The following is a 456,918-nucleotide window of genomic DNA, read 5'->3' on the forward strand; positions in this document are numbered from 1 at the left end:
AAAAGCCGCCGTGCGCCACGTTGGGCGAAGCGATGGCATTGGTGAATCAGGCCGGTGAGCAAGGCGTCAGCGGTCTGTTCGCCTGGCATTCACGCCACGCGCCCGGCATCGAAGCCGCCCGTGCCTGGCTCGCCACTCGCACCCTGCAACGCGTACAGATCGACTGGAAGGAAGATGTGCGCAAGTGGCATCCCGGCCAGGCATGGATCTGGCAACCCGGAGGCCTTGGCGTCTTCGATCCCGGCATCAATGCTTTGTCGATTGCAACCCGTCTGCTGCCGTTGCCGCTGTTTGTCGAGTCTGCCGAACTGCGAGTCCCCGGCAACTGCCAGTCGCCGATCGCCGCGTCCATTAAAATGTCTGACGCGCACCACCTTGATGTCCGCGCGGAGTTCGATTTCGACCACGGTCAGGACGAACTCTGGAGCATCGAGATTCGCTGCACCGAAGGCATCCTGCGACTGGACAACGGTGGCGCACTGTTGAGTATCGACGGCGTGCGCCAAACCGTATCGGAGGAGGGTGAATACGCGGCGGTGTATCGACATTTTCAACAGCTGATTGACGACAAGGCCAGTGACATGGATCTCCAGCCGCTGCGCCTGGTGGCCGACAGTTTTTTTGTCGGCAGTCGGGTGTTGGTTGCGCCGTTTTACGATTAGCGGTCGGTCAGGAAAGGGCAGAGGCGCGTCTTGTGAGTGAAGTGGGGTTGCATAAAGATAACGAAGAAAAAGGGCAGATCTGTTTTATTCGAAAATAAATCACAGACCGTAACTGCAGAAGAACGGGCGCCGATTAAGGTGCCCGTTTTCTTTTACTCCTTCGCCTGCGCCCGCAAGCGCCGACCAATCACATCCATCAAGTCACAGCCGTCGCGCAGGGGATGGCTAACAGCTGCGAAAAGTCCTTGAGCACTACCGTGTCGCAACCGAGCTCGGCCCGGAATGCGATGTTTTCCAATACCTGGGTGACCGTGCGAACTCGGTAGTCAGCGGCTGCTTGCAGGACGTCTAGCGGCGCCTCTGTGTCGATGAGCAGGGAAGCCGGAATCAGGTCGATTCCGGTGAGGGGCATGTATCTAGTCATTTGAAGATCTCTGTTTGATAGGCTCAAAGGCCGTCACTCAGTCGTCGCCAAACGATTGGGTGGCAGCTGTGCGCAGGTTGGCGAACCGGCACAGAGAACACCGGCAGACCCGAAGGTCTCCCGCGCACAGCCGCCATATCAGCGGCTTTGCGGGTGCGACGACCCCTGCAATAAAGCGTAGAGCCCTCGCATTCTCTGTAGTCAGGTCGCCAAACCCGAATCGCCATTTTGGGCGACGGGGCGGACTATAAGCTTCATCGGAACGGCGGGCAAGGTGAGGGATTCCGAGGTTTGTGTAGGAACTTTTATGGTGGTCCTAGGAGCCTAATGCCCAAGCTGGACCGGGCAGCGCCCTCCGGCTATCAGGCCGCCATCGCCAGCAAGCCGGCTCCTACAGGGGGCATTACCAAAACGCGCAATGATGCTGTTCACCTGCGCGCCAGCTCAGTTCGTGACCAGCAGTTCCGGACCGAGGTAGTCGTTGATGTGGTTGATATCATCGTCGCCCAGACTGCCCACCGACGAGGCCAGGCGCAGGCGTGACATCAAGTAGCGCAGCTTGGCCTCGAACAGATCATGGCGCGCAACGAAGAGCAGTTCCTCGGCATTGAGGACGTCCGAGTTGGTGCTGGTGCCGCCTTCCATGAAGCCCTTGCGTGTCGAAGTCAGTGAGCGTTCGTTGGACTCCACGGCTCGCTCCAGCGCGTGAATGCGTTTGGCGCCGCTCTGTACGCCGGCATACTCGCGGGTGGTTCCAGAGATGACTTCCTGTCGCGTGGCGTCGAGTTCGTCCAGGGCCTTGAAACTATTGGCGCTGGCCTGGCGTGTCAGCGCGCTGGTACCGCCACCGTTGTACAGCGGGAAATTGACTTCCAGTCCGATTGAGCCGTAGCGGTTGCGTTGATTGAGCTCGGAGATTGATTGGCTTTCGCCCGCGGTGTAGCCCGCAACGAAATCCAGTGTCGGCCAGTGGCCAGCCCTGGCGCGCTTCACTTCTTCTTCAGCGAGGTTGCTGCTATGTCGGCGCGCGTGGATCAGCGGGCTATCGGTCTGAGCCTTGATCAACCAGTCCTGCAGATTGCTCGGTAGCAGCGGTGGCGTATCGAAGGTCGGACGCAAGGTGGTCAGCGATTCGGGGGTTTCTCCGATGTATTCCTCAAGCTTGCGGCGCGCATTGATCAGGTTGTCCTGCGCTTCGATCAGCTCGGCTTCGGCGAGGTCGCGGCGAGCGACCGACTCGTCGATGTCGGTGATGGTGCCAGCCCCCAGCTCCATGCGCCGTTTCGCCGAGGCAAGTTGTTCATCGAAGGCGCTCAGTTTGGACTTGGCGAGGACGATGGTTTCGCTGGCCAAAAGCACGTCGAAATAGCTTTCGGCGAGGCGCACCGCGGCGTCCTGGCTCTTGGCATCGAACACCGCGACGCTGTAGTCGGCACGCTGTTTACCCTGGCGGTACTCGGCCATTTTCTGTTTGTTGAACAGCGGCTGGCGCAAGCGCACGTTAGCGCCTTTGGAGTCGTAGTCGAGATCCCTTTCAACGCCGCTCTGGCGCTGGTTGCCATTGACCTTGTTGTCGTAGGCCGAGGCACTGATCTGCGGTAGCAGGCCGGCCTGGCCGATGGCGCGGTTTTCCAGTCCGGCCTCTTTTTCATGCACGGCGGCTCGGTAGATAGGGCCCTGGTACTGCAACAGATCCCAGGCTTGTTTGAGGTCCATGGCGCTGGCCGGGAGGGACAACGCTAGCAGGCAGAAAAACAGGCAATGACGGTCCATTTCATTGTTCCTTGAAGGAGCTGTCGACACGTTCGAGCATTGGTTTGAGAAGATAGCTCATCAAGTTGCGCTCGCCAGTCTTGATGGTGACGCTGGCGGGCATACCGGGACGAATGTGATTGCTGCCAAGCAGGCTCATGCCATCGGGCGTCACTTCTACCTGAGCCAGATAGAACGGTTGCTTGCTTTCTTCGTCGAGCAGGCGATCGGCGGAGACGGTCTTCACGCGGCCGGGTATGTTGGGTGTCTGGGCATGGTTGAAGGCCGGGAAGGCGATGTCCACGGCCAGGCCGGGGATCATCTTGTCGATGGCCTGCACGGGAATCATCGCGTCGACCTGCAGCGGTTCGTTGTCGGGCACGATTTCCATGATCTTGAAGCCGGGCTGAATGATCCCGCCGACGGTAGCAATGGCCAGGGACTGGACGATGCCATCGATCGGCGAGCGAATCACCGTGTGGGTCACTTCATAGTCCAGCGCACGCAAGCGGTCGGCCAGGGTGGTGTTTTCCTTGGCGGTGTCGGTGAGCTGCGATTCGACTTCCTTCTGGTAATCGTGTTGGCGCTGCAGGATGCGCAGCTTGATTTCGGTGGTCTGGCTACGTATGCGAGCGATGTTATTGAGGTTCTCGGCCTGGCCGGCGGAGAGGTCGGCATTGCTGCGTTCCAGCTCAAGCAGGCGGTTGCGCGGCACATAGCCTTCGGCCGCCAGCACGCGGGTGCCTTTGAGTTCCTGGTTGAGGAAGTTGATCTGCGAGGCGCGGGCGCCATACACCTGCTGCAGGCCCTTGAGCTGCACCGCCGACGCCGCGAGGTTTTCCTGCAGGATGCTGATTTCGCCAGCGAGGCCGGCGCGCCGGGTGTCCAGCAGGCGTTGTTGCAGATTCATGGCGGCCACCAGGCGGTGGTCATTCCCGAAGCGCTTGAGCAATTCGGGATCGTAGTTCACCACATCGCGGCCATCACGTTCCGCTTCGAGGCGGTTTTCCACCGTCTTGCTGACGATGTACTGGGCGCTGACCGCACCCTGTTCGGCAACGGCGCGCAGCGAGTCGAGGCGGACCACCTCCTGACCTTTTTTCACGGCATCACCTTCGCGAACAAGAATGGCCTCCACGGTGCCGCCGCTCAGATGCTGCACGGCTTTGCGATTGCTGGTGACTTTCACCGTGCCTGTCGCCACCACGCCGGCATCCAGCGGCGCCAGCCAGGACCACAGGAGAAAGCCGCCGAAGCCGGCGAGCACCAGCCACATGCCCCAGCGCATGGGTTTACCGACGTCCAGATCCACCACGTGCCTGGGATCGATGTGGATCATCTCGGTGTGTTGGCTCATTTGCATGATCGGTTACTCCCGTGCTTTGACGGAGGCCAGCGGAGTTGACGCGCCTGCAGGCATCACACTGGCCTTGCGCAGCGCTGCGAATACTTCGTCGCGAGTACCGAGCATCTGCACGCCGCCGTCACGCAGCATCAACACCTTTTCGACGGCGCAGAGCACATTGGGACGGTGGGAGATCAGAATGACGGTGGCGCCACGGCTTTTGAGTTGGGAAAGCGCATCGACCAAAGCCTTTTCACCGACGTCGTCGAGGTTGGCGTTCGGCTCATCCAGCACAATCAGATTGGGCTCTCCATACAGCGCGCGGGCCAAGGCGATGCGTTGCTTCTGGCCACCGGAAAGCGGGCTGCCATCGGTGCCCAGACGGGTTTCGTAACCCTGCGCAAAACGCAGGATCATCTCGTGCACTCCAGTGGTTCTGGCGGCGCGGATGACCGCGTCGCTGTCCACTTCACCGAAGCGCGCAATGTTGTCGGCGATGGTGCCCTCGAACAGCTCCACGTCCTGTGGCAGGTAACCGAGCCAGGGGCCAAGTTCGCCCTTGTTCCAGGTGAATATATCCGCGCCGTCCAGGCGCACCTTGCCGGCCTGTGCCGGCCAGACGCCGACCAATAGGCGGGCGAGGGTTGATTTGCCCGAGGCGGATGGACCGATAATGCCAAGGCTTTCGCCGGGGGAAAGATTGAAGCTCACCCCGCGCAGAATCGTGTTGCCGGTGCCGGGGGCGCCGGCATACACATTCTCCACCGCCAGCATGCCCAGCGGCCGCTGCAGCGACATGCTCGGCGGCCGGCGCGGATAGTCGTTCAGCATTTCGTTCAAGCGGCCCCAGGCCGAACGGCAGCCAAGCAGTTGCTTCCATGACGCGATGACTTGTTCCACCGGGCCCAGCGCGCGGCCGGTGAGGATCGAGCAGGCAATCATCATCCCGGGGGTGATCTTGCCTTCAATCGCCAACAGCGCGCCGGCACCGAGGATCAGCGACTGCAAAGTGATACGCACGAAGCGCCCAATGCTGCTGATCACGGCGGCACGGTCGGAGGCCAGGGTCTGCATTTCCAGAATACGCAAATGGCTCTGGTACCAGCGCTTGCCAATCGACGGCAACATGCCCATGGCCTCGATGACTTCGGCGTTGCGCAGGTTGTTGTTGGCGTAGCTGGCGGAGGAGAGGGCGGCCTGATTGGCTTCGGCCAGCGGCTTTTGCGTGGCCTTCTCGGTGAGATAAGCCAGGCCCATCAGAATCAGCGAGCCGATTAGCGTGATCAGGCCCAGCAGCGGGTGGATCAGGTAGGCGACCAGCAGGTAGATCGGCGTCCATGGCGCATCAAAGAAAGCGAACAGGCCATTGCCGGTGAGGAACTGCCGCACCTGCGCCAGATCCTGCAGGGCCTGGGCGGGATTACCTCCGGCGCGGTTCAGGTTGCGCTCGAATGCTGCGGTGAAAATGCGTCGATTGAGGTCCATGTCGAGGCAGTTGCCGACCCGGATCAGTACGCGGGTGCGGAACATTTCCAGCGTGGACATCAGCAAGAACAGACCGATCACCAGAAAGGTCAGCATCGTCAACGTTGTGACGTTGCGACTGACCAACGCTCGGTCATAGACCTGCAACATATAAATAGCTGGCGTCAACATCATGACGTTGATGACCCCGCTGAACGCCGCCAGCGAGTAAAAACTGCGGCGAAGACGAAAGAGTGCGTCAGCCAGTTCGGATCGGGTGCTCGACTGTTTGTGCATTGTGGCTGTCCCCTCTTCGAAAAGCCGTTTGCCCTTGCGGCGCAACAGCTAACAGATGTAATTCCGCAGGCAGCCGTCGATAGGCAGGCTGTTCGCTCTAGGGCGAATCTCCTGCAAATTTCTGCGTTGCTCCCATGGCAGCAGCGTAGGTGGCGGCGAAACAACCTGAAATAACATTTCGCTCTAATGCTGCGTCGAACTATCTATAAGTCTATTAAAAACAGTCAGTTGAAATGTCAAACGCCGATCGTCCGGTTTGTGCGTCGTAAAATTGACAATTTTTTGCTATGCACCTTTAGTCTTATTCATTCACGGCACCGTCCGCCTGAAGCCTGTCAACTCTTTGGCAACGCAAGGCGCAGAGTTCTTCCGAGGGAACACACCATGTCGGTCATTTCGTTCTTCTGCAGAGGGAAGGGGTTGTCAAGGAAGTCCGCCCTGACAAGTTTCCATGGCCCACCCGGGGCTCGGGTTCGCTCTGCCTGATCGCTCCGCGAGCCATTTCTTCCGCGAACTCCAGGCGCGCACCCAGGGGGGCCGTGTAACGGCTTTGCCTTCCCGCGCCAGCTCTCGCAAAAAAAATGAACCAACACACTGCGCAAGTCAGCACCTGACTGGGCGTGGGCGGATTCTTATCGTCCCGTGTCCTTCCCCAAAGAGATCGAGGGCAAGCAAAATGGCCAATTTCAACAAGTCCGACCTGGAGTTCATCCTTAAGCAAATCTTCATCGCAGAGGCGCATGCCGACGGCACCAGCCTCAGTGATTTGCTACCCAACAGTCAGGTGCCATTCGGCCTGCGTACCGTCGATGGCAGCTACAACAACCTGGTCGCCGGGCAAAGTGAATTTGGCGCTGCGGACAATTCGTTCTTGCGCCTGCTTGATCCTTCGTATCAGGCGGCGTACGCCGGGACAGGGTCGGTGATCGACCCGCAGCCACGGATTATCAGTAACCTGATCAATGATCAGACCGCCAACAACCCGGCCGCGGTGGCGGCGAACGGCGGTGCCGACCCGGTGATCAGCCCAGGTCCCGATGGTGTGTTCGGCACGGATGACGACAAGCAAGTGTTCTTCATCCCCAACCAGTCGCCAGACGCCGGTCTGACCGCCGGCTTCAACTCGTGGATGACCTTCTTTGGCCAGTTCTTCGACCACGGCCTCGACCTGCTCAGCAAGAGCAGTACCGACATCGTGTTTATTCCGTTGCAGCCGGACGATCCGTTGTTCGTACCGGGCAGCCCGACCAATTTCATGGTGCTGCCACGGGCAGTGCGAACAGCCGGCGCGGACGGCATTGTCGGCACTACCGATGATGGCCAGCCCAACACCACCTCGCCGTTCGTAGACCAGAGCCAGACTTACAGCTCGCACCCTTCGCATCAGGTGTTTCTGCGCGAGTACGTCCTCAACGCTGCAGGTGACCCTGTTTCTACGGGGCGCTTGATTACCAACCGCGATCTGGGCGCCGATGGCAAGTTCGGCACTGACGATGATGGGGGCGCCGAAAATGGCGGCATGGCGACCTGGGCCGTGGTCAAGGCTCAGGCCCGTGACATTCTCGGCATCAACCTGACCGACGCTGATGTGCACAACGTGCCGCTGCTGGCGACCGATGCCTATGGCACGTTCATCCGGGGCCCGAGCGGCATGCCGCAGGTGGTGATGCGCATCAGTAACGGCGCTGACGGTATCGCCGGGACGGCTGATGACGTCACGCAACTGGTCGAAGGCAACCGGGATGCTCCGATCAGTCTGGGCAGCGCCGTGAGCACCGGGCATGGCTTCCTCGACGACATCGCCCACAATGCCGCGCCGGTCGTCGTCGGCGGAGTGCTGCAGGCGGATGCTGACCCCGATATCGGCAATGCGCAGCCGCCGGGTCCGGGTGGCAGCAACCTGACCTACGACAACGAACTGCTCGACGCTCACTACATTGCCGGCGATGGCCGGGCGAACGAAAACATCGGCCTGACCGCCGTGCACCATGTGTTCCACTCCGAGCACAACCGGCTGGTCCAGCAATCCAAGGAAACCATTCTGGCCTCCGGCGATCTGGCGTTCCTCAATGAGTGGCTGGCCGACGACGTCGCCGCGATACCGACGACACCCGCCGAAATCGCAGCCTTGGTGTGGGACGGCGAACGCCTGTTCCAGGCCGCCAAGTTCGGCACCGAGATGCAGTACCAGCATCTGGTGTTCGAGGAGTTCGCGCGGACCGTTCAGCCGCAGATCGACGAATTCCTGGCCCCCAACGGCTATGACACCTCAATCAACCCGGCCATCCTCGCCGAGTTCGCGCACGTGGTGTACCGCTTTGGTCACTCGATGCTCACCGAAACAGTCGATCGCTTCGACCCCGAATTCAACCCGCTGCTCACTGACCCGAACAACCCGGACTCGCAAATGGGGCTGATCGCGGCCTTCCTTAACCCGTTGGCGTTTGCCGGCAGCGGGGCGACTGCGGACGAAGCGGCAGGGGCGATCATTCGCGGTGTGACCCGCCAGCTCGGCAACGAGATCGACGAGTTCGTCACCGAAGCGTTGCGCAACAATCTGCTCGGTCTGCCTCTCGATTTGCCGGCCCTGAACCTGGCGCGTGGCCGCGACACTGGCATCCCCACGTTGAATGAAGCACGCCGTGAGTTTTACGAATCAACCGGCGACAGCCAACTCAAGCCGTACATCAGTTGGACTGACTGGGCGGACAACCTCAAACACCCCGAGTCGTTGGTCAACTTCATCGCGGCTTATGGCACGCATGACACGATTACGGCGGCGACCACGCTGGCAGGCAAGCGTGATGCAGCCCTGGCGCTGGTATTCGGCGGTCCCGGTGCGCCGGCTGACCGCCTGGACTTCCTCAATGGCAGCGGTGCCTGGGCCAACGTGTCGCGGGCCGGCGCGGATGGCGTACTGGGTACCCTGGACGACGTGACGGGTGTGACCATCACCGGCGTCGATGACATCGACTTCTGGGTCGGTGGCCTCGCCGAGCAGAAAATGCCGTTCGGCGGGATGCTCGGCTCGTCGTTCAACTTCGTATTTGAAACGCAGATGGAGGCGTTGCAGAACGGCGACCGCTTCTACTATCTGTCGCGCGTCGCGGGCCTGAACTTCGGCACCGAGCTGGAAAACAACTCGTTTGCCAAGCTGATCATGCTCAACACCGATGTCACCCACCTGTCGAACACCGTGTTCCTGACGCCGACGTTCACACTCGAAGTGAATCAGGCCAATCAGTTCACCGGCCTTGGCGTTGGCGGCCGCGCCGATCCAACGGGCGGCCTCATGATCAACGGCGTGGAAATCGTGCCGCTGGTGATTCGTGACAATCCCGACACCGTGGGTGGGGACAGTAATTATCTGCAATACACCGGTGAAGACCATGTCGTCCTCGGCGGCACCGCCGGCAACGACATCATTATCTCCAGTGAGGGCGATGACACCGTTTACGGCGACGGCGGCAACGATCGGCTCGAAGGCGGGGCCGGGAACGATGCGGTACTGGGCGGCGCGGGCGACGACATCATCACCGACTCGTTCGGCGACAACCGTCTGGAAGGCAATGCCGGTAACGATGTGATCGTGGCCGGTAGCATGCTGGTGGGCGGCAACCTGATCCTGGGCGGCGATGGCCAGGATTTCATCATCACCACCGAGGACGTCAGCCTGACCTTCGGCGGCCAGGGTGACGACTTCATTCTGGGTGCCAAGACCAACTTGCCAGCGACCGGCAACGAAGGCGATGACTGGATTGAAAAGGGCACCCAGGACGGCGCGCCTGGCGATAACGCCTCGCCGTTGCTCAATGACGATGTGATCGGCAACGACATCTTTATCGGTGGTGGTGGCTTCGACGAAATGATCGGCGAGGGTGGCGATGACATCTTTGTCGGCAGCGATGCCCAGGACAACATGGACGGCATGTCCGGGTTCGACTGGGTGACCCACAAGAATGACAGAGTCGGCGTGACCGTTGACCTGACCATGGCCGCGCTGGCGCAGCCGCACGGCAACGCGCCAAACCAGAACAACGGGCCGTTCAATCCGGTCGGCGCGTCGCCGGCCTCGATCCTCGATCGTTTTGCGGAGGTCGAAGGCTTGTCCGGTTCGCAATTCGGCGATGTGCTCAAGGGCGATAATGTTGATGCGGTCACTATCGTCGACCACGGTGGTGCCACGGGCAGTGCGTTGACCAACGTGGCTTTGATCCGCGGACTGGAGCAGTTTCTGGCCGATGCCGGTTTGCCCACCACCGGCTTTGCCACGGGCAACATCATCCTGGGTGGCAATGGCAGCGATCTGATCGAGGGTCGCGGTGGTGATGATCTGATCGATGGCGACAAATGGCTCAACGTCAGGATCGCGGTGTATGACGCCGGTGACGTCAATCATACCGGCCCCGAGATCGCCACCTTCGACAGCATGGTCGATATGATCCCGTTCATGCTCGACGGCACCTATAACCCGGGTCAGCTCAAGGCCGTGCGGGAAATCCTGCCCGGCACCTCGACGGGCGGAGCGGCCTTCGACACAGCCATTTTCTCCGGGCTTCGGTCCGAGTATGTGGTGACGCGTGACACCCGTGGCACGACCGATGTGGCGGATGATGTCTGGACGGTGACCGATACCGAAGTGGGGCGCGATGGCACCGATACCTTGCTGCATATCGAACGCTTGCAGTTCGCCGATACCCAGCAAGTGCTGGTGGCGGGGAATGCACAACCGCTCGGCAGACCCACCGTCACGGATGGAAACGGCGGCGCAATCACAGTGGGCGACACGCTGACGGTGAACGTGGCCGGGGTGCGCGATGCGAACAACATCGCAGTGGGTAACCTGCAGGGTTTTATCAACAATGCCTCGGTGTCCTACTATTGGCAGTTCGAAGCCGACCCCGGCACCGGCGTGTTCGAAGACATCATTCTGCTGCCTGCCGGTGACCTGGCGTTCCAGAGCGCCGACGGCACCACTTTCAAGGTCTCGCCTGATCTTGCCGGGCTGTCACTGAGGGTCAAGGCGATCTATCAGGATGGTCATGGCACGACTGAAGTGCTGTTCTCGCAGCCGACTGCCGTGGTGGAACCCGGTGTGCCGGTTGTGCCGACGGCGCAGACACCGGTAGTCAATGCCACCGAAGGCGGCGAGGGCCTTCACATGGTCCGCTCCGACCTCAACTTCATTCTTGATCAGATCAAGATTGCCGAGGCGGACGCGGCCGGTCAGGACATCCTCTCGCTGATCCCGAATATCCGCGCGCCATTGGGCCTGCGTGCGGTCGATGGCTCGAACAACAACCTGATGAACCTCAATGGCATCAACAACACCGAGTATGGTGCCGCCGACAACCTCTTTCCGCGCGTGAGCGATCCGGTTTTCAATCCCGCGGAAGGTGCGCCGGCCGGCTTCTTCGGCCCCGGCTCGCCGGCCATTCCGGGATCGTCGTATCAGCAGACCAGCGGCTCCGTGTTTGATTCGCAGCCGCGCACCATTAGCAATCTGATCGTCGACCAGACGTCGAACAACCCGGCGGCTTATGCCACGGCTTACGATCCGGGTGCGGACGGTGTGCTCAACTACGGCGCGACGGGTAACGACGACGTGCTCAAGGATGGCACGCGGATCGTCGCCAGCCCCGGCATGGATGGTCAGTTCGGTACGGCCGACGACCATGATGTGTACCTGTTCGAGAACACCGCGCCGGACGCAGGGTTGTCCGCGCCGTTCAACGCCTGGATGACGTTCTTCGGGCAGTTCTTCGATCATGGGCTGGACCTGCTGACCAAAGGCGGTTCGGGCACCATCTTCATCCCGCTGCAACCGGATGATCCGCTGTATGTGCCAGGGGGCAACACCAACTTCATGGTGCTGACTCGCGCGACCAATCAGCCAGGGGCGGACGGCGTTCTCGGCACCGCCGACGACATCCGTGAACACACCAACACCACGTCGCCGTTCGTGGACCAAAACCAGACGTATAGCTCGCACCCGTCGCACCAGGTATTCCTGCGCGGTTATGAGCTGACCGATAACGGCCCGATAGCGACAGGCCGGCTGATCACTAATCGTGACCTGGGGACGGATGGCAAGTTCGGGACTTCAGACGACAGCGAAATCGGTGGCATGGCGACCTGGAAGGTGGTTAAGGCGCAAGCCAATGACATCCTGGGTATCCGCCTGACCGATGCCGACGTTAGTAATTCGCCGCTGTTGGCGACCGACGCCTATGGCAATTTCATCAAAGGGCCGAACGGCTTCCCGATGGTCGTGATGAAGGGGGCTGACGGCCTTGGCGGCACGGCTGATGACGTGCTGGTCGAAGGCAATCCGCTTTCCCCGATCAGCCTCGTCAACGCGGTGCGCACCGGTCACCAGTTCCTCGCCGACATTGCCCACAATGCAGCGCCGGTGTTCAGCGGTGGCGTGCTCGTGCCTGACGCGGATTCCGATATTGGCAACGCAGTGCCGGTCAACCCGCAGACCGGGGCCAACCAGGCCTATGACAACGAGTTGCTGGATGCGCACTACATCGCTGGCGACGGCCGGGTCAACGAGAACATCGGCCTGACCGCTGTGCATGCGATCTTCCATGCCGAGCACAACCGGCTGGTCGCGCAGACCATGGACACCGTGCTCGATTCGGCTGACCTGGCCTTCCTCAACGAGTGGCTGCTGACGCCGGTGAACGGGTTGCCCGCCAACCAGGCCGAGATCGATGCGTTGGTGTGGAATGGCGAGCGCTTGTTCCAGGCTGCCAAGTTCGGCACCGAGATGCAGTATCAGCACCTGGTGTTCGAGGAGTTTGCCCGGACCATCCAGCCCAACGTCGACCTGTTCTTTGCACCGACCCAGGTTTATGACGTCGACCTCGATGCCTCGATCGTCGCCGAGTTCGCTCACACCGTGTACCGGTTTGGCCACTCGATGCTGACCGAGACCGTCGATCGCTACGACGGCAATTTCAACGTGGTTGGCGATCCGAACAGCGCTGATCCCGATCAGCAACTTGGTCTGATCGCGGCGTTCCTCAACCCGTTGGCGTACGCCGCCAGTGGCGTGACGCCAGAGGATGCGACCAGTGCGATCATCCGTGGGGTGACTCGGCAAGCCGGTAACGAAATCGACGAGTTCGTCACCGAAGCGCTGCGCAACAACCTGCTCGGCCTGCCGCTTGACCTGCCGGCGATCAACATCGCCCGTGGCCGCGATGTGGGGATTCCCTCACTCAACGCGATCCGCCGCGACATCTACAGCCAGACCGGTGATACCCAACTCAAGCCGTACACCAGCTGGGTCGACCTGGTGCAGCACCTCAAACATCCGGAGTCGTTGATCAACTTCATCGCGGCCTATGGCACGCACGGAACGATCCTCGCGGCAACCACGCTGGAGGACAAGCGCGCTGCAGCCCTGGCGCTGGTATTCGGTGGCACGGGTGCGCCGGCCGACCGTATGGACTTCCTCAACGGTACTGGCACTTGGGCCAACGTGACGCGGGCCGGCAAAGATGGTGTGCTGGGGACGGCCGACGATTTGAGAGGTGTGACCGTTACGGGCGTCGATGCCATCGATCTATGGATCGGCGGCCTGGCCGAAGAGAAAACTCCGTTCGGCGGCATGCTCGGCTCGACGTTCAACTTTGTCTTCGAGAACCAGCTGGAAAAACTGCAGGACGGTGACCGCTTCTACTACCTGGAGCGTACCGCTGGCCTGTCGATGAATGCCGAACTGGAAAGCAACTCGTTCGCCAAGCTGATCATGGCCAACACCTCGGCCACGCACTTGCCGGGGCTGGTGTTCTCGGACCCGGCGTTCTATTTGGAAAGGGACCAGAGCAAGCAGTACAACGATGGCCTGGGCAACGCCGATCCGCTTGGCGAAAACGGCGAGCAAGTGGTGTTCCGCAACAACCCGCTGACCGCGGGGCCGGACGCCAACTACATCAAATACATCGGTGAAGAGCACATCGTGCTGGGCGGTACCAACGGTACTGACATCCTCATCGCCGGTGGTGGCGATGACACCGTCTGGGGCGACGGCGGCAACGATCGCATCGAAGGTGGTGACGGCAACGACCAACTGCGCGGTGGTGCCGGCGACGACATCATCACCGACCGCGGCGGCGACGATAACATCCAGGGTGGCGACGGCAACGACGTGTTGCACGGTGGCAACGGCGTCAACCTGATCATTGGCGGGTTCGGCAATGACTTCATCGTGACCGGCGAGGACGCCTCCGAGGCCATTGGCGGCCACGGTAATGACTTCATTCTGGGCAGTAAAGCCAACGAACAGGACATGGGCAACGAAGGCGACGACTGGATCGAGAAGGGCACTTCGGACGGTGCACCTGGCGACAACTTCGACCCGCTCGGCAACGACCCGATAATCGGCCACGATGTGTACATCGGCGGTGGCGAGAACGATAAGTTCAACGGCGAAGGCGGCGACGACATCATGGTCGGCAGTCTCGGCTTCGGTGACCGCTATATCGGCGGCTCCGGCTATGACTGGGCGACCTTCAAGGGGCTCGCCCAAGGCGTGACCATTGACTTCACCGACCGCTTTTTCGATGTACCGCCGCTGCCGGGTTCGGGGGCTTCGGCACTGGTGCGGTTCGACATCATGGAAGGTCTGTCGGGTTCGTCCCACGGTGACTTCCTGCGTGGTGACAACGAAGACGCCGAATCGCTGCCCACTGCGGGCGCAACCGGCAGTGTGTTGACCAACATTGACCTGATCGACGGCCTGGCGGATCTGCTGCCCGCCGGAGCGACGTTCTTCAATGGCGGCAACATCATCCTCGGTGGTAGCGGCAGTGACCTGATCGAAGGTCGCGGGGGTGACGACATCATCGATGGTGACAAGTGGCTGAACGTACGCATCAGCGTACGGGCGAACGCTGATGGCACTGGCGCGGAAATCGCCACGTTCGACAGCATGGAGCCGCTGGTGCCGTTTATGCTGAACGGAACTTACAACCCTGGCCAGTTGGTCATCGTGCGGGAGATTCTGACCGGCAATGACCGCTTCGACACCGCGCTGTTTTCCGGTACTGCCGGGGAATACGGCATCGAGATCGATGGCGACACGGTCATCGTGACCGACTCGGTGGCGGGGCGTGATGGCGTCGATCGCCTGACGGGCGTCGAGCGTCTGCAGTTCGCTGACGTTGCACAGGCGTCCGGCGTGGGCACCGCGCAAAACAACGACCCATCGGGGCATCTGGCAATCCTCGATGCTGCCACCGGTGTGCGTGACAATACGCCGGTCGCCGGCCAGTTGTTGCGCGTCAGCGATCGGGCGGTACACGACGCGGACAACCAAAGCGTGACCAATCCGACCGGCGCCGTGACCGGTGGGGTGGCTTACTACTGGCAGGTCGAAACCATTGCCGGCTCGGGCGTCTATGACGACATCACCTTCCTTGCGGCTGGCGAGGCATCGCGGGCGATCGGCACCACCTACCGGGTGACGGACGATGTGGCGGGTCTGAACATCCGCGTCCGGGCGGTGTATCAGGATGCCAAGGGCACGCTGGAGATCGTCGACTCTGCCGGGAACAGCACGCCGACCGAAGGGCCGACCGTTACCGGGCTGGCCGTGCAGAACCAGCTGTTGACCGCTGACCCGGCGAGCATCATCGATGTCGATGGCCTGAGCAATCCGCAGTTCACCTACCAGTGGCAGGCGAACGACGGGCTGGGCTTCGTAAACATCAACGGTGCGACTGGCAGCACGTTCGCACTTGGTCAGGCACAGGTCGGCCAGGAAGTGCGCGTGGTGGTCGGTTACGTGGATGATTTCGGTGTGGCCGAAAGCGTTTCGTCCAACATCCTGGGGCCGGTGGACAACGTCAACGATGCACCGACAGGCGCGTTGCTGATCAGCGATACGACGCCGGATCAAGGGCAAGTGTTGACTGCCCAGACGGCTGGGATTGCCGATGTGGATGGGCTGGGCACCTTCAGCTTCCAATGGCAGCAAGGTGTCGGCGCGTCATTCACTGACATCAACGGCGCGACCGCTGCAACCTTCACGCCCGGTGCGGCGCAGGTCAATCTGCAACTGCGGGTCATCGTGCGCTACACCGATGGCTTCGGCTCGCTGGAGTCACTGATCTCCGCAGCGACGGCGGCGGTGGTGGCAACCAGTGGCGTGGTGTTGCAGGGTGACGCCTTGGCGAACACCCTCACCGGCACCGCGTTCAACGATGTGCTGCTTGGCCTGGGCGGGAACGATACGCTGAATGGCCTGGCCGGTATTGACCAGTTGTTTGGCGGCACTGGCAACGACATCCTCAACGGCGGAGACGACAACGACATCCTCAATGGCGAGGACGGCAACGACACCCTCAACGGTGGGCTCGGCGCGGATGCCATGAACGGTGGTGCCGGCAACGACACGTTTGTGGTCGACAACGTCGGTGACCTGGTCACCGAGGCACTGGGTGGCGGTACTGATCTGGTGCAAACCAGCCTCACGAGCTACCAACTCGGTGCCAACGTCGAGAACCTGACCTACACCGGCGCCGGTAACTTCACTGGTATCGGTAACACGCAGGCCAACACCATCACCGGTGGGGTGGGTAACGACCTCCTTAATGGCGGTGCGGGTGCTGACCGGATGGTAGGGGGCGCCGGCAACGATACCTACGTCGTCGATGCAGCCGCAGATGTGGTGGTCGAGGTGGCGGGTGGCGGCACGGACACCGTGCAGACTTCGCTGGCCGGCCACACGCTGGGCGCTAATGTCGAGAATCTGACCTACACCGGAGTCGGCAACTTCGCCGGCAATGGCAACGGGTTAAACAACGTCATCACCGCCGGGGTGGGGAATGACACCCTCAATGGTGGCGGCGGCAACGACACCCTCACCGGTGGTGATGGGGCGGATGTCTTGAATGGTGGAACAGGCAACGACACGCTGCTCGGTGGTGCCGCCAACGACACATTGTCGGGTGATGCAGGCAATGACTTTATCGATGGCGGTGCTGGCAACAATACGGTCACTGGCGGTGCCGGTAACGACGTGATGGATGCCAGCAGTGGCAACGATATCTTCATGTTCGCAGCGGGCTTCGGGACCGATCAGATCATCGGCTTCGATGCCAACGCGGTGGGAGGCCAGGACCGGCTCGATATTTCCGCGTTCGGCGTCACTGCTGCGACCTTTGCCGGCACTGTCATCATCACCGATGTCGGTGCGGATACCTTGATCAGCTCCGCAGGAGCTGACTCCATCCGTCTGGTCGGTGTGGCCGATGCAACAACCGTCACTGCCGCAGACTTCATTCTCGCCACTTGAGGTCCTGATCAGAACAGTCACAAGAAGCTGGAAAGCGAAGGGGAGGGCATGGATGCCCTCACTCTCTTAAAAAAACCAGGCCGTTTGTCAGGCTGAAAATGGCTGAACCCCTCGCAAGTCTACATGTCGGGCCGTGGGAAACGCTCGATCAACATTTGACCAGGGAATGGAGAAAAGGGAGCCCTGCCTTGAACATTTCAGCTACCTGCGCCATGAGCAGCCTGTTGGTTTCGCTTGCCGCTTCTGGTACCGGGATTATTCCGGTCTTCGACCTGGACTTCACCCGATCCGCTACAGAAACGCTGCAAAAACTGGGCATCAACGACGCTTGTATCATTACCGCTTCAAATCCCGCTGCATTTACCTACTGCCGAGAAGGATCGTCAACGCTCTGGAAGTATCAGGTGTTGGATCTGGAGCAGCAGGCGCAGATCCAGATGGGTCAAACGCGGTCTTCGTCGGATTATCACCAGATTACTGTCGAGCAACTCAATAGCGCTGCCTGCGAACCCGATCACCCTGCGCCAGTGATAGAACCGGCTACCAGTGGTGGACTTGTCCTCGGTCTGCTCACTCTGTTTCTGTTAATCGGTTTGCGACACGCCCGCCAGTTGTAACCCAAGCGTAATGAATGCTCCCCACTGGTTCTTAACTGCTGAACAAGCTGATGAGACTCCAGGCGGCCCCTATCGCAAGGATGAAAAGCACGAGTACCAATGTGAGGATTAGCGGCTCACTTCGCATGAAGGTGACTCCTCGGAAGGGCTGGCGATGCGCGATGCGCTAGTGAACGCACAGCATTCTCTATGCCAGAAAATTCAACAGCCTATCGTTCCCGGATAGCGCGGCAGCCTGATTCTTTGGCCAGTTTCCAGCAGAAAAGTTGACACAGGATGCGGGTAATAAAGCCCGTTTATGGGGGATTTCTCGCAACGTGGGGCGATATCGGCCTGCATAGATAATTTTCCAGCAGGATGACAACCTCCGGCACAAAGCCAGAATGCCCAAGCAGTTTTGGCTGATCAGCCGTCACGGTGTGGATGATCGCATGCGCAGCAATGCTCATCAGATAGATCGACAGATCGGGGTCAGGCACGTTCTTCATGAACGGTTCAAGTACCTGCGCGAACTGCCGGCGAAGTTGATCATTGTCCTCCGGCAGGTGCCTCACCGTGCGCGGCAATTCTTCGTGAATGGCTTTGTGTACCGCCGGCGCAACGCGATGTTCATTGACGATCATCTCGACGATTAGCGTCAGCGCTTCTCGAAGAGAGGGCTGCGACGGCAAGACCGCCAACGCCTCAAGCAGATCGGCGCGCGTTGCCACGGCGTGACGCCGCTGTAACTCGGCGATCACGGCTTCCTTGTTCGGAAAGAACTGGTACAGCGAACCAATATTGACCCCTGCACGCTCGGCAATGGCGTTGGTCGTCAGGCCCTCCCAGCCGACCTTGGTCAAAATGTAAGTCGCCGCTTGAATAATCGCATCGACTGTCGCACGGGAACGTGCCTGAGCCGGGATTTTCCGGGGGATGACGGTCGATCTGCGTTTGCTCAAAGAAGGCCCCGGAACGCGAGTTTTTAAAAGATAAGCTTTAACTTACGATTTGCGACGTGAAAGCACAACGCGCTTCCCGTCCTTGAGAATATTTGAACCATGAACACACAAGTTTTCGTACGCCCTTGGGACGCCTTTCAGGCAGCGAATCGCTTTCGCAGAGCCATTCGGAAATTCAACCGGGCACCCATTCCAGAGGAGGAGGTGCAGGCGCTGCTCGCTGAAGCAGCTTATGCACCCTCAAGCGGCAATCTGCAGCCTTACGAGCTGCACTGGGTTCGAGACCCGGCCTTGAAAGCCAGCATCGCTAATGCATGCAATGGACAAAAGGCAGCCGCAACGGCCGCAGACTTTATTGTCGTTGTCGCCAGTCCCGCGCTAGGCCTTCGCACAGCCCAGAAGCAGCTCGCGCACGTTGAGAGTTCCCCAGCGCTGGGACCGGACTCGAAAGCCTACTATCGCAAGCAAGTAGGGATGTTTCAAAAAATCCTGGGCGTTGGATCTTCCGCGCTGTGGTCACCGCTTGTTCTCCTTGCGGCACTGATTCGTCCCACGTTGTCCCTGATCCCCATCGGTCCTGTCGGCGGTCGCCAATGGGCCGCGCGCAACGCCATCTTTGCCGCTCAGACACTGATGCTCGCAGCGGCCGCGAAAGGCATCGACTCGTGCCCCATGGAGGGTTTTTCTGCCTCGCAGGTTGCCAGGCTGCTCAGACTCCCGCGGGGCTCTGTCATTCCTCTCGTGATTGCACTGGGTTACCGCGCCGATGACGCGAGGATTGAGGAGCGGTGGCGTAATCCGGTGAACGACATTGTCATTTCACACTGAGAGACAACTGCTATGGGAGAAGCCGGACCGGATCGATGGCGGCTTGAAGCAGGCAACGGCCGGCAAACATTTTGGCGATGCGAGCCTGCATGGACTCTTACGAAGATAAAGTTTCTGGCTGTAATATCAGTTTAATATCATTCGGCTATGGTTCTGCATTTAGTCGGTGCGATGATTTCAGTATGAGCGCAGAACACTTCACCTTCATGCGTCCCAAGCTACCCAGAGATCATAAATGTGCAGGGGATTTGTGCAATGAGGTACCTGCGATCGGCTTGAACAGCACCAACACGCTTGTGATGGAAATTTTCACCGCGCAGCGGGATATCGTGTGCCTGGCGGTGGTTGAAGATGCGCGCCCGGTCGGTTTAATAAACCGGAGCATTTTTCTCTCACAAATGAGCAAACCTTTTCACCGGGAGCTGTATGACAAAAAGAGCTGCATCGCTTTTATGGACAAGGAACCGTTAATCGTAGATGCCGAGATGAGCATCGAAGAGTTGGCGTTCAAAACGGTGGAATATGGTGAAAAGGCCCTCGCGGACGGCTTCATCGTGACAAAAAACGGCCACTTCATCGGCTTGGGAAATGGCTTGCAACTGATGGCTGTGGTGGCCGCAATGCAAGCTGAAAAAAACCGCCAAATGATGCAGAGCATTGAGTACGCGAGTGTGATTCAGCGCGCAATGCTTCGGGCTTCTCGCGACGCCTTGGCGTCCACGCTGGATGATGCGGCATTGTTGTGGGAGCCACGGGACGTTGTTGGCGGCGACTTTTACCATTTTTGCGCTTACCCCGATGGATGGTTCGGAGCCATTGCAGACTGTACCGGTCATGGCGTTCCGGGGGCCTTCATGACCCTGATCGCATCATCTTCTTTAACCCAAGCGCTTGACCAGATAGGACCCCGTGACCCTGCGAATCTTCTATCAGCCGTCAATCGAGGCGTTAAAGGGCTGCTAGGGCAAGTCAATGGGCTGGACGGCACGCCGGAGTCCGATGACGGCCTTGATGCTGCTTTTTTTTGGTTCGATACAGCCACCCAAATACTGGGATTTGCTGGAGCCAGAATGTCGTTGAATGTGTTGAAACCCGATGCCGACCAGCTTGAAACCATTACCGGTCAACGTATGGGAGTCGGTTATGTTGACAGCGATTTCGACTTTGCGTGGGAGGTGAGTACCGTTCACATGCCGCCAGGAAGTCTCATCTTCATCGTCACCGATGGCCTCACGGACCAGATTGGCGGGCCCAAAAAGATCGCATTTGGTAAGCGCAAGGCGTTCGAAACGATACTGGAACATCGCGATAAATCCTCAACCGTCATTTGCGAGGAGGTGCAACGTACACTTGCAAGTTGGCAGGGAGAACAAGCCCGTCGTGACGACTTGACCCTTTTTTGTGCCCGCATCAGGAACTGATAATGCTGAACTCCCCATCCGCGCACCACGACTGTACTTTCTTCGATTTGGCTCAAAAGCGGAACGTCATTTTTTATCATATGGGGTATTTTTCGCACCCCATCATTGCGGCCATGGCTGAGGTCGTGAAGCTGCAACTTGAAATTTCCGGAGTCAGTGGTCCGACACGGCGTAAGTTGTTCTCATCCTTTATCGAGCTGTCCCAGAACATCATCCACTACTCGTCTGATTCGCTGCATGTTGCGGTTTCCGATGAGTCGGTTCTGCGCCAGGGCGCGGTGTGCATCAGTAAGGAAGGTGAGCACCATCTGATGCTCTGTGCCAACCCTATCGCAACAAAGGACGTCGATCGCTTGCGTGAAAAGCTCGACCCCCTGCGCAAGATGTCGCTTGAAGAAATAAAGCACGCTTACAAAGTGACGTTGCGGGCGGAGACTCCAGTGGACAGTAAAGGAGCCGGTTTGGGGTTTCTGACAATGGCGCGCGATGCTTGCGCGCCACTGGAGTTCTACTTTCATCCAAGAGCTGATGATCCGGACACTACCTTGTTCTGCCTTAAAGCCATCATTTGAGTCGAGTGACACATTCGCCATGGATAATTTCTACATTGACGCAACTGCAACTTCGCCGGAAGTAGACTTCCGTTTCGATGAAAACCTTCTGTCGATAAAAGGCGAGTCTTATCCCGAAAACGCTGCTGCATTTTATGCCCCGATCATCCAGCACTTACGCAATTTCCTGCAGGGGCGAGAGGGGGCGAGAATTACAACGAACATCGCACTGGCCTATTTCAATAGCTCCAGTACAAAAATGCTGTTCAGCATTTTCGATGCGCTTGATCGGTCGGCTCAGGCCGGTAATCAGATTGAAGTCAACTGGTACCACGATGAGGAAGACGACACGATTTTTGAGTTTGGTGAGGAACTGAAGGCCGACTTCACCTCAATTATGTTCAACGATCATCCGATCACCACCTGAGGGGATGATAAAAAATGCCCGCTCCAGTCGCTTCCGTCAGCACTTTGGGTGATCCAGCCTACGACCTGTTCAAAAGCGAGAATGATGCGCTTGAACACGCTCGCGCTATTCTGGCGTTAAGCGGGGCTGACGCCGAAGTGTACCGGTGTTCCCTTGCTGGCATGGCTACACACTTCGAGCGTTTGATGCGCGAGACACGCCGCCTGATCGGCCGGAGCGACCGGGCCGAACGCGAAATGAACACCCTTAACGCACAACTGCAAACGCTGGCCCGCCAACTGGAGTATCGCGCGACCCACGATGCCCTGACGGGTGTGCTGAACCGTGGCGCAGTGATTGATTTAACCGTACAGGCCCTGCAAAAATCCGGTGCCGTGATGGTCGTCCTGGATATTGATCACTTCAAGCAAGTGAACGACGAGTTCGGTCATCCTGCGGGGGATATAGTCATTCAGGGAATAGTCGGCTGCCTGCGTCGGATCGTAGGCGATAGCGGAATAATCGGACGAGTTGGCGGTGAAGAATTTACCGTACTGATCCCCGCCGGAGAAATTGTGGAGGGTTTGAGGCTTGCGGAGGCCATGCGCGAAGCGATTGCATCTCATGTGTTTGGCAGTCCAGTGAACCGACGAATCACCGCGAGTTTTGGCGTTAGTGCCAGTCCAGTGGGAACAAGTTTCGATTCCGCCTACGGCCTGGCGGATGAAGCGCTTTACCACGCGAAGCGCTCTGGCAGAAATCGTGTACAGGCAGCAGGCGAAGCGTAGAACAACCGAAGCACGCGCCTCAAACGACTCGTCCACCCGACAGGGCGCCTGCAGTGTAAGCGTCCGGCAAAAGCAGCTGGTCATCACCTTGAAGCCAGATTCGGCTTGCCTTCTTACCCATGCCAGACGCTGCCCTCGCCAGCGCTATTCGTCCACGCTGATGCCCGATCCTCCTGATTCCTTGGCGACATCCTTCAGCTTGGGCAATCCATCCTTCATGCGCAGCACGGTCTCTTGATAGTGAACGTGAACGCTGGGCGAGTACGCGAGATCCGGGATGACCCCCGCATACACGTCGATGAGCCCCATCCCCGGGTGTTCAGTGAAGAGGTGCCCGCCGCACGTCTTGCACCACTTGCGGTAACTCTGCGGTGTCTTGTTGTAGGTGCCGATGTTGTCAGCGCCTCGAGTCACTTGCACCGCCTCGGGTTTCCATAGCGTGAAGGCATTGACCGGCCCTGCTGACCAATGTCGACACGACTCGCAGTGGCAATAGCCCATCGCGGCCGGCTCGCCGCTGACTGTGAACTCGACTGCACCGCAAAAACAGCTGCCTTTGTAAGACCGTTCAATGCTCATGGCATGACTCCTTGATCAATTGTCAGGCGATACCGCCGGACATGGCATGGATCGCCTGAACGTTGCCTGCCTTCACCTGTCGATGTAGCGCACCGCTGTCGTCGGCGTGCGCCGCACCTGCAGTTCGAAAATGTCAGGGCGCGCGTAGTGCCCGGTGACGTCGAACGTCCGACGCGCTGGCGCCACGAGTGTGACGTCGATGTCCGCAAACAAAATGCCTGCCTCTCGGTGCAACGGACCGGCCACGATCCGACCTTGAGGATTGACCACTACAGAGTCGCCGTCGTTTATCCATTCGTCCGGATCGGGAAACAGTTGCGTACGCGCCGGGAAGTCGTCGGGAATATCGCTGCCGCGAAGTACGGTGCCGCTGCCGAGCACCCAACAGCGGCCTTCGAGTGCAATGTGGCGCATCGTGCTGATCCAGCCCTCGCCACTGTCGTACGTGGGTGCGACGTAGATCTCCACCCCTTGGGCATACAGTGAATAGCGTGCCAGCGGCATGTAGTTTTCCCAGCAGATGAGCGTACCAAGGCGACCGACCGGTGTATCGACCGTACGCAACCCGGAGGCATCACCGAAGCCATGCACCATGCGCTCGGGATTCGTCGGCATCAGCTTGCGGTGTCGGTTGAGCACTGCGCCGCTCGCGCCGATAACGACTACGCTGTTATAGAGCGTGCCGCCACCATTGCACCGGTCGCATTCATTGATGCCGCACACGATCGTCACGGCGTGAACCCTGGCGGCCTCGCACAATTGGCTCAGGTCACCGTTGGTGATATCAACGGCGTTGGCCAGCAGCCGCGTGTGCAACTGGCCCATTACGGCCCCGTCTTTTCCCGCCGCCAACCGCCAGATCCACGACGGGTAGCCTGGAATGAACTGTTCGGGCAAAACGATCAGCGAGGCTCCTGCCGCCGCAGCCTCGGCGACCGATTGCTCGGCCCGGGTGATCGTCGCGCTGCGATCGAGCAGCACGGGCGGGCGCTGAATGATGGCTACCTTGGTCATGGCGTTCTCCTTTGACTTTTGGCTTTCTAAGGCTTGAGCGTGCGCGTGGCGAAGTCGCGGGGCTAGTTCAGAATCTGAAGCGTTGTAATTGCGGAGCCCAGGCAATGGACGAAAGCTACGGTCAGTTCTGCACGGTCGCACGCGGTGCTGAAGCACTGTGCGAGCGCTGGACACCTTTGGTCGTGCGCGAGTTGCTCTGCGGCAGCAAGCGCTTCAACGAACTGCACCGCGGCGTGCCCCGGATGTCCACCAACCTGCTGGCACAGCGGCTGCGCCATCTGGAAGAAATCGGCGTCGTGCACCGCACGGCCACAGGCAAAGTCTGGGAGTACAGCCTGACCGAGGCGGGCGAGGAATTGCGCCCCATCATCATGGCGCTTGGTCATTGGGGCGCGCGCTGGATCGGCAGCCGCCTTCGCGATGACCAACTCGACGCGGGCCTGCTCATGTGGGACGTGCGCCGGTTCGTGCGCATCGAAACGTTCCCGCCTCGACCGGTGGTCATCCACTTCAAATTCCGCGACGCCCGGCCCGGCGAGCAAGCGTGGTGGCTCGTGGTCGAGGAGGGTGTGGCAGACCTGTGTCGCGACGACCCCGGCCGCGAACTGACGCTCATCGTGGACTCGAGCGTGCGCGCATTGACCGAGGTGTGGGCGGGCGACCGCACCCCGCGGGAGGTTCTTCAGTCGCGAGAGCTGCGCGTGGATGGCGCCGTGAAGGACGCGGAAAACCTGTGGCGCTGGCTTGGCACGAGCGCGTTCGCGGGCACCCGGAGCGCGGCCGTGACTCGGTAACTGTTTGGAGCGACCCCGATGTTAAACGTGCTCTTCATCTGCAGCCAAAACCGCCTGCGTAGCCCCACGGCCGAACACCATTTTGCTGATTGGCCGGGCGTGGAAACTGCATCGGCGGGTATCAGCAATGATGCGTATGTTCCAGTCAGCCTGGAATTGCTGCAGTGGGCTGATCTGGTATTTGTCATGGAGCCGATTCATCGCAACAAACTGGTGGCTCGATTTGGTTCGGAACTGGGGGAAAAAAGTGTTGTGTGTCTAGACATACCTGACGAGTTTCAGTACATGGAGCCTGCGCTGATCAAGTTATTGGACGCGAAAGTGACGCGGTATTTGCCTTCTTGAAGTGAGGGCCAGCCGTCCGTTGGATGCCGGTGAACCACGTTGATCACGGACACAAAAAAACAGGCGCCTTGATGGCTAATGCCGATCAGTCAGGCGAATTGTTCGCTGTAGGAGCAGCCGGTCGACGCTCGATTGCTTGCGATGGTCGTGAACGATAACGCGTACTTACGGGCAAAACGCGGCGCTCTCGAGTCCATCGCGAGCAAGCTCGCTCCTGCAATTTCCTCAACGGACTGGCATTAGCCTTGATGGCGCCCTTTTTTTTACTTGTTCGTCGTTGCACCCGCAAAGCCGCGATTGCGAGCGCAAGCGAATTCCTCGCGACTGGAATTTTTTCATGGCGTGAAGTGTAAAGTGAAAAAGGTGTCCTAGACTCCAGGCTTTAAATGGTCTGATTTCATAAAATTTCCACCGTTGTGACTACTGGGGTTTTTATATGAATTCACAGTCTTCAGACGCAGGCTCTCGATTAAGCGTACTTGATGGATGGCGCGGGATGAGCATCTTGCTTGTCTTGGCGTGCCACCTGCTACCGCTTGGCCCAAAGCCTTGGCAGTTCAATTCCGCCGCAGGCGTTATGGGAATGGCTATATTTTTTACGCTTTCGGGTTTTCTGATAACAAGTTTTTTACTCAGCAACAGCAGCGTCGTTGATTTTTTAATCCGCAGGATCTTTCGGATTGTGCCTCTCGCTTGGTTGTACATGGCAATTGCTTTATTTGTCATGGGCAGCACTTCGGATTTCTACATCGCAAACTTCCTGTTCATTGCCAACTGGCCGCCCATGTGGCTTGGCCATGCAAACGGCCACCTATGGAGTTTGTGCATGGAGGTCCAATTTTATGTGGCCATAGCTTTGTTGGTAGTTCTGATGAGAAACAAGTGGGTAGTGCTAATCCCGCTTCTCTGCATCGCCGTCACGATGTACCGAGTCATGAATGATGTCCATGTCGCAATCAACACGTATTACCGCATCGATGAAATACTTGCTGGTTGCATACTTGCACTGATTTACAATAAAACACAGGGTAACCCCCTTTCAAAACTCTCGACACAAATGGGGGGCGCGCAAATAGTTTTATTCCTCCTGTTTGCCTTGTCCTGTCATCCCGATGCGGGCTTCATGAACTACTTTCGCCCCTATCTTGCCGCAGCAATGGTGGGGAGCACATTGCTCAATAGCCGGACACGAGCTGCCCAGATTCTGAATAATCGCGTTCTATTTTATATCGCCACCATCTCGTACGCTCTCTACGTTGTTCATCCGCTGCTAGAACAGAGCTGGTTGGGAAGCGGAGATACCGTCATAAAATATTTGAAGCGCCCTTTGTTGTTCGTTGCAATTTTTCTCACCGCGCATATCTCGACCTTCTATTATGAAAAATGGTGGATTGCTTTTGGTAAGACATTTGCAAAGAAAGTAGCGAGGCAGTCTGTTACAAGCTAAACGTCTGCAGAGGGTCGCGAGCAGTCCTCAGTGAGCGGCTGGACGTGTTAGCGTTTCTCCATCCATCCATCCATCCATCCATCCAGCCGACGTTGTTGCCGTTTTTCGTGCCGGAAGGGTCACCGGGTGTGCGGCACCGGCGAACGTGAGGTTAGGAACGTCAATAAGGCGGCCAGCATTAGCAGCACTGCGCTGGTGATGAAAGTGCTCTGGTAGCCGAGAGTGTCAAACAGTACGCCACCCACGGTGGAACCCACTGCGGTGGCCAACTGCACGATTGCCACCATCAGTCCACCGCCCGCCTCGGCATGATGTGGCAAGGCGTGCGCAATCCAACTCCACCAACCCACTGGCGCTGCCGTCGCAATAAATCCCCAGAGCCCCAGTAGCACCGCCACGGGGATAACCCAAGTGCCAGCAGGAATCAACCCCAAAGCAATCACGGCCATCAGCAGTGAGACAGTACTGAGGGTGCCGTATAGGCTGCGTTTCAGCACCACGCCGATCATCGTCGTGCCACAAAAGCCAGCCATGCCTATCACCAATAGCAGCAGAGAAAGGGTCGGCACGTTGACCAAGGTGACTGTTTCCAGAAACGGGCGCAGGTAAGTGAACAGCGCAAACTGGCCCATAAAGAACAGGCTGCCGGCGGCCATGCCCAGCGCCACCGTGCGATTTTTCAGCAGTTTGAAAACATTGCCAGCACCTGGCGAACGCTCCTGCGTTGCCATACTTGGCAGGCTGACCCATTGCCAGACGAGTGCAATTAGCGCCACCGGAACCAAGCAAAAAAATGCACCACGCCAACCTACTACTGAGCCCAGATAACTGCCCAGTGGCGCTGCCACCACGGTCGCCAAGGCGTTGCCGCTGTTGAAAACAGCCAGCGCCCTGGACACCTGTGCGGCCGGAACCAGGCGCATCGCGGTGGCTGCCGACATCGACCAGAAGCCGCCAATCACCACACCAATCAGGGCACGCCCAACCATGTAAATCAGGTAGTTCGGAGCAAGTGCCACGACGGCGCCCGAGACAGTTATCAAGCCGGTTAACGCCAGAAGCAGAGTCTTTCGATTTACGGTGCCGGCGATCCAGCTGGGCCTTTGTGACCGTGGCGCGCGTGGGCAGCTTCACCCGCGCTGCGGTGCAACTTGGGGTGACCCAATCGGCAGTGAGTCAGGTGGTTTCGGCCTTGGAAGCACGTCTAAAAATTCGCTTGCTTACTCGCACCACGCGCAGCGTTTCTCTGACTGCGGCGGGGGAGCGGCTGCTGGAAGCGGTGGGCCATCGCTTTGATGAAATCGAAGCCGAAGTGGAAGCCTTGACCGAGCTGCGCGACAAACCGGCCGGTACGGTGCAGATTACCTGCGGTGACAACATCATCAAAACGACGCTGCTACCCAAGCTGACGCCGCTGCTGCAGATGTACCCGGATATCAAGCTGGAGTTCGATATCAACTATGGCTTTCGCGATATCGTCGCCGACCGCTTCGATGCTGGCGTGCGCTTCAGTGACACGGTGGCCCAAGACATGATTGCCGTGCCCATTGGCCCGGCAATACGGATGGCCGTAGTGGCAGCGCCAAGCTACTTAGCCCAAAACCCTATCCCTGAACACCCTCGCGATCTGGCAGCACATCGCTGCATTGACATACGTTTCCCCACCTATGACGGTATGGACGCGTGGGAATTCGAGCGTCAGGGCCAGAAGCTGAAAGTGCGGGTAAACGGCCAATTGCTGTTTAACTCCACCACCCATATCGCCGATGCAGCGGTGAGCGGGCTGGGCATCGCTTACCTGCCCGAGGACGAGTTCGCCTCACAACTGGCTCAAGGGCGCCTGGTTCGGGTAATGGAAGACTGGTGTGAGCCATTCGGCGGTTTTCACTTGTACTACCCCAGCCGCCGGCAACCTTCCCAGGCATTTTCGCTGGTCGTTGATGCATTGCGGGTGGACCGCTTGCCACCCGATGACAGCCTGACCGCCACGGATGCGTGACCACGACGATTGGAACTCGGCGAGTGGGCCGTGCCAACAATGTCACCGTTTTTTGAAACGTAAACGCCAGACGTTGTCTTAACAGGGGGCAGGCAAAGGGGGAAATCATGACAACGCAAAAATTAACCATTAAAGACTTGCAGTTGAACGTTTCAATCCGCGGCGAAGGCTCACCGCTGCTCTTGCTCAACGGCTTGGGTGGTTTGATCCGTACCTTCGATCCCCTGCGCGATGAACTCGTGGACTACAGGACCATTACGTTGGACGTGCCTGGGGTCGGCAAATCGCAAATGCCCCGCTGGCCGATGCGTCTGCCGCGCCATGCGGACCTGATCGCCGAGATGCTCAAGCAATTGGGAATCGACCAGGTCGATGTGTTCGGCGTGAGTTGGGGCGGTGCGTTGGCGCAAGAGTTCGCCCTGCGTTACCCGAGCATGGTGCGCCGGCTGATCCTCGCGGCGACCTCGGCCGGCCCGGCGATGCTGGTGAAGCCCGCCGACATCCTGGATTTTTTTGGCAGGAGCAAAAGCGCCAAACTGCGCAAGCAAAAAGGCTCGCGCAATTCAATACAGACGCTGCTGCGCTTCGGTGTGATGAACGGCATGCTCACGGGCAACCCGCGAACTTATTACCACCAGCTCACCGCCCTGGTCGGCTGGACCAGCCTGCTGCGACTGTTCCGTCTGCGCCAGCGCACGCTGATCCTCACCGGCGAACGCGACACCCTGGTGCGGCTGTACAACGCGCACATCCTGCGCCGCACCATTCGCCGTGCCGAACTGCACATCCTGCAGGGGGAGGGGCATTTTTTCGTGGTGACCAGCGCCAGGCGAACCGCCGAAGCGATACGCGAATTCCTCTGCCGGCAGCACGGCGATGAAGAGCCCGCGCCGATGATCGCCAACGGCATGTCCAAGCCACGCCTGCTGCAATCCGAGCGCAATTGATCGCTGATGCCTGCTAATGGGCTTGCCCAAGATTGTGCAGATGAAGGCATCGTTATTGAAACGCCCGTCAGCCTTGGCTCCAGAGGTCATCGGCTTGGGCGCATAGGCGGTGATACCTGCTTCGTGACAAGCGAGGATTTGTTCGCTTTTAAAGTAACCTCGGTCAGCCACTACCGACAATGTATCTGACTCCATCGCCTCGCGGGCTTGCTTGGCCATCGAGCTGAGTTGATCGCGGTCGGAACCGACGTTGGTCACCTCATGTGCAACGATCAAATGGTTCTGGGTATCGAACGCTGTTTGCACGTTGTAGCCGACAATTCCGGTGCCGCGCGTCATCATGGAGCGGGTGTCTGGATCGGTCAGTGAGACCGGTTTATCCGGCGATTCGTTGAGCTGAGCTTCAATCGCTTGAAGCTCTTTCATTCGCGTCTTCAGCTTGGCGATCTTCTCTTCCAGCCGCGCGGCGTTGGGCTCGGAGGCAGTGGGTTCTTGTCGATCAGCAGCATCAAGCGCGGTCAGGTAGCGGCTGATGCTCGATTCAATTTCTTCCATTCGCCGCTTTAGTTTGGCGCTAGTGAAGTTGCGGTCACGATTGTTGACGTCCTTGAATGTACTGCATCAGGGCGTACACAATAATGCCGCCAAACACGCCCGGCGTGCAGTGGCCCAGTCAGACCCTAAAAGCCAGGTGGAGGCGGTAAGGCCCTCACGCCGGGAGGAGGCAAGAGCTTTACGCTGGGAGGATCGGGTAGGGATGGCAGAGGTTTTATGTCGGGAAAACCGGGCGGGGACGGCATAGGTTTTATGTCAGTAGGACCGGGTGGGGAAGTTGGCTGGGGCAAAGGCGGCGGCGGTAGCTTTGGTAACCCACCTGCGGGCGGCTTGAGCAGATGGGCAACGGATTTGACCTTCTGGGCAATGGCTTCGGTGACTGCCTTTTTGGCTGCCTCAGCGAGTGCCTCGCACACGGCGCGGATGATCGCGGGCGGGGTGGCACCGTTTGTGGTCACGCCGATATTGGCGAGATGCAGCGGAGGCAGCGGTACCGTAAGCGCGCCTCCGGACAGGGGAATGTCAAGTGAGATCGAGCCGCCCATGACGGTGAGATCGCGGATGATGACCTTGCGTACGGTGCTGTCCGCCCGTATAGCAGCCGGGGTGGCGGAATAGGCTTGGGCGTTGTTCTTGATAGTTTCCAGATTGCTAATGGCGGTGGGACTTTGCGCCTTGAAAGTGATCTGCGGCGCGATGATTGTGACGGAGTCGACAATGACAGGGCCGCCTCCAAGAACGGAGGCACTCTCCACCTGCAAGGCGACACGGTTCACCACCACCGCATAGGGCGAAGAAAAACCATTAGGGTTGCCCACGGTAAGCCCATCGAGCACCCCCGTTCCGGAGAAGGGCGAGAATTCAACGGTACCCACGAGCACCTGTGCTTGAGTGGCAAGGCCGCCTTCGGTCTCGATGGCGGATTTGACGGTTGGGGCGAACTGGGCGAATAGAGTCCACAATGAAATAGCGGCGACGGCGAGCAGGGCGGCAAGGGCAAAGCCTAGGGTTTTAGGCATGGTGTGGGGGGCTCCATAAAAAGGCGGGTGCCTGGGCTGTGACCTCGAACTTGACTATCGAAGTAACGCGGGATATCTGAGTCGCCGCGATCGCGTCAGGATGAATCATCATGAAGTCCAACCTCAGGAGTTCAGTGGATCAACGGCTGCTGACCTGCCTTGCCAGTGGCTGTAATCCTAACCATGGGCGCCAACTATCGAGATCGACCCTTGCCATTTCAAATAGGGCTCGCAGGTCAATAGACTCGAATGAACTGACACATTCATCGAGGGAGGCGTGCTTGAGTCGGCACGGGTGATCTACCGGCAACCTTGTTCCGGTGAGATAGGTCGTCAGAAAATAGGAGGCGACGTAATCGGAACGAAAATCGTGTGAGCCCCCGGTGTGCAACCAGGTATTCATCTTGTCAGTAAGGTGCGCTGCGAACTCGCGGGCATCATTACTGAGATCAACCGATTCGCAATCCGTCAGGTAGACCAGACTGGCGATGTCGGCGAGCGTCTTTCCATGCACGGTGCAATAAAGCCGCACATTTTCGCCTTTCAGGATAGGGCCGGTGTAACGCTTGGCGTCCTGGTGGAGAACCGCCTGAACATTGGAGAAAAGGTCATAACCGGGAAGCTCGACGATCACGTCATCGTTGAAGTCAACCCTGACGGCGACGATTTTTCCGCTGACAATTACCTTCTTGCCCTTGTAGGACTCAGTGGCCATCGCCTCGCCCTCTGCATACAGGGCTGCCAGACTGGAACTCGGCATCTGCTCAACCGGGCTGACCAAGGAAAGCTCCGCCAAAGCCGACTTGCCGCCGGAAAGTCCTACCAGATAGTCCTGCTCCATTACATGTTGGAAAAAGCTCATCGCCCCGCTATCTACCGTGAGCCCTGGCGCTTTCTCGGCATGGCGAAAGTCCATTTGACTCAAGTAGACCCATCCACCGGCTCCCGCAATCATCAAAAAAATGGCAAGCAGTCCGAACAGAACCGTCAGTCGCCCGCGTTTACTGCGTCTTGGAATAGTAGTGCTTGGGGTGAAATTTTCGATAGGTTGGGCCATTGATAGCTCCTCGAATTCCTTGAGTTGTTCATTCGTAGTTTTGGGCGCCCTCCCAGACCGCGACGAGGATTGCAGCTAGCAATCAAACCCGAAGAGGTGCCGGGGTGACAGGTGGCAAGGGACGATTATCGATAGAGAATTTGTAGATCCGTACCGTACGGTACAGTTTATATCGTTGACATTGGGCTTCCGTCAAGAAAAACTGTACAGAACAGTTCAGTTCATGCAGCGAAGGAGAACACATGAATAGAAGGAGTGCTAAGCGGGACGCGATTCTGGACACCGCTTACCGGTTATTCCGTACGCAGGGGTTCGACAAGACATCTGTCTCACAAATAACCACCGAGGTTGGCGGCTCCAAGGCGACGATCTACAGCCACTTCCCCTCGAAGGAAGATCTGTTCCTCGAATGTATGGTGGGTGCCGCCGAAGAGTACATCTCGGGAGCCATTGCGCAGTTGGATGCATCTCGAACCGACCCGGAATCAGTACTTCGAAATTTTGGAGTCAGTTTCCTGCGGTTGATCTGCTCCGCCGACATGGTGGCTGTGCGCCGCCTGATGATCGCCGAAGCGGAACGCTCTGATATCGGCAAACTGTTCTTCACCAAGATCATCTCTCTGCGGGCACATGTTGCAGCGTTTCTATCCAACTGCATGGCACTGGGAGTCTTGCGCACCGCCGATCCACAACTTGCCGCAGAGCATCTGCGCGCCCTATTGGAGGCTGACCTTGCCGAGCCATTACTGTTACGCGTGCTGGAAAGCGCCCCAGATGAAAAGGAACTTGCGCTCGCGGTGGATCGAGCCGTTTTTACCTTTCTGAAGGCTTACGCGCCGGACTAAACACTCTAACGAGAGCCAAATCCTTTTAGCAGGTCGCATTGTAACTCGAGCAATCAGCCGATTATTTTGTTAAATACGGGCCGAATTCTGCCGCTGCTGACCGCCAGCTTTGGGTCCAGGCTGTGTGAAAACGCCAAATGATTGTCTACCCTTCTGATCGTCCAGATCGTATCGGGGGCGATCATGAAGCGATTCATTGAAGGTGAGACTCGGACGCAGGTGACGCTGCTGCCGGAGTGCCTGGACGACTACGAACCGAAGAAAATCCAGTCCGAGTGGTCGATGTTTTCGTCGATGAACTCGACCTGGGTGCACTTGGGTTTGAAGGTGTTGATCCTGCTGCAACGGGTCGTCCGGCCCACCATCCAGCGGTGTTGCTGAAGATCTATATCTACGGCTACCTCAATCGGATTCAGTCCAGCCGCCGGCTAGAGCGTGAGGCCGAGCGCAACGTCGAGTTGATGTGGCTGACAGGGCGTATGGCCCGGGACTTCAAAACCATTGCCGACTTTCGCAAAGACAACGGCAAAGCCATTCGAAGCGTATGCCGCCAGTTCGTAGTTCTTTGCCGCACCCTCAATCTCTTCTCTCAGTCGATCATCGCCATCGACGGCAGCAAATTCAAAGCCGTCAACAAACGCGACCGTAACTTCACCCAGGGCAAAGTAAAGGCTCGCATGCAGCAGATCGAGCAGAGCATTGATCGATATCTGGCGGCGATGGATTCGGCGGATCGGGCAACGCCCGAAGTGGCCGAGGCCAAAGCAGAGCGGCTTAAAGAAAAGATAGAAACACTGAAAAAGCAGATGCAGAAACTCAAGGATATCGAGGTTCAGCTCCACGAAAGTCCAGACCAGCAGATCTCCCTCACAGATCCAGATGCACGCTCAATGGCCACGAGCGGCCGAGGCACCGAAACGGTTGGCTACAACGTACAAACCGCTGTCGACGACAAACACCATCTGATCATTGCCCATGAGGTGACCAACGTTGGCAATGATCGCGGGCAGCTGAGCAATATGGCGAACCACTACCTACGTACCGAAACCCCTCACATCTGGCAGCAAAGTCGAAGGCAGATTTGGCAAGCAGGATTTCATTTATCTTATTGTGTCGGACGAGTATCGATGCCCTGCGGGGCAGACCCTTATCATCGCTGGATCATGCCAGACCCGGGACCGTTGCTCGGCCCTGCTCATGGCGACTACTAGATCCCGGCACCTGCCTTGGCGTTTGTGGCTGACCCAAGCCCGCGTTACAGGCATGAAGCCAAGTGCGTTTAGAACGTATTGCCCACCGACGCTGTGATCGTAAGAATCAAACACTCTAAAAGAACTATTGATGACATCATCAAATATGATGACTATATCAATAACTCTTGCCCCGGCTTTCGCTCCTGGTCATGAGCATCACAAAACAACACCAAAAAAGGATGAAATCATGAACGCGATTTACCCAGCAGACCCAGTGCAACCCATCGATAGCGCAAGCGATCGCGGCCTTGCTTTGCAGGACTACGCTCGCTCGCTGATCCCTACGCTCAAGGCTCGTGCCCAGGAAACCGCTGCTCTCGGCCGCCTGCCCGCCGAAACCATCGCGGACCTCGAAGCCGGCGGCCTGTTAAGCATGACTACGCCGCGCCAGTTTGGTGGTGAGGCTGTCTCGGTGCGAACTTTCCTCAACGTGGTGGCCGAACTGGGTCGCGCCGACGCCTCGGTAGCCTGGGTAACGGCGTTGATCAATGTCACCACCTGGTCCGCCGCTACGTTCTTTGGCGAAGCTGCGGCGCAAGAGGTATTTCGTGGCAGCAAGCCGGCGCGCGTAGTGGGCGTGCTGTCGCCGCGCAAGGCGGTGGTCAAGAAGGTGGAAGGCGGTTACCTGATTGAAGAGGGGCTGTGGGGCTTCAACTCCGGGATTTATCACGCTACCTGGGACATGCTGGGAATTCCCTTGGTGGACGCCAGCGGCAATATGGTCGACCAAGGCGTTGCGCTGATTCCCGTCGAACAGATCGAAATTCTGCACGACTGGAATGTGATCGGGATCAGCGGCAGCGGCAGTTCCAGCGTTATGGTGAAAAACGTGTTCGTGCCTCAGGCGCGCATCGCGTCAGTCTCCCAGGCCATCGAGGGGAACTACCTGTCCACCCACTTGGCGGATGAACCGCTGTTCCGCACTGCGTGCATGCCGATGCTGTCGATAATCCTGGCCTTTCCGGCGCTAGGACTGGGCGTAGCAGCGCTGGAAACCTTTCTGGAAACCCTGCCACGTCGGGGCATTCAATACTCCTGGTACGCCAAGCAGTCCGAGGCGCCGATCACTCACCTGCAGGTCGGTGAAGCCTCCGCCAAAATCGATGCGGCGCGAACCATCCTCGAACGCCATGCAGACGCCATGGACATCAGCGCCGCCTCCGGCAGCTACATGGATTTTCTAGAACGCGCCAAGGTACGCCGCGATGTTGGATACGCCGAAAAGCTTATCTGGGAAGCCGTCGATTTGTTGGCCTCAGCCTCAGGCGGCTCGCTGGCGGCGGTCAATAACCCCATGGCCAAGATTTGGCAGGACGCCCGTATCGCGTCGCTGCATGGCATTGTCAGCCCCAACACCAACTTCGAAACCTACGGCCGGATCCTCTGCGGCATGACCCCGGGCACCCCTTTTATCTAAGCGGCGTGATCGTGCGTATCGACGAGGAGTCCGGTTATGCAAGTTTGTGACGTAGATGCGCGGTCGTTTCGCCGCGTGATGGGCAAGTTTGCCACGGGTGTTACCGTGGTCAGCTTCATCCATGAAGGTCAGCCCACCGGTATGACGGCCAATGCCTTCATGTCGTTGTCGGTGGACCCGCCCATGGTGCTGATCGCGGTGCGCACCCAGGCGCGTTTTGCCAGCAGCATTCAGGCGGGCGATGCCTTTGGCATCAGCTTTCTGCGGGAGGAGCATGAGGCGGTCAGCAGCCATTTCGGCGGTCGCCCCATCCCTGATCAGCAGCCGGTATTCCGCCAGTTGGACCAGGCGCCGGTATTAGACGGTGCATTGGTACAATTAGCGGTGCGCGCCAATGCCGTGCATGTCGGCGGCGATCATTTGATCTACACCGCCGATGTCGAGGCCCTGGAGGAGTCGGACGGCCGTCCGCTGTTGTTCTTCTCGGGTGCCTACAAACAGTTGCATGCCCTCGACCCGGCCACCTGTTGGTTTGATCTTGGCTAGCTGAAAACACCCGTTCTGACGTTGGCTACCCGGCGTGTTTTTTGCTGGGGCTAGAAACGTTTGTGACGTCATTGCGTGGATGCTTCGTTATTGCAGGGCCAACCTGGGATAACGAAGCACCGTTATTCGCGCTCCGGGCCGGCCGCTGTCATGCTCCAGTTGACTCGGGTATCCTTTCGCCGACTGCTCTAGCGCCGATGATGGTAAGTGACATGAAAGACAAGGTAACGCACGAGGCCCAGCCGCCTAAACGCCGGAAAGCAGCAGAACCCGCTGCTAAAAAGGGAAAGGCCTTACCCACTGCATCTCCCGCCGCTGTTGAAGCAAACCCGCCACGCCAACCCCGCATCCATGAAAAGGCCCGCTTGCGTACCCGCAACAGACTGCTGAGGGCCGCCCGCTCGGTGATGGGCCGCAAGGGCATCGAAGCCACCGCCATCAACGACATCACCGAGGAAGCCGAGTTGTCCTTCGGCTCTTTCTACAACTACTTCTCCAGCAAAGAAGAAGTCGCCCGCGCGGTCTTCATCGAAGACGCCATGCTGATGATCGAGGCGCTGGATGCGGCAACCTCGCCAGAGGCCGGCATCGCCGAAAGAGTTGGGGTCAACATTCGTAGAACCATCCACCGCGGTCTTACCGATCCGGTCTGGGGCTGGTTTCTGGTGCACTCGGTGTACAGCATCAACGACATGATATCGACCATGGGGAACCCCTTGGCCCGGGACATTCTCACAGGCAACAACTCCAAGGCCTTCGACGTCGTCGATATCACCTCAACCGTCGACTGCATCATTGGCGGCATGCTTTACCTGCTGCGCAAGATCCTCGAAGGGGAGCGCCCAGCGAGTGCGGTGGAGAGCATGGTGCAGTACATCCTTCGCGGCCTCGGCGTTCCTCATGATGAAGTAGAGCGGATTATCCAGATCGATCTCGCGCGGCCAACGTTGTCCGAGTTGCCATAGCGGGCCTATTCAGACTGGAAGCACTCGGCGTCCTTTCGCCAGTCAGCGCAGTTAACATATCCGCCGCGCAACGAAATGCTGCCATCACTCATCGCGTTTCACACCTGGTTGCTGGAACAAATATGATCGGTCAGCGACTGCCTGCTTTTGACCGTTTACTGCCTCCCGCGAAGGGCAGTTCCCGACCCACAGTCGCTGAATCGGGTGGACAAAAAACATTGCCCACCAATCCTCATCCAGGCCACCTCGCTAAGGGCATAGAGTTTCAAGCGCTCACTGATGTGCACTCGATCCAATCCGAGTATCCAGGGCCGTCAATACTTCATGGGCGGCTTTCACCTTCGCAGGGAGGGGATAGTTCTTGTTCGCCAGCGTCACGATGCCCATGCCCTTGGCTGGAACAAAGGCCACGTAAGCGCCGAAACCGTCCGTCATGCCTGGCTTGTTAATGAGCACGTTATCCTGCGGCGGCAGCGGAGGGTTGAGCCGGGTAATTTCATGGGCCTCAAGGATCATTGGGTACGAGTTGCCCGCGAGCAAGCGGTCGAGCTCTATTGGATATGGGTAAAACTCCCATCCCAAGCCTTGCGTCATATCTGCGACCTTATAGTAGCCTGTATGCGTTGCAGTGATCGCACGTTGCAGAGGCTCATCCAGATCCACCTCCTGCATGTTTGCCTCGACGAAATGAATCATGTCCGCCGAGCTGGATGTCACGCCATAACCCTCGGCATACAGAACACCTGGGACCATCCTGGACGGCACGCCCTCTTTGCTATAGCCGTACGCGTAAAGACTCATCTGCGCTTGAGGGACCCTGACGTAACTTTGCTTCAGGCCGAGCATCGGAAACAGTTTCTTTTCCAGTAGATCTTCGAAAGGCTCCCCCATGCTCTCGGCGGTCAGAAAGCCGAGCAGACCGATGCTCGGGTTCGAGTAGAGCCTCATTGTTCCGGCGGCATAGTTCGGTTGCCAGTTTTTAAAATAACCGATCATTGTTTCGTGACTGTCCACATCGCCCGGAAACCGCAGCGGCAGACCGCCGGCCGTGTAGGTTCCAAGATCGAGCAGGCTGATGTTGTCGAGGCTGCTGCCACGCAGCGAAGGCAGGTATTGGCTTGCGGGATCAGACAGGGAAAGCTTTCCGGTTTCCTGCGCGTAGGATGCGAGGGTCGCCGTGAAGATTTTACTAATCGAGCCGATCTCAAAAATTGTCTGCTCGGTGACCTTCGGCCTCCCTTCCTCCATGGAGATAACGCCGTAGTTAAAGTAATACTGCTTCCCATGGAGTGTTACGGCCACCGCCATGCCAGGAATGCCATACTCTTGCATAACCGGTCGGATAGCCGCGTCCACGACAGCCCTGAGCCTGTTTTCTACATCATCTCCAGCGACGCAGCTACCTGCGCCGAGGAAAAATGCGATAACGGCAAAGCCACCCAGCCTGGCCAGAGTCATTCCGTACATGATTGAAAGATCCTCTATGACTATTGAACAACAGTGGAACTCTTGATCTTCATGATCGACAAAAAACTCTACCAACTATTCTTTTTTGGTGAAGAGAAACGTACGGAGGCATTAATTACGTCCGCATCAGCGCTCGTATCCAATATATCCATCAGAATATTAGAATCCATTGTCAGCCTCGTCAGCCTACTAACAACGGCTTTACCTGGAACGATTAATAATTATTTGAAGTCGCACCACCATAATATCTACCGACAACTCAACCTCACGCACATATATTCAAAGCGTATTTGCTTGTCGGCTTGATATTAGCCCACCAATATCGACACATTAGAATCAATGGTACTATTTATTATAGTTAATGGCCGTAAGCCAATAAAATAGGCGCAAACTTCACGCTGCGCCGGGCCCAAGGCGGCCTATCGATGCCCTGAATTTGCCATAAACCTTCTTATCCTCAGCAGAGGTAACGGAGATCGCACTGGTAGCTTTCCGTAGCCGACGCCTCCCGCTCATAGGGCTATACAAATCGCACGACTAACTGATTTCGGCCGAGGCTGTGTGAAAATGTTTCCGAGCGCCGGCAGTATCTTAAATTGGGCATTATCCGATTGAGTGATGGTTGCATGGTTCTTCCCTGAGTATTGTCGAGAGACCGCTTCTGGCCGAAAGCTACCTGTCTCTACGGCAGCAAATCGAAAGTTCTGCACCAGTCTTAGTCACGAAGTGTGCTACTCAATTCCATGCAATCGTTTCATCAGATTCAATGCTGGTTTACGGCTTTACCCAAACCGTTCCGGCGAGCACGCAAGAAAATTCCTGTATTTCTGAAGTGGTGTGTTGGCCTGCGGTGATATTTGGCGGCAAGCGCCATCGACTACTGCCTGTATGTAGGGCGAAAAGATTCGATCATCCAACAACACACTTCGGCAATCCACGTACCTCTCTGCTAGGTAAAGTAATTATCGAAAGTTTTGCACCGAAATGATGCAAAAAATTTAAAAAAAACATTAGAGAAACGTTTAAGCAGTCATATATCCTCGCGATAATGGCTATGAGGCATCACGGCCTGAGGGCAGCTCCTCAGATACCCGAACACTAGAGCAGCGTGCCCCTGCAAGGAATGAAATGAGTAAATTTCTCGGTAATCTTAGCGTCAACCTCAAGCTGGGCCTGGGATTTGGCCTGGTTTTGGCCTTAACCACCGTCCTGGCTTTAGCCGGCTGGACCAGCGTGGACAAACTGGTGTGGCGCAGCGACCGAATGGGCGATATCACCCAGTTGAACACGTTGCTGAGCAAAACACGCGAGTCCCGTCTGCAATACCTACTGTCCAATGGCGATGAAGGCGCCGCCCAGAACGTGCAAACCAACCTGGATGCGTTCATCGCCCAGCAGCAAAAACTGATCAAAGCGTTTACTCGCCCGGAGAACCTCAAGCTGCTCAAGGAACAAGCGGTCATTATCAGCAACTTCCAGCAATCGCTGAATAAAATGCGCGACGCGTATCGCGCCGTAAACAACGCACGGCAGGCCATGATTAGTAACGCCGAAGCAGCCGGTAAGCAGATCACGACGATTCACAACAGCGTGCTGCAATTACCTCCGGGCGACGCGGATCGTTTCGAACGTTTTCAGACCATTAGCCGCGCCAAGGAACAGTTGCTGCTGACCCGTAACGAAGTTAGCGCTTACACCGCAAACAGCACTCCGGATACGGAGCAGAAGGCTGTCAAGCAACTGAATGAAGCGATTGACGGCCTGAAACAGCTTAGTGAGTATTTCAGTGCTACCCAGCAGGACGCGTTGCGCCAGTTCGAAAGTGCCCTAGGCAACTACCGCACGGCCTTGCAGGACTATAAAACCGCTGGCAACGTCGTTACCCTGGCGAGCAAAGAAATGGTCGACCAGGGGCTCGATTTATTGACCCGCAGTGACGGCCTGTACCAGTTACAACTGGACAGCCGCGCCAGCGAAATCGCCCAGACTCGCACGTTGCTGTTCGGCAGCACCTTATTGGCCTTGTTGTTTGGCATTCTGGCCGCCGTCATCATCACTCGCCAGATCACCCGTCCGATCCGCGAAACCCTCGGCGTCGTCGAACGCATTGCGGCTGGCGACCTCACCCAGAACCTGGTGGTCACCCGCCGCGATGAGCTGGGCGTGCTGCAACAAGGTATCCAGCACATGGGTGAGACCCTGCGCAACCTCATCGGCGGTGTTCGCAACGGCGTGACACAGATCGCTAGCGCTGCGGAGGAGCTGTCGGCCGTCACCGAACAAACCAGCGTCGGGGTCAATAACCAGAAAGTCGAGACCGATCAGGTCGCTACTGCCATGCACGAAATGACCGCCACCGTGCAGGACGTCACGCGCAATGCCGATCAGGCCTCGCAAGCCGCCACAACGGCCGATGGCGAGGCTCGCGAAGGCAACAAAGTCGTGGGGGAAGCGATTGTGCAGATCGAACGCCTGGCTGAGGAAGTGGTGCGCTCTACCGAGGCTATGACCCTCTTGCAGCAGGAAAGCAACAAAATCGGTAGTGTCATGGACGTGATCAAGGCCGTGGCCGAGCAGACCAACCTGTTGGCCCTCAACGCCGCCATCGAAGCCGCCCGTGCCGGTGAGGCCGGTCGCGGTTTTGCCGTGGTCGCCGACGAAGTTCGCGGTCTGGCCCAGCGCACCCAGAAGTCCACCGAGGAAATTGAAGGGCTGGTCGCCGGTTTGCAGAGTGGCACCCAGCAGGTGGCCAGCATCATGAGCAACAGCCGCAGCCTGACCGACAGCAGCGTGGCGTTGACTCGCAAGGCCGGTGTCTCACTGGGAAACATCACCCGTACCGTATCAAACATCCAATCGATGAATCAGCAAATCGCGGCCGCCGCCGAGCAACAAAGCACCGTGGCTGACGAAATCAGCCGCAGCATCATCAATGTGCGCGACGTCTCTGAGCAGACCGCTGCCGCCAGCGACGAAACCGCTGCCTCAAGCGTCGCGCTGGCACGGCTGGGCACCCAGCTGCAAGTGATGGTCAGCCATTTCAAGGTCTGATCAAGCAAGGTCGCTCCCACGCTTTGAATGGGAGCGATCATCTGATTCGACTGGCTGCTTTTGGCTGAGGCTGTGTAAAAACGTTTTAGCGCAGGGTTGAGGTACAGAACCAAAATCGCGTTTCTACGCAAATTTGAGGTCTGGCTGGGTCACCAAGGACTGGCAGATTTTACGTAGCAACGCAGACTTTAAAACGGTGCCTACGTTTTTTACACAGCCTGAGCCGAAAGCGGACAAGAGTTATGCCGCGGAATAAAGATGCCAGATCTTTTTAGAGTTGAACAAAATACGGGCGCCTTTAGCGCCCGTTTTCATTCAAGCCTTCGTCTGCGCTCGCAATCGCCGACCAATCACATCCATCAAGTCACACCCATCGCGCAACGGAATGTCCAGCAATTTTGAAAAGTCCGACAGCACCACAGTGTCGCAACCGATCTCAGCACGAAAGGCGATGTTTTCGAGCACCTGCGTAACCGTTCGAATGCGGTAATCAGCTGCCGCTTGCAGAACGTCGAGTGGGGCTTGGGTGTCGATGAGCAGGGAGGCCGGGATCAGGTCGATTCCGGTGAGGGGCATGTATCTTTCCATAGTTGTAACTCCGATCAAGGCAAAGGTTGACTGCCCCTCAATCGTCGCCAAACGAATGGGTGACAGCTGTACGCAGGTTGGCGAACCGGGATCGGGAAACCGGCAGACCCGAAGGTCTCCCGCGCACAGCTGCCATAAAACAGCTTTGCGGGCATGCAAAAGCGACTGCATTAAAGCACAGCGCTTTTACATCCGACCGATCAGGTCGCCAAACCCGAATCGCCATTTTGGGCGACGGGGCTGACTATAAGCTTCATCAGAACGGCGGGGAAGGTGACGGATTCCGAGGTTTGTGTAGGAATTTTTATGCCGTCCTAGGACCAATAATCAACGTTTCTGAATTGATCGAAACAGCGCCAAAAGTTTCACCCAACTCTGTTCATCCCCACTAACGCTATCCTCTAGAATCCCGACCCCGCAGCCGAGCTGGACGTCCACCCAATGCAAACCCCGACCACCCAACACCCCCTCTGGAAAACTTACCTCTTATTCCTGGCCCCAATGGTCCTCTCCAACTTCCTCCAATCCCTGTCGGGCACCGTCAACAGCATCTATATCGGCCAGATGCTCGGCACCCAAGCGCTGGCCGCCGTCTCTGGCATGTTCCCCATCGTATTCTTCTTCATCGCCCTGGTCATCGGCCTCGGCGCGGGTGCGGGTGTGCTCATCGGTCAAGCCTGGGGCGCCCGGGAGCCGCATTTGGTAAAGGCCATCGCCGCGACGACTTTGCTGTTGGGCGCCTTCATCGGTTTGGCGGCGGCGATATTGGGCAGCGTGTTCGCACGACCAGCGTTACAGGGTTTGGGCACGCCGGCGGACGTCCTGGACGACGCCGTCGCTTACGCCCGCGTGATGATGTGGATCATGCCGTCGCTGCTGGTGTACGTGCTATTCACCCAATTGCTGCGCGGGGTGAGCGATACGGTGTCGCCGCTGGTGGCGTTGGTGGTGTCGACGTGTATCGGGTTGGCGTTGACGCCGGTGTTGATTCGGGGTTGGTTCGGGTTGCCGATGTTGGGGATTCAGAGTGCGGCGTATGCGGGGTTGGTGGGGAACCTGGCGGCGATGGGGTGGTTGGCGTGGCGGTTGATTCGGCGGGGGCATCCGTTGGCGCCGGATCGGGAGATGTTTGCGGCGATGCGGCTGGATCGGGTGATTCTCGGCAAGGTGTTGCGCATCGGGGTGCCGACCGGGTTGCAGATGGTGGTGTTGTCGGTGTCGGAACTGGTAATTCTGGCGCTGGTGAATCAGCACGGTTCGCAGGCGACGGCGGCGTATGGGGCGGTGACGCAGATCGTCAATTACGTGCAGTTTCCGGCGTTGTCGATTGCGATCACCGCGTCGATTCTTGGGGCTCAGGCGATTGGGGCAGGGCGCATCGAGCGCATCGGGCCGATTCTGCGCACGGGGTTGTTGATCAATGTGTGCCTGACCGGTGGCCTGGTGGTGTTGGGTTACCTGTTGTCGCACTGGCTGCTGGGGTTGTTTCTCACGGACAATTCGACCCGGGCGAAGGCCGAGTATCTGTTGCACATCATGCTCTGGAGTCTGTTGGTGTTCGGCTTTCAGGCGATCATCGGCGGGATCATGCGCGCCAGCGGTACGGCGTTGGTGCCGATGGCGATTTCGATTGTGTGCGTGCTCGGGGTGCAGTTGCCGGTGGCGTATGCGCTGAACGGGCAGTTTGGGTTGCAGGGTGTGTGGATGGCGTTTCCGGTGGCGTACCTGGGAATGTTGGTATTGCAGACGCTGTATTACAAACGGGTTTGGAAGCACCAGAAGATCGAGCGGTTGGTGTAGATTGGATCCTGGTGTTTCAATCGTGAAACATAATAAGTATGACTGTTTTAATGCTAGATACGAGTGGATCTCTATTGCACTTTTCGTTAGTGACATAACAACTAGTGGATCCAATAGAGGGATTTCCAACTTCATGTAATTCACGAGGCCAGTTAGTGCGCGGCTTTCGGGCAAGTTGAATATTCGGCATCAAGGCGAGTTGCATCTTCGGAATTAACCGTTTGTCGGTACTCTGATCAAAAAATGAACATTTGAGCTTCGATGCCCTCTGATACTTCAGCACGTCACCATGACCTGCTCCTGCACCCGCAGAAAAAGAAGTGGAAATTGAACCTCATATGCATTGAATGCAAATGAGGATTTTTGTACCTGAAATTCAGGAGCCAACACCTAGCCGGTTGTGTATTTGCCACGCAAATCAATCGGTTCAGCCGTGCCAGGTCGCTGATTTGGCTTGTCTTGTATCAGTCGGATCGCACGGGGATATTAACTTGATTAATGCCCCGCCAAACTAATGGTCTGAACTGTAGAAACAGTTGGAGATATTACCGTGACAATAAATACAATTATGAGCCTGATTGAAAACAAAGAATGCATGGAATTTGTACGGTTGGGTGTTGTTTATGCTCACCTGGTCGCTTGTTGTGTTGCCATTGGTTTGGTGTTGACCAGTGATATTGCGATGGTCAAGAATTTATTGAAGGGTAAGGTGTTCTCGGAGCACGATAATGCTCATCTGGAAAGTCTCCAGACGTCTGTGGTGGTTGCATTAGTTGCATTGTGGGTAACCGGCATTGCAATCGTGGGCATTGATTATCTTGAAAAAGGAGTTCAATACTTTATGAATCCAAAACTTCAAGCCAAAGTGATCATTGTCATGCTGCTGACTTACAACGGCATCTTGTTGCATCGCCTCGTGTTGCCTGCAATGCAAAAGGCCGGCTCGCTGCTCCAGCTCGGTTTTAGCGCACGGATGCTGGCGCTGTTTTGCGGTTCACTGTCGGCAGTGTCCTGGATGTATGCCGCCTTGCTGGGCGTCGGACGCCCGCTGGCCTGGAAGTATTCGCTTTCCGAACTGTTGATGGCGTATCCGCTGTTGATTGCACTGGGTTTCCTGTCAATGCTGGTATTGACTCAGCGAGTGAAACAGCAGCACTACGCTGTGGTGCCTCAGCGGACCGTTGCGAGTGCTTGCTAGGCTTTAACCTTCGTTGAGCTTCCCAGAAAAAAGAGGGCCGCCCCTGACAGGGTGGCTCTTTTTTTATGCGCGTTGAAGTTGAGGGCGCTCGGGTAGCGCAGTTACCGTTCGTCGGCGAAGCGCCCTACGAGCTATTGACACGAATCCGGCTCTGCGTGAATATTAATAAATCGCATACGATACAATCGAATACGATGTTAAATCTAACTTATCGCACCGCAGAGGATTCACCCCCATGAGCAAGATCGAAAAAGTCCTGGCCACCGGAAAAACCCACACCACCGCCAGCGCTACCGGCACCACCTCGCGCGGCCACAACGGCAGCCTCGACATCACCCTGTCGACGCCGGGCAATGCCAAGCCAGCCCATGTGTTCGCCGCGACCCAGCCACACCCGGCTGCCGAGCAACTGTTCGCCGGTGCATGGTCGGCTTGCTACACCGCAGCGGTCGGTCTGGTGGCCAATGACTTGAACGTGGTGCTGCCCGCAGACTTTTCCGTCGATATAGAAGTCGATCTGGGCCAGACCGGTGATGCTTACTTCCTTCAGGCGCGGTTGACCCTGCGCGTGCCCGGTCTGGCGCATGACATCGCGACGACACTGGCGCACACCGCCGATCAGATCTGTCCGTACTCCAAAGCTACACGCGGCAATATTGATGTGGCCCTGAACGTCATCACCGCTTAATTAGTATCAATCAAGTCGCATGCGATAAAAGCGTATGCGTTAACAATCTGAACTATTGAGAGAATCATCATGAGCAAGATCGAAAAAGTACTGGCCACCGGCAAAACCCACACCAGCCTTAGCGCCGCCGGCACCACGTCGCGCGGCCATAACGGCAACCTCGATATCGTGCTGTCCTCGCCCGGCAATCCAAAACCGGTGCATGAGTTCACGAACGCCGTGCCACACCCGACCGCCGAGCAATTGTTTGCCGGCGCCTGGTCGGCCTGCTACTCCGCTGCCGTCGCGTTGGTGGCCAAGGGGCTGAACGTGACACTTCCGGCCGATACGTCGGTGGACATTGAAGTCGACTTGGGGCAGACCGGTCAGGCTTATTTCATTCAGGCTCGATTAACCCTGCGCGTTCCGGGTCTGCCGCAAGAAGTCGCCACCCAGCTGGCGCACGACGCCGACCAGATCTGCCCGTACTCGAAAGCCACACGGGGCAACATCGACGTCGCGCTGAACGCCATCGTTGAGTGATGCGCCGCATGGCCGGCCGACTGCGCGAAGCGGGTCGGACCGGCCGCCGGCCTTGATGATCGCAACCGTGTCACTTCCGACACTGTCGCGTACGACGTATAGTCTGGCGCTTGCGAACCATCAGTTTCTGGCCCAATGAGGATGCCCATGAAAACCACTGTCGAGGTAGACCCCGCCGACCTGAAACTCGCCGACTTCCTGTGTTTCGCGGTTTATTCCGCCAACCTGGCCTTTGGCAAGGCCTACAAACCGCTGCTCGAACAACTCGGCCTGACTTACACGCAATACATCACTCTGGTTGTGCTTTGGGAAGCAGACGATCAAACCGTCGGCAGCCTGGGCGAAAAGCTGTTTCTGGAATCCAACACGCTCACGCCGATTTTGAAGAAGCTGGAGGCGATGGGTTATCTGCAACGCCAGCGCGACCCCGAGGACGAGCGGCAAGTGCGGATCAAACTGACCAGGCAAGGCCGTGAGCTGCGCGAAAACCACCCGGAATCAGGACTCGCCGACGCCACGGGGCTGACGCCGGATGAATTCGTGGTACTGCAAAAGTCGGTGGTGAAGCTGCGCAACAACCTTCTCAAATCGGTGAAAGCCACCGACTGACAATAGAGTATCGCCGAGGCAGACCATGCACCCTCGATTTCCGCGTTCCGCCGCCTGCATTGTCGCACTTACCTTAGGCGCGTTGTCTTGCGCCGATGCCGTCGAATACACGCAGGTCAATACCACCGCCAGCACGCTTTCCTTCACATACAAGCAGTTCAGTTCGCGGGTTTACGGCACGTTCCGCACATTCGAAGGCACGCTCGATTTCGACACCGCGAACCCTTCAGCGGCCCACGCCACACTCACGATCCAGCTCGACAGCATCGATGCCGGCAGCCGTGACGCCAACGAGGAACTGCAAAAGCCAGCCTGGTTTGACACGGCGAAATCGCCGGTGGCGACGTTTGAATCGACCGGTGTGAAATCGCTGGGTAACAACCGCTACTCGATCACCGGCAAACTCACGCTCAGGGGTATGACACGCGTGGTGGAAGTGCCCGTGCTGCTGAAGGCCGAGAACGCCGTCGGTATCTTCGATGGCCAGCTGACACTCAAACGCAGCGATTTCAAAGTAGGCGAGGGCGAGTGGGCGGACACGGTGGTTTCCGACGATATCAACATCCGCTTCCGGATGGTTGCGCCGCAGCAATAGTGCTCGTCAGGAGCGCGTGGCGTTGGAGCGGGAGGAGGGGTTCAAAGCTACCGTTTAGAAGTGTTGCCGCTGGCCCTTTCGCGAGCATCCAGCATGGCTGCCAACTGGCACACCACCTTCGGCCCCGTCAGCACGTTATGATAGGCACGCCCGCGAATACACTCTTTACGTCCGCCCTAGAGTCAGAGCCTCAATGCCCCAGATCACCCACTTCAAAACCCCGTGCCCCGAGCACTTCTCCAGCCAGATCCTGCAGATGGTCGTCGACAACCTGACCGACATCAGCATGGTCGCCATCCCGCCGAGCAACCTGTTGTACAACGTGTATCAATACGCGATCGGCTATGAAGTTCACCTCTATCTGGAGGCGCTGAGCGGGGCGAAAGGGATTGCGGTGGAGTTGATTGTCGCGACGGACGTGGATGATCCGGAAACGGTCATCGGCTTCTTGTTGTACCTGCCGGTCAAGGACGATCCAGAGGCGTGTGGCGTCGCGTACATGGCCGTGCAGCCCAGCCATCGGCGCCAAGGCGTGGCGCGCAAGATGCTGAGGGAAATGGTCGGTCGCTACCCGCATGCCGAGCTGACCTGCGCGGTTGCCAAGGTGCCATGGTTTGAATGGATGGGCTTTCAGGTGATCGGTGCGCGCGGCACTCAAGTGCTGATGAACACCCGCGATCATCGCTCCGACGGCTTGATGGGGCTGCTGGATGTGGCATCAATCTACAGCTCGCTGGAGGTGCGGCAGATTCATACGTATCTGCTGCAAAAGCACGGCAAGCGCGCGATGCTCGACGCGGAGAAACAGCGTGACCGGCATCTGGACCAACTGACATACAAGGCCAATGAGTTTGTCCGTGAACGTAGGGGGCAACTCGGTTAACTGTGGGAGCGGGCTTGCTCCGGGCGGCGTTCCGACGAAGGCGGTGTGACAGGCAACATCAATACTGGATGGGACGGCCTCTTCACGAGCAAACCCGCTTCCACAGAGAGAAATGCATTGTCTTTCAGAAAACACAAAGCCCGGTCAGATGCCGGGCTTTTTCTCGTCTGTCATCGTGCACTTAAAAAAGAGCCTCAACGCTCTTTGATGGGGAGGTAGTAGAGCCCTTGAGGCTCAAGATGCACGTGAAACAAGCGGTGAGCTTGGTAGGGGTTCAGATCACTCACCACCTACGCAACCGCTTGAGTTGAGCAAACAAACAGCTGCGTACATTCATCGTAGGAAGATGGGGTTTGGCCCTCAAGTACCGCTAGTCGCCTCCCTGCCAGCCCTGCAACGCGCACTTCTTTGCACCATTGCGACGACGGTTTCGAACAACTCGTCCTGTGCCTGCGCGGCGCTGACTTCGCCTGTCGCGGCGGCGTGGGACAAGGCTTCCGCCGCACCGAGCATGGCCCGTAATCCGGCGGCGCTGATCTCACCCGTACCGGCGAAGGGCGTGAGGGCGGTTCGACATTTGTTCAGAAAGATCGCTTCGTACTCGCGCTTGATTTTCTCCAGTTCCGGCGAGCTGGCCAGCGCCGCGATCACGCCGGAAATTTCGTTGCCCTGCAGCAACACGCAGTCCACGTAAGACGAGGCGATCACCCTGGCGGTGCCGTCCAGTGTCGGTTCGCTGCTCTGCAGTGCCGCATCCATGACCGCTGTCTGCCGCGCATCGAAGTCTTGATAGAGCGCCGCCAACAATCCGGAACGCGTCGTGAAGTGGTCGTACACCACCGGTTTGGTGATCCCGGCCTGCTCGGCGAGCCGCCCCAGTGTCAGCGCGTCGGTGCCTTCTTCCCGAACGAGCTGCCAGGCGACGTCCAGCAACTGGCGTTGGCGGTCTTCCCGGGACAGGCGACGTCGTGGTTGCGGGATGGAATCTTGTGCAATTGTTTTGGTGGTTGACACGGCTATGTACCAAAAGTAACTTACTGATCGTAACTTACCAAGAGTATATAAGGTCCGCCTTGTGCTCTCAATCAGGAGTTTGCGCCATGCATGTGCTCATTGTTGTCGCTCATCACAATCCCCGTTCGCTCACCCACAGCCTGGCGGCTCGGGTCGCTGAAGGTGTGATTGCTAGCGATCCCGATAACACCGTAGAACTCGTCGATCTGTCGGCTGAAGGATTCGATCCGAGGTTCAGCGCCGCGGACCTGGCGGTGCATCACCAAGAAGCATCGCCGCCTGCCGATGTGTTCGCCGAACAAGCGCGAATCGACCGGGCTGATCATCTGGTGCTGGTCTATCCGGTCTACTGGTGGTCGATGCCGGCGCTGCTCAAAGGCTGGATTGATCGGGTATTTTCCAACGGCTGGGCCTTCGATTTCACTGCCGACAAGCTGGAAAAGAAGCTCGGCCATCTGCGGGTTCACCTGATCGGGGTGGGCGGTGCCGACGCGGGCACCTATGCCCGACACGGTTATTCCGAGGCGATGAAAACGCAGATCGACCACGGTATTTTCGATTACTGCGGGGCGCAGGTGCTGACGTCCGAATTGCTGCTCGAGTCGGAAATCCAGGATCCGACCGCGCATCTGGATGCCGCACGAGCCTTGGGTCGCCAGCTCCTGACGGCATCGAGCCCCCCCGATCCCGTTACGCCTGCTCGCCCGGCCAGCCAGCCCGACGCAATGCGTTAAGTAATGTTGGCATTGAGCGGGCCGGGTTCCAGTTGGCCGAACTGGAGGTTCAGATCGCGGGCACGTGGTTTCATTGTTCTCTCATCTCAATTCGTGGCAGAAAAATACTCAGGCTTGGACACTGACCCTGTGGGAGCGGGCTTGCTCGCGAAGGGAGCGACGCGGTCTTACTGCCGGAACACCAACGCCTTCAACCCGCACTCGATATCCGCATCCGGAAACTCCGGCGGATTCTCCAGCCGTTGCTCAAAACGGAGGCTTGGCGCTTCACGCATCACGCCCTCGATGAGGAAATCCGCACCGAACGCCGGGTCGTTCATGCAGGCCAGCACCGTGCCCTGAGCACTCAACAATTCCGGCAACCGACGCAGCACGCGCTGGTAATCCTTGGTCAGCAAAAAGCTGCCTTTCTGAAACGACGGCGGGTCGATGATCACCAGATCGTACGGGCCCTTGCCGATCACCTTGCCCCAGGACTTGAACAGGTCATGGCCGAGAAAACTCACCTTGCTCAGGTCGTGGCCGTTGAGCCGGTGATTGTCGCGGCCACGGTTCAGGGCCGGGCTGGACATGTCAAGGTTGACCACGTGTTCCGCGCCACCCTCGATGGCCGCCACGGAAAAACCGCAGGTGTAGGCGAACAGGTTCAACACCCGCTTGCCCTGTGCATTGGCGCGCACCCAATCGCGACCATAGCGCATGTCGAGGAACAGCCCGGTGTTCTGCTTGCGGCCCAGGTCCACGCGATAGCGCAGGCCACCCTCGGTGATGGTCATGTCCTCGATCACGTCCCCGACCAGCCATTCGGTAGTGCTTTGCAGCAGATAACGATGCTGCAGCGCCAAGGTGTGCGCGCCGGATTGCGTCCATTCGGGTGACCGGGTGATTTCCATCAATCGCTGATTCAACGCTTCCAGCTGCGCCGCTTCCGGCTCCTTGAACAACGATACCAAAACCACGCCTTGCAGCCAGTCGACGGTCAACTGCTCCAGCCCGGGCCAGCATCGGCCACGACCGTGGAACAGTCGACGGGTTTCTGCGGGAGCCGTTTCCAATGCGGTCAGCAGATGATCGTGGAGGGTAGCGAGCGCGTTTGAATTCATCGGGTGAGGTCGGCCATTTGAGGGGGCGGCATTTTAACCACAATTGCGCGACCCCTGTGGGAGCGAGCTTGCTCGCGATTGCGGTCTGTCAGCCAATACCAATGTTGAATGTCATGCCCCCATCGCGAGCAAGCCCGCTCCCACAGGGTTAACTGGTAGTTATCACGGTTAATTTAACTTTGCGTGAGGATTTGGCGATCTCTCGGCTCCCATACTCGGCTCCAACGATCAACCGCCGGGAGCCGATCATGTCGTCGTCACCTGCTTCATCCCATCCACGCTGGCTACGGCTCACCCATTGGCTGAACGCCTTGGCGGTGCTGGTCATGGTTACTAGCGGCTGGCGCATCTACAACGCATCCCCGCTTTACGACTTCAGTTTCCCAAAAGGCATCACGCTGGGTGGCTGGCTCGGAGGCGCGCTGCAATGGCATTTCGCAGCGATGTGGTTTCTCGCCATCAATGGGCTCGTCTACCTGATCATCAACCTCGTCAGTGGCCGTCTCTCACGACGGTTTTTCCCGGTCTCGCCGAAAGGTGTTTTGCATGACCTGGGCGCCGCATTGCGCGGGCGGCTAGGGCATGCCGACTTGAGTCATTACAACCAGGTGCAACGACTGGCTTACCTGTTCGTGATGGTCGACATCATGCTGCTGGTGGTCTCCGGGCTGGTGTTGTGGAAGCCCGTCCAGTTTCCGTTGTTGCGTGAATTACTGGGCGACTATGAAGCGGCGCGGCACGTGCATTTCATTGCGATGGCGCTGTTGACGGCCTTCGTTGCGGTGCATCTGGTGATGGTCGCGCTCGCTCCAAAAACGCTGCTGGCCATGATTTTCGGTCGCAAGGAGCCCCTATGAAAAAGCGCATCGAAGGTCTGGATGAGTCATCCATCCTGAAAGACGCCCGTAAAATCATTGCCCCGCAAATCGAAGACCGCTCACGCCGCTCGTTCCTGATGCGCAGTCTGACCCTCGGTGGCGTGGCCATGTTGTCCGGTTGCAACATCACCGATAACGAAAGTGTCGAGAGCGCGCTGTCGTCCATGTCGCGGTTCAACGATCGGGTGCAGGGCTGGCTGTTCAACCCCAATGCACTGGCGCCTACCTATCCGGCGTCGATGATCACCCGGCCGTTTCCCTTCAACGCGTTTTACGGCATTGACGAGGCACCTATCGTCGAGGAAGAAAGCTATCGGCTGGAAGTCACCGGACGGGTCGCCGACAAGCGCAGCTGGCGCCTTGAAGAGCTGCGCACCATGGCGCAGAACGAGCAGATCACCCGGCATATTTGTGTAGAAGGCTGGAGCGCAATCGGGCGCTGGGGCGGCGTACGGTTCAGTGACTTTCTGAAACGGATCGGCGCCGACACTGATGCCAAATATGTCGGCTTCAAATGCGCCGACGATTACTACACCAGCATCGACATGGCCACCGCGCTGCACTCGCAAACTTTGCTGGCGCTGACCTATGACGGCGCGGTGCTGCCGCGCGAATACGGCTTCCCGATGAAGCTGCGCATGCCCACCAAGCTCGGCTACAAAAATCCCAAACACATCCAGGCGATTTTCGTCAGCAACACCTACAGCGGCGGCTACTGGGAAGACCAGGGCTACAACTGGTTCGGTGGCAGCTGACATCGCCAGGCAACTGCAACGCGCAGCTCACGCTGCGACCATTCGCAACCTGTGCTTCAAGGAGTTTCATCATGAAAAAGCTGACCACCGTTGTTCTGTCCATGTGCCTCGCCGTGGGCGCTGCCAGCGTGTTTGCCGCCGAAGCTACCAACGGCATGAGCAATGACAGCATGAGCAAAGATTCGATGTCCAAAGACGCCATGAAAAAAGACACGATGAAAAAGGACGCCATGAGCAAGGACACGATGAAGAAAGACACCATGTCCAAGGACGGGATGAAGAAAGACGCGATGTCCAAGGACGACATGAAAAAAGACAACACGTCGCAATAAGCCAGGTTCTCTGTAGGAGCAGAACTTGGTCGCGAATGCGGTGTATCAGGACCGTTGATGTCGGCTGACACTCCGTCTTCGCGAGCAAGCTCTGGCTCCTACAGGGTGCACTCGACGGCAATACGCATGCGGCGGTGCTGAGGGTGGCCGAGAATGGCGCCGATCTGATGTTGCAGGACGCCTGATTTTGTCGACTCCCTGTATCAAAAATGAATTTCCGCGAAGCCCGCTGCTCATACCTGTAAGCAGCGGATTTGAGCCCGCGCATTCATTAGGCAATCAGGGAGTGACAAAGTCATGTGTCCAGTGTCGACGGCGGGCGAGCACCTTCCTGGCGGGTTGATTCTTGTGGTTGAAGATGACCCGCTGATCCTGGAGTTTCTCTGTGAAATTCTTCAGGAGGAGGGTTTTTTAGTTGAGCCGCACCCCAGCGCGGATGCTGCGGCAGGTTACCTGGAGCAGCACGCAGACAAAGTGAAACTGCTGCTGACGGACATCACCATGCCCGGCAAACTCAATGGCGCGGACCTGGCCAATCAATTCGGTGACCGCTGGCCCGACAAGCCGATCATGATCATGTCTGGCTTCGAAACGCCGGAAACTTCAGGGGTGAGGCATGAGGTTTCGTTCATCAAGAAACCCTGGGCGCTTGGGCAATTGCTGGATTGCCTGGAAGGTGCATTGAAGTCGAAGAGGGTGGGTTGAAAACAGGCGATGTCTGAGCCTGGCGACCTCGCAAATGCTACATTGCCCGGCGTAACCCGCCCGGCACTTGCAAAGGACGCTCATCCTTGTCAGCTCAACATCGCGTTTTCAACAAGCCTTATCGCGCCTTTCTGTTTGATATGGACGGCACGGTCCTCAATTCCATCGCCGCCGCTGAGCGCATCTGGACCACTTGGGCCTTGCGCCACGGGGTGGATGTCGAGTCTTTCCTGCCGACCATTCATGGTGTCCGAGCCATCGACACCGTCAACCGCCAGGCCCTGCCGGGTGTCGATGCCGAGGCCGAAGCGGCATGGATTACCCAGGCGGAAATCAATGACGTCGAGGGGATTGTCGAGGTGGCCAGGGCGGCGGATTTCCTGGCGTCGTTGCCGGCCAATCAGTGGGCCATCGTGACGTCTGCACCCCGAGCATTGGCACTTCGACGGATGGCGGCGGCGGGGATTCCCGAACCTGCTGTGATGGTGACGGCGGAAGATGTCAGCGTTGGCAAACCCGATCCTGCGGGTTATCGATTGGCAGCGCGACGGTTGGGCGTCGAAGTGGGCGATTGCCTGATCTTCGAAGATGCCACGGTGGGTATTCTCGCGGCGGAGGCGGCGGGGGCAGACCTTGTGATCATCACATCGACCCACGTACATCCGGTCGAAACTTCCCATGCAACGATGGTCAGTTATGACTCGGTCAAAACAACCCTGGATTCCCACGGCCATCTGCGCCTCCACACAATCTAAAAGTGGGAACGGGCTCGCCCGCGCCCACATTAAATTTGGTGATTGCTCATAACGTCGGCAACTCACTTCGGGCGTTGCGCCGAATCACCTGCGGCGGTTGCCCGAACGCCCGAAGAAACGCTTCCCGCATACGCCGCCGATCTCTGAAGCCGGATTCGGTGGCGATCTGATCAAGGGTCAGTCGTCCGCGTTCCAGCATTTGCCGGGCGGCTTCCAGGCGCAGGTTTTCGATGGCCCTGGCCGGCGACTGGCCGGTTTCAGCGCGAAACGCCCGGCTGAACTGGCGCGGGCTGAGGCGCGCGACGTCTGCCATTTGTTCTACCGACAACGCCTCAGCGAGGTGTTCCCTGGCATAACCGAGCACAGTCTGAATGCGGTCGGATTTCGGCTGCAGATCCAGCAGCGCCGAATGCTGGGACTGACCGCCCGCGCGCCGCTGGTACATCACCAATTTCTGCGCCACGGAGCGGGCGAGTTCGGCGCCATGATCCTTTTCGACCATCGCCAGCGCCAGGTCGATACCGGCCGTCATCCCGGCTGAAGTCCAGATTGATCCATCAACCACGTAAATGCGATCCTCTTCCACCTTGATTGACGGAAACCGTGCTTGCAGTTCCCGCGCATAGGCCCAGTGCGTGGTCGCCCGCCGTCCCTCGAGCAAACCGGCCTGGGCCAGGACGAACGCCCCGGAGCAAATCGACGCCGTGCGCCGCGCGGTTTTAACGTTGGCGCGCAAGTAGTCCAGCACGCCCTCGGGCGCCTGCTCGAGAATGGCATCGCCGCCGACCACGATCACCGTATCGAACACCCGTTCATCGAACGCCTCGGTGCCGACACTCAACCCGCCGGAAGCGCGCAAGGTTCGGCCATCCTCGGACAGCACGCTTACTTCGTAAAGCGCTTCACCAGCGCTGAAGTTGGCGTACTCGAATACCGGCATGGCTGCCAGCGCCATGGACTGGAAACCCTCAAACACCACAAACGCCACGGAAGTCATTGTCAGGCCCTCAAAAGGACGTGTCCTAAATGAGTACTTTAAACGTCATTTGAGACAAGCGTGAGTGCATTTATAACTGTTCACACCCGGCGAACCTCTCGCCTCACTGTGAAGGAAACTGAACATGGCTCTCTCATCCAAAGGCACCGCCCTGATCACAGGCGCTTCTTCCGGCATCGGCGCGGTCTACGCCGACCGTCTCGCGCGTCAGGGGTACGACCTGATTCTGGTCGCCCGCAGCCAGGCGAAACTGAACGCCTTGGCCAATCACCTGAGCAACGAAACCGGGCGCGCCGTAGAAGTCGTCGCTGCCGATCTGAAAGACAAGGCCGATCTGCATCGGGTCGAAGGGATTCTGCGCACGGACGCTAGCATCACCTTGCTGGTCAACAACGCCGGGGTCGGCGCTGTCATGCCGTTGCTGGGCAGCCCGGTGGATGACATGGAAGACATGATCACCCTTAACGTCACCGCACTGATGCGTCTTGCCTACGCGGTGGCGCCCGGGTTTGTTGCCCGTGGCAACGGCACCGTGATCAACATCTCCTCAATCGTTGCGATTGCACCTGAGATTCTCAATGGCGTGTACGGCGGGACTAAGGCGTTCGTTCTGGGGTTGAGCCAATCCATGCACCACGAACTGGCCGACAAAGGCATCCGCATTCAGGCTGTACTGCCTGGCGCCACCGCCACCGATTTCTGGAGCGAGGCCGGCAACCCGGTGGAAAATCTGCCGCAGGAGATCGTCATGACCGCCGAGGATATGGTCGATGCCGCGCTGAAAGGGCTTGCGAAGGGAGAAGTGGTGACTATTCCCGGCCTGCACGACGAAGAGCAGTGGGACCGATATGAAGCCCAGCGCAAAAACCTGTCGGGCCTGTTCGGAAACTCCGCGGCAGCGCCGCGTTACCGCTGAGGAGTGGGCTGAAGCGAAGCAGGGCCGGCAACGCTCTCCAGTGTTACGAGCCCTACCTCGCCGGGCTCAGCTTCATTGCCCCGCGGTAGCGCCGTCCTGGACCAGAATGGCTCTGGCCAGTTCTTCGTCGCTGGCGTCAAGGCCGGGATTGTCCTGGCGGATCTGCTTCATGACCGACTCCAGATACACGCCGCGAATCGCACCGCCACTGGCCACGAAGCTGGAGGCGTCATCCCGGGCGGGGATCATGAGTTTGTCGTCCTTGAACGTCGAGTACAGCGAAGCAGAAAGCCCCGCCGAGGTGGCCACATCGCCCGCATCCACTTTCGCGAAAGTCGAACCGAAGGGTAAGCACAACACAAGGGAGGAGATGATGGTCAGACGGCGCATGACGGTGTTCCTCTGAAAGCGTAAAGCGGAAAGGAAGTACCACATAATTTTGGATTCGCGTCGACCGTCAAGAGTTCCTTGGACCGAGCGTTTGCACAAATCCTGAACGCCGCCGCCAAGGCCAATGACGCCAGCGTCGAGCACATCAGCGAGCAGCGACGTTTTGAGCGACCGATAATCAGCGACTGCGCTGCCCCGCGTCACGAGGACTATGCTTGGCAGTGTGCCCATCGCAATGGGAGACCTCTGATGATCAACGTACGCACTGCCCGCATGCTGGCCGATTACAAACGCTGGGCCGATCAGCGGCTCTTCGACAGCCTGGCCGATTTGCCGCCGGGCGAGGTCAACAAAACGCGGGTTTCGGTGTTCAAGAACATGATCGGCACCCTGAACCATATCTACGTGGTGGACTGCATCTGGAAGGCCCATCTCGAAGGCCGGGGACACGGCTTCAAGACCTCGCACGATCTGCTGCATCCCGACCTGGCCGATCTGCGCATGGCGCAAAAGGACATCGATCACTGGTACTGCGACTGGAGCGAACGGCAGACCGAAGTATCACTGGATAAACCCGTCGAGTTCACGTTTGTTTCGGGAGAGCGCGGCACCATGAGCGCCGGCGCGATGCTGATGCACGTGGTCAATCACGCCAGTTATCACCGTGGCTGGGTGATCCAGATGTATTTCGACATTCCGGCCATGCCGCCGATGACCGATATGCCGATCTACCTGCGCGAAACCGATCCTGCCTTCAATGCCCTCAAAGCACCGAAAGCGGCGCCGACATGTGTTGCGCAATTCTCGAGCGCAACCAACGTTCTGCCGGATCGTTATCGTTGACCCCGTTCCAGACCATCGACAGTTCGGACAGGTTGATGTCAAACGGCGGGTCGTCGGCCCGGAGTTGGCTGCTGCCTTCGATCAGCGCACACGCGGCGTAATCCGGCACCGTGGCGAGCATGTCGGTACCGGCCAGCAAAGCGCGCAGCCCGGCGAACTGCGGCACCGCCAGCACCACGCGGCGTGAGCGGCCAATACGCGCCAGATCGTTGTCGATAGCGCCGGTCAGGTCCCCGGAAAACGACACCAGTGCATGAGGCCGGTCGCAGTAATCATCCAGCGTAAGGGTGCCGGGACGATTGTCTCCGCGCAGGATCTTCACGCTCAAGTCCCGCAGTTTCTTGCGCTTGGCGTTGGCCGGCAGTTCGGTTGTGTAGCTGATCCCGACGGAAATCTCGCCGCTGGCGAGCATCGACGACATCAGCAGGAAATTCACCCTCCGCACCACCACCACGACGTTCTGCGCCTCTTCGCGGATTTGCTTGAGCAGCGGTGGAAACAGGCCAAACTCGGCGTCGTCGGACAGACCGATGCGAAACACGTCGCGGCTGGTGGACGGGTCGAAATCCTTGGCCCGGCTGACCGCGCCGGAAATGGTGTCCATCGCCGGTTGCAGCTCTTTAAGAATCTGTAGTGCGCGCTGGGTTGGCTCCAGCGCACGACCGTTGCGCACCAGCAGCGGGTCGTCGAACAGATCGCGCAACTTGGCCAATGAAGCGCTGACGGCGGGCTGGCCGAGGAACAGCTTTTCCCCGGCCCGGGTCAGGTTCTTTTCGAACATCAGGGTTTCGAAAACCACCAACAGGTTCATGTCCACGCGGCGCAGGTCGTTGCGGTTCATGGCGGGGCTACTCGCAGGGGGTCGGGGTCTGTTCAGTAAAGCACCAAACCCTGACCCTGCGATGGCGGCCAGCAGGTCGGCCGATTTCATCAGTCACTGCAAAATACTGTGGGAGCGAGCCTGCTCGCGAAGGCGGGGTATCAGACAACAACAATGTCGACTGACACACCGCTTTCGCGAGCAGGCTCGCTTCCACATGTACTGCGTTTAGCTGAAGGGCATCGGGATCACCCGCTTTTTTGTGTGACCGAACCCGGCTCGGTCAGCACTTTCCTGAACGTCTCCACCAACGGCCGCAAATTGATCCGGTGCCACGCCGCCCACAGGGGTCTGGTGAAGGAAATCCACGGCACTTCCCGCAGCACCACGCCCGGCGGTGCGTTGCGGCTCAAGCCTTTCTGAATCATGGCTATGCCCAGTTCCGAGGCCACCAGAGCCATTGCAGTGAATGGACCGGTAGCTTCCATGCGGATGTCTGGGGTGAAGCCGGCGCGGATGCATGCGCTGACGAAGTCTTGACGGCTGTTGACATTCTGGTGGTGTTGCACGCCGATCCATTCCTGATTGGCGAGGTCGGCCGGGGTCAATGTTGTCTGGTTAGCCAGTGGATGATGCTCAGGCAATGCCAGCAGCATCGGGTCGTCCAGTACCTGGAAACCCAGCAGGTCCGGGTCGTCATCGGTCGGCGGTTCGCTGACAAGGGCAATATCCAGACTACGCTGACGCAGGCCTTCGAGTTGTTCGGCGGAACGGAGGTTGTACAGCGCGACGTGCACATTCGGCCGTTCGACCCGCAGCACGCGCAGGGCATTCGGCAACACGCCGGCGTGCATGGCGTTTTCGATGTAGCCAATGCACAAGCCGCCTTCTTCGCCGCGACCGAGGCGTTTGCCGAGGGATTCGAGGCGATTGGCGTGGGTCAGCAGGGCGCGGGTTTCGGCGAGGAAGGTCTGGCCGTCGCGGGTCAGGCGAATGCGCTGCTGGCTGCGTTCGAACAGGGTCAAGCCCAGGCGTTCCTCGAGCTGGGCGATTTGCCGGCTCAGCGGCGATTGGGAAATGTGCAGGCGTTCGGCGGCGCGACCGACGTGTTCTTCTTCGGCGACGGCAACGAAGTAGCGCAATTGGCGGATGTCGATCATGTAAGACCTATAGGGACTCAAGTGCTGCACATTATGTCTTGGACGGTCCGACCCCGGCAATCCATGATGGGCTCATCGGTCATTTGAACTGACCACTGACATGAAGAGGAAAATATCCATGAGCTTGAAAGACAAACTGCCCGGCACGCTGGGTTTCGGCACCGCCCCACTGGGAAACATGTTCCGCGCCATCCCGGAAGAAGAGGCGATGGCCACCGTGCACGCCGCCTGGGATGCCGGCGTGCGTTATTTCGATACCGCGCCGTTTTACGGTTCGGGCTTGTCGGAAATTCGACTTGGCGCCGCACTGGCCCAATACAACCGTGACGACTACGTGCTGAGCAGCAAGGTCGGTCGGGTGATTCTCGACGAAGTCGAAGAGGCCGCTGCCCGTAATCTGGGTGAGAAGAGTGGGGTGTTTGAACACGGTCGCCCGAACAAGATCGTCAACGACTACAGTGCCGACGCGACGATGCGTTCCATCGAAGACAGCCTCAAACGCCTGCAAACCGATCGCCTGGACATCGTTTGGGTGCACGACATCGCTCAGGATTTCTACGGCGATCAATGGCTGGAATACTTCAACCAGGCCCGCACCGGCGCCTTCAAGGTATTGACCCGTTTGCGTGAAGAAGGCGTGATCAAGGGCTGGGGCCTGGGTGTGAACAAGGTCGAGCCTTGCGAGTTGACCCTTGATCTGACCGAAGCCCAACCGGACGGTTTTCTGCTGGCGGGCCGCTACACGCTGCTGGATCACGACCGTGCCCTGCAACGTTTGATGGACGCTGCCTTGGCGCAGAACGTCGAGATCGTCGTCGGCGGTCCTTACAGCTCGGGCATTCTGGCCGGCGGCGCGCACTTCGAATACCAGAAGGCGAGCCCGGCGATCATCCATAAAGTCGAGCAGATCAAACGCATCGTCGCCGCTCACGGTGTCGACATCAAGGCCGCTGCGTTGCATTTCTCCCTGGCTAACCCGGCGGTCGCGGCGGTGATCCCCGGTTCCAGTCGTCCGGACCGGATTGCTGAAGATGTGGCTGCGTTGTCGGCGGTCATTCCCGCTGCTTTCTGGCAAGCGATGCGTGAAGCGAAGCTAGTGTCTGAACGCGCTCCACTGCCTGTCACAGGAGTTTGAACATGAAGATCGATCTGACGGGGAAACTCGCCATCGTCAGCGGCAGCACCGCCGGCATTGGCCTGGGCATCAGCAAGGCACTGGCCGAGTCCGGCGCCACGGTGGTGGTGATCGGCCGCGAGACGGCCAAGGTCGAGCAAGCGCTGGCGAGCATTCGCCAGAGCGTGCCGGGTGCACAGTTGCGTGGTTTGACTGCGGACCTGGGTACGGCCGAAGGCGCCGAGCAATTGTTCGCCGCCGAGCCGCGAGCGGACATCCTTGTGAACAACCTTGGCATTTTCAACGAGGAGGATTTTTTCGACACGCCGGACAGCGAATGGACGCGTTTCTACGAGGTCAACGTGATTTCTGGCGTGCGCCTGTCACGGCATTACGTGCCTGACATGGTCAAGCAGGGCTGGGGTCGGGTGATCTTCCTGTCCTCGGAATCCGGGATTGCGATTCCGGCCGACATGCTCAACTACGGTGTGACCAAAAGCGCTAATCTCGCCGTGTCCCATGGCTTGGCCAAACGGCTGGCGGGCACGGGCGTGACGGTCAATGCGATCTTGCCGGGCCCGACGTTGACCGATGGTCTGGAGCAGATGCTCAAGGACGCCACGATGGAATCGGGGCGCAGTGTTCGGGAGGAAGCCGACGCCTTCGTGCGCAAGGCGCGGCCGACGTCGATCATCCAGCGCGTGGCCAATGTCGAAGAGGTCGCGAACCTGGTGGCGTACATTGCTTCGCCGTTGTCGTCGGCAACGACTGGCGCGGCCCTTCGCGTCGACGGCGGTGTCGTCGACAGCATGGCGATCTGATTTTTTTTTGATTGAGAGAGAATGACATGGCAACTGCATCAGCGTTTATCGACATCCCGGCTTCGGCCGATGAGGTTTGGCAATTGATAGGCGGCTTCAATTCGTTGCCGGACTGGCTGCCGTTTATTACCAACAGTGAGGCCAGCGAAGGCGGGCGAGTGCGCAGCTTGCAAACGGTCGACGGCGCGGTCGTCGTAGAGCGGCTGGAGGCGTTTGATAACGCCGCGAAGACTTACAGCTACGCGATTTTGCAGGCGCCTTTTCCGGCGACTGATTATCTGGCGACTATTCGCGTTGAAGCACGAGGCGAGGGCGCGCGGGTGACCTGGTCGGGTCGGTTTACGCCGGTGGGTGTGAGCGAGGAAGAAGTGGTGACGCTGTTCACCGGGATTTATCAGGGTGGCCTTGAGGCCCTTCGAGCCAACTACCTGGCCTGATAACACCACAAATCCCCTGTGGGAGTGAGCTTGCTCGCGATAGCGGTTTAACAGGCAAAAAGATGTCGTCTGACACTCCGCCATCGCGAGCAAGCTCGCTCCCACAAGGATCTACTTTGTTCTTGAGTTAGCGTCAGGTCCGGGTAATCGAACTCTGCCGGCAATCCAGCACCAACCGCGCACCGCCAAGTTCGCTGGTCTCCACTTCAAGCGTAAACCCATGCAGGCTGGCAATCGCCGCAACGATTGACAGTCCCAACCCGAACCCGCTTTGCTGATGGCCGCCCTCGGCGCGATAGAAGCGCTGGAATACCGCCTCGCGTTCGGCCAGGGGAATGCCGGGGCCGGAGTCGAGCACTTCGATCCGTGTATGCCCACCTTCATCGATTCCCCGCAACACCACCTCGCCACCGGGCGGTGTGAATTTGATCGAGTTGCTCAGCAGGTTGGCCAGCGCCTCGAACAACAACGCACGATCGCCATTGAGCGGCGGCAAGGTGTCAGGTAATTGCAGCCGAAAAGTTAGCTGGTCTTCCTCCGCCAGGGGCAAATAAAAGTCGTGCAGTTCCTGCAACAATGGCACCGGGTCGAGCTGTACAAAACCGGAACGCCGTTGCCGATCCTCCAGCTCGGAAATCCGCAGCAATCCGCGAAAGCGCGCCATCAGCGTGTCCGCTTCACTCAATACAGAATCCAGTTGTGCCGCTTCCCGGGAGCCTTCGCCCGCCTGTTGCTGCATGCGGTACAACTGCGCCCGCAGGCGGGTCAGCGGTGTACGCAAGTCGTGGGCAATATTGTCGCACACACCCTTGACCTCGTTCATCAAACGCTCGATGCGTTCAAGCATCGCGTTGACGATGGCGGCGAGCATGTCCAGTTCGTCGCGGCGATTGGACAACGGCAAACGTCGGGTCAGGTCGCCGGCCACAATCGCCTCGGCACTGGCCTGAATCCCGCGGATGCGTCGCAGCGGTCGACGGCGCAACAGGTGCCATCCGACGATGCCCGGCAAGATAGTCAGGGTCACGCCCCAGAACAACGCGTGGAGGATTATTCGGGTCACGGCGAACAGCGAGCCGTTGTCGCGTACCAGTATCAACCAGCGACCATCACGCGTCTGGGTCGCCACCGCGTCGCAACTGTCGCTGGGCAGGGTCGGGTCGTCGGCGTCGGCGCAGTCGCCGAGCATGTGGATTTTGCCGTCCAGCGGCAGACCCTGGGGAATGTGGCGCAGGGCGCCGTTGAGATACCGATGCTCGGCATCGAACAGGCCGTAGGCATCGATGCCGCGAATGTCGAAGGTCATGCTGACGGCGAGGGCATCCACCAGTTGTTCGCCGGAAAAGCGCGAAAACAAATGCTGACGTTGCATCAGCGAGTGTTTGGCCAGATTGTCGAGGTAAGCGGACACCTCGTAGTACATGACCCCCATGAGAATCCCGCTCCAGAGCACGAACAGCGTGCTGTAGAGCGCCAGCAACCGGCTGCTGGAAGAACGCCAGCCTTTAGAGGGGTTCGGCAATGACATAACCCGAGCCTCGCACTGTCCTGATCAGTGGGACATTACCCGGCGGGTCGATCTTCTTGCGCAGTCGGCCGATGTGCACGTCGATCAGGTTGGTGCCGGGGTCGAAGTGATAGCCCCAGACCTCTTCGAAAATCATCATCCGCGACAGAATCTGCCCGGTGTTGCGCATCAGAAATTCCAGCAACTTGTACTCGGTGGGCAACAGTGTCAGCAACTGCCCGTCGCGGCTGGCTTCGTGGCTGATCAGGTTCAGTTCCAGGTCCGCGACCCGCAGCGTGGTGGCCTGGGCGGTCACGGTGTTCTGGCGACGCAGCAGCACTTCGACCCGGGCGGCCATTTCATCGGTGGCGAATGGTTTGGTCAGGTAATCGTCACCACCGGCGCGCAAACCGCGCACGCGCTCATCGACATCGGAGAGGGCGCTGATCATCAGGATCGGCGTCGCCACGCCCATGGTCCGCAGCGTCGTGACAATCGCCAGACCATCAAGCTCGGGCAGCATGCGGTCGAGGGTGATCAGGTCGTAATGGCCGCTGGCCGCGCGCTCCAGACCTTCGCGGCCATTGTCGACCCAATCCACGTCGAGTCCGTGGCTGCTCAATTCGGCGACGATTTCCCGGGCGGTCACGGCGTCGTCTTCGATGGTCAAGATGCGTGTCATGGATTGGCCTGATTAATAGTTCCCAGCGGTGTGCGGCATTTTGCCAACAAATGATCGCAGCCTTCTTAAATAAAACTTCATTTGGCGGTGCTGTCCGTGGCAATGCATAAAACCCGCTGAATTTGCCGGTTTCTTGCAATTTGCATGGAATACTTAGTTTCAGGTTTTCTATCTTATTGAAGTGCAACGATTTATTTGGCGTCGGCGACTGGCACGGTGTCTGCAATTCGTCCTGTGACGAGTTGTAACAACATCTTCCTGGAGCGACATAATAATGAATAGATCCTCTGATGGTTTCTATGCCGCAGAAGAGTCAAGTTCCCAGTCGGGCGTTTCCTGGGGTGCGATTTTCGCTGGGGCCGCTGCGGCGGCGGCGTTGTCGCTGATCCTGGTATTGCTCGGTTTCGGGCTGGGTTTTTCGGCAGTTTCCCCATGGGCCCATGAGGGCGTGAGCGCCAAGGGCCTGGGCATTTCAACAATCATCTGGCTGGCTGTGACCCAGATCGTCGCGTCCGGACTCGGTGGTTACATCGCCGGTCGCCTGCGGGTGAAGTGGGCGAACATGCATGGCGATGAAGTCTACTTCCGCGACACGGCCCATGGCTTCCTGGCCTGGTGCGTGGCGACACTGGTGACCGCGACGCTGGTCGTCGGTTCGGTCAGCGGTATTGTCAGCGGTGGTGTGCAGGCCGGAGCGAATGTTGTCGGCGGTGCCGCAAGTGCCGCGACTCAAGCAGCTGGAACCGCAGCCGGTAATACCTCTAGCGACCAGTACGGTTATTTCGTCGACAGCCTGTTCCGCAACGATAACCCGGCTGCCGTCAGTGATGACGCAGCTCGCGGCACCGTGACCCGAATCTTCGTGCGTTCTCTTGGCAATGACGGTCAGTTGGCAGCCGAAGACCGGACTTATCTGGCACAACTGGTGGCCCAACGGACCAACCTTCCTCAGGCAGACGCCGAGCGTCGTGTCGATGAAGTTTACGCACGCACCCAGAAAGCTGTCGCCGACGCCAAGCTGGCCGCACAACAAGCGGCTGACACGGCCGCCAAAGTTGCTGCATGGACGTCGCTGTGGATGTTCATTGCACTGCTGATCGGTGCGTTTTTTGCGAGCCTGGCCGCTACTTTCGGCGGTCGTCGTCGGGATGCCGTGGAGTATCTGGAAACCGACGCTTACGTCACCACCGTACCTGTTCGTTAACTCAGGAGAATTCTCATGCGCTCAATACTGTTGTTCTTTCTCGGCATACCTATCCCGATCATCATCCTGATCGCCCTGTTTACGTAATGATGTTCCGGGGCTTATGCCTCTGCCGCTTCTGCCTTTGGTAGAAGCGGCTTTTTGGGCTTTGATTTGAGGTTGACGCTTATAGCGGTAGCTCAGGCAGCGGATTTCATTTACTCGATAGGTGTTCTCACAAACTCTGCAAGTCCCTCGGCATACGCCGTAAATGCAGTGAGCTGCGGAAACTGCCGGGCATCCACCTGATCAGGCACAACCAGTTTGGTGAAGCTCCAGGCCACCGCCAGCGTAATCCCGTCTTGACCGATCGAACCGTCCGTCTTCAGCGGTTGCTGATCCAGCTCCCGTTCCAGCGCGGAATACGCCGCCGCCAGTTGCCCCTCGACCCGTTCGACCCAAGGCTGGTATTGAATCTCCGCTGGACGCAGGTTGCGTTCGTAATAAAGCTGCACTGACTTTTCGCACGCCGCGAGCCCCAGGCCGATCAACCGTAACGAACGCAGACGTTGATCGAGTTCGCCGGGCATCAGGCTTTTACCCGGTGCTGCCAGCGCCTCGAGGTAATCAATGATCAGCGTCGAGTCCATCAGCACCTCGCCGTCACCCAGCACCAGCGTCGGCGCCTTGACCACCGGGTTGATCTGCTGGAACTGTTCGAAGTGCCGAAACACCGAAACCGATTGGTGATCGAGGTCGATGCCCAAGCGTTTGGCAGAAATGGCTACGCGTCGCACATAGGGTGAATCCAGCATACCGATCAGTTTCATAGCACCGCTCCTTTAGATGACCGTGTCGGGACGAACAACCTTAGCTGAGGTTCCACGGGCTGCACACGGGGTGGCGCATCGGGCTCATCAACCTGCGAAAGCGGTCGATAACACGCGGGTCGAAGCCGTTTGTCTTCTATATACAGCCGCTCGATTGAATTTCTTGCTATAAACGCACTCCGATAACCACCGCAAAGGCTGCCATAGAGCAGTTTCAGGGCTTGTCGGGCAAATTCGCTGTCTTTTCAGTTGCTGAGGCCTCAAGTCGGCCTTAGACTGCCGGCCCTCGTAAATTGAGTGCCGGGTGGCGCTTGGAATAAACGGCGCCGTTCCGATGGCCAGACCCAGTCGGCCGGAACGCTCCCTAATTCGCCTTAATGCACGTTTTTTTATAGAGATATCAATGACAAAGGACAAGTTGCTGGCCATGCCGGCGGATGACTACATGAATGCCGAGCAACATGCTTTTTTCTCTGAGCTGTTGCAGAACATGAAAGTCGAAACCCATGAGCGCATCGAGCAGAACCGCATCGCCATCGAGAGCCTGGACACCCCGGCCGATCCGGCTGACGCAGCTTCTGTCGAAGAAGAGCGCACCTGGCTGGTAAATGCGATCGATCGCGACCAGCGCATGTTGCCTCAGTTGGAACAGGCACTGGAGCGCATCAAGGAAGACAGCTTCGGCTGGTGCGACGACAGCGGCGAGGCCATCGGCCTGAAACGCCTGCTGATCAGCCCGACCACCAAGTACTGCATCGAAGCTCAAGAGCGTCACGAACAGATCGACAAGCACCAGCGTCAGGCCTGATTTCGTAGCGCCCCGCATCGCGGGCCAGCCTCACTCCTGCAGGAGCAAGGCTGGCCCGCGATGCTTTTTTTCGTCTGCGAAAAACCTCGGCTACGCCTACTGATCTGCTGCAACGCCCACTACTAATGGACCATGGATAATGGCCCTGTAGTGGCGTTTAATGCGGGCACAACAATTAGAAGTGACGTGGGGTGACAAAGATGAGGAGAGACGGAATTCTGGTCGGGGCAGTGCCTGCGCCCGCGCTTTTACCGAAAAACCGCTGGCTGACGCCAACCCTGCAAAGCATCGTCCTGACGCTCTTGTTATGCGGCATGACGCTGGGCAACTGGTCGCTTTATGTCGGCCTGCCATTGGCCGTACTGATAATCTGGCTGCCTCGCCTGCGGTCCCGAGCCATCCTCGACCCAGCGCCTGGCGACAGCTCTGGCGCCATTGCCGATCTGACTCGCGATCTTTCCTACGCCACCAGTCACAATGCGCTGTCAGCCGCTGGCGTGGCCTATTCGGTCAAGCAGCTGGCGGACAAACTGCAATCACAACTCGGTGCCGCGGCGCAAATTGTCAGCAATGCCGAAGTGATGATCGCTACCGAACACGTCACCTCGACGCTCAGTCGAACCGCCCTCAGTGCTGCCAGCGAAGCTCACCAGAGCAGCGCGGCAGGGCGATCGGAGCTGATCGAGTCCATCAGCCGCATGCATCAACTCAGTCAGCGCGCGAGCAACAGCCGTGAGCTGATCGAAGCCCTTAGCCTGCGTAGCGACGATATCCAGCGAGTCACGCTGGTGATCCAGTCCATCGCCAGCCAGACCAACCTGCTGGCATTGAACGCGGCCATCGAAGCGGCCCGTGCCGGGGAACACGGACGCGGGTTCGCGGTGGTCGCGGATGAGGTGCGCGGTCTGGCCGCGCGCACGGCGACGGCGACCGGCGAAGTCGGCGAGATGGTTGCCGATATTCAGCAACGCACCGCGCAAGTGGTTGAGCAGATCCGCCAGTTGTCCAGCGACCTCGACATCGGCGTCGAACAGGTCGAGCGCACGGGTCAGCACCTGGAAAAAATTGCCCACCTGGCGGCCGGTGTCGAAAGTCAGGTCGGCGACATTGCCAAGGGCGCCGAGACCAACCGCGAGCAACTCGACAGTCTGTTTCACGCCATCGAGCAGATGCGCAGCGACCTGGCGATCAGCGATCAACAGACCCGGCGCCTGGCAGAGGCGGCCGTGCAAATGGAAGGTCAGGCCGAAACCATCAGCGAGCGCCTCGCCGAAGTTGGACTGGATGACTATCACCAGCGGATTTATGACCTGGCCCGCGAAGGCGCGAGTCAGATTGCGGCGCGTTTCGAAGCTGATATCGACCAAGGCCGTGTCAGCCTCGATGACTTGTTCGACCGCAATTACCAGGCCATTCCAAACACGAGTCCGGCCAAGTACCAGACGCGTTTTGACCGTTACACCGATCAGGTTTTGCCGTCGATTCAGGAATCGCTGCTGCCGCGTCATGAAGGCTTGGTGTTCGCCATCGCTTGTACGCAGCAAGGCTATGTGCCGACTCATAACAAAGTCTTCACCCAGCCACTGACCGGCGATGTGCAGGTCGATACCCTGCAAAACCGCACCAAACGCAAATTTGCCGATCGCACCGGGATTCGCTGTGGCAGTCATCAACAGGCTGTTTTGTTGCAGACCTACACGCGGGATACCGGGGAGCTGATGCACGACCTTTCGGTGCCGATCATGCTCAAGGGACGGCATTGGGGTGGGTTGCGTTTGGGGTACAAGCCGCAGGGGCCTCGCTGATGGTACTAGGGTGCTCCACTGATTTCGCGGATGCCTCCTATCCGCTTCTGTAGGAGCAAAGCTTGCTCGCGAAGGCGGCCTGACTGTCGACCTGGATGTTGTTGACCGCGTGTATATCCGGACGATGAAGCGCAAGAGTGCAGGGCTGCCTGGCTGGCACAATCAAGTGCCGAAGCACCCGACAGCCTGCGTTGACTAATGAACCTGATGCATACGCAGGTTCAGGTCGTCGACCACCCGCGCCCAATCGGCGTCTTCACGCAATTGTTCTTTCAGGAAGGCGGCTTGTTGTGGTGTCCAGAATTCGGCATCGATAAGCTTTTTATCGTCGGGCAGCGGGGAATGGCTGGCGATGAAATCGTCGATGGCTTTTTCGCTGGAGTCCAGGCCGAGCTGGTCGAACAAGCCTTTCAAATCGTGCGTGGGTGAATCCATCATCATCTCCTTGCTGGTCGCGCGGGTGCGAGATCTGAGGTGCGGCTGCATAGCATCTGAGAGAACCGCGCTTCAGGAGTTCGATAGCGATATTCGAAAGCAGGAATGAGCATAGTCCGCGAATCGGCTGATCAGGCTTTCAATGCCCCTTCATCGACGGCAACCTTCAGGGCCTTGGCAGCGTCCTTGGCGGCGATGGCGGCAATGTCCGAGGTCTTGAACCAGCGATCCTTTTCGACCTGGTGATAGGTCACGGTGGTCAGCGGTGGTTTGGCGCGCATGACAATGACTGCCTGGAATTCGCCTTCGACCTCTCTGGCTTCGCCCTGGATAAAAAATTCGCCGATATCAAATTCCGTCACGTTGCAGCCTTCCCTTGGAAATAGTCTGTTGTGTTGAACGCCGTCCGGCCTGGGAGCGGGTTCTATAGGTTCGCCAGTATGGCAGTAGTTGCCTGCCGACGGCTGAGTTAAGTCGTCGGCATGACGAAACGTCTATATCAATGGAATGAGGCGGAACGTTCAGCGACGTAATTCGAGTGCGCGGGCAAGTGCACAGGCTTCGTTATGGTTGCTGCGGAAACCTCTTACGTGGCCCGTGGAAATTTCCTTGATGTGGAAGAAGGCATTACCGGCCAGCACCACCTGGAAACGCGGCATGGCAGGCTCTGCAGGATGAAACACCGTGTGCGGGAACATCGCCGGGGACAGCGTCGATGGATGGCTTGTTTGAGGTGCGAAGTGTGTCAGGGTGCACATATGAAGTCCTTTTCATTGTTTTGGCGACGTGTGTACGTCGTTTTGGGTAGTCTCGATGAGCATCGCTGCTCTAGAATCACCGTCACGGGTGGACGACTGATGTTCATCTAAAGCAATTTTTTACGGGCGATATGTCGGAAAAAGGCTTTTTTTGCAGCGTTTTTTCCTTAAGGTTGGTAATCCTGTTTTTCTGGCGGTCAGAAGGGCGTTTTCCTTCAACTTCTGACGAACACCAGGCAAGACGACGTGAGTGACATTCCAGTAGTCTTCTCACGCCTCGCGATGAATGAGCACTCTGCTTGTTTCCGGATTCGACCCGGGCCCTTTGGCTACAACCTTCGGCATTGCCGCTTTTTTCTGCTGTGCGCTGTTTGTCTGCGTGCAGCATCATTTTCAGATGTGGGGATGTTTCCTTGGCAGTCAGTAATCTCGATATGCATGCTTTGTTCGTGCTGGGTGATTTGCGCGCAAAGCTGGTTAAACAGTTCCAGGCACGTTTTGTTTACATCACCGAACAGAACGCTGAAGGCATTTACATTGCCGAGCTCGACACCGAATCAGCGCTGGTGGTGGACGACAAGCCAGGCCTGAAACTCAAGGTTGGCGATCATTTCAGTGCATCAGTGTTGCCCAGCCGCGAAGGCGGCAAACTGGACATCAAATTCCGCGAAATCAAACTGACGGTGTACGGCCTTGGCGATTACGCGTTCGTCACCACGGCCGATGGCCACGGGATCGTGTTCAAGGAAGGTCACAGCGTCGTGATGGTGTTTGCCGCTCATCAACAGTTGCAGGAAGGCCTGACCAAAACCCTGAAAGCCGTGACGGCCAAGGCAGCCAAGTGGCGCAAGGGAGAGCTGGTGACATTTAAAGCCAGCGAGTAATGGCTTCGGGCTTGCAGGAAATTTCCGAAAAATAATCCTCGCCCCTCGAAAGCAGGAACCTCTACTACAGTCAGTTGACTGAGTATTTTGAGGCTTGCGGTCTTTGTCAGGCCATCCTGCTATTGCTGTGAACAGCACGAGGTGCAAAAGCATGAACGGATTTCGACAGTTGCTGGCCGCTGTTCTGGTCGCTTTCAGTTTGGGCTCGCCCGTTCCGGTATTCGCCGCTCAGGCGCCGATCCACTTCGCCGACCTGAACTGGGAAAGCGGCAGCCTGATTACCGATATCCTGCGGATCATCGTCGAGAAGGGCTACGGGCTGCCGACCGATACCTTGCCCGGGACGACCATTACCCTGGAGACCGCCCTGGCCAACAATGACATTCAGGTCATTGGCGAAGAGTGGGCCGGTCGCAGCCCGGTCTGGGTCAAGGCCGAAGCCGAAGGCAAGGTTGTCAGCCTCGGCGATACTGTGAAGGGCGCCACCGAAGGCTGGTGGGTGCCCGAATACGTGATCAAGGGCGACCCGGCGAAAGGCATCAAAGCGCTGGCGCCGGACCTGCGCAGCGTCAGCGACCTGCCGCAATACAAAGGGGTATTCCGCGACCCGGAAACCCCGGGCAAGGGGCGCTTCCTCAACAGCCCGATCGGCTGGACCTCGGAGGTGGTCAACAAGCAGAAGCTCAAGGCGTACGGCCTGGATGACAGCTACGTGAATTTCCGCAGCGGCTCCGGGGCGGCACTGGATGCGGAAATCAGTTCGTCGATTCGTCGTGGCAAGCCGGTTCTTTTCTATTACTGGTCGCCGACACCCTTGCTCGGGCGTTTCAAACTGGTTCAGCTGGAAGAACCGCCGTTCGATGCCGAAGCCTGGAAAACCCTGACCGACGCCGACCACCCCGATCCGAAACCGACTCGCTCATTGCCCTCGAAGCTGTCAATTGGCGTGTCCACGCCGTTCCAGAAACAGTATCCGCAGATCGCCGAATTCTTTACCAAGGTCGACTTTCCCATCGGCTTGTTGAACAAGGCGCTGGCTGATATGAGCGAGAAACACACGCCGCCACGGCAGGCGGCGGAGGCGTTCATGAAGGCGCACCCTGATGTGTGGCAGGCGTGGGTGCCGAAGGAGGTGGCGGATAAGGTTTCTGCCGAATTGAAATAATACGGTGCGTCTGATGCCGCCTTCCTCGGAACAGTGCTCGGAGGCGGCTCGTTCCACACTGACTGCGCACTTACGAAAATGCCGACTAGGATGATTCTGTTCAAATCCCTTTCAAGGATTCTCGACCATGACACTTTTGTTGGCTCAATGGCTGGTGACGATCTTCGCGGTGATCAGCTTGATACATGTCTACTGGGCGCTGGGTGGCCAGTGGGCTGCCGTAGCGGCCGTGCCGCAGGTGCCGGGGGAGGATGGCGCGAGATCGCGGCCCGCGTTCGAACCCTCGGGGAGACTGACGTTGCTGGTGGCTTTCGGATTGCTGCTGATCGCAGCGCTGGTCTGTTTGCGGGTCGGTTGGTGGCTGCCGGCGGTGTCCCATCTATCGCTGCAATGGGTGATCAGCGCCATCGCGATGCTGATGTTCGCCCGGTCGATCGGCGATTCGAACCTGGTAGGTTTTTTCAAGCAGGTCAAGGGTTCGGAATTTGCCCGGCTGGACTCGTGGGTGTATTCGCCGTTGTGTGTGGTGTTGGGGGCAGGATTGTTGGCCGTCGCGTGGGTCTGAGTGGTCTCGACTGACGCCTTCGCGAGCAAGCCGGCTCCCACAGGGTGTGAACACTAAAGCTCAATGTGGGAGCGGGCTTGCTCGCGGATAGGCCCGCTCGATCAACACAAATTTATCAAGCTAACTCCCGCTTTCCGTGCGCCGACTACTCACCTCAGCCGGGACATCATCCCCCGCCATGCGCTTGCGGAACAGCGCCGCCCGAGCCAGTAGCAAGGTCGTTACCGGCACCGTGATCGCCAGCAAAACCGGAATCAGCCAAGCATGCAGCACTGGCCCGGACTTGAGTGCCGAAAAGTAGATGATCGAACCCAGCGCCACGCACCATGCACCCAATGTCGAGGCCAATGCCGGTGGGTGCATGCGCTGGAAGTAATCCTTCATCCGCACCAGACCGATTGCGCCGATCAACGCGAAAACACTGCTGGACACCAGCAGAGTAGCCACCGGGATTTCCACCCACAGAGACAGTTCAGCGTTCATTCGATCACCTCGCCACGCAGCAGGAATTTCGCCAGGGCAAACGAGCCGACGAAGCCGAACAGCGCGATCAGCAACGCCGCCTCGAAGTACGTGTCACTGGCATAACGAATGCCCAGCGTCAGCATCATCAGCATGGCGACGATGTACAGGTAATCCAGCGCCAGCACCCGGTCCTGCGCCGACGGCCCTTTGAACAGGCGGATCAGGGTCAGCACCATCGCCAGCGAAAAAATGAACAGGCTCAGCACAATTGCATTCGACAGCAACGGGCTCATTCGAAGATCTCCATCAAGGGGCGCTCGTAGGTCGCCTTGAAGTGCTGGATAAACAACGCTTCGTCATCCAGATCGAAGACGTGCAGCAACAGAATGCTGCGATCCAGTGCCAGTTCCGACCAGACCGTGCCCGGGACCACGGTGCAGATCATCGCCAACGCCGCCAGACCGTTGGCGTCACGCAGGTCCAGCGGCACCTTGATAAAACGCGAGCGCGGTGGTCGCCGACCGGCGTTGAGCACGCCCCGGGCCACGGCGAGATTGGACACCAGCACGTCACGACCGACGATGAAGAACAAACGCAGGATCACGCCGGGACGACGAATGCGGATCGGCAACGGCCGCAGCTTGCGCATCATCAGCGGTGCGCAAAACCCGAGTGCGGCGCCCAGCAGCAGATGGCCGGGGCTCATCGACAGGTTCAGCACCAGCCACAACAACCACAGTGCCAGCGACAGCCACGGTGCAGGGAACAGACGCTTCATGGTTGCACCTGCGCGACGGCCGCTTTGGCTTCCGGACTCGGAACCGCGCGAGTCCCAAGCACGGCCATCACGTACTGCTGCGGAGTGTTCAAGGCCTGGGCGGTGGCCTGGGTATAGCGCAACAGCGGTTCAGCCTTGAAGGTCAGCAGAATGCTCAAACCCAACAGCGCGATGATCGGCACACATTCGAAGCGGCGCAGCAACGGCGAGGGCCGCTCTTGCGGGGTCCAGAAGCGCTGGATGCCCAGGCGCGAAAAGGCAATCAGCGACGCCAGCCCAGAGAGAATCAGCAAAGCCAGCAAGCCCCACGCGGCGTTCGACACCGGTTCATCCGCGCCATTGCCCAGGCCTAGCGGGTTAAGCAAGGCGCTGAGCAATCCGAGTTTGCCAATGAACCCGGACAGCGGCGGCATGCCGATGATCAGCAACGCGCAAGCGATAAAGCTCAAACCGAGGAAGGCCATGGTCCAGGGAATCACCTGGCCGACCACCGCTTTCTGTTCGTCATCGAGGTTGATGCCTTTGGGCGGTTGCAGGGATTCCAGCGGCCGCGCTATCAGGTCGCCGTCATCGAACAGTGGCATTTCATTGGCTGAGCGCGAACGCTCGATCAACTCGGCCAGCAGGAACAACGCGCTCAACGCCAGGGTCGAGCTGACCAGATAAAACAGTGCCGCGCCGATCAGGTTCGGCTGGGCGAAACCGATGGCCGACAGCAGAATCCCCGCCGACACCAGAATGCTCAAGCTGGCCAAGCGTTCCAGCCGTTGCGCGGCGATAATTGCCACGGCGGCGCAGACGATGGTCGCCATGCCGCCGTAGATCAGCCAGTCGCCGCCAAAATACGCCGAGGCGCCGGCTTGACCGGAGAACAGCAAGGTCCACAACCGCAGCAAGGTGTAGACGCCCACCTTGGTCATGATGGCGAACATTGCTGCTACCGGCGCGCTGGCCGAGGAATAGGCCGGTACCAGCCAGAAATTCAGCGGCCACATTCCGGCTTTGGCCAGGAATGCTACGGCGAGAATCGCCGCGCCGGCATGCAACAGTCCGCGATCGGCCTCTGTCACCAGCGGGATTTTCAATGCCAGGTCGGCCATGTTCAGAGTGCCGGTGACGCCATAGATCAGTGCCGCGCCAATCAGGAACAGCGACGAGGCCAGCAGATTGATCGAGATGTAATGCAACCCCGACGACACCCGTGCCCGCCCCGAGCCGTGGAGCATCAAGCCGTAAGATGCCGCCAGCAGCACCTCGAAAAACACGAACAGGTTGAACAGGTCCGCTGTCAGAAACGCGCCGTACAGGCCCATCATCTGAATCTGGAACAGCGCGTGGAAACTCGAACCGGCGCCATCCCAGCGAGCCATGGCGAACAGCAGGGCGCAGACGCCGATAATTCCGGTCAGCACCAGCATCATCGCCGACAGTCGATCGACCACCAGCACGATCCCGAATGGCACTTGCCAATTGCCCGGCAGGTACACACCAATGGAGCCCGGCACATCCGTGGTTTGCGTCCATTGCAGCAACAGCACGGAAATGCCCAGGCCCACCAGACTGGAGAACAGGTTGATCCTGGCCTTCAGCGGCCGGTGCTTTTCGCCGAGCATCAGCATCAGGGCGGCAGTCAGCAGTGGCAGCAGAATCGGTGCGGCGATCAGGTGCGTCATCGCATTCATTCTTTAGGCTCCCGGCCATCCACATGGTCGGTGCCGGTCAGGCCGCGAGAAGCGAGCAGCACCACGAGAAACAGTGCGGTCATGGCGAAGCTGATCACGATGGCGGTCAGCACCAGCGCTTGTGGCAGCGGGTCGGTGTAATGCAACAGGTCTTGTGGCACGCCGTCCTTGATGATCGGCTCCTTGCCGATGAACAGGCTGCCGATGCTGAAGATGAACAGGTTGACGCCATAGGACAGCAGGCACAGGCCCATGACCACCTGGAACGTCCTCGGCCGCAGCACCAGCCAGACGCCGGACGCGGCCAGCACGCCGATGGCGATTGCGATGACTTCTTCCATCAGACGACTCCTTTCGTGGCGACGGATCTGGGCAGGGCGGCGGTTTTGTGTCCGCGTACCGATTGGTGAGCGAGGGCGGTAAGAATCAACAAGGTCGAGCCGACGACCGCCGAGTACACGCCGATGTCGAAGAACAGCGCGCTGGCGATATGAATGTCGCCGAGCACTGGCAGTTCGAAATGCCAGGTGTGGGTGGTCAGGAACGGATACCCCACCGCCATCGCCCCAAGCCCCGTAACTGTGGCGAACAGCAAACCGGTGCCCATCCAGCGTAGCGGTCGCAGGCTCATTTGCGCCTCGATCCACTGCGTGCCGGCGACCATGTATTGCAGGATGAACGCCACCGACATCACCAGCCCCGCGACAAACCCGCCACCCGGTTGATTGTGCCCGCGCATGAACAGATAGACCGACACCACGAACGCAATCGGCAGCAGCAGGCGCACCAGCACCGCCGGCACCATCATGAAGCCGAGCGCGGTGTCGCTGGCCTGGCGCGGGTTGACCAGGTCGGTGACCACGTCGGGCGCGAGCAAACGCTGTTGGGCGGGTAACTGCAGGCTTTCTTTCGGCGGACGGAAGCGCCGCAACAGGGCGAAAACGGTTAGTGCCACGGCCACCAGCACGGTGATTTCGCCAAGGGTGTCGAAGCCACGGAAGTCCACCAGCATCACGTTGACCACGTTGCTGCCGCCGCCTTCGGGCAGCGCGCGGCTGAGGTAGAACGATGAAATATCGTTGGGCGTCTGGCGCGTCAGCATCGCGTACGACAACACCGCCATGCCGCCGCCGACCGAGATCGACAGCAGCAAGTCGCGCAGGCGGCGGATGCGGGCCTTACGCAACGTGCTCGGCAGCGGCAAGACCTCTTCGATTCGCCGCGGCAACCAGCGCAGTCCCAGGAGGATCAGCACCGTGGTCACCACTTCGACCACCAGTTGCGTCAGCGCCAGGTCCGGCGCCGAGAACCAGACGAATGTAATGCAGGTCATCAGCCCGCAGACGCTGACCATGGTCAGGGCAGCGAGTCGGTGATACTTGGCCTGCCACGCCGCGCCGAGTGCACAGGCAATCGCCAATAGCCAAAGGGTCACGAACACGATCGAGCCCGGAATTTTCGGGCGGTCACCCCAAGTCAGACTGCTGTGGAGCATCGGGATCAACCCGGCCAGCACGGCGGCGAGGACCATCAGGAACAGTTGGGTTTGCAGGCGTTTGGTGCTGATCCGCCGCTCCAGGCGACGGGCCAGGCGCATCATGATCACCAGGCTGCGCTCGAACAGGCGCTTGCCGTTGAACAGGCCAATGACCGGCGGATATTTGAAACGTCCGCGCTTGAACTGGTTGCGCAGCAGCAGGTAGAGCACGATGCCGCCGGACATGGCGATCAGGCTCATGATCATCGGTGCGTTCCAGCCGTGCCAGATCGCCAGGCTGTATTCAGGCAGGGTGCCGCCAACGACGGGCAGGGCAGCGGCGGCCAGTAATGAGCCGACCACTTGCGCCGGAAAGATTCCCACGATCAGGCACGTGAACACCAGCAACTCCACCGGCGCGCGCATCCAGCGTGGCGGCTCGTGCGGGGTGTGCGGCAGGTCAGTGGCGGTCGGACCGAAGAACACGTCGACGGTGAAGCGCAATGAGTAAGCGACGCTGAAGGCGCCGGCGATGGTCGCGACGATGGGCAGGGTCATCTCGATCCAGGCCGTCGCGTTGATGAACACGGTTTCGGCGAAGAACATCTCTTTCGATAGAAAGCCGTTGAGCAGCGGCACGCCAGCCATCGAGGCGCTGGCGACCATGGCCAGGGTCGCGGTGAACGGAATCAGCTTGATCAGGCCGCTGAGCTTGCGAATGTCGCGGGTACCGCTTTCGTGGTCGATGATCCCGGCAGCCATGAACAGCGACGCCTTGAAGGTGGCGTGGTTGAGAATGTGGAACACCGCGGCCACGGCAGCCAGGGGACTGTTCAGGCCCAGCAGCAGGGTGATCAGCCCGAGGTGGCTGATGGTCGAGTAGGCGAGCAGACCTTTGAGGTCGTTCTGGAACATCGCGCAATAGGCGCCGAGCAACAGGGTGCAGGCACCGGCACCGCTGACGATGTAGAACCATTCTTCACTGCCGGACAACGAAGGCCAGAGGCGCGCCAGCAGAAAAACCCCGGCCTTGACCATGGTCGCCGAATGCAGATAAGCCGAGACGGGTGTCGGCGCCGCCATCGCGTGGGGCAGCCAGAAGTGGAAAGGGAATTGCGCGCTTTTGCTCAGGGCGCCGATCAGGATCAGGGGCAGCAGAACAGGGTAGAGGGCATGTGCACGAATCAGATCGCCGGCGGCCAGGACCTTGTCCAGGTCATAGCTGCCGACCACATGACCCAGCACCATTACTCCCGCCAGCAAACACAAACCGCCTGTGCCGGTGACCATCAACGCCATATAAGCACCGCGTCGCGCATCGGCGCGGTGGTGCCAGTAGCCGATCAACAGGAATGAAAAGAGGCTGGTCAGCTCCCAGAAAAACACGATCTGGATCAGGTTGCCGGAAATCACCAACCCGAGCATGGCGCCCATGAACGCCAGGAAAAACGCGAAGAACCGCGGCACCGGATCGTCCGGTGACATGTAGTAACGGGCGTACAGAGAAACCAGCGTGCCGATGCCCAGCACCAGCATCGAGAACAGCCAGGCAAACCCGTCCATGCGCAGAACGAAGTTCAGACCCAGGCTGGGCAACCAGAAAAATTCTTCGCGAATGACGCCGCCATGGGCGATCTGCGGGTACAGGAGGGCGACCTGGAGGGTGCCTGCAAGGGCAACCAGACCCGCCAACAAAGATTCGGTGTTACGCGCGTTGTGCGGCAACAAGGCCGCGACACAGCTGCCGATGAAAGGCAGAAGCAGTAGAACTATCAGGGACATAGGCTTCTAATCTGCGGAAGTTTGTGAAGCATCATACGTGCCAGTCCCCGGATCACCAAACGGCAAGCTGTCGCAGAATCCTACACGGTAGACGGAAAAAGCCTGATTCACATTGTTTCAAAAGAGTGTGTCAGCGGGTCTGGCCCCCTCGCGAGCAAGCCCGCGCCCACAGGGGGCAACTGAGTTCACACCAATGCGGCACAAAACGGAATCAATGTGGGAGATTCTATGTTGCAGGACAACCCTGCTATCTCAGGACTAAATCCCGTCGGGATAATCACTCAATTTCCTCGCGCTCCGAAACGATAGTGGATCGTGTACTATTCGCGACTGTTGATATTCTAAGGAGGAAATCATGGCAGGAAAGCCAGTTGCGCGACTTGGAGTCCGGTAAGTCACGGCGTTATCAAGACCATTGGAGATTTCTGGCCGTCTTCCCGAGCGTCGGGAGAAGCACTCACTTGTTTGAGTCGACGGCCTCGCTCTTTACCTGTTCCTCAATTGCCACACGATCCTTACCCTTGGTCTTCAACTCACTCACAATCACCGCCGCGACAATTAACCCCGCGCCCACCAGCGCAATCGCCGGTAACCGCTCCCCGGCAATCCGCCCGACGATCCCGGCCCAGACCGGTTCGCCCGCATAAATCAACGTCGCCCGGGTCGGCGAAACGCTTTTCTGCGCCCAGTTCATCGCCACTTGAATCGCCGCACTGGCCGCGCCGAGGCCGAGTGCACTGCCCAGCAGGAACCATGAAAAGTCAGGAATGATTTCCTGCGTCGGCACTACCATCAGAAACGCCAGCACCGACGTGGTCGCCAGTTGCACCACCGTCACCCGGCGCACATCGACCTGGCCGGCATAGGTGCTGATCAGAATGATTTCTGCTGCAATTGCCACGGCGCTGATCAAGGTAGCGATTTCTCCCGGACTGAAATTGAACGAAGCGCCGGCTGGCCCCGACAGCAACATCAACCCGGTAAACGCCAGCATGATCCCGATGCTCGGCATCAAGCCCGGACGCCGTCCCAACACGAGCCATTGCAGCAGCGGCACGAAAGGCACGTAAAGTGCAGTAATAAACGCCGACTGACTGCTGGGAATGCTCTGCAACCCGACCGTCTGCAAACCGTAGCCGAGCATGATCGCCACGCCGATAAAGGCCCCGGCCTTCAGTTCGAACAGCGTCAGTTCCCGCAGATGACGCCAGGAGAACAGGGCGACGATGCACGCCGCCGCTGCAAAGCGCAGGCCGACGAAGAACATCGGGCCGCTGACGGTCATGGCGTGTTGCACCAGCAAAAAGGTGCCGCCCCAGACCATGGTGACCAGCACCAGCACGCACTCGGCCTTGCTGAACCGAGAGAAACGGGAAGAAGCCGGGGAGGAGTTCAACGACGTCATGACCTTGCGCGCTACCTGAGGGGGGACGCACAATGCGCCGAATGTTGCGCAGTATACTGCCCAACCCCACCGAGTGAGCAATATAGTGCACAAAGATTCAACGCAACGGGCTTCTGTCCTGCAGCACGTCAGCCTGAACGTTCGGCGTTTGCGCCACGCCGCCGACATGAGCCAGACCGCGCTGGCGGAAAAGTCCGGGGTCAGTCGCCGGATGCTGGTGGCGATCGAGGCCGGCGAGAAGAACGTCAGCCTGACCACCCTCGACCGCGTGGCCGAAGCGCTGGACGTCGCATTCAGCGACCTTATCCAGGCCCCGGATGCCCGTGACCCGAGCCGCATCAACGAGGTGGCCTGGGCCGGGACGATTCCCGGCAGTAAAGCCGTTCTCCTGTCCAAAGCCACCGCTACCCGCGAGGTGGAACAGTGGGAATGGTGCCTGCAACCGGGAGAAATTTACCCGTCGCAACCGGATGCCGAGGGCTGGAGCGAACAGATCTACGTGTTTGAAGGCTGCCTGACTCTGATGCTCGGGGACACGCCGCATGAGATCGCTGCCGGCGAGTTCTACATGTTCGCCAGTAACCAGCCGCATTCCTATCGCAATGATGGGACGTTGGCTGCGCGGTTCGTGAGAAACGTGGTGATCTGACTGTTTGAAATGTTATCTGTGTGAGCGATGGAGTTCTCCAGATTGCGTTAATCCTTCAGCCGAGCGGACTGCCGCACGCTTTTGCCCATGACATAAAAGGTAAACAAGGCCATGAGTGAAACCCGCAGCGAATACCCGCCGGGCGCGATCCGCCGCGCAGACGTCCTGATCATCGGCGGCGGCCTTAGCGGCACGATGCTGGCGGCGCAGTTGTTGCGTCTGCCCGGCAAGCGTCATTTGCTGGTGATCGAACCCCGAGCCGAGCTTGGCCGGGGCGAGGCCTACAGCGCGGTCGAGTTGGGCCACACGCTGAACGGCAACGCGGCGCGCATGAGTGTCGACCCGGACAACGCCGATGACCTGACCCAATGGCTGACCGAATACATCGCCGCTGGCGGCTGGCCTGAGTCCGACGAGCAGCATGTGCCCGTCAGCGAACTGTTTCCGCCACGGGGGATTTTCGGATTGTACGTGCAGCAGCGTCTGGCCGAGGCGCAAGCGGTGGGCGCCTTGAATGGCTCGACCGTCGAGCATGTGCGGGCCGAGGTGGTTGACCTGGAAACCCTGAACGATTCGGTACGGCTGAGTTTGAGTGACGGGCAGCGGTTGCAGGGCACCTATGCAGTGTTGGCGACGGGAATGTTCCCCGCTGCGCGGACCCCGCAGACCGAGTCCAGCGGTTTGAACGCCGCGGCGCTCGATCCGTGGGATGTGGCGGCGATGCGACAGTTGGATCCGCAATCGACGGTGCTGATCATTGGTTCAGGCCTGACTATGGTTGATGCCGTGGTGTCGCTTGAGCAGGCCGGGCATCGCGGGCCGATCGAAGTGTTTTCCCGGCACGGACTGTTGCCACATGTGCGCCGGCAACCGCCGGTCTGGCTGGACTTTCTCGCCGAGAATCACAGTGTTCGTACGCCGCGACAGTTGGTGCGTGAACTGCGCCGTCATTGCCGGGATGCCATCGAGCAGGGCATCGACTGGCAGGCGCCGCTGGACACTGTGCGGTCGCATATTGGCCGTTTGTGGAGTCAGGCGACGGATGTGCAGCGTCGGCAGTTTGTGCGGCATGTGCGGCCGTGGTGGGAAAGTCATCACCATCGCTCGCCGCCGTTGAGTGCGGCATTGGTGGAGCGGCTACAGGGGGAAGGGCGGTTGCGGATTCAGGCGGCTTCGTTCAAGGGGCTTGAGCCTTCGTCGGGTGGTGAAGTGAGTATCCGCATTCGCCGTCGTGGTGAGGCTGAAACGGATGTCGTGCGTGGTGCGGCGCTGATCAATTCCAGTGGCATCGAATATGACTGGCGACGGGTTGCTCGACCGTTGCCGCAGCAGTTGCTCGCTCGTGGATTGGTGCGACCAGGGCCGTTGGCGTTGGGGATTGCAGCGGCGGTTGATGGCGCGGTGCTGGATGTTGATGGAGTCGTGGCCCCTCGACTATTTGCCATGGGGCCGCCGTTGCGGGGGATGTGGTGGGAGAGTACGGCGGTGACGGACGTGGCGAGTCAGGCCAAGGTTTTGGCTGTTCGCTTGGTGGGGTTTTAGGTTCGGGGCATATCCATTTCTCCGTTCGGCCTCTCAGGGGCGACCACCCTGTAGGAGCGAGCTTGCTCGCGATGGTCGTTAACGATAAAGCGGGCTTTCTGGATGAAAGCGGCGTCTGGACGTTTTTCGCGAGCAAGCTCGCTCCTACAATGGATTCCGCGTGCGCATTTGCTTCTCACCACTCAATAACGCTGATACTTCGAACCAAACTCAGGACGGTTTTCAGCCACGTAAAGTGTGCTCGCCTGGCTAGCTTTATGTTCAACACCAACCGTGTTCACATTCAACGTAGCTGACTGACTGACCTTTGCCGTCGCGACCACTGACGAAGTGGCATGCGGCGCCGCGATTGCCGATGTAGCACCAAAAACAGACAGGACGAAACCAAGACCGATAATGCTTTTCATGATGTTGCTCCAGTAGCGGGAAGAAGATGGGGCTACTGTAGAGCTGAAGCTTCACGATGAAAAAACACCCTGACGCATAGTCGTTATCGAGAACGTTAATCCGGCCAGTGCACCTTTGGATAAGCAAAAAGCCCGGGAAATCCGGGCTTTTGGGTGTTTCTGTTTGCTGCGCGATCAATAACGCTGATATTTCGAACCGAACTCGGCGCGGTTGTCCGCAACGATCACACCCCTTGCACGGCGTTGCTCGGGCTGACCAGCGCGACACGTTCACGCAGTTCCTGCAGACGATCAGCACCGCCTTCAGCGACGCGATTTTCGATCAGTCGGTCCGAACCGCCTTCCACCAGCAGTTGCTGGACCTGGCTGTGGGGTGCGGCGCTCACGGTATTGGCCGAGGCCAGGTTCGACAGGCCAAGACCGCCTGCCAGTACCAGACCGAGTCCCAGGGAGGAGACTTTCGAGAACTTGAACATGGGTGATTCTCCGTGCGTTTGGTTTAAGTGAGTCGTTAGCGGCTGCTATCCGTTGAACACAGTTAAACGCTCGGGTGTATCAGTGATGTGTGCGCGATCAGGTCGAAATCAGGGGCCGCGTATCTGTCGCGGGTTCTTATACAGAAGGATACAAATCCCCGGGAAATATCCCCTCTGCTATGTCGGGTAACCCTTCATGACTGCGCACCGAGCAATTCCACAGGGTAGGAAAACACGTAGCCTTCGCTACGCACGGTTTTGATGTAGGTCGATTCCCGCGAGTCATCCATCAGCCGTTGACGCAGGCGGCTCACCAGCAAATCGATGGAACGGTCGAACAGGTCGGCGTCGCGGCCCTGGGTCAGGTTCAGTAACTGGTCACGGCTGAGCACCCGTTGCGGATGATCGAGGAACACGCGCAACAGTCGATACTCGGCGCCGCTGAGGGCGACCATGGTGCCGTCTTCGTCCAGCAGGTGCCGGGCAGTGGTGTCCAGGCGCCAGCGACCGAAACCCAGCAATCGACCGCTTTCGGTAATCAGCAGGTTGGGCGGCAGCATCCGGGTGCGGCGCAGCACGGCGTTGATCCGCGCCAGCAGTTCGCGGGCGGCGAAGGGTTTGGTCAGGTAATCATCGGCGCCCATTTCAAGGCCGAGGATGCGATCGGTTTCGTCGTTGCGTGCGGTGAGCATCAGAATCGGCGTGGCTTTGTGCTTGCCCGAGCGCAATTCGCGGCACAGCAGCAGGCCGTCATCGCCGGGCATCATTATGTCCAGCACGATCAGATCCACGGTGTTGGCTTCGAGAAAGCTGCGCATCTGCCGGCCATCGGCAACCACCGTGGTGCGCAGGCCGTTCTTCTTCAGGTAATTGCCGACCAGTTCGCGGATCTCGCGATCGTCGTCGACGATCAGGATGTGGTTCACATGGTCCATCGCTCAACCCTTTTGTTATTGCAGCCGATCGGATGATCGCTCCCACGCGGGAGCGTGGGAACGATCATCAGCCATGGTTACGCCACCACGCGGTAACACGGCACATACGCCGCGCCGCCCGGCAGTTTCATTCGATGCTGGGCCACGAACGCCTTGAGCAGTTGATCCAGCGGCTGCATCACCGCCGCGTCGCCACGGATCTGATACGGGCCATGTTCTTCGATCAGGCGGATGCCCTTGTCCTTGACGTTGCCGGCGACGATGCCAGAGAACGCGCGACGCAGGTTGGCGGCCAGTTCGTGGGCCGGCAGCTCGCGGCTGAGTTTCAGGTTAGCCATGTTTTCGTGGGTCGGATCGAACGGGCGCTGGAAGCCTTCGTCGATCTTCAGCAGCCAGTTGAAATGAAACGCGTCGTTGCGCTCGCGGCGGAACTGTTTCACCGCTTTCAGGCCCTGAGTCATCTGCCGTGCGACTTCTGCCGGGTCGTCGATGATGATCTCGTAATGTTGCTTCGCCGCTTCACCCAGGGTGGCGCCGACGAACGCGTCCAGTTGCTCCAGATACGGCGCGGCGTGTTTCGGCCCGGTGAGGACGACGGGGAAGGGCAGGCCCTTGTTGTCCGGGTGCATCAGGATGCCGAGCAGGTACAGGAATTCTTCGGCCGTGCCCGCGCCGCCCGGGAAAATGATGATGCCGTGGCCCACGCGCACGAACGCTTCCAGGCGTTTTTCGATGTCCGGCAGGATCACCAGCTCGTTGACGATCGGGTTCGGCGCTTCGGCGGCGATGATGCCGGGTTCGGTCAAACCGAGGTAACGACCGCCGTGGATGCGCTGCTTGGCGTGGGCGATGGTCGCGCCTTTCATCGGGCCTTTCATCACGCCGGGGCCGCAACCGGTGCAGATGTCGAGGCTGCGCAGGCCCAGTTCGTGGCCGACTTTCTTGGTGTATTTGTATTCTTCGGTGTTGATCGAGTGGCCACCCCAGCACACTACAATCTTCGGCTCCACGCCGGGGCGCAGGGTGCGGGCGTTGCGCAGCAGGTGGAACACGTAGTCGCTGATGCCTTGGGAATTGCTCAGGTCGATGCGCTGGCTGTCGAGTTCGTTTTCGGTGTAAACGATGTCGCGCAGGGCGCTGAACAGCATTTCCCGGGTGCTGGCGATCATCTCGCCGTCGACGAAGGCGTCGGCCGGGGCGTTCAACAGTTCCAGGCGCACGCCACGGTCCTGCTGGTGAATGCGGATCTCGAAGTCCTTATAGGCTTCGAGAATGGTTTTGGCGTTATCAACATGGGCGCCGGTATTGAGGATGGCCAGGGCGCACTGGCGGAAGAGGGTGTAGGTGCTGCCGGATCCGGCTTCGCTCAGTTGCTGTACTTCACGTTGAGAGAGGGTTTCCAGGCTGCCTTTCGGGCTCACCGAGGCGTTGATTACTTGTCGTTGGGACATTCAATGATCCTTAAAACGATGTCACCCGCCGAGGCCGCATGACATCCGAATAGTATGTATCCATAAAAGAAGATGGCACGAACTGCGCGGTATCGCCACGTTCCCCTTTGACGATGAAAAGATGAAAAGGAGCTCCAGCATAGCTAAATCCCGCGCAGAGGCGATAATGCCTCGCAGTCTTTTTGCCCACGCCCCTGAGGAAACCCGTCGCGATGTTCGAAATCCAGCCGCAGAATCCCGAAATCTATCGACGTCAGACGCGTCGCAGCACGATCATCATCGCCCTGGTTTTCCTGGCCTTGGCGATGGTGCTGTCGACTGCGGCGGTGGCGATGTTCGGCGAGCCGGGGGGTGACAACCTACGCTTCAATGTGGGTGGCGTGTTTGTCGCGGTGCTGCTGATGGCCGCGCTGATGCGCGGCACGTTCTGGAATCAGGAGTGGATGGCGCCCGCCGTGTACGGCTGGCAGCTCAAGCGCAGCCTGATGAGCATTACCAACGTCATGCATCAGGTGACGGCGGCGGTGGAGAGGGGGGATCCGAGTGCCATGAAGCTCCTGCGCTTCTATCATTTGGGGTTGAACCAGATGCACGAGCTGGACGGCAACTCCAGTGATCACAGCCAACTGATTCGCGAGATGGACCTGCACAAGGCCCGCATGGAAGCGCTGGGCATCGAGACTGAGCAGACGCAATTGAACCCGGCGTGGCTTGAGGTGGTGAAACAGACGCCGCCGTAACCGGTGCGATGCCAGGGCATCGTGATAATAAAAGGCGGATGGGATCAGTCGCCATTCATCGAAATTCAGGAAGTGTCATGGGACATCCGTCAGTCAAAGACCGAATCGAACAAACCCGCCACGGCGTGCCTCTGGTCACCGAGCAGGACGGGGCAAAGCTCAAGGTCCGCTCCGCGGTGGTCCTGCTCGTCGCCGTGTGCCTGTCCATGATCGCCATCGTGATCTGGGAAACCTGGAATTCGCGCCAGTACCATCTGCATGACAAAGAAGTGGCAATGTCCAACCTTGCGCGGACCCTGGCCTCGCAAGCGCAGGCGACGATCAAGCAAGCCGATACGCTGCTGTTTACGCTGGTGGAGCGCCTGGAAAACGACGGCTTCGCCCCGGCCCGGTTGTCTTACCTGGAACGCTTGCTCAGTGCCCAGCGCAGTGAGCTGAGCCAGTTGCACGGCATGTTCGTCTACGACGAGGAGGGACGCTGGATCGCCAATTCTAACGGCGCAGCGGTACCCGAGGCCAACAACGCCGACCGTGAATATTTCATCTTCCATCGCGATCATCCAGACCGTGGGCCACACATCGGCCCGTCGATCAAAAGCCGTTCTAGCGGCGAGTGGATCATGACGGTATCGCGCAGGATCAATCATGCCGATGGCCGCTTTGCCGGTGTCGCGCTGGCGACGATCTACCTCAGCCATTTTCTGTCCCTGTACGACGGCATCGACATGGGCCGCAACGGCGTGATCAACCTGATCGCCGACAACGCCACCATCGTCGTTCGCCGGCCATTCAAAGAAGCGGAAATCGGTACCAGCCTCGCCAACGGCCCGTTGTTCAAGCAATTGTTGCCCACGGGCAACTCAGGGACGGCAACTGTCAAGTCCGTTATCGATGGCGTCGAACGGGTCGTGGGGTTTCGCCGGGTCGAGGGGTATCCGCTGATCGTTTTCGCCGCGGTCGAAAAAGATGAAGTCTTGGCCGGCTGGCGTGAGGAATCCTTGCTCAGTGCGGGCATCGTCACGTTGCTGCTGGGCTTTCTCGGCGTGCTGGGTTATCGCCTCATCAGTCTGATGAAGCAGCAGAACCGAATTCAAAACCAGTTGTTGGGTACCCAGGAAAAACTGATCGAGGTCAATCGCCGGCTGGAACTGCTGGCCCTGGAGGACGCGCTGACCGGGCTGTCCAACCGGCGTCAGTTCGATTTGTTCATTCACTCGGAGATGGGGCGCGCCAGGCGCAGTCTGACGGGCCTCGCGTTGCTGATGATTGATGTCGATCACTTCAAGCTGTTCAACGACCACTACGGTCACTTGGCCGGTGATGAGTGTTTGCGCAATATCAGTGCGATCATCACCGAAAATATCCAGCGCCCCGGGGATCTGGCGGCTCGCTATGGCGGCGAAGAGTTTGCGGTGGTGCTGCCCGGGACCGACTATGTCGGGGCATTTCTGGTGGCGGAAAAAATCCGTCGCGCGGTGCTGCACGCCGGTATTCGCCACAGCGAAGGCGCGGAAGGCGTGGTGACGGTCAGTCTGGGCGTCGCCGCTTATGATCCGGCGTCACAAACCCAGGCTGAGGAGCTGATTGGCGCAGCGGACAAGGCCCTTTATGTCGCCAAGGCCAGCGGCAGGAACATGAGCGTCATCGCCAACTGAGCGGCGGGCGTTCAGTCGCCCCCGGTTCTGCAGGCCTGACCTGATTTCCAGCGCCTGATCAGTCGTAGATAGACCAGCACGTTGATCGCCAGCACCACGCTGCCGAGTCCCCACTGAATGGTCGGTGTCAGCCCGCTCGGGTAAATCACCGGCCACACGTAATGTTCAATGAATCCGCCGCCATAGCCGGTTTGCCCGGCCGCATGACGCATGAGGTTTTCCCAGTCCGTCAGCGGGCAGAACAAATGGAAAAACTCGACACACACGCCCCACGCGGCGGCTGGCAGGTGCAACCAGATCAGGTAGCGCCATTTGAGGACCAGCAGCCCGCCGAACAGCACGAACAGGATAAACAACAGGTGAAACAGCACCAGCCCGTCGGCGGCGATTCGGTAAAGCATGTCGGCTCCCTGACACTCGATGCGATCACTTCATGTTACTCGGGCGGGGCGTTAATAGTAGTTCGCAGCAGTGCGCAAAATTGTTCAAGCCATCGGCGGCAACTGCTGGCACAGTCTGACGTCTTTCCCTGTCTGTAGAGCGTTATGTCCAATTCACTCCTTCCGCGCAGCGCCTTTCTTCGCGGCGCCGTGGCGATCATGCCGTTATCCCTGGCGACCGCGCCATGGGGGTTGCTGGCTGGATCCATGGCCATCGAAGCCAATCTCACGCCGCTGCAAGGCCAGGGACTGTCGAGCATCGTATTTGCCGGTGCGGCACAACTGGTGGCCATCGGCATGCTCAAGGGCGGGGCGGGAATCTTTTCGATTCTGCTGACGACGTTGCTGCTGACCTCCCAGCATTTGCTTTACGGGATGAGCATGCGCTCGGTGATTTCGCCATTGCCGGGTCGCTGGCGTGCAGGGTTAGGTTTTTTGCTCACGGACGAGTTGTTCGCCCTGACCAGCCAACATGACAAACAGCAGTTTAACCGCTGGTACGCCCTGGGCGTCGGCTTGACGTTTTATATCGCCTGGAACCTCTTCACCCTCGCCGGCATTGTGCTCGGCAGCAGCATTCCGGGGCTGGAGCATCTGGGACTGGATTTCTCCATTGCAGCGACCTTCATTGCCCTGATCACGCCGGTGGTACGCAGCGTACCGACCGTGGTCTGCGTGGCGGTGTCGCTGTTTTGCTCGGTGTTGTTCAGCTATTGGCAATGGGGTTCGGCGCTGGTGCTGTCGGGGCTGGCGGGCATGACGGCGGGCTTTGTCTGCAATAAATTCTACGGTGGACGCACATGATGGTCTGGGCAGTGATTGTCGGAATGGGGGTTCTGGTGTTCCTCAACCGCTACGTGTTTCTCGAACCGCGCCTGCCTTTGCGCTTGAGCAGCAATGCCCGGCAATTTCTCGGCTTTGCGGTGCCGGGCATGTTGACGGCGATTTGCGGGCCGATTGTGTTCATGCCGGACAAACAGCTGAACCTGCAGTGGGACAACCCGTATCTGATCAGTTCGCTGGTGGCGGTGGGGTTGGTGCTTTACACCCGCAACACCTTGCTCAGCATGCTGTTGAGCATGGGGTTTTTCTTTTTGCTGCGCTGGTGGCTTTGAACCGGGTACTAGAATCTGTTCTACGCTTTACTGGATGACTGATCCCTTAGGAAGAGAGGTGAGCATGGCAACTGAACAACAGCGTCCGGATCCGGACGATGAAGACATGGATGAACCGACGGAAGAAGAGATTGAGCGTGAGAGGCGTTCGTCGCTGACCTGGAAGCATCCTGACGACGGGAAGGAACTGTCAGATCTTGATAAAAAGTTTTAGCTGGAGCCTTTTCCCTGTGGGAGCGGGCTTGCTCGCGAAAGCGTTGTGCCAGTCACCATTTAAGTTGTCTGACACACCGCTTTCGCGAGCAAGCCCGCTCCCACAGGGGGATGGCGTTTGCGCTGGCTGTGAGCGGCCCGATACCCCAGCGTCCTGTCGATCCAGGCATTCAGTTCGTTGACCATCATCGGCGGTCTGCCCGGATAGCGCCCAAGGGTTGAGCGCAGGATAAGTTCATGTCAGTTCATCAATAAGCTCGGCGCCCTGGTTTCTCACGTTACCGACGGCTTTGCCGACTTTGTACCACTCGAAAACTTCACTGCCTTCGCCTTGCAACAGGGCCATCTGTTCGGCGCGTTCTCGTGGTGTGGCTGGATCGAGCCATTCGCGCGCCAGTTCCGGTGATAACACCACCGGGCGTCGGTCATGAACGTCAAGCATGCCGCCGGCGCTGTCGGCGGTAATGATCACGAAGCCGTCGTCGTCTCGCGGTTCTTCGCTAGCGGTGGGAAACCGGCCGATCGCAGCACACAAAATTGGCGCCCGGTCCTGCCGACGGATGAGCCAGGGCTGTCTGGTCGAGTCCCCTGCGTCGACCCATTCAAACCAGTTATCAATGGGCACAATCGCGCGGTGCGGCCAGATGGAGCGGAAGAATGGACCGTGGGCAACCTTTTCGACGCGCGCATTGATTGGCGCCGCGCGATCCTTCGCCCAGTGCGGCCGCCAGCCCCAACGCACCTTGTCGACTACAAGCCCGACGGTTTCCAAGTGAAACAACGCCAGTTGATTCGTTGGCGCGGCGTTGTAGCGGGCCAACGGTTCATTACCGGCGTGGTTGATCAGCGCGTCGGGAATGCTCAGCACCGCCACGAAGTCGTGAATGCCCCGGTACTGCGACAGTCGTCCGCACATCGAGCGAATCCTCCGGCTAGAGGTTTCAGCATAGTCGTGCTTCAAATCACGTGCGCTCGCTGCAACTCGGTCAACGACAATGCCTTCAATTGCGCCAGCAGCGGATCGCGCCGGTCACGGGGATGCGCCAATTGCACAGCCAGTTCCTGGCGAACGCGACTGGGGCTATTGTCCATGACCAGCACCCGGTCGCTGAGGTACAGCGCCTCGTCGACGTCGTGGGTGACCAGCAGCAGAGCGATGTCATGGCGCTTGGCCAGTTGCAGCAGCAAGTCCTGCAGTTTCATCCGGGTGAGGGCGTCCACTGCGCTGAAGGGTTCGTCGAGCAGCAGCACATCGGGCCGCGAGTAGAGACCGCGGGCAATGGCCACGCGCTGCGCCATGCCGCCGGAAAGCGCCTTGGGCAAGGCGTGTGCGAAACCGGTCAGGCCGACTTCATCGATCAGTTGTGTCACCCAGGCTTTGTCGTAATGGCTGTCGGCACTAAAGCCGATGTTTTGCTCGACCGTCAGCCACGGCATCAATCGCGGTTCCTGGAACACGAACGCGACCTCACCGGCGCTGCTGTGGAGTTCACCCTCAAAGTTTTTTTCCAGTCCGGCGACAATCCGCAGCAATGTACTTTTTCCGCAACCACTGGGCCCCAGCAGGCTGACGGTTTCTCGGGGCTGCAATTGCAGGTGAATATTTTGCAACACGGTGGTGGTAGCGAAGGTTTTGCGCTCGACGCGAATGTCCAGCAGGTGGTCAGTCATGGCTCAATCCTCTGCACGTTGGCCATTGAAGGTGTCGCGCCAGGCCAGAAAGCGTCTCTCCAGGCTTGCGAGAATGCCATCGCTGAATTTTCCCAGCAGCGCCAGCACGATGATTGCCGCGAGCACGATGTCTGGGCGGGAAGTTTCGCGGCCGTCACTGAGTAAATAACCCAAGCCTTTGGTCGCGGCGATCAGTTCGGCGGCCACCAGAAACATCCAGGCCAGGCTCATGCCGCTGCGCAATCCGGTGAACAGGCCGGGCAGGGCGGCCGGCAGCAGAATCCGCCGGACCAGGCGCATCCGGCTGAAGCCATACATTTGCCCGACTTCCACCAGTTTGCGGTCGATGTCGCGAATGGCCGCGACGCCGTTGAGGTACACCGGAAAGAACGCGCCGATGGCGATCAGGACGATTTTCGAGGTTTCGTCGATGCCCAGCCATAGCAGCAACAGCGGCACCCAGGCCAGGCTCGGAATTGAACGCAGACCGGCGAACGTCGGTGCCAGCCAGGCTTCGGCTTCGCGGCTCAAGCCGACCCAGGCGGCAAAAACCAGCGCGAGGCTGGCGCCGATGGCGAAACCCAGTAACACCCGCAACAGGCTGGCACTGATGTGTTTCCACAGCGCGCCTTCGGCGAGGTCTCTGAGGGTCAGGGCGATTTCGCTGGGCGCGGGCATTTGGTAGGACGGTAGCCAGCCGATGCGTACGACAAACTCCAATACCAGGATGATCAGCACGGGCAAGGCCAGGCCCTTGAGGCGCAGGCGCCAGGCATTGTTCAAGGGGAGTGTGGCACGACGCGGCGTTGCCAATTCGAGGGGCAAGGGTTTGCTTTTGCTGGTCATGGGTTCTCCAATCACGACGTACAGCACAGGATCAAAAGATCGCAGCCTGCGGCAGATCCATGAAACATGCGTTTCCCTGAGCTGCCGCAGGCTGCGATCTTTTGCTTTTACTGACGAGCCACGGTGTCTTTGAAGCCGGTGTCGATCAGTTGATCGATGACCTGATCGACATTTACCCCGCGACGCACCAACTCTTCGGACACCAGAATCGGCGCGGCAGCCTTGGACGCGATCACATCCTTGGCGGTCAGTTGCGGACTGCTCAGGTCGGTGCGCGACAGTTGCAGCTTCGCCACTTCCAGCGGCAGGCCTGACTCGGTGGCGAGCAGTTTTGCCAGTTCCTCAGGATTTTTCACCGCCCAGTCGCGGGCCTTTTCGTACGCGTTCAGGACAGTTTCGACGGTCTGCGGGTGCTCTTTCGCATAGGTGTCGGTAACGCTAACCACGCCATAGCTGTTGAAGCTGGTGTTGCGATAAAGCAGGCGCGAACCGGCTTGCACCTGGCTCGCGGCCATATGCGGATCGAGACCGGCCCAGGCGTCGACGTCGCCTTTTTCCAGCGCGGTGCGACCGTCCGGGTGCTGCAAATGCACCAGTTCAACATCGTCCTTGCTCAGGCCGGCCTGTTGCAGGCTGCGCAGCGTGAACAGGTACGGGTCGGTGCCTTTGGTGGCGGCGATTTTCTTGCCTTTCAGGTCGGCGACGGTTTTGTAGGGCGAGTCCTTACGTACCACCAGCGCAGTCCATTCGGCGCGGCTGTAGACGTAAACCGATTTGATCGGGCTGCCATTGGCGCGGCTGAGCACCGCGGCGAGGCTGGCGGAGGACGCGAAATCGACGCCGCCGCTGTTGAGGTATTCGAGCGAACGGTTACTGCCCTGACTCAACACCCAACTGACTTTGGTCTGCGGCAGCGCTTTTTCCAGAAAACCGAAGTGCTTGAGCACCAGGCTGACCGGCGAGTAATAGGCATAATCCAGATGCACTTCGGCCGGTGGCGTATCCGCCGCCTGCGCCGCGGGTTGCAGGCTCAACGCAAGGGCGCAGGCACTGAGCCAATACCTGAGTGTGGGAAAACGGACGGTGGACTTCATGAGATCAGCTCCGGCAAAGCGTTGAGTATTTATTTCTAAAAAATCATTTTTATGGATGATTCCTGCTTAAAAGGAATATTGCAGGCTCTGTGCCATGTTGCGGATTTCGCGCTGTATCAAGGGTTGGTGCGGAAACTGAAACGAAGCGCATGTTGCAGGGTAAACAGTGTGTTGGGTCGTTGTTGCTGGGTAAACAGTGTTGGCTGACGGTCATGAGCTTATGCATAAATAGAATTTAAAAATGCCTCTGTGAGAGCGTTATCGTCTATGACGTTCACTTTCAAGGAGCCCCCCATGATCCTGTCCCGATTTGTGCGCGGTCTGTTGATCACCGCGCTGTTTGCCGCGCCAATGACCTACGCCGCCGAGCCCGTCGTCCTGCACGTCGGTGATCAGAACTACTACAACGTGCGCGCCTCGGTGGAGGCATCGGGTGTGTTGGAGGGGGCGCCGTATACCGTCGACTGGAAGCACTTCCAGGCCGCTGCACCACTGGCCGAAGCGCTGAACACCGGTGCGCTGGACCTGGGTTTTCTGGGTGATTCGGGTTTCCTGTTCCTCGCCGCCAAACAGGCGCCGGTGAAGCTGATCGGCGTCTCCCGGCAGAACCCGGACACCATCGCCTTGCTGGTGCCGAAGGATTCACCGGTCAAAACCATCGCCGACCTCAAGGGCAAGAAAATTGCTTACTGGCCCGGTGCCTGGAGCCAGCAATTGACCCTGCGCGCCTTGCAACAAGCCGATCTGCCGGAGGACTACGTCGACTTCATCAAACTGATGCCGATCGATGCCGCCGCCGCGCTGCCACAGGGCAGCATTGATGCCTTCCCGGTCTGGGAACCGTACATTTCCCAGCAGATCCTGTTCTCCGGCGCCCGGCCGATTCTTACCGCCAAGAACCTGATGCCGGGCCTCAGCGCTATCGCCGCGTCCACCCCCTCAATCGACAGCAAACGTGAAGCCATCGCCGATTTTCTGGTGCGGCTGAAAAAAGCTCGGGCGTGGGTCGACAACCACACGGACGAATACGCCGATCTCTGGGCGAAAAAGGCCAACCTCGACCAGAACGTGTCACGCCACTGGTTGCGTCAGGCGCACATGACCGTCGGCCCGGTAGACTCGCAGGCGGCCAAGGATTTGCAGAGCACGGCGGACTTCCTGTTCAAGGTCAAGGCGCTGCCAGCAGCACTGGCGACCGCGCCGATTATCGACAACTCGTTCCAACAGGCTTTTAACCAGTAACCGACGACGCCGGGCAACACCGGAACCAAACACTGTGTACCTTATCCAACCTGCGCCCGCAGCCATGTGCGGGCTCAACGGTCTGGCCAAGGCAAATCATGAAACAGGTGTTCAAGGTTCTCTCTGCATTCGCTGTTGCCATCGGGCTGGCGGGTTGCATCGCTGCTCCCATCGACCTGACGCCGCAGACCGAACAGCGTCTGCGCGCGCAACCGCCGATCCGTTTTCTGCTGACGTTCGACGACGGTCCCAGCGCTTCCAGTTTCTGGAATCCGACCATGACGATCCTCGACAGTCTGGCCACAAACCCGGTGCAACCGAACCTCAAAGCGGTGTTCTTCGTGCAGACCGGGGCGCCACGGGCGGGCGACAGCGACATCGGCCGTGAAGTCATGCGCCGCGAACAGGCAGACGGACAACTACTGGGTTTCCACTCGGCCACTCACTGGCACACCAATCACCGGTCCCTGAGTCCGGAGGAGCTGGAGCAGTCACTGACCAAAGGCAGTGCCGACATCGCCGCGATCACCGGCATACCGCCGACCCTGGTGCGTCCGCCATTCTGGAGCTACGACAAACGAGTCTTCGCGGCCTATCAAAAGCACGGCATGCACGTGTTGCTGACCGACCTGAGCGCCAACGACGGGAAGATCTGGGGCTTCAACGCCAGTCCCCGGCGGCGGTCCAACATGCTGCGGCAGCTGTCTGAAGTGCGCGAGCGCATCGCGTTGGGCGAGCTTCCCACGGTGGACGGTGTGATCCCGGTGGTGGTGACCTTCCACGATCTCAATCGCTATACCGCACGGCATGCTCGGGAGTACTTGCAAATACTGCTGGATAGCGCGCAGGCCACGGGTTTGAAGACAGCGCCGAAGCCGTTTTATGACGATCAGGCCGAGCTGCAGCGGGCGGCGATGGCGCGTACCGTTCGCTCTGGTTCAGAGCCGGTCAAATTGCCCGGAATCTGGAACTGGATCTGGGGCGGGGCGGCTGATTGACGTTGTTGAAAAATGAGTGCCGCGTAGCACTTTTCAGGCCTCAGGCGGTGCGGGAATGAGGAAGCGCAACTATTCTGAACGGGTTGACTCCGATCAGCCGCCAAGGAGGCGTCATTCATGGTTTCAGCTTCTGAACTTAAAAACCAAGGTTAATGGATTGATCCGTGTACCGGTTTACCCTTCGATCCGCCTTGAAGCACCCTACAGAACAAGATTTTGTTTAGATAAGCTCTAGTTCGATAACTGCGGCAAGCCCAAACATTACGAGTAAAAGCCCCCAGCCGGTCCACTGCAAAAGAATCAGCTTTCGTTTCAGATCCGCAGGAAAGTTCTTAAGGTCCTCTGCGTTGGCACCGCCATCTCGTAGATAGAGCTGAGGCGTCGTCATTACTCCCATTATGGCGCCCAGTAAAAACATATTCCCCCAAGGTCCACCGTTTCTTAAAGGTGCTCGAATCATAACCGCCGGGCAGTTCTGCAGGTGATTCAACATCACATCCATCTTCGTATAGGCGAGGTGAAGTGATATGCCAATTATTATGAATAAACCTCCAAAGTCGATTAAACCGACACAAATAACTATTTTGTCAGCGGTACTTATGCTCATTTAATGGCCTCGTAAATTCTTTCACCTATGATTTCTCCACCCTTTCCTAAAGCTTCCCCTGCTGCCAAAGAACTTGCGCCGACCACCAGCAAGCCGCATGCGAAGGTTCCCGCCCCACCAGTTGGCACCCCAAGCGCTGCACAAATAACGCCAGCAGTCGGACCGCTTAGCAGCGCACCAGCAGCAATGCCGCCCGTCAGCCCTCCTAAAAAACCTCCAGTTTCTGTAAATTTCACCTTCTCACAGGCTTCCAGATTCCCTTCTGCGCAAACACCCTGAACCTTGACTACAGACGCTCCACCACCCACTGCCGTACCAACCCAGCCACCATACTTGACGTACTTCGCCGCTTTGGAAACGCCTTCAATATGCGTGGCATAACCGGGTATCTGTCCAACAGCCCCGGCTTTTCTCCAGCGATGAACAAGGCTTTTAGTCGATAGTCCCAACACGTTTTTCAGGTTGGGATGATCCGGGAAGCCGATGCTCTTTTTTGTCAGTTTGGTGAGTTGGGTATCCAACTGACTCAGCATTTGTTTGCGTTCGGCGTAAAACTCAGCGGACTTCAGGTGACCGTTCGCTTGAAAGGTCCGCGTATGCAAGCTCTCAATGTTGCGCAAAATGTCGCCTACTTCGTCCAGATTTTTCGAAAACATCGCCAGCCCCGCGCCGGCCCCGAGTGACCCTTTCGAAATAAAGAATGCAATTTCTTCATAGTGACGCGCCATGAAGTCGGCCTCTTCCGGACTGAGAGGCTCCAGGGCTCTATTTACAGTAGCTGCCGCTTCCATCAACAACGCTTCTTCGAAAGTGCATAGAGGGTTGTTCGGATCGCTGAGAACAATCATCGTTCCGGCTTTTACTTGATCCAGATTCGGGTTCAGGGTCTTGAATTTGGCGATGACGGCGGGGGAGGCTGAAGTGAAAAGCTGAGCTTCCAGTTTGTCAGCAGTTGTACTTCTGGGAACGATGTAGAACCCGGGTTCTTCTAGTGGGACGGCCGCTGGCCATTGCTCTGAGGGGAAAAATTTCAAGTCGGGGACAGGGTGTGGCGAGGAGACTGTTTTGACTGAGTCGGACTTACCCGCAGTGTTTTGTACGTGGACGTAGCGCAGTAAACGCTCTGGGTCAGGTTTTGAAGCGGGTTGAGTGAGCGTCGACGTCGGTATTCTTTTAACCCGATCAGTGATCGCGGCATGAGCTATTCCCGTCAGAGCTTGTGATTGGATGAGCAAGTTGCGTTGTTCTTGCAGGAGTGCCTGTACACCTTGCTCGGGAGTTTTGAGGCCCTGAGCTACATCGTCGGCAATACGCTTCGCGTAATAGGCGACTTCGCGATTGAACTGTTCCCGCGCCATACCGTGCGCAAGATGCCGAGTGCCAAGCGTGCGCGCTTGACCCACCAGTTTGCCCGCAGCACTGTTGATGTCCCCATGCTCATGACGATTTGTATTCATCCCTCTTCGCTCCATGAACTGTAACCGGCGGTTTTAGCCAGGTGGTGGGTCCATGTGATATCGCGGTAACGAATAGCCACCTGTTCTTGTGGCTCGGCGTCGTTTTGAAAAATGGCATGAGGCATTTCGACCGTCAGGTCGGTAATGACACCGCCATTGATAGAAACGGTGTAGAACTTTTCCTGCATGCCAAAGGATGACACGCGGTAAAAACTAATCGTGCAGTTGATCTCCTCTCTGTTTGAAAGCGCCTGGGCGAGTAACGGTGATGATTTGTCGACGGCTTTCGTGATGATGATCGGGTTATGTGTCGACCTGTTGAGGTTCCCGATAGTGGTGATGTTGTGGCTGTAAGACAGCACCATGATTTCATCGGTGTGCGCCGCCTGGTACTTGTTGCCAATAGAGTCCTGGGTTGAACAGCCTGCTGAAATCAATCCTTGGGCTTTACCGTTTATGGTCATGTAACCGTGATTAGCCATAAAAACCACTCCTTGTAGTCAGGAGGGCAGTCTATGCAAAACATGTAAGCAGTTATGTAGTCCTATTCCGAAAATGACGCGGTGGATTGGGCTGATTAACTACAAACGACGTTGAAACGCCCTGACAATCCTGAGCGTGGCGTCGCTTGTCTTCAGGTTGTGTACCGCATCCAGCGGAAACCACATGCAGTCGAAAATTTCATTTTGCGGGCGCGCCTCATTCGAGTTCAGCACCGAGGCCTCGTAGACATGGTGCCGGGTGCCGCCTGAGTCCAGTTCCATCAAGTACAGCAAGTCGTCGACCCCCAACCCGGTTTCTTCCCACAGTTCACGCATGGCCGCCGCCGCGACGGTTTCGCCGCGCTCGACTTTGCCGCCGGGCAGCGTCCAGCGACACCTTGGCTTTCGCACGAGCAGAATGTACCGATCCTGCTCACAAATGACGGTGGCGCGCACTTTCATGTGTTACCTGATTGCTGGTTGTCATAATGTTGGCATAAAACTGCAATATTCAGGTCGCCCTGGGATTTCGGGCCTCTGGTTGGTTGGAGATGTCACAGGGCTTAAAGTGCAACCGACCGAAACCCTGTCGCGACGTCTGGTCGGCGTCTTTGCGAACGGTGGGTGTAAGGTAGCCACGTCGGTTATGAATATCGGTACCGAAATTGGAGGTAGCTTATGAGCGTTGTGATGCTGAATAAGATGCACATGAACGGTTATGACGTACTCAGTGTGAACAACGGCCCCTGGCGGGTATGCACCCAAGGGGATCGGTTGGGAGCCTTTGGTAGCCGGGAGGAGGCGCTGGCCTTTGCGGCGTCACTTCCTGGTTACAAGGCGCGGACGAAAAGGCCGTCCGATAGCCGCAAAACCCAAAAATAGCTGGCTCAAGCCCCGGTATGCCGGGGCTTTTCATATTTCGCAGGCGGGTCAATAACCGCCGCTGCCCAGCGCGAGTAGCGGCTCCTTCAGTGTGTCTTGTTTCGACTGATAGCCTTGGCTTTCACTTCCTCGGCATAGCCCGCCAGCCGTTGTTCATCGCCCTGGAACAAATCGCACAGCCGCAGGACTGCCTGTGCATCGACATCATTGCCAGCCTGGCGTAGCTGATCTGCCAAACGCAGAAGCTCTACCGCCGACCATCTCAGATCCGACGCAACGCTTTGCAGGTCGCGCCGAAGTTCGTTTTCAGATTCGTTAAGCCACATGACGACCTCCTGAACATCTCTGCTACGCAATTTTAGTCCCGATTCCCGGATCATGACGTTTTGTTCGTCTGAACACCGGTGCAACCTTTGGTCGGGAAGTTGGACTAGAAAGGGTAGATCTGGTGTCGTACTCAGGTGGTGAACTGTCGCTAGGGCGAGGCAAATTCAAATGACGACGACCGATGATTTTAGATTTCACGCACATGAGCTGATCGTCGATCTGGACGCGGCGACCACGGAAATGATGAAGCTGATCTCGGCGCATCAACTGAGCGGCCCGGAATGGGAGCGGGTGAGCCAGTGGCAACATGAGGCGTATGAACGGTGGATGACCTATTTGAACGCAAGGTCCTATCCGGACCCCAACACTGAGAACGCCCCACATTGAGTGCTGCTCAATCAATGGATGTCTGCTGAACGACGCGCTACATTTCCTTTTTCAGATTAAGGATGCGTCATGCGGACGTTGATGGCGGGAGTCGGGGTGGCGTTACTGGCAGGGTGCTCATTGCCCGCTTCTGTGGTGCCGGGTGAGCCGAATGTCAGCAAGTACAGCGAAAAAGCACCGAAGGAGTATGCCGCCTGCGTGCTGCCGGCGTGGCAGAAGGAAATTCCCGGCGCTGCTCAAACGGGGATTTCCAATGGCTACCGGATCACGGCCCCCAGCATCATCACGGCTGACGAAATTGTCGATGTCGTGAAATCCAGGGATGGCAGCCATGTATCGCTTTATCAGGGGCCGCCCTGGGCAAAATCCGGCGCGCTGCGCCAAGCCGTTCGCGACTGCCTGTAGGATTAGCCAGTGACCTCGGTCAGCGGGATCATCTCATCATCGCTAACCACGCTTGTGCTGTTTTTCTTTTCCCTACGATCCTTGATCCAGTCGTCTACCTGCCCGCTGAATTCAGCGGGGGCTTTGCGTCCCGCCCTCCTGGCGAGATCAAGAATGGTCTGCTGAGCGAGGGCGTCCTCCATGCGTTTTTGCGCTGTCATCATGACAGCATGCACGGAACACGGACCTGCAAGTGCCCACGCGGGTGTGGAGCCTTCGAAGACGGCGCACCGCCCGCGAATCTCGCGGCAATCGAAGATGAGTTTCTGACCGTCGATGGCATTGACGATATCGAGCACGCTGATTTCGTCGGAGGGCCGTGCCAGTTTGAAACCGCCACGCACGCCCTCAGTGGCTACCACCAGTTTTGCCTTGGCCAGTTTGGTGAAAATTTTCGCCAGATAGTCCTGCGGCACGCCTTGCAACTCCGCCAGATCGCGCACGCTCGCCTCACGGGTGTCGCCGCAATTGCCTACCAGAAAAAGCAGGCAATGAATGCCGTACTCAACGCCCGCGCTATAAAGAGACATTTGAATCTCCGACTAATGTTGTCGTAAATGTTAGCAGCAGAATCTTAGCCAGGCAACGAATCCCGCCACCGCTCATCTCCTCTGGCGTTTCCAAGTCGTGTCGAATCGGTGGCGCTATCCGGCGGATCAAAGTTTCCGATAGCAACCATCACAAAAAACAGATTGCGTTATCTAACTGGGATCAATACAGTCGTAGTTGTTCGGTCTGCGCTGGCAAGCACGACCTCTGACGAATTCATTGATCGGCCTTCTTTCGGAGTTAAAAATGAAACAGCACATCCTGGTAATCGGCGCAGGTTTCGGTGGCATGTGGACAGCGTTGAGCGCTACGCGTCTGTTGGACATTCATGGTCACAACGACGTTGAAGTGACTGTTTTGGCTCCGCAGGCTGAGCTGCGTGTGCGTCCGCGCTTCTATGAGCCCAATGCGCACCAGCTGGCTGCACCGATTGGCGAGCTGTTTGACGCTGTCGGCGTGAAGTTCATCAAGGGTGCTGCAGAAACCATCGACGTTGCGCAAAAAAGCGTGGGCTACATTGATTCGTCGGGCGCTCAGCAGGTGCGCAGCTACGACAAACTCGTTCTGGCTACTGGCAGCCGCCTGGCGATTCCGGCCACCGCTGGCGTGGTCGAGCATGCGTTCGACGTTGACCAGATTGAAGAAGCTGTACGCTTGGAGAACCACCTGAAGTCGCTGGCAAACCTGCCGGAAAGCAAAGCCCGTAACACTGTGGTGGTGGCGGGCGGAGGCTTTACCGGTATTGAAACGGCGACCGAAATGACCGCGCGTTTGCGTGCGATCCTGGGTGATAGTGCTGACGTCGAAGTGATCATCGTCGATCGCGGTGAGAAAATTGGCGGGTCGATGGGCGCCGAAATCGCCACGTCGATCGAAGAGGCCAGTGTTGAAACCGGCGTGAAATGGCATTTGAAGGCCTCGGTGCTTTCCGTCGATGCCAACGGTGTCACCTTGAGCGACGGACAGCGTATCGACGCGAAAACCGTGGTCTGGACCACTGGCGTGCGGGCCAGCTCGTTGACCGAACAGATCCCGGCGGAACGCGATCACCTTGGTCGCTTGCACGTGGACAGTCATCTGAAAGTCATCGGTCAGGAGGATATCTACGCCACTGGCGACGTCGCTTACGCCGCTTCCGACGACCTCGGCAACTACGCGTTGATGACCTGTCAGCACGCTATTTCCTTGGGGCGTCACGCTGGCAATAACGTTGCAGCGCACATTCTTGGCGTTGATCCGACACCGTACAGCCAGCCCAAATACGTGACCTGCCTGGACTTGGGCAGCTGGGGCGCGGTGTACACGGAGGGTTGGGATCGCCAGGTCAAACTTGTCAAACAGGAAGGCAAGAACCTGAAGACGCAGATCAACACGGTGTGGATCTACCCGCCGGCCGCGGATCGCGTTGCTGCGCTTGCTGCGGCTGATCCGAAGATTCCGGTCGCGTGAGTCATAGCTGTTAGCGAACCGAAAGGCCCCCCCTGTAGGAGCGAGCTTGCTCGCGAAGGAGTGTCAGCCACCGCAGGGCGTCTGACATACCTTCGCGAGCAAGCTCGCTCCTACAACATCTTGCGCCCGTGAAATAACATGTGTATTTTTTCATGAAATTATAAATAGAAAATTTCATGAGGCCCGCATGTTCCAGCAATCCACCCGGCACGTCGCCAGTTACTACGCTTACACTTGCGCCGATCGTCTGGTGGAGCGTGCGGCTTTGGAGGGTGAGCAGGACACCGAAGTGTTGATCATCGGCGCCGGTTTCAGTGGCTTGCACACGGCGCTGCGACTGGCACTGGCGGGTAAGCGCGTGACCTTGCTGGAAGCCAGCCGGGTGGCTTGGGCGGCGTCTGGGCGCAATGGCGGTCAGGCCATTCTCGGCTGGTCGTGCGACATGCCGCCACTGGAGGCTGCGCTGGGTCACGAACGCGCGCGGCGGTTGTGGGACGGTATGCGCTGGGCTGCACGGGAACTGCGTGCATTGCCTGAACGCCACGGTTTCGATTGCGACTACCGGGCTGGTCACCTCTGGACGTCGGTACTGCCGCGACGGGTGAGTCTGCTGACCGAGTGGCAACACGAGGCCAGCCACAAGTGGGGCCACGACGGTTTGCAATTCATCCCGCGTGAGCAGTTGCCGCAGTGGGTCGCCAGTGAGCGCTATCAGGCCGGGCTGTTTGATCCGGAAGGCGGACACCTGAATCCGCTGAAACTGGCGCTCGGTTTGGCCGCCGCCATCGAGCGCGTCGGCGGGAAAATTCATGAGCAAAGCAAGGCGCTGAACTATCGCGAAGAGGCTGGCCGGTACGTGGTTACCACTGAGCGCGGTCGTGTTCGGGCCGATGTGCTGGTGCTGGCGTGTAACGCTTATCTGGATCAGCTTGATCCGAAGCTGTCGAGCTGCGTGTTGCCGGTCGGTACCTATCAGGTGGCTACCGCGCCACTCCCGGAAAAACAGGCCGCTGCGCTGCTGCCAAGCAATGTCTGTGTCACCGACAATCAATTCGTTCTCGATTATTTCCGACGTACGCCCGATAACCGGTTGCTGTTTGGTGGTGGTTGCACGTACCTGGGTGGCATGCCGAAGGACATCGCCGCAGCGACCCGACCCTTTCTGCAGCGGGTGTTTCCTCAGCTCAAAGGCGTCGAACTGGAGTTCGCCTGGGGCGGGCATATCGATCTCACACTCAAACGTACGCCGGATATCGGTCGCCGCGGCGATCTCTATTGGCTTCAGGGTTACTCCGGCCACGGTGTGCTGCCGACCTTGTCCGGGGCCCGCGCTGTGTCCGACGCGATACTGGGCCAGCCGGATGAGCTGGCGTTGTATCAGGGCCTGGTCAACGGCAGTTTCCCCGGCGGAAAGTACATGGCTGCACCGCTGGAAGCCATCGGCAAGGCCTGGTATCGCTTGCGCGACAGCCTTTGATTCGCACATTTTCCGGAAGTTTTCAGATGGACAGGCAAGAAGAAATCTCGGCGTTGGCGATCCTGATTCAGGACCTGCGCAAACACAAAAAATACACGCTCAAGGAACTGGCGGACAAAATCGGTCGCTCCGTCGGTTTTCTTTCGCAAGTCGAGCGGGGATTGTCACGTCCTACGGTGGCGGACCTGACCGCCATCAGCGAAACCTTCGGCGTGCCGACCACCTATTTCTACAGTTTGCCCAAGCCCATGGCCTTGCCGTGGGTGACTCGGCCGGACGAGCGCCGCACGCTGTATTACGCCGACGGCATCACCGACATTCTGGTCTCGCCGAAAATGCGCGCGTCGTTTTCGATGCTGGAAAGCCAGCTCGAGCCCGGCGCGAGCAGCGGCGACCGGCACATGAATGACAGCTCGGAGCAGGGCGGTTACGTACTCGAAGGGCAACTGACACTTTGGCTGGATGATAATCAACCGGTCACCCTGGGTGCCGGGGACAGCTTTCAGCTCGCCAGCCATACCCATTGCCGCTACGGCAATCTCTCCGATCAGCTCACCCGGGTGCTCTGGGTTTACACCTGATAAAACAACAAGGAACAACATGATGGATGCTGTCTGCTCTGATCTGGTTGCTGAAGTGCACGCGTTTCGTCAGCGCTTCCCGGATGTGCGCTACGTGGACCTGATTTCCCTGGACATTCCCGGGCATTTCTACGGCAAGCGCTATCCGATCGAGATGCTCGAAAAGGTCGCCGCGGGCAGCGCGCTCAAGCTGCCGCAAAATTGTGTGTTGCTGGGCACGCAAGGCGGACTGTTCAAAATCGGCGACTACTGTTTCAACGACGGCGACCCGGATGCGCCGCGCCGTCTGGTGCCGGGCACGCTGAAAATCGTCGATTGGGAAAAGCAGCCATTGGGGCAGATGCTGATCACCTCCAGCGGCACTGAAAAACCGATCGTCTTCGAGCCGCGGGAAGTGTTGGCGCAAGTGCTCGAACGCCTGGGTCGCAAAGGGATTTTCCCGGTGGTGGCCTTCGAGCTGGAGTTCTATCTGTTCGACCGCCAATTGCGCGACGGCTTGCCGCAGTTCGCGCGCGACTCACTGACCGATGATGCGGATGATCAACCCAACATGCACATTGAGCGGCTCTCGCGGTTCTCGCCGGTGCTCGATGAAATGGTCGAGACCGCGCGGGCGCAGGGCATCGACACCACGGTGATCACCGCCGAACTGGGGCCGGGCCAGTTCGAGATCAACTTCGGTCACCTGGATGACGGCTTGCGGGCTGCCGATTGGGCCGCTCTGTTTTGCCGCAGTACACGCGGCATCGCCCTGAAGCACAACTACCGCGCCAGTTTCATGGCCAAACCTTACTTGCAGCATCCCGGCAGCGGCATGCATGTTCATGTGAGTTTGTACGACGAGGCGGGCAACAATCTGCTGGCGTCGAACGACCAACAATCGTTGCGTCATGCGGTGGCCGGTTGCCTAGAACTGCTGCCGCATTGCATGCCGATCTTTGCGCCGAACCACAACGCGATGCGTCGCTTGAGCGGCACCGTGAACGTCGCGACGCGCGCCAGTTGGGGCTTCGAAGATCGGGATGCCTGCCTGCGGGTACCTGAGTCAGACGCTAAAAATCTGCGAATTGAACACCGACTCGCCAGCGCCGACGCCAACCCTTATCTGGTGCTGGCGGCGATTCTGGTGGGGCTGGAACAAGGACTGGAAGCCGGTCGTGAACCGATCGCACCGCTCAATGAAGATCGTGGCAGTGGCATCGAATTCCCCCTGGAGATGTTGGAGGCTGTGCGCTCAATGCAAAGCCATGCGCAGTTAGGAGAGCGACTGGGCGAAGAGTTCGTGAATGTGTATTGCGAAAACAAGCGTCAGGACCATTTGGCATTTCTGCAGGACATCAGTGCCCGTGAATATCGCTGGTACTTGTAGACACCGCCTGTCGTTACTCGACCTTAAAAAAAGTGTGGATATTTAAGGGGTTAGATAATTTATTAACCGGTTGGTGAGTCAAAATATATTGTTACACGGTGAAATATTCCGTAATATCCGTCCCGCGTTCACCACCACGGTTTATGCATTTTTGAATCCCGGGCGTCCATCAGCTGCCCGGGATTTTTTTTGCCTGCTCCAGAGGGAGAAATGAGCGTCTTCCTGTAAACGTTCAAAGCGACCAACAGATTTTTTTTTGAAATCAAGGGGTTGTCAGCCTCTGGAAATCAGTACATAATTCACGCCATCGAAAGCACTGACCGCTGAAAAAGCTCAATGTTTTCAAGGAGTTAGATCTAGAATCTGCTCCAATTTTGTACGCGTTTGATGTTGTGCTACATGACATCAGATGTTTGAGGCCGAGTAGCAAAATGGTTATGCAGTGGATTGCAAATCCACCTACGCCGGTTCGATTCCGACCTCGGCCTCCACTTTAAAACAGCTCCGTAGATCGATGATTTACGGAGCTTTTTTATTTGCGTTGTCCTGCAAGATTTAGTCTTGATATGGGCTTCTGGGACCTTGCTTCACCGGGACGGGATGTATATATTTCGTCCTCTGTTGCACTAGCGTCGGAACTGACAGATCCACATGAGTCAGGCTTCAGATTGCTTACCGCGCTACCGCCCGAATGGCGAAACTGGTAGACGCATGGGACTTAAAATCCCCCGCTCGTAAGGGCGTGCCGGTTCGATTCCGGCTTCGGGCACCATTTATTTCAAGGGCTTGCGTGAGAATTCTCATGCAGGCCCTTTTTGTTGATCATCTACCGCTGACAGAACGCGAGTGCTGTAGTGGCAATTTGGCATTGTTCAAATTTGCGCGTATGGTTGCACCCAATCTTTTACAAGCAATGGACGGCGGTATGACGGCAGTGTCTTCAATCGTTACGAAACAAGAGACTCACTCAGGTTACGAAATCCTTGTTGCTACAGTCGGCCCTATCCAAACAAATCCAGATGAACCGGGCAGTTTGCTAACGCATCACAAGATAAAAATTTCGATCTGGTTTCACGGCAAAGAGATCAGAGAGGCAGGTGAAGCACCTTCGATGCTGTTCGTGTCTCGTGAAGATGCAGTTTCGTTTGGCTTCGAAATCGGCCGAATGATTGTCATGCAGCGTCGTCAGTCAAGTGCTTTCAAGTTGATCGCTCGCACGTGCGAACTCTTCAAACTGTCGCGACTGTTTTTCCGTAATGAAGATTTCAGGTCGCGACATGGTGGCGAAGTGAGTGGACCTCTATAGCGGGCTAGGCTGCGAGGTTGATCAGAAAGGTTGAAGCTGTTTTACGCCCGCTCGTAAGGTCGTGTCGGTCAATTCAAGCAAAGGGCGACCTAAAAACAAGGGTTTGCGGGCGAAAGCCGATGCAAGCCCTTGTTTGTTTCTGGTGCGCTATTTTCGATTGTCGATTTCCCGATTCCCGCGCCGCTCGGTGCCGGAAGGGCTTCCGGTATCAACGAGCCTTCTCTCCACCAAAATATTTTGCAGTGCCTCGCGGGCAGCCGGATCCAACTGATGCTCTCTCTCCTTGAGCTCCAGCAAGATTGGGCTGGACCAGGTGCGGTAAGTTTTTTCCGCCTTATGAATCGGTGTCATTTACTCCTCCTTGATCAGGTGCCCACCCTAAGGTCGGCGCGTTTCCGATGCGTTAGAAACCCTAGTTGAAGAAACGGGTTATCGCCAAGACCTGAACGGCACAGGACGCTATTTGCGGTCCAGCGTCGGACCTCGAGATCACGCCCAGACACCCGATGCGGCAGTGCGTCGAACATAGTCGCTGAAGTCCCGCGCCGGACGCCCCAGAGCACGCTGTACGCCATCGGCCACCGGTGTATTGCGGCCATCGAGTACGGTAGTAAAAAGATAAAGCACCAGATCGATCAATTCGGCGGGTAGCTGTGCCTGTTCCAGCGCCGGGCGATAGGCGTCTGGCGATACCGCAACGAAAGCAATGTCTCGTTTCGTCTCTCGGGCAATTTCTGCGACGGCCTCAGCGAAGGTCAATGCTCGCGGACCCGTCAATTCATACAGTTGGCCTGCGTGTCCCGGTTTGGTCAACGCCTCGACCGCAATCTCGGCGATGTCCTCCACGTCGACAAAGGGCTCGGCGATGTTGCCGACGGGGAGGGCGAGTTCTCGCTGCAGAATCGGTCCGAGAAAGTGCGCCTCGCTGAAGTTCTGGCAAAACCAACTGGCCCGCAGGATGGTCCAGTCGACCCCGCTATTCTGAACGACGCGTTCCGCTTGCTCCGCTTCTACTTCGCCGCGCCCCGACAGCAGCACCAGTTTGCGGACGCCGCTCTTGACCGCCTGGTCTGTGAATGCGTGCACTGTTTCAACGGCGCCAGGTACCGCGAGGTCAGGTTGGAACGAAATGTAGGCCGCGCGGACGCCATCGAGCGCGGCTGCCCACGTGCTGCGGTTCTCCCAGTCGAAGGCCGGTTTTACCCCTCGAGAGCCCAAGCGGACAGGCACGCCGGCTGCTCGCAGTCGCTGAGCGATTCGCCGCCCGGTTTTGCCCGTTGCACCGAGAATCAGGATGGTTTCCTGGGTGGTTTTCATCGCGTTCATCTCCATTGGTGAAATATGAGTGATACTCATGTTTAAAATATGATAGTCCCTCACATTTGTCCGTCAACCGACGGATTCGATGAACCCGACGTACGGGCGGTGCTAAGGTGAGCCTATGTCATGTTATTGATCAGGGAGCGCGTCTGTGCCCAAGAAAATCACCGAAGTAGTCGAACTGCCCGTCTCCGAGCCGGCCCGGCGCATTCCCACACAACAGCGCAGTCGCGAGCGTCAGGAGCGAATCCTTGCGGTGGCGACGCAATTGATTGCGAGTAAGGGCAGTGATCAACTCAAAATGAGTGAAATCGCCGAAAGCTGCGGAATTTCGATTGGGTCGCTTTATCAGTATTTTCCTGACAAGCGCTCGGTCATACAGACCTTGGCGGAACGCTACAACGCCGAAAGCCGCCGCTGCATTGAAGCGGCACTGGCGGCGGTTGTAGACGCGCAGGGGCTGAAGGCAGCTTTTTCAGCGCTGCTCGACGAGTATTACGAGGTCGTACTGGCAACCCCCGCGATGCGCGACATCTGGTCGGGCATGCAGGCAGACAAACAACTCATGGCGCTGGAGCTGCAGGAAAGCCGGATTGCTGGCGGGCTGTTGGCTGACGTGATACTGCGGGTGTACCCAGGCAGTGGCGTGGGGGAGGTTCAGGCATCGGCATTTTTGATCTGGCACTTGGGCGAGGCGACCATGCGCCTGGCCCTCTCATGTGCACCCGAAGAAGGGCGTGGGCTGGTCGAGGCATTCAAGCGGATGTCTTTGCGTGAATTCACCGGGTTGGCGGCTGGGACGAATGGCGTCTCAACCGCCAGACCTGTCAGCTAAACGAAGGGTTGGCCGGTAAAACCGCGAGGCAACCGTTGCAGCCCGTCCATCGCGGTGAGCCGCTCGACCCACGCTGCGCGCCAGTCATTGGCGGTGTGAGTGACTTTGGTTTTGCGTGCGGCGCGGCGTGTAGCGTTACGCTGGTCTTTGCGTGCATCCTTGAATGCATCAGTGTTTCGGCAGCTTCTGCATTTCACACGGGTCAGTTCCGTGGTCGAGGTGAGTTTGCTTCCTTTGTGACCGCAGGCCAGATGCCCGCCAACTTTGAAGTGAGTAACCATCAGACGCCTCCTTGGTGACGTGTAATCGTTGGACCTCCCGCCAGCAATGACGTTCGGCGACCGGGCGATGGGCAAAAAAATGGCCCGCATGCGGGCGGGCCAAGGGGTTCATCAAAAAGGAGTGGTTTCACTGTACGGCGTGAGTTGTGAACGCGGTGTGAAACGGCCAGGCAAAAAAAACCGGCATCAGGCCGGGAGGGTGTAAAGCAGTAGATGATCAGGCAAGGACGCACCCGGTGACGAAAACGTCGCCGTTCATGCGTCCTGAATCAGACCGTGCCTTGGTGTCCGGAGTCCAGATCGAATCATCTGAAGCGAGGCAGCGGCCGGTCGACCGGTTTCAGCGAGGACAGCGTGTTGCGGATCAGTGGTGTGTCCTTCTCGATGTCGTTCAGGCGATCACGAATTCTGAGGGCGGTCGGGTGCCCGCCTTGGTGATCGACCCAGTCGGCGATTTCCTTGCACGCCGCAGCCAAGCGAGCCTGGCGGGAGTCAAGCAGGGTGAGCAGGGTGGTGATGGACTCTTTTTCGGACATGGCAAACACCTCCGTTCAAGAAACCTGGCAAATGGCAACAAAAAGCCCGCGTGGAGCGAGCTTTCTGCCGATGGGGTCGCTGTTCCCTCAGCCAGTTTCAGTATAGACCCGGACTTCAGCCTTGTCGGGCCGTCACATGTGATCGGATATTGAGTTGACGGCACACCTGTCGGGCCTCTTCCTCATGCTCGAAGCCGTCTCCGATAAAGCCGTGGGTTCGGGTATCGGCGATGCGGTACCAGACTTCAGCTTCAGGTGGCTGATGATCGGCATCCCCGGCTCGGCGACCGTGAATGATGATCTTGTTGCAGCGCTTCACAACGAAAATGTCTTCCATGGCGTCACCGAAGCTGATTTCTGTCACATCAACTATAGAAGCCATTCGTGATCGTGCAAAAAATGTTCGGGTCAGTTCGTCGGTTGAGAGGCCTCGATCATCCGTTCAAGGTACATCGCCAGTCCAACTTCTTCGGCCCTGAGGCCTTTGCGGGTTCTCGGACGTGGTAGCTCAGCCAATGCCCCCAGCAGAAAACCGTCGAGTACTGCCGGGTGGATATAACACTTGCGACAGACCGCCGGGGTGTTGCCGAGTTGCCTGGCGACGTTCTTGACCATCTCCACCATATGGCGCTTGGCATCCGACTCCGGTTGCCACTGCAGTTTGCGCAGCACCGCCAACGCCAATGCGCTGCCGGCCCAGGTGCGGTAATCTTTGGCGGTGAAGTCGGCGCCAGTCAGGGTTTGCAGGTAGGTATTCACGTCGGAGGAGCTGACGGTGTGTCGCTCACCGTTTTCATCCAGATACTGAAACAGATTTTGTCCGGGAATTTCCTGGCAGCGTTTGATGATCCGCGCCAGCCGCCGGTCTTTCACAGTGATCTGGTGTTCGACACCGCTCTTGCCGCGGAACTGGAACCGGATCGCACTGCCGTTGACCTCGACGTGACGGTTGCGCAGGGTGGTCAACCCATAGGAGCGATTGTCCCGAGCGTACTGCGTATTGCCGACTCGAATCAGCGTCGCATCCAGCAAGGTAATGACCGTGGCCATGACTTTGTCGCGGCTGAACCCCGGCGCCTCCAATAGCGTTTCAAGCTGTTTGCGCAGCTTTGGCAGGGCGAGCCCGAAGTCCCGCAGTCGCGAGTATTTATCGGCATCGCGCACTTCACGCCAGCGCGAGTGATAACGGTATTGTTTGCGCCCACGGGCATCGCGGCCGGTGGCTTGCAGATGCCCGCGCGGGTCTGCGCAGATCCATACGTCGGTGTAGGCCGGGGGCACGGCGAGGACGTTGATGCGCTTGATTTCGTCCGGATCAGTGATGCGCTGACCCGTGGGTTCGAAGTAGCAAAACTTGCCGCGCAGTTTCTTGCGAGTGATGCCGGGCTGGGTGTCGTCGACGTAATGCAGGTCGGGGGGCAGTACGTTGGGCAATGTGGAATCGGGCATGGCGGTAATCCTTGGCGACGAATCAGGGGCCGTTACAGGCATTGACCGCGCGCCGTTGCAGTGGTGCCAGCGGGTTTACGCCAGCACCGCCACTGCCTTGATTTGCGCCCAGAGTTGCTGGCCGGGGTGCACGTTCAATTGATCCCGGGAGTAGCGGGTGATCCGTGCCAACAGCGGCGTGCCGGCCGCATCCAGCCGGATCAGCACGTGGGCGGCGTTGTCCGCGCCCATTTCACTGACCACCGTCACCGGTAGACGATTGAGGATGCTGCTGTGCTCGACGCTTTGCAGACTCAGGCTGACATCTCGCGCCTGAACCTTGCAGCGAAGTGCCTGGCCGGCGTCCATCGGTGTGTGCGTCACGCGTATGTTCAGTGCGCTCGCCGGTAGTTGCAAAGTCAGTAGCTGATAGTCGGCGTCGTACTTGCTGACGTGACCCTCAATCACCACGCCAGCGTCGTCGCCCAATGCCAACGGCAAATCGAGACGCGCCAAGGTTTCACCGATGGGGCCGCTGGCCAGCGCCTTGCCGTTGCTGAGCAGGACGATGTGGTCGGCCAGTCGCGCCACTTCATCCTGGGAATGAGTGACGTACAACACCGGTATGTCCAGCTCATCGTGTAACCGTTGCAGGTACGGCAGAATTTCGCTTTTGCGTTGCGCATCCAGCGCCGCCAGCGGTTCGTCCATCAGCAACAGTTTCGGGCTGGTGAGCAGGGCGCGGGCGATGCCGATGCGTTGCCGTTCGCCGCCGGAAAGGTTCTGTGGGGGGCGATCCAGCAGATGACCGATACCCAGCAGTTCAGTCGCGTGAGCCATATCGACCCGGCGCTGTTGTTCCGGAATTCGCTTGAGACCGAATTGCAGATTCGCCAACACCGACAGATGCGGAAACAGACTGGCTTCCTGAAAAACATAGCCAATTGCACGTTTGTGCGGCGCTACGAAAATCTTCCTGTCGCTGTCCTGCCAGACTTGATCATTGACCTGGATAAATCCTTGCTCGGCCCGTTCAAGACCGGCGATGCAACGCAGGCAGGTGGTTTTGCCCGAGCCGGAGTGACCATAAAGCGCGGTGACGCCGCGCCCCGGCAGTTGTAAATCCACATCCAGGGCGAACCCCGAGTAAGTCAGTTTCAGGCGCGTATGAATCATCGATCAGCTCCAGCCCGCTTTGGTTTTTCGGCTGGAGTAGAGCGCCAGCAACACGACAAACGAGAACACCAGCATCGCTCCGGCCAGCCAGTGGGCCTGGGCGTATTCCATGGCCTCGACGTGATCGTAGATTTGCACCGAGACCACGCGGGTCTTGTCGGGGATGTTGCCGCCGATCATCAGCACCACACCGAATTCGCCGACGGTATGGGCAAAACCGAGAATCGCCGCCGTGATGAAACCCGGTCGGGCCAGCGGCAGGATCACACTGAAAAAGGTGTCCCAGGGATTGGCGCGCAACGTCGCGGCCACTTCCAGCGGACGGGGGCCGATGGCAGAAAAAGCGTTCTGCAGTGGCTGGACCACGAACGGCATCGAGTAGAGCACTGAACCGATCACCAACCCTGCAAAACTGAATGTCAGGGTGCCGAACCCCAATGACTGGGTGACTTGGCCGACATAGCCGTTAGGGCCTAGCGCCAGCAGCAGATAAAAACCAATCACCGTGGGCGGCAACACCAAGGGCAGGGCGACGATCGCCCCGACCGGGCCACGCAGCCAGGACTGGGTGCGCGACAGCCATAACGCAATCGGCGTGCCGATGATCAGCAGGATGACGGTCGTCAGCGATGCGAGCTTCAGGGTCAGCCAGATCGCGGAAAAGTCGGCACTCGATAGGGGCATTTAGAGTTGGTAACCGTAGGACTTGATGACAGCAGCGGCTTTCGGCCCCTTGAGGTAGTCAACCAGTGCCTTGGCGGCCAGGTTGTCTTTGCCTTTGGTGAGGATCACCGCATCTTGTTTGATCGGGTCATGCATGTCTGCCGGCACGGTCCACGCCGAACCGCGGGTGACTTTGCCGTCTTTGTAGATCTGCGACAAGGCGACGAAGCCCAGTTCTGCGTTGCCGGTGGAAACGAACTGGTAAGCCTGGGTGATGTTCTGGCCTTCAACGAGCTTGTCTTTGACTTTTTCGGTCAGGCCCAGCCTCGCCAGTACCTGGGTGGCGGCGAGGCCATACGGCGCGGCCTTCGGGTTAGCGATCGAAAGATGCTGATACTGATTGTCGCTCAGCACTTCGCCTTTGGCATCGACATACCCTTCCTTGGCCGACCATAGCGCGAGGGTGCCGACGGCGTAGGTGAAGCGCGAGCCTTTGACTGTGTCGCCTTCGGTTTCGAGTTTTTGTGGGGTGGTGTCATCCGCCGAGAGGAACACTTCGAACGGCGCGCCATTCTTGATCTGGGTGTAGAACTGGCCCGTTGCACCAAAGGAGGTGACCAGTTTGTGCCCGGTGTCTTTCTCGAAATCGGCGGCGATGGCCTGAATCGGCGCGGTGAAGTTGGCCGCGACCGCGACCTGGACTTCATCGGCCTTGGCGGCGCCGATGGCCAAGACCGCGAGCAGGCTGGCCAGGCAGGTTGGGGCAAAACGTGAGGCACGAATGGTCATGAAACGGCTCCGTGACAGGCAAAGGAAAGCGTGGGGAATGACAACGCTGTATAGCTGAATATATAGCGAATCGCCTGCTAACGGAATGTGTTGAAACTGTATTGCATTCTGGCGAAGAAACCTCTGTGGCGAGGGAGCTGGTCTGTGGCGAGGGGATTTATCCCCGTTCGGCTGCGTAGCAGACGCCAAGCTGCTGAAGGCCGGGCGAAAATGCGGGGCCGCTACACGGCCCAACGGGGATAAATCCCCTCACCACAGGTGTTGTGTCTATCGGTGCAACAGTTTCGCCAGTCCCTCTTCGGCCAAACGCCGAGTCAGCTCAGCGGTCGTCATCTCAACCCCCAACGTAAACGCCTGCCCGGCCCAAAGATTGCTGAAATCCGCTTCCCCTTTCGCCCGCAACGGCATCAACGCGCCGCCGGCCAGAGGAAAGGCCGGTGCCTTGTCGCTCATCGGCCCCAGTTCACGCATCACCCGATTCAGAATGCCTCTCGCTGGGCGGCCGGTGAAAATATTGGTGACGGCAGTCTCGCTTTCCTTGGCCGTGCGCAATGCCTTGTGATGGGAGGCGCTGACTTTGGCTTCCAGCGTGAACAAATACGCGGTACCCACTTGCACCGCCGAAGCGCCCAACAGAAACGCCGCCGCCACACCTCGCGCATCGGCAATCCCGCCGGCAGCAATCACCGGTACTTTCACCGCGTCGACGATCTGCGGCAGCAGCGCGAAGAGACCCACCTGGCTGCTGAGATCGTCGCTGAGAAACATGCCCCGATGGCCTCCGGCTTCGTAACCCATGGCGATGATGGCGTCGCAACCGTGTAGCTCAAGCCAGATCGCTTCTTCGACGGTCGTTGCTGAAGACAGCACTTTCGCGCCGGTGGCCTTGACGCGATCCAGCAGGGATTTTTCCGGCAGGCCAAAGTGAAAGCTCACCACTTCGGGACGAATTTCTTCGATCACTTCGCACGTCGCGGTATCGAACGGCGCGCGATTGGACACTGGCGTCGGCGCCTCGAAGTCCACGCCCAATTCCCGGTAGTAGGGTTCCAGCAGGTTCTTCCAGTCCCGAGCTCGTTGCTCATCGGCCGCCGGCGGTTGATGGCAGAAGAAGTTGACGTTGAACGGGCGCTGACTGTGTTGGCGGATCGTCTTCAGTTCCTCGCGCAACTGCTCGGTGCTCAACAGGGCCGCGGGCATCGAACCCAGGCCACCGGCGTTGCTCGCCGCGATCACCATGGCCGTACCGGTGGCGCCGGCCATCGGGGCCTGGATGATGGGCAGTTCGATACCAAGCAGATCAAGAATTCGGGTGTCTGGCCATTGGCTCATTTGCAAGGTTCTCCGGCGTCAAAACAGGGCAGGGACGGTCGAGCGGGATTTGTACCAGCAATGATGGGCATAAGACCAATCGAGTTTTTGAATAGGGGTGCGCGATCCTCGGTGTCTTTCAGGACCGTCCGATGCAGGAGCTGCCGCAGGCTGCGATCTTTTAATCTATTGGCCTTCACGTTCCAGCAACTGCCGCTTGCGCTCCACCCCCCAACGATAGCCCGACAGGTTGCCATCACTGCGCACCACGCGGTGGCATGGGATCGCCACCGCCAGACTGTTCGCGCCGCAGGCTTGTGCCACGGCGCGAACGGCTTTCGGCGCGCCGATGCGCTGGGCGATATCAGCGTAACTGGCGGTGCTGCCCGCTGGAATCTCCCATAACGCCCGCCAGACACGCTCCTGAAACGCCGTGCCTCGAACGTCCAGTGGTAAATCCAGGCCGATGGCCGGAGCTTCAATAAAGCCGACGACCCTGGCGATCAGTTGCTCGAATTCATCATCGGCGCCAATCAGGTTGGCGCGTCGAAATTTGTCTTGCAGATCACACACCAGTTGGTGGGGATCATCGCCGAGCAGAATCGCGCAAACACCGCGTTCACTTTGCGCCACCAGAATCGCCCCCAATGAACACTGGCCGACGGCAAAACGTATGTCGTTGTTTTGACCTTCGGCGCGGTAATCACCGGGTTTCATACCCAGCAACTGGTCCGCTGCCTCATAGAAGCGACTGTTGGAGTTGAAGCCGGCGTTATACAGAGCGTCGGTCACCGAACCTCCATCGGTCAATCGCGCCCGAACCTTGCGTGAGCGATGGGCCGTGGCGTAGCCCTTAGGTGTCAGTCCAGTGACGGTTTTAAACACCCGATGGAAATGAAAGCTGCTGAGGCCTGCGGCATCGGCCAATTCGCTCAACGCGGGCAGATGCTCGGCCGTCTCGATTTGACGACAGGCAGCGGCGACGGTCGCGGCATGTTGCGTGGCGACGTCACTTTGATCCTTTGCTGCTCGTTTGCTCGGGCGGTAACCCGCGGCCTGGGCTTGCTCGGCCGTGTCAAAGAATTCGACGTTCTGCGGCTTCGGCAAACGCGCCAGACTGCTGGGGCGGCAGTAGATGCCGGTAGTTTTCACCGCATAAACAAACTGCCCGTCAGCGCGAGGATCGCGAGCGACGACGGCGGCCCAGCGTGGATCATTCTCGGTGGCGATTTTTATTGATTGGCTTGTCATGGCTTCATGTCCGTTGACCTGTTTGATTCAGAGTAACCAGCCGGCAGGGTCGCGGCACTCCGGGTCTTGCGGTCAAATTCGCGGGCTCATTGTGCAGCACGAAACGTGAAATTGATCCGTTGCTCGCCCATGCGTGGATGCTGACCCTCCTTGATCGGCAAGACCCCGTGATAACGCAGGCGATCGACGCCGCCCCAAACCACGATATCGCTATGGAACACTGGCACACGCTGGCTTTTGTCGCTGCGTTCAAAACCGCCAAACAGGAACATCGCGGGTAAGCCCAGCGACACAGAAACGATCGGCGCTGCGTAGGACGCTTCGTCCTTGTCCTGGTGCAATGACATCTTCGCGCCCGGGATATAGCGATTGATCAGGCAGGAATCGGGTGCGAAATCGGCAAAACCGGCTTCCAGCGCCGCCGCTTGTGCAAGCTCAAAAAATACCGGCGGCATTTCCGGCCAGGGGGCATGGGTCCGCGGATCAAGGCGGGAATAGCGATAACCGCTGCGGTCGGTGGTCCAGCCCCAGGTGCCGCAACTGCTCATGGCCGCTGACATGGTAAAACCCCCGGGCGTGACCATCTGCCGAAACGGCGCGGCTGCCAGAACCACTTCGAGCGCCGGCAACAACTGTTCCAGCCAAGGCAGGGCAAAGCCTCTCAAGACGTAGGACTGTTCACCAATTTGCTCGCGCCGAGGTGGCTGTTCAGGCTCCACGTCGGCAAACAGATCGAAAGTGGTCGGTTTCATAAAGTCATGACGCGTCGTGAAAGATGATTCCAAGGGTATGCCGTTTTCCGCTGTGCAGGCGACTCACGCCGTGGCGCAACGTGACTCGGTAATAGCCACGAACGCCTTTGACCGGTCGCTGGTTGACGGCAAAGATCACCGCGTCACCCTTTTTCAAACCAATGACCTGGGGGCGCGACTGCATCCGTGGGCGTTGCTCGGTCAGGACAAATTCCCCGCCGGTGAAATCTTCGTCCGGCGCTGACAGCAGAATCGCTATTTGCAGTGGGAAAACGTGTTCGCCGTACAGATCCTGATGAAGGCAGTTGTAGTCCTGCGGTCCGTATTGCAGCAACAGTGGCGTTGGACGCAGCTGACCGGCGGCATGACACCGCTCAAGGAACGCCCCATGCGTATCAGGGAAACGGATCGGCAGGTCCATTTGCTCGTACCAGCGATTGGCGATCGGTACCAGTCGAGGGTAGAGAGCCTCGCGCAATTTGGCGACGATCTCTGGCAGCGGATAGCAGAAGTATTTGTACTCGCCCCGGCCAAAGCCGTGACGAGCCATCATCACTTGTGAGCGAAACGGCTCATGTTTCGAATAGAGGGCGCTGACGCTCTCACACTGCTCGGCACTCAACAATGACCCGATGATGGCGCAGCCATCCTGATCAAGCTGGCATTGCACGGTGTCCCAGTCGAGTGCATCGAGCGTACGCTCGTTAAACATGTTCTGACTCCTGAACCAAAGGTTGAGGTGGCCAGTCTAGGGAGCGCTGCCTTCGTGAACACTCCGGCGCTTGCGGTCGAATTCAATGGACGGAGTGGACATCCACATTGTCGCTCCCAATCCCGTTACAGCGCTTTGCTGACGCTGATATCGCTGATGACGTCTTCGCCTTGGCCATGAATGGCGTCCAGCGCGGCTTTGGCTTCTGCTTCGGTGCCGTTTTCAAGCTGGGCGAATTCGAAGCGGCGCTCGCCGTTGAGTTTGTATTTGATGACGTATTTGGTCGTTTGGGCCACGGTCATATCTGCCTGTGTTCGCGTTGGGTGTCGCTCAGCTCAGTTTCGTGGTGGAGCGGCGGATGATCTTGATCGAGTGAGTCAGGGTCGGCTTGCGGGTCACGCTGATCGGCCGACGGTTGACGGTGTCGATGGTGATGTTCCAGAAACCGGTGCTCGGTGCAGTAATACGGGCCGGGAAGGTGTCGAACGCACCGCCATGGTAAGTGTGACGGCCGCCATTCTTGAAGCTGCGGAAATTGGCGTCGTTCATCAAGCGGATGTTGCACATTTGGGAGCACTGGATGACGACGATGTCGTCTTCATTGAGGTGCTCGCGCTGGTGGATAAATTTCATGAGGCGCCTCCAGAAGGGCTTTTTCTACAAAATCAAAACGATAGCATGGGCGATTGGCGCAGTTTATCAGCCCGAACAGGTTATTATCCGGTCGTCGGGGTCCGCTTTGACAATTAAAAACAGTTATTCGGAATTCTATGAGTGATAAACGCAGTGAGCCTCGGAGAAAACCGGCATTTGTGCTGTCGGAGGGTCTTTATCGGAGGTTTTGTATGAAGTGGGGTGCCTGGATCTTGCCGTTTGCGTTGGCGATAAGTGGTTGTGCGAGTGTCTCGGAAATAAACGAGTCGCTGCCCACCATGAGCGTGATTTCCGGCAAGAAACCCATCGAGTACGCGCAATGCCTGACCGAGAAACTAGCCAGCAGCCGCGGTGCCTTGCAAATCGAGCCACAGGAGAAGGAGGGTGTACGGGTCATCGTGCCACAGAAGCTCTCGTCGGGACCCGCGGCCGTATTCGATATTGAAGAGCGCTCCGGCGGCAGCAGCATCAAGCTGCATGAACGTATTTCCAATGTGCCATTGCGCCCGATGGATGTGCGCAATGCCGCCACTGCGTGCATTTCCGGCTGATAGAATAGCGACAGTCAGCATCGATGCCGTCAAAGCAACGCTTTGGCGGCATTGTCATTTCTGGAGTCGAGCATGAAGCGAGAGCAGGTACGGGAGCAGCATGCAGAGGGTCACATCTCTGCCACCCATGTGATTCAGAATCCGGCTGACCCGGAGGAATGGATTGTGTTTTTCAAGAAAAGCGCCGGGCGCAGTTATTTTCTTGTGGATGACAACGATGAAGTCGAATCCTTCGGCCGCCTCGACGATCTGATCGAGACCGTGCGCGGTCTCGGGATCAAATTCGCTGAAATTCACATGTAGGGCAGGAGTGCGTTACTTGCAGACCACCACGACGCTGCGGTTTTTGTAATTGCCCACGTCGACGCCCAGGGTCTTGTCACTTTCCTTGGTTGAAGGTGTGCCGTCGGTGCCAACGATTCGATAGCCGGTGCCGGCGCACGAAGCATCGGCTTTTTCATAGCAGGTCGCCCAGGAATTGGCTTCCCCGGAGCAGTCGATGGCCAGGCCTTGCTCCCCGTTGTTCAGGTAGGTGGTTTCCGAGGTTGCACAGCCGCTCAGGGCCAATACCGCAATTAGTGGCAGAAATTTAGTCATGTTGTGGTCGTCGTCAGGATAATAGGGCTAAGCCTGTGACAGCGCCGGAATAAAAAGGTTATAGCGAAAGGCCACTTCGTTGCAGGCAATCGCAAAAAAACCCTGCGCGAGGCAGGGCTTGGTCATGCAAATCGGGTTGGAATCAGGTCTTGTCTTTGCCGCGACGCTTGACGGTCGGGTGTTCGAGCTCCAACACGGATGCCACTTCAATCGCCAACGCTTCGGTCGGGAATGGCCCGGCGATATTCTCGCCGCTGACGCTGTCTACCCACCACTGGCCGTCTTTCGCCTGATTGATCAGGAACCCGTTGACACTTTTTGCTACCGACATCTATCTGCCTCGTTGGCTGGTTCAATTGCGCAATGATAGCGCCAATTGCACTTGGCGGGTGCTGATGGGCGTATGGTGGTGCGAATCTGCGAAGGCAGATTCGTCGGCACCAGTCCGAATCTCTGCTATCTATAAAGGCACCGGAACGATCTGCGGAACTATCCGCGAGAATATTTCTCTATGATGGCATCGGTTAGCCAGCGCGGGGCATTGTAAGGTGCACGCCGCCTGATTAGACTGCGCCGAAACTCGTACACACAGCCCTTTCAAGGACTTATATGATCAAGAAATGCTTGTTCCCAGCAGCCGGTTACGGTACTCGCTTCCTGCCAGCGACTAAAGCCATGCCCAAAGAAATGCTGCCGGTGGTAAACAAGCCACTGATCCAGTACGGCGTCGAAGAAGCACTGGACGCCGGTTTGACCGAAATTTCCATCGTCACCGGCCGCGGCAAGCGCGCTCTGGAAGATCACTTCGACATCAGCTACGAGCTGGAAAACCAGATCAAGGGCACCGACAAGGAAAAATACCTCGTAGGCATCCGCAAACTGCTCGACAACTGCTCATTCTCTTACACTCGCCAGACCGAAATGAAAGGCCTGGGCCACGCCATCCTGACGGGCCGTCCGCTGATCGGCGACGAACCGTTCGCTGTAGTGCTGGCGGATGACTTGTGCGTCAACCTCGAAGGCGACGGCGTACTGACCCAGATGGTCAAGCTGTACAAGCAGTTCCGCTGCTCGATCGTTGCGATCCAGGAAGTCGATCCGCAGGAAACCCACAAGTACGGCGTGATTGCCGGCGAGATGATTCGCGACGACATCTACCGCGTGCACAGCATGGTTGAGAAACCAAAACCTGAAGATGCGCCATCGAACCTGGCGATCATCGGTCGTTACATTTTGACGCCGGACATCTTCGACTTGATCGAACAGACCGAGCCAGGCAAGGGCGGTGAAATCCAGATCACCGACGCCCTGATGAAACAGGCACAAAACGGCTGCGTCATGGCCTACAAGTTTAAAGGCAAGCGTTTTGACTGCGGTGGCGCCGAAGGCTACATCGACGCGACCAACTTCTGCTTCGAGAACTTCTACAAGACGGGCAAGGCTTACTGATAGCGTTTGAGCTGCTTGTACTAAAAGGCCCCGACTTGTTCGGGGTTTTTTTTGGTTCATCACGAATTACCGGGAAAGACGCGCTTGATCTTCATGAAAAAGAACTCACTGTCCCGGTAACCGTACGCCATCCGCTTGATGACCTTTATTCGATTGTTTATTCCTTCCAACTGACCAGTGTGCATCGGCCAGCGAACCCGACTCACGATGCCGCTGATGGACCTGAGTCTGTTCCGCAGCGGCGCCTTTAGCGGTTCTATCGTGATCAATTTAATGAGTCTCGCGTTCCTCGTCGGCTTCGTATTCTTTACCACTCAGTTCTTGCAGATCGTCCTTCAGATGTCGCCCTTGAGTGCTAGCCTCGCGTTGGTCCCAGGTCAGATCATGGCGATTGTAGGGATGGCGGTCGTACCTGTTGCACAGAGATTACAGCTGCATGTGTTGATATCGATTGCGAAGTGCAGATGTCGCTGGCGAGTGAGATGCTATCCAACGCCCATCATGTGGCGGCGAACTTGCCGGGTGATCAAGCGGGAGAACTGATGACGCAAGCGGGAAGGGCATTCGAAGGTGGAATCGGTTTGGTTTCGTGGGTGACGTTCGGCCTGGCACTCATGGCGATTTTGATTGCTTGGCGCACTCTGCGGACACCAAAAAACGCAATCTGCAAAGGGGCATTGATCGAAAACGAAGGTCGGGCCGCGCATCGCATGGCCCGAGCATTTCAGCGCAATGCTTGCTCAACGGCCGCCCGCAGGTATGCTGGTGGCCTGCCGAGGAGATTGAAAATGGCCTTTGATTTTGACCTTTATGTGATTGGCGCCGGTTCCGGCGGTGTTCGGGCTGCGCGATTCGCCGCCGGATTTGGCGCAAAAGTGGCTGTGGCCGAGAGCCGCTACCTGGGCGGAACCTGTGTGAACGTTGGCTGCGTGCCGAAGAAATTGCTGGTCTACGGCGCGCACTTCGCCGAAGACTTCGAGCAGTCTTCCGGTTTTGGCTGGACGCCGGGTGAAGCGAAGTTTGATTGGGCGACGCTGATCGCCAACAAGGATCGCGAGATCAATCGCCTGAACGGCATTTATCGCAACCTGCTGCTCAACAGCGGTGTGACCCTGCATGAAGGCCACGCCAAAATCGTCGATCCCAATACCGTCGAGATCAATGACGAGCGTTTTACCGCCAAGAACATCCTGATCGCCACGGGCGGCTGGCCGCAGATCCCGGAGCTTCCGGGGCACGAGCATGCCATCAGTTCCAACCAGGCGTTCTTCCTTAAAGAGTTGCCAAAACGCGTGCTGGTCGTGGGCGGTGGTTATATCGCAGTCGAGTTCGCCGGGATCTTCCACGGCCTGGGCGCCGAGACCACGTTGCTGTATCGCGGTGACCTGTTCCTGCGCGGCTTTGACGGCGCAGTGCGCAAGCACTTGCAGGAAGAACTGACCAAGCGTGGCATGGACCTGCAATTCAATGCCGACATCGAGCGCATCGAAAAACTGGCCGACGGCAGTCTGAAAGTGACGCTCAAGGACGGTCGCCAGTTGGAAGCCGATTGCGTGTTCTACGCCACCGGCCGCCGCCCGATGCTGGATAACCTCGGGCTGGAAAACACCGGCGTCAAACTCGACAAGAAAGGTTTCGTTGAGGTCGATGAGCAGTACCAGACTGCCGAGCCGTCGATCCTGGCCCTGGGAGATGTGATCGGTCGGGTCCAGCTCACGCCGGTCGCATTGGCCGAGGGCATGGCTGTTGCGCGTCGCCTGTTCAAGCCTGAGCAGTATCGCCCGGTGGATTACAAGATGATCCCGACGGCCGTGTTCAGTTTGCCAAACATAGGCACCGTTGGCCTGACCGAAGAAGAGGCTCGCGAAGCCGGTTACGATGTGGTGATCTTCGAAAGCCGCTTCCGCCCGATGAAGCTGACCCTGACTGAATGCCAGGAGCGCACGCTGATGAAGCTCGTGGTAGACAGCAAGACCGACAAGGTGCTTGGCTGTCACATGGTCGGGCCGGATGCCGGCGAGATTGTGCAAGGTCTGGCGATCGCCTTGAAAGCGGGCGCCACCAAGCGTGACTTCGACGAAACCATCGGCGTGCACCCGACGGCCGCGGAAGAGTTCGTCACCATGCGTACACCGGTCTCGGGTTAAGCGTTTTTCGTTGCGTCTGGCGCTGCCGCAATGGCTGTCGCCAGGCGTTGATACCTGTAGGAGCGAGCTCGCTCGCGAGAAACCTACAGGCGCCGCAGAGCATCTGGTTTTACGCGTTATCGTTGACGACCTTCGCGAGCAAGCTCGCTCCTACAGAAGCTTGCTGCTCCAGCTCTGTACGGGCCTTGGCGAGTTCGATCTCCAGCGTTTTGTTTATCTGCGACTGCTCCTCGACACTCTGCTTCAGCGACTGACTTTCCAGCAGCGCTGCACGCAAGCGTTCCTGGAGGAGGGTGCGCTCGCTGTCGATGCGGTTGACCTGCTCCAGCAATTGATCCTGGCGGGTGTGGGTCTGCTTGAGTTGTTCCTGCAGCAGGCTCAACTCCCGCAGCGTGCCACGGTTTTCAGTCAGTAAACGTTCGTTGTCACGGTGTAGTTGGGTGATTTCATCTTGACGCACAAGAGCGCTTTGCTGAGCCTGGCGCAACTCCATCTGAATCTGCTGCACCTGGCCTTCGTGGCGTCGTTGCTCCTGTTCGCGCTGCTCTTTGACGGCGTTGCGATAGTGTTCCAGAGCATCGCGGGCGTGCAGGTGCTTTTCCTCGAGGGAGCGGATCTGCTCGTCCTTGTCCTGTAAACGTAACTCGAAGTCGGCCAGCGCCTGGTTCAATCCGGCATTGCGGGTTTGCTCGGTCTGCAGCATGGACAGGGTGTTTTGCAGGGTGTCCGATTCTTGCGTCAGCGCCAGGGTTTGAAGTTCGTACTGCTGCTGTAATTCGCTGTTGGCTTCTTGCGAGTCGGTCAGCTGGATTTCCAGCGCTTTTCGTTGTTGCTCGAACTGTGCGCGCGCCTGATCGATGGGCTCCTGCGCCTGTTCCTTGAGGCGTTGCGCAATGCGCGAGACCAGCCCTGCTAGTTCGTCATCGATGGGTTCGGAGGAGTGCGCTGCCGGTTCGATACCGTCATCCAGCTCCTTCAAATACCGGTGAATAGTGGTTTTCGAGCCGGTGTTACCCATCTCGATGCGTACCGCATCGATGCTTGGGTGTTCGCCACGAGCGAGGATAGCCAGGCGCGCCGTTTGAACCACTGCTTTGTTTATACCGCCACGAGCCATGTCATCTCCTACGATTTCGTACTGTGGTACGTACCACTATAATTGGCAGTGTACCATGCGTTCGGAAAACGATAAAAGTGTAAATTATTGATACGGGATATACTGGTATTACCCAATGTGATGCTCTGTGGATCGCTTTTACAATTCTGAAAGCCATACGATTTCGAGACGTGAGCCTATGACCGAGCTGGATCGCTACCTGCAAGCCGCCACTCGCGACAACACCCGCCGTAGCTATCGAGCGGCCATCGAGCATTTCGAAGTGAGTTGGGGCGGTTTCCTGCCGGCCACCGCTGACAGCGTCGCGCGCTATTTGGTGGCGTACGCCGGTGAGTTGTCGATCAACACGTTGAAGCTGCGCTTGTCGGCGCTTGCGCAGTGGCACAACAGTCAGGGCTTTGCTGATCCCACCAAGGCCCCCGTTGTGCGCAAGGTGTTCAAAGGCATTCGCGCGCTGCACCCGGCTCAGGAAAAACAGGCAGAACCCTTGCAGCTTCAGCATCTGGAGCAAGTGGTGACCTGGCTTGAGCAGGAGGCACAAACCGCCAAATCACAAAACGATCAACCGACTCTGTTAAGAGCCCGGCGCGATAGAGCGCTGATCCTGCTTGGCTTCTGGCGAGGTTTCCGTAGCGATGAATTGTGCCGGGTACAGATCGATCATGTGCAGGCCCGCGCCGGTTCCGGCATAACCCTGTATCTGCCGCGAAGCAAAACTGACCGCGCAAACCTCGGCAAGACCTACCAGACGCCAGCATTGCAGCGATTGTGTCCGGTGCAGGCCTATATCGCCTGGATTACTGAAGCGGCGCTAGTGCGCGGGCCAGTCTTCCGTGGCATCGACCGCTGGGGGAATGTGAGCGAGGAGGGGATCCACGCCAACAGCGTTATCCCTTTGCTGCGCCATGCGCTGGAGCGCGCAGGCGTCCCGGCCGAGCAGTACACCAGTCACTCCCTACGACGCGGTTTTGCCACGTGGGCACATCAAAGCGGTTGGGATTTGAAATCGCTGATGAGCTACGTCGGTTGGAAGGACATGAAGTCGGCCATGCGTTACGTGGAAGCTAATCCGTTTCCCGGAATGGCCCGGCTTGCTGAAAGGTCATTGGTACCCTAGATATCGTTTCCTTCTATTAATACCGTCTGCTAATAGCGAAAACCCATCAGCAGCATCAAGTTTGCCAATGAGCCATCCGTCCGTCGAGTGGGTAGAGTTCACGCCATCAACTTCTTAACCCCTGACGGAGAGTCAACGATGCCAATCATCAACAGCCAAGTTAAACCGTTCAAAGCTACCGCCTACAAAAATGGCGACTTCGTACAAGTGTCGGACGCTGACCTTAAAGGCAAGTGGTCTGTCGTGTTCTTCTACCCAGCCGATTTCACCTTCGTTTGCCCGACCGAACTGGAAGACCTGGCAGACAACTACGACGCGTTCCAGAAACTGGGCGTCGAAATCTACAGCGTGTCCACTGACACCCACTTTGCCCATGCTGCCTGGCACAACACTTCGCCAGCCATCGGCAAAATCCAGTACACCATGATCGGCGACCCGACCCACGCCATTTCCCGCAACTTCGACGTGCTGATCGAAGAAGCCGGTCTGGCTGACCGTGGCACCTTCGTGATCAACCCTGAAGGCCAGATCAAAATCGTTGAACTGAACGATGGCGGCGTTGGCCGTGACGCTTCCGAGCTGTTGCGCAAAATCAAGGCGGCTCAGTACGTCGCTGCTCACCCAGGTCAGGTTTGCCCAGCCAAGTGGAAAGAAGGCGAGGCCACTCTGGCGCCGTCCCTGGACCTGGTCGGCAAGATATAAGTCTGTGACGCGCTCCATCAGGGCGGAGTTCCGCACCTCCTAAGTCAGCTGCACCGCCCAAAGTAAAACGCCCGGGCGAGATTCGCTCGGGCGTTTTTTTATGTCTTCACAAAAAGGAAATCGCCCGTATGTTGGACGCCAATCTTAAAGCCCAGTTGAAATCGTACCTGGAACGGGTCACCCAACCGATCGAGATCGTTGCATCCCTCGACGACGGTGCGAAATCCCGGGAAATGCTTGAACTGCTGAAAGACGTTGCCAGTCTTTCCGCGCAAATTACCTTGATCGACAACGGTGACGACGCACGCAAGCCATCGTTCTCGATCAACCGCCCCGGTGCTGATATCAACCTGCGTTTCGCCGGCATTCCGATGGGCCACGAATTCACCTCGCTGGTACTGGCCTTGCTGCAAGTCGGCGGTCACCCCTCGAAAGCCAGTGCGGAAGTGATCGAACAGATTCGCTCGCTCAAGGGCGAGTTCAGCTTCGAGACGTACTTCTCGCTGTCCTGCCAGAACTGCCCGGACGTCGTTCAAGCGCTGAACCTGATGGCCGTACTGAACCCGAACGTCCGCCACGTCGCCATCGACGGTGCGTTGTTCCAGGCCGAAGTCGATGATCGCAAGATCATGGCCGTGCCAAGCATTTATCTGAACGGCGAGATTTTCGGCCAGGGCCGTATGGGGCTGGAGGAAATCCTCGCCAAGATCGACACCAGCGGTGCCGAACGCCAGGCCGAGAAAATCAGCGCTAAAGAAGCCTTTGATGTGTTGGTGGTCGGTGGTGGTCCTGCCGGTGCTGCGGCAGCCATCTACGCCGCTCGCAAAGGCATTCGCACCGGAGTCGCGGCTGAGCGTTTTGGTGGGCAGGTGCTGGACACCATGGCCATCGAGAACTTCATCTCCGTGCAGGAAACCGAAGGGCCGAAACTGGCCAGCGCTCTCGAAGAGCACGTCAAGCAGTACGACGTAGACATCATGAATCTGCAAAGGGCCACGGCGCTGATACCGGCGAAAAACCCTGGCGAGTTGCACGAGGTTCGCTTCGAAAGCGGTGCCACCTTGAAAACCAAAGCGCTGATCCTGGCCACGGGCGCACGCTGGCGTGAAATGGGTGTGCCGGGCGAGCAGGAATACAAAGCCAAAGGCGTGTGTTTCTGCCCGCACTGCGACGGCCCGCTGTTCAAAGGCAAGCGCGTAGCGGTAATCGGCGGCGGAAACTCCGGTGTCGAAGCGGCGATCGATCTGGCCGGTATTGTCAGCCATGTCACGCTGCTGGAGTTTGACAGCAAACTGCGCGCCGATGCCGTGCTGCAACGCAAGTTGTTCAGCCTCCCGAACGTCGATGTGATCACCAGCGCACTGACCAGTGAGGTGAAGGGGGACGGCCAGAAAGTGACCGGCCTGGTCTACAAGGATCGCGATTCGGGCGAGTTCAACACGGTCAACCTCGAAGGCATCTTCGTGCAGATCGGTTTGCTGCCGAACACCGACTGGCTCAAAGGCACCGTCGAGTTGTCGCCGCGTGGCGAGATCATCGTCGATGCGCGAGGCGAGACATCGTTGCCGGGTGTGTTTGCTGCCGGTGACGTGACTACCGTGCCATACAAGCAGATCGTGATTGCGGTGGGCGAGGGCGCCAAGGCTTCCCTGAGCGCATTCGATCACCTGATCCGGACATCCGCCCCGGCCTGATCGCCGACGCTTAAAACACAAAACCCTGTAGGAGCGAGCGTGCTCGCGATGGGCGCCAACGATAACGCTGGGAGGCTGGCACCCGTGGCGGTCTCAGGTTTTTCGCGAGCAAGCTCGCTCCTACAGGGGGACTTGGGTGTTTTAAATCGGCGCAGGCTGAATGATCTCGACCCAGTAGGCATCCGGATCCTTGATGAACGCCAGGCTTTTCATGCGGCCATCGTTCAGGCGCTTCTGGAAATCGCAACCCAGCGCCTCGAAGCGCTCGCACGCAGCGACTATGTCCGGCACCGAGATGCAAATGTGGCCGAAACCGCGCGGGTCAGTGTTGCCGTTGTGGTAGGCGAAATCCGCATCGTTTTCGGTGCCGTGGTTGTGGGTCAGTTCGAGAATGCCGGGGATCGATTTCATCCACTCGGTGCGTGCCGCGGCATCGGCCGGGATCTGGTCTTTATCGACCAGTGCCAGGAAGTACAGGCTGAACTCGGCTTCCGGAAAGTCGCGCTTTTCCACCAGCGAAAAACCCAGGATGCGCGTATAGAAATCCAGGGACTTGGTAATGTCCTTGACCCGCAGCATGGTGTGGTTGAAGACGAATTTCTGGGTGGCGGTATCGGGTTGGGCGGTAACACCCGGGAAAGTGTTCAATTCGTGCAGGCTCATGGGCCCTCCGGAAAAAGTGGGGCTAACGAATGGCGACAATGATACGCAAGGGCGCAGGCATCACCAAACCCAAACCGTCGGCTATTGCCTGACAGCCGGACGAGGCTCAGACTTTGCGGTTCAATCCGTGAGTGTTCATTGCAATGATCCGATTCTGTAAATCACTGTTCGTTCTGATTGGCCTGCTGTCCGGCATTACTTACGCTCATGCGCAGACGCCGATCATGACCTGGCCGGATGGCTGGGAAGTTGAAGCGATCCCTCTGGATGATGCCAAGCCTCAGGTGTCTCGCCAGCGTGCGGTGAAAAACGATCAGAGCGGTACACCGGTGGTGGTGATGGAGTTGACCATGACATCCGTTGAAAGCGGGCATCAGGTGAATGTGCAGGGCGTGTTGCTGGAGATGCGCAAGTCAGTGCAGAAAGACTTCTTCCAAGGCGGCTATCAAAGCGTATGCAACAAAATCCACCCGGCCACCCTGAGCCGGCTATCGGCACTGGAAACTACCTGCACGATTACCCAAAACGGCCGACATGTGTTGTCGCAAACATTGGTCGCGGCTGTGGATGCCGATCAGGCCTATGTTCTTTCGTACGCGGGGCAGGCCGATGCTTATAAGGCAAGCCTGGATGAAATAGAGACGGCTCGTAACAGCTTGAAACTTTAGTTAAAGGTTTGCGTGTTCGTGCATTTCGCAATCTTTAGATAACCAAAGGGATTAAGCAAAAAGTTAATCTGCAAGTAGTGAGTTGATCGCTCCCAATCGTTGCATTTAGAAGATATCCGTGAAAAAAAGCCCTGCGTCAGCAGGGCTTTTTTTGTCACCGCGAGCGCTTAGCCGCGCAGCCAGGAATCAACGGTGGCAGCACCGTATTGTTCCTTCCAGGCTTTCAGGCCACGGTGGTTGCCGCCCTTGGTTTCAATCAGTTCACCAGTGTGCGGGTTCTGATAAACCTTGACCACGCGAGCGCGGCGGGTTTTAGGTGCGGCGGCCTGTTGCAGACCGGATTTGGCCGGGTTCGGATCGAGGATGGCGATGATGTCGCGCAGGCTCTTGCCGTAGGTTTTCATCAGCCCCTGGAGCTTTTCTTCGAATTCGATTTCTTTCTTGAACCCGGCATCGTTCTTCAGGGATTCCAGCTGCTTGAGCTGCTCTTGAAGGGCCTTTTCAGCTGCACGAAATTCAGCGAGTCTGGACAATATCTTTACTCCAATAGTGTGTTTGGCTGATACCAACCGCAAACAAAGCTATAAGCCAAGAGCCTTGAAGCGACTCGGTGATAAGTGGCTCACCTGCCAATCTATCGCAGGTAAGAAAAATTGTAGTAGTTAATGAGCAAAGAGTAAATCCTGACTTTTTCTTCATGTAACAAGAGTAGTCTTTTGATTCAAGTCGGTGCACGGCCTCGTTGTCTTGTCGCATAAAAACGCTAGTTAATGGTGACTTAATGCATCAATGAAGTCTGCACCGGGCATCGGCCGGCCGAACAGATACCCTTGCAAGAAGTTAACGCCATGAACGGTGAGGTAATCACTTTGCTCCTCGGTTTCCACGCCCTCGGCAACGATACCCAGATCAAGCTTGGCCGACAGCTCGATAATGCTGTCCAGTATGTGCCGGGAAAGGGCGTCGGCGCCGATCATGGCGACAAAACTCTGGTCGATTTTCAGGAAATCGACGTTGAACTGGCGTAAATAACCAAGACTTGAGTGACCCGTGCCGAAGTCATCGATGGCGATCATCACGCCCAGCGCGCGCAGTTGCTCGAACAACTGAAGCGTGATGGCGGTTGGCTCAATAAGTTCGCGTTCGGTCAGCTCCAGCACCAGATTGATGGAGCCCGGCGAAAAGGCGCTGAGAAACTTGCGGCAGTCATCGACCAGTTTCAGGTCCTTGCAATGGCTGGCGGTGATGTTGATGCCGATGTGAAACGGTTCATCGAACAGGGATGAGACAGGCGCCAACAATTGCGCAGTTTGTTGCATCAACGAGCGGGTCATCGGCACGATCAAGCCAGAATGCTCGGCAAACGGGATGAACAGGTCAGGGCGTACCAGGCCTTCCTTCGGGTGATTCCAGCGCATCAATACTTCAGTGCCGGACCATTTCTTGTTCGCGCCATGCACCACCGGCTGAAAATACGGAATGAACTCCGCCGCCTCCAGCGCTCGCTGTAGTTCATGGCTGGGTGACGTCGAGCGTTTTTGCAAAACATGTCCAATCAGGCCGGACACTACGCCAAAAAAGACCAGCAAGCTGAACAGCGGCGGGTACTCGCTGGTCATGTAACGCCAGGTCTCACCCTTCGGAAAACCCGCTGCAACGGTAAAGCCGTAACGCGAGGAAATCATTTTACTTTCGGCAACGGGCAGGGCGGTCAGCGCCCCAACGTGAACCTTGCCTTCGGCTGACAACCAGCTTGGGCCGACCTGCAACATCAGTAGCGTCGAGCGGCTGATCAAGCGCAGCACGTTGCTCAAGTGATAACCGTCCAGCGTGCTCAGCGCGCCCTTTTTACCTTCGCTGATGCGGTACACCAGCACCGGGCTGTCGGGCGTGACCAGATTGCCTTTCAGCAGCATCAACTTGCCGTTGCTGTAGTCGCCTGCATCGAGTTTTTCACGAAAGTCACCGAACAACGAACTGCAGTAATTAATGTCGTCCCACACCAGATTGGTAGAGCGCACAAACGGACGACGGGTGACCTGTTCGCGCAAGGCAAGCTTGACGTCGTTGCAGGATTGACCGGCCATCGGCAACAACTCGCGCGCGGCCTGGGCGGTATTGTCGAGCATCAGTTCGAATTGGCGGATGGCTTCGTCGGCGGTCTGTCGGGTGCTGTGCTGAAGCGCACGCTCAGCCTGCCAGTAAAGAATAGCGAACCCCAACAGCATCGGGAGCAAACCGCTCAATACCGTCACAACACTGCGGGTGCCGCGTTTGCGGCGGGTTTTGACAGTCAGTGGCATTCGCGAAACCTGTAACGATGAAATAGGGCTCTCAAATGCTGGCAAGATAACGGCACGCTTCCCAAAAGAGTTTAGTCAGACGCCATGATAGTTGTCCTTTGAGGCTCGCGCCGTTCATTGTTAGTCAAAACGTGTGGCGACCAAGGGGATTTTCCTGTGCAACAAACCCCTTGCGCGAGCAGGGAAAAAGGGGATTTGATACAGAAGGCGGACAAACCTGATTACGCTGTGTAGAATCAGGTTACGCATATAAGAATAATCGTCTTCTGGCAGCAGAAGCCTCGCCCGCAATAGCCTTGGGTCGACAATGAAAAGTTTCGGGTTTCAATTGATCTACGGAGACTTCCTCGCCCGCAGCGTGCGGGGCATCTCCTGCGCGCCACCCGCCCGTCTCAGCATTGCCAGCAACTAACGATCCGTTAATTGACCAGAAAATGATGAGGCGCCAACCATGGCAGATTTATACGAAAACCCGATGGGCCTGATGGGCTTTGAATTCATTGAATTCGCATCGCCAACCCCGAACACCCTGGAGCCGATCTTCAAGATCATGGGCTTCACCAAGGTCGCGACCCATCGCTCCAAAGACGTGCATCTGTATCGCCAGGGCGCGATCAACCTGATCCTCAACAACGAACCCAACAGCGTCGCTTCGTACTTCGCGGCCGAGCACGGCCCGTCGGTGTGCGGCATGGCGTTTCGCGTCAAGGATTCGCAACAGGCGTACAAACGCGCACTAGAACTCGGCGCCCAGCCGATCCACATCGAAACCGGCCCAATGGAACTGCACCTGCCTGCGATCAAAGGTATCGGTGGCGCGCCGCTGTACCTGATTGACCGTTTCGGCGAAGGCAGCTCGATCTATGACATCGATTTCGTGTTCATCGAGGGCGTTGATCGCAACCCGGTCGGCGCGGGCTTGAAAATCATCGACCACCTGACTCACAACGTGTATCGCGGTCGCATGGCGTACTGGGCGAACTTCTACGAGAAGCTGTTCAACTTCCGTGAAATTCGCTACTTCGACATCAAGGGCGAATACACCGGCCTGACCTCCAAGGCGATGACCGCACCGGACGGCATGATCCGCATCCCGTTGAACGAAGAGTCGTCCAAGGGCGCCGGGCAGATCGAAGAGTTCCTGATGCAGTTCAACGGCGAGGGGATTCAGCACGTCGCGTTCCTCAGTGAAGACCTGATCAAGACCTGGGATCACCTGAAAAGCATCGGCATGCGTTTCATGACTGCGCCTCCGGAAACCTATTACGAAATGCTCGAAGGCCGTTTGCCGAACCACGGCGAGCCGGTTGATCAGCTGCAAGCACGCGGCATTCTGCTGGACGGTTCGTCCGAGTCGGGCGACAAGCGTCTGCTGTTGCAGATCTTCTCGGAAACCTTGATGGGCCCGGTGTTCTTCGAATTCATCCAGCGTAAAGGCGACGATGGGTTCGGCGAAGGCAACTTCAAGGCGCTGTTCGAATCGATCGAACGCGATCAGGTTCGTCGTGGTGTGCTTTCCACCGACTAAGCCGGTATCGCCGTAAAACGTGTGGGAGCGGGCTTGCTCGCGAAAGCGGTTTATCAGTCACTAATCAGGTGTCTGATACGCCGGTTTCGCGAGCAAGCCGCTCCCACATTTGGTTTTGCGCAGACCTTAAGGTTTGCGTTGCCGGACCATGTGCTTGAACCCTTCAAACACCAGCACCAGCACCGCCAACCAGATCGGAATATAGGTCAGCCATTCGCCGGCATCGATGCTTTCCCCGAGCAGCAACGCGACGCCAAGTAACAGCACCGGCTCGACATAACTCAACAGCCCGAACAGGCTGAACGGCAGCAACCGGCTGGCGATGATGTAGATCACCAGCGCGGAGGCACTGATCACGCCGAGAATCGGGATCAACAACGACAGCCATGGATGCTGATCAAACACACTGAATCCTTGTTCGCCCGTCTGCACGAACCAGAAAGCCACGGGCAGCGTGAGTGCCATGTCCAGCCACAAGCCGCCCAGATTGTCAGCTGCCAGACGCTTGCGCAGGATGAAATAGGTCGGATAACCCACGCACACCAGTAAGGTCGCCCAGGAAAAGCCACCGACCTGATACACCTCGTTGATCACACCGAGGCAGGCAAAAAACACCGCAATCTTTTGCAGATAGGAAAGGCGCTCACCGTAGGCCAGTCGCCCGGTCAGCACCATGGTCAATGGCAACAGAAAATAGCCCAGTGACACATCGAGGCTGTAGCCGTTGAGCGGTGCCCACATGAACAGCCAGAGCTGCACACCGAGCAGGGCAGAAGAGGCAATCAGGCCGGCAATCAGTTTCGGCCGGGCGGCGGCTCGCCGGACAATCTCGACCGCTCGCTTCCATTCCCCGGACACCACCATGAACACGGTCATGCACGGCACCGTCAGCAGCATACGCCAGCCGAAAATTTCCACGCCGCTCAACGGGGTGAGCAACGAGGTGTAGTAATACATGACGGCAAACAACACCGAGGCCGTGACCGATAGAGCGATACCTTTAGACAAACTGTCCTCGCGATGTTGAAGGTGAAAAGGGGGGGCGGAGGATACGTGGTTTTCGAGCCGAATATTGACCTACTGATCAACACCGACCAACTGTAGGAGCGAGCTTGCTCGCGATGGTGTGTCAGCTGACACCGATGTAGCTGATACTCCATCGCGAGCAAGCTCGCTCCTACAGTGGGATTGTGTTTCTTCAGGTGTTGCGGGATTTACGGCCGGACACGAAATGGCTCACATCATTGAAACCCGGCGTCGACGCATGCCCCGGTGTCACCAGCGAGTCGATAAACGCTTCATCCTCAGGCGTAATCTTCACCGCCTGCGCCTTAGTGTAGGCGTCCCATTGTTCTTCGGTACGCGGCCCGACAATGGCGGAGGTGACGGCGCTGTTGTTCAGCACCCAGGCAATCGCGAACTCGACAATGCCCACGCCACGACCTTGCGTGTATTGCTGGATCTGCTGGGCGATGCGCAGGGATTCCACCCGCCATTCCGTTTCCAGAATGCGTTTGTCTGCGCGACCGGCGCGACTGTTGGCGTCCGGTTTAACATCCGGCGCGTATTTGCCGCTGAGCACGCCACGCGCCAGCGGGCTGTAAGGCACCACGCCCAACCCGTAGTTCTGCGCGGCGGTGATCTGTTCGGTTTCGGCCTGACGGTTGACGATGTTGTACAACGGCTGACTGATGACGGGGCGGTCGACACCCAGGTTGTCGGCCACGCGGATGACCTCGGCGATGCGCCAGCCGCGGTAGTTCGACAGACCCCAGTAGCGGATTTTGCCCTGGCGAATCAGGTCGCCAATAGCCGACACCGTGACCTCCAGCGGTGTGTTGTGGTCTTCGCGGTGCAGATAATAAATGTCGAGGTAGTCGGTGCCGAGGCGCGTGAGGCTGGCGTCGATGCCATTGAAGAGGTGCTTGCGGCTCAGGCCGCTGCGGTTCGGCACGCCATCCACCGGGCCGAAACCGACCTTGGTGGCGAGCACCCATTCGTGACGGTTACCGGCAATTGCTTCGCCGACGATTTCCTCGGAGCGGCCACCGGTGTAGACGTCGGCGGTGTCGATGAAATTGATGCCCTGGTCCCAGGCCTTGTCGATGATCCGCAGGGAATCTTCGGTGTTGGTCTGTTCGCCGAACATCATGGTGCCAAGGGTCAGGGTGGACACCTGCAAACCCGAATGACCCAGCGTACGGTAGCTCATGACGAATTCCTTTTGCCAATGGGAAAGGCTCAATCAAATACCAGAACAACCGCGAGGATCAAAGTGAATTATCGAACACCCCGAATCAAAAATGTGGGAGCGGCGGTGCGGCGATCCGACTTGCTCGCGAAGGCGTCAGGTCAGCCGACCTATCCGGTGACTGAACCAACGCTTTCGCGAGCAAGCCCGCTCCCACAAGAGACCAGCGTTATTCACAATTTTGCATCGTATTGCGGGAACGAGTCTGTTGATCTCCGGTTTGTAGAAATGAACAATAATCCTCTGTGCCGCTTGTGTAGTGGACCGGCGTTATTGTTCGGACCTGCTGGCAGCATGAGGGTATTGGAACTGGAGAACTCACATGAAAATCGTCATCGCCCCCGATTCGTTCAAGGACAGCCTGAGTGCCCAAGGTGTGGCCGACGCCATCGCGCTCGGGTTGGCGCAAGTCTGGCCCGATGCGCAATTGGTCAAATGCCCGATGGCCGATGGGGGCGAAGGCACGGTCGATTCGATTCTGGCCGCCTGCGAAGGTCAGTTGCGTCGAAGCAATGTCCGGGGGCCGTTGGGCACAATGGTCGATGCGGCGTGGGGCTGGTTGCCACAGAGCCTGACGGCGATCATCGAAATGGCCGAGGCCAGCGGCCTGCAACTCGTGCCGCCGGGGCAGCGTGATGCGTGTGTCAGCAGCACGTTCGGCACTGGCGAGTTGATCCGCGCCTCCCTCGATGCCGGGGCGCAACGGGTGATCCTCGCGATTGGCGGCAGCGCCACCAACGACGGCGGCGCGGGGGCGATGCAAGCCTTGGGCGTCAAGCTGCTGGATGCCCAAGGCGAAACTCTGGCCCCAGGCGGACTGGCGCTGGCGCAACTGGCTCGCATTGATTTGAGTGACCTTGATCCGCGTCTGGCCCAGGTGCGCTTCGACATCGCCGCCGACGTCAACAATCCGCTGTGCGGCCACCACGGTGCCTCGGCGATTTTCGGTCCGCAGAAAGGCGCCTCGCCTGCGCAGGTCGAACAACTGGATCGCGCCCTCGGACACTTCGCCGAACTCTGCGCCAAAACCCTCAACAAAGACGTGCGTGACGAACCCGGCAGCGGTGCGGCGGGCGGTCTGGGATTTGCCGCCAAGGCGTTTCTTGGCGCGCAGTTCAAGGCTGGGGTTGAAGTGGTCGCAGAACTGGTGGGTCTGGCCGAGGCAGTGAAGGACGCCGATCTGGTGATCACCGGGGAAGGTCGTTTCGATGCGCAGACCTTGCGCGGCAAGACACCCTTTGGTGTCGCGCGGATCGCTCGGCAACACTGCGTGCCGGTGATCGTTATCGCCGGCACATTGGGTGAGGGCTATCAGGCTTTGTACGAGCATGGCATCGATGCCGCATTTGCCTTGGCGAGCGGGCCGATGACACTGGAGCAGGCGTGCACCGAGGCACCGCGGTTGTTGTGTGAACGGGCGAGTGACATCGCCCGGGTCTGGCGCATGGCCGCCCCGAAACCCTGAGTAAATCTATGTGGTGAGGGGAGCTTGCTCCCGCTGGACTGCGAAGCAGCCCCAAAAAACGGCGGCTGCTGCGCACCCGAGCGGGAGCAAGCTCCCTCGCCACAAATGCTCTGTCGGCATGTGTCTCAGCCGTGAAACACTCGTAACCCCTTGAAAAATATTTTGCAAATCCCCGCATAAATCCTCAACCCCAGCCGATACAGAGATCAGGCGCACACAAACCTATTACAACAGTGGCGCCAGACAGAACGGTGCGCCTCAATGCCCGCCCGCCAGTCATCACGGCAAGGATGCTCGACGCCTCAATCACCCGAGTATCGTCCTATGTCCCTGCGTAATCTGAACATCGCGCCTCGAGCTTTCCTGGGTTTCGCCTTCATTGCCTTGCTGGTCATCGTGTTGGGCGTGTTTGCCGTTAACCGCATGACGATCATTCGCCAGGCCTCGGTCGATATGGGCTCGAACCAGCTGCCCAGCGTCGGACTCATCGGCAATATGACCGAAAGCGTCTTGCGCATGCGCATCCTCTCGTTCCGCATTCTGGTCAACCGTGATCCGGCCGCGTTGCAGGAAGCCCAGACCCGCATCGGCGTGCTCGTCGACAAACTGCGCAGCGCCCAGGCCAGTTATGCCGCGTTGCCTGCCGAGCCGGAAGAGGCCGCGCTGTACAAGACGTTCACGGCCACCCTCGATAACTACATGCAAGCGCAGAACCAGATGATGGAGCTGTCGCGGCAGAACAAGCTTGATGAAATGCGCAGCCTGATCAATACGCGGATCAAGGAAGGCACCGACCAGATGGGCGAGCAGCTCAATAAACTGGTGGCACTCAATACCCGTTACGCGAAGTCTGCTTTGGCCGAGGCGGGCGAGGAATACAACAACGCGATCACCGGCATCATCGTGGTTGCGGTGGTCGCGGCGCTCATGACCGTGTTGCTGGCCTGGCTGCTGACCCGCAGCATCCTCACGCCGCTGAACCGTGCGGTGCAGGCAGCGGAAACCATCGCCGGTGGCAACCTGACCAAAGCCATCGAAATCGATGGCAAGGATGAGCCGGCGCGCTTGCTCGGCGCGTTGTCCACCATGCAGGCCAGCCTGCGCCAAACCATTGAGCAGATCGCCGGCTCCGCCACCCAACTCGGCGCTGCCGCCGAAGAGCTCAGCACTGTGACGCAAGAAGCGTCTCGCGGCCTGCAACAGCAAAACAATGAAATCGAACAAGCCGCCACCGCCGTCAACGAAATGACTGCCGCCGTGGAAGAAGTAGCACGCAACGCCGTATCGACATCCGAAGCCTCGAATCAGTCGACCCAGGCCGCCCGCGAAGGTCGCGACCGCGTGGTGGAAACCGTCGACGCCATCCAGACCATGACCCACGACGTGCAAAACACCTCGCTGATGATCGAAGGGCTGGCGACTCAAGGCCGCGATATCGGCAAAGTGTTGGACGTGATCCGCGCCATCGCTGAACAAACCAACCTGCTGGCCCTCAACGCCGCGATCGAAGCCGCACGCGCCGGTGAAGCCGGGCGTGGTTTTGCCGTGGTGGCGGACGAGGTCAGGGCGCTGGCCCATCGCACTGCGCAATCGACTCAGGAAATCGAGAAGATGGTCGCCGGCATTCAAAACGGCACAGGCGAGGCGGTGTCATCGATGCAGCAAAGCAATCAGCGCACCCAAAGCACTCTGGAAATGGCCCGTGCCGCCGGTGTAGCGCTGGAGCAGATCACCCAGTCGATCCATCTGATCAATGAACGCAACCTGGTGATCGCCAGTGCGTCCGAGGAGCAGGCGCAGGTGTCCCGTGAAGTCGACCGCAACCTGGTGAACATCCGCGACCTGGCCACCCAGTCCGCCGCCGGTGCCAATCAGACCAGCGCCGCCACTCACGAACTGTCGCGGCTGGCCGTTGATTTGAACGCGATGGTGGCGCGTTTCGTGATTTGAGATAGGGTTGTGGCTAGGAACACGCGCGACTGGAGAAATACATGCGCTATTCAGCCTTGACCCAACGAATCGCCGGCGACGGCGCCGCGGCCTGGCAAATTCATTACCGAGCATTGGAGTTACGAGAGCAGGGTGTCGATGTGTTGCTGCTGTCGGTGGGTGATCCGGACTTCGATACGCCGCGACCCATCGTTCAGGCGTGCATCGACAGCCTGTTGGCCGGCGACACCCACTACGCAGAAGTACGCGGCAGTCGTGGATTGCGCGACAGCATCGCCAGCCGTCATCGGCGGCGAAGTGGGCAGACGGTGGATGTCGATGAAGTGATCGTGATGCCCGGCGCGCAATGCGGGGTGTATTCGGTCGTGCAATGTCTGCTCGATCCGGGCGATGAAGTGATCGTCGCCGAACCGATGTACGTGACCTATGAAGGTGTGTTCGGCGCCTGCGGGGCCAAGGTGGTGCCGGTGGCGGTGCGTCCCGAGAACGGCTTTCGCGTCGATCCGGCGGATGTCGCGGCGCTGATTACGCCGAAAACCCGCGCCGTTTTGCTCAACAGTCCAAACAATCCTTCCGGCGCCAGTTTGCCGCTGATGATCTGGCAGGAGTTGGCGTCGCTCTGTGTTCGGCACAACCTGTGGCTGATCAGTGACGAGGTTTACAGCGACCTGTTGTACGAAGGCGAGCACATCAGCCCGGCCAGTCTGCCGGGCATGGCCAAGCGCACCGCGACGATCGACAGCCTGTCCAAATCCCACGCCATGAGCGGCTGGCGAGTGGGCTGGGTGATCGGGCCGAAAACCTTGATCGACCATCTGGAACATTTGTCGTTGTGCATGCTGTTCGGCATTCCGGATTTTGTGCAGAACGCGGCGCAAGTCGCGCTGGACGGAGATCTGCCGGAAGTGGCGATGATGCGCGAGGAATATCGCCAGCGTCGCGACCTGGTGTGCGCACGTCTGAATGCTTGCCCGGGGTTGCGGGCGGTTCGGCCGGATGGCGGAATGTTTGTGATGGTCGACGTGCGCCAGACTGGGCTGTGCGCCCAGCGTTTCGCCGAGCGGTTGCTGGAGGGCTATGGCGTTGCGGTGTTGGCCGGCGAAGCGTTCGGGCCCAGCGCGGCAGGGCATATCCGGATCGGCTTGGTGGTGGATCAGCAGAAACTGGCAGATGCGTGTCGGCGGATCGCTTTGTGTGCGGCGGATTTGCTGGAATCACGTCGGGCCTGAGTTGCGTGGACAGTTCCGGCCCCTTCGCGAGCAAGCCCGCTCCCACGGTTCTGTGGTGGGAGCGGGCTTGCTCGCGAAGACTGAGTGACCCGCAACGATATTCTCAGCTCCTCCACGCCCGTGACGAGCGCGAGGCCTGGAGCATTTGTGCACGGTTCAATTGAACAGGCCCGCGGCGATATTGATGGAAAACCCGAGAATCGCCGTGTTGAACAGAAAACCGATCAGCGACTGCGCCAGCACTATCTTGCGCAAATCCCGGGTTGCCACGCCGACGTCAGAGGTCTGTACCGCCGCGCTGATGGTGAACGAGAAATACAGGAAGTCCCAGTAATTGGGGGTGTTCAGGCCTTCGGCGAAACGCAGTGCCGGGTCTTTGCCGTTCCAGGTGTAGAACAGACGGGCGTAATGCACGCTGAAAATCACCCCGATCAGCAGCCATGAACCGACCACGGTCAACGCGGTGAAACCGTAATGCAACAGCTTGCGGGTGGTTTCCAGGTCCTTGCTGCCGGCCAGTTCGAAGGTGATGGTCGCGAGGCTGGCAATCGCGGCGATGCACACCACGAACAACACCAACCCGGCGTTCTCGTCTTCGACCTCGGCGATGCGCTTCACGTCCGGTGCTTTGGCGCGTGCGGTGAGCCAGAGCATCAATACCAGATAGGTCCAGACCCCGGCATTCCAGCCGAAGAGGATTTTGCTGATGATCGAGTCGGTGGGAGCCAGAATGCCCACCGCGACGCCGAGGGTAGCAGCGGCGGAGAGGCGAGGGTGGGTGCGGGCGAGGAAGGGCATGGAGGCTCGATGGGTCGGGGCGATGCAAACACCTTAGCCCAGCGCAGTCCGTTGTGACCACACTCGAGAGAACAACACGATCCATGTGGGAGCGGGCTTGCTCGCGAATGCGGTGTGTCAGTCAATGTTGATGTCGACTGATACACCCCATTCGCGAGCAAGCCCGCTCCCACAGTTGAATTGTGTTTGTTCAGTTACCTTTGTGGCGTTTGCGCACCAGCTTCATTACCACCACAAAAAACACCGGTACAAACACCACCGCCAGTGTCGCGGTGATCATTCCGCCGATCACGCCGGTGCCGATGGCCTGCTGGCTCGCTGAGCTGGCGCCGGTGGCGATCGCCAGCGGCACGACGCCGAGGATGAACGCCAGGGACGTCATGACGATCGGCCGCAGGCGCAGGCGCGCGGCTTGCAGCGTGGCGTCGATCAGGTCGTGGCCTTCGTCGACCAGGCTCTTGGCGAACTCGATGATCAGGATCGCGTTCTTCGCCGACAGGCCGATGATGGTGATCAGCCCGACCTTGAAGAACACGTCGTTGGGCATCCCGCGCAACGTCACCGCCAGCACCGCGCCGAGCACGCCGAGCGGCACCACCAGCAGCACCGAGGTCGGAATCGACCAGCTTTCATACAATGCCGCGAGGCACAGGAACACGATCAACAGCGACAACCCGAGCAAGATTGGCGCCTGGCTGCCGGACAAGCGTTCCTGCAACGACAGCCCGGTCCATTCCTGACCCAGTCCTGCCGGCCCCTGTGCGACCAGCCGTTCGATTTCCGCCATCGCTTCACCCGTGCTGTGGCCCGGTTTTGGCTCGCCGGAAATGCTGATCGCCGGATAACCGTTGTAACGGGTCAGTTGCGCCGGCCCCTGAGTCCATGTGGCCTGGACGAAGGCCGAGAGCGGCACCATTTTCCCGCTGTTGTTGCGCACATGAATCTTCAAAAGATCGGCGACTTGACTGCGCTGATCGCCTTCAGCCTGAACCACCACCCGTTGCATCCGCCCCTGATTGGGGAAGTCGTTGATGTAGGCCGAACCCACGGCGGTGGACAGCACGCTGCCGATGTCGGCGAATGAAACGCCCAGTGCATTCGCCTGTTTGCGGTCCACGATCAGTTGCACCTGCGGCGCTTCGGCCAGCGCACTTTCGCGCACGTTCATCAGGATCGGACTTTTCTCGGCAGCCGCCAGCAACTGGGTGCGCGCCTGCATCAGCGTGGCATGGCCAAGGCCGCCACGGTCCTGCAAACGGAACTCGAAACCGCTGGACGTGCCGAGGCCGTCCACCGGTGGTGGCAGGACCGAGAGCGCCATGGCGTCCTTGATCTGGCTCAACGCAATGTTGGCGCGGTCGGCAATCGAACTCGCTGAATCGTCGCTGCCGCGATCTGACCAGTCTTTCAACGTGGTAAACGCCAGCGCCGCATTCTGCCCGCTGCCGGAAAAGCTGAACCCGAGAATCACCGTGCTGTCGCCGACGCCGGGTTCCGTGGTGTTGTGGGCTTCGATCTGCTCGACCACCTGCACCGTTCGATTCTTGCTCGCGCCGGGTGGTAATTGAATGTCGGTGATCGTGTATCCCTGATCTTCCACCGGCAGGAACGAGGAGGGTAGCCGGCTGAAACACAGGGCCAGTGCGACCAGCAGCACACCGTAGATCAACAGGTAGCGACCGCTGCGTTTAAGCGCAAAGGCGACCCAACCCTGATAGCGCTCGGTCAGTTGCTCGAAGCGCTTGTTGAACCAGCCGAAAAAACCGCCCTTGGCGTGATGGTCACCCTTGGCAATCGGCTTGAGCAGCGTCGCGCAGAGCGCCGGGGTCAAAGTCAGGGCGAGGAAAGCCGAGAACAGGATCGACGTCGCCATCGACAACGAGAACTGCCGGTAAATCACCCCGACCGAACCCTGCATGAACGCCATCGGAATAAACACCGCGACCAGCACCAGGGTGATGCCGATGATCGCCCCGGTGATCTGCTGCATTGCCTTGCGCGTCGCCTCTTTCGGCGACAGGCCTTCGGTGACCATGATTCGCTCGACGTTCTCCACCACGACGATGGCATCGTCCACCAGAATGCCAATGGCCAGCACCATGCCGAACATGGTCAGCACGTTGATCGAGAACCCCAGCGCGAGCATGGTCGCAAAGGTGCCCATCAGCGCCACCGGCACCACGAGGGTCGGGATCAGCGTGTAGCGGATGTTTTGCAGAAACAGGTACATCACCGCGAACACCAGCACCATCGCCTCGACCAGGGTGTAAACCACTTTGGTGATCGAGACTTTGACGAACGGCGAAGTGTCGTACGGAATCTTGTATTCCACATTGGCCGGGAAGTAGTGCGCCAGTTCATCCATCTTCGCTCGCACCAGCGTCGCGGTGCTCAGGGCATTGGCGCCGGGCGACAACTGTACGCCGACGGCAGTGGACGGCTTGCCGTTCAGACGCGTACCGAACTGATACTCCTGACTGCCAATCTCGACCCGGGCCACATCGCCAATGCGCACGGTGGAACCGTCGGGATTGGCCTTGAGCACGATGTCGGCAAATTCTTCCGGGGTCGACAACTGACCTTTCACCAGAATGGTCGCGGTGATTTCCTGGGTGGTGCGGGTCGGCAATTCGCCGATGCTGCCGGCCGAGACCTGAGCGTTCTGCGCCACGATAGCGGCATTGACGTCGGCTGGCGTCAGGTTGAAACCGATCAGCTTCTGCGGGTCGATCCAGATCCGCATCGCCCGTTCAGCGCCGTACAGGCGGGCCTTGCCGACACCGTCCAGACGCTTGATCTCGTTCATCACGTTACGCGCGAGATAATCGCTGAGCGCCACATCGTCGAGCTTGCCGTCAGTGGACGTCAGGGTGATCAGCAGCAGGAAGCCGGCGGACACTTTCTCGACCTGCAAGCCTTGCTGATTGACCGCTTGCGGCAGGCGCGACTCCACGACTTTCAGACGGTTCTGCACATCCACCTGGGCCATTTCCGGGTTCGTGCCCGGCTGAAAAGTCGCCTTGATCGTGGCACTGCCGAGGCTGCTTTGCGATTCGAAATACAGCAGATGATCGGCACCGTTTAGCTCTTCCTCGATCAGGCTGACCACACTTTCGTCCACGGTCTGCGCCGAAGCGCCCGGGTACACGGCATAGATTTCGATCTGCGGCGGCGCGACGTCGGGGTACTGCGCCACCGGCAATTGCGGAATGGCCAGCGCACCGGCCAGCAGGATGAACAGGGCAACCACCCAGGCGAACACCGGGCGGTCGATAAAGAACTGCGGCATAGAAAAGCGTCCTGCTTACTGACCAGTGGCCTGGGCAAGTGGAAGAGGGGAGTCGTCGATCTGCACTTTCTCGCCGGGCTTGGCGTGTTGCAGGCCTTCGATGACGATGCGGTCGCCGGGCTTGAGGCCTGCGGTGACGATCCAGCGATCGTTTTGCACCGCGCCCAGCTCAACCGGTTGCTGGCCGACCCGTTGATCCGCGTCGAGCAACAGCACTTGAGCAATACCGGCGCTGTCACGCTGGATGGCCCGTTGCGGCACGCTGATGCCTTGCTGATTCACCGCTTGCTCCAGGCGCACCCGCACGAAGCTGCCCGGCAGCAAGTCGAGGTCCGGGTTGGGAAATTCGCTGCGCAGGATGATCTGGCCGGTGCCCGGGTCGACGGTGATGTCGGTGAACAGCAGCTTGCCCGGCAACGGATAGAGACTGCCGTCGTCCTGGATCAGCGTGGCTTTGGCCTGACCCTGGCCCACTTCCTTCAACTGACCGGAGCGGAAGGCGCGGCGCAGATCGTTGAGCTCACGGGTTGATTGGGTGAGGTCGGCATGAATCGGGTTCAGTTGCTGAATCAATGCCAGTGGCGTGGTTTCGTTCTGCCCGACCAACGCGCCTTCGGTGACCAGTGCACGGCCGATGCGCCCGGAAATCGGCGCGGTGACGGTGGCGTAGCCGAGGTTGAGTTTCGCCCGCTCCACGGCGGCCTTGTTGGCGGCGACCTGGGCGGCGGTTTGCCGTACGGCGGCCCGGGCGTTGTCGTAGTCCTGACCGCTGATGGCGTTGCCTTCGATCAACTGGGCATAACGCTGCTCTTGCAGGCGCGCCTGAAACGCATTGGCCTCGGCTTTTCGCAGTTCCGCTTCGGCGCTGTCCAGGTCAGCCTTGAACGGCGCGGGGTCTATGCGAAACAGCACATCGCCTTTTTTTACATCGCTGCCTTCGCGGAAGACCCGTTGCAAAACGACGCCGGCGACACGGGCGCGAACTTCGGCAATCCGCGGCGCGGCAATCCGCCCGCTCAGCTCGCTGGTGATCGACAGAGGCCGGGCATCGAGCGTCTCGATGCGCACGCTGGCCAGGGGTGCCTGTTCTTCGGCGTTCGAGGACTTGTCACAAGCGCTCAGCGTCAACGCCAGTGCCAGCAGGCTGAGCTTGGCAAGCAGGTTCTTTGACATGTAAATACCCCAATAATGAACTCCCGCATCCTACGGGCAGCGGACGAGGGTAGCGGTGAAGCTTTGTTGGTGCTGTGTGAAATTGTGTAAGGGTTTTACTCAGGTGCGGGTGAGGGCGTATATCCTTCACGGCTTGATTCTTACTGCGACCGTCAGGCCGCCATCGCGAGCAAGCTCGCTTCCACAGGGATTTGATGTGAGCACAGATTTTGCGAACATCCTCGATCAACTGTGGGAGCGAGCTTGCTCGCGATAGCGGTCTATCAGACGCCAAAGCACTTTCTGGAAACACCCATGCCCAACATCCTCCTGGTCGAAGACGACACCGCGCTCTCCGAACTGATTGCCAGCTACCTGGAACGCAACGGCTATTGCGTCAGCGTGATCAGCCGCGGCGACCACGTGCGCGAACGGGCGCGGGTCAATCCGCCGGACCTGGTGATTCTCGACCTGATGTTGCCGGGCCTCGACGGCTTGCAAGTCTGTCGCTTGCTGCGCGCGGATTCGGCCACGCTGCCGATCCTGATGCTCACCGCCCGCGATGACAGCCACGATCAGGTGCTGGGCCTGGAAATGGGCGCCGATGACTACGTCACCAAACCCTGCGAACCTCGTGTGTTGCTGGCCCGCGTCCGTACGCTGTTGCGCCGCAGCAGCCTCAGCGAACCGCAGACCGCCAACGACCGCATTCTCATGGGCAACCTGTGCATCGACCTGTCCGAGCGCACCGTGACCTGGCGCCAGCAACTGGTCGAATTATCCAGCGGCGAATACAACCTGCTGGTGGTGCTGGCCCGGCATGCCGGTGAAGTGCTGAGCCGCGACCAGATCCTGCAACGCCTGCGCGGTATCGAATTCAACGGCACCGACCGTTCGGTGGACGTGGCGATCTCTAAGTTGCGGCGAAAATTCGACGACCACGCCGGCGAGGCACGCAAGATCAAAACCGTGTGGGGCAAGGGTTACCTGTTCAGCCGCTCCGAGTGGGAATGCTGAGGCGATGTTCAGAATCCTGTTTCGCCTGTACCTGGTGACGATCGTTTCGTACAGCGCGGCGATCTATCTGGTGCCGGACGTGGTGATCAAGGTCTTCCAGGAGCGCTTCGTTACCTACAACCTCGATTACTCACGAGGGCTGCAATCCCTCATCGTCAAGCAGTTTCACGCCGTGCCCGAAGTGCAATGGCCGGCGCTGGCGGCCGAGATGGACACGCAATTCAATCCGCTGCACATCGTCCTGAGCCGCTATGACGATGAGGGCTTCACCCTGGCCGAGCAGAAACGTTTGCAGCGCGGCGAGAACGTTGTGCGCATCGGCGACTGGGGCTGGCGCACGCTGGCGGTGGCACCGCTGAATTCGCAAGTCGTGGTGCAAATGATCGTGCCGCCGGATCCGCTGGACGTCAATTTGTTGTACTGGAGCATCAACGTGCTGATCGGCGCGACGATGCTGGCGTGTCTGCTGTTATGGCTGCGCCCGCACTGGCGCGATCTGGAACGCCTCAAAGGCACCGCTGAGCGCTTCGGTAAAGGTCACTTGAGCGAGCGCACGAAGATCTCCGCCAGCTCCAATATTGGTAGCCTGGCCAACGTGTTCGACACCATGGCCGGCGACATTGAAAACCTGCTCAATCAGCAGCGGGATTTGCTCAACGCGGTCTCCCATGAGTTACGCACGCCACTGACACGTCTGGACTTCGGTCTGGCGTTGGCGCTGTCCGACGACTTGCCGGCCCCGAGCCGCGAGCGTTTGCAAGGCCTGGTTGCGCACATCCGTGAACTTGACGAACTGGTGCTTGAGTTGCTGTCCTACAGCCGCCTGCAAAACCCCGCGCGCTTGCCGGAAAGGGTCGAAGTGTCGCTAGACGAATTCATCGACAGCATTCTGGGCAGTGTCGATGAAGAGCAATCACCGGAAATCGTCATCGACGTACTGCTGCATGGCCAGCTCGAACGCTTCAACCTCGACCCGCGCTTGACCGCCCGCGCGATTCAGAATCTGTTGCGCAACGCGATGCGCTATTGCGAGAAGCGCATTCAGATTGGTGTGCAGGTCTGTGCGACGGGCTGTGAAATTTGGGTCGATGACGACGGAATCGGCATTCCGGATGATGAGCGTGAGCGGATTTTTGAGCCGTTCTATCGCTTGGACCGCAGTCGGGATCGAGCGACTGGCGGGTTTGGGCTGGGGCTGGCGATTAGTCGTCGGGCGCTGGAAGCGCAGGGCGGGACGCTCACGGTCGAACCTTCACCGCTGGGCGGTGCGCGGTTCCGGTTGTGGCTTCCGACCTCGGCCTGATCAAGCGCTCAACCGGCCGCGCAACACCTTCGCTATCTCCTCCAGTTCCAACGCCGGGTTATGCCCGATCAGCATCCAGGCGTGTTCCATGTCCGCCCAATACACGACGTTCATCTCGTGTCGACGCTCGTGCGCGATGTGTCGGCTGCCGCTGTTGGAACGTGTCACGCAAAGCGCCACCGGGCCGTGGGCCGGATCCAGATACGTAATCTGCGCAATGGGCATGCCGTCGTATTCAAGGATCTGCGCGCGTTTGAGTTCCAGGCGTGGCAGGGCCAGTTGCCCAGGCAAAAGGCTCAGCCCCAATCGTGCGTCGATGGTGCGTAGTTGCGCCCGCTGAGTGGCTTCGTCGTTGGGCAAGTGTTCCAGTGTCTGCGGCACGTAAAGCGCCATGTAGTCCGCCACCAGCCCGCGCCAATTGCTTTTGCGCTGACTAGATTGCCAGCCGAGGAACAATCGGTCCGCCACCACGCCGCTCACCACCAGTCCGGCGGCCGCGGCAAGAAACCAGCGTCGGCTCATCGCGGGCCGGGCAGGCGAGGGCAAGGTGTCGAGCATGGCTTGCAAGCGGTCCACCGGCGCCTGGTGTGTCACTTCATCGTAGGCTTCTCGAAACGGCAGGCTGCTGCGGGCCAGCCATTGCAGGCGCAGGTTGAGCGTCGAGTCTGCGGCGATGGCCGCGTCAATGCGACTGCGCTGGTCGGCATCAAGTTGGTCGTCGAGGTAAGCCACCAGTTGCTCATCCGAAGGTAACGCGTGGTCGTTCATCGACGTTCTCCGGTGGAAGGGTTCGGCACGGTGTGCAACGGCGGGTACTCGGCCAGTTTCGTCCGTGCGGCGGCCAGTCGGCTCATGACCGTGCCGATGGGCACGTCCAGCACTTCGGCGACTTCGCGATAGGACAAACCTTCGACGTAGGCCAGAAACACGGTTTCGCGTTGGGCTTCGGGCAGTGCATCGACGCGTCGGATCACCTGCGTCGCGAGCACGTGTGTTTGCGCGGCGTATTCGCCGTCGAACGACAGCGTGTTGTCGGCATCCACCAGCCCTTGGCCCTGACGCACCCGGCGCGCGCGTACTTCGTTCAGCCAGATCGAATGCAGAATGCTCAGCAGCCAGCGATCCATGCGGGTACCGGCGACGAATTGCCCGGCACGCTCAAGCGCCCGCACGCAGGTGGCCTGCACCAGATCTTCGGCGACATGCCGTTGACGGGACAGCAGCAGGCCGTAGCGCCATAAACGCGCCAGGTGCTGGCCCAGCTCTGCCCGTATTGCCTGATCGCTGGCGATGGCGACCTCCGACCTGTCAGGTTTTCGATGAATCGTGGATGGCTTCGGCCAGGTCCTGGTATTCCTCACAGGTGTTGCCGCAAATCGATTTGATCTGCTGCAATTGCTCTTGGGCGAGGTCCAGTCGACCCTTGATCACGTAAGCCTCACCGAGGTATTCGCGGACTTGCGCGTACTGTGGATCGAGTGTCACCGATTGCAGGTAATACCCGATGCCCTCGTCGGTGCGCCCCAGTTTGCGCGTGGCGTAGCCGCGATAGTTGAGCGCTTTGGCAGTGTTGGGGTTTTTCAGTGTATCGAGCAATGCCAGGGCTTCTTCATAACGCCCGTCCTTGGCCAGTCGGTAGGCATAGTCGGTACGGTCGGCGTCCGGTACGAGGCTGCTGGTCTGCATCACACACTTCTGCGACTTGCTGTCCCAGACCTGGCCTTTGGGGCAGTTGGGTTTGGCCGGTTCTTCTTCGTCGCCGTCGGCCATTGCCAGGGAGCTGGACAACGCGATGGCGAACAGCAGCGGGGCGGTAAAAACAGCAAATCGGCTTTTCATGGCAGAGCATTCCTCATGGGCATGCAACGTGAACACTGCAGGGGGAAGATTTATTCGTTCTGACGAACCTTTTCAGGAGCGGGCTCGCTCGCGATGGTGGTCAACGATAACGAGGGAAGCCTGATACCCCGCGGCGTCCGTGAGTCCTTCGCGAGCGAGCTCGCTCCTACAGTAAGCGGATCGGCGCGCCTGCTGCCCACGCCTGGATATCTTCTATCATCTGCGAAAAGAACTGGTGATAGTTCTGCAGGCTGACGTACCCGACGTGCGGCGTCGCCAGCACATTCTCCAGCGTCCTGAACGGATGACGAGCCGGCAGCGGCTCCTGCTCGAACACGTCCAGGGCTGCACCAGCCAGGCGCTGTTTCTGCAACGCTTTGATCAGCGCGGCCTCATCGACAATCGGCCCGCGTGCGGTGTTGACCAGTAGTGCGGTGGGTTTCATCCAGTCCAGCGCCTTCGCGTCGACCAATCCGCGGCTACGGTCACTGAGCACCAGATGCACTGACAGCACGTCGGCCTGTTCGAACAGTTCCTGTTTGCTCACGTAGGTCACGCCAACTTCGGCGGCGCGTTCTGCCGTCAGGTTCTCGCTCCAGGCAATCACTCGCATTCCGAACACCTGACCGAACTGGGCGACTCGCTTGCCAATGCTGCCCAGACCGAGAATCGCCAGGGTCTTGCCATGCAGGTCGCCACCCAAACCTTGTTGCCATTTACCGGCGCGCAGGGCGTTGGCTTCCGCGACGAGGTTGCGCGTCGCAGCCATGATCAGTGCCCAGGTCAGTTCCGGTGCGGCGTGTTTGTAACTGTCGGTGCCGCTGACCTGTATGCCAAGGGCCGCAGCGGCTTTCAGGTTCAGCGCAGCGTTGCGCATGCCGCCGGTGACCAGCAGTTTGAGTTTCGGTAGCCGGCGCAGCAGATCCTCATCGAAGCGGGTGCGCTCGCGCATCACGCAGATCACTTCGAACTCAGCCAGACGTTCTGCCAGTGTCTCGTTGTCAGTCGGGTAGTCATGAATAAAATGCACCTTGCCGATAGCGTCCAGCGCCGACCAGTCCACCACGTTCCGCGCGACATCCTGCCAGTCATCGATCACTGCAATCTGCACAGCCATCCGCCTTACCTCGTCATTGAACGGGATTGGTTTTATTCAGCCAGGCGAGCAGGGCCTGGTGGAATTTCTCCGGTTCTTCCATTTGCGGCGCGTGGCCCATGCCGGGGAATTCAATCAGCGTCGAGTGAGGAATGAGTTTCGCCACGTCCTTGCCAAGTACGTCGTAGCGACCGATTCTCGCCTTGACCTCGGGCGGCGCGATGTCCTTGTTGATGGCCGTCGTGTCCGAAGTGCCGATCAGCAGCAGCGTCGGTACTGTCAGGTCCTTGAATTCGTAGTACACCGGTTGGGTGAAGATCATGTCGTAAATCAGCGCCGAGTTCCACGCCACCAGGGTTTTGCCCGGTCCTTTGGCCATGCCCGCGTACATGTCCACCCAGCGGTCGAACTCGGGTTTCCAGCGACCGTCATAGTAGGTGCTGCGCTGGTAATCGTGAATGCCTTGCGCCGTCACCTTCAGCTCACGCGCGTACCATTGATCCACCGTGCGATAGGGCACGCCGACGGCTTTCCAGTCCTCCAGTCCGATGGGATTGACCAAGGCCAGTTGTTCGACCTGATCGGGGTATTGCAACGCATAGCGGGTGGCGAGCATGCCGCCGGTGGAATGCCCGAGCAGGCTGGCCTTCTGGATGCCTAGGGCTTTGAGCAATTGCTGGGTGTTGGTTGCCAGTTGCTGAAAGCTGTACTGATAGTTGTCCGGTTTGCTGGAGGTGCAAAAACCGATCTGGTCTGGCGCGATGACTCGGTAACCGGCGTCGCTCAAGGCCTTGATCGAAGTGTCCCACGTTGCGCCGCAGAAATTCTTGCCGTGCATGAGCACGATGCTGCGCCCGTTGGACTTGCCATGGGCTGCGACGTCCATGTAGCCCATCTGCAGGGATTTGCCCTGGGACTGAAAGGCGAAGTGTTTAACTGTGTAGGGATACTCGAAACCTTGCAGTTCCGGCCCGTATTCCGGACCTTCAATGGCGAACACGGGCAGTGCGGCGGTCAGCAGCAGGCTCGGTAGCCAGCGGGAGAGGGCGAGGGGCATGGGTAAACTCCACAGGAAATCGGCCGATGCTGGATCGGCATGATTAGGGCGACATTAAACACAGGCAATCGCGACGCGTGATCGTTCAACTCATCCAGCCCATTGTGGCCAGGGTTAGCGCGCCATAACGCGCGCCTTTGGCGAGTGTCACGATCAGCAGGAAACGGCCCAGCGGCTCGCGCATGACGCCAGCTACCAGTGTCAGCGGATCGCCAATGACGGGCACCCAACTCAGCAGCAGTGACCAATGGCCATAGCGCTGATAATGAACCCGGGCTTTTTCCAGATGCTGCGGGCTGACCGGAAACCAGCGCCGTTCGCGAAACCGCTCGATGCCGCGCCCCAGCCACCAGTTCAGCAGCGAGCCGAGGACATTGCCCAGGGTCGCGACCGCCAGCAGCGACCAGAGCCAATACTGCTCGCTGAGCAACAACCCCACCAGCAACGCCTCAGATTGCAACGGCAGCAGGGTCGCCGCACCGAAGGCGGCGAAGAACAGCCCGATGTACGCACCGAGCATCAATGAGCGGCGGGGTAGTCCGCCACCACTACATCAGTGCCGTCCTTTTTCAGGCCGATCACCTGATAGGCATCGCTCATGCCGTCCATCTCCATGCCCGGCGAACCCATCGGCATGCCAGGGGCGGCGACGCCCAGGAGATCATCGCGCTTGCTCAGCGCCAGCACCTGGTCGGCCGGCACGTGGCCCTCGACGAATTTGCCGTTGATCAAGCCGGTGTGACAGGACGCCAGACGTGGAGGCACGCCGTGTTGTTGCTTGAATGTGCTCATGTCGGTTTCGACGTGATCCTCGACCTTGAAGCCGTTGGCCTCGAGATGGCTGATCCATTTTTTGCAGCAGCCGCAGTTGGCGTCACGGTGGACTTCGATCGGGATCAGGTCGGCGGCCTGGGCCAGGGAAGAAATGAACAGGGCGCTCAGGGCGACCAGACGCAGGTGGGTTCGCATGGTGGAGTCTCGACTCGGATGGCGGTCAAAAAAGGCATTTTGACTAGTTTAGCCAATAAGGAGCAGTGAGATTGTTTCGAAGTAATGCTGAACCTGTGGGGCCGACGGAACATTTCGAATCCTCGGGTTATCGCCGCTATGAAGCCAAAACTCTTCATCGGCTGTAACATGAGCCCCCGTTTGCTGCGCCGCAACCCCGAAAAATCTGTAGGGGCCTGGCATGCATCCGGATACAAACCGAATACATTATTCAGGTCCAGGTTCAAGCTGATAGTTTAAGGAAAAGGGCAATGACCCAGTCGCAACGTTTGAAATACTCGATTCTGATCTCCCTGGTGGTATTGGGGATCATGTTTGGCCTTTCGTATTTGCAGAATGCCGGGGTCATCAGCGAAAAGCTGTTTCAGTACATCGCCATTGGTGTGGCGGTGATCGTGGTGGTGATCAATGGCGTGATGCGCCGCAAGGTCAAAACCTGATCCACGCCCGCAGACAGGATTACTCGCCGTGCAGAATGGCGGCAGCCTGTGGATGCAGGCTGTAGCTCTTGTCCGCGTTCAGCGTGATCACGCCTTCGCTGCACAAACGCTTCAACACTTCGCGCACACTGAGAAAGGACAGGGGAATATCCAGGTCCAGCAAGTGGCTGTGCACACCGCGCACCCCCAGGCTGCGGTCGCTCTCGGCGGCTGTCAGCAGGGCGTCGATGACTTTCAGTCGGATCAGACTGGTGCGCAGGCCAAAGCTCTTGAGCAGAACCCGGATCCGTTCGTTGCTGTGCCGTTCGGTACGCTGAGTGAACAGGCCCGAGCCTATGGAAGTGCCCATTGGTGCAGTGCTACCGTCCGTTGGCAGTTGCGAGTTGTACATGCAAAAACTCCTTTTCAGAGCCTGAACCGGATAGATGTGTTGGGTGCTCTTACTCAATAAGACGTACGAGCCACTCGAATCATGAAGGCGCGAATGTAGAAATTTTGTCGCCATCACGTCAGAAACCCGTAAACCCCCGTAAAAACGCGCTCCAGCACTCTAAATTTTAGTCTCGAATTTCGTTCTTACTGTAGGAGCGAGCTTGCTCGCGATGAACGTAAGAGCGACGCGTTTATCCAGTTGAAACGCATAATCGTTAACGACCATCGCGAGCAAGCTCGCTCCTACATGGCATCAGGCATATTGGATCAGGAGTGAGCGTGATTATTACCAGGCAGTTAACCCGATTGAGCCTAGCCGGTGTGTTGGTGGGTTTGAGTCTTGCGGCAAACGCGCGCAGCCAGCCGGACCAAGCGACAGCCGATATCCGCCGGACAAGCTTTGGCGTACCGCATATTCGCGCCGAAAACGAGCGGGGTCTCGGCTACGGCATCGGCTACGCCTACGCTCAGGACAATCTGTGCCTGTTGGCCAATGAAATCACCACGGTGAATGGCGAACGTTCACGATATTTCGGCCCGGAGCAGTTCACGGTCGAAGAGCGCGTAAACCAGGTCAGCGACGTCTTTTTCAATTGGCTGAATACGCCGCAGGCCGTCTCCGCATTCTGGCAGGCACAAACCCCGGAAGTCCGCGACCTCATAGAAGGGTATGTGGCGGGTTACAACCGTTCGCTGAAGGAACGTCGCGCGAAAGGTTTGCCGCAGCAATGCCAGGGAGAGTGGGTGCGAGACATTACCGCGCAGGACCTGGTCATGCTGACCCGACGTCTGCTGGTCGAAGGGGGTGTCGGGCAGTTTGCCGAAGCACTGGCCGGCGCCACGCCACCCAAAGCCGCCGCTCAAAGCGCAGACGCGTCCGCGTCGTTTCAGGTCGCCGATGTGCGCCAGCAGCGCTTCGCCCTCGATCGCGGCAGCAATGCTGTCGCGGTGGGCAGCGAGCGCTCGTTCAATGGCCGTGGCATGTTGCTGGCCAACCCGCATTTTCCGTGGGTCGGCGGGATGCGCTTTTACCAGATGCACCTGACCATTCCCGGCAAACTGGACGTGATGGGCGCCGCGTTGCCTGGCCTGCCGATGATCAACATTGGCTTCAATCAACACCTGGCCTGGACCCACACCGTGGATTCGTCCAAGCATTTCACCCTGTATCGCCTGCAACTTGATCCCAAGGATCCGACCCGCTATGTGCTCGACGGCAAGTCATTGCCGATGAAGCAGCAGACCGTGACCGTGAACGTGAAACAGCCTGACGGGCAGACCCGGACGGTTTCGCATGTGATCTACAGTTCGCAGTTCGGCCCGATTGTGCAATGGCCTGGAAAACTGGATTGGGACAACCAGTTCGCCTACAGCTTGCGCGACGCCAACCTCGAAAACGACCGGGTGCTGCAGCAGTGGTACGCGATGAACCGCGCGGCCAGCCTCAAGGAACTGCAGGCATCGGTCCACAAGATCCAGGGCATCCCGTGGGTCAACACCCTGGCGGCGGACGATCAGGGCCAAACGCTATACATGAACCTGTCGGTGGTGCCGAACGTCAATGCCGACAAGCTGGCCCGATGCAGCGATCCACGGGTCGGGTTGCAGATGATCGTGCTCGACGGTTCCACTAGCGCTTGTGCCTGGGACATCGACCCGACGGCGGCGCAAAAAGGCATCTATGCAGCGGACAAGTTGCCGCAGCTGCTGCGCAAGGACTTTGTGCAGCACTCCAACGATTCGGCCTGGATGGCCAACCCGGCACAGCCGCTCACCGGTTTCTCGCCGTTGATCAGCCAGGACGGTCAGGCACTGGGTCTGCGTTCACGCTTTGCCCTGGATCGCCTGGGCACGCTAAACAAGGCCGGGCCGATTGCGGCGGCGGATCTGCAACGGATGGTGATGGACGATCAGGTGTACCAGGCGGCTCTGGTGATGCCGGACCTGTTGCAATTCTGCGCTGAAGATCAGGGCGCCGATGCGCCGACACTCACGCCCCTGTGCGCCACCCTCAAGACCTGGGACCGCCATGCGAATCTCGACAGCGGTCTGGGCTTTGTCCATTTCCAGAACATCATGGAGTCGCTGCAGGAGACGCCTGATGTCTGGCGGGTCGCGTTTGATCCGACAGATCCGCAACACACCCCGCGCGGCCTGGCGGTTGATCACCCGGACGTAGCGAAGGCCCTGCGCGAGGCGATGCTGGCGTCGGTGGAACAGGTCAACCAATCGGGTCTCGAGTCAGACAGCCGCTGGGGCGATATCCAGGTGGTGAGCAGTGGCGATCAGCAGACGCCGATTCATGGCGGGCCAGGCACACTGGGCGTCTACAACGCCATCCAGAGCGTGCCGAGAACCGATGGCAAACGCGAAGTGGTCAGTGGCACCAGCTATTTGCAGGTAGTGACTTTTGATGACAAGGGGCCGCAGGCCAAAGGACTGCTGGCGTTCTCGCTGTCCAGCGATCCGGCGTCGAAATATGCCAATGACCAGACCCTGGCGTTTTCGAAGAAGCAGTTGAGTGTGTTGCCGTTCACCGAACAGCAGATCACTTCAGACCCGCAATATCAGGTGCAGACGATCCGCGAGCAGGATGAAAAAGCCGGGAAGGTAGCCAATCAATAGAACGAAGAGTGCTGTAGGAGCGAGCTTGCTCGCGAAAAACGTCGAGACGCCGCTGTCATCCAGACAGCCCGCATTATCGTTAACGACCATCGTGAGCAATCGAGCGTCGACCGGCTGCTCCTACTGGGGGAATGCGTAAAAGGCCGCACCCCGCAAGGGTGGCGGCCTTTCAGCTTTTCGGAGTGTGTTGCGGGATGGAGTTGAGGACCGGGTTGCCGTCCTTGTTGCGGGTCAGGTAAACCGGCAAGACTCTTGGCAGTTTCGCCACAAGGTTGTTGAGCTCCTTGATGTTGTAGATGCCGCCGAGGCGGATCGCGCCGGTGCTGTTGTCGGCGACCATCACAGGGTTTGTCAAATAGCGATTGATCAAGGGCAGGGCTTCGGTTAACGCCAGGTCGTCGAGCACCAGTTTGCCGTGGCGCCAGGCCAGTGAAGAATCATTGGCATAGGTCTGGCTGATTTGCGGCGTGAAGTCGCCCTGTTTGTAGCGCGCCTGCATCGAAGGCTCAAGGCGCAAGCCATCACCCGGCAGGTTATCGTTGCTGCTGACCAGCACCGAACCTTCGACCAGGTTCACGCGGACCTGATCCTCATACATCCAGACGTTGAATTGGGTCCCGGTGACGCGGATTCTGCCGTCCGCTGCTTTGACAACAAAGGGGTGGTTGGTGTCGTGACTGACACTGAAAAAAGCTTCGCCTTTATCCAGCGTGACCCGGCGTTGATCCTTGAAATTGCTGAAGGTCAGCTCGGTGCCAAGGTTCAGTTCGACCTGACTGCCATCGCTCAACGTGACCAGGCGGGTCGTATTGCTTGCCTCGAAATGCTGATAGGCATTGGGTAACCAGCCCAGGTTCCAGCCGGTCCAGGCCGCCAGAGGCAACGCCAGTGCGCAAACGGCGGCGGCAATGCCAAACGAGCGCCAGGGCGTGGCGGGTTTGAGGCGAGCGGCGGGGATGACGGTTTCCAGACGAGGCAAGTCTTCCGCCACTACCCAGATCTCCAGCATGGCCTCGTACTCGAACGCATGAAGCGGACAAGCGTCTCGCCACTGCTCGAAAGCTTGCCGTTCATCGGCGCTGCAATCGCTGGCGTGCAGACGCATGCACCAGTGCGCAGCGGCATCGGTGATAGCGTCGTATTCGGCTTGGGAGAGAGAGTGGTCAGTCATGGACTCATCCTGATTTGCGCCATTCTAACCTTGAGGGCAGCCTGCGAGAACATCGGTCATGGCAATTACCCATCAAAGTGTATTTATTTTTCGCTGACGTGCCGCAAAAGCGCGCCAGCGGGCAGCAGTATCCATGGATGAGGTGAAAAATTGATCAACGCGATAGGTATTGGCGCAATAGCACCGGTCGTGCTGCGCAGAACGCCGGTTCTGCGCAGGTGAAGGCGGATCAGGGAGTCGACGGAGGCGCCGGGTCGAGCTGTCGGCCCAACTGGCAGATCAAATGCGCAATCGAATCGGCATTGCGCAAAATAGTGGCGATGCGCGGCGCTGCATCCACCGGATTTCTGAAGGCGGTTCGTGCGTCGTCCATGGTCTGGCAACCGGTTATTTTGAGGATTTCCCTGCCCACGTGTTCGGCACCATCAATCGAATCCAGGCTGACCCAGGATTGCAACGTGCTGTTCCATCGGGCGAACAGTTCATCCCGCGGAGTAGCCAGGGACAATGCTTCTCGTTGAAACGTCTCCTGGGTCTGTTTCAGGGCTGCGCCCAGGCTGGTTACTGTTGCGATCAGGTCACTGAAGGGTCGCCTTGCTTCGAGATATACAAAATCTTTCGCGCCCGAATATTGGTGAGCGAACTCATGTATCAGGACGGCGGCCTGGGCGTGACCGTCGACATCGAAAGGTTCCGTCAGGAAGGCATCGTACAAATCGAGTTGTTGATCGAAGAATTTTTCGGTGAAGTGCACATGCTTGCGCTTATCGTAATCGACCACGAAGGCGCTCGTGTCAGCCAAGGCCGGCACGATGGAGCCTGTGATAAAACGTTCGGAGTTCCATAATTCGTCGTTTTCATCGACCAGTGCCTTGCAGATGGGAACGATGACTTGTCCTATTTTTTCAAGCAAGTTGGTATCGACCTGGGCTACGTCAAAGAAGGCTCTGAGGAAATTATCCAGCCGCGTTCCTTTTGCAAGGCTTCGAGCCTGCGCCAGATTGTGCAAACTATTGAATGCGTAGTAGCGCGCCATATCGATGGCCTCCACGATCGCGCGGGCCTTGTGCGGGTGGAGGGCGCGGATGTTTGTCATGCCTCGGGCTTCGATATTGAAAACCCGATTGACATCACGGTCTGCCGCATACGCGTTAATCATCTTCGACATGGCCTTGCCGAAATGCACCGTATGGCGGTCCGGATCCAGCGCCAGTTGTTGGCTTGGTGTTTTCACAAGCGAGGGCCCGCTGACCCCGGCCTTATTGATTTGCCAGACAGCACCTGGCTTGGCAACCTCATAGACTTTCCCGGCGACAGGGGCAAAACGCAGCTTGCTGACGGGGTCAACGTACGTGCCTTCGGCGGCCTTTTTGGTCAAGTCCTTCAAGCTCACGGTTGACGCCTCGAAGGGCTGCAATTGGGTACGTGTCGGCGCCGTCGGATTAATCTTTGCCCATTGTGGGTCAGCCACCGGTGTCTTGACGGGTGCGGTTGTGGCCGGCGGTGGTGCGCTGTCGGCCAGATCTTCCAGTGACAATTCCCCCAGCGTCACCATCTGCGCGGCACCGGCAATAAAACGCTCCAGGGCGCGTGTCCAATGATGATCCTGCAAGGCCTCTGCGGAGTCGTCAAAGTCTTCGAAGGCTTGCCACAAAAAACGAACGTAGGCAAGTTTGCCAGGCAAGTGACCGGAGATCAGTTTGATGCCGGAGCTGAACAACTGTTTGGCCGCCTCCCAATCCGACTGGCCGGCGATATGGGACTGACTGCCGAGCATTTGCGCCAACACGCTGGTGTTGTCGCTGAATAACTGCGCGAGCAGATTGCCGTCTATGGGTGTGGACGCGAGGGTAAGTTCACTCAACTCACCGATGCTGGACTGGAGCAGGTTTCTGAACGACGCCTGCTCGCTTTCCGGCAGGCGACGGACGATCAGGTCCTGCAATGCGCCCGGCGTATTGATCGCTGCGACGATGTCCGTCTCGCTTGCGAACTCCGTGAACACCGAGCCCTCGGAGTAGGACGCATACAGGATGTGCGACCCTTGCTTTCCGGTGCCGGGACCGATCAGGTAAAGACCCTTGGCCTGAACGGCGGTGGCGCCAGCTGTCTTGATTATCTCCAGTGGCCTGACGATGGCGTGAGCGCCTGCCACCGTGGACCGGGCAATGGCGTCCGGCATGTCCAGCACCTGGAAAATCAAGTCAAACGCGTTGGCGGACAGCTGTCTTTGCAATTTCAGGGCGTGTGCGTGTTGCAGCAATTGCCAAGGTACCTGTTGAACGAATCGCAACTGTCGGGCGGCAGCGGTGGTGCCTGATAAGGCCTCTGTGACTTGTTTTGCATAATCTCGCGGGATGTTCAGTGACAGTAAAAGCTGTTTCACGGCGGTTTGATTCAGGTCCTCAGGCAGTGTTTGACGGCCAGTGGAACTGACTCGGAATCCCGTTCCCTGAGCAATGTTGATGTGGTTCAAGGCGAATTGAGTCAGGGTTTGTGCAGGCCCTGCCAACGCCAGATTGGGTGTGATCTCAATCATGTCGGGATCAATGGATTCTTTCGGGAAGCGTGCCGTCAGCAAGGTCTTGAGTGTCTGGCGAACGTACTCCTCAACCGTCTGCATCCCGTGCAGGTAGTCCTTATCGTCGGTGACACTGTGGCGATACTGCTCAAGCAGTTCGATGTGCAACTTCTGTTCTTCGACGGGCGCCAAGCCCAGCCAGGCGGGCATGGATTGTCGCTGACTGATGGCCCGGGCGATCAGCGTGGCTCTGGGCAAATTGGTATCGATGACGGTTTTCGTCAACGTTTGAAGCGCCGTGCTTTGTTGAGCATCGGTCAATTTCAAGGCACGCACGTGTTCGCAACGCGCCAGAAAGAGGTCAACGCCGGACTGCACGAGGAACTGCAAGACATCGCCCTCGATCAGCCGCAGTGAATTTAGCGAGTAGCGCCGGTGGTGTTTGCGCTGGATAGGCGAGAGGTTTTCCAGCAGTACCAGGCGTTTGTCAGGATCGAGCAGGCGCAGGTTCAGCTGTTGCCGTGCGCTGGCGACCGTCTCGAAAACTTCCAGCCCCGCCCCGGGTGTCCACAGGATCGCGCGCCCTGAATGCTGAACGTCGAGCCCGCCACGCTCGGTCAACAGAATGCAGTTGGCCAAACGCACAACATCTTTTTCGCCGGCACAATCCAGGACCAGCGAGAAAGCATCCGGGTGAAAACCCCGCACTGCGGGGCGACGATGACGGTCCGGACGTTCCGGGTTGAAGACCGTGTCGACGATGACCCAATCCGCGTTTCGCAATGTGCCTCCCAACTCCCGAAGGGTGGCCTCGCCACGCACGCCTACGGAAAGCGCGTACGACAATCGCGGTTTCATGGACGTCAGGTGATAGCGTTGTAGCGCCGAACTGCCCAGCGGTTGGAGTTCAAACTCTTCGCGGATCAGCCCTTCGACAGATTGAAAAGTCTTTACGAAGCCCGCTGCGGTGTCCCCCAGAACCATGGAGGGTTGTTCTCCCGACAATAGGGGACGGGTACTCCAGCGGCCTTGGTCTTCCTGGGCCAGCAGTCGTTCGTCGATCATGGAGCGTATGTCCAGGGCCTTGTCGAAATAGGCCTGGATATTCACCGCGCCGTCGCTGTGCCGGAAAACCTGAAAGGCGTACTCGGTGTTCTGCAGCTGTTTGGTGATGATTGCTTCGAAGAGTGTGGTGAATATCGAGCCGCTGATCACGGCGCCAGACACGTGCGGCTCATCGAAGCCGATAAATAGACTTCGCTCCTCCAGACTCATGAGGTCATAGAGTTCGTCGTCGTGACCGGCCACGATGGATTTTTTTCGCAGGGTGTCTTTCAGGTCCTGGTAGTCCTTCAGAACCAGTAATCCTTTGGCGGGGGTGTAAAGAAAGGCGTTGGCACTGTCCTGACTGATCATCAGTGAGCCGGCCAATTCTACAGAGTTGGGCTGGTATTCCCACAGGCGCACGGTTTCGAGGACCAGCGTGGGGGACGTTCCCGTCGTCGACTCGATCATCGCGTGTAAGGTACTGCTTTGCTCCGGCGAGATGATCTCGGCTTCGCGCTTGAGTAGCAGGTCTGCACGTGCCTTTTCACGGATGGCCCTGGTAAAGAATGCCCGGCGTGTGGCGCCGTCGACGCTCGCCTCGTTCCAGAAGCGTTGCAGTTGCACGGACAGTTGGCCAATCAGGCTATCGGCAGCGTTCTTGATCGCCGTTTCCCAGTGTTGCTGGTCAGCGGACAGTGGCGTTCTTTGCGGATGAGAAAATTCCGGGCGCAGCCCGGTCGGCCAGCGCTGATGGCGGTAATACGAGAGCAGCGCTTCGCTCATGGACATGGAACTGACCCAGCGCCGAGACGTGGCGCTTTGCGAATCGGTTTCGGTGTAAAAACCGACTTGGGTCCGACGCTGATCCAACCCTGCAAACGTCGGTTTCAGCAGTTGCGCTAGCACCGTATCGAGCAGCGCAACAAGCGTTGGAAGATTCTGAAGTTCGTCGACCATGGCTTGATCATTGAGGCGCTGGTTATTTTCAATGATGGTGCGCTGATCGTCGAATACGTCCCCGTCAATGGTTTCAAAAGTCACTGTGATGTCGGTGGCCGCCGCCAGCGTTTTACGCGCGGACAATGACATGAAGGCCAGCAAACCGTCATCTTCGTCCGCGTCATCGAGCTGACGTTTGATGTCATCGGTCAAAGCGCTGCGTCCGGCAAATTTCTTGATACCTGCGTACGGTGTGTAGAGGATCTCGCCGTTTTCATCAGGCGTTGAGCTCAACACGAAGCAGCCTGCCAAGGGCAGGTACAGCGTGCCAGTGCTGACCAGAATTTTTTCAGCGAGCATCGGCGGGGTCTGTTGATTGCGTAGGGCATGGGTGGCCAGTTTCAGGTGGCTGAACCATTCGAAATCCTTGCGCGTCAACCCATAGGTTTTGCCAAGGTCAGTCCAGTGGCCGGGAGACTCCAGGGCCTGGGGAAAAAACAGTGGGGGAGTGGGTGTAGGCATTGTCGAGTCTCTTGCAGGGCGCAACTGTGAGCGCTGTTTGGTTGAGACTCGAGACTAAGAGCTGCTGGAGCATCGAAGGTGGTAGATAGTTAACGCACCCTCTGCCGGTGGCTGTGCGCGCGGGTTGAGTGGAAAGGTTGACAGGCTGCCGGTCCCGCGTGGTTAATCAGCAGGTCTTCATACGCTGTTGCCCCCTCCAATAATTAGTCTGGAGCTTCAGATGTCTGCGCCACACGATCGTGTATCTACTGTTGTCTCGCAAAACCTGTCCCTCGTTGAGTTGACGGCATTGCTTGAGAAGATTTTCCTGCGTCACGGCACCTCGGCCGACGTCGCTCGCGTGCTGGCAGAAAACTGTGCCGGCGCTGAGCGCGATGGGGCCCACAGCCATGGCGTGTTCCGTATTCCCGGTTACGTGTCGACGCTCAAGAGTGGCTGGGTCAATGGCCAGGCTGTACCGGTGGTGGAGGACGTGGCGTCGGGTTTTGTCCGGGTCGACGCCGGCAACGGTTTCGCCCAACCGGCCCTCGCGGCCGCACGCGCCTTGCTGGTGGAAAAAGCCCGCAGTGCCGGCATTGCGGTGCTGGCGATTCGTAACTCCCATCATTTCGCAGCCTTGTGGCCGGACGTCGAGCCGCTCGCCTATGAAGGGCTGGTGGCCTTGAGCGTGGTCAACAGCATGACCTGCGTGGTGCCGCATGGCGCCGACCGCCCGCTATTCGGCACCAACCCGATTGCTTTCGCGGCCCCGCGGGCCGACGGTGATCCGATTGTCTTCGACCTGGCCACCAGCGCCATCGCCCATGGCGATGTGCAAATCGCCGCGCGTAAGGGCGAACGCCTGCCAGCGGGCATGGGGGTGGACGGCCTCGGCCAGCCGACCCAGGACCCGAAGGCGATTCTTGAAGGCGGTGCATTGCTGCCGTTTGGCGGGCACAAAGGTTCGGCGCTGTCGATGATGGTGGAGCTGCTGGCGGCGGCGTTGACCGGTGGCAACTTCTCGTTCGAGTTCGACTGGAAAAACCACCCAGGGGCCAAGACGCCGTGGACCGGCCAACTGTTGATCGTGATCGACCCGAGCAAGGCGGCCGGGCAGAACTTTGCCGAGCGCAGCCAGGAACTGGTGCGGCAGATGCATGGCGTGGGGCTTAAACGGTTACCGGGGGATCGACGTCATTATCAGCGGGAGAAGTCGCAAGCCAATGGGATCGCGCTGGATGCCCAGACGTTGACGAATTTGCAGGAATTGGCCGGGCTAGGTTAAACGCAAACAATGTGGGAGCGGGCTTGCTCGCGAAGAGGGAGTGTCAGTCGACATCATTGTTGCCTGATATACCGCCTTCGCGAGCAAGCCCGCTCCCACAGTGATTGCATTTCACGACGAGATTATTTGTTGGCAGTGATTAACGACGGCCCAGCAACAAGCCGACGACCAAACCGAAACCGGCGGAAATTGCCACGGTCTGCCACGGATGACCGCCAATGTAGGTTTCAGTGGCTTCGACCGCAGGCAGGGTCCGGTCGCGAACACGGCTGACCGAATCCCGTGCCTGTTGGAGTTTCTGGGCGATTTGTCCGCGTAGCGTATCGGCTTCTTCACCGACCAGCGACGCACTGCTCTTGAGCAGCTTTTCCGACTCTTCGATCAACGCATGAAGTTCGCTGAACGCCTGATCCTTGATTTGATCTTCGGCGACTTGCGCGCGGGTTTTCCGGGCCATTGGTGACTCCTTGCAAATGAAATGGTCAGTGAACAATGGAGTCTGCCGCGACGGAAAAAGTTGCAGCGATTTCCCCTGCGGACGCCATCCTGTAGAAAAATCCAGCGCAGGACATTTCTTCCTACAGTGTAAGATGTCGCCAATTTTACGCAGCAGGAAATTCCCCATGAGCTTCAATCTGGCCGACAAATCCCTTGCCGAGCGCGCGGCGCTTGAAGACGAGAAATCCCGTCTGTTCGAACTCTGGCAAAACAACCTCGGCAAAGCCAAAGGCGAAGCCGCGCGGTTGTTCGGTGAGCGCGCCAAACGCAAAGGCAAATGGGCCGAGTGGGTCCGTTCCGAACTCGACGGCATGTCGCCCCCTGAATTCGCGAACATGGTGCGCAGTGAAGTCAATCGATTGATGACCGCCAAGTAAAGTCGGCTTCACGCAAAGCTCGCGACAATCGCCTCACGCACTTTCAACACCACCGGATCGAGCTGCGTACGGGTGCGCCAGCCCAGTTCGATCGGGTAACGCGGCAACGCCAACGGGCAAGGCAGCAGCGCCAGGCCGCTGAGCGCTGCAATGCTTCGGGCGGCATGCGCCGGAATGGTCGCCACCGCCTGACTGCCCGCCTTCCCCCAATACCTGACGACTCAGCAATCGTTCGGCAAACCCGCCGGCGTGATCCCCAGATCGATGCTGCGCTCCATCAGCGTGATCGTCGGCCCGATGGGCGACATTCCGGCCGGGCCGCTGCGTGGCGTTGCCGGTTTACTGACCGCTGAAATAGACACCGACGACCTGATTCGCGCGCGTTACGACTACGATGTCGTCGGCCACTACGCACGACCGGACGTGTTCGAACTGACCGTAGATGAACGCGCCAAACCTGGCGTTAAATTCAACACTTGATCAATGTGGGAGCGGGTTTGCTTGCGAATGCAATCTGACATTCAACATTCTCGTTGAATGCTGAGCCGCCTTCGCGAGCAAGCCCGCTCCCACAATTGATCTTCAGCGTTGCCGTAACCACTCTTGATAAGTGATTTCCCAGATTTCCCTGGGAAATCGCCCGCCGACAAAATCACCTTCATCAGTTCGGATCAAGCGCATGCCGGTCCGTTCCGAAAGTTTGCGCGAACCGATATTGGGCGCTGCTTTTGGTACACGCAGGACTGTTTGCCCAAGGGTTTCGAACCAGTATTCGGTCACGGCGGCACTGGCTTCACTCATCAAACCCTGACCTTGCCATGGCGGGCCTAGCCAAAATCCGCGGTTGTTGTCCTGTTCATCCATCAAGCTGACATTGCCGATCAACTGTTGCGGCGCTGACTTCAACCGCATCGACCAGTGCCACTCTTTGCCCGCAGCAATCGCCGGCAATGCGATATCACGCAAATAGGTCAGGGCACCGTCAGCGGGATAAGGCCAAGGCACGAGCGCGTTCAGATACTGCACCACTTCCCAGTGCGGGAACTGTTGCTGAATGTCATCGGCCAGTTTCAGCGGGCGCAATATCAGGCGTTCGGTGTAGAGGGTGGGTAGGGCGTCCATGGTTGTGTGGCTCCTTGACAGGGTTTACAAAGTGCCGGTCACCGCCCCCGGCAAACTGAGCTTGCCACTGTCGGTGAAGCGCATCGTACCGAACAAGCCGCCCGCCAGTTTGCCGCGCAATACATACGGCAGGTTGTTCAGCGTTTGGGTCTGGCTCAGGCCCAGTGTCTGACGCAACACCGAGAACGCCGAAACGCTGACCGGTACGGTCAGCACCGTCTCGGAAAAGCGCGCAATGGAGCCCGACTGATCACTGACGCCGGAGGCAAGCGGCTGACCGTTGACTGCCAGGTCCAGGGCCACGCCGTTGTAGTCGATGGCGGTTTCATTGGGATTCTGCACGCGGATTTTCACCGCGAAACGCACTTCCATGTCCTGACTCTGCAGCGGTTGGAAACCGACCACGTTGATGTTCAATGGGTCACGATTGGGCAACAGCGCGCAGGCGCTCAGGGACAACAAAAGGAGGGAAAGGACAAAGGCGTGAATACGGCGCATGGACATGCTCTCTTGAAGAAAAGGATGAACCACGGATGGCTCGGCCTTGAGCCTGTCTAACGGTTCAACTGTGCGACAACCGCAGGTGGGGCGGGTTCACCTTTGGCCAGGATATCCGGGTTTTACATTCTTCCGGCAGGGAAATATTCAGCACGATAGCGCACAACGCGCCGACGGTGATTGGCGATTCGAAATGCTGTGCAGCGCTTTAGCCATTGGCGATGGAAATGTCGATCGTTAGTGCACGGTCAAATGTGGGAGCGGCGGTGCGACGATTCGACTTGCTCGCACCGCCGCTCCCACATTTCGATCTGCGTCAGGCTACCGGGATCATCGGTAGGTCGAGGGTTTCACCCCCGCTAAACCGTGAAAATGAACCGGCAATCGATTCATGCGGTACACCCTTCGCCACTTCACTAACGCTATCCAGCCGCGACACTTGCTCTGCACTCAACTGCACATTCAAAGCCCCCAACGTCGCATCCAGCTGCTCACGCGTGCGTGAACCCAGAATCGGAATCAGCGCCGTCGTCGAGCGGTTGGCTTTTTCCCGCAGCCAGGCAATGGCCACGTGCGTCGGGCTGGCGCCCAGCTCCGTCGCGACGGCGAGCAAGGTGTCGAGCAGGGCAGTTTCGCGGGCACTTTTCTCGGCGTGCACCAGCATGCCCAGTTTAGCGGCGCGATTGTTCTCGTCGCTTGAGCGGTATTTGCCGGTCAGGAACCCGCCACCCAGCGGCGACCATAAGGTCGCGGCCAGCCCCAACGCTTCGGCCATCGGCAGTTGCTCACGTTCGGCTGTGCGCTCGGCGAGGCTGTACTCGACCTGAATGGCGGCAATCGGCGCAAAACCGCGAACTTCGGCCAGCAGGTCCGCCCGGGCGATGCGCCACGCCGGGAAGTTCGACAGGCCGGCGTAATGAATCTTGCCGGCACGCACCAGGTCATCGAAACCACGCAGGATCTCTTCCATGGGCGTGACACCGTCGCTCATGTGCGCCCAGAAGAGGTCGATGTGATCGGTCTTGAGCCGTGTCAGGCTTTCTTCCACGGCGCGAACCATGTTTTTGCGGTTGTTGCCGGTGTGGGAAATGCCCGCAGCGGGCGTAGTCCCCAAGGTGTATTTGGTGGCGATGACCAGGCGATCGCGCTCCGGGGTGATGAACTCGCTGAGCATGGCTTCCGACTGGCCACCCTGATAGCCGTTGGCGGTGTCGATGAAATTGCCGCCGGCCTCCAGATAGCCATCGAACATGCGTTTGGCTTCATCGCGCTCGGCGCCATGGCCCCAACCCGTACCAAAGTTGCCGGCGCCCAGCGCCAGTTCCGAGACCCGCAAGCCGGTTTTTCGGCCAAATACTTTGTAATGCATGGGATGACTCCTGAAGGAAAGGCGCGGCAACCGAATATAGATGTCGTGCGACATTCAAATAAGATGATACCGCTCATGTATTTCGTCAAGGTCCTGTTTCATGCGCGGTGAAAGTCGACCGATCCCGGCGAACTTGGAGATTCCGAGCCTACGCTCTACCGCGACATTGCGGAACTCACCGCACTCGGCGCCGATCTACGGCGAGGCGCGGAGTCCAGTGTTTCGTCTGAACGATCAGGGCAAGACCACCCGACTGGACATTTCACTGTAGAGGCCGCGTCGCGATGGCATACTGCCGCGCATGAATGTCGACTCTCCATTAAGTGCCTGGCAACACGCCATCGAACAGAAGGGCTTCGTCCAGGACGAAGCCCAGGAACATGCTGTCTGGGCGTTGCAAAAATGCCATGAAGCGCTGCATGAAGGTCGCGCGCCGGTGACCGGCGTTTACCTCTGGGGCCCCGTCGGGCGGGGCAAGACCTGGTTGATGGACCAGTTTTACCAAAGCCTGCAGGTCCCGGCCCGACGCCAGCACTTTCATCACTTCATGAGTTGGGTGCATCAGCGCTCGTTTCAGCTGACCGGCACCGCCGACCCGCTGAAAGCGCTGGCGCGGGAACTGAGCGAGGACGTGCGCGTGCTGTGTTTCGATGAGCTATTCGTCAACGATATCGGCGACGCAATCATTCTCGGACGCTTGTTTCAGGAGATGTTCGATGAGGGTGTAGTGGTGGTCTGCACTTCCAATCAGCCGCCGGACCTGCTGTACGCCGATGGTTTCAACCGTGACCGCTTCGTGCCGGCCATCGAGGCGATCAAGCGGCACATGCAGGTGATAGCGGTGGATGGCGGCGAAGATCATCGCCTGCATCCCGGCGCCGGGTTGCAACGCTATTGGGTTGCCGCGCCCCGCCAGCCCGGTGCGCTGGGCGATGTCTTCAAGGCGTTGACCGCCGGGCAGTCGGTTTCCCGTGAGCCGATCAAGGTGGGTTACCGTTCACTCAACGTGGTGCAGGCCAGCGAAACCGTCGTCTGGAGTCGCTACGCCGACCTCTGCGAGCAACCCTTTGCCGCCATGGATTTCATGGCCCTGTGTGACACCTACAAGGCTATTCTGTTGAGTGACGTGCCCAACCTCAGCGCACAAAAGCGCGAAGGACGCATCGCTCGGGGCACCGAAGACGGTGTCGAACGAGTGGTGGCGGGCGACCGCCAATTGCCGCAGTTGTCGGTGCATGACGACGGTGTGCGGCGTTTCATCGCGTTGGTGGACGAATGCTACGACCGCAAAGTGCCGTTGTACCTTGAAGCGCAGGTGCCGATGGAATCGCTCTACACCGAAGGTTATCTGGAATTCCCGTTCCGCCGCACCCTCAGCCGATTACAGGAAATGCAGCTGCAACGTTTCGCCGACGCTTGAATTCAAGGAGCCGCGAACATGAATCAGCCCTTGTCCCATCATTTGCTGACCATGGCCTATCAAAACGCTTGGGCCAACCATCGACTGGCCAAGGCCTGGGGGCCGTTGAGTCCCGAGGACCTTGCGGCGCCACGGGTCAGTTTCTTCCCCAGTCTGCGTGCGACCCTCAATCACATCCTGACTTGCGACTGGTTTTACGTGGATGCGCTGGAGCGGGAGTTGCGTGGGGATGCACCGCATCCCGAGTGCCAGGTATTTTTCACCGAAGACGAACCGTTCACCCACGCCATGGACCTCAAGCTCGAACAAGCCCACGTAGACCGTCGGCTGATTGCCTACTGCGAGCAACTGCGTGACGCGGACCTGGGCAAGATCGTGACGATCGCCCGGGACACGCCGCAACACGACAGTCGCTTGCGCTTGCTGTCGCACCTGTTCGAGCACCAGATTCATCACCGTGGGCAGATTCACGCAATGCTCAGCGGAACTTCGATCGCGCCGCCACAACTGGACGAGTTTTTCTGTGCCGGTGAGTCGGGCCTGCGAGCTGCGGATTTCGCCGAACTGGGATGGACCGAAGCGCTGATCTGGGGCACTTCAGTTTAAAGATTGCCAGATGAAGATGCTGCAAAAGGTCGAAGAAATCGCCCGTCAGCGTGGTTGCTGCAAAATCACCCTGGAAGTGCTGTAAGGCAATGCGGTGGCCCAGTCCTCCTACGCCAAATTCGGCTTCAGCGCCGGCATGTTCGATCCGGAGCATGGCCGGATGTTGTTCTGGACCAAGGCGCTGTAGGCGCCGCAGGAAAAACTGTAGGAGCGAGCTTGCTCGCGATGGTTGTTAACGGAGACGCGTGTTTGCGGGGTAAACGCGGCGTTCTGAAGTCCATCGCGAGCAAGCTCGCTCCTACAATAGATAGGCATCAGCCTATCAACGCTTGTAGTGCTCGGTCACCTGCGCCGTTTGATCGTCCGGAACCCGGACTTCGGCGGTTTGCCGGCTTTGATTCTCCTGTTGGCTGAGTCGCAGGCTTTCGTAGTAATAACGCATGCGTTCGGCGCCACCTTCGGCAAATGCGCTAGCCGAAACGAACGTCATCAGGCCAGCAACGATCAGGGGTGTACGTTTCATGGTTCGCCTCCCAAAACGGATATCGGGTGCCTTTCATCCATGAAGCAATGTCGCAAGGCAATTATCTGCCGATTCCGTTAAATGGGAATGACCCGCGGGCGAAGGGCGCAGAGAAAAGGGGCCGGAACCGGCCCCTGAGGGGAATTACTTCAGGACGACGCCCGCAGTGTCAGGCTTCACCTTGGGTTTGATCAGGCTGAAGTCGATCAAAGCCTTCTGCTCACGCTCATAAGGATTGCCGATCATCAGAGGGCGCGGTTTGAAACTGTCGCTGACCAGACTCTTGCTGCGATCGAGCTCATCGAAACTCAGCCCCGCCAGATCGGCCCAGGTATGGATCAGGTGCGAGCTGCTGTAAGGCCGCCCCAGATCCTGGGCGAAACTCCAGTCATGGCTTTCGCGCCACTTCGGCGAGGCCCAGGCCATGAACGGAATGGTGTACATCGGCGCCGTTGGTTTGGCCTCATTGCGGCCCAGGGTGTTATGGCCAGCCGAATCGAAAACGTCTTCACCGTGGTCGGAGAGGTACAGCAGGAAACCGTTGGGATCGGACTTGGCGTAGTCCTTGATCAAACTCGAGACCACGAAGTCGTTGTACAGCACCGCGTTGTCATAGCTGTTGTAGGTTGGCAGTTGATCGTCGCGCACACCGGCAGGAACACCGTTGCGGTCCTTGAATGTGTCGAATGTCGACGGATAGCGGTACTGGTAGCTCATGTGCGTACCGAGCAAGTGCACGACGATCAACTTGCGCGGCGCCGCGTCAGCCAGGGCCTTGTTGAACGGCTCGATCACATCGCCATCGTACTGGGCGGCATTCTGATTACGGTTGTTGTTCAGGTACACCTGCTCGTCGGCCTGCTCGGAGAACGTCGTGAGCATGGTGTTGCGCTTGGTCATGGTCTGCTGGTTGGTGATCCAGAAGGTCTTGTAGCCGGCCTGTTTCATCATGCTGACCAGCGACGGAGTCGACAGGTATAGGTCCGGGTTTTCTTCATCGGCGAAGGTCAGCACCTGCTGCAACGCCTCGATGGTGTAGGGGCGCGGGGTGATGACGTTATCGAAGACCGCCAGTTGATCCTTGAGTTTGTCCAGTTCCGGGGTGGTTTCACGCGGGTAGCCGTAGAGGCTCATGCGTTGACGGTTGGTGGATTCACCGATCACCAACACCAGGGTGGCCGGCTGGTTGGCCGAGGCATCCTTGAAGTTGTGCAGCGGAGGAATCTTGCTCGCGCTGTCGAGCATGTCCTGCATGCCGGCGAGGGTGTCGAGGTAACGGTGATAGGCCACTGCCATCTGCCACGGCACTGCCGGTTCGATGCGGGTTTCGAATTTTTCGAAGCCGCCGGCGAGGCTGCCGGTGCGGGCAGTCTGTTTGATCATCGGATACCCGACCACGGCCACCAGAATGGCCGTCGCCGCCACCAGTGCGCGACCGCGGGGCATGTACACCGGGCGTAACCGCGTCCACAGGAAATACGCGAACAGGGTGTGGGCAAGGAACGCCGCCACCATCCACCAGGCGAAATACTGGGTCATGTATTCGCCCGCTTCAGAGATGTTCGACTCGAACATGATGAAGATGACGCTTTGGGAAAATTCCTGCTGATAGATGAAGAAGTAACCCAGGCTGGCCATGGAGCAGGCCCACAGCACCAGGCCGATCAGCGCGGCCAATACACGGGTTTGTCGGGGAAACAGCAGCATCGGCGCCAGCCAGATGGCGCTCATTACGAAGGCCTGGCGGAACCCGGTAAAACCGGAGGTGCCGGTCAACTGGATCAGCAGTTGGGTGATGCCGGAAAAATACCAGAAGAACAGGAACAGCCAGAGAAGCCCGGCCCAATCGAAACCTTTCGCAGACGAATTGCTGCTGCGTTGAAACAAAGCCATTGCGCGCTCCAGCCAGTATCACTTTCTACCGCCGGGACTGGAAGATCGCCGACGAACAGGCGCCGCGCGGATACCGGGCGGCCATAACGGGCCGGAGTATCAACAGGAACGTGTGAAAGTTTTGTGAGCTGCGAGGGCGGGCGAATCGGGTGTCGTATCGGAAACAGCGCGGGGCTGCTTCCGATTCAGGCGAGGGGATCAGGCGTGGGGAGTACGAAGTCTGACTGGCATTGGCTGAGCCTGGATTCCTTGCGTCAGCAGGCGTAACTGCTCGACTTCCTGCTTGAGCTGGTCGCGCTCGTCTTTCAACTGGCGCAATTCATCACGACGGATCGTGACATAAAGGGTTTGTGCTGGCCGTGCTGCTTGTACTGTGCCCATTGCTCACCTCGCAAATGGCTGTCTCAACTGTAAATCTGCTCCGACGTCGGAGCTAATTTACTATCGGCACCAATTTTGATTTCTTTTGCCCTGGAAGGGAACTTTTTTATTTTTTATGGTCGTTGTGCCTTCGGCACGATTCGCGACGTTATCAGTCAGGATCGGGCACAATGCCCGGAAACTATGTGCCAACGCTCTGGACTAACCCTCATTAGTCGCGTTGGGCTATAACCTTTGACACACTTTTATTTGTAGTAGGGAGCATCAGCACATGCAACTCGGGATTATCGGACTGGGCCGCATGGGCGGCAATATTGCGCGGCGCCTGATGCTCAACGGGCATACCACCGTTGTTTACGACCGCAATACCGCCTTCGTCGATACCTTGGCCGCCGAAGGCGCCAAAGGTGTCATCGACCTCCCAGCCCTGGTCGCTGGCCTGGCCAAACCACGAGCGGTGTGGGTCATGCTGCCGGCAGGCGCACCGACCGAAGACACCATCGACACCCTGAGCACCTTGCTCGAACCTGGCGACACGATCATCGACGGTGGCAACACCTACTATAAGGATGACATCCGCCGGGCGAAAACCCTGTCGGAAAAAGGCCTGCACTACGTCGACGTCGGCACCTCCGGCGGCGTCTGGGGCCTGGAACGGGGTTACTGCATGATGATCGGCGGCGAAGCCGAGGTGGTTAAACGCCTTGATCCGCTGTTCGAAAGCCTGGCCCCGGGCCTGGGCGACATCCCTCGCACCAAGGACCGCAAGTCGGACGATGACCGCGCTGAACGCGGTTACATTCACAGCGGCCCCGCAGGTTCGGGCCATTTCGTGAAGATGATCCACAACGGCATTGAATACGGGATGATGCAGGCCTTCGCTGAAGGCTTCGACATCCTCAAGACCAAGGCCAGCGAAAACCTGCCGCAAGACCAGCGCTTCGAGCTGAACGTCGCTGATATCGCCGAAGTCTGGCGCCGTGGCAGCGTGGTGTCATCGTGGTTGCTCGACCTGACCGCAGACGCTCTGGCCAGCGATCCGAAACTCGAGGGGTACTCAGGCTCGGTGGCGGACAGCGGTGAAGGTCGCTGGACCATCGAAGCCGCCATGGAGCAATCAGTGCCCGTACCGGTGCTGTCGAACTCGCTGTTCTCCCGCTACCGTTCGCGCGGACAAGGCACTTTTGGCGACAAGATTCTCTCGGCCCAGCGCTTCGGCTTCGGTGGCCACGTGGAGACTTCGAAAAAATGACCCGATTGATCCGCAATAAATCCAAGGCAGAACCTGCACCACCGACCACGCTGTTCCTGTTCGGTGCCCATGGTGACCTGGTCAAGCGCTTGCTGATGCCGGCGCTGTACAACCTGAGTCGCGACGGTCTGCTTGGAGATGGACTGCGGATCATCGGCGTTGACCACAACGCCATCTCCGATGAGGCCTTTGCGCAGAAGCTCGAAGATTTCATTCGGGCCGAAGTGGCGAGCAAGGTCGGCAAGGGCGATCAAGCCCTTGATCCGCAGTTGTGGGCCAAACTGGCCAAAGGCATCAGCTACGTCCAGGGCGACTTCCTGGACAACAGCACGTATCAGGCGCTGGCGGCGAAAATCGCTGCCAGCGGCACTGGCAACGCGGTGTTTTATCTGGCCACGGCGCCACGTTTCTTCAGCGAAGTGGTGCGGCGTCTCGGCGCCGCCGGTTTGCTGCAAGAGACACCGGACGCCTTCAGAAGGGTGGTGATCGAAAAACCGTTCGGCTCCGACCTGCAAACGGCTGAAGCCTTGAACGCGTGCTTGCTCAAGGTGATGACGGAAAACCAGATCTATCGGATCGATCACTATCTGGGCAAGGAAACCGTGCAGAACATTCTGATCAGCCGGTTCTCCAACAGCTTGTTCGAAGCTTTCTGGAATAATCATTACATCGACCACGTACAGATCACCGCCGCCGAAACCGTCGGCGTGGAGACCCGTGGCAGTTTTTATGAGCACACCGGCGCCCTGCGGGACATGGTGCCTAATCACCTGTTTCAGCTGTTGGCAATGGTGGCGATGGAACCACCTGCGGCCTTTGGTGCCGATGCTGTTCGCGGCGAGAAAGCCAAAGTGGTCGGGGCGATTCGCCCTTGGTCCACCGAAGATGCACGGGCCAATTCGGTGCGCGGCCAATACGCCGCCGGCGAGGTCGACGGCAAGTTGTTGCCGGGTTATCGCCAGGAAAACAACGTATCACCCGACAGCACGACCGAAACCTATGTCGCGCTCAAAGTCATGATCGACAACTGGCGCTGGGTCGGCGTGCCGTTTTACTTGCGCACCGGCAAACGCATGAGCGTGCGCGACACTGAGATCGTCATCTGCTTCAAACCGGCGCCCTACGCGCAGTTTCGCGATACCGAGGTTGATGAGCTGCAACCGACCTATCTGCGGATCCAGATTCAACCCAACGAAGGCATGTGGTTCGACCTGTTGGCCAAGCGGCCAGGCCCGGCGTTGAAAATGGCCAATATCGAACTGGGTTTTGCCTACAAGGATTTCTTTGAAATGCAGCCGTCCACCGGCTACGAAACCCTGATTTACGATTGCCTGACGGGCGATCAAACGCTGTTCCAGCGCGCCGACAACATCGAGAACGGTTGGCGTGCCGTACAGCCGTTCCTCGATGCCTGGCAGCAGAACGCGGATGTGCAGACTTACGCGGCGGGTGAAGACGGACCACCGGCGGCAGAGGATCTGCTGACTCGCGACGGTCGCGTCTGGCACGGCCTCGGATGAGTGAGGTAACGCAACACTCCATCCGTTTTCTGCTCAGTGACATGGACGGCACGTTGTTGCTGCCGGACCACAGTCTCAGTCAGCGCACTATCGAAGCCGTTCGTTCGTTACGCGAGGCGGGCGTGTTGTTCAGCCTCGCCACTGGCCGGCCGCCGAAAGCTATGTTGCAGCAGATCGAAGCCTTGGGCGTCGATCTGCCCACGGCAGCATTCAATGGCGGCACGATCGTCAATCCCGATGGCAGTTTGCTGGTCGCGCATTACTTGCCGGCCACGGCAGCGCTGATCACGCTGACGCAGTTCGCCGATCTGCCGGACATTGAAGTGTGGGTGTTCAGCGGTGGCGACTGGCTGGTGAAAGACCCGATCGGACCGATGGTTCCTCGGGAGCAGCATGGCCTGGGGTATCCACCGGTGGTGGTGGAGAGTTTCGAACCGTATCTGGAACACATCGACAAGATCGTCGCAACGAGCAATAACGCGCAGTTGTTGATTGAGCTGGAGGCGCAGTTGCTGCCCAAGGTCGAGGGCCAGGCTCAGGTGTCGCGGTCGCAACCGATTTACCTGGACGTGACCGCGATGCAAGCCAACAAGGGCGTGGCGCTGGCAACTCTGGCCGAGCTTCTCGGTGTGCCGCTGGAGCAGACGGCTGCCATGGGCGATGGCGGCAATGACCCCGCCATGTTTCACCGCGCGGGCTTGTCGATCGCGATGGGGCAGGCGGAAGAGGCGGTGAAGCGTCAGGCTGATGTGGTGACCGGGGCCAACACGGAAGACGGCGCGGCGCAGGCGATCGAGCGATTCATCCTCCCTGGATGACAACGCCGCTCCCACATTTTTAATCGGTGTTTACAGCCAGAAACTCACGGCAGACCAGCGCTTGCCGTAAGCCGAAAGCAGATCAAGCGTAGGACATGTCGAAGTGCCTAACCCAGATACCGCGCGACGATTGCCCGGTAGTTGCCATCCAGTGAATAGCCTCCGACGGCAATTTTGCCATCGGCCTGCACCGCCAGCGAGGTCGCGGTGTCCGGGCTGCGACTCAGACGGGTGCGGACCCAGCCGACGCCATTGCCAAAGCTGCAATCGAGCTGCCCACTGGGCAGATGCCGGGCCAGGATGAAATCGGCTTCGATGCCACCGATCGTAGCGCCAGCGGTCAAGATGCTGCCGTCGGCAAGGGGCTGGACGGCGGTCCACTGGCAACCGCTGTGGCCGATTTCCAGCAATTGCGGCTGGCCGCCGTTGCAATGAATGTCCGGGCGGCCATTACTGTGAATCTTCAGAGCCATGCACTGCATAGGGTCGCGAGTGCTGCCAAAACACTGCAAATCGCCGTTGTCCTGTTGGACGATCTGGCTGACCTGAGCGTGACGTCCCCGTGCCATGAAACTCATGAAGCCATCCACGGCGAAACTGTCGTCGAGGCAACCGTCGCTGTGGTAACGCGCGAGCAGGCCTTCTCCAGGGAAGTTGATCGAGCCGCCCACCAGAATTCGGCCATCAGGTTGAATCAGCAGGCTGCTGAGCCAGGTGTTCATCAGCAGGTGCCTGACCAGCACGAAGCCGCGGCCGTTGAAGGTGTCGTCCAGTGAACCATCGGTGTTGAGCCGTACCAGCAGGCCGACGTGGTCGGCCAGTTCGAAATGATGATTGGCGAGCACCAGGATTTTGCCATCTTGCTGCACACAAACATCACAGGCTTCGGCACCCGGCACGCCGGGAGGCAACCATGTGTCGCGCACGCCTTGGGAAAGATTGCCCGGCAAGCGCACGACACACCGTCCGTTGTCGCCAAAGGATCGAACCGGTTTACCCCTTTGATCGAACAGCGCGAGGGCGGGTAGTGTTCGGTGCGCATTCTCGTAATGCAGGCCGGCCAGCAGAATGTTGCCATCGGCAGAAAGCAGGACTTTGCCGGCCATGGCCTCGTAACCAGGTTCGAACTGGCTGATGACGCTGCCTTGTTGGCCGAAGGCCAAATCCGCCGAGCCATCCTCCAGCAGACGAGCAAGGCCAAAACGGCTGCCGCCAGGGGTGCCGACCTTCGCCGCTATCAGCAACCTGCCTGCGGAATCAATCGCAACGCCATTGGCCAGGCTTGAGGTACTCCCGGCGAAGTACACTTGGGTTTTGCCGGTGCCGGCAAAGGAGTTGTCGAGTTTCCCGGCGCAGTTCTGCGTTGCAGGTAAGGCAAAAGCTGTCTGGATTGACATGCACGCGTCTCCTTGCGAGTCGTCGTGATCCAGGAATGGGGTGGCGACTGGGAAAATATTCAACGCCTGAATGACCGGATGCACAACTGACAAAACTAACAGGCGGAGGGGCGCTTTGTGCCAGAACAGTGTCTTTTCGAACCACTGGAAAGCCGGCCAATTAATTGGCCTCAGGAAGTTCGACAATCGGCTGTCGCAAGTGTGTTGACGGACAAGGCCAGCAAACTAACGATTAAGGGGAGGCTGCGGATTACCCATGTAATCCGCAGAACTCTTTAGTGCGGCATCGACCACGATTGCAGCGTGTAACCTTCCTGGCTCAGCTCTTTACGGGCTTCTTCCAGAACATGTTCAAGTTGCGCAGGGTCGGTATAGGCACTGCTTGGAATCTGCTTGCGGCCAATGCGGGTATTGGTGCGATCTATGACGGTCAGGCTGAGTTCGCCATTACCGTCCTGCGGGGCCCAGGCCACACATTGAAAAGGCTGGAATGCGCGGTCGGCAATCAAAAGAGCTTCGTTGATACGGAGCGGGGCGGTCATGGGATTTTCTCTCTGTATGCCCAATCAAGTGATGTGCCGTCGGTTGGGCTTACCGTTCGGCTGGTTACTTGTACTGATGCCCGCAACCGGTGGGTGGGTCACATACAATTGAAAGAAATTTCAACTTTTCTTCATAGGTTCAGGGTAACGGCAGGCTCTGAAAGCTGAATGAAAGATTCGACTCGTTAGGTAACTTATAAAGTGAGTTCTTATAACTACTTACGCGACAGCCCTATAGTCAATCGGTACAAGCCAGCGTCAAATTATTGCTAATGTTACAGTCGGGTCTGCCAAACGACTGTTTTTAATAAAAATTCCTATAGTTTGGCGCCAAGGAACAGTCATGATCGAAGCGCCTGCTTTACGACGTCTGTTAGTGGTGGACCCTTGTGACGACTGCCACCGTCTGCTGCCGGGGTTGCGCTCTGTAGGTTGGGACGTTGATAGCTGTACGCTGGAAAATGCCGCCGACCGAACCTGCGACGTTGGTCTGTTGCGTCTGCAGCCGTTTCATCTGGAACACCCCGACGCCGTCAAAGAGCTGATCAGCCGCAGCGGCACGGAGTGGATCGCCGTGCTCAACCAGGAAGTCCTGCGCCTGCAAAATGTCGGGGACTTTGTTTGCGAATGGTTTTTCGATTTCCACACCCTGCCGTTCGATGTGTCCCGGGTTCAGGTAACGCTCGGCCGGGCATTCGGCATGGCGCGCTTGCGTGGCCAGGGCACGGTTCACATCGATCAGCCCGAACACGAATTGCTCGGCGACAGCAAGTCGATTCACGAGCTGCGCAAACTGCTGAGCAAGCTGGCGCCCACCGAGTCTCCGGTGTTGATTCGCGGCGAAAGCGGGACCGGCAAAGAGCTGGTCGCCCGCACGCTCCATCGACAATCCCAGCGGCACAGCAAACCCTTTGTCGCGATCAATTGCGGCGCGATTCCCGAACAATTGATCCAGTCCGAACTGTTTGGCCATGAGAAGGGTGCCTTCACCGGCGCCCATCAACGCAAGATCGGGCGGATCGAGGCCGCCAACGGCGGAACACTGTTTCTCGACGAAATCGGTGATCTGCCCCTGCCGCTGCAGGCGAACCTGTTGCGTTTCCTCCAGGAAAAGCACATCGAAAGGGTGGGCGGCAGTCAGCCGATTCCCGTGGATGTGCGGGTGTTGGCCGCGACCCATGTCGATCTTGAGGCAGAGATCGAGAAGAAACGCTTTCGCGAAGACTTGTATTATCGGCTGAACGTGCTGCAGGTCGCGACCGCGCCCTTGCGTGAGCGAAATGGTGATCTGTCGGTGCTGGCCAACCATTTTTCCCATTTCTACAGCCATGAAACCGGCCGCCGCCCACGCAGCTTCAGTGAAGACGCGTTGATCGCCATGGGCAAGCATGACTGGCCTGGCAATGTTCGCGAGCTGGCCAACCGGGTACGTCGTGGCCTGGTCCTGGCCGAGGGACGGCAGATTGAGGCCCGCGATCTGGGGCTGATCAGCCAGCAGACGATCGCTGTACCGATGGGCACCCTCGAAGACTACAAGACACGCGCCGAACGCCAGGCGTTATGCGATGTGTTGAATCGCCACAGTGACAACCTGAGTGTCGCCGCCCGAGTGCTGGGCGTGTCGCGGCCTACCTTTTACCGACTGCTGCACAAGCACCAGATCCGTTAGGGCGGGGCGAAACGAAAAGGCCCGCTGCGATGAACGTCGCAGCGGGCCTTTTCCATTCAGGTGAGCGATTAGAAGTAGTACGGGAATTTCAGGCTGAACGAAAAGTCTGGAGCGTCGTCGGTCAGGCCGATGGCCAGGTTGGGAACGATCGTCAGGTTATCGGTTGCCGCCAGAGTCATGCCAATGTTGAAGTTGGCTGCGTTGTAATCGCTGTTGGAAATCGATTGCCAGTCGCCACCGTCCGGCTTGATCTTGCTCTTGCGGGCGAACTGATCGGTGAACGAAAACGACATACTCATCTTCTCGTTCAACGCGAATGCAATGCCGGCGCCGACCTGCCAGGAGTCGCCCAGTTTCACGTCCCCTTTCACCTTGGATCCGACCTGAGGGCTGATGTCGCTGAAAGAGTCCTGGATGTTGTAGGTGTAGGCCAGGCTTCCGAACAGCACGGCCGGGTCGAAGCTCTTGACCAGCGAGAGACCCGGGGTGATCGACCAGACACCATTGCCGGTAGGCAAGTCCTCGGGCACCGCGAGGTTATCGTTGTTAGGGTCTTCGACCAGCTTGATGCCGTAAGGGTCATCACCGGTCGGTGCCTTGACGCGCAGTGTAAAGACCGCGTCGGGCAGATCGGCCGATTCATCCAGAAATTTGTACGCAACGCCAACGTTGACATCGCCGATGGTCGGGTCGCGGGTCACGGTTGCGTCCGACGTCACCGGTCCTGCGCCACCGGCGCCACCGGAGGAATAAGTTGACTCGCGATAAACCACGGGAACGTTAATGTCGAACTGCCAGCGTTGTGCCAGGTTGTAGCGGGCGGTCAGATCCAGTGTCCAGTTGTCGGCCTTGATGCGGTCGAGGTTGATATTGCCGAGGAAAATCGAGTCCAGTGCGAGAAAGCCATTGAGCGTCAGCGCACGGGTATCGTAATGCGTGTAGGTCAGGCCGGTTTCGACACTGAACTTGCCACCGCCGAAGAACCCGCTGGCTTCGTCGTACAGGTTCGAAACGCTTTGTGCCGGTTCCGACTCATCCTTGAGCGACTGCCCGTAAGAACTGCCCGTGGTTCCGGGAGCGCCTGCGGCCAACGCCTGGCCACCCTTGGGGGTTTCGCCGGGGGATCTCGTCAGACGTTTGGGAGCGGGTGTCGCCGGTGTTTCTTCAACTTGGCGAACGCGTTGCTCAAGTACCATCAGCGCGTTCTGTTGTGCTTCGTAACGCTGTTTCAACTCCATGAGTTCTTGTTTTAGTGCTTCGACCTGGGGGTCTGGTGCAGCGTACAGCAATGGTGCCGGAGCCAGACTACTCAGACAAACGAAAGCTCTGAACGTTAACGAACGGTGCATGGGTAAGTCATCCCTTCTGACTGCATCCTGATGAGCCTGAGCATAGATCAGAATCCGAGAGTGCGAAGACCTTTGAGCTGATCCAGGTTGCCGGTCAGCGCCCCCCCTGACGGAGTGTCACGCAGTACGACATTGAGGGATGTGACGTTGCGGACCTGGTTGCTGCCGCCGAGCAACGTCGTGTTTTGCATCAGCCCGCCCTGAGCCAGACGCTGTACGGTACTGCCCTGGTTGTTGTTGGCCACGATGTTGAGTTGCACACCGGTACCGGTCGAGGAAATGCTCAGCGAGCCCGCGCCATTGGCGCTGGTCATTGTCGAGCCTGCGGCCAATGCCTGGCCCTGCTGTTGCGATGCTGGCGCTTGGTTACCCTTTGTGACGTTGATATCAACATTGTTGTAAGCCGTGTTGTTGTCGCCCGCAGCACGCACGACTTGAGTGACGCCTCCGGTGCTGTTGAGGCCGCTGCCGCCAGTGACGGTACCGGTGCCTTGCGAATAAACCGAGCCATTACCTTTTTCGTCAATTATCGACACATAGAACTGTGGCTGGATAGTCGATTGTTGAATTTGCATCGAGGAAGTTGCGCCGATCACTTCACCGTTGGCATTTTGCCAAGTGCTGGTCATGGCGATGCCGAAACTGATGATCCGTCCCGGCATGACATAGCGGCCTCGCAGGGTCGCCAATTCGTGATCGTTCAGTTCAATGGGTTGGAACAACTGTGCGTGTGTCGGCAGGCTGGCGGTCAGGCAAACCACGGCAAGCCAGAATGGAGTCTTCATGGGATGCTCCCGGAGCGTCGTGCTCCATTGTTATTAGAAGAAGTCGCTTCGGATGAAACCGAAATCCAGCAACTCTGCGTCTTGCACCGGGCTGAAGGTGTTAATGCGGTTCTTGGCGGTCAGTGGCATGGGTGGGTCGAGCAATGCGTTGGTTTTGTCGTAGCCCTGGCCAATGACGGCAAAGATGATGCCGTTCCAGCCTTTGACAAAGTCGTCGATTTTGTAACGTTTATGACCGAGTACCGGATCTCCGATATAGACCCAGCCCTTATGGACTCTTTGCATGACCACAAAATGTTTGTAGCCACGGATATCCATGAGTACGACAACCGGAATCCTGATGTCGCTCAACGTTTCCGGCGCTACCCGGTAACCACGGGCCCGCATGCCGATACTTTCCACGTAACGCTTCATGTCGAGCATGGAGAAGCCTTGAACGCGGACAAGATCCTGATCGGAGTGTGCCAGCATGCCTTCGATGATCTGTTCTTCATTCACGTCCAGCCAATAGGCCTGGCGCAATATGGTCGCCAGCGCAGCCGCGCCGCAACTGAAGTCGGTTTTCTGTTGCACCAGATCGGAGAATTTGCGCTCGCGTATGCTCTGGATCGGCTTGTACACCACCGCGCCGCCCGGCAAGACGGAAAGCGGCAGTTGTGCAGCCTCGATCACGCTGGCCATGCAAAGCAAAAATGCCAAGGCGATAATGCGCATGGTGGGACGCCCTCTGGTCGTGTTGAAAAAGGCCCCCGTAAGGGGGCCTCCAGAGACAGCAGTTAGAACGACTGGTTGGAAATGGCCAGCGAGTTGCTTTGCTGGTTGCCCACACCGGCAGCCACGTTGACGCCGAGGTTGCCACTGCTGCCATTCACCGAACCACTCAGGGTTGCAGTGTTGGTTACAGGGTTTGCCCAGCCAGTTGGGGTCAGCACTTGATAAGAGTAGGTGTTACTCAACTCATATGAGCTGCTTTCACTGTAGCTTTTCGCTTTGTCATACGCAGATTCGGACGACTTGCTGCCCGATTTATCGTACGAGGACGCGGTCGATTTCTCGTACGAACTATCGAACGATTTTTCGAACGACGAATCGCGCGATTTATCGTATGAGGAGTCGTGCGAGTTGTCGTACGAGGAATCACGCGTTTTGTCGAACGAGGATTCGCGCGATTTGTCGAACGATTTGTCTACCGCTACGTCAAGCGTTGCGTCAAGCGATGCGTTAAGCGATGCCTCGGAACTACTGCTGCGGGTGCGATCGCCAAAGCCATTATTGTAGGTATTGGTACTGGAAGCCGCTGTCTCAGCGTCCAAAGTAGCGCCCAAGGAAGCAGTCAAAGAAGAACTTGAAGAACCGCTTGCACTGCTGCTGTTGGAACCGCTCGCAGAACTGCTGTTGGAACCGCTCGCAGCGCTGCTGTTGGAACCGCTCGCATTACTGCTGCTGGAACCGCTTACATCAACGCTCAAAGAACCGCTGGCTTCAGAGCTCTTGGAACCGGCCGCGGCCCAGCTCGAAGAAGCGCTTTGACTGCCGCTGGCTTCGAATGACTTATCTTTAGAGAAAGTACCGCTTTTGGTTGTGGTTAACGTCACCGTATCGAGACGGGACGTCCGATCGGAGTAGTTATTCACGACCAGGCCAGGGCCGCTTTGATCGGCAGAGGCGGTGGCTGTTGCGCTCCCGAGCGGGGCGTTGGCGTTGGCAATTGCCATGGTGTTTTTCTGTTGGTTAAGGTCGCCGCCAGCAATATTGATCCCCATATTGCCGCTGCCGGCATTGCCCGAGCCGCTCATCACGGCAGAGGTTGTGGTGCCGTAGTTGTTGACCTTGTTGTCGTTGCTGTATTGCCGGACGCTGGCAGTGGCGTTAGCAGTGCCGAACACGAAGCTGTTATCGAGACTGGAGTCTGAAGCAGCGTTCGCGATGGCGGCCGCGTTGTCTTGCTGGTTGCCGGAACCCGCCGCCACGTTGACGCCGACGTTGCCGCTGGCGCCTGTACCAGAACTGCTCATTTCAGCGTTGTTCTGAGTCCCTTGGTTGAGGATACGGTTGCCGGTGCTGTTCTGTTTGTCCCAGGCGTTGGCAGTCGCATACACAGGGATCTTTGTTGGAGGAGGAGGGGTGTGGTGACCGCCGTTGTGATGGCCATTATGGTGGCCATTGTCACGCCGATCGTTTTGCCCAGCTTGTACAGCTACAGCCATGACCGCAGCAATTGCGAAAACCAGAGGCTTGATTGCCATCGAAGGTTTCATGGTGATTCTCCGTACTTATTTTTAGGTTAAGTGTGGTTCCTACCTGTTTGGGTCAATCCACGACCCGTACGCTCAGAGTGTTGGCAGTTCGGTTTCCCACCCCGGCGCTCTGATTCAGCTGAATTACTCCACGGCTGCCGGTGAAAGCCTGGTCGCTGGTAGTGACCTGGCGAAAGCCTGGTGCAGAGTCAGTTGGATCGGAGTTGTTGATCAGCGCCACGTTCTGTTGCATGAGGACGCTGTCGTCGATACTTTGCGGCTGTGAACTGATGCTTATCCGCAGGGCATTGGCTTGCTGGTTGCTGGCGCCCGCGCTCTGGTTGACGCCCAGTACGCCGTTGCCGTGACTGAAGGAGTCGCCCTGGATGCTGGACCGGGCATCGATCCTGGGGTCGACCTGCGTACGCAACCGTTGGCGAATCTGAGTGGTCGCGCTGGCGTCATGGCCAATGGCGATGGCCCGAGCGTTAGCCTGTTGCTGCTGATCGCCCGCAGCCTGGTTGACCGAAAAGTTGCCCTGGTACTGCATGCCCGAACCGTCGATTTCGGCGTTATTGATGACGGGAGGTTGGGCAAAGGTCGATGCACTGCAAAACATGGCGATAATCAGCAGCGAACGATTCATCTTAACGGTCTCCCGTTATGATTTTCAGAGCACCCAGGCCTTGCTGGACGTTTGAATTGACCATGTTGGCAATACCGTTGCCCGAATTGCCCGAACGTCCAGCGGGGAGGTTGGAAAGCTGGGTCTGGTGAGTGATAGTGCCGCCCAAGGTATTGTTGCCTTGATCGACCAGGCGTGTGATGCCTGCACCACTGGCGACGTTGGCAAAGTCACCGTCGCTCAACTCGTTCGTTTGACCGAGAATATATTTGGACGGGTTGGCATTGACGGTCGTGGGATTAGGGTCGGGGACTACTGGTGGATTCGTTGCGTAGCGCGGTTGGACATCACGTTTGATAATAATGATGCCGTTGTCAGCCTGTACAGGCAGGCTGACGCTCGAGCCCAGCGCGCATCCGATCAGCAGGAAGCTGTAGATGCTTTGATAAAGTTTCCCCACGGCGTCAATTCCTTCTGTAAGTGGAACGCTGGGCTGATCAGCGTTTCAAGGAAGAGAGCAGAAGGTGTGCCGGGTTTTGTTTTTCTTTAAAAAACAGTTGGTTGGCTTTAATTGTCGGAGTGGTCAAAAAATTCTGTAACGCCACTGACACAGAGCCACGCAAAAATGCCGTCCGTGGGGGCGGCATTGCTCGTCAGGTGCGCTAAACGCAGGTTGTATCAGTGTCTTAACGTTTTCTTCAGGGAGTGCCCGGGCCGCTTTAGCTCGGGGTTTTCGCAGGCGTGGGTGTTTCAGGAATGGACATATGCTCCGGGACGGAGTAACCCCGTCAGGCCCTAAGTAAGTGCGTCACAGCCTCGAATGCCGAGTCCTTACGCTGTTTCCAATCACCTTGAACTACCTGCAAAGGCTGGTGGTGCAGGTCAAGCCATTGGCGGCTGGCATTGAAAAACGCCTGGCGTTCTGCCAGTTGCGGTTGGCAACGTTGCCCGTCGTCATGCCAGGCCACGGTTTCAGGGCTCAACAGCAAATGCAGGTCATAGTGCCGCGCCAGCAATGCTTGCTCGATCCACGTCGGGCAAGCGCCAAACAACGTACGACTCCAAAGGATATTACTTAAGAGGTGCGTATCGAGAATCAACAGTGACGGTTGTCGGGTGCGTCCTTCATCTTCCCAAGTCAACTGGCCTTGGGCTATGAATGTAATGTCTTCGTAGCAGGGTAGTCGGGCTTCTCTTTCTATGAAATGCCGAACGTACTCCCCGACCAATATGCCGCCAAATTTGGCGTGAATCTCGCTCGAAAGCCAACTTTTGCCACTGGATTCCGGCCCAGCCAGCACTAACACCTTCATGGGCACAGCAGCGGATCGCTGCGCCAAGTGCGCCAGCCTTGAATGGCCAGCAGGGTGAACAGGCCATACAGGGCAACAGTCAGGTACATCCCCTCGTATAGGAACAGGCCGACGAAAATACAGTCCAGGACAATCCACAGCGGCCAGCACTGTATGCGCTTTTGCGCCATCCATAGTTGCGCCACCAGGCTGAAACTCGTCAGCGACGCATCCAGCCAAGGGTGCGCGGCGTCGGTCCAATGAGCCATGGCCGCGCCCAGCATCAAACCGCCCACTGCACCGACGGCCAGGCCGATCGCCACGGATTGCTTGTCAAGATAACTGACCTGCCGGCCTTTGCGCGCGGCCCCCGCGCGCGTCCATTGCCACCAGCCATAGAGCTGCAACGCGGCGTAGATCACCTGCAACAACATGTTCGAATACAGCTTCACTTCAAAAAAGATCCAACTGTAAAGCGTTACCATGACCAGGCCGATCGGCCAGCACCAGGGATTCTGTTTGACCGTCAACCAGACGGCAGTGACACCGAGGGCAGCGGCAAACAGTTCAAGCCCGGACATGGAGGTTCCTTGGGGAAGACGAAGTAGGGGCCGATTGTACCGAGATTGTACTCATGAGGCTTCTGTGGCGAGCGAGCTTGCTCGCGCTGGGGCGCGTAGCGGCCCCAAAATCTTGCGGCTGCTTCGCACCCCAGCGCGAGCAAGCTCGCTCGCCACAGGGCTTTAGCGTTTCTTGTTACACCCGAAACTGCTTGAGCAACCCGCTCAACTGTTCGCTCAATTCCTTGAGCCGGACGCTGGCCACGCTCGACTGTTGCGCCGCCAGCGCCGTGCTGTGGGACAAACCAGCGGCCTGGGTGACGTTCTGGTTGATGTCCTCGACCACGTGGGTCTGTTGCAGGGTGGCACTGGCGATAGAGGCGTTCAGGCCGTTGAGGTTGCGCAGCGCCTGGCCAATGGCATTCAGGCTCGCGCCAGCGAGGCCGGCCTGTTCGATGGTCAGTTGGGACGCGCGACTGCTGTCGCCAATGACCTTGACCGCCGCTTCGGAGTGGCTCTGCAGGCGCTCGATCATCGACTGGATCTCGGCGGTGGACTTCTGGGTGCGCTGGGCCAACAGGCGAACCTCATCCGCCACGACGGCAAATCCGCGACCTTGCTCGCCGGCACGGGCGGCCTCGATGGCGGCGTTGAGGGCGAGCAGGTTGGTTTGCTCGGCGATGGAGCGGATCACTTCCAGTACGCTGCCGATCTGTGTGCTCTCGGTGGCCAGGGTGCGGATGACTTCCACGGCCTGATCAATGGTGCCAGACAACTTGTCGATCTGTTGCAGGCTGCTGTCGATGTTGACCTGGCCCTGCTGCGCCTGGGATTCGGCATCGCGCATTTCGCTCGCCGCCTGCTCGGCGTTCTTCGCGACATCCTGCACGCCGTACGTCACTTCATTGATGGCCGTAGCCACCAGCTCCATCTGCTGGGATTGCTGCTGACTGCGCTGCTGGGCCTGGGCGGCGTCGTTGCCCAGCTCGCTGGACGACTGGCCCAGAGCGCTGGCGGACACCTGCAATTGACCGATCACCAATCGCAGTTTGGCGGTAAAGGCATTGAAGTGGCGGGCGAGTTGCGTCACTTCATCCTGACCCTGGGTATCGAGGCTGCGTGTCAGGTCGCTTTCGCCGCTGGCAATGTTGGCCATGGCGTTCACGGTTTCCTGGAGTGGGCGCACAATGCTGCGGGCAATCATGATCACCAGCAGCGCCATGATGGAAGCAATCACTAGCCCGACGAGTGAAGCTTTCCAGACCTGGGCGACGAACTCCGCCTGCATGTCATCGATGTACACGCCCGAGCCGATCACCCAGCCCCAGGGTTCGAACAGTTTGACGTAAGAGGTTTTTTCAACCGGATCGCTGGCGCCCGGTTTCGGCCAGCGATAGTCGATCGGGCCGGCGCCTTTGGCTTTGGCGAGCGCGACCATTTCATTGAACACCGCAAACCCGTCCGGGTCGCGGATCGCCGAGAGGTTCTGGCCATCGAGTTTCGGGTTGGCCGGGTGCATGATCATCACCGGCGTCAGGTCGTTGATCCAGAAGTAGTCGTTCTGGTCATAGCGCAGGCCGCGAACGGCAGTCAGCGCCTGTTTCTGCGCGGCCTCGCGCGTGAGCGTGCCGGCCGTTTCCAGGTTGTGGTAATAGTTCAGAATGCCGCTGGCGGTCTGCACCACATGCTGGGTTTTCTGTGCCTTGGCGTGATAAAGGTCTTCGTGAATCTGCTTGAGCATCAACACGCCCAGCGTCAAAAGCATCAGGACGGCCACGATCAAGATGAGCCATAAGCGGCGGCTGATCGACATATTGCGCAAGCTGTTCATAACGCTGTCACTCCGGTTTCTTGTTCTTGTAAAAAATCATCGCCAGCATCCAACCACACTTTGCCGATCGGGCATATCCGACCCAAGTCCTATTACGTGGCAGCGTTAATCGGGCTTGTCTGATAGGATTTCGGCCCCGCGCGGAAAAACCTGAATCCAAGTTGAACGTTCACGGAATTTTTACGGTTTCGTCCGGATTCTGTGCGCGCGGCATCTCAGCTGCGCTGATCGTAGTCAACGAATTTGCATAAATATTAACGGGCATGCGGTGGCGCATCGCTTCTTGGGGGATTGATGGATCTTTGGACTGCCTTGCAGGCATTGATACTTGGGGTTGTAGAAGGGTTGACTGAGTTCCTGCCCATTTCCAGTACCGGACACCAGATCATCGTGGCCGACTTGCTCAATTTCGGTGGTGAACGGGCAATGGCATTCAACATCATTATCCAGCTCGGTGCGATACTGGCGGTGGTGTGGGAGTTTCGCTGCAAGATTTTCGACGTGGTCGTCGGCTTGCCGACGCAGCCCGGCGCTCGACGCTTTACTGCCAACCTGCTGATTGCCTTTCTGCCAGCGGTCGTTTTGGGGGTTATATTCGCCGACCTGATTCACCACTATTTGTTTAATCCGATCACCGTCGCCACGGCGCTGGTGGTGGGTGGCGTGGTGATGTTGTGGGCTGAACGTCGCCAGCATGAGGTGCATGCGTCAAGTGTTGACGAGATGACCTGGAAAGACGCGCTGAAAGTCGGCTTGGCCCAATGCCTGGCGATGATTCCGGGCACTTCACGTTCCGGCTCGACGATCATCGGCGGCTTGCTGTTCGGGCTGTCGCGCAAGACGGCCACCGAGTTTTCGTTTTTTCTGGCGATGCCAACCATGGTCGGTGCGGCGGTGTACTCGGGCTACAAATATCGCGACCTGTTCGTGCCGGCTGATTTTCCGGTGTTCGCGATCGGATTCGTCACTGCGTTCATCTTTGCGATGATTGCCGTTAGAGGCTTGCTCATATTCATTGCCAGCCACAGCTACGCGGCGTTTGCCTGGTACCGCATCGCGTTTGGTCTGGTGATTCTGGCCACGTGGCAGTTTGGCTGGATCGACTGGACCGCGGCCAAGGCATGAATGAGACCCGCGCACGCAACCCATCCGGACGCCAGTCTGCAGGGCAGTTCCAGAACCCACGACTGAAATCGCTGGTGTTTGCGGCCGTGTGCGCGCTGCCGCTGATGGGTTCGTTGTCGTTCTGGTTGCGAGGGGTTTCGCTGATTCCCTTGGCGGCTTACGGCATCGTCAGCGTGTTGTCGTTCTTCCTTTATTGGAGCGACAAGCGCAAGGCCCGCACCGATAGCTGGCGTACGCCCCACAACGTGTTGCATGCGGTGGAACTTGCCGGTGGCTGGCCGGGCGCCTTGCTGGCCCAGCAAGTGTTCCGGCACAAGACGCGCAAGGTGTCGTTTCAGCTGCTGTTCTGGATGATCGTGTTGTTGCACCAGGTTTTCTGGATCGATCAACTGTTTCTGGGTGCAAACCTGCTGGCACTGTTTTAAAGCAGCAATCCGATCTGCGTGCGCTTGGGCAGTTTGCTAACCACCAGTTGATGGGACCGTTGCAACAGGGCTTGCAGTTCTTCAGCGCCCAGCGGGTAGGGCGTTTGCATGATGATCCACTGGGCCCGCGCCAGATACGGCGCTGGATGAATGCCCGGACGGTCGCAATGGCCCAGAAACAGGTCCTTGTCGACCTTGAAGGCAAGGGATTCGCCCCGCAGGTTCTGCAGGGCGAACATCTTGTTCCCGGCAATCGAAAACACCCGCACGCCACCCCACTTGTAGTCTTCCCGCGCACCCGGCAGCGAAATGCAGAACTGTGCGACGTCCTCTTCGCTCATGCGTCCAGCCTTCATATCAGTCGGTCCCCACAGGCATTGAATGATTCGATCAAGTGGTCGAGCCAGGCGCGTACGGCCGGCATCACCCCGCGCCGGTGAGGGTAGACCGCTTGCAGCCAGCCGCCAGGCAATGACCAATCCTGCAGCAATTGCACCAGCGCGCCGCTTTCCAGTTCCTCTTCGCAGTACATCATCGGCAGCATGGTAAAGCCCTGGCCGGCGAGGGCGCAGGCTCTGCGCACGATGAAGTCGTCGATGCCCAGCCGGGCTTCGAGCGTGAGCTCATGACTTTTACCCTGTTGATCGAGCATGCGGATATGCACCATGCGGTCGGCTTCAAGTGCGCCGAGCACCGGCAAGTCCCTAAGGTCCTCGGGATGATTGATCTGCCGGCCATGGAGAAAGTCCGGACTGGCCACCATCAGCATCTGCGCCTGACGCAGGCGGCGGGTGACCAGCAACGGATCTTCATCACCCAATTCCCGCACTCGCAGAGCGACATCGACGCCCTCGGTCACTAGATCGACCCGGCGGTTGAGCAGCATCACTTCCAGTTGAACCTGCGGGTATTTTTCGAGAAATCTGCTGATCACCGTCGGCAATATTTCATGGGCCAGCCCGACGGGGGTGGACACCCGCAAGCGCCCGCGAGGCTCGCTGGACATGCTGGCCACGGCTTCATCGGCCATCTCGGCCTCCAGCAGCATGGCCTGGCAGTGGCGCAGATAGCGCTCACCCACAGCCGTCAGCTTCAGTTGCCGGGTGGTGCGTTGCAGCAGGCGCGCGCCCAGGCGTTCTTCCAGCTCGGCGATCCGGCGCGACAAACGCGACTTGGGAATGCCCAGCAAACGTCCCGCCGCTGCGAAACCGCCGGCTTCGACCACCTTGGCGAAGTAGTAGAGGTCGTTAAGGTCCTGCATCGTCATCACTCGATTGTTCTATCAGTGAGACGAACTATCGCATTGTTGCAGTCTAATCAGCCATTGGTTTCGTCTGTAGGATTGATTCCATCAGATCGCCCCGTGGCGATCCTCACCTGGAGATCCCACATGAAATTGCTGCATATCGATTCGAGCATTCTTGGTGACAACTCGGCTTCCCGTCAGCTGAGCAGTGAAGTCGTCAACGCCTGGCAAACCGCCGAGCCGAGCGCCGTGGTGACTTACCGCGACCTGGCCAGCGATGCCATCAGCCATTTCTCCGCCACGACTCTGGTCGCCGCCGGCACCACCGCTGAACTGCGCAACGCCGCCCAGCAGCACGAAGCCGAGTTGAGCGCCTCGACGCTGGCCGAATTCCTCGCCGCCGATGCCGTCGTTATTGCAGCACCCATGTACAACTTCACCATCCCGACCCAACTCAAGGCCTGGATCGACCGCATCGCCGTGGCCGGTCAGACCTTTCGCTACACCGAAGCCGGCCCTGAAGGCCTGTGCGGTGGCAAGAAAGTCGTGATTGTGTCGACTTCCGGTGGTGTGCATACCGGTCAGGCCACTGGTGTCGCGCATGAAGAGTATTTGAAGTTGCTGTTCGGCTTCATCGGTATCACGGACATCGAATTCGTCCGCGCGCAAGGCCTGGCGTACGGTGACGAAGTCCGTACCAAAGCCATGAGCGATGCCCGCACGCAGATCAGCGAGCAACTGTTCGCCGCCGCGTAAGGCTCGCGTAAAGATATAAAGCCGCCCAGGCAACACCCAAAAAACTCTGTATTCTGATCACGCAAGTGCCAGATGCGGAGTTTTTTGTTTCTGGCTGTTTCTTTTTCTGGCCCGGGTTATGCAGTAGAGGGTTACCGTTTCCGCTCAAGTAACAAGGTGGGCATGCCATGGTGCGTCTTTGTGCAACGTTACTGATTTGCCTGCTCAGCAGCCTGAATTCAGTGCACGCCGCGCCTGCGCCACATTCTCACTGGAGCGTTGGCTTCCATGAGCTGAGTTTCCTTGATCCGCTGGACCTGCAGCCGATGCGTGCCATCGCGTTCTACCCCTCCAGCGACCGGGAACACACCAGCAAACTTGAGGGTTACACCGTCGAAGCGGGCGAAGACACCCACGTCGCCATCGGTCGATACCCGATGCTGATGCTGTCCCACGGCAACACCGGCACCCCGCTGGCCCTGCACGACCTTGCCACATCGCTGGCGCGAAAAGGTTTCGTGGTGGTGGCGGTGATTCATCCCGGTGACAACTCCAAAGATCACAGCCGCCTCGGCACCCTGAGCAACCTGTACGGTCGGCCGATCCAGATTTCCGAAGCCATTACCGCGACCTTGGGCGACCGCATGCTCGCGCCATTCGTCAATGCCGATCAGGTCGGTGTGATCGGTTATTCGGCGGGCGGGGAGACGGCGCTGATTCTGTCCGGCGCGACGCCGGATCTGGATCGTCTGCGCCGCTACTGCCAGGAGCGTCCGGACGATCGCGATGCCTGCAACACCCAAGGCGAGCTGATCGTCGACCGTGATGACCTGCGGCCGGTGGCGGATCCTCGGGTTCACGCGCTGCTGCTGATGGCGCCGCTGAGCCTGAAGTTCGGCCGTCATACCCTGGCCGACGTGCATGTACCGGTGCTGCTATACAGCGGCGACGGCGACAAATTGGTGGCCTTCGACAAAAACGCGGCGGCGCTGGCGCGCAAACTGCCGATCGCGCCCGACTTCAAGTTATTGGCCGGGGCAGGGCACTTCGTGTTCATGGCGCCGTGCAATGAAGAACAGATCGCGGCCATGCCGGCGTTGTGCACGGATGCCGATGGTGTCGACCGCGAAGACATTCACCGCAACATGATTTCCGAAGCCGGGCGGTTTTTCTCGCGCGCCTTGGGCAAGCCGACTCGCGCAGGCATGCAAACCGCGGATCAGTAAGAGCAACCCTCTAGGTGTCAGGCCATTGCGCGGCGTTTCAGTAAGAGGGTCAGGGCCAACCCTGTCACCGACAACAACGCCGCACTGAAGAAAATCCACGAATACCCCAGATTCAACGCCACCGCGCCCATCAACGGCCCGGCAATCGCCAGCGCCAGATCAAAAAAAACCGCATAAGCACTCAACCCCGCACCGCGACTGGAATTGGGCACCTGTTTGATCGCCTCCACGCCCAGGGCCGGGTACACCAGCGACAAACCGAAACCGGCCAAGCCCGCGCCAATCAAAGCGTAACCGGTCGAAGGCGCGAGCCACAGCAACACCAACCCGACCGTTTCAATGCTCATGCAGGCAATCGCCGAGGAGAAGCCGCCGAAACGGCTGATGCTCGAAATGAACAGCAGTCGCGCCAGGATGAAGCAGACACCGAACACCGTCAGACAGTACGCGGCACCGTCCCAGCCACGGTTTACGTAGTACAGGGTGATAAAGGTGGTGAGCGTGCCGTAGCCGATCGATGCCAGACTCAAGCTCGCGCCGAACGGCGCAATACGCCCGAATACCGCCCAGAATGGCAGGCGTTCACCCCGCACCACCGGCACCGAAGGTTTGTTGCGGATCAGCACCAACGCCAATGCGGCGAGCGCCGACAGCGCGATCCCGAGGCTGACAAAGCCATACTCAGCGACCATCACCACGCCCAGCGGCGCGCCAATGGCGATGGCGCCGTAGGACGCGATACCGTTCCAGGAGATCGAGCGCGCGGTGTGCTCGGCGCCCACCTGGCCCATGCACCAACTGATGGTGCCGACGCCGATCAGGCCCTGTGCGATCCCCAGCAACAGGCGCCCGGCAATCAGAATCAGCAGGCTTGTCAGCGGAAAGCTTTGCAGCAGCGTGGAAATCAACGTCAGCACGCCACTCAACACGATCCCCGACAACCCGTAGACAATGGCTCGCTTGGTGCCGATATTGTCCGACATGCGCCCGGCCATCGGGCGACTGAGCAGGGTGGCCAGGTATTGAGAGCCAATGGTCAGCCCCGCCACGACCGCGCTGAAACCGAGCTGCTCGTGGACATAACCCGGCAACACCGCAATCGGCAGGCCGATGCAGAGGAAGGCAATAAAGGTATAGAAAACGATGGAGACGATCTGCAGGGTGATGGCCATGGAGCTTTGCGGTGGCAATTGCTGCGCAGACATGAGGGCTCATTCGCGGGCGGCGGTGGGAGAGCTGCATCATGGCGCGGGTGTGAAATAAAGGAAAGCAGGCTAACTATATTCGTTGAACCTGAGGGCCTCTTCGCGGGCAAGCCTCGCTCCCGCAGGGGAACGCATTTCAAATGTGGGAGCGAGCTTGCTCGCGAAGGTCTCTGGACCAAAACCTTCGTTAGCTCTGTACACAAAAAGCCCCGTCACAAGGACAGGGCTTTTAACTTGAAGCATGCAGCTTAAGGCTCGTGGCTGCGTTTAGAACACAACACCCTGGCTACGCAGGTAATCATCATAAGTACCGCTGAAGTCGATCACGCCACTGGCGCTCAACTCGATGATGCGGGTGGCCAGGGACGATACGAATTCACGGTCGTGGCTGACGAAGATCAGCGTGCCCGGGTAGTTCTCAAGCGCCAGGTTCAACGCTTCGATGGATTCCATGTCCAGGTGGTTGGTCGGTTCGTCCATGATCAGCACGTTCGGCTTTTGCAGGATCAGCTTGCCGAACAGCATGCGACCTTGCTCACCACCGGAGATGACCTTGACCGACTTCAGAATCTCGTCGTTGGAGAACAGCATGCGGCCGAGGGTGCCACGAACCAGTTGCTCGCCGCCCTGGGTCCACTGGCCCATCCAGTCGAACAGGTTGCAGTCGTCTTCGAAATCGTGGGCGTGGTCTTGGGCGTAGTAGCCCAGTTCCGCGGCGTCGGTCCACTTCACGGTGCCGGCATCCGGAGTCAGTTCGTTGACCAGGGTGCGCAGCAGGGTGGTTTTACCGATACCGTTCGGGCCGATGATCGCCACGCGCTCGCCAGCTTCAACCTGGAAGCTGAAGTCTTTGAACAGTGTCTTGCCGTCGAAGCCTTTGGCCATGCGCTCGACGATGACCGCCTGACGGTGCAGCTTCTTGGTTTGTTCGAAACGGATGAACGGGCTCACACGGCTCGAAGGCTTGACTTCGGCCAGTTGAATCTTGTCGATCGCCTTCGCGCGGGAGGTCGCTTGCTTGGCTTTCGAGGCGTTGGCCGAGAAGCGGCTGACGAACGATTGCAGTTCGGAAATCTGAGCCTTCTTCTTGGCGTTGTCCGACAGCAGTTGCTCGCGGGACTGGGTCGCCACGGTCATGTACTCGTCGTAGTTGCCCGGGAACAGGCGCAGCTCGCCGTAATCCAGGTCAGCCATGTGGGTGCACACGCTGTTCAGGAAGTGGCGGTCGTGAGAGATGATGATCATCAGGCTGGAGCGCTGGGTGAGCACGTTTTCCAGCCAGCGGATGGTGTTGATGTCCAGGTGGTTGGTCGGTTCGTCGAGCAACAGCACTTCAGGATCGGAGAACAGCGCCTGAGCCAGCAACACGCGCAGTTTCCAGCCAGGGGAAACTTCGCTCATCGGGCCGAAGTGCTGCTCGATGCCGATACCCAGGCCCAGCAACAGCTCGCCGGCGCGGGATTCGGCGGTGTAGCCGTCCATTTCGGCGAACTCGGTTTCCAGCTCGGCCACGGCCATGCCGTCTTCTTCGGTCATTTCCGGCAGCGAGTAGATACGGTCGCGCTCGGCTTTGACCTTCCACAGCTCTTCGTGACCCATGATGACGGTGTCGATCACGGTGAATTCTTCGTAGGCGAACTGGTCCTGGCGCAATTTACCCAGACGCACATTCGGTTCGAGCATGACCTGGCCGCCGGACGGCTCGAGGTCGCCACCGAGGATTTTCATGAAGGTCGATTTGCCGCAGCCGTTGGCGCCGATCAGGCCGTAGCGGTTACCCGCGCCGAATTTGACCGAAACGTTTTCGAATAGTGGCTTGGCGCCGAACTGCATCGTGATGTTAGCTGTAGAGATCAAAGGTTTTTCCTGCGAAGCATTCAGAGTAGCTAGGGTTGCGGCAGTACCGATTCAGTACCCGTTTCCGTTTTTCGAACCACAGGAAATGCATCCCGGTCAGAAGCGGAAGGTCCATCTGGCAATAAGTGGACAGCAGCATATGGAGCGCTTGGCCCGAGTCGAAGTGCGCTGAGACGGGGTTCATTCCCGTCATCAACCAAGGGGGGCGCGTAATGTTTGGCGGCGATTGTACTGTTCTGGCTCTTTAAACGATAGGGTGTTGAGCCCACACGGGCGCTTTGGCGGCTCAGCGGACAGATTTTCACATTTGTAAGCTAACTATTTGTTACAAGTCGTGGCTAAACTGCCATCTTTCAGACTGATGCCGACAGGCACGGACGCATTTGTTCACTTTTGACGTGTGACGATTTCCGTGAAACTCATCATTGCCGCTATTTATGTTGTTTCGATTGCGTACGTGCATCTGCGTGGCCGCGTGCGCCACAAGCTGGGCCGCCAATTGAGTGATCACTCGTCCTTTCTGGCGCCGATCAATTGCTTCCTTTACCTGTTCTCGAAAATTCCCAACAAGCCTTACCTCGACCCGGCAGACTTCCCCGACCTGAGCCCGTTGCAGACCCATTGGCAAGAAATCCGCGAGGAAGGGCGCAACCTGCTCCAGGCGGGAGAGATCAAGCGCTCGAACCAGTACGATGATGTCGGTTTCAACTCGTTCTTCAAGACCGGCTGGAAACGCTTCTATCTGAAGTGGTATGGCGATAGTCATCCTTCAGCGACGAAACTCTGCCCGCGCACCACTGAACTGGTGCAGAGCATCGGTTCGATCAAAGCCGCGATGTTTGCCGAATTGCCGCCAGGTTCCAAACTGGTGCGTCATCGCGATCCTTACGCCGGCTCCTACCGTTATCACCTGGGCCTGGAAACGCCGAACGACGCCGGCTGCTACATCAACGTCGATGGCGAGAACTATCACTGGCGCGACGGTGAAGCGGTGATGTTCGATGAAACCTTCATTCATTACGCTGAAAACACGACTGATCAAAACCGCATCATTCTGTTCTGCGACATCGAGCGGCCGATGAAGTATCGCTGGGCCGCGGCTTTCAACGGCTGGTTCAGCCGTAACGTGATGTCGGCGGCGGGCGCGCCCAATGATGTGGGGGACAAGACCGGCGGCATCAATCGCCTGTTCGCCAGAATCTACAAGATTCGCCTGCACGGAAAAGCGTTGAAGCAGCGCAACCGCAAACTGTATTACCTGGAAAAGTGGGCGCTTTTCGGTGGGTTGCTGGCGATAGTTGTTTTGATCTGATTGTTGCGTTGCGGCTCATGATGCCTTCGCGAGTAAGCCCGCTCCCACATTGATCCGCGTCGATCGGAAAACCAATGTGGGAGCGAGCTTGCTCGCGATGGGGTCGCCACTTTCACTGCATACTTGATGGATATACCCCTATCCATCAACCACTCGAACGCTTGCTCGCTTTTTTCGCCGGTGCCGGTTTCTCCGCCGCCTTAGGTTTCGTCGCCGATTTCCCACCCGCCTTGCCCCCCAAACTGCGTTTAAGCAACTCAGTCAAATCAATAACATCCGCGGTCTTACGCTCTTCCTCGCCTGTCGCCGTTTCCACATCCTCAATCTTCCCTTCATTAGCCTTCTTCTCAACCAACGCCATGATCTTGTCTTCGAAACTGTCGCGGTAATCGTCCGGGCTCCAGTCGCCGCTCATGTCCTGCACCAGCCGCTTGGCCATTTCCAGTTCACCTTTGGCCAGTTCCGGTTTGGTGACCTCAGCGCCCAATTCGAGCGTGTCGAGGCTGCGCACTTCCGCTGGCCAGCGCAGCATCACCAACACCATCGCCGACTCTAGTGGCATCAGCGCCGCCAAGTGCTGACGGGTATGCAAGACAACGTGGGCGAGGGCCACCTTGTTGGTTTTGCTCAATGTTTCACGCAACAGCGCATACACCTTGCCGCCGCGTTTATCCGGTGCCAGGTAGTAGGGCGTGTCGATGTTCTGCAAAGGGATTTGATCGCTGTCGACAAAGGAAAAAATGTCGATGGTTTGCGTGGACAGCGGGTGCGCCGATTTGATTTCCTCCTCGCTGAGCACCACGTAGCGACCTTTTTCGTGCTGCACACCCTTAACGATGTGCTCCTTGGTCACTTCCTTGCCGGTGACCTTGTTGACGCGCTTGTAACCCACCGGATCCATGCTGCGGCTGTCGAGCCAGTCGAAGTCCACTCCCTGGGAAGACGTCGCCGAGACCAGCGCCACAGGGATATGCACCAGCCCGAAACTGATTGCGCCTTTCCAGATTGCCCGTGCCATCGTCGTCTACTCCCAAGTGATGATCAGGTGACCCGTGGCCCGGCGCAAAAGTTTCAGCGGTGTTTGGCCCAGCCCTGCCGGTGGATCAACTTCGTGTTACATCTTGCCGGGGAGGTTTTGGTTAACAAATCCGAATCCGGGGCGTAGCGTGCTATCGAAGGCTGTATTGACGTAGAGAGGCTGCCCCATGAACCGATTAGTGCCTGGCATCATTGCGATGGTTTTGACTGGCGTGATGAGCAACCTGGCCCACGCCGAACCCGCATCACCAACATCTCCGATGCTGCTGGCCCAAAGCCCGACGGGCAGCACCAGCAACCCTTACAACAGCCCGATTCGCCGGGCCAACCCGAACAGCATGCAGGGCACACAACCCAGCGCTCCGGTCATTCGGGGGCCGAACACTGTGCCCGTTCCGCGACCGCCGACGCTCGACAATGGCGGCATCGGCAACCGCTATCCCCAGGACCGAACAGCGCCCGCCAGCCCACCGAAATTCATCCCCAATCCGCCCCATCGTGACGCGGACACCAGCAACCGTTGAACGGCTGGATACCCATTCTGCCGGCCATTCAGACGACAAAAGGACGCGTGCATGTTGCGTAAAACCCTACTGGCCATCGTTTGTGCCAGTGCACTCATCACCGCACCCGTTTTTGCGGCGCCCGTACAAGAACTAAAAAGCGAGCAGGGCACCCTTGAGGTCACGACGATCGCCAAGGGTCTCGACCATCCGTGGGCTTTGGCGTTTCTGCCTGACAGGCAAGGCATGCTGGTGACTGAAAGGCCCGGCAACCTGCGGGTGGTCAGCGCCGATGGCAAACTGTCGGCGCCGGTGAGTGGCGTACCGCAGGTGTGGGCCAAGGGGCAGGGCGGTTTGCTGGACGTGGTGTTGTCGCCCGACTTCAAACTGGACCGTACGGTGTATCTTTCATATGCCGAAGGTGGAGGCGCGGGCAACAAGGCCGGCACGGCGGTTGGTCGCGGGCAGCTGTCAGACGACCTGACCGCCATCAATAATTTCAAAGTGATCTTTCGTCAGGAACCCAAGCTTTCAGCGGGCAATCACTTTGGCTCGCGCCTGGTATTCGACCGCGACGGCTATCTGTTCATCACCCTCGGTGAGAACAACGACCGGGAAACGGCTCAGGATCTGGACAAGCTGCAAGGCAAGGTCGTGCGGATCTACCCGGACGGCAAGGTGCCCGACGACAATCCCTTTGTCGGCCAGTCCGGCGTACGTCCGGAAATCTGGACCTACGGCCAGCGCAACCCGCAGGGTGCTGCGCTCAACCCCTGGACCGGCGTTCTCTGGGAAAACGAGCACGGCCCGCTGGGTGGTGATGAGATCAACATCATCGCGCGTGGCAAGAACTATGGCTGGCCACTGGCAACCCACGGCATCAACTATTCAGGCCTGGCGATACCGGAAGCCAAAGGCAAGAAAGCCGAAGGCACCGTCGCGCCGCACCATGTCTGGGAAAAATCCCCGGGCCTGAGCGGCATGGCGTTCTATGATGCGGACCGCTTCAAACCGTGGCAGCACAACGTGTTCATCGGTGCGCTGGTGACTCAGGAGTTGATTCGCTTGCAGTTCAATGGCGACAAGGTTGTCCACGAAGAGCGCTTGATGGGCGAGCTGAACAAACGCATTCGCGATGTGAGGCAGGGGCCGGACGGGTATTTGTATGTGCTCACCGATGAGGATGATGGGACCCTGTACAAGGTTGGCCTGAAATAATCGGTGCCTTTGTGGCGAGGGAGCTTGCTCCCGCTGGGCTGCGAAGCAGACGCCTGCAAGGGGGGGGCGCTTCGCACCCCGGCGGGAGCAAGCTCCCTCGCCACAGGTTACTCCCGCCCATACAAAATCACCGCCGCTCTTAACTTGCCCCGCCCGAAACTGCACATCTTCTCGAACTCCCCATGGCTGACCGGCAGATGCTGGCAATCCATGGGCTGACGATGCTGGCTGTGATCGACATCCGGGTCGTGCAGGTAGACAAACTCTTCATCGCAATCGGTGACGACCACCCAGTGCGGCGATTTGGAACGGGTCAGCCGATAACTGCTGATCAGCACCAGCGGCTGCCCGCAATCGGCCAGTAACCGTGGCAGGTCCAGCGGTCCGCCGAGTACCTGTTCGACGTCCGTAGCGTTCAACTGGGCCGCGAACTCCTCGTGCACCAAACGCATGACGTCTTTTTTATGCTCATCGCGCACGCCATCGAGAAACAACGGCCCGGCCATGCTGACTTGCAGTCGCACGCGAAACCCGCGCCGCGTTGCCGCCAGCGCCAGGCCTTGAGGGCTGCATCCGCCGTGGCCAGAGGTCATGAACACGGTGGTCGCCTCTCGCCAGATCTGCAGTTCTTCGCGGCGTTCCAGTACTCGATCGGCGTGCAAGGCGCCCATGGCCATCAACAGGCAAGCCGGGCCGCAGGTGAACTCGGTGGTCTGCGCATACCAGGGGACCTTGATGCTGCGGGCATCGCGATGCTGAAGGATGCGTTTCTCCAGGCGCAGCGCATCCGCGTGGTCCTGGTAATAATCGTGAATCAGTGCGAAGCGCCGATAACCGTTGCGCTCATACAGGGCAATCGCCGCGGGGTTGTCGATGCGCACTTCCAGCCGCAGGTACGCGCAGTCATGCTCAAGGGCGCAGGCCTCGATGCGTTCCAGCAATTGCTTGCCCAACCCGCTGCCGCGAGCCTGCTCGGCGATGGCAATCGAGTACAGCCGCGCCAGCGACGTGCCCCGGTGAAACAGCACCACGGCGTAACCCACCAATTGCCCGTCTCGTTCAGCCACTAGCAGCTGTCCGTGTGCCCGATTGATCATCCATTGAAAACTGCGACTGTTGAGCCGGTCCGTGGTGAAGCATTGTTGTTCGAGTGCAAGCAACGCGGGTAAGTCTTCAACTACCGCCAAGCGAAAGACAGGATTCATATGACCGCCGTAAAAGTTGCGTAACGAAACGGGACTTTCGAAAAAGTTCGTGCTTAATAGGAAAGGTCTTGTTCTCCAACGGATCAATCACTATGTCAGCGGTACAGGGTCATTGGCGCGAAGTATCCGAGCAAACTTTGCCGGCGGCAACTTATTTAAATGACACGGTTAAAACTTCCAGCCAGTTGATTATCATCGTCGAACGCAAGGAGGACTGGGCCTCCTACTTTCCCAGCGAAGACATCGTCACGGCTCAGGAATACCTTGAACAGACCCGCGACAACGAGCAGGGCAAACGCGTCCAGGTGATCAACCTGTGCCGCAGCTACAAGTATCTGGGGCACGGTTATTACTGCTCGCTGCTGGCCGAGGCGCGGGGGCACAAGGTCATACCGTCGGTGCGGACCATCAGCGAACTGACCAAGAAATCCCTGTACGGCCTGGCTCTGGACGATCTGGAAAAACCGCTGGAAAAAGCCCTGAGTAATCATCTTTACAGCGATACCGAAGGCTTCACGCTGACACTCTACTTTGGCAGAACCAATATCGAACCGTTGCAGGATCTGGCGCGGCAGTTATTTGAAGTTTTTCCATGTCCGATATTGTTGGTTGAATTTCGTCGAACTAATGGCTGGCACATTGAAGGCGTCAAATCGGGTGCGTTGCACAAGTTGCGCGAAGATCAGGAAGATCAGTTTGCCAACTCGCTGGACAGCTTCAGTCGCAAGATCTGGCGCGTGCCACGTTCGCGCCGTCTGGCCCGATATGACTTGGCCATTCTGCACGACCCACAGGAAGCATTGCCGCCTTCCAACCCCAAGGCTCTGGACAACTTCATACGCGTCGGCAAAACATTGGGCATCGATGTTGAGCTGATCGAACGCAAGGACTACTCGCGCATCGCCGAATACGACGGCCTGCTGATCCGTGAGACGACAAGCGTCGACAATCACACCTACCGCTTTGCCAAGAAAGCCGAGAGCGAAGGGCTGGTGGTGATGGATGACCCGGCGTCGATCCTGCGCTGCACCAACAAGGTCTACCTGACCGACCTGCTCAAAAGCCATCAATTGGGCATGCCCGCCACCGAAATTCTCTACAAGGAGCGACCGGAAGATTTCGAACGGGTCGGTGAGCGTCTGGGTTTCCCGCTGGTGCTAAAGATCCCCGACGGCTGTTTCTCCCGTGGCGTGATCAAGGTCGAAAGCCAGCAAGCCTTGCTTGAAGCCACCGCCGAACTGTTCGAACACTCGGTGCTGTTACTGGCTCAGGAATTCTTCTACACCGAGTACGACTGGCGCATCGGCGTGCTCAACCGCAAACCGATTTTTGCCTGCCAATACTTCATGTCCAAGGGCCACTGGCAGATCTACAACCACAAGGCCAAAGGTCAGGACATTAACGGCGAATGCCGCACTATGGCAGTCCATGAAGCGCCCCGCGCAGTCGTGGAGCTGGCGGTGAAAACCGCCAACCTCATCGGCGACGGCCTCTACGGCGTCGACCTCAAGCAGTCCGGTGACAAAGTGGTGGTGATCGAAGTCAACGACAACCCGAACATGGACGCCGGCATCGAAGACGCCTACTTGCAGGACGATTTGTACTCGCTGGTGCTGGAAGAGTTCGTCCGCCGACTGGAACTCAAGCGTCGCGGCCAGGCCTGGTGAGCGGCCGATGATCAAGAGCTTTCAACTGACCCACGGCGCCCTGCACAAGGTGGAACGACTGGACGCCGAGGTGATGCTATTCAGCAATCCCGATGCGGCCGAGCGAGACCTGCTGCACAGTCATTTCAAGCTAGATGAACATGCCCTGGCCTCGGCGCTGGACCCGGACGAGGTGTCGCGCATCGAGTTTCATCCCGACAACCTGTTCCTGATCTGGAAGCGTCCGGAGAACTATTCCGGCGGCGGCAGCCTGGCCTTTGAAGTGTCGTCCTGCGGTTTGCTGTTTTCTGCGCAGCGGTTGCTGGTGATCGCCACCGACGATTCGCCGCTGCATGGGCTCGGCACCCGGCAGAAGCTGAACACGCCACTGGATGTATTGCTCGATCTGCTGTTCAACAACATCCATCACTACCTGGGTCACCTCAAGGTGATCAAACTGGTCGCGAGGGAGTTGCAGCAGAAATTCAATGCCTCGATGCAAAACCAGCATTTGATCCAGATGTTCAACCTCAGCGAAAGCCTGATCTATTACATCAACGCCATTCACAGCAACGGCGCGGTCCTGACCCGGCTGCGCAACCACGCGGAAAAACAGCATTTCAGCGCCGAGGCCATTGGCCTGATCGACGACCTGATCATTGAAAACAACCAGTGCTACAAACAGGCGGAAATCTACTCCACGGTGTTCTCGGGGCTAATCGACGCCCGGGGCAACCTGATGAACAACAGCATGAACAACCTGCTGCGCAAACTGACGCTGATCAACGTGGTGTTCCTGCCGCTGAACCTGATTGCGAGCATCGGCGGCATGTCCGAATTCAGCATGATGACGGCGGGGACGCCATGGTGGATTTCGTATCCGTTGTTTCTGAGCGCGATGATGGCTGGGGCGGGCGTGATGGTGTTGGGGCTCAGGCGGTTGGCGAAATAACATCGGCGGCTGTAATACCCCGATCGCGAGCAAGCTCACTCCCACAGTGGTTGATGTCGTACACAAATTCCGAGTGCACTAGAGAACCCTGTGGGAGCGAGCTTGCTCGCGATGACGATCTCAAGTGCGCAACTTCCGATCCTGCAAGCCACGGATTACGAGGTACAACAACGGCCCAATCGACACAAAAACCGCAGTGAGCACAAGATAGGGAGTAACGGACCACCCCGATCGCCCGCGCTTGCACGCATCCCTGTACATCCAGATCCCGGCCAGCGTCGCCAGCAGATAAAGATCAATCACCACCTGCGCGGTATCCGGCCGCGACATCAGGCTGATGCCAAACTCAATCAACGATTGCTCCGCCTGGAGCATCACTGAAACGGTGTAGCCGGCAAACGCAATCAGGGCAATCAGGGGCAGGGCGACAGACTTCATGGTTCCTTCCTTGGGAAAATGAGCAGAATCGCCAGCCTACCGAGTCTGCAGAAATTTGACCATTGACTTGCCCTCCGATCGCGCACGGATTTGCACACCCATTCCCCTGTGGGAGCGGTGGGTTAGTCCTGAACGGCTTTTTCGACCTTGCTTGAGGCCGACCAGATCCGGTAACGCACTTCAACGTCCTCGGGCACGTACAGTACGATCGGCAGTTTGCTGTTGTAGCGCAACATGAAACCGTCGCCGACCACTGGAACGAAGTCCTGTTTGCTTATGCCCTCGGGACAGGCCATCAGCGTGCTCATCGGTCCGATCACTTTTTCCAGGCGGTAGAACGGAAAGCCCCAACCTTCGAGGTTCTTCTCTTCGAGCATGCCGCCCAGACGTTGGCGGTTGCAGTCTACATTCAGGGTCTTACCGGCCAGAATCTCGACCTGATAGCTGTCTTCCGGGCTCTGCGGAGCGAGGTGGATCACCTGGCGTGTGAACCCGCTTTCGGCTTTGGGAAAGGGCGCGACCTCTTCGAGTTTCGCGGCATGAACGACCGTCGACAGTCCGGCAACTATTAGCCCAACGGTAGTGAAACGGGTCAATGAACCCATGATGCCTCCTTGCGTGTGAGTAGGGTCAGCGGATACTGGATGGACCGCTGCAATTCTTGCCGGCAAGCGCGGCCAATGCAAAACCGGAATCACCAAGTTGCAATTTGCAGGGGTCAACACCGGCCTTCTTGCAAATTGCATGGACGTTACTTTTAGAAGAGTCGGCTAAATCATTGATTTACCGATGAGCTGCAGGGCGAAATTTCAGGCATGTTTTATGCTCTAGCTGTCTCTTAAGCTGGCCGGCTAATTTACAGAGTCAGTCTCTATCGCTGTTTGGCTATCTCACACTCAGGAGAGGGTTGCCATGTTTCTTTCTGCCTTGGAACTTCGCAACATTATTGAAAGCAGCTTCTTGCCAAAACGCTGTCAATGCACACTGACGCCCGACTTGTCGATGACCGTCAAAGTGTTTGCCGATGGTCAAACCGATCAAGTGGATCTATTGGTGACCGGCATAAATGCCAAGTCGCTCAATGGCTGTCGGGAAATCAATGACCTCATCGCCGGGCTGCGCTCAGACATGCAGCACAGGGCAGACATCCAGACGCTTCATCCTGACCGGCAAGCGTTTTAGACCGCTTGACACATTCCCTGTAGGAGCACGCCTGCTCCTACAGAAAAGTCTCAAAGCCGCATTGTCAATTCTGATAACTGCACGCATCGGACCATTTGCGATACGTGATCTCTGCGGGTTTGCCTGACGCATCGATGTACTTCATTTCAGCCGTGATGATTTTGCATTCCAGGGTCGAGGGTTCGGTCAGCGAAACCACCTTGGCCACGTGCAGCGGCATCCCGTATTCATAGGGCACCGCTTGGGTGGAAGCGGTGTCGTTGGCCTGGGCCAGCCCCGCAACTCCGGTGCAGGTGAGGGCGGCGGTAACCAGCAAAGTGCGCATGTTCATGAGCGATCTCCAGTGCAGACGGAAAGTCAGCTCGACATAACAGGCGTCGAGCCTGCCGCACTGGGCGTCAGAAGAACCTGAGGGCGTGCGGTCCAGTAAAGTCTTGGACCGCAGCGTTAAGCGATGGTTAACCTGTCTGAATGCCGCCTGTCGTGAAGGGCGATTCTGTCAGGCGTTTCGTTGGGGCGGAATTCTTCGGTAGCTTCGGCTTCGTCCTACAAGACGTGGATGCTTTGTCGGCTTTCGCCTGATGGGGCGTAGCGATTACTGTTTGGGCTCGCTGCAAAATCAGCGAACAGGTTTGGTCACCTGAGTTAAACAGTGCACATAACTGTGACATCATTCGCTTTGCGGACATCTCTGTTCGCATAGCGCAATGCTGTGGCGGCTGTGTGCAGGACGCCTTCGGGCGAGCTGAGTTACTGTTCTCAGTTGACCAAACCTGTACACGGTCCGCCTCCCATCGTTTGGTCACGGTGCTGGCGGTTACTTCAAAACAGATGAGTATCTCGTTATGTCGCTAAATCCTTTCCCTGAACGCTATCGTTCAATCAAAAGCAGCGTCACCGACACAAATCCGTTGGTGATCGATACAGAAGCCGACCCCCAAGACATCATCGAAGCCGCCCTCCAACGCATCCGCGCCTCCGCCGATCTACTCGAAACGCTGCACATCCATTGCTTCAAGGATGGCGACGTACAGGACATTCCGCACATCACCCATGCGCTGCACTTGCTGACCCAAGATGGTTGCGACTTGCTGAAAGTCGCTTAGCAACGAATGCTGAGCTGGAAGGCGCCTGCCTGACGCCGTAACCGCAAAAATGAGCCTGCCTCCCGTGGGCAGGCTTTGAAATCCCGCCAACCATCATTCGACGGGGACGGGCATTTTGCTTAAAAACAGTTCCAAGCCTTGTCGATACTGCTCCGTATCCATGGCATCGCTGTGTTTGGGGATGAGATACGCCTGCCCCTTTCGATCCAGTTCGACGCATGCCACAAAGTAGAAACCGGATTTCTCCCTCACTCGCACAATCTGCCCCCACGCTAACCCGCTCTTGATGCCCTGAGCCTGATCACGGTGAAACCCTGATCATCGAATTGCAGGCAATAATCGCCTTCAGTGGTCTTAAGGCTTGTGCGTAGCCTGGACTCGATAAGGCGCTGATTAACGCCTCGAAAAGTTGCTCTTGGCTTGCCACGTTTGGCGGCGATACGTGTACGCAAATAGCGCAGCAAACGACCAGAGCCAAACCACCAGAGCGGGACCAAAATCAACCCGAACAAAACCAGAGAAATAACCTTCCCGGCAGTGAGATGGTGATCGGGGAAATAGAGCGCCAGCGCACCGGCAACCAGGCACAGGGCAAACAGGAAAGGCGCGAGCAGGCGGTCCTGCAAACGATTGGCGTGGCCCTGCATGTTGCTTAGCTGCCGATCATGCTTGAGCATTACGTGCTCCAGCAGTTCAGCCAACCGGATCTGAGTATGGGCGGGAGTAATGGTGAAGTGAAGTTCCATGGTGCGGAATTCGACGTCCGTTTTCAAAGTGGGCACTGGCTTATGCGAGCGCGGTTTATTGATGACTATATGTCCGTGAGGCCGGCCGAATCGCAGAAGTGGACGCTATCGATGCTGAATGGCGCCTGGCATAACTTTGAGCTTATTCCAGGTTTTCGGGTGTTATTAAGTTTTCGCATGAATTTGGGAGCATCTTCATCACGGCTCGCCTTCGCTTCGACAATGGCAAATTTCTTGCCTTCGTTATTCCCCGGGTTCGCTCGCCATACTGCGTCGATACCTGTGCCATTGGCGCCATCCGTTAGCTTGTAAAGCACGTGCTTCGCCTTCGGACTACCTCCCGCTGACAATTTCCCCGTCTTACTCGCACTCGGCAAACCCTCAAGCCACTTCCCATCCGCATCCTTATCATGCCCATTCCAATCCTTACCCCAACCAAACTCCACAGCGCAGATGGAGTCGGCAATGTGCTCCCCACTAACCCCCAGCCCTTCATTCAAAATACTGGCAGGCGCCTGAAGGCCAACTTTGGAGGCTTCAGCCTGGTTGGAATGGGTGCCGCTCGAACCCTCGGTCCCATTCGCCGCAAACAGCAGAGTCATTGTTGGCCGGCTTTTCCGCTTTTTTCGGGTGGCTTGACCCGGAGGAGGCCGCCGAACTATTACGCTGCATCCCTTTCCATTTAACCAACCGCTTCTCAACAATCCCCACCATGGCCGGCATGTTGTCCCGGGAGGCGGCGAGGACGGTGACGACTGGCGTTTTCGCCCAGTTTGGAAGGCTCTGGAAAGTAGAAGAACCTTTCACACCAGTGATGATTTCGTCGAGTTCAGCGCGCAGTTTTCCTGCATCGAATACCTGTTTGAGCAGTTCTTCGGGGCTGGTTTTAACCCCGCACTCTTTGCAGTACGAAGCAAAGCAGGTCGAACAGCACCGTGGCGTAGCGTTGCGGGTCTTTGTTGACGATTCGCAAGCTTTTCTTCAGACCGTCACCCGGTCCAGGCACCCAGCCAATGACGGCCATCAGCAGGTCAAATTGCGCGTCTTCCTTTCCATCCGTCGACTCTGCGTTATAGAGGACGATAGAGGATTCGATGGTGTCGTAGGCGTCGATGGCCTGACCCAGAAACGGCACGGCGCCGAGCGCGATGCCTTTGGCCAGTTCAACCGCTGCCTCCTGGTAGGCGGCACTACGGTCTTCGCGACCTTCGTTTGCGCTCTCTACTACTGCCTCGCTCAGCCGGTGGCGACGCGCAGCCAGCAGCTGGTGTTGTCGTTGGCCTGGCCGTCGCGGTCCCAGTGGAATTGCACTTTGACGCGGCCGTACTCGTCGCAATGGATTTCTTCGCCCGGCGGGCCGGTGACGATCGCGGTCTGGCTGCCGAGGACTTGCGGTTTTGGGTGTTCGAGGGCGGGGCGGTAATGTGCGTCCCACGGCGTGGCGAGGAAGCGGTTGCGGTAACCCTGGTGGAAATCGTCCTTGTTCTGGGTGACGTCGCTGGTGACGTTGGCGCCTAGCACTTGCGGTTGCTTGCCTTCGTGGACCAACTCCAGCAGCAACCAGAGGTCATTCCATTCGGCGCGCGGGTGTTCGCTGAGGGCCGTAAATGGCGGCTGAGCTGACATTGTAGTTTTCGTGACTCCCCCCTCGACCAATACCACAGCGAATCGCTAACGCTCCAAAGAGTACCTATAGACTTACTTCCAAGAGTCGTACGGCACACCAAACTTCTCGACATAGGCTTTGGATACATCAGAGAGTGAGTCGTACTCACCGCCAGACTGCCTTCATACTATGTGCAGCCACTGAGCAGAAAGGCGGCAAGAGCGACACGTATAAAAATATTCATTCGGGTGCACCGTGAACACAGAGTTTTCGTCTGGTCGATTAATGAAGACGATGTTCAGGTCGCTATTGTTGCGATTTTTAGCGGCGTTCCAGTTATCGGAGATTTGAACGTAACGCCTTAAAGGGCCAGCTCTGACCTATTTCCAAGAGTCGTACGGCACACCAAACTTCTCGATATAGGCTTTGGAAACGGCTGAAAGAGGCCGGTGGTGCCCGCCAGACTTACCTTCATACGGGCCGCGCGGATCAATCACGGCTTTTACCGTAGTTACCTCAATCGGTGTCATACAAGGGCCGCCTACCCAGACTCTGGCGATACCTCCGGGGACCAGCCTTATGCCGATTGAATCACGATAACCTGTGATCCATTTCCCATCGGCCGCGCAGAACACTTTCTCCCCCTTGCGCATGAGCTCTCGAGTGGCTTCGGGGATTTTTATCACCATCAGGTAGGTTTGCGGTTCGACCAGCGATTGCCAGCGGACATAGATCTGTTGGGGCAAGTCCGCCCCTGTCACACGTTTTCCACCTCCGGCAGGCCCTCTTTTCGGCCAACCACGTGGATTGCCGGCGTTGTTGGGAGGCGCTTGCATTGACGCGATGCCACTCGCCGCACGTGGAAACACATGGTCCTGAATGTCGACGACATCGGCTGTTTCGATCCAGACCTCCATGTAATCAGGAGCCGAGAACCCCAGAGTCCATGCTTTGTAAGGCATTGAGCTGCTGCTAGCAAATGTGCAGCCACTGAGCAGAAAAACGACAAGAGCGATACGGATACAATTACTCATTAGGATGCACCGTGCGAACAGAGTTTTCGTCTGGTCGATTAATGAAGACGATGTTGAGGTCGCTGTTGTTGCGACTTTTAGCGGCGTTCCAGTTATCGGAGATATGAACGTAACGTTGGAACAGCAGTTCCTCCTCCTGCGGAGTCAGCCCTGTTGTTTTGCTTTTCCCCTGAGCGTAGGCCATCAGTTTTTCGGAGATGGGAATGAGGTCCGCAGGTAGCGCAAGTCGCGGCTCACCTTCGTCAATCTCGCCAAACGGCACTCCATTTTCCACGGCCAGTTCGCGCATGATCCGAAAGTAGATCAAGGACAGCTCACTACGGACTTCGCGTTGGCTGCTGACGGCGGCATACACGTATTTCATGTTTTTTTGATCGTCTTTGTCAGTGCTACGAAACGGCACCTCCCAAGTCCGGATTTCCAACGGAAGGTTATATTGGGCCAGTTGATCTTGAAACCGTCTCAAGTCCTGCTGGGCAACCTTGTAACTGTTGGCTTCAGCGAAAGTGGTCCTTTCTTCGACCGGGCTTTTACGCGGTTTGCTGAGCAGAATGCGCTCCATCGCCTTGGGTAAATAGCCACCACCCAGGTCCGAATGCACGCCAGGCAGGACAATATCGGCCGCGCCAAGACTGTTGAGGGCAAAGTTATAACGGCGTTCATTTCGAGCGACCAATTGGACGACTTTCTTAGCCGCGTCTGGCGCCAGATGGATATTGATCCCTGGGTTATAAACATTATTACCAGTCCAGTCCCCCACCAGTGGATTGGCAATAGCCGCGACGGTGTCGTAAACGCCAATGAAATTTATGGACACGCCAGAATGCGGTGTCCAAGCAAAGCTATCCGACAATATCGGAGCCCCCATCGGCAACACTTTGGCGAGGATACTTTGGTTCCCCTTTAATACCTCATTGGCAAAGTCCCTTGCCGCTGCGGAGCCACGGCTGAATCCGAAGATATCGAACTCGATTTTCGCCACCCGCTTATCGGGGTTGTTGTCTTGAAAGGTTTGGATAGCTCTGAGAATAAGCGGCGGAGTTTCTTCAACTCGCGCCCGGACGCCCTGGGCACCTATACCTGTACCTTGCGAAAAGGTGGAGTCAGCTTCGGTACTGCTAGTACCGATGCCATCCACGTAAACTCGCAGGCTGGCTGTCCTAGCATCAATCGACAGAGTTATGTCCCTTTGGTCTAAGTAAAGGTCATAGAGCCGGGCGACGTTGCTGACATCATTGCCATAACTGTTATCCGGGCTGCTTCCCTTGCCGTCATAACCATGAGCCGCACAGAACTGACGTATATCTTCAGCTGCTTCCTCCAGGTTCACGTCTGGCGCAAAGCAGCCAAACATCCGCTCACTGTTATTGCGGTTATTGCCCGTCCCATCGAAGAACACCCCAATTCGCAGGGTGATTTCCTCGAGCTCAACTTCTTCTTCCTCCTCCTCAAGCTCTTCTTCCACTGGAGGTGGGGTGGCATTCGGTTTTCCGGCGGGCGGCGCGCTTAATAATTGCCCAGCAATGGCCGCGGCAGCGGCACCCGGAATAAGCGGAGCCAGTACCTGAATCCCGCTCCCCACCCCCGGCGCACCGCCGGAGTTCTGCTTCACCTCAGCCCCACTAATCGTCACACCCCCCGCATCCACCTTGACGAAACTCCCGCCAGCCCTGGCCGTCAGCTCCATCCCGCCTTCAACCACAACCTTGTTGCCCGCGTGGTAGTGAATCTCCTGCCCAGCCTCGATAAACTGCGCTGTGCCGATTTTGACGTGCCGGGTCACGCCCACCGTCAGATGATCATCCGCCCGCGCCTCGGTCTTGCGATCCAGATGCGTAATCCGGTGCTCTTCCACCTTGAACTCGCTGAACACCTTCGCCTCAACCGTGTCATGCCGCTCGTTGCCGATACGAATCTTCTGGTCGTGCTCGATGTTTTCATCCCAGTCGCGCTGGGCATGCAGGTAGATCTGTTCCGCGCCTTTTTTGTCTTCGATGCGAAATTCGTTGTAGCCCTTGCCGCCCGGTGAGCTGAGGGTCTTGAAGGTGCTGCGGCTCTTGTTGGCCGGCAAGTCGTAGGGGACGACGTTTTCCTTGTGGTACAGGCAGCCGGTGATCAGCGGTTGGTCGGGGTCGCCTTCGAGGAAGGTGACGAGTACTTCCATGCCGACGCGCGGGATGGCGATGCCGCCGTAGGCGCTGCCGGCCCAACCGGCGGCGACGCGCAGCCAGCAGCTGGTGTTGTCGTTGGCCTGGCCGTCGCGGTCCCAGTGGAATTGCACTTTGACGCGGCCGTACTCGTCGCAATGGATTTCTTCGCCCGGCGGGCCGGTGACGATCGCGGTCTGGCTGCCGAGGACTTGCGGTTTTGGGTGTTCGAGGGCGGGGCGGTAATGTGCGTCCCACGGCGTGGCGAGGAAGCGGTTGCGGTAACCCTGGTGGAAATCGTCCTTGTTCTGGGTGACGTCGCTGGTGACGTTGGCGCCTAGCACTTGCGGTTGCTTGCCTTCGTGGACCAACTCCAGCAGCAACCAGAGGTCATTCCATTCGGCGCGCGGGTGTTCGCTCAGGGCCATGAAGTGGCCGCTGACCAGCGTTGGCTGGTCGCCTTTGCCTTCTGCCAGTTTGTAGTCGCTGCGATGACGTTCGAGGGCACGGGTGGCGAGTTGCTTGCCGCGAGCTCGATCGGTGAAGAGGCCGGGGTAGTCATAGTCTTCCAGGTCCGGAGCGAATGCGCTTTTGGACGAGCCTTCAGGGAGAATGCTGGGTTTCTCGAAATCGTAATCGCGGCGGCTGACGCGGGTGGTGCGGGTTTCCAGGCGCAGGTTGAAGCGCTTGATCACCGGTTTTTCGGCGGCCATGCCCGAGTCTTGCTCATAGGCCACGGCCGCGAGCTTGCGGAACACGGTTTGGTCGTCGCCAAATACGAGTTTGTGGCCGCTACTGCTGTGCTGGAAGTGGAAGTGAATGCCTTCTTCCTCGCACAGGCGCTGGATGAAATGCAGGTCGGATTCGTCGTACTGCACGCAGTAGACGCGCTCCGGGTAGATCGCGCCGAGCTGGAAGCTGTAGGCGTCGGCCAGGATGCCACGGGCCTCGAGGACCTGGGCGATGATCTTCGGCACGGTTAAATGCTGGAAGATTTGCTGGTCGTGGTTGTGGCGCAAATAGGCGAGCTGCGGCACCAGGCTGATGCTGTAGCGGGTCAGGCTTTTGCCGGAGTCGCCTTGCTCGATGCGGTAGACCAGACCGTGGATCAGTCCTTTGCCGGTGGCGCCGAAGGTCAGGCAGCCACGTTTGTGCAGGAGTTCTTCGAGCTTGAGGTCGGGACGGGGGCTGACCAGTTCGATGTCAAAGCAGAACGGCTGATTGAGGGCTTCGCGACCGACGAAACTGAGGACTTGAAGGTCAACGGAAACGCCTTCCAGCGTGAGGGAAATATGGGTTGCGTTCGCGTCCAGCATGCCTTGAATTCCGTCCTTTGGATAAGCAGATGCGGATGGTGCAGGATTAAACGGCCTCGTTCAAGGCGCAAATGGCGTAGGTGACGAGTTGTCCCGACATCGGGGGAACCCCTATTTGCAGGGTTTCGGCCAATGAATATGGGATGTTTTCGTTCGCGAGGTCCTAGAAGAAGACACACCGCGGGTTTGCGCAATGCGACGTACCGGACCAACTACAAGAAAAAAGTTTGCTCGGAATGTGGATGAGATCCGGTTGATTGTGAGTTACAACTTTTCGGTGTTGTGACCATGAGACTGGCGGTGAGAGTTACCACGCCATCGCGAGCAAGCTCGCTCCCACATTTGCAAATGCGTTCACCTGTAGGAGCGAGCTTGCTCGCGATAGGGCCGTCACATTCAGCGAAGATCCAACTGCCGCCGATACGGCAAATCGGGCCCGGTCTTGCTGCACGTCAGCGCGGCGGCCTGCACCGCGAACTTCAACATCCCGTCGATCTGCTCGCGCGCCAGCGATTGCACACCCTCGACCGAATCCAGCTGATGCTCGGTCAACCAGGTAATTAACGCGGCCTGGAACGTATCGCCTGCGCCCACCGTATCGGCAATCTTCACCGAGCAGGCCGGTACCGACCACGAGCCGTGATGGCGGCTGAACACCGTCGCGCCCTCGCCACCCCGGGTCAGAAACACCAATTGACAGCGATGCTGCAACCAGCCTTCGATCACCCGTTGCGGATCCTGCTCGGGGTACAACAGGCTCAAGTCCTCATCGCTGACTTTGATCAGATCGGCCAGCTCCACCCATGTGGCAATTCGCGAACGCCAGAGGTCGATGTTCGGCTCAGGATTGAGCCGCACGTTCGGATCGAGACTGATCAGCCGTTTGTCGCTTTCGCGCTGCACCAGCGTCAGCAGCGTGTCGGCAATCGGCTGCACCACCAGCGAGAACGAGCCGATGTGCAAACCGCGCACCTCTGGCCCCAATTCCGGCAGATGCTCGGGTTTCAACTGCCGATCCGCGCAGCCTTCGCCACGGAAGCTGTATTGCGGTGAACCATTGGCGCCAACCGCGACCATCGCCAGCGTGGTCGGTGCCGCGAAATCCACCAGGTAATCCGGGCGTACGCCTTCATCCTGCAACACTTGCTGCAAACGCCGGCCAAGGTAGTCGGTGGACAACCCGGCAAACAGCGCCGCGTCCACGCCCAAGCGGCGCAAACCCACCGCGACGTTGAACGGCGAGCCGCCGGCAATCGCCTTGAAATTCACTTTTGAAGCCAGGTCGCTGGCGTCGTCTTCACTGAAGAAATCGAACAGCGCTTCGCCACACACCAGGTACATAATTGCTCGCTCTTTAAAGGGTTGCGACATGCTGTTGATAGCGTTCGTAGGCCTGCTGACAGGCCGCCACGTTTTCTGCGATCGGCAGGGTTTTGCTGGCGAGGTCGAGCTTCACGCAACGCTCGCACACGTCCGCCAGACTGTCTTCGTGCCCATTCGCCCGGGACGTGCACCACGCCGCCTGAATCGCCGCGCCTAACGCGGCGGCTTCGCTTTGTTCGGTGCAGATCACCGGGGTATTCATGATGTCGGCGACGATCTGCCGCCACACCGGGCTTTTCGAGCCACCGCCGATCAGGCAGAGGGTGCGGCTTTGTAAGCCATTCTGTTGCAGCAGGTCCAGCCCATATCGCAAACCGAACGTCGTGCCTTCGACCACCGCGCGGCACAGGTTGGCTTGCGTCAGGTTGGTCATGGTCAATCCGAGCAGGCTGCCGCTGGCGTGAGGCAGGGCGGGGACGCGTTCGCCGTTGAGAAACGGCAGCATGCACACGCCTTCGGCGCCGATCGGCGCTTGCGCGACGAGGGCGTTGAACTGCTCGATATCCAGCTCGAAAAGATCGCGAATCACTCCGGTGGCGTTGGTCAGGTTCATGGTGCAGATCAGCGGCAGCCAGCCGCCGCTGGAGGAACAGAACGTCGCGACCGAGGCGTCCGGGCTGACATCGGGTTGATCGGCATAAGCGTATACCGTGCCCGACGAACCGAGGCTCATGGTGATCGCGCCGGGCTGGATGTTGCCGGTGCCGATGGCGCCCATCATGTTGTCGCCACCGCCGCTGGAGACTCGCGCCTGCGGGTTGATGCCCAAGTGCTCGGCGATGCCCGGCAGGATTGTGCCGACGGCTTGATGGGCGTCGATCAGTTCGGGTAATGCGGCTTGCAGTCGTCCGCTGGGGTCGATATCGCGCAACAGTTGCAAGTCCCATTGGCGGGTGCGCACGTTGAAATAACCGGTGCCTGAGGCGTCGCCATACTCGCTGCAACTGCGGCCGGTGAGCCAGAAGTTCAGATAGTCGTGGGGCAGCAGAATGCGCGCGACTCGCGAAAAAGCCTCTGGGTGTTGTTCCTTTGTCCAGAGCAACTTGGACACAGTGTAGCCCGGTGCGATGACCACGCCGAGGCGTTCCAGCGAACCCTTTTCACCGCCCAAGAGGGTAAGCAGGCGGTCGTTTTCCGGGGTGGATTCGGTGTCGCACCAGAGTTTGGCAGGGCGTAATACCTGACCTTGATCGTCGAGCAGGACCAGGCCGTGTTGTTGGCCAGAGACGCCGATGCCGAGGATCTGTTGGCCGTCGACGTTTGCCGCCATCAGAGCCTGGCGAGTCGCCAATGTGAACGCTTCAAGCCATTGCGATGTGTCCTGCTCGCGACGTCCGTTGGGGCCGCTGATCAACGTGTGGGCTGCCGCGCCTTGGCCGAGGACTTGGCCGCTAACCGCATCGAGGATGATGGCCTTGGTGCCTTGGGTGCCGCAGTCGATGCCGAGGAATAATTGTGGGTTTGCCATGCTGGGTCCTTGGTGTGTCAGGTCGATTGTGGCGAAGCTATTCGCGAGCAAGCCCGCTCCCACAGGAGATCTTCAGCGGATACACATTTTGCGTTCGACGCCGATCCATTGTGGGTGCGGGCTTGCTCGCGAAGACGGCAGCAGCTTAACCGCCGAACTTACGCGAGCACCCGCTCCAACGTCCGCGTCACGCCGACCTCGCGCAAACTGTTGCAACACCACTCGAACGCAGCCACAAATTCCGGCGACTGCGGGATTTCCTTGCCGAAAATCTCCTCAACCTCCAGCAATCGCTGAGTGATCAACACATCATCCGCCACCAATGCCTGGCAAAATGCGGCTCGCGGATCTGGAATCGAATAGGTATCGCCATTCTCGTCCACGCCCTTCAAATACAACGCCCACGCCGCCACGACCAACGCCGCACGCTTGGTCTCCTGACCGTCGGCAATCAAACGGTTGATCGTCGGCACGGTGAACTTGGGAAACTTCGACGACCCGTCCGAACACACGCGCTCCAGTTGATCGGCAATCGCCTGATTGGAGAATCGCGCCACCAGCGCGTTCTTGTAATCGGTCAGGTCGATCCCCGGCACCGGCGACAATTGCGGCGTCACGTCCAGGTCCATATAAGCGCGCATGTAACGCACAAACAACGGATCGTTCATGGTCTCGTGGACGAAGCGGTAACCCTTCAAAAAACCGAGATACGTCAGAGCCAGATGACTGCCGTTGAGCAGTTTGATTTTCATCTCTTCATAGGGCGTGACGTCGTCGGTGAACTGCACGCCAACCTTTTCCCAAGCCGGGCGACCGTTGAAGAATTTGTCTTCCAGCACCCATTGCACAAACGGTTCGCAGACCACCGGCCAGGCATCGTCCACCGAGTGTTTGTCCGCCAGTTGCAGGCGATGTTCGGTGCTGGTCATCGGCGTGATGCGGTCGACCATGGCGTTGGGAAAACTGATGTGCTCGGCGATCCAATCGTGCAGTTCTGCATCACGCAATGCGGCAAACGCCAGCAGCGCCTTGCGGGTGACGGCGCCGTTGTGCGGCAGGTTATCGCAGGACATCAAGGTAAACGCTGGCGTGCCGACGGCGCGGCGTTTTTCCAGCGCGGCGCAGAGAAAGCCGAACACGGTTTTCGGCGAATCAGGGTGCGCCAGGTCGTACTGAATTTGCGGCAGATGGGCCATGAATTCGCCGTTGCTGTCGTCAATGCAGTAACCGCCCTCGGTGATGGTCAGTGAGACGATGCGGATCTCGGGGCTGGCCAGTTTGTCGATCAGCGCCTGCGCGCCGTCCTCGGCCAGCAGCATGTCGCGGATCGCGCCGATGACCCGGACTTCGGTGCCATCGGTATCGCCGAGTTCGAACAGGGTGAACAGGTAGTCCTGATCCCTCAGATCGTCCCGGGCGCGGCGATCTTCGGCGCGCAGGCCGACGCCGCAGATCGCCCAGTCCAGGCCTTCGCCGGTATTCATCAACGCGTCGGTGTAATACGCCTGATGGGCGCGGTGGAAACCGCCGACGCCGATGTGCGCGATGCCTTGGCGGGTGTCGCTCAGGGCGTAGGCGGGCAGGACCACCTCGGGAGCGAGGTGGTGCAGGTTCTGTTTATTGAGTTTCATCACAGGCTCTCTGAAATCAGGCCGCAGCGCGCAACGGACGGGTAAGCGCCACGCCGTCGGCATCGAATAAATGGCAGTGCCCGGCGTCCAGGTGCAGGCTCAGGGTTTCGCCATAACGGCTGGCCAGGTCGCCACGAACACGCATGGTCAGCGCTTCGCCGGACGAGGTCAGCACGTGGCAGAAGGTGTCGCTGCCCAGGCGTTCGCTGACATCGGCGGTGACGTGCAAGGTGCAATCGCCGGGTTGCGCGAGGTTGAGGTGTTCCGGGCGAATACCCAGGGTGACCGCGCCACCGACACTCAGGTTGGCGCCGGTCAACGGCAAGGTGATCCGGGTGCCCGCATCGAGCGCCACTTCGCAGCTTTGGCGGTCGACGCGGGTCACTTTGCCCTTGAGGAAACCCATTTTCGGCGTGCCGAGAAAACCGGCGACGAACAGGTTGGCCGGTTGGTGATACAGGTCCAGCGGCGAACCGACTTGCTCGATCTTGCCGCCATTCAATACGACCACTTTGTCCGCCATGGTCATGGCTTCCACCTGGTCGTGGGTCACGTAAATCATTGTGGCTTGCAGTTCTTTGTGCAGGCGCAACAGTTCAAGGCGCATCTGTACCCGCAGGGCGGCGTCGAGGTTGGACAGCGGTTCGTCGAACAGGAAGATTTTCGGGTTGCGCACGATGGCGCGACCAATGGCTACGCGCTGACGCTGGCCGCCAGACAGTTGTTTCGGCTTTCGTTCGAGCATCGGCCCCAGTTCAAGGATGCGCGCCGCTTCGCCGACTTTCTTCTCGACCTCGGCTTTTGGTACGCCGGCCAGATCGAGGGCAAACGACATGTTTTTGCGCACGCTCATGTGCGGGTACAGGGCGTAGGTCTGGAACACCATGGCCAGGTCACGCTTGGCCGGGCTGACTTCGGTGATGTCGCGGCCATCGAGTTCAATGGTGCCGTCGCTGACTTCTTCCAGGCCGGCGATCAGCCGCAGCAGCGTGGATTTGCCGCAGCCGGAAGGGCCGACGAAGACCACGAATTCCCGGTCGTTCACTTCCAGGTCGATGCCCTTGATGATGGAAAAGCCTTCGAAGCCTTTTTGCAGATTCTTGATTTTCAGGTTGGCCATGGTGATGGGCCTCCGATTGTTGTTATTCGGTTGAACCTGTGGGAGCGAGCTTGCTCGCGATGGACGTGAACGGTGACGCGTACTGTCTGGAAAAATGCGTCGCCTGCAAATTCATCGCGAGCAAGCTCGCTCCCACAGGGATTTGCATGGGCTCAGGGATCCGGGAATGTTCATTTCACAGCACCAAACGACAAACCGCGGACCAGTTGTTTCTGGCTGATCCAGCCGAAGATCAGGATCGGCGCGCATGCCAGCGTCGACACCGCCGACAACTTGGCCCAGAACAGTCCTTCGGGACTTGAGTACGAAGCGATCAGCGCGGTCAGTGGCGCGGCTTTCGACGAGGTCAGGTTCAAGGACCAGAATGCCTCGTTCCAGCACAGGATCAGCGACAGCAAAACGGTTGAAGCCAGGCCGCCCTTGGCGATCGGCAGCAGCACCCGGACCATTTCCTGCCACAGCGTGGCGCCGTCCAGACGTGCGGCTTCGAGGATGTCTTTGGGGATGTCCTTGAAGTAGGTGTAAATCATCCAGACCACGATCGGCAGGTTGATCAAGGTGTAGATCACGATCAGCGCGATCCGCGTATCGAGCAGGCCAAAGCTTTTCGCCAGCAGGTAGATCGGCATCAGCACGCCCACCGGCGGCAGCATCTTGGTGGAGAGCATCCACAGCAGCGTGCCTTTGGTGCGTTGGGTTTCGTAGAACGCCATCGAGTAGGCGGCCGGCACCGCGATCAGCAGGCTTAGGGCGGTGGCACTGAACGAAATCACCACCGAGTTCCAGGCAAAGCTGAAGTAATCGCTACGCTCGTTGATGTGCAGGTAGTTTTCCAGCGTCGGCGTGAAGATGAATTGCGGCGGCGTGGCGAAGGCGTCGATTTCGGTCTTGAAACTGGTCAGTACCATCCAGAAGATCGGGAAGAAGATCAGGATCGCGATGGCCCAGGCGAGGGTGCCGAGCAGCAGGCTTTGCAGGCGACGGGATTGTTGAAGGGTCATGGCGCAGGCCTCAGGCTTTGTCTGTCAGGTTTTTGCCGATCATCCGCACCAGCACGATGGCCGCGATGTTGGCAATCACCACCGCGATCAATCCGCCGGCGGACGCCATGCCGACGTCGAACTGCACCAGCGCCTGGTTGTAGATCAGGTAGGCGAGGTTGGTCGAGGCGTAGCCGGGGCCGCCGTTGGTGGTGGTGAAGATTTCGGCGAACACCGAGAGCAGGAAGATGGTTTCGATCATCACCACCACCGCAATCGGCCGCGCCAGATGCGGCAGGGTCAGGTGCCAGAAAATCGCGACCGGCCCGGCGCCGTCGAGGCGCGCGGCTTCTTTCTGTTCCTGGTCGAGGGATTGCATGGCGGTCATCAGGATCAGGATCGCGAACGGCAGCCATTGCCACGAGACAATGATGATGATCGACAGCAGCGGGTAGTGCGCCAGCCAGTCCACCGGTTGCGCGCCGAACAGCTTCCAGACGTAGGCGAGAATCCCCGAAACCGGATGGAAAATCAGGTTCTTCCAAATCAGCGCGCCGACGGTGGGCATGATGAAGAACGGCGAGATCAACATCACCCGCACGATGCCGCGACCGAGAAACTCACTGGCTTCCAGCAGCGCACTGATCAGCACCCCGAGCACTACGCTGATCAGCAACACGCTACCCACCAGCAACAAGGTGTTGGTGGCGCCGGGCATGAACCCGGAGTCCGTCAGGAAGTAGGTGAAGTTCTCCAGTCCGACGAATTCGTTTTCGCCGGGATTGAGCAGGTTGTAGCGGATCATCGAAAAGTAAACGGTCATGCCCAGCGGCACGATCATCCACAGCAGCAACAACGCCACCGAGGGGCTGACCAGAAACCAGCCGGGGTTGGCCAACCGGCTTTTACGCACCGGTTGGGGAATGTCGATTTGAGCTTTTGCAGTTGAAATATTCATGGTGTTAAACCGATTGGGACAGACATACGAAGATCCAGTGTGGGAGCGAGCTTGCTCGCGATGGCGGTGTATCAGTCACCCAAAATTTTGAATGGGAGGCCGTCATCGCGAGCAAGCTCGCTCCCACAGGAGGATGCGGGGTTACTTGGGGTAACCCGCGCGCTTCATTTCGCGTTCGGTGGTTTGCTGGGCGGCAGCCAAGGCTTGGTCAACCGTGGTCTGGCCAATCAGCGCCGCCGAAAACGACTTGCCGACCTGAGTGCCAATGCCCTGGAACTCGGGAATGGTCACCAGCTGGATGCCGATGTACGGCACCGGTTTGAGCGTCGGTTTGCTCGGGTTCGCCGCTTTCAGCGACTCCAGCGTCACCTTGGCGAACGGTGCGGCGCTCATGTAGGCGTCGCTGTAGGTCGAGGCCCGAGTGCCGGGCGGCACGTTGGCGATGCCGTCTTTTTCCGCGACCAGCGCGCCGTATTCCTTGGAGGTGGCCCAGGTACTGAAGGTTTTCGCCGCGTCCTTGGACTTGGAACTGGTTGGAATCGCCAGCGCCCACGAATAGAGCCAGGCCGAACCCTTGTCGGTGGTCTGGTGCGGCGCGTAAGTGAAGCCAACGTGATCGCTGACCTTGCTCTGGGTTTTATCGGTGACGAACGAGCCGGCGACGCTGGCATCGACCCAGATCGCGCACTTTCCGCTGTTGAACAGCGCGAGGTTTTCGTTGAAACCGTTACTCGACGCGCCCGGTGGGCCGGATTTCTTCATGGTGTCGACGTAGAAGTTCAGCGCATTTTTCCACTCGGGACCAGTGAATTCCGGCTGCCACTTCCCATCGAACCAGCGTGCGCCATAGGCGTTGGCGACGGTGGTGATCAGCGCCATGTTCTCGCCCCAGCCGGCTTTGCCGCGCAGGCAGATGCCGTACTGTTCTTTGTCCTTGTTGGTGAGTTTGCCGGCGAATTCGCCGATCTGTTCCCAGGTCGGGCGCTCGGGCATGGTCAGCCCGGCGTCCTTGAACAGGTCGGTGCGGTAATAGGTGATGGAGCTTTCGGCGTAGAACGGCAGGGCATACAGCGAACCTTTAACCGACAGGCCTTCACGCACGGAAGGGAAAACGTCGTCGAGGTCATAAGTGGTGGGCAAATCCTTCATTGGCTCCCCAGAGTGCGGCTTCGTACATGCCGATGGTCAGCACATCGAACTGCCCGCCCTGAGTGGCGATGTCAGTAGTCAGGCGTTGGCGCAGAACGTTTTCTTCCAGCACCACCCAATTGAGCTTGATGTCCGGGTGCTCGGCCTCGAAGGTTTTCGAGAGCTTTTGCATGCGGATCATGTCGCTGTTGTTGACGGTGGCGATGGTCAGGGTCTGAGCGCCGACGCTGACGCTGCTGAGGGTCATGCAGGTGAGGGCTAGCAGAGCTTTTACAGAAGGTTGCATCGTGCACTCCTTTTCTGCGCCCGGTGGGGACAGAAGGACAGTTATTGTTTTTGTGTCTTCCGATGGCAGGAAGCTGTGCGCTGATTACAGCCCTCAATGGAGGATGAGACAAATCATTCATCGCACTGAAATCGATACTAATTTGCACTGGGCTTTGGAGGGGCAGACGTAGGGAAGGGCTTTTCTGGTACCGGGCGGTATCGAATATGTACAGGTTTCTGGCTTTAGCGCAGCACCTGTGGGAGCGAGCTTGCTCGCGATGAGGTTGTATCAGCCGCCATTGATGTAGCCTGACACGCCGCCATCGCGAGCAAGCTTGCTCCCACAGGGTTTTGGGTCAAACCAGGTTTTGCTCGGTCAACCGCTGCACCGCCAGCCGCCGATAATGCGACGGTGTCATGCCCTTGAGCTGCTGAAACCGCCGGTTGAAATTGGAAATATTGTTGAAGCCCGACTCGAAACACACATCGGTCACCGGTTTGTCGCCGTCGGCCAGCAGTTCGCAGGACTTGCTGATGCGCAGCCGGTTGACGAACTCGATGAAGCAGCGCCCGGTGGCCTGCTTGAACACGCGGCTGAAATAGGTGGGCTTCATGCCAAGGTGCTCGGCGACTTCCTCAAGCGGCAGTTCACGGGCGTAGTGGGCAAAGATGTAATCCACCGCCCGGTTTGTGCGGTCGATGTTGTGTTCGTCAGCCAGATGCGGCGTCGTCGCACCGGACAACAACTCGTAGTCATCGGAAGCGGCGAGCAACTCCAGCAAAATGAAAAAGTGCCCGAGCCGGGTCACGCCCTGAGTGTCGGCAATGCGCTGCATCAAGGTCATGGCCTGACCGACTGTGCGCTTGCAGCGAAACTCGATGCCGTATTGAGCGCGCTCCAGCAAGGGGGTCAGCGTCTTGAACTCGGCAAAAACCTGAAGGCCGCTCTCGAACAACTCGTCGGTGAAGTTGACCAGCATGTCGCGCTTGGGCACCACTTCATCTTCCGCGACCTGGCTGATCCAGTTATGGGGCAGGTTGGGGCCGGTGAGGAACAGTGATTCCGGATAGAAATTGCCGATGTAGTCGCCAATGAACACCTTGCCGGAGCTGGCGACGATCAGGTGCAGTTCGTATTCCTTGTGAAAATGCCACCGCACCAGAGGGCAGGGGAAGCCGTGCTGACGATAAATGATGGACAACCCATTGTGGTCATCCATCAGTTCGTAGGAAGGGTCGGTCACTCGGGCGGTTCGGGTCATGGCAGGGGCGCTTTTCTTGTTATCGCACCTCGATCATGCCTCTTTCCCTGCACCCAACGCCAGCGTACCCCACCGGTTGTTCAGGGGCGCGCGTGCAGCCTGTCGCCGTACACTGCTTTCAGGCGCGTAGCGCTTGAGCAATAACGGACGATGTCTGACTCGTCGAAAAAATCGGTGTTGATGATGCTGCAACGAGTGACCCAATCCCCCGTCGTGCTGAACCAGCTGTTAATCTGGTTTTTTATATGCAGAGGTCCGCCCAGCAGTGAATAGCAGGTGGCCGACAACGACCATAGAAAGGTGTAAGGCGCGTCTTTCAAAGTGGTTTCGACATAACTATAAAGGTCCTCTGTGTCAGTGAAGGTCTTGCCAGTCCATTTGTGTGGAATCCTTGGCCAGAAGTGTTCGCCAGTCAAACCTTGAATCGCCGGCGCGGTCATGACGATTCTTCGTAGCGGGCTGGATCGTTTGAGTTCGCCCACCGTTTTGACACTGTCAGCATTGGGAATGATGCGTGGCCCAAGTCGACGCAGCAGTATGTCTGCCAGCTTTCCATGGTCGAAAGGTTTGTCGTCATCGCCCAATTGGTGAAAGTCCAGCACGACGAATTCGTCTTTGTTGCGATCAAGAAACGCCAACACAGCTTCGATCAAGTCGTCCAGGACCCGATGGGACTGAAAGCCATTGTGATGAAAATAAAAAATCGATTGGTCCCGGCCCTCACGGTAACCGAGGCGTAGATCGAAGGCGCGCGCCCCGTTGGCAAGTTGCCAGGCAAACGAATCATTCTGGCAGGTCGTCCAGTTGCCGAAGACCACTTCATAGTTGGGCGCTTTTGTATCCATGCCGGCATTATGAGCGCCCGGCCAGACAATGTCGGTGAGCTTTAACTTGTCGATATCGACGACGTTGCTCATCCAGGTCTGTTTATCAAGCGTGTCGTTGAGTGTCATGTATATTCCTTGTTGCTGAGCGTGTCCCGTCCGTGGACGAAGTAACTGTTTATGGTTAAATAGAGATAGGTGGCTGGTTGATGGGCGCTATTTAAATGATGAATGCTGCGCTTTTATTATGCTGGCCGCACGGCAGTTTTCTACGAGATTGGACTCTTCAAAGAAATCTGCATTAATAATATTGCAGTTGAAGATCCAGTCGCTGGCAACGGGGTCAAACCAGCGATCAAGGTGCCTTTTGATGTCGACAGGCCCGCCGGTGAGGCTGTAGCTGGTAGCGGACAATGAATACGCGTAGGGGTAGGGAGCGAAGTTCATCACCTTAGTAATGTGAGCTTCCAGTTCGCGGACGTTGGTGTCTGCAATTCCACTCCATTTATGCCTGATTGGCGGAAGAAACCATTGTCGATCCAGTTGCGAGTGACGCTCGGCAGCGACCCATACCCTCTGGACGCGGCTCCGTTCCTTGAGTTGACCAAGGCTCAGATCCTGATTGATCGAAGGAATGATCTGGTCGCCCAGATGCGTCAGCATGAAACGGTTGAACTCCCTGTAATCAAACGCCCTGTTACCGGATCTCAATTCATGGAAATCCAGGAGAATGAATTCGTCAGGGTTCTCCTGAACAAAACGGCGCACCTGCATGATCAGATTTTCCAGGGAGCGTGAGGACCGGTGACCGTTATGTTGAAACCAGAACGTTCCCACGCCGCGGGCATCGACGGCATATTCAATCCTCGCATCCAGCACTCGGGCGCCATGGCGCAACTGCTCGTAAAAGGAGTGGTTCTGGCAGGCAGCCCAGTGAACAATGCCCGGTGCGCGGTACGCGGCTTTTTTGTCTACGCCGGCGTTATGGGCGCCTGGCAGTATCAATTGACTCAGGGACAGTAAATCGATGCCCGGCGTGGCGGTCATCCAGCTGTTGAGTGTATAACTTTCAGAAGTAGGGTTTTGCATGAAGGCTTCCTTGCCGGTCTAGAGAAAGTTGTTGTGCCAAGAATGAAAAGTTGGCGCGCGGGCACTATGTATAACCACGGGTGGATTGATATCCAAGGATCGGCTTGATACAAAAAGTATCTCGCCGACTTAAGGAAGGTCTGAAGTACCCACCGATTTTTGATGCCCTCTCTGCTTGAGGTTCAAAAAACGTTTATTCGGTCGAAATCCAGACCTTTTCTGCTCTTAACTCATGGTTTTCCCTCTATCGCGCCGTTTCAGGGCGATTAGCCCGCATTACAGGCGCACCTCTCCTGCACTCAGCAATCGCTTTCGCACCATCCACAGATTCGACAACGCGAACAATGTCGTCTGCTGACCGATGTTCTTCGCCAGACCACGAAAGCGCACTTTCGTATAACCAAACTGACGCTTGATCACTCGAAACGGATGTTCAACCTTGGCCCTGACTTGCGCCTTGGCGTATTCAATCTTGCGGCGCAGGCGACCGATCAAACTCTTTTTCGCGTGTTTTTTATAGCTACTGGGCCGGGCGGCAATCGACCAGATCATTTGGCGGTTCTGATGTTCAGGACGTTTGTCCACGCCGGTGTAACCGGCATCGCCAGAGACGTAGGTTTCCTCGCCGTGCAGCAACTGATCGACTTGAGTCACGTCCGCCACATTCGCCGCCGTGCCGACCACGCTATGCACTAAACCGGACTCGGCATCGACGCCAATGTGCGCTTTCATCCCGAAGAAATACATATTCCCTTTCTTGGTCTGGTGCATTTCCGGGTCGCGCTTGCCGTCCTTGTTCTTGGTCGAACTCGGCGCATGAATGATCGTCGCATCGACCACGGTGCCTTGGCGCAACAGCAGGCCACGGTCACCCAGATAGCCGTTGATGACCTGCAAAATCCCGCCCGCCAACTCATGTTTTTCCAGCAGGCGCCGGAAGTTGAGGATCGTGGTTTCATCGGGAATCCGATCTAGGTACAGCCCGGAAAACTGGCGCAGGATCGTGGTTTCGTAGAGCGCTTCTTCCATCGCCGGATCGCTGTAACCGAACCAGTTCTGCATCAGATGCACCCGCAACATGGCCGACAACGGATACGCCGGACGCCCACCGTCACCCTTCGGATAATACGGCTCGATCAAGGTAATCAAACCCTTCCACGGCACGACCTGATCCATCTCGATTAGGAAGCGCTCACGGCGGGTCTGCTTACGTTTGCCGGCATATTCGGCATCGGCGAAGGACATCTGTTTCATCGGGGCTCAACCGTTCGGTTCGTGTGAGGTGCGTATTTCACCAGAGATGGAAGTCTTTTTCAGAGTTTCCTTAAGGGGGTGGTTATTGCGCTGAGCATTATTTGACAACTGGAAGTTACGAAGTCGTTGATGGATTACGGTTCTTGGCTTCAATCCATTGCGCCATGTACTGGGTACTTTTATGTTGGTGATGACGTAACATGCTGCCGGTAAAGTTATCCCTCCGAAGTTGTGTCAGATGTTCCAGGCTGTGGATCAGTTTTTCGATCAGGGCAGGGCCGTGAACCGACTGCCGGTATCGCTCGGCCAAAAGTGCCTGCCCCTGCACCTGAGCGTTCTGCCAGTGCGCCTTGTCGTTATAAAGCTGCGCAGCGCAATCGGCGAACTCGCGCGCCGTACGGGTCACCGCGCCGGGCCAGGAGCCTTGGCCCTGCATGCCTTCGGCACCAATAGGTGTGGTGACATTTGGCGTACCGCACATCATCGCATCGACGATTTTGCCTTTGATGCCCGCGCCGAAACGCAACGGCGCCAGGCACACCCGCGCCGCCGCCATCACTTGCAACGCATCTTCCGCCCAGTTCATCACATGGAAACCCTGAGCCGCATTGTGCAGGGCCGTCGCCTTGGGTGGCGTATAGGCCCCGTAGATGTGCAATTGCGCAGTGGGCAACTGCTCGCGAATCAACGGCCAGATCGTGGTTTTCAGCCAGAGCACCGCATCCCAGTTGGGCGCATGGCGAAAGTTGCCGATATGGATGAAGTGCCCCCGGTCTTCAAACGGTGCGTGCAAGTTGTCGGGTACATCGACCATCAACGGGCACCAATGCAACAGGTGGCGTGGCACATTGAACTGCTCGACCAGCAACTCGATTTCCACGTCGGAAATCATCAGGTTCACGTCGCAGCGATACAGCGCCGCAATCTCCCGTTTGGCCAGGTCGGTGCCGGCCATCAGTTCGAATTCTTCACGCAAGGCTGGTGCGAACAAGCCGTTGAAGTCATTGGCATCGTCACTGGCCTTCAAGCGATCCTTGAGCCGTTGATGGCGAGCATGCCGGAGGCTTTGCAGATCTTGCGTGCCGAGAACGCGCAGGGCATCGGGACAGTGCTTTTCGACGCGCCAGCCGAATTGTTCTTCCATCATGAATTGCTCGAACAGCACGATATCCGGCGCCAGCTCGCTGACAAAAGCGTCGAAACTGCTGTTGTTCAACTCGATGGGCACTTCACGGATACCCAGTGGCGTCAGGTCTTCCTGGTGTTCCCCGGCGCCGGCCGGGCTGCTGAACGTCACGTCCCAGCCTTGTTGCAGGAAGGTTCCGAGCAGTTGCATTACATAGCCGCCAGCCGCCGAGGACCGAGGTTCGGGCCAAACGTAACCGATAACCAGGACTTTGGTGGCGCGGGGCAGACTCATGAAGGGGAATTCCTTGACGCGGGCAGGGATAAAAACGGGGCGCAATTAAACCACAGCAGGGCGATGACTGAGCCTGCTTCAGCGCAGATCAGCGGTTGTTCAGAATGCCTTTGACCTTGTCCCGCAGTTGATCGATGGAGAACGGCTTGCCGATCACATGCATGCCTTCAGGCACCTCAATGCTCTCGGCATAACCGCTGGCGAACAGGATCGGCAGTTCAGGGCGAACCATGCGCGCCTGTGTGGCCAATTCACGGCCATCCATCACCGGCAACCCGACGTCGGTCATCATCAGATCGATGGCGTGATCTTCATCGTTGAGATACAGCAGCGCCTGTTCGCTCCCGTCAGCCTCCAATACCCTGAATTCCAGCTCCTCGAGGACATCGACTATCAGCATGCGCACGATGTCGTCGTCTTCGACGACCAGGATGATGGATTGTTCGGCGGACATAATGGGGCTCTCAAAAATTGATTTTGGTGGCCGGTCGATCAAAAGAACCGGGCTCTAGCATGAGTAAGTGACGGAACCCGACAAGTTCCCGGCCACGCAATAAAAAGAATAGCCGCACAGGGTCGGCAAGGATAACCGCTCCCCTGCGCTGGAGCAGCGGAATGTAGGATTTTGCCTGAAGCGGCGTCAGAAAAATGGATCAAACCGGCAGAATTGGGGCAAACTCTGTGGTTTTAAACAGTTCGACAAGGCCTTCCCATGACCACTGCGTCTTCGGTTGATGAGCAACGATTCCGTAAACTCCTGAGCCGCAACGTCAGCCTTCCGTTGGGTGTAGGCGTGCTCAGTGCAGTGTTCTTTGTCTCACTGATCACTTATCTGCTGTCGGTGATCCAGTGGGTCGAGCACACCGACCGGGTGATCAATAACGCCAATGAAGCGTTGAAGCTGACCGTTGATCTGGAAACCGGCATGCGCGGCTTTCTCCTCAGTGGCGACGAGAAATTCCTCGAACCCTACGAAACCGCTCGTCCGAGAGTTGCGGTAGCGGTCAAGACCTTGCTCGAACTGACCGCTGACAACCCGGTGCAAACGGACCGGCTGCAACGGCTCCAGGCCTTGCAGAATGAGTGGGGCACGTACGCGCAGAGCCTGATCGACTTGCAGCGTGCGAGCGGCGATTACCGCAGCGTGGTCAGGGCCGGGCGTGGCAAGCGCCTGACCGATGAGATCCGCAAGCAATTCGAAGACGTGATCGAGATGGAGCAGCAGTTGCGTGTCTCGCGCAATGAAGACGTGCGCCGCACGACGGTCTGGAGTATCAGCCTTTACCTGTTGTTTATCCTCGGTATCAGTGCGTTGCTGGCTTACATCGGCCGTCGGGATTTGCTCAATCTCTCGCAAAGCTACAGCGCGACGCTCACGGCACAACGGGCCAGCGCCCGGCGCCTGGAGCAACAGGCCTGGCTGCGCAACGGTCAAACCGAACTGGCCGAGCAGGTGCTGGGGCAACTGTCCCTGAACTCCTTGGGTCGCAACATTTTGCAGTTTTGTGCGCAATACCTGGGTATCGCCGTCGCGGCTATCTACGTACGTGAGGAACACGGTGGCCTCAAACGGGTGGCGTCTTACGGTTTCTCCCGCGAGCAGGAAGAGCGCGACCAGCAGATTCACAGCGATGAAGGCATTGTTGGCCAAGTGGCGCAACAGGCGCGCCTGATCCGACTCGACCACGTACCGAGCGACTACTTCAAAGTCACCTCCGGTCTCGGCGAAGGCCTTCCGCACAGCGTGCTGGTCGTGCCGACCAGCGATGATGAACGGGTGAACGGTGTCATCGAATTGGGCTTTCTGCGTCCGTTGAACGAGCGCGACATCGAACTGCTCGAATTGATTGCCGGCAACATCGGCACGTCCATCGAAGCCGCGCGCTATCGCCAGCGCTTGCAGGAAGTGCTGGCCGAAACCCAGCAACTCAATGAAGAGTTGCAGGTCCAGCAGGAAGAACTCAAGTCCGCCAACGAAGAGCTTGAAGAACAATCAAGGATTCTCAAGGAATCCCAGGCGCATCTGGAAACCCAGCAGGTCGAGCTGGAGCAGACCAATGAACAGCTTGCCGATCAGGCGCAGATCCTGGCCGAGCAGCGCGATGCCATGGACTTGAAGAACACCGAGCTGAATCAGGCCCAGACCCAGCTCGAAGAGCGCGCCGAAGAATTGCAGCGTTCGAGCAAGTACAAGTCCGAATTCCTCGCCAACATGTCCCACGAGTTGCGCACGCCGCTGAACAGTTCGTTGATCCTGGCCAAGCTGCTGGCGGAAAACCCCCAGGAAAATCTCAGCGCCGAGCAGGTCAAGTTCGCCGAGTCGATCTATTCGGCCGGTAACGATCTGCTGAACCTGATCAATGACATCCTCGACATTTCCAAGGTCGAGGCCGGCAAGCTTGAGGTGCGTCCGGAGAACACCAGCGTCGTGCGTCTGGTCGACGGTTTGCGCGGGATGTTCCAGCCGATGGCCACGGAAAAGAAACTGGATTTCCAGGTCGATCTGCAGCCCGGTGCGCCGACGATGATCTACACCGACCGTCAGCGCCTGGAGCAGGTGATCAAGAACCTGCTGTCGAATGCGTTGAAGTTCACCGAGCGAGGTTCGGTCAGCCTGACCGTTGCGAGCCAGCCAGACGAAGGCATCGCGTTTATCGTTCGCGATTCCGGGATCGGCATTGCAGCGGATCAACAGGAAAGTATCTTCGAAGCGTTCCGCCAGGCCGATGGCACCACCAATCGGCGTTATGGCGGCACCGGCCTGGGCCTGTCGATTTCCCGTGACCTGGCAGCATTGCTCGGCGGTTCCATCGGTGTCACCAGCGAGCCGGGCCAAGGCAGTGTGTTTACCTTGGTCTTGCCGCAGCAGTACATCGAGCCGGGGGAAACACCGGTCGAGCCGATGAAGGCCGAAAGGGTGGCGCTAACGCCGAGAGTGGCAACCGCTGCCTTGGTGCCGTTGATAGCTGAAGTCGACATTCCGCGTTTCAACGACGACCGAAACAACGCCCCGTTCACCACCCGCTGCATTCTGGTGGTGGAAGATGAGCCAAACTTTGCGCATATCCTCTATGACCTGGCACATGAACTGGGTTATCAGTGCCTGGTCGCCCATGGCGCTGACGAAGGTTATGACCTGGCCAGGGATTACATTCCCGATGCGATCCTGCTGGACATGCGCCTGCCGGACCATTCCGGCCTGACCGTGTTGCAACGCCTGAAGGAACACGCGCAGACCCGGCACATCCCGGTCCATGTGATCTCGGTCGAAGACCGCGTCGAAGCCGCCATGCACATGGGGGCGATCGGTTACGCGGTCAAGCCGACCACCCGCGAAGAGCTCAAGGACGTGTTTGCTCGCCTTGAAGCCAAGCTGACCCAGAAAGTCAAGCGGGTGCTGTTGGTCGAAGACGATGATCTGCAGCGCGACAGCATTGCCCGGTTGATCGGCGACGAGGACATCGAAATTACCGCCGTAGGTCTGGCGCAGGATGCGCTGAACCTGCTGCGCACGACGGTTTTCGACTGCATGATCATCGACCTCAAGCTGCCGGACATGCTTGGCAATGACCTGCTCAAGCGCATGTCCACCGAGGATATCTGCTCGTTCCCACCGGTGATCGTCTACACCGGGCGCAACCTGACCCGGGACGAAGAGGCCGAGCTGCGCAAGTATTCGCGCTCGATCATCATCAAGGGCGCGCGGTCGCCGGAGCGTTTGCTGGATGAGGTCACACTCTTTCTGCACAAAGTCGAATCGCGGTTGTCCCATGAACGGCAGACGATGCTCAAGACTGCGCGCAGCCGCGACAAGGTTTTCGAGGGTCGCAAGGTGCTGCTGGTGGACGACGATGTGCGCAACATCTTCGCCCTCACCAGCGCGCTGGAGCAAAAGGGTGCAGTCGTGGTCATAGGCCGGAACGGTCGTGAAGCGATTGAAAGATTGAATGAAGTGGAGGACATCGATCTGGTGTTGATGGACGTGATGATGCCGGAGATGGACGGTTTCGAGGCGACGAGCCTGATCCGCCAGGATCCGCGCTGGCGCAAGCTGCCGATCATCGCGGTGACGGCCAAGGCCATGAAGGACGATCAGGAGCGCTGCCTGCAGGCCGGCTCCAACGATTACCTGGCGAAGCCTATCGACCTGGATCGATTGTTCTCGCTGATTCGCGTGTGGTTACCGAAGATGGAACGCATTTAGTGGAACGCATTTATTCAGTGCAGCGAAACAGCGAAATCGAATTGAGGTTGTTGATCGAGGCGATCTACCTCAAATACAGCTACGACTTCCGCGATTATTCCGGCGCGTCGATCAAGCGTCGCGTCCAACACGCGTTGAGTGAATTCGACTGCGCGACCATTTCGGCGCTGCAAGAGAAGGTATTGCACGACCCGACGGCGTTCATGCAGTTGCTGCAATTGCTGACGATCCCGGTCAGCGAGATGTTCCGCGATCCTTCACACTTTCTCGCCATTCGCCAGGAAGTGGTGCCGCTGCTCAAGACCTATCCCTCGATCAAGATCTGGATCGCCGGCTGCAGCACCGGTGAAGAGGTCTATTCGATGGCGATTCTGCTGCGCGAAGAAGGCTTGCTCGATCGCACCATCATCTACGCCACTGACATCAATCCGCGCTCGCTGGACAAGGCCAAGCAGGGGATTTTCTCAATAGAGAATGTCCGCGCCTACACTCATAACTACCAGCAGGCCGGTGGCCAGCGTTCATTTGCCGACTACTACACGGCGGCGTACGGCTATGCGATTTTCGATAAGAGTCTGTGCGAGAACGTGACCTTCGCCGACCACAGCCTTGCGACCGACAGTGTGTTTTCCGAGACTCAATTAATATCGTGTCGTAACGTATTGATTTATTTTAATAAAAAACTTCAGGATCGGGCCTTTGGGTTGTTCCATGAATCCCTTTGCCATCGTGGTTTTCTGGTGCTGGGCAGCAAGGAAACCCCGGATTTTTCGGCCTTCGGCAACCAGTTCGAGCCGTTGGTCAAACAAGAACGGATTTACCGAAAATCATGAACAATGCAGCGCAGTTGCCTTGTGTGGAGGCTATCGTGATCGGTGCTTCAGCCGGTGGTGTGGAGGCTTTGCTGAGTATCCTCAGCCCTCTGCGCGAAGGCTTCGTGCTGCCAATCATTGTGGTATTGCACCTGCCCGACGAGCGTCGCAGCCACCTGGCCGACGTGTTTGCCCGGAGAGTGTCGATGCGGGTTGTCGAGGCCGGCGACAAGACTCATGTCGAAGCCGGAACCCTGTATTTCGCAACGCCCGGCTATCACTTGTCGGTGGAGCATGACCGCACCCTTTCTCTGAGCCTGGAAGACCGCGTGCATTATTCGCGACCCGCCATCGATTACTTGTTCTCGTCCGCTGCGGATGCCTATGGCCCGAATTTGGCCGCGGTGCTGTTGACCGGCGCCAATCGCGATGGCGCGATCGGCATGGCCGAGGTCAAGCATCGTGGCGGCCTGACCATTGTGCAGGACCCGGACGATGCCCAAGTCGCGACGATGCCCCTGGCGGCGCTGGATACCCACCAACCGGATCATATTCTCCCCATACGCGGCATCGGCCGTCTGCTTGTCGAGCTGGAACGAATAGCATGCTAAGTAACATCCAAGCCAAACTGCTGATCGTCGACGATCTGCCGGAGAATCTGTTGGCGCTTGAGGCGCTGATCAAGCGTGAAGACCGCGTGGTCTACAAAGCCTTGTCCGCCGACGAGGCCTTGTCGCTGCTGTTACAACACGAATTCGCCATGGCCATTCTCGACGTGCAGATGCCCGGCATGAACGGTTTCGAACTGGCCGAACTGATGCGCGGCACGGAAAAAACCAAGAACATCCCGATTGTGTTTGTCAGTGCCGCTGGCCGTGAACTGAACTACGCGTTCAAAGGCTACGAAAGCGGCGCCGTGGATTTTTTGCACAAGCCGCTGGATATCCATGCGGTCAAGAGCAAGGTCAATGTGTTCGTCGACCTGTTCCGCCAGAGCAAGGCCATGAAGCAACAGGTCGAAGCGCTGGAGCAGAGCCGCCGGGAACAGGAAGCGCTGCTTCAACAGTTGCAGAGCACGCAACGGGAACTGGAGCAGGCGGTGCGCATGCGCGATGACTTCATGTCCATCGTCGCCCATGAGGTGCGTACGCCGCTCAACGGCTTGATCCTTGAGACCCAGCTGCGCAAGATGCACCTGGCCAGGGACAACGCCGCAGCGTTCACCCTGGACAAGATGCACGCGATGGTCGATCGCGACGAACGGCAGATCAAAAGCCTGATCCGCCTGATCGAAGACATGCTGGATGTGTCGCGGATTCGCACGGGCAAGTTGTCGATTCGACCGTCACGTTTCGACCTGTCGGCGCTGGTGCGCAACTTGCTGCAGAACTTCGCCCCGCAGATCGAAGCCGCCGAATCCTCGGTCACCCTCGACGCCGAGCAACCGTTATGGGGCAGCTGGGACGAATTCCGCATTGAACAGGTGATTTCCAACCTGCTGACCAACGCATTGCGTTACGGCGCCAAGAGCCCGATCGGCGTGAAGGTGTACAGTGAGAACAATCAGGCGTTGGTGGAAGTGCGCGATCAGGGGATCGGCATCGATCAGGAAAACCAGAAGCGTATCTTTCAGCAGTTCGAACGGGTTTCAGCGAGGCACGCTGTCGCCGGGCTGGGCCTGGGGTTATTTATTTCAGAACAGATCGTGACCGCCCATGGCGGTTCCATTACCGTCGAGAGCCGGATTGGCGAAGGCGCCTTGTTTCGCGTTTGTCTGCCGCTGTAGGAAAACAGTCGGATAAACGCAACCTCTGATCGACCCCGGGGTCGTATCAGCAGCTACTGACCGAACAAAGGCTTCCCATGAGTGAAGATGCACAAGACGTCGTATTGATCGTCGAAGATGACCCCTCGATTCTGATGGTGCTGTCGGCCTATCTGTCGGGTGAGGGTTACCGGGTGCTGCAGGCCGAAAACGGCGAGCAGGCCTTCGAGATTTTGGCGAGCAAGCCGCACCTGGACATGATGATCACCGACTTTCGCCTGCCGGGCGGAATTTCTGGCGTGCAGATCGCCGAACCCGCCGTGAAACTGCGACCGGAACTCAAGGTGATCTTCATCAGCGGTTACCCGCAGGAAATCCGCGAGACCGATAGCCCGATCACGCGCAAGGCGCCGATTCTGGGCAAGCCGTTTGATCTGGATGTATTGCAGGAATTGATGCAGGACATGCTGTCGTAGGAGCAAGCTTGCTCGCGATGGTCGTAAACGATAACGCGAGCTGTCTGGATGAACCCGTTGTCCAGACGTTTTTCGCGAGCAAGCTCGCTCCTACAGGAGCGTATTAAATTCTGATCATTTCGCGGACTTTCGCCGTCAACAGGTCGAAGGTAAACGGCTTGGTAATCATCTGCATGCCAGGATCCAGGAAGCCACCGCGCACCGCCGCGTGTTCGGCATAACCCGTAATGAACAACACCTTGAGATCGGGCCGGCACTGCCGGCCGATTTCCGCCAGTTGACGGCCATTCATGCCCGGTAACCCCACGTCGCTGATCATCAGGTCAATACGTTGCCCTGACTCCAGAATCGGCACCGCGCTGTCGGCATCGCTGGCTTCGACGAACGTGTAACCCAGGTCGCTCAGCACTGTACTGACCAGCACCCGGACCGCCGGATCATCTTCGACGATCAGCACCGTCTCGCCGTCCAGCGCGATCAACGGATGCTGGACGTCGGATGGACTCTCGTCCGGCACGTCATCACCGCGGAAACGTGGCAGAAACAGACTCACCGTTGTGCCTTCGCCTACTTCGCTGTCAATCGCAACGTGCCCGCGTGACTGTTTGCTGAAGCCGTAGATCATCGACAAGCCAAGACCGGTGCCCTGGCCGATAGGTTTGGTGGTGAAGAAAGGGTCGAAGGCGCGATTGATCGTGCTTCGCGGCATGCCGCACCCGGTGTCGGTAACGCTGAGCACTACATAGTCGCCGGGTTCAAGATTGCTGTGAGCGTCGGTGAAGGTGTGATCCAGGTGCCGGTTTTCGGTTTTGACCACCAGTTTGCCGCCGTCAGGCATGGCATCCCGCGCATTGATCACCAGATTGAGCAGGGCACTTTCCAGCTGATTGGGGTCAGCCTCGGCCACCCACAATTGCGAATTCAGTTGCATCTCCAGGTGGATGCTTTCGTTGATGCTGCGCTGCAACAACTCGCCCATGGAAACCACCAGATCGTTCATTTCGACAGGTTTGGAGTCCAGCGACTGGCGCCGGGAGAATGCCAGTAAACGGTGGGTCAGACTGGCCGCGCGGTTGGCCGACGTCACGCCCAGGTCGATCAGACCGTCCAGGTCCTCGGTGCGGCCGCGGGCCAGGCGCCGGCGCAGCAGTTCCAGGCTGCCGATGATCCCGGTCAGCATGTTGTTGAAGTCGTGGGCAATGCCGCCAGTGAGTTGGCCGACCGCTTCCATTTTCTGGGATTGGCGCAGGGCTTCCTCATTGTGTCGCAGTTGCGCCGTGCGTTCCTCAACCTGCTGTTCCAGGGTTTCAAGAGTGGTTTGCAAACGCAGTTCGCTTTGACTCAGGTCGATCAGCCGGTCCCTGGCTTCATACTGTCGTCGACGCCCGCGCAACGCGGTGGTCACCAGGCTGATCAACGTCACGGGATGAAAAGGGCGCTCAAGGAAGGTGACGTTGCCCAGTTGCGCGCCGAAGCGCGAGGCGGGGTTCTGTTCGGGGCCGCCATGGTAGGTCATCAGCACAATCGGCAAGTCGGACCACGCGGGTTGCTGCTCGATCAGACTGAACAGCGGTTCGACGTCGCTGCCCAGCAACGCCTCGGAGGAGATCAACAGTAACCCGGCGCCTTGCTCCAGCTCGGCACACAGGCCAATTAGGTCCCGGGTGATGACGCCGTCGTAACCCGCTTCGTTAAGCAACATCAAAGCAATCTGGCTGTCACGTCCCAGCGGCGCGAGAATGATCGCGCGCTCGGTCGTTGCTTGCTGCACCGTCACGGGTTTTTATCCTCGAGCAACGGTTGGCTTTCACCCATGTAGGTCGGAACGCCACGCAATACACCTTGAAAAGCGCTCAGTGGTTCGCCGATGGTCATGCCCTGGTGATTGATCCGGTATTCGCGGATGGTTGTTTCATGGCTGCCGGTGCGTTTCTTGATGACCGAAATCGCCCGCCGAACCTGACCCAGCGCTTCGAAGTAGCGCAGCAGGATCACCGTATCGGCCAGATAAGTAATGTCGACCGGCGCTTGCATGTCACCGACCAGCCCATGTTGGGCGACGGTCATGAAGGTCGCGGCGCCCTGGCGATTGAGGTATAGCAATAATTCATGCATGTGCAACACCAAGGCGTTTTCTTCCGGCATCGCTGCCTGGTAGCCGTTGATGCTGTCGATGATCACGGTCTTGATTTCGAGCTGGTCGACGCAGCGACGGACCCGGTGGGAAAACTCGCCGGGGGACAATTCCGCAGCATCCACTTGTTCGATCAGCAGATTGCCGGTGGCTTGCAGGGCCTGCAAATCGATGCCCATGTTGTTCATGCGCTCGAAGAGCAAGCCAAGTTCTTCATCGAAAATGAACAATGCGGCTTTTTCTCCGCGCGCCACGGCGGCTGCGGCGAAAACCATCGTGATGAGTGATTTGCCGGTACCGGACGGACCAAGAATCAAGGTGCTGGAGCCGGTCTCGATGCCACCGCCGAGCAGCGCATCCATTTCCCGGATACCGCTGGAGAGTTGCGTGCGTACGTACTTGCCGCGATGTTCGGCCGCGACCAACCGTGGGAAGACGTGCACGCCGTCGCCCATGATCGTGAAGTCGTGAAAGCCGCCGCGGTACTTTTGTCCGCGGTACTTCACCACGCGGATACGTCGACGCTCGGCGCCGTAGCTGGGTGTCAGCTCCTCAAGACGAATCACACCATGGGCCACGCTGTGCACGGTTTTGTCGAGGGCTTCGGTGGTCAGGTCGTCCAGCAACAGCACCGTGGCGTCATAGCGAACGAAGTAGTGCTTGATCGCGAGGATCTGACGGCGGTAGCGCAGGGAGCTTTGGGCCAGTAGGCGAATCTCGGAAAGGCTGTCGAGCACGACGCGGGTCGGCTTGATTCGTTCTACCACTTCGAAAATCTGCTTCGTGGCTTCACCCAGCTCCAGGTCAGAAGAGTACAGAAGACTTTGCTGATGATCGGCATTAAGCAGGCTTTCCGGAGGGGTGAGCTCGAAAATATGAATGCTTTCATCCATTTCCCAGCCATGGGACTTAGCCCCTTGACGCAGTTCCTCTTCCGTTTCGGACAGCGTGATGTACAACGAGCGCTCGCCGGCTAACGCACCGGCCAATAGAAACTGCAAAGCGACGGTGGTTTTGCCGGTGCCGGGTTCGCCCTCGAGCAAAAACAGGTGTCTGCGGGACAATCCCCCGGCCAGGATGTTATCCAGACCTTCGATGCCGGTGGCGGCTTTTGCACTGAACAACTCGTTAGATGTGGTCAAAAAATACCCTCTCATGACTAGGGGAAGCGAGGCAGCAGGCCTGATGTGGCGGAATGGACTGCCTTTTCACTTGACCGTTGGCGGAGACGAGCGTTCAACACTTTTTGGTGGGGGGATTATGCAAAAGCAAAAGATCGCAGGCTTCGATCTTTTCAAAGACCTTGCTGCAGTGCCGGGTCGTCGGGGTTGAGTTGTTCAAGTTGCGCCAACAGAATCTGCACGTTTTGCAGCTGTCCGCTTTCTTTCCAATAATTAATCAACAGCACCCGGGCCTTTCGATCGGAAGGGTGACGCTGGACGATTTCCTGCAATTGTTTCTGCGCCGCTTCCAGCTCCTGTTCGCCATGCAGCGTGGTTGCCAGGTCGTAGCGATAATCCTTGTTGTCCGGTTCCAGCTCCACGGCTTTGGACAAGCCAAGCAGGGCGAACTCACTTTGACCGTGGTGCAGCAACCACAACCCCAAGGCATGTTGCAGGTAGGCGGAATCGGGCTGGGCTTTCAGCTGTTTGGCCAGCAGCAGCCGGGCGGCTTCGCTTTGCCCTTGCCTGTCCAGGACTTCGATTTGCATCACCAACGCAGGCAGATTGTCGGGGGCCAGACGCAAGGTGTGCTCAAGCGCCTGTTGCGCCGCTTTGAATTCGCCATTGTGCAGGTGCAACCGCGCCAACTGATATTGGTTGTCAGCACTTTCAGGCGCGTGGGTGAGCACCTGTTCCCATGCATCGATGGACTGTTGCAACGGCGCGAAATACAAACCTAGGTCGTCCGGCGACAACCCCAGCAGAGCGTTCACCGCGGCAAACCGGACACTTTGTTCGCTGTCATCAAGCAGTGGGCCCAGCAACAGACTGCGCTGGCCGCTGGGAACCAGCCCGCTGATGCTTCTGATGGCGGCGATGCGCACGTCGGCCGAGGTGTGTTGCAGGTCAGCGACCGCCAGTTTCAAGGCCTGTGGGCTGGGATAGTTGGGCAGCTCGGCATGCAGCCAGACGCGGCGTTTGGGGGAAATGTCGGGACGCCCCAGTTGCTGATAAAGCACCCGCGCTGCGCCCGGTTGGCCGGCCCGCGCCTGCGTCAGTGCTTCGCTGTAACCACGCTTGATCGCTTCCGGCACCACAGGGGTCGTACTGCGCAGGAAAAGCCAGGCTAGGCCGATGGCGAACAGGACGCAGAGGCTGATGATCAGGTAGCGGCGGGACTGGGGCATGCAGGAATCCGGGAGCTGGCAAGCTTTTGCAAGGTTGCCAGCTTCGGTCAGACCGGGCTGTGAGTCAAACCTGCCTTCTTGAAAGGCATCCGGTCTGCGTCAATCAAGGAGTTCCGGTCGGTCGCGGAATTGCGCCAATGCCTCGGGATTGGCCAGGGCATCAGTGTTCTTCACCGGCTGGCCATGCACCACGTTCCGCACCGCCAGCTCGACCACCTTGCCGCTGATGGTCCGTGGAATGTCCGTCACTGCGACGATCTTCGCCGGCACATGCCGTGGCGTGGTGTTGGCGCGAATGACCTGGCGGATCTGCTGCTGCAGGGCTTCGTCGAGCTCGACGCCATCGCGCAAGCGCACGAACAGCACCACTCGCACGTCATCCTGCCAGTGCTGACCAATGGCCACGCTGTCGATCACTTGCGAGACTTTCTCCACCTGACGATAGATTTCCGCGGTGCCGATGCGCACGCCGCCAGGGTTGAGTACTGCGTCCGAGCGGCCGTGAATCATCATCGCGCCATGAACCAGCTGTTCGGCGTAATCGCCCTGAGCCCAGATGCCCGGAAACTGACTGAAGTAGGACGCACGCAGCTTTTCGCCGGTCGGGTCGTTCCACAGACCGATGGGCATCGCCGGGAAGTGCCGGGTACAAACCAGTTCGCCTTTTTCGCCAATGACCGGTGTGCCGGCGTCGTTCCAGACCTCGACGGCCATGCCCAGACTCTTGCCCTGGATTTCACCGCGACGCACTGGCAACAACGGATTGCCATTGACGAAGCATGAAACGATGTCGGTGCCGCCGGACATCGACGCCAGGCACAGGTCGGCCTTGAAGTCGCGGTAAACGTAGTCGTAACTGTGCGGCGACAGCGCAGAGCCGGTGCACAGCAGGGTTTTCAGGCTGCCAAGATCGTGGCTTTGCCGAGGCTTCACGCCGGTGCCTTCCAGCGTCGCGAGGTATTTGGGACTGGTGCCGAACACGCTGATGCGCTCGTCGTCGATCAAGTCGATCAAACGCTCAGGGCCGGGGTGAAACGGCGAGCCGTCGTACAACACCACGGCGCTACCCACGGCCAGGGCCGAGACCAGCCAGTTCCACATCATCCAACCGCATGTGGTGTAGTAGAACAGACGGTCGCCGGGGCCGAGATCACCATGCAGGCCGTGCTCCTTGATGTGTTGCAACAGCACACCGCCGGTGCTGTGAATGATGCATTTTGGCACGCCGGTGGTGCCGCTGGAGTAAAGGATGTACAGCGGGTGCGCGAAGGGCACGGCGACAAAATCCGGCTCGCCACCGGGTTCGTAGAACTCATCCCACAGCGCCACGTCTGCGTGGGTATGGAAGTCTTCGATACGTACCTGTGGACGTGCGTAAGGCACGACGATCAATTGTTGCAGTGACGGCAGGCGTTCGAGGATTTCGTTGACCTTGGCGCGCTGGTCGATGTCTTTGCCGGCGTAACGGTAACCGGCGCAAGTGATCAGCACTTTCGGTTCGATCTGGCCGAAGCGGTCGATCACGCCTTGAGTGCCGAAGTCCGGCGACGAGCAGGACCAGATTGCCCCGAGGCTGGTGGTTGCGAGCATGGCCACGAGGGTTTGCCAGGTATTGGGCATGCACGCGGCAACGCGATCGCCGAGGCCGACACCGGCGGCGATCAAACTGTTCTGAAAACCGGCGACATGCTCGGCCAGTTCGGCCCACGTCAGCTGCTCACGCTGGCCGTTTTCGCCGATTGCCACCACGGCGACGGCATCGTCGCGACGGCGCAGCAGGTGTTCGGCGAAGTTCAGGGTGGCGCCGGGGAACCATTGGGCGCTGGGCATGTGATCGCCTTCGATCAGCACAGCGTCGGGTTGATCGTGGAAGCGGATATCAAAGAAATCGACGATGGCTTGCCAGAAGTCGACCCGCTGATCGATGGACCATGGATGCAGATCGGCGTAGTCGGCGACGTCGAGGTGGTGTCGCTGATTGATGAAGCGCCGGAAGGCGTCCATACGGGTCTTGGCGATGCGCTTGGCGTCGGGTTGCCAGAGGATGTCGGACATTTTTCGCCTCTTCTTATTAATGCATTCAGTCGGCCTTTTGTGGCGAGGGGATTTATCCCCGTTGGGTGGCGAGCCGCCCCAAACCCGGCACCCCAGGTATGACTGACATACCGAGAATGCAGGATTTACGACTGTTTCGCAGCCGAACGGGGATGAATCCCCTCGCCACAGGGCTTAGAAGTGGCTTACTGCGCCAACCACCCACCATCAATATTCCACGCCGCGCCGCGCACCTGGCTTCCGGCCTCGCTGCACAAAAACAGCACCAATTCACCCAGTTGCGGCGGCGTGACGAACTCCAGCGACGGCTGCTTCTCGGCCAGCAAATCATGCTGCGCCTGCTGCGGATCAGTCCCTGTCGCAATGCGGTCATCAATTTGCTTCTGCACCAGGGGCGTCAACACCCAGCCAGGGCAAATCGCGTTGCAGGTAACATTCGTCGTGGCTGTTTCCAGGCCGACCACCTTGGTCAAACCGATCACTCCGTGTTTGGCCGCGACGTACGCCGCCTTGCCCACCGAGCCAACCTGGCCGTGCACCGAAGCGATGTTGATGACCCGTCCCCAACCTTTTTTACGCATGCCCGGCAAGCTCAGCCGGGTGCTGTGAAACACCGACGACAGGTTGATCGCAATGATCGAATCCCAGCGCTCCACGGGGAAATCTTCCACCGACGCCACGTGCTGAATGCCGGCATTGTTGACCAAAATATCAACGCCGCCGAACTCGCGGTCGGCGTAGGCGATCATGTCGGCGATCTGCGTCGGGTCGCTGACATCGGCGGGGTGATGGCCGACCTTGCCACCGAACTGGCCAACTTCGGCAATCACTTTGGAAGCATCGCCGAAACCGTTGAGAATCAGGTTGGCGCCGGCCTTGGCCAGGCTGAGGGCGATGCCCAGGCCGATGCCGCTGGTGGAGCCGGTGACCAGTGCGGTCTTGCCCGAAAGAGTCGTCATGAATACCTCACACAATGCCAGTGGCGTAGAAAACACCGATCACCACAAAAACCGCCAGGGTCTTGATCAGCGTAATACAGAAAATGTCTTTGTAGGCTTCGCGGTGGGTCAGGCCGGTCACCGCCAGCAGGGTAATGACCGCGCCGTTGTGCGGCAGGGTGTCCATGCCGCCACTGGCCATCGAGGCGACGCGGTGCAGCACTTCCAGGGGAATGTTGGCCGCATGGGCCGCGGCGATGAAGTCATTGGCCATGGCCGCCAGCGCAATGCTCATGCCGCCCGACGCCGAGCCGGTGATGCCGGCCAGCAGGGTCACGGTGATCGCTTCGTTGACCAGCGGGTTGGGAATGCTTTTGAGCCAGCCGGCGAGCACCAGAAAACCGGGCAAAGAGGCGATCACCGCGCCAAAACCGTATTCCGATGCGGTGTTCATCGCCGCCAGCAATGAACCGCTGACCGCACTTCTACTGCCTTCGGCCAACTTGCCGCGAATCGCCTGGAAGCCGAAAACCAGTACCATGATGATGCCGACCAGCAACGCGGCCTGAACCGCCCAGATCGCCGTGAGCTTAGCGATTTCAGTGGTCACCGGCGCGGCCATGCCTGGCAGTGCGAGGCTGTGGGTTTTGCCGTACCACTGGGGAATCCACTGGGTAAATAGCAGGTTCATGACGCCTACCGCCAGTAACGGCGACAGCGCGATCCACGGATTCGGCAGCTTGATATCGGCAGCGGTTTCCGGCTCGTTGCGCAATTCGGTGCCATAACCTTCACCGGTGCGCTGGGCTTTGTTGCGTTGACGCTGGAGGAACAGCATGCCGGCGCTGAATACGAAAATCGTGCCGATCACGCCCAGCCACGGCGCCGCCCAGGCGGTGGTGTTGAAGAACGTGCTGGGGATGATGTTTTGGATTTGCGGCGTGCCGGGCAGGGCGTCCATGGTGAACGAGAACGCGCCGAGGGCGATGGTCGCCGGAATCAGCCGCTTCGGGATGTTGCTCTGGCGGAACATTTCGGCAGCGAACGGATAGACCGCAAACACCACCACAAACAGCGACACGCCGCCGTAAGTCAGCACGGCGCAGACCAGCACGATCACCAGCATCGCCTGACGGGTGCCGAGCAGACGAATCGCCGCCGCCACGATGGAGCGCGAGAAACCCGACAACTCGATCAGCTTGCCGAACACCGCGCCGAGCAGGAACACCGGGAAATAGAGTTTGATGAAGCCGACCATTTTTTCCATGAACACCCCGGTAAAGGCTGGGGCGACGGCGGAAGGGTCAGTGAGCAGAACGGCGCCGAGGGCGGCGATCGGGGCGAAGAGGATAACGCTGTAGCCACGGTAGGCCGCGATCATTAGCAGCGTGAGAGCTGCCAAGGCAATGATCACACTCATGGTGTGTCTCCTGGGATTGTTATTTTTGTGGGGTGAAGCTTTGTGAAGGAGGGCTTTAGCGAGTTTCGTGCCAGACATGCAACATGTTGAAATATAAAGATATTTATTGTTTTTTTAAGTGAATTTTGAATTGTTTGTCTCTGTTTTGAGATTGCGCTGACAGATCTGGCCCTTTCGCGAGCAAACTCGCTCCCACAGTTGACCGTGTTTTCGGGAAAAACTCAGTCAACTGTGGGAGCGGGCTTGCTCGCGAAGGTTTGTCTAACAATGGAGATGCATGTCTCTTTATAGAGATTCTGCAATCCCCAACGCCACCATCTTTTTGTACAACGTCGACCGCCCAAGCCCCAGCCTTGCCGCCGCTTCAATCACCTTCCCCCCGCATTGCGCGAGGGCAGACTCAATCAATTGCCGGTCAAATCGTTCACGAGCCTCGCTAAACGTCTCATGCGCCACCGCCTCAATCGCCAATGGCGCAACACGCTCCACCGGCGTAAACGTACCAATTGCCGCGCGGATATCCTGCGCATTCAGCATCAGGTCATCACTGAGCAATGCCGCCCGTTCCAACACGTTACGCAATTCGCGAATGTTCCCCGGCCAAGCGTGTTGCCCCAACAACTCCAGCGCTTCGCGGTTCAGTTCATGCTGACTGCGCAGTTCTTCCAGGATCGCTTCACTGAGCGCCGGCAAGTCATCGAGACGGTCCCGCAGCGGTGGCACCTGGATTGGCAGCACGTTGAGGCGGTAATACAAATCGGCACGAAACTCGCCGCGTTTGATCGCCGCTTCAAGGTCGGTCGAAGTCGCGGCGATCACTCGCACATCGCTCTGAATCACTTCGTTGGACCCCACCGGTTCGAATTCTTTTTCCTGCAACACCCGCAGCAATTTGCTTTGCAGGGGTAAAGGCATGTCGCCGATCTCATCGAGGAACAGCGTGCCGCCCTGGGCAATCTGCAGCTTGCCGGCACGACCCTTGCGGTCCGCACCGGTGAATGCGCCGGGGGCGGTGCCAAAGAATTCGGCTTCCAGCAGTGACTCGGGAATCGCTGCGCTGTTGATGCTCACAAAGGCTTTATGGGCGCGAGGCGAAGCGCCATGAATAGCCTGCGCCAACAGCTCTTTGCCGGTGCCGGTTTCGCCCAGCAGCAACACCGGCGAATCTGCGCTGGCACTGCGCCGGGCGCGGCGTTTGACTTCGAGGCTGGCCGCGCTGGTGCCGATAAAATGCGCAAAGTTGTACTTGGTCTGTCGTGCCCGCAGCAACGAGCGGGTTGAGGCGAGTTCTTCCTGCATGCTCATGTAGCGCTTGAGCATCGGCAACAGGCTGCGCAACTCGTCGAACAGCGCAAAACCAATCGCACCGATTACCACACCGGCATCGTCGTGAATCGGCAGGCGCATGACCACCAGCGGTTCTTTGGGGGTGTCCTGCATGTCGAGCAAAATCGGGCGACCGGTGCGCACCACCTCACGCAGCAGACTGCCGGGGATCACGCTTTCGCAGGCCTTGCCGATGGCCACCTCAGCCGACTCCAGACCGAAGCGCCGAGCATAGCGTTCGTTCATCCAGACGATGTTGGCGTCGCGATCGACAATCACCGTGCCTTCACTCGACTGCTCGATGATTTCGAACAAGGAACGGATCGCCAACAGGCGAACGCGCTGGTAGTCCTTCAGGCTTTCGGTGGTGTTCATGTTGGCTGATCCTGATTAAGTATTGCCTGTGCAGGCCCCTTCGCGAGCAAGCCCGCTCCCACATTGGAACGCGGTCAACTGTGGGAGCGGGCTTGCTCGCGAAGGGCGCGACGCGATTTTGTGTCTACCTCGGATGCGCCGCCGCCAACAGCTCTTTGGTGTATGGATGCTGCGGCGACTCGAACACGTCGTGACTGGCGCCACTTTCCACCACCTTGCCGTCCTTGATCACGATCATGTCATGGGCGAGGGCGCGGACCACCGCCAGGTCGTGGCTGATGAACAGATAGGTCAGCCCGTGTTTTTCCTGAAGCTGACGGAGCAGGGCGACCACCTGTTTTTGCACGGTGCGGTCCAGCGCCGAGGTCGGTTCGTCGAGCAGGATCAGCGCCGGTTTCAGCACCAGCGCCCGGGCAATGGCGATGCGCTGGCGCTGGCCACCAGAAAATTCATGAGGGTAGCGATGACGACTTTGCGGGTCGAGGCCGACTTCCTGCAGTGCCTGAATCACCTGAGCCTCGCATTCGTCAGCGGTGGACTGGCTGTGAACCTCAAGTCCTTCACTGATGATCTGCGCCACGGACATGCGCGGGCTGAGGCTGCCAAACGGATCCTGGAACACCACCTGCATTTTCTTGCGCCACGGCCGCAGTTGCTTTTGCGTCAGGCCGTCCAGCGCGGCCCCCTGAAAACGAATGCTGCCTTCGGAGTCGAGCAGGCGCAGGATCGCCTGACCCAACGTCGACTTGCCCGACCCCGACTCGCCGACGATCCCCAGTGTCTTGCCACGCTGAACATTCAGGCTGATGCCGTCCACCGCATGCAAGTACGTTTTGCGCTGAAACAGTCCGCCACTGAGGGCGAAGCGCACGGAGAGATTCTCTACTTCCAGGACCTTCTCGCGCTCGTCCCGGGCCAGGGCTTCGCCTTCCGGTTCAGCGTTCAGCAATACGCAGCTGTACGGATGTTTCGGCTCGGTGAACAGCATCTCGCACGGCGCCTGTTCGACGATTTCCCCGGCCTTCATCACGCACACGCGCTGGGCGATGCTGCGTACGAGATTGAGGTCATGGCTGATCAGCAGCAGCGACATGCCGAGCCGCTGCTGCAAGGATTTGAGCAGCAGCAGGATCTTGCGCTGCACGGTCACGTCCAGCGCCGTCGTTGGTTCGTCGGCGATCAGCAGCTCCGGTTCGCAGGCCAGGGCCATGGCGATCATCACCCGTTGCCGCTGGCCGCCGGACAGTTGATGCGGATAGGCCTTGAGTCGCTCTTGCGGTTTCTGGATGCCCACCAGGTGCAGCAACTCGAGAATCCGTGCCTGCGCGGGTTTGCCGGTCAAGCCTTTGTGCAACAGCAGGGTTTCGCCGATCTGCTTTTCAATGTTGTGCAGCGGGTTGAGCGAGGTCATCGGCTCCTGAAAGATCATCGCGATGCGGTTGCCGCGCAACTCCCGCAGAACTCTGGACGAGGCGCCGAGCAGCTCTTTACCGCGATAGCGGATGCTGCCGGTGGTTTCGGTGCCAGTCTCCGGCAGCAGCTGCAGGATCGAGTGCGCGGTCACCGATTTGCCGGACCCCGACTCGCCGACCAATGCCAGGCATTCACCGGGGCGGATGTCCAGACACAGATTGCGCACCACGGTCTGGCTGTTGAAGGCCACGCTGAGGTTGCGGATTTCGATCAGGTTACTCATATGAACAGTCCCGCGTCATGACCGGGGATCAAAGGCATCTCGCAATGCCTCGCCGATAAACACCAGTAAAGAAAGAATCAGCGCCAAGGTGAAGAATGCGGTCAGCCCCAGCCACGGTGCCTGCAAATTCTGTTTACCCTGACCGATCAGTTCGCCCAGCGAAGCACTGCCGGCCGGCATCCCGAAACCGAGGAAATCCAGCGCGGTAAGCGTCGAAATCGCCCCGGTCAGAATGAACGGCAGGTAACTCAGGGTTGCGTTCATCGCGTTGGGCAGAATGTGTCGCACGATGACTTTGCGGTCGGTCAGGCCCAGCGCGCGGGCTGCTTTGACGTACTCCAGATTGCGTCCGCGCAGGAACTCGGCACGCACCACGTCCACCAGCGCCAGCCAGGAAAACAGCGCCATGATCCCCAACAGCCACCAGAAGTTCGGCTCGACGAACCCCGACAGAATGATCAGCAGATACAACACCGGCAGACCCGACCAGACTTCGAGCAGGCGCTGACCGATCAAATCGACCCAGCCGCCGTAATAGCCTTGCAGCGCACCGGCAGCGATGCCGATCAACGCGCTCACAAGCGTCAGCATCAACGCAAATAGAATCGACACCCTCGCGCCGAAAATCACCCGGGCCAACACGTCGCGAGCCTGGTCGTCCGTGCCCAGCCAATTGACGTTCGACGGTGGGCTCGGCGCCGGTTTGTTCAAGTCATAGTTGGGCGTGTCGTCGCTGAACGGGATCGGTGGAAACAACAGCCAGCCGCCGTCCTTTTTGATCAGCTTCTGCACATAGTCGCTGCGGTAGTCGGCCTGGAACGGCAGTTGGCCGCCGAATTCCTGCTCGGTGTAGCGCTTGAAAACCGGGAAGTACAACGAGCCCTGATAACTGACCACCAGCGGTTTGTCATTGGCGATCAGCTCTCCGCCCAAGCTCAGCAGAAACAGGCCGATGAAAAGCCACAGCGACCACCAGCCGCGACGGTTTTTCTTGAATCGTTCGAAACGGCGACGCGCCAACGGCGAAAGCTTGAACATCAGGCATTCCTCGCGGCGAAGTCGATACGCGGGTCGACCAAGGTGTAGCAGAGGTCGCCCACCAGTTTTATCAGGAGGCCGAACAGCGTGAAGATGAACAGCGAACCGAACACCACCGGATAGTCCCGGGACACTGCGGCTTCATAACTCATGCGGCCCAGGCCATCGAGGGAGAAGATCACCTCGATCAGCAGCGAGCCGGCGAAGAACACACTGATGAACGCCTGGGGGATGCCCGACACCACCAACAGCATGGCGTTGCGGAATACGTGGCCGTACAGCACGCGCCGTTCGCTCATGCCCTTTGCGCGGGCGGTGACTACGTACTGGCGGGTGATTTCATTGAGAAAAGAGTTTTTGGTCAGGATGGTCAGCGTGGCAAACCCGCCGATCACCAGCGCCGTCACCGGCAACACCAGGTGCCAGAAATAGTCGGCGATCTTGCCCACCGTGGACAGGGAGTCGAAGTTGTCCGAGACCAACCCGCGCACCGGGAACCAGTTCAGTGACGTGCCGCCGGCGAACACCACGATCAGAAACATCGCGAACAGGAACGCCGGCATCGCATAGCCAATGATGATCGCGGTGCTGCTCCAGATATCGAAATGGCTGCCGTGGTGCACCGCCTTGCGGATGCCCAAAGGAATCGACACCAGATAGGTGATCAGCGTGGCCCAGAGCCCGAGGGAAATGGTCACCGGCATTTTTTCCAGGATCAGGTCGGTGACGGTGGCGCCGCGAAAAAAGCTCTTGCCGAAGTCCAGTCGGGCATAACTCTTGAGCATCAGCCACAGTCGCTCCGGCGCCGGTTTGTCGAAGCCGTACTGTTTTTCGATCTCCTTGATCAGTTGCGGATCGAGGCCGCGACTGGCCCGTGAACTGCCACTCATGACTTCGCTGGAACCACCGCCGACACTGGCGCCGCCGATGCCTTGCAGGTGCGCGATCGCCTGTTCCACCGGACCGCCCGGCGCGGCTTGGACGATGACGAAGTTGACCAGCAGAATGATCACCAGCGTCGGAATGATCAGTAGCAGGCGCCGCAGAATATAAGCCCACATCAGTGCGGCCCTCCGGGTTTGCCGCGCTTGATCAGTTCGGCGGTCATCTGTTGGTTGTTCAGCGGCGTGGTGCTCACTTCCCACCAACTCTCGATGGCTTCGTCATTGGCGGCTTGCACGCTGGGAATGCCGAAGCGGTTCCACCACACGGTCGAACTGCCCGGCGGATAGTAATTGGGAATCCAGTAGTAGTTCCATTGCAGCACCCGGTCGAGTGCATGGGCGTAGCGCAACATGTCGGACTGGGTGGTGGCGCGAACCAGGCCGTTCACCAAGGTATCGACCGCCGGGTTCTTCAGCACCATGTAGTTGTTGGAGCCGGGATCGTTGGCGGACGCCGAGCCAAAATAATTGTTCAGCTCGTTGCCGGGTGAAGTAGTCACCGGGTAGCCCGTGACGATCATGTCGTAATCCCGGGACATCAGACGATTGACGTACTGGGACGAATCGATGCGGCGGATGTTCAGGTCGATGCCGATCTGTTTCAGCGTGCGCTTGTACGGCAGCAGCAATCGGTCCATGCCGTTCTGGCTGACCAGGAACGTGAAACTCAGCGGTTTGCCTTCGGCGTTCACCAGTTGATCGCCATCGGGTTTCCATCCTGCCTGCTCCAGCAAGTCCAGCGCTTGCAGTTGTTTGTCACGGATCACGCCGCTGCCATCGGTCTTCGGCGCTTCGAAGACTTTGGTGAACACCTCGTCGGGGATCTGCCCGCGCAAGGGTTCAAGAATCGCCAACTCGGCGGCATCCGGCAGGCTGCGGGCGGCAAGGGCGGTGTTGGAGAAGAAACTCTGCTGGCGGATATAGAGGTCGCGCATCATCTGCCGATTACTCCATTCGAAATCCCAGAGCATCACCAGGGCCTGACGCACGCGTCGATCCTGGAACAGCGGATTTTGCAGATTGAACACGAAGCCTTGCGCCGATTGCGGTGCGTTTTGTGCCAGATGCGCCTTTTGCAGGCGACCGTCACTGAGGGCAGGGCTGTCGTAGCCGATGGAGTAACCGGTGGCAGAGAACTCACGGTTGTAGTCGTAGGCGCCGCCGCGCAACACCTGACGCGCCACGTCGGTATCGCCGAAGTACTCGATGCTGAAACGGTCGAAATTATAGAGCCCGCGGCTGACCGGAAGATCCTTGCCCCACCAGTCGGGATTGCGCTCGAACGTGATGCTGCGTCCAGAGTCGACCTTGCTCACCTTGTACGGACCGCTGCCCAGCGGCGGTTCGTAACCGCCACCGCCGGCGAAGTCGCGGGTTTTCCACCAGTGCTCGGGAAACACCGGCAAGGTCGCGATGTCCAGGGGCAGGGTACGGTTTTCGTTGCTTTTGAAATCGAAACGCACTGTTAGCGGCGATTCCACTTCGACGCCTTTGACGTCGGCGAACTGAGTGCGATAACGCAGGCTGCCCTGGGTCATCAGCAGGTCGAAGGTATAGCGCACGTCTTCGGCGGTGATCGGCTTTCCATCGGCGAAGCGGGCCTTGGGGTTGAGGTAGAACCGCAGCGACAAACCGTCTTCCGAGCGCTCCATCTTCTGCGCCACCAGACCGTACACGGTGTAAGGCTCGTCCATTGAACGCTGGGCGAGGGGTGAATAGAGCAAGCCGTCAATCTGCGTCACGCCAATGCCTTTGTCTATATAAGGCAGGATGTGATCGAAGTGGCCGATTTCGATCGCCGAGCGACGCATTGTTCCGCCCTTGGGCGCCTGGGGGTTGGTGTAGGCAAAATGACTGAAGCCGGCAGGGTATTTCGCCGGTTCGCCGTAGACGGTCAATGCGTGTTGTGGGGCGGCATTCACACCGGCAGCAACTAACAGCAAGGCCAGGGCAGTGAACAACAAAGTAGGGAAAGCCAGTCGCATTGTCAGCCTTAGAGCCGGTGGTCGATAACCGCAATTTGTACGCTAGCGGCGCGTCCCTCGCCAGCCGTAGAACGCATCCGAAACACGACGGCCCACCAAAAGGCGGGCCGTTGTGGGGCATGCTTCGCGAATTGATCAGTCCTGACGACTGGTCACTTCCAGCAAGTGGTAACCAAACTGAGTCTTGACCGGGCCTTGCACCACGTTGATCGGTGCGCTGAAGACCACGGTGTCGAACTCCTTGACCATCTGGCCCGGACCGAACGAACCCAGATCACCGCCCTGACGGCTGGACGGGCAGGTGGAGTTGGCTTTGGCGACTTCGGCGAAATCAGCGCCGCCCTCGATTTGGGCCTTAAGTTCGTTGCACTTGTCTTCGCTGGCAACCAGGATGTGACGGGCAGTGGCTTTAGCCATGGAAAAATACTCCTTTCAACGTTCAGTAAAGTGCTGAGCCTACCGGATTCAGTGACCCATTTCTCCTCAAAGTTCCTTCCAATGCTTACAGGCCAGCCTTTTGCAGGCGTTCGGCGTGCTGCACATACAGATCAATTGGGTCAACGCCTTTGCGTACTCGACCGGCTGTCTGGTTGATGCTGTCCAGGTGATCCAGCGGATAGTCGGAACGGATCACTTTCCCCAAGTGGGAGCTGAAGCGACCAACCATGCCGTCATTCTGCTCGGCTTCTATGGTGAAGTATCGAGAAAAGGCCCGTGAGCACCCGTTCAGCGGGTCGAATGCATTGAGTCCTTCGTCGAGAACGCTTCCTTGCAAAGTGCCGCTCCAGGAATAGTAGCGAACCCCGTTGACCAGCTCGCGGCCCTTGCCACCCCAGGTTTTTGGCAATCCTTGGGGGTACTTCTCATTAAACGCGTAGACACCTTCGGTGGTCAGCGCATTCAACGCGGCGATAGCGTTCTGCGGCAGGTGCGGGTTGTCACTCAGCAACGACAAGAAGTCAGAAAATAGGGTGACGACCGTTTCGGCCGCCTGTTCCGGGAGCCGTCCGGGCGTCAGTGCCTTGCGCAGGAAGTCCGCCAGTTCCGAGCCGTGGTTCGGTCCGCTGACCGACGTCACCGATGCTACGACTTCCGGCGCTATCGCTGCCGCATAACGTGCGGCCAATGCCCCCTGGCTGTGACCGATCAGATTGACCTTTTCTGCGCCAGTACCCTCTAGCACGCGTTCGATCTGTGCCAAAAGCTGTTCACCGCGGGCTTCGTTGGTATGGGTAGCCGAGAGGTGCGGGATGAACACCCTGGCGCCGCAGCTTCTGAGCGCTTGTTTGATGTCACGGAAGAGTTCGACGGGGCCGATCCGGTCGAAACCGAATAGCCCGTGGACCAACAGGATGGGATGGAGAGTGCTTGCATTCCGTTGCATGTTCATACCTTCGCGGGAGTTCGTGGGTGTGTTCGAGGCCCACTCTAAAGCACTCGGACCGTTGCGCGATGTATGAAAAAGCCGCTGTGATTTGATGAAAACGGAATAGGTGGTGTACGTAACATCGAATCAGGACGAGGTCCTTTTCGGAATGTCCGGACGTCCTTTAACCGGAGGTAGCTCAGAGTCCTGCGATGGCCTACCTCCGGAACGTCATTTACCTTTCAGTCATGCGCCGCTCGGAGCTGTTCGACCGCCCCACGCAATAATGCTTCCGTCCCATCCCATCCCAAGCAACCATCCGTCACCGATACGCCGTACTGCAGTGACGGACTCAACGGCTGGCAACCCTCGAACAAATGACTCTCGATCATCATCCCGATCAACGTACGATCACCTTGCAAACGCTGTTCAAGCACATCGTTGAACACCGCTGGTTGACGTAGCGGATCTTTGCCGCTGTTGGCGTGGCTGCAATCGACCATGATCCGCGACGGGATTTTCAGCTTGGCCAGATCACTGTTCACCTGGGCGACGCTGTCGTGGTCGTAGTTCGGGCCGCGATGGCCGCCGCGCAGGACCAGGTGTGTGTCGGCATTGCCCGGGGTCTGGATGATCGCCGGATGCCCCTGGCTGTCGACACCGAAATGCCGATGCGGATGAGCGGCCGAGCGCATGGCGTCGCTGGCAACGCCGACGCCGCCATCGGTGCCGTTCTTGAAGCCGACGGGCATGTTCAGGCCGCTGGCCATTTCCCGGTGGATCTGCGACTCGGTGGTGCGGGCGCCAATGGCCACCCAGCTGAGCAGGTCGTCGAAGTAACCGGCGGCCATCGGTTGCAGCAGTTCGGTGGCGATCGGCAGGCCCAGTTGGAGCATTTCGCGCATCAGTTCGCGGGACAGGGTCAGGCCGCTGGCCATGTCATCGCTGCCATCCAGGTGCGGATCGTAGGCCAGGCCTTTCCAGCCGACCGTGGTGCGCGGTTTTTCAACGTAGGCGCGCATCACCAGCAGCATTTCATCGCTGACTTCGGCGGCAAGGCGGGCGAGGTTGCTCGCGTATTCGAGGGCGGACTGGGGATCGTGAATCGAGCAAGGTCCGACGATGACCAGCAAACGGGCGTCGTCACCGTTGAGGATTGCACGGACCGCGTCGCGATGGGTGGCGACCTGGCGGGTCAGGGCGTTGCTGAGAGGCAGTTGCTGCTTGAGTTGCAGTGAGCTTGGCAACCGCAGGGTCAATGCTTCATTGGCAGGGCTGAGGTCGGGCAGAGGCAGAGCAGAGACGGACGAGTTCATATTCAGGCTTCCTGGGCGGGCGGCGGGTTCGTTCCCGCGCGCTCGGCCCTACTGGGGTGTTCGACAATTGGCCGGATTGGCCGCGTGTGTGTGCTTGCCACCTGTGGGTGACCGATCGGAGGCGGCAGGCTGTCCCGAGCGGAGGCTGCTAAATCGCCAGGCGGTAAAACTGTCGTAACGGTAGTAAGTGGCGTAGTTCATGTCGTGAATCCTCAGGTTGTCTGGTGTGTTGCTGAAAATGGCGGGGCTGAAAAAACAAAACCCCCGGTCGGGAAGCCGACCGGGGGTTGAGAAATCTCTGGTGGCGACCCGTTTAAAGTGGGCGCCGTGTGGGTATCAGGCGCGCCAGTGGCTAAACCAATACCCAAAATAAAAGGTCACCGGAGCGCAAGCGGTGTTCGCCCGGGCAGCCGCAACAGAGCGCGGGGCGCTGGCGGTACGAAGCTGTGAGAGGGCGTAGAACATGGTCTGTCTCCGATGGATGCGCCGAGCTTACTAGAGGCCGGTACGCGGATTCAATCAGAAATTGCTATCGATCGCCGACGGCGATTTCTATTGCTTGAGTGCGTCGAAGGGTGTGACACACTTCGGACTCATCAAAAAAACCCAAAGACGAACAATGACGCCATCGCCCCTCGCTGCCGGTTTTGATTTGCGTCCTGCCACGGCGACAGATCTCGACTTCGCCCGGGATTTAACCTGCCAGAACATGCTCCGCTACTACATTCAGCACGATCTGTTGTGGCAGGACGAGGCCTTCGATGTGGCCTGGGCGAGCCGCGAGAACTGGCTGATTGTTCGCGACGACGTGCGGCTGGGTTACGTGAGCCTGAGCCGGGACGCGAGAGCGTTGTACATCCGTGAATTGCAGGTGATCGAAGTGTTTCAGGGGCAGGGCGTCGGTTCCTGGGTGATCGATCAGGTATTGGCGATGACGCGTAAGGAGCGACGCCCGGCATTGCGTTTGACGGTTTTTGAGAATAATCCCGCGAAAGTGCTATACGAGAGAAAGGGCCTGGAGGTGGTGGGGGCAGATGAGTGTTTCCTGAGAATGCAGCGCGATATAGATGTCGCGAATCGCTGAAACACGCATTGGACAAGCCTTTCAAGATGTATTGAAACTTTTTATATGACGCTTGCCGCTAGGTCTGCCAGTCGCTTTTTGCTAAGGTGTCGACAACCCAATAAGACCATATCGCGAGGTGTCTGCTTGATTAGGGTGCTAGTAGTCGATGACCATGATCTCGTTCGTACAGGCATTACACGAATGCTGGCTGACATCGATGGCCTGCAAGTGGTCGGCCAGGCTGAGTCAGGCGAAGAATCCCTGCTCAAGGCGCGTGAGTTGAAACCCGATGTGGTGCTGATGGACGTCAAGATGCCCGGTATCGGCGGTCTTGAGGCCACCCGCAAACTGTTGCGCAGTCATCCGGACATCAAAGTCGTCGCGGTCACCGTGTGCGAAGAAGACCCGTTTCCGACACGGTTGTTGCAAGCCGGTGCTGCCGGTTACCTGACGAAGGGCGCCGGGTTGCCGGAAATGGTCCAGGCTATCCGCCTCGTGTTTGCCGGGCAACGCTACATCAGCCCGCAGATTGCACAACAACTGGCGATCAAATCCTTTCAGCCGACCAACGATTCGCCGTTCGACGCACTGTCGGAACGGGAAATCCAGATCGCGCTGATGATTGTCGGCTGCCAGAAGGTCCAGATCATTTCCGACAAGTTGTGCCTGTCGCCCAAAACCGTGAACACCTACCGTTACCGAATTTTCGAAAAGCTTTCGATCAGCAGCGATGTCGAGTTGACGCTGTTGGCGGTTCGTCACGGCATGGTTGATGCCAGCCTCTGAAAATGACTGACACCTTCGATCCAAGCGCTTTCCTGTCGACGGTCAGTGGACGCCCCGGCGTCTATCGGATGTTCGACAGCGAGGCGCGTCTGCTTTACGTCGGCAAGGCCAAGAACCTCAAGAATCGTCTGTCGAGTTACTTCCGCAAGTCCGGGCTCGCTCCTAAAACGGCGGCGCTGGTGGCGCGTATTGCCCAGGTCGAAACGACGATCACGGCCAACGAAACCGAAGCCTTACTGCTTGAGCAGACGCTGATCAAGGAATGGCGTCCGCCTTACAACATCCTGCTTCGCGACGACAAATCCTACCCGTACGTGTTTCTTTCCGATGGCCAGTTCCCACGTCTGAGCATTCATCGCGGTGCGAAAAAGGCCAAAGGCAAATATTTCGGTCCCTATCCCAGTGCCGGCGCGATTCGCGAAAGCCTGAGCCTGCTGCAAAAGACTTTTTTCGTTCGCCAGTGCGAAGACAGCTATTACAAGAACCGTACGCGGCCATGTCTGCAATATCAGATCAAACGCTGCAAGGCGCCCTGTGTCGGTCTGGTGGAGCCCGAGGTGTACGCCGAAGATGTGCGGCACTCGGTGATGTTCCTCGAGGGGCGCAGCAACGCGCTGACCGACGAGTTATCCGCCGGTATGGAAGAGGCGGCGATCAACCTAGAATTCGAACGGGCCGCCGAATTGCGTGACCAGATCTCCTTGCTGCGCCGGGTTCAGGATCAGCAGAGCATGGAGGGCGGGAGCGGAGATGTCGACGTGATCGCCGCGTTCGTCAACCCGGGCGGTGCTTGCGTTCATCTGATCAGCGTGCGCGGTGGCCGGGTGCTGGGGAGCAAGAATTTTTTCCCGCAGGTGGGTATTGAAGAAGACGTTTCCGAAGTCATGGCCGCGTTTCTCGGTCAATACTTCATCAGCAGCCCCGAACGCGACTTGCCGAGCGAATTGATCGTCAACGTGGTGCACGAAGATTTTCCGACGTTGATCGCGGCCATTGACGAGTTGCGAGGTCGCGAACTGACCATCAGTCACAGGGTGCGTGGCACGCGAGCACGCTGGCAGCAATTGGCCGTGACCAATGCCGAGCAGGCACTGGGCGCGCGCCTGGCCAACCGACAACACGTTGCCGCGCGTTTCGATGCGCTGGCCGATGTGCTCAAACTGGATGAGCCGCCGCAGCGCCTGGAGTGTTACGACATCAGCCATTCCAGCGGCGAAGCGACTGTGGCGTCCTGTGTGGTGTTTGGCCCGGAAGGCCCGATCAAGTCCGATTACCGTCGCTACAACATCGAAGGTGTGACGCCGGGCGATGACTACGCTGCGATGCACCAGGCCCTGACCCGACGATTCAGTAAGTTGAAGGACGGGGAGGGCAAGCTGCCGGATATTTTGCTGGTGGACGGTGGTAAAGGTCAGTTGTCCATGGCGCGCGATGTACTCAATGAACTGGCGGTGCCCGACCTGATTCTGCTGGGCGTGGCCAAGGGCGCGACGCGCAAGGCCGGTTTCGAAACCTTGTACCTCAACGATGCCGCTCACGAATTCACCTTGCGCGGAGATTCCCCGGCGCTGCATTTGATCCAGCAGATCCGCGACGAAGCTCACCGTTTTGCAATCACCGGGCACCGCGCCCGTCGTGGCAAAACGCGCCGCACGTCTACACTGGAAGGCGTCGCAGGCGTTGGGCCGACACGCCGGCGTGATTTGTTGAAACATTTTGGTGGATTGCAGGAGCTGTCTCGTGCCAGCATCGACGAGATCGCCAAAGCACCCGGGATCAGTAAAAAGCTCGCAGAGTTGATTTATGCAAATCTGCACAGCGAGTAGAATGCCACCTCACCTCGTAGCCAGTTGTGCCGATGAATATCCCTAATCTGATTACCGTTCTACGCGTCCTGCTCATCCCGATCTTCATTTTATTGTTCTACCTGCCTTACCAATGGAGCTACCTGGCGTCCGCTTCGGTCTTCGCGTTTGCCGCCGCTACAGACTGGCTGGACGGTTACCTGGCTCGCCGTCTGGAGCAAAGCACGCCGTTCGGGGCGTTTCTCGACCCGGTGGCCGACAAGCTGATGGTCGCCGTGGCGCTGGTGTTGCTGGTGCAGGAACACGGCAACCTGTGGCTCACGCTGCCGGCCGCCGTGATCATCGGTCGCGAGATTGTCGTTTCCGCATTGCGCGAATGGATGGCCGAGCTCGGTGCTCGTGCTCATGTCGCCGTGTCGAACCTGGGCAAATGGAAAACCGCTGCGCAAATGCTGGCGCTGGTGATCCTGCTGGCCAATCCGTCGTCCTTCACGTTCTGGGTCCTGTTAGGTTACGCCTTGCTCCTGATCTCGGCGGGCCTGACGCTGTGGTCCATGGTTCAATACCTGCGGGCTGCCTGGCCGCATTTGAAGACCGACGTGGAAAAGAAATAAAGTTTTTGAATCAAAGGGTTGACGGAGCATTTGGATTCTATAGAATGCGCCTCACCAAGACGCGGGAATAGCTCAGTTGGTAGAGCACGACCTTGCCAAGGTCGGGGTCGCGAGTTCGAGTCTCGTTTCCCGCTCCAAATATAAAAAGCGCCACTCAATGAGTGGCGCTTTTTTTTGCGTGTTTTTTTGTGGTTGGCATTGAAAAAAGAGGCTTCGGCCTCTTTTTTCGCTCCAGCGATTTCTGCTGGAACCCAACCAGCCACGCATTTCGTGTACATCAATAAGTACATCGAAATCCGGCCTTCGGACGTAGCAGTTCGCTGGTGGATGATGCTGCCCTCAGGTAGCTGTCCGCCCTAAAATCTCGACAACCATGGAGTTGTGCAGATGGGGCGGATCGCAAAAGGTACACCCGAGATTACGCGTTAATCTGCCGCCCTAAGCGTGTGGACCTGAACAATGAGTACGGTGGTTTCGGCGGTTTCTACGAACAGGTCATAGGCCTCCAGGTAGAGGTACACGTTTGTTGCTTTCAGCCCATTGTCTGTGACGCAAGTAACATTGCGCGCCATCCCTCGCACGGCGACTTTGTGTGTGGCAGGAAAGGATTCACTCACCGAACACTCGTACTTTTGCACGAACGGTTTGCCGGTGCTGGTGGTAAAGGTTTTGCTGTAGGCGATAGCACTTCCGGGCTTGAGGTTCTGCCAATCGCCAACCAGGTCGATGTTCGTTAGGGTGCTTCGCAGGTCGGTTTCGCCAGTGAGCCTGGTATGGCTCGTCTCGGCAAGTTCGATAAGCCCACGCCAGCGGATGCTCACACGCTCGCCGTTCAAGGCTCCCGTCGCCTGTTCGCGCCATATGCCGCGGGCCGGGCCCGGTTGCAAATACAAGTCCAGTGGACTGTTGTTGATCACGGCGTGCGGCAACAAAGGGGAGGTGACCTTGTACGTGAGTTGCAAATGGCTGAGCGTGTGGGTCGGTTGTCCCTGAGGCAGTGCGCTCACCTGTGCCAGCAGTGTCGCCGGGACCTCTGGCGTAAGCATGTTCGGAGGTGTTTTTTTCCGGATGACTAGGGGGGCGAGTTGCGCCAGATTGGCTGGTTCGGCGCACACGGCGCCAATTAGCCGGGCGCGTTGCTCTGTGTCCAATGCACTGACAAGCGGCTGATCGGGGGGCGGCAGCAATGCTTGGCGGCTCAAACGATAAGCCAAGCGGGTGCTCGCCTAGCGGGTAGTGCAGTCGACCTCGACACGCTCGAACTGACGGTCGTAGGGTCTCCCTTCGTTTTCATCCAGGCGGGTGCGCCCAAAGTCGACGCCTGCCCATATCGAACGTCGGGAGTTCTCTATGCCCAGGGTGCCCGAGTCTAGTAACAAAATGTCCTCGCCGTCGCCGGGAAGCTGCTTCCAGCTGCTGTCTCGGACCGCTTGGCACATCTGCTGGATCATGTTTCGCGCTGTGTCTACTGGCAGGACATAAGGTCTGGTCCAGTCCTTGCCGCTTCGATAATCCATGGTTAATGTCGACGAATCGCAGCCAGCGAAAAGCCGGGCCTGGGTGGCCGGCTCGATGCCTTCAGCCGGCACGTTAACCATCACCACGGCAGTTTGGCCGAGTCTGAAAGTCGTATTCAACGGCAGCGGTCGGGTTTGTACACGGGCCGTCATGGCTTGATTTTGTACCTAGTGCTCGGCAGCGTTGCGCTTTTGGTATTCAGCCATCCCGTTACCTTGCAGGGCACAACCAGCCGGGGTTACAGCGAAGATGACACCCGCCAGGCGAAATAGAAAACTCACAGCAAACAGCTCCTTAATGCGCCCGGAATTCATTGTGATCACGGGCGCGTACTTTGTAGGGTTATCGAAGTTATGACGTTACTGCGGCGAGGCCGAGACAGTGCCCGTTGTTGTCGGGGGCTAAGAAACATCGAGGAACCTGCAATTCCAAATTTGCGGGGGGCGTCCATGGACGGTCCTTCGTAGCGATTTCTGGGTATCAAGCCCATTTGAATCGGCTCTACAACCAAAACCTTTAGGGAAGGGAGTGCCAGCCCGCGCGAGACTGCGAGCACTCGATGAGCGACTTTTTTTGTGCCTGAAATTTGTGTCCTGTACTACAGGCGTAGACTTCAGCACCTTCAGATCAAGAAGACCTGCCAGCCTGGCAGGTCTGAGAGAGATCAAAGTTTCGGCAACTGCCCAACACGCCCCAGCATCTCGGTCACAATCTGCAGGTCCAGCAGGAACTGGTCGACGGTCTTGAACTCGTTGTCGGTGTGGCCGGTGTATTTGACCTCTGGCCGGGCCAGTCCGAACTGCACGCCATTGGGCAATTCATGAACCGAGGTGGCGCCGGCGGAGGTGCCGTACTCGTGTGCCATGCCAAGGTTTTCGCTGGCCACGGCCAGCAGGGCCTTGACCCATTCACCCTCGGGGTTGCGGTACATCGGTTCGGCGATCGAGTAATCGAAGGTCGCCGCAATGTGAGACTTTTTGCTCCAGGCGCCAATCTTGTCGGCGATTTCGGCCTTGAGCACTTCCGGGGACTTGCCCTTCGGCACGCGCAGGTTGACCGCCAGTTTGAAGGCTTTTTCATCCATCCCGACATACGTCAGAGAAGCGGTCAGCGGTCCCATGAACGCATCGGAAAAGCCGACCGCCAATTTGCCACCCAGGTAATCCAGCCCCCAGTTGTCGGCGGCGTAGCGGGCGGCGTCGGTGATGTGGTTGTGCTTGAGCGCGACCTTGCCGTCGAGGCTGTTGATGAAGTCCAGCATCCTCGCCACCGGGTTGACGCCCGACTCGGGTTCGGAAGAGTGGGCGGAAACGCCGGTGACCGTCAGCTTGACGTCCTTGCCGACAACCTTGGTGGTCACGCTGAAATTACCGCCATTGCGCTTGGCATAATCAGCACCGGCCTTTTGCAATCGGGTAGCCAGTTCGGCGGGCATGTCACTTCGCAGGGTCACGACCGAAGCTGACGGAATTTGGTTGGTCGCCAGGCCGCCAGTCATCGAGACGATTTCAGCGCCCTTGCCGTCTGCCTTGCGCTTGGGAAAATTGGTCATCACCGTGCCGTAGCCTTTTTCGGCAATCACCACCGGGTAACCGCCATCCAACGCCAGGTTGTAGTTGGGTGTCGGGTTGCGTTCAAAGTAATAAGGGATGGCGTCGCCGGAGGTTTCTTCGGTGGTGTCCACCAACAGCTTGAAGTTCCTCGCCAGCGGCAGCTTCTCTTCCTTGATGACCTTCATGGCGTAGAGCGCCGCGACGATGCCGTTCTTGTCATCCTCGGTGCCCCGGCCATACATGCGATCGTCGATCAAGGTGACCTTGAACGGATCGAGGCGGGTGCCGTCTTGCAGGACCCAATTCTCCGGCGTCACGGGCACCACGTCGGCGTGGGCGTGAATGCCGACAACTTCACCGCCGCTGCCTTCGAGCGAGATTTCATAGACGCGGTTGTCGATGTTTCGATAGGTCAGGTTGAAGGCTTCGGCAAGGCTCTTGATTTTGTCGGCGATCTTGATGAATTCAGGGTTGTCGTGCTGGGCAACGCCGTCCACGCGGAAGGTCGGGATGGCCACCAGTTCACATAGTGTCTCGGTGGCGGCGCTGCCGTACTTGACGCGCGCATAGAGGCCGAGCAGACGATGAATCTCGTTCTGCTGGCCGGCGGAAAGGGACTTGTTGTCGAGGAAGGCATTGATCGCCGGGCCGAGGTCGCCGGTTTTGGCCAGATCGTTCTTGGCCAGGCTCGTCAGGAACTGCCTGAAGTCCGTTACTGATGCGTCACTGAACGTCTTGAGGATGGTCGCGCTTTGTTGCGGAGTAATGTTGGCGTGCGCTGCCGTGGTGAACGACGAAATACTGGCCAACATCAGCGATGTCGCGGCCAGGCGCTTGAGTGAGAAGTTCATTGCTTGGGCATTCCTTTGCAGAGAGTGGACTTGATGTGAAACAAAACATTTCAACACTAACACTGTGGGAGCGAGCTTGCTCGCGATGGTCGACAACGAAAACGCGTGTTTCTGGGTAAACACGGCGTTTCCAAGTTCATCGCGAGCAAACTCGCTCCCACAGGCGGGGGGTGGCGATGTTATAGGGTAACAATATAAGGTGCTCGGCAATCTGTTCCGCGGAACATGTTTGTCCACCTCCTGTATTGCGAAACCTCCATGACAACTGTACTTCATCGCCCCTCCGACACGACCGCTGGCCGGCTCCTTTCCATCGATGCCTTGAGAGGCCTGGTGATTCTGTTCATGCTGCTCGACCACGTTCGAGAGACCTTTTTCCTGCATCGTCAGGTGTCCGATCCCATGGACATTGCCACGACCGAACCGGCACTGTTTTTCAGCCGGACGCTGGCCCATTTGTGCGCACCCGTCTTTGTGCTGCTCACCGGCTTATCGGCCTGGCTGTACGGTGAAAAGTACGCCGGTAAGGCAGACGTCTGCAGCTTCCTGTTCAAGCGAGGACTTTTCCTGGTGGTGCTTGAATTCACCCTGGTGAGCTTCGCCTGGACGTTCCAGTTTCCGCCGACCGTTATTTATATGCAGGTGATATGGGCCATTGGCTTGAGCATGATTGCCCTGTCGGTGATGGTCTGGCTGCCGCGTCCGGTGTTACTGCTCTTGAGCCTTGCGATTATTGCCGGGCACAACCTGCTGGACACGCTTCACTTTCCCGTGGAATCGGCGATGCACGTACCTTGGGCGATTCTCCATGATCGCGGCTGGATCGAACTGTCCGAAGGGTTTCGGCTGCGCACGTCCTATCCGGTGCTGCCGTGGATCGGCGTGATCGGCCTGGGTTATGCGATCGGCCCGTGGTTCGGGCGAGCGGTGGACGCCACGGTACGCCAACGCACATTGCTGATCTGTGGTGGCGCCGGGCTGGCGGGATTCATTGCGCTGCGGCTGCTCAATGGTTATGGCGACAAACCCTGGAGCGTGGGCGAAACGTCCCTGCAAACGCTGATGAGTTTTTTCAACATCACCAAGTATCCGCCGTCGCTGCTGTTTGTCGCGTTGACCCTGAGTATCGGATGCTTGCTGCTTCTGTGGTTTGAGCGTTTACAGAAGAGTCAATGGTTGCGTCCATTGACGGTGTACGGATCGGCGCCGATGTTCTTTTATCTGTTGCACCTCTACGTGCTGAAGGTTTTGTACGTCATTGCCGTAGCACTGTTCGGATTGAACCAGGGCGCCTGGTTTGGTTTCGACTCGGTAGGAGCCGTCTGGCTGGTGGCAATCCTGCTGGCTATTGCACTTTATCGTCCGGTCAGTTGGTTCTCCGGATTGAAGGCCCGGCGTCGAGATATTGCCTGGCTCAAGTACCTTTAAGGTCGCCATTCGTGCCCTTTTATAAAGCCGCGCAGCATCGCGCTGCACTATGCGAAGGCAGTGCGCCTGCTGTTTGCCCGCGTCCATTCAACGCCTTTACGCCTGAGAACCGCCCTGCAGCACGTTCTGAGCAATCTGGCACAAACACTGCAACACACCGAACAGGCCCATCATTAGCGCAGTCGAGTGGGCAGCCCTCTCGGTCAACGTCGATCGAATCACGGGCAACATCGGTGGATCAGGCATAGACGTCTGGTGCTAACACCGCAAAAGAACAGGCAAAGACGCCTGGAACCGCAAGGTTTCAGGCGTTTTTTTTTGCTTTTTGAACCGTTTTAGCCGGGTGCTTCTTATGAATTCCAATGTTGCCGCGTTGAACACAGTGCAAACGCTGATCGTGATTGGCAATGGCATGGTCGGACATCATTGTGTCGAGCAATTGATCGAGCGGGGCGCTCTTGACCGGTATCAGTTGCACGTCTTCAGCGAGGAGCCGATGCGCGCCTACGATCGCGTGCATCTTTCCGAGTACTTCTCCGGCCGTGATGCCGAATCGTTGGCGCTGTCGGATGCGTCGCTTTACCAGACACCGGGCGTCACCCTGCATTTGGGTGTGCCGGTACTGGAAATCGACCGCGCCCGTCGTCAGGTGATGACCGCGCAGGGCTGCATCCCTTTTGACAAATTGGTGTTGGCCACCGGCTCTTATCCGTTTGTGCCGCCAATCGAAGGTGCAGAAGGCGATTCGCGCCTGGTGTATCGAACCCTTGAAGACCTCGACGCTATCCGCGCCGCGGCAGCCAACGCCCGACGTGGCGTAGTGGTCGGCGGTGGCCTGCTCGGCCTTGAAGCCGCCAACGCGCTGAAGAGCCTGGGCCTGGAAGCGCATGTGGTGGAATTCGCCCCGCGCCTGATGCCGGTGCAACTGGACGAAATGGGAGGCCTTGCGCTCAAGTCGCAGATCGAAAGGCTGGGCGTCGGTGTGCACCTGTCACGCGCCACTCAATCGATCAGCGCGGGCGAGGACTATCGCTACCGCATGAATTTCGCCAACGACGAGTCTCTTGAAACCGACCTGATCGTGTTCTCGGCCGGAATCCGCGCACAAGATGCGCTGGCTCGGCAATGTTCGCTGGAAATCGGCCCGCGCGGCGGCGTAGTGATCAGCGACGAATGCCTGACCAGCGACCCGGACATCTACGCCATCGGCGAGTGCGCCTCTTGGAATGGCGGCCTGTTCGGTCTGGTCGCGCCGGGTTACCAGATGGCGCGCGGTGTGGCGGCACGCTTGTGCAACGACGCTGCCGAGCCGTTCCTGGGCGCCGACATGTCGACCAAACTCAAGCTGCTGGGCGTCGACGTCGGCTCCATCGGCGATGCGCACGGCCACACGCCGGGCGCGCGCAGCTATCAGTTCATCGACGAAACCACGGCCAGTTATCGGCGGCTGGTGGTGGATGCCTCCAGCAAGCACGTCATCGGTGCAGTGCTGGTCGGCGACAACAGCTATTACGATACGCTGCTGCAGTACATGCAGAACGCGATTGCGCTGCCATCTGAGCCGGCCAGCCTGATTTTGCCGTCCTCCGAAGGCGCACCGACCCTCGGCCCGGGCGCGTTGCCCGAGTCGGCCACGGTCTGCTCGTGCCACAACGTCACCAAGGGTTCGATCTGCTCGGCCATCGATGGCGGCTGCACTGACCTCGGCCTGCTCAAGTCACAAACGAAGGCCTGCACCGGCTGCGGCGGTTGCGCCGGCTTGCTCAAGCAAGTCTTCGAACATGAGTTGATTGCTCGCGGCGTCAGCGTCGATAAAAGCCTTTGCGAACACTTCGCCTACACCCGTCAGGAACTGTATGCGCTGGTGCGGGTAGAAGGAGTGATCACTTTCGAAGAACTGTTGGCCAAACACGGCCGTGGCCACACCGGTTGTGATGTCTGCAAGCCGGCCGTGGGCTCGATCCTCGCGTCGTGCTGGAACCAGCCGATCATGGACGCCTCGCTGGTGCCGTTGCAGGACACCAACGACACCTTCATGGCCAACATGCAGAAAAACGGTACCTATTCGGTGGTGCCGCGCATCCCGGGTGGCGAAATCACCGCCGACAAACTGATTGCAATCGGCGTGGTGGCGAAGAAATACGACCTCTACACCAAAATCACCGGCGGCCAGCGTATCGACCTGTTTGGTGCGCAATTGCACGAGTTGCCGGACATCTGGGCCGAGTTGATCGAAGCCGGTTTCGAAACCGGGCATGCCTACGGTAAATCGACCCGGACGGTGAAGTCGTGTGTCGGCAGCACCTGGTGCCGCTATGGCGTGCAGGACAGCGTGCAAATGGCCCTCACCCTCGAAGACCGCTACAAGGGTTTGCGCTCGCCGCACAAGCTCAAGTTCGCGGTGTCCGGTTGCACCCGCGAATGCGCAGAAGCCCAGAGCAAAGACGTCGGCGTGATCGCCACCGAAAAAGGCTGGAACCTCTACATCGCCGGCAATGGCGGCATGCGTCCGCGTCACGCCGAGCTGTTCGCCACTGACCTGGACGATGCCACGCTGATCCGCTACATCGATCGCTTCCTGATGTTCTACATCCGCACCGCCGACAAATTGCAGCGCACCTCGGTGTGGCGCGAAAGCCTCGAAGGCGGTCTCGATTTCCTCAAAGACGTGATCATCCACGACAGCCTCGGGCTTGGCGCGGAACTTGAATCGCAAATGCAGTGGGTCGTCGACCGCTATGAATGCGAATGGGCCAACGCTCTCAAAGACCCGGAGAAACTCAAGCGCTTCCGCACGTTTGTCAACGACAAGCGCCCCGACCCGGACATCCACTTTGTTCAAGAGCGTGGTCAGCGGCGCCCGATCATGGCCGCCGAGCTAAACCTGATTCCCGTTACTGAGGAGATTGCCTGATGAGCCCGTCCACTACCCAACGCATCAATGCCTTGAGCGGCACCGAAGTCTGGAAATCGGTGTGCGCGCAACAGGATCTGGTGCGCGACTCCGGTGTCGTCGTCTGGCTTGACGGCGCACAAGTGGCGCTGTTTTACCTGCCGAGTGCTGAGGGCCAGACCCTCTACGCCATCGACAACCACGACCCGCAATCCGGGGCGAATGTGATCGGTCGCGGGTTGGTCGGCAGCATCAAGGGCGATCTGGTGGTGGCCTCGCCCATCTACAAGCAGCATTTTCGGCTGGAAGATGGCAGTTGCCTGGAATATCCGCAACAGCGCCTGCGTGTCTGGCCGGTGCGGTTCAATGGTGACGTGGTGGAAGTCGGCGTTTCTTGAAGGTGATCAAGCGCATCGCGCAACGGAATCGGAGGTATTGATGAAAACAGCCGCACAACTGCTGAAACTGAAGGTCGTGCAAAACCAGCATGTCCATAGCATTGCGCCCGATCAGATGGTGCTTGAAGCGCTGAAGCTGATGGCCGAAAAGAATGTCGGCGCGCTGCCGGTCATCGAGGCCGGGCACGTGGTCGGCGTGATCAGTGAACGCGACTATGCACGCAAGGTTGTGCTGCTGGGGCGCTCCTCGGTGGGCACGCCGGTGCGCGACATCATGAGCGCACCGGTGGTGACAGCCGACAGTCAGCAGAGCATCGAGCGCTGCATGGCCGTGATGACCGACAGTCATTTGCGCCACCTGCCGGTGGTGGAGGGGGGCGAACTGATTGGCCTGTTATCGATTGGTGATCTGGTGAAAGAAGCCATTGTCGAGCAGGCCGATCTGATTCGGCAGCTGGAGCATTACATTCGTGGGCATTAAACAGGGCGGATCTATCTGGAAATGATCCCGTGATCGATCGCGTACTTGACCAGCGCCGCCGGTTTGTCGATGTTGAGCTTGCGGCGAATGCTCAGGCGATGGGTTTCCACGGTGCGCACGCTGATGTCCAGTTCGCGGGCCATTTCCTTGTTGTTCATGCCTTGGGCCATTTTGTACAACACCTGACTTTCGCGCGGAGTCAGTTCATTGTCGGTGCTTTTATCGGCGATCAGACGTTGGGCTATTTCAGCGCTGTAGAACGTCCCGCCGCTGGCAATGGCTTCGATCGCGGCGATGATTTCCCGTGACGGTGCATTTTTCAGCACATAGCCGCTGGCACCGGAGCGCACGGATTCGCTCACGTATTCATAGTTATCGTACATGCTGAGCACCAGCACTTTGAGCGACGGGTACTGACTGCGCAGCAAGCGTGTCAGTTCCAGGCCATTCATGTCCTGGAGGCCGATGTCGACCAGCAACAGGTCCGGCTGGCAGCGTCCTACCATCTCGATGGCGTCCGCACCGTTGTCGGCTTCGCCCACCACTTCCAACGGGGCCATGACGGACAGCAACGCCTTGATCCCGTCGCGGACCAAAGAATGATCGTCGACCAGGGCGACGCGGATCGGGGAGGGCAGGTTCATCTCAGGCATTCACTCTTATTGTCGGGTCAGCGTTTTGCGCCGGGCATTTTCATTGGCAGCAGCACATCCAGTTCAGTTCTTCCCGGTGTCGATATCAGTTCGAATCGGCCGCCAAAATGCTCGACACGCTCACGGATATTGCGCAGGCCAATTCCGGCATGACGCCGTTCGACCTGAGCGACGTTGAAGCCGACACCGTCATCGACCACCGTCAGCCGTATGGATTCTTCAGACCCGTGCAGGGTAATGGAAACGTTTTTCGCCTGGGCATGCCGCTCGATGTTGGTCAGGCCTTCCTGCACGATGCGGAACAGCGAGACCGCTGCACCATCGACCAGATGGCAGTCGAATTCATTGTCGTTGTAGGTCACCGTTAGCCCGCTGCGCTGCTCGAACTCCTCCGCGAGTTGGCCGATGGCTGCCGACAGACCCAGGGTGTCGAGCAGGGATGAACGTAAATCATGAGAGAGGCTGCGGACTTCGCCAATCGCTTCCCCCAGGCGCTCCGTGGCCTCCCTTAAAATGCTCAAGCCTTTGTCCTGTCCGTTCTCCAGCACATGGCTGGCCAGTTCGAACTGGAACTTGATCGAGACCAACACCTGACTGATGCCGTCGTGCAGTTCACGGGAAACCCGCGAGCGTTCTTCCTCCTGCAAACTGACGATACGCTGGGTCAGGCGTTGCAGTTTTTTGTCGGCCAGACGGTGCTCGCTGACGTTCAGCGTCATGCCGCTGGCAAATACGAACAGCACCGCCACCAGCGCGACGGCGGCAATCGCCAGCATGGTTTTGCGGATGCCTTGGGCCACCTCGTCACGCGCCTGCTGAGTGGCGCGTTCAACGTCCTCAAGGTAAATGCCGGTGCCGAGCATCCAGCCCCAGTGATCCAGCATCACCACGTAGGCGAGCTTATCGGTTACCTGGCCGGAGGAGGGCTTGTTCCAGGCGTAGCGCTGAAAGCCTTCACCGGATTGCGCGCTCTTGAGCAATGCCTGGATCACGGGCAGTCCCTGAGGGTCCCGCATGTCCCACAAATATTTGCCTACCAGCTCTGATTGCCGCGCGTGCATCAAGCTGCGACCCTCGCGGTCGTACACGAAGAAATAGCCATTGATACCGAAGCTGAGTTTGCGAAGTTCCTCCAGCACTTGCTGCTGGGCGCGCGCGTCACCACGGCCGTCGTCGTACAGCGGCGCGATCAGGCTCTGTGCCATTTCCACGTAGTTTTTCAGTTCGGCGCGCTTGCTGGCCAGGATGCTGTCTTCGATCAACTGCGCCTGTTGGTCGCCCAGTTGCCGGTTCAGGGAAATCACCAGCGCACAGATGACAGCGATCGCCAGCACCAGCGGCAGAATCCCGAGCGCGACGATTTTGTGTTTGAGCTGCATCTGGGTTCCTGTGCGGACCGGGGGAAGGCCGGCATCATATGCCAAAGATACGCGCGTCCAGTAGCGTTGCTGGACGTAATGACCGGCGGCAGGGATGTCAGTTCGTTGAAATGCAAGACCCTGTGGGAGCGAGCTTGCTCGCGATAGCGGACTGACATTCACCCTCGAGGTTGACTGAGCCACCGCCATCGCGAGCAAGCTCGCTCCCACAGGGTCTTGCGTTTCGACTGATGGATCAGCGTCATCTACGTAGAACTACGTAGGCGTCACGTACGTAGTAACGCGGATTTATTTGTAGACGGCATGCGCGGATATTGGGCCAGCTCCGCACAGCGGACACAATTATAAAAATTACCGCCGCAGTCACTGGCTGTCGGCAGGAGACACGCTATGCCCCGTCTGGCTAAACACCTCGCCTGGTTTGCCGTGGCTGTTCTGGGAGCGTTTGCGCTGAGTGTCGTGGCCCTGCGCCGCGGCGAAGCGATCAACGCCCTCTGGATCGTAGTCGCAGCAGTCGCTATTTACCTCGTTGCCTACCGTTACTACAGCTTGTTCATCGCCAACAAGGTGATGCAACTCGATCCGAATCGAGCCACGCCCGCCGTGCTCAACAACGATGGTCTGGACTACGTACCGACCAACAAACACGTGCTCTTCGGTCACCACTTCGCAGCCATCGCTGGCGCCGGGCCTTTGGTCGGCCCGGTATTGGCGGCGCAGATGGGCTATCTGCCCGGCACGCTGTGGCTGATTGCCGGGGTGGTGCTGGCCGGTGCGGTTCAGGACTTCATGGTCCTGTTCATGTCCACCCGCCGTAACGGTCGCTCCTTGGGCGACATGGTCCGCGAAGAAATGGGCCGCATCCCCGGCACCATCGCGCTGTTCGGTTGCTTCCTGATCATGATCATCATCCTCGCGGTGCTCGCGCTGATCGTGGTCAAGGCCCTGGCCGAAAGCCCGTGGGGCATGTTCACGGTGATGGCGACCATTCCGATCGCGATGTTCATGGGCATCTATATGCGTTACATCCGTCCGGGCCGCATCGGCGAAATCTCGGTCATCGGCGTGTTGCTGCTGCTGGGTTCGATTTGGCTGGGCGGGCAGATTGCCGCCGATCCGGTCTGGGCCAAGGCATTCAGTTTCACCGGCGTACAAATCACCTGGATGCTGATCGGCTACGGCTTCGTTGCCGCGGTACTGCCGGTGTGGCTGATTCTGGCACCCCGTGACTACCTGTCGACGTTCCTGAAAATCGGCACCATCGTGGCGTTGGCGATCGGCATCCTGATCACCATGCCCGAACTGAAAATGCCGGCGCTGACCCAGTTCATCGATGGCACTGGCCCGGTGTGGAAGGGCGGTCTGTTTCCGTTCCTGTTCATCACTATTGCCTGTGGCGCGGTCTCGGGTTTCCACTCGCTGATCGCTTCGGGCACCACGCCGAAGCTGCTGGCCAGCGAAGGCCATGCCCGCTACATCGGGTACGGCGGCATGCTGATGGAATCGTTCGTGGCCATCATGGCGATGGTTGCCGCTTCGGTGATCGAGCCAGGCGTGTACTTCGCCATGAACAGCCCGGCGGCGATTGTCGGTGCTGACGTCGTTTCGGTCGCTCAGACCGTCAGCAGCTGGGGTTTCCTGATTACCCCGGAAGCCCTGCAAGCTGTCGCCAAAGACATCGGTGAAACCACCATCCTGGCTCGCGCCGGCGGTGCGCCGACCTTGGCGGTCGGCATTGCGCAGATCCTGCACAGTGTCCTGCCGGGTGAAAACACCATGGCGTTCTGGTACCACTTCGCGATTTTGTTCGAAGCGCTGTTCATCCTGACCGCTGTGGATGCCGGCACCCGTGCCGGACGCTTCATGCTCCAGGACTTGCTCGGTTCCTTCGTGCCGGCGCTGAAACGCACCGAATCCTGGACCGCCAACCTGATCGCCACCGCCGGATGTGTGGCGATGTGGGGTTACTTGCTCTATCAAGGCGTGATCGACCCGCTGGGCGGCATCAACACCCTGTGGCCACTGTTCGGCATCTCCAACCAGATGCTGGCCGGTATCGCACTGATGCTGGCGACCGTTGTGCTGATCAAAATGAAACGTCAGCGCTACGTCTGGGTCACGATGCTGCCAGCGGTTTGGCTGCTGATCTGCACCACTACCGCCGGTTTCATCAAGCTGTTCGACGCCAACCCGGCCATCGGTTTCCTCGCGCTGGCGAAGAAATACAGTGACGCACTGGCCAACGGTCAGGTACTCGCCCCGGCCAAGAGCATTGAGCAGATGCAGCACGTGATCTACAACGCCTACACCAACGCAACGCTGACCGCGCTGTTCCTGCTGGTGGTCTTCAGCATCCTGTTCTTTGCCCTCAAGGTCGGCATTGCCGCTTGGGGAACCAAGGAGCGCACGGATAAAGAAGCGCCATTTCAGGCCCTGCCGGACGCTTGACCGAGGAGTGCAGCATGTTCAATGACCTGAGTCGCCTCGGTAAATACCTCGGTCAGGCCGCACGCCTGATGGTCGGCATGCCCGACTACGACACTTACGTCGAGCATATGCGGACCAAACACCCGGACAAACCGGTGATGAGTTATGAGGTGTTCTTCCGGGAGCGCCAGGAAGCTCGTTATGGCAGCAAGGCCGGGCCCAAGTGCTGTTAATGGCTTAGGCGGGCTTGGTTGAAAAAAAACGCCGCTCACTGAGCGGCGTTTTTGCGAGCGGTTGAAACCTCCTGCTCAGGGTAATTCTTCCCAATTGACGTCGGTCAAGTCGTGCTGATCAGCATACTTGAGCAATCTGGCGTGATTGTCCTCAGCGTCATTTTCTCCATAAAAAAAGTCCACGCCTGCGTGCAGGCAGGCGTAGTACCACGCATCTTCCTCCGTCATATGAGAGTCCGGCTGGACAAACACTCGACGAGACTTGTTCAAGCGGTAGGTGATTTCAAAATGCCGAGCGCGCATCAGCCACTTTCTCCAGGTGATGCCGCTACGACATTAGTGGCTTAGTGCCAGTTCACTTTATTTTCAGGATTTTATCCCGCCTCCGCGCACATTCTCTGAACACCCATACAAGCCTTCTGCCTAACGATTATCAATGAGGAGGGTTTGGCCATGTCTGAAGCAGCTAGCTATTTCATGATTGCCGTGGCGGTGATCATCTTGCTCGTTGACCTATGGGCGATGGTCAGCGTGTTCCGCAGCGATAAGGAAGTCGGTGTCAAAGCGGCATGGGCGATCGGTTTGATCGTCTTCCCGGTCATCGGCCTGCTCGTGTGGGGCGTCGCCGGCCCGCGTGGAATCAAGGAAGGGCCGACATCGCCGGAGCATAGTAAAGGGTGAGGGTGGTGTCGTTATGCTGCGGCGCTGAAGGGTAAGAAAGCCTTCTGTTGCGGCGCGCGCCGAACATCGACATGTTTCCACTGCGGCTTTCAAGGTGGGCTATGAAAGCCCGTCCCAGTTCAGCCGCGAGTACAGTCGTCTTTTCGGCGTAGCGCCAGCAACGGCAATTCAGTGACTTCTCTCGTCAGCGGAACACAACCGATTCCGGCCGCTTTGCTTCGCTGAATACAGACACGCGTCAGCTATTTTTATCAAGGTGACTGGCGTTACGTCCTCGATGCTCGGTCGGCTGACAGTTATGCCTGCGCTGGCAGTCACTTTCCCCAGGGGATGCCCGCAGTGCTCGATATTCAGTGATCGAATGGCGTCCAGAATATCTTGGGCGACTTGTGTTGCACCCGCGCAATCGGTGTCAGGGAGAAGTACGGAAAATTCTTCGCCACCATACCTGGCGGCCAGATCCCCAGGCCTTTTTATGGTTTGCTGGATCGCGCGCCCGACTGCGTTCAGACAATCATCGCCGGCGGCGTGCCCGTACTGGTCGTTGTAGGGTTTGAAGTAATCGACATCCAGCATGATCAACGCGAGGGTAGTTCCGTTGCGCTGGGCCAAACGAATTTCGTTCAGCAGCGCAGTATCCAGACGTCGACGATTTCCCAGCCCGGTCAGGCTGTCAGTCAGCGCCATGTCTCGCATGGCCTGGTGTGCGAGGCGTAACTCTCTTTCCACCAGCATTCTTTGACGGAGCTGACTCAAGACGATGAGTCCGAAAACAGCGAGAACAGCTATCAGGAAAACCAGCACGAGTCCTGTTTTCAGTAGATCCCGACGCCAGGGTGCCGTGATGGATTCTCGGGAGAGCCCTGCTTCTACAACCAGGGGGTAGGTGGTCAACGCTCTATAACCATAAAGACGCTCAGTATCATCTACCACGGCTTTGGCTTCTGCGACGCCTTCGTGTGAGCTCGGCAGGCGACTCTTGAAAATCTTGCTGTTCGCCAGGCTCTTGCCAACGACGGATTCGATGAACGGACGCCGCACCAGGATCGTTCCGTTGCGCGTGGCCAGCACCAGGGCGCCTTCGTCATCGATTTTGAAGTCACCGTAGTAATTCACGAAGTAGCTGACCTTGATCGTTCCAAGCAGCACGCCTGCGAAAGAGCCATCAGGATTGTTCAGGCGGCGTGAAACAGGAATGATCAGATCGTTGGTGGATCTGCTTCTCACGACTTCGCCGATACGTACATTCTCATCATCATGAGTGCGGTGGTACTGAAAGTAATCGCGGTCGGCATTGTTGGCCGGCTCTGGCGTCTCGTCCTTGTCCTTGTCCTTGTCCGTCACGATCCATTGTCCGTCACGGCCGTAAATGAACAGCCCGTGCAGCTGCGGCATTATTTTGGATTGCTCAACCAGGAGGTTGTGGATGCGAGGGATGTTGAGATTTTGCAAGCCATCACCTTCGACCCGTTCACTTAGCGCAGCAGTGAGTACATCCACTTGCCGAATGGTATCTTCTGCATGCTGAGCAGTTGCACGTGCGAGATTCGCCACGGAGTCGCGGGCCGATGAAAAGGCAGAACTATAGTCACGCCAGGTACGCCAGCCCTCAACCGAGACGAACGCGACGATGACCACCAACATGAAACTCACTGTGAGTCGAAATGTAGCTCTCGCTCGCCCGGCTTGAGCAGAGGAGGGCTCGGATGGGCGATCTTCCTTCGCCTCCGGCCGTTTGCGTCCGAGCATCTACATGTCCTTCTACGACTGAACTCCACACGGCACATGCCGAACCCAACGATAATCATATCAGCGGATTTAGTGATGGGCTAAAGCCTGGTTCGGTATGACTGGCCCAGGTTCTTATCGCTACCAAATGAGGCTGCGGCGTGCGCGGTGCTCAAGTCTACACGAGGCCGACAAACGACAGGATAACCAGGACGATCACGACGGCGCCGACGATGTAGATGATATTGTTCATGAAGACCACCTCTCTAGCTAAACGGGGTTTTGACACCAGGGGTGCCTAATACAGGTGACCCCTCTGCTCGTAAATCATTCCATTGACTCAACCAGAATTCGAAATCGGCAGCAGGCATTGGACGCCCGTAAAGATACCCTTGGCCTTGATCGCATCCTATTTCCTTGAGGAACCTGTTTTGCTCTTCGGTCTCAACGCCCTCTGCAATAATCTTGAAGCCCAGGGCGTGCCCTAATTCAACAATGGTTTTAGTGATGGCCACATCGCTTGGGTCATGGGGTAAGTCTGAAATAAAAGTGCGGTCGATTTTCAAACTGTTGATGGGTAAAAGCTTGAGGTACGCCAAAGAAGAATACCCTGTTCCGAAGTCATCAATAGCGGTCGTTACACCGAGACTCTGTAGTGTGCTCAGGACCTCTTTTGAATGTTCTGGACTCGCCATCATCAAGCTTTCGGTAACCTCTATCTCTAGAACATTTGCCGATAAGTCATATGCTTCTAACGTGCTTGTGATGGTTTCAACAAAATCGCTTCTGTCAATTTGCAAGGCGGCTACGTTGACTGCGATTACCCCATGCGCGATGCGCAAATTCGTCCAGCGCCTGATATCGCTGCAAACAATGTCAATCACCTGTTCGCCGATCTGGATAATCAATCCTGTGTTTTCTGCCAAGGGGATAAAGTCAGCAGGTGAAATCAGTCCCTGTGTAGGGTCGCGCCAACGAATGAGCGCTTCTGCTCCCAGGACTTCATTATTTAGCAGACTGATTTTAGGTTGATACCATACTTCGAATTCATGATTCAGCACGGCTCGTCTCAAGCAGCGCTCACTGTTAAGTCTTTCTTGAGCGCGTAATGTCATTTCTGGCTGGTAAAAACGATAGCCGTTTCGCCCGCCTTCTTTAGCGCCATACATAGCCGTATCAGCTTGCCTTAGTAGCTGTTCAACGGTCTCGGAATCATGGGGCGCAACCGATATTCCGATGCTGGCGGTCAATAAAGTGGATGTGCCTTTTAAATCAAATGGCTCCTGAAGCGATATCAAGAGTTTCTTCGCAATGATAATAGCGTCGGTGGGGTGTGTAAGGTTATTCAGAATCAAGGCGAACTCATCACCCCCCAAACGGGAGACGGTATCCTCTGAGCGCACACATGATAGAAATCGTGAGGCAGCCTGCTGTAAAAGCAAGTCTCCCATCGAATGACCCAGGCTGTCATTTACCGTTTTAAAGCCATCCAGATCTATTACAACCACTGCAAGGGCCTGGTTGTAGCTTAGCGACAGGTCAAGCGAATGCTGTAATCTTTCATGGAATAGCAACCTGTTAGGCAGAGCTGTCACGGGGTCGTAGTGTGACATGCGTTCCAGATCAGACTGTGATTGATTGATGGCTGATATGTCCGAGAACACGGCAACGTAATTAATTACTTTACCGGTGTCGTTGAAAACTGTGTTGATCGTCAACCATTCAGGATACAACTCGCCATTTTTTCTTCGGTTCCAAAGTTCACCGCGCCAAAATCCAGTGATTTTCAGATTTTTAAGTATGTCGCGGTAAAAGACAGTGTCTTGTTTGTCAGACATGAGAACGCCGGGCTTGAGCCCCAGGGATTCTTCAGCGCTAAATCCCGAGATTTTCGCGTAGGCGGCGTTGACCGATAGTATACGTCCACGGGCATTGGTGATGATCACGCCGTCAGCGGTGTTGTCCAGAACGATACCGGCGAGGCGAAGCTCTTCAGTATTTTGTTTTATCTCTGTGATATCAGTAGAAATCCCCAAGACCCCTGTGGGTTGTCCACCCGCTCCTCGCAACAAACACTTGGTTGTTAAATACGTGTGCATTTTTCCATTGTCTTGAAGTTGATCTTCAAAACGAAGAATCCCTCCGGTCGAAAGCACTTCTATATCGTTTTCCCGGAGGATTCCAGCCTCGCTATCCGGCAGGTAAAATTCTCGTGTTTTGCCTTCCATCTCCTTGAATGTGAAACCCGCTGCTTGCTCGAACATACGGTTGCATAGACGAAGTTTTCCTTCTGTGTCATAGACGTAAATCAGCGAAGGAGCGTTATCTACGATGTCTTGAAGTAACACCTTTTGAGTGAGCAGAGCTTCTTCAGCTTGTTTCCTGTCGGAAATGTCTCGCACCACGGCATAGAGCATTGGCTCCCCTGAAAGACTGACGGTGCACAGCGTGATCTCAGCCGGAAAAACAGTTCCATCAGCTCGTTTATGCAGCCACTCGAAACGGTGTACGCCATTAGCCAGGGCGGTTTGCAGCATAACGTGTGCTTTAACCGTCGTTGATTCGCCGTCGCTCTGGTAGTGGGGTGATACATCGGTTGCCTTGATCCTGTGGAACGTCGATAAATCATGAAACCCGAAGACTTTCATCGCTGCTGCATTCGCATCTGTACAAATGCCACTTCGGCGCAGGATCCAGATGGGATCGGGCGAACGCTGGAAAAGAGCACGGAAACGAGCTTCGCTCTGCACCAACGATAATTCGGCGGTCTGGCGGTCTTCGACCTCTTGAGCAAGCTCAGTGTGGCGTTGGCGAATGAGCCGATGACTTTTGCTGAGCTGTGCAGCGAAATAGGTAAAAAAACCTGTGCAGGTGAGGGCAAAAAGAAAGAGAGGAGAGGTGAATATCGAACTGGCGGGCCATCCATTTTCAGGCGTTGCAGCGAGTTGCCAAGTGCCACCGGGTACGTCAACAACGGTGGTGACGGCGTCATTCTGAAAAACCTTCGGATCGCCGAAGATCATTTCCCCGTCGGCACCTGATCCATCCTTTCCGCGTAATGCTATTTGCAAGCTCGTAGTCAGGTTAATGCCGCCAGCATCAAGTAGCTGATTCACATCTGCCACGACGGAAGCATTGCCCCAATACGCCTCTTTGCCGTCTGAACCAATGACAAAAACCGGGCGACGATGAATGAATCCATTCCCGCCTTGCACCAGCACGACGGGCCCGGCTAAAAGCGGCGCTTTTTGCTCGCGGGACCGTACCAGCGCTCCGTATTGAACGGGCAGCTTGCGATAGTCCAAACCTAGAACCCCCTCGTTCCCTTCAAGAGGGAAGACGTTGCGCACCACGTCGTTGGGAGCTAGCGCGATGTGGCGGATATGGGGCTGTGTTGCGATTGCCAGTTTCGACATCCCGTCGAAATGCCCGGACGTAATGTCCCCATCCAGTCTCAGCAACTGTCCGATACCTTCAGTCACATCAAAGGTAGCGCGTACTTCACTTTCAAGGTGTGCCCGCACATTCGCTAATCTTGAAGTGACTTGAGCTTTAACCTCGTGTGATTTCTCTCGTACATCCAAAGTGCCCAGGGTCACGGAAAGCACGATTCCCGTCAGTAGAATGCTTCCCGGCAATACAAATGTACGCCACGAACTTTTGTGCGCTTCAGTTGGGGCAGGTCTGTCCTGGTTTGCCATTGCCGCTCGTGAATTTCCCAAATCGTCAGTCCTTCGAATCAGTCATTGAAATAGCACCTGAGGGTTGGGAGATAACAGTTTTCGCTAGTGAACAACGCTGGCTTGATAAGTGGGTGAGGGTGGAACAACCGGCCGGTGCTGCACTGGAGAGTTTCACCTGAACCGATGACCGTTCCACCATGGCCCTCTCTTTGAGCAGACAATTCATTGTCGACTACAGCCCGAGACCATGGGACTTGTCGACCTGGGGAATCAAGCCTAGCTGTATGGCGAGAATCGGCAATAGTTCCAGCACCCTACGCCGCTTGTCAGATGCCCGAGACGCTGACTGTCTGCATCAAACCGCCTTGCGTCGTCGCTGGTGAACATCGCGACACGACACGTTGAGGATACTGGAGAGCGGGGCGAAGGAGGGGGAGGCGTCTGCTTCGATGTATTCCCGAAAGCCAGATACGAAAAAGCCCTGATTAAATCAGGGCTTTTTCGTATGAATATGGCGGAGGCGATGGGATTCGAACTCATGGACCTGTTACAGTCGACGGTTTTCAAGACCGTTGCCTTAAACCACTCGGCCACACCTCCGTTTGCGTTGCGGGCGCCATAATACCTGAATGAAACACACTGTCAAACTCTGTGCATAGCTTGTTACAGAGCGTCTGTTATGATCTTTGCGACTGAACGTTTCAAACCAACAGGAGTGTCGCCATGCGCGAACAGGATTACGCAGTTAATAACAGCGTGCAGGTTGAGCAGCTAGAGGTTAGCCGCGTCCTGCGCAACACTTATGGCTTACTCGCACTCACCCTCGCATTCAGCGGCGTGATGGCGTTTGTTGCACAGCAGATGCGCGTCGGCTACCCGAATATCTTCGTGGTGCTGATCGGTTTCTACGGCCTTTTCTTCCTCACCAACAAACTTCGTGATTCGGCGTGGGGCCTGGTGTCGGCGTTTGCCCTGACCGGTTTCATGGGCTTCCTGCTCGGCCCGATCCTCAACCGTTATCTGGGCATGCAGGGCGGCGCGGAAGTCGTGAGTTCGGCCTTCGCGATGACAGCGCTGGTGTTCGGCGGTCTGTCGGCTTACGTGCTGATCACCCGCAAGGACATGAGTTTCCTCGGTGGCTTCATCACCGCTGGTTTCTTCGTTTTGCTCGGTGCGACGTTGGCCAGCTTCTTCTTCCAGATCAGCGGTCTGCAACTGGCGATCAGCGCAGGTTTCGTGCTGTTCTCCTCGGTCTGCATTCTGTTCCAGACCAGCGCCATCATCCACGGCGGCGAACGTAACTACATCATGGCGACCATCAGCCTGTATGTATCGATCTACAACCTGTTCGTCAGCTTGTTGCAGCTGTTCGGCATCATGAGCCGCGATGATTAATCCTCGGCCATGAGTGAAAAAACCCGCATTTGCGGGTTTTTTCTTGCCTGCGATTCGGGCAAAACTCACGCCATCGGCGGCAACCGCCGTTTGACCGGGGTTTTCTTGACGATGGCGGTGTTGGTTTCGGCATGAGTGTTCAGGCGATCGAGGAGGGTGTCCAGTTGTTCCATCGAGCGCACATGCAGGCGTGCTATGAAGCAATCGTCGCCAGTGACCTTGTCGCATTCGGTGAATTCGGGGATGGCCTGGATCTGCCGCTCCACCTCCTGCAACTGCCCCGGCAGCGGGCGAATACGCACAATGGCCTGAAGTTGATAGCCAAAAAATCTGGGATCAATCTCGACCGTGTAGCCTTTCAGCACGCCACGTTCTTCGAGGCGGCGCAGACGCTCGGCGACGCTGGGCGAGGACAAGCCGCTGAGGTGCGCCAGGGCCTTGAGCGAACGCCGTGAGTCCTCCATCAATGCCGTAATCAGCACTTGGTCGATATCGTCAGTCATGGCGAAACCTCAATTAGGCAATTGTCTGTAACTGCCTTGATAAAAAAGGCAGATGCCGAGTTTAGCCTGCTTTTTGCGCTGGAGAAGCCCCCGGCTGGATCGGCATACTTTGGGCTCAAACACAGGAGTCTGATGATGGACAAAACAATTCGTCGCGGGTCGTTCGAAATGACCTCTGCCATGCTGATTTCCGGGACTATCGGCTGGTTCGTGCTGGTGTCCGGGCAGCCAGTGCTTGACGTGGTGTTCTGGCGTTGCGTTTTCGGCGCGGGCACGTTGTTGCTGATCTGCGCGGCGTTCGGCCTCCTGCGCCCCGGCATCCTGACCCGCACCACCTTCCTGCTGGTCGTGCTCAGTGGCATTGCGATTGTCGGTAACTGGGTGCTGTTGTTCGCCTCTTACTCCCGCGCCTCGATTGCCATTGGCACGGCGGTTTATAACGTTCAGCCGTTCATGCTGGTCGGGTTGGCCGCGCTATTCCTCAACGAAAAAATCACCCTGCAGAAACTGTTCTGGCTGGGCGTTTCGTTTGTGGGGATGCTGGCGATTGTCAGTGCACACGGTGAACAGGGCGAGAACGGCAATGATTACCTGATGGGCATCGCGCTAGCGCTAGGGGCTGCTTTCCTTTACGCGATTGCGGCGTTGATCATCAAACGCTTGACCGGCACGCCACCGCACCTGATTGCGCTGATCCAGGTCAGCACAGGTGTGTTATTGCTCGCGCCATTCGCGCATTTCTCGGCGTTGCCGCAAGCACCGAGCGCCTGGGCCAGTCTGGTGACGCTCGGCATTGTCCACACCGGCGTGATGTACGTATTGCTGTACGGCGCGATCCAGAAACTGCCGACAGCATTGACCGGCGCGTTATCGTTCATCTACCCGATTGCGGCGATCTTCGTCGACTGGTTTGCCTTCGGCCATCGCCTGGAAACGCTGCAATGGATCGGGGTCGCCGCGATTCTGCTGGCCGCTGCCGGCATGCAACAAGGCTGGAGTCTGAAGTGGCGGCGGACAGTGACACAATAATCAGATGTTCCAGCGCGGTGCCGTCCTGGCAAGGCGCTGGCGCATCTGGCCAATGTTGCTGGCCAACTGCCGGATCAACAAGGGTCTTCAGAAGATGTAATCGGTGGTCAGGAAACTCGAACTGCGGCCGCTGATGATCTCGCTGATCAGGTCTTTGTTGGTCTCCTGGAATTTGGTTGCGACCAGTGTGCGAATCGAAAACACCCGTAGCGCATCATGCACCGACAACGTGCCTTCGGCGGAATTCTTGCGGCCGTTGAACGGGTAGGTATCCGGACCCCGCTGGCACTGGGCGTTGAGGTTGATCCGCCCGACCTGGTTGGCGAAAGTGTCCACCAGCCGGCCGACCGCTACCGGGTTGGTGCCGAAGATACTGAGTTGCTGGCCGAAGTCCGATTCCAGGACGTAATCGATCACCGTGTCCAGATGCCGGTAAGGCACGATCGGCACCACCGGGCCGAACTGTTCTTCCTGGTAGACGCGCATCTGCGGCGTCACCGGGTACAATACTGCCGGATAGAAAAAGGAAGCGCGGGCTTCGCCGCCATTAGGGTTCACCACGCGGGCGCCTTTGCCGACGGCATCCGCGACCAGCGAGTGCAGATAGTCGACCTTGCCCGACTCTGGTAGCGGCGTCAGGGCCACGCCGCTTTCCCACGGCATGCCGGGTTTGAGGCTGGCGAGTTTGGCGTTGAATTTGGCGATGAACGCCTCGACCACGTCCTCATGGACGAAGAGGATTTTCAGCGCGGTGCAGCGCTGGCCATTGAAGGACAACGAGCCGGTGACCGCTTCGTTCACTGCATTGTCCAGATCCACTTCCGGCAAAACGATGCCTGGATTTTTCGCATCCAGACCCAGCGCGGCGCGCAAGCGGTGCGGTTTCGGGTGGAGTTTTTTCAGGTCGCTGGCGGCTTTATTGGTGCCGATAAAGGCAAAGATATCGATCTTGCCGCTGGCCATCAGCGCGCTGACGGTCTCTCGGCCGCTGCCGTAGATGACGTTGATCACCCCGGCCGGGAAGCTGTCGCGGAAGGCTTGCAGGAGCGGGCGAATCAGCAGCACGCCGAGTTTGGCCGGTTTGAACACCACGGTGTTACCCATGATCAGCGCCGGGATCAGCGTGGTGAAGGTTTCGTTCAGCGGGTAGTTATAAGGTCCCATGCACAACGCCACGCCCAGCGGTACGCGGCGGATTTGGCCCAGTGTGTCCTGTTCCAGCTCGAAGCGGCTGGAGCGGCGGTCGAGTTCCTTGAGCGCGTTGATGGTGTCGACGATGTAGTCGCAGGTGCGGTCGAACTCTTTTTCCGAGTCCTTGAGGTTTTTACCGATCTCCCACATCAGCAACTTGACCACGGCTTCGCGCTGTTCGCGCATACGTCCGAGAAAGGTTTCGACGTGCTGGATGCGCTCGGCCACACGCATGGTCGGCCACAGGCCCTGACCCCGGTCATAGGCCCGAACGGCAGCGTCGAGGGCAGTCAGCGCGGTGTCGGCATCGAGCAGCGGCGTGCTGCCGAGGATGACTTGTTCGTCGCCGTTTTCACCGCTCAGGTACACCGGGCTGCGAACCTGGGCGAGGGGGCCTGACCAGGTTTTCAGTTCGCCATCGACCAGGTATTCACGTTGTTCGGCCTGGCCCTCGAGGCGGTATTTTTCCGGGATGTCGCTGGCGTGGGGAAACAGGTTGCCGAGAATAGGTGCTGTGGTCATGTCGCTACTCCATGTGATGTAAGCCATGCGCTGACGGCTTGCCGTTCAGATTCACTTCAAAGGTTATACGCCTTATTGGCTCGACTTTTTAAGTGCCGATTTCATGAGCCCGCGATCTTTTGACCTGAGAACACACAACGGTCGATGCTGCGGGTAAACTTCGCGCTCTTTATTAAGGAGTTCATATGAGTGACTACCAGCCGGGCATTCTCGCCACCCCAGTACCGCCTCAAGCCCGTCATATGTTCTTCGCGCTGGAATCCGTCGATGCACTCCCGGCCGCGCTCGACAAGTTAGTGCAACGGGTGGACGGGAAATCGGCAGTGGTCGGTTTCGGTGAATCCCTGGTCAAGGCACTGGGTGGCCAAATCGAACGCCTGCGACCTTTTCCGGCGCTGACGGGCGTCGGTGTCGACAACCCGTCGACGCAACACGCGTTGTGGTGCTGGTTGCAGGGTGTCGACCGTGGCGAGCTGCTCAATCGCGCCACCGCCATCGAAGCCGAGCTGGCGCCGGCCCTGCGTCTGGTGCAGATGAACGAAACCTTCCGCCACCTCGCCGGCCACGACCTGACCGGTTACGAAGACGGCACTGAAAACCCGCACGACGAAGCCGCCGCGGCTGCGGCGCTGGTCGGTGAGGGCGCTGACGGTCTGGTCGGTGGCAGCTTTGCCGCGATCCAGCAGTGGCAGCACGACCTGAAAGGCTTTCACGCAATGCCGTCCCACGAAAAAGACAACATCATGGGCCGGCGTTTGAGCGACAACGAAGAAATCGATGACGCGCCGATCTCCGCTCACGTCAAACGCACCGCCCAGGAAAGCTTCGCCCCGGAAGCGTTCGTGGTCCGCCGTTCGATGCCGTGGATCGAAGGGGAGCGAGCCGGTCTGATGTTCCTGGCGTTCGGTTCTTCCCTCGACGCCTTCGAAGCCCAACTGCGGCGCATGAGCGGACTGGAAGACGGCATCACCGACGGTCTGTACCGCATCAGCCGGCCGATCACCGGCGGTTACTACTGGTGCCCGCCGCTCAAGGACGGTCATTTGGATTTACGCGCGCTGCGCGTCGGCTGACTGTAGGCGGCAATTCCCGGAGCAGACAGCAGTTGCGTTTGAACCGGCCGGATGGGCGGGGGATTTACCCGTGGTCCTATCTGGCACAACTCACCCCAGAAACCACCCCATAACGAGTGTGGGAGCGAGCAAGCCCGCTCCCACAGGGGATTGGTGTGGGTCAGAAGGACTTGCTGATACTCGCCACTACGGTTGCACTGCAGACATCATCAAACCCCCAATTGCTGGCGCACTGGCTTTTCGACAGGTCGGTGTCAATGTAACTCAAGCCCAATATCACACCGGCCAGTTCGTGGGTCAGTTTGACTTCCCATTCGCGGTACGCGTCTTCGGCATGACCGTTGGATGAGTACAGGTGCGGGTCTTTGAAATCCATGTTGCCGTATCGCAGTTTCAAGCCTGAGTCGTAAGGTAACTCCGTTTCGTAACCCACATAGCTGTACAACGAATTCTGCTTGCTATCGATGCCCGGCGCATCGTCAGAGTAATAGGCGCCGACTTTCACCCCGTAGACACTCAGAATTCCGTAGACCTCACTCTGGTTGAACTGGCTTTCTTTCGGGTACGCGTATTTGAGATAGCCGATGTCCAGGCTGAAATCGTCGGTCGCTTGCCAGAGCCAGCCGGCGTAGTAGTCGACTTCCTGCCGGGTTTTCAGGCCACCACCGAAATCGACGTTGGAACTCCAGGCGCCAAGGTACAGGCCGCTGCTGTGGGCCAGAGTCACGCCAGCCTGAACGGCAGGGTCGTTCTGGGTTTGGGAAATGCCGCGGGTGCGGTAATCGCTGGCCAGGGTCAAGTCGACCAGCACGGCGAAGTCGTCATCCAAGGGCATCGCGTGGCTGCATAACGGCAGCACGCTCAAGGATCCGAAGGCGAACAGGGTGAAAGCTTTCATGAGGAAAGTCCCGATATTGTGATTGTTATGGGCAGTTTTTTGCGGCAAGGCTGCGCCGGGCCCCGGCGACGAACGCCGGGGCGGGCAGTGGATGCAGGTCATTTTTCTTAGAGGGAGGGCGCGTAAACTTCGCGGCCAGCGAACCAGGTTTGCAGCACTTGGGTGTCGTGCAGGGCTTTGTTGTCGACGCTGAACACGTCGCGGTCCAGTACGATGAAGTCGGCTTGCTTGCCGGGGCTCAACGAACCGATCTGCTTCTCCAGGCCGATCGTGCGCGCGGCGTTCAGGGTGTAGGCGTAGAACATGGTTTCGCGGTCCAGGCGTTCATCTGCGTTAAGCACGCCCAATGGGCCGTCGCGAGTGATGGCTTGGGCGATGGCGTTCCACGGGTTCGGCGAAGACACCGGCCAGTCGCTGGCGCCGGCGATGGTCGCGCCCTGTTTGAGCAACGAGTGGGCCGGGTATTGATAACGGAAGGCGAGCGAGCTGACGTAGGGCTTGATCATGTCCGTGGTGTAATCGTCGGCGCTGGCCCACAGCAGTTGCATCGAGGCGATGACGTTGAGCGGTTTGAATCGCGCAAACTCCTTTGGGTTGACCATCTGCAAGTGCGTGACTGAATGCGCCACGCCGCTCTGGCGATCCTTGCGTGCCTGTTCGATACCGTTCAGCGATTCGCGCACCGCACGGTCGCCGATGGCATGGATGTGCACCCGCCAGCCGCGTTGATCAATGGCGCTGACCAGTTCACCGAAATGCTTTGGATCGATCAGCAGTTCGCCCTGTTTGTGCGAGTTGCTGTACGGATCGATCATCGCTGCGCTCTGAGCCGGGTACTCGATCACGCCATCGGCAAAGATCTTGATGCCGGGCAGGGTCAGGTTGGGGATGCCTTGAAATTGCTGGCGGACCTTGTCCAGCGTCTCCAGATCGGCGGGCACGCTTTTCGAATTGGCCACCAGCAACGCGGCAACGTGGACACTCATGCCACCGGTTTCCGACAGTGCTTTGTAAGTGGGCAGCACGCCGACGGTTTTCTCCGTGGGTTTGAGCGCGAATACTGGCTCGCCGGGCGCGGCATTGGCAGCCGGGTCCATCCACGCGGTGATGCCGAGGCTGTTGTTGTAGCGCACGGCCGATTGCGCGGCTTTGAGCATGTTGGCGGCGCTCGGCACCGGCATTTTCGACGCGACGCGGTCCCAGCCTGCGTCCACGAGGAAACCGTTGGGGCGGCCATCGGCGAGTTTGCCAAGGGTGTCTTTCTCGGCGTCGGGCAAACTTTTCAGCAATGCTGCGTCAATGCCGGCGCGCTCGAGCATCGCGTTATTGGCCCACGCGGTGTGATGATCGCTGCCGGTGAACACCACGGGCACCGTGGCCCATTCACCCGTGTTGAATTTTTTTCCGAAGGCTTCGGCCTGAGCCCAGTAAGCCGAACTCATGCCGGCTACGCTCAGCACATCGCCATGTTTCGCTTTGCCGTCATCGCGCCAGCCGCGCAGGCGTTTTTCCAGTTCATCGAGGTCGACCACCTCGTCCTCCATGTTGGCCGAAACCATTTCCAGGCCGCCGAAAATCGCGTGGGAATGGCTGTCGATCAGTCCGGGCATCAGCGCCTTGCCGCCGAGATCGACCACTTTGGTTTCAGGTGTGATCAAGGCTTTGATCTGCGCGTCGCTGCCGACCTGCAGCACTTTGCCGTCCTGCACCGCCAGCGCCTGCACCTTCGGGTTGGCGCGGTCGGCGGTGAATATCTTGCCGTTGAACAGCACCAGATCAGCCGCTGCCATGGCTTCCATCGAGGCAAAACTCACTGCGCCCATCAACAGATTCGGGATGAATCTTTTCATTGAATGTTTCCTTGTTATTGCGTCTGATGGCCAGATTAGTGGCTGCCATGGCGCAGTAGAACGCCTCGGTCACGAAAAACGTTTTTGCCGGAATGGAAAAAGCATGGACAAGTTGGGCGCACTGAAAATGTTCGTGGTCACGGCGCAATTGGGTAGTTTCAGTCGTGCCGCCGAGCAATTGGGCAAGACACCGTCGGCCCTGACCAAAGCGGTCAATCACCTGGAGGCCGAGCTCGGCGCCCGGCTGTTCGAACGCAGCACCCGGCGGATTCTGCTGACGGAATCGGGGCGGCTGTACCTGGAAACCGCACGCCAGGTGTTGCAGCGGCTGGATGAGGCCGGCGAGGAAATCGAGCAGTTGCAGCATGGCTTGCGTGGCAACCTGAAAATCACCGCGCCGCTGGCCTATGGGCAGGCTTTTCTGGATCAGGTCTGCGGCGGTTTTCTGGAGCAATACCCACAAATTGATCTGCAGGTGGACCTGTGTGATGAGTTCGTCAACTTGCTGGAAAGTGGCTACGACCTCGCGTTGCGCGAAGGCCATGACGATTTGCCGGGGCTGATCGCCCGCGTCGTCGGCAGCAATCGCCTGGCGTTGTGTGGCAGCCCGGCGTATCTGGCGCGCAAGGCGCTGCCGGTCACGCCGCAAACCCTCGATGAGCACGAATGGTTGCTGTACCGCCATCCGTTGCTCAGCCGCGAATTCTGGTGGGCCGAGCGTGACGGGCAACGTCTGAGCCTGCCGCAACCGCCATCGCCGCGGTTGCGCAGCGACAATTACGACCTGCTGCTGGCCAGCGCGCTGGCCGGGCGCGGCTTGCTGCACACGCCGCTATGGAGTGCCGCGCCCTACATCGCCGACGGGCGACTGGTGCGGGTGATGGCCGACTACGACATCGATCCGGACAGCTTTGGCCCGCACATTCTGGCGGTGTACCCGAGCCATCGGCGGGCGACGGCCAAAGTGGTGGCGTTCATCGATTACATCGCAGGGTTTCTGGCGTCTCCCCTGTAGGAGCGAGCTTGCTCGCGATGGACGTTAACGGTAACGCGGGCAGTCTGGATGACCGCATTGTTCAAACGTTTTTCGCGAGCAAGCTCGCTCCTACAAGGTCCTTGCCAGGACCAAAGCAAAAGAGTACAAATGTACTCCATGACGACTTTAACTCCCCGCCGTACCGCCATCCTGACCTTTATCCGCGATCGAATCGCGGAGCATGGTCAGTCCCCGAGCCTCGCTGAAATCAGCGAGGCGTTCGGTTTTGCCTCCCGCAGCGTGGCGCGCAAGCACGTGCTGGCGCTGACCGAAGCCGGGTTTATCGAGGTCAATGCGCATCAGGCTCGAGGCATTCGTTTGCTCGGGCAACCGGCACGGCCCGAGTTGCTGGACATTCCGGTTCTCGGTCGGGTCGCGGCAGGTGCGCCGATCGGGGCCGATGCCGAGGTCCACAGCCGCTTGTTGCTCGACCCGTCGATCTTCTCCCGGGTGCCGGATTACATGCTGCGGGTCAAGGGCGATTCGATGATCGAGGACGGCATTCTCGACGGCGATCTGGTGGGCGTGCACCGCAACCCCGAAGCATTTAACGGCCAGATCGTTGTCGCGCGGCTTGATGGTGAAGTGACCATCAAGCGTTTCGAACGGGTCGGTGACGCGGTGCGCCTGTTGCCGCGCAACCCGGCCTACAAACCGATCATCGTTCAACCCGATCAGGACCTGGCCATCGAAGGTGTGTTCTGCGGTCTGGTGAGGCAAGGGTGATGGGCGCCGTCGTAGCACTGGACACGCTGTTCAATGGCGGTCAGGTCTGGAAAGGGCGGCCTGCGCCCCCGACCGTCAGCCCGCAACCCACCGGGCATGCCGCGCTGGATGCGGCGTTGCCCAGCGGCGGCTGGCCGGAAGCGGCGTTGACCGAAATCCTTCTGGCCGGGCAGGGCGTTGGCGAGTTGCAACTGGTGTGGCCGGCGCTGGCGCGGCTGTCGGCGGCGGGCGAGCGGATCGTGCTGGTGGCGCCGCCGTACGTGCCGTATCCGCAAGCCTGGCAAAATGCCGGGATTGACCTGCGCCAGTTGTCGATCATCCAGGCCAGTGAGCGCGATGCGCTGTGGGCGGCGGAGCAATGCCTGCGTTCGGGCAGTTGCGGCGCGGTGCTGTGCTGGCCGCACAAGGCCGATGACCGGGCGTTGCGGCGCTTGCAGGTGGCGGCGGAAACCGGCTCGACCCTGGCATTCGCCTACCGCTCGATCAATGAAGCGATCAACCCGTCACCGGCCGCGCTGCGCATCGCCATCGATGCCAGGCCTGCGCAATTGCGCGTGCTCAAGTGTCGGGGCGGGTTGGCCCGTTCGGCGCCGATTGCCTTCCCGATGGGGCATTGAGGTTGCCATGCGCTGGGTCTGTATTCTTTTCCCGCAATTGGCGCTGGACGCGGCACTGCGTCAGCGCACCGACCCCGATGAGCCACTGGCGCTGCTGACCGGCCCGGCGCAGCGTCGGGTGTTGCAGGCGGTCAACGCTTCGGCGCGGGCGCTGGGCTTGCGGCCCGGCCAGTCGATGACCGCCGCGCAGGCCTTGAGCAAAGGCTTTGCCACCGCCGAATACGACGCTGCCGAGATCGAACACTGGCAGCAGTTTCTCGCCGCGTGGGCCTACCGCTTCAGCTCCCAGGTCAGCGTGCATTACCCGCGGGCGGTGGTGTTTGAAATCGAGTCCAGCCTGGGATTGTTCGGCGACTGGCCGCAACTCGAAGCGCGATTGCGCGCCGAACTCGGCGAGCTGGGGTTTCGGCATCGGATCGTTGCGGCACCCAACCCGGTGGCGGCGCGGATTCTGGCCAACGCGTATGACGGTCTGGTGGTGCCCGACGATCAGGCCTTGCAGCATCATCTGGGGCAATTGCCCGTTGACCGGATCGGGCTGGAGGCCAGCGTCACCACGGCGTTGTCGCGCATGGGGCTGCGTACCTTGAGCCAGGTGCAGGCGTTGCCTCGGCAGAATCTGGCCCGGCGTTTCGAGTCCCAGGTGCTCAAGCACCTGGATGCTCTGCTCGGCGCGCGGCGACTGGCCCTGGCGTTCTATCTGCCGCCGGACCGGTTCGATGTGCGCATAGAGCTCAACTTCGACGTGCAATCCCATCAGGCGCTGCTGTTTCCGTTACGCCGGTTGACCGGTGACCTCTCGGCATTCCTGTGCGGTCGCGACAGCGGCGTGCAGCGTTTCGACCTGCACCTGGAACACGCCGGGTTACCGGACAGCGTGATCAAGGTCGGTCTGCTCAGCGCCGAGCGCGATCCGGCGATGCTCTTCGAACTGGCCCGAGGGCGCCTGGAACAGGTCCAGGTCGAGGCGCCGGTGCGCGGTTTTCGCCTGCGCGCCGAAGACTTGCCGGCCTTCGTTCCCCAGTATCAGGAACTGTTCGACGATCGCCCGCAGCAGTCCTTGCCCTGGGAGCAACTGCGCGAACGCTTGCGCGCGCGGTTGGGGGATGACGCGGTGCATGGCTTGCGGTTCCAGGCCGATCACCGGCCGGAGTGCGCGTGGCAGGCCAGTGGCGACAGCCAGCGTTGCGCAGCTTTGCCCGGCGTGCAGCGTCCGGGCTGGTTGCTGACTGAACCGCAAGCGGTCCACGAAGGCTCGACGCGCATCCTCATGGGCCCGGAGCGCATCGAGTCCGGTTGGTGGGACGGCGCCGATGTGCGCCGCGATTACTACCTGATCGAAACCCGAACCGGTCAACAAGGTTGGGCCTATCGTGCGGTCGGCGAGGGCGGCCCGTTGTGGTTGCAGGGCTGGTTCGCATGAGCATCGACTATGCCGAGTTGCACTGCCTGTCGAACTTCAGTTTCCAGCGCGGTGCGTCCAGCGCCCTTGAACTCTTTCAGCGTGCGAAAAAACAGGGCTACCAGGCGCTGGCGATCACCGATGAATGCACCCTGTCGGGCATCGTCCGCGCTTGGCAAGCGGGCAAGTCCGTGGAGCTGCCGCTGATTATCGGCAGCGAAATGCGCATCGAGAACGGTCCGAAACTGGTGCTTCTGGTGGAGAACCTTGAGGGCTACCAAAACCTGTGCCGGCTGATAACCCGAGCGCGGCGACGCACGCAGAAAGGCCAGTATCAGGTGCTGCGGGAGGATTTCAGCGAGCCGTTGCCGGGGCTGCTGGCATTGTGGGTGCCGGATGCGGTCGATGATTTTCAAAGCGCTCACTGGCTGAAGCAAACCTTCGCCGAGCGCCTGTGGCTGGCGGTCCAGTTACATCGCGGTCAGGACGATACCGGGCGATTGAGTGCGTTGATGACATTGGCAAGGGAGCTGCGAATCCCGGCAGTGGCCAGCGGCGATGTGCACATGCACGCGCGCGGTCGGCGTGCCTTGCAGGACACCATGACGGCCATCCGTCATCACCTGCCGGTGGCCGAAGCCGGGTTGCGCCTGCACCCCAATGGCGAGCGGCATCTGCGCAGTCTCGATGTTTTGCAATCGATCTACCCGCAAGCGTTGCTCGATGAAACGTTGACCATTGCCCGGCGCTGCACCTTTGATCTTGGCCAGTTGCGTTATCAGTATCCCCGCGAGTTGGTGCCGCAAGGCCACAGCGCAGCGTCCTGGCTGAGCGAGTTGACCGAACGTGGCCTTCGCGAGCGATGGCCCGAAGGTGCGAGCGAGAAGGTGCGCGGGCTGATCGACAAGGAATTGGGGCTGATCGCCGAGCTGGGTTATGAAAGCTATTTCCTGACCGTTCAGGACATCGTCGCCTTCGCCCGGCGCGAGAAAATTCTTTGTCAGGGTCGAGGCTCGGCCGCCAACTCGGCGGTGTGTTTCGCCTTGGGCATCACTGAGATTGACCCCCATCGGATGAACATGCTTTTCGAGCGTTTTCTCTCCAAGGAGCGCAACGAGCCGCCGGATATCGATGTGGACTTCGAACATGAGCGCCGCGAAGAAGTCTTGCAGTACGTGTTCCAGCGCTATGGCCGGACTCGGGCAGCGTTGACCGCCGTGGTCAGCACGTATCACGCGGCCGGCGCGGTGCGCGATGTGGCCAAGGCCTTGGGGCTGCCGCCGGACCAGATCAATGCCCTGGCCGATTGCTGCGGGCACTGGAGTGACAAGACGCCGCCCGTCGAGCGCTTGCTTGAAGGTGGCTTCGATCCCGAGAGCCCGGTGCTGCGCCGGGTGTTGAGTCTGACGCAACAGCTGATCGGTTTCCCCCGACACCTGTCCCAGCACCCCGGCGGCTTTGTCATTTCCGAGCAGCCGCTGGACAGCCTCGTGCCGGTGGAGAATGCAGCGATGGCCGAGCGCACCATCATTCAGTGGGACAAGGATGATCTCGATGCGGTCGGGCTGCTCAAAGTGGATATTCTGGCCTTGGGCATGCTCAGCGCGATTCGTCGGTGTTTCGACTTGCTTCGCCGTCATCGCGACCTGGACTTGAGTCTGGCCACGGTGCCCTCCGAAGACCCGCAAACCTACGACATGATCAGCCGCGCCGACACCATCGGCGTGTTCCAGATCGAATCCCGGGCACAAATGTCGATGCTACCCAGGCTCAAGCCCCGCACGTTTTATGACCTGGTGATCGAGGTGGCCATCGTGCGTCCCGGACCGATTCAGGGCGGGATGGTGCATCCGTACCTGCGGCGGCGAAACAAGGAAGAACTCGAAAGCTATCCCTCCGAAGAGTTGAGGGAGGTGTTGAAACGCACCCTCGGCGTACCGCTGTTTCAGGAACAGGTCATGCAGATTGCGATTGTCGCCGCCAGCTACAGTCCCGGCGAAGCGGATCAGTTGCGCCGCTCCATGGCGGCCTGGAAACGTCACGGTGGTCTCGAACCGCATAAGGATCGCCTCGCTGCGGGCATGAAGAAAAAAGGCTACACGCCAGAATTCGCCGCGCAGATTTTCGAGCAGATCAAAGGCTTTGGCAGCTACGGATTCCCCGAGTCCCACGCCGCCAGTTTTGCCTTGCTGACCTATGCCAGTTGCTGGTTGAAATGCCACGAACCGGCGGCCTTCGCCTGTGCGCTGATTAACAGCTGGCCCATGGGTTTTTACAGCCCGGACCAGATTCTGCAGGACGCTCGCCGGCATCATTTGCAGATTCGCCCGGTGGACGTGCGCGCCAGCGACTGGGATTGCAGCCTCGAACCGATTATCGGCGCGCAGCCGGCGATTCGCATGGGGCTGCGGATGATCAAGGGTTTTCGCGAAGACGATGCGAGGCGAATCGAAATCGCGAGGTCGAAGGGGGTGTTTATCGACATCGCCGACCTCGGCGAACGGGCGCGGCTCGATGCCCGTGCGCAGGAGCAACTGGCCGATGCCGGCGCGTTGCGTGGGCTGGCCGGTGACCGGCACCGGGCGCGCTGGGAGGTGGCGGGCGTGCAGAAACAATTGGGTTTGTTCGCCGGTTTGCCGAGCCAGGAAGAGGATGCCGTGACGTTGCCAAAACCCACGGTCGGCGAAGACCTGCTGGCCGATTACAACAGTCTCGGCACCACCCTCGGTCCGCATCCGCTGGCCCTGTTGCGGGGCGAATTGAAAGCCCGGCGCTGCCGCAGTTCGAAGGAACTGCTGGAGGTCGAGCATGGCCGACCGGTCAGCGTCGCCGGGCTGGTGACCGGTCGACAGCGTCCGGGCACCGCCAGCGGCGTAACCTTCGTCACCCTTGAGGACGAGTTCGGCAACGTCAATGTGGTGGTCTGGCGCGACCTGGCCGAGCGGCAACGACAGGTACTGGTCGGCTCACAGTTGCTCAAGGTCGATGGGCGCTGGGAGAAGCAGGGCGAAGTGCGGCATTTGATCGCCGGTCGTTTGAGCGACCTGAGCCCGTTGCTCGACGGGATCAGCATCCGTAGTCGGGATTTTCACTGATCCGTGCCCGGTGAATGCAAAACCTGAGGCTCCCACAGGGGATCGGATTTCCGTTCTTTGGATGAGCCGCAAGATTCAGCTATACCTCTATGAAACCATTGGCATCCGCACTGCTCGAAACAAACGGGCACCATTTACAGGGACGCACAGCCAGTCGATGCAGTTTCTAGACGATAGCCACGGGTGTGCTGGATGGAACGGCGAAATGGCCGGACGCATCCGCGCGTTCGACTGGGGCCGGACCGAACTGGGAAGCATCGACACCTGGCCCGCCAGCCTGTGCAGTGCGGTGCAGTTATTGCTCGCCTCGCCACTGCCGATGGTGATGCTGTGGGGCCGCCCCGGCTACATGATTTATAACGATGCGTACTCGTCGTTTGCCGGTGGACGGCATCCTTATCTGTTGGGCTCCCCGGTGGAGCTGGGTTGGCCGGAAGTCGCCGAGTTCAACCGGCATGTGGTCGATACCTGCCTGGCCGGCGGCACCTTGTCCTATAGCAACAAAGAGCTGGTGTTGTTGAGGGACGGCGTCCCCGAAGACGTCTGGCTGGACCTTTATTACAGCCCGGTGGCCAATGACAACGGCGAGCCGGCGGGGGTCATGGCGATGGTGGTCGAAACCACAGACCATGTAATTTCCGAGCGCCGTCGCCAGGAAGCCGAAGACGCCTACCGGGCGGAAAACGAGCGGGTACGCCTGGCGTTGAATGCCGGTGCCTTGCTTGGCTCATTCGTCTGGGACATCAAGGGCAATCTGCTCTCCGGCGATGAGCGCTTTGCGCGCACCTTTTCCTATCCGGCCGAGCATAACCTCGGCGACTTGCCGACGGACATCGCCGAAGCGCGGATTCATCCGGACGACCGTAACTGGGTCAACGAGCGCGTCAATCAATCCGTCACCACCGGCGTGCCCTTCAACGCCGAATACCGGATCCTGCGCCCCGACGGCAGTTACCTGTGGGTGCAGGCCAGCGGTTGCTGCGAGTTCGATGAACAAGGCGAACCGTTCCGCTTTCCCGGGGTGTTGATCGACATCCACGAACGCAAGACCGCCGAAGAGTCCCTGCTCAAGTTCACCCGAAATCTGGAGCAGCGTGTCGCCGATGAAGTCGAAGCGCGGCTGGTGGCGGAAGAACAACTGCGCCAGTCACAAAAGCTCGAAGCCCTCGGCGGTCTCACGGGGGGCGTGGCCCATGACTTCAATAACCTGCTGCAAGTGATCGCCGGCAACCTGCACTTGCTGGCGCGGCATGAGCCGGACAATGCCAACGTGCAGCGCCGGGTCACGGCGTCTATTGCGGCGGTGGAGCGTGGCGCGAAGCTGTCCTCGCAATTGCTCGCATTCGCCCGCCGTCAGCCGCTGTCGCCTGCGGTCTGCGACCCACGGCAAATCTTCGAAGGCCTGGGCGAACTGTTGCAACGGGCATTGGGAGAAACCATCCAGATTGATGTGCGGTTGCCTCAAGCGTCCTGGCACATTTACGTCGATCGCAATCAACTGGAAAACGCCATCCTCAATCTGGCGATCAATGCCCGTGACGCCCTGCGGGGAGACGGAATCATTGAACTGAGCGCCGAGAACGTCGCACTCGACCGCCACTTTTGCGCAGGCAAGGGAATTTCAGCTGGCGATTATGTCCGCGTTGCCGTGGCCGATACTGGCGCCGGCATGTCAGCGCAAGTGCTCGCACAAGCCTTCGAACCGTTTTTCACCACCAAGGCCGAGGGCCAGGGCACGGGGTTGGGGCTGAGCATGGTGTTCGGTTTCGTCAAACAGAGTGGCGGGCACATCGAGATGTCCAGCGTCGAGGGGCAGGGCACTTGGGTGCAGCTGTATTTTCCGCGCAGCCTTCGCCCGTTGCTCAGTGACACCGCGACCCATGACACGCAGCAACACGGCGGCCACGAAACCATTCTGGTGGTCGAGGACAATGAAGCGGTGCGCGCTTCGGCGGTGGAATTGTTGAGCGAGGAAGGCTATCAGGTCCTGACTGCCACCAACGGCGATGCCGCCATGCAGATGTTGCTGGACGGCGTGACGGTAGAGTTGATTTTCACCGACGTGGTCATGCCCGGGCTGATCAAGAGTTCAGACCTGGCTGCCTGGGCCAAAGTGCAGACGCCACCGGTGGCGGTGCTGTTCACGTCCGGCCATACCCGTGACATTATTTCGCGCAATCACCAACTCAGCCCCGACACATTTCTGCTGAGCAAACCCTATAGCCCCGAGGCGCTCACCCGAATGGTGCGCACAGTCCTCGACGGCTGAACCTGTCCAAATTGTGGGAGCGAGCTTGCTCGCGAAAGCGGTCTGCCAGTTACATTGATGTTGGATGTGCCACCGTCATCGCGAGCAAGCTCGCTCCCACATTGGATCGGTGTTCTTTCAGATAATTAACTCAAGGCCGATTCATGACTTCCAAGCGCACCTCCAATCCTCCTTCCGGCATGGTCAGGGTGCGCGGTGCCCGCGAACACAACCTCAAAAACGTCGACGTCGATATCCCGCGTGATGCCCTGGTGGTGTTCACCGGCGTGTCCGGTTCGGGGAAATCGTCTTTGGCTTTCTCGACCCTGTACGCCGAAGCGCAGCGCCGCTATTTCGAGTCCGTGGCGCCGTATGCACGGCGCCTGATCGATCAGGTCGGGGTGCCGGACGTCGATTCCATCGAAGGCTTGCCACCCGCCGTCGCCTTGCAACAACAGCGAGGCACGCCGAGCACGCGGTCTTCGGTGGGCAGCGTGACCACATTGTCGAGCCTGATCCGAATGCTGTACTCCCGAGCCGGCAGTTATCCGCCGGGGCAGCCAATGCTGTACGCCGAAGACTTTTCACCCAATACGCCCCAGGGCGCGTGCCCCGAATGTCATGGGCTGGGTCGGGTCTATGAAGTCACTGAAACCCTGATGGTCCCGGACCCGAGCCTGACCATTCGCCAGCGCGCGGTCGCCGCCTGGCCCACCGCGTGGCAAGGACAAAATCTGCGGGACATCCTCGTCACTCTGGGTTACGACGTTGACAAACCCTGGCGCGACCTGCCGAAAAAGCAGCGCGACTGGATTCTCTTCACCGAAGAATCACCGACGGTTCCGGTGTATGCCGGACTGACACCCGAAGAAACCAGAGTCGCCCTCAAACGTAAAATGGAGCCGAGTTACCAGGGCACCTTTACCGGTGCGCGGCGTTACATCCTGCACACGTTCACCCATTCCCAAAGCGCGCTGATGAAGAAGCGCGTTTCGCAATTCATGCTCGGCAGCCCGTGCCCGGGGTGCGACGGCAAACGCCTCAAACACGAGGCGTTGTCGGTGACGTTCGCCGGTTACGACATCGGCGAGTTGTCGCAAATGCCGTTGCTGCAAGTGGCCGAGGTGTTGAAACCAGTGGCCGCTCACAGTTACCTCGAACAGGCCGATGAGGCAGGCGAGGTCTTGACCCACGACCAGACCCGCGAGGCTCGTGAGCAGCGAGTGGCCCACGGCGCCAGTGGTCACGCCAACGCGCCGGATGTGCGCCACACGCCCAACCTGTCGGTGGAAAAACGCCTGGCCGCGCAACGGATCGCCCAGGACTTGCTGGAGCGGGTCAGCACGTTGACCGATCTGGGGCTCGGTTACCTGGCGTTGGAGCGCAGTACGCCGACGTTGTCGTCCGGTGAGTTGCAACGCCTGCGTCTGGCGACGCAATTGGGTTCGCAGTTGTTCGGCGTGATTTACGTGCTGGATGAACCGTCGGCCGGCTTGCACCCGGCGGATGGCGAAGCGCTGTTCGAAGCGCTGCAACGCTTGAAAGCGGCAGGCAATACTTTGTTCGTGGTTGAGCATGACCTGGAAACCATGCGCCGTGCCGACTGGCTGATCGATGTAGGGCCGGCGGCGGGTGAGCATGGAGGTCGCATCCTGTACAGCGGGCCGCCGCCGGGTCTGGCGCAAGTGACTCATTCGCAGACACGCGCCTACCTTTTCGCCGATCAGGTCACTGCGCCGCGATCCAGCCGCAAACCGAGCGACTGGCTGCGGCTGGAAGGCATCACCCGCAACAACCTGAGTCACCTCAGCGTCGAGTTTCCGCTGGGCTGTTTCACTTCGGTGACCGGCGTCTCGGGTTCCGGAAAATCGAGCCTGGTCAGCCAGGCGCTGCTGGAACTGGTGGGCGCGCATCTTGGGCGGGGGGCGGGTGACAGCGAACCGGAAGAACTGAGTCTGGAAGACGACGCGCGGCAGGTCAGTGGCGGTCAGGTCAGCGCAGGGCTGGAGTCGATCAGGCGTCTGGTGCAAGTCGATCAGAAACCCATCGGCCGCACGCCGCGCTCGAACCTGGCCACCTACACCGGGCTGTTCGACAACGTGCGCAAGCTCTACGCCGCGACAAACGAGGCGCAGGCTGAGGGCTACGACGCCGGACAGTTCTCCTTCAACGTCGCCAAGGGCCGCTGCCCGACCTGCGAGGGTGAAGGCTTTGTCAGTGTCGAGTTGCTGTTCATGCCCAGTGTTTACGCGCCATGCCCGACGTGCCACGGCGCACGTTACAACCCCGAAACGCTGGCGATTACCTGGCAGGGTTTGAACATTGCCCAGGTGTTGCAGTTGACGGTGGACGAAGCGGTCGAGGTGTTCGTTGAGCAACCGGGTATCCGCCGCTCACTGGAAGTGCTGCGTGACATCGGCCTGGGCTACCTGCGCCTCGGCCAGCCGGCGACCGAGTTGTCAGGCGGCGAAGCCCAGCGGATCAAACTGGCCACCGAGCTGCAACGCAACCAGCGGGGCGCGACCTTGTATGTGCTCGACGAGCCCACGACCGGGTTGCATCCGCGGGATGTCGATCGCTTGCTCGAACAATTGAACACGCTGGTCATGGCGGGGCACACGGTAATTGTCGTCGAGCATGAAATGCGCGTCGTAGCGCAGAGTGACTGGGTGATCGACATCGGGCCGGGGGCAGGGGATCAGGGCGGCAAGATTGTCGTGGCGGGCACGCCGCAGAAAGTCGCCAACAGCAAAAAGAGCCGGACAGCCCCATTCCTCGCCAGGGTCCTTGGGTAAAGATGAATCAAAAGATCGCATTCTGCGGCGGACCTTGTCCAACGGCTCGCTGATCTGGAGCGGTTTGATCGGCATGAGCGATGGAACGTTACCTGCCGCAAAGCTTCGAATCTACAAGGCTCGACTGTTTCAGCCGCGCACTTGCAATGATAAACGAGGTGCTTATGACAGATGTACGTGGTCCTGAGGACGATGCAAAAACCGCCGAACCGGTCAGTGCCGATAAAGCGGTCGATCAAAAAAACCGCCACACGGATAACGACAACGAGTTCAGTCCGGGTTTCAAACCACAACCGGATCGACCTGCACGTGGCGAGGACACCGATGCCGACATCGACACCGATGGCGGCTAACCCAGGCATAAAAAGGCCGCATCATTGGATGCGGCCTTTTTTCGGGCGTTGTCTAGAGACAGCGGGTTATTTGCTCGGATGCGCGGCTTGCAGTTTCTTCGCCATATCCAGGTGCTTTTCCAGCCCCGGCAGCATTTTCTGCGCGAAGCCTTTGAGTTCGGTGGCGCCTTTGACTTTGTCATCGGTCACGGTGTTGGCTTCTTTCTTGAACAGCGCGATGGTTTCTTCATGTGCCTTGACTTGGTTGTTGGCGTAAGCCGCATCAAAGGAATCGTCGCGCATGTCGAGAATCTGTTCCTTGGCCTGCTTCACCAGCGTCGTTTCATCCGGCACTTCGATATCATTTTTCTTCGCGATGGCTGCCAGTTCTTTGTTCGCCTTGGAATGATCGGCGATCATCATGTTGGCAAAAGCCTTGATGTCAGCCGAAGCACTTTTTTCCAGTGCCAGTTTGCTGGTTTCGATTTCCGCAATACCGCCGGCGGCTGCGTCGTCGACGAAATCATTGGAAGTGGCCGCGAAAGCCGCGCCCATGCTGGTGCTCAAGGCGACGGCCAACGTAAGTTGGCGCAGGGTCAATCCGTCCATTGGTCATTCTCCACACATATTTCATGGGCGATCGGGTGATCGTTAATCTGTGGAGGTCGACGGACGGATAAAGGTTTTATCGGGTTTGCAACAGGACGACGAACGGGCACCGCTGGTCTGATAGGCGGTCGACAAAAACAGTAGACCGAGGCCATTCTGATAGTTGGTGAACGCAATCAATCGCGTTTGCCACCGATCAACAAACGGAGGTGTTCCATGCCGGTGCCACACGACCTTTATCAGGACTTGAAACTTTCAAAGGAAGATATCCAGCAAAAACGCACCAAGGATCCGTTACTGGATTCACTGATCAACAAGTATTCGCAGGCGGACGCCGAGGTGGTAAAGGCTGAAACCGCCCAATCGGATGCGCCCAGTGATGACGCACTGAAGAAGCTCAAGGAGAAGCGCTTGCAGGTCAAGGACAAAATCGTCCAACAACTCCAGACACCGTCCTGACCTGCCGCTCCAGCCACCGACGACCGGTGACTGAAAAATTGGAACGGCGATAAATCCCGGCACCTCGAATGTTCAGAGTCCAACTCCACGACTCCATACGAGGTGCCCCATGACTGATCCCACTGTCTCCAGTAAAGAAAAGTACCCTAGCGAAGAGCAGGGTGGTTTCGACCCCATCCCCACCCATCCCGAGCCCTTGAGCCCGGGGCGTACCACCGTCAACCCCGAAGACGAACCGGGTATCGACGAACTGCCGAACAACGAAGGCGCCATACCCATGGACCAGGACGACGGCACCGACCTGGACCCGCAGCGCGTGCGTGAATAAACCGATAACCCGGTGAGCGATGGCGAGATGGATCCCCGTTGATTCGGCCTGTCACAATCCTGTGGGAGCGAGCTTGCTCGCGAAAGCGGTTGTTCATCCAGCATTGATGTTGACTGACACTACGCTTTCGCGAGCAGGCTCGCTTGTATGTTTAGACTTGCGTTACTCCTGTAGTGCCGTGCTCAACGGCAACCGCGCCATATGCTTCGCCTTCAACGACCCGAAATACAACCACTCACCATACTCACGCACCGTAGTGATCGGCGAGTAACTGTCGCTGCTCCCGTCCTGCAGATTGGCAATCACCTTGCCCTCAACATCCAGCCCCAACGCAAAGCCGCGTTTCTCCACGGGTTTAGGCAGAACGGTCATCGCTCGCACGATCATCTTGCGCACGAAGGGATGCGCTGCCGTGGCATCCAGCAGTGCGTTGCGCGGCGTATACAGCGCCACCCAGAAACGGTCCCGGCCATTGAACGCGAGGTTATCCGGCAAGCCCGGCAAGTTGTCGATAAACAGATCGTGCGTACCCGCTTTCGGCCCGCTCAGCCAGTAACGACTGATGCGATAGGCACCGGTTTCGTTGACCAGCACAAAAGCATCGTCCGGTCCCAGGGTCACGCCGTTGGCAAACTCCAGTTTATCCAGCAGGACCGCCGTTTTCCCGGTCTGGAAGTCATAGCGCAGCAAGCGACCATCGCCGCCGTGCTCCATGATCGCCTCGCCGTCGTGGCCGTATCCGAAGCGGCTGGAAGCATCACTGAAATAGGCGTAATGCCCGGACTTGTCGATGACCACGTCGTCGGTGAACCCGAAGCCCACACCATTCGCTGATGTGGTCAACGCGATCAACCGCCCTTGAGCGTCCAGCGACAGCAAGCCCTTGACCCCGTCAGCGATCACCAGCAAACCATTGGGGTGACGCGCCAAGCCCAACGGCCGGCCGCCGGTATCGGCCAGCACTTTGGTGACCTTGCCGTCGAGGCTGGTGCGGATCAGCCGGCCGTCATGCAGGCCGGTGATGAGGACATTGTCCTCCAGCAGCAAGGCTTCCGGCCCGTCGATATCGTCGGCGCCCACACGCTCTACGCCTTTGAGGCGCTGATTGTCGGCGTAGAGTCCGTTGGCGAGGGAAGGCGCCGGTGGCGGCGACCAAGCCACCGGTTGCACCTTGGTCGGCATCAGCAGCAGGAAGGCGGCAATGGCCACGATCACCAGCAGCATGACATGGCGAAACTTGACGGTTCGACTCACACGGTGACTCCTGCCGGTGCCAGGTGTTTGTGGGCCATTTCGCGCAAGGCGAGCATCGACGCGGCTGATTCATGATCGATGCGACGCTTGAGCAACAGACGGTTGGCGATGCGCATCGCCAGGCCGCTGAACCGGTACTCCAGGGTGCGCACAAACCGCGTGCCGTCACCCTCGGCCTCGCATTCGTAAGTCACCACCAACGACAGGCCATGATCGCCCTGAGCGCGAGCGCTCCAGCGACGACCGGGCAAATACTCGTTGACCGCCCAGCTCAAATGTCCCTTGCGTCCGCCGGCCCTGATGTCTTCTTCGAAGCGCGACCCGGCATGGAGCGGGCCGCCCTGGCCCTCGACCTTTAGCGACGAGGGGTGCCACTCGGGCCAACGGGTCACGGTGCTGGCGTAGGCAAGCACGTCAATCGGGTTGCCGGCGATGTTGATCTGATGCTGCATGCGGGTCATGGGCGTTCTCGTCGGGTGCAGGTACGTTGGCTCTGGCTCCCAATAAAGGGTGCCGAACAGGTAGTCCATCAGTGGAAAAACGATGTTGAAATTGCGTTCCTGCATCAACTCCCGGCGGTGATGCAGTTCGTGCAGGCGGCGCATCTGACGGATCCACGGCCAGCGCGTCACCGGGTTCGAGGGCGGCAGGTGCTCGCAGGCATGGAACACTTCATAGGTCAGGTAACCGAGCACCAGGCAGCCGCCGACCAGACCGGCGATGTTGCTGTCGAACTGCTTGAGGAGCCACCAGACGGGCAGGGTGATGAGGAGCGTATGCACCACGATCAGCCAGGCGGGAAACAGGATCACTCGCCAGTCGCGAACGCTGTCGTAAGTCATGTGGCCCGGCGCGAAGAAACTGTGGTGGTCACCGGCATGGCGGGCATAGAACATCCGCGCGAAGCTTTTTTTGTGATGCCCGAGGTGGCGATGCACCGTGTAGACGCCGAAGTTGAAGAACAACAACGTCAGCGGCACTGCCAGCCATTCCATGGGCTGTACTTGATGCACGGTGTTCCAGAACATACCGATGGCAAGCAAGCCGAACAGCAGCACAAAGCCGCCGTGGAGCCATGGGTTGTAGCGTGGATGAACGTCAGCGCGATAGCGGGTGCGAAAAGCCTCGGTGGTCTGCCTCACTGCGTTCACCTGTGGTTATCGTTGTCCCAGCAGATTAGACGATCCCGCCGTTTCCGGGGGCGAAACCAGGGGACACAAACGCCATGTTCCGGTGTAGCACCGGATTCAAGTCAGCGGGTTCCAGCGTTGCGACCAGTCATCGTCGGACCGGATGACTTCGCGCAGCAGGTCGAAGGCATGTTGCAGGGTCGCCGAATCTCGGTCGCGGGAGTAAACCAGATAGGTCGGGTAGCTGAATTCCGGAGCTTTCGGCACTTGTTCCAGTACACCGCTTTCCAGATAACTCTGCACCACCCGGGTACGAAAGTAGCCACTGCCGCCGTTTTCCAGGATGTATTGCAAGGCCAGGGGGCCGAGGTTGAAGCTCAGAGCCGCCTTGGCTTTCTCCGGCAACGCAGCATCGTGCCGCCGGCGAAAGTCCTGGCCCCAGTCGATGTAAACGTAGGAATCAGGCTTTCCAGCCAGACGTACCAGAATCAGTTTTTCTTCGAGCACCTGTTCGACTTGCAGGCGCGGCCAATACTCGGGCTGATAGACCAGCGCCGCGTCCAGCACCCCCAGCTCCAGTTGGCGCAGCAGGTTTTCGCCGTCGCGAATCTCCATGCGCAGCGCATGGCCGGGGATCTTCTCCCGCAGTTCGCCGGCCCAACTGAGCATCAACGGGTTGCACAAGCTGACCTCGCCGCCGATGTGCAGTACGTCGTGGTAGCCCTCAGGCAATGGCAAGTCCCGGCGTGCGGCTTCCCAGGTTTCGACCAGTTGATTGGCGTAGACCACAAAGGCTTCGCCGTTCGGGGTCAGCCGAGCACCGGCGCGGTTGCGCACGAACAGCGTGCTGCCCAGCCGGCTTTCGAGTTTCTGTACACGTGCAGTGATCGCGGTCTGGGTGACATGGAGTTTTTCCGCGGCGGCGGCGAGGCTGCCGTGGCGGACGATTTCCAGAAAGGTACGGGCGAGGTCGATGTCCATGGGGAGGCCGGTGCGGGAGGTGCGGGCATTGTAAACGGATACAGCCGGAGCTGCGTGTAGCAGCTGGCGGTGGCTGCGTTGGCGACCATTTTTTTTTGATTGAGTACATATCCGTTTCTGCGGTAACGGCCACTTATGGTTTCGCTTTTACAGCGGGGGGCTTTTGCCCCTTTCGTTCGGTGCCTCGCTCCGGTCCTGCTCCGTGGGCCTCTCGAGGGGGTGGTGCCTCAAGATCACAAGCTGCAGGCGAGCTAACGCTCGGCCTGATGAGTGGTGAAAAGCCAAGGTGTACGCCAATCCCCTGTAGGAGCGAGCCTGCTCGCGATGGACTTCAACGATAATGCGGGCTGTCTGGATGAAAACGCGTGCTCCGGACGTTTTTCGCGAGCAAGCTCGCTCCCACAAGGGTTCCGGGTACATCCGCAAGACCCGTTATCTACCCCGTAACCGAAATTGCCGGCAGCAGAGTCCGGTGGGGCATTCCCCGCAATCAAAAATTTCAACCCACAGCCGCAGGCAGCGCTCTTTTAGCGGTTCAACTCAAAACGCAAAACACGAACAGCCAAACGCGCCCCAGAACCCCTGAAAATCACTGACCGGCGCGGAAGACAGCCGCGCCCTTTCATGGTGATGAGCATGCACCGCGCAAGTCCCGACGCATTGATGAATCTGGGCCGTCATCGGCGCCAACGGTTTCCAATGGCCGGGCACGTTCACCACCGGTGACCATTCCGGCACCACCGGCACGGGCGGCGGACCGAGTTTTTCGAACTCGGCAGTACCATAGACGATCTTGCCGTCGACAATCGTCAGCACCGACTCGATCCATTTGACCGCTTCGTCCTCGATGTGGAAATAGTCTGCCGACAGTGCAATCAGGTCCGCCAGTTGCCCGACCTTGATCTGGCCTTTCTTGCCTTGCTCGGAAGAAAACCAGGCGCTGCCGTGGGTGAACAGTTCCAGTGCGGTGTCGCGGCTCAAGCCTTGCGGGTACAGCTCCAGACCGCCAACGGTACGCCCGCTGACCAGCCAGTACATCGACGTCCAGGGGTTGTAGCTCGACACCCGCGTGGCATCGGTGCCGGCGCCAACGGGAATGCCTTCGGCGAGCATTCGCGCGATCGGCGGTGTGTGTTCGGCGGCCTTGGCGCCGAAGCGGTCGACAAAGTACTCGCCCTGAAAAGCCATGCGATCCTGGATCGCGATCCCGCCGCCCAAGGCTCTGACGCGCTCGATGTTTTGTGGGGTTATGGTTTCAGCGTGATCGAAAAACCATGGCAAGCCGTTGAACGGAATGTCGCGATTGACCTTCTCGAACACGTCGAGCATCCGGCTGATGGATTCGTTGTAGGTGGCGTGCAGACGGAACGGCCAACGCTGTTCGACGAGGTGGCGAACCACCGGCTCCAGTTCCTGTTCCATGGTTTGCGGCAGGTCGGGACGAGGCTCGAGAAAGTCTTCGAAATCCGCCGCCGAGAACACCAGCATTTCTCCGGCGCCGTTGTGTCGCAGAAAGTCGTCGCCCTGGCCGTAATGAGAAGTGCTGGTCCAGTTCTTGAAGTCGCTCAGCTCTTCCTTGGGTTTCTGGGTGAACAGGTTGTAGGCGATGCGCACCGTGAGTTGTTGGTCCTTGGCCAGTTGCTGGATGACCTGATAGTCGTCCGGGTAATTCTGATACCCGCCACCGGCATCGATGGCGCTGGTGACACCCAGGCGATTGAGTTCGCGCATGAATTGTCGGGTAGAGTTGACCTGGTACTCCAGCGGCAATTTCGGTCCCTTGGCCAGGGTCGAGTAGAGAATCATCGCATTGGGGCGGGCGATCAGCATGCCGGTCGGGTCGCCATTGGCGTCACGCTGGATTTCACCGCCGGGCGGGTTCGGCGTGTCGCGGGTGTAGCCGACCACTTTCAATGCGGCGCGGTTGAGCAGGGCGCGGTCATACAAGTGCAGCACGAACACCGGGGTGTCCGGCGCGGCTTTATTCAGTTCATCAATCGTTGGCAGGCGTTTTTCGGCGAACTGGAATTCGTTCCAGCCACCGACTACCCGCACCCATTGTGGCGTGGGCGTGCGGTCAGCCTGATCCTTGAGCATGCGCAAGGCATCGGCCAGCGACGGCACGCCTTCCCACCGCAATTCAAGGTTGTAGTTCAAACCGCCACGGATCAGGTGCAGGTGCGAGTCGTTGAGACCGGGAATCACCGTGCGACCGTGAAGGTCAATGATTTGCGTGCCGGGCCCCTGCAACGCCATGGCTTGGGCGTCGCTGCCGACCACCACGAAGCGCCCGTCCTTGATCGCGACGGCACTGGCCTGGGGTTTCTTGCGATCGACAGTGTGCAGGCGTCCGTTGTACAGAATGAGGTCGGCCGGGGTGTCGGGCATGGTTTTACTCCCTGCGAATAGAGGGCTGATCCAGGCTCCGACGGCACCTGCCGAAAGGCCTTGCAGTACATGTCGGCGATTGAAACCGTCGTGGTCGTCAGGTGGGCTCATGGCAGTGCTCCGCGCGAAAATCAGTCGGGGGGCAAACAGCCGATGTCTGACGCATGCGGCCAGAAGGAATATAGACGGCAAATTCGCAGATGGCCGTTTTCCGGGGATGAAAAAACGACGAATCCCGCCACAAGGGGCGGGATTCGTTTGCAGCCAGGCCGTGCTCCCGATGGTCGGGAGCGGCGTGCTTAGCTCGGGAACAGCTCGGACAGTTTCATGGCCAGCATCATGTCGCCTTCAGCGCGCAGTTTGCCACCCATGAACGCTTGCATGCCGTCGGTCGAACCGTCAACGATGCCTTGCAGGGTTTCGCCGTCCATCACCAGCGTGACCTGGGCGTCCGGGTTTTCGCCTTCTTGCAGCTCGCAGGTGCTGTCTTTGACGATCAGCGAGAAGTTCTTGGTGTCGTCGATGCGGAAACCGAAGACCAGGTCCAGACCGGCAGCAGCGGCTGGGTTGAACTTGGCTTTCATTGCTTGTACGGCATCAGCTACGGAGGTCATGGTTCGATCCTTTCTTGGGTAATAAGAGCTGGGTGATTACAGCCAGGGTCACAATAGTCCGGACTCAGCGAAACGTGATGAGTTCCGGTGCTTTCAACAGTTGCAGATGCGCATGACTGTTGAAAGAAGCCAGTGCCACCTCGCGCCCCCGAAATTTCAGTTGGTTGAGCGAGGTGTTGACGATTTGCCAGTTCAGCTCAAACGCCTGTCTGGCAGGCATCTGTGTAATGAGGTGGAGCAGGGCAGTGATGGTGCCGCCGGAGGTGAACACGGCGATTTTCTGTGTGTTGTCCGCGCTCTCCAGGATTCGGTGCAGGCCGGCCTGCACCCGCTCGACGAAGCCCAGCCAGCTTTCCAGGCCCGGCGTGTCATAAGTGCCGGCCAGCCAGCGCTCGATGATCAGGGCGAAAATCCGTTGGAATTCGGCACGGTTCTGCGCGGCGTTGCGCAGGACCTCCAGCGCTTCGGGCTCGTCGTCGAGCATGGCCGGCAGCAGCGCACGGATCACCGCGTCGGCGTCGAATTCGTTGAAGGCGGGATCGGTTTCCACAATCGGCACCGGCAGACCCACGGCGGCGAACTGTTCCAGTGCGCTGCGGGCGGTATGTTGCTGGCGGCGGAGGTCGCCCGAGAGGCAGCGATCAAAGCTGATACCCAGCCCGGCAAGGTGCTGGCCGAGGACTTCTGCCTGGCGAATACCGGTCGGCGACAGGACGTCGTAGTCGTCTGCACCAAAGGAGGCCTGGCCATGTCGAATCAAATAGATACTGCCCACGTCCGCGTCATCCCGGTACGTTGAAGGTTGGGCGAGGTTATGAGGATGGCGGTGAGCTGTCAATGAAAAAACATACGCTTGTTTGAAATACCCGTTGCCGGCCTGTTGCCAGAGGTTTCACGGCTGGCCGCCGGGCCGGCGCATGGGTATGCTGGTAACATCCCGCGCGCGTCCAAGCAGCGCATCGTACTGAAGGAGTCCCTGTGGAGTTTCTGTCCGAATACGCCATTTTCCTGGCTAAAACCGTGACACTGGTGATCGCCATTCTGGTGGTCCTGGCCAGTTTCGCGGCGTTGCGCAGCAAGGGTCGACGCAAGTCGGCCGGTCAGTTGCAAGTCAGCAAGCTCAATGATTTCTACAAAGGGCTGCGCGAGCGCCTGGAGCAAACCTTGCTCGACAAGGACCAGCTCAAGGCCTTGCGCAAGGTCGAAGCCAAAACCGAGAAAAAGCAAAAGAAGAAACCCGAAGCCAAACCCCGGGTGTTTGTGCTGGATTTCGATGGCGACATCAAGGCGTCTGCCACTGAAAGTCTGCGCCACGAAATCACCGCGCTGCTGACCCTGGCCACGCCAAAGGATGAAGTGGTGTTGCGTCTGGAAAGCGGCGGCGGCATGGTTCACAGCTACGGCCTGGCATCTTCGCAACTGGCGCGCATCCGTGACGCCGGCGTGCCACTGACGGTCTGCATCGACAAGGTCGCGGCCAGCGGCGGCTACATGATGGCGTGCATCGGCGAGAAGATCATCAGCGCACCGTTCGCCATCCTCGGCTCGATCGGCGTGGTGGCGCAGTTGCCAAACGTCAATCGCCTGCTGAGGAAACACGACATCGACTTTGAAGTGCTCACCGCGGGCGAATACAAACGCACCCTGACCGTGTTTGGCGAAAACACCGAAAAAGGCCGCGAGAAATTTCAGGAAGACCTGGACGTCACCCATCAACTGTTCAAGAACTTCGTTTCCCGATATCGGCCGCAACTGGCCATCGACGAAGTGGCGACTGGCGAAATCTGGCTCGGCGTCGCTGCGCTGGACAAACAACTGGTGGACGAACTCAAGACCAGCGATGAATACCTCGCCGAACGCGCCAAAAAGTCCGAGCTGTACCACTTGCACTACGCCGAGCGTAAAAGCCTGCAGGAACGCATTGGCATGGCGGCTAGCGGTTCGGTCGATCGCGTGTTGCTGAGTTGGTGGAGCCGTTTGACTCAGCAACGCTTCTGGTAACTTTCGACGCGTCATGACAAAAAAACCGTGGACAGCCTCCACGGTTTTTTTTGTCTGCAGGATCGCCCGTTTCCGTCCGGTTGCAGCGAATTTTCCTTACGTAGTTGTCGATCGCTCCGATGTTCCAGAGAGGTCACATTGGGTAGGGTGATGTTCCTGAATTGACTGCAACGGAATGCATCATGAACACGTTTACTCACGATCAGGTTTCCTCCCGGCACTTTGCTGCACCTCCACGAATGCGCGACGAACTGAAAGCGGTCGTGGAAACCGCGCTGCCAAAAAATCCTTCCCGGTATGCTGAACAGCTAATCAAGGAAAAGTGGGGCGAGAGCATTGATCCCCAGACAGCCTTGCTGGTTACTCTCGATTACGACTACAGGGGCCGTCCTGCGCAGAACGGCACTGAGCAAGGGCGGGTGGCGAGCTCGCGAACGCTGGTACAAACTCTGCTCCGCAATTACCAGACCGTCGGAGACGGACGTTTCGGCGAAACCGCTTTCGGGTTGTATACCCCACCGGATGTCGGGCCGGCTGTTCGGATCGTCGAAAATGTCGATGCATCTGCCGAGCAGGGCAGCGGCAATCACAAGACCTAGGAAGGCATTTATCGCACCACGGTTCCGCAATCCTATGGGCCGCAGACACAGATCAGTCTCAGGCCTGCCGACTTCAAGGGATGGGTGTGGGAGCTGTTTTTCAAGGAGCTGTATCAAGCCTATATCGATAAGGCATGGCCATCTGACGAGGCGATCTCAGGTGTCAGGCCGTATGCCTTGAGAACATCGACCAAAGCCGCTTTTGTCATGACGGCCTGGCTGCAATTTCAAGAAAACTGCCTGTCTCAAAAAGGTCTGGAACTGGCCATGCAAGCGGCGGGATTGCCGCATGACCAAACATGGGACCAGCTTGCAATTGCACAACTGCAAGCGCCGACTCGCCTGTCCTCAGGCATCGACGCACGCAGGCTGATCCTCTATCGATACACCGCAACGGATATCTGGAGCTACCGCGACCGAACCAGTGGCAGAGTGCTTTTGTATGTCCCTGGTAATTCCTCGCCCCTCCATGAATTTGCCGATAACAGCCAATTGCGCCGATGGATTGTCGAGCAGGGCAGGAGTTCCGACACAAAACAGGCGCTGGCCTCACACTTTGCCGATGAAGATCGCCGCGACGGTACGTTTCACGCCGGCGTGCTCACCGCGCTGGATGGCATGGCGATTTATCCGGATCAACATCGGTTGACCAAAGAGGCCGGCTTGTTCAACAACGACGGGTATTGGGATCCTGCCGACTACATCGGATTCGAGCTCCCCCCTTCAGGCACCGATCCCTTTGCACAACTTGTTCTGACCATGAAGCAGGCTGCCCAGGCCAGTGTCGAAACCATCCGCGATGATGCCGAGGTCAACCGCGACAATTTGAGCGCCGTGATCGAACCGATCGTCCAATGGGTGAACCAGTTTGGTCCCTTGGCGTTGTTTGTGCCGGGAGGCGAGGGGTTGCTGGCGCTGGCCGGGCTTATCGATGCCGGCTATGGCCTGGATCAGGCCGTCAACGGTGAAACGGCCAGCCAGCGTTCGCAGGGCGTTACCCGAACGGTGTTCGGCTTGCTCAACGCGCTGCCGTTGGCTGCGGGCGTCGCTTCGATCAGCGACGAAGGCGCCGCGTTGACTAAGGTAGTGCACGCCGACGGCGGCGAATCGTCGGCACATTCCGGCACGGGCGTTTCCGAAGTAGCCGAGAAGGAAGCGTCACTACTGCCGTTGCCGACGCGAGTTGACCTTTTGCACGGCGTCGGTGCGCCGGCTGGTACCTTCAGTGACGAGGTGCTGGCACAGATTGGCAAAGTCAGCGCAGTCGATGATGACATGCTGCGACTGATGCAGGCAGGGCGAGCGCCGACCCCGATGCTGGCCGACACCGTTGACCGCTTCAGGATCGATCAGGAGGTCGCCGGTCTGGGCGATTCATCGACAAAACCCGAAGCGTTGTTCAACGTTCGTTACCAGGCGCTGCAAAAATCCGAGCACGCATGGGTTCAATTGTTTCAACGCCAGTACCCAGGTCTGCCCAAGGCCGCCGTTGAACAAATGCTCGACCGTTATGGCGTTGACTTCAAGGTACCGCCGGACGCGGCCGAAGCAAGACGACTGTTCAGGCAGCTGGACAGCAAGGCTCGGCAGTACCAGCAACACGTACGCCTCAATCGTGCTTATGAAGGTCTTTACCTTCGCTCGATCGTCAACCCCGAGGCGGACACCCTGGCCTTTCACTCACTTGAAAATCTGCCTGGCTGGCCCAAAGGCCTGCGAGTCGAAATCCGCGACGGTTCGATTGGCGGTCGGGTTCTGGATCGCAGCGGTCCGATCGATACGCCTGATGGCCGCGTCGTGATCAAGTCGGGCGCGCATTACCTGTCCAATGACGATTCCGCGACAAATTTTTATGAGGCGATCGTCGGTGTGCTGTCCAGGGACGAGCGTTCGGCAATGGGGCTGGTGTCCAGGGATACGGCTACCGAGTTGAAGCTCAAAATCAGCGACCGGCCGTTGTCCCGTTCAGAGCTGGCTCTCGGTCTGGGCAGGATGAACTCGGGATTGCCCTTCAAGGCCCAAGGGTTAAGAGGGGGCGGTTTTCCGGATACTCTTGAAGATGAGGCCTTTACGCACGACGTGAAGAGGTTGCGCCTCAGGGAGATCTATCCCGAACTTTCCAACGAACACGCCGACGTGATGTTGCAACAACTGGGGAGCGGACTTGAGGCTCATATCGAGCGATCAAAACAGTTGCTGCAGCAACTGCACACGGACCTGGACACCTGGATCGATCAAGTGGGATTAGACATCGACGATATGGACGTCCCCTTTCTGGAGATGGGAGACCTAACGACAGAGGGACTTACCTTTGCACAACTCGCGCTACGTAACGTCGAAATACTCCAGGAGACCATGGCGTATGAACGCGACACCAGAGGAGAGTTGGCTAATGAACTGATGGACATCTGGCAAAAACGGGCTCCACAGCACGAAAGCCATTACTCGGGGGATCATGCACAAGGTTTCACCATGAACATGAGCCACGAAGACTACCATCGATTGCCGACGCTGAATGTCCGGTTCAATGACGTGGTGGGGCTGAATCTCGGTAATTTCCATTTATTCGAACGGGAGACTCTGAATGGCTTTCTGGATTGTTTCCCAAACCTGCGTTCCTTGAACCTGCAAGATACAGACCTGCGATTACCCAACCTGAACGGGGAACTGGAAAGTGTATTGCCGCCAACAATCCCTCAGTTACAGCATCTCACTTCGTTGAATCTGCGCTCCACCCGACTGACGTTACGGGAGGATACGGCAGGGCAATTAAGTCAGCTGGTTAATCTGCAATCACTGGATTTGAGCGAAAACCCGTTGGGCGTCCCGCCTGTGGTGCTGGGAATGAACCAGTTGCAATCGTTAAAACTGAACAATACGGGTATCACGACATGCCCGGTCGGAATCATGGATCAGCCATACCTGACGTCCCTTGATTTGCGTGATAACCAGATTCGTCGTGTCCCGCAGGCCGTGCTGAATCAGGCCATCGCCCGGGACCGGGTGCTGTTGTGGAACAACCCCTTGACCGACGAGGACACCTTGCAACGACTGGTCACGCATCGGGAACAAACGGGTATCAACGTATGGCTGAACAGTCCGGGCGTGAGCTACTCGGATCCGGCGGTGTGGTTGCGCGACATTGCAGCCGATCAGCAAGAAGCCCGGCTGCAGATCTGGCACCGATTGGCGCTCAAACCTTCCGGTATGCGGTTCATGGGGACGATCAATGCATTAAGTCTTACTCCTGATTTCCTGGTCGGTTATCTGGACCTTCAGGCACGGGTCTGGCAACTCTTGAACGCGGCCGATGCCTCGGGTCAGTTGTGGGAGCAATTGATGCAGATTGTTCCCCGGGCAGTGGTGTCGGCTGACAACCCGTTCGTTGTTTTCATAGCAATGGAAGACCGTGCGAGGCTGCACGCCGACTGGTTGGCGATGGGGCAACCATTCCCGGTCGGGGCGAATCAACCCTGAAAAGCAAAAAAGCCTTGGCCCGATTGGGGCCAAGGCTTCTCGTTTTTTGCGCGGCGACTTTAGCGGCGACGGAACAGCGGCAGCGGTTCGTCGGTGGCGGCCTGATAGGTCACCGAGAAGTCCTTGAGACCTTCCAGGGCTTCGTACGGGTCTTTATCAGCCCGAATCGCAAATGCATCGAAACCGCAGCGATGCAGGTAAAACAGCTGGTCGCGCAGTACATCGCCAATCGCCCGCAGTTCGCCTTTGAAACCGTAACGGTCACGCAGCAGACGGGCGTTGGAGTAGTTGCGACCGTCGGTAAAGGCCGGGAAGTTCAAGGCGATCACCTTGAACTGATCGACGTCGTCACCGATTTCTTCCGCTTCTTCGTCGGCATCCAGCCACACACCCAGACCGCCGTCGCGGGCCTTGAGCATACGACTGTGTTCGCGCCACAGCTGCAACGGAACGATCAGGTCGTCGCAATTGCTGATCTCGTCGATGTTGAAATCCTTGGGCAGCAAGTGCCAGGTTTCGTCGACGACTTCGTTGTTCTTAATGATTCGCTGCATAGACGCGTTCCTTGAAGAGGTCGATGCCAATACGCTGATAGGTGTCGATGAAGCGCTCGTCTTCGGTACGTTGTTCGATGTACACGTCGATCAGCTTCTCGATCACGTCTGGCATGGATTCCTGGGCAAAGGACGGGCCGAGGATCTTGCCCAGGCTCGCATCGCGACTGGCGCTGCCGCCGAGGGACACCTGGTAGAACTCTTCGCCTTTCTTGTCCACCCCGAGGATGCCGATGTGGCCGACGTGGTGGTGACCGCAGGCGTTCATGCAACCGGAGATGTTCAGGTCCAGCTCGCCGATGTCGAACAGGTAATCCAGATCGTCGAAACGGCGCTGGATCGATTCGGCGATCGGGATCGATTTGGCGTTGGCCAGCGAGCAGAAATCGCCGCCGGGGCAGCAGATGATGTCGGTCAGCAAACCGACGTTCGGCGTGGCGAAACCTTGTTCGCGCAATTCGCCCCACATGTCGAACAAACGACTTTGCTCGACGTCGGCCAGAATGATGTTCTGTTCGTGGGAGGTGCGCAGTTGACCGAAGCTGTAACGATCGGCCAGGTCGGCCACGGCATCAAGCTGCTTGTCGGTGATGTCGCCCGGCGCGACGCCGGTCGGCTTGAGCGACAGGGTCACGGCGACATAACCCGGCTTTTTATGGGCCAGGGTATTGCGGGTGCGCCAGCGAGCGAAACCGGGGTGCTGCTTGTCGAGTTCGGCCAGTTCGGCAGTCTGGTTGTCCAGGGCCTTGTAGTCCGGGTCGACGAAATGCTTGGCAACGCGATGCACTTCGGCTTCGGTCAACGTGGTCTGGCCACCGCGAAGGTGTTCCATTTCCGCATCGACTTTTTGCGCGAAGACTTCAGGCGTCAGGGCCTTGACCAGAATCTTGATGCGCGCCTTGTACTTGTTGTCACGACGGCCGTAGCGGTTGTAAACACGCAGGATGGCGTCGAGGTAACTCAACAGGTCCTGCCAAGGCAGGAATTCATTGATGAACGCGCCGACCACCGGAGTACGGCCCAGACCGCCGCCGACCAGCACGCGGAAACCGAGTTCGCCCGCGGCGTTGTGCACCGGCTCAAGGCCGATGTCATGGACTTCGATGGCGGCACGGTCAGACGTCGAACCGTTGATCGCGATCTTGAACTTGCGCGGCAGGTAAGCGAATTCCGGGTGGAATGTCGTCCATTGGCGAACGATCTCGCACCATGGGCGCGGGTCGATCACCTCGTCGGCAGCGACACCGGCGAACTGATCGGTGGTGACGTTGCGCAGGCAGTTGCCGCTGGTCTGGATCGCATGCATCTGCACGGTGGCCAGTTCAGCCAGGATGTCCGGGATGTCTTCCAGCGCCGGCCAGTTGAACTGCACGTTCTGGCGGGTACTGATGTGGGCGTAGCCTTTGTCGTAGTCGCGGGCAATTCTCGCCATCATTCGTGCCTGACGCGAGGTCAGCTGGCCATAAGGCACCGCCACCCGCAACATCGGCGCGAAGCGCTGGATATAAAGCCCGTTTTGCAGGCGCAGAGGGCGGAATTCTTCTTCGCTCAGCTCGCCTGCCAGATAGCGTCGGGTCTGATCACGGAACTGCTTGACGCGGTCCTCGATGATCCGCTGATCGTACTCGTCGTATACGTACATATAAGTCCTGTTCTCAGGCTTGGGCCGGTCGGATCCAGTTGCGTTTTTCGCCTGGAAAGTCTCCGATACTGCCTCGGCAATTCTGCGCGCACGGCCGCGCACTCCCTACGGAGCCGGGGAAAGATACCAGTTTGGAGTTATGCGCAAAAGTGATGTTTGAGTATATGTAAAGAACCAAAACGACTAACGAGAAACGTTATTGAAAAACCCGTATTTGTCGTGCGGGCAATCCTCGTCTTTACTGTGGTCGAGTCTTTATGCAATCACCGATAAAACCGACAAGAGGCGATGCAATGAGCAACCCTACCAAAGCTTCAAAGCCTGACAGTACGGTCGATGCCTGGGCCATTCTGTTTCTGATCATTCTGGTCGTGGGCACCGCGGTATTCTGGGTCAGTCATCAATAACCGACCCCGTCCGGGCCCGGTTCCGACAATTGGTCGGACATAACCCGCGATAAGCTTCGTTTGCCGGTGTTCGTTGGCTATGCTCGGCGGACTTGCGGGGGCTCGGACGATCAATGATGAAGTTGTCGCGGCCAACGACCTACCGCTATCCGTTCAGCCTGCAGGCCCTGACGCGCTAAACCCCCGCCAGCATGACCACCAGTTGCACGATGCCGTAGAGTGTCAGTGCAAACACTGCCGTGAACAGAATCCCCAGCATCACGAAATGGCTGGGCTTGCCGTGAGCAAAATCCCGGGCCCGATTCTTCCCGCTCTGCACCCCGAACGCCGCCGCCATGACACTGTGCAGCATCTGCCAGAAAGTGGGCGGCTTGTTGTTGACTGGATCCTCCATAAACCCCTCGTCACCAATATGTGAAAAGTAAGCATAGACAATTCAGGGCATGCACAAAGCAAATGTGGGAGCGGGCTTGCTCGCGAATGCGGTGTATCAGGCGACATTATTGTTAACTGACACGGCCTCTTCGCGAGCAAGCCCGCTCCCACAGGGGATCTCTGTTGGTCACAGTATTGTGGCCAGGAGACTAGGTTAGTTGTCGTAACCCAGGTTAGGCGCCAACCACCGCTCGGTCACACTCAACTCCTGACCTTTGCGCGAGGTGTAGCTTTGCACCTGATCCTTGTCGACCTTGCCCACGGCAAAGTACTGCGCCTGCGGGTGAGCGAAGTACCAGCCGCTGACTGCCGCCGCCGGGAACATTGCATAGTGCTCGGTGAGGAACACGCCGCTACGGCCTGCTTTCATTTCGCTCGCTTCAGGGTCGAGCAATGCAAACAGCGTCGACTTCTCGGTGTGATCGGGGCACGCGGGGTAGCCCGGGGCAGGGCGGATGCCGGTGTACTGCTCTTTTATCAGCGCCTCGTTGTCCAGCGTCTCGTCTTTGGCGTAACCCCAGTAATCCTTGCGGACCTGTTGGTGCAGCCACTCGGCGCAGGCCTCGGCCAGGCGATCAGCCAGGGCTTTGACCATGATCGAGTTGTAGTCGTCGCCGGCATCCTGATAGGCCTTGGCCACTTCTTCGGCGCCGATGCCGGCAGTGGTAATGAAGCCACCCACGTAGTCGGTCACTTCGCTGTCCTTCGGTGCCACGAAGTCGGCCAGGGAGAAATTCGGCTTGCCGTCGGTCTTGATGATTTGCTGACGCAGGTGATGCAGTTTGGCCAATGGCTTGCCGTCATCGCCGTAGACTTCGATGTCGTCGTCACGCACCTGATTGGCTGGCCAGAAACCGAACACCGCACGGGCGCTGATCAGTTTCTCGTCGATCAGTTTGGCGAGCATTTCCTGCGCGTCGGCGTACAGCGCAGTGGCAGCTTCACCGACCACTTCGTCTTCGAGGATGCGCGGGAACTTGCCGGCCAGGTCCCAGGAGATGAAGAACGGCGTCCAGTCGATGTATTCGGCGAGGACTTTCAGGTCGATGTTGTCCAGCACTTTGGAACCGGTGAAGGTCGGTTTGACCGGCGCATAGGCGCTCCAGTCGAACTGCGGCTTCTTGGCGATGGCCGCCGGGTAGCTCAGGCGTTCGGTGCGGGCGCTGCGGTTGGCAGTACGTTCGCGAACGTCGATGTATTCCAGACGGGTCTTCTCGACGAACGCCGGCTTCAGTTCCTTGGACAGCAACTGCGTCGCCACGCCCACGGCACGGGAAGCATCGGTGACATAGATCACCGCGTCGTTGCTGTACTTCGGCTCGATCTTCACCGCCGTGTGCGCCTTGGAGGTGGTTGCACCACCGATCATCAGCGGCAAGTGGAAGTCCTGACGCTGCATCTCGCGGGCGACGTGAACCATTTCATCCAGCGAAGGCGTGATCAGACCGGACAAACCAATGATGTCGCACTTCTGCTCCTTGGCCACCTGCAGGATCTTCTCGGCCGGCACCATCACGCCGAGGTCAACGATGTCGTAGCCGTTACAGCCCAGCACCACGCCGACGATGTTCTTGCCGATGTCGTGCACGTCGCCTTTCACCGTCGCCATCAGTATCTTGCCCTTGGCTTGCGGCTTGTCGCCTTTTTCCAGCTCGATGAACGGAATCAAGTGCGCCACGGCCTGCTTCATCACGCGGGCGGATTTCACCACTTGTGGCAGGAACATTTTGCCGGCGCCGAACAGGTCACCGACGATGTTCATGCCGGACATCAGCGGGCCTTCGATCACTTCGATCGGGCGGGCGAACGACTGGCGCGACTCTTCGGTGTCTTCGACGATGTGGGTGGTGATGCCCTTGACCAGTGCGTGCTCCAGACGCTTGTTGACGTCCCAGCCGCGCCACTCTTCGGTCTCGGCTTCCTTGACGCTGCCGTCGCCCTTGTATTTGTCGGCGATGGCGAGGAGGGCGTCGGTGCCGTGCGGGGTGCGGTTGAGCACCACGTCTTCGACCGCGTCGCGCAGCTCGGCCGGGATCTGGTCGTAGATTTCCAGTTGACCGGCGTTGACGATACCCATGCTCAGGCCGTTGCGGATGGCATACAGCAGGAACACCGAGTGAATCGCCTCACGCACCGGGTTGTTGCCACGGAACGAGAACGACACGTTGGACACGCCGCCCGAGGTCAGCGCGTACGGCAGTTCGTCACGGATGTAGGCGCAGGCGTTGATGAAATCCACGGCGTAGTTGTTGTGTTCTTCGATACCGGTCGCGACGGCGAATATGTTCGGGTCGAAGATGATGTCTTCCGGCGGGAAGCCGACTTCGTTGACCAGAATGTCGTAGGAGCGTTTGCAGATTTCTTTCTTGCGCGCTTCGGTGTCGGCCTGGCCGGCTTCGTCGAACGCCATCACCACCACGGCCGCGCCGTAGCGCTTGCACAGTTTGGCGTGATGAATGAACTGTTCAACGCCTTCTTTCATGCTGATCGAGTTGACGATGCCTTTGCCCTGAATGCACTTCAGGCCGGCTTCGATCACTTCCCACTTCGAGGAGTCGATCATGATCGGCACGCGAGAGATGTCCGGTTCACCGGCAATCAGATTGAGGAAGGTCACCATGGCCTTCTTCGAATCGAGCATCCCTTCGTCCATGTTGATGTCGATCACCTGGGCGCCGGCCTCGACCTGCTGCAGGGCAACTTCCAGGGCTTCGGTGTAGTTGTCTTCGCGGATCAGACGGGCGAATTTGGCCGAGCCGGTGATGTTGGTACGCTCGCCGACGTTGACGAACAACGAGCTGCGATCAATGGTGAACGGCTCCAGACCCGAGAGGCGGCAGGCTTTCGGAATGTCCGGAATTTCACGCGGCGCATAACCCGCCACGGCATTTGCAATGGCTTCGATGTGGCCCGGCGTGGTGCCACAGCAGCCGCCGACGATGTTGAGGAAACCGCTTTGGGCGAATTCTTCGATGACCTTGGCGGTCTCCGACGGCAGCTCGTCGTACTCGCCGAATTCGTTAGGCAGGCCGGCGTTCGGGTGCGCGGAGACGTGAGTGCTGGCCTTGTTCGACAGCTCTTCCAGGTACGGGCGCAGTTCGCTGGCGCCGAGGGCGCAGTTCAGGCCGACCGAGATCGGTTTGGCGTGGGCGACGGAGTTCCAGAACGCTTCGGTGGTCTGGCCGGACAAAGTACGACCAGAGGCGTCGGTGATGGTGCCGGAAATCATGATCGGCAGTTCGATGCCCAGCTCTTCGAACACCCCTTGCACGGCGAAGATCGCGGCTTTGGCGTTAAGAGTGTCGAAGATGGTTTCGATCAGGATCAGGTCGGCGCCGCCTTCGATCAGGCCTTTGGTGGCCTCGGTGTAGTTCTCCACCAGTTCATCGAAGGTCACGTTGCGGTAGCCGGGGTTGTTGACGTCCGGCGACAGCGAGCAGGTGCGGCTGGTCGGGCCGAGCACGCCGGCGACGAAGCGAGGCTTGTCCGGGTTCTCGAGAGTTTTCGCGTCGGCGACCTTGCGCGCCAGGCGAGCGCCTTCTACGTTCAGTTCGTAGGCCAGTTCTTCCATGCCGTAATCGGCCATGGAAATCCGGGTAGCGTTGAAGGTGTTGGTTTCCAGAATGTCAGCGCCGGCATCCAGGTAGGCCTTTTCGATGCCACCGATCACGTCCGGGCGCGTCAGCACCAACAGATCGTTGTTGCCTTTGACATCGCTTGCCCAGTCGGCAAAGCGCTTGCCACGATAATCCTGCTCCTCGAGCTTGTAGCTCTGGATCATCGTGCCCATGCCGCCATCGAGAATCAGAATGCGCTCTTTGAGGGCGTGCTTGAGAGCTTGAAGGCGAACACTGCGATCGGACATTGGGACTACTCGAAAAGACCATGACGAAGGGCCGGGATCATAACAAACCTGTGCGCTTTTAGAGCATGTGCGGTTTTTGCATGAATATCGCTCATGTTGCGAGGGGGGATGGCCCGGTAGAATCGCCCGGCATTTTCCAGGATCAGGAACGCAGACATGGCGTATCGCGTCATCACCAGCATATTTATGCTGTTTTTAAGCTGGGGTGCCGTTGCGCAAGGTCTGGCCATTTCCTACAGCCGCGACATACAACCGATCTTCACCGAAAAGTGCGTCGCCTGCCACGCCTGCTATGACTCCGCGTGTCAATTGAACCTGGGCAGTGGTGAAGGGGCGGTCCGTGGCGCGACCAAGAATCCGGTCTACGACGGAGAGCGAAGTCAGGCGGCGGCCCCGGCCCGGTTGTTCTATGACGCTTTCGGCAAGCGCGCCTGGCAGCAAAAGGGCTTCTACTCGGTGCTCGACACACAGGGCAGCCAGGCCGCGTTGATGGCGCGGATGCTGGAACTGGGTCACAAAACACCTCTGACACCCAATGCCAAATTGCCGGAAGACATCGTCCTGGGCTTGAATCGTGAGAACAGGTGCGCGATGCCGGCCGAGTTCGACGGTTACGCCGGCACTCATCCGAAGGAAGGCATGCCGCTGGCGGTCACCGGCCTGACCGATCAGCAGTACCAGACGTTGCAACGCTGGCTGGCCTCGGGTGCGCCGATCGATAAGCAAGGTCTGGTTCCCTCTGCGAAGGAAGCCTTGCAAGTGGTGCAATGGGAAAACCTGCTCAACTCGCCGGGCGCCCGGCAGAGTCTGGTGGGGCGCTGGTTGTTCGAGCATTGGTTCCTCGCCCACATTTACTTTAAGGATGGCGAGCCGGGGCATTTCTTTCAGTGGGTGCGTTCGCGCACGCCGACGGGGCAACCGATTGACCTGATCAACACCCGCCGCCCGAACGATGACCCGGGAACCCAGGTGTATTACCGTTTGTGGCCGGTGCAGGGCGTGATCGTGCAGAAGACCCACATCACCTACCCGCTCAGCGCGGCGAAGATGGCACGGATCAAAAGCCTGTTCTACAACGGCAGCTGGCAAGTCAACGCCTTGCCGGGTTACGGTCCGGAGCGCCGGGCCAACCCGTTCAGCACCTTCGAGGCGATCCCGGCGCAGGCGCGGTATCAGTTCATGCTCGATAACGCCGAATACTTCGTGCGCACCTTTATTCGTGGGCCGGTCTGCCGCGGTCAGATCGCGACCGACGTGATCCGCGATCATTTCTGGGCGCTGTTCCAGGCACCGGAACACGACCTCTACATCACTGACCCCAATTATCGCGGCCAGGCCACGCCGTTGCTGGCCATGCCCGGGCAGAACGATGACGTTGGCAGTGTCCTGAGCCTGTGGCATGACTACCGCGACAAGCGCAACGAATACGAGGCGCTGCGCCGCGACTACTACGCTGATTCACCGGCGCCGAGCTGGTCGACCTTGTGGGCTGGAAACGACAATGCGTTGCTGAGCATTTTCCGGCATTTCGACAGCGCCTCAGTGAACAAGGGTCTGATCGGCGATGTGCCACAAACGCTGTGGCTGTTCGATTTCCCGCTGCTGGAACGCACGTATTATCAGCTGGCAGTCAATTTCGATGTGTTCGGCAACGTTTCCCATCAAGCGCAAACGCGCCTGTACTTCGACCTGATCCGCAATGGCGCCGAGCAGAACTTCCTGCGTCTGATGCCCGCCGATTCGCGGGACGGCTACCTCGACGACTGGTACCAGCGCGGCGGCAAATTCAAGATGTGGCTGGACTATGAAGCCATCGACAACGACAAACCCACCGCGCTGAAGCTCGATGAGAAAGACCCGAAACGCGACTTTGCAATGCAACTGCTGAGCCGTTACGGCGAGCTCAATGCCAGGCCCGATCCGATCAACCGTTGTGACGGGGCGTATTGCTCACGGCCGAACATTGATCCGGCGTTGCAGAGTGCCGAGCAGGCCCTGAGCCGCCTGACGTCGCGTCCTGCCGCCGGACTGAAAGTCATCGATCAGTTGCCGGAAGCAACAATGCTGCGTATCGAAACGGCGAGTGGCGAGCGCGAGGTTTACAGCCTGTTGCGCAACCGCGCGCACAGCAACGTGGCGTTCCTGTTGGGCGAGTCGCTGCGTTACCAACCGGGGCTCGACACGCTCACCCTTTTCCCTGGCGTACTCAGCAGCTATCCGAACTTCATGTTCAACATTCCCGCCGATCAGGTGCCAGCGTTCGTAGAGGCGATGGAAAATACCCGGGACGCCAACCGATTCGAAAAAATCGTCGAGCGCTGGGGAATTCGCCGTAGCCATCCGCAGTTCTGGTTCTACTTCCATGACCTGAGCCAGTACGTCCAGGAAACCGACCCGGTGGAAGAGGGCGTGCTGGACATGAACCGCTACGAGAATCTTTGATCGACTTTTTTGTGGTGTGCCGGTGTCGGCACTTTAAGGCACCGCTGAATTAATGTGAGAGCGGGCTTGCTCGCGAAGGCGGTGTGTCAGACAAAACAATGTCGACTGACACTCCGCCTTCGCGAGCAAGCCCGCTCCCACAGGGAATTTGCGGGGATTTGTGGAGTGCGATCGAGAGGGCTGTCAATGTTGACGCATTTGGCCGTGGCGAGCTGGCGCTTTCCTGACATAAATACTAGGACTTTGTGTGGCGCGATGATTGGCGTAAACTGCGCGCAAGCCTGCGAGGAGTTTCCATGACCGCTATTACCATCACCGACGCCGCCCACGATTACCTGGCTGATCTGCTCTCCAAGCAGAACACCCCGGGCATCGGTATCCGCGTCTTTATCACCCAACCTGGCACCCAGTACGCCGAAACCTGCATTGCCTACTGCAAGCCGGGCGAAGAAAAACCAGAAGACACCGCGCTGGGGCTGAAAAGCTTCACGGCGTATATCGACTCGTTCAGCGAAGCTTTCCTGGACGACGCGGTTGTCGACTACGCGACCGACCGCATGGGCGGCCAGTTGACCATCAAGGCGCCAAACGCCAAAGTCCCAATGGTCAACGCTGACAGCCCGGTCAATGAACGCATCAACTATTACCTGCAGACCGAGATCAACCCGGGGCTTGCCAGCCACGGCGGTCAGGTCAGCCTGATCGATGTGGTCGACGACGGTATCGCCGTGTTGAAGTTCGGCGGCGGTTGCCAGGGCTGCGGCCAGGCGGACGTCACCCTGCGTGAAGGCATCGAGCGCACCTTGCTCGAGCGCATTCCCGAACTGAAGGGTGTGCGTGACGTGACCGACCACACGCAGAAAGAAAACGCCTACTACTAAGGTGTTCGCTGCGACATGAAAAAACGGCACCCGTGAGTGCCGTTTTTTTATGTGTAAAAATCACTGGCCCCATCGCGAGCAAGCTCGCTCCCACAATGATCTTTGTTGTAGGCAGCATGTGTTTGCGCTGAAAATCCAATGTGGGAGCGAGCTTGCTCGCGATGGGGCCCTAAGGTCTGTAAAGATGTGCATGCCCGGCACGGTACAGCGATGACTCACTAAAGTGATCACTGCCCAACACCCGACCCACCAAAATCAACGCCGTACGCCGAAACCCCTTCGCCTCAACCTTCCCGGCAATATCCGCCAGCGTCCCCACCACCCAATCCTGATCCGGCCAGGTTGCCCGGTGAATCACCGCAATCGGACAGTCCGCGCCGTAATGCGGCAGCAACTCAACCAGGATTTTTTCCAGATGATTGACCCCAAGGTGAATCGCCATGGTCGCGCCATGCTGCGCCAGGCTCCCCAGCTCCTCACCGGCGGGCATTGCAGTCTTGTCGGCGTAGCGCGTCAGAATCACGCTCTGTGACACGTCCGGCAAAGTCAGCTCAGCGCCCAAAAGTGCCGCACAGGCTGCCGTGGCGGTGACACCGGGGATGATTTCAAATGGAATGTCGAGTTCACGCAGATAACGAATCTGCTCGCCAATCGCCCCGTACAGACTCGGATCGCCGGAATGCACCCGCGCCACATCCTGCCCATTGGTATGGGCGGTCTTGATCAGTTCGATGATCTCTTTCAGGTGCAGTTCGGCGCTGTTGACCACCTGTTCGGCGCGGTGGCCTTCCAGCACGGCGGCGGGTACCAGGGAGCCGGCGTAGATGATCACCGGGCAGCTACGGATCAACCGTTGGCCTTTGACGGTGATCAGTTCCGGGTCGCCGGGACCTGCGCCAATGAAGTAGACGGTCATCGTCGTTTCCTGTCAGAAAAGGGGCTGGGCAACGCCTCAGATGAAGATTGCTCATAATCGAAGGCGCGGATTATCGAGGGTTTTACGCAGCGTAGGCCAATGCCAGAGTGGCCTGGGCGTATTTTTGTCGCGAGATCAGCAGTTTTGCCGGTGACTGAGCCAATTGTTCAGCGAGGGCAAGGGCGGCGCTTTCCGCTACGCCGTAGCAGCCGGTGCGTTCAAAAGCGATGTCCGAGCGGTGGCTGAGTCGCGGTTGATAACCGGCCAGTTGCTCACTGCTGAAGTACATCAGGGGCAGTTCGAGTTGTGCGGCGAGCTCGATCAGACCAGGTTCTTCGCGCTTCAGGTCGATGCTGGCCAAGGCCTTGATCTGGTGAAGCCCGATTTGATGCGCCTGTAACGCCTGATCGAGTAACGCCCGCAGCGTGCTGACAGGGCAGCCGCGCTGGCAGCCCAGGCCGACCACCAAAGTCGGCGCTGTGCCAGTATCCGTCATGCGGGGTATTGGCCATCGCTTTTGCGTCGGAACAACCAGGCGCTGATCAGGCCCAGGGCCAGCCAGAACGCCACATTGGTCAGCTGCGAAGCGATTTTGAACTGGGCTTCCAGGGCTTGCGGCGCGAGCATCGAGTGCACTTCCGGTTGCGGCGCGCCGATGACGTGAGGAACGGCGAGAATCGCCACGCCCAGGATCTTCATCAACCAGTGACGGCTGAACACGATCAGCGCGATGCCGGCAGCGGTGGACGCTGCAGTGCCGATCCACCAGATTTGCCGTTGTGCCAGATCCGCCGCGGCAGTGCCGGGCAGTTCAGGCGGCAGGCCGAGGGTCGGAGCCAGCACGAACGTTGCGTAACCGGCCAAGCCCCAAAGCAGACCCTGCGAGGTTTTGGTCGGCGCTCGCAAGGTGTAGAGGCCAGCGAGCATCAGGGCGAAACCCACTGCAACCACCAGGTTACCGCCGGTCGTCGACAGCACGCGCTGCCAGCCGTCTTCCGGTTCCCAGGCTTCGGAATCGTGGGTGTGAGCGGCGGTGCCGGCGGCGTGTTCATGAACTTCAACAGCAGCCGGCCCGGATTTCTCGTAGGTCTCGGCCTGCAGAATCAGCGGAGAGACCCAGAAGCTTTGCAGCAGGGTCAGCAGCAGGGCGGCCAGCAACCCGGTGAACCCTGCGGTTTGCGCAATACGCTTGATCATGTGGCAGGTCTCAATGGCACGGGAAAGCGGAGCTGTGACGGGTATCGTGCGCGGCGTTGTGCACGGCTTCGATGTGCGAGAAACCGGCGAAATACACGAGGCACGCGCCAAGGATCGATGCGCAGGCGGCAGCGGTCAGGCGTTGAGTCAAGGTCGTGGTGGTGGTGCTGGCTGATGTGTGGCCGGTGCTGCTGATGATCGACATGGCGCTTCCCTCTGGTCTGTCAGCGGGTGATATAGAGCGCATGGAAGGCCCCTGCGAATCGGGCACGCAGAAGTTCAAACAGCGCCCGCCCACCGCGGGTTTGTTATTCAGTGAACGCAATCGTCACTGTGTGTTGCGGGCCGGTCTCCGGGCTCGCGAGGGGCTTTGGCATTAACCGAAACCTGCAAGCATCACCTTCCCATGCCGAACTGCTGACACAGTGGATCTGACGCTTCGCTCGCTTACCGTTGCGGGGGCAGCACCGGACTGACATGGCTTTGAGTAAAGCACATGATTCACCGGTTTCCCGTTTCACCCTGTGAAGGGCACCCGTAACAAGCTGAGTAGGAGAGCATGGGCGAGGGTTGGGCGTCAATTGGCAGGAGTTCTCAACTCGAAACCGAGACTGGTACCTGTGGCGAGGGAGCTTGCTCCCGCTGGGTTGCGAAGCGACCCCCAACATTGCTTCAGGCATAACTCGCAAGCAAGTTTTACGACGGCTTCGCCGCCGAGCGGGAGCAAGCTCCCTCGCCACAAGGGATCGCGAGTGCCTCACGAACATTGACCCGCCCCAATACGATGCGTAGCCTTGCGCTTTCGAGGTTCTTCGGCGTTTGCCGAAGCTAAGAAGGGAACGCGGTCGATGCCGCGGCTGCCCCCGCAACTGTGAACGGTGATGTTCGCTGCCACGCCACTGCAAACCCTGTGCAAAGGTTCGCGGGAAGGCGCAGCGAATGCCAGGTTAGCGCCTGGCAAGCCGTCAGCCAGGAGACCTGCCTCGACACAGATTTCTCACTACAACCGGGCGGGGTGATCCGGTGGCGAACTCTTCCGCGCGCGCATCCGTCGCAGCGATTGTCGTCCCGTATGCCCGCCACCTTGCCAAAGGGCATCCGATGAAAACACTGGCCAAACTCCCCGTTACCATCGTTACCGGCTTCCTCGGCTCGGGCAAAACCACCTTGCTGCGGCACATGCTCGACAATGCCCAAGGCCGCCGCATCGCGGTGATCGTCAACGAGTTCGGCGAGTTGGGCATCGATGGCGAAATCCTCAAGCAGTGCTCCATCGGTTGCACCGAAGAAGAAGCCAGCGGCCGCGTCTACGAACTGGCCAACGGCTGCCTGTGCTGCACGGTTCAGGAAGAATTCTTCCCGGTGATGCGCGAACTGGTTGCCCGTCGCGGTGACCTCGATCACATCCTCATCGAAACCTCGGGCCTGGCCTTGCCCAAGCCTCTGGTTCAAGCCTTCCAGTGGCCTGAAATCCGCAGCGCCTGCACCGTTGATGCGGTGATCACCGTGGTTGACAGCCCGGCCGTTGCCGCCGGCACTTTCGCCGCCTTCCCGGATCAAGTGGACGCCCAGCGCAAACTTGACCCGAACCTGGACCACGAATCGCCGCTGCATGAACTGTTCGCCGACCAACTGGCCAGCGCCGACCTGGTGATCCTCAACAAAGCCGACCTGATCAGCCCGGAAGACCTGGCCCGCGTACGCCGGGAAGTCGCCGAAGAACTGCCGCCAGCGGTAAAAGTCATCGAAGCCAGCAGCGGTCGTCTGCCACTGGACGTGTTGATCGGCCTCGGCGCCGGTTCCGAAGAACACATCGACAGCCGCCACAGCCATCACGATCACCACCATGAAGGCGAAGATGATCATGATCATGATGCCTTCGATTCCATCTCCATCGAACTGCCACAAGCCGACGAAAGCCTGCTGCTGGACGCGCTGACCCAACTGGTGGTCAAGCACGGCATCCTGCGCGTCAAAGGCTTCGCCGCGATTCCGAACAAACCGATGCGTCTGCTGATCCAAGGCGTGGGCACGCGTTTCGACAAGCATTTCGATCGTCAGTGGGGCGCCGATGAAGCGCGCACCACGCGTCTGGTATTGATCGGCCAGGCGCTGGACGCCGCGCAACTCGAAGCGCAATTGCGCGCCGCGCTCAGCGTCTAGCCATGCACCTGCTCAGGACCCAGCCCGGCGGTTTCGTGTCGGATGACAACATCGCCGACCTTGGACAAACCCCGGCCGAGCTGGTGATCCTGTGCAGCGGCGATTCCAGCCTGGCGCTGCTCGCCGAAGCGGCGCAGCAATTGCCCGACGATTACCCGAGCGTGCGCCTGGCCAACCCGATGCAGGTGCAGAACCACGCGTCGGTCGACCTGTATTTCGATGAAGTGCTGCGCCACGCCAAGGTGATTCTGATTTCGCTGCATGGCGGCATTGCCTATTGGCGCTACGGCATTGAGCGACTGGTCGAGCTTTCGCAGCGCGGCGTGCAGCTGATTCTGGTGCCCGGCGATGATCGCCCGGATCCGGAGCTCAGCGACCTGAGCACGGTGATGGCAGAAGACCGTGATCGGCTCTGGCATTACCTGCGCCAGGGCGGTATGGCCAACGCCCTCGACCTGTTTCGCTGCCTGGCCAATCGCTGGCTGGAGCGCGACTATGCGTGGGCCGAACCGCAAACACTGCCGCGTACCGCGATCTACCACCCGCAAAAAAGCCCCGCCGCATTGAGTGATTGGCAAGCCGACTGGCAGGCTGGTCAACCCGTGGCGGCGGTGCTGTTTTACCGCTCGCATTTGCAGGCGGCAAACACCGCGTTCATCGATGTTTTCTGCCAGCGTTTGCAAGCGGCGGGGTTGAACCCCTTGCCGATTGCCGTGGCCAGTTTGAAGGAGCCCGGCTGCCTGACGGTGGTCGAGGACCTGCTGGACGAAGTCGAAGCTGGGTTGATTCTCAACACCACCGGTTTCGCCCAGTCCAGCCCCGAAGCGCCACATTTGCGACCGTTTCGCCGCAACATCCCGGTGATCCAGGCCATCTGCGCCCAGGACAACGAACCCGGCTGGCGTGCCAGCGAGCAGGGCCTCGGTCCGCGGGATCTGGCGATGCACATTGCGTTGCCCGAACTGGACGGGCGGATCATCAGCCGCCCGATCAGCTTCAAGGACCTGGCGTGGCGCAGCGAACGCAGTCAGTCCGACGTCGTTTGCTACCGGCCTGCACCTGAACGCATGGATTTTGTCGCCGAACTGGCGCGGCGCTGGATCGATCTGGCGCGGTTGCCGAACAGCGAAAAACGCATCGCCCTGATCCTCGCCAACTACCCGACCCGCGACGGGCGCATCGGCAATGGCGTCGGCCTCGACACACCCGCCGCTGCGTTGAATATCCTCCGTGCGTTGCACGCAGAAGGTTATCCGCTGCCCGCCGAACTGCCGGGCAGCGGCACCGCATTGATCCAGCAATTGCTCGGCAGTGTCAGCAACGACCTCGATACGCTCGACCAGCGTCCGTGTCATCAAAGCCTGGCGCTGGACGACTACACCTTGATGTTCAACGCCTTGCCCGAGGCCAACCGCCAAGCCGTGCTGGAACGCTGGGGCACGCCGGAAAGTGACCCGATGTGCCGTGGCGGGCGGATGATGATCGCCGGGGTGCGTTTCGGCCTGACCTTTGTCGGTATTCAACCGGCGCGCGGTTATCAGGTTGACCCGAGCGCGGTCTATCACGATCCGGACCTGGTGCCTCCCCACGGCTATCTGGCGTTCTACTTCTGGTTGCGCAACACCTACGGCGCTCACGGCGTTATCCACGTCGGCAAACACGGCAACCTCGAATGGCTGCCGGGCAAGGGCGTCGGGCTATCGGAAAACTGCTGGCCGGACGCGCTGCTCGGGCCGCTGCCCAATATCTATCCGTTTATTGTCAACGACCCGGGCGAGGGCGCTCAGGCCAAGCGTCGCACGCAAGCGGTGATCATCGATCACCTGATGCCGCCGCTCACTCGCGCCGAAACCTACGGCCCGCTGCGTAATCTCGAGCTGTTGGCCGACGAATATTACGAAGCGCAATTTCTTGATCCGCGTCGCGCCCGGGAATTGCAGCGCGACATCCTGCAACTGGTACGCGACACGCACATCGACCGCGAACTGCAACTGGACGACAAGCTCGACAGCGATGCCGATGCGGCGATCTGGCTGCCGCGTCTGGACACTTATCTGTGCGATTTGAAAGAGTCGCAAATCCGTGATGGCCTGCATGTGTTCGGCGAGTCGCCGACTGGGCGTTTGCGTATCGATACCTTGTTGGCGCTGTTGCGGATACCCCGTGGCGACGGGCGAGGGGCGCAATCGAGTTTGTTGCGGGCGTTGGCGAAGGCGTTTGAATTGGGTTTCGATCCGCTGGATTGTGCGTTGGCCGATTTGTGGACAGGGCCGCGTCCATTGGAACTGCAAACCCTCAACGATGAAGTCTGGCGCACGGCCGGCGATACCCGCGAACGCCTGGAATTGTTCGCCGCTCAACTGATCGAGCAGGCACTAAACCAGCCTCATGCCATCCCCGGACCCTGTGGGAGCGAGCTTGCTCGCGAAGGCGGAGTGTCAGTCGACATTGATTTGCCTGACCCACCGCTATCGCGAGCAAGCTCGCTCCCACAGGAGTCGTGTTGGTCCGACGTCAGCGCCATCATTGAGAGCCTGCGCGAAGTGGTCGCTCCTCGGCTCGACGCCTGCGGTCCCGCCGAAATGCGCGGTCTGCTCGACGCCCTCAGCGGTCGTTTCGTGCCGGCCGGCCCTAGCGGCGCGCCAAGTCGCGGTCGTCTGGACGTGCTGCCGACCGGGCGCAATTTCTACTCGGTGGACGTGCGCAACCTGCCAACCACCACCGCCTGGCGCATCGGTTTCCAGTCGGCGAACCTGATCCTTGAGCGGCACTTGCAGGACCACGGCGATCATCTGCGTCAGCTCGGCCTGTCGGTCTGGGGTACCGCGACCATGCGCACCGGTGGCGATGACATCGCGCAAGCCATGGCACTGATGGGCGTGCGCCCGGTCTGGGCGACGGGCAGTCAGCGCGTCGATGATTTTGAAATTCTGCCGCTGAGTTTGCTCGACCGCCCGCGGGTCGACGTGACCTTGCGCGTGTCCGGTTTCTTCCGTGATGCGTTTGCCAATCTGATCCGTCTGTTCGACGCCGCCGTGCAAGCGGTCGCCGCGCTGGATGAGCCCGACGATCTCAACCCTTTGGCGGCCAAGGTCCGCGCCGAGCGTGAAGCGTTACTGCAATCGGGCCTCGATGAAGAGGTGGCAAAACGTCAGGCGGGTTGGCGCATCTTCGGCGCCAAACCCGGCGCGTACGGCGCGGGTGTGCAGGGCGCTATCGATGGTCGTCTGTGGCAAAGTCGCGAGGACCTGGCCAAGGTTTACCTGAACTGGGGCGGCTACGCTTACGGCGGTACGGACGAAGGCACCGCCGCCCGCGAACAGTTCGCCCAACGCCTGAGCCAGGTTCAGGCCGTGCTGCAAAACCAGGACAACCGTGAGCATGACTTGCTCGATTCCAACGACTACTACCAGTTCCAGGGAGGCATGCTCGCCGCCGTGGAAAGTCTGAGCGGCGCAGCAGCGGCCAGTTACCATGGCGATCACAGCCAACCGGACTTGCCGAGAATCCGTACCTTGAAGGAAGAGCTGAACCGGGTGATCCGCTCCCGGGCGGCGAATCCAAAGTGGATCGACGGCGTGAAGCGCCACGGCTACAAAGGTGCGTTTGAACTGGCGGCCACGGTCGATAACCTGTTCGCCTTCGACGCGACGACGCAACTGATCGACGACCACCAGTACGCGTTGCTGGCGGATGCCTACCTTCTGGATCCGGCGACCCGCGAGTTTGTTCGCGAACATAATCCGCATGCCTTGCGCGACATGACCGAACGCATGCTGGAAGCGCAGCAGCGCGGGATGTGGAAGGAACCGGGCGAGTACCGCGAGGCCCTGGAGAATTTGTTATTGGACATAGAAGAAGACGGCTGACAGCCTTCACCTGTGGGAGCGGGCTTGCTCGCGAAAGCGGTGGATCATTCAATATTGATGTCGGCTGACCCACCGCATTCGCGAGCAAGCCCGCTCCCACAGGGATTGAGGTGCCTGTGATACCACCGACCATGACCGAGTATTTAAGATGACCGACACCCCGCATTTCCCGCTCTCCGCCGTGGTCGGCGCCGATGACTTGAAGCTGGCCTTGTACCTCACCGCCATCGACCCGAAAATCGGCGGCGTGCTGATCGAGGGCCCGCGCGGCATGGCCAAATCCACTTTGGCCCGCGGCCTCGCGGATTTGCTCGCCAGCGGTCAATTCGTCACCTTGCCGCTCGGTGCCACGGAAGAACGTCTGGTTGGCACACTCGACCTCGACGCGGCCCTGAGCGAAGGTCGCGCGCAATTTTCTCCCGGCGTGTTGGCCAAGGCTGACGGCGGCGTGCTGTACGTCGATGAAGTCAATCTGCTGCCCGATCACCTCGTGGACCTGCTACTCGACGTGGCCGCCAGCGGCACCAACCTGATCGAGCGAGACGGCATTTCCCATCGGCATTCGGCGAAATTCGTGCTGATCGGCACGATGAACCCGGAAGAGGGTGAACTGCGGCCACAACTGCTCGACCGCTTTGGATTGAACGTCGCGCTCAGTGGCCATACCGCACCGACGCAACGTGGTCAGATCATCCGTCGGCGTCTGGATTTCGACAGTGATCCGCAAAGGTTCTGCGCCGAGTGGGAGCGCCAGCAGCAATCCTTGCGCGAACGTTGTGAGAAAGCGCGCAGCGCACTGGCGAGCATTCCCCTCGACGATGAAGCGCTGGCGCAGATTACCGAGCGCTGTTTTGCCGCGGGCGTCGATGGCCTGCGCGCCGATCTGGTCTGGTTGCGCGCAGCCCGTGCCCATGCGGCGTGGCGGGGTGCGAGCGCCATTGCCGAGGACGACATCGACGCGGTCGCTGAATTCGCCTTGCGCCACCGTCGTCGCGAACAGTCTCCGCCGGCGCCGCAGCAGTCCCGGCAACCCGCACCCCAACATTCCAGCCCGAGCGAAGGCCAGGGCCAGTGGGGCGAAATGCCCGCCCAGGCGCTGCCGGTCGGTGCCCGGCGTGAAGTGCCGAGCTGGCCAAAAAAGCCCTAGGCATTCGCCCTCGATCTGATGCGGGGGCGAATGCCAGACCCCGCGCCGGACGGCTGGACAACGGCAAACTGGGCAAACGCCACGCCGCGCGCAGCGGCTTGGTCAACTGGCCCGGCACCTTGCTCAATGGTCGTCCTCGTCAACGCCAGGATGTGCTGTTTCATTTGCGCACCCGTTCGCCCCACGAATTGTGGCTGGTGATCGTCGACGCCTCGGCCTCGACGCGCCGCCACCAGGCATTGAGCGATGCCAAGGGTTTGTTGGCGCAACTGTTCGATGACGCCTACCGCCAACGCGCGCGACTGGCGTTGTTGACGGCCAGCGGTCAAGCACCCACGTGGCAAGTGCAGGGGTTGAAAGCATCCACCGGCTTACGCCACTGGCTCGATGGCCTCGGCGCGGGCGGTGGCACGCCGTTGCTGGCTGCGCTCGGCGAGGCGAGACAATGGCTGAGCGCACGGCAAAAACGTTTTCCGGCGGAACAGCAACGGTTGTTGCTGGTGACTGATGGCCGGTTGAAGGATTGGCCGATGTTGCCGGCGCTGGAGTGTCCGGGGCTGCTGATCGATATCGAGCGCGGGCCGATTCGTTTAGGTCGAAGCAGGCTGTTGGCAGAGCAGCTAAGCACTGAATATCGACATATTGATGAGCTGATTTCAGGCTGAGTATTTGGGTTTCTGCTGTGGCCCCATCGCGAGCAAGCTCGCTCCCACACTAGATTTTCAGTCTTCACAAATCCTGTGGAGCGAGCTTGCTCGCGATGGCATCACCCCGGTTTCGGATAATCACGGCTAATCTGCATCGCTGCCTATGCTCTGAAAGCAAGCCATTCACAGGAGTGAAGCATGCGTGTTCTAGCCACAAACAGTCAGGACGATTTCCGCGTCAAAGCCTACGCCGGCACCAACGGCGTGCTACTGGCCATGGACGTGGCCGAATCCCGTCGCACGGGCCTGCTGGGTTTCGCCATCGAAAAACAGCAAGGCAGCAAGCCCTGGTTGTTCCTGTTCAACAGCCTGACGTTCCCCGGCAAGGCCCATACGTTCCCGCAGTTCCACGCCACCCCGAGCGATCTCGCGCCGTTGCAGAAATTTCGCTGGGCCGATTACGCAGTCAATCCAGGGATGACGATCCATTACCGGATTTACTTGGCGTACGGCAGTGCTGACGCACCGCAACTGGGCGAATACCTGGAGGTGACCGTCACGTCCGACAATGGCCTGCCGCACAATCAAAGCGTGATCTTCAACCGCGCGGTGGCCGCCAGTCAGGCGTTCCAGCGCAAATTTCCCGACCTCGATGCGCTGATCAGCACCCACAAAAACCTGCCCATCGAAGCCTGGCCCGACGCCCCTCGGCAATGGCTGGAAAATGGTCTGCTCGGGCGTTTGCTCGGGTTTATCGAGCGGGCGGTGGATGGTCAGTGGGCGCTGGACGTTGCCATTTACGAATACGAGTTGGAAATTGTCGTCGATGCCGTCAATGCAGCGTTCGAACGGGGTGTGAAGGTTCGCGTGCTGTATCACGCGCAACCCGGCGATGACGCCACCGCCATCAACGAAACCAGCCTGGAAAAAATCCCGGCGGCTAACAAGCGCGGGCGGGTCACTCACAACATCTTCCACAACAAGTTCATGGTGCTGAGCCGGGTCGATGCAGCCGGGCAGCGTCAGCCCGAAGCGGTGCTGTGCGGCAGTACCAATTTCACGCCCAATGGCGTTTATCGCCAGGCCAACGTGGTGCATGTGCTGGACGATGCAAACGTCAGCGCCAGCTATCTGAGCACCTTCGAGCAGGTTTGGGCGACACCGGCCGACGTCGGCGCTACCCGGCAATGGATCACTCAGAATAACCCGATGAATCCGCAACAACCGTTGTTCGTCGGCTTCTCGCCACGTTCGGGGCAGGGTGATTTGCGGGCGTTTGTCGAGATCATCAACGCCGCGAAAAAGGACGTGCTATTCGTCACCGCGTTCGCCTTGCCCGACGATATTCTCAATGCGCTGCTCGGCCAGCCCCACGACGACATTTTACGTTATGGCCTGCAAAACACCGTGAGCCGCATTACTGGTTTCCACGCCGACCGCAGCGCCGAATTCGCCGCCACCGCGCTGCTTAACACCGGGCTGGAAGGCTGGCTTCGCGAGAACATAAAAGGCCAGAAGGGTAACCTGCTGGTGCACACCAAAGCCGTGGTCACCGATTTCACCAGCGACGCGCCGACAATCATCAGTGGCAGCCACAACCTCAGCGCTGCGGCCAGTAACGGCAACGACGAGAACTACCTGATCGTTCGCGGCGATACTGACCTGGCTGATCGTTATGGTTTGGAGTTGCTGCGGTTCTACGAGCATTACCGCTTTCGTTACTTTGCCAAGAAGCTAGCGCTCAAGCAGGTCCGGCCGTTGGCGGCGGATGATAGCTGGACCCATGATTATTACCTCGCAGGGGATTTACGGCAGCTCTCGCGACTGCGTTTTTCAGGACGATAAATCGGTGGTTTCAATGGCCCCATCGCGAGCAAGCTCGCTCCCACAGGATTTGTGAACACTGAAGATCCCATGTGGGAGCGAGCTTGCTCGCGATTGGGGCAACGCGGTCTCTGGCGTCAGCGAAACCAGTTAGTCCGCGCCAACTCCATCGCCTCATCCCCACGCCCGCTCCCGATTACTTGCCCATCGCTTGACGGTACTGCCGCGTGCGCCGGCCGATGTACAAGCGGTCGAGGATCAGCGCCCAGACTGCTGACACTTCGGGCCGGGGCTTGCGTCCACGGCTGAGGCGATGGAGCTGGAACTTCACCACGGCCATGCTTGCCAATGCGGCCAACGGCTTGCGTTTCCAGCGGATCGGCGGCAATTGCGGATGGCTGTCCTGGCCTTCGCGCCAGTGTTTGACCAACTGCGGTTCGAGGGCCAGCGCCGTGCCGATACCGGCCATGGCGATGCCGCTGTCGAGCACTTGTTCGACGATCGCCAGACGTCGAATTCCGCCCGTTACCATCACCGGCATGCGCGCCACGCTGGCCAGTTCGTCGGCCATCTCCAGAAAGTACGCTTCCCGCGCCAGGGTCCGGCCATCGCGCGCTTCGCCTTGCATGGCCGGTGCTTCGTAGCTGCCGCCCGACAACTCCAACAAATCTATCTGCAGATCGTTGAGCCACTGGATCACTTGTCGGGCGTCGTCGGCATCGAATCCGCCGCGCTGGAAGTCGGCGGAGTTTAGCTTCACCGCCACACAAAACTGCGGTGGCACGGATTGGCGAACGGCGCTGACGACTTCCAGCAGCAGGCGCGCGCGATTCTCAAGCGACCCGCCCCAGCGGTCGGTTCGACGGTTAGTCAGCGGCGACAGGAACTGACTGATCAGGTAACCGTGTGCTGCATGAATCTGCACGCCGGTGAATCCGGCTTTTTCAGCGAGCGCAGCGCTGGTGGCGAAGCGCGTGATCACCTCGGCGATATCGCCCTCGGACATCGGTTTGGGTTCGGCAAACATCTTGGAAAATGAACCAAGATCCAGCGCCACCGCCGAGGGCGCCCACGCTTGCTGGCCGAGGTTGGCCATGGTCTGGCGGCCCGGATGATTGAGCTGCATCCAGAATTGCGCGCCAGCGGAGCGGCCAATACTTGCCCACTGACGAAAGCGTTCCATGTCCCGCTCGTCTTCCAGCACCACGCCACCGGGGCCGGTCATGGCGCGGCGATCAATCATCACGTTGCCGGTCAGCAACAACCCGGCTTCGCCCCCAGCCCAGGCCTGATACAACCGAAATAGCGCATCGGAAGGTCCCTGCCCGGTATCGGCAAGGTTCTCTTCCATCGCCGCTTTGGCGATGCGATTGTCGAGAGTCTGGCCATTGGGCAGATTCAACGTTTGGAAGGGCGACATGCTTGACTCCTCATAAGTGATGCGTAGAGGCTAAGCTTAAAGTTAACTTTAATGTCAAGCAGGCAAATGAGGCTGAGATGAAGATTGGTGAGCTGGCGCATTTAAGCGGGTTCAACGCGTCGCGTATTCGTTTTTACGAAGCCCAGGGCCTGATCCAGAAAGTGGAACGCCGGGCGAACGGTTACCGGCATTATCCCGACCAGGTTTTGCAAACGCTGTATCTCATCCAGTGCGCGCAGCAGGCCGGGTTCAGCCTGGAAGAGTTGAAGCAGTTGCTGCCGGACACCGCCACCGGTGAATTCAAGCACGGCGAACTGCTGGCGGGTCTCAGGCGCAAAGTCGACCAGATCGAAGAAATGCAGCTGCACCTGGCGCAGAGCAAGGCGAAGCTGCTGGCGGTGATTGACGATATTCCGGCGCGGCCCGATGGCATGGGCTGCGATGCGAATGCCGAGCGGGTGTGGGCGTCATTCAAGCATTCGCGCTGACGGTGTCAGCCGATGGGATGGGGATCGGATTGCGCATCAGCGTGCCCACCACCAACGCCCCCAGCAATGCCAGTAAACCGGCGACCCACAGCAACAGACTGAAACCACCGACGAACGCCTGTCGGGCCAACGGTTCGACCACGCTGCGTGCGGTGTCCGGCAGCAGGCTCATCGCCGCCGTCATGTCACCCGCCACCACCCGCGAGGCGATGCCCTGTGTCTGGCCCAGCCATTGCGTACCCTGTGCCGACAGACTTGCATGCAACAACTGCTCGGTATGACTGGACAGCAACGCACCGTATACACCGATGGCCAACACAATAGCGCTGAAACGCATGGTAGTGCTCATGCCCGACGCCATGCCGGTGCGCTGCCGTGGCACGCAGGCCATGATGTTTTTCTGCGTATCACCATTGAGTAATCCAGCTCCGGCGCCCGTCACGGCAATCGCCAGGGCGAAGGGCAGGTATCCGCCGCTGCTGACTGCCCAGGCACTCAGCAGGTTGCCGCTGCCGACCAGGGTCAAACCGGTGGCCATCAACGTCGCCGGAGCCAACCGGCTGGCGAGCCGCACGCCGATCCGCGGGCAAATCAGCATGGTCAGGGCAAACGGCAACATGCCCAGCCCTGAAGCGATGGCCGAGAAACCCAGACCGTTTTGCAGGTAGAACGGCAGCAGCGTCATCATCACCTGGGCGCAACCGGCGTAGGCAAACATGCCCAGCAGCGCGCCGATGAAGCGCGAGTGCTTGAACAATTGCAGGTCAACCATCGGCCGCTGCTGCACCCGTTCAATCACCACAAACACTCCCAGCAACAGGGCGCCGCCGATCAGTCGGGCGTAGGTGCTCGGGTTGTTCCAGCCGATCCGGTTGGCCTCGATCAGGCCCCATATCAGGCACAGCAAACTGGCACTGAACGCCAGGCTGCCCCACGGATCGAGGCGTGCAGATTGGGGATCGCGGGATTCCGGCACAGCGCGCCAGACCATGACGATCAGGAACAGGCCCACCGGTAAATTGAGGTAGAAAATCCAGCGCCAGCCGATGTACTCGGTAATCAGCCCGCCGATAGTCGGCGCAGCGGTCATTGCCACACCCATGCACGCGCCCCAGAACGCCCAAGCTTTCGCCCGCTCAACCTCATCGTGAAAGGTGTGGCCGATGGAGGCGAGCGCCGAGGTCAGCAACAACGCCGCACCGACACCTTTGATCGCCCTGGCGATGTCGAGAAACAACGCATTGGGTGCTGCGCCGCAACCGATGGACGCCAGGATGAACAGGCCCAGGCCACAGAGCAGGGTTTTCTGCCGGCCAAAGCGGTCGGCTATGCTGCCTGCCGGTAAAAGCAGGGCGGCGAAGGCCAGCATGTAGGCGCTGACCACCCATTCGATGTCGGCAAAGTTCGCGCCCAAGTCCCGGGCGATTGTAGGCAGGGTGACGGCGACGATGTTGGTGTCGAGGACGATCAGCGAACAGACGCCGGACGCCGTTAGCAGCGTGAGCCGCGAACTAACCCCGCTCATGATGTGATTGCCTTTTGGGCAAGGCCGTTGGTCGCGGCGGCGCTAAGGGGTTTGACGTTCATGGAGTGGGCTCTCTACTGTGATTGCCCAGTGAGCTTATCGTGACCGATTATGGACTTCGTTAGCCAGGCATCGGGACCTCATTACCTTTGAGCTAATGCATCCATGGACATACGGCATTTCCGTTACTTTCTGGCCGTTGCCCGGCAAGGCAACTTCACTCGCGCCGCCGAACAACTTGGTATCGCACCGCCGACCCTGACTCGACAGATCCAGGACATGGAGAACGAACTCGGCACGCGACTGTTCGTGCGCCAGACACGTGAAGTCAGCCTGACCGACGCCGGCGCCGCCCTGTTGATTGAAGCCGAGGCGACGGTGCGGCAATTCGAATACGCCCAGCACAATGCCCAGCGGGCCGGGCGAGGGGATATTGGTCATATCGAATTGGGTTATGTGGCCTCGGCGGTGTACTCGGGATTGCTGCAAAAACAGGTGCAGGCGTTCAGCCGAGAGTGCCCGGACGTCAGTCTGAACGTGCGGGAAAGTCCGATGGTGTCCTTGCCGGCGATGGTGCTCGAAGGTCGATTCGATATTGGTTATGTCCGTTCACCCATGACCTTGCCCGAAGGCCTGGACGCCATTCGCCTCGACGCGGAAGGCTTTGTGCTGGCGCTATCGGCGGAGTCCCGTTTGTGCCGCTTGACTGAGATCGGCCCGGAGCTTCTGCAGGGTGAGACGTTCATCCTGCCGGAACAAATCAGCGGCACCTTGCAAGTCGCCGCCGAGGGTGGCTTTGCGCCGAAACTCGGCGCGCAACCGGGCGGGCTGGTAGCGGTGCTGGCGCTGGTGTCGCTGGGGCAGGGCGTGGCGGTGGTGCCGGAATCTGTGGTCGGACATGTCGGGTTACCCGGCGTACTGTACCGGTCGATCAAGGGCTGTGAGGCGAGTTCGTGGTTGTCGTTGGTTTATCGGCGGTTTGAGAAATCGGCGGCGGTGGCGCGGTATATCGAGCGGGTGAAAAACCATTAAGGGCAAGAGCATCGCGAGCAGGCTCGCAAACCACTCACTTTCAATCAGGAGAGACATCATGAGCATTACTCGTTACGGCACCGGCAGCACCGCCGGTGGCGGCCAGCCCCGTCCTTTCGCCCGCGCCGTTGAAGCCGATGGCTGGCTGCACGTGTCCGGGCAAGTGCCGGCGCTGGATGGCGAAATCATTGTGGGTGGCATCGTCGAGCAGACTCACCAGACCATGAAGAACCTGATCGCCATTCTCGAAGAGGCCGGTTATGGCCTCGAAGACGTCGTGCGCACCGGCGTGTGGCTGGAAGACCCGCGGGATTTCTGGAGTTTCAACAAGGTGTTCTCCGAATACTTCAGCCCGGAACATGCACCGGCCCGGGCTTGTGTGCAGGCGAACATGATGGTTGATTGCAAGGTTGAGATCGACTGCATCGCGTACAAGAAAAAGACCTGAGAACCTTGGTGAATTCTTCGCGAGCAAGCCCGCTCCCACAGGGGAACGCATTCCAATGTGGGAGCGGGCTTGCTCGCGAAGGCGGCTTAACGATCGACGCTACAACGCCCGGCGTATCAACGAATAACCGCAGCTGCCTGCGGCCGCGAATGTGAGGAGTTCGACCATGTCTACTGCCCAAAATACTGCTGCCGTAGAAAAGGGTTTTGCCCAGACCGGTGCCCATCTTGTGCGCGACGTCAGCTTGCCTGCGCTGGTGCTGCATCGCGAGGCGCTGGAACACAACATTCGTTGGATGCAGGCGTTCGCCAGCAACAGCGGCGCCGAACTCGCGCCCCACGGCAAGACCAGCATGACCCCGGCGCTGTTTCGCCGCCAACTGGACGCTGGCGCCTGGGGCATCACCCTGGCCAGTGCCACGCAAACCCGCGCGGCGTATGCCCACGGCGTGCGCCGGGTGCTGATGGCCAACCAGTTGGTCGGTACGCCGAACATGGCGCTGATCGCCGATCTGCTGGCGGATCCGATGTTCGATTTCCATTGCATGGTCGATCACCCGGACAACGTTGCTGACCTCAGCGGATATTTCTCCTCACGCGGTGTGCGTCTGAACGTGATGATCGAGTACGGCGTTGTCGGCGGTCGCTGCGGTTGCCGCACGGAAGCGCAGGTGCTCGCCCTGGCCAACGCCATCAACGCTCAACCGGCATTGGCGCTGACCGGGATCGAAGGCTACGAAGGCGTGATCCATGGTGACCATGCCGTCACGGGTATCCGTGAGTTCGCTGCGTCGTTGGTGCGTCTGGCGGTGCATTTACAGGACAGTGGCGCGTTCGCCATTACCAAACCGATCATTACCGCGTCGGGTTCGGCCTGGTACGACCTGATCGCCGAATCCTTCGAAGCGCAGAACGCCGGCGGACGTTTCCTCAGCGTGTTGCGCCCCGGCAGCTACGTGGCGCATGACCATGGCATCTATAAGGAAGCGCAATACTGCGTGCTCAACCGCCGAAGCGATCTGCACGAGGGCCTGCGTCCGGCGCTGGAAGTCTGGGCGCATGTGCAGTCGTTACCGGAGCCGGGTTTTGCGGTGATCGCTTTGGGCAAGCGTGATGTGGCCTACGACGCCGGTCTGCCGGTGCCGTTGCTGCGTTACAAGGTTGGCGTGGTGCCGGCGGCGGGCGACGATGTCAGTGCCTGCAAGGTGACGGCGGTGATGGACCAACATGCGTTCATGACCGTGGCGCCGGGTGTGGAGTTGCGGGTGGGGGATATCATTTCATTCGGGACCTCGCACCCTTGCCTGACGTTCGACAAGTGGCGGATCGGGTGTCTGGTGGATGAGCAGTTGAATGTCGTCGAAACCATGGAAACCTGTTTCTAGGTTCCAACACCGAGGTGCTGCCTTCGCGAGCAAGCCCGCTCCCACAATTGATCGGTGGCGGTCGCACAATAAGTGTTCACCACAGACCCACTGTGGGAGCGGGCTTGCTCGCGAAGAGGCCCGAAAGCCAACCGCTCAATCCCGATAAAACACCTGCACCAGGTGATAACCGAATTTGCTCTTGATCGGCCCATGCACCACTCGCAACGGCTTTTTGAAGATCACCGCATCGATCACACCCACCATTTGCCCCGGCCGCACTTCACCCAAATCACCGCCGCGCTTGCCGGACGGGCAGGTGGAGTACTTCTTGGCCAGCACATCGAAGGCTTCGCCCTTGGCAATGCGTTGTTTGAGCTGTTCAGCTTCTTCCGAGGTTTTCACCAGAATATGGCGGGCTTGAGCTTTCATCGGCAGTACCTTGCAACGGTGGTGGTTATGTTGGTGCCAGCGGGGGGGCGCGATTATGCCTCAACTCACTCGGGTTGGCCGATCATCGTGCGAATCTTGTTGGCCAGCAGGTCGATGGAAAACGGTTTGGCGACCATGTCCATGCCTTCCTCAAGGAAACCCTGGCGCTCGGCGGCTTTCTCCGCGTATCCGGTCATGAACAGCACCTTGAGTGCTGGCCGGTGCTGGCGCGCAATTTCTGCCAGTTGTCGACCGTTCATGCCCGGAAGCCCGACATCGGTCACGAGTAGATCAACGCGCAAGTCGGACTCCAGCAAGGGCAAAGCAGTCTTCGCATCTTCGGCTTCATGGGCGTGGTAACCCAACTTATTAAGCAAGTCGAGGACCAGCATGCGCACGGCCGGATCATCTTCCACCAACATCACGGTTTCACCGGCAATCGCCGCAGGTGCCCCACCGCTGAAGGGTCTCAGGGTGTTCTGCGGCTCCGAAAAATGCAGCCGAGGCAGGTAAAGACGAACGCAGGTGCCTTGGCCTGGAAGGCTGTCGAGTTTGACGTGACCGCCTGACTGTTGGGCAAAACCATAAATCATCGACAGGCCAAGACCGGTGCCCTGGCCGATGGGTTTGGTGGTAAAGAACGGGTCGAACGCCTTGGCCATCACCGACGGCGTCATCCCGGTGCCGTTGTCGCTGACGGCAATCATCACGTAGTCCCCGGCCTTGACCGTTTCCAGGGTGGTGATGTCGTTACTGTCGAGGTACACGTTGGCCGTTTCGATCAGCAATTCGCCGCCATCGGGCATGGCGTCGCGAGCGTTGATCACCAGGTTGAGCAATGCGTTTTCCAGTTGGCTGACGTCGGTGCTGACCCGCCAGATTTCCTCGGCCAGTTGCAGTTTCAGCGCGATGTGCTCGCCCGTGGTGCGACTGAGCAGGTCTTCCAGGGATTGAATCAGCTCGTTGGCGTTCAACGGCTTGCGGTCGAGCGACTGGCGCCGGGAGAATGCCAGCAGACGATGGGTCAGAGCGGCCGCGCGGTTGGCTGACGACACCGCTGCTTCGGTGAAACGACCGATCTCGGCGACGCGCCCCTCGGCGATGTAGCGCTGCATCAGATCGAGGCTACCGATGATCCCTGTGAGCATGTTGTTGAAGTCATGGGCGATGCCGCCGGTGAGCTGGCCGACCGCTTCCATTTTCTGTGCATGGCGCAAGGCGTCCTCAGCGCGCTCGCGCTCGAGCATTTCGCTCTGCAAGCGCTGGTTGGCTTCAGCCAATTGCTGGGTGCGGGCGGCCACGCGTTCTTCAAGGGTATCGTTCAGATTGCGCAACGCTTCTTCGGTCTGTTTGCGCCCGGTTTCGTCGATCACGAAAATGTAAAAGCCATTCACCGCGCCGTCCGGTCCGTGGCGGGGCAGGTAATTTATCAAGGCCTGCCGAGTACTGCCATCCCGATGCGGTGTACTGATGCTGAAGCAGCAGGTTTTGCCCGCCAATGCTTCGGTGATGTATTCGGCGCGCAAGGCGTAGGCTTCTTCACCCAGCACCTCGCGAATGGTCCGACCGTAAAGTTCCTGAGGCGTCAGGCCATACCAGTCCAGGTACGCGGCGTTGTTCAGGCGAAAGCGTTCCTCGCTGTCGACGTAACTGATCAGGATCGGCATCGCGTTGATGATCAATTGCAGCTCGGTCTGGCTCTGTCGTAACGCCTGTTCGATGTGTTTGCGTTCGGTCAGGTCCAGGGCGGCGCCGAGGAAGCGGATCGGCCGGCCATGATGATCCTTGTAACAACGGCCCCGGGCAAACACCCAGCGCAGCCGACCATCGGCTTGTAGCAGGCGATATTCCTCGGCGTATTCGGTGCCATGGGTGATGCAGTGCTTGATACCGCGGGTGACCATCGAGCGGTCTTCCGGATGCACTGCTTCAAGATAATCACTGATGGGCAACTGGCTGGCGAGGAGCGGATCGATGCCGTGCAATTGGGCGAAGTGGGTGTCGGCAATGAAGCGGTCTTCGCCAATGTCCCAATCCCAGGTGCCGACAGCGTCGGTGCCGGCCAACGCCAGTTGCAGGCGTTCCGCGGTTTCACGCTGAGCCTTCAGACTGGCGGCCGAACGCTGCTCAAGTTCGAGGGCGATGCGTCGTCGCTCGTTGGTTTCGATGGCGGTGACCAGAATCCCGGCGACCTCGGCGCTTTCATCGCGGATCGGACTGTAGGTCAAATCCAGCCAGAAGTCGGAATCATCACCGTCGCGTTGCAGGGTAAAGCGCTGCTCGTTGTAGGTCCGCACCTGGCCCTGTAGGACGGCGCTGTAAATGGGATCGGTAAAGTCTTTGAGTTCTGGCCAGATATGGTGAGTCGGTTGTCCGAAAGCGTGCGGATGCTTGCTGCCGGCCAGCAGGGCGAACCCGTCGTTGTAGATCTGCGTGAGTTCCGGACCCCACAACAACAGCATCGGCATCGGTGAGTGAATCACGATGTCCACCGCCGTACGCAGGCTCTGCGGCCAGGCACTGGCGGAGCCGAGCGGGGTGCGCGTCCAGTCCAGTCTGGCGATCAAGGCCTGGGCATCGCTGTCGATGGGTACTGCGCTCATCAAGGTGTCCTGCAGTTCAGTCAGTGTGGCGGCGTCTACTATCCTAGAGCGGTAGACGCTGAATGACCCGTTTTTGGGTCATTTCTATTCATTGAAGGATTCGCGGGTGCTTTTTGCCATGGAAATCGATGCACTGTTGAAGATCCTGGCCAGCCGGGAAGGTTCCGATCTGTACCTGTCCACCGGTGCGCCTCCTTGTGCACGGTTTGATGGTGTGCTCAAACCCTTGACCGAGCAACCGTTCAACCCAGGGGAAATCACGGCGATGGCCTCCTCCATCATGGACGCCGAGCAGCGGCTCGAGTTCGATCGCGAACTGGAGATGAACCTGGCGATCTCGTTGCCGGGCGTCGGGCGTTTTCGGGTCAATATTTTCAAGCAACGCAACGATGTGTCGATCGTGGCGCGCAATATCAAACTCGACATTCCGCGTTTCGAAGACCTGAAATTGCCAGCGGTACTGCTGGAAACGGTCATGCTCAAACAAGGGTTGATGCTGTTTGTCGGCGCCACCGACTCGGGCAAGTCTACTTCACTGGCGGCGTTGATCGATTACCGCAACCGTCACAGCAGCGGCCACATCATCACCATCGAAGACCCGGTCGAATACATTCATCGGCACAAGAAATCGATCATCAATCAGCGCGAGGTCGGCGTCGATACCCGCAGTTTTCATGCAGCGTTGAAGAACACCCTGCGCCAGGCGCCTGACGTGGTGCTGATCGGCGAGATCCGCGACCGCGAAACCATGGAGCATGCGCTGGCGTTTGCCGATACCGGGCATCTGGTGATTTCCACCCTGCATGCCCACAACGCCCATCAGGCGCTGGACCGCATCATCAACTTCTTTCCGGAAGAACGACGGACGCAGTTGCTGCATGACCTGGGCAACAATCTGAAAGCCTTCGTATCCCAACGGCTTGTACGTACTCGTGATGGACAACGAAGGGCAGCGGTGGAAGTGATGCTGGGTACGCCAACCATCGGTGACCTGATCCGGCGCAACGAATTCGATGAGCTCAAAGGGATCATGGAGAAGTCCGCCGAACAGCGCATGCAGACGTTCGATGGCGCGCTTTACGCCTTAGTGGTTGAAGGCGCGATTGATGAGGAGGAAGCGCTGAAGCATGCGGACTCGGTGAACAATTTGCGTCTGCGACTGAAGTTGCATGCGGAAGCGACACCCGGTCCTCTCGCGCCGCCGGGTGAATGGGGATTAATGGATTGACGCAAATCCCCCTGTGGGCGCGGGCTTGCTCACGAAAGCGGTGTGTCATTTAACATGGATGTTGACTGATACGGCCTCTTCGCGAGCAAGCCCGCTCCCACATTGGATTGGTGGTGGGTTCAGAATGAGCAGACAAAAAAATGCCCCGCGACCGAATGAGGCGCGGGGCAAAAAAATTGGTTGGTTGCATCCAACCAAAGGAGCTCGTCAATGCGTTACTTGCTGGCGACCGTCTCTGGCTGCCATCCGCCACCAAGGGCCTTGTAGATCGCGACAATGCCGCGATACAGATCGACTTCGGCCTGGGCCTGGGTGTCTTCCGCCGCCAGACGTTCGCGCTGGGCATCGAGCAGGACGAGGAAGTCCGCCGTGCCTTCGCGGTAGCGAATTTCAGCCAGGTCGGCGGCCGCGCGGCTTGATTCGCTCTGACGAATCAGCGAGATCAGTCGTTGCTGGCGTTTGCCGTAGTCGCTGAAGGCATTTTCCGATTCTTCCAGGGCCAGCAGCACTTGCTGCTCGTAGGTCGCCAGGGCGCCTTCGGCATCGGCGTCGGCACCGCGCAAACGGGCGCGAACGCTGCCCAAATCAAACGCTGCCCAAGTGATGCTTGGGCCCAGTGCCCAGGCATTGGCCGCCGAGGAACCGATCTGCGAACCACGCCCGGCGGTGAAGCCGAGGAAGCCACTGAGGCTAACCCGTGGAAACAGATCCGCCTTGGCCACGCCGATCCGCGCCGTGGCCGAAGCCAGTTGGCGCTCGGCGCTGAGAATGTCTGGACGACGTTGCAGCAGTTCGCCCGGATCGCCGATTGGCAGGGCTTTGGCAATCGCTGGCAAGTCTTTCGGGCTCAGGTCCACGGCCAGCTTGTCCGGCCGTTGACCCAGCAGGGTGGCGATACGGTTTTTCTGCCGAACCTGCTCAGCCTGCAATTGCGGCACGCTGGCTTCGACAGACGCCAGACGTGCATCGGCGCGGACCACATCGAGCTGATCGCCGACGCCGGCATCACGCAGGCTTTCAGTGATCTTGCGCGATTCCTGCTGGTTGTTCAGGTTGGCCAGGGCAATCTTTTCCCGCAGTTGCGCACCGCGCAGTTGACCGTAAGCGTCCACTAGTTCGGCGATCATGCTGACTTGCAGCTGGTACAGATCGGCTTCGGCCGCTTGCTGCTCGGCGTCGCTGGATTCCAGATTGCGCTGGATCCGGCCAAACAGGTCCAGTTCCCAGGCCATGTCCAGCCCCAGGTCATAGCGTTCGCTATTGACCCGTTGGGTGGTCTCGCCCGGAATCTGACCTTTGCCCAGATCACTGCTGACGCGGCTGCTGATGGTCGGCATGGCGTCATTGCTGGCGTCATCGCGGATCGCCCGAGCCGCTTTCCAGCGAGCGAAGGCGATGCGCAAATCGCGGTTGCCTTGCAGGGATTGCGTCACCAACTGGTTAAGGGTCGGGTCTTCAAACTGCTGCCACCAGATGCCCTCGAAACGCGAGCGGTCGAAGTTCTTCTGACCGGCGGCGCCGTCGGTGGCGGTCGTGATGTTGGCCGGTTCGGTGGCCGGGGTCTTGTAATCCGGGCCGACGGCACAGGCGCTCAGGGCCAGTACCAGCAGGCTCGGCAGGAAGGCTTTCAGGCTCATTGTTGCGCCTCCAGTTTCAGGGCCTTGGCCGCTTTGCGCTTTTCACCGCGCTCGACGAAATTACGAATCAACACGTAGAACACCGGCGTCAGCAACAGACCGAAGAAGGTTACCCCGAGCATTCCGGAGAACACCGCCACACCCATGGCATGACGCATTTCGGCACCGGCACCGCTGGAGAACACCAGAGGCACCACACCCATGATGAACGCGAAGGAGGTCATCAGGATCGGTCGCAGACGCAGGCGGCACGCTTCGAGCACCGCAGCCAGCGGGTTCATACCTTCTTCCTGCTTATCCTTGGCAAACTCGACGATCAGAATCGCGTTCTTACACGCAAGCCCCACGAGAACAATCAAGCCGATCTGGGTGAAGATGTTGTTGTCGCCTCCCGAAGCAATCACACCGGTGATGGCCGACAGCAGCGTCATCGGTACGATCAGGATCACCGCCAGTGGCAGGCTCCAGCTTTCGTACTGTGCCGCGAGCACCAGAAACGCCAGCAATACGCAGAGCGGGAACACGAACAGCGCGGTGTTGCCGGACAGAATCTGCTGGTAGGTCAGGTCGGTCCATTCGTAGGTCATGCCGTTCGGAAGTTCTTCCTGGAGCAGTTTTTCGATGGCTTTTTCGGCCTGGCCGGAGCTGTAGCCCGGGGCTGCCGCACCGTTGATTTCAGCGGTGATGAAGCCGTTGTAGTGCATCACGCGATCCGGTCCCGAGGTGTCGCTGACTTTGATGAAAGTCGCCAGCGGGATCATCTCGCCTTTGTTGTTACGCACTTTCAGCTGGCCGATCTGATCCGGCTCGAGACGGAACTGCTGTTCAGCCTGAACGTTGACCTGATAGGTGCGACCGAAACGGTTGAAGTCGTTGGCATACAGCGAACCCAGGTAGATCTGCAGGGTGTCGAAGATGTCGCTGACGGCCACGCCGTGAGTCTTGGCTTTTTCCCGGTCGATGGCGGCATCGACCTGCGGCACGTTCACGGTGTAGCTGGTGAACAGGGCGGCCAGTTCCGGCACGTTATGGCTCTTGGTGATGATGTTCATGGTTTCTTTGTACAGCTCGTCGTAACCCAGGTTGCCCCGGTCTTCGATCTGCAGGCGGAAACCACCGATGGTGCCCAGGCCTTGTACCGGCGGCGGCGGGAAAATCGCCATGTAGGCTTCCTGGATCCCGGCGAACTGGCCGTTCAATGCACCGGCAATCGCACCGGCGGACATGCTCGGGTCTTTACGTTCGTCGAACGGTTTCAGGGTCACGAACACGATGCCAGCGTTGGAGCTATTGGTGAAACCGTTGATCGACAGACCAGGGAACGCCACGGCGCTTTCCACGCCTGGCTGTTTCAGGGCAAGGTCGGACATGCGCTTGATCACGTCTTCGGTGCGGTCCAGGCTCGAAGCGTCCGGCAGTTGCGCGAAGGCCACCAGGTATTGCTTGTCCTGGCCAGGTACGAAACCGGTCGGGGTATTAGCGAAGCCGAAGAATGTCAGTACCATCAGGCCAGCGTACAGAATCATCGCAATACCACTGCTGCGGATGACCCGGGCGACGGTGCCGACATAACCGTTGCTGGCCTTGTCGAAGAAGCGGTTGAACGGACGGAACAACCAGCCACCAAAGATCTTGTCGAGGACCTTGGAGAAACGGTCTTTCGGCGCATCGTGGCTTTTGAGCAATACCGCCGCCAATGCCGGCGACAGGGTCAGCGAGTTGAAGGCCGAGATCACCGTCGAGATCGCAATGGTCAGGGCGAACTGTTTGTAGAACTGCCCGGTCAACCCGGAAATGAACGCCGCCGGGATGAACACCGCACACAGCACCAGCGCCGTGGCAATGATCGGGCCGGTCACTTCACGCATGGCGCGCTTGGTGGCTTCGACCGGCGTCAGCCCGAGCCCGATGTTTCGCTCGACGTTTTCCACCACCACGATGGCGTCGTCCACCACGATACCGATGGCCAATACCAATCCGAACAGCGACAAGGCGTTCAGCGAGAAGCCGAACAGATGCATCACCGCGAACGTACCGATCAGCGAAACCGGCACCGCCACCAACGGAATGATCGAGGCCCGCCAGGTTTGCAGGAACAGAATGACGACAAGAACAACGAGGATCAGTGCTTCGAAGAGGGTGTGCACCACTGCTTCGATGGAACCGCGCACGAAGATCGTCGGGTCATAGACGATGCTGAAGTCCATGCCTTCCGGGAAGTTTTTCTTCAGCTCGGCCATCTTGGCGCGAACGTCGTTGGAGATTTCGATCGCATTCGAGCCAGGGCGCTGGAAGATCGGGATCGCCACTGCCGGCTGGTTGTCGAGCAGGGAGCGCAGGGCGTATTGGCTGGAGCCCAGTTCGACGCGTGCGATGTCTTTCAGACGAGTGATTTCACCGTTGTCGCCGGAGCGAATGATGATGTTCTCGAACTCTTCTTCGGAAACCAGGCGACCTTGGGTGTTCACCGATAACTGGAACGCGGTGGCATTCGGCGCAGGCGGAGCGCCCAATGCACCGGCGGCGACCTGACGGTTCTGTTCACGAATCGCCGAGACGACATCGGTCGCGGTCAGGTTGCGCGAAGCGGTCTTGTTCGGGTCGAGCCACACTCGCAGGGAGTAGTCGCCCATGCCGAACAACTGCACGTCACCGACACCGCCCAGGCGCGCCAACTCATCCTTGATGTTGAGCAAGGCGTAGTTGGACAGGTAAAGCATGTCGTAGCGTTTGTCCGGCGAGGTCAAATGCACGACCATGGTCAGGTCGGGCGACGCCTTGTCCACGGTGATACCGATGCGCGTCACTTCTTCGGGAAGTTTCGGCTCGGTCCGGGTCACGCGGTTCTGCACCTGTACCTGTGCGTTGTCCAGGTCAGTGCCCAGCGCAAAGGTGATGGTCAGGGTGATCTTGCCGTCAGCGGTGGACTGCGAGGACATGTACAGCATGTTCTCGACGCCAGTGATGGCTTGCTCCAGCGGCGCGGCCACGGTTTCACCGATGACTTTCGGGTTGGCGCCCGGGAAGTTGGCACGCACCACCACGGTCGGCGGCACGACTTCCGGGTATTCGCTGATCGGTAACTGGAACAGCGAGATAGCACCGGCGATCAGGATCAGCAGCGACAGTACCGCTGCGAAGATCGGTCGTGAAATGAAGAATTGAGAAAAATTCATCGGAGTCGTTGTCCCTTAACCGCGTGGAGACGCAGCAGCCAGTTTCACAACCGAACCCGGCGCGACCTTGGCAGGTGCGACTTGGGGCAGGTTGCTGGCTTCCAGCGCTTGTCGTTGTTGTGCGAGTGCCGCGAGGGTTTGTTCGCTGGCCATCGGGATCACTTCAGGGGTGACTGGCGAACCGGGACGTACCCGCTGCAGGCCCTTTACGATGATCGTGTCGTCCTTGTTCAGGCCATTGCGCACGATGCGCAGACCTTCGATTTTCGGACCCAGCTCGACCGCGCGGTAGGCGGTGTTGTTGTCGGCATCCATCACCAGCACGAACTTCTTGCCCAGGTCGGTACCGACCGCTTCGTCGTTGATCAGCACGGCGGAGTAGGTGCCGCTGCCGACCAATTTGAGGCGGGCATACAGACCTGGAGTGTAAGTGCCGTCAGTGTTGTCAAAGACCGCGCGCCCGCGAATGGTGCCGGTTTGCGGATTGACCCGGTTGTCGACGAAGTTCATCACACCCTGGTGCGGGTTGCCGTCTTCGTTGGACAGACCGAGGTAAACCGGGGTGGTAGCGCCGCGTTTACCCTGGCGAGCGAGCTGAGTGTACTTGAGGAATACACGCTCATCGGCGTCGAAGTAGGCGTAGACCTTGTCGGTGGAGACCACGCTGGTCAGTGCGGTGGTATCGGCGGTCACCAGGTTGCCGGCGGTGATTTCCGCACGGCTGACACGGCCGCTGATCGGCGCGGTGACGCGGGTGAAACTCAGGTTCAGTTTCGCCAGGTCCAGTTGCGCCTGGAGGGCGCCGACAGCGGCGCGGGCTTCTTGTGCGGCGCTGGTACGCGAATCGGCCAGTTCGGCGGAAATCGCGTTGCTGGTGCGCAGGCGTTCACCACGCTGGGCTTCATTTTCGCTGCGGGTGGCGTTGGCACGGGACTGGGCAACCAGCGCTTCGAGGCGGCGGACCTCAGCCTGGAAAGGGCGTGGGTCGATCTGGAACAGCAGGTCACCTTTCTTGACCAGCGCGCCTTCAGTGAAGGCGACCTCATCGATCTGGCCGGAGACCCGTGGTCGAATTTCTACCGTTTCCGGTGCTTCAAGGCGCCCGGTGAATTCGTCCCACTCGTTGACCGGTTGTTCCAGCACCTTGGCGACGCTGACTTTCGCCGCAGGCATCGTCGCGGCAGACTCCGGAGCCTTGCCGCAAGCGCTCATCACCAGAACGGCCAACAGGGCCAGCGGGAAGCGCAAATGTTTGAGTGATTGTTCCATGGATGCATCCGCCAATGTATTGAGAATGGTCGGATGATGCTTGGCGGGGGTGTCACGCACGAATCGAATGAAGCGAAGGTAACTATCATTCGGAATGATATAAGGTCGAAGCGAGCCCTCTAGCATGCGCTTCCGGTGAGAAACCAATCAATGGGGTTGATGACAATTGTGTGTTGCGGGGAGTGCAATGGACAGGCTTGGGACCGCGTCGCGTCCTTCGCGAGCAAGCTTGGCTCCTACAGGGGATCCGGGCTCGACATAAATCCCCCGTAGGAGCCGAGCTTGCTCGCGATGGGGCCAGAAGCCTTCATACACAATCTGGATCAGGCCAGACTGTCCGGATCCCCGAAAAACATCTGAATCCGCGACCTTAGCCAGCGCTCACCCGGATCATTGTCCTGCGATCCACGCCACGCCATGTGCAATTCAAAGCTGCGCACTGGCAACGGCGGATCTTCAGCCCGCACACCGCCGGCTGCCGTCAACGCTTCCGCCGTGTAATCCGGCACAGTCGCGACAATATCAGTGCCGCTGATCAGCGTACTCAACCCGTTGAACTGCGGCACCGCGAGCACCACATGGCGTTTGCGCCCGAGTTTTTCCAGTTCTTCATCTATAAAGCCGCTCAGGTCGCCAGCGAACGACACCAGCGCGTGGGGGCGGGCGCAGAAGTCGTCCAGGCTCAAAGGGCCCGGCACCGTATCGGCGCGCAGGAGTTTCGGCAAGCTGCGGCGCAGCACTTTGCGCTTGGCGTTCGCCGGCAAGTCGGCGGTGTAGCTGACGCCGATCGAGATCTCACCTGAAGCCAGCAGGCTCGGCATCAGGATGTAGTTGGCTCGACGCACCACCAGCACAATTCCTGGCGATTCGGCGCGCAGCCGTTTGAGCAGCATTGGCAACAACGCGAACTCGACATCGTCAGACAAACCGATGCGGAACACTGCGGTACTGGTCGCCGGATCGAATTCCGCCGCACGGCTGACGGCGGTGGAGATCGAATCCAGGGCCGGCGAGAGCAGGGCGAAGATTTCTACCGCCCGGGCGGACGGTTCCATGCTCCGACCGGTGCGCACGAACAGCGGATCATCGAACAGCCCGCGCAGGCGCGAGAGCGCCGCACTGATGGCTGGCTGGCCGAGAAACAATTTCTCCGCAGCGCGGGTCACACTGCGTTCGTGCATCAATGTTTCGAAAACGATCAACAGGTTCAGGTCGACACGACGCAGGTCATTACGATTCATCTGGAGTCCTGGCAGAGTCATCAAGCTTGACGAGAGCGGCCATATGAGAACAATGGCCGGCATGAATATTAAGGGCAAAGGCTGCTACTCTGCACCGAGTAATTCAGATTTCCTACAAAGACTGCTTCGGTTTCTTACGACATTTGAAGATGTCGCCGGCGCTGCGGAATCAATGACAGGCATGTCGACTATTAATAGCCACTGATGGCCTTGGGTAGAAAGCCCAGATAAAGTTCATGGCATTAGAGGTTCATTTGGCGAGGTTTGCGATGTCCCGCACGATCCGTTTTCACAAGTTTGGTCCAGCCGAGGTGCTCGAATGCGAAGAGCATGCGGCCGCTCTCCCTGCGCCGGGCGAAGTGCAGGTGCGCGTCGAGGCGATTGGCATCAGTTGGTACGATATTCTCTGGCGCCAGAACCTGGCGTCGTCCCACGCTCGTCTGCCTTCAGGCCTTGGCCATGAAATGTCCGGCATCGTGACGGCGCTCGGCGAGGGCGTTGATGACCTGGCCGTCGGTGACAAGGTCGCCAGTTTCCCGGCTGAAAGCCCGAACGACTATCCGGTCTATGGCGAGCAGATCGTTTTGCCGCGCTCGGCACTGACCCGCTACCCGGACGTGCTCAGCCCGATCGAAGCGGCGGTGCATTACACGCCGCTGTTGATTGCCTACTTCGCCTATGTCGACCTGGCACGGGTCAAGCCTGGGCAATTCGCCCTGGTGACCGACGCCAGTCACTGTGCCGGACCTTCTTTCGTACAACTGGGCAAGGCCTTGGGTGTGCGGGTGATCGCGGCCACCAAAACGGCGGAAGAACGTGACAACCTGCTGGCGCTGGGTGCCGAGAAAGTTATCGTCACCGAGGAAGAAGATCTGCTGATGCGGATCAACAAAATTACCGACAACCGCGGTGTGGACGTAGTGTTCGATGGCTTGGGTGGCCCGCAGATGTCTTTGTTGGGTGATGTGCTTGCGCCTCGCGGCAGTCTGGTGCTGTACGGCCTGCAAGGTGGCAACCAGACACCGTTCCCGGCCTGCGCAGCGTTCCAGAAAAACATTCAGTTCTTCGTGCACTGCATCGGCAATTTCACCGGCAAGCCGGAACTGGGCATCATTCAGGACCAGGTCGCACTGCAACGAGCCTTGCGCGACATCAACCAACTGACCGCCGATCGCGTTCTGCTGCCGCTCAAGACTCGGGTCTTCCCGTTTTCCGAGTTTGTCGAAGCACACCGCTACATGGACGAATGCCCATGCCGCGAACGGGTCGCCCTGCAGGTCGAGTCTGCGTAATACCTCCGAAAAAAAAGTCCGTGCCTGCGCGGACTTTTTTATTGCCCTCTGAAAACATGAGACGACCCTGCCGACGGGGTCAGTTCAGTAACTGAACTGGTTTTTGCTCTCGATCTGTATCTTCTAATCGCCATTTAAGCCCTGATAATTGAATGATTACTTTCATCTCAAGGAAAGAGTCATGGCTGGGTATCGGTTTGATACTTTTAAAAGCACATCGTTATTATATTTCCGACAAGCCGTAGATCGTTGCGTACCTGCCCAACGATCATGTGCGACTTCTTTCTTTATTTCTTGTGCTATATGTCTGTGGGACGCTGTCGGACATTTCCTAGGATATTCATCGCAGCCTTCGAGCGCCAGTAATACGGGGCTTCGCGGTGTGCTGCCCTTCGCCGAGACAGGCGCCCTGTTCAGATATTTCAAATAATTACTAAAAGCTTAAGTGTTAGCATTTGGCAATAACATCCAGCACTTCAGTCGTCGGCGGGCAATCGGTTTGCGCATTGCGTGGCGTTGTTTGCGCACTATTGAACTTACGAGTAACAGGTAAATAAAGATGACCCTTATTCATGACCAGGCGATGAACTATGTCTATCAGCAAATGCTGCAACGCTTGCTGAGTTTCTTTTCCCGGGCCGAACGCACGGCACTGCAGTTGATGATTCAGCGGTTGGTGGTTAGCGCCGGTGGCATGGAGCGCATTGGCGATTACAAAGTGCTGGTCATCCAGTCCGGGTCCCGGGACAGTTGCTACACCCTGACGCTGCTGCGCGCCGCGCAACTGAGTCTTGCTGGCAGGGCACCTTCCACGTTTCAGTTGCGCGTAGCCTCACTGCGCATGAACGGCGCCAGCGCGTCGGCTCAAGACAACATTCATCGCACCTGCACTGCATTGTTCCTCTACGACGATCCCAGGGTCGAAGTATTGATGGTCGACAATCGGGAGGTTTTGCCGTTCAGGCACCTGGCGCCGTTTTCGGACGCAGGTCGCGAAGCCAATCGGCTCAACATGCTGATGGTGGGGCATCGTCGAACCCTGGACGTGCCGAACGATCTATGGGACGACGGGTATCTGGCCACTGGTGAGTTCGTTGGGCAGATTGCTCGGTGGAACAGCGGTGTCGATGCATTGATATGCGGCGATTCCCTGCGTCAGCAGAAACAGTTTATCGAGGGTTTGAAACGGGCGGCCGCGAAAGCCGGGCTCAAGACATCGAATCATCCCGGAACAGGCTATGAAGAGCTGTTTGCAGTGCTCGACGAACTCGGCAGCGATTGCTACCGCGAGTTTTATGCCGGGCAAGACGCGGCGCAATGGCGTCCGGCCGAACAGTTTGAAGCCTGCCGTCGCGCCACGTTCATTGACATTCACGACATGCTGGTCAGCCACCGGGAAGAGCGATGGCCGCTGCTCACCGAGTTTCTGGGTTTTCAACCTGAAGAACTCATGGCCCAGCTTAGCGACAACGAATACGTCAGCCCTTCGATCTCTGCCCACGTCCGGGGGTTGCAAGCGTGCTTCGTACACGGTCACAGCTATGCGTCGGGCGTCGCCGAATACCTGCAGCGGGCGTTGGTGATGATGCGCCGCAAGCGACTACCAGAGCGTCTGTGCGAACAAGCCGTGGAGGCCTTTGGCAACCCGGCGAGGCTGTCCGATCAACGCGCAATGGCAGCGGCGCAGGCGCAGAAAAACCTCGGGTTGAGCGAGGCGCAGTTGGTGTGCCTGCTCTTCGCGCCTTTCGTCGAAAACGGTGCCGGGCTTGAGCGTTTTCTGCGTCAGTGCCACCCGGGCATGCTGGTCGCGATGCCTGAATTGCACCGGGGTATGCAGGGTAACGCGGTTCCGGAACAGATTGCGCAATGGATGGTCGACGTCAGTGGGCTGCCCGTCAGCCTGATCGGCAAGCTTTACCACATGGGGCCGGTGCCTGGCGTCGAGGGCAGGGTGGCTGAGCGGGAGCCCGGCGGCGCGGACAGGCGATCCGAAGCCGCCGACTATGAACATGATTCAGTGGTGGCGGGTGAATGGTCGGCGGGACGTTGAAAGGACCTCGTGAGACTGACTTTGCCTATCAGGCGGTGTACCGATACTTGACCCACCTGATCAACGAGCCGGTCAGCGACACGAGTGTGCGCTTGCCATCGTTGCGCCAGTTGGCTAATCGGCTGGGCGTATCGATCTCGACCATTCAGTACGCTTATTCACTGCTGGAGAAAGAAGGGCGCGTCTATTCGGTGGCCAAGTCCGGCTATTACGCATTGCCGGTGTCCTCAATCAACATGCCCGGCATTGGCAACGACCTGCTCGAAACCGTCTATGTCAGCGCCCGGCGCCCGGGCATGCTGGTCTTCAGCGCCGATGAGCCGGCGCTGCTGCAGCCCCTCGACAGTCCGCTGTTGCTGCTCGAGCGCGAACTGCTGCGCCAGTACCCGCGACTGCCACAACCGGCTTCACAACCTTGCGGCGAACTCGAACTGCGCACCGCGCTCGCGGCGCGTTACACCACGTCGCCGGTGCGTTGCTGGCATGCCGATGACGTCTATATCGGCGCAGACTTGCGCGGTGTACTGGAGATCCTGATCGCTGTACTGGGGCTCAAGGAGGCAGCGGTGGTGGTTGAGTCGCCGTGCGACTGGACGATTCTGCGTCTGCTTCAGGCGGCGGACGTTCAAGTGATCGAATGGCCGGTGCAAGCCAATGGCAGCCTGGACGTCGAGCGGCTGAAAGAGTTGCTGGAAACCCGACCTGTGCGGCTGGTGATGCTGTCGTCGGGGTTGAGCGTGCCGCGAGGCAGCCTGCCGCCTGACGACAATCGACACGCCATTGCGCAGTTGCTGGAACAGCATGGCAATTGGGTGTTGGAAAACGACTGTTACGGCGAGCTCGAATTCGAGCCTGCCGGCATGCGATTTCGCGACCTGCTCGACCCCGACCGGCTGATCGTGTTCTCCACGTTCGAAAAAATCATCGGTCCGGAAGCGCCTTACGGCTATGTGCTTTCGCGGCATTTCAGCGAGCAATTGCAGCGGCACTTTCTGCTGCGCTCATTCCGCTTGTCGCCGATTCGCCAGAAGGCCATAGCCCGTTTGTACGGCAATGGCCGGATCGATCAGCACCTTCAAGTGCTTCGCAGGTTGCTCAAGGATCGTAAAGTGCAGATGACGCAGATATTGCGGGAGCGTCTGGGCGACGCCCTGCATGTCGTCGAGCCGCAGGGTGCGGCGACGATCTGGGCACGCTCACTGCGTCAGGTCGATATGCGTCGAGTGTTCCAGCGTTTGCTCAAGCATCACGTGGTGATTGCGCCGGGGGAGCTGTTCAGTCTGCAGGGTCTGTACACGCAGCACTTGCGCCTGAGTCACGCCTTCGGTGGAGATCATGACATCGGTGCTGCGTTGAGCCTGCTGGGGGACGCCTTGCGGTTGGAGTCGATGGACTGAATTTCGTCCGAAACATCCTGGGCGTCCGTGGATCGATCCCATCGCGTTGCGGTCAAACTGCCAGTAAACTGCGATCCTATTCCTGAACCACTCTATTCCAGAGGTTTTGCATGACACTCAGTCCTTTTGCGGGCAAACCGGCACCGGCAGAATTGTTGGTCGACATCCCGCGACTGGTCACGGCCTATTACACCGGCCAGCCCGATGCCGCCATCTCCACCCAGCGCGTCGCCTTCGGCACGTCCGGGCACCGAGGCAGCTCGTTCGACCTGAGTTTCAACGAATGGCACGTCCTGGCGATCAGCCAGGCCATTTGCCTGTACCGCGAAGCCCAGGGTATCGACGGGCCACTGTTTGTCGGCATCGATACCCACGCGCTGTCCACCCCGGCTGGCGCCAGCGCCCTCGAAGTGCTGGCGGCCAACGGGGTAACGGTGATGATCGCCGAGGGTGACGAATACACCCCGACACCGGCTATTTCCCACGCCATTCTCTGCTACAACCGCGGCCGCACTTCCGGGCTGGCGGACGGTATCGTGATCACGCCGTCCCACAACCCGCCGCAAAGCGGTGGCTACAAATACAACCCTACCAACGGAGGCCCGGCCGATACCCACATCACCAAGTGGATCGAAGCCAAGGCCAACGAACTGCTGGGCAACAAGCTCGCCGGCGTCAAACGCATCAGCTACGAACAGGCGCTGAAGGTCAGCACCACCCATCGTCATGATTACCTCAACACCTATGTGGCCGACCTGATCAACGTGATCGACTTCGATGCCATTCGCGAGGCAAAGCTGCGTCTGGGCGTTGATCCGCTGGGCGGAGCGGGGGTTCGCTACTGGTCGGCGATTGCCGAGCATTACAAGCTGGATCTGGAAGTGGTGAACAAGCAGGTCGACCCGACTTTCCGTTTCATGACGGTCGACTGGGATGGCCAGATCCGCATGGACCCGTCATCCAGTCACGCCATGCAAGGTCTGATCGGCCTGAAAGAGCGCTTCGACGTGGCGTTCGCCTGCGATCCGGATCACGACCGCCATGGCATCGTGACTCCGTCGGGTGGGTTGCTCGCTCCGAACAGTTACCTGGCGGTATCGATCGACTACCTGTTCCAGAACCGTCCGCTATGGCGCGCCGATGCGGCCGTGGGCAAAACTGTGGTCAGCAGCGGTTTGATTGATCGCGTAGCCAGGCGCCTGGGCCGTCGTCTGTACGAAGTGCCAGTGGGCTTCAAATGGTTTGCGGACGGTTTGTTCGACGGTTCGCTGGGTTTTGGTGGCGAAGAAAGTGCTGGTGCCTCGTTCCTGCGCAAGGACGGCGGTGTCTGGAGTACCGACAAAGACGGTTTGATCCCGGCGCTGCTGGCTGCAGAAATGACCGCTCGTACCGGTCGTGACCCAAGCCAGGCGTACCGCGCGTTGACCGACGAACTGGGCGAACCGTTCTCGGTGCGCGTCGATGCCAAGGCCAATCCGCAACAAAAAGCGCTGCTGAGCAAGTTGTCGCCGGACCAGGTCACCTCGACCCAATTGGCGGGCGAAGAAATCCAGAGCATCCTCAGCCATGCGCCGGGCAACGACCAGGCCATCGGCGGGCTGAAAGTCATGACCGAGAACGGCTGGTTTGCGGCGCGTCCGTCGGGCACGGAGGATATCTACAAGATCTACGCCGAGAGTTTCGTCAGTGACGAGCATCTGAAGCAGTTGGTCGCTGAAGCCCAGACCCTGGTGGATGGCGCTATTTCTGCGAATTGATTCAGGGCCCTCATCGCGAGCAAGCTCGCTCCCACAAGGATTGCGCAAAACCCTGTGGGAGCGAGCTTGCTCGCGATAGCGTCAGCACAGTCACCAACATCTATGAAAAAAGGGGCGACCATTTCCGGCCGCCCCTTTTTTTGGCCCTGCATTTACCCAATCAAGCCAGGTCCACCAAAACAATCTCACTGTCTTCAACCGCCGTCACCCGCAACACCTGCTCATCGGCCACCGCTACACCGTCTCGAGCTTGTGCACGCAACCCATTGACTTCAATGACGCCCGTGGCCGGCACCAGGTAAGCACGACGGCCGTTGTCCAGCCGATATTCGGCAGACTCGCCGGCCTTCAGGTTTGCCGCCACCAGTCGCGCATCCGCACGAATCCGCAGGCTTTGGTCGTCGCCGCTCTTGCCGCTGGCCAGTGTCACAAAACCTTCGCGCTGACCTTTAGGGAACGGCTTGGCGCCCCACGACGGTGCCAGGCCGGTTTCGTTCGGGATGATCCAGATCTGGAAGATCCTGGTTTCGGTCGCTTCCAGGTTGTACTCGCTGTGGGCGATCCCGGTACCGGCGCTCATGACCTGAACGTCGCCCGCTTCGGTGCGGCCCTTGTTGCCAAGGTTGTCTTCGTGGGTAATCGCGCCTTCACGAACGTAGGTGATGATCTCCATGTCCCGGTGCGGATGTTTCGGGAAACCGGTGCCAGAGGCAATCACATCGTCGTTCCACACTCGCAGATTGCCCCAGTTCATGCGTTTGGGGTCGTGGTACTCAGCGAACGAAAAATGGTGATGAGCATCCAACCAGCCATGGTGGGCGCCGCCCAGGGAGTTGAAAGGTCTGAGTTCGAGCATGATCGTCTCCTGAAAGGGTAATTGATGGCGAGCATCATCCAACAGGTACTGATCGATAAAAAGCGTAAAAAATGCCTCGATATCATCGATAAATTTGATCTCAAATAACCTCGAAACATTCTCATCCAGCGTTCAGTTCATTACATAAGCCAATGACCTGTAAGCATTTCAGTAGAACTGAACGGCAAATACAGACACCATAGCCCTCAACAGCCTCACACCCTGGAGTCAGCCCGCGTGCCGCAACACACCCCCGATCTTCCTCCTGAACTTCGTCCCCTGACCGAGATGCCGCTGCTCAAGCGCCTCGCTGCCCGGTTCTTTGGCCATGGATTGACCAGGTTGCATGCGCAACACCGTGCGTCCTGGCTGCATGGCCAGGCGGATGGTTTTCGCAGCGGTCACAGCGCCGGGGTGGACTACGGCTATAAGGAGGGCAAGCTCGAGGGCCTGGAGGAAGGTCGGCAGGTACTGCTGATTCGCGACTCGCGCTCGACCGAGCACCGCCCACCCAGCGTCGATGCCAACCTGTTCGACGATTGGCGCCTGCCACTGAACGCTGAGTTGAAAAAGCGCATGAAGGCCGACGTCGCCCGGTTACTGCCACCTCATGCTCAGCCCAGTGCCGCACAGTGGAAGATGATTTTCAGTGACACACCATCGACGTCGGTCATCGCTGGTGCCGGCGCGGGCAAGTCCACTACGCTGGTGCTGCGCATTTTACTGCTGACCCACTATCTGGGATTCGAACTCGATTCTATGACCGTAGTGACGTTTACGCGTGAGTCGCGCAAGGATTTCATCAATAAGCTGGTCGAGATGTTTACACTCTGGGGCCAGGCACTCAGCTTTAAAGAAGCGCGGGACCTGGTGCGCACCTTCCACTCGCGAATCCTGCCGATGGTGCGCAGTCTGCCAGGCTTTGAGAGGCTGCAAGCCTTCGAAAACCTCAGTCACCGCCCGCAAAATGGTGATGAGGACGCCGACAGCAACCCTTTCGATTTGCGTATCAATGACGCCCAGCGTCAGCAACTCAATGTCTGTTATCACAACCTTCACACCCGCGATCAACGATTCCGCGAGCTGATCAAGCCTCTCTCTCGTCATGCGCTGCAGCTCAAGGAACTGGAACGCGATCACCCGGACGTGCAAAAGCGCATGGCCGTGACCGAGCTGGCCGCCAAGCGTGATGAAGAACTGTGCGATTTAATCGAGGATTTGTGGTTTCGCGCCGGTGCCTGGCCGCTCAAGGGTATCGAAGCCAATCGTCAGTCGTTCGATATCAATGGCTCGACCTTTCACTGCCATGGCTATATTCCGAGCCTGGACGCCTGGGTGGTGCTGGGATTCGATCCGCGGGAAAACCCGCAAGTCAGTCGCCCGAATGCCAAGCTCAGCGTCCGCGCAGAGTGGGCAGTTAAGCGCACCCTGTTTCAAGCTTTCTGTCGTAAACCGTTGATATGGCTAGACAGTTATGAATCTTCAAAACGAGTTTTGGCCTCGCTGGCGGGGGATGCCAGCGCGGGGCCGGGGTTTGATTACAAGGTCAAAGGCGAACTCGGTTCCGCGCCATTGCTCGACTGTTTCGTTGCGGCGGCCGGGTTTATCGAGAACCTGGGTCTGGATGTTCCTGGCGCGGTTGGCCAGATGAGTTTCGCCAAGGACGACCCGGACCGCTTTTTCTTCGAAGCCCTGAGCCTTTACTGGCGTGCCCTGGAAGATCATCTGCTGGATCAGAAGCCGCCAGTAATGACCTACAACCGCATGTTTGCCTTGTTCAGCGAACACTCCCCGGAAAACCAGAAACTGCTGAATGATGAATTGCTGCGGCCACTTTCGCACTTGATGATCGACGAATTTCAAGACGTATCGCCGCAGATCGTTTCATGGATTCGGGCCAGCCTGGCAGAAATTCGCAGTCGTGGCCCGGCCATGCACATCGGTCGCGGCGCTCAGCGCTCGTCACTGCTTTGCGTGGGCGATGATTGGCAGTCCATTTATGGATGGCGCGGCAGTTCACCCACGTACTTCATGGAGTTCAACAAGGAATTCCCGTCGCCGAGCACGACCAGGGTCATGCTAAGCGACAACTATCGCAGCCATCAGCACATCATCGATGCCGCCGAACATATCGTCCGCGCCGCACCGGCTATCGCCGGGAAAAAGGCCAGGGCGAGCGGCGAGTCCCGATCACTGCTTCCCGTCAATGTGCTGGATCGGGATGATCAGGGTATGGCCAAACGCCTGATGGAACATTACAGAAAGGGTGATTCGATCTTGATGCTTTATCGAAAAAGTAGCGATAAGGCATTGATTGAATTACATATTAAGCCTGTAGTTAACGCCGATTCTAGCTTGCCGTATGAAGCGCGACGCCTGAAGCAACTGACCTATCACAGTGCCAAAGGCCTTCAGGCTGATGCCGTATTCTTGCTGGGTGATTGTCAGCACCTGACCAGCTCGCCTTACAAGAATCAGGTCTACCGTCTGGCAGGTCTTGGCAAGGCTGGCGACAACGATGCTTATGACAACGCACAGAAAGACGAAATATTGCGGCTGGCGTATGTCGGCATTACACGGGCGGTGAACCATTGTTACTGGTATGTCGACGGCCAGGACAGTCAGGCCGTGAACATGCCCAAGGCTTCCGATCGGATTGGCAAGGACAAAGCTTTTTTTGCCGATCACAGGATGAGTAGAGCACTTTGATGCCGAACACTAAAAAGCCCACAGGAAGTGGGCTTTTTAGTGTTCGGATGCGGCTCAACCTTCAGGCATAACTCCTGAGGGCCGCCGGCGGGATGAAAGACTCAAGCTCATCCTCCACCGCTTCGATTATTCGTTCCACATCCGCGGCATTCATGACCGTTGCACACGGGATACCGGCGATGGCGATCATGGTCTCGCCACTGGCGCGGTCAAACAGACGGGCGATCATGCTGCCCGGTGCGTCCATAGTCGCCTCAAAACCCATGGGATGAAAATGCCAGCGCATCAGCTGGCAGGCGTTTGGAAAGGTGACCTTACTGAACCCTTTATTCATATGTTGCCCGCCTTCTTCATCGAGCGCTTCCGTTAGCTCATGTTAGGAGGGAAGAGCCTTCAATGGCTCAACCGGTGACTGACCTTAAAAGTAGCATCTGGATGTGAAATTAATGTGGATTTTTCAGGCCGTTTAGCGATTGGTTGAGTTTTTTTTGATTCAGGTCACAGCATCACGCAAATTAGGCGAAGGGCCAGTATTGGATCAACGTTGAAGCCAGGGCTGAATTTCGGCAAGCTCACATTTTTTCATCGAGACCTCTATGCCCGCCGATGATGATGGTCCGCTGCAAACCCAGGCCACGAGCGAGACGGTCATGCGCTATCACTTGCACTGGAAACACCGGGACCTGGACGGGGTCATGGCGCTATATCACCCGGATGTTCAGTACAACGACTTTTTCCAGAACCGCGTGATGGGGCTGGACGAGTTGCGCGAGTACGTGCGCAGCAGCATGCCGCGCGACCCCGATGAAGCGCTCGAACACTCGGACCGCATTCGGCTGGACGGCAATACGGCATTCATTCAATACCGCATCACCCTGCGCGGCGGTGAAGGGTTGGTGTCATTTCGCGCCAGTGAAGCGATTACCGTGCGCGATGGGCTGATCTGGCGAGTCAATGAGTACGCCTCGCTGGTGCATGAACGACCTGTCAGTAAAACCGCCCACGATCAGCGTCCTGCCGCCAGCCGACTCGGGTTATCGCCGCGTCAGTTGAGTTTCATGGCTGAGGACCTGCAACAGTATTTCCAGCGTCAACAACCCTATCTGGATCCCGAACTCGACCTGCAACGGGTGGCGAAGGAGTGCGGCTACAGTCGCAATCAGATTTCCTACCTGCTGAATCAGGTGCTGGGCCAGAGTTTCTATCGCTACGTTAACCAGGCACGGTTGCAGCATCTGCTCGTAGCGCTGGACACCGTCGCGCCGCCGCAGCGAATCGATGAACTGGCGTTTGCCGCCGGTTTCAATTCGCTATCGGCGTTCTACAGCTGTTTCCGTCAGCACACCGGCCTGTCGCCGAAGGCCTACGCCAAACAAATTTCTTTGCGTGCACGCGCGCAAGACAGCCTCTGAGCCCACGCACTAGGATCAACGCCATCGAAACTTGAGTGGCGGAGTCTTGCATGCCGGCGTGGCGCAAAATCAGTTTGTGGATGGACCAGCTCGACGAGCCATTGCTGGCGCGTCCGTCGCTGGAGCAGGATCTGGACATCGACGTCGCCATCATTGGCGCGGGATACACCGGCCTCTGGACCGCGTACTACCTCAAACGCCTGGCGCCGGGCCTGGACATCGCCATCATCGAAGCGCAGACCGCCGGTTTTGGGGCCTCGGGACGCAACGGCGGCTGGCTGATGGGCAACATCCTCGGCGAAGACCGCCTGCTGGCAAATCTACCGGCCGAACAGCGCCGCGCCTCTTACGATCTCCTCCACAGTATTCCGGATGAAGTCGAGATCGTCCTCGAACGTGAACACATCGACTGCGACTTTCGTAAAGGCGGGGCGCTGTATTGCGCGGCGCGGTATCCGGAACAGGAAGCCAGCCTGCGCCACTATCTGGACAAGCTCTATCACCAGGGCCTGACCGAAAGCGATTACCGCTGGCTCAGCCCGGAGCAGTTGGCGCAACAGATCAGAATTGCCAAACCTTATGGCGGTATCTATGCCCCACACGTGGCGACCCTTCACCCGGCAAAGTTGGTAAGAGGCCTGGCCCGGACGGTGGAGCGCATGGGTGTCCGGATTTACGAGACCAGTCCGGTTACCCACTGGCAATCGGGCAGCCTGCGCACGGCGAAAGCCGCAGTGCGCAGTCGCTGGATAGTTCCGGCGGTAGAAGGTTACGCGGCCACCTTGCCACCGCTGGGTCGTTATCAGTTGCCGGTGCAGAGCCTGATCGTCGCCACCGAACCGTTGTCAGCCGCTACTTGGGACGAAATCGGCCTGAGTCGAGGCCAAGCGTTCGGTGAAAGCAGCCGTCAAGTCACTTACGGTCAGCGGACGGCGGATAACCGCCTGGTGTTCGGTGCACGGGGCGGCTATCAGTTCGCCGGCAAACTGCGCCATGACTTCGATCTGACCACCAGCGAAGTAGAGCTGCGCCGTTACCTGTTTGGCGAGCTCTTTCCGCAACTGAAGAACGTGCGCATCACCCACGGCTGGGGCGGCAACCTGGGCATGTCCCGGCGGTTCAAGCCGCACATGCTGTGTGATCAGGCCAGCGGCATTGCGATTTCTGGCGGGTATGGCGGGGAGGGCGTCGGCGCCAGCAACCTGGGCGGACGAACCCTGGCCGATCTGATCCTGCAACGGGACACCGCGCTGGTTCACCAGCCATGGGTCATCCCTCAAGGCGGTCTCGACGCGCTCAAGGCCTGGGAACCGGAACCCTGCCGCTGGCTCGGCTACAACGCGATCATCCGCAGCTTCGTCCACGAAGACCAGACCCTGGCCAATCCGGCCACCGCACCTTGGCGACGCAAGCTGGCCAGCCGGGTCGCCGGTTTCATGGAAGGTTTCATGCAGTAATCGGCGTTTTCTACGTAATAGGTACTCCCATGAGCATCACGCAATTCAAGAACACAGCCACCCTGAAACTGGACGAGTCGAACCCGGTCGCCGTACCGCTGGGCACTCCCGTGGCGGTGGCGTCCACCACCAGCGTCGAACGCGACGATGGCGTCGAAACCGGGGTCTGGGAATGCACCCCCGGCCGCTGGCGCCGACAGATCGTTGCCCAGGAATTCTGTCACTTCATCCAAGGGCGCTGCACCTTCACCCCGGACGACGGTGAAACCCTTTACATAGAAGCCGGCGACGCACTGATGTTGCCAGCCAACAGCCTCGGTATCTGGGACATCCAGGAAACCGTACGCAAGACCTACGTCTTGATTTTTTGATCCTCTGATTGCCTGCCAGCCCTTCAATAAAAAGAAAAACAACCCACACAGGACTCCACTCATGATCCGAAAGAACCTGGCACTGGCGCCACTGGCGCTGGTCGTGTCCCTCAGTCACGCAGCCGAGACCGTCAAGATCTACAACTGGTCTGACTACATCGCACCGGACACCACCAAAAACTTCCAGACAGAAACCGGCATCGGTTTCAGCTACGACGTCTACGACAGCAACGAAACCCTCGACGGCAAGTTGATGACCGGTAAATCCGGCTACGACGTGGTGTTCCCGTCCAACCACTTCATGGCCCGGCAGATTCAGGGCGGTGCGCTGAAAAAGCTCGACAAGAGCCAGTTGCCGAACTGGAAGAACCTCAACCCGGTGTTGCTCAAAGCGCTACAGACCAACGACTCGGGCAACGAGCATGGTTTCCCTTACCTCTGGGGCAGCACCGGTATTGGCTACAACATCGCCAAGGTCAAAGCCGTGTTAGGTGAAAACGCGCCCGTGGATTCCTGGGACCTGATCTTCAAGCCCGAGAACATGGCAAAACTGCAGAAGTGCGGCGTGGCGATCCTCGACAATGGCCCGGAATTGCTCCCGGCCGCGTTGAATTACCTGGGCCTGCCGCATCACAGCAAGAGCCCGGAAGATTACAAAAAGGCTGAAGCACTGCTGATGAAAGTCCGGCCTTACGTCAGTTATTTCCACTCGTCCAAGTACACCAGTGACCTTGCCAACGGTGACATCTGCGTGGCGGTCGGTTTCTCCGGCGACATCCTGCAAGCTGAAAACCGCGCCAAGGAAGCCAGGAACGGTGTGGATATCGGCTATGCGATTCCCAAGGAAGGTGCCGCCATCTGGTTCGACATGGTCTCCATGCCTGTCGATGCCCCGGACGAGAAAGCCGGTTACGCCTTCATGAACTACCTGTTGCGCCCGGACGTCATGGCCAGCATCAGTAACTACGTGCATTACGCCAACGGCAACGAACAGGCGGACAGCCTGATCGACCCCGCGATCAAGAATGACACCAAGGTCTATCCGAGCGCGGAAATGATGGGGAAATTGTTTGCGCTGGAAGCGATGCCACTGAACATTGACCGGATTCGGACGCGGGTGTGGAACAAGATTCGCACCGGCAGCTAACAGGCAGGATCGGGCCAGCGGGACAGGGTGTCCCGTTGCGCGATCAGCCGGTCGGCTCGACCGTACAACTCAATTGCCCCGATCCCGGCATCTGGAAAAAAGCTTCGTTGCCGTTTTGCCAGAAGCTGTAGTTTCCCCGGTAATCCTTGCCGTTGTATTGGGTTGCGGAATCATTCGGCACCTGAATCAGGGTGACAGAGGTATTCGCCCATTTCAGGTACGCGACACGGGGCTCGACATTGAAGAAAGTGGCGGCAATCAACGCGTTGAACCCTGCGCACTGAAAGGCTACCGGGCCATCGGTGAGTCTGCTCGGATCCTTGGTTCGCGCAATCGCCGAGCCCTGACGAAGCTGGTGCGAACGCTCGGCATAACTGCGGATCGTGCAGGCCTTGGGATCTGCCTCGGCAGAGCACTGATTGCGGGTGTCGACCCAGAACCGCTGTTCGATCTCTACTTTGTCAGGACGCGGCACCGAATGATCGTCCGTTAGCGCCAAGCGATACAGGCGCGTCAGTTCAATATCCATCTGCTTCAGTTGTGGGGTGCGGCAGATCAGCTTCTCGACGGCTGCGCTGGCCGTGGCGCAATCGAAGCTGGTTGCCAGGACCGTAGAAGTCTCGGCATTCGTACAAATGCTCGTTGCCGCACACGCGCTGGCGGCGATGAGAGCGGCCAAAAAGGGCGTGACCATTTTCATGTCGGCTTCACCCGGATCATTTCGTGAGGCCCGTGGTGCAAGGGAAATCATGCATCGTCATTCGTTTACATGGGCTGTATCGCAGTTTAAGGCAGTGTGCGAAACCTGCCACATCGAGGAGGGCTCGGGAGGAACGATAACGCCGGTTGGGGTAGCGGGACAGCCTTCCTGGAGCGGGGATTATCATTTCCCGAAGTTGATTCGGAGCTTGCAATGGCCTCTTCGCGAGCAGGCTCCCACAGGATATACGCCAATCTTGTGGGAGCGGGCTTGCTCGCGAAGAACGATAACGCGGTCCTCAATCTTCCTTGCGCACCGTGGCCACATCATCGGCCTTGACCCTCACTTTCGCTCCGGAAATATCTTCGAACTCGTAAAAGCCATCCTTGGTATCGGCTTTCGGCATGTCCTTGGTCAAATACTGAGTGCCGTTCTGCAGCGTCACCAACGTTGGCGTTGAGCAACCGGCGAGGGCCAGAGAGGCCGCCACTGCCAGCGACAAACCTAGAGTCTTGATATTCATAACCACCTCACATCCTCCAAAAAAAAAGCGCGACTGCTGCAAATCCTTCAATCGTCACTGTACCTCTAAGGCGGTTGGTACAACGGATCAGCGGAAAGTTCGACGGGGGGGCCGAAAAACTTCGGAATCGCGCCGCCGCTTATCCTTTTCCGTTTGCACCAGGCAGGACGTTGCTGGTATCTGTACGCATAACCAGTACTTGTTTGCCATGGCCCTTTTTCCTGTGACCCCTAATCCGCTCAACGATCCGCTCTATTACTTGAACAACTTCATGCAAGTGCTTGATTGGCTTAAGCACCGCTATGCCGATGTGTTGACTATCGAGGAGCAAGGCTTCATCCGTGAGTTCAAACGGTTGCCCCGGGAATCCAGGGCGTTGCTGGTGCGCATGGTGATGCGCAGGGGAATTCACTTTCGGGCGAGCAAACTGCATTATCTGGAGATTGGCGACATCGCCAGCGCCGCCAAGCCATTGCTGGCACTGGGCTGGATCGATGAGCAGTCGCCGTTGTCACTCGAAACGTTGTTCGATGTGTTGCTCAAAGCGGAAATCGTGCAGTGCTTCGGCACCGCCATTGAACAGCCCAAAGGCAAAAAGGCCGACTGGCTTGCGGCCCTTAGCTCGCGGTTTCCCGACGCTTTCAGCTTTACCCATTGGTGCGCACCCTTGCAGGACCGGTTGTTCAGCCTGACCATCATGAGCCTGTGTGATCGTCTGCGCCTGATGTTCTTTGGCAATCTTTATCAGGACTGGTCGGAATTCGTGTTGGCCGACCTCGGCATCTTTACCTACGAAAAAGTCGAGTTCTGCGCCGAATCCCGGGGCTTGCGCAGTCGCGTGGATGTGGATGCCTGTCTGTTTCTCCACGAATGCCAGCAGCAGTTCGAGGCCGGAGAGGCAGTGGCGTACATTGTCGAGCAGATCAACGGGCTGACACTGACTAACCCCTGGTTGCAGAAACGGCGCGGCAAGCTGTTGTTCCAGATCGGTCAGCACTGCGAACGCATGGCGGATTTCTCCAATGCATTGATCATCTACCGCGACTGTACCTGGCCCGGTGCGAGGTCGCGGTTGATTCGTGTGCTGGAGCGCTGCGGCGAGTATCAACTGGCCATGGACCTCGCCACGGTTGCTGGCCAATCGCCGGAAAGTGCTGCTGAACAACAGCAACTGCTGCGTGTGTTGCCCAGGCTGCGGCGCAAACTCGGCGGGCCGCCAGTGAAACGCTCTTCCCCAAGAGAAATGCTGCGTCTGGATCTGCACCTGCCCAGAACCGATCCTGCGCTGTCGGTGGAGTTTTACGTACAGGCACATTTGGCGGAGGATTCGGCGCCGGTGCATTACGTCGAAAACAGCCTGATCAACTCGCTGTTCGGGTTGCTGTGCTGGCCGGCGATCTTCGCGCCCTTGCCGGGGGCGTTTTTCCACCCGTTCCAGCGTGGGCCTGTGGATTTGCATTATGAGGATTTCCATGCGCGTCGGGCTGATCTGTTTCAGGCCTGCCTCACCGAGCTCGATGATGGGCGTTACCACCAGACGATCCGGGAACGCTATGCCGCCAAGCGGGGCGTGCAATCGCCCTTCGTGTTCTGGGGCGCGTTGAGCGAGGAGTTGCTTGAACAGGCACTCGATTGCCTGCCAGCCGAGCACCTCAAACACTGGTTCAACCGTTTGCTGCTGGACATCAAGGCCAACCGCGCCGGCATGCCGGACCTGATCCAGTTCTGGCCGCAACACAAGACCTACCGCATGATCGAAGTCAAAGGCCCGGGCGATCGCCTGCAAGACAACCAGTTGCGCTGGCTCGAGTTCTGCCATGAACACCAGATGCCCGTTGCCGTCTGTTACGTACAATGGGCGGAGCAAGGCGCTTGAGCTATGGCATCGCGGTGCGGGCGTTGTGTGAGTTCACCGCCAAAGTCGGCGACCTCGACCTGCGCTTCACGCCATCGCCGACTGCGCTGGAAGGCATCGTCGGCCACCGGACGGTGGCGTCCCGGCGCAGCGACGGCTATCAGAGCGAAGTCGCGCTTGAAGGCCTGTATCAAACGTTGAAGGTCAAGGGCAGGGCGGACGGCTACGACCCGGCGCAAAACTGCCTGGAAGAAGTCAAAACCTACCGCGGCGACCTGAGCAAGCAACCGGCCAACCATCGTCAACTGCACTGGGCGCAGGCCAAGGTCTACGGCTGGTTGATGTGTCAGAAACTGGACCTGGCCCAGATCAACCTGGCGCTGGTGTACTTCGACATTGTCAGCGAAAAGGAAACCTGTCTGGTCGAGGCCTTCAGCGCTGAAGCATTGAAAGGGTTCTTCGAACACCATTGCCGGCTGTTCCTGCGTTGGGCGGAACAGGAAATGGCCCATCGCGAGGCGCGCAACGGCGCGGCGCAGCAACTGGCGTTTCCCCATGCCGACTTTCGTCCGGGGCAACGCCATCTGGCGGAATCAGTGTTCAAGGCCGTCAGCACTGGACGTTGCCTGATGGCTCAGGCGCCGACCGGCATCGGCAAAACCGTCGGCACGCTGTTTCCGATGCTCAAGGCTCTGGCGCCGCAGCAGCTGGACAAGGTGTTTTTCCTCACGGCGAAAACCCCCGGGCGCAAACTCGCGCTCGATGCGGCGCAGGTCATTCTCGACAGCGCCGCTACGCCGCCGTTGCGCGTCCTGGAAATGATCGCCCGTGACAAGGCCTGCGAGCATCCGGACAAGGCCTGCCATGGCGAATCCTGCCCGTTGGCCCAAGGTTTCTACGACCGCTTGCCGGCCGCTCGCCAAGCCGCCAGCGAGCTGACCCTTTTGAACCAGAACGCCTTGCGCGAGGTGGCGCTGAAGCACACCGTCTGCCCTTACTACCTGAGCCAGGAAATGGCCCGTTGGGCCGACGTGGTGGTTGCTGACTACAACTACTATTTTGATTTCAGCGCGCTGTTGTTCGGGCTGGCCCAGGCCAACAACTGGAAAGTCGCGGTACTGGTCGACGAAGCCCACAATCTGGTGGAACGCGGGCGGCAGATGTACAGCGCCAGCCTTGACCAGTCGACGCTCAACAGCGTTCGTGAAACCGCGCCCCAGCCGTTGAAGAAAGCCCTGCAGCGGGTCAATCGTGAGTGGAACGCCCTGCATGACCTGCAACTCGCAACTTATCAGGCGTACGACAAACCCCCGGAGAAACTGCTCCAGGCCTTGTCGTCATGCAGCGCGAGCATCGGCGATTTCCTCAACGATCATCCTCAGGGCCTGGACAGCGCCTTACAAAAATTCTATTTCGACATGCTGCAATTCTGCCGGGTTGCCGAACTCTTCGACGAACAGTTCCTGTTCGACATCAGCAAGCGCGACCTGGACCGCAAGCGCAACCTCTCACAGTTATGCCTGCGCAACGTGGTGCCCGCCGGTTTCATCCGTCCGCGCCTGACGGCGGCACGCAGCACTGTGCTGTTTTCCGCGACCTTGAGTCCGCGCCATTACTACGGGGATCTCCTCGGAACGCCAGCGAATACGGTTTGGATCGACGTCGAGTCACCGTTTCACGCCGACCAGTTGGAGGTCCATATCGTCAGCCGGATTTCCACTCGGTTTGTCCATCGACAGTCTTCTCTGGCGCCGATCGTCGAACTGATTGCCAGCCAGTTCACCCAGCGCCCCGGCAACTACCTGGCATTTTTCAGCAGCTTCGATTACTTGCAGCAAGTGGCACAGTTGCTGGCCGAGACACATCCACACATCAATCTGTGGTCGCAATCCCGAGGCATGGGGGAAGGGCAGCGTCAGGATTTTCTCGATCAGTTCACCGCGCACAGCCAGGGGATCGGCTTCGCGGTGCTGGGCGGTGCGTTTGGCGAAGGCATCGACTTGCCTGGGGCCCGGTTGATCGGCGCATTTATCGCCACCCTCGGACTGGCGCAACTCAACCCGGTCAATGAACAGCTGAAACATCGGATGGCAGCGATTTTCGGTGCCGGTTATGACTACACCTACCTGTTTCCCGGCGTGCAGAAAGTGGTTCAGGCGGCAGGACGAGTCATCCGCACCCAACAGGATCAAGGGGTGGTGATGTTGATCGATGACCGGTTTGGCGACAGCAAGGTCAAGCAACTGCTGCCGCGCTGGTGGTCGCTTGCGCCATCGATTTCGCCCTCTATCGAGTAGGATATTTTACCTTAAAAAGCATCGTCATACCTTGAAAGACTCACCCGTTTGAACAATGGGCGAATGACAGCTTTATTGATGAAGCGAGTGATCACTTTCGATCCCGTCTTTGATAAGGAAATCAAGGTATGTCCGAAGCACAGGTTTATGCGTACACCTCCGAACACGTCACCGCAGCCTTCGACGAAATAGAAGCGACTCTGTTTAATGGCATTACTGCCGAGGCGACGCCAAAAATACTGGTGGTTGCCGGGCTACAGGCGTCGGGAAAAACGTATCTGCTGGAAAAGACACTTTTACCGTCAAAGCGCTACGACAACTATGTTCGCTTGTACCTGCCCGAATACCGAAAAAAACACCCTTGTTACGCTGAGATGATCAAGCTCGGTGTTTTGCATGCGTACGAACACACGGAAGCGTTTGTCCGGGAGGTGAGTGCGAAGATCTTCACGCAGGCATTCGAAGGCAACTACAACATCATCATGGAGTGCGCGTTCGATAGCATTGATTTCGCGGCCTTTCCTCCAGAGGCAACGGCCGCCGGTTATCAGTTCGAGACCCATATCGTTGGCTGCACCCAAGAGTTCGCTCACATATCGAGCATCAAGAGAGCACTCAAAAACCTTGAAGACCAGGAATTGGAAAGGTTTCTGACAGGATCAACACTGGAGGCCAGTATGGGATATGCCCACGCGATCATCCTGGCTATCGAGACGGCCTCAAAAGCAATCAGCGGTTCGCAAATCACCGTGTACGAACGCGGGTTTGGCGTGTTGAAAGAGCGAGCGGTGCGGGGTCAGAGCACTTACACAAAAGCTGCTGACGGCTCAGTGAGCAAAACGACGACCTTGAGGCATTTTGAGCACATCGTTTACTCCCGGATCATTGATAACCACGTTTTTGCGGTGAATGGTCACCACGAAATCATCAAGGAGTGCCATCTGGCGCTCCTTAAGATAGCGGGCCAAATCCAGTATGTTCCGAGTTTCGTTTACAACGATCTGTACTCCTACATTGTCAGATATATAAACCGATATCCCGGTTTGTCGCATAATCCACAAAAAACAAGCATGACGTGAGGGCTCAATGAGCGAGGATCGAACCAAAGCCAACCCCATCGAGGACGGGCGTTTTCGCCTGTTGATTGATGCGGTGATTGACTATGCGATCTACATGATTGATCCCGACGGCATCATCTCCAGCTGGAACTCTGGTGCCAGACGCTTCAAGGGATATGAGGAAGCCGAGATTATCGGTCAGCACTTCTCGCGTTTTTATACCGAGGAAGACCGTGTCAAAGGGATGCCCCAACGGGCACTTGACACGGCGATTCGCGAAGGACGTTTCGAGGGGGAAGGCTGGCGGGTTCGCAAGGACGGCACGCACTTCTGGTGTCACGTGGTGATTGATCCGATTCTCGACCCGTCAGGCAAGTTGCTGGGGTTTGCCAAGATCACCCGTGACCTCACCGATCGCAAGATGGCCGAAGAAGTCCTCAAGCAGAGCGAACAGCAGTTCCGACTGTTGGTGCAAAGCGTCACGGATTACGCCATCTTCATGCTCGACGCTAATGGACGGTTGACCAACTGGAATCCTGGGGCTCAACGCATCAAGGGCTATTTGCCTGAAGAAGTGATCGGCAAGCATTTTTCGATGTTTTACACCCCGGAAGATCGCGAAGCCGGCGAACCGCAACGCACGCTGTCCATTGCCGTGCGTGAGGGCAGGTTCGAAAACAAGGGCTGGCGCATGCGCAAGGATGGCACACGATTCTTCGCGCATGTCGTAGTCGATCCGATCTGGGGCGACACCGGCACCTTGCTCGGGTTCGCCAAGATCACCCGGGATATCACCGAAGCGACTCTCGCCCAGCAAACCCTCGAACAAACCCGTGAAGCGCTGTTTCAGGCGCAAAAAATGCAGGCCATCGGGCAACTCAGCGGGGGCATTGCTCATGACTTCAATAACCTGCTGACAGTGATCCTTGGCAATCTGGAGATCGTTCGCAAGCGAGTAGGGGAGGATTCGAAAATCACCCGGTTGCTGGATAACGCTACGCAGGGTGCCCTGCGCGGTGTGTCACTGACCCAGCGCATGCTGGCCTTTGCCCGACGTCAGGAACTGAAAACCGAATCGGTAGAAATACCGACGTTGGTCGAGAGCATCACCGGCCTGTTGCGCAGCTCCCTCGGTCCTTCAGTGGTGCTGGAAACCCGTTTTCCGCCAGAAATCGAACCGGTGCTGGCCGACGTCAACCAACTTGAACTGGCGGTCCTGAACCTGGTGACCAACGCCCGTGACGCAATGCCCAATGGCGGAAAAATCCAGATCAGTGCGAGGTCTGAAGACGCTGTGGATCACTCCTCGCTCAACCTGATGTCCGGTCGTTATGTCTGCCTTGGCATAAGTGATACGGGGGAGGGCATGGATGAAGCCACCCGCACCCTGGCAATGGACCCGTTCTTCACCACCAAGGGAGTCGGCAAAGGCACGGGCTTGGGACTGTCGATGGTTCATGGCTTCATCGAGCAACTGGGTGGACGATTCGTTCTTAAAAGCCAGAAGGGCAAGGGCACCACGGCTGAAATGTGGTTACCTGTCGCGACACAGGGTGCAGTTGCCAAGTCTGTCCAAGAGGAAGCCGCACCGCCGGTGTCACGTTTGTGCGTATTGGTGGTGGACGACGACAGCCTTGTGCTGACCAGTACCTGCCTGTTGCTCGAAGATTTGGGGCACCGGGTGATCAGTGCGGTGTCCGGGGCTCAAGCGCTGAAGGTGTTCGACAGCGACCAGGCCATCGATCTGGTCATTACCGACATGGCCATGCCGCAGATGAACGGCGCGCAATTGGCGCAGGCAATAAGAAACCTCAAGCCGGACCTGCCGATCATCCTCGCCACGGGTTACGCCGAGCGGCTGGAAGGTTTTGCGACCAGGCTCCCGCGCCTGTCCAAACCTTTTAATCAACTGAATCTGGTGGAAATCATTGCATCGACGATGAAATGAGGTCCCCCCAGATGCGGCCCCTTGCAGCGTAAATCCGGCTGAACTTGTCTGCAGGCGTTTCTTCTAAACGGTTTCCACCCTGTGCGTGACTTTCGTGCCAAAAATACTGACTGAAGCTTCTGCTGAAGAAGTCCTGACCGAACACAACGCCAAGATGTTCGGCTCGCCCAAGGAACGCCTGGATTTCTACCGGCGGGAAATCCAGTACGAAACCAGCATTCTGGCCAATCGCACCGACGCCTACCTCGCGGCGCAATCGTTTCTGGTGATTGCCTTCGCGTCGTGCATGTCCAACCTCAATCCCGAGTGGGGCAAACTTTTCACCCTGGTGGTGCCGCCGTTTCTGGCATTGTTGGGGCTGCTCAGTTCGCTCAACGCCTGGCCTGGTATTCGCGCGGCGTACGACATCATCGATCACTGGCACTTCAAACAGAGTGAGTTGCTGCGCGCCGAACCTCTGATGGGACTCGCCTACGACGAGTCGCCGCTGTTCAGCGAGATGGAATCGACCCACAAGGGCTACCGCAAGTCGCTGCTGTTCTCGGTGCGCACACCCTGGATTTTCGCCACGTTCTGGGTATTGCTGGGCGGTTACGCGGTTTTCATCCAGGTCACAAACCCCGGCGGATGATCGTAGAAAAGCAAAAGGCCCGGCAAATGCCGGGCCTTTTTCGTGTGTGCCAATCCGATCAAGCTGCCAGATTGGCGGCCATTTCTTTCTTGTACTGCGCTTTCAAGGTTTCCATCTGCGCGCCCAATTCTTCCAGAGTGGCCTTGCCGAGCAACTTTTTAGCCTGAGGAAACATTTCCGATTCTTCCTCTTCGATGTGGTGCTCCAGCAATTCCTTAACCACTTTCACGCGACCGGCGAACTGCGGGGTGGACGGATCGGTGAGTTTCAAGTCAGGCAGCACCAGTGAATCAACCGTGCGGTGTTCTTCCTTGGCTTCGTAGTACATGACGTCCTGTTCCTTGCCGCCCGCTTTTTTGTACGCCGGGTACAGGACTTCTTCTTCGAGACGAGTATGGATAGTGATCTCCATCTCCAGCTTCGCCAGCAATTCGGTGCGTTTTTTAATACCGCGATCAGTGGATTCGCTTAGCTGGGTCAGGATGTCTTTTACGCGTTCATGGTCTGCTTGCAACAGGTCAATGGCGTTCATGGTCGAGTCTCTCAAATAGTCACGGGGATGAGCGCTAACGGTCTCAAGGCCGAAGGTCGCTCATAGACCTGGAGCATTTGTCGTGCCGGTTTTGCTACTGCGCTAAACCGCTTATAAATCAATAGGTTGAACAGGCTGATGGCGAACTGCACTCATGCAGGCTGCATGAGTTTGGAATTTGATTCATGCAGTTCGCGGATTCAGTTTTCGATTCGATCATTATTCACCGGATCTCGCTGGAGCAGGTGGCCGGGGATTCTTGTTTCGGCAAAGTGTGAGAGGGGGTCACAGACATCGGAATCGGCGGAAAATCTTCGTTGAGCACTCGCAAATGCTCGATGGCTTCCTCGAACTTCAGATCGGCCTTCCTGCGCAACGCCTGATAGCGATCAAACAACTCCCCGTCCAGACCGCCACCCTCCAGCAATTCAAAGGCGTTACGGCTCAGCATCTGGGCCTCTTCGAACATCTGACGGTTGCGTTCCAGGGCGAAGGCCCGGCAGGCTCTGATTTCATCGCGAGTGGAATATTGAATCATGGCCAACACCTTAATTTTTCAGTTTATTTTGTCAAAGCACCTACGCCACAGGTTTAAAAACCGTGCGCAATTAAACTTGTGACCGTCCGGTGCGTAAAAGGATTTCAAATTTATGAATGTGAAAATTGATAATTTTTGACGGAAACTCGCAGGCATCAAATCAAGTTTTTTGATTTTTGCGCTGTTCGTACCACGCCAGCATCGGTTGCGTGCTGATGCCATGGATAAGGATGCTCAGCGCGACCACCGACAGCGTCAGATCGGTGCAGAGCGTGGCAATCGACGGAGCCAGCCCATGGTTCAGGGCATAGAAAAGGTAATACAGGCTGCCGATGCCGCGTATGCCGAACCAGCCGATCAGCAGGCGCTGACGACCGTCCAGCAAGCCACGCCAAGGCAGGGCGATGACGCTCAGCGGTCGAATCACGCAGAACAACACGCCGCCGATCAATAGCGCTCGCCAGTCCCAGTGCGCAATCAACACGATACCGAGCAGCGTCACCAGAAACACTTCCATAGCCCGTTCGACCAAGCTGCCGAACGCGAGCATGTCGCCCATCATGATGGCCGCGGCGACCTGCGTTTCTTCGAGCTCTTCGGTATCGCCATGAACGGCCAGGTGCGGTTCGACATTCTGATGGCCGACCACCGGCTGTACCCGATGCTCGGCGGGCAGTTCGTCATCCCCGGTGGATTTGACCTCCTCATGGCGCAGGCCGAGGCCCGCAGCGAACACTGACAAAAAGCCGTAGCCATGAATCGATTCGGCACTGACGTAGGCCAGGGCGATCAACGCGAGGGCCAGGTAGTCGTTGGGTGAAAGGGTGCTGTCGTCATTTCTGATCCGCAGCGCCAACGTCACGCGACCAATGCCGCGCCCCATCGCATAGCCCGTGAGCAGACCGGCGGGGACGGCCCAGAGCAGACTGCGCAACGCCCAGTCGCCCAGCCAGCCGGGGTTGCCGTCGTGTTGCAACAGCAACAACCCGAGGATCACGAACGGAAAGGCAATTCCGTCGTTGAGCCCCGCTTCACCGGAGAGGCCGAATCGCACGCTGTCGTCATCCCGGGCGTCGTTGACCTGGACCAGCGCGGCCAGTACCGGGTCGGTGGGTGCCAGTATCGATCCAATCAACACGGCGGCGCCCCAGGACAGTCCAAAACCGTAGTGCAACAACAGGCAAACACCGGCAATGGTCAACACCATCACCGGGCCGGCCAGGCCGACAGCGATGCGCCAGTTTTTGTCCTTGAAGGGTGAGCGCAATTTCAGGCCACAGACAAACAACGAAAAGAGCACCGCCACTTCCGTCAGGTGCTCCATCCAAATGGAAGCGTCGACCAAGTCGAGTTTCAACAAACCGAGCGCCGCCGGGCCGATGGCGACGCCTAGCAAAAGGCACACCGCCGACGTGGTGACCGGCATCCAGCGCAGATACGACGAGGTCAATGCCAGTGTCAGCAGCACCGCACCCAACACCGCTACCCAGAGAATGAAGCTCATGCACAGTACTCGCCGGTCAGGTGCTGCGATGTGCGGCGCTGGGCGATCAACCGACGGTCGCGCGCAGGTATTCCGGCGTCAGCAGGTTGAACCACACCAGGATCATTTCCACCAGGATGGTGACCAGCACCAACAACCCGACGCCCCAGACGCACGCCGCGTTGAGCAGGCCCTGTTCCTTGCGCTCATGCATGAAGGTGGGCATGCCGACAAACAGCAGAAACGTCGAGTAAATCGAGGCCGCACCGAGGACGGTGATCGCCAGCCAACGGCTCGGGTACAGACCGGCAAAGCCTGCCAGGAAAAACGGGGTCACGGTGTACGCGGCAAATCCGATGCATTGATTGACCGTCGGCCGCGCGTCGAAGGTCCGCGACATCCAGCGAATGAACAACCCCATCAGTGCCACGCCGGCGACAATGGTCACGTACAGCATCACGCACAATTGCAACGCGCTACTGCTGCTGAGCTTCACCGTTTCATTCTCGGCCAGACTCCAGCCGACGTAGGTGGTCCCGATAAACAGGCACACAGGCGGGATCAACGCGAGCAACAGCAAATGAGCGAGGTAGTGGCGAGGATGGGCTTCCTCCTCCTTGCGGATATCCGTCCACGCGAAGTTCGGTTGGGTAAACAGCTTGATGATAGGTGCGGACATGACGACCTCCTGATCGAAGCGGCCCGTGACGGGGGCGCCTTAACCTATTGAGGGACGAGAATTGGCAGGGGTTCACTTTTTCTCGACGCAGCCGTGGCGTGGTCCGATAGAGGGAATGTTTGAAGGCAGTGAAGGTCAACCGAGCAGCTCTGTCGGGAAGATTGCCATGAACGTCAGCGAATCCGTGGTCTATTCCCCCGAAGCAAAGCAACGATTGCCCAACGTCAGCCCTGTCACCATCGAAACGTTCAACCTGACCAGTTGTGAAGTCGCCCGCGAAATGGCCGAGGGGGCGCTGCGCGACAGCACGGCCAATGTTGCCGTGGCGAAATCAAGTTCGCCATCCTTGAGCGAAACGGCAAGATTTCGGTGATTGCTCAGGAGTCGTCCCGAACAGCTTTTGTGGCGAGGGAGCTTGCTCCCGCTGGGCGGCGGAGCGGCCCCAAAACGTTGCCATTTTTGTGAGTGCTGCGCACTCAAGCGCGAGCAAGATCGCTCGCCACATAGTGCTCAATCAAAGCATCGGTTTGCCGCCGGTAATCCCGTAGCGTTGACCGGTGATGTAGCTGGCCTCATCCGACGCCAGCAGCACATAAATCGGCGCCACCTCGACCGGTTGACCCGGCCGTCCCAGCGGTGTTTGTCCGCCAAAATTCTGCACTTCCTCATCCGGCATGGTCGAGACGATCAGCGGCGTCCAGATCGGCCCCGGCGCCACGCAGTTCACCCGGATGTTTTTCGGACCCAGCATTTGCGCCAGGCCGGCGGTGAAGTTGGCAATCGCGCCTTTGGTCGTGGCGTAGGGGAGGAGGGTCGGCTTGGGCGTGTCCGAATTGACCGAGCTGGAGTTGATGATCGAGCTGCCGGGTTGCATGTGCTTCAGCGCCGCCTGGCAAATCCGGAAAATGGCGGTCATGTTGACGTCGAAGGTCATCACCCATTCTTCGTCCGGGATGTCCTCGAAATTTTCATGGGTCATCTGAAACGCGGCGTTATTGACCAGAATGTCGATCCGCCCGAAGCGCTCGACGGTCTTGTCGACCAGCGCCTGGCACTGCGCTTTCTGCGCGATGTCGCCGGGCAGCAAGATGCACTGACGACCGGCCTGTTCGACCCAGCGTGCGGTTTCGTGCGCGTCTTCATGTTCATTGAGGTAGGCAACGGCGACGTCCGCGCCTTCACGGGCGAAAGCGATGGCGACCGCGCGGCCGATACCGCTGTCCGCGCCGGTGATCAGGGCGATCTTGCCTTCCAGACGGCCCGAGCCTTTGTAGCTCTGCTCACCACAGTCCGGGTACGGGTCCATTTGCTTCTGGGAACCGGGGAAGGGCTGGCCTTGTTTTTTGAAAGGTGGTTTTGGATAGTCAGTCATGGGGAAGTCTCCGTTCTCAAGGTAGAAGAGTCAGAGGGTGGACCCCACTCTTTTGCCGTGAGTTCGGTTGGATTGGAAACGTTCAAATTTCCCCAAGCCCTTGTGGGAGCGAGCTTGCTCGCGATGGCGTCACAACAGTCAGCATCTACGTCGACTGACACACCGCCATCGCGAGCAAGCTCGCACCCACAGGGGGATGTGGTTTCGTTGAGATCGGATCAGAGCGTGCGGTTAATCAAACTGCGCTCCATCCGCGCAATACCTTCTTCCAGCAACGCGCGCGGGCAGCCGAAATTCAGGCGTACGAACTGTTTGCAGTCATCGCCAAAATCCAGGCCTGGGCTGAGCCCGACCTTTGCCTGTTCAAGGAAGAACTGCTGCGGATTCTCCAGACCCAGTGCCGAGCAATCGAGCCAGGCCAGATAAGTGCTTTGGGGAACATTCATGTTGATGCCCGGCAGCCGGGTGCGAACGGCATCGATCAGGTAATCGCGGTTGCCTTGCAGGTAACTCACCAGCTCGGTCAGCCACGGTCCGGCCTCGGTATAAGCGACGCGTGTCGCCTCCATGCCCAGCGGGTTGACGCTGTCGACCATGCCGCAACGGGCGTGGTTGACCCGTTCGCGCAGGGCCCGATCCTGAATGATCATGAACGAGGTCTTCAGGCCGGCAATGTTGTAAGCCTTGCTCGCCGACATCAGCGTGATGGTGCGACGGGCGATTTCCGGGCTCAACGACGCAGTGGGAATGTGTTTGCGTCCGTCGAAGCACAGCTCGGCGTGGATTTCGTCGGAGATGATCCAGGCGTCCTGTTCCAGGCAGATGTCGGCCACCGCTTGCAGTTCTTCCCTCGGGAACGCCTTGCCCAGCGGGTTGTGCGGATTGCTCAGCAGCAACGCGCCGCCACCGGCCAGTGACTGGCGCAAGGTATCGAGTGGCGTGGCATAGGTGCCGTTCGCCAGCGTGTCGAAATTCAGTTCAACCTTGTTCAGGCCCCAATGGCCGGGTGCATGCCGCAGCGGTGGGTAATTGGGAACCTGGACCACGACGTTCTGTTGTGGCTGCACCAGTGCGTGCAAAGCCATGTTGAAACCCGACTCTACCCCCGGCAGGAAAATCAGCGCTTGCGGCTCGACGCGCCAGGCGTACTTGTTCCACAGATCGGTGACGATGGCGTGGCGCAAGTCTTCCTGAGCCACGCTGTAGCCGAGCAACGGGTGTTGCAGACGTTTTTGCAGGGCCTGGATGATCACCGATGGGGCGGCGAAATCCATGTCAGCGACCCACATTGGCAATACCTCGGCCGGGTAGCGGCTCCACTTGGCACTGCCGGTGTCGTGACGGTCGAACACCTGATCAAAATCGAAAGTCATGCTCAGTCTCATAACAGCAGGGTGGGTAATGGCGGCCATGATAATCGCCAACCCCCTGTAGGAGCGAGCTTGCTCGCGATGGATTTTAGAGCAACGCGTTTATCCAGAGGGTTCGCGTTTTCGACCAAAGCTCAGCGGATACTCGATGACCACGTAAACCCGGTCAATATCATCGCCAGCCTGAGCGCTGTTGGCCCGGTGCGAGACATGGGACAGTTGCAGCGATAAGCCCTTGGCCGATCCGGACTGCACGATGTAGCGCAAGTCGATGTCGCGCTCCCAATGGCGTCCGCCATCACCTTGCTGCGGCATGTACGCGCCGACCGACTCATCGAATGGATTGTAGGCGCCGCCTTGGGGTGCATGAGTGCCGTCGATCTTGTTGCCCGTGACATAGCGGGTCATGAATTTCAGGCCGGGAATGCCATAGGCGCCCAGATCAAGGTCGTAACGAGCTTGCCAGGACTGTTCGTGGGCGCCGTTGAAGTCGGCATATTTGATCGAGTTGGCAAGGTAAATGGAATCGCCACCGATGAAATCGAATGGGGTATCGCCGTTAACCTTTTGATACGCCAAGGTGAAGGCGTGGGCATCGACGGTGTATTTGCCCGACAGGCTGAACGCGGTGTTATCGATGGCGCCGGCCAGCGCCTGGCCAGTATCCTGCGTGTGATAGAGATTGGCATCGACGAACCAGCCGGACTGTTTCAGGTGCAGATTGGCGTAGTACTGATGCCAGGTGTCGGTCAGCTCTGAAGCGTAGAGGGCACCGCCGAGCGGACTTTGCGTAAACAGGTCGGCGCCCAGAATTGAAATGCCGCCCGCCTCGGTGTCAGCGCCGTAGCCGTAAAAGTCGCCCTTGCCCGAAGAGGCGTCCTGGTTCTTGAATGACGTGAAGTGGCCGGCGACCAGGTTCATCCCCTCGATGTCGCGACTGTTCAGCAGAAAACCGCTGGCGTACTCGGGCTGCAGGCGTTTGTCCGCGGTGTTGAACACCGGGGTTTCGACCATCATTTCACCGAAGGCCAGCGTGGTTTTCGATGCCTTGATTTTCAACGCGCCACCACCACTGGAATAGTTATCTTCGCTGCGGCCGTCACTGTCCAGCGGTAGTAATCCCGTCCCGGAATGGCCCTTGCCGCCATCCAGTTTCAACCCTAGAAACCCATGGGCATCGAGTCCGAATCCAATGCTGCCGGGTGTGAAACCGGATTCAAAAGAGCTGATAAACCCTTGACCCCATTCGGCTTTATAGCTCTTGGCCGTCGGCGTCTGGGATCGATAGTCGTTGTTGAGGTAGAAGTTTCGACTCAGCACCTCAAGCTTCGCGCCGGCCAGAAAACCCGCCGATTCATCCCCCACGGCCATGCCTGAACAGAACACGGGCAAGCACAAGCACAACCCGGCTCCGAGGTCTTTTGAGGAAAAGGTCATCGATCAGTCCACCGCGAGGGAAGCGACTCCGGAGTGCCCGGAGCCGCGTTACTGCTTAATGACCTTCGGAGGCGCCGAACATGGTCTTGGCGTAGATCAGACCCAGACCGTAAGCCCCACCGTTGGCAATCGAGGTTTTCACGGTTTCGTCATAGGTTTCGGTACGTGCCCAGTCGCGTTGCAATTCAAGCAGGTATTGCAGCGACGTCATCGGCCGCGCGCCGATCTGGATCATGCGCTGCATCGCCATTTCATGAGCTTCGGTGGTCACATCACCACAGGCATCAGCAATCACGTAGACCTCAAAACCCTGATCGATGGCCGACAGCGCCGGGCCGACGATGCACACGGAGGTCCACAGGCCGGCGAGGACGATTTTCTGTTTGCCGAACGTGTTGACTTCAACCGCGATACGCTCGTCTTCCCAGGTGTTCATGCTGGTGCGGTCGATGACGTTGTGTTCCGGAAAAACCGATTTGATTTCGTCGAAGATCGGGCCGGAGAAGCTCTTCTCGGCAACCGTGGTAAGGATGGTCGAAACCTTGAAACCACGGGCAGCCTTGGCCACCAGCGCAGCGTTGTTGCGCAGGGTCACGGCGTCGATCGACTTGGTCGCAAAGGACATCTGCGACTGGTGATCGATCATGATCAGCGTGTGGTCGGTCGGGGTCAGCAGGGTTTTGCCGGGTACTGCTTTTGCGATCGCCATGGCGATGTCCTTACAGGGTGAGTGAGGAGGCCATGGTTGCGTAGATTCGGGCGGGGATATTGAACCGATGTGCTGTGTTTTGACTTTCTTGAGGGGCGAGATCATGCACGCGTCCCGCGCAATAAAAGCTATCGCGCGGGACCGTCCATCATTGCATCACGTAACGACCGGGTGCCGATTCAAGCGCAGGGTATTGCGCATTGCCGGTGTGCAGCGCCGAAGGCTGGCGTTCACCGGCGTGTTCGGCCAGCCAGGCGAACCAGTCATTCCACCAGCTACCGGGATGTTGTTCGGCATTCTTGAACCAGGTATCGGGGTTTTTCGTGACCCGGTTATTGGTCCAGTAATGGCGCTTTTCCTTGGCGGGCGGGTTGATGACCCCGGCGATATGCCCCGAAGCGCCTAGCACGAAGCGCTTGGTGCCCGACAGCAGTGCGGTGCTGGCGTAGGCGCTTCGCCACGGCACGATGTGATCGTCATGGGTGGCGAGGATGTACGCCGGCGCGTCGATGGCTTGCAGGTCGAGTTTGACCCCGCAGCAGTCCAGTTCACCGGATTTCAGGTCGTTCTGCAGATAGGTGTGGCGCAGGTACCAGCAATACATCGGGCCGGGAAGGTTGGTGCTGTCGTTGTTCCAGAACAGCAGGTCGAGGGGAATCGGTTTCTGGCCCTTGAGGTACTTGTCGACGTTGTAGTTCCACCACAAATCATTGGGGCGCAACAGCGAGAAGGTGTTGCCCATGTCCTCGCCCTTGAACAGGCCGATGGGGCCGTCAACGCCACCGATGGTGCGCTCGCGGTAAGCCACCAGTTGCTCGTCGACGAAGATATCGATGGGACCCGTGTCGAGGTAGTCGAGGAACGTGGTCAACAGGCTCACGCTGCCGATCTCGCGATCACCGCGAGCCGCCAGCACCGCCAGCGCGGTGCTCAGCAGCGTGCCGCCAATGCAGAACCCGACGCAATTGGGCCGTTGCTCACCGCTGATTTCACGGGTGACGTGCAGGCCTTTAATAATGCCGGTTTCGATCAGGTCATCCCAGGTGGTGTCGGCGTGTGCCTGATCGAAGTTGCGCCACGACATCAGAAACACCGGATGACCTTGCTGCAACAGGTGGCGAATCATCGAGTTGTCGGGACGCAGGTCGAGGATGTAGTACTTGTTGATCGACGGCGGTACGACAAAGACCGGACGCTGGTACTGGGTTTCGCTTTGCGGGTAGTACTGAATTAACTGGAAGAGTTCGTTCTCAAACACCACTTCGCCGGGCGTGCTGGCCAGGTCGACACCGACCTTGAAGGCGCCGCTGTCGCACTGGCGCATCTTGCCTTCCTGCAGATCGCTGGCCAAGTGCAGCAGGCCCGTAAGCAGGCTTCCGCCTTGAGTGTCCGCGGCTCGCTGGAGAGCATCGGGATTGCTCGCCAGAAAATTGCTCGGCGCGCCAGCGGCGATGGCTTGCTCCACGAGATACAGCAGGCGCCGGCGGGGTTTCTTGTCCTGGATCGGCAGTTTGTCGAGCAGTTTAAGCAGGAACCCGGCGTTGAGCAGGTAAAACGCGGCGAGGGAGCCAAACAGCGGTTCGCTCCAGTTGCCACTGGCGAAACGTCGATCTTCAAAGGCGAAGGGCTGGCCGCTCATCAACCGCTGGCCGAGGTCCGCCCATTGCAGTTGATAGTCTGATTGAAGGCTGTCAAGCGTCCCGCGCGGCAGGTCGAACCACTCGTTGTATTCCTGCCCGGTGAACCACGGATTGGTGCTGACCCATAAACGTAATTGTTGCACTGCAAAGGAGGCAATGAACGGAACCTGGCCGGACCAGAAGGTATTGAAGGTGTGCGCGTTATTGTCCATGGAGCTCCTTGCCCACATCAGTAACCGGGCAGAAAAAAACCGCGGCGCCGGAATTTCGGCGCCGCGTCAGCAGTCAAGCAAGCAGTCCTGTGTTTCTTCTTATCGTTCGATGACCAGAGCGACGCCTTGGCCGCCGCCGATGCACAACGTGGCCAAGCCTTTTTTGCCGTCACGGCGAATCAGTTCGTGCACCAGCGACACTAGAATCCGCGCGCCCGAGGCGCCGATCGGATGACCTAGCGCAATCGCGCCACCGTTGACGTTGACCTTGCGGGTGTCCCAGCCCAGCTCTTTGCCGACCGCCAGTGATTGCGCGGCGAACGCTTCGTTGGCTTCGATCAGGTCCAGGTCCTCCAGGCTCCAGCCGGCTTTCTCCAGCACCAGACGGGTGGCCGGCACTGGGCCGATGCCCATGATCGACGGGTCCACGCCCGCGCTGGCGTAAGCCTTGATGCGTGCCAGCACCGGCAAGCCGAGGGCCTGGGCCTTGGCGGCACTGGCCAGCAGCAACACGGCAGCGCCATCGTTGAGCGTCGACGAGTTGCCGGCGGTGACACTGCCGTCTTTCTGGAACGCCGGTTTCAGGTTGCTGAACGCTTGCAGCGTGCTGCCCGGGCGCGGTTGTTCATCTGTGTCGAAAACCAGCGGGTCGCCCTTGCGCTGAGGGATCAGGATCGGCGTGATTTCACGCTTGAAATATCCCGCTTCGATGGCGGCGGCCGCTTTCTGTTGCGAGGCGGCGGCGAAGGCGTCCTGATCTTCGCGGCTGAGGCTGTACTGAGTGGCCAGATTCTCAGCGGTGATGCCCATGTGGTAGTCGTTGAAGGCGTCCCACAAACCGTCCTGAATCAGGCTGTCTTGCAAGTGCGCATGGCCCAGACGCAGGCCGGTGCGTGCCTTGGGTAGCACATAAGGTGCCAGGCTCATGTTTTCCTGACCGCCGGCAATCACCAGTTCGGCGTCGCCGCAACGGATCGCCTGAACAGCCAGCTGCACTGCCTTGAGGCCCGAGCCGCAGACCTTGTTCAGGGTCAGGGCCGGGGTAGTAAAGGGCAGTCCAGCCTTGATAGCCGTCTGGCGTGCCGGGTTTTGTCCCGAGCCTGCGGTGAGGACCTGGCCGAAGATCACTTCATCGATCTGCGCGCCGTCCAGACTGGTCTCCTCCAGCAGACGGCGAATCACCGCTGCACCCAGTTCGGTGGCTGGAATCGCGGACAAGGCACCTTGAAAACTGCCAATGGCGGTACGAGTAGCGGCAACGATTACGACTTCGTTCATGCGTGACCTCATTAAGATTTTGTCGAGCGGGAGCAGGGCGTCCTTGCCCTGGTCGGTCTACTGCATGTTCATGCCGCCGTTCACCGAGAAGTCGGCGCCGGTGCTGTAGCCCGATTCATCGGAAGCCAGCCACGCAACGATCGAGGCGATTTCTTCGGGTTGGCCGAGGCGCCCGACCGGGGTGGCCGCAATCATGGTGTCGAGGATGTCCGGGCGGATGGCCGCGGTCATGCTGGTCTGGATGTAGCCTGGGGAGACGGTGTTGACGGTCACGCCCTTGCCGGACACTTCCCGTGCCAGTGCCATGGTGAAACCGTGGATGCCGGCTTTGGCCGCGCTGTAGTTGGTCTGGCCGAACTGGCCGCGCTGACCGTTGATCGAGGAGATATTGATCACCCGTCCCCAGCCCTTGGCCAACATCCCTTCAATCACCTGCTTGGTGGTGTTGAACACGCCGCTCAGGTTGGTGCCGATGACCGCGTTCCAGTCCTCGGGCGTCAGCTTGCGAAAAGAGGCATCACGAGTGATGCCGGCGTTGTTGACCAGCACATCGATCGGGCCGAAATGTTCCCGCGCCATCTCGAAGGCCTTGCGCGTCGACTCCCAATCGGTGATGTCGCCGTGGATGCACTCGAATTGATACCCCGCCGCCAGCTGAGTGGCTATCCAATCGTTTTTGCGGGCCGAATCAGCGCTGCAACCGACGATGACCTTGAATCCTTCTTTGTACAGGCGCTGGCTTATCGCCGTGCCAATACCACCCATACCACCCGTGACCAACGCAATACGACCAAGCGACTTCATAAGCACCGTTCCTTTTTGTATTTTGCGCTGCAAGATGGGGGATTGTTCGGTATTGGCGGGGGATGCGGAAGTGTTGGGAGGTGACGGGGTGGTGTCCAACGGTGCCATGCGCGGTTTAGCGGCTACCGGGCGACGAATGGCCCGAAACAACTGCCTAAGTGAGAATTTACCTATACTGGGATCAATATTGGCAACGAAACAACCCGTTAGAATTTTGATTCATCGCCGTTAAGTCATGGCTCCGGACAGGATGTTCGGTTCCACAGGTCATTGAGGACGCCATGTATAGAATGAGTTCAGGCTATGCCAGCGTGCTGGTAAATACGCTCTCGGCTCAAGGTCTGGATGTTGCCAGTCTGTGTCGGGAATCTGGACTAGACATTGATCTCGCAAACAAACCAGGAGCGTTTTGCGAGCGAAAGAACATCTATCGACTCTGGGAACTGGCCAGTGAGGCCTCGGGTGATCCGGACATTGGCTTACGGGCCTATGGCAGTTTCCACCCCGGCAGCTTTCAGATCGTCGGCTACACCATGATGTCCAGCTTGAATCTGAAAAAAGCCCTTGAGCGCCTGGTCCGTTTCAGTCCGTTGATTGGCACCGGATTCAGCCTTTTCTTTACTTCGGAACAGCAACATTACCGTCTGTCCGGGCTCGATCATCACCAGAATGGTTCGGTCAAACCGCGCCAATACACCGATGCCGGGCTGGCGTCATTGCTGGGTTTCTGTCGCAAGCTGTCGGGCGGTAACGCACCGCAACCCTTGAGTGTCGAGTTCACTTATCCCGAACCTGACGATATCTCCGAGCATCGACGGCTGTTTGGCTGCCATCTGCATTTCGACGCGCCTTACGACAGCATTTTGTTTGATGGACAGGAGCTGATGCGGCCGTTGAGCATGGCCAACGAAGCGTTGGCGGTGCTGCATGACAGTTTTGCCGAGGCGCAACTGGACCTGCTGTTTGGTTTTTGCATTGTCGGCCGGATTCGCGCGCTGATTACCGAGCGCTTGAGTCAGGGGCAGGGGCAGTGCGACATGGAGTCGATCGCGGCGGCCTTGAACATCAGCAAGCGCACGCTGCAACGCGCGCTGGAAAAGGAAGGGACACAATTCAAGGACGTGCTGAACGCGGTGCGTCGGCAATTGGCCGATTTCTACCTGCGTCATTCTCACTTCAACATGAAGCATGTCGCGTATCTCCTTGGTTTTCATGACCACAGCAGCTTCAACAAAGCCTGTAGCCGCTGGTTTGGCATGACACCGGGGCAGTACCGCTCCGATGAATCGTTTGAGATCGAGGAAGCCGCGCCGGTGTGACGCGGTTCTCGTCAGCGCTTGAGCCTGTCAACCATTTTGTAAGCAACGAATCCCCTGTGTGGCGAGGGAGCTTGCTCCCTCTGGGTCGCGAAGCGGCCCCAAAAGCTTTGCGACTGCTTCGCAGCCGAGCACGAGCAAGCTCCCTCGCCACACACAGGTTGCTCATCATGGTGCAGGAGGTTTCTTCGGGCCTTTTTTGCCCTTTGCGGTTTTGCGCGTTTTTGTCGGCGTTACCGGGGCAATCGGCTCAGCGACGACGACCAGGGCTTTCTCCTCGACAACAGCGGCTTCACCCGGTGGTTGAGTCAGGCTGAAACCTGGCAGCGGCACATTGAGCAGCGTGTGCAATTCAGACCAGAACGGATTATCTGCGCCGCTGGTCCGCAGTTCCGGGAGCAAGTTGGCGACGGCCGCCAGCACGTGTTGACGTTCTTTGACCTCCACCAGCATCAGGGGCAAGCTGTGCAGGCTTTCCTGCGGGTGGGTGGCGACCAGCAGTTTTTGCAGGCGAAGGGTTTCGCGCAGGTCCAGCGGCTCGGCACTGTAGTCCTGCAGCGACACTTGCAATTGCAGGATCAATTTCTCGACGCTTTGCTTGCCCGGTTCATCGCTGTCGCGGCCCAGCAGGAACAGGATCCGGATCAAGGCTTCCATCAAACCGCCAAGGGGCAGGGCGTCCTGAAGGCGTTCGGTGAGTACTTTATCGTGCTGCTTGGCGTGTGCCTGGAGATCTCGCCCCGGGGTATTTCCGGTGAGGCTATTGAGGACGCCATACACGCCGTAAAAACTCATCTCCTGAGCGGCATCACGCAGGTCCCGATAGCCGTTCAAGGCGTCCTGTATCTGGTTGGAAAACAGTTCCTGCCAGGCCAGCAACGGATTGGACGGGCCGGCGGGATGTCGAGCCTTGCTCACTTGAGCGGCACTGTCTGCCAGCCACCAGAGCGCCGCGTTCTGACTGTTCCACATCACCTGTTGCTGGTGGAACGGGTGTGCCTTGCGCAGCATTTCGGCGGTCGGCTCGTTGATCAACTGACGCAACCACGGCCGTACAAAAACGTCATACATCGTGTTGTTGAAATCAGAGGCACGTTCGACCAGCGCGAATTCGCGGTCGTCGTCACGGAGAGGCTGCACGTCACCGTGGATGTCGGCGATACGCCGTGGCTCGAAACGCACGGCGTAAGGCGTATCCGAATTATCCGGCAGGTCATCGATGAGCATTTCATAGAGCCCGCCCGGCAGTTCGTTGATCGCGTCGACCGCGCCAAGCAACTCACGGTGTTCACGCCGCGCCACTTCACCCGACACGAAGATGCCCAGATGACCGATGCTCGCGTGCCGCAGGTAAACGATAGTGCGACCGGCATTTTGCAGCGCGAGATCGCTGGGATAGACGTCGGTGATCCAGTCCAGCGCCTGCTGCGGCGAGGTGATGTTGTCGCCATAGGAGCAGAACACCACCACCGGCACTTCGATGCGTTTGAGGTCGAGCCCGCTGCTCTTGCGCCCGAGGCCGCCTGACAGCTGATTGCCGATGAACAGATCGTCGACGATCATCTCGATCTCTTCGCCATTGAGCAGGGTCGGGCTGCCCCACCAGCGTTCGAAATCCAGAAAGCGCGGGGCTTCGCTGTCGACTTCGCTGAACAAGTGGTAGTACTTGCCCCACAGTGCGTTGGCCGGGTCGAGGCTTTCGAAATTGCTCACCAGCCAGGTGCCGTCAAAACGGTCATTGCCCAGATCACTGCCCAGGCGCGCCATCCAGCCTCCACCCAGCAAACCGCCCGTGTAGCGCATCGGATTGCGCCCATTGACGCCGGCCCAGTACGACAACGGCGCGCCATTGACGATGATCAGTCCTGGCAGTTCCGGGCGGGTCGCCGCCAGGCCCATCAATGCCCAGCCGGCCTGGCAGTTGCCGATCACCACGGGTTTGGCGCTGGCGGGATGTCGCGCGCTGACCTCTTCGAGGAACCGCGCCTGGGCTTCAACGATGTCCGCCAGGGTTTGCCCCGGACGTGGCGAATGGCTGAACGAGATGAAATAGGTCGGATGGCCGGCGCGCAGGCTTTCGCCGATGACCGAATCCTGTTTGAAACCGCCAATCCCCGAACCGTGACCGCCACGTGGGTCAATAATGATCACTGGCTGTTTTTTGCTGTCGAGCAGTTGCCCGGGGCCCGCGAGGATCTGCAGCAACGAGTAGTTGACCGGGCGAGTCAGGTCTTCACCGGCGACCAGGGTTTCATGATTGAACTTGAGCAGCAGCGGATACCCGGCGCGTTCGTGGGCTAGGGTGTTGTCGCCGCGTTGACGCAAGGTGTCCCAGAACAACATGCTGCGTTGGCCAAAGTCGGTGACGTATTCGTGCCAGTCAGCCGGGGTCGGCTGTCTGAGTTGCCCAAGGCTTGAGGGCGCGTAGGTTTTGGCCTGGCGCTGTTGCACGGCGTCGAGAACGTTGCGGGTGTTTAGGCGCTGCAGATGGTTCAGGTGCTCAAGCAAACCGGACGGCGACGAAAGCTCTTCATCGTGCAGTGCAATATTTTCTTCCTGACCCATCGTGAACTCCTTACGCCATGCGTGGGAACGTCACCCTGACCCATAGAAGCCAAGCCAGCCGCTCAATTTTCACGAGTGTATAGGGAATATCCGCCGAGGAAGCGAACTTTGTTGTGCAGCGCACAAAATAGCCATTGCCAAATAGATTTGTGCGCTGCAATATCAAGTTCAGCGCGATGACTGGTTGGATCGCTATCGCGTCCTCAGGCTCATCCGGGCCTTCCCGTACCAGGAGATTCAAGCATGTCTTTTTTCAACCCGGAAAATCTGCAAACCGCTCAGAAAGCTAACCTCGACCTGTTGCAGCAAATCAGCGGCAACGTGTTCGCCAGCGTTGAACAGCTGAGCCAATTGCAGTTCAAGGCACTGCGTGACTCCACTGAAGAACATTTCGAAGGCGTTCGCAAATTGCTCGCCGTGCGCGACCCACAGGGTTTCGCTGACTTGCAGGCGTCGTTCACCCAGCCAAGCGCGCAAAGCGAACGCCTGGCCGAGTTCAATCGCCAGGTTCAGGCGTTAATCGTGGGTACGCAGTCGGACATCGCCAAACTGACGTCAAGTCAGGTCGAGGCGGGCACTCGTCAGGTGCAAGAATTCGTTGAAACGATCAGCAAGAACGCGCCGGCCGGCTCCGAGCCAGTTGTGGCGGCGTTCAAGTCGGGTCTGGCGAATGCCGGTACGGTGTTTGAAAGCGCACAGAAAGCCGTGAAACAGGCGGCCGATGTGGCTCAGAGCAATTTCGACGCCGCGACCGAGAAAGCGGCGCCGGAAGCCAGCGCCAAGGCAACCAGCGGTAACAAGTAAGTCAAGTCAGGCCAGCAGCATCGATGGCGACGGGTTACTCCCCGTCGCCATTTTTTTTCGTGCCGTTTTCGCTTTCAGGTTTGCCGGTGAACAGGCCGAACATGTTTTGTGTGTTGAGGTAGAGCGCCTTGGACTGGTCGACATACTGGCGCATCAGGTCCTGGATGACCGGCGCCTGCTGGTGCATGAAGGTGCTCCAGGCCTCGGAGGATTGCGCGCCTGTCTGGGACTGGATGTCGATCACCGTCTGAATGCTTTTGTCGAGGTAGCTGCCCAGCACACCCTGATAAGGGCCGTAGAACTGGATAATCCCCATCAGCATGTCGCTGGTGAAGATCGGCTCACCGCCGCTTTCCGCTTCCAGAATCACCTGCAGCAAGATGCTGCGAGTCAGATCCTCGCCCGTCTTGGCATCGACCACCTGAAACGCAACCCTGTCGACGACCAACTGGCGTATGTCCGCCAGGGTCAGGTGACTGCTGGTGTGGGTGTCATACAGTCGGCGATTGGGATACTTCTTGATCAGGCGGGGAGTGTTCCGACTGTTATCTGGCATGCGGGGCGTCTCGTGGCGAGCCTGGTTTGCAGGCATCTTAACCTACTCGAGCTGCACCTCGCGTACTGGAAAAGCCCTACAACGAACAATTGCTGCTGGGCAGCGTGCAACAGGCCCTCAGCAATTGCGCGGCCCACCGGTCTGGCAATCAAGGGCATGAAGCGTGAGTGCGAGGTCCTGCTGCCGCTGGTGCAGGGTTACACCATCCGGGACATCGCCGAGCAACTGGAGTCAGTGCGAAAACGGTCGACCTGTATTGAAGCTGCGTTGAATCCTCGCGTTTTCCATCGAGCGTCTATGCTGGGCTAACGATCCCGTACCCTTGCGGCGACCTTCGAGGAGACACCATGGAGCCAACAACTTTCTCCGAAAAAATGTTGACGCGCACGCTGCTTGATACCTTTATTCGGACCGGGCTGATCGTTGTTCTGGTGCTTTTCTGCTTCCAGATTTTCAGTCCGTTCCGTGACCTGATGCTGTGGTCGATGATCCTGGCGATCACCCTTTACCCGTTGCAAGAGCGGCTGAAAGGTCCATTGGGGCAAAAAGAAGGGCGTATTGCGACGCTGATCATCCTGGCTGCCATTGTCATCTTGATGGTGCCTGTCTACCTGCTGGGCACCTCCATTGCTGACTCGGTCCAGCGCGCAATGGACTTGGTCAAAAGCGGCGACGTTCATATCCCGCCGCCCGCCGAGTCCGTCGCCAGCTGGCCGGTGGTGGGCAAGCCGCTGTCTGATTTATGGTTGCAGGCCTCAACCAACCTTCCCGACCTTACCGCCAAGTACATTCCACAGATCAAAAACGTCAGCCTGGCCTTGCTGGGCAAACTGGCGGGCGTCGGCATGGGCTTCCTGACCTTTATTTTTGCCTTGATCATTGCCGGCATCTTCATGGCCTACGGCGAAAGCGGCAGCCGTAGCGCGGTGCAGATCGCGTCGCGCGTCAGCGATCCGGTCAAGGGGCCGAGAATCGCTGCACTGTGCACTGCCACGATCCGTGCGGTGGCGTTGGGCGTGGTGGGCATTGCGTTTATCCAGATGCTGATGGTGGGGCTCGGTTTTGTCTTTAAGGGCATCCCGGGAGCGGGTCTTCTGGCCTTGGCGGTGCTGTTGCTCGGCATCATGCAACTGCCGGTGACGCTGATCACGCTGCCGGTGATTGTCTTTGTGTTTGCGACCGAAGGCGCCAGCACCGGGACGATCGTGTTCGCCATTTATGTCTTCGTTGCCGGCCTGGTGGACAACGTACTCAAGCCGCTGTTGTTGGGACGCGGGGTCGATGTGCCGATGCCGGTGGTGCTGATCGGCGCCTTGGGCGGCATGGTCACCGGGGGCATCATCGGGTTGTTCATCGGGCCGGTCGTGCTGGCGGTCGGGTATCAGCTGTTCTGGCAGTGGGTACAGGATCCGCCGCCAGAGGAAGGAGGGCTGTAACCATTGTGCAGCCCCATGAACTGCTGAAACTATTCGTAACGCACTGCGGAGGAATGAATCATGACTGCGCATTCCTGGGAAAAACTTTATCTCGATGATCTGAGTCTGGGTCAGGAATTTGAAAGCGACCCTGTTAGCGTCAATCGGGAAGCGATGCTGGCGTTTGCTCGCGAATACGACCCGCAACCTTTCCACCTGAGCGCCGAAGAGGCCGGGTTGAGCCTGTTCGGCGGCCTGGCAGCCAGCGGCTGGAACACCGCGGCCCTGACCATGAAGCTGCTAGTGGCCAGCGTGCCCTTGGCGGACGGCATCATTGGCCTGGGAATCGAGCTGAGTTGGCCAACGCCAACCTATCCGGATGACGTGTTACGGCTGTTCAGCACCGTGCAGGCGATCGATCCGTCCGCCTCCAAACCGGACCGGGGCGTGGTAACGATGTTCATGGAAACGCTAAATCAGAACGACAAGGTGGTGCAGCGTGCGACCGGGAAGTTGCTGGTGTTCAGGCGGCCGGCGGAGGATTGAAGTGGCTGGCCCTGGCTTCAAGGTTCGAGGGAAGCAGATGTGCAAAGCTGACGGGGACGCTATCGGAGTCGGCGCGATAGTCCGACCCCGAGCGCGATCAGGCTGGCAATCCCGATCACTTGCGCACGTTCTGGTACAGCATCAACCTTGAAGTTTCATGCATGCCGCGAGTCAACTGCACCAGACGCTTGAACTCTTCAGGGTTTTGCTGGGCCACGTTGTCCAGCGGCGTCGGTGAGGCCAGGTCGTGCAGGGTCGGCGAGCTGCCGTCGTGCGCCATTTGCACCATGTAGTGTTGAGTGACGCCCGCAATCAACGGGAACGTGCCTTCACGCAGCACCAACGGCACCACGCGTTCACCCTCGGGCGCAGGTTGCTGAATATCACGCCCCAGGCCACTGTTGCGAAACTCAAGGCCGGCCATGCCCGCCACGGTTGGCAGCAAGTCCACCAGACCGACTGCTTCCTTGACGGTCCGCGTGCCAAGTAGACCCGGTGCGTGGATGATCATTGGCACCGCGTTACTTTCCAGACCCAGTTGCTCATAGGCCGGTGCCAGGAAAGGGATCTGGGCGATACGGGTGTTATGGTCGCCAAACAGCACAAAAATGGTGTTGTCGTAGTAACCACCTTCTTTGGCAATTTCCATCAAACGGCCGATATTGAAGTCCAGCAAGCGCACGGCGTTGTACTGCTCGACAGTGCGTGACCCCGCGGCCTGAACTTCCGCCAGGGTAGGGTGCTTGACCTCGAATCCATCATTGCTCTTGGGGATCGTGAAGGGACGATGGTTGCCGGCCGTCTGCACATAGGCAAAGAACGGTTTGTCCTTGGGCAGTGCCTGCAAGACCTTGTCGGTTTCCTTGAACAGATCCAGATCTGAAATGCCCCAGACATCCACGACCGGGGATTTCCAGTCCCGCTCTTCGAGCAAACGAACCCCGTCGATACTTTGCCGAATCAAGGCGTTCATGTTGGCCCAGCCGGAGTTGCCGCCAATGGTGTAGATCTTCTCGTAACCGGTGAAGGCATTGATCAGTGTGTGCTGTTTGGTGATCAGCGGATTACGTGTCGCGGTTTCCTGTCGAGTGACGTCTGGAACCCCGCTAATGCTCGCCCAAACAGTTTTTGCGGTCCCGGTGACCGGCACATAGAAGTGCTCGAAGAACCAGCTCTGCGTGGCCAGGCGATCGATATTGGGCGTCGGGTTGATCGGGTTGCCATAGGCGCCGACGGCACTGGTACCCAGCGACTCCAGCATGACAAACATCACGTTCGGCGGCCGTGAACTCGATACTTTGTAGGGTTGTGGTGCCTGGTGACGGACAAAATTCAGGGTTTGCGGGTCGGGCTGGTCGACCCCCAGGTACTTGGCAATCACGGCGTAGTGTTCACGTACCTGCGCTTCGTCATAGCGTAACTGACCGACCTTGACCGTGTCGTAGAGGAATATCACCGGGTTCAGGCCCAGCGCGGCGACCTGATTATTGCCGGAGAAAAACGCATCGCTCCAGCGCAACGGGACAGGGTTTTCAAGGTTCATGTTCTCGACACGGCCCAAAATGCCCAACAACACCAACACGACCATCACCGCGCCACCCCATGTGGCGGAAAGCGGGTGGATGACTTTTCGGTCGCGGTCCAGCGTCACGCGTTCCAGGCGCACCAGGGCCAACGTCACCAGTGCAACCGTTGCCAGCCACCCCATTGAAATCCAGATGACCGGGTAGGTTTGCCAGACCATGTCACGGGATATTTGCGCGTCCTCGATGAAACGCAGCACGGTGGCGTTGATCCTGACGCCCAGGTAGGCGTAATGGCCAAAATCGATGATATAGATCAGCAGCAGGGCGCACATGGCGGCTGACACATACACGCGTGCCAATCGGCGAAGCAGGCGGCTGCTGACAAGATTCCAACGCGGAAACCAGGCCAGCAACGCCACTGGCAACATGACGAGGATGGCCAGGCGCAGATCGAAACGGAAGCCGATGCCCAGGGTTTCCAGGACTGCATTTTCGTCGCTCAACGCTGTGGCGTCGAAACCGGAAAAACCGAAATAGAACACCACCCGTAGCAACGCAAACAGCACAAACGCAATCGCTGTTGCGCCTGACCAGTAATGCAAACGTCTCGATTGCAGCCAACCCATCCGTGTTCCCCTGTTAAAAATGTCGTTGAATCTCAAACGGATCTGGAGTCTTTCACTGATCCACGCAGCGTGATCAGCCAGCCATACGTCCAGCGCACCGCAATAATCACCAGTACTGCGCAGCAATACAGGCCCAGCAGCGGATCAACCAGGTAATCCCAATAGTTATGCGAAGGTTTTACCCCGACGATGAAGGCCAGGGTCGCACTGGCCAGCATCACGACTGCCAGGTAGTTGCGCAGGTAAAACAGGCCTGCCGTGAGCAGTGCGAAGAAAATCAGCATCGGGCGCGGGCTGAAGCCGAATCGGTAGGGGTCCAGGTAACTCAACCCCAGCGTTGCCGGGTAGAGCACCAGCGCCATCGCGGCGAAGATGACCAATACGCTGGTTGTACCTTGCTGCGCAGGCGGCAGGAAACCCAGTCGACGCAAACAGCCCCACACCATGAACACCAATGTCGTGATGGCAAGGTCATCAATGTGGCTGCGTAAGTACGCAGCCAAGGACAAGCCATCCAGCGGTATGAAGCCGGCTGCCAGCAAGGCGACCAACAGCGCGATTCGCGCGGGCCTCTTTAGGTCAAAAGAAGGCAGCAACAGGAAGAGGATCATTGTGAAGCTGATATGGGCTTGCCACAGGTTCATCATTTGGCACGCTCGGACAACCATGCATCGTTGAAGGTGACGTGCTTGATGAAGGTGTTGTTCCAGGAATAAACCAAGTGATACATCCCGTCGGGACTTCGGATGAAGTACGGGTATTCATATTCGAAACTGCAGCCCTGTTGCTTACAGACCCGGTTGTCGAGGTTGTTCAGGAACTGTGCCTCCAGCGGTTGGCGAAGTGCGCCACTGGATCCGCGAAATTCTCTCCCGATGATTTCCTTGTAAGCCTCGGGTGAAAACGTATCGCCCTCAGGATCAGGTGATTTGTCGAGGTCCCGCAGCGAGCGCCATTGGTCCATTTTTGCGTTGGTACCATAAAGACTCAGTTTGAAGCGCCCCTCCCGCAAGTCATTGAGCGCCACCAGCAACCCATGTTCGGGCGTCGCGACGGCCGCCAACGAGGAATTCGGATTCGAAGGGTCGAGCGGATAAGGCTCGCTCCAGGTTTGTCCGGCGTCTTCCGTGCGGGTCGCCAGCACACGGTGATGGGTGTTGCCGGCATAGCGCAGCAAGGCGATACCGCGCTGCCCATCCAGCGGAACAACTGTAGGTTGCAATGAATTTTTGCCGTGGCTGATGCGGAATTTATCGATCACATCACCGTCTGCGCTTAGGTACAGGTACTCGGAAAACTTGCCCAGGAATTCGTGGTAGATCGGTAGGCCGATGGAGCCGTCGGCATGAAACACCGGGGCCGAACGTACCAGGGTGCTGATATTCAGAAAGGGGGAGGTGATCAATTGGCGTGGCGCGGACCATTGGCGACCATAGTCGTCCGAGACCATCACATTGACCGCGCTACCGGCCCAGCCCCCCATCGACACGGACACGTAGAACAACCAGAGGCGGTTGTCCGGGGCGAGCGCCACGACCGGGTTGCCCAGTTTCCGGATGTATTTTCGAGTGCCCTGTTGGGTCGATTCCCGGGTCGCCAATACCTGTTCGGCACCCCATTCGCCGGTGTTTGCGTCGAAGCGGGCAGAGCGCACCTGCACGTCGGATGCACCTTCGCGAGTGCCGGCGAACCAGACCGCCATCAGGCTACCGTCAGGCAAGGCGGTTACCGCCGAGGAGTGCACGAAATCCACCAACCCGGATGAGGCAAAACGACTGGTATAAATCGGTGCGGCTACTTGATCAGCCACAGCTCTGACCGGATTCATCAGGGCAAAGGAAGAATGCACTGGAGCAGGATGGGTAACCCATGCTGCCGCAAACAGGCAAGCAAGGGTAACGTAAACCCCAAAGGCAGTAAGACAGGGTAGTTGGATGCGCATCATTCGGGTTGTGCATCTCATGGTCAATTCAGGCGGCTTAACCTATCACCTGTAGTTGCATACTCGCTCTTTAGCTAACTACTGTTTTGTAAGCAAATGTTAGCAGTTCGCCATCCGACTTTATGCGCAGAAAAAATGCTTTATCTATCAATGGCATGTAGCTTTAATCAGGCGCCAGACCGTTAATTGAATACCCGATGTCGATGGCTTGATCAGGAGTCGAAGCGGTCAGAATGAAGTTTGGGTAACCTGACAAAGAAAGTGGTGCCCTGTCCTTGCGTCGATTCAACCTCGATGACACCGCCGTGCGATGTAACGATCTCTGAAGCGATGAACAAGCCCAGGCCTAGTCCTTGACTTGGGCCGTGGTCGATAATCGAGTGCTGGGAAAAGCGGCCCATTGGATTAAAAATGAAGGGCAAAACGTCGTCCGGGATCGGCTTGCCGGCGTTATGAACGGAAAAAACAACGCTGTCCTCTGAAACGTTCAGAGCCACCGCTATAGGTTGCTGGTTATCACCGTGCTGCACCGCATTGCTAATGATATTAGAGAACACCTGCTCCATTCGCGCACCATCAAACTCTCCGCCTGCCGACGCTTTGTTCTCGAACAGAATATCCGTACCGGGATGGAATGCCCGGATTTCATCGACGATTCGCTCGCACAGGGGCAACAGGTCCAAGCGTTCTTTTTTGACGGGAATTCCTGGGCCCATTTGACATCGTGTGAGATCCAGCAGGTCACCGACAATCTGACTCGCGCGCTTAACGCTGGTGTAAATTTGAGAGGAGATTCTGGTAGCCCTTACGCCAAGTCCCTCCGAGCGTCTCAGAACGTCAGCGCCGAGTAAAATAGCGCCCAACGGGGTTCGTAAATCATGGCCCAGGATGCCGAGAAAAACGTTGCGTGATGCCTCAACTGCTCGTGAGTAGCTCGCGATGGATTCCGCTAACGCTTGGTCGATGGCTTCATGGAATCGGGTCATATCATCCACATCCAGTGGCGTGCCAGCCTTGATTTGCTTCAACCACTGACTGAGCACACTTGTCCTGAGCGCGCGATACTCCGACACCATTTGATCAATCGTGAAACCTGCCATTAGTCGCGTAACTGCATGGGTTTCCGCAGGCGTTTCCGTATCGATCGTCGGCGCATTGCCCTGTGCCTTTGCAATCTGCTCTTGCACCGATTGTTTGGTACGTAAATCGAGCACGATGGCTTGCAGCATTTGTTCGGCATGATCCCGTAGTGCCGCGGTATCCAGCGGTGCACCGGGTGTGTCAATCGTTCGCGCGAAATCTTCCCAGGCCTGCAGTATTGGCTCAAGATTCCCGGTGATAAAGTCTGACAGTCGCATGCCGGTATTCCAGGTTTATTAGGCGAGTTCCAGGCAGGAACAGAAGGGAAGCCGCAAAGGTGCAGTAGAACACGGATTTGTTGTATCGCATGAGCTGACTGAAGAGTTGGGCCAGTATCCCGTCCGTCACCCCCCTGCAAATCAAGCCCGCACTAACCCATGGTTGCGTTGTCAGTAATTGGCGTCTGTAGCGGACGTGGATCGTCTCTGATCGCGGCACGTCAGACTACGTCTGTTTTCTTCTCCAATGCCTGAGGGCAAAAAGCTCGCGATGGATTGCGTCTTGGACCGACCATTCCTTTTGCGGGCGATACTCTATGGGTTTGCTTCTTGATCCGCGTCATGACATTGATGCCGCTTTATTAAGCTATCGCCGGGTGTTCTGGTCGTTGGCGCTGTTCAGTGGCGCGATCAACCTGCTGGTGCTGGTGCCGTCGCTCTACATGATGCAGGTGTACGACCGGGTTCTCACCAGTCGCAACGAAACCACCTTGTTCATGCTCACCTTGATAGCCCTGGGACTGTTCATGTTCAGCGCCCTGATCGAGTGGGTGCGCGGCGAGGTGATGATTCGCATGAGCGCGGGGCTGGACGAGGCCTTGGGCGAGCGGATTTTCGACGCCGCCTTCGCCCGCAGCCTGCGCGAGCACAACGCCAACCCGGCGCAGGTGCTCACCGATCTGGCGACGCTAAGGCAATTGATCACCGGCCAGGGCCTGATCGCCTTGATGGATGCACCGTGGTTGCCCATCTTCGTGCTGGTGGCGTTCATCTTTCATCCCTGGTTCGGCGTGCTGACGCTGGTGCTAGCGCTGGTGCTGATTGGCTTGGCGCTGTGGGGCGAGTTAGCGACTCGTCCGCGCCTGGACGAAGCCAATCGCCTGGGCGTGCAGTCGTCGATCTATGTGAACAGCACGTTACAGAATGCCGAAGTCATCCAGGCCCTGGGCATGCTCGGGCCGTTACGCCAGCGCTGGAGCCTGCTGCAGCAACGCATCATTGCCGCCCAGTCCCATGCCAGCGATCGCGGCGCGCGTATCACTGCGACGACCCGATTCGTGCGCATCTCCGGACAGTCGCTGGCCCTTGGGCTGGGGGCGTTGCTGGTGCTGGAGGGTCAATTGTCTGCGGGCATGATGATTGCGATGTCGCTGTTGCTGGGGCGTGCCCTGGCACCCGTGGAGATCGCCATTGGCTCGTGGAAGCAATTCAACTCCGGCCGCCAAAGCTATCAGCGCCTGAGCCAACTGCTTGTCCAACATCCGCGCGAGCGCCTGCGCATGCCCTTGCCACCGCCCACCGGAGCGATGCGCCTGGAGCAGGTGTATGTCGGCCCGCCCGGCGCCTCGCAACCGATTCTGAGGGGCATCAATTTCAGCCTGGCCAAAGGTGATGTACTCGCCGTCGTCGGTCCCAGCGCCAGTGGTAAATCAACCCTGGCCAGGACGCTGGTCGGGGTGTGGCCGGTCATGGGCGGGTCGGTGCGCCTTGACGACGCCGAGATCGGTCAATGGTCTCACGACGCCTTGGGCCCGCACCTTGGATACCTGCCGCAGGACATCGAGCTCTTCGACGGTAGTGTGGCCGACAACATTGCCCGCTTCGGCGAGCAGGACGCCGACAAGATCATCGCCGCAGGGCGTCACGCCGGCATTCACGAGATGATCCTGAAATTTCCAAAGGGTTACGACACGCCGCTGGGCCCCGGTGGGCTTGGCTTGTCCGGTGGACAAAAGCAACGCCTCGGCCTGGCTCGCGCGATCTATGGACGCCCGTCTCTGATTGTGCTCGATGAGCCCAACTCCAATCTCGATGAAGCCGGAGAGCAGGCGCTGGTGCAGGCCATCAATGCACTCAAGGCTGCAGGCAGCACCGTGGTGCTGATTACCCACCGGCCTAATGTGCTGGCGGTGGTCGATCACATTCTGGTGCTCAAGGACGGCACTCAACATGCATTCGGTCCGAGGGATCGGGTGCTCAAGGCATTGAGGCCGGGGCCAAGACCGGCCGTGGTCAGAGAGGCTGGCAGAGATGCGTGATCTGACTACAGAGGCACAAACGTACAATGAGCAGGGGCTGAGTGTGAGCGGCACCACGCTGCAGCCCCGCGCCAGTACCGACGCCGGGGGAGCTGCTCGCTATGGTGTGGCTTTCCTGGTCCTGACATTGGGCGGCTTCCTGCTCTGGGCCTGTCTGGCGCCGCTCGACCAGGGTGTCGTGGGCAGCGGCACCGTGGTGGTGGCGGGCGAACGCAAGGCTGTGCAGTCGTTGGTCGGCGGGGTGGTAGAAAAGCTGCTGGTCAGCGATGGCGACCGCGTCACCCAGGGACAATTACTGGTCCAGCTCAACACGGTGCAGGCGCAGGCGCAACGGGATGTGACGCTGGGCAAGCTGCTCAACGATCGCAGCGTCGAGGCGCGATTGATCGCCGAGCGTCTGGGCTCGGCCGAGATCCAATGGCCCGCTGAACTGCTGGAGCGTGCCGACGAGCCGAGGGTCAAGGCCGCCATGGCTTTGCAGAGCCAGTTGTTTCTGACCCGCCGTGCAGAACTGGGCAGCCGCTTGCAGATCATCGACCACGAAGCCGCGGCCTTGCGGCAGCAATTGCTCGGCTACGAAGGCGTCAAGCGCAACTACGACGCACAGATGCGCTTCCAGCAGCAGGAGCTGGAAGGCCTGCGTAATTTGGCCCGTGAAGGCTACATTCCGCGCAACAAACTTCTCGAGGCCGAGCGCAACGCAGCCCAGTTGGCCGGACAGATTTCCTCGGGAGTGGGCGATGTTGGCAGGACCCGCCAGGCAATCAACGAAAGCCGGCTCAAAGCGTTGCAGGCGCAACAGGAATTTCGCCGTGATGCCGAAACGCAGCTCAGCGAGGTTTCTGCCGAGGCGGCAGGTTATGCCGATCAGATTCATGCCTTGCAGTTTGAAGTCGACAACGGTGCGATTCGTGCGCCGGTGTCCGGGCAGGTCATGGACGTGAGCATTCATACGGTCGGGGGCGTTGCGCAGGCCGGCCAAACCCTGATGCAGGTGGTGCCGCTGGATGCACCGATGGCGATCACCGCGCGTTTCGAGCCTCTGATGGCCAACAAGTTACGCCCGGGCCTGCCGGTGCACGTGCATTTCACTGCGCTGCAACGGGTGGATACGCCGACGGTCACCGGTACGGTGACTACGGTGTCGGCTGACCAGTTGATCAATGAACAGACGCACCAACCGTACTTTTCCGCCAAGGTCGAAATTCCCGTCGACACCGTCGCCTCGCTACAGGCCGCCGGCTTGCAGGTGCGCCCCGGCATGCTCGCCGATGTCACGGTGGTGACGGGGGAGCGCACCTTGATGAATTACCTGATGAAACCTTTGCGCGAGCGCTTGCTTGCGGCCTTCAAAGAAGAATGAGCTTAAAGCCAGCCCCTCACCACATTGGGCAATGCCGGTCAGTCAAGGGAATGGGTTCACTTTGGGATCGAGCTTGCTCGCGATAGCCGTCGGTCTATCAGCTTCCATGCTGAATGTACCGCCGCTATCGCGAGCAGGCTTCCTCACACCAGGTCAGGCTGTAAAATCGCTGGCCTGCAGCTGCTGGACGCCCACCATCTCGAATTCGAACTCGGGTGTGGCGTTGGCATTCACGCTGCCGTAGAGGATGCCGTCGACAAAGCGCATTTGGCCGGTGGCGTTGGTGGGGTCGAAGGCGTTGCTGCCGATGAACATGAAGGGATCGACGGTGGCGGTCAGCGGGTTGGCGTCCAGGCTGGTGAAATCCAGATGGTCACCCTCGGTGGTCTTGAAATCGCTGATCACATCGCGCAAAGCCCCGATACCCAGATCCGACAGCGCACCAAACGCATAGGTGTCCGCGCCTGTGCCACCGTTGAGGGTGTCGGTGCCTGCACCCCCTATCAGCCGATCATCGCCCGAACCTCCCACCAGCGTGTCGTTACCGGCACCACCGTTCAGGATGTTCGCGGCGCTGTTGCCCGACAAACTGTCGGCGTAGGCACTTCCCGTCACGTTTTCGACGAATTTCAAAGTGTCGTGTCCTGACCCCGCGGTGTTTTGTTGAGCGGACGTCGAGAGGTTTACAGCAACCCCCGCCATGGCGCGTCCGAAGGACACCGTGTCATTGCCATCGCGGCCGTCGAGCACGTTGTTGCCAGCACCGGCGAACAGCGTGTTGTTCTGCGCATTACCCGTGCCATTGGCGGCACCAGCGCTGTCGATGTACAGATTCTCGACGTTGCTGCCAAGGGTATGCGCAGACAGGTTGCTGTGCACGCTGTCGATTCCTCCGGGCACCACATTGCTGTTGGTCTCGATCACGGTGTCATCGGCATTGTCGACATAGTACGTATCGTCTCCCTCGCCACCGCTCATGCTGTCGGCCCCTGCGGCACCATCGAGCACGTTGTCGGCGGCATTGCCAGTGATGAAATTGCGCCGCTCATTGCCGGTGCCATCGATCTCCGAAACGCCGGTGAGCACCAGGTTTTCGAGATTGGCGCCCAGCGTCCAACTGACCGAGGCCTTCACGGTATCGATCTGCGAGGTCGAGGTGTTGGTTTCCACCACACTGTCGAACGCGTTATCGACCACGTAGATGTCGTTGCCATCACCACCGGTCATGGTGTCGGCGCCCAGGTCGCCATCCAGTGTGTCGTTACCCGAACTGCCCACCAGGGTATCCGCCTGATCAGTGCCGGAAATCATCCCGCCCTGGTTCTGAGCGTTGTCGAAAATGGCTTGCACGCTGTTGTTGTCGTTAGGGTTGCCCTGGAAGCCAAGGTCATTGGCAATGTAATCGGCTAAGCGCTGGCCGACGATTTCCGCCGATTCCTCGTGCAAATGCCAGACGTCGTCCGGGTACACCAGCGGATCTACCTCGTAGCGCAACGGCAGGTCGGTGTAGTCCACTGCGAGCTTGACGTCAGCGCGCTCGGTGGCGATGGCTTCTTGGGTGGCGCGGACATAGCCGACACCCTCGACGATGGAGGCGATTTTCTCTTCCGAGTAACCACGGGCTCGCGCCGCGTCCTGCTCGTAGTGACCGATTTCCATCATGTAGACGCTGAAGTTGCCGAACTGGGTGTGCAAGTAATCAAACACATTCAGAGTCGCGGCCTTGTAGGCCGCTGCTGCCGCGGCTTTGTCGGTGGAGCGACCAATCTCCTGAGCGGCTTCCTCGCCCTGGCCCCAGATGATGCCCATGGTGACGTTATCGATGGACTTGAGTTCGGTGAGCTGGTCCTCCAGCAACGCCACGGCACGCAGCAGCGCAGGCCCGGGTTGGTTAGTGTCGGTCAGCCACCAGCACAACTTGAGTTCCTCGGCGCTCAGGGTCGACATGCCATTGACCGTGCTGCCGCCCACTGCGATGTCAATGCCGTTGCCATCGGCGTCGGAGAACTGGCTGCGCACGTCATAGGGAGTGTAACGGTCCAGATCTTTGACCAGCATCGAGGTGCCGGACTGATCGTCGTCTTCCGTCATGCGCAGCAGGCGCGCATTGGATTGGCCGAGTGTGGGCAGGTAGAGGATGTCTTGCTGGGCGCGCTCGCCGAACACGAAATCATTGGCGGTCAGGGTGTTGAGGTAGTTGCCGTTGAGGGCGATTTCGAAGCGATTGCCATCGGCGTCCGCCTCGGCGGATTTGATGTAGGTCTTGTCGCCGGCCGCGTTCAGGGTCAGGTACAACGTGCCATTGCTGCCGTCGCCGAGGCCGAGAAAGCCCAGCGCTGAAACGTCGATCTTGTCGACGCCCGCGGTGAAGTCATAGACCGTGTCGGTGGCCGTGACACCGCCGGTGTCGTAGTCGCGGTAGCTGTCGAGTACGTTGGTATAGCGGAAGGTGTCAGCGCCATCGCCCCCGTACAGCGAATCGCGTCCGGCGCCACCGTCGACAATGTCCGCGCCGGTGCCGGCCTTGAGGGTGTCGTTGCCAGCGAGACCCAGGATCAGGTCCGCGCCCGTCGTGCCGTTGAGGCTTTCGGCGTTGTTGGTACCGGTGATGGTGTTGGCGGGCGCATCAGCCACCGCCAAGGCGAAGCTGTCGCTGACCGACGCACCTGAAGGATCGGTGGCCTTGACCAGTACGTTGTAATTGCCGGACGCCGTGCTGATCGGCGTGCCGGTAAAGGTCAGGCTGGTAGCATTAAAACTCAGCCACGAGGGCAGGGCACTACCGTCGGCGAGAGTCGCGCTGTAGGTCAATAGATCCTGATTGGCGTCGGTGAAACTATCCTTGGCCACGGTGTACTTGAACAAAGTGCTTTCGGTGGCGTTCTGGTCGAGGAGGGGGATGGCCACCACCGGCGCCACATTGCTGGGGGTGTTCTGATTGGCGAAAACGAACTGACTCGCCGTCAGGCTGTTCACCAGGTTGCCCGCCAGTGACACTTCGAAGCGGTTGCCGTTGGCGTCGACTGTGAGGTCCTTGAGGTAAGTTCGGTTGCTCGTAGCGCTGTAAGTCACCTGCAGCGTGCCGTTAAGGCCATTGCCGAGGCCTGTATAGCCGAGTGCAGACACATCGATCTTGTCGGCGGCCACGTCAAAATCAAGGATCTGATCACTGGCACTGGTGGTCCCGGTGCGGTAGCTGTCGAGCTTCGAGGTATAGCGGAATACGTCGGCACCCGCGCCGCCGGAGAGTTTATCCACGCCAGTGCCGCCGACCAAAATGTCATTGCCGGCACTGCCATTCAGGGTGTCGTTACCAGCGCCACCGAACAGTTGTTCGTTTGCAGCGGTGCCCGTCAGCGTGTCGTTGTTCGGCGTGCCATTGATCACAATGGGCGAGGCGGGCACGTCCTGTACGGCGAGGGTAAAGCTGTCGCTTACTGTTGCATTGCTGCCATCGGTCGCGGTGACCTGTACGGAGTAAGTGCCGGATGCCGTGTCGCTCGGCGTGCCGCTGAAGGTGCGGGTGGCGGCGTCGAAGGTCAGCCAAGTGGGCAGGGCGCTGCCATTGGCCAGTTTGGCGCTGTAGCTGAGGCTGTCGTTATCCGGATCGGAAAAACTGGTGGCCGGCAAAACGTAGCTGAATGGGGTGTTTTCGGTGGCGTTCTGATCCAGCAGTGCGGTTGCCACCACTGGCGCATGGTTGACGGTTGGCGAAGTGGCAAAGACGAAATTGGCGCTCGTCAGCTTGTCGAGGTAATTGCTGTCCAGGGCCACCTCAAAGCGGTTGCCATTGGCGTCGGCGGTCAGGGTTTTGATGTAAGTCTTGGTGCCAGCCGTATTGAGCACCAGGTACACGGTGTTGTTTTTGCCGTCCCCCAGGCCGGTGAACCCCATGGCCGAGAGGTCGATCTTGTCAGCGGCAATATTGAAGTCGGTGATCAGGTCGCCAAGGTTGGCGCCGCCGGTGTTGTAGTTGCGGTAACTGTCCAGACGGTTGGAGAACACAAAGGTGTCCGCCCCGGCGCCACCGGTAAGGGTATCCATGCCGGCGCCGCCGTCAATTTTGTCGTCGCCCGCGCCGCCACTGAGGCTGTCGTTGCCCGCCAGGCCGAGCAGGGTGTCGGAGGAATCGCTACCCGACAGCGAGTCGCTGCCGCTGGTGCCGGTGATCACCCGGTTGAAAATGAAGTTGCTGGCGGTCAGGGTGCTCGCCAGGTTGCCCGAAAGAATCAACTCGAAGCGATTGCCGCTGGCATCGGCATCGTAGTCCTTGATGTAGGTGCGGTCGTTGCTGGCGCTGTAGCTGACCTGCAAGGTGCCGCCACGGCCATTGCCCAGGCCGGTGAAACCGAGGCCGGCGAGGTCGATCTTGTCCTGGGTGACGTCGATGTCGGTAATGGTGTCATCGAAGCTTGCAATTGCGTTGCGGTAACTGTCCGACTGGGCGACGAACCGAAACGTATCGGCACCCGTGCCGCCGGTGAGTTTGTCGATGCCTGCACCCCCCACCAGAATGTCGCCACCGGCCCCGCCATTGATCGTGTCATTGCCGGCTGCGCCATAGAAAATCTCGCTGGCGGCGCTGCCCAGCAGGGTATCGTTGCCAGTCGTGCCTTGCACGGTAGTCATGGGCACCGTGGCGCTGACGTAGCTGCCGTCGCCATAGACCAGCGTGGCGCCCTTGCTGGTGTGGCTGATGGTGTTGCCGATGATGGCGTTGCGATCGGTGCCGTCCTCATTGCGCTCTGCAACACCGTAGGTCGACAGGTTGCTGCCGCTGATGATGTTGCCCTGGATCGTGTTGTCGCTGCCGTTGAAGTACTTGCCGGACACGCCCAGGGTGTCGTCGTAGGACTGGATGATGATTTCCGGAACGGGGGCGCCCAAGGAATTGTTGCTGAGCGTGTTGTCGATGATCTCGACGTGGTTGCTGCCGTAGATGCGGATACCGGCGCTGGCGTTGTCGTGGATATCGACACCGCTGACGGTTACATCACTGGATAGCTTGACCAGCACGCCTTCAGCGCCGTTGCCGTACACCTCGCCACCGGTGATGGTGATGTTGCTGGGGGAGGGGATGTCCTCGCTCCCTCGCTGCACCACGATGCCATTGCCGCCATTGTTGTAGGCCACGTTGTTGGTGAGGGTGAAATCGTGGGTGCTGGTGACGACGTTGAAACCGTGGCGGTCATTGTCATAGGCAATGTTGTTTTCGAAGGTGCTGTCGCTGAGGAAATCCGCAACGAAACCGTCCAGGCCATTGCCGTGGGACACACTGTTCTTGATAACCATGTTGACGGTCTGCTCGTGGGGGTCGAAACCGTACCCGGAGCAATCTTTGATCTCGACGCTGTCGAGGGTGACGTTGGAGTCGTAACCTTCCTGGCCAGGAATGTAGCCGTTGAACCAGCCGTCGACTTTGCCGGTGGTATTGTCGCGGTTGCCGTCGATGGTGAGGTTGCTGACGCCAAAGTCGTGGGTTTCTTCGCCATAGGCCGAGCGGATGACACCGGTGATCTTGGTGTCGGAGCCGTCAGCCACCTTGACGGTGGTGTCGCCCATGCCGTCGCCGTACATATAGACGTTGCTCTTGAGCATCAGGCAGCCGTCGGAGGGTTCCTCACCTCCCGAAACGATATAAGTCCCGGCCGGCATATACACCTGCCCACCGCCTGCAGCGGCCGCTGCATCAATCGCGCTTTGTATCGCCGCCGTATCGTCAGTGATGCCATCTCCTTTGGCGCCAAAATTTTGCACGTCGAAAATCATGAGCTTATCTCCGTATCAGGCTAAAACCTCGATAGACGCCAATATTCCATCGACGACCACGGTGTTAGGAACCAGCGGAGTGCAAAAGTTGTGACCGCGCATCGGTGAAGTGTCAAAAAAACTGACTTAACTGATCGGCGGTTGTGGAGTGTTTCAAAAAATTAACGCTTTGTTGACGCTTGCGACCATGGCGAGCGTTCACGTCAGGCACGTGGCGCAAGGCTCGTGACGAACGTAGGGAATAGAGGGGGCCATGGCTAACCGGACATATTCACCTATGACCTTGAGCGCGCTGCAAATCCTCAGCCAGCTCATTCAACTCAAGCGCAAAGAACGGGGGCTGACTCAGCAGGCTTTGGCTGAACGAACAGGCGTTTCCCGTAGCTTGGTGCAGCGTGTCGAATCCGCAGACCCACGATGCGAGATTGGAGTCGTTTTCGAGATGGCACAGCTTCTGGGAATCCAATTATTCCAGGCCGCAGATGGCCATTCTACTTTGCTCGCAAGCCTGCAAGACAAGCTGGCGCTACTCCCAGCGCATATCCTGGTACCGAAACAAGAGGTGAGCAATGACTTCTGAGCACGTTGCAAAGAACTGCTTCGTCTGGATCTGGCTTCCGGGCAACTCAGAGCCGGTGGTTGCCGGCCGCCTGGTCCGGCAGGGGCAATACGACCGGTTCTCCTTCATCTACGGTCAGAGCTACTTGGCTAACCCGAAAGCTATCGCGGTGAATTCTTTAGAGCTGCCGCTAGGTGCCGAGGTAATCGCCCCACCCGAAGGCATGAAACTCGCCAGTGGGCTACGCGATGCATCACCCGATGCCTGGGGCCGGCGCGTGATCATTAACAGGCTGTTTGGTAAAGCCGGACTTGACGTGTACAACCAGGACCTCGATGAGCAGACCTACATGCTCGAGTCAGGCTCGGATCGGATTGGTGCCCTCGATTTTCAGCAGTCGGCGACGGAATACGTCGCGCGCAGCAATGACAATGCGACATTGGCCGAGCTGCTCGAGGCGGCTCGACTGGTAGAGGAGGGCATCCCATTGACGCCCAAGCTCGAACAGGCCCTTCGTCATGTCACCTCTATTGGAGGGGCGCGTCCAAAAGCGCTGATTCAGGCAAACGACCGAAAGTATGTAGCGAAATTCTCAGCCTCCAACGATACCGTCAGCGTGGTGAAATCCGAGTTCATCATGATGCGGTTGGCGAGCCTGGCGGGACTGAACGTCGCACCGGTGCAGCTTCAGAGCGTCCTGAACAAGGATGTTTTGTTGATCGAGTGGTTTGATCGCTACAGGGTCGCCAACAACAGCGGTTGGGCGAGAAAACTAATGGTTTCAGCACTGACTCTACTGGGGCTGGATGAAATGATGGCTCGCTATACGAGCTATGAAACGTTGAGTCATATCATCCGCCGCGATTTCCACGACCCCAAGACAGATTTGCGAGAGCTGTTCGGCAGGTTGGTTTTCAACATCCTCTGCGGCAACACCGACGACCACGCCCGCAACCACGCTGCGTTCTTCGACGGCAAAGGCTATTCGCTAACACCGGCATATGACATATGCCCCCAGGCGCGAACGGGAAATGTGGCAAGCCAGGGCATGTTGATAATGGGGCAGGCAAACCAAAGTCAGATAGCGCTCTGCCTGGATGCTGCGCACCTGTTTTTGCTCGACCGCCGCGCAGCTCGATCGATCGTGCTCGCACAGCTTGAAACTGTTCGGCAACATTGGTCGGCTGTGTGCAACGAGGCGGGTATCAGCATCGTCGACAGGAATGTCCTGGCGACTCGGCAGATGTTGAATCCGTTCATTTTCGAGCAATTGCGGGAGGAGGATCTGGATATTGTACGAATGGCGGAGGGGATCAGGCCAGGTTTGGTGGCTGCGTCGCTGGTCTAGTGGCTGAATTCGTTGTTGCGACTGGGATTGAGTGAAATTGAGGCGCCGTATAACGCTAATGGCCAGCGGCATTCTCATCGGGTGCAATGTCGATTGGGCGCTACCAGGCCAACAGCCGGCCTAGGTGCGTTCGTCTGATGCCAAGCCCCTTAAGACTGACGAACACGGTAGTCCAAAAGCGAATTCCTTGGTTACCGGCCCACTTGGCTCAGGATGCTCGAAGCCTTCGATTGCTGCCCTCAAGCGCGCATTCCGTGATCAGGAATCGAGGATAGCCCTTGATGACGCGTGCCCCAAAAAACCGGCAAAAGCATCGGACTCGTATCTGTACGTTTAGCAGATAGATTAACGCACGCTTCTCCACACCTCGTTTAACTTGTGGGCGATGTCGGATTAGCGAGCCAGCCCTTTAATCAGGCGCGGATTTTTACTCGTTAAAAGCCCGCGACGCTCACTAAAAACTGTTCATTGGAATACTGTGAGGCCTTCTCCGGTTTCATTGCCGCGGCGCTATTGCGCCAGTAGCAAACCGGAAACCAACGCCACGAATCCCTCGGCGACTTTCTCGGACGCCGAGTGCGGATCCTCCGCACTGGCAATCCACAAGATGCGGATTTATCGCTTGATCAACACTAGGCTGCTACTTCTCGGTAACGATGCTCGGATGCCAAAGTAACCTGAAGAATTGATACGATCGGAGATCGTGACTGTTGTTAAGGCCGCTCCGAGCTTATTGCAGCTCATTGGCGAAGCGCCCGACTGCGCTCACGACCTGCTTGGCACCGTCCTGAATATCCACAATTACGTCCCCGGCTTGGATAGCCAGGGCCAGTCCTAGCTCGGCCTGCTCTCGACTGCTGAACATTTCGCGAACAGCTTGACTTGCAAGCGCCTGGTTCTGCTGTACGACACTCACGATTTCTTCCGTTGCCGCGCTTGTGCGGCCCGCAAGCTGACGTACTTCGTCAGCAACCACTGCGAAGCCTCGACCTTGTTCTCCTGCACGAGCAGCCTCAATGGCAGCGTTAAGCGCCAACAAGTTAGTCTGCGATGCAATGCCGCCAATGGTCTGCACGATGGAACTGATTAATAGCGACTGCTTGTCGAGAGCCTCAATGCTATCTGTGGCCGATTGCATCTGTTCGGCGATCTGTTGCATTGTCTGTACGGTTTTTTGGACGACCGCAGCACCTTGTTCGGCGCTCACATCCGTCTGTAAGGAAACGTCATAAGCGACGGCTGCCGCTTCCCTCACCTCCGTTTCCCGTGCAACCTGATCGGTTACTACGCTTGCAAACTTCACGATTTTCTGAAGATTGCCCTCTGTGTCGTAAACAGGGTTATAGGTCGCCTCAAGCCAAACTTCGCGGCCACGTCCGTCAATTCGCTTAAAGCGGTCAGCAACAAATTCTCCAGTGTTGAGCGTTTTCCAGAAGGCGGCGTATTGGGAGGAGTTAGCCTCCTCGGCACTACAGAACATTCGGTGATGCTTGCCTACAATCTGTTCAAGTGAGTAGCCCATAGCTTTGAGGAACTGGGTGTTAGCTGTGACAACTGTACCGTCCAGGTTGAACTGGATAACTGCCGTAGATCGAATAAGCGCATCAATGAAGGCCTCATTCTCTTTTGTCTGTTCAATTGTTTGGCTGATCTCGCTACCGTAGCCCTGAATGTAGGACAGCTCGCCGCTTTCGTCTTGTATGGGAAACCAATGCAATTTCAACCAAGCAAGGCTGCCATCTGAGCGCAGATAGCGGTAGTCGTCACTGATAGGTTCAAATTTCGCCACGGCAGATTTGAACGCGTGGAAGCAGGGCAGGTTTTTGACGTACGGGGGCACAATTTCGGACAGAGGCCGTCCTTTAAGGCGTTCGTCTGAGTACCCTAACGTTAGTGCAAATTGCTGGTTGAATTCGCAAATACGTGTCTGCGCATCAAGCCTGATTGAGAGCATGCCACGGTTCATCTGCTCAATTAGCTTGCGCAGTAAAGACAGCTCTGCGCTCTGGTCTTGGAGCGTTTTTTTCAGACGGCTGTTAAACATTAATGACTCCATGAGTGCTGATAGGTGGACAACGGTCTCTACTTCTTGGGCGTTCCACAAAGTTTCCCTGCCAGCGCAGCATGGCGCTTACCTATGGTTGGTGTAATCGGCATGAAACCTATCTAAAAATGTTACAGCGTAAGTTCTATGGCTGTTGAAACTTAACTTTGTCACTGTGATTAGTTCGACTGTCCGAAGAAAACATATAAAACCAATATCAGTTAAATAACAGTTTAGTGAACCATTACAACGACACCGTCAGCACTGACCTTAATGACCACACGGCCACTCCGGCGCCGTCGGCGCAGGATCTTGATTTCTCGAGTGCAGGGGGGCACTCACCGTCAAGGTGTGTCAGCGGCCACTGAGTTTAGTTGTACATGATCTCTCTTCCTGTATAGGTTTTGTATAAGATATGCCGAAAGGGATGGACTTGGCAACTGAGGGGCATGCTCAAAACCCTTTCAGCTTCGTGATCAAGGTTGGGAAAGGTGATGTTGCCGATATCAACATGCAATGTGAGCGAACTCAGCGGCTGATTCCGCCATCGACATTTTGAAGGCCAAATACCGCCCGTGCGTTCAGGGGCGGCATTGTCTCCACGTTTGGGGGAGCTCCATTTAGCATCGCTTATCCATCAGTTTCCTCTGTAGGTGGAGAAACCGTATGGGCTGAGCAGCAACGGAATGTGGTAGTGCGCAACGGTGCCGTCGACTTCAAAAATGACCGGCACCTCCGGGAAGAAGCTGGAGACTTTGTGCGCTTTGAACCACTCACCCGTCTTGAAGGTGACACGGTAGGTGCCTTTCTCTAGAGCCTGTCCATCCGGGTAGAGCCCGGTTATACGACCTTGTTCATTGGTCGCAGCGCTATTGAGCATGCTCCATTGCTTGCCATCCTGTTTTTCCAAAGTGACGTTGACTGCAGGGGACGGCAGCCCATCCTGCAAGTTGAGTACATGCACGCTTAGCGGATTTGCTGCAGCTAACGCCAGCGACGACATAGCACTCAATACAGCGCCAGCGAAGAAAGCTTTCAATACGGTCATGGTTACGTCCTTAGTTTTTAACGGCAGGTAGAACTTTGTTGATAGCGACCAGTGCGCAACCTTCATCGATTGCAGCCCCACCGGCACCGGCCATACCAAGAGCGCCGATTACCTGGCCCTCAAAATTCAAAGGCACTCCGCCGCCCAGCAACAACAGCTCATTAAGGGTGTTAAGGTTTTCAGCGTCCGGTGAGTTGCGAGCACGCTCCGCCAAAAGCTTTGTGGGCGTCTTGGTCGATAGCGCGGTATAGGCTTTGCGTTGAGCTGCCAAGGTGTTGTGCGGGCCGACATTGTCGTCGCGCTGGACGGCTACCAAATTGCCGCCACGGTCGACGACTGCGGCAACGCCAGTGCGACCCTCGGCATGACAGGCCGCCAGTGCGGCACTGAGCAAATCATTAGCCATCGCTAGTGATACGTCCTTGCGCTGAGCAACCTGATCTGGGGCTGCAATTGCGAACGCAGAACTCATTGCGAGTGTGAGCATCAATGTGGTCGACAGGCCTGTGCGCATGCTTTTTTCCTTGGTTGAGATTGGCTAAGTCATTGCCAGGCATACTGCCCAATCCATCCGGTCAGAATGATTGCGTGTTGATTACCAATATGTAATTTGAGAACGGGGTGTAACGGGCTAGCCTATGCGCCAGTTCTGGAGGAAAAATGCGTATCCTGGTTGTTGAAGATGAAGCGAAAACAGCGGATTACCTGCGCAAAGCTCTGTCGGAGTCTGGCTATATGGTTGAGGTTGCCCTGAACGGACTGGATGGTCAGCATTTGGCACAGGAAAGTGAATTCGACTTGATTATTCTGGACGTCATGCTGCCTGGCCTGGATGGCTGGCAATTGCTGCAGATCATTCGGCGCAAGTGGCAGACCCCTGTGTTGTTTCTCACCGCCCGCGATTCGATTGATGATCGGGTCAAGGGGCTGGAGCTGGGGGCCGACGATTACTTGGTTAAACCGTTTTCCTATGCCGAGTTACTGGCACGCGTACGTACTTTGCTACGCCGTGGCCCGCCACGCGAGGTTGAGTATTTTTCGGTTGCCGACCTGAGCCTGGATCTGTTGCGGCGTAAGGTCATGCGAAACGGGGAGCGCCTCACCCTGACCAATAAGGAATTTGCACTGCTGCATCTACTACTCAGCCGTGAAGGTGAGGTGCTATCGCGCGCGCTGATCGCCTCGCAGGTCTGGCAGATGAACTTCGACAGTGACACCAACGTAGTCGACGTTGCCATCCGCCGACTCCGCGCCAAGGTCGACGATCCTTATTCGCCTAAATTGATACACGCAGTGCGAGGTATCGGTTACCTGCTCGAAGTGCAATCGTGAACCTCTTACCGCGTGCCCTTAGCCTTCGCCTGGCACTCATGTTCGCCTTAGTCAGTGCAGTGCTGCTGGGCTGTATTGGCTTCTATCTTTATCAATCGTTACAGCGAGAAATAGCCTGGCGCGATGACCAGGCCTTGCTAGGGCGCTTGCAGCGCATGCAAGCGCTAATCAATGACAGCGAGAGCATCGAGACGCTGCGAAGTCGACCCAAGCTCTATGAAAACATGCTGGGTAATCGTGACAGCCTGCTGTGGATTGTCGATAACACTGGCAAGGTGTTGATCGAAGTCAACCCTGCACAAATGATCTTGCCAAGGTTGCCGCCCGCACCGGTTGCGCGTGTGGGCGACGGTAACTATTCAGAACCGGTGCGTTTCGCCTGGCAGAATGTGACGCAGGGGGATCGACGTTTGACTCTGATTGCCGGCAAGTTGTTGAGTGAACGCGAGCAGATGCTGGGGGCTTACCGACTTAAGCTCTGGCTTGCCCTGTCCGTCGGAACACTGTTGGCTTTTACGCTTGGCTGGTGGGTCAGTCAACGTGGCTTGCGACCTGTGCGTCAACTGGCAGCGTACGCTGCCAGCATTGACGTGCAGCATCTACATTTACGACTGGATGAGTTCAATAAAATCAGTGAGCTGAAAGTGCTCAGTAACACCCTCAACCACATGCTGGCGCGCCTAGAAGACGGGTTCGCCCAGCTATCACGCTTTTCGGAAGACCTCGCCCATGAAATGCGGACACCGCTCAGCAACTTGATGGGGCATACCCAACAAACCCTGCGCCGCAGTCGTTCGATCGAGGACTATCAGAACCTGCTGGTTTCGAATCAGGAAGAATTTGAGCGTCTGGCGCGAACGATTGACAGCATGCTGTTTCTCGCTCGCACCGAGCAGTCACACGATTGTGTAAAGTTCGAACAAATCAATCTGCACGCTCTAAGCGCACAATTGTGCGAGTACTTTGAAGGCGTCGCGCAAGAGCGAGATGTACAGCTGATTAATCATGCGAATCATGAGTTGCTCGCGGATTCAGGCTTAATCCGTCGAGCACTGGCTAACTTGCTAGCCAATGCGCTGCGCTACGCAACGCCCGGCACGGCAGTGACTATTAGAAGCGCAGTGTTGGAGAAAAATCTCGAAATCGCTGTGGTCAATCATGGCGAGCCTATTGCAGCAGAGCATCTACCGCGACTTTTTGAGCGTTTTTACCGATGCGATCCATCACGTAATCAGCCGGACGACTCCGGTGGTCTGGGATTGGCAATTGTTCACTCGATTATGCAGCTGCATGGAGGTCGTGTAACAGTTGACAGCAATGAAGCAGGTACTAGCTTTCGCTTGGAGTTTCCCCTAAGAGACGCGTGAGCGGTCGTCCCCCGACTGCTACACCGGGAGGTGTTCTTCATACACCCTGGCACTGGCTTCAATGTCTTCAGCCTCATCGGGAGCCTCGTCATCAATGCTGAAGGTGCCACGTATACAGCCGAGGCATGATCACGCCAGCACCCAGAAAACCAATTCCGGAAACGACTTGCGCAGCCATTCGCGCGGCGCCAGAGTTGTCGCCCTGCGAAGTGAGCAGCGACACCATGACGAACAAAGCCGCGCCGGTTGAAACCAGGGCATTGGTACGCAATCCAGCCATGCGCTGGCGTAGTTGACGTTCGGCACCCACCAGGGCACCCAGAGCGAGCGCGACGGTCACGCGCAGAAAAAAGACTTTCCAATCCATATTTCACTTCTATACCGACAATTGTTCGCAGAGCGTGTAGTGGTCAACTAATCCCGAACACGACGTTAAGTTTTTCTTCGGCCCGAGCTGGCGCCAGCCCACCGTTGAATTGATGGGGCCGAATCCAGTTGTACCGATGCATCAAGAAATGGCTGATATCGCGCTGAGCCTCTCGAACATTCCTTAATTTTTTCACGCCGCGCTGAGCTATTTGCCGTTTTTACGTAGTCTCCCAAATACACTTTGCGCATCATTACTACGCTCCAGAAATTGTCGATCAATACACAAAATCAGCGAATCTTGTAACAAGTCGCTGAAAGGCGTGTGTCAGCTATAACCACGCAAAGCTGTTCATTTCCCTTAAGGGGGGTAGGCATGCAACGTTTATGGTTTTTGCTCATATCTTCCGTCTTGAGTCTTCCACTACTGGCGCATGAGCCTGGCGGGATTAACAGCGCCAGAAGCCAGGCTGATGCCGCATTTGACTTGGTTCATACGCACATCTACCGCGAGGGCAATAACCTTGTCTTTCAACAAGTCGTTGCCGGTACAGCGGGTAGCAGTACGCCAACACCTACAGGCAAATTTGCGGGCTCCGATGTTTACAGTTATGTATGGCCAACCAGTCTGGACAGCGATGCCGTCGGCTTCGAGCCCAAGTCCGGCATCCTCGCGCTTGCGCTGACTTCCCATCCGGACTTCGACGACACCCCACAACTGGATGAAAACAGCGACGGCAAGAAGGACAACGATGGCGGCCTGTGGCATTCCCATTGGGTTGTTTTGAGCAAAGAAGCCAGTTGCGGGCCAAGCGGTCTGAAGGTGCGCGACATTCCCAAAGACATGAAGCCGAAGATGCCAGCCACCTGGCCCGGCGTACCGCTTTATATCGACTCTCCAGGCTATGGACTTAATGTTGACAAGGACACGGTCACGATCCAAGTGCCGTTGGCTGCTGTCGGTTTTCCTGAAAATTTCAAATACGACGGTGTCACGGCAGGGTTGAAGGTCAACGCTGATCTGCACGACCCTCTGCTGTGCGTCAGTTCGGTCTGGGACGTTGCGTCGGGCGATCTTTCTTTGCCAGCCACGTGGGACGCAAAGGACAAGCCCTGAACCGCAGTGCACGCGTATTTTTCCGGTGGTCGGGAGGTTCAAATGAGTGACGCCAATTATCCCCACAAAAGCACCGCTCTGCTGTTGGTGGATCCGTACAACGATTTTCTCAGCGATGGAGGGAAGCTCGCAGGGCTCGCTAAGGCGGTGGCTGACGACGTCGACACGCTTAACAATTTGCGCCGGGTTGTCGCGGCCGTTCGTGCGGCGGGTCTTCATGTTTTTTACGTACCGCATCACCGTGCAACGCCGCAGGATTTCCAAGGATGGAAGCATCCAAGCCCTTATCAGTTGGGCGCGGGAAAAGCGCAGGTGTTCGCCGTCGGTAGCTGGGGAGGGGAGTGGCACCCGGATTTTTTGCCGCAGCCCAATGATGTCGTAGTTCAGGAGCATTGGGGCGGCAGCGGGTTTGCCAATACGGATCTGGATTTTCAGCTCAAACAGCACGGAATCGATTCGGTCATCATAGTTGGCATGCTGGCTAACACCTGCATCGAAACGACCGGCAAGTTTGCGGCGGAACTGGGTTATCACGTCACGCTGGTGAAGGACGCCACTGCAGCGTTTTCCAAAGAGGCCATGATCGCCGCCCATGACATCAATGGGCCTACGTACGCGCACGTCATCGTCAGCACTCGCGATCTTCTCGAATTGATTGGCTAGTGCCTGGAGAGGTCACCCTGATGAACGATAAAAAACTCACCCATGCTACCGGTGCGCCGGTGATCGACAACCTCAATATCCAGACAGCCGGGCCGCGTGGGCCAGCGCTGCTGCAAGACATCTGGTTGCTGGAAAAACTGGCGCAATTCGACCGAGAGGTTATTCCGGAGCGGCATATGCACGCCAGATCGTGGCATTCCCGCCAGTTACCGGCACATGCATGGTTTCGGCAGCCATACCTTCAGTCTAGTCAATGCGCAAAACAGCGTGTATGGACAAAATTTCATTTCGTGTGTCAGCAAGGGATCACGAACCTGAGCGACAGTGAGGCGGCACAAATTGTGGGCAACGACCGCGAGAGCCATTTGCGCGACCTTTATGTCTGCATTGAGCAGAAGAATTTTCCGAGCTGGAAATTGTGCATTCAGACTATGACCGAAGAACAGGCGCGAGTGCATCGGCACAACCCATTCGACCTTACCAAAGTCTGGCCCCATGCAGAGTTTCCGCTTCAGGAAGTGGGTATTCTGGAGCTGAAACGCAACCCTGAGAATCATTTTGCCGAGGTCGAGCAAGCGGCTTTTTCCCCCGCGAATATCGTTCCGGGTGTGAGCGTTTCACCGGATAAAATGCTCCAGGCCCGCCTATTTTCCTATGGCGATGCGCAGCGGTATCGCTTGGGTGTGAACTTCAATCACATTCCGGTCAATGCCCCTCGGTGCCCATTTCACAGTTATCACCGCGACGGAGCGATGCGGACGGATGGCAACCTTGGGTCGACGCTTGCTTACTCTCCTAATAGCCATGGAAAGTGGGAGGATCATCGAGAGATGCATGAGCCGGCTTTGGCTCTTGTAGGGGATGCAGGCCATTATGATCAGAGCATTGTTGAAGATCACTATGAGCAGCCAGGAAACTTGTTCAGGCTAATGTCCCCAGCCCAATGCTTCTGTGGAGATCAAACAGCGCCATGTCTCCAATTGCACCAAGGCCGATCCGGCTTATGGCGAAGGTGTCGCGAAAGCACTGGCATTGACGCTCTTTGCAACAGCTGAAGATACTAACAACTCGTTCTGAAACGCGCAGGCTGACTTTAGCACTTGATCGAGTCAGCCCGCTCCATCTGGCGTCACGTCATTGGGAGAATGGTCATGAGCAGTACTGACTCAAACAAAAAAGCGTTGGTGGTCGTTGATATCCAGAACGACTATTTTCCGGGCGGCAGGTGGGCGCTGTCTCACGTCGAGGACGCCGCTGCACAAGCAGCCACGGTGATTGACAGGTTCCGTGAGCGGGGAGACCTGGTGGTACATATCCGGCATGAATTCAAGGATGAAAATGCACCCTTTTTCCGCCCCGGCAGCGAGGGCGCACAGATACACGACAGCGCGAAGAACCGTGAGGGCGAGCCCGTGGTGCTCAAACATTTCATCAATTCGTTTCGTGAGACCGAACTGAAATCCATCCTAGACCGCCATGGGATCAACGAGGTCGTCATCGTTGGCAACATGAGTCACATGTGCGTGGATGGCATGACTCGCGCATCGGTTGATTTTGGCTATACCACCACGGTGTTGCATGACGCTTGCGCCACGCTCGATCTTGAGTTCAACGGGGTCAAGGTTCCCGCTGAGCACGCGCATGCGGCGTTTATGGCGGCGCTGAGCTTCGGTTACGCACCGGTCATTTCCACCTCTGAGTACCTGAGCCGTTGATCCGTTACACCGGCTGGGCAGATGGGTGGCCGTAGCCGTCTATCCGGGATGAGCCCTCATCGATATTACGCTTACATGCAATTCGCGGCGCAATTCGTCACGCCGGCACTGAGGATACGATCACCAGCATCTGCGCGCGATTTGGAGTCTGGGACGTCGGCCGGTTAGCGAGCTCTCATCAAGGTTTTGCTCGGATACTCACCGAACAGCGTGTGGTATTGGGAGGCCATACGACCGCTGTCGGTAAACCCGAATCGTAATGCGATGTGGCTGACGGATTCTGTGCTCGTGTCAGCAATCGACAATGCTGCTCGAACCATATGCAGTCGGCGAATCAACATGTAACGATTGGGCCCGACGCCAAATATCTCGTTGAATATTGAGCGTAGTGTCCGCTCGCTCACACCTGCTTTGCTGCGAAGTTCCTCCAGTCGAATTGGCTGGTCGCCGTAGTGCTGCAGTACATCCAAAACTTTGGTGATGTTGGCTTGACGCTTCAATCGTTGCCAGCCAACACGCTCATTTAGAGGTGGGATCTTTGAATGGAGGGGAGCCATGGGATTATCCATTTCATCTGGCAACCTACCTGGATTCTGATTGAACTATCTTCACGCCATCCTCAATGCTGCACTACGTAAAACAGGCAAATTCGTTGAGATTTGTTCCTTAAAAAGCCAAACGTTTCCTGTGGTTTTTTATCTTGCCGATTTTACGTGGTTGGGCACCGTCCGATGTGTGCATGCTAGGGCTATACCGTCAAGAAGTACCATTGATAGTTAGTCCAATCCACATCGATGGGAGTGTCATAATTGAGCAGGCGCCAAGTTTACGTGGTATGCGCTTTGTCCCTGTTGCCGGCTAGTTTGCCGTTGGCGGAGCCGGATGTGGTCTACGGTCAGGTGAAATCATTTGCGAATCTGCCTGAAGGGGTTCGCAACCCTGAGGGCCTGGCGGTAAACGACGCTAATGGCGAAGTTTATGTCGGTACCTTTGACGCGCGCACATTGATGCTTCAGGTCGCGCTTCGGCCAAACTGATCAAGAACAGCAAGCTGATCGTTTACGAGGGTGCTCCTCATGGCATTACCGATACGCACAAGGAAAGGTTGAATGCTGATCTTCTGGAGTTCGTGAAATCCTAAAGTAAATCCAGGTTCCAATCAGCCGAAGCAGTTTGGCGACGGGGAATCGGGATACACAAAGGTCAATAAGCTGGTCGAAACCGTAACTCGGCTCGTAGAATGAATCTCACATGTGCGGTTTATTCTATGACCCCGCCGGGAGCGTGAAGCTAACTGTGAAAAGCGCGCTGGATGTAAACGCACTGAAAATGCTCGCGGCAGTTTTCGACGGGTATGGAGTGAATGATCCGCAGCTCTGGGCACACCTCGTGAAGGTGTTTGAACTCCGGTACTTTACTCGCGATCAGCCGATCATTCGCGCAGGCGAAACCCCTACGCACTTTTTCGTAATCCTTTCCGGCCTGATCCGCTATTACTATTCGTCACCAGAAGGTAAGCAACGGAATAAGGCTTTCTTCCACGAAGGAGAGGTGATTGGTTCGCTTAGCGCCTACTTGAAGCAACAACCCTGCACCTACACTATTGAGGCGCTGGAGCACAGCTGGCTGGTGGCTGTGCCGCTGCATACTTTAATCCGCCTGCGTGAGCATTTCCCTCAGTTGCAGGGGTTTGTCGACAAGGCCACCAGGGAAATCATGCTACGCAACGAATCCCGCGAGGCGCTGCTCCTCACCTGCAACAGTGAGGAGCGCTATCGCTGGTTGCTGGGGCACGAAGCGTGGTTACTGCAGCGAGTACCGCAGTACCAGCTGGCGAGTTATCTGAGCATGGATCCGGTGTCATTTTCGCGGATCAAGTCCAAGCTGGGCGCCTGATTAGGTGGTCATAATCAATCACAGTTTTCGTTCTTCGGTGTCAGAACGCGCAAGTTCAGCCGCTCGGCTTGTTCCGCGCACCACTTCAGATGTTCGAGTGGCACTGCATCGAGATTGACCAGCAGACTGCCATCGGCCTGATGGCTTACCTCGACAACGAGCTTTCCGCAACGCGGCGCAATGCGTTCGCCAAAGGCGTATGACGCCGCCAGCTCCCGCAGGCGCTGTTTGAAGATCTTTCCTACCGCCGTGACTGGAAGGGCGTCGACCAGGAAAATGCGCTTCGGGCAGGCGGGGCGCTCAGCGATGTTCTCGAAGGCATACTGCTGCAGTTCGTCAATGCTGATATGGCTGCCTTTGTGCAACTGCACGAAGGCCACCGGCAGCTCACCGGCGTATTCATCGGGCATACTTACTGCTGCGGCTAGCGACACCGCTGGATGGGACTCCAGGCAGTTCTCGATCAAAGCTGGGTCAATGTTATGGCCGCTGCGGATTATCAGATCCTTGGCCCGACCGGTGATGAACAAGTTGCCCGACTCGTCCAAATGCCCCAAGTCGCCAGTGCGTAGCCAGCCGTCTTCAAGGGGGACGGTACTCTGTCCCAGGTAACCGGGGAATACCGTCGGGCCGCGAACACAGATCTCACCGCCGTTGGCGATCCGCACTTCCACCTCTCCACTGACATGTCCCGCACTACCGGGGATCGAAGGTCGCTCAAGATTCGGCAGGGCGATGACGCCAGCGCATTCGGTCATGCCATAGGCTTGGTACAGATTGAGCCCGGTAACCGCGCGAACTTGCTCGCAAAGCGCTGCAGGCACCGGTGCGCCGCCAGAGAGCATAAAGCGCAGCGAGCTGATGTCGTGGCCATCCAGCGGCACTTCAAGCATCGCAGCAACCGAGGTCGGGATGCCGCTACTGATAGTGATTCGGTACTGCTCAACCAATTGCCAGTGAAGACGGATCACCTCGGGATTGCGGAAACCTGTGAGCGTGGGCAGCAACATCTGCAAACCACTGGCGAGTCCTCCCAAACTGTTCACCAAGGCCCCGGCGACGTGGAAGATCGGCAGACCATTAAGTGCAACATCGTTGGGGCTGGTTGCCATGCAACGCACGTAGGCGAGGGCTGCCGCAACTTGATTGGCATGAGTGTGGCAGGCCAGTTTAGGCACGCCGGTGGTGCCGCCAGTATGGAAGTAAGCGGCGATGTCGTCGGCACGCGGCAACAATGGGGTCTCCAGTTCCGAATTGCTGTAAACCGTGAGTAACTCATCAAACCAGTACTCTCCAGCCTTCGCCATCACGGATACGCACTTGGGCTTGTGTGGCAAACGCTGGGCTACGCTGAGGGCCTTTTGCCAAAGATCATTGCCCGGTAGTGGGCCGAGCACGAAGATCAGGTCGGTTTTCGCCTCCAGCATCAGGTTGTACAGGGCATCCTCGTTGAGCAGTGGGTTGAGCGGGTTGGCGATGCCAACGCTGGCGGCGGCCCAGAGCAGGTACTGACTCTGCGGAATGTTTGGCAGTAGCAGCGAAACCACAGGCTTGCGGCGGCCCGCGAGATCCAGGATCAGTCGTGCCGCACGGTTCACGTTGCACAACAGCTCGGTGTAACTGAAGTGCTGCGTATCAAGCGGTGTCAGGCTGTTGATGTAGCTCAATGCGAGCTGATCAGGATGAGTCTTGACCGAAATCTGGAGGAGTTCGTATACGGTTTTTGCACTAACGGGAGGCGTGGACATGGTGGACTCCTGCTCATTGTAGTTTTTGCGGATTTTGGGCAGGTCGTGTGGGGTAGGGCATTAACAATTGTTAAGAGACCTTCAGCGAAATGGAAGGAAGTACCAAACCTCGATTTAATATCGCCCCAGCTCACTGACACATAAAATTCATCAATTTAGCGCTTTAGGTCAATAACAAATCGATAGACTGGAGTCTTTTGCCAAAGGTAGGGCATTGATGCGCCGTGTCATTTTCAATCAAAAAGGTGGAGTAGGTAAGTCGAGCATCGTGTGCAACCTCGCCGCCGCAAGCGCAGATGAAGGCTACCGCACGCTTGTTGTCGATCTGGATGCCCAAGCTAATTCCACTTACTACCTGACAGGGATGACCGGGGATAATATCCCAGTGGGCATTGCCGATTTTTTCAAGCAAACGCTGTCTTCAGGGCCGGCGGCGAAGAAAAGTCGCGTGCAGATATTCGAGACCGCCCATGACAATCTTCACGTCATCACAGCCAGCGGCGAGCTAGCTGATCTCCAGCCCAAGCTGGAAGCGAAATTCAAGATCAACAAATTGCGCAAGCTACTGGACGAGGTTTCCCAAGACTACGACCGCGTTTACATCGATACGCCACCAGCCATGAATTTCTATGCGTTCAGTGCCCTCATCGCAGCGGATTCGGTGTTGATTCCATTTGATTGCGATACCTTCGCTCGCCAGGCGCTGTATCAAGTGCTGGCACAGGTGGCAGAACTACAGGCTGACCATAATGAGTCACTGGTCGTTGAAGGGATTGTCATCAATCACTATCTGAGCACCACTGGCTTCCACCGCAATCTGGTCGACGAACTCATCAAGGAAGGGTTGCCAATTCTCCCGGTGTATCTGGGCAGCTCGGTCAAGATGCGTGAATCTCACCAGCGGTGCCTACCCTTGATTTACCTCGACAGGCATCACAAGCTGACAGGCCAGTTCGTAGATCTTTTGAATGTGTTAGAGGAAGCAAACTGAATCAGCGCTGCTTAACCTGACCTGCCTGTTGCTACCGCAAATGCGTGATTAAACGGGCGCCCACCTGTGCGGCAACAGCTCCTAATCTCACTCCCGCGCTGCGTCGGCAGGCGAGTAAGAATATCCTTCAAGTAAGCTTACGGATCACGCCCATTCAGCCGTGCCGACTGGATCAAACTCATGATTTAACGGGGCGAAGATCATGGCGAACCCGGCGGACGAGCCAACTTGCAGAATTAGTTCCACCGGCAGCAGCGCGATGATGTCGAAAGCCGCTGCTCCGCTGGGCAGCAGCACCCCATAGGAAGTTGAAGAAAACCGACCAGGCTAGCGCGAAGTTCGGCGGCAACAAGTGGGTGTAGATCACCGTGGCCACTGCGTTGGCGGTGTCGTGGAAACCGTTCACGAACTCAAACGTGTTTGTGCTGGCGTCGCTGAACGCATCCAGTGCAATGGCCCGTGGGAGGAAAGAGATTGTCCGGCCTGTGGTCGCTATCGGGTTTCAGATGCACTCGTGTTGACGCTGATGGAGCAGGGGCAGATTTTCGATGTGAGCAAAACGAGAATCTGGCTTGCCAGCAAGCGCAAGAAAGAGGCTGTTCCATCCATTGAGATCCACGAGGCGTTGCTGGTGCTGTGATTGGTTTTTGTTTGAACGCGATGGATGCCCCCGGCGCGCAATCGCTTTGAATGGTCGCAGCGAATCAAAGCCCATATGGTCGCCGTCTACCAAGGCGCAAATCCAGTTATTCAACAGGCTTCTTCGACGTATTGGATAGATCACGGTGCCATCAATACCGCGAGCGTCATAGTGATGAGCTCTTCATTTTTGGTAATCGTTTCCAGCGCACCGCGTACATTGCCTCCCACCTCACCCGATCCACGCTTATCGACCCAGAGCGTCAGTTCCATGATGGCGGCCTCAAAGGCGAGTTGGTTTTGATTCATCTTTAACAGCAGCGAAGGGAGCAGGTCTGAATTTGGCATCGGTTTTCCTGCGTGGAAAATTCAAGCGTAGCGGCGGCCGTCTCTGGCCTCCTTCTTTTGGCTTGGGCGACGGAAGGTAAATTGCACGCTTTCGATACCACCTCGACCACGTATGCCGGGCTGGTTCTGTTGTTACTGCCCCGTTTCGGTGTAATGACCTGGAAAGACGTTCAAGCACGAATCCCGTGGGGTACCGTGATTGTCTTCGGAGTCGGCATCAGCCTTGGCACTGCGCTGTTGACCACTCAGGCCGGGCAGTGGCTGGGCGCTCAGGTCGTCGGGCACACGGGGCTGGACAAAATCGGCACGCTGGGGGTATTTGCCGTTCTGAGCGCCTTCCTTATTCTGATCCACTTGGGCTTTGCCAGCGCTTCCGCGCTGACTTCTGCACTGCTTCCAATCCTGATGGCCGTCCTGCAAACCCTGCCTGGGGATTTCAGTCGCTTGGGCATGACCATGTTACTTGGGTTCGTCGTCAGTTTCGGCTTCATATTGCCCATCAATGCGCCGCAGAATATCGTGTGCCTGGGCACGGATACCTTTAATCCCAAACAATTCGCTCGGGTTGGCGTGCTGGTTACGCTTATCGGTTATGGATTGCTGTTGGTGTTTGCCAGTACTTACTGGACGTGGCTGGGGTGGATGTGAGCGGCCTCAGTGATTTGTGTAGTGGTCTAGTGGCGGAACTGACGGCGGGATGTCTGGCAGTGGAGTTCGTCGCAGTTTAATCTAGGAGGCAGGCACCAACCAGGATCGAACTCCAAGTGGCAGGTGAGAACAGACGCAGCGAGTTGCAGCTATGCAGCCAGTTGAAGGAGCGAAGGCTGCCGATAGGCGTGCCATCCCGCATTCGGAGCTCAATCGAGCAATTTGGCCCCGACAACGGTGACGTCCGGCAGGCTTGGCGGCGCAGGGGTGATCTGCAGGTACGTGATGCTGGTGCGCGGGATCAGCAACAGGTCGCCATCCACCTCGATACTGAGGTAAGGCGATTCGAGCTGTTTGCGGATGAGCTGGGTCACTTGCGCTGGGTCTTTGTCCGGTTCCGGGAAGCTCAGCGCCAGGCGCTGGCCGTCGTTGAAGTGCAGGAAGAGTTGATTGATCGGTTTCATCGTTTGCCTCTAGGCTCCATCATGACTCTTGAGGGTACACTCTTGACCCGGCATGAATATATCTGAACTTTTATGCAAGTCTGCTGCATGGCTTTCCAGCTTCGTTTGGCAAGGTAGCAGTTGAATTGCCCTCAGATTTTTCGTCTTAAGATAGATCAGAGTGGCTGGGTGTGTTGTTGTGCTTGAGTGCACGGTTAGTGCAACCAGTCCGCTAAGTCGCTGGTGGTCAGTCACGCGAATTTGATGGCACCGCCCTGGATGTCGTCGCGCGCCAATCGCAGGTCATCGGCGTCCTGATTGAGCCGGTGAATCAGGTTTAGCAACCGTTGCCGCAAAACCTCGTCCGTGAGCTGCTCAGCTGCACGCATAACATCCAGCGCCGCGTGCTCATTGTTGGTAGCGACGGAGTCGAGCAGTTTGCGCAGGCTTCTTGATGACCGATTCATCTCTAGTACCCTCGGATTCCAGTGACGCGGATCATACGGTCAGATTATTTCGCCAGTGTTTCAACGGAGTATCTGGTAAACCTCGCGGGGCGTGAACAGCGAGGTTATGTTCAGATTATTCTTTCCTAAAGAGGCCAAGCGCTTCAACGATTGATCGCCTTATGTTCGCTACCGTCAATTCATCGACTCATGTCCTCGTGCTAAGCGTGCGCGCCAGTCCCTCATTGGCAGACTGCGCAGAATTGGGCTTGTGCCATGGGAGTAGAGCGCTCTTCTGGATAGTGGCGAATTGCCCTATAATCAGCTTTTCTACTGTTGTTAGCGAAGTTCAAAACCTTGCAAACGTCACCACTCGAAAGGCTGAGATTTTAGCCCCGAACGCAATAGATGGTCAGACCAGGCAAGCAAGCCGCGTGAAAATAAGACAGGGACGAGACGCTATGGGAAATGAGGATTCGAGAGGGGCTGGGCGAGATACCGTGTACGCTCTACGCGTTGGTCGACCCGGATGACATTGACTAAGCGGCGCAGCTCCTTAGTGGGGTTCATTATTCTGGCTGTCGGCCTGATTGGTTTTTCGGCCATGTTGCTGTTGAAGTCTGAGACCGAACGCCGGGCAACGCGTTTCTCGGAATACGTGCAGAATATTTCCGGCATCGTGCGCAATCAGCTTGATACCAATGAAGCTGTGCTGGCGGGGTTTTCAGCATTTCTCCAAGCGGTCGATCAAAGTGATACGGAAGCAGCGGCTCGTTATGCGGCGGCCGTTTTATCCGCTTATCCTCACATTTACATGCTCGAGGCGGCGAGGGCGGTACCCATCGCTGAGCAGGCAGCCTTTGAAAACCTGTTGCGCCGCACTTGGCGGCAAGACTTTGAACTTAAAGACTTCCCAAGCCTCACTCAGCAGCCTGCTCAGCATCAGGCCTATCTGAGCGAGACTTGGCCTGTACTGTTTATGTACCCATTACTCCCGGAATCTAGCTCCATTTATGGTGTCAGGCTGGAAACCGTCGCCTATCTCTCCTACGCGTTGGCTCGAACCCATAATAATCAGAAGCCCGTCGTATCCCCCGTTTTTACAATGTATGAGGGTGGCGACGCGTACATACTGATGCAGTCAGTTAGTCGACCTGAAGGGGAGCAAAAGAACACCCGCCCCAATTTTTTTGGTAGCACGATGGTGTCTTTGCTACTGATCAAGACGAGCTCGCTAGTGGATGTGGTGAACCATGCGAACTCGGATCCTCTGGTTCACATCAATGCTGTCCTGAAAACCGCTGCCGGGTCTGAAAGCAGTGTGTTTTCAACGCAGGTTCAACAAGCAGGTTTTCTAGATCGCCTCTTCTTGCCGCAATTGGGTGACCGGGTCGAGATCCGCAGCACATCGCAGCCCATGACGTTGGTATTCGAGCGGCAACTCCGTCTCGGGGATGTCCTTACCGAAGAAATGTTGATGATTCTTTTAGTACTCGCCGGGGCACTGGTGTTGATGCCGACGGTATTGATCAGGCATTTCAAGGCTATAGAAAGGGCCGAAGTTGAGCACGAGCGCTCTGCCTATCTCGCAACCCATGATGTGCTCACACAACTGCCTAACCGTTACCTATTCGCCGAGCGTTTTGCCCAGGCCTTCTCGGATTGGGAAGTGAAAGGTATTCCGTTTGCTGTACTTTTGATCGACCTGGATCATTTTAAGGAAATCAACGACAAGTACGGCCATGAAGTAGGCGACCAGGTTCTGCGAGCGGTCGCGAATCGTATGCTTCAGGCCACGCGTTCTTGTGACACCGTCGCACGCTACGGCGGAGATGAATTTGTGGCTCTGATTACAGACCTCACCAACCCCGAAAGTGCTGAAATCAAAGCCGAGAGGATGCTAGAAGCCATCGCGCAGTCGGTCGCAACGACCATAGGAGAGGTAACTCTATCGTGCAGTATCGGAGTCTCGCTGTGTCCTATCCATGGACAGAGTCTCGATACGTTGCTTAAGGCGGCGGATCAGGCTATGTATGGCGTCAAACAACTGGGGCGAAAAGGTATTGCAATGACTAAAACTCGTGCGATCTGAGCTCGTTCGTTTCCTTGAAGACTTTCTCGCAGCGGTCGGAGAACCATTCAACTTCCGATGACCCGGGGGGTGGCAGGTGGATTTGCCCCTACAAAACCGGACACCAACTCCCTGTTAAATTGATGCGGCTGCCTAGCGCCTGAACTCCCTCGGTGAGCGATAGTTCAAGGCGCTGTGCGGATGTTGATCGTTGTAGGGGTCTTACGACTTGCGATTCCCTAAAAGTGCAACCAAGTAATTTTGAAACTTCTTGAAAAGCTACACTTAAGGGAAATTTTATAGGTTTTATAGTTCTTTTCATGGTCGAAAGCGATAAAAAACTATTTTAGATATTTCTAAGCAGTCTAGCATCACCGGCTAGGGCAGCCATAATTCCTAAGAATTTGAAACTTGAGCGATCATGCTGCAATTTTGACACTTTGTAACTGTTTGATTTTTCTTGGCATTTCTTGCATTTCAAAGGCGAGGCTAGGGTGATGACGGCTTTCATTACTGAGGAGTCGAAAGGCAGACCAGGGGGAGCACCCGAATTTTTGGTTTACAGCCCAAAAAAAGCCAGTCAAATACGTTTGTATTGCCGTCCGAGTTTCTGGCGCTGGGCCGTAATTGAGTTTAATCCCTTCGCTACCGACGTGTTAGCTAATCAGATCGTGCTAAATCTGACCGCCAGAAAAATTTCAGTGGCGCTCAAATACGAAGTTGCTAGTTCTACACACTTCGTGTTTTCCAAGCGAGAACTGAGTGGGAATGCCGAAAATGAAATTTTAGAGTACGCTGAAAAAAATGATATTCAGTGTGATTTCCTGACCGCACAATGCCGGCTGGAAGACCAGACGCATGCCGAAAACCTACTGTGCATGTTGTCCTATATTAATAAGTTTAAAGAGTCTTTGAGTGGGAGAAATCTGGATTCTGCGCTTCGCTTTGTTGAGAGAGGCCAGGACACCATACAAGGCGCAGTTTTGAGCTTGCAAGAGCGATTTCCAGAGAATGCGGGAGGCCTACTATTTGAGCTTGTGAGACGCGGAAGAATAGCGATAACTGACGTGCAGAGTAAAAGGATTCGCGGATTAACCCAGATAAAAGTGGTTCGGGTGGGGCATGAGTGATTCAAGTCGCTTTTGTCGTAAAGAATACCTGGCTAGCGGAAATGACTGCGACGCCTGGAAAAGCATTGACGTTGACCTTCTTTCTGAAGATATTCGAGAAAGGACGGAGAAACGAATCAAGGCAATACATGCATTTCTAAAAGAAGGCGCAACGCTTAGCGAAATTGAGGAAAAATATGGACTCAATCGTAGTGGTTTGTACCGGACTATCAATAGATGCCTTGATCTAGATCGCGATGGAGTACCCGTGGGCTTTAGAGGTGCCATTCCCTACCGGCGTACCTCACTGCAAAAATATAGCCGAGAAAAGATTTTGGAAAGTTCGAGTTCCTCAGGAGGTCTAGGCGATGCAGGGGCATTCAGTAAACTCATAAATGATTACCCTGAGTTAGCGCCTTGGCTGGAAAAAATCGCTCGCTCATACAAGCCACGAAAAGAAGGGGGCGATTACTTTGATATTATACATAACAGCTTCCTGGAGCAGTGTGCATCAGTGGGAGTAAGTAGTGATCAGTATCCCTATAATCGCAAAACGTATGCGCGTTCTGGCTTGAGAGCATACCTGAAAAAAAAGAACAAAGAACTGATGGCGCTAATGGAGAAGGAGCGACATGACTCGGATACAAGAGATATTGTGCCGCCAACTGACATTCTGCAGCAGGTAGAAGCGGATGGACACATGATTGATATACGGCTAGCTATCGAAGAAATTGATAGCTATGGACAACCGATCAGATATGAAATATTACGGGTCTGGCTAGTCCTATTAATTGATGTGTATTCACGTTGCGTATTGGGGTATTCGATTGCGCTCGGCCAGACGTATGATCAGATCGACGTCCTTAAAGCAATATTCAACAGCTTAGGACCACACCAGAGACCGCCCAACGCATTAGCAAAGATCAAATACTTGAGTTCCGGCGGATTTCCGAGCGAGCATGGTAGCGCCTGGGAAACCTGGGCAACATTAAAGCTTGACAACGCTTGGGCCCACAAAGCCAAACATGTGGTCCGAGTTCTTCATGATCGTGTGGGCTGTGTTGCCGAATTTGGTCGGACTTATACGCCGAACGATAGACCAATCATTGAACGTTTTTTCTTGTTCATTGTGCAGCATTACTCCCATCGCATAATCGGAACTACTGGCAGCGATAACCGCGATAAAATTATAGCGCGCTTATCTCCGAAATCGAAAAGGCCACTGCAAATGCTGCTTACTTTGGAGGAGCTGAAAAGCTCTATCGATATCGTGATCTCTGACTACAATGGGCGATCTCACTCTTCTTTGCAGGGGCATTCGCCACTCGAGGTATTCTGTCTGCGGCGAGATGAGGCGATGCTCCCGTCGAACAAACTACCAGAAAGTTATAGAGATGCCTTGCTGTTTACAATGGTGAGAGAGTCAGTGGTGGTGAAAACCTCTTCAAAATACGGAGGGGCCTATATCAATTTCGCGTATTTGAAGTACAAAAACCTTGATATTTTAAGAAGCGATTCCGTGGGCAGACATATGTTCATTGAATACTCTCGAGAAGATGTTTCATTCATCAGGCTTTTGGATGAGGATGGCGTTTTCGTGGGAGTTCTAAGTGCGCCACATCCTTGGTGTCTTCAACCGCATAGCCTGAAAGTACGTTCTGAGTTATGGAAGGCTACCAGGGAACGTCAATTTCAATTCGCGCGCGGCGAGATGCCATGCGATGCATTGCGGCGTCATAAATCACCGACTGGAAATGCTTCAAGAAGCGTTGCGACCACTTTATATAAGGAGACTGGTCGTGTCATGGATGAAGCGCCTCCCGTCCGGGCAGCGGAGGCGGATCCAACCACAAACACTCCAGAGCGCGTCAAATTAACGAAAGTTTTCACCTTCTGAACCAAGAGGTATTATGGACATCCAGAATATGCGGCCAATTGCGCTGGACCAGCATCCTGTATGCAATAGGACCTATTTGATGCCCACGCACTCTATTGGTGAAACTTATGCCATGGTGCTAAAGGTCATCAAGCGGAAAGATTCCGGACTGGTTATTTGGGGGCGAATTCGCTACGGAAAAACCAGCGCGATGATGTACTGTCGGCAATGTTTAGATATTGATTTTCCGCACGTGCCAGTGGCGATATACAATGCAAAACGCGATATGTCACCACACAAAGGGAATTTCTATACTGATTTGTTGGCGCTGGTAGGGCATAAGCGCTGGGTGGACACATGCAGTATAAGCGTGAAACATACCCGCCTCATACACTTCATGGTTGATGCGGCATCTAATGATCCTCGGAGACTCTTCGTATTATTCCTTGATGAGGCTTCGCGATTACTACCATCGCATTATGACTGGATCAAGGACATATATAACGATTTGATGCTGCACGGTGTTACGTTGATACCTATATTGGTGGGGCAACGACTGATGCTTGATCAAAAAATTTCCCTGCTGAAAACAGGAGAAGAAGGCGAAGCTATTGTGAATCGCTTTATGCTCTACGAACACCCCTTTCGGGGCATTAAGGAGAAAGACGATTTTGTACAGTGCCTTAGTTACTACGATAGTGCAATTTATCCGGAGGGCACTGATTGGACCTATACCCGTTTTTTCTTACCTGAGGCATTTGCTGCTGGTTTTCGGCTGGAGAATTTTGGGGATTTACTCTGGCAATCGTTCAATGACTCCTATCTTGAACTGAATATTAAAGTTGACATGGAGGTGCCAATGAAATATTTCACAAAAACGATAGAAATGTTACTGACTGAAAATACCGACAACGACAGCGCTGATTTCAGCCTGACCAGGGGAACGTGTATGAAATTGATTCAGGAGTCCTGGTTTCAAGCCGCCACGGCCAATTCAATAGTCGCTCATGGGCTGCCTTAACAATGATCATCACCCTGAGGGAAGAACTATTTAAACCTCGGTTGAAGTACTGCGGCCTTAGGCCAAGGCATATCCCTTATGAGTCTGTTTACTCGATTATTTGTCGCTTCTCACTCGTTAATGTCATCACGGGCGTCTCACTGATTAAGATCATCCAGCCATACGGCGGTACTGCTCCCGCATGGCGACATCATTCCAAAAATCTTGCTCATATCGGATCAGTGCGCAACGACGTATTGCAAGAATTGCTCGGCCTGAGCGCTTGGCAAGTCGAATCTATGTTCCTGGTGCCAACTTTTGTTAAATCCGAAAGGCATGTGGCTTTGGTATTGCGGTTCTGCCCGGCTTGCCTCGCGCAGGGACGACACTACACGCTGTTCCAATTCCAATTGATGGATACCTGTCCAGTACATGGAATTGGTTTACTCGGTCAATGCCCTCATTGTGGTGCGTCAACAAGTTACGAGATGCACGCAAACCTGTTCAAATATCCTTATGGTTGTTGGCGTTGCGGTCAGCATCTGGGGGCCCCCCGAGATCGGCAGTCGCTACATTTCATCAGTCCATTGGGAGCAGAGCGCTTGCGCCGGGCTCACGAGTTGCTCAGTCTTGGAAGGAATGGAATTGTCGATTTTGATATCGCAGGCGCCGCAGATTTTCAATGCGATAACGTATTGCAATTGTCGGAGTCCATTCGGCAATTTGCGCACGTAGAAGCGGATTTATTTCGGGATCTGCAGACGCTAATCTGTGACGCTTCGTTAGCTCCCGTTCTTGCTCGATACCCAACTTTTCGCCCTGCCATTCTTTCGGTGAGCGTTGCGCCAGAGGTAACCGATGAGGCACTGGCGAAAGAGTTGGCCAGTATCGCGAAGTCCATTTTCAGGAATTTCAAGAAGCGGAATTTTCCTGGCTTACGCCTGACGCGCGGCCTGATATCGATGCTGTGGCGCGGCGCGGAAGGAACTTCGATGCCCGCGCAGTGCTATAGCATAGTGGCCTATCTGGACTGGCTGAGCTTTTGGCGCAACGCCAAGGTACCATCTCAGCTACGCTATTCTGCAGCGGGGTGTGAGAAGAAAATGCTCGCGTGGATAGCGGAGAAGAAAATGCACAGCGTGTTCCAGAGGGCTAATACTCCTTCAGTTGAGCGCTGGTTACTTCGCCAAATATTGGCTTGCGACATTACCACGCTTTTGCAACGCCAATTGCAGCATGGGTTGCTAGCGGGACAAATGGATGCGTGCTATGGCCGCCTGATTCATCCTGTGTGTTGGGCCGTATACTTTTCCGAAGGACGTAGCGGCAAGTCGAACTTAACGTTTATTTCGGCGTTATCTTGGCAAAAAAGCTGCGGAGATGAAGAGGGTGAGTCAACATCAGGCCAGTACAAATCCTCCCGCAGCCGAGATTGGGCAGCGATGCTCCGTTCGCTGGGTGTTTGAGCCTCGAAGGCAATTGAGTTTTCATGGAGGCGGCACTCTAACCTACCTGCTCGTCCACGTCGGCGCCCACTCGTATTCATTTGCTCCGTGAAATCACACGTTAGATCGCCTGTTAAAAACGACCGCACGTCACTGCGTTTGGGTAGAGCTTGACGTAGCAGAGAAAAAGTTCGTGCAAATATAGGTAAGGGAATCGGTATTTCAGCTGTCATCACAAAGGTTTACCACAACCCACAGTCAAACTATTCGAAGTCGCTCGGTGGATTCGTTTTGGCAACGGAATGCTATTGAGCATCTCGAAGGGGCTGACGGAAATAAATCCTCGTTTCGCATGTATAAAGCGCCCGACGTTTCTAGCTGGAACTAGTTAATGAATTGGTTCTTCGTTTGCGAAGTGTATATGCAGTGGCTCCAGCAACTGGTGGTAGTGAGCTAAGTGTTGAGGAAAAAATAAATCATGCAGGAAAAATCGTATAGCTCGGAAAAATTCTCACCTGTATTTCGGGCGACTAAGTTCATGAGTCATCTTTATTACTGTGCTTTGAATATTTTTCGCTTCCTCTAGGGGCTTTATCGATTGCTTTTTTAAGAGGAATCTGCTTTAACAGCCTGCTCGGAAATTCAATTAATCTTGTCGGAAGCGGCTACTATTAATGTGATTCAGTAGTCTTTTCTTTTGATGACAGCGCTGTCCCAATCGGCCTGATCGTCGCCGTCATCTCTCGGCGTATCTCCAGCAACTGGTTGACTTATTGCCCGCTGCTGCTTCCGCGTGCGTTGTACGGCCACATCCCAGTCAATATCGTCATCTACTCCGAGTGAACGTGAGTGCGGATGTCCGGAATTTTTTATCATGGCATCGTAGAATGCTGTCAACATGTCCGAAATCATGTCTTCTTTGGATGATGAGTAGTCAAGGTCAGGGTTATCAGCGTCTATGCTGATATAGGGGTCAAAACCATACAGGGCTTCAGCGAAGCGGTAATGTTGCTCGAGGATGACCTCGATTTCATTTTCCTTGAATGGCCTGGCACTATCACCGTCGAAACAGTACAGGAGTTTATCGCTCGGCGGGATCTCAGGCTGTGTACCTGCATGCTCAAGAATCGCAATCACCGCATAGGGGTCTAACCTGACGGGCGTAACCTCCTGCGCATCTGAGCGGTGGTACTCCCAGTCAAGCGCACCCTGCGGCACGAGGTCTTGGAGGGAAAAATTTATGAGCTCGGCTGGGGTACAGCCTGCGTTCCAGGTCATCATGAGTATTACAAGGTCTCGCGTCGCGTGAGGGCCCGGAATTTCGTGGGATCTGAAAACCTTGAATACAGTCTCGGGCTGTGTCGCGTTTTTATAGGTAAGCTCTTCGTTTTTGACAAGAATTTCCATCTTGCGATAAAAGGGTATCAACTCGCTCATGAGAGAGTGCGTGTCGATTCTTGGTCGGTAATACTGCAGTTCGTAGCTCTGCAAGTGAAATTCCTGCCAGCGAATGGCTGTCATGATCCGAGAAGCTGCTTGGCTGCAACTGAGTGAGCCAGAATCAGTTAGGCCTTGTTGCTGAAGATGAAGGCTAAATTCGTGGGGTATAAAATTATCCTGTGCCTTGGAGGTCGGATAAAGAGCAACATTGTAGAGGAAGAATATTTTGTATAATGACGCATGGAATATTGCGTCATCGTACGAAATTTCTGTATTTAAAATGGCTTTCAACCATTCCTCGAAATGCTTGAGGTCGCGACGTATTTTGACTGATTTTTGCTCGGGGAATCTTAACGAATATAACTCTGCGGAATTTAGGTTCTGCAAAAAGGATTTTGAGGTGCTCATGTTTAGCCACCATTCGCCAGATGAGGATCCACGTCGTCTACCCAAGTAGAGTTGACGGTGTTCGTGTAAGGCGCCTAAGTTTAGCTGTCATTCTCCGTTATTGCTGGCATTAGCGCGCTGACGCGGCTACCCAACAAGGTTCCGGCTTGGAAGTAACCCATCACCGTGCTGATGCTGCGATGCTCGGTCATGGCCATCACTTCGCCAAGCGGCACACCCTGGCGACCGGCTTCGGTGACAAACCCCGACCTCAAGCTGTGCGCGTCCCAATCCCCCTCAAGACCCGCGAGCCTGGCGCGACGCTGGACGATGCGCGCCACCTGATCGGCCGACAACGCGGTGGTGCCGACTTTGCCGCCTTTATACAGACGGCGAAACAGAGGGCCCTCTGTGGCTGGTGCCGCGGCCAGCCAGGCGGCGAGGGCGTGTGCCGCCGGGCCGCGTAGCGGCTTCTCGCGACGGGTGCCGCCGGTGTCGGTCTTGGTGACGCCCAGGCTATACAGCCAGGTGTCGGCATCCAGCGGCCGCACATCGCCGACCTGCAGGCCGACCACTTCCGAGCGGCGACGGCCGCCGCTCCAGGCCAGCAGGAGCAGGGCGCGATCGCGGATGCCGCGCACGCCGTCGTTGCAGGTGGCGAGCAGCGCCTGCAAGGGTTCCAGCACGATCGCGGTCTTCTTGCGCACGTTCATGCCCTGACGCGACTGAGCCTTACGCGCTTCGCACAGCAGGGTCTTCAGCGTCGCGGCGTTGCATGGGTTCTCCCACTCGTTGAGCCGGTGCCATTTACTCAGTACTGCCAGACGATGGCTGACCGTGTTGAACGCCAGCGGTCCTGGCTTGGCTTTGATCCTTGCGTTGACCAGCGCCGTGTCGATCGCCGGCGGCAGCAGATGTGTCCAGCTACCGTCTTCCAGCGGCCGGGCCAGGTGATCAAGGACAAACTGAATCGCCACCGTGACCGGCAGAGGCACATCGCCCAGCACCTGGCCATAACGCAGTTGCAGCCAGGCCGACCAGTAGGTCAGGGCGCTGCGGTAGCTGCGCACCGTATTCGCCGCGGTGCCGGCCGCGATAAACGCCGCCGCGGCCTCCTGCGCGTTAATTGCCAGAAAATGCGGGTCTAACGGCGTTGCGTCGACCAAGGGTAACTGATCGGTAATATTGAGTACGGTCATCGGACTGAAATTTCCGACTTCGGCAAATAACGTCGGATAACATTTTATTATCAGACCCAATATAGCCGGAGGTGGGGCATGGCGGTAGGGGTACCGGAACATGACGTATTTGCCGCCGCGGATGCCGTATTGGCGCGTGGCGAAAGGCCGACGGTCGAGCGCGTGCGCCTGGAACTGGGGCGCGGCAGTCCGGCGCGGGTTGGCGGCCTGTTGGACCAATGGTGGTCACGCCTCGCCCAGCGGTTGAGCGGCGAGACCCGCCTGCCGGGGTTGCCAAGTGAGGTGGCGCAAGCGTTCATGATGGTCTGGCAGCAGGCCATTCGCTTGGCGCAGGGCGCCGCCGAGCAGGCACTCGCCGAACAACGCCAGTTGCTGGATGCAGAGCGCGAACGAGTAGCGACGGTCGAGGACCAGTCGCGTCAGGACGCGGCGCAGTTTCGCCAGCAGGCAGCGGAGGCCTTGATTGGGCGCCAATCATCCGAATCACGCCTGGCAGATTTAGAACTGCTGCTGTCCCAGCGCCAGTTGCAGATCGAGGATCTGCAATTGCAGCGTGAGAGCTTGCTGTACGAGCGCCATCAAGCTCAGCAGCACAACCAGACGTTGCAGCAGGATCTGCAGGCGCTGCGGCTCAAGGCCGAGCAGGAGCGCGTCGCGCAGGAGATCTACGTGCGTGGAGTTGAGGATCGCGCGCACCGGGAGGTCGACCGCGGCCGGGAGGAGGGCAAGGCTTCGGGCGACCCAGCTAAAGGAAGTCGGGCGGCATGTCGAGCAGTTGCAACGACGGCTGGAGTCGATCCAAGCCGAGCTTGGCCAAACCCAGCAACGTGCTGCAGCGCAGCATGCCCGTGCTGAAACATTGGAGCAGCAACTGCTGCAGGTCGCCAAGTTTCTATAGCCAAGCGTAAGCCGCGGAGTCGAAAACCCACGGCGTCGAAGAGTGATCCCTGAAATTGATGATTGCGACATCCGCTGCCGATGCGGCGCTAAGGGCACCGAGCTACGAAGGGTAACGGTAGGCACACGCTTCGAAAAAAGACTACAGGCCGACCGTCAATGCAGGTTTCCGGGCGCCCCCCACCAAGCGCAGCTTTCGAATGCAGCTCTTCACGACAGGCAACAAAGTGCCAAAAGCAGACGATCATAAGAAGCTTGACCTGCTCGCAATGCTCAAAAGAGCCCCACCTCGGGGGCTTCCCGGAACGCGGTCTCAACAGACTAATCTCCTATCACCGGAAATCTTACGCATTCATCCCGTTCCGTTGGGATTCGGCATGGTCTGTAACTCTAACTTGCGAAATATCGAGCATGTGGCGGCTGCCGGAAGTAATGCCGACCCGCCAGCTACACTCATTCGATACATTTCCGCACAGAGACTTCCGCCATGGCGACAAAAACCGCAATCGTATTCGCTGGCGGTGGCAGTTTGGGGGCGGTGCAGGTTGGTATGTTGCGGGCCCTAGTCGAAGCCAATGTTCAATTCGACATGGTGGTTGGTGCTTCGGTAGGCGCTATTAACGGTGCCTACTTTGCCGCAAGACCAGATTCCGATGGCGTCGAGGCGCTCGCCGAATTCTGGCGCGGGCTGAGTAAAACCGACATCTTCCCCCTCTCTTGGTTCGATACCTGTAGAGGATTGATCAAACGGCGTGGCTATCTGTTGCAGCCGTCGGCCTTGAATCGGCTACTGGGTCAGGCACTGCCCATTCACCGCATTGAGGATGCGGTGCTGCCCCTATACATCGTCACCACCAACCTGCTCAGTGGTGCCGAGACGGTTCTGTCGAGTGGCGAACTCGAGCAGGCCTTACTGGCCAGCGCTGCCATACCGCTAGTGTTCCCCTGCGTACAAATCGCCGATCAGTTCCTGGTTGACGGCGGCGTGGCAAGCAATACACCTATTTCGACTGCCGTAGCCTTGGGAGCCACCAACGTCGTGGTAATCCCCACCGGAATGAGTTGCGACCTAACGCATCCACCCAGAGGACTGGTCGCCTTGGCCCTGCACACCGTCAATCTGATGAGCATGCGCCAACTGGTGAGCGACATCGAACACTTCCGCACTCTTACCAGTCTGCACATCGTCCCGCCCCTGTGTCCGGTGAATGTCTCGGTGTTCAACTTTGACCAGACCGAGTCTTTGCTGCAGCGTGCCTATGAGCAGACCCTCCGGTGGCTGGAACGTGGGGGGCTCGAACGCACCAAGGTACCTGGCGCCCTCACCATCCATTCGCATGCCCATCAGCATTGAGTGATGTGAATTACCAAAAAAAGAGGCCCGCACCTGCGAACCTTCAGGCCGGAGCACCCAGAACGATGCCTGCTTTTCAAGATCAACCCAAATAAGCTCGCCCTACCCGCCCTAAATACCGCCATCTTGGAGTTCACGCTTCGGGTAGTCCATGAGGTGGCGGCAACGCATCGTGAAAGAACGCAATCGGCCGATTCTGTTGAAAAAGTCGGCCATGGTTTGCGCATCAGAAAAGTACGCGTCCGAGATTGAAATCTTTACTTTTGGCAGAGGCTTCCGGACTCGGATTTCACGTGGCAGCGTGCAAAAAAGGCGTTTTCACCAGTCGATGATCAGGCAGTTTGGGCAGGCCGACTTTTTCAACAGAATCGGCCAAATGCAGCCAGTGAGATACCTCTAAGTAACCGAGGGTGACTCACGTGGCCGGTTAAGGGTTAAGGGTTCACCGGGTTGCCATAGCAAACCTCCATATAGTCACATTCAGTCTAGCTAGGGGAAAGACGTTTGACCCTAGCTGTGCTGAAAGTAGCGCCGGCGCGTGAATGATGTGTGGTCCAGTAGGGGCGATCCCTGCGCTGGCTTCGAGCGAAGCACCATTTCAAAGTGTCCCCAGATGGCAGCCCTGATCACCATCCGCTTAGAGCCTGAAACGTTGGCCAGCGCTGTCGCACTACCTCGACGACAGGTCTATACCGGTTGATAATAATTGGGCCGAGAACCAGATGCGGCCATGGGCTCTTGGACGTAAGAATCGGCTCTTCATCGTACAACTCTCTGAGGTTGTAGCTCAGGTCAACCGCCAGTGATAGCTGATCCTCGTCTAGCTCGTCTAGCTCATTTGTATCGAACGGCCACAAGAGTAGGCCAGCATGAAACGCTGTTATGGATTTTCTACCTCGACATTCCGACCTCAGCAGCGGCCTCCCACATTGAAATAACTTGCAACTCTTACGTGATTGAGAAAACCCACGTGTCTCTCTAAATTTTTTCCCACAACGCCGGGCCCCTCTGACAGCGAATCGCTGCCATGTCGGAGTTGTAGTTTGTACAACTTCGACACTTAGAGGAGGGGCTCATGACTGCCCTAGAACCGTTCTTTTTTGCCGAGTTTCTCGGCACCGCCACTTGGTTGTGGCTAGTTTTTATCGGCATCGTTATCGGCCTGTTGATTTTCGACCTCGGGGTGCTACACCGTGAGCATCGAGAAATCGGGGTTCGTGAAAGCCTGCTGCTGTCTGCTGGCTATATCACGGCTGGCTTGCTGTTTGGCCTCTGGGTCTGGCTGGTCAAGGGCGGTGAGGCCGGGATGGATTTTTACACCGGCTTTCTAATCGAGAAATCGTTGTCGATGGACAACGTCTTCCTGATGGCGATGATCTTCAGCTTTCTCTCAATTCCGCGTAAGTATCAGCACGAGGTCCTGTTCTGGGGCATTCTCGGTGTGATAGTGCTGCGCGCTATCATGATTGGCCTAGGTGCGGCGTTGGTCGCCGAGTTCAGTTGGATTCTCTATGTGTTCGGCATCTTTCTGCTGTTGACCGGGGCAAAGATGCTCTTCAGCAAGATCGATGCCCACCCGAACCTTAGTGAAAACCTACTGGTGAATTTCCTGCGCAAACACATGCGGGTGACCGATCGCTTGCATGACGGGCGTTTCTTCGTCCGCCAGGCGGATGCCAGTGGTAAGTCCGCGGTCTGGGCGACGCCGTTGTTCCTGGCCCTGGTGCTGATCGAGTGTGCCGACTTGGTGTTTGCTGTAGACAGTGTGCCGGCGATCTTCGCCATCACCCAGGACCCCTTCATCGTCTACACCTCAAACATCTTCGCCATCCTTGGCCTGCGTGCATTGTATTTCGCTCTGGCGGCGATGATTCACCGCTTCGCTTATCTCAAGTATGCCCTGGCGCTGGTGTTAGTGTTTATCGGCGGCAAGATATTCATGGTCGGCATCATCGGCAAGATTCCGGCGGCCATTTCCCTGAGCGTGACCCTGGCTTTGCTGCTAGGCGGTGTGCTGCTATCGCTTTGGAAAACCCGCGATCAGGCCTCTGCTGACCCGCACGTTTAGATCCAAACAGGTGGCGGCCGTCACACGAAAACAGTAAACCCGGCGCGAGGGTCGGGGTCGGAGAATTCGTGCCAGTTACGCGTGCACCGGATATCGCCTAGGCTCTTCTCCCTTTACGGGGAGACTTCCCGTTATCAGGGAGAGCTGCCTTCCATGAAGGGCAGCTTTGAATTGATTCTGTTGAAAAAGTTGGCCATGGTTTCCGCAGCTGAAAAGTAAGCGTCCGAGATTGAGATTTTTATTTTCGGCAAAGGTTTCCTGGCTCAGGTTTCGCGTAGCGGCGCGCAAAAAAGGCTTTTCCGCGGTCTGTATGCAGGCAGTCTGGAAGGACCGACTTTTTCAACAGAATTGGTCGTTTGCTGCCCCATCATGTCCGTGGATCATGCTAGTCAAATCTGATGCAAATGATTGGTCAGGTCGAATACAAGAGCGGTCGCGGTAGGGACGGCAGTTAAGCGTGTGGCACTTAGTACTTATATCTGGAATTAATACTCAGTTTTGAACGCGTCTGTGCCGCCGGCAACGCTCCGAGCAGTAGCGCACCTCAGCCCAGCAGCGTGCCCACTTCTTGCGCCAGGCGAAGGGCAATCCGCAGACCGCACAGGTTTTGACCGGGAGTTCACTCTTCCTCAAAACGACTCCCCTACGTCCAGTTTGGCGAGCAGTTTCTGGCCACGATCCCATAGCGCTTGCTGCTTTGATTCAGTCATGCGATCAAGGTTTTTGTAGACCATGCCCATGCGCTGATTGCCGCGCAAAAGGTCGCCGTGACGCATTAGAAAATGCCAGTAAAGCGAATTGAAAGGGCATGCGTTGTCCGTAGTGCTTTCACTGACTTTGTACGCGCAATTGCGACAGTAGTCGGACATGCGCTTTATACATTGGCCACTAGCGCAGTAAGGCTTGGAGCCCAAGTAACCGCCATCGGCGTGCATGACCATGCCCAAGGTATTGGGCAGCTCAACCCAATCGAACGCGTCCATGTAGATCGCCAGATACCATTGGCAAATTTGGTTTGGCGCGATGCCGGTCAGCAACGCAAAGTTGCCGGTCACCATCAGCCGCTGGATATGGTGGGCATAGGCATGTTTCAAACTTTAGCCGATCGCCTGAACCATGCAGTTAATTTTGGTGTCGCCCGTCCAATAGAACTCCGGAAGCGGCCGGCTGTTGCCAAACAGATTGCCGCCGGCGTAGTCGGGCATTTTCACCCAGTAGACGCCCCTCACATATTCACGCCAGCCGATGAGTTGACGGATAAAGCCTTCGGCGGCGTTTAGTGGAATCCGGTGCGCCCAGTACGCCTCCTCGACGTCGCTGCACACCTGACGCAGATCCAGCAGGCCAATATTCAGCGCGGCGCTGATTCGCGCATGAAACAGGAAGGGCTCGTCACTGGCCATCGCATCTTGATAGTCGCCGAAGGCCGCCAAACCCCAATCGAGGAAGTAGTCCCACAAGGCTTGGGCATCGGCGTGGGTCACCGGATAATCGCGGTGTCGAGGGACCCATAGTGGCCGGAGAAGTTTTTTTCCACCAGCGCCAGCACATCCTGGGTTATCGCATCGGCCGAAAAGCGCATGGGCGAGGGGGCTCTTAAGCCTTTGGGAAGTGCCTTTCGGTTTTCAGCATCAAAGTTCCAGGCACCGCCGACCGGGCTACTGTCACCATTGAGCAACAAGCCACTCTTGCGTCGCATCTCTCGGTAGAAGAACTCCATACGCAGCTGCTTTTTGCCTTCGGCCCAGGACGCAAATTCTAGTCGGGTGCAGAGAAAACGAGTATCGGTATGCCACTGGATTGCCAAGCCACAATCTTTGAGCGACTGCTCCAGGCGCCAGTCACCACATTCTGTAAGGTGCAACTCATCCGGTGCTAGCAATGCGTGCCAGCGCCTCAACTCACCCGACACTGAACCGCTGTTCTGCGGATAATCGAGAGTCACGTACTGCACGCGAATGCCACGCTGCTGCAACGCCTCGGCAAAGTGGCGCATGGCGCTGAAGATGAGTGTGATTTTTTGTGGGTGATGGGGCACATGGCTGGCTTCCTCCATCACCTCGAACAGCAACACCGTATCGTGCTCGGCGTCCAGGCCCTGCAAAGAGGCGAGGTCAAACGATAACTGGTCGCCCAGAACCAGACGAAGGCGGTGGATGTTTTTCATGCGCGATGGTCCAGATGCATACGACTCACAATGGAGCCGTAAGTGAAAAAGGAATGCGCAACGAATCTATGGGGCCTTCACGTACGCCGCACATTTCATCGTGCACGCACTGCTGCACCAGCACACAGGGAAAGGGTGGAACCAGTTGCAGTAATTCACGCAGGTGACTGACGGAACGAAGGTGTAGTGGTTTCACGGCATCGTTGAGCAGCGTGAACTGACCGTGATCCTGCGTGACGCGCGCGACATAAAAGCCACCCTCCAGCGACAGCAACTCCAGCTCACGGATTTCGCCCTTCAAAGCTAACTCGATCAACGCTTGCAGATTCAAGGTGTACTCCTTGCCTACCAGGGTAGGCGTTCTCCGGTGTAAGCAAAGAAATGGCCGCTGTCGGCTGGCGCCAAGCGGTCAATCAGTGACAACAATTCTCGGGCAGCAATGCTTGCAGGCCTGGCAGCAGAGGCACCCCGAAAGGGCTGTGACAGGCTTGAAATAACAGTGCCTGGATGAAGGCTCAGTAAGCGGGTCTTAGGACGGGTGCGTGCCAGTTCGATTGCCGCTGTTTTAATCAGCATGTTCAACGCTGCCTTAGAGGCGCGATAGGCATACCATCCGCCCAGCCGGTTATCGCCAATGCTGCCGACCTTGGCGGAGAGCACCGCCATCGCGCCTTGTGTATCAAGCAAGGGAAGAAAGTGGCGCAACACAAGAGCAGGCCCGAGTGTGTTCACTTGGAAGACAGCCTGAAACGCCTCCACTTCAATCGCGCAATAACTTCTTTCAGGCTTGATTTCGTCACGGTGGAGCAGGCCAGCGGCGTGCACAATCAACTGATAGGGTGCTTCGGCCGCTAAATCGATAGCGGCTCTGGCGATACTTTCAGGCTTTTCTAGATCCAATCCAGGAACACTTTTGCGCCCCAGCTCACGAACGGCTGCACAGCTCGGATCTGCCTTTAGCCATTCACAAAAAGCCGCGCCGAGTGCTCCGCTGGCGCCGATCACCAAGGCTCGGTAGCCATCGCCAAGCGAGTTCATCGTGAAAGAATTGTTCATTAGCCTCTCCCGCAGAAAAGCGCGATTGCCGTTCTGGGCGTTGCTAACGGCGCCCGATCAGTTGCAGAAATTCCTGACGCGTGGTGGATGACTCGCGAAATGCGCCCAACATCACCGAGGAGGTCATCACCGAGTTTTGCTTCTCTATGCCGCGCATCATCATGCACATGTGTTGTGCTTCGATGACCACCGCCACCCCGGCGGAATCGGTGATGTGCTGGATGGCGTCGGCAATCTGCTTTGTCAGGTTTTCCTGAATTTGTAAGCGGCGGGCGAACATTTCGACCACTCGCGCAACCTTCGACAGGCCCATGACACGTCCGGTGGGGATGTACGCCACATGCGCCTTGCCGATGAAGGGCAGCATGTGGTGCTCGCACAATGAATACAGTTCTATGTAGCGAACGATGACCATTTCATCGTTTTTCCACTCGAACAGTGCACCGTTGATCAGCTCTTCCAGATTCATCGTGTAGCCATTGCACAGGTACTGCATGGCTTTGGCTGCGCGTTTTGGCGTGTCCAGCAGTCCTTCTCGCTCAGGGTTCTCGCCGACGCCGACGAGAATTTCACGGTTATGCTCGGATAGAGATGGGTCCACGTTGATGTTCTCAGTGATGCTGCATTTCATGAAAGGGAAATCCCTGGCAGCAGGGGCGTGCAGGTCACCTCAGTTTTGTTTTCACAGCCGGCGGTTCGCGGGCTCTGGTGCTGGCGGCTTCACCGCACAGCGGTAATCGCGACAGCGGCGGCTGCCATCCGGATGGGGCAACCATGCCAAATACGGGCGTAAGTGGCAGAACAGGCGATATCCGACTGTAAGAAGCGGCCGGATCGCAGGCCAGGTCATCGGTGTGGCCCAAAAGCCCAGACCGGCTGCTCGCCAGCTCCATAGCGTGGCGTCCAGGCCCTTCATCCAGCGACCATCGGCGAATCGGGCATGCAGGGATGACTGCATTTGCTCGAACGTGAACCCTAAGGCCGTTGAGTCGAACTCAGCGTCGTTGATGTCAACAAATCGCAGGCGGCTGTCTAGGGTGCGCTGGCTAAGAAATTTGATTTCCCGAGCACAGAGCGGGCAATCGCCGTCAAAGTAAAGCGTGAGTGGCCACTGCTTTTTATTGTACATGTCAGGCAACCGTGTATAGGATTCGTATAAGATAGGCCGAAAAACCTCGACTGACAATGGCCGTCATTTAGGCGCTTAACATCTTCGGCCAGCACGGTATCGCGCAATGCATCCACGAGCGGCTGAAGTTGCACGCCTGCTTGTCCAACCCACTGGGCCAGCGTTGCGTGCAATCGGCAGGCCGGCGCGACCGAAAATCTTCTCCTGCCGATACAGCGGCAAGTGGTCGGCGAATTTCGCCACCATTACGTGAGCCAGCAAGCCTGCGGTCGGAATGCCTTTGTCGATGACCTGCGCAGGAACGGTTGCCTGGATCAGGGGTTCGCACTGACGGCAGGCCCATTTCCCGCGCACATGCTGCTCGACGGTGAAGACGCCGGGCGTGTAGTCCTCGCCGATGCGCTGAATCTGGCAGCCGCAAGCGCACTGAGTGTTTTCTGGCTCGTGGTGGATCACGGTGCTCGGGAACTGCGCAGGCAGCGGCGCACGCTTGGGCTTCTCACGTGGCTCGGCCGGTGCGGCTGGCGGATTGACCGCCTTCAGCTCGGCTTCGATGGCCGCAAGGTCGGTGTCGAGCAGGTCGTCTAGGAGGCTGCCTTGGTTAGGGCTCAGTTGTTCACTTTGCTTGGCAAACTTGTGGCGTTTAAGGATCGCGATCTCATGGGCAAGTTGCTCATTGACCGTTTCGAGGCGGTGAATCTTCTGGCCCATCGAGTCGACCTGGGACAGCAACTGCAAAGACTGTTCGGCCAAGCATGTCGACACATCAGGCGCTAACCTCGCGACATAACAGGCTCAAGCACTTAGGCAAAGAAAAGCCCGCGTGGGGAGCGCGGGCTTAAAGATTTAGAAGGAGCTGAGATTAATGTAATCAGATGCGTGTGAAAAAACTGTGAATCAAGAGCATCTGTCACTTTCCAATAACAGGCCGCTGCCAATCGGTAAACCTCATGGCAGCTATTTCAAGTTTATTTTGCCGCCTTCTCAATCAGGTCAGCCACGACCTTTGGATTGGACACCATAACAACGTGTGAGCCACCCTTGACCACGACAGTTTGCTTGGAGTGCGCACGTTCAGCCATGAACGCCAGGGCCTGAGGTGGGATGTTCTTGTCTTTGTCGCCGTAAACAAACCACGATGGAACGGTTTTCCAAGCCGGCGTGGTGGCTGCTTCATTCAAAGCTGCGACGGTGACAGGGCGCTGACCAGCAGCCATCAGCCGAGCATCAGCTTCGGATACATCGGCAGCAAACTGTTTATGGAATTTATCTTGCTGGATGTAGAGATCTTTCCCACCGTCAGCAAGATCAACTGGTGCAGCTAGCGCAGATGCAAGCGTTCCGCCTGGGAAGCGCCCAGACAATTCCGCTGCCGTTTCGCCAGCATCTGGCGCAAACGCTGCGACAAATACCAAGCTCTTCACGTTTGAGTTGCCATAAGCAGCTTCAGAAATCACAGGTCCACCATACGAGTGACCGACCAGGACAACAGGCGTCTTGATGCTTTTGACGATGCTTGCAACGGACTGAGCGTCACTTGTAACACCACGCAGTGGATTCGCCGCTGCGATGACGGGGTAGCCGTCTTTTTCCAGAACTTTCACAACACCATTCCAGCTCGACGAATCAGCGAAAGCGCCGTGCACAAGGATCACGGTTGGCTTTACGTCAGCAGCGTGTGCAAGGCTTGCGGCAGTTATGGCAGTTGCGAGAGCCAAACCCGAGAGGATCTTTTTCATTTGAATGTCTACCAGTGAGGGGGATTGTGTAATATTTTGTGCGCTAACCAATCGCGCAGGTAGCAATCGTGCGGCAGATAAAATTTTTTGTCAACAGCTTGCGATTGAATCGCGCACGTAATAATTTGCTTTCCTGCGTAACAAGGGAGAAGCAGGTGACCAAATTAAAAATTCCGGAAGACGATTTCGCGCCTCTGAATGAGTTTTTATGCTTTACGATCTACTCAACGGGACATGCGCTTACGCAGTTCTACCGTCCGATATTGGAGGCAATAGGCCTAACGTATCCGCAGTATTTGCTTATGGTGGCGCTTTGGGCGAAGGATGATCAGATCATCAAGGATCTGGGTAGCAGGCTATTTCTGGAGTCGAGCACACTAACGCCATTAGTTAAGCGTATGGAAAGCGCGGGACTTATAAGCCGCTGCCGGGATCCGAAAGATGAGCGTCAGGTGCGGGTCAAATTGACAGACAAGGGCAAAGCATTGAAGTCGGATGCACTCAAGGTTCCAGGCTGCATTCAGTCGGCAGTAGGGATGACCGCAGAAAATGTCATGGAGATTCAGGCTGCGGTTGCTGGTATCCGTGACCGGTTAATTGAGGGGAGATAACCTCATCTTGTTGGCGCTGATTGAAAATTGACCCACCAGGCATGCGGCAGGGTGTTTATGGTGCAGATCAAAACGGTTAATCGTCCTCGATACTAGATACACTCGTTAGCCAGCTGAACTGGCCTAATGATCCCGGACACCTCTTAAGGGCGATATGACTCGCCCAATCAGGAGGTTCCATGCAAGAACGAAAGACCTACACCCGCGAGTTCAAGCAACGTGCTGCAAGCATGGTTCTTGATGATAACTGCTCAGTTCCTGACGTCCGTGCATCGATGGACGTCGGCCCTACGGCTCTGCGCCGCTGGATTGATCAGGTTCGCAAAGAGCGTCAGAAAGGGCAGCCAGTGGCAGGTACCAAGGCAATCAGCGATGAACAGCGAGAGCTTCAACAGCTGCGAGCCAAGGTCAAGCGCCTGGAGACCGAGGCTGAAATTTTAAAAAAGGCTACGGCTCTCTTGATGTCGGATCCCGATCGTTTTTCCTGATCGAGGAGCTGAGAGAGTCGAGCTCATATCCGACCCGCCTGCTTTGTAGTGCGCTTGGCGTTTCCCGCAGCGCGTTTTATGAGTGGCTTAAGCGTCGCTCAGCGCCGAATACCAAGCGTGACGCGCTCAGAGCAAAAGTCGTGCAACTGCATGACGAAAGCCGGGGAAGTGCAGGCGCGCGGATGATCTCTCAGCACTTGAAGGCCCAGCAGATCAAGGTGGGACGGCATCTGGCCGGAAAACTCATGGCGGAGGCAAATCTGGCCAGCAGACAGCGCCGCCGCCATCAGTATCGCTCTAGAGGCGTCGAAGCATTTGTGGCCAAGAACCTGCTCGAGCGTAACTTCGAGCCAACCGCAATCAATCAGGTCTGGTGCGGCGACGTTACCAGCCTGATGGTTGGTAAACGCTGGTATCACTTGGCAGCGGTCATTGATCTGTTCGCCCGCCGAATCGTTGGCTGGGCGTTTTCTCTGATCAATGACGCCACCCTGGTTAGCAGGGCGCTGAGAATGGCGGTGGAGGTTCGAGGCAAACATTCAGGCTTGATGTTTCATTCTGATCAAGGCTGCCAATACACCAGCCAGCTCTTTCAGTCCGCGCTGCTGGAGCATGGGATAACGCAAAGCATGAGCCGCAGAGGGCAGTGCTGGGACAACGCGCCAACAGAGGGTTTCTTCGGGACGCTCAAATCAGAGTGGGTGCCCACCAAGGGCTAAACGACAGTTGAAGAAGCCAGGCAGGATATGACCAACTTCTTTATGCGGTACAACCGAATCAGGCTCCACAGCTACAACAACTATCTGTCGCCAATAGCCACGGAGCAAAAAACGGCATAAACACCGTAATCGGTGTCCGGGATTACTTGACCAGTTCAAGCTCACTCCCAAAGGCTTTTTCTCACTACTGCCTTAAAGTACTTTTCGCCAGCGTCGATACAGCAAAGACAAAAAGGGAGAATCTCATGCAAATCAATGCCGCCGCCCACGCTTCGATTAAAATCGTAGAACCCTTAAATGCTGCGAAATCAGTGCCGAGTGAGGCGTCAGGCGACTCCGACGTACCGGCAGTTACCGAAGGTGTGAAGGTGACTTTGTCCCCGGAGGGGACTGCGAAAGCGTTAAGTGAGACCGAAAAAAATGCGGATATCGACGCTAGCAATCTACCGGATGGCGTGAAAAAAATTCTCAAAGCGATAAGAGACATCCAAGAGAAAATTCAAAAGAAAATGGAAGAATTGGATGCCATCAAGAACAATCACTCTCTGAGCGAAAAAGAGCGTGAGGGGAAGGTACAGGGCATCCTCGGGGAGTTAGGTATTCTCACTAGCCAGCTCTCTACTACCACGAATGATCTGCACCGCACAGAAAACGAGATGAAGCTCTCGTCTTCGATGAAAAAGCTTTCGAACTCCCTTTCAGCTCCTAGAGATTGACATACACCGCCGCCCATGGAGCCTCCACTAACGTCACTGGAAAGCGGTGGGGATGCAACCTTCTTTCAAGAGACCATCGTCAGTAAGAATGGCGTATCACTCACCGCTTTCGGCCACGCTTACACGGTAACGCTCCTCCGCGAGTTCTGACCAGCCAAGCCGGTCGGCACGCCTCAGGCTTGTCGGCACTAGATTCGGAAGAGACCTCCGGCTTCGTATTGCTCTAAATCCTTCCCGGATAGATTGATTGCCTGTTCAGAAGGCTCTACCAAACATTGTTTCATCCTGCACAATTAAGCCATGACATCTCTGCCCATTCTCTAAACCCCGTTTGTTGGTGAAACTGTTCCCAGAAGCGATCAACCATTGGAGTTGTCGCAGCGTTCTCCATTAATGGGAGATTCCAATGTTCGGCACTACTCAATCCTGCCCTGGCGGCTCCTATCCGGATACTTCAATCGTGCTTCATCGTGAGCACGAAGCGGGCTTTCTGCTTCCCCAATTTATGGGAGCCTTGGCAAGTGAGACCAGCGGATTAGGCATGACTGATATGTGCCAACCGCAATCAGGTGAAGGTTTTTTTTCGAGGCTTTGTGCCTCTCTGATGCATTCGCTGAAGCTCCGGTCGTTATTCCTCAAATGAAATTGGACAGCCGGGTGCTGTGCATTCCCTACAGAGAACTGAAATGAGCTACGACTTCGATCTATTTGTTATTGGTGCCGGCTCGGGTGGAGTTCGTGCTGCACGGTTTGCAGCAGGTTTTGGTGCAAAAGTAGCGGTTGCCGAAAGTCGATACTTAGGCGGCACGTGTGTAAATGTCGGCTGCGTTCCAAAAAAGTTGTTGGTTTACGGTGCCCATTTTGCTGACGACTTCGAACAGGCCGAAAGCTTCGGCTGGACAGCGGGCAAGGCGAATTTCGACTGGCCATCACTTATTGCGAACAAGAACCGTGAGATTGATCGTCTCAACGGCATCTACCGTAAGCTTTTGATCAACAGCGGCGTCACGTTGCTCGAAGGCCATGCCCGATTAGCTGATGCGAACCATGTCGATATAAACGGCCAGCGTTTCAGCGCTGAACGGATTTTGATTGCGACTGGCGGATGGCCGCAGATCCCGGAGATTCCGGGACATGAGTATGCGATCACTTCGAATGAAGCGTTCTTCCTGGAAGAGTTGCCTAAGCGAATCCTGGTGGTCGGAGGTGGTTACATTGCCGTGGAATTCGCTGGCATTTTCAACGGGCTAGGAGCCGATACTCGACTGATGTATCGAGGCGATCTGTTTTTGCGAGGGTTCGATCAGTCAGTACGTACTCATTTGGCAGAAGAGTTGACTAAGCGCGGTCTGCGATTAAATTTCAACACTGACATTGTCCAAATTGATAAGCAGGCAGATGGAAGTTTGCTCGCGACGCTTAAGGATGGAACGCAACTGGAAACTGACAGCATCTTCTACGCCACTGGTCGTAGGCCAATGCTCGATAACCTGGGGTTGGAAAATACGCGTGTCGAACTCAACGAGGCTGGCTACATTGACGTGAATGAGCACTTCGAAACTCGCGAGCCTTCCATTTTGGCTCTGGGTGATGTGATTGGCGGTGTCCAGTTAACACCAGTTGCGACAGCAGAAGGCATGGCAGTTGCCCGGCGGTTGTTCAAACCTGAGCAGTATCGTCCGGTCGACTATCGCCACATTCCAACTGCTGTGTTCAGCCAGCCAAATATTGGTACGGTAGGACTCACCGAGCAACAAGCGGTTGAGCAAGGCCACAAAGTGGTGGTGTTCGAGAGCCGGTTCCGACCCATGAAATTGACTCTTACCGAGTCGTCAGAACAGACGCTGATGAAGCTGGTAGTGGACGCAGAATCTGATCGAGTGTTGGGATGTCACATGGTCGGTCCGGACGCGGGGGACATCATCCAAGGCTTAGCGATTGCTCTGAAGGCGGGTGCAACCAAACGACTTTTTGATGACACAATTGGCGTTCATCCGACCTCCGCAGAAGAGTTCGTTACCCTCCGTACGGCGGTGAGTAGCAGGTGATGGAGGGCGGCGATTCATAAACATTTTGCGGCCGACTCTTGATGGTAAACCTGCTCCATGTCTCTCGCGCTCGAACAACTAGTCGCTGGTACACAGATCCCTTTTGCTGGTAGTCGTGTCACTGTCGTCAGCCCCGAACTGGCCGCGCGTTTCCAGCCCGGGGACCATTTACTGGTAGAGCAACTCAGTGGCGAGCTATTGCTGATCCCCGTGGCTGATCAGCAAGCAGCCTCCACTGCGATTGAGCGTGCGCACGTGGCATTTATTGCGATGGCAAGTGCGTCGGATCAAGCGATAACGACGTTCTTCGATCTTTTCGCGCTACGCCTTGAAGAACCCGAATGCTGGTCATTGATCGAAGCAGCGAACCTTGGTGACATCGATCGAGCAAAAGTGCGCGGCCGCTCCACTACACGCTTGCTTGCGGACGAGCGCATGCGCCTGGATATGATTGCGGGGCTGCGAGCCTGGCGCGATGCACCTGCGTCTCGCGGAAAGGTGATCAGTTGCGTGGAGCATGATGGCAGTAAGGTGGAACAAGTGTTATCCCGCTCGGGATCGTCGCGTTCGTTTTCGAAGGCCGCCCTAATGTCTTGGCTGATGCCGCAGGCGTGCTGCGCACTGGCAACACAGCAGTGCTGCACATCGGTAGCGATGCGTTAGGTACCGCAAGAGCAATTGTTACTCATGCACTGAACCCAGCATTAAACGATTCGGGCTTACCCGCCGGCGCAGTGTCGCTGGTTGATAGCATCAATCACGCTGCCGGTTGGGCGATGTTCGCCGACCGGCGTTTGTCACTTGCCGTAGCCCGAGGTTCGGGTCATGCAGTCAATCAGTTTGGCCGCATTGCCCAACAAGCGGGCACAGCCGTTAGCCTGCATGGTACCGATGGAGCTTGGCTAATTGCCGATCAACATGCTGACGCCAGGCGCTTTGCCGCCGTGGTGCGCAACTCCCTGGACCGCAAGGTTTGCAATACCTTGGATGTCTGTCTGATCAAGTGTGATCGCGCAGCCGAGCTGGTTCCACTGTTTCTCGCCGCTTTGCGGCAGGCTGGTAATGCCCGTGGCCAAAATTGCAAATTGCATATAGTTGAAGGAAGTGAGCTTATGTGCCAATAGACTGGTAAGCCGCTACCGTCGCGGTGCACCGCGCCGAAGGCTACCAAGATGGGGCACAGGTGGAGTCGCTGCCGGTAGATCAGTTGGGCCGGGAGTGGGAGTGGGAGGAGACCCCAGAGGTCAGTCTGAAAATCATCGATGATCTTGACGCATCGGTGGGGCTGTTCAATCAATACAGTCCGCAATTTACAGTGTCTCTGATCAGTGAAGACGATAAAACGCTAGAGCGATTCTTCAATGCAGTCAACGCGCCGTTTGTAGGCAATAGCGTTACTCGCTGGGTCGACGGTCAGTACGCGCTTTAAGCTAGGTCTTTCAAATTGGGAGAAAGGGCGCCTTTTTGCCCGTAGCGCCATCCTCTCTGGAGACGGAGTAT

Annotated in this window: 390 protein-coding genes, 4 tRNA genes, 32 pseudogenes and 2 riboswitches (2 of these 428 running past the window's edge); of the genes and pseudogenes, 200 read left to right on the forward strand and 226 right to left on the reverse strand. The window is 58.2% G+C overall.

The features are described 5' to 3' along the window. Nucleotides 1-662: the 3' portion of a Gfo/Idh/MocA family protein gene (locus tag ACYZT9_RS11465; RefSeq protein ID WP_462009874.1), read on the forward strand. 265 nt of this gene lie to the left of the window's left edge; the window shows 662 of its 927 coding nt (coding positions 266-927); the start codon falls outside the window, past its left edge; its stop codon occupies nucleotides 660-662. Between the two features lie 152 nt (nucleotides 663-814). Here ACYZT9_RS11465 and ACYZT9_RS11470 read toward each other — a convergent pair. From ACYZT9_RS11470 to ACYZT9_RS11485, 4 genes and pseudogenes are all read right to left on the reverse strand, one after another. Then, nucleotides 815-1,086, reverse strand: a pseudogene (locus ACYZT9_RS11470) (hypothetical protein). A 444-nt stretch (nucleotides 1,087-1,530) separates the two neighbouring features. After that, nucleotides 1,531-2,859 (reverse strand): TolC family outer membrane protein, encoded by a 1,329-nt coding sequence (locus ACYZT9_RS11475; RefSeq protein WP_462009875.1) that lies wholly within the window; start codon nucleotides 2,857-2,859, stop codon nucleotides 1,531-1,533. Nucleotide 2,860: 1 nt separating this feature from the next. Next, entirely contained in the window at nucleotides 2,861-4,201 is a 1,341-nt protein-coding gene (locus ACYZT9_RS11480; protein ID WP_462009876.1) for an HlyD family type I secretion periplasmic adaptor subunit, read from the reverse strand. Between the two features lie 6 nt (nucleotides 4,202-4,207). Then, the gene (locus ACYZT9_RS11485; protein ID WP_462009877.1) at nucleotides 4,208-5,944 is read right to left on the reverse strand and encodes a type I secretion system permease/ATPase; all 1,737 of its coding nucleotides are present in this window, start codon (nucleotides 5,942-5,944) and stop codon (nucleotides 4,208-4,210) included. 676 nt (nucleotides 5,945-6,620) lie between these two features. On the opposite strand from ACYZT9_RS11485, the gene ACYZT9_RS11490 reads away from it, so the two are divergent. Continuing rightward, nucleotides 6,621-17,255: a peroxidase family protein gene (locus tag ACYZT9_RS11490; RefSeq protein ID WP_462009878.1), complete on the forward strand. Its 10,635-nt coding sequence runs from the start codon at nucleotides 6,621-6,623 to the stop codon at nucleotides 17,253-17,255. A 188-nt stretch (nucleotides 17,256-17,443) separates the two neighbouring features. Further along, nucleotides 17,444-17,872 (forward strand): hypothetical protein, encoded by a 429-nt coding sequence (locus ACYZT9_RS11495; RefSeq protein ID WP_462009879.1) that lies wholly within the window; start codon nucleotides 17,444-17,446, stop codon nucleotides 17,870-17,872. A gap of 296 nt (nucleotides 17,873-18,168) precedes the next feature. Here the strand turns inward: ACYZT9_RS11495 and ACYZT9_RS11500 are convergent, their stop codons facing one another. Then, a complete protein-coding gene (locus ACYZT9_RS11500; protein ID WP_462009880.1) occupies nucleotides 18,169-18,813 on the reverse strand; it encodes a TetR/AcrR family transcriptional regulator in 645 nt (214 codons plus the stop codon). Nucleotides 18,814-18,912: 99 nt separating this feature from the next. Between ACYZT9_RS11500 and ACYZT9_RS11505 the strand changes: the two genes are divergently transcribed. From ACYZT9_RS11505 to ACYZT9_RS11525, 5 genes are all read left to right on the forward strand, one after another. After that, on the forward strand, nucleotides 18,913-19,641 hold the full coding sequence (locus ACYZT9_RS11505) for a nitroreductase family protein (protein ID WP_462009881.1): 729 nt from the start codon (nucleotides 18,913-18,915) through the stop codon (nucleotides 19,639-19,641). Nucleotides 19,642-19,847: 206 nt separating this feature from the next. After that, nucleotides 19,848-21,062 carry a SpoIIE family protein phosphatase gene (locus ACYZT9_RS11510; RefSeq protein WP_462010203.1) on the forward strand — a complete coding sequence of 405 codons (1,215 nt, stop codon included), beginning with the start codon at nucleotides 19,848-19,850 and terminating at the stop codon, nucleotides 21,060-21,062. 2 nt (nucleotides 21,063-21,064) lie between these two features. Next, a complete protein-coding gene (locus ACYZT9_RS11515) occupies nucleotides 21,065-21,634 on the forward strand; it encodes a SiaB family protein kinase (protein ID WP_462009882.1) in 570 nt (189 codons plus the stop codon). 19 nt (nucleotides 21,635-21,653) lie between these two features. Further along, nucleotides 21,654-22,040: a DUF1987 domain-containing protein gene (locus ACYZT9_RS11520; RefSeq protein WP_462009883.1), complete on the forward strand. Its 387-nt coding sequence runs from the start codon at nucleotides 21,654-21,656 to the stop codon at nucleotides 22,038-22,040. A 14-nt stretch (nucleotides 22,041-22,054) separates the two neighbouring features. Further along, complete coding sequence (locus ACYZT9_RS11525; protein ID WP_462009884.1) at nucleotides 22,055-22,807, forward strand: GGDEF domain-containing protein; 753 nt, start codon at nucleotides 22,055-22,057, stop codon at nucleotides 22,805-22,807. A 144-nt stretch (nucleotides 22,808-22,951) separates the two neighbouring features. On the opposite strand, the gene ACYZT9_RS11530 is transcribed toward ACYZT9_RS11525, so the two are convergent. Beyond that, entirely contained in the window at nucleotides 22,952-23,386 is a 435-nt protein-coding gene (locus ACYZT9_RS11530) for a GFA family protein (RefSeq protein WP_462009885.1), read from the reverse strand. Nucleotides 23,387-23,458: 72 nt separating this feature from the next. Further along, nucleotides 23,459-24,400 (reverse strand): carbon-nitrogen hydrolase family protein, encoded by a 942-nt coding sequence (locus ACYZT9_RS11535; RefSeq protein WP_462009886.1) that lies wholly within the window; start codon nucleotides 24,398-24,400, stop codon nucleotides 23,459-23,461. 104 nt (nucleotides 24,401-24,504) lie between these two features. On the opposite strand from ACYZT9_RS11535, the gene ACYZT9_RS11540 reads away from it, so the two are divergent. The 3 genes from ACYZT9_RS11540 (at nucleotide 24,505) to ACYZT9_RS11550 (ending at nucleotide 26,986) form a co-directional block, all read left to right on the forward strand. Then, nucleotides 24,505-25,194, forward strand: a complete 690-nt coding sequence (locus tag ACYZT9_RS11540) for a winged helix-turn-helix transcriptional regulator (protein ID WP_462009887.1) — start codon at nucleotides 24,505-24,507, stop codon at nucleotides 25,192-25,194. 18 nt (nucleotides 25,195-25,212) lie between these two features. Further along, nucleotides 25,213-25,539 (forward strand): low molecular weight protein tyrosine phosphatase family protein, encoded by a 327-nt coding sequence (locus ACYZT9_RS11545; RefSeq protein ID WP_462009888.1) that lies wholly within the window; start codon nucleotides 25,213-25,215, stop codon nucleotides 25,537-25,539. Nucleotides 25,540-25,975: 436 nt separating this feature from the next. Then, nucleotides 25,976-26,986 (forward strand): acyltransferase family protein, encoded by a 1,011-nt coding sequence (locus ACYZT9_RS11550; RefSeq protein WP_462009889.1) that lies wholly within the window; start codon nucleotides 25,976-25,978, stop codon nucleotides 26,984-26,986. 119 nt (nucleotides 26,987-27,105) lie between these two features. Here ACYZT9_RS11550 and ACYZT9_RS11555 read toward each other — a convergent pair. After that, nucleotides 27,106-28,083 (reverse strand): annotated as a pseudogene (locus tag ACYZT9_RS11555) (MFS transporter); the annotation flags it as partial. A gap of 8 nt (nucleotides 28,084-28,091) precedes the next feature. On the opposite strand from ACYZT9_RS11555, the gene ACYZT9_RS11560 reads away from it, so the two are divergent. Both ACYZT9_RS11560 and ACYZT9_RS11565 read left to right on the forward strand, forming a co-directional pair. Then, nucleotides 28,092-28,985: a LysR family transcriptional regulator gene (locus ACYZT9_RS11560; protein WP_462009890.1), complete on the forward strand. Its 894-nt coding sequence runs from the start codon at nucleotides 28,092-28,094 to the stop codon at nucleotides 28,983-28,985. A gap of 107 nt (nucleotides 28,986-29,092) precedes the next feature. Further along, complete coding sequence (locus ACYZT9_RS11565) at nucleotides 29,093-29,932, forward strand: alpha/beta fold hydrolase (RefSeq protein ID WP_462009891.1); 840 nt, start codon at nucleotides 29,093-29,095, stop codon at nucleotides 29,930-29,932. A gap of 39 nt (nucleotides 29,933-29,971) precedes the next feature. Here the strand turns inward: ACYZT9_RS11565 and ACYZT9_RS11570 are convergent. The 3 genes and pseudogenes from ACYZT9_RS11570 to ACYZT9_RS11580 all read right to left on the reverse strand — a co-directional run. Beyond that, a pseudogene (locus tag ACYZT9_RS11570) lies at nucleotides 29,972-30,550 on the reverse strand (transposase); the annotation flags it as partial. Nucleotides 30,551-30,612: 62 nt separating this feature from the next. After that, nucleotides 30,613-31,506 (reverse strand): hypothetical protein, encoded by an 894-nt coding sequence (locus ACYZT9_RS11575; RefSeq protein ID WP_462009892.1) that lies wholly within the window; start codon nucleotides 31,504-31,506, stop codon nucleotides 30,613-30,615. A 139-nt stretch (nucleotides 31,507-31,645) separates the two neighbouring features. After that, a complete protein-coding gene (locus ACYZT9_RS11580) occupies nucleotides 31,646-32,563 on the reverse strand; it encodes an OB-fold protein (RefSeq protein WP_462009893.1) in 918 nt (305 codons plus the stop codon). Between the two features lie 242 nt (nucleotides 32,564-32,805). Here ACYZT9_RS11580 and ACYZT9_RS11585 point away from each other — a divergent pair, with 242 nt between their 5' ends. The 6 genes and pseudogenes from ACYZT9_RS11585 to ACYZT9_RS11610 all read left to right on the forward strand — a co-directional run. After that, the gene (locus ACYZT9_RS11585) at nucleotides 32,806-33,408 is read left to right on the forward strand and encodes a TetR/AcrR family transcriptional regulator (protein ID WP_462009894.1); all 603 of its coding nucleotides are present in this window, start codon (nucleotides 32,806-32,808) and stop codon (nucleotides 33,406-33,408) included. A 183-nt stretch (nucleotides 33,409-33,591) separates the two neighbouring features. After that, nucleotides 33,592-34,557, forward strand: a pseudogene (locus ACYZT9_RS11590) (IS1182 family transposase); the annotation flags it as partial. Nucleotides 34,558-34,848: 291 nt separating this feature from the next. After that, nucleotides 34,849-36,078 carry an acyl-CoA dehydrogenase family protein gene (locus ACYZT9_RS11595; protein WP_462009895.1) on the forward strand — a complete coding sequence of 410 codons (1,230 nt, stop codon included), beginning with the start codon at nucleotides 34,849-34,851 and terminating at the stop codon, nucleotides 36,076-36,078. Between the two features lie 36 nt (nucleotides 36,079-36,114). Beyond that, nucleotides 36,115-36,624: a flavin reductase family protein gene (locus ACYZT9_RS11600; protein ID WP_462009896.1), complete on the forward strand. Its 510-nt coding sequence runs from the start codon at nucleotides 36,115-36,117 to the stop codon at nucleotides 36,622-36,624. 212 nt (nucleotides 36,625-36,836) lie between these two features. Next, entirely contained in the window at nucleotides 36,837-37,589 is a 753-nt protein-coding gene (locus ACYZT9_RS11605; RefSeq protein ID WP_462009897.1) for a TetR/AcrR family transcriptional regulator, read from the forward strand. A gap of 36 nt (nucleotides 37,590-37,625) precedes the next feature. After that, nucleotides 37,626-37,715 (forward strand): annotated as a pseudogene (locus ACYZT9_RS11610) (LysR substrate-binding domain-containing protein); the annotation flags it as partial. Nucleotides 37,716-37,862: 147 nt separating this feature from the next. Here the strand turns inward: ACYZT9_RS11610 and ampC are convergent. Next, nucleotides 37,863-39,047: a class C beta-lactamase gene (ampC, locus tag ACYZT9_RS11615; RefSeq protein WP_462010204.1), complete on the reverse strand. Its 1,185-nt coding sequence runs from the start codon at nucleotides 39,045-39,047 to the stop codon at nucleotides 37,863-37,865. Between the two features lie 1,272 nt (nucleotides 39,048-40,319). Between ampC and ACYZT9_RS11620 the strand changes: the two are divergent. Together ACYZT9_RS11620 and ACYZT9_RS11625 are read left to right on the forward strand one after the other, a co-directional pair. Beyond that, nucleotides 40,320-41,201: pseudogene (locus tag ACYZT9_RS11620) on the forward strand (methyl-accepting chemotaxis protein); the annotation flags it as partial. Nucleotides 41,202-41,402: 201 nt separating this feature from the next. Next, a complete protein-coding gene (locus tag ACYZT9_RS11625) occupies nucleotides 41,403-42,107 on the forward strand; it encodes a methyl-accepting chemotaxis protein (protein WP_462010205.1) in 705 nt (234 codons plus the stop codon). Nucleotides 42,108-42,422: 315 nt separating this feature from the next. Here ACYZT9_RS11625 and ACYZT9_RS11630 read toward each other — a convergent pair whose 3' ends face one another. Beyond that, nucleotides 42,423-42,695, reverse strand: coding sequence for a hypothetical protein (locus tag ACYZT9_RS11630; RefSeq protein ID WP_462010206.1), 273 nt, complete (start codon nucleotides 42,693-42,695; stop codon nucleotides 42,423-42,425). Between the two features lie 441 nt (nucleotides 42,696-43,136). Between ACYZT9_RS11630 and ACYZT9_RS11635 the strand changes: the two genes are divergently transcribed. From ACYZT9_RS11635 to ACYZT9_RS11665, 7 genes are all read left to right on the forward strand, one after another. Next, complete coding sequence (locus tag ACYZT9_RS11635) at nucleotides 43,137-44,495, forward strand: MATE family efflux transporter (RefSeq protein ID WP_462009898.1); 1,359 nt, start codon at nucleotides 43,137-43,139, stop codon at nucleotides 44,493-44,495. A gap of 550 nt (nucleotides 44,496-45,045) precedes the next feature. After that, complete coding sequence (locus tag ACYZT9_RS11640) at nucleotides 45,046-45,693, forward strand: hypothetical protein (RefSeq protein ID WP_462009899.1); 648 nt, start codon at nucleotides 45,046-45,048, stop codon at nucleotides 45,691-45,693. Nucleotides 45,694-45,928: 235 nt separating this feature from the next. Further along, the gene (locus tag ACYZT9_RS11645; protein WP_462009900.1) at nucleotides 45,929-46,381 is read left to right on the forward strand and encodes an Ohr family peroxiredoxin; all 453 of its coding nucleotides are present in this window, start codon (nucleotides 45,929-45,931) and stop codon (nucleotides 46,379-46,381) included. Between the two features lie 69 nt (nucleotides 46,382-46,450). Continuing rightward, nucleotides 46,451-46,903 (forward strand): Ohr family peroxiredoxin, encoded by a 453-nt coding sequence (locus tag ACYZT9_RS11650; RefSeq protein WP_462009901.1) that lies wholly within the window; start codon nucleotides 46,451-46,453, stop codon nucleotides 46,901-46,903. A gap of 147 nt (nucleotides 46,904-47,050) precedes the next feature. Further along, nucleotides 47,051-47,512, forward strand: coding sequence for a MarR family winged helix-turn-helix transcriptional regulator (locus tag ACYZT9_RS11655; protein WP_462009902.1), 462 nt, complete (start codon nucleotides 47,051-47,053; stop codon nucleotides 47,510-47,512). Between the two features lie 25 nt (nucleotides 47,513-47,537). Further along, nucleotides 47,538-48,107 carry a YceI family protein gene (locus ACYZT9_RS11660; protein ID WP_462009903.1) on the forward strand — a complete coding sequence of 190 codons (570 nt, stop codon included), beginning with the start codon at nucleotides 47,538-47,540 and terminating at the stop codon, nucleotides 48,105-48,107. A gap of 193 nt (nucleotides 48,108-48,300) precedes the next feature. Then, nucleotides 48,301-48,990 carry a GNAT family N-acetyltransferase gene (locus tag ACYZT9_RS11665; RefSeq protein ID WP_462009904.1) on the forward strand — a complete coding sequence of 230 codons (690 nt, stop codon included), beginning with the start codon at nucleotides 48,301-48,303 and terminating at the stop codon, nucleotides 48,988-48,990. A gap of 360 nt (nucleotides 48,991-49,350) precedes the next feature. Here ACYZT9_RS11665 and ACYZT9_RS11670 read toward each other — a convergent pair whose 3' ends face one another. Next, nucleotides 49,351-50,004, reverse strand: coding sequence for a TetR/AcrR family transcriptional regulator (locus ACYZT9_RS11670; protein WP_462009905.1), 654 nt, complete (start codon nucleotides 50,002-50,004; stop codon nucleotides 49,351-49,353). A gap of 86 nt (nucleotides 50,005-50,090) precedes the next feature. On the opposite strand from ACYZT9_RS11670, the gene ACYZT9_RS11675 reads away from it, so the two are divergent. Continuing rightward, nucleotides 50,091-50,738, forward strand: a complete 648-nt coding sequence (locus ACYZT9_RS11675; protein ID WP_462009906.1) for an NAD(P)H-dependent oxidoreductase — start codon at nucleotides 50,091-50,093, stop codon at nucleotides 50,736-50,738. 167 nt (nucleotides 50,739-50,905) lie between these two features. Here ACYZT9_RS11675 and ACYZT9_RS11680 read toward each other — a convergent pair whose 3' ends face one another. Further along, entirely contained in the window at nucleotides 50,906-51,841 is a 936-nt protein-coding gene (locus tag ACYZT9_RS11680; protein WP_462009907.1) for a class I SAM-dependent methyltransferase, read from the reverse strand. A 248-nt stretch (nucleotides 51,842-52,089) separates the two neighbouring features. Here ACYZT9_RS11680 and ACYZT9_RS11685 point away from each other — a divergent pair, with 248 nt between their 5' ends. From ACYZT9_RS11685 to ACYZT9_RS11705, 5 genes are all read left to right on the forward strand, one after another. Then, the gene (locus ACYZT9_RS11685) at nucleotides 52,090-52,698 is read left to right on the forward strand and encodes a cytochrome b/b6 domain-containing protein (RefSeq protein ID WP_462009908.1); all 609 of its coding nucleotides are present in this window, start codon (nucleotides 52,090-52,092) and stop codon (nucleotides 52,696-52,698) included. Further along, complete coding sequence (locus tag ACYZT9_RS11690) at nucleotides 52,695-53,474, forward strand: molybdopterin-dependent oxidoreductase (protein WP_462009909.1); 780 nt, start codon at nucleotides 52,695-52,697, stop codon at nucleotides 53,472-53,474. Before ACYZT9_RS11685 ends, ACYZT9_RS11690 begins: the two co-directional genes overlap by 4 nt. A gap of 71 nt (nucleotides 53,475-53,545) precedes the next feature. Then, nucleotides 53,546-53,806, forward strand: coding sequence for a pentapeptide MXKDX repeat protein (locus tag ACYZT9_RS11695; protein WP_462009910.1), 261 nt, complete (start codon nucleotides 53,546-53,548; stop codon nucleotides 53,804-53,806). Nucleotides 53,807-54,103: 297 nt separating this feature from the next. Then, nucleotides 54,104-54,511 (forward strand): response regulator, encoded by a 408-nt coding sequence (locus ACYZT9_RS11700; RefSeq protein ID WP_462009911.1) that lies wholly within the window; start codon nucleotides 54,104-54,106, stop codon nucleotides 54,509-54,511. Between the two features lie 86 nt (nucleotides 54,512-54,597). Next, nucleotides 54,598-55,266 carry an HAD-IA family hydrolase gene (locus ACYZT9_RS11705; RefSeq protein WP_462009912.1) on the forward strand — a complete coding sequence of 223 codons (669 nt, stop codon included), beginning with the start codon at nucleotides 54,598-54,600 and terminating at the stop codon, nucleotides 55,264-55,266. Between the two features lie 46 nt (nucleotides 55,267-55,312). Here the strand turns inward: ACYZT9_RS11705 and ACYZT9_RS11710 are convergent, their stop codons facing one another. After that, the gene (locus ACYZT9_RS11710) at nucleotides 55,313-56,263 is read right to left on the reverse strand and encodes a GlxA family transcriptional regulator (protein ID WP_462009913.1); all 951 of its coding nucleotides are present in this window, start codon (nucleotides 56,261-56,263) and stop codon (nucleotides 55,313-55,315) included. 124 nt (nucleotides 56,264-56,387) lie between these two features. Here ACYZT9_RS11710 and ACYZT9_RS11715 point away from each other — a divergent pair, with 124 nt between their 5' ends. After that, nucleotides 56,388-57,179: an SDR family NAD(P)-dependent oxidoreductase gene (locus ACYZT9_RS11715; RefSeq protein WP_462009914.1), complete on the forward strand. Its 792-nt coding sequence runs from the start codon at nucleotides 56,388-56,390 to the stop codon at nucleotides 57,177-57,179. 72 nt (nucleotides 57,180-57,251) lie between these two features. On the opposite strand, the gene ACYZT9_RS11720 is transcribed toward ACYZT9_RS11715, so the two are convergent. Next, the gene (locus tag ACYZT9_RS11720) at nucleotides 57,252-57,569 is read right to left on the reverse strand and encodes a DUF2388 domain-containing protein (protein WP_462009915.1); all 318 of its coding nucleotides are present in this window, start codon (nucleotides 57,567-57,569) and stop codon (nucleotides 57,252-57,254) included. A 249-nt stretch (nucleotides 57,570-57,818) separates the two neighbouring features. Here ACYZT9_RS11720 and ACYZT9_RS11725 point away from each other — a divergent pair, with 249 nt between their 5' ends. After that, nucleotides 57,819-58,412, forward strand: coding sequence for a DinB family protein (locus ACYZT9_RS11725; protein ID WP_462009916.1), 594 nt, complete (start codon nucleotides 57,819-57,821; stop codon nucleotides 58,410-58,412). Here ACYZT9_RS11725 and ACYZT9_RS11730 read toward each other — a convergent pair. Both ACYZT9_RS11730 and ACYZT9_RS11735 read right to left on the reverse strand, forming a co-directional pair. Then, nucleotides 58,333-59,253: a LysR substrate-binding domain-containing protein gene (locus tag ACYZT9_RS11730; protein ID WP_462009917.1), complete on the reverse strand. Its 921-nt coding sequence runs from the start codon at nucleotides 59,251-59,253 to the stop codon at nucleotides 58,333-58,335. The genes ACYZT9_RS11725 and ACYZT9_RS11730 overlap by 80 nt on opposite strands. Before the next feature lie 227 nt (nucleotides 59,254-59,480). After that, nucleotides 59,481-60,392, reverse strand: a complete 912-nt coding sequence (locus tag ACYZT9_RS11735) for a LysR substrate-binding domain-containing protein (RefSeq protein WP_462009918.1) — start codon at nucleotides 60,390-60,392, stop codon at nucleotides 59,481-59,483. A gap of 118 nt (nucleotides 60,393-60,510) precedes the next feature. On the opposite strand from ACYZT9_RS11735, the gene ACYZT9_RS11740 reads away from it, so the two are divergent. Genes ACYZT9_RS11740 through ACYZT9_RS11750 form a run of 3 tightly spaced genes read left to right on the forward strand, consistent with a single transcriptional unit; the run spans nucleotide 60,511 to nucleotide 62,764 of the window. Next, nucleotides 60,511-61,527: an aldo/keto reductase gene (locus tag ACYZT9_RS11740; RefSeq protein ID WP_462009919.1), complete on the forward strand. Its 1,017-nt coding sequence runs from the start codon at nucleotides 60,511-60,513 to the stop codon at nucleotides 61,525-61,527. 2 nt (nucleotides 61,528-61,529) lie between these two features. Then, complete coding sequence (locus ACYZT9_RS11745; RefSeq protein WP_462009920.1) at nucleotides 61,530-62,327, forward strand: SDR family NAD(P)-dependent oxidoreductase; 798 nt, start codon at nucleotides 61,530-61,532, stop codon at nucleotides 62,325-62,327. 26 nt (nucleotides 62,328-62,353) lie between these two features. After that, nucleotides 62,354-62,764, forward strand: a complete 411-nt coding sequence (locus ACYZT9_RS11750) for an SRPBCC family protein (protein ID WP_462009921.1) — start codon at nucleotides 62,354-62,356, stop codon at nucleotides 62,762-62,764. A gap of 133 nt (nucleotides 62,765-62,897) precedes the next feature. Here ACYZT9_RS11750 and ACYZT9_RS11755 read toward each other — a convergent pair whose 3' ends face one another. Together ACYZT9_RS11755 and ACYZT9_RS11760 are read right to left on the reverse strand one after the other, a co-directional pair. After that, on the reverse strand, nucleotides 62,898-64,292 hold the full coding sequence (locus ACYZT9_RS11755; protein ID WP_462009922.1) for a sensor histidine kinase: 1,395 nt from the start codon (nucleotides 64,290-64,292) through the stop codon (nucleotides 62,898-62,900). Then, entirely contained in the window at nucleotides 64,270-64,953 is a 684-nt protein-coding gene (locus ACYZT9_RS11760) for a response regulator transcription factor (protein WP_462009923.1), read from the reverse strand. Before ACYZT9_RS11760 ends, ACYZT9_RS11755 begins: the two co-directional genes overlap by 23 nt. Nucleotides 64,954-65,227: 274 nt before the next feature. On the opposite strand from ACYZT9_RS11760, the gene ACYZT9_RS11765 reads away from it, so the two are divergent. Beyond that, the gene (locus ACYZT9_RS11765) at nucleotides 65,228-66,157 is read left to right on the forward strand and encodes a hypothetical protein (RefSeq protein WP_462009924.1); all 930 of its coding nucleotides are present in this window, start codon (nucleotides 65,228-65,230) and stop codon (nucleotides 66,155-66,157) included. Between the two features lie 197 nt (nucleotides 66,158-66,354). On the opposite strand, the gene ACYZT9_RS11770 is transcribed toward ACYZT9_RS11765, so the two are convergent. After that, nucleotides 66,355-66,966 carry a glutathione S-transferase gene (locus ACYZT9_RS11770; protein ID WP_462009925.1) on the reverse strand — a complete coding sequence of 204 codons (612 nt, stop codon included), beginning with the start codon at nucleotides 66,964-66,966 and terminating at the stop codon, nucleotides 66,355-66,357. Nucleotides 66,967-67,369: 403 nt separating this feature from the next. Between ACYZT9_RS11770 and ACYZT9_RS11775 the strand changes: the two genes are divergently transcribed. Then, nucleotides 67,370-67,774: a TraR/DksA family transcriptional regulator gene (locus tag ACYZT9_RS11775; RefSeq protein WP_007907888.1), complete on the forward strand. Its 405-nt coding sequence runs from the start codon at nucleotides 67,370-67,372 to the stop codon at nucleotides 67,772-67,774. A 581-nt stretch (nucleotides 67,775-68,355) separates the two neighbouring features. Beyond that, nucleotides 68,356-69,579 carry a methyl-accepting chemotaxis protein gene (locus tag ACYZT9_RS11780; protein WP_462010207.1) on the forward strand — a complete coding sequence of 408 codons (1,224 nt, stop codon included), beginning with the start codon at nucleotides 68,356-68,358 and terminating at the stop codon, nucleotides 69,577-69,579. A gap of 195 nt (nucleotides 69,580-69,774) precedes the next feature. Here the strand turns inward: ACYZT9_RS11780 and ACYZT9_RS11785 are convergent, their stop codons facing one another. From ACYZT9_RS11785 to ACYZT9_RS11795, 3 genes are all read right to left on the reverse strand, one after another. Further along, nucleotides 69,775-70,014, reverse strand: a complete 240-nt coding sequence (locus tag ACYZT9_RS11785) for a DUF2789 domain-containing protein (RefSeq protein ID WP_462009926.1) — start codon at nucleotides 70,012-70,014, stop codon at nucleotides 69,775-69,777. A gap of 131 nt (nucleotides 70,015-70,145) precedes the next feature. Further along, the gene (locus ACYZT9_RS11790) at nucleotides 70,146-70,376 is read right to left on the reverse strand and encodes a hypothetical protein (protein WP_462009927.1); all 231 of its coding nucleotides are present in this window, start codon (nucleotides 70,374-70,376) and stop codon (nucleotides 70,146-70,148) included. A 159-nt stretch (nucleotides 70,377-70,535) separates the two neighbouring features. Continuing rightward, entirely contained in the window at nucleotides 70,536-70,772 is a 237-nt protein-coding gene (locus ACYZT9_RS11795; RefSeq protein ID WP_462010303.1) for a hypothetical protein, read from the reverse strand. A gap of 413 nt (nucleotides 70,773-71,185) precedes the next feature. On the opposite strand from ACYZT9_RS11795, the gene ACYZT9_RS11800 reads away from it, so the two are divergent. The 3 genes from ACYZT9_RS11800 (at nucleotide 71,186) to ACYZT9_RS11810 (ending at nucleotide 73,386) form a co-directional block, all read left to right on the forward strand. Next, a complete protein-coding gene (locus ACYZT9_RS11800) occupies nucleotides 71,186-71,656 on the forward strand; it encodes a hypothetical protein (RefSeq protein WP_462009928.1) in 471 nt (156 codons plus the stop codon). 151 nt (nucleotides 71,657-71,807) lie between these two features. Further along, nucleotides 71,808-72,821 carry an ABC transporter substrate-binding protein gene (locus ACYZT9_RS11805; protein WP_462009929.1) on the forward strand — a complete coding sequence of 338 codons (1,014 nt, stop codon included), beginning with the start codon at nucleotides 71,808-71,810 and terminating at the stop codon, nucleotides 72,819-72,821. Nucleotides 72,822-72,948: 127 nt separating this feature from the next. Further along, the gene (locus ACYZT9_RS11810) at nucleotides 72,949-73,386 is read left to right on the forward strand and encodes a DUF3995 domain-containing protein (protein ID WP_462009930.1); all 438 of its coding nucleotides are present in this window, start codon (nucleotides 72,949-72,951) and stop codon (nucleotides 73,384-73,386) included. A gap of 120 nt (nucleotides 73,387-73,506) precedes the next feature. Here ACYZT9_RS11810 and ACYZT9_RS11815 read toward each other — a convergent pair whose 3' ends face one another. The 7 genes and pseudogenes from ACYZT9_RS11815 to ACYZT9_RS11845 form a co-directional block, all read right to left on the reverse strand. Beyond that, nucleotides 73,507-73,869, reverse strand: a complete 363-nt coding sequence (locus ACYZT9_RS11815) for a Na+/H+ antiporter subunit G (RefSeq protein ID WP_462009931.1) — start codon at nucleotides 73,867-73,869, stop codon at nucleotides 73,507-73,509. Further along, nucleotides 73,866-74,144 carry a K+/H+ antiporter subunit F gene (locus tag ACYZT9_RS11820; protein WP_462009932.1) on the reverse strand — a complete coding sequence of 93 codons (279 nt, stop codon included), beginning with the start codon at nucleotides 74,142-74,144 and terminating at the stop codon, nucleotides 73,866-73,868. Before ACYZT9_RS11820 ends, ACYZT9_RS11815 begins: the two co-directional genes overlap by 4 nt. Beyond that, nucleotides 74,141-74,629 (reverse strand): Na+/H+ antiporter subunit E, encoded by a 489-nt coding sequence (locus tag ACYZT9_RS11825; protein WP_462009933.1) that lies wholly within the window; start codon nucleotides 74,627-74,629, stop codon nucleotides 74,141-74,143. The genes ACYZT9_RS11820 and ACYZT9_RS11825 overlap by 4 nt, the downstream gene beginning before the upstream one ends. Continuing rightward, nucleotides 74,626-76,311: a monovalent cation/H+ antiporter subunit D gene (locus ACYZT9_RS11830; protein WP_462009934.1), complete on the reverse strand. Its 1,686-nt coding sequence runs from the start codon at nucleotides 76,309-76,311 to the stop codon at nucleotides 74,626-74,628. The genes ACYZT9_RS11825 and ACYZT9_RS11830 overlap by 4 nt, the downstream gene beginning before the upstream one ends. Then, entirely contained in the window at nucleotides 76,308-76,652 is a 345-nt protein-coding gene (locus ACYZT9_RS11835) for a Na+/H+ antiporter subunit C (RefSeq protein WP_462009935.1), read from the reverse strand. Before ACYZT9_RS11835 ends, ACYZT9_RS11830 begins: the two co-directional genes overlap by 4 nt. Then, nucleotides 76,652-79,570, reverse strand: a complete 2,919-nt coding sequence (locus ACYZT9_RS11840) for a monovalent cation/H+ antiporter subunit A (protein ID WP_462009936.1) — start codon at nucleotides 79,568-79,570, stop codon at nucleotides 76,652-76,654. The genes ACYZT9_RS11835 and ACYZT9_RS11840 overlap by 1 nt, the downstream gene beginning before the upstream one ends. Nucleotides 79,571-80,027: 457 nt before the next feature. Next, a pseudogene (locus tag ACYZT9_RS11845) lies at nucleotides 80,028-81,066 on the reverse strand (DMT family transporter). On the opposite strand from ACYZT9_RS11845, the gene ACYZT9_RS11850 reads away from it, so the two are divergent. Together ACYZT9_RS11850 and ACYZT9_RS11855 are read left to right on the forward strand one after the other, a co-directional pair. After that, complete coding sequence (locus ACYZT9_RS11850) at nucleotides 81,061-81,624, forward strand: helix-turn-helix domain-containing protein (RefSeq protein WP_462009937.1); 564 nt, start codon at nucleotides 81,061-81,063, stop codon at nucleotides 81,622-81,624. The pseudogene ACYZT9_RS11845 and the gene ACYZT9_RS11850 sit on opposite strands and share 6 nt — an antisense overlap. Nucleotides 81,625-81,735: 111 nt before the next feature. Next, complete coding sequence (locus ACYZT9_RS11855; protein ID WP_462009938.1) at nucleotides 81,736-83,166, forward strand: FAD/NAD(P)-binding protein; 1,431 nt, start codon at nucleotides 81,736-81,738, stop codon at nucleotides 83,164-83,166. Between the two features lie 182 nt (nucleotides 83,167-83,348). Here ACYZT9_RS11855 and ACYZT9_RS11860 read toward each other — a convergent pair whose 3' ends face one another. From ACYZT9_RS11860 to ppnN, 4 genes are all read right to left on the reverse strand, one after another. Beyond that, complete coding sequence (locus ACYZT9_RS11860; RefSeq protein WP_462009939.1) at nucleotides 83,349-83,573, reverse strand: hypothetical protein; 225 nt, start codon at nucleotides 83,571-83,573, stop codon at nucleotides 83,349-83,351. 224 nt (nucleotides 83,574-83,797) lie between these two features. Next, the gene (locus ACYZT9_RS11865) at nucleotides 83,798-84,049 is read right to left on the reverse strand and encodes a phage infection protein (protein ID WP_462009940.1); all 252 of its coding nucleotides are present in this window, start codon (nucleotides 84,047-84,049) and stop codon (nucleotides 83,798-83,800) included. 194 nt (nucleotides 84,050-84,243) lie between these two features. Next, nucleotides 84,244-84,984 carry a response regulator gene (locus tag ACYZT9_RS11870; RefSeq protein WP_462009941.1) on the reverse strand — a complete coding sequence of 247 codons (741 nt, stop codon included), beginning with the start codon at nucleotides 84,982-84,984 and terminating at the stop codon, nucleotides 84,244-84,246. A gap of 77 nt (nucleotides 84,985-85,061) precedes the next feature. After that, on the reverse strand, nucleotides 85,062-86,435 hold the full coding sequence (gene ppnN, locus ACYZT9_RS11875; RefSeq protein ID WP_462009942.1) for a nucleotide 5'-monophosphate nucleosidase PpnN: 1,374 nt from the start codon (nucleotides 86,433-86,435) through the stop codon (nucleotides 85,062-85,064). Nucleotides 86,436-86,647: 212 nt separating this feature from the next. Here ppnN and ACYZT9_RS11880 point away from each other — a divergent pair, with 212 nt between their 5' ends. Then, nucleotides 86,648-87,175, forward strand: coding sequence for a DUF3087 domain-containing protein (locus tag ACYZT9_RS11880; RefSeq protein WP_462009943.1), 528 nt, complete (start codon nucleotides 86,648-86,650; stop codon nucleotides 87,173-87,175). A gap of 77 nt (nucleotides 87,176-87,252) precedes the next feature. Continuing rightward, nucleotides 87,253-88,830: a sensor domain-containing diguanylate cyclase gene (locus tag ACYZT9_RS11885; RefSeq protein WP_462009944.1), complete on the forward strand. Its 1,578-nt coding sequence runs from the start codon at nucleotides 87,253-87,255 to the stop codon at nucleotides 88,828-88,830. A gap of 11 nt (nucleotides 88,831-88,841) precedes the next feature. Here ACYZT9_RS11885 and ACYZT9_RS11890 read toward each other — a convergent pair whose 3' ends face one another. Beyond that, the gene (locus ACYZT9_RS11890; RefSeq protein ID WP_462009945.1) at nucleotides 88,842-89,231 is read right to left on the reverse strand and encodes a DUF2784 domain-containing protein; all 390 of its coding nucleotides are present in this window, start codon (nucleotides 89,229-89,231) and stop codon (nucleotides 88,842-88,844) included. A gap of 144 nt (nucleotides 89,232-89,375) precedes the next feature. Between ACYZT9_RS11890 and ACYZT9_RS11895 the strand changes: the two genes are divergently transcribed. The 3 genes from ACYZT9_RS11895 to ACYZT9_RS11905 all read left to right on the forward strand — a co-directional run bounded on the left by ACYZT9_RS11895 (nucleotide 89,376) and on the right by ACYZT9_RS11905 (nucleotide 90,599). Continuing rightward, complete coding sequence (locus ACYZT9_RS11895) at nucleotides 89,376-90,074, forward strand: AzlC family ABC transporter permease (RefSeq protein ID WP_462009946.1); 699 nt, start codon at nucleotides 89,376-89,378, stop codon at nucleotides 90,072-90,074. Continuing rightward, entirely contained in the window at nucleotides 90,074-90,385 is a 312-nt protein-coding gene (locus tag ACYZT9_RS11900) for an AzlD domain-containing protein (protein WP_462010208.1), read from the forward strand. The genes ACYZT9_RS11895 and ACYZT9_RS11900 overlap by 1 nt, the downstream gene beginning before the upstream one ends. Before the next feature lie 64 nt (nucleotides 90,386-90,449). Further along, nucleotides 90,450-90,599, forward strand: a complete 150-nt coding sequence (locus ACYZT9_RS11905) for a hypothetical protein (protein WP_462009947.1) — start codon at nucleotides 90,450-90,452, stop codon at nucleotides 90,597-90,599. A gap of 234 nt (nucleotides 90,600-90,833) precedes the next feature. On the opposite strand, the gene ACYZT9_RS11910 is transcribed toward ACYZT9_RS11905, so the two are convergent. The 4 genes from ACYZT9_RS11910 to ACYZT9_RS11925 form a co-directional block, all read right to left on the reverse strand. Continuing rightward, nucleotides 90,834-91,514 (reverse strand): SOS response-associated peptidase, encoded by a 681-nt coding sequence (locus tag ACYZT9_RS11910; RefSeq protein ID WP_462009948.1) that lies wholly within the window; start codon nucleotides 91,512-91,514, stop codon nucleotides 90,834-90,836. A 41-nt stretch (nucleotides 91,515-91,555) separates the two neighbouring features. Then, a complete protein-coding gene (locus ACYZT9_RS11915; protein ID WP_462009949.1) occupies nucleotides 91,556-92,269 on the reverse strand; it encodes an ABC transporter ATP-binding protein in 714 nt (237 codons plus the stop codon). Nucleotides 92,270-92,272: 3 nt separating this feature from the next. After that, a complete protein-coding gene (locus tag ACYZT9_RS11920; RefSeq protein WP_462009950.1) occupies nucleotides 92,273-93,115 on the reverse strand; it encodes an ABC transporter permease in 843 nt (280 codons plus the stop codon). 107 nt (nucleotides 93,116-93,222) lie between these two features. Then, entirely contained in the window at nucleotides 93,223-94,209 is a 987-nt protein-coding gene (locus tag ACYZT9_RS11925) for an aliphatic sulfonate ABC transporter substrate-binding protein (RefSeq protein WP_462009951.1), read from the reverse strand. Between the two features lie 351 nt (nucleotides 94,210-94,560). Between ACYZT9_RS11925 and ACYZT9_RS11930 the strand changes: the two genes are divergently transcribed. Together ACYZT9_RS11930 and ACYZT9_RS11935 are read left to right on the forward strand one after the other, a co-directional pair. Further along, entirely contained in the window at nucleotides 94,561-95,451 is an 891-nt protein-coding gene (locus ACYZT9_RS11930; RefSeq protein ID WP_462010209.1) for an ABC transporter substrate-binding protein, read from the forward strand. Nucleotides 95,452-95,549: 98 nt separating this feature from the next. Continuing rightward, nucleotides 95,550-96,449 carry a polysaccharide deacetylase family protein gene (locus tag ACYZT9_RS11935; RefSeq protein ID WP_462009952.1) on the forward strand — a complete coding sequence of 300 codons (900 nt, stop codon included), beginning with the start codon at nucleotides 95,550-95,552 and terminating at the stop codon, nucleotides 96,447-96,449. 220 nt (nucleotides 96,450-96,669) lie between these two features. Here ACYZT9_RS11935 and ACYZT9_RS11940 read toward each other — a convergent pair whose 3' ends face one another. The 4 genes from ACYZT9_RS11940 to ACYZT9_RS11955 form a co-directional block, all read right to left on the reverse strand. Then, entirely contained in the window at nucleotides 96,670-97,056 is a 387-nt protein-coding gene (locus ACYZT9_RS11940) for a hypothetical protein (protein WP_462009953.1), read from the reverse strand. After that, nucleotides 97,053-98,513 (reverse strand): hypothetical protein, encoded by a 1,461-nt coding sequence (locus ACYZT9_RS11945; protein WP_462009954.1) that lies wholly within the window; start codon nucleotides 98,511-98,513, stop codon nucleotides 97,053-97,055. The genes ACYZT9_RS11940 and ACYZT9_RS11945 overlap by 4 nt, the downstream gene beginning before the upstream one ends. Beyond that, entirely contained in the window at nucleotides 98,510-98,995 is a 486-nt protein-coding gene (locus ACYZT9_RS11950) for an Hcp family type VI secretion system effector (RefSeq protein WP_462009955.1), read from the reverse strand. Before ACYZT9_RS11950 ends, ACYZT9_RS11945 begins: the two co-directional genes overlap by 4 nt. A gap of 99 nt (nucleotides 98,996-99,094) precedes the next feature. Then, nucleotides 99,095-99,457, reverse strand: a complete 363-nt coding sequence (locus tag ACYZT9_RS11955) for an NUDIX hydrolase (protein ID WP_462009956.1) — start codon at nucleotides 99,455-99,457, stop codon at nucleotides 99,095-99,097. Nucleotides 99,458-99,673: 216 nt separating this feature from the next. Between ACYZT9_RS11955 and ACYZT9_RS11960 the strand changes: the two genes are divergently transcribed. Beyond that, entirely contained in the window at nucleotides 99,674-99,877 is a 204-nt protein-coding gene (locus tag ACYZT9_RS11960) for an SPOR domain-containing protein (RefSeq protein WP_462009957.1), read from the forward strand. A gap of 86 nt (nucleotides 99,878-99,963) precedes the next feature. Here the strand turns inward: ACYZT9_RS11960 and ACYZT9_RS11965 are convergent, their stop codons facing one another. Beyond that, nucleotides 99,964-100,203 carry a hypothetical protein gene (locus tag ACYZT9_RS11965; protein WP_462009958.1) on the reverse strand — a complete coding sequence of 80 codons (240 nt, stop codon included), beginning with the start codon at nucleotides 100,201-100,203 and terminating at the stop codon, nucleotides 99,964-99,966. A gap of 169 nt (nucleotides 100,204-100,372) precedes the next feature. Between ACYZT9_RS11965 and ACYZT9_RS11970 the strand changes: the two genes are divergently transcribed. Beyond that, a complete protein-coding gene (locus ACYZT9_RS11970) occupies nucleotides 100,373-100,591 on the forward strand; it encodes a hypothetical protein (protein ID WP_462009959.1) in 219 nt (72 codons plus the stop codon). A 69-nt stretch (nucleotides 100,592-100,660) separates the two neighbouring features. Next, on the forward strand, nucleotides 100,661-100,996 hold the full coding sequence (locus ACYZT9_RS11975; RefSeq protein WP_462009960.1) for a hypothetical protein: 336 nt from the start codon (nucleotides 100,661-100,663) through the stop codon (nucleotides 100,994-100,996). 2 nt (nucleotides 100,997-100,998) lie between these two features. On the opposite strand, the gene ACYZT9_RS11980 is transcribed toward ACYZT9_RS11975, so the two are convergent. After that, nucleotides 100,999-101,565: an RrF2 family transcriptional regulator gene (locus tag ACYZT9_RS11980; RefSeq protein WP_462009961.1), complete on the reverse strand. Its 567-nt coding sequence runs from the start codon at nucleotides 101,563-101,565 to the stop codon at nucleotides 100,999-101,001. Nucleotides 101,566-101,830: 265 nt separating this feature from the next. Here ACYZT9_RS11980 and ACYZT9_RS11985 point away from each other — a divergent pair, with 265 nt between their 5' ends. From ACYZT9_RS11985 to ACYZT9_RS12015, 7 genes are all read left to right on the forward strand, one after another. After that, nucleotides 101,831-103,033, forward strand: coding sequence for an NAD(P)/FAD-dependent oxidoreductase (locus ACYZT9_RS11985; protein WP_462009962.1), 1,203 nt, complete (start codon nucleotides 101,831-101,833; stop codon nucleotides 103,031-103,033). A 187-nt stretch (nucleotides 103,034-103,220) separates the two neighbouring features. Continuing rightward, on the forward strand, nucleotides 103,221-104,510 hold the full coding sequence (locus ACYZT9_RS11990; protein ID WP_462009963.1) for an NAD(P)/FAD-dependent oxidoreductase: 1,290 nt from the start codon (nucleotides 103,221-103,223) through the stop codon (nucleotides 104,508-104,510). Nucleotides 104,511-104,536: 26 nt separating this feature from the next. Next, nucleotides 104,537-105,091, forward strand: a complete 555-nt coding sequence (locus ACYZT9_RS11995) for a helix-turn-helix domain-containing protein (RefSeq protein WP_462009964.1) — start codon at nucleotides 104,537-104,539, stop codon at nucleotides 105,089-105,091. A gap of 22 nt (nucleotides 105,092-105,113) precedes the next feature. Next, nucleotides 105,114-106,460: a glutamine synthetase family protein gene (locus ACYZT9_RS12000; RefSeq protein WP_462009965.1), complete on the forward strand. Its 1,347-nt coding sequence runs from the start codon at nucleotides 105,114-105,116 to the stop codon at nucleotides 106,458-106,460. Between the two features lie 417 nt (nucleotides 106,461-106,877). Then, nucleotides 106,878-106,951, forward strand: a tRNA-Cys gene (locus tag ACYZT9_RS12005). 194 nt (nucleotides 106,952-107,145) lie between these two features. Then, nucleotides 107,146-107,232, forward strand: a tRNA-Leu gene (locus ACYZT9_RS12010). Nucleotides 107,233-107,262: 30 nt separating this feature from the next. After that, nucleotides 107,263-107,766 (forward strand): hypothetical protein, encoded by a 504-nt coding sequence (locus ACYZT9_RS12015; RefSeq protein WP_462009966.1) that lies wholly within the window; start codon nucleotides 107,263-107,265, stop codon nucleotides 107,764-107,766. A gap of 147 nt (nucleotides 107,767-107,913) precedes the next feature. Here ACYZT9_RS12015 and ACYZT9_RS12020 read toward each other — a convergent pair whose 3' ends face one another. Both ACYZT9_RS12020 and ACYZT9_RS12025 read right to left on the reverse strand, forming a co-directional pair. After that, entirely contained in the window at nucleotides 107,914-108,117 is a 204-nt protein-coding gene (locus tag ACYZT9_RS12020; protein WP_462009967.1) for a hypothetical protein, read from the reverse strand. 138 nt (nucleotides 108,118-108,255) lie between these two features. Further along, a complete protein-coding gene (locus ACYZT9_RS12025) occupies nucleotides 108,256-109,083 on the reverse strand; it encodes an NAD(P)H-binding protein (protein ID WP_462009968.1) in 828 nt (275 codons plus the stop codon). Between the two features lie 154 nt (nucleotides 109,084-109,237). Here ACYZT9_RS12025 and ACYZT9_RS12030 point away from each other — a divergent pair, with 154 nt between their 5' ends. After that, entirely contained in the window at nucleotides 109,238-109,921 is a 684-nt protein-coding gene (locus tag ACYZT9_RS12030) for a TetR/AcrR family transcriptional regulator (protein WP_462009969.1), read from the forward strand. On the opposite strand, the gene ACYZT9_RS12035 is transcribed toward ACYZT9_RS12030, so the two are convergent. The 13 genes from ACYZT9_RS12035 to ACYZT9_RS12095 all read right to left on the reverse strand — a co-directional run bounded on the left by ACYZT9_RS12035 (nucleotide 109,918) and on the right by ACYZT9_RS12095 (nucleotide 119,453). After that, nucleotides 109,918-110,202, reverse strand: a complete 285-nt coding sequence (locus ACYZT9_RS12035; protein WP_462009970.1) for a hypothetical protein — start codon at nucleotides 110,200-110,202, stop codon at nucleotides 109,918-109,920. The genes ACYZT9_RS12030 and ACYZT9_RS12035 overlap by 4 nt on opposite strands. Nucleotides 110,203-110,507: 305 nt before the next feature. After that, nucleotides 110,508-110,738, reverse strand: coding sequence for a hypothetical protein (locus ACYZT9_RS12040; RefSeq protein WP_140671772.1), 231 nt, complete (start codon nucleotides 110,736-110,738; stop codon nucleotides 110,508-110,510). Between the two features lie 115 nt (nucleotides 110,739-110,853). After that, the gene (locus ACYZT9_RS12045; protein WP_462010210.1) at nucleotides 110,854-111,075 is read right to left on the reverse strand and encodes a hypothetical protein; all 222 of its coding nucleotides are present in this window, start codon (nucleotides 111,073-111,075) and stop codon (nucleotides 110,854-110,856) included. Nucleotides 111,076-111,146: 71 nt separating this feature from the next. Continuing rightward, nucleotides 111,147-112,187 (reverse strand): DNA topoisomerase IB, encoded by a 1,041-nt coding sequence (locus tag ACYZT9_RS12050; protein WP_462009971.1) that lies wholly within the window; start codon nucleotides 112,185-112,187, stop codon nucleotides 111,147-111,149. A gap of 75 nt (nucleotides 112,188-112,262) precedes the next feature. Beyond that, nucleotides 112,263-113,342 carry a molybdenum ABC transporter ATP-binding protein gene (gene modC, locus ACYZT9_RS12055; RefSeq protein WP_462009972.1) on the reverse strand — a complete coding sequence of 360 codons (1,080 nt, stop codon included), beginning with the start codon at nucleotides 113,340-113,342 and terminating at the stop codon, nucleotides 112,263-112,265. 3 nt (nucleotides 113,343-113,345) lie between these two features. After that, complete coding sequence (modB, locus tag ACYZT9_RS12060) at nucleotides 113,346-114,026, reverse strand: molybdate ABC transporter permease subunit (RefSeq protein WP_462009973.1); 681 nt, start codon at nucleotides 114,024-114,026, stop codon at nucleotides 113,346-113,348. Next, complete coding sequence (gene modA / locus ACYZT9_RS12065; RefSeq protein WP_462009974.1) at nucleotides 114,027-114,794, reverse strand: molybdate ABC transporter substrate-binding protein; 768 nt, start codon at nucleotides 114,792-114,794, stop codon at nucleotides 114,027-114,029. It abuts the gene before it with no gap. A gap of 267 nt (nucleotides 114,795-115,061) precedes the next feature. Then, nucleotides 115,062-116,126 carry an NAD(P)H-dependent flavin oxidoreductase gene (locus tag ACYZT9_RS12070; protein ID WP_462009975.1) on the reverse strand — a complete coding sequence of 355 codons (1,065 nt, stop codon included), beginning with the start codon at nucleotides 116,124-116,126 and terminating at the stop codon, nucleotides 115,062-115,064. Nucleotides 116,127-116,291: 165 nt separating this feature from the next. Then, complete coding sequence (ada, locus tag ACYZT9_RS12075) at nucleotides 116,292-117,356, reverse strand: bifunctional DNA-binding transcriptional regulator/O6-methylguanine-DNA methyltransferase Ada (RefSeq protein WP_462009976.1); 1,065 nt, start codon at nucleotides 117,354-117,356, stop codon at nucleotides 116,292-116,294. Nucleotides 117,357-117,442: 86 nt separating this feature from the next. Then, on the reverse strand, nucleotides 117,443-118,108 hold the full coding sequence (gene alkB / locus ACYZT9_RS12080; RefSeq protein ID WP_462009977.1) for a DNA oxidative demethylase AlkB: 666 nt from the start codon (nucleotides 118,106-118,108) through the stop codon (nucleotides 117,443-117,445). Nucleotides 118,109-118,112: 4 nt separating this feature from the next. Then, complete coding sequence (locus tag ACYZT9_RS12085; RefSeq protein WP_462009978.1) at nucleotides 118,113-118,820, reverse strand: 2OG-Fe(II) oxygenase; 708 nt, start codon at nucleotides 118,818-118,820, stop codon at nucleotides 118,113-118,115. A gap of 125 nt (nucleotides 118,821-118,945) precedes the next feature. Next, nucleotides 118,946-119,122: a hypothetical protein gene (locus ACYZT9_RS12090; protein WP_462009979.1), complete on the reverse strand. Its 177-nt coding sequence runs from the start codon at nucleotides 119,120-119,122 to the stop codon at nucleotides 118,946-118,948. Between the two features lie 28 nt (nucleotides 119,123-119,150). Further along, a complete protein-coding gene (locus ACYZT9_RS12095; protein ID WP_028620033.1) occupies nucleotides 119,151-119,453 on the reverse strand; it encodes a DUF1883 domain-containing protein in 303 nt (100 codons plus the stop codon). A gap of 212 nt (nucleotides 119,454-119,665) precedes the next feature. Between ACYZT9_RS12095 and ACYZT9_RS12100 the strand changes: the two genes are divergently transcribed. Together ACYZT9_RS12100 and ACYZT9_RS12105 are read left to right on the forward strand one after the other, a co-directional pair. Next, on the forward strand, nucleotides 119,666-120,025 hold the full coding sequence (locus tag ACYZT9_RS12100) for a hypothetical protein (protein ID WP_462009980.1): 360 nt from the start codon (nucleotides 119,666-119,668) through the stop codon (nucleotides 120,023-120,025). A gap of 72 nt (nucleotides 120,026-120,097) precedes the next feature. Further along, nucleotides 120,098-120,328, forward strand: a complete 231-nt coding sequence (locus ACYZT9_RS12105; RefSeq protein ID WP_462009981.1) for a hypothetical protein — start codon at nucleotides 120,098-120,100, stop codon at nucleotides 120,326-120,328. A 12-nt stretch (nucleotides 120,329-120,340) separates the two neighbouring features. On the opposite strand, the gene ACYZT9_RS12110 is transcribed toward ACYZT9_RS12105, so the two are convergent. Together ACYZT9_RS12110 and ACYZT9_RS12115 are read right to left on the reverse strand one after the other, a co-directional pair. After that, entirely contained in the window at nucleotides 120,341-120,622 is a 282-nt protein-coding gene (locus ACYZT9_RS12110) for a hypothetical protein (protein WP_462009982.1), read from the reverse strand. Between the two features lie 142 nt (nucleotides 120,623-120,764). Continuing rightward, the gene (locus ACYZT9_RS12115) at nucleotides 120,765-120,953 is read right to left on the reverse strand and encodes a hypothetical protein (protein WP_462009983.1); all 189 of its coding nucleotides are present in this window, start codon (nucleotides 120,951-120,953) and stop codon (nucleotides 120,765-120,767) included. Nucleotides 120,954-121,231: 278 nt separating this feature from the next. Here ACYZT9_RS12115 and galU point away from each other — a divergent pair, with 278 nt between their 5' ends. Beyond that, nucleotides 121,232-122,071, forward strand: a complete 840-nt coding sequence (gene galU / locus ACYZT9_RS12120) for a UTP--glucose-1-phosphate uridylyltransferase GalU (protein ID WP_010460715.1) — start codon at nucleotides 121,232-121,234, stop codon at nucleotides 122,069-122,071. Between the two features lie 59 nt (nucleotides 122,072-122,130). On the opposite strand, the pseudogene ACYZT9_RS12125 reads toward galU, so the two are convergent. Further along, a pseudogene (locus ACYZT9_RS12125) lies at nucleotides 122,131-122,289 on the reverse strand (transposase); the annotation flags it as partial. A 570-nt stretch (nucleotides 122,290-122,859) separates the two neighbouring features. On the opposite strand from ACYZT9_RS12125, the gene gorA (ACYZT9_RS12130) reads away from it, so the two are divergent. Continuing rightward, the gene (gene gorA / locus ACYZT9_RS12130; RefSeq protein WP_462009984.1) at nucleotides 122,860-124,218 is read left to right on the forward strand and encodes a glutathione-disulfide reductase; all 1,359 of its coding nucleotides are present in this window, start codon (nucleotides 122,860-122,862) and stop codon (nucleotides 124,216-124,218) included. 109 nt (nucleotides 124,219-124,327) lie between these two features. Here gorA (ACYZT9_RS12130) and ACYZT9_RS12135 read toward each other — a convergent pair whose 3' ends face one another. After that, nucleotides 124,328-125,335 (reverse strand): DNA-binding protein, encoded by a 1,008-nt coding sequence (locus ACYZT9_RS12135; RefSeq protein ID WP_462009985.1) that lies wholly within the window; start codon nucleotides 125,333-125,335, stop codon nucleotides 124,328-124,330. 178 nt (nucleotides 125,336-125,513) lie between these two features. On the opposite strand from ACYZT9_RS12135, the gene ACYZT9_RS12140 reads away from it, so the two are divergent. The 3 genes from ACYZT9_RS12140 (at nucleotide 125,514) to ahpF (ending at nucleotide 128,848) form a co-directional block, all read left to right on the forward strand. Further along, nucleotides 125,514-126,452: a site-specific integrase gene (locus ACYZT9_RS12140; RefSeq protein WP_462009986.1), complete on the forward strand. Its 939-nt coding sequence runs from the start codon at nucleotides 125,514-125,516 to the stop codon at nucleotides 126,450-126,452. Nucleotides 126,453-126,590: 138 nt separating this feature from the next. Beyond that, a complete protein-coding gene (ahpC, locus tag ACYZT9_RS12145) occupies nucleotides 126,591-127,154 on the forward strand; it encodes an alkyl hydroperoxide reductase subunit C (protein ID WP_008155117.1) in 564 nt (187 codons plus the stop codon). 128 nt (nucleotides 127,155-127,282) lie between these two features. After that, a complete protein-coding gene (gene ahpF / locus ACYZT9_RS12150) occupies nucleotides 127,283-128,848 on the forward strand; it encodes an alkyl hydroperoxide reductase subunit F (RefSeq protein WP_462009987.1) in 1,566 nt (521 codons plus the stop codon). Nucleotides 128,849-128,989: 141 nt separating this feature from the next. On the opposite strand, the gene gloA is transcribed toward ahpF, so the two are convergent. Continuing rightward, nucleotides 128,990-129,511: a lactoylglutathione lyase gene (gloA, locus tag ACYZT9_RS12155; RefSeq protein WP_462009988.1), complete on the reverse strand. Its 522-nt coding sequence runs from the start codon at nucleotides 129,509-129,511 to the stop codon at nucleotides 128,990-128,992. A gap of 143 nt (nucleotides 129,512-129,654) precedes the next feature. On the opposite strand from gloA, the gene ACYZT9_RS12160 reads away from it, so the two are divergent. Further along, on the forward strand, nucleotides 129,655-130,179 hold the full coding sequence (locus ACYZT9_RS12160; RefSeq protein WP_462009989.1) for a DUF4946 domain-containing protein: 525 nt from the start codon (nucleotides 129,655-129,657) through the stop codon (nucleotides 130,177-130,179). A 167-nt stretch (nucleotides 130,180-130,346) separates the two neighbouring features. Here ACYZT9_RS12160 and ACYZT9_RS12165 read toward each other — a convergent pair whose 3' ends face one another. Further along, on the reverse strand, nucleotides 130,347-130,712 hold the full coding sequence (locus ACYZT9_RS12165; RefSeq protein WP_462009990.1) for a histone-like nucleoid-structuring protein, MvaT/MvaU family: 366 nt from the start codon (nucleotides 130,710-130,712) through the stop codon (nucleotides 130,347-130,349). 234 nt (nucleotides 130,713-130,946) lie between these two features. Continuing rightward, nucleotides 130,947-132,482, reverse strand: a complete 1,536-nt coding sequence (locus ACYZT9_RS12170; RefSeq protein ID WP_462009991.1) for an EAL domain-containing protein — start codon at nucleotides 132,480-132,482, stop codon at nucleotides 130,947-130,949. A 451-nt stretch (nucleotides 132,483-132,933) separates the two neighbouring features. Between ACYZT9_RS12170 and hppD the strand changes: the two genes are divergently transcribed. Beyond that, nucleotides 132,934-134,010 (forward strand): 4-hydroxyphenylpyruvate dioxygenase, encoded by a 1,077-nt coding sequence (gene hppD / locus ACYZT9_RS12175; RefSeq protein WP_462009992.1) that lies wholly within the window; start codon nucleotides 132,934-132,936, stop codon nucleotides 134,008-134,010. Nucleotides 134,011-134,136: 126 nt separating this feature from the next. Here the strand turns inward: hppD and rarD are convergent, their stop codons facing one another. Further along, a complete protein-coding gene (gene rarD / locus ACYZT9_RS12180) occupies nucleotides 134,137-135,018 on the reverse strand; it encodes an EamA family transporter RarD (RefSeq protein ID WP_462009993.1) in 882 nt (293 codons plus the stop codon). A 190-nt stretch (nucleotides 135,019-135,208) separates the two neighbouring features. After that, nucleotides 135,209-136,222, reverse strand: coding sequence for an aldo/keto reductase (locus ACYZT9_RS12185; protein WP_462009994.1), 1,014 nt, complete (start codon nucleotides 136,220-136,222; stop codon nucleotides 135,209-135,211). 361 nt (nucleotides 136,223-136,583) lie between these two features. Between ACYZT9_RS12185 and ACYZT9_RS12190 the strand changes: the two genes are divergently transcribed. The 3 genes from ACYZT9_RS12190 to ACYZT9_RS12200 all read left to right on the forward strand — a co-directional run bounded on the left by ACYZT9_RS12190 (nucleotide 136,584) and on the right by ACYZT9_RS12200 (nucleotide 140,905). Next, on the forward strand, nucleotides 136,584-137,726 hold the full coding sequence (locus tag ACYZT9_RS12190) for a glycerate kinase (RefSeq protein ID WP_462009995.1): 1,143 nt from the start codon (nucleotides 136,584-136,586) through the stop codon (nucleotides 137,724-137,726). A gap of 324 nt (nucleotides 137,727-138,050) precedes the next feature. Then, the gene (locus tag ACYZT9_RS12195) at nucleotides 138,051-139,676 is read left to right on the forward strand and encodes a methyl-accepting chemotaxis protein (RefSeq protein ID WP_462009996.1); all 1,626 of its coding nucleotides are present in this window, start codon (nucleotides 138,051-138,053) and stop codon (nucleotides 139,674-139,676) included. 41 nt (nucleotides 139,677-139,717) lie between these two features. Then, the gene (locus tag ACYZT9_RS12200) at nucleotides 139,718-140,905 is read left to right on the forward strand and encodes a pyridoxal phosphate-dependent aminotransferase (protein ID WP_462009997.1); all 1,188 of its coding nucleotides are present in this window, start codon (nucleotides 139,718-139,720) and stop codon (nucleotides 140,903-140,905) included. 156 nt (nucleotides 140,906-141,061) lie between these two features. Here ACYZT9_RS12200 and ACYZT9_RS12205 read toward each other — a convergent pair whose 3' ends face one another. The 3 genes from ACYZT9_RS12205 to ACYZT9_RS12215 all read right to left on the reverse strand — a co-directional run bounded on the left by ACYZT9_RS12205 (nucleotide 141,062) and on the right by ACYZT9_RS12215 (nucleotide 146,165). Then, a complete protein-coding gene (locus ACYZT9_RS12205; protein ID WP_462009998.1) occupies nucleotides 141,062-141,703 on the reverse strand; it encodes a DUF1345 domain-containing protein in 642 nt (213 codons plus the stop codon). A gap of 190 nt (nucleotides 141,704-141,893) precedes the next feature. Beyond that, complete coding sequence (locus tag ACYZT9_RS12210; RefSeq protein WP_462009999.1) at nucleotides 141,894-144,992, reverse strand: multidrug efflux RND transporter permease subunit; 3,099 nt, start codon at nucleotides 144,990-144,992, stop codon at nucleotides 141,894-141,896. Nucleotides 144,993-145,007: 15 nt separating this feature from the next. After that, entirely contained in the window at nucleotides 145,008-146,165 is a 1,158-nt protein-coding gene (locus ACYZT9_RS12215; protein ID WP_462010000.1) for an efflux RND transporter periplasmic adaptor subunit, read from the reverse strand. 294 nt (nucleotides 146,166-146,459) lie between these two features. Between ACYZT9_RS12215 and ACYZT9_RS12220 the strand changes: the two genes are divergently transcribed. Then, the gene (locus ACYZT9_RS12220) at nucleotides 146,460-147,161 is read left to right on the forward strand and encodes a response regulator (RefSeq protein WP_462010001.1); all 702 of its coding nucleotides are present in this window, start codon (nucleotides 146,460-146,462) and stop codon (nucleotides 147,159-147,161) included. A 4-nt stretch (nucleotides 147,162-147,165) separates the two neighbouring features. Continuing rightward, on the forward strand, nucleotides 147,166-148,464 hold the full coding sequence (locus ACYZT9_RS12225; RefSeq protein WP_462010002.1) for an ATP-binding protein: 1,299 nt from the start codon (nucleotides 147,166-147,168) through the stop codon (nucleotides 148,462-148,464). Here the strand turns inward: ACYZT9_RS12225 and ACYZT9_RS12230 are convergent, their stop codons facing one another. From ACYZT9_RS12230 to ACYZT9_RS12260, 7 genes are all read right to left on the reverse strand, one after another. Continuing rightward, nucleotides 148,465-149,232 carry an anti-sigma factor family protein gene (locus ACYZT9_RS12230; protein WP_462010003.1) on the reverse strand — a complete coding sequence of 256 codons (768 nt, stop codon included), beginning with the start codon at nucleotides 149,230-149,232 and terminating at the stop codon, nucleotides 148,465-148,467. Then, nucleotides 149,229-149,726, reverse strand: coding sequence for an RNA polymerase sigma factor (locus ACYZT9_RS12235; protein ID WP_462010211.1), 498 nt, complete (start codon nucleotides 149,724-149,726; stop codon nucleotides 149,229-149,231). Before ACYZT9_RS12235 ends, ACYZT9_RS12230 begins: the two co-directional genes overlap by 4 nt. A gap of 46 nt (nucleotides 149,727-149,772) precedes the next feature. Continuing rightward, nucleotides 149,773-150,303, reverse strand: coding sequence for a tetratricopeptide repeat protein (locus ACYZT9_RS12240; RefSeq protein ID WP_462010004.1), 531 nt, complete (start codon nucleotides 150,301-150,303; stop codon nucleotides 149,773-149,775). A 166-nt stretch (nucleotides 150,304-150,469) separates the two neighbouring features. Then, nucleotides 150,470-151,420 carry a D-2-hydroxyacid dehydrogenase family protein gene (locus ACYZT9_RS12245; RefSeq protein ID WP_462010005.1) on the reverse strand — a complete coding sequence of 317 codons (951 nt, stop codon included), beginning with the start codon at nucleotides 151,418-151,420 and terminating at the stop codon, nucleotides 150,470-150,472. 13 nt (nucleotides 151,421-151,433) lie between these two features. Then, nucleotides 151,434-152,456: an alpha/beta fold hydrolase gene (locus ACYZT9_RS12250; protein WP_462010006.1), complete on the reverse strand. Its 1,023-nt coding sequence runs from the start codon at nucleotides 152,454-152,456 to the stop codon at nucleotides 151,434-151,436. An 85-nt stretch (nucleotides 152,457-152,541) separates the two neighbouring features. Further along, nucleotides 152,542-152,976, reverse strand: a complete 435-nt coding sequence (locus ACYZT9_RS12255; protein ID WP_462010007.1) for a YqaA family protein — start codon at nucleotides 152,974-152,976, stop codon at nucleotides 152,542-152,544. Further along, on the reverse strand, nucleotides 152,976-153,425 hold the full coding sequence (locus tag ACYZT9_RS12260) for a DUF411 domain-containing protein (protein WP_462010008.1): 450 nt from the start codon (nucleotides 153,423-153,425) through the stop codon (nucleotides 152,976-152,978). The genes ACYZT9_RS12255 and ACYZT9_RS12260 overlap by 1 nt, the downstream gene beginning before the upstream one ends. A 290-nt stretch (nucleotides 153,426-153,715) precedes the next feature. Here ACYZT9_RS12260 and ACYZT9_RS12265 point away from each other — a divergent pair, with 290 nt between their 5' ends. Continuing rightward, on the forward strand, nucleotides 153,716-153,904 hold the full coding sequence (locus ACYZT9_RS12265; protein ID WP_462010009.1) for a hypothetical protein: 189 nt from the start codon (nucleotides 153,716-153,718) through the stop codon (nucleotides 153,902-153,904). Nucleotides 153,905-153,923: 19 nt separating this feature from the next. Here the strand turns inward: ACYZT9_RS12265 and ACYZT9_RS12270 are convergent, their stop codons facing one another. Next, nucleotides 153,924-154,295: a fe2+ zn2+ uptake regulation protein gene (locus ACYZT9_RS12270; protein WP_462010010.1), complete on the reverse strand. Its 372-nt coding sequence runs from the start codon at nucleotides 154,293-154,295 to the stop codon at nucleotides 153,924-153,926. Nucleotides 154,296-154,615: 320 nt separating this feature from the next. On the opposite strand from ACYZT9_RS12270, the gene pvdQ reads away from it, so the two are divergent. Further along, entirely contained in the window at nucleotides 154,616-156,961 is a 2,346-nt protein-coding gene (gene pvdQ / locus ACYZT9_RS12275) for a bifunctional acylase PvdQ (protein WP_462010011.1), read from the forward strand. 169 nt (nucleotides 156,962-157,130) lie between these two features. Here the strand turns inward: pvdQ and ACYZT9_RS12280 are convergent, their stop codons facing one another. Then, on the reverse strand, nucleotides 157,131-158,132 hold the full coding sequence (locus ACYZT9_RS12280) for a FecR family protein (RefSeq protein ID WP_462010012.1): 1,002 nt from the start codon (nucleotides 158,130-158,132) through the stop codon (nucleotides 157,131-157,133). A gap of 229 nt (nucleotides 158,133-158,361) precedes the next feature. After that, nucleotides 158,362-163,161: a dermonecrotic toxin domain-containing protein gene (locus ACYZT9_RS12285; RefSeq protein WP_462010013.1), complete on the reverse strand. Its 4,800-nt coding sequence runs from the start codon at nucleotides 163,159-163,161 to the stop codon at nucleotides 158,362-158,364. Between the two features lie 220 nt (nucleotides 163,162-163,381). Here ACYZT9_RS12285 and ACYZT9_RS12290 point away from each other — a divergent pair, with 220 nt between their 5' ends. Continuing rightward, nucleotides 163,382-164,425, forward strand: coding sequence for an Ldh family oxidoreductase (locus ACYZT9_RS12290; RefSeq protein WP_462010014.1), 1,044 nt, complete (start codon nucleotides 163,382-163,384; stop codon nucleotides 164,423-164,425). Nucleotides 164,426-164,564: 139 nt separating this feature from the next. Here ACYZT9_RS12290 and ACYZT9_RS12295 read toward each other — a convergent pair whose 3' ends face one another. Then, a complete protein-coding gene (locus ACYZT9_RS12295; RefSeq protein ID WP_462010015.1) occupies nucleotides 164,565-164,882 on the reverse strand; it encodes an ElaB/YgaM/YqjD family protein in 318 nt (105 codons plus the stop codon). Between the two features lie 166 nt (nucleotides 164,883-165,048). On the opposite strand from ACYZT9_RS12295, the gene ACYZT9_RS12300 reads away from it, so the two are divergent. Continuing rightward, the gene (locus ACYZT9_RS12300) at nucleotides 165,049-165,300 is read left to right on the forward strand and encodes a hypothetical protein (protein ID WP_462010016.1); all 252 of its coding nucleotides are present in this window, start codon (nucleotides 165,049-165,051) and stop codon (nucleotides 165,298-165,300) included. 8 nt (nucleotides 165,301-165,308) lie between these two features. Here ACYZT9_RS12300 and ACYZT9_RS12305 read toward each other — a convergent pair. Then, nucleotides 165,309-165,581 (reverse strand): annotated as a pseudogene (locus tag ACYZT9_RS12305) (LysR family transcriptional regulator); the annotation flags it as partial. Between ACYZT9_RS12305 and ACYZT9_RS12310 the strand changes: the two are divergent. Further along, nucleotides 165,577-165,780, forward strand: a pseudogene (locus ACYZT9_RS12310) (carbon-nitrogen hydrolase family protein); the annotation flags it as partial. The pseudogenes ACYZT9_RS12305 and ACYZT9_RS12310 overlap by 5 nt on opposite strands. 102 nt (nucleotides 165,781-165,882) lie before the next feature. On the opposite strand, the gene ACYZT9_RS12315 reads toward ACYZT9_RS12310, so the two are convergent. The 3 genes from ACYZT9_RS12315 to ACYZT9_RS12325 form a co-directional block, all read right to left on the reverse strand. Further along, nucleotides 165,883-166,422, reverse strand: coding sequence for a GNAT family N-acetyltransferase (locus tag ACYZT9_RS12315; RefSeq protein ID WP_462010017.1), 540 nt, complete (start codon nucleotides 166,420-166,422; stop codon nucleotides 165,883-165,885). A 24-nt stretch (nucleotides 166,423-166,446) separates the two neighbouring features. Beyond that, nucleotides 166,447-166,920, reverse strand: a complete 474-nt coding sequence (locus tag ACYZT9_RS12320; protein WP_462010018.1) for an LEA/WHy family protein — start codon at nucleotides 166,918-166,920, stop codon at nucleotides 166,447-166,449. Between the two features lie 316 nt (nucleotides 166,921-167,236). Beyond that, on the reverse strand, nucleotides 167,237-168,289 hold the full coding sequence (locus tag ACYZT9_RS12325) for an aldo/keto reductase (protein WP_462010019.1): 1,053 nt from the start codon (nucleotides 168,287-168,289) through the stop codon (nucleotides 167,237-167,239). Nucleotides 168,290-168,590: 301 nt separating this feature from the next. On the opposite strand from ACYZT9_RS12325, the gene zapE reads away from it, so the two are divergent. The 3 genes and pseudogenes from zapE to ACYZT9_RS12340 all read left to right on the forward strand — a co-directional run. Beyond that, the gene (gene zapE, locus ACYZT9_RS12330) at nucleotides 168,591-169,709 is read left to right on the forward strand and encodes a cell division protein ZapE (RefSeq protein WP_462010020.1); all 1,119 of its coding nucleotides are present in this window, start codon (nucleotides 168,591-168,593) and stop codon (nucleotides 169,707-169,709) included. A gap of 18 nt (nucleotides 169,710-169,727) precedes the next feature. Further along, entirely contained in the window at nucleotides 169,728-170,315 is a 588-nt protein-coding gene (locus ACYZT9_RS12335) for a DinB family protein (protein WP_462010021.1), read from the forward strand. 13 nt (nucleotides 170,316-170,328) lie between these two features. Further along, a pseudogene (locus ACYZT9_RS12340) lies at nucleotides 170,329-170,502 on the forward strand (GNAT family N-acetyltransferase); the annotation flags it as partial. A gap of 135 nt (nucleotides 170,503-170,637) precedes the next feature. Here ACYZT9_RS12340 and ACYZT9_RS12345 read toward each other — a convergent pair. The 3 genes from ACYZT9_RS12345 to ACYZT9_RS12355 all read right to left on the reverse strand — a co-directional run bounded on the left by ACYZT9_RS12345 (nucleotide 170,638) and on the right by ACYZT9_RS12355 (nucleotide 173,112). Continuing rightward, entirely contained in the window at nucleotides 170,638-170,838 is a 201-nt protein-coding gene (locus ACYZT9_RS12345; RefSeq protein WP_462010022.1) for a hypothetical protein, read from the reverse strand. A gap of 144 nt (nucleotides 170,839-170,982) precedes the next feature. Next, the gene (locus tag ACYZT9_RS12350; protein ID WP_462010023.1) at nucleotides 170,983-172,731 is read right to left on the reverse strand and encodes a phosphoethanolamine transferase CptA; all 1,749 of its coding nucleotides are present in this window, start codon (nucleotides 172,729-172,731) and stop codon (nucleotides 170,983-170,985) included. Between the two features lie 198 nt (nucleotides 172,732-172,929). Then, nucleotides 172,930-173,112 carry a DUF6026 family protein gene (locus ACYZT9_RS12355; protein WP_462010024.1) on the reverse strand — a complete coding sequence of 61 codons (183 nt, stop codon included), beginning with the start codon at nucleotides 173,110-173,112 and terminating at the stop codon, nucleotides 172,930-172,932. A gap of 271 nt (nucleotides 173,113-173,383) precedes the next feature. On the opposite strand from ACYZT9_RS12355, the gene gnd reads away from it, so the two are divergent. The 3 genes from gnd to ACYZT9_RS12370 are packed head-to-tail and all read left to right on the forward strand — an operon-like array spanning nucleotide 173,384 to nucleotide 176,702. Next, a complete protein-coding gene (gene gnd, locus ACYZT9_RS12360) occupies nucleotides 173,384-174,364 on the forward strand; it encodes a phosphogluconate dehydrogenase (NAD(+)-dependent, decarboxylating) (RefSeq protein ID WP_462010025.1) in 981 nt (326 codons plus the stop codon). Then, on the forward strand, nucleotides 174,361-175,884 hold the full coding sequence (gene zwf, locus ACYZT9_RS12365; protein WP_462010026.1) for a glucose-6-phosphate dehydrogenase: 1,524 nt from the start codon (nucleotides 174,361-174,363) through the stop codon (nucleotides 175,882-175,884). The genes gnd and zwf overlap by 4 nt, the downstream gene beginning before the upstream one ends. Continuing rightward, a complete protein-coding gene (locus ACYZT9_RS12370) occupies nucleotides 175,881-176,702 on the forward strand; it encodes an HAD family hydrolase (protein ID WP_462010027.1) in 822 nt (273 codons plus the stop codon). The genes zwf and ACYZT9_RS12370 overlap by 4 nt, the downstream gene beginning before the upstream one ends. 107 nt (nucleotides 176,703-176,809) lie before the next feature. Here the strand turns inward: ACYZT9_RS12370 and ACYZT9_RS12375 are convergent, their stop codons facing one another. After that, nucleotides 176,810-178,099: an NHL repeat-containing protein gene (locus ACYZT9_RS12375; protein ID WP_462010028.1), complete on the reverse strand. Its 1,290-nt coding sequence runs from the start codon at nucleotides 178,097-178,099 to the stop codon at nucleotides 176,810-176,812. 275 nt (nucleotides 178,100-178,374) lie between these two features. Next, nucleotides 178,375-178,641: a hypothetical protein gene (locus ACYZT9_RS12380; RefSeq protein WP_462010029.1), complete on the reverse strand. Its 267-nt coding sequence runs from the start codon at nucleotides 178,639-178,641 to the stop codon at nucleotides 178,375-178,377. A 343-nt stretch (nucleotides 178,642-178,984) separates the two neighbouring features. Between ACYZT9_RS12380 and ACYZT9_RS12385 the strand changes: the two genes are divergently transcribed. Then, nucleotides 178,985-180,310, forward strand: coding sequence for a sigma-54 dependent transcriptional regulator (locus tag ACYZT9_RS12385; RefSeq protein WP_462010030.1), 1,326 nt, complete (start codon nucleotides 178,985-178,987; stop codon nucleotides 180,308-180,310). A 68-nt stretch (nucleotides 180,311-180,378) separates the two neighbouring features. Here ACYZT9_RS12385 and ACYZT9_RS12390 read toward each other — a convergent pair whose 3' ends face one another. The 9 genes from ACYZT9_RS12390 to ACYZT9_RS12430 all read right to left on the reverse strand — a co-directional run bounded on the left by ACYZT9_RS12390 (nucleotide 180,379) and on the right by ACYZT9_RS12430 (nucleotide 188,989). Next, on the reverse strand, nucleotides 180,379-181,659 hold the full coding sequence (locus ACYZT9_RS12390; RefSeq protein ID WP_462010031.1) for a hypothetical protein: 1,281 nt from the start codon (nucleotides 181,657-181,659) through the stop codon (nucleotides 180,379-180,381). A gap of 47 nt (nucleotides 181,660-181,706) precedes the next feature. Beyond that, nucleotides 181,707-182,444, reverse strand: a complete 738-nt coding sequence (locus ACYZT9_RS12395) for a hypothetical protein (protein WP_462010032.1) — start codon at nucleotides 182,442-182,444, stop codon at nucleotides 181,707-181,709. A gap of 33 nt (nucleotides 182,445-182,477) precedes the next feature. Further along, nucleotides 182,478-183,158: a C39 family peptidase gene (locus ACYZT9_RS12400; RefSeq protein WP_462010033.1), complete on the reverse strand. Its 681-nt coding sequence runs from the start codon at nucleotides 183,156-183,158 to the stop codon at nucleotides 182,478-182,480. A gap of 62 nt (nucleotides 183,159-183,220) precedes the next feature. Further along, nucleotides 183,221-184,702, reverse strand: a complete 1,482-nt coding sequence (locus ACYZT9_RS12405) for an autotransporter outer membrane beta-barrel domain-containing protein (RefSeq protein ID WP_462010034.1) — start codon at nucleotides 184,700-184,702, stop codon at nucleotides 183,221-183,223. A gap of 52 nt (nucleotides 184,703-184,754) precedes the next feature. Further along, complete coding sequence (locus ACYZT9_RS12410) at nucleotides 184,755-185,327, reverse strand: adhesin (protein ID WP_462010035.1); 573 nt, start codon at nucleotides 185,325-185,327, stop codon at nucleotides 184,755-184,757. Between the two features lies 1 nt (nucleotide 185,328). After that, complete coding sequence (locus ACYZT9_RS12415; RefSeq protein ID WP_462010036.1) at nucleotides 185,329-185,766, reverse strand: hypothetical protein; 438 nt, start codon at nucleotides 185,764-185,766, stop codon at nucleotides 185,329-185,331. 328 nt (nucleotides 185,767-186,094) lie between these two features. Then, a complete protein-coding gene (locus ACYZT9_RS12420; protein ID WP_462010212.1) occupies nucleotides 186,095-186,619 on the reverse strand; it encodes an AAA family ATPase in 525 nt (174 codons plus the stop codon). Beyond that, nucleotides 186,616-187,179: a nicotinamide riboside transporter PnuC gene (gene pnuC, locus ACYZT9_RS12425; RefSeq protein ID WP_462010037.1), complete on the reverse strand. Its 564-nt coding sequence runs from the start codon at nucleotides 187,177-187,179 to the stop codon at nucleotides 186,616-186,618. Before pnuC ends, ACYZT9_RS12420 begins: the two co-directional genes overlap by 4 nt. Nucleotides 187,180-187,354: 175 nt before the next feature. Continuing rightward, nucleotides 187,355-188,989, reverse strand: coding sequence for a methyl-accepting chemotaxis protein (locus tag ACYZT9_RS12430; RefSeq protein ID WP_462010038.1), 1,635 nt, complete (start codon nucleotides 188,987-188,989; stop codon nucleotides 187,355-187,357). A gap of 294 nt (nucleotides 188,990-189,283) precedes the next feature. On the opposite strand from ACYZT9_RS12430, the gene ACYZT9_RS12435 reads away from it, so the two are divergent. Both ACYZT9_RS12435 and ACYZT9_RS12440 read left to right on the forward strand, forming a co-directional pair. Continuing rightward, nucleotides 189,284-190,114 (forward strand): undecaprenyl-diphosphate phosphatase, encoded by an 831-nt coding sequence (locus ACYZT9_RS12435; protein WP_462010039.1) that lies wholly within the window; start codon nucleotides 189,284-189,286, stop codon nucleotides 190,112-190,114. Continuing rightward, nucleotides 190,111-190,539: a DUF1294 domain-containing protein gene (locus tag ACYZT9_RS12440; protein WP_462010040.1), complete on the forward strand. Its 429-nt coding sequence runs from the start codon at nucleotides 190,111-190,113 to the stop codon at nucleotides 190,537-190,539. Before ACYZT9_RS12435 ends, ACYZT9_RS12440 begins: the two co-directional genes overlap by 4 nt. On the opposite strand, the gene ACYZT9_RS12445 is transcribed toward ACYZT9_RS12440, so the two are convergent. After that, nucleotides 190,536-190,895 carry an MmcQ/YjbR family DNA-binding protein gene (locus ACYZT9_RS12445; protein ID WP_462010041.1) on the reverse strand — a complete coding sequence of 120 codons (360 nt, stop codon included), beginning with the start codon at nucleotides 190,893-190,895 and terminating at the stop codon, nucleotides 190,536-190,538. The two genes, ACYZT9_RS12440 and ACYZT9_RS12445, sit on opposite strands and share 4 nt — an antisense overlap. Then, the gene (locus ACYZT9_RS12450; protein WP_462010042.1) at nucleotides 190,892-191,800 is read right to left on the reverse strand and encodes a LysR substrate-binding domain-containing protein; all 909 of its coding nucleotides are present in this window, start codon (nucleotides 191,798-191,800) and stop codon (nucleotides 190,892-190,894) included. The genes ACYZT9_RS12445 and ACYZT9_RS12450 overlap by 4 nt, the downstream gene beginning before the upstream one ends. Nucleotides 191,801-191,929: 129 nt before the next feature. On the opposite strand from ACYZT9_RS12450, the gene ACYZT9_RS12455 reads away from it, so the two are divergent. Next, entirely contained in the window at nucleotides 191,930-192,541 is a 612-nt protein-coding gene (locus ACYZT9_RS12455) for an FMN-dependent NADH-azoreductase (RefSeq protein ID WP_462010043.1), read from the forward strand. A 167-nt stretch (nucleotides 192,542-192,708) separates the two neighbouring features. Further along, on the forward strand, nucleotides 192,709-193,746 hold the full coding sequence (locus ACYZT9_RS12460; protein WP_462010044.1) for an alpha/beta hydrolase family protein: 1,038 nt from the start codon (nucleotides 192,709-192,711) through the stop codon (nucleotides 193,744-193,746). 17 nt (nucleotides 193,747-193,763) lie between these two features. Here the strand turns inward: ACYZT9_RS12460 and ACYZT9_RS12465 are convergent, their stop codons facing one another. Continuing rightward, a complete protein-coding gene (locus ACYZT9_RS12465; RefSeq protein WP_462010045.1) occupies nucleotides 193,764-194,951 on the reverse strand; it encodes an MFS transporter in 1,188 nt (395 codons plus the stop codon). A 267-nt stretch (nucleotides 194,952-195,218) separates the two neighbouring features. Next, nucleotides 195,219-196,808 carry an ABC-F family ATPase gene (locus tag ACYZT9_RS12470; protein ID WP_462010046.1) on the reverse strand — a complete coding sequence of 530 codons (1,590 nt, stop codon included), beginning with the start codon at nucleotides 196,806-196,808 and terminating at the stop codon, nucleotides 195,219-195,221. Nucleotides 196,809-197,220: 412 nt separating this feature from the next. On the opposite strand from ACYZT9_RS12470, the gene lpxO reads away from it, so the two are divergent. Continuing rightward, the gene (gene lpxO, locus ACYZT9_RS12475; protein WP_462010047.1) at nucleotides 197,221-198,120 is read left to right on the forward strand and encodes a lipid A hydroxylase LpxO; all 900 of its coding nucleotides are present in this window, start codon (nucleotides 197,221-197,223) and stop codon (nucleotides 198,118-198,120) included. A gap of 145 nt (nucleotides 198,121-198,265) precedes the next feature. On the opposite strand, the gene ku is transcribed toward lpxO, so the two are convergent. Beyond that, the gene (gene ku, locus ACYZT9_RS12480; protein WP_462010048.1) at nucleotides 198,266-199,138 is read right to left on the reverse strand and encodes a non-homologous end joining protein Ku; all 873 of its coding nucleotides are present in this window, start codon (nucleotides 199,136-199,138) and stop codon (nucleotides 198,266-198,268) included. 187 nt (nucleotides 199,139-199,325) lie between these two features. Here ku and ACYZT9_RS12485 point away from each other — a divergent pair, with 187 nt between their 5' ends. Then, nucleotides 199,326-199,682 (forward strand): hypothetical protein, encoded by a 357-nt coding sequence (locus tag ACYZT9_RS12485; protein WP_462010049.1) that lies wholly within the window; start codon nucleotides 199,326-199,328, stop codon nucleotides 199,680-199,682. Nucleotides 199,683-199,733: 51 nt separating this feature from the next. Further along, nucleotides 199,734-200,879, forward strand: a complete 1,146-nt coding sequence (locus ACYZT9_RS12490) for a PQQ-dependent sugar dehydrogenase (RefSeq protein WP_462010050.1) — start codon at nucleotides 199,734-199,736, stop codon at nucleotides 200,877-200,879. Between the two features lie 107 nt (nucleotides 200,880-200,986). On the opposite strand, the gene rimI is transcribed toward ACYZT9_RS12490, so the two are convergent. Further along, complete coding sequence (rimI, locus tag ACYZT9_RS12495) at nucleotides 200,987-202,084, reverse strand: ribosomal protein S18-alanine N-acetyltransferase (protein WP_462010051.1); 1,098 nt, start codon at nucleotides 202,082-202,084, stop codon at nucleotides 200,987-200,989. Nucleotides 202,085-202,176: 92 nt separating this feature from the next. Between rimI and ACYZT9_RS12500 the strand changes: the two genes are divergently transcribed. After that, complete coding sequence (locus ACYZT9_RS12500) at nucleotides 202,177-203,751, forward strand: RimK family protein (RefSeq protein WP_462010052.1); 1,575 nt, start codon at nucleotides 202,177-202,179, stop codon at nucleotides 203,749-203,751. Nucleotides 203,752-203,758: 7 nt separating this feature from the next. After that, complete coding sequence (locus ACYZT9_RS12505) at nucleotides 203,759-204,682, forward strand: magnesium transporter CorA family protein (protein ID WP_462010053.1); 924 nt, start codon at nucleotides 203,759-203,761, stop codon at nucleotides 204,680-204,682. Nucleotides 204,683-204,802: 120 nt separating this feature from the next. Here ACYZT9_RS12505 and ACYZT9_RS12510 read toward each other — a convergent pair whose 3' ends face one another. Next, the gene (locus ACYZT9_RS12510; protein ID WP_462010054.1) at nucleotides 204,803-205,120 is read right to left on the reverse strand and encodes a DUF2834 domain-containing protein; all 318 of its coding nucleotides are present in this window, start codon (nucleotides 205,118-205,120) and stop codon (nucleotides 204,803-204,805) included. Between the two features lie 122 nt (nucleotides 205,121-205,242). Continuing rightward, nucleotides 205,243-205,725 carry a serine protease inhibitor ecotin gene (gene eco / locus ACYZT9_RS12515; protein WP_462010055.1) on the reverse strand — a complete coding sequence of 161 codons (483 nt, stop codon included), beginning with the start codon at nucleotides 205,723-205,725 and terminating at the stop codon, nucleotides 205,243-205,245. 307 nt (nucleotides 205,726-206,032) lie between these two features. Between eco and ACYZT9_RS12520 the strand changes: the two genes are divergently transcribed. Next, entirely contained in the window at nucleotides 206,033-206,302 is a 270-nt protein-coding gene (locus ACYZT9_RS12520; protein ID WP_462010056.1) for a DUF1652 domain-containing protein, read from the forward strand. 64 nt (nucleotides 206,303-206,366) lie between these two features. Here the strand turns inward: ACYZT9_RS12520 and ACYZT9_RS12525 are convergent, their stop codons facing one another. Next, a complete protein-coding gene (locus ACYZT9_RS12525) occupies nucleotides 206,367-206,633 on the reverse strand; it encodes a DUF2790 domain-containing protein (RefSeq protein WP_462010057.1) in 267 nt (88 codons plus the stop codon). Between the two features lie 514 nt (nucleotides 206,634-207,147). Here ACYZT9_RS12525 and ACYZT9_RS12530 point away from each other — a divergent pair. Further along, nucleotides 207,148-207,408 (forward strand): hypothetical protein, encoded by a 261-nt coding sequence (locus ACYZT9_RS12530; protein ID WP_462010058.1) that lies wholly within the window; start codon nucleotides 207,148-207,150, stop codon nucleotides 207,406-207,408. Between the two features lie 272 nt (nucleotides 207,409-207,680). Here the strand turns inward: ACYZT9_RS12530 and ACYZT9_RS12535 are convergent, their stop codons facing one another. From ACYZT9_RS12535 to tssI, 6 genes and pseudogenes are all read right to left on the reverse strand, one after another. After that, nucleotides 207,681-208,181, reverse strand: coding sequence for a hypothetical protein (locus ACYZT9_RS12535; protein ID WP_462010059.1), 501 nt, complete (start codon nucleotides 208,179-208,181; stop codon nucleotides 207,681-207,683). A gap of 38 nt (nucleotides 208,182-208,219) precedes the next feature. Beyond that, nucleotides 208,220-208,756 (reverse strand): hypothetical protein, encoded by a 537-nt coding sequence (locus ACYZT9_RS12540; protein ID WP_462010060.1) that lies wholly within the window; start codon nucleotides 208,754-208,756, stop codon nucleotides 208,220-208,222. Nucleotides 208,757-209,040: 284 nt separating this feature from the next. Beyond that, a complete protein-coding gene (locus ACYZT9_RS12545; RefSeq protein WP_462010061.1) occupies nucleotides 209,041-209,289 on the reverse strand; it encodes a hypothetical protein in 249 nt (82 codons plus the stop codon). Nucleotides 209,290-209,393: 104 nt separating this feature from the next. Then, nucleotides 209,394-209,753: pseudogene (locus ACYZT9_RS12550) on the reverse strand (type VI secretion system tip protein VgrG); the annotation flags it as partial. A 387-nt stretch (nucleotides 209,754-210,140) separates the two neighbouring features. Continuing rightward, complete coding sequence (locus ACYZT9_RS12555; RefSeq protein ID WP_462010062.1) at nucleotides 210,141-210,794, reverse strand: DUF2931 family protein; 654 nt, start codon at nucleotides 210,792-210,794, stop codon at nucleotides 210,141-210,143. Beyond that, nucleotides 210,787-214,257, reverse strand: coding sequence for a type VI secretion system tip protein TssI/VgrG (gene tssI, locus ACYZT9_RS12560; protein WP_462010063.1), 3,471 nt, complete (start codon nucleotides 214,255-214,257; stop codon nucleotides 210,787-210,789). Before tssI ends, ACYZT9_RS12555 begins: the two co-directional genes overlap by 8 nt. Nucleotides 214,258-214,443: 186 nt before the next feature. On the opposite strand from tssI, the pseudogene ACYZT9_RS12565 reads away from it, so the two are divergent. Further along, a pseudogene (locus ACYZT9_RS12565) lies at nucleotides 214,444-214,543 on the forward strand (hypothetical protein); the annotation flags it as partial. A gap of 110 nt (nucleotides 214,544-214,653) precedes the next feature. Here ACYZT9_RS12565 and ACYZT9_RS12570 read toward each other — a convergent pair. From ACYZT9_RS12570 to ACYZT9_RS12630, 13 genes and pseudogenes are all read right to left on the reverse strand, one after another. Continuing rightward, complete coding sequence (locus ACYZT9_RS12570) at nucleotides 214,654-215,598, reverse strand: carbohydrate kinase family protein (RefSeq protein ID WP_462010064.1); 945 nt, start codon at nucleotides 215,596-215,598, stop codon at nucleotides 214,654-214,656. A 13-nt stretch (nucleotides 215,599-215,611) separates the two neighbouring features. Continuing rightward, nucleotides 215,612-217,108 (reverse strand): xylulokinase, encoded by a 1,497-nt coding sequence (gene xylB / locus ACYZT9_RS12575; protein WP_462010065.1) that lies wholly within the window; start codon nucleotides 217,106-217,108, stop codon nucleotides 215,612-215,614. A gap of 158 nt (nucleotides 217,109-217,266) precedes the next feature. Beyond that, the gene (locus ACYZT9_RS12580; protein WP_462010066.1) at nucleotides 217,267-218,739 is read right to left on the reverse strand and encodes a mannitol dehydrogenase family protein; all 1,473 of its coding nucleotides are present in this window, start codon (nucleotides 218,737-218,739) and stop codon (nucleotides 217,267-217,269) included. 16 nt (nucleotides 218,740-218,755) lie between these two features. Continuing rightward, a complete protein-coding gene (locus tag ACYZT9_RS12585) occupies nucleotides 218,756-219,859 on the reverse strand; it encodes an ABC transporter ATP-binding protein (protein WP_462010067.1) in 1,104 nt (367 codons plus the stop codon). A gap of 170 nt (nucleotides 219,860-220,029) precedes the next feature. Next, nucleotides 220,030-220,860 (reverse strand): carbohydrate ABC transporter permease, encoded by an 831-nt coding sequence (locus ACYZT9_RS12590; RefSeq protein ID WP_462010068.1) that lies wholly within the window; start codon nucleotides 220,858-220,860, stop codon nucleotides 220,030-220,032. 10 nt (nucleotides 220,861-220,870) lie between these two features. Next, a complete protein-coding gene (locus ACYZT9_RS12595; protein ID WP_462010069.1) occupies nucleotides 220,871-221,797 on the reverse strand; it encodes a carbohydrate ABC transporter permease in 927 nt (308 codons plus the stop codon). A 141-nt stretch (nucleotides 221,798-221,938) separates the two neighbouring features. Further along, a pseudogene (locus ACYZT9_RS12600) lies at nucleotides 221,939-223,232 on the reverse strand (ABC transporter substrate-binding protein). A gap of 337 nt (nucleotides 223,233-223,569) precedes the next feature. Next, on the reverse strand, nucleotides 223,570-224,475 hold the full coding sequence (locus ACYZT9_RS12605; protein ID WP_462010070.1) for an AraC family transcriptional regulator: 906 nt from the start codon (nucleotides 224,473-224,475) through the stop codon (nucleotides 223,570-223,572). An 80-nt stretch (nucleotides 224,476-224,555) separates the two neighbouring features. After that, complete coding sequence (locus tag ACYZT9_RS12610; RefSeq protein WP_462010071.1) at nucleotides 224,556-225,428, reverse strand: PI-PLC domain-containing protein; 873 nt, start codon at nucleotides 225,426-225,428, stop codon at nucleotides 224,556-224,558. Between the two features lie 87 nt (nucleotides 225,429-225,515). Further along, nucleotides 225,516-226,388, reverse strand: coding sequence for a phospholipase (locus ACYZT9_RS12615; RefSeq protein WP_462010072.1), 873 nt, complete (start codon nucleotides 226,386-226,388; stop codon nucleotides 225,516-225,518). A 276-nt stretch (nucleotides 226,389-226,664) separates the two neighbouring features. Beyond that, entirely contained in the window at nucleotides 226,665-227,642 is a 978-nt protein-coding gene (locus ACYZT9_RS12620; protein WP_462006036.1) for an IS5 family transposase, read from the reverse strand. A 115-nt stretch (nucleotides 227,643-227,757) separates the two neighbouring features. Then, entirely contained in the window at nucleotides 227,758-229,062 is a 1,305-nt protein-coding gene (locus tag ACYZT9_RS12625; RefSeq protein ID WP_462010073.1) for a glycosyltransferase, read from the reverse strand. 88 nt (nucleotides 229,063-229,150) lie between these two features. Next, on the reverse strand, nucleotides 229,151-229,516 hold the full coding sequence (locus ACYZT9_RS12630) for a response regulator (RefSeq protein ID WP_462010074.1): 366 nt from the start codon (nucleotides 229,514-229,516) through the stop codon (nucleotides 229,151-229,153). A 258-nt stretch (nucleotides 229,517-229,774) separates the two neighbouring features. Between ACYZT9_RS12630 and ACYZT9_RS12635 the strand changes: the two genes are divergently transcribed. From ACYZT9_RS12635 to ACYZT9_RS12655, 5 genes are all read left to right on the forward strand, one after another. Continuing rightward, nucleotides 229,775-233,266, forward strand: coding sequence for a response regulator (locus ACYZT9_RS12635; protein WP_462010075.1), 3,492 nt, complete (start codon nucleotides 229,775-229,777; stop codon nucleotides 233,264-233,266). Continuing rightward, on the forward strand, nucleotides 233,266-234,099 hold the full coding sequence (locus ACYZT9_RS12640; RefSeq protein WP_462010076.1) for a CheR family methyltransferase: 834 nt from the start codon (nucleotides 233,266-233,268) through the stop codon (nucleotides 234,097-234,099). Before ACYZT9_RS12635 ends, ACYZT9_RS12640 begins: the two co-directional genes overlap by 1 nt. After that, the gene (locus ACYZT9_RS12645; protein WP_462010077.1) at nucleotides 234,096-234,689 is read left to right on the forward strand and encodes a chemotaxis protein CheB; all 594 of its coding nucleotides are present in this window, start codon (nucleotides 234,096-234,098) and stop codon (nucleotides 234,687-234,689) included. The genes ACYZT9_RS12640 and ACYZT9_RS12645 overlap by 4 nt, the downstream gene beginning before the upstream one ends. After that, the gene (locus ACYZT9_RS12650; RefSeq protein WP_462010078.1) at nucleotides 234,683-235,864 is read left to right on the forward strand and encodes a hybrid sensor histidine kinase/response regulator; all 1,182 of its coding nucleotides are present in this window, start codon (nucleotides 234,683-234,685) and stop codon (nucleotides 235,862-235,864) included. The genes ACYZT9_RS12645 and ACYZT9_RS12650 overlap by 7 nt, the downstream gene beginning before the upstream one ends. Before the next feature lie 77 nt (nucleotides 235,865-235,941). Continuing rightward, the gene (locus ACYZT9_RS12655) at nucleotides 235,942-236,319 is read left to right on the forward strand and encodes a response regulator (protein WP_010460444.1); all 378 of its coding nucleotides are present in this window, start codon (nucleotides 235,942-235,944) and stop codon (nucleotides 236,317-236,319) included. Between the two features lie 103 nt (nucleotides 236,320-236,422). Here ACYZT9_RS12655 and ACYZT9_RS12660 read toward each other — a convergent pair whose 3' ends face one another. The 14 genes from ACYZT9_RS12660 to ACYZT9_RS12725 all read right to left on the reverse strand — a co-directional run bounded on the left by ACYZT9_RS12660 (nucleotide 236,423) and on the right by ACYZT9_RS12725 (nucleotide 255,262). Then, on the reverse strand, nucleotides 236,423-238,096 hold the full coding sequence (locus ACYZT9_RS12660; RefSeq protein ID WP_462010079.1) for a response regulator: 1,674 nt from the start codon (nucleotides 238,094-238,096) through the stop codon (nucleotides 236,423-236,425). After that, complete coding sequence (locus ACYZT9_RS12665; protein WP_462010080.1) at nucleotides 238,093-239,595, reverse strand: ATPase domain-containing protein; 1,503 nt, start codon at nucleotides 239,593-239,595, stop codon at nucleotides 238,093-238,095. The genes ACYZT9_RS12660 and ACYZT9_RS12665 overlap by 4 nt, the downstream gene beginning before the upstream one ends. Before the next feature lie 152 nt (nucleotides 239,596-239,747). Then, the gene (locus ACYZT9_RS12670) at nucleotides 239,748-240,803 is read right to left on the reverse strand and encodes a tetratricopeptide repeat protein (protein ID WP_462010081.1); all 1,056 of its coding nucleotides are present in this window, start codon (nucleotides 240,801-240,803) and stop codon (nucleotides 239,748-239,750) included. A gap of 99 nt (nucleotides 240,804-240,902) precedes the next feature. Then, nucleotides 240,903-242,858 (reverse strand): acetoacetate--CoA ligase, encoded by a 1,956-nt coding sequence (locus ACYZT9_RS12675; RefSeq protein ID WP_462010082.1) that lies wholly within the window; start codon nucleotides 242,856-242,858, stop codon nucleotides 240,903-240,905. Between the two features lie 185 nt (nucleotides 242,859-243,043). Further along, on the reverse strand, nucleotides 243,044-243,817 hold the full coding sequence (locus ACYZT9_RS12680) for a 3-hydroxybutyrate dehydrogenase (protein WP_462010083.1): 774 nt from the start codon (nucleotides 243,815-243,817) through the stop codon (nucleotides 243,044-243,046). A gap of 7 nt (nucleotides 243,818-243,824) precedes the next feature. Then, on the reverse strand, nucleotides 243,825-245,216 hold the full coding sequence (locus tag ACYZT9_RS12685; RefSeq protein WP_462010084.1) for a GntP family permease: 1,392 nt from the start codon (nucleotides 245,214-245,216) through the stop codon (nucleotides 243,825-243,827). 285 nt (nucleotides 245,217-245,501) lie between these two features. Next, nucleotides 245,502-246,917: a sigma-54 interaction domain-containing protein gene (locus ACYZT9_RS12690; protein WP_462010085.1), complete on the reverse strand. Its 1,416-nt coding sequence runs from the start codon at nucleotides 246,915-246,917 to the stop codon at nucleotides 245,502-245,504. Between the two features lie 124 nt (nucleotides 246,918-247,041). Beyond that, a complete protein-coding gene (locus ACYZT9_RS12695) occupies nucleotides 247,042-248,613 on the reverse strand; it encodes an ABC transporter ATP-binding protein (protein WP_462010086.1) in 1,572 nt (523 codons plus the stop codon). Nucleotides 248,614-248,628: 15 nt separating this feature from the next. Beyond that, nucleotides 248,629-249,651 (reverse strand): ABC transporter permease, encoded by a 1,023-nt coding sequence (locus ACYZT9_RS12700; RefSeq protein WP_462010087.1) that lies wholly within the window; start codon nucleotides 249,649-249,651, stop codon nucleotides 248,629-248,631. After that, on the reverse strand, nucleotides 249,651-250,712 hold the full coding sequence (locus ACYZT9_RS12705; RefSeq protein ID WP_462010088.1) for a microcin C ABC transporter permease YejB: 1,062 nt from the start codon (nucleotides 250,710-250,712) through the stop codon (nucleotides 249,651-249,653). The genes ACYZT9_RS12700 and ACYZT9_RS12705 overlap by 1 nt, the downstream gene beginning before the upstream one ends. Beyond that, the gene (locus ACYZT9_RS12710) at nucleotides 250,712-252,580 is read right to left on the reverse strand and encodes an extracellular solute-binding protein (protein WP_462010089.1); all 1,869 of its coding nucleotides are present in this window, start codon (nucleotides 252,578-252,580) and stop codon (nucleotides 250,712-250,714) included. The genes ACYZT9_RS12705 and ACYZT9_RS12710 overlap by 1 nt, the downstream gene beginning before the upstream one ends. A 135-nt stretch (nucleotides 252,581-252,715) precedes the next feature. Beyond that, entirely contained in the window at nucleotides 252,716-252,997 is a 282-nt protein-coding gene (locus tag ACYZT9_RS12715) for a peptidylprolyl isomerase (RefSeq protein ID WP_003445034.1), read from the reverse strand. A gap of 85 nt (nucleotides 252,998-253,082) precedes the next feature. Further along, on the reverse strand, nucleotides 253,083-253,964 hold the full coding sequence (locus ACYZT9_RS12720; RefSeq protein ID WP_462010090.1) for an esterase/lipase family protein: 882 nt from the start codon (nucleotides 253,962-253,964) through the stop codon (nucleotides 253,083-253,085). A gap of 224 nt (nucleotides 253,965-254,188) precedes the next feature. After that, nucleotides 254,189-255,262 (reverse strand): 3-deoxy-7-phosphoheptulonate synthase, encoded by a 1,074-nt coding sequence (locus ACYZT9_RS12725; RefSeq protein WP_462010091.1) that lies wholly within the window; start codon nucleotides 255,260-255,262, stop codon nucleotides 254,189-254,191. A gap of 619 nt (nucleotides 255,263-255,881) precedes the next feature. Here ACYZT9_RS12725 and ACYZT9_RS12730 point away from each other — a divergent pair. From ACYZT9_RS12730 to ACYZT9_RS12750, 5 genes are all read left to right on the forward strand, one after another. Then, nucleotides 255,882-256,346 carry a GNAT family N-acetyltransferase gene (locus ACYZT9_RS12730; protein ID WP_462010213.1) on the forward strand — a complete coding sequence of 155 codons (465 nt, stop codon included), beginning with the start codon at nucleotides 255,882-255,884 and terminating at the stop codon, nucleotides 256,344-256,346. A gap of 126 nt (nucleotides 256,347-256,472) precedes the next feature. Further along, the gene (gene gacA, locus ACYZT9_RS12735) at nucleotides 256,473-257,114 is read left to right on the forward strand and encodes a response regulator transcription factor GacA (protein WP_008015884.1); all 642 of its coding nucleotides are present in this window, start codon (nucleotides 256,473-256,475) and stop codon (nucleotides 257,112-257,114) included. A 2-nt stretch (nucleotides 257,115-257,116) separates the two neighbouring features. After that, nucleotides 257,117-258,940: an excinuclease ABC subunit UvrC gene (uvrC, locus tag ACYZT9_RS12740; protein ID WP_462010092.1), complete on the forward strand. Its 1,824-nt coding sequence runs from the start codon at nucleotides 257,117-257,119 to the stop codon at nucleotides 258,938-258,940. Between the two features lie 32 nt (nucleotides 258,941-258,972). Beyond that, nucleotides 258,973-259,533: a CDP-diacylglycerol--glycerol-3-phosphate 3-phosphatidyltransferase gene (pgsA, locus tag ACYZT9_RS12745; RefSeq protein ID WP_461986080.1), complete on the forward strand. Its 561-nt coding sequence runs from the start codon at nucleotides 258,973-258,975 to the stop codon at nucleotides 259,531-259,533. A gap of 61 nt (nucleotides 259,534-259,594) precedes the next feature. Next, nucleotides 259,595-259,670: transfer RNA gene (locus tag ACYZT9_RS12750), tRNA-Gly, on the forward strand. A gap of 288 nt (nucleotides 259,671-259,958) precedes the next feature. Here the strand turns inward: ACYZT9_RS12750 and ACYZT9_RS12755 are convergent. The 3 genes from ACYZT9_RS12755 to ACYZT9_RS12765 form a co-directional block, all read right to left on the reverse strand. After that, nucleotides 259,959-260,747 carry a hypothetical protein gene (locus ACYZT9_RS12755; RefSeq protein ID WP_462010093.1) on the reverse strand — a complete coding sequence of 263 codons (789 nt, stop codon included), beginning with the start codon at nucleotides 260,745-260,747 and terminating at the stop codon, nucleotides 259,959-259,961. A 12-nt stretch (nucleotides 260,748-260,759) separates the two neighbouring features. Beyond that, complete coding sequence (locus tag ACYZT9_RS12760) at nucleotides 260,760-261,203, reverse strand: hypothetical protein (protein WP_462010094.1); 444 nt, start codon at nucleotides 261,201-261,203, stop codon at nucleotides 260,760-260,762. A 512-nt stretch (nucleotides 261,204-261,715) separates the two neighbouring features. Beyond that, nucleotides 261,716-263,455: a dipeptidase gene (locus tag ACYZT9_RS12765; RefSeq protein WP_462010095.1), complete on the reverse strand. Its 1,740-nt coding sequence runs from the start codon at nucleotides 263,453-263,455 to the stop codon at nucleotides 261,716-261,718. Between the two features lie 258 nt (nucleotides 263,456-263,713). Between ACYZT9_RS12765 and ACYZT9_RS12770 the strand changes: the two genes are divergently transcribed. From ACYZT9_RS12770 to ACYZT9_RS12785, 4 genes are all read left to right on the forward strand, one after another. Next, complete coding sequence (locus ACYZT9_RS12770) at nucleotides 263,714-264,883, forward strand: DUF1624 domain-containing protein (protein WP_462010096.1); 1,170 nt, start codon at nucleotides 263,714-263,716, stop codon at nucleotides 264,881-264,883. A 352-nt stretch (nucleotides 264,884-265,235) separates the two neighbouring features. Beyond that, nucleotides 265,236-267,797, forward strand: a complete 2,562-nt coding sequence (gene nirB / locus ACYZT9_RS12775) for a nitrite reductase large subunit NirB (protein ID WP_462010097.1) — start codon at nucleotides 265,236-265,238, stop codon at nucleotides 267,795-267,797. Continuing rightward, complete coding sequence (gene nirD / locus ACYZT9_RS12780; protein WP_462010098.1) at nucleotides 267,797-268,174, forward strand: nitrite reductase small subunit NirD; 378 nt, start codon at nucleotides 267,797-267,799, stop codon at nucleotides 268,172-268,174. Before nirB ends, nirD begins: the two co-directional genes overlap by 1 nt. A 40-nt stretch (nucleotides 268,175-268,214) precedes the next feature. Further along, the gene (locus ACYZT9_RS12785) at nucleotides 268,215-268,655 is read left to right on the forward strand and encodes a CBS domain-containing protein (RefSeq protein WP_462010099.1); all 441 of its coding nucleotides are present in this window, start codon (nucleotides 268,215-268,217) and stop codon (nucleotides 268,653-268,655) included. 11 nt (nucleotides 268,656-268,666) lie between these two features. Here ACYZT9_RS12785 and ACYZT9_RS12790 read toward each other — a convergent pair whose 3' ends face one another. Next, a complete protein-coding gene (locus ACYZT9_RS12790; protein WP_462010100.1) occupies nucleotides 268,667-269,299 on the reverse strand; it encodes a response regulator in 633 nt (210 codons plus the stop codon). 26 nt (nucleotides 269,300-269,325) lie between these two features. Continuing rightward, nucleotides 269,326-270,687: a cache domain-containing protein gene (locus ACYZT9_RS12795; protein WP_462010101.1), complete on the reverse strand. Its 1,362-nt coding sequence runs from the start codon at nucleotides 270,685-270,687 to the stop codon at nucleotides 269,326-269,328. A 390-nt stretch (nucleotides 270,688-271,077) separates the two neighbouring features. Between ACYZT9_RS12795 and ACYZT9_RS12800 the strand changes: the two genes are divergently transcribed. Together ACYZT9_RS12800 and ACYZT9_RS12805 are read left to right on the forward strand one after the other, a co-directional pair. Then, entirely contained in the window at nucleotides 271,078-273,135 is a 2,058-nt protein-coding gene (locus ACYZT9_RS12800) for a carbon starvation CstA family protein (protein ID WP_462010102.1), read from the forward strand. A gap of 14 nt (nucleotides 273,136-273,149) precedes the next feature. Further along, nucleotides 273,150-273,347, forward strand: coding sequence for a YbdD/YjiX family protein (locus ACYZT9_RS12805; protein ID WP_462010103.1), 198 nt, complete (start codon nucleotides 273,150-273,152; stop codon nucleotides 273,345-273,347). A 75-nt stretch (nucleotides 273,348-273,422) separates the two neighbouring features. Here ACYZT9_RS12805 and ACYZT9_RS12810 read toward each other — a convergent pair whose 3' ends face one another. Continuing rightward, nucleotides 273,423-273,650: a DUF6555 family protein gene (locus ACYZT9_RS12810; RefSeq protein WP_462010104.1), complete on the reverse strand. Its 228-nt coding sequence runs from the start codon at nucleotides 273,648-273,650 to the stop codon at nucleotides 273,423-273,425. 150 nt (nucleotides 273,651-273,800) lie between these two features. Between ACYZT9_RS12810 and ACYZT9_RS12815 the strand changes: the two genes are divergently transcribed. Together ACYZT9_RS12815 and ACYZT9_RS12820 are read left to right on the forward strand one after the other, a co-directional pair. Continuing rightward, nucleotides 273,801-274,028: a PLD nuclease N-terminal domain-containing protein gene (locus tag ACYZT9_RS12815; RefSeq protein WP_462010105.1), complete on the forward strand. Its 228-nt coding sequence runs from the start codon at nucleotides 273,801-273,803 to the stop codon at nucleotides 274,026-274,028. A 61-nt stretch (nucleotides 274,029-274,089) separates the two neighbouring features. After that, nucleotides 274,090-274,203: pseudogene (locus ACYZT9_RS12820) on the forward strand (helix-turn-helix transcriptional regulator); the annotation flags it as partial. On the opposite strand, the gene ACYZT9_RS12825 reads toward ACYZT9_RS12820, so the two are convergent. The 3 genes from ACYZT9_RS12825 to ACYZT9_RS12835 all read right to left on the reverse strand — a co-directional run bounded on the left by ACYZT9_RS12825 (nucleotide 274,197) and on the right by ACYZT9_RS12835 (nucleotide 280,039). Further along, on the reverse strand, nucleotides 274,197-275,777 hold the full coding sequence (locus ACYZT9_RS12825) for a sensor domain-containing diguanylate cyclase (protein ID WP_462010106.1): 1,581 nt from the start codon (nucleotides 275,775-275,777) through the stop codon (nucleotides 274,197-274,199). The pseudogene ACYZT9_RS12820 and the gene ACYZT9_RS12825 overlap by 7 nt on opposite strands. Nucleotides 275,778-276,022: 245 nt before the next feature. Continuing rightward, a complete protein-coding gene (locus ACYZT9_RS12830) occupies nucleotides 276,023-279,457 on the reverse strand; it encodes a bifunctional diguanylate cyclase/phosphodiesterase (RefSeq protein ID WP_462010107.1) in 3,435 nt (1,144 codons plus the stop codon). 494 nt (nucleotides 279,458-279,951) lie between these two features. Next, a tRNA-Ser gene (locus ACYZT9_RS12835) sits at nucleotides 279,952-280,039 on the reverse strand. Nucleotides 280,040-280,162: 123 nt separating this feature from the next. Between ACYZT9_RS12835 and ACYZT9_RS12840 the strand changes: the two genes are divergently transcribed. Further along, nucleotides 280,163-280,834: a Bax inhibitor-1/YccA family protein gene (locus tag ACYZT9_RS12840; RefSeq protein WP_010461027.1), complete on the forward strand. Its 672-nt coding sequence runs from the start codon at nucleotides 280,163-280,165 to the stop codon at nucleotides 280,832-280,834. Between the two features lie 65 nt (nucleotides 280,835-280,899). Here ACYZT9_RS12840 and ACYZT9_RS12845 read toward each other — a convergent pair whose 3' ends face one another. Continuing rightward, nucleotides 280,900-281,337: an Lrp/AsnC family transcriptional regulator gene (locus tag ACYZT9_RS12845; protein ID WP_462010108.1), complete on the reverse strand. Its 438-nt coding sequence runs from the start codon at nucleotides 281,335-281,337 to the stop codon at nucleotides 280,900-280,902. 135 nt (nucleotides 281,338-281,472) lie between these two features. Between ACYZT9_RS12845 and ACYZT9_RS12850 the strand changes: the two genes are divergently transcribed. Continuing rightward, nucleotides 281,473-282,366 (forward strand): DMT family transporter, encoded by an 894-nt coding sequence (locus ACYZT9_RS12850; RefSeq protein ID WP_462010109.1) that lies wholly within the window; start codon nucleotides 281,473-281,475, stop codon nucleotides 282,364-282,366. 87 nt (nucleotides 282,367-282,453) lie between these two features. Here ACYZT9_RS12850 and ACYZT9_RS12855 read toward each other — a convergent pair whose 3' ends face one another. Then, complete coding sequence (locus ACYZT9_RS12855) at nucleotides 282,454-284,079, reverse strand: NADP-dependent glyceraldehyde-3-phosphate dehydrogenase (RefSeq protein WP_462010110.1); 1,626 nt, start codon at nucleotides 284,077-284,079, stop codon at nucleotides 282,454-282,456. A 185-nt stretch (nucleotides 284,080-284,264) separates the two neighbouring features. Between ACYZT9_RS12855 and ACYZT9_RS12860 the strand changes: the two genes are divergently transcribed. Beyond that, nucleotides 284,265-285,152 carry a Dyp-type peroxidase gene (locus ACYZT9_RS12860; RefSeq protein WP_462010111.1) on the forward strand — a complete coding sequence of 296 codons (888 nt, stop codon included), beginning with the start codon at nucleotides 284,265-284,267 and terminating at the stop codon, nucleotides 285,150-285,152. Nucleotides 285,153-285,312: 160 nt separating this feature from the next. On the opposite strand, the gene ACYZT9_RS12865 is transcribed toward ACYZT9_RS12860, so the two are convergent. Continuing rightward, nucleotides 285,313-286,050, reverse strand: coding sequence for a TorF family putative porin (locus ACYZT9_RS12865; protein ID WP_462010112.1), 738 nt, complete (start codon nucleotides 286,048-286,050; stop codon nucleotides 285,313-285,315). A gap of 107 nt (nucleotides 286,051-286,157) precedes the next feature. Then, nucleotides 286,158-287,900 carry an amidohydrolase gene (locus tag ACYZT9_RS12870; protein ID WP_462010113.1) on the reverse strand — a complete coding sequence of 581 codons (1,743 nt, stop codon included), beginning with the start codon at nucleotides 287,898-287,900 and terminating at the stop codon, nucleotides 286,158-286,160. Between the two features lie 103 nt (nucleotides 287,901-288,003). On the opposite strand from ACYZT9_RS12870, the gene ACYZT9_RS12875 reads away from it, so the two are divergent. From ACYZT9_RS12875 to ACYZT9_RS12910, 8 genes are all read left to right on the forward strand, one after another. Further along, nucleotides 288,004-288,915, forward strand: coding sequence for a LysR family transcriptional regulator (locus ACYZT9_RS12875; protein ID WP_462010114.1), 912 nt, complete (start codon nucleotides 288,004-288,006; stop codon nucleotides 288,913-288,915). 129 nt (nucleotides 288,916-289,044) lie between these two features. Continuing rightward, the gene (gene lexA, locus ACYZT9_RS12880) at nucleotides 289,045-289,662 is read left to right on the forward strand and encodes a transcriptional repressor LexA (protein ID WP_462010115.1); all 618 of its coding nucleotides are present in this window, start codon (nucleotides 289,045-289,047) and stop codon (nucleotides 289,660-289,662) included. Beyond that, a complete protein-coding gene (gene imuA, locus ACYZT9_RS12885; protein ID WP_462010116.1) occupies nucleotides 289,662-290,279 on the forward strand; it encodes a translesion DNA synthesis-associated protein ImuA in 618 nt (205 codons plus the stop codon). The genes lexA and imuA overlap by 1 nt, the downstream gene beginning before the upstream one ends. 7 nt (nucleotides 290,280-290,286) lie before the next feature. After that, nucleotides 290,287-291,702: a Y-family DNA polymerase gene (locus ACYZT9_RS12890; RefSeq protein WP_462010117.1), complete on the forward strand. Its 1,416-nt coding sequence runs from the start codon at nucleotides 290,287-290,289 to the stop codon at nucleotides 291,700-291,702. Continuing rightward, the gene (locus ACYZT9_RS12895; protein ID WP_462010118.1) at nucleotides 291,678-294,776 is read left to right on the forward strand and encodes an error-prone DNA polymerase; all 3,099 of its coding nucleotides are present in this window, start codon (nucleotides 291,678-291,680) and stop codon (nucleotides 294,774-294,776) included. The genes ACYZT9_RS12890 and ACYZT9_RS12895 overlap by 25 nt, the downstream gene beginning before the upstream one ends. 157 nt (nucleotides 294,777-294,933) lie before the next feature. Continuing rightward, entirely contained in the window at nucleotides 294,934-297,045 is a 2,112-nt protein-coding gene (locus tag ACYZT9_RS12900; protein WP_462010214.1) for a hybrid sensor histidine kinase/response regulator, read from the forward strand. Between the two features lie 143 nt (nucleotides 297,046-297,188). After that, nucleotides 297,189-299,819, forward strand: coding sequence for an excinuclease ABC subunit UvrA (locus ACYZT9_RS12905; RefSeq protein ID WP_462010119.1), 2,631 nt, complete (start codon nucleotides 297,189-297,191; stop codon nucleotides 299,817-299,819). A gap of 164 nt (nucleotides 299,820-299,983) precedes the next feature. Beyond that, nucleotides 299,984-300,172, forward strand: a complete 189-nt coding sequence (locus ACYZT9_RS12910; RefSeq protein WP_462010304.1) for a hypothetical protein — start codon at nucleotides 299,984-299,986, stop codon at nucleotides 300,170-300,172. 66 nt (nucleotides 300,173-300,238) lie between these two features. Here the strand turns inward: ACYZT9_RS12910 and ACYZT9_RS12915 are convergent, their stop codons facing one another. Beyond that, nucleotides 300,239-300,760, reverse strand: coding sequence for a DUF4142 domain-containing protein (locus ACYZT9_RS12915; RefSeq protein ID WP_462010120.1), 522 nt, complete (start codon nucleotides 300,758-300,760; stop codon nucleotides 300,239-300,241). A gap of 216 nt (nucleotides 300,761-300,976) precedes the next feature. On the opposite strand from ACYZT9_RS12915, the gene ACYZT9_RS12920 reads away from it, so the two are divergent. Both ACYZT9_RS12920 and ACYZT9_RS12925 read left to right on the forward strand, forming a co-directional pair. Further along, nucleotides 300,977-301,219, forward strand: coding sequence for a YdcH family protein (locus ACYZT9_RS12920; RefSeq protein WP_462010121.1), 243 nt, complete (start codon nucleotides 300,977-300,979; stop codon nucleotides 301,217-301,219). Nucleotides 301,220-301,328: 109 nt separating this feature from the next. After that, entirely contained in the window at nucleotides 301,329-301,547 is a 219-nt protein-coding gene (locus ACYZT9_RS12925; protein ID WP_462010122.1) for a hypothetical protein, read from the forward strand. 162 nt (nucleotides 301,548-301,709) lie between these two features. Here ACYZT9_RS12925 and ACYZT9_RS12930 read toward each other — a convergent pair whose 3' ends face one another. From ACYZT9_RS12930 to ACYZT9_RS12955, 6 genes are all read right to left on the reverse strand, one after another. Continuing rightward, the gene (locus tag ACYZT9_RS12930; protein WP_462010215.1) at nucleotides 301,710-302,771 is read right to left on the reverse strand and encodes an SMP-30/gluconolactonase/LRE family protein; all 1,062 of its coding nucleotides are present in this window, start codon (nucleotides 302,769-302,771) and stop codon (nucleotides 301,710-301,712) included. A gap of 26 nt (nucleotides 302,772-302,797) precedes the next feature. Further along, on the reverse strand, nucleotides 302,798-303,943 hold the full coding sequence (locus ACYZT9_RS12935; protein WP_462010123.1) for a sterol desaturase/SRPBCC family protein: 1,146 nt from the start codon (nucleotides 303,941-303,943) through the stop codon (nucleotides 302,798-302,800). 105 nt (nucleotides 303,944-304,048) lie between these two features. After that, the gene (locus ACYZT9_RS12940; RefSeq protein WP_462010124.1) at nucleotides 304,049-304,912 is read right to left on the reverse strand and encodes a LysR family transcriptional regulator; all 864 of its coding nucleotides are present in this window, start codon (nucleotides 304,910-304,912) and stop codon (nucleotides 304,049-304,051) included. Nucleotides 304,913-305,452: 540 nt separating this feature from the next. Continuing rightward, nucleotides 305,453-307,300, reverse strand: coding sequence for an amidohydrolase (locus ACYZT9_RS12945; protein WP_462010216.1), 1,848 nt, complete (start codon nucleotides 307,298-307,300; stop codon nucleotides 305,453-305,455). Nucleotides 307,301-307,599: 299 nt separating this feature from the next. Then, entirely contained in the window at nucleotides 307,600-307,914 is a 315-nt protein-coding gene (locus ACYZT9_RS12950; protein ID WP_007946492.1) for an SCP2 sterol-binding domain-containing protein, read from the reverse strand. Between the two features lie 64 nt (nucleotides 307,915-307,978). Then, the gene (locus ACYZT9_RS12955; protein ID WP_462010125.1) at nucleotides 307,979-308,689 is read right to left on the reverse strand and encodes a histidine phosphatase family protein; all 711 of its coding nucleotides are present in this window, start codon (nucleotides 308,687-308,689) and stop codon (nucleotides 307,979-307,981) included. 203 nt (nucleotides 308,690-308,892) lie between these two features. Here ACYZT9_RS12955 and sohB point away from each other — a divergent pair, with 203 nt between their 5' ends. Then, the gene (sohB, locus tag ACYZT9_RS12960) at nucleotides 308,893-309,915 is read left to right on the forward strand and encodes a protease SohB (protein ID WP_462010126.1); all 1,023 of its coding nucleotides are present in this window, start codon (nucleotides 308,893-308,895) and stop codon (nucleotides 309,913-309,915) included. A gap of 182 nt (nucleotides 309,916-310,097) precedes the next feature. Next, nucleotides 310,098-313,991 (forward strand): annotated as a pseudogene (locus ACYZT9_RS12965) (dermonecrotic toxin domain-containing protein). Between the two features lie 59 nt (nucleotides 313,992-314,050). Here the strand turns inward: ACYZT9_RS12965 and ACYZT9_RS12970 are convergent. The 4 genes from ACYZT9_RS12970 to metH all read right to left on the reverse strand — a co-directional run bounded on the left by ACYZT9_RS12970 (nucleotide 314,051) and on the right by metH (nucleotide 320,894). After that, nucleotides 314,051-314,545: a DUF934 domain-containing protein gene (locus ACYZT9_RS12970; RefSeq protein ID WP_462010127.1), complete on the reverse strand. Its 495-nt coding sequence runs from the start codon at nucleotides 314,543-314,545 to the stop codon at nucleotides 314,051-314,053. Continuing rightward, nucleotides 314,529-316,187, reverse strand: coding sequence for a nitrite/sulfite reductase (locus tag ACYZT9_RS12975; RefSeq protein ID WP_462010128.1), 1,659 nt, complete (start codon nucleotides 316,185-316,187; stop codon nucleotides 314,529-314,531). The genes ACYZT9_RS12970 and ACYZT9_RS12975 overlap by 17 nt, the downstream gene beginning before the upstream one ends. Before the next feature lie 582 nt (nucleotides 316,188-316,769). Further along, complete coding sequence (locus tag ACYZT9_RS12980; protein ID WP_462010129.1) at nucleotides 316,770-316,988, reverse strand: DUF2970 domain-containing protein; 219 nt, start codon at nucleotides 316,986-316,988, stop codon at nucleotides 316,770-316,772. A gap of 195 nt (nucleotides 316,989-317,183) precedes the next feature. Next, entirely contained in the window at nucleotides 317,184-320,894 is a 3,711-nt protein-coding gene (gene metH / locus ACYZT9_RS12985) for a methionine synthase (RefSeq protein ID WP_462010130.1), read from the reverse strand. Between the two features lie 156 nt (nucleotides 320,895-321,050). On the opposite strand from metH, the gene ACYZT9_RS12990 reads away from it, so the two are divergent. Further along, complete coding sequence (locus tag ACYZT9_RS12990) at nucleotides 321,051-323,336, forward strand: fatty acid cis/trans isomerase (protein ID WP_462010131.1); 2,286 nt, start codon at nucleotides 321,051-321,053, stop codon at nucleotides 323,334-323,336. Between the two features lie 296 nt (nucleotides 323,337-323,632). Next, nucleotides 323,633-324,217, forward strand: a complete 585-nt coding sequence (gene nfuA / locus ACYZT9_RS12995) for a Fe-S biogenesis protein NfuA (RefSeq protein WP_028621370.1) — start codon at nucleotides 323,633-323,635, stop codon at nucleotides 324,215-324,217. 169 nt (nucleotides 324,218-324,386) lie between these two features. Here nfuA and cobM read toward each other — a convergent pair whose 3' ends face one another. The 4 genes from cobM to ACYZT9_RS13015 all read right to left on the reverse strand — a co-directional run bounded on the left by cobM (nucleotide 324,387) and on the right by ACYZT9_RS13015 (nucleotide 326,535). Beyond that, complete coding sequence (cobM, locus tag ACYZT9_RS13000; protein ID WP_462010132.1) at nucleotides 324,387-325,133, reverse strand: precorrin-4 C(11)-methyltransferase; 747 nt, start codon at nucleotides 325,131-325,133, stop codon at nucleotides 324,387-324,389. Between the two features lie 82 nt (nucleotides 325,134-325,215). Next, nucleotides 325,216-325,629: a cobalamin biosynthesis protein gene (locus tag ACYZT9_RS13005; RefSeq protein WP_462010133.1), complete on the reverse strand. Its 414-nt coding sequence runs from the start codon at nucleotides 325,627-325,629 to the stop codon at nucleotides 325,216-325,218. Further along, entirely contained in the window at nucleotides 325,626-326,330 is a 705-nt protein-coding gene (locus ACYZT9_RS13010; RefSeq protein WP_462010134.1) for a CbtA family protein, read from the reverse strand. The genes ACYZT9_RS13005 and ACYZT9_RS13010 overlap by 4 nt, the downstream gene beginning before the upstream one ends. 10 nt (nucleotides 326,331-326,340) lie before the next feature. After that, entirely contained in the window at nucleotides 326,341-326,535 is a 195-nt protein-coding gene (locus ACYZT9_RS13015; protein WP_462010135.1) for a CbtB domain-containing protein, read from the reverse strand. Between the two features lie 121 nt (nucleotides 326,536-326,656). Next, a riboswitch (cobalamin riboswitch) is annotated at nucleotides 326,657-326,884 on the reverse strand. A 234-nt stretch (nucleotides 326,885-327,118) separates the two neighbouring features. After that, nucleotides 327,119-327,330, forward strand: a riboswitch (cobalamin riboswitch). Between the two features lie 101 nt (nucleotides 327,331-327,431). Between ACYZT9_RS13015 and cobW the strand changes: the two genes are divergently transcribed. The 6 genes and pseudogenes from cobW (at nucleotide 327,432) to ACYZT9_RS13045 (ending at nucleotide 336,001) form a co-directional block, all read left to right on the forward strand. Then, nucleotides 327,432-328,493, forward strand: coding sequence for a cobalamin biosynthesis protein CobW (cobW, locus tag ACYZT9_RS13020; RefSeq protein WP_462010136.1), 1,062 nt, complete (start codon nucleotides 327,432-327,434; stop codon nucleotides 328,491-328,493). 2 nt (nucleotides 328,494-328,495) lie between these two features. Then, entirely contained in the window at nucleotides 328,496-332,362 is a 3,867-nt protein-coding gene (gene cobN, locus ACYZT9_RS13025) for a cobaltochelatase subunit CobN (protein WP_462010137.1), read from the forward strand. A gap of 12 nt (nucleotides 332,363-332,374) precedes the next feature. Further along, nucleotides 332,375-332,464: pseudogene (locus ACYZT9_RS13030) on the forward strand (metal ABC transporter ATP-binding protein); the annotation flags it as partial. A 46-nt stretch (nucleotides 332,465-332,510) separates the two neighbouring features. Then, nucleotides 332,511-333,509 carry an ATP-binding protein gene (locus tag ACYZT9_RS13035; protein WP_462010138.1) on the forward strand — a complete coding sequence of 333 codons (999 nt, stop codon included), beginning with the start codon at nucleotides 332,511-332,513 and terminating at the stop codon, nucleotides 333,507-333,509. A 119-nt stretch (nucleotides 333,510-333,628) separates the two neighbouring features. Next, complete coding sequence (locus ACYZT9_RS13040; RefSeq protein ID WP_462010217.1) at nucleotides 333,629-334,174, forward strand: vWA domain-containing protein; 546 nt, start codon at nucleotides 333,629-333,631, stop codon at nucleotides 334,172-334,174. Between the two features lie 180 nt (nucleotides 334,175-334,354). Continuing rightward, nucleotides 334,355-336,001, forward strand: coding sequence for a phospholipase D-like domain-containing protein (locus ACYZT9_RS13045; protein WP_462005890.1), 1,647 nt, complete (start codon nucleotides 334,355-334,357; stop codon nucleotides 335,999-336,001). 175 nt (nucleotides 336,002-336,176) lie between these two features. Here ACYZT9_RS13045 and ACYZT9_RS13050 read toward each other — a convergent pair whose 3' ends face one another. Next, nucleotides 336,177-337,400, reverse strand: a complete 1,224-nt coding sequence (locus ACYZT9_RS13050) for an NADH:flavin oxidoreductase/NADH oxidase family protein (RefSeq protein WP_462005891.1) — start codon at nucleotides 337,398-337,400, stop codon at nucleotides 336,177-336,179. A 77-nt stretch (nucleotides 337,401-337,477) separates the two neighbouring features. Between ACYZT9_RS13050 and ACYZT9_RS13055 the strand changes: the two genes are divergently transcribed. Next, the gene (locus ACYZT9_RS13055; RefSeq protein ID WP_462005892.1) at nucleotides 337,478-337,888 is read left to right on the forward strand and encodes a MerR family transcriptional regulator; all 411 of its coding nucleotides are present in this window, start codon (nucleotides 337,478-337,480) and stop codon (nucleotides 337,886-337,888) included. Here ACYZT9_RS13055 and ACYZT9_RS13060 read toward each other — a convergent pair. After that, the gene (locus tag ACYZT9_RS13060; RefSeq protein WP_462005893.1) at nucleotides 337,872-339,413 is read right to left on the reverse strand and encodes an MFS transporter; all 1,542 of its coding nucleotides are present in this window, start codon (nucleotides 339,411-339,413) and stop codon (nucleotides 337,872-337,874) included. The two genes, ACYZT9_RS13055 and ACYZT9_RS13060, sit on opposite strands and share 17 nt — an antisense overlap. 165 nt (nucleotides 339,414-339,578) lie before the next feature. Here ACYZT9_RS13060 and ACYZT9_RS13065 point away from each other — a divergent pair, with 165 nt between their 5' ends. The 3 genes from ACYZT9_RS13065 (at nucleotide 339,579) to ACYZT9_RS13075 (ending at nucleotide 342,277) form a co-directional block, all read left to right on the forward strand. Beyond that, nucleotides 339,579-340,445: a LysR family transcriptional regulator gene (locus ACYZT9_RS13065; protein ID WP_462005894.1), complete on the forward strand. Its 867-nt coding sequence runs from the start codon at nucleotides 339,579-339,581 to the stop codon at nucleotides 340,443-340,445. Between the two features lie 58 nt (nucleotides 340,446-340,503). Then, on the forward strand, nucleotides 340,504-340,893 hold the full coding sequence (locus tag ACYZT9_RS13070) for a RidA family protein (RefSeq protein WP_462005895.1): 390 nt from the start codon (nucleotides 340,504-340,506) through the stop codon (nucleotides 340,891-340,893). 166 nt (nucleotides 340,894-341,059) lie between these two features. Further along, nucleotides 341,060-342,277: an amino acid deaminase gene (locus ACYZT9_RS13075; RefSeq protein ID WP_462005896.1), complete on the forward strand. Its 1,218-nt coding sequence runs from the start codon at nucleotides 341,060-341,062 to the stop codon at nucleotides 342,275-342,277. Between the two features lie 135 nt (nucleotides 342,278-342,412). Here the strand turns inward: ACYZT9_RS13075 and ACYZT9_RS13080 are convergent, their stop codons facing one another. Then, entirely contained in the window at nucleotides 342,413-342,688 is a 276-nt protein-coding gene (locus tag ACYZT9_RS13080) for a peptidylprolyl isomerase (protein ID WP_007898282.1), read from the reverse strand. 65 nt (nucleotides 342,689-342,753) lie between these two features. Continuing rightward, nucleotides 342,754-345,291, reverse strand: a complete 2,538-nt coding sequence (locus ACYZT9_RS13085) for a hybrid sensor histidine kinase/response regulator (protein WP_462005897.1) — start codon at nucleotides 345,289-345,291, stop codon at nucleotides 342,754-342,756. Between the two features lie 118 nt (nucleotides 345,292-345,409). Between ACYZT9_RS13085 and ACYZT9_RS13090 the strand changes: the two genes are divergently transcribed. Next, nucleotides 345,410-346,519 carry a PilT/PilU family type 4a pilus ATPase gene (locus tag ACYZT9_RS13090; protein ID WP_462005898.1) on the forward strand — a complete coding sequence of 370 codons (1,110 nt, stop codon included), beginning with the start codon at nucleotides 345,410-345,412 and terminating at the stop codon, nucleotides 346,517-346,519. Between the two features lie 215 nt (nucleotides 346,520-346,734). Here the strand turns inward: ACYZT9_RS13090 and ACYZT9_RS13095 are convergent, their stop codons facing one another. The 4 genes from ACYZT9_RS13095 to ACYZT9_RS13110 all read right to left on the reverse strand — a co-directional run bounded on the left by ACYZT9_RS13095 (nucleotide 346,735) and on the right by ACYZT9_RS13110 (nucleotide 353,842). After that, nucleotides 346,735-348,156: an efflux transporter outer membrane subunit gene (locus tag ACYZT9_RS13095; RefSeq protein WP_462005899.1), complete on the reverse strand. Its 1,422-nt coding sequence runs from the start codon at nucleotides 348,154-348,156 to the stop codon at nucleotides 346,735-346,737. After that, the gene (locus ACYZT9_RS13100) at nucleotides 348,153-351,332 is read right to left on the reverse strand and encodes an efflux RND transporter permease subunit (protein WP_462005900.1); all 3,180 of its coding nucleotides are present in this window, start codon (nucleotides 351,330-351,332) and stop codon (nucleotides 348,153-348,155) included. The genes ACYZT9_RS13095 and ACYZT9_RS13100 overlap by 4 nt, the downstream gene beginning before the upstream one ends. 15 nt (nucleotides 351,333-351,347) lie before the next feature. Further along, a complete protein-coding gene (gene mexE, locus ACYZT9_RS13105) occupies nucleotides 351,348-352,601 on the reverse strand; it encodes a multidrug efflux RND transporter periplasmic adaptor subunit MexE (RefSeq protein WP_462005902.1) in 1,254 nt (417 codons plus the stop codon). Nucleotides 352,602-352,924: 323 nt separating this feature from the next. Next, on the reverse strand, nucleotides 352,925-353,842 hold the full coding sequence (locus tag ACYZT9_RS13110) for a LysR family transcriptional regulator (RefSeq protein WP_462005903.1): 918 nt from the start codon (nucleotides 353,840-353,842) through the stop codon (nucleotides 352,925-352,927). A gap of 269 nt (nucleotides 353,843-354,111) precedes the next feature. Between ACYZT9_RS13110 and ACYZT9_RS13115 the strand changes: the two genes are divergently transcribed. The 4 genes from ACYZT9_RS13115 (at nucleotide 354,112) to pgm (ending at nucleotide 360,338) form a co-directional block, all read left to right on the forward strand. Further along, complete coding sequence (locus tag ACYZT9_RS13115; protein WP_462005904.1) at nucleotides 354,112-355,134, forward strand: zinc-dependent alcohol dehydrogenase family protein; 1,023 nt, start codon at nucleotides 354,112-354,114, stop codon at nucleotides 355,132-355,134. A 559-nt stretch (nucleotides 355,135-355,693) separates the two neighbouring features. Further along, nucleotides 355,694-357,184, forward strand: coding sequence for a hypothetical protein (locus tag ACYZT9_RS13120; RefSeq protein ID WP_462005905.1), 1,491 nt, complete (start codon nucleotides 355,694-355,696; stop codon nucleotides 357,182-357,184). Further along, nucleotides 357,181-358,581: an aminotransferase-like domain-containing protein gene (locus ACYZT9_RS13125; RefSeq protein ID WP_462005906.1), complete on the forward strand. Its 1,401-nt coding sequence runs from the start codon at nucleotides 357,181-357,183 to the stop codon at nucleotides 358,579-358,581. Before ACYZT9_RS13120 ends, ACYZT9_RS13125 begins: the two co-directional genes overlap by 4 nt. Nucleotides 358,582-358,691: 110 nt before the next feature. Then, entirely contained in the window at nucleotides 358,692-360,338 is a 1,647-nt protein-coding gene (gene pgm / locus ACYZT9_RS13130; protein ID WP_462005907.1) for a phosphoglucomutase (alpha-D-glucose-1,6-bisphosphate-dependent), read from the forward strand. 160 nt (nucleotides 360,339-360,498) lie between these two features. Here the strand turns inward: pgm and ACYZT9_RS13135 are convergent, their stop codons facing one another. Then, nucleotides 360,499-361,194 carry a pirin family protein gene (locus ACYZT9_RS13135; protein ID WP_462005908.1) on the reverse strand — a complete coding sequence of 232 codons (696 nt, stop codon included), beginning with the start codon at nucleotides 361,192-361,194 and terminating at the stop codon, nucleotides 360,499-360,501. Between the two features lie 237 nt (nucleotides 361,195-361,431). Here ACYZT9_RS13135 and ACYZT9_RS13140 point away from each other — a divergent pair, with 237 nt between their 5' ends. Then, nucleotides 361,432-363,903: a UvrD-helicase domain-containing protein gene (locus ACYZT9_RS13140; RefSeq protein ID WP_462005909.1), complete on the forward strand. Its 2,472-nt coding sequence runs from the start codon at nucleotides 361,432-361,434 to the stop codon at nucleotides 363,901-363,903. Nucleotides 363,904-363,964: 61 nt separating this feature from the next. On the opposite strand, the gene ACYZT9_RS13145 is transcribed toward ACYZT9_RS13140, so the two are convergent. Further along, on the reverse strand, nucleotides 363,965-364,237 hold the full coding sequence (locus ACYZT9_RS13145; protein ID WP_084322959.1) for a DUF1652 domain-containing protein: 273 nt from the start codon (nucleotides 364,235-364,237) through the stop codon (nucleotides 363,965-363,967). 262 nt (nucleotides 364,238-364,499) lie between these two features. On the opposite strand from ACYZT9_RS13145, the gene ACYZT9_RS13150 reads away from it, so the two are divergent. The 4 genes from ACYZT9_RS13150 (at nucleotide 364,500) to ACYZT9_RS13165 (ending at nucleotide 368,290) form a co-directional block, all read left to right on the forward strand. Then, on the forward strand, nucleotides 364,500-365,315 hold the full coding sequence (locus ACYZT9_RS13150) for a helix-turn-helix domain-containing protein (protein ID WP_462005910.1): 816 nt from the start codon (nucleotides 364,500-364,502) through the stop codon (nucleotides 365,313-365,315). A gap of 50 nt (nucleotides 365,316-365,365) precedes the next feature. Beyond that, complete coding sequence (locus ACYZT9_RS13155) at nucleotides 365,366-366,772, forward strand: NAD(P)/FAD-dependent oxidoreductase (RefSeq protein ID WP_462005911.1); 1,407 nt, start codon at nucleotides 365,366-365,368, stop codon at nucleotides 366,770-366,772. A gap of 29 nt (nucleotides 366,773-366,801) precedes the next feature. Beyond that, entirely contained in the window at nucleotides 366,802-367,143 is a 342-nt protein-coding gene (locus tag ACYZT9_RS13160) for a cupin domain-containing protein (protein ID WP_214383284.1), read from the forward strand. A gap of 61 nt (nucleotides 367,144-367,204) precedes the next feature. Next, nucleotides 367,205-368,290 carry a polyamine ABC transporter substrate-binding protein gene (locus ACYZT9_RS13165; RefSeq protein WP_462005912.1) on the forward strand — a complete coding sequence of 362 codons (1,086 nt, stop codon included), beginning with the start codon at nucleotides 367,205-367,207 and terminating at the stop codon, nucleotides 368,288-368,290. Nucleotides 368,291-368,333: 43 nt separating this feature from the next. On the opposite strand, the gene ACYZT9_RS13170 is transcribed toward ACYZT9_RS13165, so the two are convergent. Continuing rightward, the gene (locus tag ACYZT9_RS13170) at nucleotides 368,334-368,990 is read right to left on the reverse strand and encodes an MliC family protein (RefSeq protein WP_462005913.1); all 657 of its coding nucleotides are present in this window, start codon (nucleotides 368,988-368,990) and stop codon (nucleotides 368,334-368,336) included. A 298-nt stretch (nucleotides 368,991-369,288) separates the two neighbouring features. Then, complete coding sequence (locus tag ACYZT9_RS13175) at nucleotides 369,289-369,513, reverse strand: YgdI/YgdR family lipoprotein (RefSeq protein ID WP_462005914.1); 225 nt, start codon at nucleotides 369,511-369,513, stop codon at nucleotides 369,289-369,291. A 208-nt stretch (nucleotides 369,514-369,721) separates the two neighbouring features. On the opposite strand from ACYZT9_RS13175, the gene ACYZT9_RS13180 reads away from it, so the two are divergent. From ACYZT9_RS13180 to ACYZT9_RS13200, 5 genes are all read left to right on the forward strand, one after another. Next, a complete protein-coding gene (locus ACYZT9_RS13180) occupies nucleotides 369,722-371,389 on the forward strand; it encodes a VRR-NUC domain-containing protein (protein WP_462005915.1) in 1,668 nt (555 codons plus the stop codon). Beyond that, on the forward strand, nucleotides 371,386-373,665 hold the full coding sequence (locus ACYZT9_RS13185) for an ATP-dependent DNA helicase (protein WP_462005916.1): 2,280 nt from the start codon (nucleotides 371,386-371,388) through the stop codon (nucleotides 373,663-373,665). Before ACYZT9_RS13180 ends, ACYZT9_RS13185 begins: the two co-directional genes overlap by 4 nt. A 128-nt stretch (nucleotides 373,666-373,793) precedes the next feature. Continuing rightward, nucleotides 373,794-374,744: a zeta toxin family protein gene (locus ACYZT9_RS13190; protein ID WP_462005917.1), complete on the forward strand. Its 951-nt coding sequence runs from the start codon at nucleotides 373,794-373,796 to the stop codon at nucleotides 374,742-374,744. A gap of 7 nt (nucleotides 374,745-374,751) precedes the next feature. Next, complete coding sequence (locus ACYZT9_RS13195; protein ID WP_462005918.1) at nucleotides 374,752-376,671, forward strand: hybrid sensor histidine kinase/response regulator; 1,920 nt, start codon at nucleotides 374,752-374,754, stop codon at nucleotides 376,669-376,671. Nucleotides 376,672-376,765: 94 nt separating this feature from the next. After that, entirely contained in the window at nucleotides 376,766-377,302 is a 537-nt protein-coding gene (locus ACYZT9_RS13200) for a hypothetical protein (RefSeq protein ID WP_462005919.1), read from the forward strand. Between the two features lie 58 nt (nucleotides 377,303-377,360). Here the strand turns inward: ACYZT9_RS13200 and ACYZT9_RS13205 are convergent, their stop codons facing one another. From ACYZT9_RS13205 to ACYZT9_RS13220, 4 genes are all read right to left on the reverse strand, one after another. After that, on the reverse strand, nucleotides 377,361-377,834 hold the full coding sequence (locus ACYZT9_RS13205; RefSeq protein WP_462005920.1) for a hemerythrin domain-containing protein: 474 nt from the start codon (nucleotides 377,832-377,834) through the stop codon (nucleotides 377,361-377,363). Between the two features lie 223 nt (nucleotides 377,835-378,057). After that, nucleotides 378,058-378,372, reverse strand: coding sequence for a hypothetical protein (locus ACYZT9_RS13210; protein ID WP_462005921.1), 315 nt, complete (start codon nucleotides 378,370-378,372; stop codon nucleotides 378,058-378,060). A 160-nt stretch (nucleotides 378,373-378,532) separates the two neighbouring features. Continuing rightward, nucleotides 378,533-379,876 carry a cation:proton antiporter gene (locus tag ACYZT9_RS13215; protein WP_462005922.1) on the reverse strand — a complete coding sequence of 448 codons (1,344 nt, stop codon included), beginning with the start codon at nucleotides 379,874-379,876 and terminating at the stop codon, nucleotides 378,533-378,535. A gap of 46 nt (nucleotides 379,877-379,922) precedes the next feature. Continuing rightward, nucleotides 379,923-380,534, reverse strand: a complete 612-nt coding sequence (locus ACYZT9_RS13220; protein WP_462005923.1) for a Yip1 family protein — start codon at nucleotides 380,532-380,534, stop codon at nucleotides 379,923-379,925. Between the two features lie 184 nt (nucleotides 380,535-380,718). Between ACYZT9_RS13220 and ACYZT9_RS13225 the strand changes: the two are divergent. Then, nucleotides 380,719-380,862 (forward strand): annotated as a pseudogene (locus ACYZT9_RS13225) (CinA family protein); the annotation flags it as partial. 186 nt (nucleotides 380,863-381,048) lie between these two features. On the opposite strand, the gene ACYZT9_RS13230 reads toward ACYZT9_RS13225, so the two are convergent. The 7 genes from ACYZT9_RS13230 to phbB all read right to left on the reverse strand — a co-directional run bounded on the left by ACYZT9_RS13230 (nucleotide 381,049) and on the right by phbB (nucleotide 389,356). Then, entirely contained in the window at nucleotides 381,049-381,906 is an 858-nt protein-coding gene (locus ACYZT9_RS13230) for a glucose 1-dehydrogenase (RefSeq protein ID WP_462005924.1), read from the reverse strand. 218 nt (nucleotides 381,907-382,124) lie between these two features. Continuing rightward, the gene (locus tag ACYZT9_RS13235; RefSeq protein ID WP_462005925.1) at nucleotides 382,125-383,279 is read right to left on the reverse strand and encodes a MalY/PatB family protein; all 1,155 of its coding nucleotides are present in this window, start codon (nucleotides 383,277-383,279) and stop codon (nucleotides 382,125-382,127) included. A gap of 99 nt (nucleotides 383,280-383,378) precedes the next feature. Next, entirely contained in the window at nucleotides 383,379-384,713 is a 1,335-nt protein-coding gene (locus tag ACYZT9_RS13240; protein ID WP_462005926.1) for an OprD family porin, read from the reverse strand. 55 nt (nucleotides 384,714-384,768) lie between these two features. Further along, the gene (locus ACYZT9_RS13245) at nucleotides 384,769-385,422 is read right to left on the reverse strand and encodes a hydrolase (protein ID WP_462005927.1); all 654 of its coding nucleotides are present in this window, start codon (nucleotides 385,420-385,422) and stop codon (nucleotides 384,769-384,771) included. Between the two features lie 148 nt (nucleotides 385,423-385,570). Next, nucleotides 385,571-387,274: a class I poly(R)-hydroxyalkanoic acid synthase gene (gene phaC / locus ACYZT9_RS13250; RefSeq protein ID WP_462005928.1), complete on the reverse strand. Its 1,704-nt coding sequence runs from the start codon at nucleotides 387,272-387,274 to the stop codon at nucleotides 385,571-385,573. A 99-nt stretch (nucleotides 387,275-387,373) separates the two neighbouring features. Next, entirely contained in the window at nucleotides 387,374-388,552 is a 1,179-nt protein-coding gene (locus ACYZT9_RS13255; RefSeq protein ID WP_462005929.1) for an acetyl-CoA C-acetyltransferase, read from the reverse strand. 57 nt (nucleotides 388,553-388,609) lie between these two features. Next, the gene (gene phbB / locus ACYZT9_RS13260; RefSeq protein WP_462005930.1) at nucleotides 388,610-389,356 is read right to left on the reverse strand and encodes an acetoacetyl-CoA reductase; all 747 of its coding nucleotides are present in this window, start codon (nucleotides 389,354-389,356) and stop codon (nucleotides 388,610-388,612) included. A gap of 281 nt (nucleotides 389,357-389,637) precedes the next feature. Between phbB and ACYZT9_RS13265 the strand changes: the two genes are divergently transcribed. Next, nucleotides 389,638-390,675, forward strand: a complete 1,038-nt coding sequence (locus ACYZT9_RS13265; protein WP_462005931.1) for an AraC family transcriptional regulator — start codon at nucleotides 389,638-389,640, stop codon at nucleotides 390,673-390,675. Between the two features lie 165 nt (nucleotides 390,676-390,840). Here ACYZT9_RS13265 and ACYZT9_RS13270 read toward each other — a convergent pair whose 3' ends face one another. Continuing rightward, a complete protein-coding gene (locus ACYZT9_RS13270; protein WP_462005932.1) occupies nucleotides 390,841-393,237 on the reverse strand; it encodes a DUF3141 domain-containing protein in 2,397 nt (798 codons plus the stop codon). A 243-nt stretch (nucleotides 393,238-393,480) separates the two neighbouring features. Here ACYZT9_RS13270 and phaP point away from each other — a divergent pair, with 243 nt between their 5' ends. Beyond that, nucleotides 393,481-394,041 carry a TIGR01841 family phasin gene (gene phaP / locus ACYZT9_RS13275; RefSeq protein WP_462005933.1) on the forward strand — a complete coding sequence of 187 codons (561 nt, stop codon included), beginning with the start codon at nucleotides 393,481-393,483 and terminating at the stop codon, nucleotides 394,039-394,041. Nucleotides 394,042-394,075: 34 nt separating this feature from the next. On the opposite strand, the gene phaR is transcribed toward phaP, so the two are convergent. Then, nucleotides 394,076-394,597 carry a polyhydroxyalkanoate synthesis repressor PhaR gene (gene phaR, locus ACYZT9_RS13280; protein ID WP_462005934.1) on the reverse strand — a complete coding sequence of 174 codons (522 nt, stop codon included), beginning with the start codon at nucleotides 394,595-394,597 and terminating at the stop codon, nucleotides 394,076-394,078. A gap of 162 nt (nucleotides 394,598-394,759) precedes the next feature. Between phaR and ACYZT9_RS13285 the strand changes: the two are divergent. From ACYZT9_RS13285 to ACYZT9_RS13295, 3 genes and pseudogenes are all read left to right on the forward strand, one after another. Continuing rightward, nucleotides 394,760-394,854: pseudogene (locus tag ACYZT9_RS13285) on the forward strand (LuxR C-terminal-related transcriptional regulator); the annotation flags it as partial. 90 nt (nucleotides 394,855-394,944) lie between these two features. Then, the gene (locus ACYZT9_RS13290) at nucleotides 394,945-396,033 is read left to right on the forward strand and encodes an AI-2E family transporter (protein WP_462005935.1); all 1,089 of its coding nucleotides are present in this window, start codon (nucleotides 394,945-394,947) and stop codon (nucleotides 396,031-396,033) included. Nucleotides 396,034-396,093: 60 nt separating this feature from the next. Beyond that, complete coding sequence (locus tag ACYZT9_RS13295) at nucleotides 396,094-396,558, forward strand: MaoC family dehydratase (RefSeq protein ID WP_462005936.1); 465 nt, start codon at nucleotides 396,094-396,096, stop codon at nucleotides 396,556-396,558. Between the two features lie 115 nt (nucleotides 396,559-396,673). On the opposite strand, the gene ACYZT9_RS13300 is transcribed toward ACYZT9_RS13295, so the two are convergent. The 4 genes from ACYZT9_RS13300 to ACYZT9_RS13315 form a co-directional block, all read right to left on the reverse strand. After that, a complete protein-coding gene (locus ACYZT9_RS13300; protein WP_462005937.1) occupies nucleotides 396,674-398,710 on the reverse strand; it encodes an LTA synthase family protein in 2,037 nt (678 codons plus the stop codon). 32 nt (nucleotides 398,711-398,742) lie between these two features. Continuing rightward, on the reverse strand, nucleotides 398,743-399,357 hold the full coding sequence (locus tag ACYZT9_RS13305; protein ID WP_462005938.1) for a hypothetical protein: 615 nt from the start codon (nucleotides 399,355-399,357) through the stop codon (nucleotides 398,743-398,745). Then, entirely contained in the window at nucleotides 399,354-400,652 is a 1,299-nt protein-coding gene (locus ACYZT9_RS13310; protein WP_462010218.1) for a sialidase family protein, read from the reverse strand. The genes ACYZT9_RS13305 and ACYZT9_RS13310 overlap by 4 nt, the downstream gene beginning before the upstream one ends. A gap of 212 nt (nucleotides 400,653-400,864) precedes the next feature. Further along, nucleotides 400,865-402,010, reverse strand: a complete 1,146-nt coding sequence (locus ACYZT9_RS13315; protein WP_462005939.1) for an ATP-binding protein — start codon at nucleotides 402,008-402,010, stop codon at nucleotides 400,865-400,867. 317 nt (nucleotides 402,011-402,327) lie between these two features. Between ACYZT9_RS13315 and ACYZT9_RS13320 the strand changes: the two genes are divergently transcribed. Further along, a complete protein-coding gene (locus ACYZT9_RS13320) occupies nucleotides 402,328-404,049 on the forward strand; it encodes a type I secretion system permease/ATPase (RefSeq protein ID WP_462005940.1) in 1,722 nt (573 codons plus the stop codon). Then, a complete protein-coding gene (locus tag ACYZT9_RS13325; protein WP_462005941.1) occupies nucleotides 404,042-405,412 on the forward strand; it encodes an HlyD family type I secretion periplasmic adaptor subunit in 1,371 nt (456 codons plus the stop codon). The genes ACYZT9_RS13320 and ACYZT9_RS13325 overlap by 8 nt, the downstream gene beginning before the upstream one ends. Nucleotides 405,413-405,565: 153 nt before the next feature. Here ACYZT9_RS13325 and ACYZT9_RS13330 read toward each other — a convergent pair whose 3' ends face one another. Next, entirely contained in the window at nucleotides 405,566-411,181 is a 5,616-nt protein-coding gene (locus ACYZT9_RS13330) for a putative Ig domain-containing protein (RefSeq protein ID WP_462005942.1), read from the reverse strand. A gap of 253 nt (nucleotides 411,182-411,434) precedes the next feature. Between ACYZT9_RS13330 and ACYZT9_RS13335 the strand changes: the two genes are divergently transcribed. Then, a complete protein-coding gene (locus ACYZT9_RS13335) occupies nucleotides 411,435-411,761 on the forward strand; it encodes a helix-turn-helix transcriptional regulator (protein ID WP_462005943.1) in 327 nt (108 codons plus the stop codon). Further along, the gene (locus tag ACYZT9_RS13340) at nucleotides 411,751-413,088 is read left to right on the forward strand and encodes a type II toxin-antitoxin system HipA family toxin (RefSeq protein ID WP_462005944.1); all 1,338 of its coding nucleotides are present in this window, start codon (nucleotides 411,751-411,753) and stop codon (nucleotides 413,086-413,088) included. Before ACYZT9_RS13335 ends, ACYZT9_RS13340 begins: the two co-directional genes overlap by 11 nt. A 730-nt stretch (nucleotides 413,089-413,818) precedes the next feature. On the opposite strand, the gene ACYZT9_RS13345 is transcribed toward ACYZT9_RS13340, so the two are convergent. From ACYZT9_RS13345 to ACYZT9_RS13360, 4 genes and pseudogenes are all read right to left on the reverse strand, one after another. Beyond that, entirely contained in the window at nucleotides 413,819-414,343 is a 525-nt protein-coding gene (locus ACYZT9_RS13345) for a methyl-accepting chemotaxis protein (RefSeq protein ID WP_462010219.1), read from the reverse strand. An 18-nt stretch (nucleotides 414,344-414,361) separates the two neighbouring features. Next, a pseudogene (locus ACYZT9_RS13350) lies at nucleotides 414,362-415,144 on the reverse strand (PAS domain-containing protein); the annotation flags it as partial. A 625-nt stretch (nucleotides 415,145-415,769) separates the two neighbouring features. Further along, nucleotides 415,770-416,180: a hydroxyisourate hydrolase gene (gene uraH / locus ACYZT9_RS13355; protein WP_462005945.1), complete on the reverse strand. Its 411-nt coding sequence runs from the start codon at nucleotides 416,178-416,180 to the stop codon at nucleotides 415,770-415,772. A gap of 10 nt (nucleotides 416,181-416,190) precedes the next feature. Beyond that, a complete protein-coding gene (locus ACYZT9_RS13360; protein WP_462010220.1) occupies nucleotides 416,191-416,652 on the reverse strand; it encodes a GlcG/HbpS family heme-binding protein in 462 nt (153 codons plus the stop codon). A gap of 188 nt (nucleotides 416,653-416,840) precedes the next feature. Here ACYZT9_RS13360 and ACYZT9_RS13365 point away from each other — a divergent pair, with 188 nt between their 5' ends. Continuing rightward, nucleotides 416,841-417,512 carry a heavy metal response regulator transcription factor gene (locus ACYZT9_RS13365; RefSeq protein ID WP_462005946.1) on the forward strand — a complete coding sequence of 224 codons (672 nt, stop codon included), beginning with the start codon at nucleotides 416,841-416,843 and terminating at the stop codon, nucleotides 417,510-417,512. Continuing rightward, entirely contained in the window at nucleotides 417,509-418,879 is a 1,371-nt protein-coding gene (locus ACYZT9_RS13370; protein WP_462005947.1) for a heavy metal sensor histidine kinase, read from the forward strand. The genes ACYZT9_RS13365 and ACYZT9_RS13370 overlap by 4 nt, the downstream gene beginning before the upstream one ends. Nucleotides 418,880-419,003: 124 nt before the next feature. Here ACYZT9_RS13370 and ACYZT9_RS13375 read toward each other — a convergent pair. After that, nucleotides 419,004-419,246, reverse strand: a pseudogene (locus ACYZT9_RS13375) (MgtC/SapB family protein); the annotation flags it as partial. Nucleotides 419,247-419,289: 43 nt separating this feature from the next. Next, nucleotides 419,290-419,421: pseudogene (locus tag ACYZT9_RS13380) on the reverse strand (IS3 family transposase); the annotation flags it as partial. A gap of 200 nt (nucleotides 419,422-419,621) precedes the next feature. Here ACYZT9_RS13380 and ACYZT9_RS13385 point away from each other — a divergent pair. The 4 genes and pseudogenes from ACYZT9_RS13385 to ACYZT9_RS13400 all read left to right on the forward strand — a co-directional run bounded on the left by ACYZT9_RS13385 (nucleotide 419,622) and on the right by ACYZT9_RS13400 (nucleotide 422,740). Then, entirely contained in the window at nucleotides 419,622-420,362 is a 741-nt protein-coding gene (locus ACYZT9_RS13385) for a hypothetical protein (RefSeq protein ID WP_462005948.1), read from the forward strand. Nucleotides 420,363-420,404: 42 nt separating this feature from the next. Continuing rightward, on the forward strand, nucleotides 420,405-421,025 hold the full coding sequence (locus ACYZT9_RS13390; RefSeq protein WP_462005949.1) for a cysteine hydrolase family protein: 621 nt from the start codon (nucleotides 420,405-420,407) through the stop codon (nucleotides 421,023-421,025). Between the two features lie 20 nt (nucleotides 421,026-421,045). Further along, a pseudogene (locus ACYZT9_RS13395) lies at nucleotides 421,046-422,102 on the forward strand (catalase). 74 nt (nucleotides 422,103-422,176) lie between these two features. Next, a complete protein-coding gene (locus ACYZT9_RS13400; protein WP_462005950.1) occupies nucleotides 422,177-422,740 on the forward strand; it encodes a cysteine hydrolase family protein in 564 nt (187 codons plus the stop codon). Between the two features lie 164 nt (nucleotides 422,741-422,904). On the opposite strand, the gene ACYZT9_RS13405 is transcribed toward ACYZT9_RS13400, so the two are convergent. After that, nucleotides 422,905-423,297, reverse strand: a complete 393-nt coding sequence (locus ACYZT9_RS13405) for a helix-turn-helix transcriptional regulator (protein WP_462005951.1) — start codon at nucleotides 423,295-423,297, stop codon at nucleotides 422,905-422,907. Nucleotides 423,298-423,743: 446 nt separating this feature from the next. Between ACYZT9_RS13405 and ACYZT9_RS13410 the strand changes: the two are divergent. Continuing rightward, nucleotides 423,744-423,881: pseudogene (locus ACYZT9_RS13410) on the forward strand (alpha/beta fold hydrolase); the annotation flags it as partial. Nucleotides 423,882-423,991: 110 nt separating this feature from the next. Further along, a complete protein-coding gene (locus tag ACYZT9_RS13415; protein ID WP_462005952.1) occupies nucleotides 423,992-424,636 on the forward strand; it encodes a Crp/Fnr family transcriptional regulator in 645 nt (214 codons plus the stop codon). A 14-nt stretch (nucleotides 424,637-424,650) separates the two neighbouring features. Here ACYZT9_RS13415 and ACYZT9_RS13420 read toward each other — a convergent pair whose 3' ends face one another. After that, nucleotides 424,651-426,384 carry an AMP-binding protein gene (locus ACYZT9_RS13420; RefSeq protein ID WP_462005953.1) on the reverse strand — a complete coding sequence of 578 codons (1,734 nt, stop codon included), beginning with the start codon at nucleotides 426,382-426,384 and terminating at the stop codon, nucleotides 424,651-424,653. Between the two features lie 217 nt (nucleotides 426,385-426,601). Here ACYZT9_RS13420 and ACYZT9_RS13425 point away from each other — a divergent pair, with 217 nt between their 5' ends. Further along, nucleotides 426,602-427,375, forward strand: coding sequence for a ParA family protein (locus ACYZT9_RS13425; RefSeq protein ID WP_462005954.1), 774 nt, complete (start codon nucleotides 426,602-426,604; stop codon nucleotides 427,373-427,375). Nucleotides 427,376-427,423: 48 nt separating this feature from the next. On the opposite strand, the pseudogene ACYZT9_RS13430 reads toward ACYZT9_RS13425, so the two are convergent. Together ACYZT9_RS13430 and ACYZT9_RS13435 are read right to left on the reverse strand one after the other, a co-directional pair. Further along, nucleotides 427,424-427,560, reverse strand: a pseudogene (locus ACYZT9_RS13430) (transposase domain-containing protein); the annotation flags it as partial. 1 nt (nucleotide 427,561) lies between these two features. Further along, nucleotides 427,562-427,790 (reverse strand): annotated as a pseudogene (locus ACYZT9_RS13435) (inorganic phosphate transporter); the annotation flags it as partial. On the opposite strand from ACYZT9_RS13435, the gene ACYZT9_RS13440 reads away from it, so the two are divergent. Next, nucleotides 427,767-428,015, forward strand: coding sequence for a hypothetical protein (locus ACYZT9_RS13440; protein ID WP_462005955.1), 249 nt, complete (start codon nucleotides 427,767-427,769; stop codon nucleotides 428,013-428,015). The pseudogene ACYZT9_RS13435 and the gene ACYZT9_RS13440 overlap by 24 nt on opposite strands. 140 nt (nucleotides 428,016-428,155) lie before the next feature. Here the strand turns inward: ACYZT9_RS13440 and ACYZT9_RS13445 are convergent, their stop codons facing one another. Further along, on the reverse strand, nucleotides 428,156-428,362 hold the full coding sequence (locus ACYZT9_RS13445; protein ID WP_462005956.1) for a hypothetical protein: 207 nt from the start codon (nucleotides 428,360-428,362) through the stop codon (nucleotides 428,156-428,158). A gap of 39 nt (nucleotides 428,363-428,401) precedes the next feature. Here ACYZT9_RS13445 and ACYZT9_RS13450 point away from each other — a divergent pair. Then, a pseudogene (locus ACYZT9_RS13450) lies at nucleotides 428,402-429,010 on the forward strand (SLC13 family permease); the annotation flags it as partial. Between the two features lie 209 nt (nucleotides 429,011-429,219). Here the strand turns inward: ACYZT9_RS13450 and ACYZT9_RS13455 are convergent. After that, nucleotides 429,220-429,474, reverse strand: a complete 255-nt coding sequence (locus ACYZT9_RS13455) for a hypothetical protein (RefSeq protein WP_462005957.1) — start codon at nucleotides 429,472-429,474, stop codon at nucleotides 429,220-429,222. Between the two features lie 230 nt (nucleotides 429,475-429,704). Continuing rightward, nucleotides 429,705-429,920, reverse strand: a complete 216-nt coding sequence (locus ACYZT9_RS13460) for a hypothetical protein (RefSeq protein WP_462005958.1) — start codon at nucleotides 429,918-429,920, stop codon at nucleotides 429,705-429,707. A 508-nt stretch (nucleotides 429,921-430,428) separates the two neighbouring features. Here ACYZT9_RS13460 and ACYZT9_RS13465 point away from each other — a divergent pair. The 5 genes from ACYZT9_RS13465 (at nucleotide 430,429) to ACYZT9_RS13485 (ending at nucleotide 437,421) form a co-directional block, all read left to right on the forward strand. Then, complete coding sequence (locus tag ACYZT9_RS13465) at nucleotides 430,429-431,991, forward strand: diguanylate cyclase domain-containing protein (RefSeq protein WP_462005959.1); 1,563 nt, start codon at nucleotides 430,429-430,431, stop codon at nucleotides 431,989-431,991. A gap of 476 nt (nucleotides 431,992-432,467) precedes the next feature. Beyond that, entirely contained in the window at nucleotides 432,468-433,100 is a 633-nt protein-coding gene (locus ACYZT9_RS13470; protein ID WP_462005960.1) for a hypothetical protein, read from the forward strand. Then, on the forward strand, nucleotides 433,093-434,976 hold the full coding sequence (locus ACYZT9_RS13475; RefSeq protein ID WP_462005961.1) for an integrase: 1,884 nt from the start codon (nucleotides 433,093-433,095) through the stop codon (nucleotides 434,974-434,976). Before ACYZT9_RS13470 ends, ACYZT9_RS13475 begins: the two co-directional genes overlap by 8 nt. Nucleotides 434,977-434,989: 13 nt before the next feature. Next, on the forward strand, nucleotides 434,990-435,976 hold the full coding sequence (locus ACYZT9_RS13480; protein ID WP_462005962.1) for a TniB family NTP-binding protein: 987 nt from the start codon (nucleotides 434,990-434,992) through the stop codon (nucleotides 435,974-435,976). A 2-nt stretch (nucleotides 435,977-435,978) separates the two neighbouring features. Next, a complete protein-coding gene (locus tag ACYZT9_RS13485; protein WP_462005963.1) occupies nucleotides 435,979-437,421 on the forward strand; it encodes a TniQ family protein in 1,443 nt (480 codons plus the stop codon). 660 nt (nucleotides 437,422-438,081) lie between these two features. Here ACYZT9_RS13485 and ACYZT9_RS13490 read toward each other — a convergent pair. Further along, a complete protein-coding gene (locus ACYZT9_RS13490; RefSeq protein WP_462005964.1) occupies nucleotides 438,082-439,248 on the reverse strand; it encodes a hypothetical protein in 1,167 nt (388 codons plus the stop codon). Between the two features lie 80 nt (nucleotides 439,249-439,328). Beyond that, nucleotides 439,329-440,426 (reverse strand): site-specific integrase, encoded by a 1,098-nt coding sequence (locus ACYZT9_RS13495; RefSeq protein ID WP_462005965.1) that lies wholly within the window; start codon nucleotides 440,424-440,426, stop codon nucleotides 439,329-439,331. A 78-nt stretch (nucleotides 440,427-440,504) separates the two neighbouring features. On the opposite strand from ACYZT9_RS13495, the pseudogene ACYZT9_RS13500 reads away from it, so the two are divergent. From ACYZT9_RS13500 to ACYZT9_RS13515, 4 genes and pseudogenes are all read left to right on the forward strand, one after another. Then, nucleotides 440,505-441,377 (forward strand): annotated as a pseudogene (locus tag ACYZT9_RS13500) (DNA-binding protein). A gap of 433 nt (nucleotides 441,378-441,810) precedes the next feature. Next, nucleotides 441,811-442,677, forward strand: coding sequence for a patatin-like phospholipase family protein (locus tag ACYZT9_RS13505; protein WP_462005966.1), 867 nt, complete (start codon nucleotides 441,811-441,813; stop codon nucleotides 442,675-442,677). Between the two features lie 641 nt (nucleotides 442,678-443,318). After that, a pseudogene (locus ACYZT9_RS13510) lies at nucleotides 443,319-443,438 on the forward strand (IS66 family transposase); the annotation flags it as partial. Nucleotides 443,439-443,752: 314 nt separating this feature from the next. Next, on the forward strand, nucleotides 443,753-444,745 hold the full coding sequence (locus tag ACYZT9_RS13515; RefSeq protein ID WP_462005967.1) for a TerC family protein: 993 nt from the start codon (nucleotides 443,753-443,755) through the stop codon (nucleotides 444,743-444,745). 492 nt (nucleotides 444,746-445,237) lie between these two features. On the opposite strand, the gene ACYZT9_RS13520 is transcribed toward ACYZT9_RS13515, so the two are convergent. The 8 genes and pseudogenes from ACYZT9_RS13520 to ACYZT9_RS13555 all read right to left on the reverse strand — a co-directional run bounded on the left by ACYZT9_RS13520 (nucleotide 445,238) and on the right by ACYZT9_RS13555 (nucleotide 450,836). Beyond that, nucleotides 445,238-445,378: a DUF2256 domain-containing protein gene (locus ACYZT9_RS13520; RefSeq protein ID WP_462005968.1), complete on the reverse strand. Its 141-nt coding sequence runs from the start codon at nucleotides 445,376-445,378 to the stop codon at nucleotides 445,238-445,240. Beyond that, a pseudogene (locus tag ACYZT9_RS13525) lies at nucleotides 445,375-446,912 on the reverse strand (cryptochrome/photolyase family protein). The gene ACYZT9_RS13520 and the pseudogene ACYZT9_RS13525 overlap by 4 nt, the downstream one beginning before the upstream one ends. A 25-nt stretch (nucleotides 446,913-446,937) precedes the next feature. Continuing rightward, nucleotides 446,938-447,243: a DUF6482 family protein gene (locus tag ACYZT9_RS13530; RefSeq protein WP_462005969.1), complete on the reverse strand. Its 306-nt coding sequence runs from the start codon at nucleotides 447,241-447,243 to the stop codon at nucleotides 446,938-446,940. 14 nt (nucleotides 447,244-447,257) lie between these two features. Continuing rightward, nucleotides 447,258-447,968, reverse strand: a complete 711-nt coding sequence (locus tag ACYZT9_RS13535; protein WP_462005970.1) for an SDR family oxidoreductase — start codon at nucleotides 447,966-447,968, stop codon at nucleotides 447,258-447,260. Between the two features lie 43 nt (nucleotides 447,969-448,011). Beyond that, nucleotides 448,012-448,569, reverse strand: a complete 558-nt coding sequence (gene folE, locus ACYZT9_RS13540; protein ID WP_462010221.1) for a GTP cyclohydrolase I FolE — start codon at nucleotides 448,567-448,569, stop codon at nucleotides 448,012-448,014. An 81-nt stretch (nucleotides 448,570-448,650) separates the two neighbouring features. After that, nucleotides 448,651-449,097, reverse strand: a complete 447-nt coding sequence (locus tag ACYZT9_RS13545) for a thiol-disulfide oxidoreductase DCC family protein (RefSeq protein WP_462005971.1) — start codon at nucleotides 449,095-449,097, stop codon at nucleotides 448,651-448,653. Between the two features lie 76 nt (nucleotides 449,098-449,173). After that, a pseudogene (locus ACYZT9_RS13550) lies at nucleotides 449,174-449,835 on the reverse strand (IS66 family transposase); the annotation flags it as partial. A gap of 230 nt (nucleotides 449,836-450,065) precedes the next feature. Then, entirely contained in the window at nucleotides 450,066-450,836 is a 771-nt protein-coding gene (locus ACYZT9_RS13555; RefSeq protein WP_462005972.1) for an alpha/beta fold hydrolase, read from the reverse strand. A gap of 155 nt (nucleotides 450,837-450,991) precedes the next feature. Between ACYZT9_RS13555 and ACYZT9_RS13560 the strand changes: the two genes are divergently transcribed. From ACYZT9_RS13560 to ACYZT9_RS13590, 7 genes and pseudogenes are all read left to right on the forward strand, one after another. Continuing rightward, the gene (locus ACYZT9_RS13560) at nucleotides 450,992-451,447 is read left to right on the forward strand and encodes a MarR family winged helix-turn-helix transcriptional regulator (protein WP_462005973.1); all 456 of its coding nucleotides are present in this window, start codon (nucleotides 450,992-450,994) and stop codon (nucleotides 451,445-451,447) included. A 179-nt stretch (nucleotides 451,448-451,626) separates the two neighbouring features. Then, nucleotides 451,627-451,935 carry a transposase gene (locus ACYZT9_RS13565; protein ID WP_462005974.1) on the forward strand — a complete coding sequence of 103 codons (309 nt, stop codon included), beginning with the start codon at nucleotides 451,627-451,629 and terminating at the stop codon, nucleotides 451,933-451,935. Nucleotides 451,936-451,973: 38 nt separating this feature from the next. After that, a complete protein-coding gene (locus ACYZT9_RS13570; protein ID WP_462010222.1) occupies nucleotides 451,974-452,654 on the forward strand; it encodes an IS3 family transposase in 681 nt (226 codons plus the stop codon). Between the two features lie 245 nt (nucleotides 452,655-452,899). After that, nucleotides 452,900-453,370, forward strand: a complete 471-nt coding sequence (locus ACYZT9_RS13575; RefSeq protein WP_462005975.1) for a chemotaxis protein — start codon at nucleotides 452,900-452,902, stop codon at nucleotides 453,368-453,370. A 406-nt stretch (nucleotides 453,371-453,776) separates the two neighbouring features. Beyond that, nucleotides 453,777-454,013 carry a hypothetical protein gene (locus ACYZT9_RS13580; protein WP_462005976.1) on the forward strand — a complete coding sequence of 79 codons (237 nt, stop codon included), beginning with the start codon at nucleotides 453,777-453,779 and terminating at the stop codon, nucleotides 454,011-454,013. A gap of 43 nt (nucleotides 454,014-454,056) precedes the next feature. Next, nucleotides 454,057-455,418 (forward strand): glutathione-disulfide reductase, encoded by a 1,362-nt coding sequence (gorA, locus tag ACYZT9_RS13585; RefSeq protein WP_462005977.1) that lies wholly within the window; start codon nucleotides 454,057-454,059, stop codon nucleotides 455,416-455,418. Between the two features lie 57 nt (nucleotides 455,419-455,475). Further along, a pseudogene (locus tag ACYZT9_RS13590) lies at nucleotides 455,476-456,918 on the forward strand (aldehyde dehydrogenase family protein); it runs 56 nt beyond the window's last position.

The sequence above is a fragment of the Pseudomonas sp. ZT5P21 genome (assembly GCF_054897785.1).

Excerpts from the sequence above, each read along its gene's own strand:
- ACYZT9_RS11475 (WP_462009875.1), bottom strand. The coding sequence starts at position 2,859 with ATGGACCGTCATTGCCTGTTTTTCTGCCTGCTAGCGTTGTCCCTCCCG.
- ACYZT9_RS11480 (WP_462009876.1), bottom strand. The coding sequence starts at position 4,201 with ATGCAAATGAGCCAACACACCGAGATGATCCACATCGATCCCAGGCAC.
- ACYZT9_RS11485 (WP_462009877.1), bottom strand. The coding sequence starts at position 5,944 with ATGCACAAACAGTCGAGCACCCGATCCGAACTGGCTGACGCACTCTTT.
- ACYZT9_RS11490 (WP_462009878.1), top strand. The coding sequence starts at position 6,621 with ATGGCCAATTTCAACAAGTCCGACCTGGAGTTCATCCTTAAGCAAATC.
- ACYZT9_RS11505 (WP_462009881.1), top strand. The coding sequence starts at position 18,913 with ATGAACACACAAGTTTTCGTACGCCCTTGGGACGCCTTTCAGGCAGCG.
- ACYZT9_RS11510 (WP_462010203.1), top strand. The coding sequence starts at position 19,848 with ATGCGTCCCAAGCTACCCAGAGATCATAAATGTGCAGGGGATTTGTGC.
- ACYZT9_RS11515 (WP_462009882.1), top strand. The coding sequence starts at position 21,065 with ATGCTGAACTCCCCATCCGCGCACCACGACTGTACTTTCTTCGATTTG.
- ACYZT9_RS11520 (WP_462009883.1), top strand. The coding sequence starts at position 21,654 with ATGGATAATTTCTACATTGACGCAACTGCAACTTCGCCGGAAGTAGAC.
- ACYZT9_RS11525 (WP_462009884.1), top strand. The coding sequence starts at position 22,055 with ATGCCCGCTCCAGTCGCTTCCGTCAGCACTTTGGGTGATCCAGCCTAC.
- ACYZT9_RS11530 (WP_462009885.1), bottom strand. The coding sequence starts at position 23,386 with ATGAGCATTGAACGGTCTTACAAAGGCAGCTGTTTTTGCGGTGCAGTC.
- ACYZT9_RS11535 (WP_462009886.1), bottom strand. The coding sequence starts at position 24,400 with ATGACCAAGGTAGCCATCATTCAGCGCCCGCCCGTGCTGCTCGATCGC.
- ACYZT9_RS11540 (WP_462009887.1), top strand. The coding sequence starts at position 24,505 with ATGGACGAAAGCTACGGTCAGTTCTGCACGGTCGCACGCGGTGCTGAA.
- ACYZT9_RS11545 (WP_462009888.1), top strand. The coding sequence starts at position 25,213 with ATGTTAAACGTGCTCTTCATCTGCAGCCAAAACCGCCTGCGTAGCCCC.
- ACYZT9_RS11550 (WP_462009889.1), top strand. The coding sequence starts at position 25,976 with ATGAATTCACAGTCTTCAGACGCAGGCTCTCGATTAAGCGTACTTGAT.
- ACYZT9_RS11565 (WP_462009891.1), top strand. The coding sequence starts at position 29,093 with ATGACAACGCAAAAATTAACCATTAAAGACTTGCAGTTGAACGTTTCA.
- ACYZT9_RS11575 (WP_462009892.1), bottom strand. The coding sequence starts at position 31,506 with ATGCCTAAAACCCTAGGCTTTGCCCTTGCCGCCCTGCTCGCCGTCGCC.
- ACYZT9_RS11580 (WP_462009893.1), bottom strand. The coding sequence starts at position 32,563 with ATGGCCCAACCTATCGAAAATTTCACCCCAAGCACTACTATTCCAAGA.
- ACYZT9_RS11585 (WP_462009894.1), top strand. The coding sequence starts at position 32,806 with ATGAATAGAAGGAGTGCTAAGCGGGACGCGATTCTGGACACCGCTTAC.
- ACYZT9_RS11595 (WP_462009895.1), top strand. The coding sequence starts at position 34,849 with ATGAACGCGATTTACCCAGCAGACCCAGTGCAACCCATCGATAGCGCA.
- ACYZT9_RS11600 (WP_462009896.1), top strand. The coding sequence starts at position 36,115 with ATGCAAGTTTGTGACGTAGATGCGCGGTCGTTTCGCCGCGTGATGGGC.
- ACYZT9_RS11605 (WP_462009897.1), top strand. The coding sequence starts at position 36,837 with ATGAAAGACAAGGTAACGCACGAGGCCCAGCCGCCTAAACGCCGGAAA.
- ampC (WP_462010204.1), bottom strand. The coding sequence starts at position 39,047 with ATGACTCTGGCCAGGCTGGGTGGCTTTGCCGTTATCGCATTTTTCCTC.
- ACYZT9_RS11625 (WP_462010205.1), top strand. The coding sequence starts at position 41,403 with ATGACCGCCACCGTGCAGGACGTCACGCGCAATGCCGATCAGGCCTCG.
- ACYZT9_RS11630 (WP_462010206.1), bottom strand. The coding sequence starts at position 42,695 with ATGGAAAGATACATGCCCCTCACCGGAATCGACCTGATCCCGGCCTCC.
- ACYZT9_RS11635 (WP_462009898.1), top strand. The coding sequence starts at position 43,137 with ATGCAAACCCCGACCACCCAACACCCCCTCTGGAAAACTTACCTCTTA.
- ACYZT9_RS11645 (WP_462009900.1), top strand. The coding sequence starts at position 45,929 with ATGAGCAAGATCGAAAAAGTCCTGGCCACCGGAAAAACCCACACCACC.
- ACYZT9_RS11650 (WP_462009901.1), top strand. The coding sequence starts at position 46,451 with ATGAGCAAGATCGAAAAAGTACTGGCCACCGGCAAAACCCACACCAGC.
- ACYZT9_RS11655 (WP_462009902.1), top strand. The coding sequence starts at position 47,051 with ATGAAAACCACTGTCGAGGTAGACCCCGCCGACCTGAAACTCGCCGAC.
- ACYZT9_RS11660 (WP_462009903.1), top strand. The coding sequence starts at position 47,538 with ATGCACCCTCGATTTCCGCGTTCCGCCGCCTGCATTGTCGCACTTACC.
- ACYZT9_RS11665 (WP_462009904.1), top strand. The coding sequence starts at position 48,301 with ATGCCCCAGATCACCCACTTCAAAACCCCGTGCCCCGAGCACTTCTCC.
- ACYZT9_RS11675 (WP_462009906.1), top strand. The coding sequence starts at position 50,091 with ATGCATGTGCTCATTGTTGTCGCTCATCACAATCCCCGTTCGCTCACC.
- ACYZT9_RS11680 (WP_462009907.1), bottom strand. The coding sequence starts at position 51,841 with ATGAATTCAAACGCGCTCGCTACCCTCCACGATCATCTGCTGACCGCA.
- ACYZT9_RS11685 (WP_462009908.1), top strand. The coding sequence starts at position 52,090 with ATGTCGTCGTCACCTGCTTCATCCCATCCACGCTGGCTACGGCTCACC.
- ACYZT9_RS11690 (WP_462009909.1), top strand. The coding sequence starts at position 52,695 with ATGAAAAAGCGCATCGAAGGTCTGGATGAGTCATCCATCCTGAAAGAC.
- ACYZT9_RS11695 (WP_462009910.1), top strand. The coding sequence starts at position 53,546 with ATGAAAAAGCTGACCACCGTTGTTCTGTCCATGTGCCTCGCCGTGGGC.
- ACYZT9_RS11700 (WP_462009911.1), top strand. The coding sequence starts at position 54,104 with ATGTGTCCAGTGTCGACGGCGGGCGAGCACCTTCCTGGCGGGTTGATT.
- ACYZT9_RS11710 (WP_462009913.1), bottom strand. The coding sequence starts at position 56,263 with ATGACTTCCGTGGCGTTTGTGGTGTTTGAGGGTTTCCAGTCCATGGCG.
- ACYZT9_RS11715 (WP_462009914.1), top strand. The coding sequence starts at position 56,388 with ATGGCTCTCTCATCCAAAGGCACCGCCCTGATCACAGGCGCTTCTTCC.
- ACYZT9_RS11720 (WP_462009915.1), bottom strand. The coding sequence starts at position 57,569 with ATGCGCCGTCTGACCATCATCTCCTCCCTTGTGTTGTGCTTACCCTTC.
- ACYZT9_RS11725 (WP_462009916.1), top strand. The coding sequence starts at position 57,819 with ATGATCAACGTACGCACTGCCCGCATGCTGGCCGATTACAAACGCTGG.
- ACYZT9_RS11730 (WP_462009917.1), bottom strand. The coding sequence starts at position 59,253 with ATGAACCGCAACGACCTGCGCCGCGTGGACATGAACCTGTTGGTGGTT.
- ACYZT9_RS11735 (WP_462009918.1), bottom strand. The coding sequence starts at position 60,392 with ATGATCGACATCCGCCAATTGCGCTACTTCGTTGCCGTCGCCGAAGAA.
- ACYZT9_RS11740 (WP_462009919.1), top strand. The coding sequence starts at position 60,511 with ATGAGCTTGAAAGACAAACTGCCCGGCACGCTGGGTTTCGGCACCGCC.
- ACYZT9_RS11745 (WP_462009920.1), top strand. The coding sequence starts at position 61,530 with ATGAAGATCGATCTGACGGGGAAACTCGCCATCGTCAGCGGCAGCACC.
- ACYZT9_RS11750 (WP_462009921.1), top strand. The coding sequence starts at position 62,354 with ATGGCAACTGCATCAGCGTTTATCGACATCCCGGCTTCGGCCGATGAG.
- ACYZT9_RS11755 (WP_462009922.1), bottom strand. The coding sequence starts at position 64,292 with ATGTCATTGCCGAACCCCTCTAAAGGCTGGCGTTCTTCCAGCAGCCGG.
- ACYZT9_RS11760 (WP_462009923.1), bottom strand. The coding sequence starts at position 64,953 with ATGACACGCATCTTGACCATCGAAGACGACGCCGTGACCGCCCGGGAA.
- ACYZT9_RS11765 (WP_462009924.1), top strand. The coding sequence starts at position 65,228 with ATGAATAGATCCTCTGATGGTTTCTATGCCGCAGAAGAGTCAAGTTCC.
- ACYZT9_RS11770 (WP_462009925.1), bottom strand. The coding sequence starts at position 66,966 with ATGAAACTGATCGGTATGCTGGATTCACCCTATGTGCGACGCGTAGCC.
- ACYZT9_RS11775 (WP_007907888.1), top strand. The coding sequence starts at position 67,370 with ATGACAAAGGACAAGTTGCTGGCCATGCCGGCGGATGACTACATGAAT.
- ACYZT9_RS11780 (WP_462010207.1), top strand. The coding sequence starts at position 68,356 with ATGATCGCTACCGAACACGTCACCTCGACGCTCAGTCGAACCGCCCTC.
- ACYZT9_RS11785 (WP_462009926.1), bottom strand. The coding sequence starts at position 70,014 with ATGGATTCACCCACGCACGATTTGAAAGGCTTGTTCGACCAGCTCGGC.
- ACYZT9_RS11795 (WP_462010303.1), bottom strand. The coding sequence starts at position 70,772 with ATGTGCACCCTGACACACTTCGCACCTCAAACAAGCCATCCATCGACG.
- ACYZT9_RS11805 (WP_462009929.1), top strand. The coding sequence starts at position 71,808 with ATGAACGGATTTCGACAGTTGCTGGCCGCTGTTCTGGTCGCTTTCAGT.
- ACYZT9_RS11810 (WP_462009930.1), top strand. The coding sequence starts at position 72,949 with ATGACACTTTTGTTGGCTCAATGGCTGGTGACGATCTTCGCGGTGATC.
- ACYZT9_RS11815 (WP_462009931.1), bottom strand. The coding sequence starts at position 73,869 with ATGAACGCTGAACTGTCTCTGTGGGTGGAAATCCCGGTGGCTACTCTG.
- ACYZT9_RS11820 (WP_462009932.1), bottom strand. The coding sequence starts at position 74,144 with ATGAGCCCGTTGCTGTCGAATGCAATTGTGCTGAGCCTGTTCATTTTT.
- ACYZT9_RS11825 (WP_462009933.1), bottom strand. The coding sequence starts at position 74,629 with ATGAAGCGTCTGTTCCCTGCACCGTGGCTGTCGCTGGCACTGTGGTTG.
- ACYZT9_RS11830 (WP_462009934.1), bottom strand. The coding sequence starts at position 76,311 with ATGAATGCGATGACGCACCTGATCGCCGCACCGATTCTGCTGCCACTG.
- ACYZT9_RS11835 (WP_462009935.1), bottom strand. The coding sequence starts at position 76,652 with ATGGAAGAAGTCATCGCAATCGCCATCGGCGTGCTGGCCGCGTCCGGC.
- ACYZT9_RS11840 (WP_462009936.1), bottom strand. The coding sequence starts at position 79,570 with ATGTCCCTGATAGTTCTACTGCTTCTGCCTTTCATCGGCAGCTGTGTC.
- ACYZT9_RS11855 (WP_462009938.1), top strand. The coding sequence starts at position 81,736 with ATGAGTGAAACCCGCAGCGAATACCCGCCGGGCGCGATCCGCCGCGCA.
- ACYZT9_RS11860 (WP_462009939.1), bottom strand. The coding sequence starts at position 83,573 with ATGAAAAGCATTATCGGTCTTGGTTTCGTCCTGTCTGTTTTTGGTGCT.
- ACYZT9_RS11865 (WP_462009940.1), bottom strand. The coding sequence starts at position 84,049 with ATGTTCAAGTTCTCGAAAGTCTCCTCCCTGGGACTCGGTCTGGTACTG.
- ACYZT9_RS11870 (WP_462009941.1), bottom strand. The coding sequence starts at position 84,984 with ATGGACCATGTGAACCACATCCTGATCGTCGACGACGATCGCGAGATC.
- ppnN (WP_462009942.1), bottom strand. The coding sequence starts at position 86,435 with ATGTCCCAACGACAAGTAATCAACGCCTCGGTGAGCCCGAAAGGCAGC.
- ACYZT9_RS11880 (WP_462009943.1), top strand. The coding sequence starts at position 86,648 with ATGTTCGAAATCCAGCCGCAGAATCCCGAAATCTATCGACGTCAGACG.
- ACYZT9_RS11885 (WP_462009944.1), top strand. The coding sequence starts at position 87,253 with ATGGGACATCCGTCAGTCAAAGACCGAATCGAACAAACCCGCCACGGC.
- ACYZT9_RS11890 (WP_462009945.1), bottom strand. The coding sequence starts at position 89,231 with ATGCTTTACCGAATCGCCGCCGACGGGCTGGTGCTGTTTCACCTGTTG.
- ACYZT9_RS11895 (WP_462009946.1), top strand. The coding sequence starts at position 89,376 with ATGTCCAATTCACTCCTTCCGCGCAGCGCCTTTCTTCGCGGCGCCGTG.
- ACYZT9_RS11900 (WP_462010208.1), top strand. The coding sequence starts at position 90,074 with ATGGTCTGGGCAGTGATTGTCGGAATGGGGGTTCTGGTGTTCCTCAAC.
- ACYZT9_RS11905 (WP_462009947.1), top strand. The coding sequence starts at position 90,450 with ATGGCAACTGAACAACAGCGTCCGGATCCGGACGATGAAGACATGGAT.
- ACYZT9_RS11910 (WP_462009948.1), bottom strand. The coding sequence starts at position 91,514 with ATGTGCGGACGACTGTCGCAGTACCGGGGCATTCACGACTTCGTGGCG.
- ACYZT9_RS11915 (WP_462009949.1), bottom strand. The coding sequence starts at position 92,269 with ATGACTGACCACCTGCTGGACATTCGCGTCGAGCGCAAAACCTTCGCT.
- ACYZT9_RS11920 (WP_462009950.1), bottom strand. The coding sequence starts at position 93,115 with ATGACCAGCAAAAGCAAACCCTTGCCCCTCGAATTGGCAACGCCGCGT.
- ACYZT9_RS11925 (WP_462009951.1), bottom strand. The coding sequence starts at position 94,209 with ATGAAGTCCACCGTCCGTTTTCCCACACTCAGGTATTGGCTCAGTGCC.
- ACYZT9_RS11930 (WP_462010209.1), top strand. The coding sequence starts at position 94,561 with ATGACCTACGCCGCCGAGCCCGTCGTCCTGCACGTCGGTGATCAGAAC.
- ACYZT9_RS11935 (WP_462009952.1), top strand. The coding sequence starts at position 95,550 with ATGAAACAGGTGTTCAAGGTTCTCTCTGCATTCGCTGTTGCCATCGGG.
- ACYZT9_RS11940 (WP_462009953.1), bottom strand. The coding sequence starts at position 97,056 with ATGAGCATAAGTACCGCTGACAAAATAGTTATTTGTGTCGGTTTAATC.
- ACYZT9_RS11945 (WP_462009954.1), bottom strand. The coding sequence starts at position 98,513 with ATGAATACAAATCGTCATGAGCATGGGGACATCAACAGTGCTGCGGGC.
- ACYZT9_RS11950 (WP_462009955.1), bottom strand. The coding sequence starts at position 98,995 with ATGGCTAATCACGGTTACATGACCATAAACGGTAAAGCCCAAGGATTG.
- ACYZT9_RS11955 (WP_462009956.1), bottom strand. The coding sequence starts at position 99,457 with ATGAAAGTGCGCGCCACCGTCATTTGTGAGCAGGATCGGTACATTCTG.
- ACYZT9_RS11960 (WP_462009957.1), top strand. The coding sequence starts at position 99,674 with ATGAGCGTTGTGATGCTGAATAAGATGCACATGAACGGTTATGACGTA.
- ACYZT9_RS11965 (WP_462009958.1), bottom strand. The coding sequence starts at position 100,203 with ATGTGGCTTAACGAATCTGAAAACGAACTTCGGCGCGACCTGCAAAGC.
- ACYZT9_RS11970 (WP_462009959.1), top strand. The coding sequence starts at position 100,373 with ATGACGACGACCGATGATTTTAGATTTCACGCACATGAGCTGATCGTC.
- ACYZT9_RS11975 (WP_462009960.1), top strand. The coding sequence starts at position 100,661 with ATGCGGACGTTGATGGCGGGAGTCGGGGTGGCGTTACTGGCAGGGTGC.
- ACYZT9_RS11980 (WP_462009961.1), bottom strand. The coding sequence starts at position 101,565 with ATGTCTCTTTATAGCGCGGGCGTTGAGTACGGCATTCATTGCCTGCTT.
- ACYZT9_RS11985 (WP_462009962.1), top strand. The coding sequence starts at position 101,831 with ATGAAACAGCACATCCTGGTAATCGGCGCAGGTTTCGGTGGCATGTGG.
- ACYZT9_RS11990 (WP_462009963.1), top strand. The coding sequence starts at position 103,221 with ATGTTCCAGCAATCCACCCGGCACGTCGCCAGTTACTACGCTTACACT.
- ACYZT9_RS11995 (WP_462009964.1), top strand. The coding sequence starts at position 104,537 with ATGGACAGGCAAGAAGAAATCTCGGCGTTGGCGATCCTGATTCAGGAC.
- ACYZT9_RS12000 (WP_462009965.1), top strand. The coding sequence starts at position 105,114 with ATGGATGCTGTCTGCTCTGATCTGGTTGCTGAAGTGCACGCGTTTCGT.
- ACYZT9_RS12015 (WP_462009966.1), top strand. The coding sequence starts at position 107,263 with ATGCAGGCCCTTTTTGTTGATCATCTACCGCTGACAGAACGCGAGTGC.
- ACYZT9_RS12020 (WP_462009967.1), bottom strand. The coding sequence starts at position 108,117 with ATGACACCGATTCATAAGGCGGAAAAAACTTACCGCACCTGGTCCAGC.
- ACYZT9_RS12025 (WP_462009968.1), bottom strand. The coding sequence starts at position 109,083 with ATGAAAACCACCCAGGAAACCATCCTGATTCTCGGTGCAACGGGCAAA.
- ACYZT9_RS12035 (WP_462009970.1), bottom strand. The coding sequence starts at position 110,202 with ATGGTTACTCACTTCAAAGTTGGCGGGCATCTGGCCTGCGGTCACAAA.
- ACYZT9_RS12040 (WP_140671772.1), bottom strand. The coding sequence starts at position 110,738 with ATGTCCGAAAAAGAGTCCATCACCACCCTGCTCACCCTGCTTGACTCC.
- ACYZT9_RS12045 (WP_462010210.1), bottom strand. The coding sequence starts at position 111,075 with ATGGAAGACATTTTCGTTGTGAAGCGCTGCAACAAGATCATCATTCAC.
- ACYZT9_RS12050 (WP_462009971.1), bottom strand. The coding sequence starts at position 112,187 with ATGCCCGATTCCACATTGCCCAACGTACTGCCCCCCGACCTGCATTAC.
- modC (WP_462009972.1), bottom strand. The coding sequence starts at position 113,342 with ATGATTCATACGCGCCTGAAACTGACTTACTCGGGGTTCGCCCTGGAT.
- modB (WP_462009973.1), bottom strand. The coding sequence starts at position 114,026 with ATGCCCCTATCGAGTGCCGACTTTTCCGCGATCTGGCTGACCCTGAAG.
- modA (WP_462009974.1), bottom strand. The coding sequence starts at position 114,794 with ATGACCATTCGTGCCTCACGTTTTGCCCCAACCTGCCTGGCCAGCCTG.
- ACYZT9_RS12070 (WP_462009975.1), bottom strand. The coding sequence starts at position 116,126 with ATGAGCCAATGGCCAGACACCCGAATTCTTGATCTGCTTGGTATCGAA.
- ada (WP_462009976.1), bottom strand. The coding sequence starts at position 117,356 with ATGACAAGCCAATCAATAAAAATCGCCACCGAGAATGATCCACGCTGG.
- alkB (WP_462009977.1), bottom strand. The coding sequence starts at position 118,108 with ATGAAACCGACCACTTTCGATCTGTTTGCCGACGTGGAGCCTGAACAG.
- ACYZT9_RS12085 (WP_462009978.1), bottom strand. The coding sequence starts at position 118,820 with ATGTTTAACGAGCGTACGCTCGATGCACTCGACTGGGACACCGTGCAA.
- ACYZT9_RS12090 (WP_462009979.1), bottom strand. The coding sequence starts at position 119,122 with ATGACCGTGGCCCAAACGACCAAATACGTCATCAAATACAAACTCAAC.
- ACYZT9_RS12095 (WP_028620033.1), bottom strand. The coding sequence starts at position 119,453 with ATGAAATTTATCCACCAGCGCGAGCACCTCAATGAAGACGACATCGTC.
- ACYZT9_RS12100 (WP_462009980.1), top strand. The coding sequence starts at position 119,666 with ATGAAGTGGGGTGCCTGGATCTTGCCGTTTGCGTTGGCGATAAGTGGT.
- ACYZT9_RS12105 (WP_462009981.1), top strand. The coding sequence starts at position 120,098 with ATGAAGCGAGAGCAGGTACGGGAGCAGCATGCAGAGGGTCACATCTCT.
- ACYZT9_RS12110 (WP_462009982.1), bottom strand. The coding sequence starts at position 120,622 with ATGACTAAATTTCTGCCACTAATTGCGGTATTGGCCCTGAGCGGCTGT.
- ACYZT9_RS12115 (WP_462009983.1), bottom strand. The coding sequence starts at position 120,953 with ATGTCGGTAGCAAAAAGTGTCAACGGGTTCCTGATCAATCAGGCGAAA.
- galU (WP_010460715.1), top strand. The coding sequence starts at position 121,232 with ATGATCAAGAAATGCTTGTTCCCAGCAGCCGGTTACGGTACTCGCTTC.
- gorA (WP_462009984.1), top strand. The coding sequence starts at position 122,860 with ATGGCCTTTGATTTTGACCTTTATGTGATTGGCGCCGGTTCCGGCGGT.
- ACYZT9_RS12135 (WP_462009985.1), bottom strand. The coding sequence starts at position 125,335 with ATGGCTCGTGGCGGTATAAACAAAGCAGTGGTTCAAACGGCGCGCCTG.
- ACYZT9_RS12140 (WP_462009986.1), top strand. The coding sequence starts at position 125,514 with ATGACCGAGCTGGATCGCTACCTGCAAGCCGCCACTCGCGACAACACC.
- ahpC (WP_008155117.1), top strand. The coding sequence starts at position 126,591 with ATGCCAATCATCAACAGCCAAGTTAAACCGTTCAAAGCTACCGCCTAC.
- ahpF (WP_462009987.1), top strand. The coding sequence starts at position 127,283 with ATGTTGGACGCCAATCTTAAAGCCCAGTTGAAATCGTACCTGGAACGG.
- gloA (WP_462009988.1), bottom strand. The coding sequence starts at position 129,511 with ATGAGCCTGCACGAATTGAACACTTTCCCGGGTGTTACCGCCCAACCC.
- ACYZT9_RS12160 (WP_462009989.1), top strand. The coding sequence starts at position 129,655 with ATGATCCGATTCTGTAAATCACTGTTCGTTCTGATTGGCCTGCTGTCC.
- ACYZT9_RS12170 (WP_462009991.1), bottom strand. The coding sequence starts at position 132,482 with ATGCCACTGACTGTCAAAACCCGCCGCAAACGCGGCACCCGCAGTGTT.
- hppD (WP_462009992.1), top strand. The coding sequence starts at position 132,934 with ATGGCAGATTTATACGAAAACCCGATGGGCCTGATGGGCTTTGAATTC.
- ACYZT9_RS12185 (WP_462009994.1), bottom strand. The coding sequence starts at position 136,222 with ATGAGCTACCGTACGCTGGGTCATTCGGGTTTGCAGGTGTCCACCCTG.
- ACYZT9_RS12190 (WP_462009995.1), top strand. The coding sequence starts at position 136,584 with ATGAAAATCGTCATCGCCCCCGATTCGTTCAAGGACAGCCTGAGTGCC.
- ACYZT9_RS12195 (WP_462009996.1), top strand. The coding sequence starts at position 138,051 with ATGTCCCTGCGTAATCTGAACATCGCGCCTCGAGCTTTCCTGGGTTTC.
- ACYZT9_RS12200 (WP_462009997.1), top strand. The coding sequence starts at position 139,718 with ATGCGCTATTCAGCCTTGACCCAACGAATCGCCGGCGACGGCGCCGCG.
- ACYZT9_RS12205 (WP_462009998.1), bottom strand. The coding sequence starts at position 141,703 with ATGCCCTTCCTCGCCCGCACCCACCCTCGCCTCTCCGCCGCTGCTACC.
- ACYZT9_RS12210 (WP_462009999.1), bottom strand. The coding sequence starts at position 144,992 with ATGCCGCAGTTCTTTATCGACCGCCCGGTGTTCGCCTGGGTGGTTGCC.
- ACYZT9_RS12215 (WP_462010000.1), bottom strand. The coding sequence starts at position 146,165 with ATGTCAAAGAACCTGCTTGCCAAGCTCAGCCTGCTGGCACTGGCGTTG.
- ACYZT9_RS12220 (WP_462010001.1), top strand. The coding sequence starts at position 146,460 with ATGCCCAACATCCTCCTGGTCGAAGACGACACCGCGCTCTCCGAACTG.
- ACYZT9_RS12225 (WP_462010002.1), top strand. The coding sequence starts at position 147,166 with ATGTTCAGAATCCTGTTTCGCCTGTACCTGGTGACGATCGTTTCGTAC.
- ACYZT9_RS12230 (WP_462010003.1), bottom strand. The coding sequence starts at position 149,232 with ATGAACGACCACGCGTTACCTTCGGATGAGCAACTGGTGGCTTACCTC.
- ACYZT9_RS12240 (WP_462010004.1), bottom strand. The coding sequence starts at position 150,303 with ATGAAAAGCCGATTTGCTGTTTTTACCGCCCCGCTGCTGTTCGCCATC.
- ACYZT9_RS12245 (WP_462010005.1), bottom strand. The coding sequence starts at position 151,420 with ATGGCTGTGCAGATTGCAGTGATCGATGACTGGCAGGATGTCGCGCGG.
- ACYZT9_RS12250 (WP_462010006.1), bottom strand. The coding sequence starts at position 152,456 with ATGCCCCTCGCCCTCTCCCGCTGGCTACCGAGCCTGCTGCTGACCGCC.
- ACYZT9_RS12255 (WP_462010007.1), bottom strand. The coding sequence starts at position 152,976 with ATGCTCGGTGCGTACATCGGGCTGTTCTTCGCCGCCTTCGGTGCGGCG.
- ACYZT9_RS12260 (WP_462010008.1), bottom strand. The coding sequence starts at position 153,425 with ATGCGAACCCACCTGCGTCTGGTCGCCCTGAGCGCCCTGTTCATTTCT.
- ACYZT9_RS12265 (WP_462010009.1), top strand. The coding sequence starts at position 153,716 with ATGACCCAGTCGCAACGTTTGAAATACTCGATTCTGATCTCCCTGGTG.
- ACYZT9_RS12270 (WP_462010010.1), bottom strand. The coding sequence starts at position 154,295 with ATGTACAACTCGCAACTGCCAACGGACGGTAGCACTGCACCAATGGGC.
- ACYZT9_RS12280 (WP_462010012.1), bottom strand. The coding sequence starts at position 158,132 with ATGACTGACCACTCTCTCTCCCAAGCCGAATACGACGCTATCACCGAT.
- ACYZT9_RS12285 (WP_462010013.1), bottom strand. The coding sequence starts at position 163,161 with ATGCCTACACCCACTCCCCCACTGTTTTTTCCCCAGGCCCTGGAGTCT.
- ACYZT9_RS12290 (WP_462010014.1), top strand. The coding sequence starts at position 163,382 with ATGTCTGCGCCACACGATCGTGTATCTACTGTTGTCTCGCAAAACCTG.
- ACYZT9_RS12295 (WP_462010015.1), bottom strand. The coding sequence starts at position 164,882 with ATGGCCCGGAAAACCCGCGCGCAAGTCGCCGAAGATCAAATCAAGGAT.
- ACYZT9_RS12300 (WP_462010016.1), top strand. The coding sequence starts at position 165,049 with ATGAGCTTCAATCTGGCCGACAAATCCCTTGCCGAGCGCGCGGCGCTT.
- ACYZT9_RS12315 (WP_462010017.1), bottom strand. The coding sequence starts at position 166,422 with ATGGACGCCCTACCCACCCTCTACACCGAACGCCTGATATTGCGCCCG.
- ACYZT9_RS12320 (WP_462010018.1), bottom strand. The coding sequence starts at position 166,920 with ATGCGCCGTATTCACGCCTTTGTCCTTTCCCTCCTTTTGTTGTCCCTG.
- ACYZT9_RS12325 (WP_462010019.1), bottom strand. The coding sequence starts at position 168,289 with ATGCATTACAAAGTATTTGGCCGAAAAACCGGCTTGCGGGTCTCGGAA.
- zapE (WP_462010020.1), top strand. The coding sequence starts at position 168,591 with ATGAATGTCGACTCTCCATTAAGTGCCTGGCAACACGCCATCGAACAG.
- ACYZT9_RS12335 (WP_462010021.1), top strand. The coding sequence starts at position 169,728 with ATGAATCAGCCCTTGTCCCATCATTTGCTGACCATGGCCTATCAAAAC.
- ACYZT9_RS12345 (WP_462010022.1), bottom strand. The coding sequence starts at position 170,838 with ATGAAACGTACACCCCTGATCGTTGCTGGCCTGATGACGTTCGTTTCG.
- ACYZT9_RS12350 (WP_462010023.1), bottom strand. The coding sequence starts at position 172,731 with ATGGCTTTGTTTCAACGCAGCAGCAATTCGTCTGCGAAAGGTTTCGAT.
- ACYZT9_RS12355 (WP_462010024.1), bottom strand. The coding sequence starts at position 173,112 with ATGGGCACAGTACAAGCAGCACGGCCAGCACAAACCCTTTATGTCACG.
- gnd (WP_462010025.1), top strand. The coding sequence starts at position 173,384 with ATGCAACTCGGGATTATCGGACTGGGCCGCATGGGCGGCAATATTGCG.
- zwf (WP_462010026.1), top strand. The coding sequence starts at position 174,361 with ATGACCCGATTGATCCGCAATAAATCCAAGGCAGAACCTGCACCACCG.
- ACYZT9_RS12370 (WP_462010027.1), top strand. The coding sequence starts at position 175,881 with ATGAGTGAGGTAACGCAACACTCCATCCGTTTTCTGCTCAGTGACATG.
- ACYZT9_RS12375 (WP_462010028.1), bottom strand. The coding sequence starts at position 178,099 with ATGTCAATCCAGACAGCTTTTGCCTTACCTGCAACGCAGAACTGCGCC.
- ACYZT9_RS12380 (WP_462010029.1), bottom strand. The coding sequence starts at position 178,641 with ATGACCGCCCCGCTCCGTATCAACGAAGCTCTTTTGATTGCCGACCGC.
- ACYZT9_RS12385 (WP_462010030.1), top strand. The coding sequence starts at position 178,985 with ATGATCGAAGCGCCTGCTTTACGACGTCTGTTAGTGGTGGACCCTTGT.
- ACYZT9_RS12390 (WP_462010031.1), bottom strand. The coding sequence starts at position 181,659 with ATGCACCGTTCGTTAACGTTCAGAGCTTTCGTTTGTCTGAGTAGTCTG.
- ACYZT9_RS12395 (WP_462010032.1), bottom strand. The coding sequence starts at position 182,444 with ATGAAGACTCCATTCTGGCTTGCCGTGGTTTGCCTGACCGCCAGCCTG.
- ACYZT9_RS12400 (WP_462010033.1), bottom strand. The coding sequence starts at position 183,158 with ATGCGCATTATCGCCTTGGCATTTTTGCTTTGCATGGCCAGCGTGATC.
- ACYZT9_RS12405 (WP_462010034.1), bottom strand. The coding sequence starts at position 184,702 with ATGAAACCTTCGATGGCAATCAAGCCTCTGGTTTTCGCAATTGCTGCG.
- ACYZT9_RS12410 (WP_462010035.1), bottom strand. The coding sequence starts at position 185,327 with ATGAATCGTTCGCTGCTGATTATCGCCATGTTTTGCAGTGCATCGACC.
- ACYZT9_RS12420 (WP_462010212.1), bottom strand. The coding sequence starts at position 186,619 with ATGAAGGTGTTAGTGCTGGCTGGGCCGGAATCCAGTGGCAAAAGTTGG.
- pnuC (WP_462010037.1), bottom strand. The coding sequence starts at position 187,179 with ATGTCCGGGCTTGAACTGTTTGCCGCTGCCCTCGGTGTCACTGCCGTC.
- ACYZT9_RS12430 (WP_462010038.1), bottom strand. The coding sequence starts at position 188,989 with ATGAACAGCTTGCGCAATATGTCGATCAGCCGCCGCTTATGGCTCATC.
- ACYZT9_RS12435 (WP_462010039.1), top strand. The coding sequence starts at position 189,284 with ATGGATCTTTGGACTGCCTTGCAGGCATTGATACTTGGGGTTGTAGAA.
- ACYZT9_RS12440 (WP_462010040.1), top strand. The coding sequence starts at position 190,111 with ATGAATGAGACCCGCGCACGCAACCCATCCGGACGCCAGTCTGCAGGG.
- ACYZT9_RS12445 (WP_462010041.1), bottom strand. The coding sequence starts at position 190,895 with ATGAAGGCTGGACGCATGAGCGAAGAGGACGTCGCACAGTTCTGCATT.
- ACYZT9_RS12450 (WP_462010042.1), bottom strand. The coding sequence starts at position 191,800 with ATGCAGGACCTTAACGACCTCTACTACTTCGCCAAGGTGGTCGAAGCC.
- ACYZT9_RS12455 (WP_462010043.1), top strand. The coding sequence starts at position 191,930 with ATGAAATTGCTGCATATCGATTCGAGCATTCTTGGTGACAACTCGGCT.
- ACYZT9_RS12460 (WP_462010044.1), top strand. The coding sequence starts at position 192,709 with ATGGTGCGTCTTTGTGCAACGTTACTGATTTGCCTGCTCAGCAGCCTG.
- ACYZT9_RS12465 (WP_462010045.1), bottom strand. The coding sequence starts at position 194,951 with ATGTCTGCGCAGCAATTGCCACCGCAAAGCTCCATGGCCATCACCCTG.
- ku (WP_462010048.1), bottom strand. The coding sequence starts at position 199,138 with ATGGCACGGGCAATCTGGAAAGGCGCAATCAGTTTCGGGCTGGTGCAT.
- ACYZT9_RS12485 (WP_462010049.1), top strand. The coding sequence starts at position 199,326 with ATGAACCGATTAGTGCCTGGCATCATTGCGATGGTTTTGACTGGCGTG.
- ACYZT9_RS12490 (WP_462010050.1), top strand. The coding sequence starts at position 199,734 with ATGTTGCGTAAAACCCTACTGGCCATCGTTTGTGCCAGTGCACTCATC.
- rimI (WP_462010051.1), bottom strand. The coding sequence starts at position 202,084 with ATGAATCCTGTCTTTCGCTTGGCGGTAGTTGAAGACTTACCCGCGTTG.
- ACYZT9_RS12500 (WP_462010052.1), top strand. The coding sequence starts at position 202,177 with ATGTCAGCGGTACAGGGTCATTGGCGCGAAGTATCCGAGCAAACTTTG.
- ACYZT9_RS12505 (WP_462010053.1), top strand. The coding sequence starts at position 203,759 with ATGATCAAGAGCTTTCAACTGACCCACGGCGCCCTGCACAAGGTGGAA.
- ACYZT9_RS12510 (WP_462010054.1), bottom strand. The coding sequence starts at position 205,120 with ATGAAGTCTGTCGCCCTGCCCCTGATTGCCCTGATTGCGTTTGCCGGC.
- eco (WP_462010055.1), bottom strand. The coding sequence starts at position 205,725 with ATGGGTTCATTGACCCGTTTCACTACCGTTGGGCTAATAGTTGCCGGA.
- ACYZT9_RS12520 (WP_462010056.1), top strand. The coding sequence starts at position 206,033 with ATGTTTCTTTCTGCCTTGGAACTTCGCAACATTATTGAAAGCAGCTTC.
- ACYZT9_RS12525 (WP_462010057.1), bottom strand. The coding sequence starts at position 206,633 with ATGAACATGCGCACTTTGCTGGTTACCGCCGCCCTCACCTGCACCGGA.
- ACYZT9_RS12530 (WP_462010058.1), top strand. The coding sequence starts at position 207,148 with ATGTCGCTAAATCCTTTCCCTGAACGCTATCGTTCAATCAAAAGCAGC.
- ACYZT9_RS12540 (WP_462010060.1), bottom strand. The coding sequence starts at position 208,756 with ATGACTCTGCTGTTTGCGGCGAATGGGACCGAGGGTTCGAGCGGCACC.
- ACYZT9_RS12555 (WP_462010062.1), bottom strand. The coding sequence starts at position 210,794 with ATGAGTAATTGTATCCGTATCGCTCTTGTCGTTTTTCTGCTCAGTGGC.
- tssI (WP_462010063.1), bottom strand. The coding sequence starts at position 214,257 with ATGCTGGACGCGAACGCAACCCATATTTCCCTCACGCTGGAAGGCGTT.
- ACYZT9_RS12570 (WP_462010064.1), bottom strand. The coding sequence starts at position 215,598 with ATGTACCTGGTGTGTGGCGAAGCGCTGTTCGATTTCTTCAGTGAAGAC.
- xylB (WP_462010065.1), bottom strand. The coding sequence starts at position 217,108 with ATGGCAAACCCACAATTATTCCTCGGCATCGACTGCGGCACCCAAGGC.
- ACYZT9_RS12580 (WP_462010066.1), bottom strand. The coding sequence starts at position 218,739 with ATGAAACTCAATAAACAGAACCTGCACCACCTCGCTCCCGAGGTGGTC.
- ACYZT9_RS12585 (WP_462010067.1), bottom strand. The coding sequence starts at position 219,859 with ATGGCCAACCTGAAAATCAAGAATCTGCAAAAAGGCTTCGAAGGCTTT.
- ACYZT9_RS12590 (WP_462010068.1), bottom strand. The coding sequence starts at position 220,860 with ATGACCCTTCAACAATCCCGTCGCCTGCAAAGCCTGCTGCTCGGCACC.
- ACYZT9_RS12595 (WP_462010069.1), bottom strand. The coding sequence starts at position 221,797 with ATGAATATTTCAACTGCAAAAGCTCAAATCGACATTCCCCAACCGGTG.
- ACYZT9_RS12605 (WP_462010070.1), bottom strand. The coding sequence starts at position 224,475 with ATGACCCGAACCGCCCGAGTGACCGACCCTTCCTACGAACTGATGGAT.
- ACYZT9_RS12610 (WP_462010071.1), bottom strand. The coding sequence starts at position 225,428 with ATGACACTCAACGACACGCTTGATAAACAGACCTGGATGAGCAACGTC.
- ACYZT9_RS12615 (WP_462010072.1), bottom strand. The coding sequence starts at position 226,388 with ATGCAAAACCCTACTTCTGAAAGTTATACACTCAACAGCTGGATGACC.
- ACYZT9_RS12620 (WP_462006036.1), bottom strand. The coding sequence starts at position 227,642 with ATGAAACAGATGTCCTTCGCCGATGCCGAATATGCCGGCAAACGTAAG.
- ACYZT9_RS12625 (WP_462010073.1), bottom strand. The coding sequence starts at position 229,062 with ATGAGTCTGCCCCGCGCCACCAAAGTCCTGGTTATCGGTTACGTTTGG.
- ACYZT9_RS12630 (WP_462010074.1), bottom strand. The coding sequence starts at position 229,516 with ATGTCCGCCGAACAATCCATCATCCTGGTCGTCGAAGACGACGACATC.
- ACYZT9_RS12635 (WP_462010075.1), top strand. The coding sequence starts at position 229,775 with ATGACCACTGCGTCTTCGGTTGATGAGCAACGATTCCGTAAACTCCTG.
- ACYZT9_RS12645 (WP_462010077.1), top strand. The coding sequence starts at position 234,096 with ATGAACAATGCAGCGCAGTTGCCTTGTGTGGAGGCTATCGTGATCGGT.
- ACYZT9_RS12650 (WP_462010078.1), top strand. The coding sequence starts at position 234,683 with ATGCTAAGTAACATCCAAGCCAAACTGCTGATCGTCGACGATCTGCCG.
- ACYZT9_RS12655 (WP_010460444.1), top strand. The coding sequence starts at position 235,942 with ATGAGTGAAGATGCACAAGACGTCGTATTGATCGTCGAAGATGACCCC.
- ACYZT9_RS12670 (WP_462010081.1), bottom strand. The coding sequence starts at position 240,803 with ATGCCCCAGTCCCGCCGCTACCTGATCATCAGCCTCTGCGTCCTGTTC.
- ACYZT9_RS12675 (WP_462010082.1), bottom strand. The coding sequence starts at position 242,858 with ATGTCCGACATCCTCTGGCAACCCGACGCCAAGCGCATCGCCAAGACC.
- ACYZT9_RS12680 (WP_462010083.1), bottom strand. The coding sequence starts at position 243,817 with ATGACGACTCTTTCGGGCAAGACCGCACTGGTCACCGGCTCCACCAGC.
- ACYZT9_RS12685 (WP_462010084.1), bottom strand. The coding sequence starts at position 245,216 with ATGAGTGTGATCATTGCCTTGGCAGCTCTCACGCTGCTAATGATCGCG.
- ACYZT9_RS12690 (WP_462010085.1), bottom strand. The coding sequence starts at position 246,917 with ATGAACACCACCGAAAGCCTGAAGGACTACCAGCGCGTTCGCCTGTTG.
- ACYZT9_RS12695 (WP_462010086.1), bottom strand. The coding sequence starts at position 248,613 with ATGAGTAACCTGATCGAAATCCGCAACCTCAGCGTGGCCTTCAACAGC.
- ACYZT9_RS12700 (WP_462010087.1), bottom strand. The coding sequence starts at position 249,651 with ATGTTCAAGCTTTCGCCGTTGGCGCGTCGCCGTTTCGAACGATTCAAG.
- ACYZT9_RS12705 (WP_462010088.1), bottom strand. The coding sequence starts at position 250,712 with ATGTGGGCTTATATTCTGCGGCGCCTGCTACTGATCATTCCGACGCTG.
- ACYZT9_RS12710 (WP_462010089.1), bottom strand. The coding sequence starts at position 252,580 with ATGCGACTGGCTTTCCCTACTTTGTTGTTCACTGCCCTGGCCTTGCTG.
- ACYZT9_RS12715 (WP_003445034.1), bottom strand. The coding sequence starts at position 252,997 with ATGGCTAAAGCCACTGCCCGTCACATCCTGGTTGCCAGCGAAGACAAG.
- ACYZT9_RS12720 (WP_462010090.1), bottom strand. The coding sequence starts at position 253,964 with ATGCAACGGAATGCAAGCACTCTCCATCCCATCCTGTTGGTCCACGGG.
- ACYZT9_RS12725 (WP_462010091.1), bottom strand. The coding sequence starts at position 255,262 with ATGAACTCGTCCGTCTCTGCTCTGCCTCTGCCCGACCTCAGCCCTGCC.
- ACYZT9_RS12730 (WP_462010213.1), top strand. The coding sequence starts at position 255,882 with ATGACGCCATCGCCCCTCGCTGCCGGTTTTGATTTGCGTCCTGCCACG.
- uvrC (WP_462010092.1), top strand. The coding sequence starts at position 257,117 with ATGACTGACACCTTCGATCCAAGCGCTTTCCTGTCGACGGTCAGTGGA.
- pgsA (WP_461986080.1), top strand. The coding sequence starts at position 258,973 with ATGAATATCCCTAATCTGATTACCGTTCTACGCGTCCTGCTCATCCCG.
- ACYZT9_RS12760 (WP_462010094.1), bottom strand. The coding sequence starts at position 261,203 with ATGACGGCCCGTGTACAAACCCGACCGCTGCCGTTGAATACGACTTTC.
- ACYZT9_RS12765 (WP_462010095.1), bottom strand. The coding sequence starts at position 263,455 with ATGAACTTCTCACTCAAGCGCCTGGCCGCGACATCGCTGATGTTGGCC.
- ACYZT9_RS12770 (WP_462010096.1), top strand. The coding sequence starts at position 263,714 with ATGACAACTGTACTTCATCGCCCCTCCGACACGACCGCTGGCCGGCTC.
- nirB (WP_462010097.1), top strand. The coding sequence starts at position 265,236 with ATGAATTCCAATGTTGCCGCGTTGAACACAGTGCAAACGCTGATCGTG.
- nirD (WP_462010098.1), top strand. The coding sequence starts at position 267,797 with ATGAGCCCGTCCACTACCCAACGCATCAATGCCTTGAGCGGCACCGAA.
- ACYZT9_RS12785 (WP_462010099.1), top strand. The coding sequence starts at position 268,215 with ATGAAAACAGCCGCACAACTGCTGAAACTGAAGGTCGTGCAAAACCAG.
- ACYZT9_RS12790 (WP_462010100.1), bottom strand. The coding sequence starts at position 269,299 with ATGAACCTGCCCTCCCCGATCCGCGTCGCCCTGGTCGACGATCATTCT.
- ACYZT9_RS12795 (WP_462010101.1), bottom strand. The coding sequence starts at position 270,687 with ATGCAGCTCAAACACAAAATCGTCGCGCTCGGGATTCTGCCGCTGGTG.
- ACYZT9_RS12800 (WP_462010102.1), top strand. The coding sequence starts at position 271,078 with ATGCCCCGTCTGGCTAAACACCTCGCCTGGTTTGCCGTGGCTGTTCTG.
- ACYZT9_RS12805 (WP_462010103.1), top strand. The coding sequence starts at position 273,150 with ATGTTCAATGACCTGAGTCGCCTCGGTAAATACCTCGGTCAGGCCGCA.
- ACYZT9_RS12810 (WP_462010104.1), bottom strand. The coding sequence starts at position 273,650 with ATGCGCGCTCGGCATTTTGAAATCACCTACCGCTTGAACAAGTCTCGT.
- ACYZT9_RS12815 (WP_462010105.1), top strand. The coding sequence starts at position 273,801 with ATGTCTGAAGCAGCTAGCTATTTCATGATTGCCGTGGCGGTGATCATC.
- ACYZT9_RS12825 (WP_462010106.1), bottom strand. The coding sequence starts at position 275,777 with ATGCTCGGACGCAAACGGCCGGAGGCGAAGGAAGATCGCCCATCCGAG.
- ACYZT9_RS12830 (WP_462010107.1), bottom strand. The coding sequence starts at position 279,457 with ATGGCAAACCAGGACAGACCTGCCCCAACTGAAGCGCACAAAAGTTCG.
- ACYZT9_RS12840 (WP_010461027.1), top strand. The coding sequence starts at position 280,163 with ATGCGCGAACAGGATTACGCAGTTAATAACAGCGTGCAGGTTGAGCAG.
- ACYZT9_RS12845 (WP_462010108.1), bottom strand. The coding sequence starts at position 281,337 with ATGACTGACGATATCGACCAAGTGCTGATTACGGCATTGATGGAGGAC.
- ACYZT9_RS12850 (WP_462010109.1), top strand. The coding sequence starts at position 281,473 with ATGGACAAAACAATTCGTCGCGGGTCGTTCGAAATGACCTCTGCCATG.
- ACYZT9_RS12855 (WP_462010110.1), bottom strand. The coding sequence starts at position 284,079 with ATGACCACAGCACCTATTCTCGGCAACCTGTTTCCCCACGCCAGCGAC.
- ACYZT9_RS12860 (WP_462010111.1), top strand. The coding sequence starts at position 284,265 with ATGAGTGACTACCAGCCGGGCATTCTCGCCACCCCAGTACCGCCTCAA.
- ACYZT9_RS12865 (WP_462010112.1), bottom strand. The coding sequence starts at position 286,050 with ATGAAAGCTTTCACCCTGTTCGCCTTCGGATCCTTGAGCGTGCTGCCG.
- ACYZT9_RS12870 (WP_462010113.1), bottom strand. The coding sequence starts at position 287,900 with ATGAAAAGATTCATCCCGAATCTGTTGATGGGCGCAGTGAGTTTTGCC.
- ACYZT9_RS12875 (WP_462010114.1), top strand. The coding sequence starts at position 288,004 with ATGGACAAGTTGGGCGCACTGAAAATGTTCGTGGTCACGGCGCAATTG.
- lexA (WP_462010115.1), top strand. The coding sequence starts at position 289,045 with ATGTACTCCATGACGACTTTAACTCCCCGCCGTACCGCCATCCTGACC.
- imuA (WP_462010116.1), top strand. The coding sequence starts at position 289,662 with ATGGGCGCCGTCGTAGCACTGGACACGCTGTTCAATGGCGGTCAGGTC.
- ACYZT9_RS12890 (WP_462010117.1), top strand. The coding sequence starts at position 290,287 with ATGCGCTGGGTCTGTATTCTTTTCCCGCAATTGGCGCTGGACGCGGCA.
- ACYZT9_RS12900 (WP_462010214.1), top strand. The coding sequence starts at position 294,934 with ATGCAGTTTCTAGACGATAGCCACGGGTGTGCTGGATGGAACGGCGAA.
- ACYZT9_RS12905 (WP_462010119.1), top strand. The coding sequence starts at position 297,189 with ATGACTTCCAAGCGCACCTCCAATCCTCCTTCCGGCATGGTCAGGGTG.
- ACYZT9_RS12910 (WP_462010304.1), top strand. The coding sequence starts at position 299,984 with ATGACAGATGTACGTGGTCCTGAGGACGATGCAAAAACCGCCGAACCG.
- ACYZT9_RS12915 (WP_462010120.1), bottom strand. The coding sequence starts at position 300,760 with ATGGACGGATTGACCCTGCGCCAACTTACGTTGGCCGTCGCCTTGAGC.
- ACYZT9_RS12920 (WP_462010121.1), top strand. The coding sequence starts at position 300,977 with ATGCCGGTGCCACACGACCTTTATCAGGACTTGAAACTTTCAAAGGAA.
- ACYZT9_RS12925 (WP_462010122.1), top strand. The coding sequence starts at position 301,329 with ATGACTGATCCCACTGTCTCCAGTAAAGAAAAGTACCCTAGCGAAGAG.
- ACYZT9_RS12930 (WP_462010215.1), bottom strand. The coding sequence starts at position 302,771 with ATGCTGCTGGTGATCGTGGCCATTGCCGCCTTCCTGCTGCTGATGCCG.
- ACYZT9_RS12940 (WP_462010124.1), bottom strand. The coding sequence starts at position 304,912 with ATGGACATCGACCTCGCCCGTACCTTTCTGGAAATCGTCCGCCACGGC.
- ACYZT9_RS12945 (WP_462010216.1), bottom strand. The coding sequence starts at position 307,300 with ATGCCCGACACCCCGGCCGACCTCATTCTGTACAACGGACGCCTGCAC.
- ACYZT9_RS12950 (WP_007946492.1), bottom strand. The coding sequence starts at position 307,914 with ATGACCTCCGTAGCTGATGCCGTACAAGCAATGAAAGCCAAGTTCAAC.
- ACYZT9_RS12970 (WP_462010127.1), bottom strand. The coding sequence starts at position 314,545 with ATGCAGCGAATCATTAAGAACAACGAAGTCGTCGACGAAACCTGGCAC.
- ACYZT9_RS12975 (WP_462010128.1), bottom strand. The coding sequence starts at position 316,187 with ATGTACGTATACGACGAGTACGATCAGCGGATCATCGAGGACCGCGTC.
- ACYZT9_RS12980 (WP_462010129.1), bottom strand. The coding sequence starts at position 316,988 with ATGGAGGATCCAGTCAACAACAAGCCGCCCACTTTCTGGCAGATGCTG.
- metH (WP_462010130.1), bottom strand. The coding sequence starts at position 320,894 with ATGTCCGATCGCAGTGTTCGCCTTCAAGCTCTCAAGCACGCCCTCAAA.
- ACYZT9_RS12990 (WP_462010131.1), top strand. The coding sequence starts at position 321,051 with ATGGCGTATCGCGTCATCACCAGCATATTTATGCTGTTTTTAAGCTGG.
- nfuA (WP_028621370.1), top strand. The coding sequence starts at position 323,633 with ATGACCGCTATTACCATCACCGACGCCGCCCACGATTACCTGGCTGAT.
- cobM (WP_462010132.1), bottom strand. The coding sequence starts at position 325,133 with ATGACCGTCTACTTCATTGGCGCAGGTCCCGGCGACCCGGAACTGATC.
- ACYZT9_RS13005 (WP_462010133.1), bottom strand. The coding sequence starts at position 325,629 with ATGACGGATACTGGCACAGCGCCGACTTTGGTGGTCGGCCTGGGCTGC.
- ACYZT9_RS13010 (WP_462010134.1), bottom strand. The coding sequence starts at position 326,330 with ATGATCAAGCGTATTGCGCAAACCGCAGGGTTCACCGGGTTGCTGGCC.
- ACYZT9_RS13015 (WP_462010135.1), bottom strand. The coding sequence starts at position 326,535 with ATGTCGATCATCAGCAGCACCGGCCACACATCAGCCAGCACCACCACC.
- cobW (WP_462010136.1), top strand. The coding sequence starts at position 327,432 with ATGAAAACACTGGCCAAACTCCCCGTTACCATCGTTACCGGCTTCCTC.
- cobN (WP_462010137.1), top strand. The coding sequence starts at position 328,496 with ATGCACCTGCTCAGGACCCAGCCCGGCGGTTTCGTGTCGGATGACAAC.
- ACYZT9_RS13035 (WP_462010138.1), top strand. The coding sequence starts at position 332,511 with ATGACCGACACCCCGCATTTCCCGCTCTCCGCCGTGGTCGGCGCCGAT.
- ACYZT9_RS13045 (WP_462005890.1), top strand. The coding sequence starts at position 334,355 with ATGCGTGTTCTAGCCACAAACAGTCAGGACGATTTCCGCGTCAAAGCC.
- ACYZT9_RS13050 (WP_462005891.1), bottom strand. The coding sequence starts at position 337,400 with ATGTCGCCCTTCCAAACGTTGAATCTGCCCAATGGCCAGACTCTCGAC.
- ACYZT9_RS13055 (WP_462005892.1), top strand. The coding sequence starts at position 337,478 with ATGAAGATTGGTGAGCTGGCGCATTTAAGCGGGTTCAACGCGTCGCGT.
- ACYZT9_RS13060 (WP_462005893.1), bottom strand. The coding sequence starts at position 339,413 with ATGAGCGGGGTTAGTTCGCGGCTCACGCTGCTAACGGCGTCCGGCGTC.
- ACYZT9_RS13065 (WP_462005894.1), top strand. The coding sequence starts at position 339,579 with ATGGACATACGGCATTTCCGTTACTTTCTGGCCGTTGCCCGGCAAGGC.
- ACYZT9_RS13070 (WP_462005895.1), top strand. The coding sequence starts at position 340,504 with ATGAGCATTACTCGTTACGGCACCGGCAGCACCGCCGGTGGCGGCCAG.
- ACYZT9_RS13075 (WP_462005896.1), top strand. The coding sequence starts at position 341,060 with ATGTCTACTGCCCAAAATACTGCTGCCGTAGAAAAGGGTTTTGCCCAG.
- ACYZT9_RS13080 (WP_007898282.1), bottom strand. The coding sequence starts at position 342,688 with ATGAAAGCTCAAGCCCGCCATATTCTGGTGAAAACCTCGGAAGAAGCT.
- ACYZT9_RS13085 (WP_462005897.1), bottom strand. The coding sequence starts at position 345,291 with ATGAGCGCAGTACCCATCGACAGCGATGCCCAGGCCTTGATCGCCAGA.
- ACYZT9_RS13090 (WP_462005898.1), top strand. The coding sequence starts at position 345,410 with ATGGAAATCGATGCACTGTTGAAGATCCTGGCCAGCCGGGAAGGTTCC.
- ACYZT9_RS13095 (WP_462005899.1), bottom strand. The coding sequence starts at position 348,156 with ATGAGCCTGAAAGCCTTCCTGCCGAGCCTGCTGGTACTGGCCCTGAGC.
- ACYZT9_RS13100 (WP_462005900.1), bottom strand. The coding sequence starts at position 351,332 with ATGAATTTTTCTCAATTCTTCATTTCACGACCGATCTTCGCAGCGGTA.
- mexE (WP_462005902.1), bottom strand. The coding sequence starts at position 352,601 with ATGGAACAATCACTCAAACATTTGCGCTTCCCGCTGGCCCTGTTGGCC.
- ACYZT9_RS13110 (WP_462005903.1), bottom strand. The coding sequence starts at position 353,842 with ATGAATCGTAATGACCTGCGTCGTGTCGACCTGAACCTGTTGATCGTT.
- ACYZT9_RS13115 (WP_462005904.1), top strand. The coding sequence starts at position 354,112 with ATGTCCCGCACGATCCGTTTTCACAAGTTTGGTCCAGCCGAGGTGCTC.
- ACYZT9_RS13120 (WP_462005905.1), top strand. The coding sequence starts at position 355,694 with ATGACCCTTATTCATGACCAGGCGATGAACTATGTCTATCAGCAAATG.
- pgm (WP_462005907.1), top strand. The coding sequence starts at position 358,692 with ATGACACTCAGTCCTTTTGCGGGCAAACCGGCACCGGCAGAATTGTTG.
- ACYZT9_RS13135 (WP_462005908.1), bottom strand. The coding sequence starts at position 361,194 with ATGCTCGAACTCAGACCTTTCAACTCCCTGGGCGGCGCCCACCATGGC.
- ACYZT9_RS13145 (WP_084322959.1), bottom strand. The coding sequence starts at position 364,237 with ATGAATAAAGGGTTCAGTAAGGTCACCTTTCCAAACGCCTGCCAGCTG.
- ACYZT9_RS13150 (WP_462005910.1), top strand. The coding sequence starts at position 364,500 with ATGCCCGCCGATGATGATGGTCCGCTGCAAACCCAGGCCACGAGCGAG.
- ACYZT9_RS13155 (WP_462005911.1), top strand. The coding sequence starts at position 365,366 with ATGCCGGCGTGGCGCAAAATCAGTTTGTGGATGGACCAGCTCGACGAG.
- ACYZT9_RS13160 (WP_214383284.1), top strand. The coding sequence starts at position 366,802 with ATGAGCATCACGCAATTCAAGAACACAGCCACCCTGAAACTGGACGAG.
- ACYZT9_RS13165 (WP_462005912.1), top strand. The coding sequence starts at position 367,205 with ATGATCCGAAAGAACCTGGCACTGGCGCCACTGGCGCTGGTCGTGTCC.
- ACYZT9_RS13170 (WP_462005913.1), bottom strand. The coding sequence starts at position 368,990 with ATGAAAATGGTCACGCCCTTTTTGGCCGCTCTCATCGCCGCCAGCGCG.
- ACYZT9_RS13175 (WP_462005914.1), bottom strand. The coding sequence starts at position 369,513 with ATGAATATCAAGACTCTAGGTTTGTCGCTGGCAGTGGCGGCCTCTCTG.
- ACYZT9_RS13180 (WP_462005915.1), top strand. The coding sequence starts at position 369,722 with ATGGCCCTTTTTCCTGTGACCCCTAATCCGCTCAACGATCCGCTCTAT.
- ACYZT9_RS13190 (WP_462005917.1), top strand. The coding sequence starts at position 373,794 with ATGTCCGAAGCACAGGTTTATGCGTACACCTCCGAACACGTCACCGCA.
- ACYZT9_RS13195 (WP_462005918.1), top strand. The coding sequence starts at position 374,752 with ATGAGCGAGGATCGAACCAAAGCCAACCCCATCGAGGACGGGCGTTTT.
- ACYZT9_RS13205 (WP_462005920.1), bottom strand. The coding sequence starts at position 377,834 with ATGAACGCCATTGACCTGTTGCAAGCAGACCATGAACGCGTAAAAGAC.
- ACYZT9_RS13210 (WP_462005921.1), bottom strand. The coding sequence starts at position 378,372 with ATGATTCAATATTCCACTCGCGATGAAATCAGAGCCTGCCGGGCCTTC.
- ACYZT9_RS13215 (WP_462005922.1), bottom strand. The coding sequence starts at position 379,876 with ATGAGCTTCATTCTCTGGGTAGCGGTGTTGGGTGCGGTGCTGCTGACA.
- ACYZT9_RS13220 (WP_462005923.1), bottom strand. The coding sequence starts at position 380,534 with ATGTCCGCACCTATCATCAAGCTGTTTACCCAACCGAACTTCGCGTGG.
- ACYZT9_RS13230 (WP_462005924.1), bottom strand. The coding sequence starts at position 381,906 with ATGACTGACTATCCAAAACCACCTTTCAAAAAACAAGGCCAGCCCTTC.
- ACYZT9_RS13235 (WP_462005925.1), bottom strand. The coding sequence starts at position 383,279 with ATGACTTTCGATTTTGATCAGGTGTTCGACCGTCACGACACCGGCAGT.
- ACYZT9_RS13240 (WP_462005926.1), bottom strand. The coding sequence starts at position 384,713 with ATGACCTTTTCCTCAAAAGACCTCGGAGCCGGGTTGTGCTTGTGCTTG.
- ACYZT9_RS13245 (WP_462005927.1), bottom strand. The coding sequence starts at position 385,422 with ATGGCGATCGCAAAAGCAGTACCCGGCAAAACCCTGCTGACCCCGACC.
- phaC (WP_462005928.1), bottom strand. The coding sequence starts at position 387,274 with ATGGACAATAACGCGCACACCTTCAATACCTTCTGGTCCGGCCAGGTT.
- ACYZT9_RS13255 (WP_462005929.1), bottom strand. The coding sequence starts at position 388,552 with ATGAACGAAGTCGTAATCGTTGCCGCTACTCGTACCGCCATTGGCAGT.
- phbB (WP_462005930.1), bottom strand. The coding sequence starts at position 389,356 with ATGAAGTCGCTTGGTCGTATTGCGTTGGTCACGGGTGGTATGGGTGGT.
- ACYZT9_RS13265 (WP_462005931.1), top strand. The coding sequence starts at position 389,638 with ATGTATAGAATGAGTTCAGGCTATGCCAGCGTGCTGGTAAATACGCTC.
- ACYZT9_RS13270 (WP_462005932.1), bottom strand. The coding sequence starts at position 393,237 with ATGGGTCAGGAAGAAAATATTGCACTGCACGATGAAGAGCTTTCGTCG.
- phaP (WP_462005933.1), top strand. The coding sequence starts at position 393,481 with ATGTCTTTTTTCAACCCGGAAAATCTGCAAACCGCTCAGAAAGCTAAC.
- phaR (WP_462005934.1), bottom strand. The coding sequence starts at position 394,597 with ATGCCAGATAACAGTCGGAACACTCCCCGCCTGATCAAGAAGTATCCC.
- ACYZT9_RS13290 (WP_462005935.1), top strand. The coding sequence starts at position 394,945 with ATGGAGCCAACAACTTTCTCCGAAAAAATGTTGACGCGCACGCTGCTT.
- ACYZT9_RS13295 (WP_462005936.1), top strand. The coding sequence starts at position 396,094 with ATGACTGCGCATTCCTGGGAAAAACTTTATCTCGATGATCTGAGTCTG.
- ACYZT9_RS13300 (WP_462005937.1), bottom strand. The coding sequence starts at position 398,710 with ATGGGTTGGCTGCAATCGAGACGTTTGCATTACTGGTCAGGCGCAACA.
- ACYZT9_RS13305 (WP_462005938.1), bottom strand. The coding sequence starts at position 399,357 with ATGATGAACCTGTGGCAAGCCCATATCAGCTTCACAATGATCCTCTTC.
- ACYZT9_RS13310 (WP_462010218.1), bottom strand. The coding sequence starts at position 400,652 with ATGCGCATCCAACTACCCTGTCTTACTGCCTTTGGGGTTTACGTTACC.
- ACYZT9_RS13315 (WP_462005939.1), bottom strand. The coding sequence starts at position 402,010 with ATGCGACTGTCAGACTTTATCACCGGGAATCTTGAGCCAATACTGCAG.
- ACYZT9_RS13320 (WP_462005940.1), top strand. The coding sequence starts at position 402,328 with ATGGGTTTGCTTCTTGATCCGCGTCATGACATTGATGCCGCTTTATTA.
- ACYZT9_RS13325 (WP_462005941.1), top strand. The coding sequence starts at position 404,042 with ATGCGTGATCTGACTACAGAGGCACAAACGTACAATGAGCAGGGGCTG.
- ACYZT9_RS13330 (WP_462005942.1), bottom strand. The coding sequence starts at position 411,181 with ATGATTTTCGACGTGCAAAATTTTGGCGCCAAAGGAGATGGCATCACT.
- ACYZT9_RS13335 (WP_462005943.1), top strand. The coding sequence starts at position 411,435 with ATGGCTAACCGGACATATTCACCTATGACCTTGAGCGCGCTGCAAATC.
- ACYZT9_RS13340 (WP_462005944.1), top strand. The coding sequence starts at position 411,751 with ATGACTTCTGAGCACGTTGCAAAGAACTGCTTCGTCTGGATCTGGCTT.
- uraH (WP_462005945.1), bottom strand. The coding sequence starts at position 416,180 with ATGACCGTATTGAAAGCTTTCTTCGCTGGCGCTGTATTGAGTGCTATG.
- ACYZT9_RS13360 (WP_462010220.1), bottom strand. The coding sequence starts at position 416,652 with ATGAGTTCTGCGTTCGCAATTGCAGCCCCAGATCAGGTTGCTCAGCGC.
- ACYZT9_RS13365 (WP_462005946.1), top strand. The coding sequence starts at position 416,841 with ATGCGTATCCTGGTTGTTGAAGATGAAGCGAAAACAGCGGATTACCTG.
- ACYZT9_RS13385 (WP_462005948.1), top strand. The coding sequence starts at position 419,622 with ATGCAACGTTTATGGTTTTTGCTCATATCTTCCGTCTTGAGTCTTCCA.
- ACYZT9_RS13390 (WP_462005949.1), top strand. The coding sequence starts at position 420,405 with ATGAGTGACGCCAATTATCCCCACAAAAGCACCGCTCTGCTGTTGGTG.
- ACYZT9_RS13400 (WP_462005950.1), top strand. The coding sequence starts at position 422,177 with ATGAGCAGTACTGACTCAAACAAAAAAGCGTTGGTGGTCGTTGATATC.
- ACYZT9_RS13405 (WP_462005951.1), bottom strand. The coding sequence starts at position 423,297 with ATGGCTCCCCTCCATTCAAAGATCCCACCTCTAAATGAGCGTGTTGGC.
- ACYZT9_RS13415 (WP_462005952.1), top strand. The coding sequence starts at position 423,992 with ATGTGCGGTTTATTCTATGACCCCGCCGGGAGCGTGAAGCTAACTGTG.
- ACYZT9_RS13420 (WP_462005953.1), bottom strand. The coding sequence starts at position 426,384 with ATGTCCACGCCTCCCGTTAGTGCAAAAACCGTATACGAACTCCTCCAG.
- ACYZT9_RS13425 (WP_462005954.1), top strand. The coding sequence starts at position 426,602 with ATGCGCCGTGTCATTTTCAATCAAAAAGGTGGAGTAGGTAAGTCGAGC.
- ACYZT9_RS13445 (WP_462005956.1), bottom strand. The coding sequence starts at position 428,362 with ATGCCAAATTCAGACCTGCTCCCTTCGCTGCTGTTAAAGATGAATCAA.
- ACYZT9_RS13455 (WP_462005957.1), bottom strand. The coding sequence starts at position 429,474 with ATGAAACCGATCAATCAACTCTTCCTGCACTTCAACGACGGCCAGCGC.
- ACYZT9_RS13460 (WP_462005958.1), bottom strand. The coding sequence starts at position 429,920 with ATGAATCGGTCATCAAGAAGCCTGCGCAAACTGCTCGACTCCGTCGCT.
- ACYZT9_RS13465 (WP_462005959.1), top strand. The coding sequence starts at position 430,429 with ATGACATTGACTAAGCGGCGCAGCTCCTTAGTGGGGTTCATTATTCTG.
- ACYZT9_RS13470 (WP_462005960.1), top strand. The coding sequence starts at position 432,468 with ATGACGGCTTTCATTACTGAGGAGTCGAAAGGCAGACCAGGGGGAGCA.
- ACYZT9_RS13475 (WP_462005961.1), top strand. The coding sequence starts at position 433,093 with ATGAGTGATTCAAGTCGCTTTTGTCGTAAAGAATACCTGGCTAGCGGA.
- ACYZT9_RS13480 (WP_462005962.1), top strand. The coding sequence starts at position 434,990 with ATGGACATCCAGAATATGCGGCCAATTGCGCTGGACCAGCATCCTGTA.
- ACYZT9_RS13485 (WP_462005963.1), top strand. The coding sequence starts at position 435,979 with ATGATCATCACCCTGAGGGAAGAACTATTTAAACCTCGGTTGAAGTAC.
- ACYZT9_RS13490 (WP_462005964.1), bottom strand. The coding sequence starts at position 439,248 with ATGAGCACCTCAAAATCCTTTTTGCAGAACCTAAATTCCGCAGAGTTA.
- ACYZT9_RS13495 (WP_462005965.1), bottom strand. The coding sequence starts at position 440,426 with ATGACCGTACTCAATATTACCGATCAGTTACCCTTGGTCGACGCAACG.
- ACYZT9_RS13505 (WP_462005966.1), top strand. The coding sequence starts at position 441,811 with ATGGCGACAAAAACCGCAATCGTATTCGCTGGCGGTGGCAGTTTGGGG.
- ACYZT9_RS13515 (WP_462005967.1), top strand. The coding sequence starts at position 443,753 with ATGACTGCCCTAGAACCGTTCTTTTTTGCCGAGTTTCTCGGCACCGCC.
- ACYZT9_RS13535 (WP_462005970.1), bottom strand. The coding sequence starts at position 447,968 with ATGAACAATTCTTTCACGATGAACTCGCTTGGCGATGGCTACCGAGCC.
- ACYZT9_RS13545 (WP_462005971.1), bottom strand. The coding sequence starts at position 449,097 with ATGTACAATAAAAAGCAGTGGCCACTCACGCTTTACTTTGACGGCGAT.
- ACYZT9_RS13555 (WP_462005972.1), bottom strand. The coding sequence starts at position 450,836 with ATGAAAAAGATCCTCTCGGGTTTGGCTCTCGCAACTGCCATAACTGCC.
- ACYZT9_RS13565 (WP_462005974.1), top strand. The coding sequence starts at position 451,627 with ATGCAAGAACGAAAGACCTACACCCGCGAGTTCAAGCAACGTGCTGCA.
- ACYZT9_RS13575 (WP_462005975.1), top strand. The coding sequence starts at position 452,900 with ATGCAAATCAATGCCGCCGCCCACGCTTCGATTAAAATCGTAGAACCC.
- ACYZT9_RS13580 (WP_462005976.1), top strand. The coding sequence starts at position 453,777 with ATGTTCGGCACTACTCAATCCTGCCCTGGCGGCTCCTATCCGGATACT.
- gorA (WP_462005977.1), top strand. The coding sequence starts at position 454,057 with ATGAGCTACGACTTCGATCTATTTGTTATTGGTGCCGGCTCGGGTGGA.